Raw genomic sequence first — 327,307 nt, forward strand, 5'->3', positions numbered from 1 at the left:
CTATGGATTGCTCACATGGCCCAACGATGACCAGAAAGCGCTTAATTTTGCCGTGGCCGCTTCGTGCTTGAAGCATACGATCGTTGGCGATGCCAATTTGGTGACTGTTGATGAGGTGGAGAAACTGATGGGAGGCGATGCTTCCGGAAGGGTGGCGAGATAAGGGTCAATGGGTAAAAGGTACAAAGTACAAAGTACAAAGTTGAAAGGCTAAGGGTAATAAGGTTAAAGAAACGATATGGCAAGATATTCAAGGATAGAGGTGGCACAGAAAATGGCGGAAACGGGCATGGTGCCATTGTTCTATCATGCAGATGTGGAATTGGGAAAACAGGTGCTGAAGTCCTGTTACGATGGCGGTGCAAGGTTGATGGAATTCACGGCGAGAGGGGATTTTGCCCATGAGGTGTTCACCGAGCTCAACAAATATGCACTGAAGGAACTTCCGGGCATGATCATGGGGGTGGGGAGCATCACCGATGCCGCGGCCGCTTCGTTCTACATGCAATTGGGGGCGAACTTTATCGTGACACCTTCCCTCAGGGAGGACATCGCCATTGCCTGCAACCGTAGAAAGGTCCTGTACAGCCCGGGCTGTGGCAGTCTCACGGAGATCAACCGGGCCGAGGAACTGGGGGTGGAGGTCATCAAACTGTTCCCTGGTTCCACGTATGGCCCCGGGTTCGTGAAGGCGATCAAAGGACCACAACCTTGGACGAACATTATGCCCACGGGAGGGGTGGACACCAGCGAGGCCAACCTGAAGGCCTGGTTCTCCGCCGGGGTGACCTGTGTGGGCATGGGCTCCCAACTGATCTCCAAGGAAATCCTGGACAAAAAGGATTTCGAAGGACTCAGGAGTGAAGTCGTAGAGGTCCTATCAATAATCAAAGAATTGAAGCACTTGTGATAAAATTATGTGCAACTACTTTTCCTTCTTTTATTGATCAGAAAACACCTCTTCAAAAAACTTGATCATCCGCAGCCAAGAGCGATTGTTTGCCAGTTGATTGAACATCATCCCTTGATCGGGTGAATTGGCATTGGGATTGGTGAACGCATGACCGGTGTGTCCGAATACGTCCATTTCCCAAATGGCATTCCTTTCGGTAAGCTCATATCCCAAGGAAATAATGTCTTTTGGAAACGCAAGGGGGTCTTCCCAACCATGCAATACCAAGATTTTTGAAAGAATATCACCCTCCTGTTCCAATCCCGGTGGGTCAAAAATGCCATGAAAACAGACGGTTCCTTTAATGTCTACACCCGATCGGGCAAGATCCAAAGCGCATTTTCCTCCAAAGCAAAACCCGATAATGGCAGTTTTATCGGTATCGGCCAGTTCATGTTTTTTAATTTCCTCAAAAGCCAAAAGTAACCTATCCAAAAGTGCTTGGCGATCTTCTAGCAATTCGTTCATGAATTCTTCGGCCTGTTCAGCATTTTTGGCTCGTTTACCCTTCCCGTAAACATCCACGGCAAAAGCCAAATAGCCAAGTTTAGCAAGTCCTACGGCTTTGTCCGTTTCAAATTGGGATTGTCCCATCCAAGTGTGGGCGACCATTACAACGGGTCGTTTTCCTTCAAGGCTGGCATCATGGGCAATTGTGCCCTCAAAGGTATGGCCAGTACCTTGGTAGCTGAATTTGTTAGTTTTAATCATTATGAGTTAGTTGTTCCGTTAAAATCTAATTTAGATTTTTTTTGAATCGGTCACAACACCTCAGCCTTTAGGATATAAACATTTTTTAACGGCCAGTCCCCGTCACCAACGGTCACTTGGTTGATTTTGTCCACCACATCCATCCCTTCAATGACCCTTCCGAATGGGGTATAGGAACCATCCAAATGGTAGGATCCCGGTTTGGTGACCACAATGAAGAACTCATAAGGGGATGCCAATTTGTGCGGATTGTCCCTCTCACTACTTGGCATGGAAATAGTTCCTCTGTCATGACGATACCCTTTTTTGGCATCGGGAGGTAAAAGGTAACGACCTATTTTTTGGCGCTTTAAGGCTGTTCTCTTGTCATCGGAGTTGCCCCCTTGGATGATAAAATCCTTCACAACCCTGTGAAATTGGGTGCTATCAAAATATTTTTGACGGGCCAAATAGATGAAATTGGCCTTGTGATAGGGAACATTATCATACAGTTCAAGGGTAAAACTACCCATGTTCGTAGTGATTTTGACCTTGTTTTTCTTCAATGTTTTGTTGTAGTTAAAAAAGAAATCGATGGCATTTTCCTCCGTCAGTACAAAGGATGTATCCTTTTCTTGGGAGATGGTATCTTTTTCCACTGGAGGAATGGAGTCGATTTTTTCAATTTTTTCCTCAACTTTGTCTACGTTATTTTTAGGGTTTTCACCGCAGGAAATACAAAAGATCAATAGGATACCCACGGTGAGGATAGATGGTTTCAACAGCATGAATTTTAACGAATTTTATCAACGGGCTTTAAATTTAAAAAATCTCCCACTACCCGGTGAGGTTTCCCACCATAAAATGTCCCCGGCATTGCGGATCCAATGGCTGAAGGAAAACAAAATTGAAGATGCCAATCCTAAAAGGGCAGGGGTTATGGCGCTTTTTTATCCTGATCTGGAAGAACAAACCCGTTTGCTATTGATTTTACGAAAAGTATATGAAGGAGTACATTCCAACCAGATTGGTTTTCCCGGTGGTAAATTGGAGGTTCAGGACAAGGATTTGTTGCATACGGCCTTGAGGGAAACCCACGAGGAAGTCGGAGTGCTGCCATCAACAGTTCAAGTCATCAAGGAACTTAGTGAAGTGTACATTCCACCCAGTAATTTTTTGGTGCAACCTTTCATGGGCATTTATCCTAATCCAAGTCCTTTTGTGAAGGATGAAATCGAAGTGGAACAACTGGTGGAGGTGTATTTACGGGATTTTATGGATGATTCGAGTCTTATACAAGAAAATTTGAGCACTTCGTATGCGAAAAATATAAACGTACCAGCTTATAAATTAAATGGTTATACGGTTTGGGGTGCAACAGCCATGATGTTGAGTGAAATCAGGGAGCTTTTACAACAAGTCCTTTAACCGCGATTTTGTAAATTTGCCAACAATACCAAACCCCATGGGCCTTTTCAAGAGAAATCCTTTTGGACATATTTTGTTCCTGAAACGTTGGTTGATCCGCATTGCCGGCATGATGACGCATCAACGGTATAAGGGATTCAATACTTTGGAGATCGAGGGTTCCCAAATTATCCGAGACCTTCCTGAGAACAACGTACTTTTTGTGAGCAACCACCAAACCTATTTTGCCGATGTGGTAGCCATGTTTCATGTATTCAATGCCAGTTTAAGCGGTAGGGAGGATAATATCAAAAATTTGGGCTATCTCTGGTACCCGAAATTGAACATTTATTACGTTGCCGCCAAGGAGACCATGAAGAAAAGTCTGCTGACCAAAATTTTGGCGTATGCTGGCTCAATCAGTATTGAAAGGACTTGGAGAGCAGGTGGGCAAGAGGTGAATCGTCAGGTAAAGTTCAGTGATATCACCAATATTGGGAAGGCATTGGATGATGGGTGGGTAATCACATTCCCGCAGGGGACCACAACACCCTGGAAGCCTTTGAGAAAGGGAACCGCCCATATCATCAAAAAATACAAACCTGTTGTTGTGCCAGTCGTGATCGATGGTTTTAGAAGGTCATTCGATAAAAAAGGACTACGCGTTAAAAAGAAGGGAATTTTGCAATCCATGCAGATCAAACCGCCTTTGGAAATTGACTACGATAACGAATCCATTGATGCCATTTTGGAAAAATTGGAGTATGCCATTGAGCAACACCCATCCTTCCTAAAAGTGATTCCACAATCCGAATTATTGGCATATGAGGAAGAAAACCAAAAGAGAAGGTACAGCTACAAGGGCAACTAGATTTCCAATTTTTTTAGTTCGTTGTAATTTCTTCGGAGTCTTTTGAGCAAGATCCCGTACAACAATTTGTAGAATAGCCAGATCAGGAAGAGGATAACGGCCGTGAACACGATTGATATCCCAATGACCATGATCCAAAAAACGGTGGAATTACCATCGCGGGAAGCGGCTTCCACAATTTGCTTGCCTTCTGGTCCATAAAGCAAAACGCCGTACATGTTTGTGATCAGATACGTGGTAAAGATGATCAGGTTGAACCAAACGTATTGGGTCACGGTCCGCTTTACATTGAGTATGGTTTGCATCAATTTTTTGGAAGAATCGGTAAAAGAGATTTTTTTATAGTTGTTGTAAAATTTAAAGATGAAATATAGGATGATGGCATAATTGACCACATTGAGCACCATGATAACCTTATGGATGTGCAGGTCTTTGAGTTCCTGAATGGAATCAGGATCGTTGAAAATAAGATTGATACTGGCCCAAAAAACGAATTCGAGTATACTGATGTAAAAAATCCATTTCACAATGGAGGAGGATTTTTTCCATATCATCTTATAAATCTGGTCATACGACAATTTGGGAAGGTCGGCTTCCCTTTTTTGCCAGTCTTTTTTCAAGAGCTCCAGTTCATCCATCATAACTACGGATTTAGTATGGTTCTTAATTTGTTTTTCACCCTGTTCATCTTCACCCTAGCATTTACTTCGGTAATACCCAAAGTTTCGGCAATTTCTGTATAGTCTTTGTCTTCCAAATACAGGAAAATCAATGCTTTTTCAATGTCCCCCAGTTGTTTTATCGCGTCATACATCAACTTTAACCTTTTTTCCTCCGTATCGTCATACTCCTTCGCTGTGATCTTATTGATGACCGAATCGTAATCCTGGGTCTGCACCCTTTTTTTGGATTTGCGGTATAACGTAATGGCGGTGTTCAAGGCAACGCGGTACATCCAGGTGCTGAACTTGGCATCTCCCCGAAACTTTGGGTATGCTTTCCACAGTTGTATAGTGATTTCCTGGAACAGGTCGTTGTGCGAATCCTTGTCGTTTGTGTACAGGCTGCACACCTTGTGAACAATATTCTGATTGTTCTCAAGTTCCGTCACAAAAAGATGTTCCAGTTCTTTGTTCACTAATGGTTGGTGAGTTTACTCTATCAGTAGGGATAAAGCAGTTTTTGTTACAGCAACCCCTAAAAAATTATTTACGGTAGTCCAAGGCAGGTGGTCTGTTGCCCAGCATAGGAACATATTTAAAATCCTTGCCCCTGCGCTCTTCCAATTCTGCTTTGGCGGCTTTTACAGTATCAGGATTCTGGAATATGTCAATAGCGGTCAACGCAATGGTTTTGGCGGCTACCATCATACCTTTGGTTCCGATGGACATTCCCCCTGCGGCAACGGCTTGCCAGCTATGGGCAGGAGTTCCGGGGACCCAGGTGGCGGCTCCTAATCCGGCTGTTGGAACGGTAAAGCTTACATCACCCACATCGGTGGAGCCATAGGCTTGCGCGCTTTCTTTGTAGGGTTGAATATTTTCGGCGGTGGCCAGGTCCAAAGTCTCTTTGCCCAAGGATTGGGAGGTTTTCTCGCCAAAAGCTTTTTCTTCGTCGGTATAGGTTACCCCGCCTACTTTGGTCAAATTGTCGTACATGATTTTTTGAACGGTAAGGTTCGGAAGCAATTCATGTGTTCCTCCGATCATTTCATAATCCATGGTGGTTCCTGTTCCCAAAGCGGCTCCTTCGGCAGCTTTTACGATACGATCAAAAATATCGGTAACGACTTCCCTGCTAAAATGACGGGCATAATAGTACACTTCGGCAAAATCAGGAACTACGTTAGGGGCTTTTCCGCCGTTGGTGATCACGTAATGGATTCTGGTATCTTGGGGAATGTGCTCACGCATCATATTCACCATCATGTCCATTGCTTCTACACCATCCAATGCAGAGCGACCTTTGTCAGGAGCCCCAGCAGCATGTGCGGATACACCATGGAACCTAAATTTGGCAGATTTGTTGGCCAAAGCAGCACCGGCACTGGCGGCATTCGCTGCACCAGGGTGCCAGTGTAGGGCAATGTCCACATCATTGAAGACCCCTTCGCGCACCATATATACTTTTCCAGAACCTCCTTCTTCGGCAGGACAACCATAAAAACGGATGGTTCCTTGAATTTTGTTCGACTTCAACCAATCTTTAACAGAAATGGCAGCAGCAGTAGATGCCGTTCCGAATAAATGGTGACCACAGGCATGTCCGGCAGCTTTACCGGCCGAAACTTTTTCTGGAACCGCTTGTTGGGAAAGTCCAGGTAGCGCATCAAACTCGCCCAAAATAGCGATTACAGGATAACCGGAGCCATACTCGGCCACAAATGCGGTTGGAATACCTGCAATACCTTTTTTTACGGTAAAACCGGCATCGGTCAGTGTTTTTTGCAAGAGTCCGGAACTTTGTTCCTCCAAATACCCCATTTCGGCAAAATCCCAGATATTATGGGCTATTTCGCCATATTTTTTGGTCTTGGCATCAAGATCTTTCAATACATCATCCTTGCTTTCTTGGGCCAATAGGGTAGAAGTGCCCAAGAGCAACAGGGCACTTAAAGGGAGAATTTTTTTCATTGTATGGAGTTTTTTTGAGTTAGGCTTTAAAGATACTAAAAAACCTATCCCGAATGTGTTTGAAGCGTGTGGGAATCCGTAATTTTGCAGGCATGTCTAGCATGAACATTCCACAATCCAGTAATCCGAGGTTCGTCATCATAGGTGGTGGCTTTGGAGGTATAGCCTTGGCTAAAAAATTAAGGGATAAAGAAGCCCAAGTGGTCCTTTTGGACAAGCATAATTACCATAATTTCCAACCGTTGCTCTATCAGGTTTCCACCGGTGGACTGGAGCCGGATTCCATAGCCTATCCCATCCGGAAGGTATTGCAGGGATATCCCAATTTCTACTTTCGATTGGCGAATGTGGTTGAAATTGATACAGTCAAAAAGAAGGTTTTTACCAACATTGGTGAGATCAATTATGATTACTTGATCGTGGCTACCGGTTCTCAGACCAATTTTTTTGGGAATAAGGGAATTGAATCCATGGGTATGGCCATGAAGACCATTCCACAGTCCTTGAATTTACGCAGCTTGATCTTGGAGAATTTTGAACAGGCTTTGTTGACTGATGACCTTCATGCCCGTGATGCCTTGATGAACTTTGTGATCGTAGGGGGCGGGCCAACCGGAGTGGAGTTGGCAGGAGCCTTGGCCGAAATCAAAAAAGGAATTTTACCGAAGGATTACCCTGATTTGGATACCAGACGGGCACAGATCAATCTCATTCAGGCAGGAGACCGATTGTTACCGGCCATGAGCGAAGTGGCATCCCGAAAAGCCGAACGGTTCTTGGAAGGGTTGGGCGTAAATGTGTGGAAGAATATTCGTGTTTCCGATTATGATGGTCTCCATGTAACTACGGATACCGATGTTTCCTTTGATGCGGCAACCTTGGTCTGGGCCGCTGGAGTATCCGCTGTGAGCATCAAGGGATTGGATGCGAAGGAATTTATGTGTAGGGGCAATCGTTTGAAGGTGAACCAATTTCATCAAGTGGAAGGGTTCAAGGAAATTTTCGCCATTGGCGATGTGGCCCAAATGGAATCCGAGGATTTTCCGAACGGGCACCCCATGATGGCACAACCAGCTATTCAACAGGGAAGAAGCCTTGGAGATAATTTGGTGAGGTTGTTGGATGAAAAGCCCATGAAACCTTTTGTGTATCGGGATAAGGGCAGTATGGCCACCGTTGGCCGCAATAAAGCCGTGGTGGACCTTCCCAAGTTTAAGTTCCAAGGTGTTTTTGCTTGGTTCGTTTGGATGTTCGTGCACCTCTATTTTTTGATCGGTTTTCGAAATCGCGTCGTGGTTTTCATCAACTGGGTATACAATTATGTCCGATTTGACAGGGAGGCCCGTTTGATCATCAGACCTTTCAAAAAGCAAAACCAGGTGGAACGCAACAAATTGATGCAGGACTAGAACTGCCATATATCTTCATGGATTTCAGCGTTAAAGTTTGGTGAAACTTCTTGGAAGGTAATATGTTATCATCTAATTTGTGGTAAATCAAAAGCCATGTCCAACCTCCGAATCTTTGTAGTTACGGTCTGTTGTTTTTCGATTTTGGTTAAAGCCCAAAGCCAATCGAAGCCTACATTGCCAATTTCACTTGAAAGTCCTGTGTACCTTGTAGGATTTGATTACCCCTCGTTCGACAAAATATCGAATTATGCTTGGTTTAGGTTTCATTATAGGGTTTTGGAGGGAACTGAAATAAGTTTGGGCGGGGAACATTACCGAAATTATTTTGCTGATCGGTTTACTGTTTCGGCCCAATTGAAACAAAATTTGAATAAAGAACTTTACTTATTTGGTGGTCATCAGCGGGAATGGGATTTGTTGAACAAGGGTAGGGGCTATCCAAATCCGATTCCATTACAAGAGGCTTATTTTGGAATGGGATATGATGCTGCCCCAGGCCTGATGATAGAGGGTAGGGTTGTTCGTCCGCTTGGTCAGGGAGATTTCAGTAAGATTGGTTTTGATGGGTTCAAAACACGGGTGGAGATGGGTACACGAATCAAGTTTTGATTTATTTCCGTGGATGGAACTCGTTCAAGACCTTGGATAGATGGACCCGGTTCACATGCATATAGACTTCTGTTGTAGTGATGCTCTCGTGACCCAACATTTGTTGAATGGCTCGTAAGTCGGCCCCGTTTTCCAATAAATGAGTGGCAAAGGAATGTCGGAAGGTATGGGGACTAATGCTTTTTTTCAACCCGATCTGTTCGGCCAATTGTTTGATGATGGTAAAGATCATGGCCCGGGTGAGCTGTTTACCCCTTCGGTTAAGAAAAACATAATCCTGATGCTCCTTATGGATGGGTAAATGTACCCTCACTTGGCCCCGGTATAGGTTGATGTATTTTTTATTGAGGCCACTGATCGGCACAAAACGCTGTTTGTTTCCCTTTCCGGTCACCTTGATGAAATCCTCGTCAAAATAAAGGTCTGATAACTTTAGATTGATCAATTCCGAAACCCTAAGCCCGCAACCATAAAGAGTTTCCAAAATGGCACGGTTGCGTTCCCCTTCAGGTTTGGAAAGGTCGATGGATTGGATCAAATCATTGATTTCATCCACGGAAAGGGTATCTGGTAATTTCCGTCCGATTTTTGGTGTCTCTATGAGCTCCATCGGATTGTCCTCCCGATAATCTTCAAAAATGAGGTAGTTGAAAAAACCCTTTAATCCCGAAATGATCCTAGCCTGTGTTCGTGGATTTACCGTTTTGGCAAGGTCATAAATAAATTGTTGAACTGTGACCTTGCTTATTTTCAGGGGCTTTTCATCCATTTCCATTTCTTCCAAATAACCTACCAACTTTTGAAGATCAAGAGTATAATTGGTGATGGAATTTTTGGAAAGTCCACGCTCTATCTTCAGATAGCTTTGGTAATCCTGAATTGCCTGTTGCCAGTTCATAGGTCAAAGATAATGACAATATGCTTCCATCCCAGAGGTGGTCATTTCAATTCCATCAACCCAAAAAGGCATTTGGTCAAATGGGTTCCAAAGTGATTTTTCTAATCCATACTTTTCGGCAAAATAATTTCATTACATCGATTTTAATAGGATTTTTAAGTCAAGTGGGCACTATAATTATTGGGAATGCGTTTAGCTCCTAATAATAATCAACCATGAGAAAAAATACATTATTACTAGTAATTATGGCTTTGGTAGGTTTAACTGCCACGGCCCAAAGTGTAGACAGGAGCAATTTTAAGGCAGGTATTTTGGCAGGGATGCCCATAGGTGATGCTTCTGATTATTCAACTTTTGCATTGGGGTTGGATGTGGCGCATCACTGGGGTGTTTCCGAATTGATCGATGCAGGTATCGCCACGGGTTTTATCCATGCTTTTGGAGAATCCAATTCGTTAGGGGATGGGGCCATAACATATAAGTTTGAGGATATTCAATTTATCCCGGTGGCCGCAGCACTTAGAATATACCCTACTTACGAATTTAAGTTTGGTGCCGATGTGGGTTATGCCTTGGCATTGAATGAAAATATGGATGGCGGGTTTTATATCAGACCATCTATTGGATATAATATTACAGGAAATACGGAATTGAATGTTTCCTACATGAGCATAAGCAACGACTGGGAATTTTCCATGGTGGCCGTTGGTTTGCTTTTCCTGTTTTAGAAGACTTGAAAGTATACTGTGCTTAACCCTAAATCAGTACAGTAAAACCATGAATAGTAACCTATAATAAAACGAAAATGAAAAAATTACTTTTTGTTATGGCTTTTGCCATGCTATGTTCATTGGCTGCTAAGGCCCAAACCAATTATAAGGCTGCTCTTGGCCTTGGGATTGATTTGTATGATGAAGCCACTTTTTATGGGGCTACCGGAAAATACTTTTTCTCGGACCACCATGTAGGTCAGGCCGATCTGGGCTTTGAAGACAATGCCACCATCGTAACTTTTCTGTATTCCTACCACAAAGAGTTCGTGGGGGCAAGGGGATTGCGTTGGTACGCGGGTGCAGGACCAAGTATTATCTTCATCAAGGATTTTGATAATATTTTTGCCCTACGTCCCCATGCAGGAATCGATTTTAAGGTTGATGGAGTGCCCTTGGTGCTCAACTTTGACTGGAGACCAGCTATTGCATTGAGTGATGTGGGTGAAAATGAAGTAGCCGCTTTTGGTTTTGGACTTCAATTTGCCATTAACTGATTTGAACTAACAACAATATTAAATGGCGGGACATCCCCGCCATTTTCTTTTTATTGTATTTTTGGTTGCATGAAGATTATGATCATTAACGGGCCCAATCTCAATCTTTTGGGCAAAAGAGAACCGGAAGTTTACGGTAGTACAACATTCGAAGACTATTTGGGTCAATTGAAAGCAAAATTCCCTCAGGTGGAATTATCCTATTTTCAATCCAATATTGAAGGGGAAATTATAGGTAAGATCCAAGAAGTAGGTTTTGATTTTGATGGAATCGTACTGAACGCTGCTTCCTATACCCACACTTCCGTTGGGATTGGGGATGCGGTAAAAGCCGTGACCACTCCTGTTGTGGAGGTCCATATTTCCAATACCCACAAAAGGGAAGAATTCCGCCATGTTTCCTTTATCTCTTCAGGGGCAAAAGGGGTTATTTTGGGATTTGGCCTACAGAGCTATGATCTGGCCATCCAGAGTTTTTTAAGCTAGCACCTTCAAGTATTTTTTATCGGCGTAAAAAGTGCCGAAAGGCAACAGGGAGGCCAAGAATAGGATGATGAACCTTTTAAGGTTCCATTTGCGTTCCCAGCAAAAAACTACGGCCACTACCACATAGAGAATGAACAATATTCCATGGGCATATCCAACATATTTATTTGGCTCTGGAATATCTGCCCAATGTTTCAGGGGCATGGTCATTCCGAACAATGCCAAATAGGAAATTCCCTCTAAAATAGCAGTGACCCTAAAAAGCTTTAGCATAGTTGAGATTATAGGTGGATCACTTCACCATAAGCATCGGCCACAGCTTCCATGACCGCTTCGCTCATGGTAGGGTGTGGGTGGACAGCTTTTAGGATCTCATGGCCAGTAGTTTCCAGTTTTCTGGCAACTACAGCTTCGGCAATCATGTCAGTAACACCGGCACCTATCATGTGGCAACCCAACCATTCACCGTATTTGGCATCAAAAATCACTTTTACAAAACCATCAGGGTTTCCGGCTGCTTTGGCCTTTCCGCTTGCGGAGAATGGGAATTTACCAACTTTGATGTCGTATCCTTTTTCCTTGGCCTGTTTTTCAGTCAAACCAACAGAAGCGATTTCTGGGGTGCAATAAGTACAACCTGGGATATTTCCGTAATCCAAGGCCTCTACATGCATCCCAGCTATTTTTTCCACACAAAGGATACCTTCGGCGGAGGCAACGTGTGCCAATGCCTGACCAGGGGTGACATCCCCGATGGCATAATATCCTGGAATATTGGTTTGGTAGTAATCGTTCACTAGGATTTTATCACGGTCCACAGCGATGCCAACTTCTTCCAAACCGATGTTTTCAATATTGGTTTTGATACCTACGGCAGAAAGGACGATATCCGCCTCAAGCACTTCTTCCCCTTTTGAGGTTTTAATGGTGGCTTTCACGCCTTCACCAGAAGTATCCACTTTGGTCACCTCTGCGGAAGTCATGATTTTTACACCTGCTTTTTTAAAGCTTCTTTCCAATTGTTTGGATACATCCTCATCTTCAACAGGAACAATGTTCGGAAGGTATTCCACAACGGTCACTTCGGTACCCATGGAGTTATAGAAGTAGGCAAATTCGATGCCGATGGCACCACTACCTACAACAATCATTTTCTTAGGTTGAGAAGGCAAACTCATGGCTTCACGGTACCCGATGACTTTTTTGCCATCTTGTGGAAGGCTTGGCAACTGGCGGCTGCGTGCTCCGGTTGCTATGATGATATGGTCAGCACTGTATTCGGTGGTTCCGCTTTCGGATTTTACCTCCACCTTTTTACCGGGTTTTAGTTTTCCAAAACCGTTGATGACCTCAATTTTGTTTTTCTTCATCAAAAATTGAACACCCTTGCTCATGCCATCGGCAACGCCACGGCTCCTGCCCACTACGGCCCCGAAATCATAATCAACTTCTTTGGCACTCAATCCATAGCTTTCGGCATGCTTCAAATATTCAAAAACCTGAGCGGATTTTAAAAGGGCTTTCGTTGGGATACAACCCCAATTGAGGCAGATACCTCCCAAATTTTCCTTTTCAATAATAGCTGTTTTGAAACCTAATTGTGAGGCCCTGATAGCGGCAACATATCCACCGGGACCACTTCCCAAAACAATAACATCGAACTTGCTCATTAGATCTTGATTTTAGTTGTTAGATTCGAAGCCTGCCTAAGAGCGGGCAGGTGCAAAAGTACGGAATTCAAACTCCAAATCCCAAGTTGAAAAAAACCAAAAATGAGAATGTTTGTGAAATCAGCTTTGCTGGGAACCGAACATCTTTTGATTGAAGGCCTCGGAGCCCCCTTTTGGAATGGAAAGCGACTGCCAATCGGAACCCTTGATCATTTTTCCGAGCAATACGATTTGGCCAACATGACTGGAGTAGTGGGCCACTTGTCTGTTGATGGCTTCCACAATGGTGTGCTCCTGACCACGTATCGTAATTTTATTGGCAAAGTTGGAAGAGTCAATACTGTCCAAAGCACTGAACAAGCATTCCCAGCCTTGCTCCCAAGCCGATAGCATTTCTTTTTTTGTTGAATAGGGATTTTCAAATTCCATTTCACGATTACGCCATGATTTTTCGCCATCCTCGGTCAAAAAATGGGTCCATCTGCTCAGCATATTGCCCACCATATGTTTTACGATCAGGGCAATGGAATTGTCACTTTCGCTATAGGCCCAGTGGATATCATTTTCGGAAAGTTGGGCAAATGTATTGTCTCCCAAGGTTTTGTAACGATGGAATTCAAATTTGACGTTTGCCGGATAGTTTTCCTGAAAATCCATAACCATCAATCTTTTGGGTCGAAACCGATACTCACCGAATTGATGCAATAACGTTGCCCAGTAGTTTCCCTTGGTCCATCATTGAACACATGGCCCAAATGGCTTCCGCAATTGGTACATAGGGTTTCGGTGCGGATCATGCCGTGGGATGTGTCACGAATGTACTCAATGGCACCTTCAACCGCTTGATCAAAGGAAGGCCAGCCACAACCACTTTCAAATTTATGGTCGCTTTCAAAAAGCTTGGCATTACAAGCTTTGCAATGGTAGTCGCCGTTTTCAAAATGTAGGTTGTATTCGCCGGTAAAGGGCCTTTCGGTACCTTTTTGCCTCAAAACATAATATTCCTCACGGGAAAGCTCATTTTGCCATTCCTGCTCAGATTTTTGAACACCATATTTTTTGTCCATGTATTTATTTTTTTGTGTCGGGGATAAAGTTAAGGGCTACGCCGTTAATACAATGTCTTTTTCCAGTGGTTTCCCTTGGTCCATCATTGAACACATGCCCCAAATGCCCACCGCAAACGGCGCAATGCTCTTCTGTTCGGGCAACGCCGATCTTGTAATCCACGTCATAGGCAACGTTACCTTCAATTTCTTGATCAAAACTGGGCCAACCGGTCCCGGAATCAAATTTATGTTCGCTACGGAAAACGGGCGTGCCACATCCTGCACAAACGTAGGTGCCTTTTGTTTTGATTTTGAGTAGATTACTGGAAAAAGCATTTTCTGTCGCTTCTTTGCGAAGCACATAATACTGTGCGTCTGTCAATTCGGAACGCCATTCCGCATCCGTTTTGTTGACCTTGAAAGTGGTTTCTTTTTTATTTTCTTTTTTCTCTTCCTGTGAGGTTCCCTTGCAGCCAATAAAAACAACAAGTACCATCAATAGCAATCTTTTTCCCATGTTTCGTTTTTATGAATAGACGGTTAAAATCCGCTATCCTTTCAGAATTGATTTCGATTTAACAAAAAAGTCCCACTGAAAAACAATGGGACTTTAAGGTAACACTTTAAAAGGAATCAATTCAGATCCAATTTCAATACTTTATCTTCTTTAATGCCCAAGGCGGACATTACGTTTTCAATTTTGGAGGTGTCCAATTTGGATGATGTGGCATATTCGCTTGGTATGAACACGATCCTGAAAATCTGGTTGTCGGTAAACCCTGAGTCCAAAGTGGAAAGGTCAAAATTACCGTCTATAAAAAGTTCCAAATCCACAAAAGTGTGTGCAAATACATATTGCATGGTACCTTCTGGCAAGAAGAAATTTTGTGGTAATTGGCTCCAGGCATCAGCAGTGGAACCATCGGAAAGGTCGATCACACCATCATGACGGTAAACCAAAACGGCATCGGATTCGAAAACTTCAAAATCCGTAATGTCCGAAAACGTGATCAAGGTGCTAAAAAGGTTGGAGCCGGCATCATAATCGAAGGTCACACCCTCAACTTCCACCACTTGTCCTTGAATACCATCCAGACCGTCAAGTCCGTCCAACCCATCAAGTCCGTCATACCCGGGAGGGCCTTGTGGACCTTCACAGGCCACGGTAAACATTACTAGAACTGCCCCGAAAATTGTACTAAATTTATTCATGATTTTGGATTTTTGATTTGTCTTCATTTTTTGTTTGTTACTGCAAGAAAATCAAAAAGCGTTCCAATTTTTAAAAAATGTTGTTTTAATAGGCAAAGAAGTTGTCAATATCGAATTCTTGGCCAAAGATGTGTATTATTGTAAATCTTAAATCCTCATTTATGTCCAAGGTAGTTCCACACAGTTTTTTTACCGATTTTGATATCGACCTTTTTAAGGCCGGTAAACACTTTAGATTGTACAATAAATTGGGTTCCCATCTTACCGAAGTCAATGGGGTAAAAGGTGCCTATTTTGCCGTTTGGGCACCATCGGCCAAGTCGGTTAGTGTGATCGGGGACTTTAATTATTGGAATGCAGGGGAACATGAACTGAATGTGCGTTGGGACAGCAGTGGTATTTGGGAAGGATTTATCTCCGGTGTTGACAAAGGCACCAAATACAAATACAAGATCCATTCGCATAACAACGATATGTGGACCGAAAAGGCCGATCCGTTTGCTCGGTTTTGCGAGTTACCGCCCAATACTGCTTCATTGGTTTGGGATGCGCCCTACAAATGGAAGGACCAAGACTGGATGGACACCCGTGAGGATAAAAATGGCTTGGACAAGCCATATTCCGTTTACGAAGTGCATTTGGGTTCTTGGAAGAAAAAGCATGGTTGGGAGTCGCTCACCTATTTAGAAATGGCTGATGAGCTAGTTAATTATGTTGACGAAATGGGCTTTACCCATGTGGAGTTCATGCCAGTAATGGAATATCCGTACGATCCTTCTTGGGGGTATCAGCTCACCGGGTATTTTGCGCCTACTTCCCGATTTGGGAAACCAGAGGATTTTAAGGTTCTGGTGGATAAATTCCATCAAAAGGGCATTGGGGTGATCCTGGATTGGGTGCCATCCCATTTTCCTGAGGATGCCCATGGATTGGGCTATTTTGATGGTTCCCATCTATATGAACATCCCGATAGAAGAAGGGGTTACCATCCGGATTGGAAAAGCCTCATCTTCAATTATGGAAGGAACGAAGTTCGGGCCTTTTTGATCAGTAACGCTGTTTTTTGGTTGGATCAATACCATGTGGATGGATTACGCGTAGATGCCGTTGCCTCCATGCTATACTTGGATTATTCCAGGGAAGATGGTGAATGGGAGCCCAACATGTATGGCAACAACGAGAATTTGGAGGCCATGTCTTTCCTTCGGGAAATGAACCAAGAAGTATATGCCAGTTTTAAAGGAATACAAACCATTGCTGAGGAATCCACCGCTTTTAGCGGTGTAACCAAACCAGTCCATTATGGCGGTCTTGGCTTTGGTATGAAATGGATGATGGGTTGGATGCACGATACCTTGGAGTTCTTCAAAAAAGAGCCTATTTATCGGTCTTATGATCTGAATAACATCACCTTCGGTTTGACCTATGCCTTCACCGAGAATTTTATGTTGCCCCTCTCGCATGATGAGGTGGTCTATGGCAAAAATTCGCTTTTGTACCGCATGCCAGGTGACGAATGGCAACGTTTTGCCAATTTAAGGTTGATGTTCGGATACATGTTCACCCACCCTGGTGCTAACCTGTTGTTCATGGGTGGTGAATTCGGTCAATCCTCAGAATGGAACTTTTTGCAAAGTCTGGATTGGCACTTGACCCAATACGCTTTCCATTCAGGAATACAGGAAACCGTAAAGGATCTGAACAAAATGTATAAAAACAATCCGGCCTTATATGAAAATCAATTCAACCCGGCAGGATTCCAATGGATAGAATACAACGATCATGAAAATTCGGTCATTTCCTTCATCAGAAAGGGCAAAGATCCCAAGGATGACCTCATCGTTGTCTGTAACTTTACACCTGTTCCCCGAGAAAATTATAGGGTAGGGGTACCCAAAACATCGGCCCTTAAATTGGTTTTCAACAGTGATGATACAAGGTACGCCGGTAGTGGAATGGGTAAGAAAACCATGAAGCCTGCAAAGACCCCTTGGAACGGACACTACCAATCAGTTGTGATGACTTTACCGCCATTATCAGTGGTGGTGTACAAGTAACCAACATACTATAACGTTATAGTTTATTGAAGTTCACAACATCTTTTTCATTATTCGCGCTAATGTGTTTCTTTTGTTAGCCTCAATTGACCAGAGATGATAACCAACACGGAAATAGAGAGAAGAGGGAACCAGTTCCCCAACCATATAGTCGATTTTAAACAAGAAAACGACAAGATATACTTCACCACCCAAAACGGGGTGATCCTACAGATAACCATACTCAGAGATAGTGTGGTACGATTTCGGTACGCAACCGAGTACGTTTTTGAACCCGATTTTTCCTATGCCATCAGCGAAGATGTGAACTTGGGCTACAACGAACTCAAGGTGAAGGAAGAAATTCCCGAATATGTGATCACTACATCCAAGATCAAGATTTATGTGAACAAAACGGACCTAAAGGTCCAGATCACCGATTTGAAGGATGTGGTGCTGAACGAAGAAGAACTGGGCTTCCACTGGGAAGAGAACTTTGATTACGGTGGAAACATCGTAAAAATGAGCAAGGTCTGTCATTCCGGTGAAAGTTATTACGGAATGGGGGACAAGGCCTCTCACACCAACTTGAAGGGAAAAAGGGTGAACAATTGGGTGACCGATTCCTATGCTTATGGCAAGGATCAAGAGCCTTTGTACAAGGCCATTCCTTTCTATGTTGGGTTAAAGGAAGGTATCGCCTATGGTATTTTCTTCGATAACTCTTTTAGTACCTATTTCGATTTTGCCAACGAAAAAAGGACAGTGACCAGCTTTTGGGCCGATGGAGGAGAAATGAACTATTATTTTTTCTACGGTCCCAAAATGAGTCATGTGGTGGAATCCTATACCGATTTGACCGGAGTTCCGGAACTCCCCCCAATGTGGGCACTTGGGTTTCATCAATCCAAATGGAGTTATTATCCAGAGAGCAAGGTAAAGGAGATTGCTTCCGCTTTCAGGGAACACCAAATTCCTTGTGATGCCATTTATCTGGACATCGATTATATGGAAGGCTTTAGATGTTTCACTTGGAACAACCGCTATTTCCCGAATCCCAAGAAAATGATCGAGGAGATGGAGCAGGATGGCTTTAAAGTGATCACCATGATCGATCCGGGGATTAAGATAGACCGTGATTATTGGGTGTACCAGCAGGCCATGGACAATGGATTTTTCTGCCGAAGGGCCGATGGACCCCATTTTAAAGGGAAAGTTTGGCCAGGGGAATGCAAGTTTCCTGATTTCACCGATCCTGATGTACGCGAATGGTGGGCCGGATTGTATAAAGAAATGATCGCAGGTATGGGCGTTCGTGGCGTTTGGAACGATATGAACGAACCCGCCGTAATGGAAGTGCCCTCCAAAACGGCAAACTTGGACGTACGTCACGATTATGACGGTCATCCCTGTAGCCATAGAAAAGCACATAACGTGTATGGAATGCAAATGGTTAGGGCCACTTACGAAGGGGTCAAAAAGTTTACCTTCCCTCGTAGGCCTTTTGTGCTTACCCGCGCCGCTTACTCAGGAACACAGCGATATTGTGCCACTTGGACGGGGGACAACGTAGCCACTTGGGAACACCTTTGGATCGCCAACGTACAGATGCAACGCATGTGTATGAGCGGTTACTCCTTTGTGGGTTCCGATATCGGTGGATTTGCCGAGCAGCCCAATGGTGAATTGTTCGCACGTTGGATCCAATTGGCCATTTTCCATCCGTTTTGCCGAGTGCATTCCAGCGGGGATCATGGTGATCAAGAGCCTTGGTCCTTCGGGGAAGAGATTACGGGCATCGTAAAAGAATTTATTGAGTTGAGGTACCAATTGTTGCCTTATCTGTATACCATGTTCTACAAATACATCAAAGATGGCATGCCCATGCTACAATCTTTGGTGTTCTATGACCAAGAAGATCAACAGACCCATTTCCGTACGGATGAATTCTTGTTCGGGGAGCAAATGTTGGTTTGTCCGGTACAGGAGCCCAATGCCCAAGGAAGAAGAATGTATTTCCCCAAAGGCGATTGGTACAATTATTGGACCGATGAATTGGTTTCCGGTGGAATGGAACGTTGGGTTCCCGCCGAGATCCACAGGGTTCCGTTGTATGTGAAGGCCGGGGCGATGATCCCAAAATATCCCGTACAACAATACGTAGGGGAAAAAGCCATTACCGAGTTGGGCATTGATGTGTACTACAAGGAAGGCAATGAAAATTCCATCGTGTACGAAGACCAACAGGACGGGTACGATTACAAGAAAGGAAGGTACAGTCTACGTAGGTTCCGATTGACGGGTAGAAACAATGAATTGATCATACAACAGTTCAAGGATGGGAATTACATCACCCCGTATGAAAAATTCAAATTGACCCTTCACGGGTTGCCTTTTATCATCGGTACCGTTGAGTTGGACAATGAGGAAGTGAACTTGAAGGACATCAAATTGAATGGAAATAATTCCATTGAGGTCAGCAAGGATTTCACCGAGCTCCACATATTCGGAAAATAATTTTTTGTACTTTACTAGTACTAAACACTGTTAACAATATGAAAAAGTTAGTTCTATCCATAGCCGTTTTTTTGGCCGTTTTTTCCTGTAAAACAAATCCTTTTACGGGAAAAAGCACCTTGAATTTTTATTCGAACAGCCAAATGTTTCCGATGGCATTTGCCCAGTATGACGAGTTTTTGTCCGAGAATAAAGTGGTGAAGGGCACCACAGATGCCCAAATGATCACCAGGGTAGGGCAACGGATCGCGTCTGCAGCGGAACGTTGGTTGGATGCCAATGGTTATCCCGGGTATTTGAAGGATTACCAATGGGAATACAATTTGGTACAGGATGAGACCGTCAACGCTTGGTGTATGCCGGGCGGCAAGATTGTGGTCTATACAGGTATTCTGCCCATCACCCAAAATGAAACCGGAGTAGCCGTAGTAATGGGTCACGAAGTGGCTCATGCCTTGGCTGACCATGGCGCACAACGGATGAGTGCCGGAATGATCCAGCAAATTGGTGCGGTTGCAGGGAATGTTGCCATTCAAGATCCCGAGAAAAGAAACATGTTCAACACCGCTTATGGTCTGGGTTCAACTGTTGGGGTCATGCTGCCCTTTAGCAGAAGCCATGAAACCGAGGCCGACCGAATTGGGTTGCAAATCATGGCCATTGCAGGTTACAACCCGGATGAAGCGGCCAGATTGTGGGAACGTATGAAAGCACAATCAGGCGGACAGGCGCCACCAGAATTTTTGAGCACGCACCCATCCAACGATACCAGGATCAGTAATTTAACGGCCTGGGCCCCAGCTGCCAAACAAGAGGCAAGGAAATTTGGGGTAACTTCGTTCAAATAGCGTGAAAACCAAAAACACATAAAATGTCATTTCGGACAAAACGGGAAATCTGATAAATTATAGTTAGATTTTTTAAAATGAATTCGAGATGACATTTTTCTTTTAAACCACTACATATGGAACAGGTGTTGGCACTAAAGGGGACTAAAAAATTATTGAACGCTTGGGCGTTTTACGATTGGGCCAATTCTGTATATAGTCTTGTAATTTCATCGGCCATATTCCCCATTTTCTACGGTGCCCTTTTTCGGGTGGCGGGCATTGAAAAAGTGACCATTTTTGGTGGCGAGATTGCCCGCGCTCCCTTGATCAGTTATGTTACCTCCCTGGCATTCGTTTTTATTGCCATTGTTACTCCGTTAGTATCGGGTGTCGCCGATTATTTGGGCAACAAAAAGGTTTTCTTGAAATTTTTCTGCTACCTCGGTGCGGTTTCTTGCATTGGGCTGTATTGGTTTTCCTTGGAGAACATTTACTTCGGATTGGTTTGTTATTTCTTCGGATTGGTGGGCTTTTGGGTAAGTTTTGCCATCAATAATTCCTATTTGCCGGATATTGCCTATCCTGAACAGCAAGATCGGATCAGTGCCAAGGGTTTTTCCCTCGGATATATTGGAAGCGTCATCTTATTGGTCTTCAACTTGGCCATGGTCATGAAACCTGATGTGTTCGGCATCACCAATGAAGGTGAGGTAGCCGAGATCAAGGCCATGAAATACTCTTTTATTTCCGTAGGTATCTGGTGGATGCTTTTTAGCCAATACACGTTTGCCAATCTTCCGAAAGGATACAAAAGGGAAGGGGCAAGGCAACACATCATCCTGAACGGATTTAAGGAATTAAAAAGTGTGTGGCACCAGTTGGGCGAAAATGTCCGACTGAAACGCTACTTGGGCGCCTTCTTCGTATACAGTATGGCGGTGCAGACCATTATGTTGATCGCTACGTATTTTGGTGAGGAAGAAATTGCCTGGGGTACCGATAGTGAAAGAACTACAGGATTAATCATCAGTATTTTGGTCATTCAGTTGGTAGCAATCCTTGGTGCCACGGTAACGGCCTGGTGTTCCAAGGTTTTTGGTAATATCCGTACGTTGATCGTAATCAACATCATTTGGGCCATGCTCTGTGTGTATGCCTATTTTTTACAGACCCCGATGGATTTTTACACGGCAGCCGGATTGGTAGGCGTTGTGATGGGGGGCATTCAGGCACTTTCCCGCTCCACGTATTCCAAATTTTTACCCGATACCACCGATACCACTTCGTTTTTCAGTTTTTATGATGTGGCCGAAAAAATCGGAATCATCATAGGAACCTTTTTGTACGGAGTGGTGGCACAACTGACCGGTAGCATGCGAAACAGCACCATCTTTTTGGGTGTATTCTTTTTAATTGGTATCTTTTTGTTGATTAGGGTCAAATCCAAAGACTAAACAAATGAAACAGCTATTCACCATCGCCCTTGCATTCTTGTGTTTAGGGACAACACTTTATGGCCAAAAATCCTTGGCAGAACAATCGGGCTATCCTGCCGATGCCAAATTACTCATCATTCATGCGGACGACCTAGGGGTTCTCCATACGGTAAACCAAGCTACGTTTAAGGCTTTTGCCGAAGGGTCGGTAAAAAGTGCCAGTATTATGGTGCCCACGCCCTGGTTGGCCGAAGTGGCAGCCTATGCCAAGGCTCATCCGGATCATGATATGGGCATACACCTTACCTTGACCAGTGAGTGGGAATACCTTCGTTGGGGTCCGGTGGCCCCTGCTGGGCAGGTTTCCAGTTTGTTGGACGAGAATGGTTATTTCTACCCCGATTGTGCCCAGCTTTGGGAACATGCCAAAATAGAGGAAGTGGAGATGGAACTCAGGGCCCAGATCAAGAAGGCGATTGCCATGGGCATACAACCTACCCATTTGGACAGCCACATGGGGTGCTTGTTTTCCAGTGACCCTAGATATTATGAGTTGTATGTTAAATTGGCCAAGGAGTTTGGTATTCCAGCTATGGTGAACCATCAAATAGAACAGTTGGGTGGTGCGGACGGTACCAAGATGCCTGTGGTGATCAATGATATTTTGGGGGCCAATATCCCCGATTATGAGAACAGCATGGCCGACTATTATGCCAATGCGCTTCGCAACCTAAAACCGGGCCTGCATGTGATGATCATTCATTGCGGGTACGATAATATGGAAACCCAAGGGATGTCTTACAATCATCCATATTGGGGGGCGCAATGGCGCCAACAGGACTTTGATTTCTTCACCAGTGAGGCATGTGCCAAAATCTTGCAGGAGGAAAACATTCACGTAGTGACTTGGAAAGAATTGGGTTCCTTGCTGAAGAAATAAAGGATAATGAAAAGCATCGATTATGCTCCCTTTTGGGGGTATATGGATGTATTTTGTGCTTATATAAACAAGTTGAAGCTAGTGCTAATTATGACAATTTAAACCTAATAAGATGCCAACAAATCTTAATAATAAAGGATTAACTACATTTCCCGCTGTTCCCGCTGCGGAGATCCATCTTCATGTAGAAAATAACCAAATAACAGAAATACCTCCCTCAATTGGTTCCTTGGCCAACCTTAATAGATTTTACATCAGAAACAATAAAATCACCTCTATTCCCGCTGAGATTGGCAATTTAAATAAACTTCAACTTTTATTATTAGGAAACAATCAAATTTCAAATCTACCTATAGAAATTGGTAAATTAAATAATTTGGTTCAACTAAGAATAGAGAACAACAAAATAACAGAGTTGCCAAGAGAAATCGGCAACTTAACAAACCTGACCCATTTATTTCTCGAAAACAATCAAATTTCCTATTTACCGGAGGAAATTAAAAATTTGAAAAAACTTGTTCATCTATCTTTAGATGGTAACCCTATAGTCCTTCCAGAATCTTATGCAAAAAACAAACCCCAAGAAACCATAGCATACGTTCTTGAGCAACAAAATGACTTAGCCTCTAAGGATTCCCTCATCACCAGAAAGGCATACTATTTTACAAATGGAAATAAAGAAAGCGTAATAGACAAATACAAACATATTATCAATCAATTTGCATCCGACAAATCGGTTGATTTTATAGAAATAAGTTCTGCAAAGGAGGTTAAAAAAGATACTAATGTTGTTTTTATTATCGCTCCATTTGACGTACATCAAAATGAAAACTTAATTTTTGAAATTGCAGACAAATGCAAGAAACTTGGTGTTCGCTTTTTTGTGTTAACACAAAAGGGATTTATTGAGAAAGATTTTGATTCTGTAAATATAACCAAAGGAAAGGAGTTTGAAATCTTAGCTTCAACATTGAGCACTAGATATTCATCCGAATTTAATAATTTCAGTTCGTATGAAGAATTTGATAATTTGATCTTTGAAGCTTTAAAACAACACAAACCGAACATAAGACTTTCCAAATTGCACCTAATAAATATTGGGCACTTTTCAAATTTAGAATTAGACTTTAATAAAGATTTGACCTGTTTGATTGGGGAAAACGGGACAGGCAAAAGTACTATTCTGAGAGCTCTTGCACTTGCAGTTATAGGTCATAATCATAAGAGAATTGATGAAAAGGCAAAGATGGGCTTCCTAAAAATTCAAAACTTCACTGAGAGTGGGTTGATTTATAATGAGGGCTCTATTCGCTTAGATTATTCTATTGATGGAGATAAGTTCTATAATGAATTGAAATTTTCTGCTAATGACAATGGAAATGATATTTCGATTGTTCCAAATGGAGATTTTCAAATTGTATATAACAAATACAACTTAAAATCACTTATTGTGGGTTTCCCACAAGCACGTGGAAATGATGCAATAAATCAATCAGAGTTTATTTCTAATAAAATTACTCAACCTCATATAAATGATTTACTTCCCTTAATAAATAATTCTGACGATTTCAGGTTACGCTCATTTGCTGGTTGGATAGCAAATCTTTATTTTGATTCTGTCAAGAATAAAGAACACGCAAAAGAAGTTAGTAAAGAAGAATCTTTAATAAACGAAGCTTTTATTATCATTTCAAAAATCACCAAAAAAGGAATAAACTTTAAAACCGTCAAAGCTGTCGACCCGCCTGAAGTATGGGTAACTACTTATGATTCACCTAATGGAGTGCCATTGTATATGGTAAGCCAAGGTTTCAAGATCGTAATTGGTTGGATTGGATATTTACTTCAAAGATTTGTAAACACGTTTCCACTTTCAGAACCGAAATCTGCATTTAAAGAGAATGCTGTTTTAATTTTAGATGAAGTAGATACTTCGATTCACCCTGTATGGCAGTCTTCTTTTATTGATATTCTTAGGGAAACATTTCCTCAAACGCAGTTTATTTTCACGACGCACAGCCCTTTAATGATAGCTGGATTAGATAGAGAACAGTTTATTGAACTATCGATCGTTGAGAATGAAATAGTGGCTCTAAAAAATCAAACGGATACATGGTCCTTTACTTACCGAGACATACTTCAAAAGTTATTTGATACAGTCGACCCTGCACCAAAAAAAACTATTGAGGAATTAGAATTAATGTTGTCTAAATCATCCAATGCCTCTGAACAAGAGAGTATAAAAGAGAATATAAATAGGTTAAAAGAGAGCGAACAATTTGAGGATGAACTGGAACAATTTAGAGAAAAATTAGAGACCAAAGAAAAAGAGTTAGATGAATTAATCAAAAAATATAAAGACAAAACTAATTAGGATGCATTTCATAGGTAGAAACACATTTGCTAATGCACCCACCGTTGAACTTAATCAACTGCATTTAGAAGAACAGCAGAAATGGTTAGCCTATAAAACGTGGCTAAATACAAAATTGCCTCCACCAATTAATAAACCGGCAAGTAAATGGACAAGAGATTCTGTTAGGAACCCACTAACAGAGCTATTTAAAAATAATTGTGCTTATTGTGGCAACTATTCCGACAAAAACAATGACGGAGAAGTTGACCATTTCTTTCCAAAAGAATTAGACACAACAGCAACCTCAATTTATGCATGGGACAATTATGTTTGGGCTTGCCATTCTTGTAACAATAGGAAAAGAAATCATTATCCATTAATAAATCCTTGCGATGCAAATGAAACGGCTGAGATTTATTTTCATTCTTCAGATGGTCGTTATTTAGTCTATTCAAAAGCCTCAAACGACATTAAAGCAAAATTTAAATTAACAGAAGAACAGACCTACATCAATGGAAAAAAATGTCCAGAAAGAAGAAAAATTATTTTTAAGCAATTAGAGACTATTTATCTAAAGGACATAAACCTTTACAAGGAAATATACGACATCGAATTTGGTATTAATCCAAACTCAAATGACACTATGGTTATGTCTAACAAATTAGAACAAGCTATTCAAAACTTGAAAGAGTTCTTTGAAACAGAAGATTTTATTCTATTGAAAATGCAGACAATCGAAAACTTTAGACAAGCGAATATTCCGTTTACCTACACGTATGACGACTTTATTGAAAATTAATAAAAGCACTGGCTATAACACGGGTTTTGTGTCAGGCGGGCTGAAGTGCAAGCTTGAAGTTTTGTGCTTCTAATGAACTTTAGTTGTAATTTGAAGCTTTGTGCTTCGAAATCCGCCCAAATGCAAATCCCGAAACCGTTCTGTGCAATCTGAAAATCATAATGGAATTACAACCAATCAATGAAAATGTCGGAATTGAAGACCTAAATGATATCTTCGAAAAGTTCGATGAATTGAACACAAAACTAAATGATGTTGGATTGGAGATTTTCAAAAATGAAACTGACAGAAAATTATTATCCAAGCCAAGTCATTTTACATTTTCAATAGTTCACAGAGCAATCGAACTGAACAGAGGATTTAAAAATCTTTGCGATACAAATAATTGGATTACCGCGATTAATCTAATAAGATTACAGGCCGACAATTGTATGAGATTATATGCATTAGGTTTAGTTGCCGACCGACTTGACTTTTATAACAGAGTAATAAATGGAGAACACATAAGAAACATAAAAGACGCAGACGGAAATAAAATGACCGATATTTATCTTTCTAAAAAACTTGATGTTCTTTATCCTGGATTTAGGCTTCTTTATGAAAATTCAAGTGGACTAATTCATTTTTCAAAAGAACATATCAAAATAAATACTGATAAGATAGAAAATAATGATGATTTTATAATGCGCATACGATTAGCGGAAACTTCAGAGTTTTCAATCCACAAAAAAGTTGATTATGCTTTCAATATGTTCATTGTCGGAAAGGAGTTATTCAAACTCTTGAATGGCTACAAATTAAGTATGGCGGAATTTATGAAAAATTATGATTGAAAAAAGACTGCATACAACAATGTATAACCGCAATTACGGCGGATTCGACTATCCTTCGACTACGCTCAGGGCAGGCTCTAGAATCCACTCGGAATTGCTAACGTCAGTATCAAACCGAAAATTAACGCTTATTAACCCGTAACTGACGGTTATACGAGACCGTTGTATGCAATTTTATCAAAACTCACGCAGAAACAAATGGAAGTAAAATGCTTTAAAAATTTGGTCAATGAAAATTGTATTAAACTGAATCTTGAAAAGTTCAAAACTTCATATTTCAAAGATAGTAAAGACTCTATTACTTTCTTGATTTTGCGAAAATCAGGATATTCTACGAAATACTATTTGAGAGTAAAAACTGTATTAAAACCTCTTGAAAATAGTTTTGACAAATCTGAATTTATAAAACACGATATTTCCGATATTCTGTTAAGCCTTGATTCAGAAAATCCAGAGATTTTTGACCTTGAAAATAATATTTCTGACAATATTAGGACTGAAAAAATTAACGCATTTTTCCAAAACAATGTAAATAGGTGGCTGAAAATTCTTGAAAATAAAGAAACTGTAAAATCTGAATTTACTAAAAATGGATTTTTTTATTACCCTATACGAAACAAAAACTTAAAATAAACACCTAATAATAACCAAGAAAAACGTTGCACAACAATGGCTATAAGTAATTGCTTGTCCTCTCCCAAATTGAAGATTCCAACGGAATTTTCAATTTGGTGCATACATGCAAAGTTAAATGCTAATCCACGTAACTACTCATAACCGATACCGTTAGCGGGCATTGCCAACGATGGTTTCAAAAACAATTAATACATGTAATTATTAAGTTCTTATAGCAAATGCAAAAGTATTCCGTTTTGATATGTGTGATCATCTCCGTGCTTTTTCTTGTTATTGCCACCCTGTATTATCCGGGCGGTTCAATCCTTGATAAAAATGCTGTCGGCTTTGACTGGTCAAAGAATTTTTTCAGCAACTTATTTTTACCTAATGCACTCAATGGTTCTGAGAACCCTGCAAGGATTTGGGCGCTTATCGGCATGGTCTTCAATTCAATTGGATATGGACTTTTCTTTATTCATACCTCTCGTAAAATACCCCATAAGCATACAAAGTTGGTTTTAATATCCATTGGTGTTATTAATATGCTTTTCACCTTTCTTATTGCCACTCCCTTGCATGACATTATGGTAACGGTTTCAAGTACACTGACCATGATTGGATTGTTTTACATTACCATCTTTATCTTAAAAACAAAGATTCACTGGTTAAAGTTGTTTTGCATAGTGAGTCTACTCATTTTTTATTCCACTTTGTATTTGTATGGTGCTGGGAACTGGGGATTGTTGGCTGTAATGCAGAAAGTCACTTTTCTATGTTTTATGTTGTTGGTTTTGACTATCGAATATTTTACGAAGGCTGAAGATTTTCATCAAAACAAAACTGACCAAGTGTCAAAAACGACCCGCTAACATCACTCATGCACATGCAGGCTTTTAGGGCTTCGATTGACAAAAAGTGTTACATTTAAACTCAGTCCTTCGCAGGAAGTTCAGAAGTAAAAATCTCAGTCCGTGTATAACTGAGAACCGTTGGCGGTAATTAAAAAAAGAACAAATCGATAAATAAATAGACAAAATAAAGTTTGACATAATGTTTACAGTAGAACAAATCGAATCTGCTCACGGGAAAGTTAAATCAGGAGCTGATTTCCCAAATTATATTCAAGAAATCAAGAGAATAGGAGTCTTATCTTTTGAAACTTGGGTTGTTGACAGTCACACTGAATATTTTGGAGAAAATGGATTTCAAACCAGCTCTAAACCAAAATACGAGAATTTAATAATTGCAGACATTTCTGATAAAGACAAATTTGGAGAATATTTAAAAATCCACCAGAAGGGAAAAACCGATTATTTCACATTCTGTAATCATTGTGCAGAAACAGGAATCGAAAAATGGAATGTTGATTTAGAGAAAATGACTTGCACGTACTATGATAAAGCAGGAAATGAAATTTTAGTAGAAATTGTACCGACCATATAGAATACAGCGAACAGCCAACATAGTGTACAAGCAATAGCGGTATAGTGCTATTTGAAGTTCAGTAACTTAAAACCCGTAACTGACGGTTATACGAGACAGTTAGGCAAAATAAAAGGAATCCTAGCAACAAAAGAATTACTTATGAAAATATGCAAAGTCAATGTCCTAAAATTTATGGCTATTATAATTCTAATAATTTCCTTTTTTATAGCCTGCAGTCAAATTCAAAACAAATCAGAAACAAGCACGCAAACTAAAGCTGAAATATTCAATTCATATTTATCTGAATTACATGATAGGGGACAATTTAATGGAAATGCGCTAATCATAGAAAATGGCGAAATCGCATATCGGGGAACATTCGGAATAGGAAATTTTGAACCTATTGATTCATTGAAACTGAATTCTGTTTTTAGGTTAGGCTCCGTCAGCAAGCAATTTACGGCTATGGGGATTATGATGTTGAAAGAGGAAGGTAAGTTAACGTATGATCAGGACATACGGGATTTTATACCAGAGCTTCCCTACAAAGGAATAACAGTAAGACATCTGCTGAATCATACCTCTGGCTTGCCGGATTATTCAAGGATCATGAACGAACATTGGAAAGTAGAGTTGGCATATGATGATCCGGAAAAATTTATATCTGGCAATGAAGATGTTATAATGATGTTGTGTGAATACAAACCCACTGTCCATTTTACACCTGGGGAAAGATGGGAGTATAGCAATACTGGTTACAATTTACTTGCTACTATTATTTCAAGAATTTCTGGTATGTTATTTAATGAATATCTGCAAGAACATATTTTTATACCTGCTGAGATGACTAGCACTTTGGTTTATAAATATATCCCAGGTTTTGATGATAAAATGCCAAATCGGGTTTTTGGCTTTGGGACCAAATTTAACGGTATCGACAGGTTTACTACGGATTCTCATTACCTAAATGGTGCCTTTGGAGAAGGTGGAATATATTCTACTTTGGAAGACCTTATGAAATGGGACAGAATATTATATAATGATGTTCTTGTTTCAAAACAAACTTTGGAGGAGGCATTTTCACCAGGGAAACTGAATAATGGAAATTTAACGGATTATGGCTTTGGTTGGTTCATTGATAAATCACCAAACAATAAGAAAGTAGTCAAACACATGGGTGGTTGGGCAGGTTTCTTAACCAATATTTATCGTGAAATAGAAGAAAATAACTGTATAATAACATTAACCAATAACAATACGAGGTATTTCAATATAGATGATGGTTTAATCGATATTCTACACAACAAACCACCTAAATTCCCAAGAATATTTATTGCTGACGTAATAGGGAAAAAAGTTCAGAATGAAGGAATTAAAGCCTCTATACTATACTATAAAAAACTAAAATCAGAGCAACCGGATAACTATGTTTTTAATGAATATGAACTTAATTTTCTAGGATATGAATTGCTTGAAGATAAAAAGGTAGATGAGGCCATCGGTATATTTAAATTGAATATGGAGGAATATCCAAAATCTGCCAATGTTTATGATAGTTACGCAGATGCATTACTGTCAAAGGGAGATACGGTAAATGCCTTGATAAATTTCAAAAAAGTTCAAGACATTGATTCTGCTTTTTTTGAAATAAAGAAGAAAATTAATGCTATTGAAAAAAATACTATCCTTAACAATGACAATAATTAATTGCTGGTCAATACATTCAATAGTGCATGTTATCCACATAAAAAATGCCCCTCAATTAGGGGCATTTTCACGTTTTTTGTCCCGATGGCTATCGGGAGGTGATGATTAAACTCCTGATCAGCCTTTGGAAATATCTCCTGAACCTGATGATTTGGTGTTGATTTTTTTAGGGTTGCCACGATAATGGATGTCACCAGAACCGGATACCCTGGCATCGATGGCTTGGTTGGCCGTAACCCTAATGTCCGCAGAACCGGAAACGTTGGCCTTTACATATTCGGCTTCCAATTCATACGCCTTAATATCCCCTGAACCGGACACGGAAACTTCCAATTCATTGGCTTTTCCAGCCAAGTTGATATCGCCAGAACCAGCTAGTGACGCTTCTACATTCGTGGCTTCAACGGTTAGGCTGATGTCCCCGGAACCAGCAATACTGGTACTGAAATCGTTGGATTTAATAGTGGTCTTGCCCACAATGTCGCCAGAACCTGAAAGACTAACGGAACTGATGGATTCTACAGGAACGGTGATCTTAATGCCCCTATTCCAAGAAGAAGGCCTTAGGTTCACATTGTTCTCGGTCTTGATCACGAGTTTACCGTTCTTTACTTCGGTTACGATATGCTCCAAAAGGTTAGCCTCGCCATCCAAGGTGATTTCACCTTCCTTACCGGCTACTAGGTCCACATCGAACCAACCTGCCAAGGAAACCCCGTCATATTCCCCAACGGAACGTTCAATGGTAACATAATTTCCGTCCCCATTAACCTTTTTCCACCATTGTGCCTGTGAAACCGTAACCGCGCTCAATGCAAGTGCCAGTGTGATGATTTTTTTCATGATCTTGTGTTTTAATTGTTTTTTGATTTGATATTAATTTTGAAAAAATGTGATGCCTCCGTAATCGCTGGTAATGCTGACTCGTTTGCCTGAGTTTGCCTTACCGTAGAAGCCTTTGTAATATTTTTCGTTTGATTTTTCCCTGCTGATGTTGATCTCAAAATCCTCCTTGCCGCTTACGCCTGCATATTCCGTAGTGATTTCAAAGTCAAAGTGGTAATCGGGGTGGTACCCAATCTTGATACCGGTATAATCGGTACGTATTTCAACGTTCCCAGCATCTGGGGCCAATTGGTCGATCTTGATGGAACCGTAATCGCTGTTCACCGATACATCGCCATGAACCTTACCCAGTTTAATTCCGATATAGTCGCCATTGCCCTGTACATTTTTCACTTCTTTGGCCTCCATGGAACCGTAGTCGCTGGAGTAGGAGAGATTGCCCATTTCCCCTATGACAGCGTTGGTATAATCGGCCTTTATGGTCAGGTCGCCTGCTTTTTCAATGGTAAACCCAGAGTAATCGGCCACTATCTCGGCACTGTTGATATAATCAAAAGTAGACCGGGAGGTGTAATCGAAACGGAGTTCGTTGTTACGGCCACGTAGTTCGCCAATTTCCATTTTGCCATAGTCACAGCTGATCTTGGCGTGTCCATCTATTCGGTCCAAGAAAATGCTGCCGTAATCGTTGTTGAGGTTTACGCTGTTCTTCACGGGCAGTTTAATGGTGTAGTTTACCTGTACGCTCACACTGTTGCGTTTACCCCAGTTCCATCCCCAGCCATTGTTGCGATCCCCAAAAAGGGTTCTGGCGGATACCATGCTGGAACTGTTCTCAAATTCCACATCGATTTCGTTCAAACGTTCCACAACACGTTCCTCATTGTTGCCATTGGTCTTGATGTGCACCTCGATCTCTACCCGGTTTTCGTTCCAGGAAGTAATGTTGAGGTTACCATAACTGTTGCTCACTTTAAAAAGGGCGTCGGAGTTTACGTTGAATTCCTTTTTAATGGTCTTCTCCTTGGTATACTTACCGTCCATGTTATCACGGTCTACACTTGCATTGATGGCAATGGGAATCAAAGCCAAAGCGAAAAGGATATTCTTAAATAATAAAGCTTTCATCTTTTTGTGATTTTAAATTCTTGATGTTTTCTATTTGGCTCAAAACTTCTTTCAATAAATCGATTCGGGTCTGGAAATTGATGATCATGGCATTCAGGATGATTTTGCTATCCCCACCGTTGACCAAATCGTGCTCAAGCGCCGTGTAATCTTTCTGTAATCTTTGCAATTGTGCCAAAGTGTCGTCTACCAGTTGGGCGGTCTCTGGCGATTTTTCGTCCTTTAGTTGTTGTACTTGTTGCTCGATCACGTTGGCAAAATAGAACTCGGTCTTGGACACCTCGGGGGCAATTTCCACCACTTGTTCCTTCAAAGAAGGCGTTGGTCCGAAGGCTTGGTACCCCAAAATGGCCACCAAGGCTATGGATGCCGCTATGGAAAGTGGTTTCCACCAGGTAGGTCTCTTTTTGTTTAGGGATACAGTGCCGTTGGCCTGGTTCAATTTTTCCAAGAACCGTTGTTGGTGTCCCAATTGTGGTTCTTCCATGTCAAACGCTCCCTGTAACCTTTCAAACAAATTGTCTATACTATCCTTCTTCATAACTAAACATTTAAGGTCAATTTATTTCTAAGGCTTTCTTTGGCCCTCGAAATGGTGGTTCTACAATTAGCATAGCTAATGTTCATTATTTCACTTATTTCTTCGTAATCGTACCCTTCAATTAAATGTAAGGTCAAAGAAACTCTGTAATTGTCTTTCAAACTTTTCATGGTTTCCATTACTTTTTGAGCCTTCAGTTCTGTATAACCATTTTGATCCGAAGCAACTCCATCATTATCTTCGACCTTGTACATTACATCATCCAAATCCACAGTCCAATTTTTCTGCTGCTTTTTGTAATGATAGATACTGTTATTGATCACGATCCGCTTTAACCAAGCCCCGAAGGTGACGTCCCCCTTGAAGGTATCCAGTTTGGTGAATGCGCTCAGGAACGATTCCTGCATCACATCCTCGGCCTCTGCTGGATCTTTTACAATCCTAAAGGCAGTGTTGTACATAGCCTTGTAATAGCGATTGTAAATCTCTAATTGCGCGCTGGGTTTTCCCTGTTTGCACAACTCGAGCAGTGCATCAATATGTTCATTTATGTGGCTCAAAAAATGAATGGTTTGTCTAATAGATTGTGGAATTTACCAATTGTTACACTTTTTTCTAAAAATTTACTTTTTAATGGCACAGGAATTGCCTTTTAAGAGGGGGTTAAAAGCCTAAAATCCATAATTGTTGTTGATAATGAGGGTGTTGAATGGGTTTTTAATTAGATTTAATTTGATGTTTTTTTGTCGATTATGACAAAATGACCGAAAAGAAGATACAGGAGAGATGAAAATATCAAAATTTGACAATATTGACTTTCAGGGATTGGACGAAGATGCGGAATTGATTCCGTTGCTTACCCCTGAAGACGAGGAACAGATGAACAATGAGGCGTTGCCGGACACCTTGCCCGTGCTGCCCCTACGCAATACCGTTTTGTTTCCTGGTGTGGTGATTCCCATTACCGCAGGAAGGGACAAATCCATCAACTTGATCAAGGATGCCAACAATGGCAGCAAGACTATCGGTGTGGTTTCCCAAAAGGATGAACTTACCGAAAACCCAGGGGTAGAGGATATCAATACCTTGGGAACGGTGGCCCGTATCCTAAGGGTGTTGCAAATGCCGGATGGCAATACCACGGTCATCATTCAAGGTAAAAAAAGGTTCCAGATTGAGAGCATCGTTTCGGAAAAACCCTATTTGACCGCCAAGATCAAGGAGGCCAATGAGGAAAGACCGACCAAAGGCAGTAAGGAGTTCGAGGCCATCATCGATTCCATCAAGGATCTGGCCTTTAAGATCATTAAGGACAACCCGAACATTCCAAGTGAGGCCACTTTTGCCATCAAGAACATTCAGAGCAATTCGTTCTTGATCAATTTCGTGTCCTCCAATCTGAACCTTTCGGTAGCGGAGAAACAGCAATTGTTGGAGATTCCGAACCTTCAGGAAAGGGCATTGGCCACCCTGAAGTACATGAACATGGAACTCCAAAAACTGGAATTACGCAACGATATCCAGAGCAAGGTCCGTAGTGATATGGACCAACAGCAACGGGAGTATTTCCTTCACCAACAGATGAAGACCATCCAAGAAGAGTTGGGTGGCATCTCTTATGAAGAAGAGGTGGACGAAATGCGCGAAAAGGCCAAAGGCAAAAAATGGAGCAAGAAGGTGCAGGAGCATTTTGAGAAGGAACTGGGTAAAATGCAGCGCATGAACCCCCAAGTTGCCGAATACTCCATCCAACGTAATTATTTGGACCTGATCTTAGATCTGCCTTGGGACAATTATTCCAAGGATAAATTCGACCTAAAAAGGGCGCAACAGATTTTGGATCGCGACCATTATGGTTTGGAAGATGTAAAACGAAGAATCATTGAATACTTGGCCGTCCTTAAATTGAGGAACGATATGAAATCGCCCATTCTTTGTCTGTACGGACCTCCCGGGGTGGGTAAAACCTCGTTGGGTAAATCCGTAGCGGAAGCTTTGGGTAGGGAATATGTGCGCATGTCCTTGGGTGGATTGCGCGACGAGGCCGAAATCCGCGGACACCGCAAAACCTATATCGGTGCCATGCCCGGTAGGGTGATCCAAAGCTTGAAAAAGGCCGGTACGTCCAATCCAGTTTTTATTTTGGATGAAATCGATAAGCTGTCTAACAGCCATCAAGGAGACCCTTCATCAGCTATGCTGGAGGTATTGGATCCCGAACAGAACAACGAATTCCATGACAACTTCTTGGAAATGGGCTATGACCTTTCCAAAGTCATGTTCATTGCCACGGCCAATAGCTTGTCTACCATTCAGCCTGCATTGTTGGATCGTATGGAGATCATCAACGTGACCGGTTATACCATCGAAGAAAAGGTAGAAATCGCCAAACGTCATTTGTTGCCCAAACAATTAAAAGAACACGGCTTATCTGCCAACGATTTAAAAATCGGCAAGGCCCAATTGGAAAAGATTGTGGAAGGCTACACTAGGGAGTCCGGCGTTCGGAACTTGGAAAAACAATTGGCCAAAATGGTGCGGTATGCTGCAAAATCCATCGCCATAGAGGAAGAGTACAATATTAAGATCTCCAATGAGGATGTGGAGAAAATATTGGGTCCGGCCCGTTTGGAACGCGACAAGTACGAGAACAATGATGTGGCCGGTGTGGTCACCGGTTTGGCGTGGACCAGTGTGGGGGGAGATATCCTTTTTATCGAGTCCATACTTTCCAAAGGAAAGGGCCAACTTAACATTACCGGTAATTTGGGCCAGGTGATGAAGGAATCTGCCACCATTGCCATGGAGTACATCAAATCCAATGCAGAGTCATTTGGCATAAACCCCGATGTGTTCGATAAATACAATGTACACATCCACGTGCCCGAAGGAGCCACTCCAAAAGATGGCCCAAGTGCAGGTATCACCATGCTAACGTCTTTGGTGTCCCTATTTACTCAACGCAAGGTGAAAAAGAGCTTGGCCATGACAGGAGAGATCACCCTTAGGGGTAAGGTTTTGCCAGTGGGTGGTATCAAGGAAAAAATCTTGGCCGCGAAAAGGGCAAGGATAAAAGAGATCATTCTGTGTGAGGAAAACAAAAAGGACATCGAGGAAATCAAGGCAGATTACCTGAAAGGGTTGACCTTCCATTATGTGACCGATATGAGTGAGGTAATTGATATAGCCGTGACCAACCAGAAGGTGAAAAATGCCAAAACACTGTAATTGGATGATGGGTGTCATAAAATTATCATGACATTTCTGCCTATTTTTAGCCCATGGGAAAAATTACAATAGCAATTGACGGATATTCATCAACGGGAAAAAGCACCATCGCCAAACGGTTGGCCAAATCGCTGAACTATATTTATGTGGACACTGGGGCCATGTACAGGGCAGTGACGCTTTATGCATTAAACCACGATTTGATCAATGAAAAGGGCGAGATCAATGCACCCAAATTGGTGGAGGCTTTGCCTGATATTGTCCTAAAATTTGTTCCCAATCCCGAAACAGGTCGTGCCGACATGCACATGAACGGGCAAAATGTGGAGGAAGAAATCCGCTCCATGAGGGTTTCCGGGAAAGTGAGCAAGGTTTCTGCCATAAAGGAAGTCCGGGAAAAGTTGGTGAACATGCAGCAGCAAATGGGCAAGGACAAAGGTATTGTGATGGATGGAAGGGATATCGGTACCGTAGTGTTCCCTGATGCGGAACTCAAATTGTTCATGACGGCCTCGCCGGAAACCCGAGCCGCCCGTAGGTACAAGGAGTTGCTGGAAAATGGGGAAGAGGTAAGCTATGCCGAAGTCCTTAAAAATGTACAGGAAAGAGATCTGATCGATTCCACCCGAAGCATTTCACCACTTAAAAAAGCCAAGGACGCCATTGAATTTGACAATAGCGATATGGGATTGGAAGAACAGTTTGAACGCGTACACGACTTTGCCCAACGCGTGATTGCGAAGAAGGGGTAAATTGCATAGAATTTTAGATTGTACTTATCGGTTAGTGTGAGGATAGTTGAGTGTGCAAGCAACTAACTTACTAAAATGGAACAAACCAGAGGAAAATCCACAGGATTTTCCGAGTAGGCTAGAACCAGGCAATTATTTTTACACGTTGTTAGCAAACGTTTTTTTTTCAGATATATATTTTTCAATGTCCGAAATCCAATTCTGCTCTATCCATAGGTCTTTTCCAAATTCTTTTAATTGATATAGTGTGAATTCGGGTTTCAATTCTTTTAAAAATTCCAACCCCTGATTTATTGCTAATTTTAAAATATTGTCAATAAAGTCAGAAGCATCTTTTTCGGACATATTTTCTAAATCTATTGGTAAATTCCCATTTCCGACATACTCATTTATTTTCTCGTAATCATATCGGTAATTATTTAACCCATCTCGCATCAATTTTTTTAAGTCCGAAGGATTAAACACAAACGGTGAAACTTGAGGTAACATAATTTTGTCGGGATATTCTCCATCAAGGTTTTTCATAAATGTGTGGCAGTAAACAAAGGTAAATCCGAAAAACAAAGTCCTTTTTGTGTTTTTGTATATAATAAAAAACTCAGTGTCATTTTGTTTTACATAGTGACTATTCTGTCTCCAAAATCCGTGATTTCGTAAAACCTCATCAGCTTGTTTATAGTAGATTTCGTTAAATTCAGAGTGCGTCATTTCAAATGTTTGCTAACATTATTAGATACGAATCGTTTTTAATGATTTATATCGCCCGATATCTACCCTTTGGCAGTCAGGAGTGAAGGTAGCAGAATTTCTTGATAAATGTGGAAGTGACGGTTAGGAATCTAAATCAAAGAGGCTATCCAAAAAGATGATTTCCGTCAACCTGAACTTGTTTCAGGTTCGCATAATGATTTGTTTGTCAATAGGATGGGATTCTGAAATGAATTCAGAATGACGTATTTCAATACTTTTTCAGATAGCCTCTTGATGCCTTTGTTTCTACAAATTCGGAATCACCAACACCTGATCGGGGTGGATCAAATCTGGGTTCTTCAAAATGTTGGTATTGGCCTCAAAAATCTGTTTGTACTTCATGGCATCGCCATAATAATGCTTGGCGATCTTGCTCAATGATTCTCCGCTTTTTACGGTATGTCTGGCATAAATGGAATCATCCTCTACCGTAATATTGGCTTTGATATCGCTGGGATGCTCACCTCCAATTTCCTTGATCTTGTCCCATAACAGGTCTTTTTCGTATGGGGTAGAGGTTTTTCCCTTTATCTTCAGAACGCCGTTTTCTTCCGAAACATCGCCGTCCTTAACGTTCAACTTTAGACCTAGATCCAACACGGGTTGATACTTTGCTTTTACGCTCATAATGGTAATTTTTACAGTTAACAATTAGAACCTTCAAGATAGCCATAAACCGCAAATTTTCCAGTTAAATAATGGTTATAGTTTTTTTGGGTCAACCTTTTGTGCATATGCTTTGTGAATCAAGAATTTAATTGTATTTTTGCACTCCTTTTTAACAAAGCAGCAAGAGGAAAAAGGAATTTGAAATCAATGTAAAAACCACTTCCGCGGTAATTGTTCAACTCTTGTAAAACGTGGAATACAAATTTAAATCAGCAAATGGCTGAAGAAAAAGCAACCGTTGAGGCAACTGAAACTGCCACAGCACAAGTAAAAGAGGCAACTCAGGCCCAGCAAGATCCAAAAGAATTTCTTGAAAATTTTGACTGGGACAGGTACGAAGAAGGAATTGAGCGTGTAGACGATAGCAAGCTTAAGGAATTCGAGAATCTTGTTGAGGAAAATTTTGTGGACACTGCCGATGAGGAAGTAGTGGAAGGAACAGTGGTTCACATGACCGACCGTGAGGCCATCATCGACATCAACGCAAAGTCTGAAGGGGTTATCTCCTTGAACGAGTTCCGTTACAACCCTAACCTTAAGGTAGGTGACAAAGTAGAGGTACTTATTGACATTCGCGAAGATAAGACCGGTCAATTGGTGTTATCACACAGAAAAGCCAGAACCATCAAGGCCTGGGATCGTGTGAACAATGCCCATGACAAAGAAGAGATTGTACAAGGTTATGTTAAGTGTCGTACCAAAGGTGGTATGATCGTAGATGTATTCGGAATTGAGGCGTTCTTGCCAGGTTCCCAAATCGACGTGAAACCTATCCGCGATTACGATCAGTACGTAGGTAAGACCATGGAGTTCAAAGTAGTGAAGATCAACCACGAGTTCAAGAACGTAGTGGTATCTCACAAAGCTTTGATCGAAGCGGATATCGAAGAACAGAAAAAAGAGATCATCGGTCAGTTGGAGAAAGGCCAAGTATTGGAAGGTGTTGTGAAAAACATCACTTCTTATGGAGTCTTTATCGACCTTGGAGGTGTGGATGGTTTGATCCACATTACCGACCTTTCTTGGAGCCGTATCAACCACCCCAACGAGGTTGTTGAACTTGACCAGAAATTGAACGTGGTAATCCTTGATTTCGATGATAACAAATCTAGGATCCAATTGGGTCTTAAGCAGTTGGAGAAACACCCATGGGATGCTCTTGGGGATGAGATCAAAGTAGGAGACAAAGTTAAAGGTAAAGTAGTGGTTATTGCTGATTACGGTGCCTTTATCGAAGTAGCTGATGGTGTTGAAGGTTTGATCCACGTTTCTGAAATGTCCTGGTCTACCCACTTGAGATCTGCTCAGGATTTCGTGAACGTAGGTGACGAGGTTGAGGCTGTTGTTTTGACTTTGGATAGGGAAGACCGCAAAATGTCTTTGGGCATTAAGCAATTGACTCCAGATCCATGGACCGACATCACGTCCAAGTACCCTGTAGGTTCCAAGCACAAAGGAATCGTAAGGAATTTCACCAACTTCGGCGTATTCGTAGAGTTGGAAGAAGGAATCGACGGTTTGATCTACATTTCTGACCTTTCTTGGACCAAGAAAATCAAGCACCCATCCGAGTTTGTTGCCGTAGGCGATACTTTGGAGGTTGAAGTATTGGAATTGGACGTTGAAGGACGTAAGTTGAGCTTGGGTCACAAACAGACCACAGCCAACCCATGGGATAAATATTCCGAGGATTTTGGTGAAGGTACCGTTCATACCGCTTCTATCGCTGAGGTGGTTGACAAAGGTGCTACCATCAACTTTAACGAGGATATCGTTGGATTCGTTCCATCAAGACACATGGAAAAAGAAGACGGTAAGAAACTTGTAAAAGGTGAAACAGCCGAGTTCAAGATCATCGAGTTCAATAAAGATTTCAAACGTGTTGTGGCAAGCCACACCGCTATCTTTAGGGAGCAAGAAGAGAAGAACGTGAAAGCTGCCAAAGGCAGGGCTACCACTTCTGATGAAGCTGCACCAACATTAGGTGATGCCAATGCCCAATTACAGGCGTTGAAAGACAAAATGGAGGCAGCTGCCAAAAAGAAATAATCACATTTCTTATATAAAGAAAGCCCCGCTGGAAACAGTCGGGGCTTTTTTTATGCCTTCAACATTTTAAAGAATTGTTTACTTTTGCATACAACTGAGTCGGTTGCAATTCCTATGAGTCAAAAAGTACTGCTTACTTCCAAAGAGATCAACATCATACTGCACCGGCTGGCCTGTCAGCTCTTGGAAAACCATCTCGATTTTAAGGATACCGCACTGGTGGGCATTCAGCCTCGCGGCGTTTTTTTGGCCGAAAGATTGGCCAAGATCCTGAAAACAGAGTACAAGGTGAAGGATATTGCCCTTGGTTTTCTGGACATTACATTTTTTAGGGATGATTTTGGAAGGGGAGAAATCCTAAAAGCCAATTCCACCAAAATGGATTTTCTGGTTGAGGATAAAAAAGTGGTCTTCATTGATGATGTGCTTTATACGGGAAGAAGTATTCGGGCGGCACTTACGGCCATTCAGTCCTTTGGAAGGCCCAAGAGTATTGAATTGTTGACCTTGATCGATAGAAGATTTAGCAGACACTTGCCCATTCAGCCCAATTACCGCGGTAGGCAGGTAGATGCTATCAATAAGGAGAAAGTTAAGGTGATGTGGGAAGAAAATGACGGGGAGGATATTGTTTATTTAGTTAGCAAATAGAAGAAAATGAGCGAATTGAGCGTAAACCACTTGTTGGGAATCAAATATCTGAACAAAAAGGATATACAGCTCATTTTTGAAACCGCCGACCATTTTAAGGAGGTTATCAATAGATCTATTAAAAAGGTCCCCACCCTTCGGGACATCACCATAGCCAACATCTTTTTTGAGAACAGTACCCGTACACGGTTATCCTTCGAGCTGGCCGAAAAAAGGTTGTCCGCCGATGTGGTGAACTTCTCGGCAGCCCAATCTTCGGTGAAGAAAGGGGAAACCTTGATCGATACCGTGAACAACATCCTATCCATGAAGGTGGATATGGTGGTGATGCGTCACCCTAATCCAGGGGCAGGTATTTTTCTTTCCAAACACGTAAAAGCTTCCATAGTAAATGCTGGTGACGGAGCACATGAGCATCCAACCCAGGCCTTGCTGGATTCCTTTTCCATTCGGGAAAAGTTGGGAGAAGTAGGTGGAAAAAACATTGTGATCGTTGGGGATATTCTACATTCCAGGGTAGCACTCTCCAATATTTTTGCCTTAAAATTACAAGGGGCCAACGTAAAAGTATGTGGGCCTAAAACCTTGATTCCCAAATATATAACTTCCTTAGGGGTTGAAGTGGAAACCGATTTGCGCAAAGCATTGGAATGGTGTGATGTGGCAAACATGCTTCGCGTTCAGAATGAGCGCATGGATATAAGTTACTTTCCCTCCACCCGAGAATATACCCAACAGTTCGGGGTGAATAAACAGCTGTTGGACAGCTTGGACAAACAGATTGTGATCATGCACCCAGGCCCTATCAACCGTGGCGTGGAGATTACAAGTGATGTGGCGGATTCCGACCAATCCATAATTCTGCATCAAGTGGAAAATGGAGTGGCAATCCGTATGGCAGTACTCTATTTATTGGCATCAAAAATTAAGTAAGATGATTTTCGACAAAGATGGAACCACCACCATTGTTTTTCAGGAGAAGACTTCGCTTTCGACCTTCATGGAAAACCTGAACAATGCTTACCCCAAGTTGAAACACGATCATATTGTTATCAACCTTTTTTCTTTCAACAAGATTTCGGCCAACGATATCTTGGAATTTTTGGATTTGTCCAATGTGCACAAACACTCCGGAAAATCATTCGTATTGGTGACAGATAAGGTTTCCTATGACGATATACCAGATGAAATAAGTGTGGTTCCCACTTTACAGGAAGCCAAAGACCTTATCGAAATGGAAGAAATAGAACGCGATCTAGGTATTTGAAAATTGAAAACGAATCCATTTGGTCAAAGAGACCAATGAAATTATTCAAATCATTAAGCTTCTGGCTTCTATGGTAAAGTCCTCAAAACAGAATGCTTAAATTGCAATGGATAGTTTTTAACTTTCCATTTTTAATTTACCATTAGTGAAATTAACCATACTAGGCTGCTATTCGGCAACACCGAGAACGTTTACCAATCCTACCTCCCAGGTGCTCGAGATTCAGAACCACCTATTTTTAATTGATTGCGGCGAAGGAACTCAAGTACAATTGAGAAAGTACAAAGTGAAATTTTCGCGCATCAACCATATTTTCATTTCCCATTTACACGGCGATCATTTCTTTGGTTTACCAGGACTTATCTCCACATTTAGATTGTTGGGTAGGGAAAAGGAACTCCATATATACGGTCCCAAAGGGATTAAGGAGGCGGTGACTCTTTTCCTGAAATTGGGTGATTCCTGGACCAATTATCCTTTGATTTTTCATGAGTTGGAATCGAAAGAATCGGAACTGATTATGGAAGATAGTAAAGTTTCCGTCCAGACCATTCCTTTGGAACACCGGGTATACACCAATGGTTTTTTGTTCAAGGAGAAAGAATCTCCCCGAACATTGGATGTGGAGGCGGCCCAACGTTATGGAGTGGACCGGAGCCAATTCAATAATATTAAAAAGGGGCACGATGCCTTGGATGAAAATGGCAAGTTAATCCCAAACAAAAAACTCACCCATGATCCACCCAAACCCAAAAGCTATGCTTTCTGTAGCGATACGGTTTATAATGAGTCGATTGTTCCGTTGATCAAAGGAGTGGATGCAGTGTATCACGAATCTACTTTTTTGGAAACCGAGGTACATCTTTGCGACCGAACCAAACATTCCACCGCAAAGCAAGCTGCACAAATAGCCAAATCGGCAAAGGTTGACCAATTGATCTTGGGGCATTATTCCACGCGATACAAATCCATTGAACTTTTTAGGGAAGAAGCCTTGACCGTTTTCCCAAAAGTGGAGTTGGCCGATGATGGTAAGGTCTTTGATTTCTAGGATTGCGATTTGGTATTCTCAATTTAAAGCCAAACATGTCTTTTTGAATAAGCGTTGCGGTGAGAAATCTAAATTTTGATGAGCAACGATAATTTGTCCTTCAAGTTTATATGGTAATCCGTGGTTTTTGGGATTTCTCGACTGCGCTCGAAATGACCTAGCCTTTTTCCTTTCACTCATCAACCATCAACCATCAACCATCAACCATCAACCATCAACCATCAACCATCAACCATCAACCATCAACCATCAACCATGAACCCTTAACCCTTAACCCAAAACCATTAATAATAACCAATTGAATTATCATTTCCTCCTTTGAAGAGATTCGAATTTTAACGAACTTCACATCATGCAAAAAGACCTGAGCAATTACCGGAAATCATACGAAAAAAGCGAGTTGACCGAGGATTCCATCAAGGAAAATCCATTGGAGCAATTCCAAAAATGGTTTTACGAAGTGGAGGCATCCGATGGAGTGGACGAAGCCAATGCGATGACGGTTTCTACCATAGGTCTGGACGGATTCCCTAAGAGTAGGGTCGTATTGATGAAAAAGTATACCCACGAGGGTTTTATCTTTTACACCAACTACAATAGTGAGAAGGGCAGGGCCATAGCCAAGAATCCTTCAGTTTGTCTATCCTTTTTCTGGCCCAATATGGAGCGTCAGGTCATCATTAAAGGTACTGCGGAGAAAGTGGCAGAGAATCTTTCGGACGGATATTTTGAATCACGGCCTGTAGGAAGTCAATTAGGCGCCATAGTTTCCGATCAGAGTGAGGTAGTAGCATCTCGTGAAGTGTTGGAAAAAGCATTGAAAGATTTGGAAAAAGCATACGAGGGTAAGGAAGTGGAAAGGCCTTCACATTGGGGAGGTTATTTGGTTCGCCCAATTTCCATGGAATTTTGGCAAGGTAGACCCAACCGCCTTCATGATAGGATACGCTACACCCTTCAAGAAGATTATGATTGGAAAATAGAACGATTGGCACCATAAATCAATCCATATGAAACAGATTATTTTGATGCGGCATGGTAAATCAACCTGGGATTATGACGTTTCCGACAAGGATAGACCGCTACAGGAAAAGGGTATAAAGGATGCCAATGTGGTTTCCAATACCTTCCGCATGCATGCCCCTAAGTTGGATTTTGCCTTTTCCAGTCCCGCTATCCGTGCCCTTCATACCAGTATGATCTTTGTTCGCAATCTGGGCTTGGACCTTGCCCAATTCCGGGTAGAAAAATGCCTTTACGATTTCTCTGGGGATGGCGTTCAGCAGTTTGTTTCCAATTTGGACAATAATTTAAATACAGTGGCCATTTTTGGACACAATTATGCCTTTACTTCGCTTGCAAATAGCTGGGGAGATCAGTATATTGAAAACGTTCCCACGGCAGGGCTGGTCCACATTACTTTTGATGTGGATGAATGGTCGCGGATCTCAAAGGGAACCACTAAACAAATGGTCTTTCCAAAACACTTGAATAAATAAATGATCAAGACAAAGAATGAATATATAAATCGGGAAATCAGTTGGTTACATTTCAATGCCCGTGTACTTCAAGAGAGTAACGACAAAAAAGTACCACTGATTGACCGACTACGGTTTTTAGGAATTTTCAGTAACAATCTCGATGAGTTCTTCAAGGTTCGCTATGCTACCGTAAAGCGCATTGTGGAAGCGGGTAAAACCGGAAAGAGCGTATTGGGGGGCGAAAGGGCAAAGGACCTTTTGGAAGAAATCACCAAGATCGTGATTGCCCAACAGGCGCGGAGTTTGGAAATTTTCAAGGCCATTGAGAAGGAATTGCGTCAGGAAAATATTTTCATCATCAACGAAAGGGAAGTCACCGAAAGCCAGGCCGAATTCATCAGGGATTACTTTTTCAAAAAAGTGAACCAGGAGTTGATGACCATCATCTTGAACGACCTGAACGAATTTCCCCTTTTGAAGGACACCGCCGCTTATTTGGCAGTGAAGATCGTGATGAAGAACGGCTCAGCGGCAGGTAAACATAACCGATACGCCCTAATTGAAATCCCCAAAGGCATTGACCGTTTTATCGTGCTTCCAAAGGAAGGTGACAAGGATTACATCATCATGCTGGACGATTTGATCCGGTTCTGTTTGGACAATGTGTTTACCATGTTCGAGTTCGAATCTATTTCGGCCCACATGATCAAGATTACAAGGGATGCCGAGTTGGATATCGATAATGATTTGAGTAAGAGTTTTATCGAAAAAATCTCTACCAGTGTGGAGCACCGTAAGATCAGTGATCCTGTTCGGTTTGTGTATGACAAGAAAATTGATAAGGATACCCTTCAGTTCCTAAAGGAAAAAATGGATATCATGGGTACTGACAGTGTCATTCCTGGTGGTAGATACCATAATAGAAGGGATTACATGGGATTCCCAAGTTTGGGAAGACATGACCTCATGTATGAAAAAATTGACCCATTACCAGTAAAGGGTTTGAGCATGAAGGGAAGTCTTTTGGACATGATCGCCCATAAAGATTACATGATCTATGCGCCTTACCATACATTTAGCTACGTGACCAAGTTTTTAAGGGAAGTGGCCCTGGATCCAAAGGTGCGTTCCATTAAGATTACCATTTACCGTTTGGCAAGCGATAGCCAGATTGCATCCGCCCTGGTCAATGCCGTAAAGAATGGCAAACAGGTAACCGTGCAGATTGAGCTTCAGGCAAGGTTTGACGAGCAGAACAACATCGAATATGCCAACTATCTGCAGGCGGAAGGGGTGAATTTGATTTTTGGGGTTCCAGGATTAAAGGTCCATAGTAAAATCTGTATGGTGGAACGTGAGGAAGCCGGGGAATTGAAACGTTATGGATTCATCAGTACAGGTAATTTTAACGAATCCACGGCCAAGATTTACACAGATTATACCTTATTCACCGCCCACGAAGGCATTTTGAAGGACATGAGTAAGGTGTTCGAGTTCTTCGAAACCAATTATAAGATCAATAAGTACAAGCATTTGGTGGTATCTCCGCATTACACCAAATCCACTTTTATGAAGTTGATAGACAAGGAAATAGCGAATGCCAAGCATGGTAAGGAAGCCTATATCAAAATAAAGATGAACAGTCTTACCTCTTATGAAATGGTGGATAAGTTGTACGAGGCTAGCAGGGCAGGAGTAAAGATCCAAATGATTGTGCGGGGTATCTGTTGCTTGATTCCCGGTGTTGAAGGAATGAGTGAAAATATTCAGGCCATCAGTATTGTGGACAAGTTTTTGGAACACCCTAGAATGTTTGTTTTTGGCAATGGAGGCGATCCAAAAATCTATATTTCATCTGCTGACTGGATGACCCGTAACCTTGATTTCAGGGTTGAAGTAGGATGCCCTATCTACGATCCTGATATTCGACAAGAGCTTTTGGATACTTTTGATATTTCATGGAGGGACAATCTCAAGGCGCGTGTTTTTTCGGCAAAACAAGATAATGCCTACAGAAAACGTGTTGCCGGTGAAGCTGAACTAAGGTCTCAATTTGAGATGTATTATTACTATCAGAGGAAATTGGAATCCTAATACCACACTATTTGGTCATACGCAAATTTGCAGCCATTGATATTGGTTCGAACGCGATCAGGCTGCTCATCAACAACGTGATAGAACAAAAAGGTAAACCTACCATCTTCAAGAAGAGCGAGTTGGTACGGGTGCCAGTGCGCTTGGGCGAGGATGCCTTCATCCGTGGAGAAATTTCCCCTAAAAGTGAGTCGCGGCTGGTAAATACCATGAAATCTTTTGATTACTTGATGCAAGTGTATGGCATCGAAAAATTTATGATCTGTGCCACTTCCGCCTTGCGTGAAGCCAAGAATGGCACTGATGTGGTTCAAAGGGTCATCAAAGAGACTGGAATGCCCATTGAGGTTATCGATGGAAAAAAAGAAGCCATGATCATTGCTTCAACCGATCTTAAGGACATTATCAAAACGGATGGACATTATCTGTATGTGGATGTGGGCGGTGGTAGCACCGAGTTTACCATTTTTGAAAAAGGTGTGCCTAAGGTTTCCCGTTCTTTTAAAATTGGCACTGTTAGATTGTTGAACAATCTGGTTGATGATTCGGTTTGGGATGAAGTAAAAATGTGGATCAAATCCAATATCCCCTTGGATGGGACTGTGGAAATCATCGGCTCGGGTGGAAATATCAATAAACTGCATAAAATGTCAGGCCGAAAGTTGGGCCAGCCCCTTTCTTATATCTGGCTAAAAGGGCAATACCAATTTTTGAACAACATGGCTTATGAAGATAGGGTAGCGGTGTTGGGTTTGAATCAGGATAGGGCCGATGTGATCATTCCGGCCATAAAAATATTCTTGAATGCGGCCAAATGGAGCAAGGCCAAGAAAATCCATGTGCCCAAAATTGGATTGGTAGATGGAATGATCAAAATGTTGTACTACCAGAAGGGTTAACCGTGCATAGTTTCCTTTTTGCCCAAGTCTTTCATTAAGCTGGCTTCGTAATCCAACAGATCCTGCCATTTTTGGTCCACTTCCTCCTTATTTCCATATTTTCGGGCGAATTTGAGGAACATGGTGTAATGGTTGGCTTCGCTTACCATCAGGTTTCGGTAGAATTCCGATAACTCTTCGTCCTGGATTTCTTCGGACAGTAATCGGAAGCGTTCACAACTTCTGGCCTCAATCAAAGCGGCATATAGCAGTTTGTGGACCAAGTGGGTTTCCCTACTTCCGCCTTTGGGGAAGAATTTCATCAATTCGATAACGTATTCGTCCTTACGTTCCCGGCCTAAAACCCACCCGCGTTTTAGGAGCTTGTCATGCACCATGTTAAAATGGCCCATTTCTTCGCGGGCCAAAGCAGTCATTTCTTTTACCAATTCTGATTTTTCAGGGAAACCAATGATGAGGGAAATGGCCGTACTGGCTGCTTTTTGCTCGCAATAGGCATGATCGGTGAGGATTTCCTCAATATTTTTCTCCACTATGTTCACCCATCTTGGGTCTGTTGGTAACTTAAGGCCTAACATGAATTGTCTTTTGAAATATTATGGTACAAAGATACAGGTATTGGGTATGAAGCTAAAAATCAAGGTCGAATTCTTTGCGAAGCAAATCTATGGCTGGGTTCTTTTCCCTAAGCTTCTCGTATTTCTCGGCAGGAGTGAAGGCAAATTTTTTGGCTACTTCCTCGTTCACTGTTATCTGAAGAGTGATGGAGTAGTTGTTGAGTTTTTGTTTGAGATAATCGAGCATCAGGTTTTGTTCCCGCTCAATTTCCTTTTTCATGGTACCGTTGGGCAACTCGATCCAAATGACCTCTTCATTTTTTAGTTTAGGAACATCGGTCTGAAAATTACTGGCCAATATTTTTCTACCCTGACTTTCCAATTGGTGTACAAAATCATCCCAATGTTGCTGCATGCTTTCCTCGGAAAAAGGATCTTTAGGCAGGTCTTCATGTGAAATTTCTGGAGCTTTTGTGTTTTCATGCTCCTTTTTGATCTTGATGCTGGAAAGCGATAGCCCGGAAACCCGCTTTTCCAAGTTGCCAATCTGTATTTTTTTGGGAGGTTGGTATTCCTTTTCTGGCTCGCTGACCGTTTCAATGGGTTCCATGATTGGTTCCTCCTCCAAAACTGCTACATCAACTTGATTTTGAACAGGTTCCGGTAAGGATTTCTGCTTGGAACCGTGGGTTTGGATCAATTTAGTGCCATTAGTGACGGGCTCCCTTTTTGCAAAAAAGGAGGCTGGAATTATGTAATCAGAGTTTTTTTTTTCTCCATCAAAAGTGATGGACGCCAATTTCATGAGGGTGAGCTCAACGAGCAACCGTTGATTTTTGCTTCCCTTGTATTTCAGGTCGCAGTCGTTTGCCATGTCGATGGCCTTCAAAAGGAATTCCTTTGGCGACTTTTTGGCTTGCTCTTGATATTGTGTTTTTACATCATCACCTACTTCCAACAAGTTAAGGGTGTCAGGGTGCTGGCATACCATCAAATCCCTGAAATGGGATGCCAGACCAGAAATAAAATGATGTCCATCAAAACCAAGGGACAAGGTATTGTTGAAAAGCACCAAAAGTTCGGGGATGTTGTTTTCCAGAATCAAATCCGTAGCCGCAAAATAAATGTCATAATCCAGCACATTCAGGTTTTCCGTAACGGCTTTCCGCGTCAATTGCTTCCCTGAAAAACTCACTACCCGGTCAAAAATGGATAAGGCATCTCGCATGGCACCATCCGCTTTTTGTGCAATGATGTGCAAGGCACTTTCCTCTGCATCAACCCCTTGTTGCTCTGCAATATATTTGAGGTATTCAGAAGCATCTTTCACCGTTATCCGTTTAAAATCAAAGATTTGGCAACGAGATAATATAGTGGGGATAATCTTATGTTTTTCCGTAGTGGCCAATATGAAAATGGCATGCTTTGGCGGTTCCTCCAAAGTCTTTAAAAAGGCATTGAATGCCGACTGGGACAACATGTGCACCTCGTCAATGATGTACACTTTGTATTTTCCAACCTGAGGTGGAATCCTCACCTGATCGATCAGGTTTCGAATGTCGTCCACGGAGTTGTTGGAGGCCGCATCCAATTCAAAAATATTGAAGGCGAAATCCTCATCTTCGCGTTCCGTGCCATCCTGGTTGATTTTCTTGGCCAAGATACGGGCACAAGTAGTCTTTCCCACACCTCTGGGGCCACAGAATAAAAGGGCCTGCGCCAGATGATTGTTGTCAATGGCGTTCAGCAAGGTATTGGTAATGGCCTCTTGGCCCACCACATCCTTAAACGTCTGGGGACGGTATTTTCGAGCTGATACGACAAATGGTTCCAAAGGTGGAAAAATAGAGTTTTTACAAATATAAAAATAGCAACCGTGAATGCCATTGCTCTGTTCCTTGGATAGCCTTTTTTTATTAACAATTGAATTACCTTTGCAGCCAAGCAGGCCACCTTATCGCTGCAATTTTGGCAACAAGATTGAAGAGGAAAGTCCGGACACCGTAGTGCGGCATAGCGGGTAACGCCCGTCCGTCGAAAGGCGAGGACAAGTGCAACAGAAAGCAAGTACAGTTCGGCTGTAGTGAAATCAGGTAAACTCTATGCGGTGAAACGCCATGTAAACCAGTGTTCCGATAGCTATCGGAAGAGGGTTGCACGCCCGAGCTGGAGGGTAGGCGGTTGGAGCCTTTGGGTAACCTCTGGCCTAGATAAATGGTAAGGGTATACAGAATCCGGCTTACGGCCTGCTTTTTTTATTCGTCATCTTTTTGAAAGAAACTAAAAATGCTTCCCCCATATTTTCTTTGTTCAGAAAAACTGGGGTGATTGGACAGATCTGTTTGGTCCGAATGTTCAATAACCAATAACCCTTCTTCCTCAAGCAATCTACCTTCTATAACAAGATCAGCAATTTTCAGGAATTGGTCCTGATCAAAACTGTAGGGCGGGTCGGCGAAGATGATATCGAATTTTTCAGGTGTTTTCTCTAAGTATTTGAATACATCGGCCTTAACAGTACTAATGGAAAAGTCGAGCTCGGAGGCTGTTTTGGCAATATAGTAGGTGCATCCTGGGAAACTATCCACAGCTGTAATATCCTCCACACCTCTTGAGGCAAATTCAAAACTGATGTTCCCTGTTCCAGAAAATAGGTCCAATACTTTTAATCCATCAAAATAAAAACGATTGTTCAAGATATTGAAGAGCCCTTCCTTGGCCATATCGGTGGTTGGCCGAACGGGCAAATTTTTGGGGGCAGTCAATCTTTTGCCCTTGTATTTTCCAGAGATAATCCGCATTTAAAGGGAACTTAAAATGGAAAAATCAATGCTTTCATTTTCCAATTCTTCCAAAGGAAAAGCTGGATTGTTTGGAACAAAGACCGATACATTTTTTATGTATTGGTAACAAAGGGCAAAAATGGGATCACCCTCTTCAACGGCTCCAAAAAGTTTGAGCTGAACTTTTTCAAGATCCATTTGCAATTGCTCCAAACTGAACAACAAAAAGTATAGAAAGTCCTCTTTGGTCTTGTATTCAAACTGGTTGTAAAAGAGCAATTTTTTATCAGAGACGACCATCATTTCCATTTCTTTACCGGATACCTGAACATAACAAGTGGGCTCGGAAGTGGTTCGGTTCTGCGACATTAATGTGGAAATAAGCACTGTGCCACTATGTTTGAATTCAAACTCACCAAAAAGGTCAAAAATATAATTGTTGATATTGGTATACGGAATATACACATTCACCATATCCTGATTTGGTAGTTCATCAAAGGCCACCAAATCGTTGGCCATGATCTTCGCATTGAATTTCAGGTAATTGGGAAGCTCTTCCTTGTTGAACAAAGGTCTGGGGACCAAACCGAACATATTGTTCTTGTGGATGACCGCCACTTCAGAAAAATTATTTCCGATATCCCCATGCTGGTTCAATTTGGACTTAAGCTCCTTCAGCATTAAGTAAGGAGTGGAGGGGGTGTTGAAGGTTACCTTCTCAAAGGCCAAAATTTTATTGGTAATAGTATCCAGAACACAAAAAGAAAGTCCATTCAAGCTAACCTGAATGGACAATTTTCTATAAGTGTTATGTTCTTTTGGCTGCGCTATATCAGTTATTTTTTCTGTCATAGATTGGAGGCCAGTTTCCGTTGGTGCTCACATCGGTCAAGGAACCAACTTTAATTTCATCGCCATTTACTTCCTCTACACTCTGGTGGGCTTTTTCTCTATCTACCAAATCTTTTGGTTGATCGTAAAGCACTACTTCTTTTTTCACTTTGGCTTCGAAGACAGGAGCTTTATAACCACTCTTGTCCACAACATCTGCCTTAAGTTCAAATTTCTCACCATTTTGCGCATAAGGCACATCCATCATGCTTTTGTAACGATCGCTACCTTTAAATAGGGAATCTTTGATTTTCACCATTCCCAAGGTGTCGATGATTACGGTATCTTGCTGAAGCTCAATTCCGTAAGCTTTATCAAACTTCATAAAGGAAGAGTCTCTTTGGGTAGTAATGGTATAACTTCCTGTGTCGATAAACTTGATCAAGCTCTCAAATGAACCTGCGTATTTGCCATTAACGGTTTTGTAAGCTTCCTCAGCGTCACGAATATCCTTTAATTTTGCAATTACATGGGAAAATCGCTCTTTTCTTACTTTATTGAATTCGATAGGGGCATTGATGGATTGATAAATTTTATAACCTAGAAAAATGCTCAAAAGTCCGAATGCGATGACCAAAAATGGCTTTACTTTTTGAGGTAAAAACCTGTCAATCACAAATACAAGCCCAAAGGTTACAAGGCATATTAATACAACAATAAGAATTAAGTTTAACATATCTGATACTGTCTTTCAAAGTTAATTTAGTGGTTACTGACAAATCTACAATTTTTTTTTAATCACGAAACTTTTTGCTTTAAAAAACCATGCTATCTTTAGATGCCCATGAACGATTTTACCACAGCAGGATTCTTGAAAATACTGAGGGACAAGTTTCCCCATACACCTACGGATAAGCAAGGTTTGGCCTTGGAAAAATTGGCCGCTTTTGTCCTTGATGGTAAAAAGGAGGAAGTGTTCCTGTTGAAGGGTTTTGCGGGTACGGGTAAGACCACTTTGGTGGCAACTTTGGTGAGTAGCTTGTGGAAGGTGAAAATGAGTTCAGTACTCATGGCACCAACAGGTCGTGCCGCAAAAGTCATGTCGGTTTATTCCGGTAACAAAGCTTTCACCATTCACAAAAAGATCTATTTCCCTAAAAAACAGTCTGGCGGAAATATCCAATTCGTGTTGGCTCCCAACAAGCATCGCAACACCATTTTTATTGTGGATGAAGCTTCCATGATACCCGATACCCCTGCTGACTCCAAACTTTTTGAAAACGGTTCATTGTTGGATGATCTTATGTTCTATGTCCATTCCGGACATAACTGTAAATTGGTGTTGATTGGAGATACCGCCCAGTTGCCTCCCGTTAAACTGGAACTTAGCCCGGCTTTGGACGAGGGTCGTTTGTCTCTTAATTATGACAAACAGGTTTCATTTTTGGAACTGGATGAAGTGATGCGGCAAACCGAAGATTCCGGTATTCTATATAATGCTACCAACTTACGGGAGCAACTGCAATCCGAGTTTTATGAAGGCTTCCAATTTGAATTGGACCATTTTAGGGATATTGTTCGTTTGATCGATGGTGCAGAAATCCAAGAGGCCATCGATTCGTCCTATAGTGAAAATGGAAAGGAGGAGACTGCCATCATTGTGCGTTCCAATAAAAGGGCCAATCTCTATAATCAGAATATCAGAGAGCGAATTCTTTTTCTGGACAACCAGATTTCAGTGGGTGATTATATGATGGTGGTGAAGAACAATTATTTTTGGTTGAAGGCCACTTCCGAAGCGGGATTTATCGCCAATGGCGATATCATCGAGATTTTGGAACTCTTCGCCATCAAGGAACTATACGGTTTCACTTTTGCAGAAGTAAAGGTTAAAATGGTGGATTATCCTTCCCAAAAACCTTTCGAGACCGTTCTACTACTCGATACCATCAATGCGGAATCACCTTCGCTTTCCTATGAAGACGGCAACCGATTGTACCAAGAAGTGGTAAAGGATTACGCCCACGAAAAATCGAATTACCGAAAATTTATGGGGGTCAAGAACAACAAATACTTCAACGCCTTGCAGGTGAAATTCTCCTATGCCATAACGTGTCATAAATCGCAGGGAGGGCAATGGGATACCGTTTTTGTGGAACAACCTTATTTACCCAATGGGGTGGACAAAGAATATTTAAGATGGCTCTACACAGCAGTTACAAGGGCTAAGAAACAACTGTACCTTATCGGATTTAAAGATGATTTTTTTCTTGATTAGGAATGCCCTAAATTAGACCTACCATGAACATAGAACCAAGTACCATAACTAGTATTTTTCTCGGAATAGGGCTGGCAGCTTCGGCTGGGTTCAGGGTATTTTTGCCGTTGTTCGCCCTGAGTTTGGCATCCCATTTTGGTGTTTGGGAATTGAATGACAATTGGCATTGGCTGGGTAGTTTGGCTGCGGTGATCACTTTTGGTGTGGCCACAATAGCCGAAATATTCGCATATTTTATCCCTTGGGTAGACAATGCTTTGGATGCTTTGGCTTTGCCCTTGGCAGGAATCGCGGGGACTGCCGTTATGGTCTCCACCATAACCGATTTGGATCCTGTGGTAACCTGGTCCTTGGCTATCATAGCAGGTGGAGGAACGGCAACTGCCATAAAAGGGGCCAATGCCGCTGGAAGGCTGACATCGACAGCAACCACGGGAGGACTTGCCAATCCGATAGTTTCGACAGTGGAAACCGGTGCCGCTGTTACGGTGAGTACGGCTTCCATTTTGGTGCCGCCCATTGCCGCTATTTTGGTCATCATCATTTTACTGTTCATTTTTACGATCTATAGAAAGCTTCGGCCTAAAAAATAAAATCCAACCAATCCTAAATACAAGTGAAGATAATTTCAATGATACCCGCCCGATACCAAGCATCTCGGTTTCCAGCCAAGTTGATGCAAGACCTTGCGGGTAAACCGGTCATTGTGAGAACCTATGAGGCAGCCGTGAACACCCAACTTTTTGATGAAGTGTATGTGGTAACGGACAGCCCGATCATTGCCGAGGTCATTCAAGGGATCAATGGCAAAGTGATCATGAGTAAGAACCAGCACGAAAGTGGCAGTGACCGTATTGCCGAGGCCGTGGAGGATATGGAAGTGGACATAGTGATCAATGTACAGGGTGATGAGCCCTTTATAGATGCTGTAAGTCTAGAGAAGATCATCGATGTGTTCAAGAAGGATTCTGAAAAGGAAATAGATCTGGCATCTCTGATGACCCCCATTACCGATTGGGATGAAATATCTAACCCCAATACGGTGAAGGTAATTGTGGACAACCAAAACTTTGCCTTGTATTTTTCTAGGTCGCCCATTCCTTATCCAAGGGACAAGGAGGTACAGGCAACCTATTATAAGCACAAAGGAATTTATGCCTTTAGAAAGCGTGCTTTAATGGACTTTAAAAAACTGCCCATGCTTACTTTGGAGGCCAAGGAAAAGATAGAGGCCATCCGATTTTTGGAGTACGGCAAAAAAATAAAAATGGTGGAGACCCATGTGACCGGAATTGAAATTGATACCCCGGAAGATTTGGAACGAGCAAGAACGGTATGGAAGTAGACTTTTCGAACATAAAAGTTATAGGTTTTGATGCGGACGATACCCTTTGGGTGAACGAAACCTATTTTCGGGATACCGAAGAACGTTTTGCCGAGCTTTTGGAAGATTATGAAACCAAAAACAAGGTGGATCAGGAACTATTTAAAATGGAAATGGCCAATCTTGACATTTATGGTTATGGCATAAAGGGATTTATGCTTTCCATGATCGAATCGGCATTGGATCTTTCGAACAATCAAATTTCACAAACTACCATTGCCCAGATTTTGGACTTGGGAAAAAAGATGATAGCCCATCCAGTGGAGTTGTTGGATGGCGTTGAGGAAGTACTCTCCAAACTGGTGGATAAGTACCGGTTGATCGTACTCACTAAAGGTGATCTTTTAGATCAGGAGCGCAAGTTGGAGAAATCAGGATTGTCCAAATATTTTCATCATGTAGAAGTGTTGAGCGATAAAAAGGAAACCAACTATAGCAACCTTTTGGAGCATCTGAACATTGATGTAAAGGAATTTTTGATGATAGGAAACTCCCTTAAATCGGATGTATTGCCTATCTTGAATATAGGGGCCAAGGCCGTACATGTGCCTTTTCATACCACATGGGCCCATGAAATGGTTTCTGAAGAAGATGAATTGGTGAACAACCATTTAAAATTGAACAGCCTAAAGGACATTTTGAAGTATTTGGATAATTAATGAAGACAGAGGACAATTTGAACAAAGCGAGCATAACCCCAAGCATAAAGACCCAGTACCGTAATTTTCCCATGGTGCCAAGGGTTATTTTCGGTTCCGGATGTTTTTCTCAATTGGGCGACGTTCTGTTGCCCATGCGCAAAAGCTCTGAGGCTCCTTTTATTTTCTTGGTGGATGACTTTTTTGAAAATGAAGCATTTGTCTCTAGGGTGCCATTAATGTTTAACGATGAGATCATCTTCATTTCGGCGGATGAAGAACCCAAAACAGCCCAAGTGGATGCCTTGGTAAACCGGATTAGAGAAAATTATTCAGAGCTTCCTTCGGGAATAATCGGAATAGGTGGAGGTACTTTACTTGATTTGGCCAAGGCGGTGGCCATCCTTCTCAATAATAAAGGATTGGCCGAAGAATATCAGGGTTGGGATTTGGTGAACAAACCGGCCTTGTACCACGTGGGCATTCCAACAATAAGCGGAACAGGAGCCGAAGTTTCCCGAACTACAGTATTGTTGGGTCCCGAGAAAAAATTGGGTATCAATTCGGATTACACAACTTATGACCAAGTCCTTTTAGATCCCGATTTTACCAAAACAGTACCCAAAGAGCAGTGGTTCTATACAGGGATGGACTGCTTTATCCATTGCGTGGAATCCCTGACAGGAACTTATTTGAACGCCTTTAGCCAAAGCTATGGCGAAAAGGCCATGGAACTTTGTGAGGAGGTTTTTTTGGAAGATATTCCTGCTGAGGAATCGAGGGATAAATTGATGATGGCTTCTTGGCACGGGGGAATGAGTATCGCCTATTCCCAAGTTGGGATTGCACATGCCATGAGTTATGGACTTTCCTATCTGTTGGGTGTAAAACACGGAATAGGGAACTGTTTGGTCTTTCAACATTTGGAAGAATTTTATCCAGAAGGGGTGGCCCTTTTCAAAAAAATGCTCAAAAAGCACAACATCCAATTGCCAACAGGCATCTGTGCAGGACTTACCCAGAATGATTTTGATGTTATGATCAATGTGTCCTTTGGGTTGGAAGCGCTATGGGAAAATGCATTGGGCAGTGATTGGAAGAGAATCATGACCCCAGAGCGACTTCAGGCCATGTTCCAAAAAATTTAATCCGATAATTATCGGTTTTCAATCAAAATTCCAAACGAATGCACCAGTTGGCCAAGTTCATATATTTTAAGGTTTTGGGATGGAAATTGGTCGGTACTTTTCCCAATGTGGATAAATGCGTGGTCATTGTCATGCCCCATACCCACTGGGTCGATTTTTTCTTAGGTCTTTTGGTGCGGAAGGTGGTCAACCAGGAAATCAACTATATAGGTAAGAAAAGCTTGTTTAAACCGCCATTTGGATGGTTTTTTAGATGGACAGGTGGAGCGCCTGTGGATCGTTCCAAAAACTCCAATACCGTTGATAGCGTTGTCCAAATTTTCAACCGGAGAAAAGTCTTCCGATTTGCCTTGGCACCTGAAGGCACCCGAAAAAAAGTACAGGAACTACGAACAGGGTTTTATCATATCGCCAAAAAAGCCCAAGTACCCATAGTGATGGTTGCCTTCGATTTTGGTAAAAAAGAAGTCAAAATAGGGGAACCCTTTTTCCCTTCAGACTATCAGGAAAATGATTTTGAAAAGATCCATGAATTCTACAAAGGTGTTAAAGGAAAGATACCGGAATATAGTTTCTAAATCCTACTCTTGCATGGAATGATACACGTTCTGCACGTCATCATCCTCTTCAATTTTTTCCAAAAGTTTCTCCACATCCGCCATCTCTTCTTCCGTAAGTTCTTTGGTCACTTGGGGAATGCGTTCAAACCCTGATGAAATGATCTCAATTTCCCTGGATTCCAACTCTTTTTGTAAAGAGCCAAAGTTTTCAAAAGGGGCGTAAATATGGATGCCGTCCTCATCAACAAAAACTTCCTCAGCACCGAAATCGATCAATTCCAATTCTAGCTCCTCTGGATCCAAACCTTCTCCCTTTACTGTAAAGTTACAGGTGTGGTCGAACATGAATTCCACTGATCCCGAAGTGCCCAAACTGCCATTACATTTGTTGAAATAGCTTCGGATGTTGGCCACGGTTCGGGTATTGTTGTCCGTTGCGGTCTCGATCAAAATAGCGATTCCATGGGGAGCATACCCTTCAAAAAGGACTTCTTTATAGTCTCCTTGGTTTTTATCGGATGCACGTTTAATGGCCCTTTCGATATTCTCCTTGGGCATGTTCACCGCTTTGGCATTTTGGATCACGGCACGTAACTTGGAGTTGGCGTCGGGATCGGGTCCACCTTCTTTAACGGCGATTACGATATCCTTTCCGATACGGGTAAAGGCTTTGGACATGGCCGCCCAACGCTTCATTTTCCGTGCTTTCCTAAATTCAAATGCTCTTCCCATGTAAAATTGATATTATGGATGGCAAATTTAGCAAAAAAAGAACCCTTGTCAAGCTAAATCATCATACTGGAATATGATGGTCTATCACCTCCTGGCAACTGACCAATAGATTTTTCGGAAGCTTATTGTCCTTGGGCAATGCAGCGAGATAACGATCTTCATTTGTGGTATAGACCCTTTTGAAAACGGGATGGTAATTTCCCATACGTTGGATTACTTCCTTGATGAATTCCTCATGTTGGATAAGGTCACTGCTGCCCAAATGATAAATGCCGGTTTTATCCCGGTTGATGAGGTAATGGATCTGTTGGGTCAATTTGTCATCATTGGTCACATTAATGATCAGGTTGGGAAAAACCTCAATAGGTTCCTTGTTTTCCAAACTGGTCTTGATTTCCCTGATCCGTGGTGATGCATTCCCAAAAACCATGGGAATTCTTAAAATCCCAGTCTTATCTGCAGGCATTCGCATCATCATGTTCTCGATTTTGATCTTTAGGCGACCATAGACACTTTCAGACAAGGTTTTGTCATTCTCATATGATGGAAATTTACTGTAGGCGTCAAAAACGTTGGCCGAAGAAATAAAATACAGCTTTGCCTTGGAGCGCATCAAATATTCCATAATATGTTGATGTGCCTGTATTTGTGCCGAAAAATCTCCCCGGAGGGATGAAATGATGATGTCAGGATGTACTTTTTCCAAAATCTGGAAAACATCATCCTCCTGAAGATCATACCTGAAAAACTGTTGGTTGGAAGAAAAGGAACGATTGGTAAAATAAGTTCCGTATGTGTCGAAATAGGAGCAGAGTTCTTTGTAGATGGCATTGCCCACAAATCCACTCGCACCCAATATCAATATCTTCTTTTTGTTCAAACGCTATTAGCTATTTTTATAAAAGGGCAATTTTACCAAGGTTGCAGGTACTTTGTTGATTCTGATCTTGATGAAAATGGTAGTGCCCAAATCGGCATGTTCAGCAGGCACATAACCCATTCCGATCCCCTGGGATAGGGAAGGGGACATGGTTCCCGAGGTTACTACTCCGATTTCATTTCCGTCTTTGTCCAAAATGGGGTATCCGTGTCTTGGGATTCCCCTCTCCTCCATTTGAAAGGCCACCAATTTTCTTTTGGGACCTGATTCTTTTTCTTTGGCCAAGGCTTCGCTGTTCACAAAATCTTTGGTGAATTTGGTGATCCAGCCCAAACCGGCTTCCAAAGGTGAGGTAGTATCGTCAATATCATTACCGTAAAGGCAATAACCCATTTCCAAGCGTAGTGTATCCCTGGCCGCCAACCCGATGGGTTTAATGCCAAACGATGCCCCTGCTTCCATTACCTTGTCCCAAACTTGTTGCACTTCGGAATTCTTGCAATAGATTTCAAATCCGCCAGACCCGGTATAACCCGTGGCCGAAATGATAACATAATCGATACCTGCAAAATCACCCACCACAAAATTGTAGAAGTTGATAGCGGACAAATCCACAGAGGTTAAGGATTGCATGGCTTCCACAGCTTTTGGACCTTGGATGGCCAATAGGGAATAATCATCGGAAAGATTCCTCATATCGGCTCCGATGCCTTCGTTGTATTTGGAAATATGCTTCCAATCTTTTTCAATATTGGAAGCATTCACCACCAACAGATAGGTTTCTTCTTTAATTCGATAAACAATAAGATCATCCACTATACCTCCAGTTTCATTTGGCAAACAACTGTATTGCGCTTTTCCGATGGTCAGTTTGGATGCATCGTTGGTGGTCACTTTTTGAATAAGCTTCAAGGCCTTGGGTCCCTCGATCAAAAACTCGCCCATGTGCGACACATCGAACACCCCTACACCCTTGCGCACGGTTTCGTGTTCAGCATTCACGCCCTCATAGGAAACAGGCATATTATAACCTGCAAAAGGAACCATTTTGGCACCAAGAGCCTTATGGGTTTCAAAAAGTGCTGTATTTTTCATTTCTTAGATTTTTAAGCATGGCAAATTTAGATAATTAATTAAGGAATCTAGCCTTCAATGTTCTTATGATTTCCATAAAAATAGGAAGCCATTTTTAACAAGGGCTTCGCCGTAAAATTTGTATTTTGATCCAAATATCGTTTTTGATGAAAAATGTCCTATTTAGCACACTTTTGGTGCTATCCATCATGTCCATGGGTTTTGCCCAAGGTACTCCAACCGATTATCTATCTGCCGATTTTCATAAACAAAGAAGGGATGAGGTCCGAAAACTATTGCCTCCCAATACGGCTGTGGTCTTGTTCGCCAATGCGGAAAGAAACCGGGCCAATGATGTGGATTTTGTGTATCACCAAGACCCCAACTTTTATTACTTGACAGGGTATAAAGAACCGAACGCAGTGCTGGTATTGTTTTCGGAAACTCAAACGGACGCTTCGGGCAAAAAGTTTGATGAGATCATTTATGTACAGGAAAGAAATGCCAGGGCGGAGCAATGGACCGGAAAGCGATTGGGCGTTGAAGGGGTAAAGGAAAAATTGGGTTTTGACATGGTCTACAATGGGAAGGAATTTGAACATTTCCCTGTTGATTTTGCTTCTTTTGATGTGGTTTCCTTTGTGGATTTTCAAAATGATTACCGCGACCAGTCTGGAAATGCAGACCTTTTTGACCTGATCAAAACTTTTAAGAAAAAAGCTAATTATCCTTCAGATTACAATCCCATCAAAAATGATCTATACCGCATGATTTCGGCAGATGACGGTTCCAAAACAGATGAGTTGGTGGAAACCGTTGAGAAGTACATGAACCGTTATCCTAATCTACAGGAAGATGAATTTCTCAATGATTTTGTGAATGCGGCCAACGAGGACATGAGAAAGGAAATCAAGAACAAAGTACTGGTCATCCAACAGTCATCTAATCTCGATTCCAAGGTGTTGCCAATGGCCATGGCAAAATTGAGGGAAACCAAAACCCCTGAAGAGATTAAGCTTTTAAAGAAAGCTGTGGAAATTTCCGCCGTTGGCCAAATGGAAGTGATGAAGGCCATGCACCCCAATATGTCGGAATCAGAAATACAAGGCGTTCACGAATATGTCTATAAAAAATATGGTGCCGAATATGAAGGGTATCCTTCTATAGTTGGTGGTGGTAATAATGGCTGTATCCTTCACTACATCGAGAACAGCAAAACTACCGTTGGCAATGATTTGGTATTGATGGACCTCGGGGCAGAGTATCACGGTTATACTGCCGATGTGACCCGAACCATCCCAGCCAATGGAAAATTTACCCCAGAGCAAAAAGCCATTTATGACATCGTATATAATGCCCAGGAAGCAGGAATAAAAGCCAGTACCGTGGGAGCACCCTTTCAGTCGCCCGGCAAGGCAGCGTATCAGGTTGTTGCCGATGGTCTGTTGAAATTGGGCATCATTAAGGAAGAAAAGGAAACCCGCATTTATTTTCCGCACGGCACTTCCCATTATTTAGGATTGGATGTGCATGATGATGGTACTTACGGACCTTTCAAGCCCAATACCGTTATTACCGTGGAACCGGGTATCTATATCCCGGAAGGGAGTGACTGCGATAAAAAATGGTGGGGCATTGCAGTTCGTATCGAGGATGACGTGCTAATCACCAATGATGGTCCGGTTGTACTATCCGCCATGGCGCCAAGAACTACCGAGGCCATTGAGGCCATGATGAAACAACCTAGCCCGCTGGATAATTTCAAATTGCCCAAATTGGATTAAGCAGTCTTCAATAAAAAGGCTTTCAGGTCTTCGTATGATTTGATCAGATGTGATTTCTTTTCCCTGCCCATTACTTTTTGGATTTGGGGTGGAATTTCAGGACTCAATCCCAAGGTGTCTTCCACAACATCCAAAAACTTTACGGGATGGGCCGTTTCCAAGAAAATACCATAGGTATTGGGATGGGTTTTTTGATATTCCTTCAAACCAAGATAGCCCACAGCTCCATGGGGGTCCATCACATATCCGGATTCTGAATGCACATGCTTCATGGCTTTCCTTGTTTCTGCATCCGAAATGGAATAGGAAGAAAGGTTGGCGCGAAGGCTTTCCAAATTTCCTTGGTACAAATGCTGAATACGTACAAAGTTGCTCGGGTCGCCCACATCCATGGCGTTGGAAATGGTCGCTTTGGATGGAACTGGTTCGTAAATCCCATTTTCCATGAACTTGGGTACCACATCATTTACATTGGTGGCGGCCACAAAATGTTTTACGGGCATGCCCAATTTTTGTGCGACCATGCCTGCACAGATGTTTCCAAAATTACCCGATGGTACTGAAAAAACGATTTCCTTTCCTTTGGATTTAGCCTGTTTGTAGGCAAACAAAAAGTAGAACAATTGGGGTAACCATCTAGCTACATTGATGCTGTTTGCTGAGGTGAGCTTTTTGTGGTCCGTGATCTCCGTATCCAAAAAGGCTGTCTTCACCATGCGTTGGCAGTCGTCAAAAGTGCCGTCTACTTCCATGGCCTCAATGTTCTGGCCCAAAGTGGTCAATTGTTTTTCTTGGATATCACTGACCTTTCCGCTGGGGTAAAGGATAACCACTTTTACCCCATCCACACCCAAAAATCCATTTGCAACGGCTCCACCGGTATCTCCAGATGTGGCAACCAGAACGGTAACGTCTTGTTTTTCGCCTTGTGAAAAGAAACCCAAGCAATTGGCCATAAATCGAGCGCCTACATCTTTAAAAGCCATGGTTGGTCCGTGAAAAAGTTCCAAAGTGGCCACATTTTCTTCAACAGGGACGACTGGAAAATCAAAATCCAAGGTATTGGCGATGATTTCTTTCAAAACAGAATCGGGAATATCCGCGTTCACAAATTGATGTATGGCCTTAAAAGCGATCTCATGATTGGATAACTGTTCTATAATTTGAAAAAAATCCTTTGACAATGGAGTAATGCTCTCAGGGAAATACAACCCTTTGTCAGGAGCGATTCCTGCAATTACGGCCTCCTTGAAAGAAGCTTGCAAATCGGGATTGTTCAGACTGTAAAATTTCATGGGACTAGGCAATTTTTTTAACCCCTTGGGTATTGATTTTGGAAATATGGATGTCAAAAGGAATCCCAAATTTCGAATAGGTTTCTTTCATGGATTCGGCTACCGATTTAGCAGTTTCCAAACCTTTACTTAAGGCAAAAATGGAAGGTCCGGAACCTGAAATTCCGCATCCCAATGCACCGGAAGCCAATGCGTTGGCCTTGATTTCGTCAAATCCGGGAATCAATATGGAACGAATGGGCTCCACGATATGGTCTTGTAATGATCGTCCGATCAGGTCGTAATCCTTTTGGAAAAGTCCAGCGATAAGTCCGCCCACATTGCCCCATTGTTTGATGCCTTTTTCCAAGGATATGGTGGTCTTCAAAATTTTTCTGGAATCGGATGTCTTAACCTCGATTTGTGGATGAATCACCGTGGCCACCAATTCCGAAGGTGTTGGAATAGGAATGATGTCCAATGGATCATAACTTCTCACCAAAGTGAAACCCCCGTAAATGGCAGGGGCCACGTTATCGGCATGGGCTACGTCACTGGCTAATTTTTCTCCCTGCATTGCAAATTTCACCAATTGCAAAGGGGAGAAGGGTCTACCCAGCAATTCGTTCATGGCCCAAACGGCACCAGCAGAACTTGCCGCACTGCTACCGATACCACTTCCGGGTTTAATACGTTTATCGATTTCGATTTCAAAACCGCCATCATAATCACTTTCCTTTAAAAGAGCCAAACCGGCCACTCCGGACACATTTTTCTCGGTTTCCAAAGGAAGATCCTGACCTAAAATCTTTACGATTCGGATGCCTTTTTCAGCGGTCTTTCTAACGATCATTTCATCCCCAACGGAATCCAAGGCAAGTCCGAGCACGTCGAACCCACAGGAGACGTTGGCAATGGTGGCGGGGCAGAATACTTTGATTTCTTCCATGGTCAAAAGTTTCCGATTCGGATAATATCGGCAAAGATACCTGATGCGGTCACATCAGCACCGGCTCCTGCTCCTTTTATGATCAATGGCTGGTTAGGATAGCGTTCAGTAAAGAACAGCACAATGTTGTCACTACCTTCCAGATTGTAAAAATCGTGACCTTTTGGAATTTTTTGCAATCCTACCTTGGCCTTGCCGTCTTCAAATTGCGCCACATATTTCAATTTACTGTCCACATCGGCAGCATCTTTGTACAGCTTCTGAAAATCACTTTCATATTTTTTCAGGGATTCAAAAAAGGCATCGTTCGAATTGGTTTCCAAGCTTTCCTTTGGCAAAAATGATACGTTTTCAATGTCGTCGATGTTCAATTGGTGTCCGCTTTCACGGGCCAAGATCAGTATCTTCCGCATTACATCCACGCCACTTAAGTCGATGGTCGGGTCCGGTTCGGTGTACCCTTGTTCCTGAGCCTGTTTTACCACATCGTGAAAAGTGACACTTTCGTTAAAAGTGTTGAACACAAAATTTAGACTTCCGGACAATACGGCCTGGATTTTCCTGATCTTATCTCCCGATGCAATAAGGTGTTTCAAGGTGTCGATGATGGGCAGACCGGCTCCCACGTTGGTTTCAAAAAGGAACGGGGCATTGTACTGCTTCGCCAATTGTTTCAATTCCTTGTAAAAATCATAATCAGAAGAACAGGCAATTTTATTGCAGGTCACCACGGAAATGCTGTTTCGCAAGTAATCCGCATACGTTTTGGCAACTTCGGCACTGGCGGTATTGTCCACAAAAACACTGTTTCTATAGTTGAGGGACTTTACCTGATCAAAAAATGCATTTCTGTCCGCAGGTTGACCTTCGGCCAAAACACTTTCCCAATCTTTTAGGGCAATCCCGTTCTCGTCAAAAGCCATGGTCCTGGAATTGCTGATGCCAACAACCCTTACATTGAGTTTCAACTCCTCCTTCAGGAATTTTTTCTGCTGACGGATTTGATCTAAAAACTTAGCTCCTACATTACCAACTCCCATTACGAAGAGGTTCAATTGCTTGATGTTTTCTTCGAAGAAGGTTTCATGTAAGGAATTGAGGGCCTTTTTAACGTCGTCTTTTTTGATAACGGCGGAAATGTTCCGTTCCGAAGCGCCTTGGGCAATGGCCCTGATGTTCACGTTGTTTTTACCCAAAGTGCTGAACATTTTACCACTCAACCCTTGGTGGCTCTTCATGTTATCACCCACAAGAGCTATGATGGTGAGGTCTTTTTCTACCAAAACCGGCTTGATCTTTCTGCTCGAAATCTCGTAGGCAAAAGTTTCGTTTACCGCTTCTGCAGCAGGATCGGCGTCGTCATCTGCTATTCCCACACAAATGGAATGTTCCGATGAGGCTTGAGTGATGAGCACAATGCTGATATTTTTTAGAGAAAGGGTTTCAAAAAAGCGTTTTGAGATTCCTGGAATACCGACCATACCAGGTCCTTCCAAAGAAAGCAAACTGATGTTCCCCACATGACTGATACCTCGCACCGTTTTACCATTGCCATTGTGACTTTTGGTAATCAGGGTACCTGGATTTTCAGGATCGAACGTATTTTTGATGGCAATCGGGATCTCTTTGCTCAACACCGGTTGAATGGTTGGTGGATATAAAACCTTTGCGCCAAAGTGTGATAGTTCCATGGCCTCTTCGTAGCTGATGTGGGAAACACATATGGCCTGTTTCACCAATCGTGGGTTGGCGGTATACATTCCACTAACGTCGGTCCAAATTTCCAATATTTCGGCTTGTTGGGCTGCAGCAATAATGGCGGCGGTATAATCCGATCCACCTCTACCCAAGGTTGTAGAATTACCCATCCTACTGGAGGAAACAAAACCTGGTAACACGGTAATCTGATGATCGATTGAGGAAAAATAGGCCTGACATTTGGCATTGGTCTTTTCAAAATCAACGTTTGCCTTGCCGTATTGCTCATCAGTGATGATCAGTTCCCTACTATCCTTGAACTGGGCATCCAAACCTTGTGATTTAAAGAACTCACTAATGATGAACGAGGAAAGCAATTCCCCATAGCTGACAATTTTGTCGGATAGTTTTGGGGTCAATTCCCCGATCAGGTAACTACCTTCCAAAAGGGTTTCCAAAACATTCAGGTCGCTCTTTACCTGGCTCAATACACCACTTTGGGATTGAACCGGAAGCAATTCCTTGATGGCGGCTAAATGCCTTGCTTCGATCTCCTCCAATCCTTTTTTATAGGACTGATCTTGTTTGGAAGCCAATTGTGAAGTTTGCAAAAGTAGGTCAGTTACCCCACCGAATGCAGATACCACAACGGCCACTTTTGGGTCATTGAGATTGGCAACAATGGACTTGACCTTGTTTATGTTTTCTGGATTGGCAACAGAAGTGCCGCCAAATTTTAAGACTTTCATGATGAAATATTATTGAAAATAAAATTGTAAAAGGAACAAAAAAACGGACGGATGATATATAGCAGACTTACCCCAAAGGGGTTGTGGTGGTAATAGTGAAGATAGATGAAGAAGAATTCATCCAGCTTAGTTCGATATCCGTTTGTTTTACTTGCATTATTCAATAAAGAGGTGATAAAAGTAGTACATTTGAATACTTCATCAAACGAATGATGAGATTTTTTGCGAAATCTTTACGAATCTTGCATATTTTTTAGTGAATGAAAATATTTTCTCCCCAACAAATCCATGAAGCTGATAAATCAACAATACAAAAACAACAAATCTCGAGTGGCGAGCTCATGGAAAGGGCGGCAACCAAGCTCTTTGATTGGATTCATGCGCGCCTGAGAGGCACCCAAGTAACCCTTAAACTATTTTGTGGCATTGGAAACAATGGCGGTGATGGTTTGGTTTTGGCCAGATTGTTACACGAACATGGGTACGCCATTCAAGTCTATGTGGTCAATTTTAGTGATAAGCGATCTAAGGATTTTTTGTTGAACTTGGAAAGATTGAAGAGTGCAAAACTTTGGCCCGACTTTCTGAACAGTGAAAGTGAACTCCCACCCATCTCACCGGATGATATCATTGTGGATGCAATATTCGGTATAGGATTGAACCGCGAGCCAAATACCTGGGTGGGTAATTTGATCATGCACATCAACAACTCCAGGGCTTTTGTGCTTTCTGTGGATATCCCATCCGGTTTGCCTACGGATAAGTGCCCATGGAATCCAGATTATGCCATTAAGGCTAGTTACGTGCTTACTTTTCAAGCACCCAAATTGGTCTTCTTTTTACCGGAAACTGGGGTGTTTGTGAATCAATGGGAATTATTGGATATTGGTCTGGACCCAGCATATCTTCAAACAACCGAAACCGAATTTGAACTGATCGGAAGACCTGAAGTGCTGCCTTTGTATCGTCCACGACTTAAATTCTCGCACAAGGGAAATTATGGTCATGCCATAGTGGTTGGTGGCAGTTACGGGAAAATTGGTGCCGTTCACTTGGCGAGTGACGCTTGTTTGAGTGCGGGGAGTGGATTGGTCACTGCATTTGTACCACGTTGCGGATATCAATCCATACAAACTGCGTTGCCAGAAGTCATGGTCTTGACCGATGGTGGGGAAAAAATCATTTCTGAGATTACTTTTCCTTTTGAGCCCACTGTGGTCGGAATAGGAATGGGAATCGGTTTGGATAAAATTACGGCCAACGCTTTTGGAGCTTTGCTTAAAGCAATGGAAAAGCCTATGGTCATTGATGCGGATGGATTGAACATTTTGGCTCAAAATCCAAAATTGTTGAGGGATGTTCCCGCATTTTCTGTATTAACGCCCCATCCGAAGGAATTGGAACGATTGGTTGGAAAATGGAACGACGATTTTGAAAAACTAGCTAAGGTGAAAGCTTATTCAACCCATTATAATGTGGTCATTGTAATCAAAGGGGCGCATACCATAACCGTTTATAAGGATAAAGGCTTTGTGAACACCACGGGCAATCCGGGAATGGCCACGGCAGGGAGTGGGGATGTGCTCACGGGCATGATCACTGGTTTAATGGCTCAAGGATATCCAAGCTTGCATGCCGCCATTTTTGGGGTATACCTTCATGGATTGGCAGGAGATCTTGGCGTTTCTGAAAATGGATATGAGGCCTTGAAGGCCTCAACAATCATTTCAAATATTGGGAATGCTTTTATGGAGTTGCTAAGACAGCCCGAAGCGGAACCGCAGGAAGAAAACTAATCCTTGGATTTCCCTTTGCTGCTCTTAACTCTTTTTTTCACCCAGGCCAAAGCATTGTCGAACTCAATGAAAAATTCCATATTCTTTTTATAGAACAGTTTCTCTATCTTGAAGTTGTGCATATCAATTTCCTTCTTGGAAACGATGGCAAAGGCCTTAAGGTTGTCCAACCCCCTTACATAATTGTAAATGGTGGGATCTACGGCATAGGAATTTTTGCGCAGGCTGATGTAGCCAAAGTCCTTGTCCCGAAAGTGTATTTCCGATATACCGATGATTTGATAGGCTCTTTCCAGAGTTATGGTAGTACCTTCATCAAAAGAGGAGACCATGTAGTCATCATAAACTTGTACGGTGCCAATATCCAAGCGGTACTCGCGTACAACAACGGTCTTCTTTGTAGAAGTAAATTTCATTCCCAAGTGTCATTATAGTGTCTCGCTAACGAAAGTAGATGTAAAGCGGAGTGAAGGGAAAAAATCTAGATTAAAAGCGTAAATATCGTTTAAATGGTAAATTGGGTCAAAAAAAAAGCTGGCCCATGGGCCAGCTCTGTTATGTTGAGGTCATTTTAATTTTCCGTTTCGGTAGACTTTTCAGCTTTTTTGATTTTGATGGTAAGCTCTTCTTTTTGCTCGTCAAGATCCATGAAAATGCTGTCACCTTCTTCCAGTTTGGAGTTTACGATTTCCTCTGCCAAAGTATCCTCAATATACTTTTGGATGGCTCTTTTTAGAGGACGTGCACCATACTGTTTGTCGAATCCTTTTTCAGCGATATAGTCTTTGGCCTTATCAGAAAGTTTAAGGTCATAGCCAATTTCCTTGATCCTTCCATAGAGTTTGTTCAACTCAATATCAATGATCTTATGGATGTCCTCCCTTTCAAGGGAATTGAACATTACCACATCATCTATCCTATTCAGGAATTCAGGTGCGAAGGCCTTTTTCAGGGCGTTTTCAATCACACTTTTTTGATGGGTATCAACTTGTGCCTGTTTGGCAGAAGTGCCAAAACCAACACCTTGTCCAAAGTCCTTTATTTGGCGTGCCCCAATGTTGGAGGTCATGATGATAATGGTGTTCCTAAAATCGATCTTGCGACCAAGACTGTCGGTCAAGAAACCATCGTCAAGCACTTGCAACAACATGTTGAACACATCTGGGTGCGCTTTTTCAACCTCGTCCAACAACACTACGGAATAAGGCTTGCGTCGCACTTTTTCGGTCAATTGTCCGCCTTCTTCATACCCAACGTATCCTGGAGGTGCTCCTACCAATCTTGAAATGGCGAATTTTTCCATGTATTCGCTCATATCGATACGGATAAGGGCATCTTCTGAATCAAAAAGTTCCTTGGCCAGAATTTTGGCCAACTGGGTTTTTCCAACCCCGGTCTGACCCAAAAAGATGAATGATCCAATGGGTTTGTTGGGGTCCTTTAAACCGGCCCTGTTTCTTTGGATGGCTTTGGCCACTTTGGCCACTGCTTCATCCTGACCGATTACGAAACCTTTGATCAAATCGGGTAACTTGGCCAATTTGTTGCTTTCAGTCTGGGCTATTCTGTTCACGGGGATGCCGCTCATCATGGAAACCACATCGGCCACATTGTCCTCTGTTACGGTTTCCCTATGCAATTTGCTTTCTTCTTCCCAACGCTCCTGGGCCGTAGCCAAATCTTTTTCAAGGCGTTTTTCATCGTCACGCAACTTGGCGGCTTCTTCGTATTTCTGTTTTTTAACAACGCTGTTTTTTAGTTCACGAACATCTTCCAACTGACTTTCCAGCTCCAAGATCTGTTTGGGAACGTCCATATTCACGATGTGTACACGGGAACCTGCTTCATCCAGGGCATCAATGGCCTTGTCCGGCAAGAATCTGTCCGTCATGTACCTGTTCGTCAATTTCACGCATGCCATTATGGCTTCATCCGTGTAATAAACGTTGTGGTGATCTTCGTACTTGGCTTTGATGTTCATCAAAATTTCAATGGTTTCCTCAACAGAAGTTGGCTCTACCATGACCTTTTGGAAACGACGTTCCAAAGCACCGTCTTTTTCAATGTATTGTCTGTATTCGTCAAGGGTAGTGGCACCAATACATTGGATTTCTCCCCTTGCCAAAGCGGGTTTGAACATGTTCGATGCATCCAAACTTCCCGTGGCGCCACCGGCACCAACAATGGTGTGGATCTCATCAATGAAAAGAATGATGTCATCGTTCTTCTCCAACTCGTTCATCACGGCCTTCATACGCTCTTCAAACTGACCACGATATTTGGTTCCTGCCACCAAAGAGGCAAGATCCAAGGTCACCACCCGTTTGTTATACAGGATTCGGGATACTTTTTTGTTGATGATGCGCAACGCCAAACCTTCGGCAATGGCACTTTTGCCAACACCTGGTTCCCCGATCAACAATGGGTTGTTCTTTTTCCTTCGACTTAAGATCTGGGAAACACGTTCAATTTCCTTCTCACGACCCACAACAGGGTCCAATTTGTTTTCCTCGGCCAATTTGGTCAAATCTCTTCCGAAGTTGTCCAAAACCGGGGTCTTGGATTTTTTGTTTCCTTTTTGGGCGGAACCTGAGCCAAAAGCGCTGTCCTTGCCCTCACCCAAGTCGTCTGAATCCCCGGAAAAGGATTCAGCTTGTGGGGAATCTACATAATCGTCGTCGCTAGTGATCATCGATTTGAATTGTTCTTTTACATTATCATAGTCCACTTTCAACTTGTGCAGAAGTTTGGTAGTGGGATCGTTCTCGTTTCTGAGGATGCAGAGTAAAAGGTGCGCGGTATTGATGGAAGAGCTTTGGAAAAGCTTCGCCTCAAGGAAGGTTGTTTTTAGGGCGCGTTCTGCTTGTCGGGTAAGGTGCAGGTTCTTTTTGTCTTTCTGCATCGTGCCCGAATTTGGATTGGCGGGACTCAGGATCTCCACCTTACGGCGAAGGTGTTCCAGGTCCACATCCAGTGCGTCCAATATGCTAATGGCCTTGCCATTTCCATCTCTTAAAAGACCCAGCATCAGGTGTTCCGTTCCAATAAAATCGTGCCCCAATCTTAGGGCCTCCTCCTTGCTGTATGCTATAACGTCTTTTACTCTGGGGGAAAAATTGTCGTCCATACGTTTCTTTTTCAGCAATTAAAATTAATAAAAGTATTGTTACCGTGGTCAAATACCGTACCCATATTCGATAAACTAGTGGTAAATGTCGGAATAAAGGTGATTTTTTTACTTGTTTAACAAAGCTTTACCATACAATTGGGAACTAGGGTCAAATGTTGATAATTTTTTTAATAAAGTAAGCGCAAAGCGGTATGAAAGCTGCTATTTTCTGTATATTGCCATGATATTTTAACCACAAAAAAACAATAAGATTTTAGCATGGCGGAAGGAGAAAAGTTAATTCCTATCAACATTGAGGATGAGATGAAATCTGCCTACATCGATTACTCGATGTCGGTCATTGTGTCACGTGCCCTGCCAGATGTTCGTGATGGCTTGAAACCGGTTCACCGTAGAGTGCTCTTCGGAATGCACGAACTGGGAGTAAGGTCTACAAGTGCCCATAAAAAATCTGCCCGTATCGTTGGGGAGGTTTTGGGTAAATACCACCCACACGGTGATACCTCTGTTTATGATACCATGGTTCGTATGGCCCAAGAATGGAGCCTAAGGTACATGTTGGTGGATGGACAGGGTAACTTTGGTTCCGTGGATGGGGACAGTCCCGCGGCCATGCGTTATACCGAGGCCAGAATGCGGAAGATCGCCGACGAGATGTTGGCAGATATTGACAAAGAAACCGTAGATCATCAGTTTAATTTTGATGATACACTTCAGGAACCTACCGTGTTGCCTACCCGTATCCCAAACCTTTTGGTGAACGGTGCTTCCGGAATTGCTGTGGGTATGGCTACCAATATGCCGCCCCACAACCTTTCTGAAGTGGTGGACGGTACCATTGCCTATATTGATAATCCCGAAGTGGAAATTGATGAACTGATCAAACACATCAAAGCTCCCGATTTCCCAACAGGTGGAATCATTTATGGCTATGATGGTGTGAAGGAAGCGTTCCATACCGGTAGAGGTAGAGTGGTCATGCGTGCTAAAGCTACTTTTGAAGAGGTTCAAGGTAGGGAGTGCATCATTGTGACCGAAATTCCTTATCAGGTGAACAAGGCCGATATGATCAAAAAGACGGCCGATCTTGTCAACGAAAAGAAAATTGAAGGTATTGCGTCCATCCGTGACGAATCGGATAGGAAAGGTATGCGGATCGTGTACATCCTAAAGCGTGATGCCATTCCAAATATCGTACTGAATACCCTTTACAAATACACGGCGCTTCAATCTTCGTTCAGTGTTAATAACATTGCATTGGTCAATGGTAGACCACAATTGCTGAACCTGAAGGAGATCATCCACCATTTTGTGGAGCACAGACATGAAGTTGTGGTTCGTAGGACAACTTACGAATTGAGGAAAGCCGAAGAAAGGGAACACATCCTTCAAGGTTTGATCATCGCCTCCGATAACATCGATGAGGTGATCGCTATCATCAGGGCTTCCTCCAATGTGGACGAAGCACGTAACAATTTGATGGAACGATTCAAACTTTCCGAAATCCAGGCAAAGGCCATTGTGGAGATGCGTTTGCGTCAACTTACTGGATTGGAGCAGGATAAGCTGCGTGAGGAATATGAAGAATTGTTGAAAACCATTGAAGACTTGAAGGACATCCTCGACAAAAAAGAGCGTAGGATGCAGATCATTAAGGATGAGTTGGCCGAGGTAAAGGATAAATACGGTGATGAAAGAAGATCCGAAATCAATTATGCCGGGGGCGACCTTAGCATTGAGGACATGATCCCGGATGAACAAGTGGTCATCACTATATCCCATGCCGGATACATCAAAAGAACGCCATTGACCGAATACAAGACCCAGAATAGGGGAGGTGTTGGTCAAAAGGCATCCTCTACGCGTAATGAGGACTTCTTGGAGCATCTTTTTGTGGGGACCAATCACCAATACATGCTGTTCTTTACCCAAAACGGAAAATGTTTCTGGATGAGGGTCTATGAAATTCCTGAAGGAAGCCGTACTTCTAAAGGAAGGGCAATCCAAAACCTGATCAATATGGAAACGGACGATAAGGTGAAAGCCTTTATCTGTACCCAAGACCTTAAGGATGAGGATTATGTGAACAGTCATTATGTGATCATGGCCACCAAAAAAGGAGTGGTGAAGAAAACTTCCTTGGAGCAATATTCCAGACCACGTCAAAATGGTATCAATGCCATTACAGTAAGGGATGGAGATGAGCTGCTAGAGGCCAAATTGACCACTGGTGCCAGCCAAATATTCTTGGGATTGAAATCCGGGAAGGCCATCCGTTTTGAGGAAAGCAAGACCCGTCCAATGGGTAGAAGTGCTTCCGGAGTGCGTGGTATCACCTTGGCGGATGACAACGATGAGGTAATCGGTATGGTGTCCGTTCATAACTTGGAAGACGATATTTTGGTCGTTTCCGAGAACGGTTATGGCAAACGTTCCAACATGGACGATTATAGGATCACGAATAGAGGTGGAAAAGGGGTGAAGACCATTTCCATCACCGAAAAAACTGGAGGTCTTGTAGCCATCAAAAACGTAACCGATACCGATGATTTGATGATCATCAATAAATCCGGTATTGCCATCAGGATGAGCGTGGAAGACCTGAGGGTTATGGGGCGTGCCACACAGGGTGTGCGACTCATCAACCTCAAAGGGGGAGATTCCATTGCTGCTGTGGCCAAAGTGATGAAAGAAGACGAGGCCATGGACGACGCCAGCATCTTGGATATTGAGGTGAAGGGAGAAGATGGCACGGCTATTGAAGGAGAAACCGAAAACAATGAATAATCGATAAACACTAAATAATTATTTTTTTGACATGAAGACTAAAGTTTTGATATTACTTGCCATAGGGATTTCAACGATGGGATTTGCCCAGAAGGATGAGATCAAGGCAGCGGAAAAGGCCATGAAAAGTGGAGACGCTGCAGGTGCGTTGGCTGCACTTCAAGGCGCTTCCTCAACCATTGGTTCCGCCGATGACAAAACCCAGGCACAGTATTATGCCGATTTGGGTAATGCGAATTACGATTTGGCCCAAAAAGGAGATGCTTCCAAATTTAAAGATGCATTGGATGCATACAACAAAGTAATTTCCATTGAAGAAGCTAGTGGAAAACCTAAATACACTTCGGTGGCCAAGGAAAAAATGGCTCAAATGACCGCCGATTTGGTCAATGCAGCTGTGGATGATAACAACAATCAGAGATATGCCGAAGCTGCAAGTAAGTTGTACATGAGCTACAAACTTAGCCCACAAGACACTGTCTACTTGTACTATGCTGCAAGCAGTGCAGTAAATGGAAGAGAGTATGAGAAAGCCTTGGAATACTACAATGAGCTAAAGGATGTGAACTACGATGGTAGCGATGTTACCTATACCGCAGTGAACATTGAGTCTGGTGAAACTGAAACCATGGATAAAGGTACCCGTGACCTTTATGTTAAGGCAGGAACCCACAAAGATCCAAAGGATGAGAAAAGTCCTTCCAAAAAACCTGAGATTGTTAAGAACATCGCGTTGATCTACCAACAGTTGGGTGAAAATGAAAAAGCTTTGGAAGCTTATACGGATGCAAGGGCCGAAAGTCCGGACGATGTAAACTTGGTTTTAGGAGAAGCCAACCTTTACTATACTTTGGGTGATAAGGAAAAGTTTAAAGCATTGATGGCCGAAGCTTCTAACATGGCCCCTGACAATCCAGATTTGTTGTACAACATCGGGGTAATCAATATGGAGCAAGGGAACTTGGAAGATGCAAGGGCGGCATACAAGAAAACGCTAACCATAGATCCTGGTTACATCAATGCCCTTTTGAACCTATCCACTACCTACATCAATGAAGGTAACGGGTTGATCGATGAGATGAACTCTTTGGGATCTTCTAAGGCAGATATCGCCAAATACGATCAACTTAAAGAGAAAAAGGACAGCTTGTTCAGGGAAGGAGCCACAGTGTTGGAAGATGCCCTAAAATCCAATCCAGATAACCAAAGTGTTCTTACCCAGCTGAAGAACATCTATGGTGCTTTGGGAGATACCGAAAACTTTATGAGAATTAAAAAGTTATTGGGAGAATAATCCAATTCAAACCAATAAAAAAGGGGCCGAAAGTCGGCCCCTTTTTTTATAGGATTTTTTTAATGACCCTTAATTTGTGGGTGTACAGTTTTTCTTCCGTATTGAAGATTCCTGTATGGTCTATCCGATCGATCCTAACATGACCGTTCACATGGATGATGTAGTTATCCTTCAAAATAATCCCTACATGATCGATAACGCCATCATTGTTATCAAAAAAAGCAAGATCACCGGGTTCGCTTTCTTCAATAAAGCTAAGTGGTTCCCCTTGTTTGGATTGCGATGCAGCGGTTCGCTCCAAAACATATCCATTGATTTTGTAGACCATTTGTGTCAATCCGGAGGCATCTATGCCGAAAGGAGTCTTTCCGCCGGGAAGAAATGGTGCTTTCAAATACAAAAAGGCAGTATCAACCAAGCAATCTTTACTTTTCTGTCCTTCAAAAATATGTCCCTCGAAGGTATGATTCAAAAGGGAAGATGTTTCAGCCATGGAACCTAACAAAATAGGCAACAACATGCCATCAGGAGTGCAGATATGGGAAATGACATCCGAAGAAATCTTTAAGGAAGGATTTTGATGAATCTCTTCGTAAACTTCTTCAGAAACCAAAACAATTTGGTTGTTGGCGACCCAACCTTCAAAATTATCAAACCCCCCACGAATCCTGCTCCATTTTTTCCGACTCTCCAGCACTTTAAAATGCTCTCCATAAAGCAACTGGGAGGTCATTTCGGTACCATCATCCGGATTTGTTCTAATGGGAACAATGCTCAGTGGGCAAATTCCATACTGCATGTACTTACTACTAATTGAATCTCTAATTCCTTTTCAGGACAATTGCCGAAGCTCCACCGCCACCATTACAAATGGCCGCCGCTCCCAAAGTTGCATTGTTCTGTTCCAAAATGTTCAATAATGTAATGGTAATTCGGGCACCAGAACACCCGAGGGGATGCCCCAAGGACACGGCCCCACCGTTCACATTAACTTTGGAATCGTCCAATCCAAGAATTTTCATGTTGGCCAAACCAACTACTGAAAACGCCTCGTTGAACTCAAAATAATCAATATCGTTTATGGAAACGCCTGCGCGGTCTAAGGCTTTTGGCAACGCTTTCGCAGGAGCTGTAGTAAACCATTCCGGTTCGTGAGCGGCATCTGCATATCCGATGATCGTTGCCAAAGGTTTCAACCCTAGTTCAGCTGCTTTTTCCTCACTCATCAAAACTACCGCTGCTGCACCATCGTTTATGGTGGATGCATTGGCCGCCGTTACGGTTCCATCTTTAGTAAAGGCAGGTCGTAACGTTGGTATTTTGTCCAAATTTACGTTGGTGTATTCTTCGTCTTGGGTGACCAAAATCGGCTCGCCCCTGCGTTGTGGTACTTCAACAGGAACCACTTCATTATCAAATTTTCCGTTTTTCCAAGCTTCTGCTGATCTGGTATAGGATTGAACGGCAAATGCATCCTGATCTTCCCTGCTAAAATCGTATTTCACGGCACAGGCATCTGCACAAACCCCCATGGCATTTTCATCATAGGCATCCACAAGCCCATCTTTCTGCATACCGTCCAATAAGGTTGATGGACCAAATTTGGTACTGTTTCGCAAATAAGCATAATGTGGTATCAAGCTCATATTTTCCATTCCCCCGGCCACCACGATGGAATTTTCACCCAAAGCGATGGATTGTGCCCCCTGCATAATGGCCTTCATACCTGAAGAGCAGACTTTGTTTACAGTTGTACATGGAACGGTATTCGGTAATCCGGCAAAAATGGCGGCCTGTCTGGCTGGAGCTTGTCCGGTGCCGGCCTGGACCACATTTCCCATCAGGACTTCCTCCACCAATTCAGGTTTCAGGTTGATTTTATCCAATGCCCCTTTAATGGCCACTGCGCCAAGTTTTGGTGCTGGAATAGTGGATAGGGCACCCATAAAACTCCCAATTGGGGTTCTGGCCGTCGCTACGATCACAACTTTTTTCATATGTGCATTTTTACTCCTGCGAAAATACTAAATTTAAATGCAAAGCTCGAAAATAGCCGTTGTACCACTTCTTATTTATATTTTCTATTTTTGAGGTCAACAGTAATGCGTAATGGGAAAAACTTTGGATAACGTGTACAGGCATCAATCTTTGGTGTACAAGTATTTTCTCTATGTGGTTTCTGTTGCCCTGATCGTTTTCTTTTTTCCAAAAGGAGGGAAGTTCAAGTACGAGTTCCAAAAGGGTAAACCTTGGCAGTATGAGAATCTGTATGCCCCCATTGATTTTTCCATCAAAAAGACACAGGAAGAAATAGCGGAGGAACAGCAATCCATCCGCAATGGCAAAACGGATTATTACACCTATGATAACGGATTGGTCGCTGAAGTAGGCCAAACCATTGAAAATGAATTGACCACTTTCTTTCAATCAGGATCCTATACTTCTCAACAAAAGCGCATTTTATCTCAAACGGCACAAGATCTTTTGACAGAAATTTATGAATCGGGAATTTTTCAAGAAAAGCCCGAATCCAAATCTGTCATTGTAGTTAAGAACAATGAAGCCCTTCCTGTTTCACCGAATAAGTTTTTGGTCGTAGAATCGGCCAAACAATTGGTTGCTGAGCAATTTTCTGCCTTGAAGATGGTCGGTATTGCACCGGTGGTTGGAATCGTTCAGAATAATCTTAAATCCAATCTGTTGTATGAAGAGGATTTGACCCAAAGTGCCTTGAACGATGAACTTTCAAAAATTTCATACACCCGTGGCGAAGTGGCGCAGGGTAAATTGATCATTGCCAAAGGGGAAATTGTTGAAGCAGAGGATTTTAAGATATTGAATTCATTGAAGGATGAATATGAATCGGAACTTTGGTTAGGCAATAATTATTACTTTATCCTGCTGGGTTATACCATTTTGGTAGCTCTTGTGTTGATTATGCTATTCCTCTTTTTGAAGCGGTATCGGTACGATATTTACAGGAACAACAACAAGGTCACCTTTATCTTTTTCAATATCCTATTGATGGTGTTGGCCACCACGCTGATGGTGAAACATTACGAGGATTATATTTATGTGGTGCCGCTCTGTATCCTGCCCCTAATTTTAAAGAATTTCTTCGATGCCAGATTGGGCCTCTTTGCCCATGTGCTTACCGTATTGATCTTGGGATTTGTGGTGCCCAATAGTTTTGAATACATCTTTTTACAGATCATTGCGGGTATCGTGACCATTTTAACGGCATCGGAGCTGTATAAGAGAGCCAATCTCTTCATTTCCGTGGGTCAGATTACCTTGATCTATATTATTGGATATTTTGCCTTCCATGCGATTCATGAGGGGAATCTGGAGAATATTGAATGGGTCTTGTTTGGGGTTTTTGTACTGAATGGTCTGTTGACCCTTTTTGCACAACCTTTGATTTATATTTTTGAAAAGATGTTCGGTCTTGTTTCCGATGTTTCCTTGTTGGAACTTTCGGATACCAACTCCAAGTTGTTGAAAGAGTTATCTGACAAGGCTCCAGGAACCTTTCACCATTCGTTGCAAGTGGCCAATTTGGCCGAAGCGGCGGCCAATGAAATTGGGGCCAATGCCATGTTGGTTAGGGTAGGAGCACTTTATCATGATGTGGGGAAGATGGAACATCCTACCTTTTTTACCGAAAACCAGATAACGAGCGTTAATCCGCATGATGATTTGCCGCCCAAGGAAAGTGCCAAGATTATAATTGAGCATGTCATCAACGGGATTGAAATTGCAAGAAAAAATAATATTCCCGATCGTATCATCGATTTCATCCGGACGCATCACGGTACCACCTTGGTGTATTATTTTTTCAAAAAGCAACAGGAAATGGATTCCGAAGCAGATGAAGAAGATTTTAGGTATCCGGGACCTATACCTTTTTCCAGGGAAACGGCCATTTTGATGATGTCGGATGCTGTGGAGGCAGCATCCAAGAGTTTGAAGAATCCTACCTTTCCCATCATTGATGAATTTGTGGAGAAGATCGTGAAGGGTCAAATGCAGGCCAATCAGTTTTTAAATGCAAATATTACCCTGAAAGAAATAGAATTGGTGAAGAAAGTATTGAAGCAAAAGCTAACCAATATCTATCATTTACGGGTGGAATATCCTGAATAACGGATACTTAAAAACTATTGCTCTAAAAAAATGGAAAAATAGTTGCGATCTTTCTTTTGAAAAGGTACATTTGCATCCGCATTTTCAGAATGCACGTTCATAAAAAGAAATAGGAGAGGTGCCGGAGTGGTAACGGAGCAGATTGCTAATCTGTCATCGGGTAACCGATGCCTGGGTTCGAGTCCCAGTCTCTCCGCTTTTCCTTTTAAACAGTTCGGGGTGTAGCGTAGCCCGGTTATCGCGCCTGCTTTGGGAGCAGGAGGTCGCAGGTTCGAATCCTGCCACCCCGACAAATCTAGCAATAGATAAAAATAAAAGCACTGTTAATCAATTGATTTTCAGTGCTTTTTTCGTTTTGTGCATTTATTTGATATCATTTGAAACCAAATAGTAGGTGTGCAATTAGGTGTGCAATTCGGTGTACAGCCTTTTATTTAAATTGTCCTATCTTTAAAGAGCTTTTGGGCACGATTTGACTTTCGATGAACAATTATTGTTTAACCAAAGTCATTTTAACATGAAAGCAAAAAACACTTTCGCGGTAGTCTTCTTTACCAGAAAATCAAGGAGCGTTCCAAATCAATTATCCATTTATGTCCGTATTACCGTGGACGGAAAACGCTCAGAGATCAGTCTCAAACGCAACGTGGCCTCAAAGAATTGGGACAATGCCAGAAACCGGGTCAAGGGAAGTTCCCAACCGATCAGGGAACTGAATTCTTACATGGACAGCGTGTACGGAGCATTGTTGGTGTGCCATAAAGAACTTTTGCAAGAGAACCGGGTAATTACCGCAGAGGCTATCAAGTCACATTATCTTGGTGAGGACGATAAGAACAAGACGCTTAGAGATCTTGTCTCCTATCACAATGAAAGGATGTCCGTTGTCTTAAAATATGGTACCATGAAAAACTACTATACCACTGCTCGGTACCTTGACAGGTTTTTATCAAAGGAAAGGAAGGTTGGCGATGTTTATCTCAAGCAATTGAACTATGCCTTTGTCACGGAATTCGAGCACTATCTTAGAAATTACAAAGGCTCGGATAAGAAACTCTCCTTGGGGAACAACGGTGTCATGAAACATCTGGAAAGATTCAAGAAGATTTTGAACCTTGCCGTAAAATTGGAATGGATGGAAAGGAATCCCCTCAATCAGTTCCAGTTGAAGTATAACAGATATGATAGAGCATTTTTGGATGAAGAGGAACTGCAACACTTGGAATGCTGCGAGCTTAAGAATGAACGTTTGGAGAAGATACGGGACTGTTTTGTCTTTGCATGTTATACCGGGCTCTCCTATGTGGATGTAAAGGAACTCACCAAGGATAATATTGTTAAGGGAATCGATGGAAACCAATGGATAAGTACCAAACGTGAGAAGACCGACAAACCCGTCAAGGTTCCATTGATACCTCAGGCGCGGGCGATTTTGGAAAAATATGATCTGGGTAGGCCGAATGAAGGACTTTTGCCCATCAGTTCGAACCAAAAGACAAATGCCTATCTAAAGGAAATTGCCAATGAATGTGGTATTGATAAGAACCTGACCTTTCATGTGGCCAGACATACTTTTGCAACTACGGTAATGCTCTCCAATAATGTCCCCATTGAAACGGTATCCAAACTCCTGGGGCACACCAAACTTTCCACGACACAAATTTACGCCAGGGTAGTGGAGTCCAAGATAAGTGAGGATATCGATAATCTTTTGATTCGCTTTCAGAGTAAAGAGGTCGAGAGAAATGCTGGGGAGTAAGTTTGCAGTTAGATAATGGGAAAACTTATTTATGAAATCAAAGTGTCAAATTTAGATAAGGTTTTTTGGAAATAACGGGTTCAACTTTAAAGATTGGAAATTTATGGTTCTATTGAGGAAATTTCCAACGAATAGCAATGCTTAATACCATTTCAATGTAATTAATATAGTATGTGGTTTTTAATAACTTAAAATACATTTTACATGTTTATATGTAATAGTAAATAGTATTTTACACTATGTCAAGAAATTGCATTTTGTTACTTCCTAGAAAATGTCGCAAATGTTGTCAATATTTGCGACATTTTTTTATAGGGTTTCGATCCAATCCATGGGATAGTGGATGAGCCGGTTGGTTGATACCACCAAATACGGAAAATTTGAGCCAGCCAATAAATGGCCTTGGTGATCTAAAAATCAGAGTTTTGTTTTCATCTAAAGGTACTCAATTTTATCCGGCGAGTGTGGTATACTTTGTCTGGCGTTTCCACTATGGTTCTAGGTTTAACTTTTGAGCTATGTTTCTTTGATATCAAACTTTTTAGACATTTAGTCTTATTTTTTCAAATGAATCCCCTAACTTTACTAATCGTGTAACGATAGACCCTATTTTTTAGGGTTCTTTGTGTCATAAAAGGTAATGGCAAAAAGTACATACATCTCAGAAAATCTCAATGAAAGCCATATTGCTTTAGTAAAGTATTTGGAGGATCATGAAATCCTTTATTTCAAATTGAAGGAACTGGCCATCCAATTGCCCAAAAGCCTGGGGGATAATGTGAATGAATTGGTGGAGAACCTCCATCAAAAGGGGTTGTTGAACCGAATAGAAAGAGGGGTATATGCTAAACCCAATTATTCCAATGTCAATGTACTGGCTACATTCATTAGTCCTGGTAGTACCTTGGCCTATTGGTCAGCTTTGCACCATCATAACCTTACAGAACGATTTCCGTATACCCTTTTTGTCAAGACCATCTACAGGAAAAGGGATACAAACATCCTGGGCTCCAAGGTAAAGTTTGTTACCGTAAAGGAAAGCAAACATATCGGTACCATGTTGGAGGGCTTTGGAGCAAATGGTTTTTTGGTGACCGATAGGGAAATGACCATAGTGGATTGTTTTGACCAACCCCGCTATGGGGGTAATCTGGACGATTTGATCAAAGCGTTCGCCAATGAAAAATGGGACAATGAAAGGTTGATTACCTATACGAAGGCCTATGGCAATATTGCCCTGACAAAAAGACTGGGCTTTTTGGCAACCCTTTTCCATGCGGATAGCTTACAGGGTTTTATCCAATATGCCAGAAAGCAGGTGAACAAAAAGTATAGTTTGATCGATGCCGGTGGACTGGATCAAGGGGAATTTGTAAGTGAATGGAAGTTGCGATTGAACATCAAAAGGGATAACCTGTTGCAAATGGCCCAAAGTGGATATTAGATGATTCTTCAAAAGGAAATCATAGAGCGATCAAAAGAATGGAAGGTGCCTCCCGATACCGTGGACAAGGACTATGTCCTGGGGCATTTTCTATCGGTCTTTTTTGAAACCTATAAGGATGACCTCATTTTCAAGGGAGGGACATGCCTGCGTAAATGCTATATCAAGAATTATCGTTTTTCAGAAGATCTGGATTTCACGGCAAGGGAGAAGGACTTCGTACTGGAAAAGGAAAAACTGGAAGGTATTGCCAAGACCACTACAGATCGGACCGGAATCCTGTTCAGTGTAGGTGAAATTTCCCGATTGGTCTTTAATGACGAGCCCAAAGGATTTCAGGTATCCATAAAATATTGGGGGGCCAATCACTCCAAAAACCAACAGCCCCCGCTACCAGATCGTTGGATGACCAAAATTAAATTGGAAGTGAGTACGGACGAGGTCATCATTTTGGAACCCGAAATTTTGCCCATTATGCATCCTTATTCCGATGGGTTGCAAGGTGAAAAACAATGCCCATGTTATGTCATTGACGAGGTGGTCGCTGAAAAGCTAAGGGCCCTGAAGCAGCGTTCATACACGGCACCACGGGATTTTTATGATCTGTACCATCTGACCCAAAAATTTTCCAAAAAGGACTGGGAAAGGATTATTCCTCTTTTCCTTAAAAAAATGGAGCATAAAAATCTAACTTATACCAATCCTTCGGATTTGGTGGATGACACCAAGATTGCAAATGTGAAAAGAGCTTGGAGGACCAGTGTAGCGCATCAAATTACCGAGGATCATATCCCAGGAGCCGATGAAATCATTTCGGAGGTAATAAAGAATATTGAAATTTTCTTCCCAAGCGAATCTTCCAAGTAACAGTTTGAATTCCAAAAAGGCTGTCCCTATTTTTTAGAAATAGGGACACCAATTTTGATTATGGGGCATTTTTTTATTCCAATATTCCCGAAAGTTAAGCCAGCAAACTTTTTGTTAAACAAGGGACGGCTAATTACCGTCCCATAAGTCAATTTTGGTTTGATGATGAAAAAAACATCAATAGCCTATTATATTTTCCTTTTTCGGTTCATTGTTTGGCCAGGGTTACCTTTTAAAATCACAAACGGATTTTAAACCCACCGTTTACCACGAATCCATCCACCGGAGCATAAATATCCAAAAATTGTGGATCACTCAGATTTCCGGAATAGATTGAACCGAACTTGGTTTGTCGGGTATCCAAAAAATTCTCAAAGTTGAGAAAGACCGAAACATGTTCCCCCAACCTTTTCTCGCTCATCAGGCCTACGATCCAATAGGACTGCCCGGTATCCCCGTTGCCCAGTTTCTGTGGACTATAGTAATAGGCCTCAAGGCCCACCCAAAGATTGTCTTCCTTTTCAAACATCAAAACATTGTTCAAACGGTGCTTGGCCACCAATGGAAAATCCGATACCATCCCATTTTCATGCTGTTTGACATTGGCATGTGTATACCCTGTAAAGAGATTGAAATCCCCATATTTTATTTTTAGGTTGACCTCGGCTCCACGAGTATCCACATATCCTCCATATTGTTGGAATTCATACAACCCATTGTCATTCGCCACCAAAGTCATGGGGTCATTGATTTTGGTATAAAACAAGAGCGTATTGATGGACATCGTCATCCCTGGCAAGGGAACCCACTTATAATTGACATCGAAATTCCCTCCCAATGAGCGTTCAAGTTCCGCTTGATCCACATTGATGGGCAGAACGTCCCTGAATTGCACCCGCTCTGCATCCTCAGTGAACACAGTAGGAGTCTTATATCCCATACCACCGCCCAACCGAAAAGTTAAAGCTCGGTTGGGTTCGTACAGCACCGAAAGCCTAGGAAGAGCCATGGCTCCGTAATCAGAATGGAAATCTGCCCGAAGACCAGTCTCCAATGACAGCGTTTCATCAATGGGCCAAACATTTTGGGCAAACAAGCCAAAAATCTGGTAGGATTGGTCCAAGGCCCCGGTCTGATCTTCCCTTGTATCGTTGAAATATTCCGTCCAAAGGTTGGCTCCAAATACCCATTCAACATCATTTGGGGTGTTTGTGGAAAAATTCAGTTCACTGAAGGACGAACGTTGGTATCCCGAAAAAGTAAAATCCGGTATCTCGATGGTACGGTCATAAAAACTAAAACTATTCTTGACTTCCAATCGATTTCGGGCATTAAAGGAATGTTTGAATCCCAGTTGTGTAGAAAGCCGTTCTGTTTCATTGGATTCAAAGTAAGGATCTGTCACAGCCTCCCCTTTGACATAGTCCATGTTTCCCCCAAGGCGGTCCTCCCAAATAGCATTTATTCCCAGCAGGAGTTCGGTATCCTCCCCGAGATAGAGGTACAATTTGGGGTTAAGGGTTAAGCGATCAAACTCTGGAATGGCAGTCAAACTGATATTCGCAGGATCATAAGGTGTCCCCAGATTGTAGGAGGCGAATACCGTGGTGCCAACTTTGTCGGACTTTTGTGAATAAAAGCCACTGAGGTCCAGACCAAGGGCCGAGGTTCCGTTTGCCATAAAACTGAGCTCGGGTTCCTCTTCCGGTTTTTTTGAAATCAAATTGACCAAACCGGCAATGGCCCCTCCTCCATAGAGGGTGGAACTTGACCCTTTGATGACCTCCACTTGTTTCAGGTCCAAAGGTGCAATTTGCATAAGACTGAGGCCACTGGCAAATCCTGAATACAGGGGAAATCCATCCCGAAGGAGCTGGGTGTACTTCCCATCCAGCCCTTGGATGCGGATACTGCTATTGTAACTGGTGGCAGAAGTCTGTTGGGTACGGATCCCAGTACTCTCATTGAGCAGCATCCGGATATCCCCAGGTTTCATATTACCCTTTTCGGAGAGTTCTTCCCCTGCAATGACCTCGACCCGGGTAGGGATGTCCTCAATGGTCCGGCTGCTCCTGGTGGAGATAAGTGTCACCTCTTCCATTTCTTCCGTCTGAGGTATCAGTGAAAAGACCTGTCCTTGAGCTTTTTCATCCAAGGGAAAGGTAAGGTTGCGTTCCACAGTGGCATACCCGATATAGCTCAGCTTAAGCTGGAAGGTCCCATTTGGGATATCCTCCATATGTATTCTTCCCATCTCATCGGATATGGCCCCTTTGTTCAGGGAGACCAACATTGCGGTGACCCCAATGAGAGGCTCATCATTAAGGGAATCCTTGACCACAAGATCAAGACTGTTCTGTGCATGCATGGATACCATCCCCAAAAGGGATAGTATAAGGATTACTTTTACTTTCATTTTATGATTTTTGAATATGTTGAATCCAGGCCAAAAGGAATTGACCTAGAACATTTAAAAATTAGGATTGACTAAACTTCAAATGTGCGTGGGGGCTTCAGTGAATGAAAATATACTTCCTTGGGCAGTTGTTCAATATAGGGAATGGGAGCTGTCAGCAGCTCGCAATCCATGGAAATTAATTCCAAGGTCTCATATGTAATCGTGAAACCAGGACACCTACCACAAGTGTAAAATGGAGAACAGGGAGTGTCCTTGTCGTGAGGGGCTTCTGGCCGGTCATCATCCGAGCAATTGTCCAAAACATCAGAAATACTGGAGCAGGTACTTGTCTCCTGACAACATGGATATGATGAAAGCGTCAAAGTGACCAATGACAGTATTACTGCAATGAATTTCATGCTACTAAGTTAATGAAATAAACGCTCCTAAAAATGGGAGAAATGGTAATCTCCATAGAGATTAAAGCTATTTAATCCAATATTCCCGAAAGTTAAGCTCGCATAATTTTCTCGGACAAGGGACGGCATAAAACCGTTCCGTAAGTCTCTTTTTATTCCGTTTCCTTGCCACTCCAAAATTTTGTCTTCCGCTTGGTCTATGCTCAAATATTGTTTAACCAAAATCCAAAAATCATGGAAGCACAAACAAAACAAAGAGCGACACGCAAGGGAAACGCCAAGCAATCATCAAAAGTAAAGCGACCCACACCGCAGAAGGAACGGAATTCTGTTCCCCAAATCCAGATGTTGGAAATCGATTCGATTTTTCCAGATCCGACACAACCCCGAAAAACCTTTGATGAGCAAAGTCTCCATCATTTGGCACAGAGCATTGCCGAACATGGGGTGTTACAGCCGATCACGGTACGAAAATCAGATGATGGCTTTATCATCGTCATGGGTGAACGTCGGTTCCGTGCCAGTAGATTGGCAGGATTGACCACTATCCCTGCAATGGTAAGGAACTATGTCGATACCAAAGTCCTGGAAGTGCAGATCATTGAGAACCTGCAACGGAAGGATGTGGAACCCACAGAGGAGGCAGAGGCCATCCAGTTTCTGTTGGGCCGTTACGAATCGAACGAGATTGCCAAACGATTGGGCCGTTCCGAGAACTATATCCGCCAGCGCATCAAATTGGCCGGCTTGATCGAAGGGTTCAGGGTCTTTGTCCGAAATGGGGAAATGACCATCTCCCTTGGGGTGGCAGTGGCTCTTTTTGAACCTGGGGAACAACAGATGATGCTGGAAAGCATTGAAGGAGAATACCAAGTGCATCGGATCAAACGGATGATCGAAAGCCGGACCTTTGACCTGACCAAAGCTTGCTTTGATGTAAGGGACAAAACTTTGGTGCCCAAAGCAGGGGCATGTGTTGTCTGTCCCTTCAATGCCGCGAACCAAGGTAACTTGTTCGGGGAAGGGAAGATGGTCTGTACCCGGACATCCTGTTTTGAGAACAAAAAGACCAAGACATTTATGAAACTCTTGAAAAGGGTGAAAAAGGAGGGACTGAAACTGGTACCCAACATCAGCAAATACTGGATGGAGGAGGAACACAACCAATGGGTCATGGCCCAAATGGAAAAAGTTGGTCTTGAGGTACACTTGACCAATGGACTGGATATATTAAAGCAGCCAATTGAGCCTACCTTGGAAAGTATTAAAGAGGAGCACCGGCATTATGAATATACAGAGGAAGAGTTGACTGAATTCTTGGACGAGGCTCTAGAATCCTTTGCAGAGGAAAAGAACGTATGGGACAATGCCTTGGACCATGGATTTGAAAAGGGAATTCTGCTGGAAACGGATACCTATTTGACACAGCCTGTTTTTGTGAAGGTCAGGGAAGAAACAGATGGTGGAAGCTCAGGTGCCAAATCCTTGGAGAAACGTAAGATGTCAGAATGTACCCCAGAGGAACAGATCATCAAGATCAATGCTCGGGAAATGCGGAAAAAACAGATCGAGAACAATAACCAGTTCAAGGAGGTGGTGGACATGATCAGGGAGACGGATTATATTGATCGAAAGAAACCATTGACCACGGATGAAATGGTGGCCATTTCCATCTCATTGTTCGAGAACAACATCGGGTTTTATAGCCAAAGGGAACATTTTAAGGACTTCTTTGGGGATGATTCAAGGTTATCCCACGAAGAGCTGGTGGCCCGGTTCAAAGAAAACTTCAAGAAAGAGACTTTCCATAGACTGCTAAGGTTTCTATTGACTCGGCAGGTGCACCTTGGGGAAAGTAATCACACGAATGACCTGACCAACCGATCCTTTTATATCGCAATGCAATCCTTCTACAAGGATAAGATTTCAGGTATTGAGGATGCATATGCTGAAAGTCGGCAAAAGCGAGAAGCACGGATCAAGGAAAGGATAGTTGTCCTGGAACAGCAGGCCAAAGCATTCAAGGATTGATTTTTATCACTGGGGGTCTGAAAACAGGCCCCTATTTTTTTGGTCAATCATAGGAAATCGACACTTCCTCGTATTCCACTTTGTCAATGATGCCCGGATAGTTGGAATCCACAGTTCTGCTATATAGATCCTTGGTGACGGGATAGGCTTCCAGATCACCTTCCCATAAATCGTCATCGATAAGATCTTGAACGTCGGATTCATTGTTGCCGTTATGCAACCAAGCATCCAAGTTTTCGTCATCAATGATGACAGGCCGCCTTTTCTTTTCATTGTGGATATCGGCAAACATGGGGGTGGCGTCCTTTGTCAATACCGCAAAGGTCCTTCTACCATCAACCGTGTTGGTATAGATGCCTGCTAGGTATATGGGGTCGCCGTTCTTTCTATGGAAGTAAAAGGGAACCTTAAAGTCTTTGCCCTTGACTTTCACTTTCGTATTGTGTGGTTCGAAGAAACCATCCACTGGAATGATGCACCGCTGGTTCTCCCAACAGTACCGGTACACGAAATGGTCAAACAGCTTTTCGGATTTGGCATTGAGTCCTCCAAAGGTCTTTGGGTTCTTAAAGTACTCCGTATAGTTTTCCTGTTTTTCCTTTGGGGGCATGATACCCCACATGGCAGGGAGCATATTGTTGGGCTCTTCCTGGCCCAAGGTCCACATCACGGGATGGCTCCAGCCGTTGGCATGGAAATAAATGAGTTCCAAGTCGGTATCCAAATCACCGTACATGGCCTTGACGGAGAGCAATTTCTCCAGTTCCTTCCGTTCCCGGGTCTGTCTGGTCGAGTAGCACATCTTGAGGTTGAATTATGCTGTATTAAGATAGTCAAAATTGTTAAAGTTTTGAAATGGGTCAACCCTTTCCGTACATTTGGATATTTTCCAAATTATAGGAATAAATCCAATAAGTTTTATGAAGCCCACCATTCTCCATCTCGATCTGGATACCTTCTTCGTCTCCTGTGAGCGGCTGTTGGACAGCCGTCTGATGAAGCGGCCACTCTTGGTCGGTGGGTTGGGGGACAGAGGGGTGGTCGCGGCCTGTAGCTATGAGACCCGTCGCTTCGGGGTGCATTCTGGGATGTCCATGAAAGTGGCCCGTAGGTTGTGCCCAGAGGCCACGGTCATCAAGGGTAATGCGGGGACCTATATGAAGTTTTCGGACAATGTGACCGAGATCATCAAGGAAAGCGTGCCGGTCTTTGAAAAGGCCAGTGTGGACGAGTTCTATGCCGACCTTTCCGGGATGGACCGTTTCTTTGGTTGTTACAAATACGCCTCTGAAATGCGGCAGAGGATTCTGAAAGAGACGGGATTGCCCATTTCCTTTGGACTCTCCCAGAACAAGGTGGTCTCCAAAGTGGCCACCGGGGAGGCCAAGCCCAACAACCAGATGAAGATCGACCTTGGACTTGAAAAGGAGTTCTTGGCTCCCCTGCACATCCGTAAACTGCCCTCGGTGGGGGAAAAGACCTATGGGCTTCTCTCCAATATGGGGGTGACCACCATACAGACCGTACAGGAATTGCCCTTGGAAATGTTGGAAAGTGCCTTTGGCCTGCACGGACGGACCATTTGGATGCGGGCCCAGGGGCTGGACAATTCCCCCTTGGTCCCGTTTCATGAACGGAAGTCCATTTCCACGGAACGCACCTATGGAAAGGATACCACCGATATGGTCAAACTGGAGACCACCTTGTTCGCCATGGCTGAGAACCTGGCCTACCAACTCCGAAGGGCCAACAAGATGACGGGCTGTGTAAGTGTGAAGATCCGGTATAGTGATTTCAAGACCTACACCAAGCAGAAACGGGTTCCCTATACTTCTGCGGACCATGTGTTGGTACCCATGGTGAAGGAACTCTTTACCTCCCTTTATGACCGAAGGATGCTCATCCGACTTGTTGGGGTCAACTACAGCCATATTGTAGGGGGGCACTATCAGATCGACCTGTTCGCGGATGACGAAAAACTGCTCAACCTCTATCAGGCCATGGATCGTGTACGGAATCGATTTGGGGAATCCAGTTTGATGCGTGCCTCGGCCATGGGGGCCCATAGTATAGGAAGGGGAGGTAATCCCTTTGACGGACAACCGCCCATCTTATTGGCCCATAGACAACAATAATGTACCTGAACTGCCATACATATTACTCTTTGAACTACGGGGTGCTCTCCGAAACAGAGCTTTTGGAGTTGGCCCGTTCCCATGGGGTGGAAACCTTGGCCCTGACCGACATCAACAACAGTTCGGCGGGCATGAACTTTGTACGCTTGGCCAATGAGCAAGGGATACGTCCCATTCTGGGAATTGATTTTCGGAACGGGAACATACAGGAGTTTGTGGGCCTGGCCCAAAACAATGAGGGGTTTCGGGAAATCAATGCCTTTCTTTCCCAACACCTGCACAAGGGAACGCCCATTCCCTTCGTGGCTCCAATATTTGAACATGTCCATGTCATCTATCCCTTCGAGAAGATACAGGAAGAGGAACGAACGGATTTCAGGGCTTATGAATACATAGGGGTATCAGTAGAAGAGCTCCGGAAGTTACGGTTCTCCAGGTATCGGGATTTTAAAGACAGATTGGTGTTGTTGCAGCCCGTGAGTTTTCGCAACAAAAAGGATTTCAATACCCATCGGTTGCTTCGGGCCATAGGCTTGAACACACTGTTGAGCAAATTGCCCCAGTCCGAGGAGGCCAGACCTACCGATACCCTTCGGCCAATGGAAGAACTAAAAAAAGCCTTGGCCGATGTTCCACATATTTGGAAGAATACCCAGCGGCTAATGGACTCCTGTTCCATTGCCTTTGGGTTTGGAAGTGAACGGGTTTCCCAGAACCAGTCCCGTTTTTTAGCGTCCAAGGCCATGGATGTGGAACGGTTGCGGGAACTGGCCTTGGATGGGTTGCCCCGACGCTATGCCCATCCTACCGAAAAGGTCAGGGAGCGAATGTTCAGGGAACTGCGTACCATCCAAGAGCTGGATTTTGTGTCCTATTTTTTGATCAACCATGATATCGTCTCCTATGCCAAGTCCAAGGGTTATCCCTATGTGGGTAGGGGAAGTGGGGCCAACAGTCTGGTGGCCTACCTTATCGGGATCACCGATGTGGATCCCATTGAACTGGACCTGTATTTCGAACGGTTCATCAATCCCTTTCGGGCCTCGCCCCCGGATTTTGACATTGATTTCTCCACTTGGGACCGAGATGATGTCACGGCCTATATCTTCAAGCGTTTCGGACATGTGGCCCTCTTGGGCACCTATAACACCTTTAAGTACCGGGCCGCCGTGCGGGAACTGGGCAAGGTGTTCGGCTTGCCCACGGAGGAAATCGATAAGCTCAGTGCGGGTCGCTATGAGCAGGGAAGCTTGGACGAATTGGCCCGATTGGTGCTGAAATATGCCACCTATATCCATGGGATGCCGAATTATATCAGTGTACATTCCTCGGGAATCCTGATCTTGGACCGTTCCGAGCACTATTACTCGGCCACGACCCTGCCACCGAAGGGGTTCCCGACGGTGCAGTTCGATATGATCATTGCCGAGGATGTGGGCCTGTTCAAGTTTGATATTTTGGGGCAACGGGGATTGGCCAAGATCAAGGAAGCGGTGGAGGTCATTAAGGGTAACCAGCCTGATGCCGTGCTTTGGGACATCAAGAGTGTGGAGGCCATGAAGAAGGATGCCAATATCAACCGGCTGTTGAGCGAAGGGAGGGCCATAGGGGCCTACTATGTGGAATCCCCTGCCATGCGGGGGCTGATGAAAAAGCTACGGACCCATGACTATCTGGGATTGGTAGCTGCCAGTTCCGTAATCCGTCCTGGAGTATCTTCCTCGGGAATGAAGGATGAGTACATCCGTAGGGAACGGGAACCGGAACGCCGTAAGGAGGCCAATCCCATTTTGTTGGAGATTATGCCAGAGACCCACGGGATAATGGTCTATCAAGAGGATGTGCTCAAGGTGGCCCATCTCTTTGCAGGATTGGACCTTGGGGAGGCCGATGTGCTGAGGCGGGGGATGAGCGGAAAGTTCCGCTCCCGGGAGGAGTTCCAAGCGGTGAAACTCAAGTTTTTTGAAAACTGTAAGCATAAGGGGCACGATGCCGCCCTGACCCAAATGGTCTGGGAACAGATCGAGAGCTTTGCAGGCTATGCCTTTGCCAAGGGACATTCCGCTTCCTATGCCGTGGAAAGCTACCAGAGCCTGTATCTGAAATGTTACTTTCCTCTGGAGTTTATGGTGGCCGTGCTCAACAATGGGGGAGGGTTCTATGATACGGAGCTTTATGTGCACGAGACCAAAATGTGGGGCGGGGTCATCCATCCGCCATGCATTAACCGAAGTGACCACGTCAATGCCATCTATGGCAAGCACATTTATTTGGGACTGGGACAGCTTCGGAGTTTGGAACGCTTGGTCATCCAACGCATTTTGAACGAAAGGCAGCTCCATGGCAAATTCCGGGATTTTGATGATTTTATCGACCGCGTCCCGATTGCCATCGAACAGTTGACCATCTTGGTGCGTATCGATGCCTTTCGTGTCTTTGGGATACCCAAAAAGCAAGTGCTTTGGCAGGCCGTGTTCAAGACCAAGGCCCATCGAAAGGATACGGTCCAGAAACTACTGTTCAAACCCAACCACAGGCATTTTACACTACCAAATTTACCTTCCCATCCTATTGAGGATGCCTATGACCAAATGGAACTCTTGGGATTTCCACTTTGCGGGTATTATGAACTCATGGACGGCAAGGTAAGGAGCCGGTTGACTGCGGGTGATTTTGAAACCCATGTCAACCAAAAGATATGGATCTATGGCTCCCTGGTGCATACCCGGTTGAACACCACATCCAAAGGGGACACCATGCGCTTTACCACCATGCTTGATCTGGCAGGTCACTTTTTTGACTGTGTCCACTTTCCCCAAACAATGGCATCCACACCCATTCATGGAAAGGGCATCTATCTGTGCCATGGAACGGTGACCGAGGAGTTCGGACACTATAGTCTGGAGGTGGTGTTGACGATCAAGCAGCCCTTGAAACCCGACCCGAGGCAGGTGAAATCTGTTTCTATTGGTATTTAAACGATTCGGGTATTGAGATGTGCTGTGAATCATGCAATGATCTAATGGGAAGTACAACGGGCCTATTAAATAGATCTTGGTTGATATATCATGAGCAAAAGTGATACAACCGATCAAAATCCGACAACAATCTAGCTCCAATAGGGTTTGGAAATAACACCTGTTCGAACGGTCGTCAAAAAACACTTCCACCGACAATCATCCAATTTTTGATTTGTAAAGGTTTCCCTATTGAACAATATAAATATCATATGTCATTGGCGAACCCTTGCTTATGGTTCGATGATAACAATTTGGTCATATTCCGAAGGGCAACCCAGATAAAAAATGGGCATCTCCTAGTCATAACACAAAACCTTTGTTGTAAGATTAATCTTTATAGTAATAAACCCTTAACGATTGATAACAAGTAATCTAATAATTTGACATTATGAAAAACAATAAAACAGTAATGAGCTTGGGACAGAATATTTTTTATGCATTGGTCATGATATTTGGCCTCCAATCATGTAATAATGATGATGACGGGGAAGGGAAATTTCAGGGATGTGGACTTGAAAGAACGACCTATCAAGAGGTGGTCGATCTTGAAGGTACCATCAGCTATTTTGATGGACCTGACGTTTACGCGGTAAGATATGCTCCGGAACCGGAAGAAGGTACCAATATTGATACCGTAATCTATGGTATTCTGTGTGACCTTGAAGAGGATTTGAAAACCACCGGCGCAGTGGTTGTTTTTTCCGGAACACTTAAAAACCTTACGGAAGAAGAGACCAATCTCTTTGAACCCATTCCATCCGGAACGGAACTATTTGTACTGGACCATACAAAGCTGGAATTAAAACCATAACCCATAAAAATCTTATCATGAAACAGAAACTACTTTTAACATCATTGGGATTACTGGCTGTATTAGCTGTTAATGCCCAGATTTATGACAACGATGCCCTTGACGCGGAGGATAATTTTGTAGTAGGGGGTATGTCTTGGGCCTCTAATACCATTACCTACTATTTTTTGAACGGCACACCGGACATTTCGGGAACTACAGCAGAGCGGAACGCAATTAGGGACGCTTTTGGAATATGGGAGGATTTCACCAACCTGAATTTTGTCGAAGGGACTTCCGCGTCCAATTCAGATATTGTTATATCATGGGGGGCCGGAGATCATGGTGATGATTTTCCATTTGATGGTGTGGGCACGGTCCTTGCACATGCTTTTCAACCACCGGCAAATGGAACGACCCATGACCTTACCGGTGATATACATTTTGATGAAGACGAAACATGGACCACGGCCACGCGTACAGCAAGGGGCAATCCAAGGGATCTGGTTACGGTTGCCGCACACGAGATCGGTCATGCCCTTGCACTTCGACATACAACGGTTGCAGGCTCATTGATGGTAGGTGGCTATACAGGGTCGCACAGATTTCTATGTTTGGATGATATTCAGGGAATCCAGGACATTTACGGAGGTGTAACCAATTACACTGCCATCCAAGGGGATGATACCATATGTGGCACTGGTAATGTGACCTACACCATTGACGGGGTCTGTGATTTCACGGGTATAAGCTGGACATCATCAAGCAATATCCAAATTGTCAGCCATACAGGTGGTTCCGTAACAGTAAAGAAAATCGGAGGTGGCAGTACCGGATGGTTTCAAGCGAACATCCTGGCGTATTGCTCAGAAAGAACGTAACGTTGACAACCACGGTGGACATTATCCTTGATACGGCCGAATTTGAGGGAAGTGCGTTTTATGTAGCTGCCCATGCCACTGGCGGATCCGCTCCCTACAATTGGTACATAAACGGCCAATTGATCTCTACCACTTCCTCTTCTTCGTTCAGCTATCGCTATCCTTGTTCAACAGGAAGCTCCTATGTTGGTGTAGTTGCCAATACGGCCTGTGGCTCCCGTTCCGATCAAGCGTATTATTATGAGGATTGTGGCAGTGGTCATCGAATGGTGGTATATCCAAACCCAGCATCCTCGGAAATTACGATTTCCCAGATACAAGAGAAAAAGGAAGTCTATTATCCTTCGCTCAGTTCCGAATCCATTTCCCAAGCTCGGGATATCGTATTGACCTTGTTGGACTTTACGGGAAAACCTGTAAAGGAAATGGCTTTCAATGAACCAACACAAGATGTGAAGATGGATATCTCTACCTTAACAAAAGGAATCTATTTCCTAAGGATTGTTGGAAATGATGTGGATGAGACCCACACTGTCGTCATCGAATGACACTATGATAAAACAATCGGAAAGTAGGGGGCTCAAGGCCCCCTTTTTCATTTTATCCTATACTTCAAAAAAATTATTGGGGTCTTTATTATTCGCTATCAGCAAAGACGGTTAGCCGATTATATTGACCGTTTTATTTTCGATGGATTGAATCATTGAGTTGACTCTTTTGATATACAAGTCCAATTGAAGAAGGAGGCTGGTGTTTGTTCCGATCAATACTGTCCAAAGATAAACCCGGAAAATATTTCTCGGACAAGGGACGGCATAAAACCGTTGCCGATGTCACTTCCTGCCTGCCGGCAGGCAGGTTTATTCCGTTTCCTTCCCACTCCAAAATTTTCCCTTGCGTTTGGCGGTCTGCCACTATTGTTCAATTTAAAACGCAGATCATGGAAAAACAAAACGTAGTGCAACTGGATTTTGGCTTTGAACTGGAGCCAGCGACAACATCAATTCCAAACTTAGGACCCAAGTCCTTGAAAAAGGTTAAATCCGACTTTATGGACCTATTGCAAAGTCCCATCATTGTGTATCCATCACAATGGCAGGATGCCGTTCCCAAAGACCTTTTAAACAATATTACCATGGCCCGGATGTTGACCCAGATGCGTGGGGAACCCATGGCCTCCTTGACCGAGGTTGTGGCCTATATGATGCCCAGGACCTTCGAATCTCCCATGCCCAGTGAATGGGTGAACATCTATACCTGGTGTGGGCTCCAGTATGCCAAGACCTTTAAGAAGGATGGACAAATCGAGGCCATGGAGGAAGTGGCACCAAAACAACTGTCCGAATATGAGATGGGTCTTTTGAAAAGGTTAAGGGTCTGGATCTATGAGAAACGAAGAAAGGCCTTAAAGGATAGCTTAAAAACTTCAATGCCCAAGTTGAGCGGAACTTCCCCCAACAATCAGGGAGAGCTGTTCCAGAAAGACTAAAAGGAAACCAAGTTCTAGGATTACCCAAGTACTTTTGACCCATTACCATCGCAATAGTTGAGGTATAGGCATTTAGCCTAAACGGAAGTCGTCCAAACGGATTTTTGGTGCGTCCTTCCTTTGCAAACCCTTCTTGGGGTTTTGCCGTGCAAGGCCGCAAATCCGTCAGTCCGCCCATCAAATTTTAAGGGGTCCTTAATAAAAGAAGCCCTGGTTGTTTTTCGGGGCATCGAAAAACAGGGCAGTGCCCAAGGACTTCCAATCAGGACACCATCGACTGCACTTGCTTAACTTCCCATACACTCCCTTGCCGATGGGTCTGAAGGAATTCCTAGGGCCCTCATCGAACCTGTCAAGGCCAAGGCAGGTTTTGTCCATAAATAGGGTTTCCACTTCCTTGAAAACCTTAAGGTTTTGCTACGTCGCGGAGCCTCCCGATTTCTGTCCAAAAGCCTTGACAGAACCCCCTTCTTTTATTGTGCTACGCACGTAAGAAGCAAACAAACGCCCCTTAAAATTTGGGAAACAAAAACCAAAAAATAGAGGGGAAATTTTTAACCCTGTTTGCTGATTTATCCATACTGGAAGACGGCAGGCCTTTAAAACTTTTTATCATGAGTACATTGAGAAACAAAGTGCAACTTATCGGAAACGTGGGGCAGGATCCCACCATCACAGACCTTGACAAAGGCAAACGTGTGGCACGGTTCACCATGGCCACCAATGAACATTACAAGAACTCCGAAGGGGAACGGGTGACCAATACCGAATGGCATACCGTCATTGGATGGGGTAAGCTTGCCGACATCATCGAAGGCTTTGTGACCAAGGGCAAGGAAGTTGCCATCGAAGGGAAATTGACCTCCCGTTCCTATGAGGACAAAGAGGGTACTAAAAAGTATGTGACCGAAGTGGTGGCCAGTGAGATCCTGCTCCTGGGTGGTGGCGAGAACAATACCACCGAGTAAAATGGATAGGGGTGTCCAACTTTTGGGCATCCCTTTCTTTTTCATCCTTAATACTATTGAAATGGAACACCGTGTCAATGAAATACAGATCAGTTATAGGGAAAAGCTCAGCACCCTGAAATCCCTTTCCGTGACCAATTCCAACGAGGTGGCGAATCTATTGTTCCAAAACTGGGACAACAAGACCATAGGCCTGCACGAGACCTTTAAGATCGTGCTGCTGAACCAGTCCAACAAGGTCAAGGGTATCTATCCATTATCCCATGGGGGCATCACGGGTACCATGGTGGATCTGCGCATCCTTTTTGCCATTACCCTAAAGACCCTTTCGGTTGGGATCATCTTGACCCATAACCATCCCTCTGGGCAATTGAAGGCCAGTTATCAGGACAAACAATTGACCCAAAAGATCAAAGAGGCCGCCCAGCTTTTTGATGTCAAGGTTTTGGACCATATCATCCTTGCCCCTGATGGACGGTATTACAGTTTTGCGGATAATGGAATCTTATAATCCAATGTTCATGGAAGCGGATATGGAAATGACCGATCTTGGAATAGGGTCGGAACTGCAACATGACCTTGGGGATTATCCCGATGGTTTTGACCCTAGCCTTTATGATTTATAACAATGAAATTTTTAAGCATTGAATTATGGTCTATTTGAATTTTACCAACCTTGATAGCGAAACCCAGGAACGTTTGCTTTCCGTATCCAAAGAAGATGTGGAAAACCGTTCCGGGACCGAATTGCGCCAATTTGCAGAAACCCACGATAAGGACTATAATGCCCTCTTGGAAGATGAAGCCATGCGAAATCTATACAATTATGATTTTGTATTCAATATGTAAAACCTAAAACACACCATCGAAGCCCATCCATTATGATGGGCTTTTTTTATGTCCCGAACCTTGGTTTTTATATCTTTAAAGGGTTGGTTTTCAACAGCAATTAAAGTGCGGAATTCTTTTGATATGCCTAGCATATCGGTTTGACTTTCCTTGTTCCGTACCCATCGATTTGACTTTTACAGATTAGGCAACTGGGTTCAATTCCTATTGGTTTTGACCCATGTTGTGCGATACGATTTGGTCCCTTCGGGACAAATCGGAGAAGCAAGAGGATAGCGTGCTGGCGCAGCGCTACCAATCATGATTGCTCCGCAAGGCCCTGTTTATGGGGGCTAAGATGGATGCAAGGAAAATGGGCAAAGGTGGTTTTCACGGAAAACAGCCTTGAGGCCAATAAAATCAAGGGATTTTTCACGGAATTATGGAAAATGAAAGCAAAAATGAACGGTTCAAGAGCTTGAGTATCAAGGAACCGGTATTGTTGAAATTTAGACGGTTTTCCAAGCAATTTGGCAAATCCCAATCCATGACCCTGTTGGCCATGATGGAGTTTTTTGAGCGACATGGGATCTCCCCGGACCAACATTTTGGGGAGACCATCGCAAGTATGAAATTGTTCATAAAGCGACGCTTCAATGCCATGGTGGCCATCATGCGAAGCATCGAAAAGGAACAGACCCTGCCCACCGTCAGTATGATGCAGGCTCTCTTTCAACAGGAACTGGAACCCGAGGAGGGGGAGGAATGGGAAGGGGACTTTGAATTTTTTGAAAAGCAGTTGACCGAGATCAACACGCCCACCAATCCTGAACTCTTGGACAAGGAGACCACGGTCCCCAAAATCGTACATGAGCGCTTGAAGGAACAATTGGAAGATCTGAAGGAGGATTTTGGGCATGTGCTGAAGCATGTTTCCGTGACCAAGAACCGCTTTGGAAAGGACCACCTCAAACTGGACCTCAAACCAGGGGCCATTGAACAATACCGCACCAAACTCAAAAATCTATAAGCATGTACATCGCCATCACAAGACAACACTTGGGAGATAACTATCACGGCAGTGCTAGTGATTTTGTCAAATATTTGGAAAAGGAGAACGAAGGTAAGGCCCCCGAAGAACAAGAGCTTTTTTTCAACCAAACGGAAAATGACATCGATGCCCAGAGGGTCATTGCCGAGATCGATGCCAATACGGCCAAACTTTCGAAACGGGATCCCAAGTTCTATTCCATCATGGTCAGCCCCTCCCAAGCCGAGCTCAAGCATATCGGGAATGAGCCTGAAAAACTGAAACAGTACACCCGGGAACTAATGAAGACCTATGCGGCCTCCTTTTATCGGGACAAGGAAGTTTCAGTAAAGGATGTGTTGTATTTCGCGAAACTGGAAAGGGAGCGGACCTATTCCGAAAATGACAAAAAGATCAAGGAGAACCAGCCCTATGCCAGCAAGATTTTGGAACTGCAACACCAGCTCAGGGCCATCAAAGAGGGACGGGAGCAAGGGGATGTGCCCAAAATTCAGGAAAAAATACAGGCCTTGGAAAGGGAGGCACCCCATAAACAGAATGGGAAACGTATCGTTCCAGGCATGGCCAAGGAAGGCCATCAGAGCCATATCCATATCATCGTGAGCCGAAAGGATGTGACCAATGCCCATAGCCTCTCCCCAGGATCTAAGTTCCGTACATCGGAGACCATCCTTAATGGGGAGAAGGTCAAACAGGGGTTTGATCGGGACAAGTTCTATAGGGCGGCTGAGAAGAGCTTTGACAAACAATTCGGCTACCGCAGGAACTTTGTGGAGACCTACCAGGCCCGAAACTTGTTGGATAAGGATCCCAAGAAATTCTTTGCGGCCCTTTTGGGATTGCCCTCGACTGAGAAACAAGCCGCCAGGCAATTGTTGTTCAAGGCAGGTATCAAAGTGCCGAGCATACCTACAAACCAAGCACAGTTGGCCTATAAAGCGATGATGCAACTTAAAAAAGGAATCGGAAAAGCTCTGGAATCAGGATCCATTGGAATTTAAACAAAGCAAATATGGAAGAATTAAGATGGATTTGGATAGTATCTAGTTTGGTAATTGGTGCAGGAATCTCCTATTTGGCCAATCGGTATCTCATATATGGGTTTGTGATATGGTTTTGGGGCATTGTTCTTTTGGCCGTGGCCAATGGTTTACTTTGGGGATGGGATGTTTTTATTAAGGGGTCATTGGCCCTTTGGTTGCCGCTGTTTTTTATCCATGTGGTGATCTATGGCCTTATAGATCACTATAAAGACGATAAGAAACCCTCCAAAGTTTTTGAAGTGAAAATGAGGGTAAAGGGTAGGCCCTTGGTGTTGGGTAACATTCGGCGTGGAGTGTCGGTGATGGCCTCTGCAGGGAGCGGAAAGACAGAGAGCGTCATCTATAATTTTTTGAAGCATTTTCAAAAGGAGCATTTCTCCGGGGTCATCCATGATTACAAGGATTTTGAGATCACCGAAATGGCTTTTCCGCTATGGGAGGGGGAACAGATCCCCTTTAAGATTGTTTCCTTTGGCCCCATCTATAATCGGGTCAATCCAATAGCTCCCCGATACCTGCCCGATGAGGAAAGTGTGCATGAGGTGTCCCGGGTGCTGTTGGAGAACTTGATGGAACACCGGGACTCCGATGAGAACAGTACTTCCCGTTTTTTTAAGGACGCAGCGGAAGGTTTGATTAGCGGGTTGATATGGCGTTTGAAGATTGACTATCCGCACTATTGTACCTTGCCTCACCTCATGGCCGTTTTTCAACAATTGGCCACCAAAAGTTTGATTAAGTTTTTAAAAGGAAACATCACTTCGCGGGCCATGGCGGATGCCTTTATCAGTGGTATTGGGTCGGAACGACAGACAGCAGGGGTGCTCAGTACCCTGGCCAATGGTTTTAAAAAGATCAGTACCCGAAAGATTTTTATGGTGCTATCAAAGGATGAGATTTCCTTGGATATCAATAATGAAGACCACCCATCCGTCATTGCCTTGGTGAACAATCCCCAAAAGGATGCTTCCCTTTCCCCAGTGATCGCTACCATCATCCATACGATATCCAAACAGATGAGCCAACGCCATCGGAAACCTTCCTTTATGTTGTTGGAAGAGGCCTCGACATTACGGCTATTGAACATGCACCGGATACCGGCCACACTAAGGAGTTATGATATTGTGAGTGTGTATGTGCTGCAGGACAAGATCCAAAATGATATGATGTACGGAGAGAAGGCCAGTAAAGCGATACTCTCAAATCTGTCTTATCAGTTCTTTGGAAAGGTGAACGATCCGGACACGGCGAGATATTATGAAAGGTTCTTTGAGTTGGTCAAGATTCCCACTCGTAGTGTGAGCAAGAGTTCGGGGTTGAACCTGGAACGACGGATAACGGAAGGTGAGAAGGAAGTATCCAAAAGGAGGGCCGAGGTGTTCTTTCGGTTGAAACAAGGGGAGTTTGTGGTGTTCGCCGATGGGAAGGATAGGAAGGTTCAGTTTCCAAAGCCTGATATCCTAAAGGGATTGCCCGAGCCGTTGGGGATTTCAGAATTGGAACTCGAACAGCATTACCTAAAAGTGCATCATGATATTGGGATGATTTTTCAATGATCAAAATTGTTATAATTTCTCTTGATGAAATCCAAGGTAAAGCCCGGGCTGATTTCTATTGAAAAAATTGCAATGTTTTGGTAAGTCAGGTATTGATTCAGCTGGAGCAATAAATCGTTTTATTGCTCTAAGGGTTTGATTTTTTTTATCATTTAATCCTCAAGGCGAGGATAGGTTCCATATCAACCCACTCTTCGAAAGAGTTAGTTTCCTTGTACTGAACAACTCTTTCATAATTAACCAAACCTGATCGGTCAATGAAAATGATCTTTTGGATTGACTATCAATTTTCATCAAAAATCCGGTGATTGCTATTTTTTCAACAGAAACCTCCTTGTCGGCCAATTTCAAGAAGAGTGGGGAGCTAATGGGATAAACTATAGTATCGGTTCTCAATAATTTACCTCTGCGTTGCATTTCTTCCGAGAATTCCTTCAGATAATTGACAAAGGGTATTTTTCTTCCTTCCAAATCGTACAATTCGGCATAGTACATTGCCCTTATTTCCCTTTCACTAGCAATGATGGAGCTGCCCAGATCAATGCTCGTAACATTCCCGCGTATGACCTCAATATTGAAATGAATGTCCAAAGTGCCAATTTCTATTGTTTTTTGGAATTCGCCATCATTTTCCTCGGCTTCTCTTAGTTCAACAAGTTTTATGCCTTCATGCTCAGCAAAGGTTTGTGAATCTGGGGTAAACCCTGCCTTACAAACAATTATTCCGCTAGTTATATCTGAATCCTCCATTATCTTGGAAAGCTTCATGACAACATCTTTATTGACCTTCCTATTCCAATATTTACATTCAATCGCGGTAAGTAATTGGCCCTTGCCATTGGATTGTTCAGTTAGAACGTCTACTTGATGTTTCACACCCGATTTCCCTTTTACTTTAAATTTCCGTCCATAACCTTTTACTTTAATCCCATACTGTGCACCAAGGGACGCATAGATGTATTTTGTGATGGCTTCATATTGTTCCCAGTCTAGCTCGTTTTTGGCCATAGTTTTCGGTTTGATGACAATATTGCTTAAAACACTTGCTGGTTAATTACTGGTGTAACCTATCTTCCTATACTTTGGTCCTGCAAGTCTCATCAATCAATTACGGTCATTTTTTTAAGCTTGCGGGTAACGGTCTTAGCTATGCTTAGTGCGGGATTTCAAGGCACTTCACTTTCCGCTTAGCAGTTAGTTTATTTAATGTAATTGATTTCATATTAGCACTCTAGCCCGCATTACGTATAGCCAATGTGGTATGCTGGCTTTTTTCATATTGATTTTTTTAGCGATTCATAATGTTTTTGGTCAAGTTTCAAAAGGTTAATCAGTTCATTACAAGCAGTGGGAAGAACCATAATAAGTTCATCGTGTCTCGTTGCCTTTTCAAATGTTGTAAAGTGTGAGAAGTGGTTAAGAGTTTTGAAATTATTTACATCATCCACTAATTGAACAATTCTGTTTTCTACACTATCGGGTTCATTAGGTATTTTCATTAAGGTATATATTTCTAAAAACCTTCTTAAGGCATTTGGAATAAGTATATCGTAAACATCTCCACCGTTGTCAATAGCTTGTTTGTATTTATAAATAAGGCTAAAAAGGTAAATATATTCTGATTTGTATCTTTTTAATGTTTTATCCAAACCTTTAAGAACAGAATTGTCAGCGTCTATTTTTTGAACTTGATAAAATCCGAAATTTGGTATTTCTTGTTTTTCTCCTGTCGTTGGATTCGTTATTTTTTTCTTTTTGTTAAGCTGTGTTGAATCTCTTAAAAATGAAAAGAATTCAAAATTGTGCGTTGAAATAAATAATTGCTTAAAGCAATTCACAACCTTGTCTGGATTATCTACATCTATATTAATTCTAAAAAAATAAGAGTTTATAAGAGAATATACTTGTGAAATGTGATTTGTGTCTAAACTTGAAATCGGGTCATCAATAAAGACGATTGTTTTCCGCATTTCTAGTAACCCAAGACTTTCTAATTCTACTAAAAAATAAGAGAAAGCAATTGCTGTTTTTTCTCCTTCACTTAAATTTCTTGCTGGCCTTGTTTTACGCAAGAGAATAAATTTATCTTCTCCAGTAACATCAATTTCTATATCATTTCGATTAAGAAACCTTTGTATGAATTTATTTAATTCGTCTTTACCTTTTGTAATTGTTTTTAATGAATCAAGCTTCTCTTGTTTTAGGCCTTCCTTTGTAGTAATATAGTGAGCATATAGTTTTTGCCAATTTTGTGCATTTTGGCACTTTTCTTTTTTGTCAAAATAATTTTCGCTTTTTAAATAGTCGGCAATAAGGTGCTTTTTTAATTTCTCTCGTGCTATATCTCGCTCTGTTTCAAAATTGGATATTAGAGAATTATGACTTTTAATAACTTCATTAACTTCCAAAAACCAATCTTCAATTTCCTTTAAATCGTATTCGGTTTCTACTATTGAAATTTTATTAAAGATATTTCCGTCTTCTTTTCTGTTAAGTTCGCTTAATAAGTGATTTAGTTCGGTTAAATATTTTGATTTGATGGAGTTATAGGATTTAATGTTTGAATCAATTGTCTCCCTAACTTTTTCAGTGAAGTCATTTTTACTTTTGGGTATTTCTATTGAATTAATTGCAGTAATTTCTTGATTAATCAAATCCCTTTGTGCAGTTATTCTATCTCTTAAATCTTTAGAAGCATTTGAAAAATAATTATTTAGAGAAGTTATTCTGTCATTAGTTACGTCATTGCCACAAAAAGAACAAGTATTTGAATTTTCTTCAAATTTTAAACCGTCCTTTACCCAACTGTATAAATCCTTGTTTTTTTCTAGAATTTCTATGACAACATCTTTAGCAGGTTCTTCTAAAAGAAGGTCATTAACCGTAGTTTTGAAATCTTGCAGTTTAAATTCAATTTCAAATTCATTAAAAGGTTGATAGTCATTAGTGGAATTTGATAAAATTTTTAATTCTTCAATTTCCTTGTTTTCTGCTATAACTAGCGACTCAAGATTGTCCTTTGTAATTGAATTTAAAGTCACTTTAAAATGACCTTTGTCAAGTGGAATGGTATTATTTGAAATAATTAATCTAATCGATTTACTTTCTTCTCTAAATCTCCAATTTTCATATTCATTATAAGAATCAATAGGTGGTTGAGTTGAAATTTTTCTAGTTTTTGCATATTCAATTATTTCTTCCAACTTCTCAATTTCACTACGGATTGTTGTGTTTTCTCCTACGTCAAAAGCAATAGGTTCTCCTAATTCAGTTCTTGAATCCCAGGTTAGCTTTGAGTCAACATACTCCTTATTGAAAATAAAAACTCTTTGGTCATAAGTCTCTAAATTGGCACTATCAAATTCTTGATTGTTTTCTAGTCGAAGTTTGAATTTTGCATCTGGATAATCTATATGAATTGCTTTATCTCGCAGTGAACAAAAAATTCTCGATAAGGTGGTTTTTCCTGAATAATTCCAACCGTATATAACATTTTTCTCCTTGAAATCTTGAAGAGTAGAATCTCTATTCCAATTAAAGTCATTGAAAACTCCAAATTTTTCTATGGTAAGTATTCTTTCTATCATTTGGTTTTTTCAGCTTGCATACAACGGTCTCGTATAACCGTCAGTTACGGGATTGTGGGATGTATTGTTGGTTGGTTTACAATGTTCCGTTATTCCGGAAGGATTCGGACGTAGTCGAATCCGCCGTAATTGCGGTTATACATTGTTGTGCATAGTGCTTTTTACCCATACAGATTAAGTTCCAAATTTTCAATTTCATAACCTAGCTTATAGTGTGTTATGTGATTAAGTTTTGTCCAAAAAGGTGTAAATTCCTGGTTTGAAATGCCACAATTTTTTCCAAAATAGATATTGGTTATTTTAATTTGTGGGTTTTCCGTAAAATAGGAAGTCCCAACATCTAATCTTCTGTCAAATTCTGGCTTATCACTTTTTACAAAGGGGGATTCATTGTCAACCCAGACCTTAAGTCCAAAATAATCCGTTTCTCTCGGTCTTCCTTTCTCTAGTCTAAATTCTGTATTGCAAAATTTCTCATATGCTTCTGTAGTGTTAAAGGGGAAATAGGTTGACAATCTGATTTCTACTTCTCTTGAATAATCGGGTTTTTTATGAAATGCGATTAATTTTCCCAAATCGATATAAGTACTTGCATTGGGATATTTTTCGTGAAATGTTTTTAATTCCTTTTTCATTTCTAAAAGGTTTTTCGGAATTTCATAAAACACCTCTGAAAGCATAAAATTATTCCATTCGTTAGGATCATTTACAATTTCAAATTCAATTGCTACACCTTGATAGTTTTTTCCATATTCTTTCCAAAGGTTCTCATTTGCTAATTCTGATGCTTTGCAAAACGACAATGTGTATAAGTATTTTTTTGAATAATCGATTTGATTTTTGTCTATATTCAATTTTTCTGCTGCATACGCAAATTCATCTGAATCTGATGAGTTATGCAAATTATAAAGTCTTATTTCTCGATAGTTTATTATGGACATTAAGTTTTGAACAGAAGTCCAATGAATAAATTTTTTGTTTCCGCTGAAGTAATACTGACTTTCAGAAAATCTATCGTTTTTATTCGACAAACGAGCATTAAATGACATTTCACTATACCCATTACCGACTATCATTCTGTTGGGGATATATTTATGAAGAATTGACATAAATTCATCACTTATTTTGTCCAAATACTCTTCTTTATTCATTTATTTCTGCGGTTTGTAGGCATTATGCACAACTAGCTTATATACTCAACTTTCTTGTGTATATGCCACCAATTTGGTCATGTTATTCACAAGTTCTGCAATTGAGTGCAAAGCATAGCTTTGTTAATATTCAAAAAATCTTTAGGGGGAGTATGAGTACTAAATGTAAGAATTTTCTAAAAAATCGGGGAGTACAAAAAGATTTAACCGTTATTTTTTATAATACTGGTTGCGATTGTGGCTCTTAATAACTTCTAATCTACCTTCGTCAACCAGCCGCCGGAGAATGGCTGAAACATTTGATGAAGATGATACTACACCAAAATCTTCTTTTAATTTAATGACGACTTCACTGTTATATCTTGGTTTCTTAAAAAAACCTTGATTTATGGATTCAATTAATCTTGATGTTAATCTTGTTTTTTCCTTTCTTGTTGAAGAAAGGATGAATCTGGGTTTAAATCCAACATTAAAATCAAGAACATCTTTAGGTTGAATGTTGATTGCAAGACATATTTCAATAAAATAAGACAAAGAAGTTTCTTCCCCAGATTCTACATCTGAAATTTTCTTATAAGTAAACCCGGTCATTTCAACAACATCCTCAATTTGGAGTTTTTCTTTCTCCCTTTGCTTTTTTAACCGTTTACCTATTGCTTTAAGGGCACTTGTCTTCTTATATCTAGACATAAGCCAAAGTGAGCAATAGAATCAGAGACAAAAAATTACATATAATATAATTTTGTCTTTTAATTCCAATTGTTTATGTTTGGAGTTAGAAATATATTTGCGATACTTCGTGTAAAAACATTTGAAGCAATCGCTTTGAATCTCTCGCTAGAAAACTGGTAATTTTTGCACTAGAGACGATAAGCAGATTGGCTCACGACCCGGGCGTGAGCTCTTCTTATCAGTGCAAGGTATACCAGTACCGCTAGCGGGTAAGTTGAGTTTCACGCCCAACTTTTTTCATAGCGTTTGATTTCTTTTGCTTTTCGGGATGTCGCCCAACCAGCGGGTTATGGGAAACATTTGGCAACTTTTTCATGTAGGGTTCACTTTGTGTGATTGTCCTGTTTTTGGGACTTCACATTCAGTGTTCGATATCCTATTTAAAAAGAAACCAAAGAACCCCGTATAATCCCAAGACTAGGGTTGTGGGATACCCGTTACACTGATTTTTCGGTTCGCAATATCCTTTAGTCCCACAACTAACGACTACACTTTTTGGGTAACCGACCCAGCACGAAATCATGGTCTTTTTTGGTTAAGGAATCCATTTCCATGGGCTTTTTTCCCTTGGACAGGATGGCCTTTGTCCGAACCTTGATGCCCTTCTGGAAGTTACGACTTTCCCGTGGCTTTTTTGGGTAGTGTGATGAACAACTAACAAAGAAATCAAACGAACTCAATTTATGAAAAAATCAAAATCACGCATGTACAGGGTTTTCCTGTTCATGTCACTATATGTCTTTTTAATGCCTTTTTTCGCGAACACAATGCAGGCGGGCACAGTCTTGGAACCACCACAAGTCACTGTTTCCGGCACCGTGACCGATACTTCGGGGAATCCCCTGGCCGGGGTGAACCTTGTGGTGGAATCCAAGAATATTGGAACTATTTCAGAATTAGATGGTTCCTTTTCTATCAATGCGGGTCCTACAGATGTGCTTATCTTTTCCATGGTTGGTTTTAAATCCCTTACTGTCCCGATTGAGGGTAGGGAACAAGTGATTGTCCAAATGGAAGAGGATGTCACTGTGTTGGGGGAAGTGGTCCTCAATGCGGGTTACTATACCGTCTCGGAGCGGGAGAGGACCGGTTCCATTGAAAGGGTTGAATCCATTGATATTGAAAAACAGCCGATTTCCAATCCCTTGGCGGCTCTTCAAGGGCGTGTGGCCGGAGTTGAAATTGAACAGGTTTCCGGATTGCCGGGTTCCAATTTCAAGATACAGATCAGGGGTCGGAACAGTATCCGTTCAGGGGCCAATGAACCCCTCTACATCATTGATGGTGTTCCCTATGCCTCCAACACCTTGGGGGAGTCACAGGCATCATTGCCCTTACCCGGTGGGGGGATAAGCCCTTTGAACAACATCAATCCTTCCGATATTGAAAGCATCGAAATCCTCAAGGATGCGGATGCCACGGCCATCTATGGGTCCCGAGGGGCCAATGGGGTGGTGCTGATCACAACAAAAAAAGGGAATTCTGGAGCCACCAAAATTGAGGTGGGCCTGCAAACAGGCTTGGGAAGAATTGCCAACAAGGTCGATCTTTTGGATACACCGGGGTATCTGGCAATGAGGAGGGAGGCCTTTGCCAATGATGGCATTGATCCCATCCCTTTCTACGCCTTTGATGTGAACGGGACCTGGGACATGGACAGGCATACGGATTGGCAAAGGAAATTGTTCGGCAATACCTCCTATCTTACCGATGTCCAAGGCTCCATTTCGGGGGGAAATGAAACCACGCAGTTCTTGGTCAGTGGCAACTTTCACAGGCAGACCAGTGTCTTTCCCGGGGATTTCAACAATGATAAGATCGGGGTATTGAGCAATCTGGGCCACAGGTCCGCGAACGATCGATTCTCCATACAGTTGTCCACCACCTTCAGTGCCAACAAGAACCGACTTCCAGGGGACGGATTGTTGGTATTGGATGCCCTTAACTTGGCTCCCAATGCCCCGGAGCTATATACGGAAGATGGCGTGTTGAACTGGGAGAATTCGACTTGGAGCAATCCCTTGGCCAAGCTTCATGGCAACTACACCTCGGATGGGAAGACATTGATTTCGAATGCGCGCTTGGAATATCGCTTGGTCGATGGTCTAAGGGCCAGTGCATCCCTGGGCTATACGGAAAACCATCTTCGTGAGTTGACAACCGTTCCTTCCACGATCTATGACCCTGCCTATGGGATAGGGCCGGAGGCTTCCTATGCCGTGCACAATACAGGGGAAAGGACTTCCTATATCATGGAGCCACAACTTCACTATGACCGTGATTTTGGTGTGCTACGATTGACCACATTGGTCGGACTAACCTTTCAGGGGCAAACAACGCAAAGACGTTCCCAATTTGCCTTTGGGTTCACCAACAATGGCTTGATGGACAATCTATCGGCGGCCTCCAGTCAATTCCCCATAGCGGATGTGACCGAGGAATATCGGTATCAGGCTCTTTATGGACGGGTGAACCTGGCGGTGAAGGATCGCTACTTTTTGAATTTCACCGGGCGGCGTGATGGTTCCAGTCGGTTTGGGACCGATAAGCGCTTTGCCAATTTTGGTGCCATCGGGGCAGCCTATGTTTTTTCAAGGGAAGCGTTAATCCGACAAGGGTTTCCAATGCTGAGCTTTGGAAAGCTTAGGGGGAGTTATGGTACCTCCGGCAGTGATCAAATAGGGGACTACCAATACCTGGATACCTACTCCTTTGGTACACAACAATACCAAAATACCATTGGGCTGTACCCCACACGATTGTTCAACCCGAACTTCAGTTGGGAGGAAAACAAGAAATTGGAAGTTGCCCTGGAACTCGGATTTTTTGATGACCGGATATTTTTGAGCGGTACTTATTATAGGAACCGCTCCACCAACCAATTGGTGGGGATACCCCTTCCGGCGACCACGGGATTTTCCTCGGTGAATGCCAATCTGAACGCGACGGTGGAGAATACGGGATGGGAGTTCGAACTGAAGACGGTCAACATCAACGGAAAGAATTTTTCTTGGTCCACCGGGCTGAACCTTACCGTTCCCCGGAACCGATTGGTTTCATTTCCCGATCTGGAAGGTTCCACCTATGCCAATCAATTGGTGATAGGCCAACCGTTGAACATTTCCAAGGTATATCGGTCCAATGGTGTCAATCCGGGGACAGGGTTGTATGAATTCGAGGACTTCAATGGTGATGGGGTCATATCAAGCCCGGAGGACCGACAAATGGTAATGGACCTGAACCCATCCTTCTATGGAGGCCTTACCAATACGGTCACTATCGGGAAATTCAAATGGGATATGCTCTTTCAATTCACGAAACAACAGGGTAGTGGGTATTGGACCCCGGGCAATATCATTGTGGGTGGTTTGGCCAATCAGCCAACGTCTGTATTGCAACGTTGGCAGCAGGAAGGGGATTTGGTGCCTTTCCAACGTTTTTCCACAGGGGCATCCCAAGAGGCAGCCCAAGCTTTCCGGCAATATACACAGAGCGATGTCTCCATTACCGATGCTTCCTATATCCGATTGAAGACACTCTCCCTGTCGTATCAGCTTAGGGAAAAAAAGCACCACGGATTTGGCTGCGAGCTATACCTCAGGGGACAGAACCTGTTGACCCTTACAGGATATGATGGTCTGGATCCGGAGACACTGAGCAATCAGGCCGTTCCACCATTGAGGGTGGTGACCTTGGGCACAAGACTAACTTTTTAAACAAAACAAGATGAATACAAGAAATATATTGACTTGGTTGCCAAAACATATCGTTGGCCTTATGGGTATGATCCTTCTGACCCTTTCCTGTGAGGACTATTTGGAAGTGGATCCCCCAAAGAACCAGTTGACCGGTGAGGTGGTCTTTGAGAATGCCGCAACTGTGGATGCCGCTTTTGCACACATTTATGCAGAACTCAGGGAAAATGGTTTTACAACCGGGGGTACACAAGGACTGTCCTACCTAATGGGGCATTATTCGGATGAATTGGAGCTTTACAGTTCCTCCCTTCCGGCTGTGCTCAATTATACCAATAATACCGTGCTGCCCTCGGACAACAGTGTCAAGAACCTTTGGGATACTGGTTATGGACTTGTCTATGCGGCCAATGCGCTACTGGAGGGCGTTTCAAGCTCCGGTTCCCTGACGGAAGGCGAGAAAGGGCGATTTCTCGGTGAAGCCTATTTTATAAGGGCCTTCATCCACTTCCATTTGGTGAACCTCTTTGGGGAGATTCCCTATATAATGACCACGGACTATGACGAAAACAAGGATGTTGGTAGACTGGAATTGGCAATGGTCTACCAAAACATTGAGGACGATCTTCTGCTGGCAAAGGAGCTGCTTGCATTATCAGCAACCGATTTCGAAAGGTTTCGTCCGGATTATTGGACCGCATCCGCCTTGTTGGCCCGGGTATACCTGTACCAAGAAAATTGGCAATTGGCGATTGATGAGGCCTCGGCTATCCTAGGTGATAGCGCGTATGCACTCAATACTGATATGGATAGGGTGTTCCTAAAGGATAGCCCGGAGACCCTTTGGCAACTGGGACCCGGCCTTCCGGGGAACAACACCAAGGAAGCGTTCACCTTTGTGATCGTGAACGGACCGCCTCCCAATTCGGCATTGACCCAGTCCCTGATAAACAGTTTTGAGGAAGGCGACGCGCGATTGGAGCAATGGGTGGGGTCGGTCACGGATGGATCGGAAACTTGGTATTTCCCGTACAAATACAGTGAATATGTGCCGACGGCATCCACCCAGGAATGTTCCATCATCTTTCGATTGGTGGAACAGTATCTGATTTTGGCGGAAGCCAATGCCCAATTGGGAAATCTTGGTACTGCCCTGGAATTTTTGAACACGGTTCGCGGCAGGGCCACCTTGCCTTTTCTCGACAACTTGGACCAGGCTTCGCTATTGCAAGCCGTTCAAGCGGAACGAAGGGTTGAGTTTTTTTCCGAACAGGGCCATCGGTTCTTTGATCTCAAACGCACCGGTAGGGCCGATGCTGTATTGGCGCCTATCAAACCGGGGTGGGAGAGTACGGACCGATTGCTGCCCATCCCGGAATCGGAACTGCTGTTGAACCCCAATCTATTGCCGCAGAATGAAGGGTATTGAGGTGCATATAGGTCTATTGAAAATATACATGAAGCATCGATTTTTGTTTTCATGCATTGTTTGGTTAGCGGTCTGTCCCCTCTGGGGGCAGGCCAATTTTGGCATCAAGGGCCATTTGGAAAACGAACGCCTTCTGTTGGAACTGGATTCCATCATATGGGATGTCCCGGTACTGTTCGTACGCCATGGCAAAGGCCAACACCAGGTGGTCTGGTCCAGGGAAGGGAACCATGTCCTTTTGACACTGGACAGAGTACGTTCGGCATTGGGATTTTACCTTCCCATTTATGACAATTATGTCATAGAATCCCATATCCTGGGGCGTTTTCCCATCCTAAAGGAACGAAGCCACGGGGGTTCTGTGTTTATCGATGCCACGGAACTGTTTTTACAGACCCCGATAAAATGGGGGTTGGAGGGCCCTGAGACCGTGCATATCGACCAGTCGTACATAACGGATGTGTCCTATTTGGACAAGGAGACCATAATCCGGACCAAACGGACTACTGCGTATCGCAATTCCAGAAGGACCAAGGAGGTGTACTTCAGTTTCTTTGCGTTGCCAAATCCTATGGTGCCACGATTGTTTGACCATAGGATGGCCTTTACCTACGAAGACCAATACGATATCATCAATGAACAGGTTAAAACGGAGATCGGCAGCATTTCACGCTGGCGCTTGGAAAAAAAGGACAAAGGAGCGGTTATCAGCGACCCCATCAAGCCCATTGTCCTTTATCTCGATCCCAAGACCCCCGATAAATGGAAGCCCTATATCAAGGCCGGAGTACTGGAGTGGTTGCCCGCATTTGAGAAGGCAGGTTTTAGCAATGCCATTGAAGTCAGGGAATTACCGCGAGGCATTGGTGATCATATTGAAAACAGCGTCAATTATTCCATGATCCGATGGGCGAAGTATGTGGATGTAAGGGGAAGCCAAATACGGGGAGGGTCCTCGGTGAGGAAGATCGTTGATAAACGTACCGGGGAAATCTTAAAGGGGGATATCCTTTTGGCCAATCCTTTCCCAAGCCTTACCGATGATTATATCGTGCGCTGTGCCCCGTTGGACCCAAGAGCGCAGCAATATCCCCTGCCGGATGATCTTAAAGGCGAATTGTTGCAGTATGTAACGGCACATGAAATGGGCCATATCCTGGGCATCCGGGATGCGAATTTTGGGGAGTTTGCCTATCCGTTGGAGCGCATTCGGGATGCCGAGTGGTTGGAAACCATGGGACATACCCCGAGCGTGATGAGCTATTGCAGGCATAACCATGTGGCCCAACCGGAGGATGGCATACCGGCCCATCTTTTGATCCAAAAGGTGGGACCCATGGATGCGTTCCAGATACAATGGGGGTACGGTCAGATTGCAGGGGTGGAAAGTCCGGAAGTCGAAAGGCCCTATTTGGACACCCTTGTGGGCCAACAGGACAGTCTGCCTTGGTTGCGTTATAACCTTGGAACCTTTGAAACCCTTGGTCCCGGTAGTGCGAATGAAGTAGTGGGAAGTGATGATCCCATAAAAAGTACGGTGCTGGGCCAAAAAAATCTTCAAAGGGTATTGGAGCTGTTGCCGACCCTGAACAATAATCAAAGGGATGATGAACTTTTGGAACGGTTATATGACCGGAGCCTGGAATTATGGTACCATCAAATGCTTCATATCCTATCCATGATCGGGGGATACGAAATCCAATACAAGACCGGGGCACAGAACGGTCTTGTTTACGAACCCATTCCAATGGAGGACCAGATACAGGCCATGGACTTTCTGTTGCAAAATGTCTTGGACACCCCTGATTGGCTGTCCCATCCATCGTTCTTGTCCAGGATTCGTTACACTACAAATGCGGATAAATTGTTTGAATATCGGGTAAAACTGTTGACCGATATGATAAATCCATTACGTATCAGACGATTGGAACAAACGGAACTTTCCGGCAGCCATTCGGGATTGATCCAACAATTGGTCCTGATCCTGGGGTCACGGCTTTTCGGTGACCTGGAAGAAATGGACGGAGGAAAACGAGATCTTCAAATGACCTATCTGTCCCTGTTGTCCAAGGTCTTTCCAACGGATAACTTGAATGCCAGTGGTAACCTTGGTATCGATGGCTATGGATACGGAAGTTATGTGAGGAGCATATTTTATGTGCAGGCCCAAGGCATTCAAAAACTGTTGAAAAAGGGTCTTGGAAAGAAAATCGATTCGGTGGACAAAGCGCATTTGGAACTGTGCCTTTTAAAGGTAAACGGTATGCTGAGGGTGAACCGTGGGAATTGAAAAAAGAAAGGAGCCTTTCCAGGCTCCCTCTTTTTTGATTAATTGGGTGTGACCCTCTTCAAAGGAATGCTACAGACGGTTGCCCCCGGAATTCGGTATACCTGCTTTCCTGCATAGGTACACATATAATCCCCATCCAAGGAACAATCCAAGTTGTTCACCTCTTGACATTTGGGTGACTGGGTGGCATCGAACACATACCCTTGGGTAATGGCTGCGTCATCAGCTGCTGCGTCAACAGCAGTAAAGGCACTTGTGGCAATGGCAAATACAATGGCCATGACCGGAATAATGAATTTGATCATTTTTGTTTTCATAATGAAATAATTAATAAATGTTAGGATCTACTCTGTTGTACGGGTTTTCGATCTTCTCCCGCTACTGGCCAGTAGGTAATCTTTGATGTTTAGGTTGTTTGTCAATATGGAGCCATCAAAATAGGGTTCACGGGTCTCATATACCGAGATCTGTGTGTCCAACAATGCCACCAGATAACCCTCGTGGACGGCAAATTCCCTTACTTTGTGTTTTTTGATGTCGTAGATGTAAAAACTATATTCATAGGATCCCTTGAGATAGTCGTATGCATCGACGATCGTGGCCTCGTCCAACATTTCCTCACTTTCATTTTTGCCCAGTCGGTCCGAAACTATCAGCAGTAGATTCCGGGACATACAAGTTGCCTTATTGATGAACAATGGTAGTGATTTCATGGAGACATCGCCCTTTAGGTTCGGTTCAGCAAGTGAAATTTGGGCGGTTTCCACCGTATCTATGGTTCGGTGCCGATGTAGGCCCTTCATTTCAAGGTTCATCGTCATGAATTGGTTCCGGTAATAATACACATAGCCCAGCTTTGAAGTTTCCTTGGACAGCACCATTGTCCCATCCACATCGAAAATGCCGTCAATCTGCGCTTCCAATAGGGTAGTGTCCAATGTTACCTGAAAGCCGGTTGTTTTTTTGATGATTCCCAAAGTTGATTTTTGCGTCTTTGAACTAATGGTCCGGATGAACATTAGATGGCTGTCGACAGGAACTGCCCTATCGAAAAAAGCTGCTCCTTCCATCCATGCATAGGCCTTCCATTCTCCTAATCTGCCACGAAGGATAAAGGGCATGGTCCCGTCCATGACAAAAAAATAGGGAGGGAGTACCGAAGTATGTATGGAACGGTAACGTAACCCGTTGCCCGATGGTGTTAGGCGGATGGGCAAGGTGTCCCTTGTCCTCATGTTGACCTGTAACAAATGCCATGGGGCCGAACGATTGCCCAAATAAAGAAGGTCCCGGTCAAACCCGGCAATGTAATAGGAGTTATGGATCACATCCAAATCGTATAGTTTCGTGATGGGGTGTGGTGGATATCTGCGGATGAAGGCATTGTTGCGGTGCACCTCTTGTTCGGATGAAAGGAACAGGATGACCATTAGACCAATGCTTAGTCCCATGGTTCCGAAGATTTTGATGTAACTGTTGTTCGCTATCATGTTGGTATTGCTTTTGGTGGGAGTTTGGGGGTGGAGAGAAGAATGGCCAAGGTCACAAGGACGATAAAGAAAGCGTTGAAGATGATATGTTCGGTCCACCCCATGGCTTCCAGTACACCTCCACAGGTACAGGGGATGTAATCACTGAAGTTGAGGACCAGTACAATATAGGTAGTGAACATGGTCATCAGTCCCAAAGTGCCATAAAGGGCGATCAGACGGAACCTATCCGCCAGTATCAGAAATGCGAGTATATATTCCGTCAAGGGAACCAACCAAACCACCCATTCCGCGTAAGCGGTCAAAATGGGGGATTGGCCCAGTTGTGTTTTAAAGTTTTGGAAATCCCATAGTTTGCTTGTGGCTGCATAAATGAACAATATGGAACAGAGTATACTGACCGCATAGGGAATCCAGACCTGTAAATGTTTTAAACCTTTCATATCCTTTGGATTGATATGACAAAGTTCGGGAGTCGGATTTACTTGAAACGGAGCATTCCTTGACGCAAACGGAGTAATTTGCCCATTTTGAGGGTGTTACCCCCTCAAATCACTGGGTGATTTACCATACTTGTCCCTAAATGCCCTGGAGAAATGGGCCGCACTCTTGAAGCCAGTCAAATGCGCGATTTCTTTCAAGGATAAGTTGCTATGCTGGATCAAGGTCTTCGTCTTTCTTAAACGTTCATGGGTTAGGAACCGAAATATGGTAGTGCCATAGAGTTGTTTGAACCCATACTTCAATTTGTATTCGTTGGTGCCCATTTGTAGGGCAAGATCTTTTAGCAAAGGTAGATTCTTGTCCAAGTTGTTGATGATCATATCATGGACATCCCGGATCATTTCAATATCCTCAGGTGTCAGCGTGACTTTGGGCTCTTTTATGCCCTTGGTCACTTTGAGCGTCTTTTTGGGCAACTCCGTCCCAAAGGGCTCTCCCTTGGAGAAGAAAACCGTGTCCAATAGTATTTTCTGCCCACTCCCGTCCAAAGATCGGAATACTGATATATGGCAGTCCTTACCTAACAATAGCCCGTCTTTGGTTATAAACTCCAAAAACTGGACAGTTTCAGAACGTTCCCTTTTCAAATGTTTGACCATTTTCTTCGCCCATACTTTTTGGGAACCCTCGGTCATAAAATCGGTAATTGGTTTTCCAATGATTTCTTTTGGCAATGTGGACAATAGCGAGCAGGTACTGTTGGTGACCATTTCTATAGTACCATAGGTATCCATCAGAAAGGAAAGTTGGATGATGCATTGTGGGGTGTTGTGTGCGTTGGCAAACCCTTGATGGATAAAGGAGGCCCTGATCTCCTCGTTGACCATATTGAGCATCACGACCAAGGATGCGACATTGTCATTTTTATGGGTGGGTTCCAAACTGTAGAAGAAATTGCCACGGGCCATTTCCAGTAACATCCGTTGGATGCGCTTTACCCTAAAATCGTCATTGTTCGGCATGGTTGTCAGGTTTAGTAGTTAATAACTGGAGTCTCTTTATTTGTATAGAAGCATAGGTTATTTTATGGATTTTAAAAAGGCCAAGGCCTCTGATTTTTTGACAAAGGATCGGGTGGGGACCGACTGAGCATGGGTCCATAGATAAATGGAGCTGATCACATCGGTTACTGGGGGATCGATCAAGAAGGCCAAGGCCTTAACCCATTGTGAACCCTCCAAGGCCAAATAGTCCCGGGCCGGTTTATTGACCCTTCTTACTTCACGAATATCACAGAGAACGGGCATTTCACGGCCATTTTGGAGCATCATTCGGTCCCTGACGATAAGTTGCGCTGCCTTTAGGTCGATACAATGGTCTTTTTTGTATATGATGTGCAGCAACTCATCGGTCATCAAATAAATGGCGTATTTGTTTTCATGTGATTTTTTCATGTGGTGAAAACTGGTAAAACCTTGAATTTACAAAATTAATGGAACTCGATTCGGTCATTAGATTCATTACCCTTAAATAAAGGTATTTGACTTGACTTAAACGGAATAATGCTTGATTGAAACGGAGTATATCATTATTGGATAGCATCTAATCTTACAATTGCCATTACTTTTTAGTACAATTTAAATCAAACAAAATGGCAAAGATCAAGCACCACAACTTTTTGAACACCGTACATGAGGTATTTACCGATGCCAAGAACGCAGGGGTACTGCACCTCTATGCAGGGGGAGCATTCTTTTCGGGCAGGACCATTGAGGTAGAGGGGAAGGAACTGTACCACTTTGGTACTACGGGTTACTTGGGATTGGAACAGGATCCCAGATTAAAAAAGGCCGCCAAAGAGGCCATTGATAGATATGGGACACAATTTCCCTTATCCAAATCCTATATCTCCAATCCGTTGTATGAGGAACTGGAAAACTCGATTTCCGAAATGTACGGCTATCCCATTGTCATTACAAAAAACAGTACCCTTGGGCATTTAGGGGTCATCCCCAGTGCAGTGGACGATGAAGACGTAATCATTTTGGACCACCAAGTCCATTGGAGTGTACAGAATGCGGCCAAAATGCTAAAGACACGGAGTGTGCCCATCGAGATGATCCGACACAACCAATTGGAAATATTGGAGGACAAGATTAAAAAATACCAACATTCCAAAGGTAGGATTTGGTACATGGCCGATGGCATTTATTCCATGTATGGGGACTATGCCCCAGTCAAAGAACTGATGGGGTTGGCAAAGAAATATCCACAGTTACATTTTTATTTTGATGACGTACATGGTATGAGTTGGGTGGGAAGGAATGGTACCGGATATGTGTTGGACCAGTTGGGAGAATTGCCCGAGAATGTATTGCTGTTCGGGACATTGAGCAAGACCTTCGGGGCCAGTGGAGCTGTTCTGGCCTGTTCCAATGCTTCGATGTACGATAAGATCAAGACCTTTGGTGGACCCTTGACCTTCTCCGCCCAATTGGAACCGGCTTCGGTTGCCGCAGCCATGGCCTCAGCACAAATCCATCTATCCCAGGAGATTTATGGGTTACAACAAGAATTGAGGGAACGCATAAATTATTTCAATGATTGCCTTTCGATAACGGATCTTCCCTTGATCGATAGAAATGAATCACCGGTGTTCTATATCGGGACCGGTATGCCCAAAACCGGATACAATTTTGTGAACCGTTTGATGGTGGAGGGCTTCTTTGTCAATCTCGGTATCTTTCCTGCGGTACCTGTAAAGAATACAGGGGTAAGGATTACGATTTCAAGGCATAACCAAAAAGAGGAAATCAAAGCATTGGTGGGAGCCATGGAATATCATTTTCCAAAGGCATTGGAAGATACCCAGACCGATGCCCAAAGGGTATTCCACGCCTTTAAAATGGAACCAAAGACCCTAAGTGGACCGAAAGTATCCTCTGAGCTAAACATTGAAGTATTCGATACCATTGACCAAGTTGAAAAGGAAGAATGGAACCAAAGTTTAGGTAGGCAAGGGGTCTATGATTGGGATGGCCTGAAGTTTTTGGAGGAAGTGTTTCATGGCAATCCTAGGAAAGAACATAATTGGTTGTTTCGATATGTGGTCATAAAGGATACTGATGGGATACCCGTATTGATGACTTTTGTGACCCTTTCCCTTTGGAAGGATGATATGTTGGCACAAGCACAAATTTCTGCTGCCATTGAAGAGGAAAGGAAAACCGATCCCTACCATTTGTCATCCACAGTCCTGTCCCTAGGCTGTTTGTTCACGGAAGGAGATCACCTGTATTGGAATGCATCACATGCCTTGGGTATGGAGGCAAGGAACAAGCTATTGGAAACCTTGGAAAAACTGGAACTCCAGTCAGGGTCCAAGATGACCGTGTTACGGGATTTTAGTGAACAAACGTCATGGAATGAACCGCTTTACGGTCAGGGATTTTTAAGGGTACAGATGCCCAATTCCTGTTCTGTTGACTTAAGCGAGGTGGATTCCATGGAAGATTATTTGCAAAGATTGTCCTCCAGAAACAGAAGACATTTCCGAAAGGATGTCCAGCCGTATCTCGATAGGGCAAAGACCATAGTTCTTCCTAAGCTATCCAAATCTGAACTTGATCAGGTCAAATCCTTATTTGGGGAAGTACAGTCAAGAAATTTGGGACTCAATACCTTTTCCTTTCCGGACTCCCTGTTTGAAAAGATGAACGAAAACCATTTGTGGGAGTTTATTGTCCTTTGTTCATTGGACGAACCTGAAAAAATAGTGGGTGTAATGTTCTGCTATACCAACTTGAAGCAAGTATATGTCCCTGCTTTTGTAGGTATGGATTATGATGGTCTGAAAGAGTTTGCCATTTATCGCCAGTTGCTCTACCGGACCATTGACCGGGCTATTGGATTGGGCATTCCCAAAATCGATTTTGGGTTGACCGCAGCCTTTGAAAAACGGAAACTTGGTGCAACGGTAGAGAAAAAATATGCCTATCTCCAGACCAATGACAATTTCATTTTGGAATTGCTCGGAATCATGGAAGGCCAGCATTAATGGGAAATCGTCATGAAATACCAAAAGCTGCTATCGGAATTTGAAGGCCAATTGGATGCCTTGGAAAGCGGGAACGGGGATATCCTTTTCAAAGCGGAAAAGGGTATCGTTCTTGTGGAGAAAAGTATCCGTAAACTCCAAAAACAGATTACCGGCAAGACCTTCGAGACCCAAGCGGACGAAATCTACTTCTTCAAGCACGTCAAGCCCCAAATCTTTAGTAAGCTGATCTATTATGTCAAATTGTTCAATATCGAGAGCAAGCGGCCAAGGGGAATCAATGCAGCGCAGATCAAATACCTTCAGCACCAGATCGATAAGTTCCAGACCTTTTTCAATGACAATCTGGAATTCTATAACTATTACCGTCGTGGGGCAATGTCCCTGGATGAACAATATTTTGTCAGGGGGAACCGAGACCTTAGGCTACCCCTTGAATCCTTCCACTTTCTGATCGATGACCAGTTCTCCACCTGTCAGGATGGGACCGTGGCAACGATCATGGCCTATGACATGCTCATCGTATACCTGAGAAAGGAGGTGGATGACCTACAAAACAATTTAGAACCCCAAAAGACCATGACTATGGAAAAACCTTCAAAACTGTTCTGGACCGGCAACAAGACCGATCTGATCGAACTTTTATATGCACTCCAATCCAGCAAATGCATCAATAGTGGTACCACGGACATCAAAGAGTTGGCCTCGCATTTTGAACATTTTTACAATGTGGACCTTGGTAACTACTACCATACCTTTATTGATATCAGGTCCCGAAAGGTAAGTAGGACCCGGTTCTTGGACAAACTTATTGAAATGCTCCAACAGCGCATGGAATCCCTGGATGAATGATCCTTTGTTTTTCCCAAGTTGGTACCAACTTGGGAATTTTGGTATTCGGAGGTTCTGGCTTCCCATTTTTCCAATTTTTACGAAGTTTTTTGAGCTCCCAAAGTCCATTCGAAAACAAACGGCACCATATTTTATGAAATAAAAATCGTTCCCAAGTTGGTACCAACTTGGGAAGTTTTTCCAAAAAGCTTTTTCAGTTTTGCCTTGAAAGTCAAATCAGTGGATGGGCCACCAAATGACCTTAAAATCATGCAGTGGCCCTTCCTTTTAAAACAAAACACATGGGAGCTACCATCATTACCACCGAAGATCTCATGGAGTTCAAAGTGGAACTCTTGGAGGACATCAAAGCACTATTGAAAGATCAAAATGGACACCAGGGCAAAAAATGGCTCAAATCCAATGAAGTACGTGACCTTTTGGGTATATCTCCGGGTACACTCCAAAACCTCAGGATCAATGGGACCCTGCCCTATACAAAAATAGGAGGGGTGCTATACTACGAATACCACGAAATCATGGAAGTGCTGGAACAAAACAAGGTCCATAACCGAATTTAGGGTGGAGGACGTCAATTATATCAAACACCTGAACGGGGTGTTTGCACAATTTGCCAAGGACAACCGTTTGAACCCGACCCATATCAGTTTGTATATCGGGCTCTTCCAATTGTGGAATCAAAACTATTTTGTGGTCGAGTTCTACATCAGTAGGGAAGAGGCCATGGCCTATGCCAAAATCGGGTCCAAATCGACCTATCACCGGTGCGTCCGAGAGCTGAGCCATTGGAACTATATCCTGTATTCCCCATCTCACAATCCCTATAAGGGCAGCCGGATCAAGATGTTCGATTTTGGGACAAGTAATGGACAAGTGCTGTACCCCAACCATACCGAAATCGGGACAAGCACTGGACAAGCAGTGGTACCTATAAACAAACATATACAAACCATAGAAAACCCAAAAAACAATAACAAACAGGCAGATTTTAAAAATTCAGAAAATCAAGATTTGAAAAATGGGGTCAAACAAGATCAAACTGTCCATGCTGAGCGCAGTCGAAGCATCCCATACAAGGACAACCTAAAGACCACCAAGCACAAAGACTACAACCAACCCCTGTGAAGTACAACGCCCCACATATCATTACCGAAGGAGCGATCCAATATCCATTGGGCACCCTCAAGGGCAGGGAAATCTACTACGATTTTGAAAAGATCCTGATCTATCTCGACGCGAAGGGCAAGCTCCTATTCGGCAAAAAGTTCAAGATCCACCGAGAGGACCGGGAGATTCTCTATAAGCTCTGCCTCTACTTTATCCAGGATAAGGCTCGTTGCGCACAGTTGGGCCTCGACACCAACAAAGGTCTTCTCCTCTCCGGGCCTGTGGGATGTGGCAAGACGAGTCTTATGAAATTGTTGAAGCATATCGTTCCCCACCAACGGCCCTATGAGGTCATCCCCTGTCGGAACATTGTCTTTGGCTTTAACCATATTGGCTATAAAACCATTGAGGACTATGGCAATTCCCAATTCTTCTGTTTCGATGATCTGGGCGTTGAACCCACAGGACGGCACTTTGGCCAGGACTGCAATGTCATGGGTGAGATATTGCTCTCCCGTCACGAGCTCTTTGTGAATGACAAGCGAAAGACCCACGCCACCACCAACCTCAATGCCCAAGAGTTGGAGGAACGTTACGGCACCCGCGTCCGATCTAGGATGCGGGAACTCTTTAATTTGGTGGGGTTTGATAGAAAAAGTAAGGATAAACGGACATAAGTTTTAATTTTGTACTTTAGTTGATTTTGAGTCTATATTTAAGTTGAAAATTTAATGCTAAAAGCAGTTGATTTCTTTTGTGGTGCTGGTGGGGTCACTTGCGGATTCCAAAAAATTGGAATTAATGTTTTGGGAGGATTGGACATTGACCCTAAATTTAGAGAAACATACGAAGGCAACAATGGTACAGTCTTCTTGAATGAAGATGTTTCCAAGTTATCCCTATTTCCACAAAAGCTTTCAGAGTTACTTCCAATTCAAAAGGACGACAATAATCTAATATTTGTTGGATGTAGCCCTTGTCAGTACTATTCAAATCTCAAATCCGATAAAACAAAATCTAAAGATGGAAGGCTTTTGCTTGAGGATTTTAAAGAATTCGTGCTTTACTTCAAGCCAGGTTTTGTATTTATAGAAAATGTACCTGGGCTAGAAACGAAAAAAGGTAGCCCCTTATCCAGATTTAAGAGAGAACTTAAGAAAGTAGGATATGCTTTCGATGAAAAAGTCCTTAATGCAAAATACTTTGGAGTTCCACAGAACCGTAGAAGATTTGTACTAATTGCTTCACGCTTAAATCAAGAAATCAAGTTGCCTCTTCAAATTAGAAAAAAGGAAAATCTTGTAACAGTTCAAGATGCAATAGGTGACTATAACTTATTTCCACAAGTGGAAGCAGGTTATAAGGATGCATCATCTCGGCAACATTCGGTGGCTCGACTTTCAAAGATAAATCTGGAAAGAGTCCGAAACACTCCTAGAGATGGTGGTTCAAGATTATCATGGGCAAACAATGATAAACTTCAATTAGAGTGTTATAAAAACCATGATGGCCATTATGATGTCTATGGAAGAATGTTCTGGAAGAAACCAGCACCTACATTAACTACACGATTTATTTACACAAGTACTGGACGTTACACTCATCCTGAACAGGATAGAGGAATCTCGCTTCGAGAAGGAGCAACACTTCAATCATTCCCCCTCAATTACAAATTTCATTCAACCACTCAAGGTACAATTGCTACAATGATAGGTAATGCCGTTCCTCCCAAACTAGCCGAAGCGATAGGCCAATCACTAATTGAACAATGGAATAAATGGCAAAATTTAGAGCAAAGGCAAGAGCAGTAGAACTTCTAGGTAAGGGGCAAATTGCGGATCTTCCTACGGCGATTACAGAGCTTTGGAAAAATGGGTACGATGCATATGCAAAAAACCTAGAATGTCGCTTATTTCTTGAAACCTACAAAGACAATAAGAGCCCCATATTCATTATTTCAGATGATGGTTTTGGAATGTCTGAAACTGACATTGTTGAAAAGTGGTTTGTACTTGGAACCGACTCTAAAGCCCGAGGAGAAAAAATAGAACCACATTTTGGGCTTGATAGAAGAACCCCTATGGGTGAAAAAGGCATTGGCCGCCTTTCCGTTTCTTATCTGGGTCATCAACTATTAATGCTCTCAAAAAAGAAAGGTGAGGTTGCAAATGCGTTGTTCATTGATTGGAGAGTCCTTGACAACTATGATTTCTATTTGGATGATCTTAATATACCCCTGTTTACATTCTCGTCCAATGATGAATTTAAGAAAAACGAAAAGGGTGCGGTTGCAGAATTCCTGAAGAATCTGGACGAGAAGCGATGGACTGAACAAAAGGTGTTAAGGCAACATATGCTGGAGGATTGGAAATCTTTCAACATTCCAGGTTTTTTATACCAAGAAGTGATTCACGAGTTTGCCAGGAAAGACTATCACGGTACCACCTTTCTCGTTTTTACACCACATGAACAATTGGTTGAATTATCCGACAAAGACCGAATCGGCCTAAATAAGGATTCAGCTCTTACATACATGCGAGCCTCTCTAAGCGGAATGCATAATGATTTGAAAAATCCAAAGAAAGACTTTCAAACCCACTTTTATATTCATGATGCTACTGGAAAGTATAATTTAATTGACGATTTCTTTACTCAGAACGAAATGCGCAATGCTGACCATTGGTTAAGTGGTGAATTTGATGAATATGGTTATTTTACAGGCGAAATACGAATCTTTAATAAACGGGAAAAATACACCTTCAAACCAACACGCCCTCCAGGAAAGACCCCTTATGGCCCATTTAGTATTGAGTGGGGGGCGCTGGAGGGAAATGCTTCAAGTTCAATCCTAAATGATACAGCATTTAAAAATTTAAATGAAAAGCTTGAAGTTTTCGGGGGACTTTATATCTATCGTGACGATTTTAGGGTTCTTCCATATGGAAGGCCAGATACAGATTTCTTGGAATTTGAAAGAAGAAGAAGTTTAGGAGCAGGATACTATTTCTTTTCTCATAGAAGATTTATTGGATATATTGATTTAAAGAGAGATAAAAATACCTTGTTGAGGGATAAAGCTGGTAGAGAAGGGTTTATCCAAAATAAAGCATACCGCGAGTTTCGAGATGACCTTATAGATTTCTTTGTCGATATTGCAAAACGCTATATGCGTAAGACCCCCGAAGGAGAAGAGGCAACTTTTCGCCAAACCCAGTTAGACGAAATTCAGGAAAAATATAACCGGCAACAAGCCGCGGCCAAAAAGAAAAACGCTAAAACAAAAAAGGCATTTCTTGAGCAGCTAAAAGAAAATAAACCTCTCATATTTCGGTTGGAAAATGAAATAGAAGATTTAGCAGATCAATTGTCGGAGGAAGCCAAGCGATTAGAAATTAACTACAATAATTACAATAGGCTTGTCGCAGAACTTGAAGATAAGAGAGCACAGGTCAGGGGACTACGACTAACCAAACCTCAGGCAATTAAAATAACCAAAAGTCAAGAAAAGGAATATTTAGAATTTCAAAAAGAATATACCCTAGTTGATGATAGGGTAAAAACCTGCATTAGATTAGTGGAAGATACACGAAGTAGAATCAATGCAGAAAACCTCAAATTAGAATACAATGAAAAGTTTCGATCCCACATAAAATACATCGAGAAATTGTTCTCTGACTATAAGTCTATATGCAAAGGTAGCTTTAACCGGGTCAATAATCTTTTAACAGATGAACTAAATACGCAGGTAGACCATTTTATCGATCAAACTGAAAAAACCAAAATTTTGGCAGATGACGATACAGAGACAATATCTTCGAAAATAAACCTGCTTGACCTCACGGCCGAAGACCAAAAAACGCAGATCGAACATTCCATTGGCGGATTCATCAACCACGTTTCGAATCTTCAAATAGACGTTGATGATGACTTTTTAAGAGGGTGGTATGAAAAACAAAACCAGAATCTTGAAGAAAAGCTGAATGATTATGAGGAATTAGCACAATTGGGTATGTCAATAGAAATTATTGATCACCAATTCAATGTTATGTACTCCCAAATGAATGATGCCGTGCATGAAATTGATCAGTACTCCAGAAGGAATAAAGGGATTGAATCTGCATTCAAACAATTAAGAGCGGCTTTTCAGCACCTTGAGGGAAACTACAAGCTACTTAAACCACTCTATAGAACCAGTCGCAGAACCCGCGAGGTAATAACTGGCAGGCAAATAGAGAGCTATATAAAGGATTTCTTTAAAAATGATTTTAATAGATACCGAATTGATTTTTCAGTAAGCGAAGCATTTCGTGAATACGAGTTCTTTACATATGATTCTATCATTAAGCCAATATTTTTAAACATTATCAATAATGCTAACTATTGGTTAATCCCAGTAGAAAATAGGGCAATTAGAATAGATTTGGTGGATGAGGAGATTCGGATTATGAATTCTGGAGAACGAATCGATGATTCCCACCTAGACGATATTTTTACCTTGTTTTTTACTAGAAAGCGAGATGGTCGTGGAATAGGTCTCTATCTGGCAAAAAAGAATCTGCAATCTATCGGGTATGACATTTTTGCAACAAATCAAGATGATATTAACAAGCTCAAAGGGGCTTGTTTTATCCTTAAAAAAGAAGATTCAAAATAAGCTCTATCGAATGCCTGAAACTCCACCCGCAAATACTTTAGTCGAACCTTCGTTCTCAGAAGTAGCCAAAGATGTTATTCGGAACTCCATTCGTTCTGCGATCTGTATAGATGACCGGTACGCTGCGGCTTATGAAGAAGACCCTTCCGGGTTAAATGTCGATGAACCGAGAAAGCTTCATAGATCATTCCGTGAGGATGGTTTATGCGATTTGGACATCTATCGATTCACAACATTTGAAGAGACTTGGAACGGTGACGTTATGCTGTCGAACAAGGATCTTCTAATTTTAGATTGGGAACTTGACGCAGACGGCAATTATAACAATGCTCTCAAAATACTTACCGAGGTTGTTCATTCAAAGAAAATTCCCTTTGTAGTAGTTTATACCTCCACTGCCGATCTTCATTCTGTGAGCAAGGCTCTTGTACGTGAGTTTTCACCATACAACACAGAGGTATTTCAAGCAGTTTCTTCTGCCCTCAAAGCAAAATATTCAATTATTTCCGATGACCCGGATTCCATTGAAGCGGATATTTTTCTCGAAGAAAACACGGAAACATTTTACGAGTATTTTTTTAATTGGAATAATAGAGAAGAAACCGAGTCTAAACTCCTGACTAGCTTTCGTCAAAGTTTTGCCGTAAAGGCACAAATTGGAGACGCACCAATCAAAACCAAGGTATCTGCTGCGGTAAGAACAATTGCTGAACAACATGATGACGGACTGTTGGAGTTGGCAATGATGGCTATGTGTCAGGAATCCGAAACCAGATCGCCATTTCGCATAGAACGGATCAGCACAGCACAACATGCTTTTCGTTTGAACGGAACGATTGTTCTTGTATATCATAAACAGGGCAAGGAAGACGGAATCAGACCGGAAAACTTGTTCACCGTTTTCGCAGAGGCGGTTGTAAGCAGTCCGCATAACTATCTCAACATTCTTTCTCTCGAATTGAAAGATCGGCTGCGTGAGTCTTTTTCCAAGATAGGCACACAGTTTTCAAAGACAGATGAGCAAGCTTTCTTTTACCATTTAGAGAATTATAGGACTTTAAACAATGGACAAGATTATGACCTTCGTTCTATCTATGATTTCATTCTAAAAAGCTGGATAGGTGAATTGCACCAGCAAAAGATAAACGAGCAGCCAAGCATTCTTAAGTTTGCAAGTCATCGTTATGATACATTAGAATCCCCTCCTCCAAAGGAACTCATGGAAACAGATTCAGGCCTTATTGATGAGCTTATTATATATTGTGCATACGTTTCTACATCTAAAGTTGCCGACCGGAGTGATCTCTCACTTCGATTTGGTGATTTGTTTGTGAATTCGGAAAATCCTGATGAGTTTTTTCTCTGTATAACACCTGCCTGTGATTGCCTACATCCGAAAGAAAAAATAAATGACAATTTCTATTTTGCAAAAGGAGCAAATACCAACAAGCTAAATGCTATTCAAAGAGCGGAGAAGGGTTACTATTCGTTTGTTTTAACTGATAATGGACCAAAGAGTGTTGAATGGCAATGCAAGCCTTTCACAAGTTATGTGGTTACAAATGATATAAACCAATTTAAAATCAACTATTGTGGCTCCGAAATTCAGTTGAAACATTTAATCGTTCTCAAGGAAAACTACACCCAAAGGATTGCCAACGAATCATTTGGATATGGTCATCGTGTTGGAATTGATCTCCCACATTAACATGTAATGGAATTAATTGAAGTCATAGAAAAAATAAAAAGTTCAGGAAAATTCAAGAACTATATCGATTTTATTCAGTTCCCTTATTATAGAAATGTTGAAATTGATACACGGATTACATTTACTTTCCCTCTGACTGTATTTATTGGTCAAAATGGATGTGGTAAAAGTTCTTGTTTGCATGCTTTATATGGAGCACCAGATAGATATACCCCCTATAAATTTTGGTTTGATACCAAAGTCGACCCTGTAAGTTACTATGACGACCAACGTAAAAGACATTCATTTTGGTACTCTTATCAGAAAGGAAATCAGACCTTTGAGGTGATTAAAGCGAGAATTAAGCGAAAGGATGACCCTAACTATTGGGAAACCAGTAGGCCATTGGCATGGGCTGGAATGAAAACAAGGTCTAATAAAAATGAGCGAGATAGGCCAGTAATTAAGAATGTGGTGTATCTGGACTTCCGATCTGAATTAAGTGCTTTTGACAAATATTTTTACTTTGGAAACCTGAAGCTTAGTAAGGCTAGAAACAAACAGGAATATCTCCGCAGAAAATCATCATCGCTAAATAAAATCTTTACTGGCGCCAAAGCTACCATAAGTTCAAGTACAAGAGCTTTAAACCTGCCAATGGAAGAATTATCTGGATTGGAATTGGAGTGGATTTCTTTCATTCTTGGAAGGAAATATATAAGCGGGCTTTCGGTTTTACACGAACTATTCAGAAACAAGGGCTATTCCGTACTTTTTCAAACTAATTTTGCTAAATATTCTGAAGCCGTTGCAGGTAGCGGTGAAATGGCTGTGGTCAGATTGGTAAGAGAAGTTCTTGCTGCCCAAGACTACTCTTTGATTTTGTTGGACGAGCCAGAAGTTTCTTTACACCCTGGAGCACAGAATAGATTGAAAATATTTCTACTAGATCAGATCAAGAATAAAAAGCACCAAGTCGTATTAACTAGCCACTCCCCTTCTATCGTAAGGGGACTTCCCAAGGAATCAATCAAAGTTTTTTATCAAAATCCTAGGAACGGGAGATTTTTGGTCAAAGAGGGCCTCACTCCCGAGGAAGCTTTTTTCCATATCGAGTTTCCCATTGACAACCGAAAAAGCATTATCGTGGAAGATATACTAGCACAGGAAATCGTTTCTGGTGTTTTAGACAAAATGGGAGAAGAAACAAGAAATCTGTTCAATGTAAAATTTAACCCAGGAGGAGAATCTGTTATAAAAAAAGAATTCATTACTGTTTATTGTCGTGAACAAAATATAAGGGATTATGTATTTTTCGATGGAGATCAAAATCCAGAAACTCCCCACCTTGACTGGCGAACAATACCGACTACCAACTTGACTGTCAAAAATCTAAGAACAAAGATTAGAGAACAAATCGGAGAAGAAATTAAGTTTTCGGTGGATGGTGGCCAGGGGGGAGGTAATCAGGACCAACAACTGGAATTATTGAAATCGTATCTTGACTACTATTTAACCCATGTCTTTTATCTCCCACAGTACACTCCAGAAGATTTATTATGGAATAATGAATTGGCAATAACTCTGATTAATGGTGTAATAATTGATAGAGAAACTGCCCAACGAAGAATATCTGATCTCACAAACATCCAACCCAAAAAATTGAAATTTGCATTCCTGTCAGATATTGTTCAAGGAGGAAGTCATTCAGAGGCAATCTCAGGTATCCACAAACAGTTTTTACAAAGATGGTTGAACGAAGCTAATTGTGACTTCTTGTGTATTCGGGATTACATAACCCAAATAATAAATCAAGAATAGAACTATTATATCAATTCCCTAAAAATTTTTCTGTCAATAGAAGGACTATAAAGTATTTTATGTCTTTGAAAAATAGAACCAAAAACATAGGTTTTAAATTATTCTCTCTTTAAAGAGAATATATAATTGATATAATTAAATCAATTCTTATGGACAACAATATAAGCGGACTGATAAAATACGCCAGAAGAAAAGGAAACGCATTCAAGATTATTAATGAAAACACCTGAACAAATATTACTGGATATTCTTGAAAATGAAACCGCAAGATTAAACTCCGATTGCCCAAAGGATATCAATCTTTTTGCAATGATTGAAATTATTCGATCAGTGGATTACCATTCGTTTATTCTTAGCCACAATCCTAATGACCCGGGAGATACTTTTCTACTACAGAAGTATAGGTTTGGCTGGTCCTTGGCATTTTCTCAATTCTACAAAAACTATCACCTTCAAGATAATATTCCATTGTTCGCATGGGAACATGACCTAAGAGAATGGATTAATTCGGTTATTCAACATGCAGGATCAATTGAACTATGCAAACAATTTCTAGATTATGCAAAGGCAGATTTAGTTAAAGTCGAAAATGATGGCCATACATTCAATTTTAAGTATAAAAGGAGCACTACACCATATGAATACTATGAGAAGAAAAGCTTAGAATATTACTTCTCAACAGTAAACAAACACCTTGAAGAAAAAAGCCGGTTGATAGTAGAAGGGGTTAAAAAAATGCGAAAAGAGCTTGAGACCATTGTTAATGTTGAATATGAACAGTTCATGTCTTATACCGCTACTCCAAAGATTGACGAGTTTTATTCAAAGTGGGGATATCTGTACTTAATGAACACTACTGTTGTTGAAGATTTTGCTGAAGATGACAAATTCGGGAATCACTCCTATAAAGATTATCTGGATTTTGTAGAAGATATTTTTAAGGTCGGAATTATGCATCGCGATTGCTCTATGGCTCTAGTAGAAAAAACCTCTCAGAAAATCCATCTCAGAAATATTCTAACATATGTATTTAGCAAATCATCGTTCGTAAAACTCTGCAGTGAATATATGAAATGGTCTGAAGAAAAGACAACAGATATCCTGTCTGCTTTTACACTTAGCCTTGAAAATTTTCAATTCCATTTACAGCATCCCGGAGCTACAGTACCTCCGTATTTTCAATTAGGTAATGATACGATTATGAGGTCAACTGTTGGATGTTTGGATAAACCTTTGCTCTTTCTGCATAGAGAGCTAAAACGAAAGTATCATACGGATTATTTTGAAGCTGTGAATAAGCGAGAACAACGTTTTAAAGAGCAGCTCTATTCATTGTTTCCAGAGAAAAAAATAGTGAAAGTTTCAGACAACATAAACATTAAAATTGGCTCCAGAAAAACAGATATTGACGGGGTGTTGTATGATACTGAAAGGTCAACTTTGGGATTATTTCAATTGAAATGGCAAGATGCTTTCTCGACTTCAATGAAAGAAAGATTCAGTCGAATCTCTAACTTGATTCCCAAATCAGTCGAATGGATTGACAAGGTCGAAGATTGGATCAAATACAATGATAAGAAGACTATTCTGAGTTCTTTAAAGATTCCAAAAGAGTACAGTGATATAGAAGAAATTTATATTTTCGTGATATCCCGAAATCATGCTCATTTTACAAATCAGAAGCTAGACAATCGGGCCACATGGGCATCATGGTACCAAGTTCTTGAGGCCTGTTCAAAAGTCAAGGATCCCTCAAATTCAAATCCGATTGGTGAGCTTGCATTAAAGTTAAGAATGTTTTATCCCGAAGAAAGAACGAAAAGAGAAGAAAATCCAATACCAAGTAATTTAAGTTTTAAATTTTCAAAATTTAAAGTGAACATTCAGCAGAATTCTGATGAATAGCCTTCTTTTATTTTTCCTCCAAAACTTTTTGACCTACACCAAAAATTGAGCTTTCTTATATCCAAATCATATTTCAAATATTAAGGATATTAACACACACTTTCATGTTTCCAATAAAACTTGATTGCAAACCACACTATTAAACCTCCTCCGAAATTAAATTTTATTTTATCCGCAAATAATTGAATATCAATTATTTGATGAGTTTTTCGTGGTACTTTTCGCATATCAAAAACCGTCTAATCCTTAAACGTTTACGATATGCGAAAATCTTTCTTCATTACCTTATTATTGCTTTTTACCTCCAGTGCCGTTTTGGCCCAGATCGGGGGCATCGAGGATTCGGTCAACGATATTTCAGATACCATTCGGGCCATTTTTCCCATAATCCTGGGAGTTATCTTTTTAGTGGGTTTCCTTTTCAATGCCGGACATTTCTTTGGGGAGAATGCTGACCTAAAAAGGGGTATTACCCGAGTCTTGGTCTTTGTGTTGATTGCCGGTGCCGTAGTGGGCATCTTTACCTATCTCATCGGAATCGTGGTCTGATGAAACAGTTCGAGGTCTATAGAAATATACGAAAACGGGCCATGATCATGGGGCTGTCCATTTCCCTGTTTGCCTTGATGATGGTGTCTATCATCTGTTCGCTTTTGATCATCATTTTTTCGTTTCATTTTGGTGTCATCGTGGGCCTACTGCTCTTCAATGCCCTGCTCTATGGGGCATTGTTGCAGTGGGTGAAGAAACCGATCCAATTGAAGGTAGTGAAAACCTTTCCCAAGACCATAAGCCTAAAACAGTTAAACCTCCTTGACTATGTCTAAACTGAATTTCCAAGCACATCATCCCATACTGGATATCCAGAACCATGTGGTCTTTGGGAGCAATGGTAACGTGGTATTGTGTTATCAAGCAGAATTACCTGAGATATACTCCCTTTCTGATGCGGATTTTGATGAGCTGCACGGGATGTGGTTCCAAGCCTTTAAATCCTTGCCCGTGGGTACGGTTATCCATAAACATGATGTATACCAAAAGAAAGGTTACGATGCCGAAGGTTTGCCCAAGGATACTTTTCTTGCCAAGGCCACCCATGATTATTTTGTAGGTAGGGAGCATTTGGACCATCAGAGTTATCTCTTCTTTGTACTTCCTCTTGACAAGGCATTCAATGCCACCAAATATGGCAATCCCTTTCGAAAAGTGGAGAAAGGGTTGCACCGTAAACTGGATGTGCAGGTAGCGGAATTTGTGACCGCCGTCAACGATTCTGTATCCTATGTCAACAACTCCAAAAGTGTGTCCATGGTTCCCATGGAACCTGAAGCCATATTGGAGCATACCCATGCTTATTTCAATGGATTCAATCAAGGTTTTGATACGGATATCCAGCTAGGAAAGGGCCCCATAGAAATTGGTGATAATTATTTTGATGTGATGGCCATCAACAATGAAGGTTGTTTTGGTGAAACCGTGCAGAGCAGTGTGCCCAATGGGAAATTCAGTTCGGACGGATTCAGCTTTCACAAGGGTTTTTTGGACGGTCTCGGGTTGGAGTTGGGCGAGAACCACATCATCAACCAAATCCTATATCTGGATGATACCCATCAATGGTGTAAACGATTGGACAAAAAAATAGAGGAACTCTCCAAGAGCTCCAATTTTGGTTCCCAGAACAAAGTGGTTCGCAACAAGGTCCAACATATCTTGGACAGGATCAATGGGGATGATACCGCACGGATCGTTCGTGGCCATGTGAATATTGCTTTTTGGCATATGGAAGTTGGAGTGTTGAAGCGTATTGCTTCTGGCATCAAGGCGCAATTGAAGGAACTGGATATACGACCCTATCATCCCCATGGGGAGGAGCGCACCCATTATTTGTTGAATTCCTATCCCAGTCATGCTTCCAACTTTTCCAATGAAGATCTTTTTGTGATGGACCTGAAGGCAGCCCTTTGTCTGTATATCAACAATACGAATTATCGCTCTGATGAAACAGGAATCGTTTTTAATGATAGACAGTACAATATTCCTGTGGTCAAGGATGTATGGGACGAGGGGAAACGGCGCATCAAGGCCCGGAACTTTGCCATATTCGCCCCGACTGGGGAGGGTAAATCCTTCTTGGCCAATAATATCCTACGTCAATACTTTGAGGCCGATGTACGACTGGTCATTATCGATCTAGGGGGTTCCTATGCCAAATTTGCCCAATTGTATCCTGATGATCATATCATCCTGCGATACGAACAGGGGAAGAATCTGGGCATCAATCCCTTTTACATTTCAGAACAGTCCGATTTGACCCCGGAACGCTTGGAAGATCTCGCCCTGTTTCTTTCGGAGCTTTTGGCTGAAAAGCAAGTGACCAAATCCAAGGAAGTGGCCTTGAAAAAGGTATTACTGCACTACTATGGCAAGGTCAGGGAAGGGCATTCCCTAGCTTCACTATACCAGTTTGTTGATAGGAACAAAGATACCTTGATCGAAGAGACCCGGGTGCAGGAATCCGATTTCAATGTCTATGGATTTTTGCACATTCTTTCCGAATATGTGGACGGGGGACTGTACAGTTTTCTGTTCCATGTGGCAGAAGACCAGACCTATAAAATTGAGGACAAGCGATTGATCGTTTTTGAACTGGACGAGGTGCGTGACAATAAGGAAACCCTGTCCGTAATGCTCAAATTGATCAAGTCCGCTATCCAACGCACCATTTGGCGAAACCGTTCGGAAAGGGGCATTATCATGTTCGATGAGTTTGCCAAGCAGTTGAAGTTTTCCAATGTCCTAGAGAGTGTGGAGTTCTATTACCAGGCCATCCGAAAACAGAACGGGGCCATTGGGATCATCCTGCAATCCATCAACCAGTTACCTGAAAATGCCACTTCGGCAAGTATCCTGGAGAATACTCAAGTCGTGTACAGTTTACGGAACGAAAAGGGCTATGATGAACTGGCAAGGCGATTGAACCTTTCCAACCATGATCTAAATCAATTGATGTCCCTTAGAAACAATCTGACAGGGGAACGCAAATACACCGAAATCTTTATCAAGATCGGGAAGGAAAGCAATGTCTTTCGCTTGGAGGTGCCCCCCGAGGTCTATGCAGCCTATCTCACCGATGGGGTGGAACATGGCCGGATCATGGAACTCTTTGAACAGTCTGGGAATATGGAACGGGCCATTACGGAATTTATAAATCAACAAAAGAAAATGATATGAGAGTAACTATAAAACAAACCCTTTGGAAGAATCCCCGGTTATGGATGTTGGCACTGTCCTTGGCCCTGTTATTGCCTGCAGGAGCTGCCTGCCAGGGGATGCCGGTGTACGACAATACGAACTTTATCAGTATGACCAAATCCTTGTTGGAATCGGCCAAACAGACCTCTGAACTCTTGAAGACTGTGGAGTTTTTGAAGGAACAGAAGGACAATATTGTCAAGGTGAACAATACCATCAAGCAATTGAAGGCGGTCCGTGAATTGGCACGGAACAATGAAATCCTTTTCAATACCGTGCAAAATGAACTGAGGGATATTTTGAACTCCCCCTATATCAAAGCCGGGGAGGTGGAACAGGTATCCAGAGCCTTTGAGCAGATTATGGATACGGCCATTGATGATCTGGATTTTGTAAACCAGATCTTGTCAAGTGATTTTTTGAAGATGACAGATGCGGAGCGTACCGCCATTTTGATGGAAAAGAAGGTGCAGTCCCAGGAAATGGTGGCCGAGTTGGAAGTCAAAACAAGACGTTATCGGGAAATCATCTCCTTTCGGAGAATGCAGGATATTATCAATAATAGGGAAACGGAATACTGATGGCGGGAATCTTTTTGGGCATAGGATTGGAATATGTGGATGCTGTCTTCCAGACCATCAAGGACAGTGATTTCTCCCAATACACGATAGTGGGGATGAAGACCCTGGCCGTCCTGTTTTTTCTGATCAATATTTTGAAGAAATACAATGAGGGCATTGCCACGACCGATGGCCATACGTGGGGGTTGACCCCTACGGAACTGGCCAAGAATTTTTTGGTGGTTCTCCTGGTCATTTTCTCCACCGAGATATTGGGAGTCTTCGATGGGATCCTGGTGGCCATCGAGGCCCAATACAGGGACACGGCTCCGGCACTCCTCCCTTTACAGCTTCAGGATGTAGATCTGGAACGGGATGTGGGTGCCTTGGAAGCCGCCAAAAAAGCCATGGCACTCTTGTATGAGGCTTTGGTCACTCCCTTGTACGGATTAAAGGTCTTGGCCTTTATCATAGGGGTCCTTCTTTGGTTGATGGACCTTTTCATCTATCCTTTGTTCCTTGCAGAACGGTATTTCCTGTTGGGGATCCTACAGGCCTTTTTTCCCTTAGTCATCAGTTTGGCCGTCTTTGAAAAGTTTCGTCCCCTGGCCTATCAGTTTTTTAAGTTGTACGCAGCGGTGTACATGTTGGTGCCCGCCTTCTTTTTGGTCAATGTGTTCGTCAATAACCTCTACACGGAGATCAGTATCAATTTCTGGGGAAACCTCTTTGGTTTTGATTTTGGGAGTGAATTCTTTGCCTCCATCATCGAACTCGGGACCATTGGCTTTATCGTGTTGCTCAAATTTAAATTGTATCGAAGGGCCACGAGCTTTACCCTTCGATTGTTCACCGGTTAAATTGAAGTCTATGAAAACGCCTTTTAAAAATATAGTGCAGGTATTGCAGTTGAACCGCTGGGTGGTCCTTTCCGTGGTCATCGTCTCGGGGTTGGTATGTTCGGTCTCCATTATGGTGGTAGCCAAAATACACCAGAATGGTTTGGACCATGCCTTTGTGGTCAATGGGGAAGGGGAGGTCATCCCGTTGCAATGGGTAGATCAACGTCAACACTTGGAAGTCGAGGCAATGGCCCATTTGGAACGGTTCCATAGATGGTTTTATGGGTTGGATGCCGGAAGTTTTGAAACCCATATGGAAAAGGCCCTTTGGCTCGGAAACAACTCCGTGGCCGAGGTATATCAACAAAAGAAAGCAGATGGTTTCTATAATCGGTTGTTGCAATATTCCCTCGTTCAAAAAGTGGAGCATATCGAGTCGAAGATCAAGATGGAAGGAGCGAACATGACCTTTCAAACTCGCATTGTATTACAAATCCACAGAGGTGCCGTAACCGATACCTACGAACTGGTCACTTCGGGCCATTTGTTGCAGGTCGAACGGAACTTTCCGCACAATCCGCATGGATTGTTGATCACTGATTTTTTTGAAAACTCACTTCGTAAACTGGAAGCCTATGAAAGCCCAAAAGAATAAAATTGTATTTGTCCTGGTCATGGTATGTGTGGTGCTGTTCATTACCATCTATGGCATCATGACCTTTGGAAAGGACAAGGAACCGGAATTGGATCCCGAGCGGATCCCCATTCCCGATCTGGAAGAGAACCAGGTCGAGTACGATAGTAAACTAAGGGCCTTGGAAGCCCTTAAAGAGGAACGTGAGATTACCGCTCCTCCCATATATCCGGAACACATGATCGATGACAAGGGCTATTTCAATCCGGACTATATGGAGTATGAAAAGCAACGTGTCATCGATAGTGTGTATGCCTCCAATTCCTTTTCAATAAATAGGGAGGAACCACCAGGGCCGATGGAGGTCATCGAGAGAACACCGAGTCATGACGATATATTGGAAGCTGTGGGACCTGAACCGATTTCGGCCCCGACCGCTGCGGACCTGTCCTTGTCCCATCAACTTTTTTATGCATCAAGTCCCCTTGATCCTGCCTTGGACCATTTTGAGATCATGGCCTATGTGGATGGCGATCAAACCCTAAGGGATGGACAACGTCTGGACCTGCGGTTGTCCGAATCTGTTGATCTCGATGGGATAAAGGTTCCGAGGGGAACCCGGCTCTATGGGTTTGTAAAGATCAGGCCCAACCGTGTCATGGTGGAGCTTACAATTTCTGGAGAACTTCCATTGAATCTGAAGGCCCATGATGCCCAGGACGGAAGGGAGGGTATCTATGTGAGGAACCGACTCAAGGGCGAAGTGTTGGACCGGACCTTGGATGAAGGCCTGGATGAAATCAATGTACCCGGCCTGCCCCGGCTCAATGGGATCAAACGCATCTTTCAACGTGACCATCGGGCCGTTAAGGTGAAGATTACAGACCATTATCAATTCTTATTAAAATCGTGAACATGAAAATCAGGAGTTTATTTATTAGTCTTATTGCCTTTGGTTTTGGCCCATTCGTATGGGGCCAACAAGCCTTGGATACCCTTTACGCCAATGACCAGATGAATGTCGCCCTTTTTTTTCCCAGCCCTATAAAGCAGGCCATAACCGGCAATGAAAATGCGGTCTTCTCCTATGATAGGGAAGAAGCACAATATTTTGGACTGTTGCAGGCCATCAAAGGGACAACGACCAATCTATGGGTGATGACCATGGACGGATATGCCTATGAGTTTAAAGTGGTCTATAAAGATTGGTTAACGCGAACGCATCTATTTCTCAATGAACAACACAGTTTGGGAAGGGTACGTCCTATAACGACCCGGAAATTGGATACCGTGGTCAAAGATGGTACACGCTTGGCCCTAATGGAACAACTGCTCCAAGAACAAAATGGGGCAAATATGGGAACGGTTAGACGGGGTGGTATCCGGCTGCGACTTGAAAAAAAGGTATATCAGGGCGATGAAATGTTCTTGGTTTTCCAGCTGCGAAACAAATCGGGAATCGATTATGACCTTGAAACCTTGGATATCCTTCGGATCAATGGCAGTCCAAAAAGTAAGACATCGTATCAAGAGACCCCCTGGGAGCCCCTGTTTAGGTTCCAACAACCGGAAACCCTCAAAAGCGGTTCCACCTATCGGTTTGTCCACGTATATCCTAAATATGTGACCGGTGCCCATGAAGCATTAAAAATAGTACTCCTTGAAAGGCAGGGGAGTAGGCGTCTGGAGCTTTTGGTCAAATAAGGATTTGATACGGACACTTGGAGTATCACCGAGATTGCTTTTGCCCTTGGTTTTTCAAAGCCCAACCACTTCAGTCGTTTTTTTAAAAGGAGGGAAGGTCGATCGCCAGTGCAATTTCGTGGGGAATGAACAAATAAAACAGAACCAAAATTTATTTTTTGTTCAAAAAGCACTTATTCCAAATACTGCTTCAAAATTTCAATTTTAGAAGAGCTCCTTAACCGGTTCAAAGCCTTTATTTTTATTTGTCTTACCCTTTCTGTTGTGAGGTCTAAATGAAAGGCAATTTCTTCCAATCCCATGGAATCTTCTGCCCCAATCCCAAAGGACATTTTAATAATATAGGCTTCCCGATAGGATAAAATCTCCAAAACGTCATCGATTTCCAGTTGCAACGATTGATTTATCAGCTTTTGTTCCGGACTGTCAAACTCATTGGAATGCATTGTATCATGTAAACTTAATCCACCATCTCCGATCTTTAGGGGTTCATCCATGGAAAGGGGCCAATAAGATTGTTTTAAACAAATTTGAATCTCTGATATTGAGAAATCGATCAGTTCTGATATTTCCTCTGCCGTTGGCAACCTTTGATTCATTTGTTCGAAATGGGAAGAGACGTTGTTTATCTTGTTGATCACATTTATCTTGTTCAAGGGCAATCTCACCATCCTTGATTTTTCAGTAATTGCCTGTATGATCCCTTGCCGTATCCACCATACGGCATATGAAATGAACTTGAAACCACGCGTCTCATCAAATTTGGACGCTGCCCTGACCAAACCAACATTCCCTTCATTAATAAGATCATGTAAATTGAGCCCCCTTGATTGGTATTGTTTCGCTACGGAAACTACAAATCGCAAATTGGCCGACACCAATCTTTGCAGGGCCATGTTGTCACCCTGTCTTATGCGAACGGCCAGATCAACCTCTTCCTCTTCGGTTATCAGCGGAATACGGCTTATATCACCAAGGTATTTGTTCAAGGAAAGGGTATCCCTTGTTGTAATTTGCTTTGAAATTGAAAGAGGTCTCATAGAGGTTTTGTTTTTCGTTAGACAATCGTCCTTACATAAATCAGGTTCCCATTGCCCTTTGGATTTTTCCTGGATCCTATTTCAATTTGACCTATGGATTTGACCAAAGGTGTCAACTTTTTAAAACCGTAGTTCCTGGCATCAAAATTGGGTTGTTTCTTTTGCAACAATGTGCCAACCTCGCCTAGGAAAGCCCAACCTTCCTCATCCTCCACATCGGCAATGGTGGAAAGAATAAGATCGATAACCTTTGGGGTAATCTTATCAATTTTGCTTTTCTCATTTTTCTCTGGGGCGTTGGATTCCCCTATCTGAGTCTTATGAAGTATTTCTAGATATATGAACTTGTCACATGAAACGATAAAGGGATCTGGGGTCTTTCGTTCCCCAATACCAAACACTGTCATCCCTGCCTCTCTTAGCCGTATGGCCAGCCGCGTAAAATCACTGTCACTGGAAACTAGGGAAAAACCATTCACCTTACCGGAATACAGTATATCCATTGCATCAATGATCATGGCACTGTCCGTTGCATTCTTACCGGTGGTATACCCATATTGTTGCACAGGGGTAATGGCATTTTTTAGAAGGACATCCTTCCATTTCCCCAAACTTGGCTTTGTCCAATCACCATAAATTCTCTTAATGCTTGGATTTCCATATTTGGCAATCTCTTCCAACATTTCCTTCACATATTTGGAAGGAATATTATCACCGTCTATTAGGACGGCCAGGTTTAAATCCTTGTCCATAAAATCACTCCTCATTCTTTTTTAAATATTCCTTCCTATGGATTGCCTTTTTCAGACTCTCCCTCTTTTCCTCGGATTTTTTGGTAAACTGCTGGTTGTCCCTGATACGTTTCAACTGTTGGGTGTTCCTTACTTTGTTCCTATACCGTTTCAAAGCCCTGTCTATCTTCTCGCCTGGAACTATCTTAATTATCAGCATATTGTTCTTGTTATTACTAATTATTTAAAAAATGCCATTAAGGCCAATATTTAAACATTGGCCTCTTTTCAGAGAAATGGCGGATTCCCTGGCATATACAACTTTGGACTTTGACCTATCTAGGCTGGCCTTTAAAATGTGAATATTGGTTCAAGCAAAAAATAAGTAAGAAGTTACCCTTTGTGTCTTGTAAATAGGAAAAGGAGAGGGTTGTCTTTTTATTTAAGGATTGGAGCAATCATCGTCCATAATCCGTGATGCGGCGTAAAGGAAAGGATTTAAATTGGAACTAAACCCGTTTGTTCTGTTTATTTTAGAATTAGGAACGACCCCTCATTCATAGTTCAAAATCAATTTCCTAATTTCCATGCGAATTTAAATGGGATTTAAACCTTGAGAAAAGTTTCGATTCTTAAAATACTTATTTTCAACAATTAACACATAATTGGGGAATACCCATCAAATAAATGGTAAGTTTGTGAGGTTAAAATCCGGAAAGCCCTAGTCAATTTAGTCTTCGCAGATCTTCAATTCATTTTCAGCTCTCTTCTTTTTAATTTATTACGTAGTAAAATATTTTAAGCCAAACGTTAAGGATGGTGAAGCCCGCGTGGATTTGGACGATTTTGTGATGGTCCCCATATTTGGATAATTCTTCTACATGCCCAAGCCAATTACGCTTATCCAATCCCATTACAATACATGCGCGACCAAGACCGAACCGCAATTAACTGCACCAATAGGCCAAGATTTTCGAAAAACTCAGATTCTGATTTTTCAGAAACCCTAAGAAACCGGGTCAGCACCTATTTTAAAACGAACAATATCAGTAGGCATGCCAACAAAAGCATGGTTTTGAAGACCATGATCATGCTCACTGTTTATTTTGTCCCCTTGATTTTCATAAACATAGGGATGGTTACCGCTCCCTTGTTACTTTTTGGTCTTTATATCGTAAGTGGAATAGGAATGGCGGGAATAGGAATGGGCATTATGCACGATGCCATCCATGGATCTTACTCCAAAAATCAAAAAGTGAACACATATCTTGGGTACACCATGAACCTCATAGGTGGTAATGCCGCTGTTTGGAAAATCCAACACAATGTACTCCATCATACCTATACCAACATTGAGGGGGCCGATGATGACATCAATGCTCCTTTTTTCCTTCGGTTCTCCCCACATGCCAAAAAAAATGGACTGCATAGATTCCAATACTTGTATGTATGGTTTTTTTATGGCCTATCCACGGTCTCTTGGATAACCACCAAAGATTTCATAAGACTCGATCGGTACCGGAAAATGGGATTTTTCAAAAAAAAGAACGGTTACAGAAATGCGCTCATGAAGATTGTTGGATGGAAGTTGATATACTTTTCGTATGCCTTGATCATACCCTTGTTGGTCGTGCCTCTGTCCCCATGGATCATTGTTCTGGCTTTCCTTAGCATGCATTTTGTTACGGGCCTATTGATCAGCATCGTATTTCAAGTGGCGCACATCATGCCAAATACGGAATTTCCACTGCCCAATGAAGATGGGGTAATCTCAAGTGACTGGGCAGATCACCAATTGGCCACAACAACAAATTTTTCTCCTAAGAGCAGGATATTTTCATGGCTGATTGGCGGGTTGAACTATCAGGTGGAGCATCATCTATTGCCTAATGTCTGCCATATACATTATAGAAAAATATCTGGTATCGTAGCGGATACTGCCAATGAATATGGGATTCCTTATAATACAAAAAGAACATTTATCGCCGCCATTATCGACCATGTTGGAGTTTTACGAAAGTTAGGGAAGGTTCAACCTGTTCATACCTGATAGAGGGGTAATAATAAAACAACAAATTAAAACAAACATTGAATAGAATATTAATATTAAATATAAAGTAATGAGAGAAGGAATAGTAAAGTTTTTTAATGAAGCGAAGGGCTTTGGTTTTATTCAGCCCAATGACTCCAATGATGATGTATTTGTACACCAAACCGGTCTTATAGACAAGATCCGTGAAAACGATAAGGTTAAATTTACCGTGGAAAGAGGCCAAAAGGGCATGAACGCCGTAAATGTCGAATTATTGAACGATTAGATTCTATATTCCACAAACAATAAAAACCATCTTTAAGAGATGGTTTTTTTATGGGAACTTTTTCCAATTCATCGTAAACCCTTTACCAAAAAAGAACAGGCCTCGGTAACCTTGGAATTCTGATTTGTCATATACTGATCAAGCTAAAAAAAATGACAGAACAGTTACGCAAACTGAAATGAGAAGAGTAGTTGAATTGAAAGTGCCATATAACAAATTATGGGCCAATTTTCCTCCAAGTTTCATGGAATGATCATAGTAATTGTATTGGTGTTTTTCAATCATAAGATATCTATAAAACCCTCTAATACCTCCCATTATGAAGTGAATCAATATAAACTTAGTGATTATTGTCTCCATGTTTAAATCCGATGATGATCATTATCTGTTCCTAATAACATCTCCCACACCAATAAAGGGAATGGCGCCTGCACCTGTTACTTGGGGCAAGATCCCATTCCATTTTTCTATGGCCTTAAGGTTTGCTTCTATCTTCCTGAGTTCAATTAGGTCGGGTGAAATATTCATTTTTTGTAACCGAAGTACCTCTGCTTCGGCAGTTGCTGCAGCAATGGTCTGCTCCGCTTCGACTTTTATCCTATCCAGGTCCCTTTTTGCCTTCAATGCATTTTGTTCAGCGGTTTGTTTTGTCTCAATCGCATCGGTAAAACGTCAGGGAAAAACTAAATTAGATGATAGAAAAGGCATCAACGGATATGCTCGAAACAAGCAATCTAGAAGTATGGGCTTCTTACAATTCCGAGCTTACTGCCGGTCTTTTGGTAATCAATACTTTCATTACCTCTTGAATGGCAGGGTCGATAATACGCTCCTTAAATTCCACACCAATGGTTTGATAGACCAAATTAGCTTTATCGGGTATAATGAGATAATTGAGTGTAACAGATAAATCCACATCCTGAAGATCTGAGGATGAAGAAGCGGCATCTGTCATGATTTTTTGGATTTTCACATCCATGGGAATAACGGTTTGTACTACTGGAATTTTGAAGTGAATCCCTTCATTCAATACCTTATCCTTTACCGCCCCGAAATTTTGGACAACACCTCTTTCACCTGCCCCAAACTGCACCCATGGTTTAAATACAATTAGGAATGCCGCCAATACGGTAATTATGAACAAATTTCTCCATTGACTCTTTTTCAGTGCATTTTTTATTTCCCTTATAGGGTCATTATCCATAGTTATTGTGCTTAATTGCTAAGATGGGATTTCACATCCCCAAACTGTTACACCGAACCAAACCAATCTTGCATAAATCACAGATTGTCCAAGGTGGCAAAAAACATCTGTCCATCGTCTGATTCCTTGAAAGCTTATCTTAATTACATTATCGGGCCATAAATGGCATATTCCTTTTCTTTTCCAATGGCCCACATGACATCACCATAATCAAAATGCCAATATTCTTTAAGATCACATACAAAATCTTCATCTTCAAACAATCCGATCAACAGGGCCCTATTCTTCTTCGCTTCAGGGCCAATGCCCGGGTGGTAGGGGTAACATTGCTTTGAGAGCTTGATTTCCAGACCAGTATTCGTTCCAAAGTCCATGACGCAATCTTGAACGGCATCATAGATCAATGCATCTATTGCGCCGCCTGTGGTATGCATTGACTCTCTGGGCGGAGCAATAAAATGGCTGACCATCTCTTCGATCTCTTTCAAAGACTTTTCAGGATGCGTCCTTTGCATTCTTCCAAAGGATATAAATTTGGTTTCCCAAAGTAGCTGTTGATGTTCAAAGGACCTCCATGCAGAACGGATGATCAAGGTTTTATTTTGCGCATGTAATCGTTGACTTATACGGGCTATTTTTTCGATCATATCCTCCCGGACGAGATATTGATAATCATCCATGAACGAAGGTTCAAAAATCAAATCAAGACCTGTCTCTTTTAAGCTTTTAAGGGCGGTGTGGTTTTCCCGGATCGGAATGGTCAGTGCCAAGATCTTGTTTCGGGCATCTTTGGCTTCCACAGCTTCACAATACTTCTTGGCATTCTTGATAGTTGACATGGTTTTTTGTTATATGTGTGGAGTTCAGCCCTCTCAAGAGGGCATTGTAGTCAAGGTCGAATGTCACGGTATCCCCCACCTTTAAATTTGCCTTATTGTTATCTACCACAATATGATCGCTACTTGCCCCTAAAATGGTCACATCTTGTTTTGGTACAATTCCTGAAACCAAAACATCCTGTTGGCCAATACCTAAAATGGCCCTGTACATCAAGCCCAAATCTTTGAAACGGGGGATTTCACCGTTCATGTTTTGATAGGCTTTACCATAAGGCATGGAAGGTTTTTGTTTTGCCTCTATTACCTCGGTCACAAGGGTAAATATATCGGTGAAAAGCCCAGGGATGTGTTCCCTGCAAAGTGCTTCCCTACCCAGAAAAATAGATTCTCCCAAACGCAAACTGTTAATTCTGCCCAGTTTTTTTGACGATTTGAACCAATGATAATTTGCGGAGTTCCCCCCTGATACAATGTTCAAGCAAATATTGAACTTGTTTTCTAAATGTACAGCTATGGAGGATAGCTCGGTCATCTTATCAAGGTCGGGGGCTATTCCATTGAAACACGCAAGGTTTGTACCGATCCCAATCAAGACAATTCCTTTCAAGCCAACCACTTCCCCTACCATATTCTCCATTTCCGAAGGCATGATTCCCTCACGGAGATCTCCAAGTTCCACCATTAGGATCACTTTATGGATACTATGATTTTTCAAGGCATGCTTTGAAAGTTCCTTGAGTACTATGAGTTCCGAATTCAAGCTGATATGGGCATGGGTGACCACTTTCTCCACTTGGCTGAGTGCGGGTGACCTGAGCAACATGTACTGTGCCCTTATGCCGGCTTTACGCATTCTCAATATGTTTTCCAATCTAGAGTCCGCAAGGATCTTGATGCCATTGTCCACCAAGATCCCAGCGATGGTCGGATCTCCACCAATGACCTTGGTTACACCTATTATCTTGATGCCCTTGGAACCATATAGTGTTGTCAATTTTTGGACGTTATATGCAATTTTCGCAGAATCGATATCTATTCTCGGAAGGTTCAAACGGACACCGATTCCCTTGCAAGCTCCGGAAATGTCATGAGCAATGCTTTTACCAATTTATCGCACCCATACTTCAAAACATCTGTGACGGGCAGATTAAATTCGGATTCATATCGCTTAATGAATTGGCTTATTTCGGCATTGTCCATCTTTTCATGGTTGATGGTAATGGCCATAACCCTGGCTTTGGAGAACATCTCTATCATTTCGATCTCACCTACCAGCCCCAACATTGGAATTTTCGGATAATCACAATAGCTTTTTCGCTTGGGGGGGTGTTGTAAAATAATGGCATCGGGCATTGCACCTCGCAGGATGGCGCTTGAAGAGGTAAATGCGGGATGGCTCAACGCCCCTTGACCTTCCACTACAATGATATCGGGTTCCTCTTTCTCACAGGCATTCAGAATGGCATGCTCAACTTCTCCCGTGGCAAACCCAGAGGTCAGTACGTCCACTGCCACCCCATATTCGGAACCTTGGAGGAGACCCGTTTGACCGGTGGTGACAAAAACGGCATTCAAGCCTTCATTCCGAAGCGCCTCCACCAAAAACAAGGCGGTGGTTCTTTTGCCGACCGCACAATCAGTTCCCATGACCGTTACGATCGGAACCTTTATGTATTGGATACGTCCTGTAAAATTGTGGAGGTTTTCACGTGCGGGCGGCTTTCGCACATCTTGGATGTCCACTCCATATTCATGGGCCATTTGGGCAAATTGCGGGTCATCGTTGAAAAATTCGGGAAGACCGTTAACAATGTTCATCCTATTTTTGATAGCCATAAAAATAATCTCTCTTTGTTCATTGCTTAAAAACGAAGCGAGTGGTGCGATACCATATATAAAGTATTTTGGGATCCTGCCCAATTCTTCCAATGCACTCTCAATGCTCTTAAAAATTGGAATTGTGTTTTTAACGCCATCAAGATACTCCCCTGCATCTTGTCCGGCTTTGGTACTGTCCACTACCCCAACCATGGTATACTTTTCCGATTGCCTAACGAGTCCATTGGCCACTTTACCGTCTATATTCCCAAATTCACTTTCACAATAAACCAATGCGCTTTCTTTCATAATGTCATTTGTTCAACTTTAATAGTAGATAGAGTACCTATATACGGTCTAAGCTCGCTATCGAAATAAACCAGTTCATTTGCGGTAGTGTTGTTCTGGATGGCACAGTAATAGACCTTTCGGACATACAATCGCACAACAAGAATGACACTGGGCCTTACCTTTGCGTAAACAAGGTCTCCTTTTTTATATCTTTTTTCCATGTAATCCTTTTTCATTGTATATGCTTTTGTGTGGATGGAATAAACGGGTCATTCATTTTTTATAGTGGTACATAGCATCTTAAACTTATGATTTGCTTCAAAGGAGCAGGGCTTAAATGCTGGTATGATAATGGAATCCCCTCTCCGCATGAAAGTAGAATTACCGTTTATGACAACCTCGGCCTTTCCTTCAATGATATGGATGAATCGAACAAAAGGGGATTCATTATGGGACAACACCTTGCCAAAATCAAATGCGAATGCTTGTATGATACAGCTGTTCTGGACACTTATGTTTTTTACCACGATGGCATTGGAATTGAACTCCAGTATATCGGCTAGGTTAAATGTCTTGGATTCCTCAAACTCACCCTTTTCCATAATTAAATAATTTAATATTGGTCCCTTCCTGCTATTCTGACCTATTTTTGGCGTTGCGCTTGGCCTTTTTGGCCGCTTTTTTTTCTTTAGGGGTCTTTGAGGGCGGAGTTTTTCCTGACTTTGGCTTTCCTTCTTTTTCTTTTGACATGGATTATATTTTTAATTGATATGGAATATATATTTTATTGTACGGCAAGGAGAAAAAGCATTGCCAAGTAGACGATGAAAAGGATAAGACATTTTCGCATCAGGGTATTGATTTAAAAGTGCTGGGCGCTATCCTGTGCTTGGGATTTCATAAAGCCAAGACCATGGAGGCCATCGCCCGTTGGGGAGTTTGGCGCTGAGGTTGAAAAGGGCAGTGTTTTTTAGTTCCTGCCCTTTTCTGTGCCTCTGACAAAAATTCAGAAGCATTTACCGACCAATTAAACAAGTACTGTTGTTAAAATGAAAGTTTTCCCTTTTTCCGTGAATGCTTTCATCTTCCTTGGCATTAAATAAACCAGGGCAAATCCTTGTCCATTTTTTGTCCTTCCTTGATCAGCCCGTTTCTTCCATTATAAAACATGGGTCTAAAGAAACGCCTGATCCTTTCAAGGGCCACATGTGCAAAATTTTTCTTTTTCATAGTGTATGATCGTTGCTGTTTAATTTTTTGATTAAAATGAACAATACAAAGATGGTGTATACCGTTAGGGAGTACACAACACAAATCTTTATAAATCTTACATATATCCTAGGTGGTGGGATCTGGATGACATTTCCCAAAACAAAATGACCTCAGGCATAACCTGATCCCATAGGGTTCGAACCCGTGGCCTTTCCCTTCTCGAAAACCCGTAGTTCTACCTGGAGAAATTTGTAGTGCCACTCAAATCCGATTTTTGGACACCCCTTTGTATTCATGGCTTAAAAAAGTGGTGTTTCCAATAAATTATCGTATATTCCATAGAACTCCATTTGGAAAGAAAGGGTCAGGTCAAAAATCTCATTTATCAGTGGATTTTCTGTTTCTTCATTTTAAATGGCCCTACTGTTCTTATCAGCAGAAGGTTCGTTGAAATTCGCTCCTGATGTTTGCATGATTCCCAAAAAGGGTCATATAAAGCATCCAGTAACGAACACATTGCTTCGCTTGCCTTAGAACTACAAACACAAAAACAATGTTGCTATATATAAAATACATGGTAAGCCTGCGCTGTAAAATGGCAGTAAAGGAGGAACTCAAAAAACTCGGCATCCATTATGTCAATGTAGACCTTGGAACCATAGAGATCTTGGAAGATATCACCGATCTTCAAAGAGAGCAGTTACGTGAAAGCCTTATGAAATCTGGCCTCGAACTTCTTGACGACAATAGGAAGATCATCATTGAAAAGATCAAGTCGGTGATCATCGAAATGATCCATTATTCTGATGAACTGCCCAAAGTGAACTACTCTGACTACATCAGCGAAAAATTGGGATATGACTATACCTATTTGGCAAACACGTTTTCGGAAGTAAAGGGGATTACCATTCAGCAATTCATAATCATGAACAAAATAGAAAGGATAAAGGAACTTTTGCTGTATAATGAGTTGAACCTGACCGAAATATCCTATTTGCTGCATTACAGTAGTGTCTCACATTTATCTAACCAGTTTAAAAAAATCACGGGGCTGACCCCTTCCTTTTATAAGAAATTGAAAAAGAAACGCCTTAAGAACCTGGAGGACATCTGATCCTTTTTGGAAATAGGAACATTATCCGGACAGTATTCGCGGTATACCACCGAAGCTACTTCGCCTCCTAAAAATCCCTTGATAAATGTGGGAAAGCTGTAACTATTCCCGTTTCCCGTGTAATACATTATCCTTAGAAAGGACGCACCTTTATTCAGGTGGCAGGAAGGAAAAAAAACGCTTAACCCTCCTCCCAAAAAACTTTGGATATGGAAAATATAGAGGTCGAAAAATCAAAAGTCTTCATCATTGTCGAGATCATTGAATACGTTCCCAATGCGGTGGTCATCAAGACCATCATAAAAAAAACCACTGGAAATGTTACCGCGGTCTCCTTTGATTCAGGTGAAATCCTAACGGAAAAAATATCGCCTTTTGATACGTTCATCCAGATCATAGAGGGCCGGGCCGAAATCTTGATCGAAGACCATTCGCAGACCTTGGAGACCGGACAGGCCATTATCATCCCTGCCCACTCCAAAAATGCCATAAAGGCCAACGAACGGTTCAAAATGATCTCCACTATCATTAAAAGTGGTTATGAGTAGCCCATCTTGAAAAAAGCCATCAACGAACAACATTAAACTAGTCAGACATGTATACGTATCCCATGATTATCCTTCCCGTATTGACCATCCTATTGATAGGGATTAAAATCGTTCGCCCCACCCAAAGGGGCCTGATAGAAAGACTGGGGAAATACTCAGGTTTTGCCGGTCCCGGTTTCCACTGGATCATCCCAATCGTTGACCGTATGTTCATTGTCAACGTTACGGAGCAAATGGTGGACGCGGAGCCCCAAGAGATCATCACCAATGACAACCTGAATGCCAGCGTGGATGCCCAGGTATATTTTAGGGTAAAGGATAACGAAGAAAGTGTTAAGGGATCTATCTACAATGTAAACGATTATAGGTATCAAATCGTAAACCTTGCCCGTACAACGCTCAGGAACATCATTGGTACCTTGACCTTAAAATCCGCCAATAGTGAGCGGGGAAAGATCAATGCGGACCTATATAAAACACTCCACACGGAGACCATGGGTTGGGGCATTGAGATCGTGAGAACGGAGCTAAAAGAAATTGACCCACCCAAGGATGTACAGGAAACCATGAACAAAGTGGTAAAGGCGGAGAATGAAAAAATCGCAGCCGTGGATTCGGCCACAGCTGCGGAAACTGTGGCAGATGGTATAAAAAGGGCCAAAATAAAAGAAGCCGAAGGATATAAACGGGCCAAGATATTACACGCAGAGGGGGAGGCCGAAGCAATAAAGCTCGTGAACGAGGCGGCCGACAAGTTTTTTATCGGCAACGCTCAGATCCTTAGAAAGCTGCAAGCTGTGGAAACTTCCTTACAGATGAACACCAAAATAGTGGTTCCCACGGGCAGTGAACTGGTAAACATTATCGGTGAAATGGCCGGAGCGGTACTTCCGATCACCCAAAAATCCAAAATGAAATAAACCCGATAGTTCAATGAAAACACTCAAAACCATGGATAAAAAGAACATCTTGGTGATCGTTGCACATCCCGACGACGAGACCTTGTGGTGCGGTGGCACCCTACTGATGTATCCAGGGCATCATTGGTTCATTGTCTGTCTATGCAGAAAAAATGACCGTGATCGCGGCCCAAAATTTAAAAAAGCCCTTGCCATTTATAAAGCTGAGGGCTGTATGGGCGATCTGGACGATGGTGAGGAGCAAAGACCCTTGAACAAAAATATCGTAAAGAAGGCCATCTTGGACCTACTTCCCGAACGGAAATTCGATCTTGTCCTAACGCACAGTCCTACAGGTGAATATACACGGCATTTGCGTCATGAAGAAATAGGAAGGGCCGTAATCGAATTGTGGAACGAACAAAAAATTTCCACGGATCAGTTATGGAACTTTGCCTTTGAAGACGGATACAGAAAATACTATCCCCAGGCGATAAGGGATGCAAATATCCATCAAGCGCTTCCAAAAACCATTTGGAAAGAAAAGTACCGGATAATCACTGAGGTGTATGGATTTGAGAAAACTGGATTTGAAGCAAAGACAACACCCAAGGAAGAGGCCTTCTGGAAATTTGAAAACCGGATAGATGCCCAAAAATGGCTGGAGCACGAGGGAATTCAACAGCAACCCACTTAAGATTCAGGAAATGAAAGTTCTGGTCCTTTACGATTATCCACCTTCCCCTGGTGGTCTTGCCACGCAGGGCGACCTACTTTATCGTGGGCTTCTTGAACTTGGTGTGGACGCACATGCGGTCCATTTTGAGTCAGCACAGGAAAAAGAATGGTATTACAGATGGTTCGAGCCCGATGTGGTGGTGGGCATTGGTTATTGGGGCCATACCCCACACTTGGTGCTGCACCCCCAGCGCTATGGGATCATGCCCATACCTTGGTTGGTTGCCGATGGCTACATTGCCAACTACCAAGAAGTCCTGAACGACCTGCCCCTGATCCTGGTAACTTCAAACTGGGTCAAGGAAATGTATGTAAGGGATGGCATCAAGGCCTCAACTATCGAGGTGTTGCCCGTTGGTTGTGATACCACATCTTTTGTCCCTTATGACAAAAATGACCCTAAAATTGTGGCGGTACGCGAATCATTGGGCATTCCCCCGGACCAATTAATGATCTTGACCGTTGGTGGTGATGCCGCTTCAAAAGGCGCGCAAGAAGTCATGCAGGCCCTGGCGATCATTGACGCCAAGGCCCCTGATTGGAAATATGTCTGTAAAGTATGGCCACAACCGAGGACCAAGGCCCAGAACCTTCTAGATCTGGAAATGGCCACCCATTTGGGCATTGAAAAGAATGTCACCTACGCCACCAATACCGTTTCCCGAAATTTCATGCCGTATCTCATTGGCGCATGTGATATTTATGCGGCCCCCTCACGTCTTGAAGGGTTCGGTATGCCCCAGGTGGAGGCGGGAGCTTGCGGAAAACCTGTCATAGGCATTAGGGCCATGGGAATGTTGGACACACTTTTACATGAAAAAACGGCATTTCTCGCCGAGGTGGCACAAAAAATCGTTGTTAAGGAAGTGCTTTTGGGAAAAGAATCTGGCTTTGAAAACAAACACAAAATCGTGTTCGATATTCCCAGAACGGTCGATTACCGGGCCAATGTGCAGGAAATTGCCAAGTATATGCTCCTGCTCATGGGCAATGAACAACTACGGATAGCCATGGGCCGTGCGGCAAGGGAACATGTGGTGGAACATTTTGATTACAGGGTCGTGGCCAAAAAATTCATCCAAATAATACAGGATAAATTAGGTATTGTGTAAATGACCTCGAAAAACAAACAATTCATAAAATCCGCGGAAAGGGCCGCACTGGAAGTGCTCCTGCACAATTCAAAGGGGCCGTTCCTTGATCTGCCGCGAACAGCCGGTTGGGGATATCCCGAACCCTATACCCGTGACCTTTTGGTTTCCGTCCTGGGGATTGCTGTAACGAACAATGCCGACCTTTTGCAAACTGTACGGCATGTTTTGCTCATGTTGGCCCAAAACCAATCCAAGCGGGGCCATATTCCCTCTCTGGTCCATGATAGAGAAGATCGGGGTGCCAGCGATACCACCCCCTTGTTTCTAATTGCAGTCGATATTTTCAGAAAAGTGGCCCAGGAACCTCTTTTTTTGGAAGCTGCCATCCGAAAGGCCCTTTTATGGATGGAGTATCAAAGTCCGTCTGACCGGTGCATCGTGGCACAATTGCCCACCAGTGATTGGCGGGACGAGCAATGGGTGTTGGGCCATGGATTGTTTGTGAACACATTGGCGTACACCTATTTAAAACTGTACGGAAACACCAAGAGGGCCGAACAATTACGGCTCGAAATGGAGCGACCAATCTTTTATCCGGATGAAATGAGCAACAAAGAACCTGAAGGACTGACCATTGACGGTCAACCCTATTACGCCCTATGGTCCTATAAAGTCTATAGTAGCGAGCGCTTCGATCTATTGGGCAACAGTATGGCCATCTTATCGGGTATGGCCTCACCATCAAGGGCAAAGGCCATAATCAAATGGATTGAAACATCATGTTCTTCGATGAGAAAAACAAAGGAACTGTCCATTGACCTCTCCCCTAATTTTTTCCCTTTTATCCACCCGGGCGATTCGGATTGGGTCCCTAGATACGCTGATTTCAACCAACCTGGAAATTACCACAATGGCGGTATATGGCCCTTTATAACCGGGTTTTACATTGCGGCCCTTGTGGCCAACAAAAACTATGGTCTGGCGGAAAAAAAACTCTTGGCGTTGACCCGGCTTATCAAAAAAGCCAGGAACAAGGAACTTGAATTCGGTTTCAATGAATGGTACAAGGCCCAGGACGGAAAACCCATGGGGCAGGACTGGCAGACCTGGAGCGCATCAAACTACTTATATGCGGCCCGATGTGTGGCAGAAAAAAGGACGCCTTTTTTTGACGTCCCAGGCTAATGGTCATAAAAAGAAGGCACCTTATAAATGGGGTCCGACCGCGATTAAGGACAAAACAGTACATTTATTGTTCCCTTGATAAACCATACATCTTGTTTCCTTATACGGCCTTTATCACTTTTCAAATACCTTCCATATCATTTGATCGACCAAAGCATTACCGTAATTTCCTTCCAATTTGCTTTTTATATCCCAGACGTTCTGTATGTCCCGTGCCCTATGATCTTCCACATCCATTTATGCAATGCCATTGCATGATCATGGGACGATCTTAACATTATTGGTTATGCCCCTTACACCGGACAGAAAACGTACAGCACTTTCCGCGGCCTCTTTTTGGTGGTTCCAGGGGAGCTCACCCTCCAATGTGACCCAACCATCCTCAACGTTTACGGTCAACCTATCATGGGGCACACACGGATTGGACATCAATATTTTCAAGACTTTTCCGCCCATTTGCCCATTGGCGTTTTTGAAGGCATCCCTGAACTCCACTTGGATGTTCTTTACCAATGTCTTGACACCAATAACCGTACTGGCCGCATTTTCTGCCTCCAATTTTTTTGCGCAGCTATCCACGGTGCCAAAAAGGGAAACAACGCCATGGTCGGCAGTAACCCCGATCTGATCGGCATGCAACAGGGGCTGCCGTTTAATGGCATTTTGAACATCCATCCGCAATGTTGCATTACTTTTCATGATCAACCGATTATTTCGTGTAGGAATCACTTTCCACAACCTGATAAAGGTCGAACATTGCATCGGTAGTGCCATTATACACCAACGGAAAGCAATTACATAAATCACACATCGATTTTCTTGTGGAATCCCGTGTTCCGTATTAAGGTCAAAAATGGAACCCAAAAAAAGGAACTACCCAACCCCCCCATTTTTCAATCGTGGCACAAATCTGTGATTTATGCAACTATACTCCTTTTTTATTCAACTTTTTTTTATTGATTTTCAATATCTTATCCTTGTTTTCCGATGTGGTTTCGGAAAACCGGATTTCACCAAACCCAAAGAAAATGTCAAAAGGAAACAAGACCCCTGCAAAATCAAACAAACCAAAACTCGCACTGAACCTAAAGAAAATAAGCGCACACAGGGATACCAAAACAAGCATCGTAAATAGAAACTATAAAGGGCGTATCCTATAGAAGGGTTGCCCCCTTGTTCCAACAAAACCCCATCCAAGATGAAGCTAGCCTATATCGGCACCTATCCACCACGTGAATGTGGTATTGGCACGTTTACCCAAAACCTCGCCCACTCCATGTTGAAAAACGGCAAGGGGGTCAAAGAAATTATGGTTTTCGCCATGAACGACCATAACCAGGACTATCACTATCCGTCCGAAGTAAAATTGAGCATCAACCAAGAACAACAGACCGATTATCTGGAAGCCGTCAACTACATTAATCTCAGTGGGGCGGATGCGTGCATACTTGAACATGAATTTGGCATATATGGAGGTCTGGGCGGAGTCTATATCCTGCCCCTCCTACACCGCCTGAACATCCCGTTGATCACAACCTTGCATACCATTCTGGAAACACCATCCTATAATGAAAGGGCCATCTTAAAGGAAATTTGCAAAATGTCCGATAAAATTGTGGTGATGAGCCGTAAGGCCATCCACTTTCTTGTAGAGCTATATGCTGTGCCCGAAGAAAAAATAGTTCTTATAGAACATGGTGTCCCGGACATCCATTTTGATAAGGAGGAGTCGAGAACGGAATTTAAACTGAATGAAAAGAAGTTGCTCCTGACCTTTGGCTTCATCGGTCGCAATAAGGGCATTGAAACCGTGATCAAGGCCTTGCCACAAATCATTGAAAAGCATCCTGAAGTGTTGTACATCGTCTTGGGAAAAACGCATCCCAATGTGTTGCGACATTCGGGGGAAGAATATCGAAATTATCTCCAGGTCCTTATAAAATCACTGAAACTCAATGAGCATGTATTGTTGCTCAATGAGTTTATAGATGAAAATGAGCTCTTTAAATATCTTTCTGCCTGTGATATTTACATCACTCCCTACCTTAGTGAGGCACAGATCACCAGTGGCACACTTTCCTATGCCATGGGTGCGGGTTGTGCCGTAGTCTCTACCCCCTATTGGCATGCCGCGGAATTGCTTGTGGAAAACAAAGGGCGCCTTTTTGATTTTTACGACTCTGATGGCCTGTCCGAAGTTTTAAACGAATTACTGGAAAATCCAGAAAACCTGCACGAGATCCAAGAAAATGCAACGGAATATGGGCAAGACATCACCTGGCCCAAAATCGGACAAAAATATACCGATCTTATAACACAGGTACTATCGAGACCCAAGGAGCCCTTGCCAAAGAAAGAAAACGTCATAGATCCTTTGCTATTGCCCCCATTTTCCCTGGTCCATATCAAAAGATTGACCGATGACACCGGTATTATCCAACATGCAAAATTCGGGATTCCGAACTTAAAGGAAGGCTATTGTCTGGATGATAATGCCCGGGCGCTTTTAATGGTCTGTATGACCTATAAACAGAAAAAAGATCCACTTGCCCTGGAATTCATGCCCGTATATTTGAGCTATATCCATTACATGCAGAACAAGGACGGCACCTTTCGGAATTTTCTGAGCTTCAACCGTAATTTTTTGGATGAAAAAGGTTCTGAGGATTCCTTTGGCCGAACCATTTGGGCCCTGGGATATCTTTTGGCAAATGCGCCTAACGATGCCTATTATCAAACGGGCAAATTGGTCTTTTTCGATGCCGTTCCCAATTTTGACAACATCAAATCCATAAGGGGGATCGCCAATACCATGATCGGGATCAGTCATTATCTCAGGACGAATGCTTCCGATGATGCCATGAAAGGGACCTTGCACAAGTTGGCCAATATACTGGTTTCCCATTATGATCAAAACCATACAGAAGATTGGAAGTGGTTTGAATCGCTTCTGGCGTATGATAATGGCATTTTACCTTTGGCACTCCTACATGCGGCCGAGGTTCTGGAGGACGGGGATATTTCCAAAGTTGCCTTTGACACCATGGATTTTCTTACCGAACATACGATGAAAGATGATTATTTGTCCATCATCGGGAACAAGGATTGGTATGTAAGGGAGAAGGAACGTTCCATGTTCGCACAACAGCCCATCGATGCCGAGGCCATGGTGCTGATGTACCATCAGGCTTATGTATTGACAGGTGACCGGGATTTTCTAAAAAAATTGTTCACCTCGTTCATGTGGTTTTTGGGCGAAAACGATATGCGTATGAGTCTGTATGATTTTGAGACCAAAGGGTGTTGTGATGGTTTTGAAAATTATGGGGTGAACCGAAATCAGGGGGCCGAGAGTTCGTTGGCCTATCTTATCTCCCATCTAACCGTACTACAGGCCTATGAAGAGTCTTTTCAATTAGAGGAAATCAAGACCTCAAAAGCCAAAAAATCGACTATAAATGAATTGCAAGACTGATGGGGACAGTAGCAAAATCTTGACGTTATTTTTTTAACGCCTCAAACAGTGCCTCCATTTCGACAACGGCATAGGTGGCGGAGTAATCCGATATGGCATAGGGGAGTATCAAACTATCATTATGGATGATAGATCCGCAGGAATAGACCACATTGGGCACATAACCTTCCCGTTCTTCCTCCAAGGGCATTAACAGCGGTTCTTCCAAACGGCCCATCTCTTTCGACGGGTCCTCAAGATCAAACAAAGAAACGGAGATACAATACCTTCTCATGGGGCCCACACCATGGGTGATGACCAACCATCCGTGTTCGGTCCACAGAGGGGACCCACAATTTCCTATTTGTGTAAATTCCCATGGAAACCTTGGTTTTTGAAGGAGGATAGGGTCGTTCCATAACGTTGCCCTATCTGAATACATGAGATAGTTGTTCACACCATCGATCCTGGAAAGCATCGCGTATTTCCCCTTAATTTTTTTGGGAAAAAGTGCCAGGTTCTTGCCTACGGCACCATTTCCATGCAAAGGCATGATCCTGAATGTATAGAAATCATCCGTAGAAAGCAGTTTTGGCAATATGGCATGGCCGTTATAGGCGGTATAGGTGGCATATACCTTTTCGGTGCCATCATTTTCAACAAAGCGGACAAAACGGGCATCTTCGATCCCCTTACTTTCCGAATCCGAAATAGGGAATATAACGCGTTCGCTCAAATCGGAATCATGCTCAAACGCGATGTCGTAATAGGAATCCACCAACCAGGTAATTTCTTCAAGTGCCAACCTTTTTTCAAGACTAATGGCCGTGTCGTCCATTACTTTCCTTACAGCGTTCTTTAGCACGTAATACTCGAATCTATCCGGCAGGTCCTCCATGATACTTTTTGAATACTTTATAGGGATGCGCATTTCCCGCATCTTTTTCACAAATCGTCCTTTATCGTAAAGCTTCTTATGGGAGATCTCCGCCATATCGATCGAATTGCCGACACCCATCAAATGCAGATCGTTGTTTTTATCGATTATCCCCCTTCTGAAAACTATGGAAGAAATATGTCCTTCCCCTGTTGCCCGAAACGAAAGGATCACGCGCATTTCACCCTCTTCCAAATAGGACTGGTCAAAATCTTGGATGATGGAGGGATTAAAAAAAGCGGCGGACTCTATGGAATACTCCATGGTAAGGTAAGAACCGATGAGCAATTTTCGCTCCATGGAAATAGCATCAAAATCCATGTTCATTTGCCCAATGATATTCCTGATGCCATCACAATGTTTATGGAAAAGCTTGGTGATGTTACGGTGCCTACTTGCAAATTCCCTTAGGGTCTGTTCCAAGGATTCCCGCACTTGACTTTCGCTCATCCCAAAGATCAGGGACAGCAAATCCTTGGTCCGTTGTTCCCCGTTCATAAAGGAACGGGCCACCACCCTACTGGCATCTGGCAGAAATTTTACGTGCTTACGTGTTACGGAAACCCTCATAAGTATTGGGATAAATAGTAGGGTAGACTATAAAAAAGATAATGCCCCATTTTAAAAACCTCATGCCGTGTATTTGTTTCAGGTTATATTTTCTCAAACACCAACCGATAATGATCCATTATTTCCTTTTCAAAGCATATTTTGTTCGGGCTGATCTTGAAGACGGCCACTTGATGTCTAAATTCCTTGTCCATAACGTATTTGGGTACTAGGGATAAGTAGAGCCAATATTTTTTCAGGTTGAACTTCCTGAACTTCTTTCGCCATTGGCTTATCGTCTCAATATAGTCCAGTCGACCACTACTTTGCGAGATCAATTTAAAGTTTGGTTCTGCATTTCGTATCACCATTTCTGGGCCGTAGGGCAACCATGAACCCGGAAATTCTTTGACCATCAGTGCCATGACATGGGCTGCCGAGCCTTTTTTGGCCTTGACATCCAGTTCTTCAAAATCGATCATGTTTTTGCTAAACGTCATGGTCTGCATGTAGAACCTACCTCCTTTTGGCAATAAATCATTAAGGGTTCTGAAAAAATCACCATATACCTTTTCTTGATTCCCATCTTTCCACTCCTCAACCGAACAAAAATGTTCTAAACCTCCTATACAAGCTATGGCATCAAAGGTTCCAAAATCTTCCGGTTTTACATACCGGCAATCCTTTACAAACACATTTAGTCCATTCTTTTGGCATGCCTCCGCTTGCCCTTTCGACAAGGTCAATCCAATACTGATTGCCCCCCTTTCCTTTGTGATAAAATGGGAGAATGGACCCCAGCCACATGCCATATCCAATACCTTGCTTTCCCCATCTATATTGAGGCTGTCCGCTATAAACCTGTTCTTTTCCTTTTGCGCCTCCTCCAAGGACATTGAGAAATCACCATCGTACTTGGCTCCGCTGTAATCAGCGGTTTCGCCCATACTTAAACGGAATATTTTGTCTATGGTGGTGTACGTAAAATCCAAATCTGCCTTGCCTGCCATTCTATTAATTTTAGGTTTAATTACTCATTTCCGCAGCACAGCATCTCAAAACATTATGTTCTCGAATTATGCTACAGATGTCACTTCTATGCTAAAACATCAAAGCTTATAAAGGAAACACAACTTTATTTTTGATTCCCGTACCCTGAAGAATTGTGAAATATTTGTAAATAGATGTGTAAAAAACCTTTTCTCTACGGGCAATAAGATAGTAGTAAGACTTTAGAAAAGGGTTTGAACAAAATATATTCTTCTAAAGATAGGCATTAAACTGTTCTCTCTAACCATATATCATGGCAACATTCAAAATATCAGTTATCAATTGAGATAAAATATAACAGCCACAGTATTACACTTCTAATGCTGAGATCATAATTACGCTTTACTGCCGATAATTAAATTGTTATACGGTTAGGACTTTTCTTTTTCCACTTAATATAAGAGTGTTCTTGGGTTAAAATCAAGAGTTTCAAGTAACTATTTCAGTTTTTAATTAGTTGAAATTGTATGCTTTAAATAAAAGCATAATTTCAGCACAACATAAAAATATAATATTGGCCCAGAAAGGGACTCCTGTTGCAAAAATCTTATCCAATTAGGGGTTAATTTACTTAAACATCCATTCAACATTTTTTTAGTACTTTAAACAAATCATTGGGGGTCAAATTATATCCTCCAGAGCTCTTTTTTGGGTTTGTTGTGCAAATAGGTGCGCAAGCTTTGAAAAGTTTTGTAAGTAATTGAAATACAGTGTATTGGCTTTCCTATAATAGGTCTTCCACCCCGATGAAAAAGGTACCATCCTGTCCGTTAACCACGATTTTCTGGGTACCATGGTTACCTACGCCGGCTATTTTCTCTTGTATTTTGGACTTTTGGCAATTCTTTTTGCCAAAAAATCCCGGTTCGGCCAAGTGGTAAGAAAACTGAAACGGCTCGATGCGATGACCAAATGGGCTGGACCGATCATCCTTCTCCTCGTTTCATTCCAAGGTTATGGTCAGCGTGACATTGATCCTATGGATTCGGTGGTCCAAAAAAAATTGGATTCCATTTTATTGCATTATAAAGTTCCGGAATCACATGCCGCAAAGTTCGGCCGCTTGGTCATCCAGGATGCCAACGGGAGGATGAAGCCCATGGACACCTATGCTTCCGAAGTATTGCGAAAAATCAGCAAAGATTACTCATATAAGGAGCTCAATGCGAACCAAACCATATTGTCAATGGCACAGTTCCCCGAGCTTTGGTTCAATGTCCCATTGATCTACATCAAGAGCGGGAATGACAGCCTAAGGAGCCTCTTGGGGATATCCAGGGAAGCTAAACTTGCCCCATTATCGAAATTCTTCGATAAGGAAGGCGGATACAAGATCAAGGACCAAGTGACACTGGCCTATAAGTCCATGGTGCCCAATCAGTTTGAAAAGGACTTTATCGAGGTCGACCGAAGGGTTAACCTCTTGTACAATACCCTTAGCGGTGAGGGTCTGAGATTGTTTCCGATACCCAATGAGTCGAATAATACTTGGACCTCAAATCACCGATTGGCCGGACTTGGCTTCCAGAAAAAGGACTCTTTGTTCGTTGCCGGGATACTGCCCCTCTATTTCAATACATTTTCAAAAGAGATCCCCACCGGAAATTTTCAAGAATCCCTCCGTTTGCTGGAACAAATTGAAAAATACCAGTTGAAATTTGGCCATGAAGTCATTCCCAATGCCTCCAAGATCGATCTGGAGATTCTCTATAATGAATATGATGTATTCAAGAATCTTTTTTCTTGGTACCTTTCCTTTGGATTATTGTTGCTGATCGCGGCGATTCTCCACCTCTTTAAAGGAAAGGGTACGTTTGCTAATATGCTTTGGATACCCCGGGTTGGGATCTACCTATGCTTCGCCGCACATACCTTGGGACTGTTGGCCAGATGGTATATCTCGGGGCATGCCCCTTGGAGCGATGCCTATGAATCCATCATTTATATCAGTTGGGCCACCATGTTGTTCGGGATTGTCATTGGACGAAAATTTGACCTGGCCTTGGCCGCAACCGCATTTGTAAATGCCATGATCCTTATGGTCGCCCATTGGAACTGGCTCGACCCGGCCATTGCCAATTTACAGCCCGTACTCAATTCCTATTGGCTGATGATACACGTAGCGATCATTGTGGCGAGCTATGGCCCCTTTACACTGGGAATGATCCTTAGCGCACTCAGCCTATTGTTCATGGCCCTGTTGAACAAGAGGAACCATGGCAATCTACGACTGGCCATCAAAAAATTAACACTACTCACAGAGATAACACTGACCATTGGATTGGTCATGTTGACCATTGGTAACTTTTTAGGGGGGCAATGGGCCAACGAGAGTTGGGGCCGTTACTGGGCCTGGGATCCCAAAGAGACATGGGCATTGGTCAGTATCATGGTCTATGCATTGATCATCCATATGCGATTGGTCCCTCAATTGAACAATACATGGCTGTTTTCAACTATGGGGGTATTGGGTTTCTATGCCATCCTTATGACCTATTTCGGTGTGAACTTCTACTTGTCAGGACTCCATTCATACGCCCAGGGGGACAATATCGTCACCCCAGGTTTTATTTACTATTCCCTTGGTGTTGTTGGCATTTTGGCAGGGATATCCTATTTCAAACGAAAACGATATCCTGTTTAAGGCATGTTGTCCGTTTCGATCAATGCCCTTTCCAATAAATGCACAAGGAGGTCGATCTCTTTCTTGTGGGTCCTAAAGGACAGTAGGGCGGCACGAAGAACAAACCTATCATGGATCATGGTGGAGGAGAGGAAGATGCGTCCATCCGATACAAGGAACCTAAGAATGGCCCTATTGTGTTCATCATTGTACTGATGGTCATCCGGCCTGGCTTCATACCTGAATGCAATAACGGTAAGTTCTGGTTCACAGAGCACCTTGAAGTTTAGCTGTACCAATTTCCGATAGAGATAATCGGTCAATACCAGTTTCTCCTCCAAATAATCGGAAAATACCTTCGGTCCATAGAGCTTCAGTGGCAACCACATCCGTGGCCCCCTAAAGTGTTTGCTCAGTTCAGGAGAAAGATCGGCAGGGGAGAATTGATCATTTTGATAGCTATCCTGCATGTAATGTGCTTCTTGTTTAAAGGCCCTTACCAAATGCTTAAGCTCCTTTACCAAAACAATCCCGGATCCATAGGGAAGAAAAAGACCCTTATGGGGATCAAGGATCACGGAATCTGCTTGGTTCAAACCTTTGAGTTTGGATTTTCCAATGGTCGTCAGTGCAAAAAAGCCCCCATAGGCAGCGTCCACATGCAACCATATTCCATATCTTTTGCAAATGGTCCCCAATACTTCAACGGGGTCAATGGCACCAATATCCGTAGAACCTGCATTGGCGATGACCAAAAATGGGCTCAGCCCCCTTTTGACATCCCTTTCGATCTGTTCCTCCAAATATTGGGTGGATAATCGGAATTGTCCATCCAAGGGAACTTTTTGTAGAACAGATTCTTCCAATCCAAGCAAATGTATTGCCTTATAGATACTATGGTGTGTCTGTGGGGAGCAATAGATCACATTTGTACGTACGTTCCGGGAGGAAATACCGTGGTGCTTTTTGGCACAGGACAATGCTGTTAAATTGGCCAAACTTCCCCCAGAGGTCAGATTCCCACCAAACCCTTCCTCGTATCCTATCAATTCCCCGGCCCACTGGATAAGGGCGTTTTCCATTTTTACCGCTCCCGGGGACGCATAGAACACCCCGGCATACCTGTTGGTCAATGCCGCCAGGTAGTCCCCCAATACGGAACTGAACAGGCCCCCGCCCGGAATATAGCCCAAATGGCCACCCGAAGCAGGATTCAGCCCAGGATTCAACACCGCTTGATCAAAAAATCTCAATAACTCACCAAGGCTCGAGGTATCTTCCCTGATCCCAAATTCCAATACGAGATTTTCGAGAGTTTCGGAATTCGTATTAAATGCTTTGGTACTTCCCAAAGTATCTATAAAACTATGACCGAATTCCAATATCATTTTTTCCAGTTCCCTCCGCTGTTCCCCATTCTCCTCCAAAAGAGCATTGGGTTTGTTCAGGAAATCTTGTTCTGTTTCTAAAGCCATGGTTCGTCAGGAATTTAAGGGTTTGCCCTGTCCAAACGTATAACCTGTCTGGATCCGTTTTTGGTCAACACCTATTTTCATCAAGTGGGTCATCATCTCAAATTCAAAGGACTTGGGCCCACAGATATAAAAGTATTGATCTTTTTTTTGGACAATCGATTGGAGGAACCCAAAATCGATACGTCCTGGAAGTTTTGCACTTGCCGTTGGGCTGCTCAACCTGGTAATGAAATTATTGCCCAACATCCTTCTCAATCTTTTTTCGAACAGGACATCCTCTTTGCTTTTAGTGGCATAGACCAATAAATGGCTTTCCGTAAACTCTGGAACAAACCTTTGGATATAGTCCAGAATGGGCATAAAGGGAACAATACCTGTGCCGGCGGCAATAAAGTGTCCTTGACCCCTATATTCAAAAGTATCCCAGGGCCGACTGAGCTGGATCACCGCACCTGGCCTTAATGCGGACAAACGGTAGGTCAAACTGTCCTTGTTTGGTCGGATCTTAATGATGAACTCCAGATATGGGTCATCTTCGGCACTTATGATCGTAAAGGGGGCCACCTCCAATTCACAACCGGGCTGATCGATACTCAAATCAACAGCCTGACCTGGAATAAAATTGAACCCAAAAGGTCTTTGGACCGAAAAGCGGACGACATTGTGGTTGACTTTTTCTTTTTTTACAAGTCTTGTGGTATAGGGAAAGATGAAACCGTTCATAGTACAAATGGCATGTTGGTTACCAATTGGATTAAAATGTACGGTCTGGGTTACAAAAAATGAAGATAAGCCGATATGGATCATACCGATTTTGAAAAAATCACTTCATCCGTTCCCATATGGAACGTATCCTGTTTTAGGGTGGAGAGGAGATAGGTGATGATATCCTTTTTTGAAAAGGCCGATTTATATTCAAAACGGACAGCGCCACTGTTGGCAAAGCATAGGTTATGTTCATTGTTGCCATCCGACATATAAGGGATGTCATAAAACTGGGCCAAACGTTTTACAAATTCCATTTTTACATCCAAGGACAGGAGTTCGTCCCTTGAGTACATAGATCGGTTGGCGGTATTCCCGAAAATTTCTGAAAGTTTGACCTTCATGAGTCCTTGTTATTCAATATGCTTAAAATATTCAATCTTCAATTGGAACATCTCCGCCATCTTTTCCGCCCGAAACTTGGCCTCAGTGGCTTTTTCACCGGTAAAGTTCTCATCCACCGTTTCCATAAAGAGCTGCTTCCATCGGTCAAAATGTGTTCCTTGGACCGGTAATTTGATATGAGGGGCTAGGGGACTACCATAATAGGTCTGCTCACCCAATAGCACTGTTTGCCAAAAACGGTACATTTTTTCCAAATGTGCAGGCCAATTGTCTTGGATCACTCCATTGAAAATATCCGACAATATATCATCTTTGCGAACCTTGCCATAGAAGATATCCACCAATTGTCGTACTTCCCCCAGGGTTGCGATTTCCTTTTTTTGTCCCATCTTTTACATTACAATAACCATACACCAAGTTCCACTTACCCATTTTGGATCTTTATCTGAGCAGGACTTGAAATTGGTATAAAGATACGTAGAATTAAAAAATAACGGATATTTTTGTCCGAAATATTGTTGGCATGAATACCCCAATCAAATCACAAAAAAAGGAAATTAGGAAACGGATGCTGCATCAGCGCGACCTTATGTCCATGACCACCAAGACCCTCTATGATCGATATGTCTGTAAGACCTTATGGCAACTTATGGAACAGCGGGGATGCCAAACGGTCCACACCTATCTGCCCATGGGTTCCGAGATTGATATTTTTCCATTTATCGAACAATGTCTGGCCCATAAAAAAACTGTAATTTCTCCCCAGTCCTTACCCAAAAGGAGTTTCAAAAATTTAGTGCTTACCTCCCTACAGGATTTGGAACCTGGTATTTTTGGAACTGTTCATCCGGCAGGGGAAAGGGTTTTTGAAGGGACTTATGATCTGGTCGTGGTCCCTGGGCTGGCCTGTGATGGAAATCGATATCGGTTGGGGTATGGGGCAGGCTATTATGACACTTTTTTGGCGAACTTGAACACGTCCTTTAAAATTGGATTGTTTTATCCTTTCCAAAAAATGGACCAGTTACCGAAAGAGCCCCATGATGTTCGATTGGACGAAGTATTGTGCGACATAAACTTTGGAGATGATACCGGTAAGTGAACTTCATGTACGAGTAGGAGTGGCTTGATTATAGGATTAATAGGAAATTCACTCTTTTGGCATTAGCAAAGGGACTTGAGGTTCCACCCCAATAGCCTTAATGGAATTTGATGGTGGATAGGGGAGATTTTGGAATTGCCAATTGATTCAGTATGGTGTTTCAATCCCTAACTGAATCTGTTTTATCAAACTTTTTTGACCATTAAGGGAACCTATTTAACAAGGTGATCACAATAATAAAATATAAAAAGGTCATTTTATATTTATTATTTACATTTGCTTTATTCCGATCTAATGGATGTAGGTCTTGAGCCGCTCTTATGAACAGCGGGAGAAGAAACTCAAGATTATATAACTAACTAACAAAAACTTTAAGTGCGTCAAAAATGGGGAACAAAGGGACAATTTCAGGCAAAAGGGATTTTAAAAAGAATATTGATTATTGGATGGATACCAAAAATTGGTGGGCCCCATTGTTGTTCATATTGATCATAAGCCTGGCCGGTGTCGGTTTGATCGGGTTTCAAACATACAATGATGCACCACCTATGACCGGATTCCAGACCTCGGATGGTACGGTACTGATCAGTAAGGGGAATATAGAGGAAGGTCAAATCGTCTTCCATAAGTATGCCCTTATGGAATATGGCTCATTCTTTGGGGACGGGGCGCAAAGAGGTCCCGATTTTACTGCAGAGACCCTTCATCAGATAACCATACATGTCAATGAATACTATCAGGAGCAATATAAGGTGGAGCATGGTCGCCCAGCTGATCCCAATGAACAGAAAGTGATTGCCGAAAAGGTGAAACAAGAGCTCAAGAAGAATGGTTATGACGGTACCGAGGATATCGTGGTATTGAATGATGCGTACGTATACGCACTGGAAAAGGTCAGGAATTATTATCTACATGTTTTCATGGGGACCTCCGGTGAAAACGCTTTTCCTTTGAAGAATTATCTCACCGATAGATCGGAGATCCTCAATCTTTCCGATTTCTTCTTTTGGGGAGCATGGGTCTGTGTCACCGAAAGACCGGGAAAAAATTTTAGCTATACACATAATTGGCCGTATGATCCTGAAGCAGGCAACACCCCAACCTCTCCAGTGGTGCTGTGGAGCGTACTTGGGCTTTTGGCCTTTGTGCTACTTTGTGGTATTGTGCTGTACTTCATAGGACAGTACAATCAGTTGTCGAACAAATTTTTCAAACCATCGTCCAAAGAATTACTGACCACTGGAAGTGTTCGGGATTTTGTGCCAACAAAAACCCAAAAAGCGTCCTATAAATTCTTCTTTGTGGCAATTGTATTGTTTTTTGTACAGGTTTCAAGTGGTTTTGTCACCATCAATGAATTTGTGGATTATCTTGGATTTTTTGGTGTTGATCTCTCCGAATCCTTTCCTATTACGGTTTCCAGAAGTTGGCATCTGATGCTTTCTTTATATTGGATATCGACCTGTTGGATTGCCTCATCCATTTTCATCCTTCCGATTTTGGCCAAAAAAGAGGTGAAATTTCAACTTCAACTGATCAACATACTATTTATTCTTTTGGTTGTCCTGGTTGCAGGTTCCTTGACAGGTATGGTCTTGGGCCCAATGGGACTTTTGGGGGATTGGTGGCACGCTTTGGGGCATCAAGGATGGGAGTTTGTTGATTTTGGACAGGCTTTTCAGGTTTTGCTCATGCTTATCTTTGTACTCTGGGGCATTGTGGTCTTCCGCGGAATCAGGCCCGCCTTTGTCAGGGGTATGCCTTGGAACCTTCCCAATTGGATCATGTATTCCATAATCGGGATTCCCCTGCTGTTTATCTCCGGTTTTGTGGCTAGGCCGGAAACCAATTTTGTTATTGCCGATTTTTGGAGGTGGATGGTGGTGCATATGTGGGTAGAGGCATTTTTTGAAGTGTTCATTACCGTTATAGTGAGCTATCTCATGGTATTGATGGGACTTGTGAGTAGGAATGCGGCCATAAGGGTCATTTACTTTGCCACTATCCTATTTTTGGGTACTGGCCTGTTGGGGATTTCACACAATTTCTATTGGAATGCCAAACCAGTGGCGACAATGGCCTTGGGCAGTATATTTTCCACATTACAATTTGTACCCCTTATTCTCTTGACCGTGGAAGCTTGGCGGTTCAAGAATATGCCCAGAATTGCCCTTGAGGGCATCAAACCAAGTGAATTGGGTGATTTCGGGTTCCCCGAGGTGTTTTTGTTTTTGATCGCCGTGAACTTTTGGAACTTCTTTGGGGCAGGGGTATTGGGAATCATCATCAATTTACCCATCATGAACTACTACGAGCATGGTACCTATCTAACCGTGAACCATGCCCATGCCGCCTTGATGGGAGTATATGGGAACATTTCCCTGGCCGCCATGCTATTTGCCACAAAGTTGTTGCTTAAACCCAAAAAATGGAATAAAAAACTGGTAAAAGTTTCGTTTTGGTCCATCAATTTGGGTTTGATGCTCATGGTCCTACTGGACCTTCTTCCCGCAGGTACGATCCAATTTAAGGCCGTGGTTGAAAATGGGCTTTGGTTTGCCCGCTCCGATGCGTTCATTGGTGGAGGGGTGTTTCAATCCCTGACATGGTTACGGGGTATTGGTGCCTGTATATTTCTTTTTGGAGGGGTTGTTCCTTTAATGCTGTTCATTGTATCAAGGGCAGTATCCCTAAAACGTACGGCACATACCGATAACAGTTTGGCAAAAATAGCAAGACATGATACTATTTAAACAATTCAAGTTTGATTCGGCCCATTTTTTACCGAATGTTCCCGAGGGACATAAATGTAGGGGCCTTCATGGCCATACCTACCAGTTGACATTGTATTTTGAAGGGAAAATAGATGAAAAACTGGGGTGGATCATGGATTTCTCTGAGATTAAGAGAGCGGTCGACCCGATTATTGAGTGTATTGACCATAAGTTGTTGAATGAGGTAGAGGGACTTGAAAACCCTACATGTGAGCTGATTGCAATTTGGTTGTGGGACAAGATCAGGTTAAAGGTTCCACAGCTCAGCAGAATCAAGTTGTTTGAAACCCCTACATCGGGTGTCATTTTTGAAGGGGAATAAATCGTTGTCAAAAATTTGGATATTGAATTTCCCGTCCAAGGTCATATTGATAGATCGATTCCCTTTAGGGAAATGATCGTACCGTTCTGTTCGATTTCCGTTACGAGAACAGCTATGGACTTATCCTTGAAACTGCTGAGGATTTCTTCCTTGAACGGAGAAACGATATGGTGTACGGGACAGGGGTTTTCATTATTGCACTTGGAAAGTCCCAAAAAACAGTCATCAAATTTGTATTCCCCATCTATACTGGAAACAACCTCCCAAAGCGTATTTTCCATATTTTTTTGGTCCAAGAAAAAGCCACCTCCCGGGCCCTTACTTGAAGAAACCAATTTGTTCGTGGTCAGTTTGCGGAGCAGCTGCGCCAAAAATGGTTGTGGTACTTCCAGCTCCTCTGCAATTATTTTTGCACCTAACTTATTGTTTACGTTACCATGGATGGCTAAATAAACTACTGCACGAATTGCATATTTGCAAGCATTTGACAACATAGGATTCCCATATTTGAAGTATTCAAAGATAATAAAAAGATAATTTTATCTTTAATTATGATTTTTATCATTTTTTGTGACAGTCAACGCATCTAGTTTCGCTCCACCAAATCCCTGCCACAATGTGCCCTTGCCACAAAATTCAGTAAAAAGGGAACGGATCATGAAATAGCTAAACTATGAAAGGTGGACAACAAATGAATTTTTTTATGCCAGGAATGGACCTTCAACATGAAATCCTAAGGCTCAAAAAAGAAAAAAATGCCATTATACTTTCCCATTACTATCAACGTCCAGAAATCCAAGAAGTCGCCGATCATGTCGGAGATAGCTTGGCGCTTTCACAGGCTGCAGCCCAGACCGATGCAGATATCATTGTATTTGCAGGAGTGTATTTCATGGCAGAAACGGCCAAGATCTTAAATCCGACAAAAAAGGTATTGTTGCCCGACCTGAATGCAGGTTGTTCGTTGGCTGATTCCTGTCCGATAGCTGATTTTGAACCCTTTGTGAAGGCCCATCCGGAACATTTTGTAGTGACCTATATCAACTGCTCGGCAGAAATCAAGGCCTTGAGCGACTATGTATGTACTTCGTCCAATGCGTTACAAGTCATTTCGGATATTCCTGAAACCGCTCCCATTATTTTTGCGCCGGATAAAAATTTGGGCAACTATTTGATTGGGAAAACAGGTAGGGATATGTTACTTTGGGAGGGCAGTTGTCTTGTCCATGAAGCTTTTTGTATCGATAAATTGCTAGATCTATGCAAGGAACATCCTGATGCAATGATCATTGCCCACCCTGAATCGGAGGAACATATTTTAAGGACCGCAAGCTTCATTGGTTCCACCTCTGGCATGATAACCTATGTGAAACGGCATCCCAATAAAAAATATATAGTTGCCACGGAGGTCGGTATCCTTCATGAAATGCAAAAGGAAGTTCCGGACACCATACTGCTCCCGGCCCCGGTAGTGGAAGATAACAGTTGTGCCTGCAGTGAATGTGCCTTCATGAAGTCAAACACCCTTCTAAAAACATACCGTTGTCTTAGGGATGAAACCCCCGAAATAGAAGTTTCACGGGCCATTGCGGAAAAAGCGTGGGTTCCCATTGAGCGAATGTTGAAACTTTCCAAATAGGACAGAAATGGTTTCATTGGATTATCTAGTGATCGGTTCGGGAATTGCCGGACTTTCCTTTGCCCTTAAGATGGCGCATAAATGTCCAGATCGGACCGTCTTTATCGTTTCCAAGGCCGATGAAGACGAATCCAATACCAAATATGCCCAAGGTGGTGTTGCATCCGTTTCTGATTTAGGGGAGGACTCCTATCAAAAGCATATATCCGACACCTTGATCGCGGGAGACGGTCTTTGTGATGCGGCCATAGTGGAGATGGTTGTCAAGGAAGGCCCGGAACGGGTAAGGGAACTGATGTCCTGGGGGGTCCGTTTTGATACGGGCAAGAATGGTCGGTTGGCGTTGGGTCGTGAAGGAGGCCATTCGGTGCATCGTATCCTACACCACAAGGACAATACGGGGTATGAGATTGAACAGGCCCTTCTGAATCAGGTGCGTCAGCGACCCAACATCAGAATTTTTCAACACCATTTTGCCATAGACCTCATTACGGAACACCAACTCCATGGGACCAATCCGGCCCCAACGACATGTTATGGGGCCTATGTACTAGACCAAAAATCCGGTATTGTGGAAACTTTCCGCGCAGAGTACACTGTCTTGGCCACAGGAGGAGTGGGCATGGTCTATGGCCACACTACAAATCCTATCATCGCCACTGGCGATGGCATTGCCATGGCGTATCGGGCAGGGGCACGGATCCAGGATATGGAGTTTGTCCAATTTCATCCCACGGTTCTCTACGATGGTAAGGCAGGCCGGTCATTTTTGATTTCAGAGGCTGTGAGGGGCTTCGGAGCATATTTAAGAAACAAAAAAGGACATAGATTCATGCCGGACTACGACACTAGGGCTGAACTGGCACCCCGTGATATCGTTTCCCGATGCATTGACCAAGAGTTGAAAAAATTTGGGGACCCTTGCGTTTTTCTCGATTGTACACACCTTGATATAAAAGCTTTCAAGGCACATTTCCCCAACATTTATGACGAATGCCGGACTAGACATATCACTATTGAAACAGATTGGATTCCCATTGTCCCAGCAGCGCATTACCTCTGTGGAGGAATTGTCGTGGATCCAAACGGAAGAACAACCATAAATAACCTATTCGCCTGTGGGGAATGCTCGCGGACAGGTTTGCATGGCGCCAATAGATTGGCATCCAACTCTTTATTGGAAGCTCTGGTATATGCCCACAATATTTTTGAGTATTTGGAACACCAAGAAAGATTCCCGGAATCCCTTACCATACCCCAATGGGACGATACGGGAACACGGTTTGCCAAGGAAAACATCCTTATCAAACACAACACGGCCCATTTACAGGCACTTATGCAAGATTATGTGGGGATTGTACGAAGTACCGACCGTTTGCATAAAGCCATCAAACATCTGGATGTGATATATAGTGAAATTGAGGTACTATACCGAACCATGAAAGTGGACGTGGGTATTTGTGAATTGCGAAATATGATCAATGTGGCACATCTTATCATCGGGCAGTGCTTGAAAAGAAAAGAAAATATAGGTGGGTTCTACAACATTGATCTTGAACCTAAAAAAATAGTCAATACCTAAAAAATACAGACGGCCTATGACAAAGCAGGTACATCATTTGGTTCAAGAAGGTATCCGCAAGGGGATGGACTACGCCGGGTACATTTCAATGATAAACGACCTTGTCGCTAAAGGTAAAGCGACAGGAACCGAGCAAAGCGAAGAAAGGATTGCCAACACAAAATTAAATGCCCATAGATTACGAAGGATCGAAAAAACAATCACCATTCCAGATGAAAGACTTGATGTGTTCCGCAAGCTCCCAGAAAAGCAAGTTTGGCTGGTATTGCTGGAAAGTTGGTGCTCGGATGGGGCACAGGCCATACCCCTTCTTCATAAGATTGCCAAGGCATCCTCGAAAATTGAACTACGATTGGTGTTAAGGGATGAAAATCCACGGCTCATGGACTGTTTTTTGACCAACGGGACCCGTTCCATTCCCAAGCTGATTGTCACCAATAGTGCCGGAACGGTAATACAGGAGTGGGGACCAAGGCCGAAAACGGCTTCCAAAATGGTAGCGGAATATAAAGAACGAAACGGAAAAGTGGACGACAACCTCAAAAAGGAGCTACAGATGTGGTATCATAGGGATAGGGGCAATACCATGTTGGATGAACTTATAGAAATGGTTCATCCCCATTGATATGGGTTTCTTGGTTTAGGAAAATATAATATCCACCCCTCCATAAAAGAAGGTAAGAGGTTTCACCCAGACCATGTTCATGGACTGAAAAGCTCATGTGATAGTGAGGTGGTGTCCCTATTGGGCGTTGATGGTTTTCAAATCATGGATCTCAACCGAGAAATTGTCCAGAACGGTCCTGAAACGATCCAAGGCCCTTACCATTTGGGAGTTGTCCAAAAAGGCTTTGCTGATATTCCCCAACAGGGTCTGATAGTAGGATATCCCATCGTTTAAGTTGTTGGTGAAAGTGGTTAGATACGCCAATTGCCTCGGGGTTGTGGAACCTCTGGTTTCTTCGATCTTGATTTTGAGATAATCAATATAAATAGTAAGCTCCTTGATGAACATATTCGGCCGATCTGTACGTTCGATCAAATTGGATGTGCCATAAATATGTTGAGTCATTTCCCTAAGACCTGTGATTTTCGAAAAGTAAGCCATGTTGGGTCCGGGACAAATGGAAACACCTTTTCCTTCGGCCTTGGTGTCCAATCCATATTTTAATAACGCTGCGGTTCCCAATCCCACACAGGCACAGGATTTCTCAACAATTTTGTCATATGCCTCTTGATGTTTTTCCGGAGTAAGGTTCATGCCGTCCAACGCTTTTAATTTCAAATGTTGGTATTGTCGCGACGCTGTACAAATGCCTTCATTGGTGAATTCTTTGTTCATGGCAACATATTTTTTTGGACAGGCACTTCCTGGCCTACCTTTTTCAATGTTGACCCTCTTTTCCAAATCTTTTGTATTTCCTTTCAGACTATTAAAAGGGACACCCAAGGGCGAGATATTGCTCAGATAAAGATCCTGTTCTTTGGCCTTGGACAATTTTTCCATTGTGGAGTCATCAACCGTGGTGACTTCGGGCACCAACAGGAACGGGGTTCCCCAACCTACGGAATCCAATTTATAGTGCTCCAATAGAAAATTGTGTTCTTCCGCTGTCCCCACCCCACCTTGTGCCGAGATTTTGATGGGTAGGGGAGATTGGGGGACATAGCGCTTTTTATGCATAAGGGCCTTTGCAAGAATGGAATGGATTTCGGCCACGAGTTCTTTTTTCCGATCTCGGAACTCTGCCAATATCGGTCCCATCAGATGACCTTCGGTCGCGAAGGCATGCCCACCGCAATTCAATCCTGATTCGATCCTGTATTCCGAGACCCAAAGCCCTTTTTTGGCCAGGAACTTGCCTTGGATCATGGCCGATCTATAGTCACTCACCTTTAAGATGATTTTCTTTTTAATGAACCCGAAATCGTCGGGATAAAAATCTTCAAACTCCTCGATGTATCCGTACAATCTAGGGTTCATGCCCGCTGAAAAAACAACCGAAGAGTTCAGATTACTTTCTGCAAAGCCCCTAAGTGCTGCATGGGCATCATTGTATATCTGGCCCAAAGGAACCTTTTTTCGATAATTCTCCCGATCCAGTTTCGTCATGATGTTCACTTCAATGTTTCCTATGGCAAGATTTGAATCAAGAAAATTTTTGGACAACTTCGGATTATGGGTGCCCAGACTTACATTTTCAAACTTCTTCTTAAGCGATGAGGTGTTCGGCAACATATCGAAATATTGTTTTAGCCCATCGCTTAAACCGTGTGTGACGTCCTTTAGCTGTTCGAATTTTTTTTCTGCCAGATCCTTGATGAGATTGAGATAAGAACTGATTCTTTTGGCCCTGAAGTCGATGCTATTTTCAGTGATCTCCTGATAGGGTATTTCAAATCTTTCACAATACATCTTTCGCATTTTTTCCAAAAGAATATCATCTACCAGTGAAATCGTCGAATCTATGCCAAAGTGTGCCACTTTCAACGGGGTGTCAATGGTAAATGCTATTCCCATTACAGGTATATGGAATGAATGTGCTGTCATACGTCGTATTTATGTTGATCTTCCAAAGGCCTTGTCCAGTTGATCATATTGAATTCCTATTTTTTTGCGAACCACGCATTCCATGCATGTAAATCGATATGGAAACGGTTCAAAAAGGCATAAATCATATATGGGTCAAGGAACGCTGGCACTATTTGGCGGGGATTATATTTTTATGGTTTCTTGAGTATTACTTGCTTTTTGACCTGCCAAAAGGATTTCGGCCCTTTTATCCATCATGGTGCTTTTGGCCTGTTTCAAATGATAGTGCCGCAATCCATGTTCCTTTTGCCTGCCCGAACTAAAGTTGGAGACCCGTTTGAGGTACCCGATGACCCTGGTGGCATGGTCCACATCCTGTGAATGGCATGCGCTGCATTCCCAAAGGGTGCGTTTGTCGATATGGGAACAGTCATTGCAAATGGTGATTCGGATATTGAAACAAAAATAATTGCATCCAGCGTTGGCCGTGGCATGGATCAATTTTTTGAATCCTTCTTGGTTCGGGGTTTCCTCGAGGTTGAGGTGGAGCGCCGAACCCCCGTCCAAATATTGAATGGTCTCCTTGCCATGCAATACAATTTTGTCCAAGGCATTGGTCTGTTCATCCTCTACGATATAGAAATAGGAATTGTAGCAGTCCCGGGGGACGAAAAGGCCGTCTTCCCGATCCCATTTGGCATTTTTGACACCCAAGTTCTCGGCGGGGACGAATTCGGTGTTGAACATGTACCCATAGGTTTCCCTGGCCTTTCTGTTTTCCTGATAGATGGCCTTGAGATAACGGTTGACGAAGTCCTTGTACTTTTCATTGTTGCCCACTTGGATGCCTTGGCTTTCCGCAGCCTCGACCATCCCGTTGATGCCCACGGTCAGGAATTGCTTGTCCAGGGAGATCAATCCGGCATGGTACACCGGCAACATGCCCGCCCTTTCGTAGTCATCGATGAGCTTTCTAAAAGCGACCTGGTATTTGTGTACCTTTTGGACCTCTTCCACAATATCCGCCCCTTGCTGCACCAAGCGGTTCATGTTCAGGGTTATGACATTGATGGAACCTGTGGCGACCCCTCCGGCCCCTAGGGAATAGCTAAAAGTATGGTCGCTGATCTCATTGCGCAGGCGACAGCAGGAAGCCAGGCTGTCGGCGTTTTCGGATTGGTAGATGAAAAAGGAGTTCCCCTTGCCCAGTTCATGGGCACATAGGTCCGTAAACTCCGTATCGACCGGAGCCCCGTCCTTGATCAACATGGCGGCGGTGACCACAGGGAAGGTAAGGATGGCCTTGGTTCGCTCTTCGTTGAACCAGTCCATAAAGAAGGCCTGAAGCCTTTTGACACTTTCCCATTGGGGCCTGCCCATATCGGGAAAGACAAAATCCCCGAACATATTGTCAAAGTAGGGTCTGTCATAAATGGAAATGTTCCAGAACACGGATTGGTAGCCCCTGGCCGCGGCAGGTTGGTTGATGGCGTAGACGACATGCTGCAAATGGTTGGCAATGATGTTCTTGTGGGTCACCAGGTAGTCGGGCCCATAGTCCTTGGCTGCGAAGTGGTCAAAATACATCAAGAACTCCACGGTGGCCAAGGCCCCTGCGAATTGTGAACTTACCGCAAAGACCAAATTGACGAATTCCCCGCAAAAGCTTTCCAAGTGTTTTGGGGCCAAGCTTTCCCCACCCAGTTTGGTCAGCCCGTCCAATAGGAAGGGATACATGCTTATGGAGGCGCAGTAGGGTTTTAACGAGGTCTCATCATGGACGTAGATCTCGTGCGATTCTATCTGCCTCACATATTCATCGGCCAGGTCCTTCCCAAACAGTGAGGCGATCTTCTGTTGGACCAAGGCCCGGTTCACCTGGATATTGATATCCTTATTGAGCTCGGCTTCCATGGTGGCAATGTTCTTGGAGGTGACATTGGCATTGGCGTCAACCTTGGAGCCGTCAGCAGCATTGTGGGAATGCAGGTAATGATCGATGAAAGCAATTTTTTTGGCAATCTGTTTGTCGGTAAGCCGTATCATATGGAATATTATTTGGAGATGAATAAATGGTTGAGCAATTTATTGGTCCTCACTTCCCGGAAGACCTGATTGGTGGTCGGACTGTCCAATCCCCCAAGGGCTTTGTCCCAATTTCCCGTTTTGACATAGGTCAGATGTTCAAGGATATCAGGGGATACCCGATCGGCTCCGGTATATAGGCATGTCCTATATCCCAGTTCTTGGGCTTGTTTCAAATACCTTACCAATGCTCCCGGGTGCCATTCGCCCCCCATAAAGAGTACGCAGCTTGCAAGTCCGGCATATTGGTCGAGGTACTTTTGATAGTCCTTGGAGGTCAGCTCAGAGCCGCTACCTTCCTTCCACAAAAAAGGGGAGTGGCAGCCCTTGCAGCGTAAAGGACACCCTGAGATGGAAAAGCAAAGACTGACCTCTCCTGGAACCTCTTGGAGCACTACTTGAAAATGATGATAAAACATATATGGTGCAATTCATTTAAGTTCATTGTATAAAATTAGACCAAGGGTTTAGGGGATAATCGGGGTAGGGCAAAAGTTATAAAGAGACTTATTAACAATAAAATGACCTTTTTATCATTTATATATATACGATCAATTTAACCTTTGATTAAGTGGTACAACTTAATATCCTAATTGGAAGGCTGGGGGATTTTTATAAATACACCTGTAGGAGGTATGGTAGGAAGGTGCTATCCCATCCGCGTGGAAGAATTAACCCAAATGTAAAATAATGATTCCTGTGCTGAATAGCACACTCAAAATTAATATATTGAATGTGGTCAAAGGTTTCAATTGTGCCAATACGGCCCCGTTGAACGCCATGCAGAAGATGGTGACAAAAAACAATAAGGTCATTTTTACCGCGGTATCCAATGCTCCCATCAACAGTACCATTGCTGCTGCAGAGCCCAAACAGCTTTGCCCTATGATCGCTATGGTGGCGTAGCCCATCTCACCTCTCTTGTATTCCAAGAACAGACGCTTGTGAAGGTTGGTAAGGACATTGCCTTTGCTTTTAGTTCCAGAATGGGTCATAGGTATTGTCTTTGAATTTTTCATGATTGTGATATTTTTCTATTAGGTCCAATTGGGCGTCACTGGCAATTTTTTGAATTTCATTGAAGAGCTGGCGTTCCTCATAGCGTATATGTTGTTCCAGTTCCTCTTCAATCTGTACCAACCTTCTGATCAGGTCAACATTGGATGTAAATAGCCTGACCAACCTTCGATGTTCCCTTAACGCTTTTTTAATTTTTGGGTTGCCCATACCCAGGATGGGAAAGATGTAAGTTTCTTCCAATTCAAAATGTGGGATCAAATGGGTCTTAAAGAACCAATCCACATAGGTCTTTATGCGTTCCGGTGCTACCTTTTTTGAAAGTCCCGTTCGAATCTTCCAACATAAGAGCAGGCCGTGATGGTGTTCACGGCTTACTCCCTGTAGGGCCTTGTGACGTTTGATGGGTGTTCCAGCCATAAGGGCTTTAGTTGCTAAGCACTTTTTTTTCCAATATTTCTGCTTTTGGGAACAGGATATTGTTCTCCAAATGGATATGTCGATGAAGGTCTTCCTCAAATTCCTGAAGAAGGGAAAAGGTAACCCTATACGTATTGCAGGCATCGGCAGGGGGGGTGTAATCGCCGCTTAGGGCGGCGATTTTTCGGAATCGCTCCCCTTCATTGTCATGCTCCTCCATCATCATTTGAATAGGGTTATGGACTGTACCAAATTGTGGTGGTACCAAGGTCTTTCCATCTGCCGTTCCCGCCACCATTTTACGGATCCAGGGAAACAGGACCAGTTCTTCCTTCTTCATGTGCATGGACAGTTCGCCGGCAGAACCGGTGAAATGTTCAAAAATACCAAACAGTTCAGGGTGTTTGTTGCCATGTACTTGACATAGCTTGTTAAGATATTGTTTTAATATCGGGATACGTTCCTCTACGTACCGATGGTGTTTTTTTTCGATATAGTCGATCAAAAGGTCCAAAGGCCATGTATTGAAATCGGGCTGATCCGTTTGACTGTTCCGCTGGACTTCATCCAGTTCTTGCAATAACACTTCCTTGTCCAGACCATTTTTGTCGGCAACTTCCTGTAAGGTCCGATTGCCTTTGCAGCAAAAATCGATCTTGTGGTTTTTAAAGACCTGGGCGGTACGGTAATCCTCGGCCACCATCTGGCCCACTGTTTTTTCGATGGTATCGTTCATGATATTAGAATTAAATGTTATTTTAATAAATAGGACAAAAATGTCCTTTATTGGTTTAAATTTTTTTAACGCTTCAAATAGGTCAGTCCAACTTCCAGTCCCGTTGCCAGTTCGTACAAACTCGTATTTTCCAACATATTCTTTAGATCGGTCCTGATATCGACAAACTTGTCGTGGAGAGGACATGGCTGGTTTGCGTTGCACTCCTTGAGTCCAAGGCCACAGCCAACATAGATATCATCCCCATCGATGGCATGGACGATCATACTTAATTTTACGGTATCCATCTCGGTTCGGTCCAACTCAAAGCCACCTGTGGGGCCCTTGACAGAATGGATGACCTTGCTCCTCGAGAGCTGTTGCAGGATTTTGGCCGTGAAAGCAATCGGGGAATCAATTTCTTCAGCAATTTCATTGACACTGACACGTCTTCCATCCAAGGATTGCAATGCGACATAGACCGCAGCGCGAATACCATACTCACAGGCTTTTGAAAACATCATTGCTAAATTTATTCGTTACAAAGATAACATTTATTATAATTCGGACAAAAATGTCCCTTATTATTTTTCCGCATCGGGAACGCCAATCGGTCTCAAATATACACTTTATGTCAAAGTAGGGCGACATACTCAGAATCTTATGTTCGATTTCGGTTTAAGGCCATCAATAAAAGTAGGCCGCATAGTATGGATAAACTCACCAAGGCAAGGATTTCCATATAGCCTTTAAAGATGGGCCATTGTGCCCAGGCAGCAAATCCTTTATAAAAAATAAGGATTTCAGTTACAAGGAATCCCCAAAAATACCATTGGTACGCTTTCTTTGATATCACGAACAGACCAAAATAATCCACCAAAAAGAAAAGCCCGATACTGATCATCCCCAGAAAAGTCATATGTAGATAACCAATGGTAAGGTCAAGATACATGGTCGCGATCCGTGCAAAATAGGGTAGGGCGGTCAGCAATTGTAAGGCTATTTTGATAAATACGAGAAACACCGCGGTCTTCATTAGCAAAGCCTGTAGTTTTGAAAGGGGCAGTACTTTAATGTCATTTTTGGCCATGGCCCACAATAGGACAAGGCCACTGCCCTGTGCAATCGCTCCAATTCCTGCAAGGACATATAACAAGGGTGATGGTTCTATCCACAATGTGGAGAGAAAAAAGGTGAGCACGACCCCTGCGTTCAATATCCAAAAAAACCACATAAAACTTTTTTTGGGTATCACCATGTCGCGCCGTTCCATCGCAAAGAGAAACAGCCCGATCAAGGCCAGGAGCATCCATCCATTGTATTGAAAATGGAGATAAAAATAGATGGCCAACCGATACCAAATGGATTGGGCCCCCAAAGTACCCATGATGATTCCCAGTGCCCAAGGCCCCAAACTGGAGATGACCATATACCAAAGTGCTGCCCTTATACATCGTAGACTGTTACCATGCCTGAATTTTGGGTCGCTGTTTCTGGAAAAATAATGGAAGAACACATAGGACATGATGAGGAACAAGGTGGAAAAAAATATGGAAAACAACGCATACCCTTGGAACGGAAAGGTGAGCAACATGCCGACCAATGAAACCTGGGTAAACCAAAAGATACGTGTATATTTTTTATCCGAGGTACCCTTTTCCACAAAACAGTAATGGATCAGTGTGGTCAAGGCTACATATACCCATCCAAGCAATGCAATGTGTGAATGGGCATGGACCATATATCTGTAGTTGAAACCAAAGGAGAAAATAGGATAGAAGCGCAGTAAAACTCCCAACAGGGCGGCCATGGCGAAATAAGAAATTGCCACCCGAATATGCCGTTGATGTATACTGTCCTTCACGCCTTATAATTTATAAAAACCTGGGATAAGTCTTAAAAATCCTTTCTTTTGGCCTTATGGCGCAGTCCTAAAATGGGTAAAACTGTCCATAAAAATAGAACGGCCATGGAGACCAGAAAGCCGAGGTCGGTACCAAAGAACTTTTTAAATATGGCCCCGGTATACCCCAACAGGGCTGAAATATCCAATTTGAGGAGGATCAAGATCCTCGAAAGGTCAATGGGGTTGAGCATGGTCGCCACCAAGGAAAAGGTGTCCAAGGGATATTCCTCGAACACGATGAGCGACATCAGGAACAGCCCATCATACACCACGGCCAAAAAGAGCCATAACAGTACGGCATACCCGAATCCCTTGATCTTGTTTTCGTTGGATATGGCAATGACGAAGGACAGCCCCACAAAAATAAAGGTCAAAAATGCACCTGTTACCAATAGGAGGGAGAAATCAAAGATGGCATTGCTCCGCAAAAGGCCATATAGGACAAAGGGAATGCCCAAGCCTAGAACCAGGCTCAAGGTCAATGAACCGGCAACACCAAAATATTGTCCCATAAAAATGGAACTGCGTTTAATGGGTTGCGCCAAGAGGAGTTCCGTGAACTCCCGGGAATTGTAGTAGTACATCACCCCGAAAATGGTCCCTATCAAGGGAATAAGGACAATGATCACGTTCATCAGGGTGATCACGGCCTTGGAGACATCATTGTTCAGGAACAACAGCACGAAACCCAAAGTGAGGTAGAACAAAAAATAAACGTAACTCCAACGGCTACGGATAAGGTCATAAAAACTATATTTAAGAATTTTCAGCATGGCTTTCTGTGGTTGTTAGGGCCGCGATGGCATGTTCAAAATCATGTTGCCCGGTCTGTTCCATCAATTGCCCGATGGTTCCTTTAAAATAAATCTCCCCCTCAAGAAGATACAAGACCTCATCGGCCATTTCCTCTACAAATTGCATGATATGGGAAGTGATCAGAATGGTCTTTCCTTTTGCTTTTTCATTTAGTATCAATCCTTTTAAGCATATCAAGGCCTTTGGATCGAGGCCCGTGGTAGGTTCATCGAGGATGATCAAGGGACTGTCGAACATAAAGGTCAGGACAATGTTCACCTTTTGTTTGGTACCTCCCGATAGGGTGGATAGTTTTTTGCTTAGAAAGGGTTCCAGACCGAATAAAGCGATCAGTGTTTCTTCTTCGCTGGGACTGTTCCTCAGGTCTTTGATCATATGAAGCAGTTCTTTGACCTTGATATTTGGCGGAAAGTTGGCAATCTGTGGAAGATAATTGATCTGCTTGCGATACCTCCAATCTTTTTTTATGGACTTTTCCAGAATGGAGATGTCCCCTTTGTCAGGAATGACCATTCCCAAGATACTTTTGATCAAGGTGGTCTTGCCAGAACCATTAGGTCCCAACACTGCATAAATATGACCTTTGCCAATGTTCAGATCCACACCTTTTAACACTTGGTTCTTGCCAAATTTTTTGTATAAATTGTTTATTTCTATGGTCATGGTCGTATCTTCATTAGAGGTTGGGCATCTTGCAGATTGTCCGGAGTGAATACCGGGGAGACCCTTTCGGAGAAATCGATGATATCCATGAACAGGCTCCGTAAAAGGACAATCGTCTCCGGGGTACGGTTCACCACGTAGGAAAACAGTTTGACAGGACGATAGGGCACATCGCCAATGCCATTCCTATCCAGATCGTAGCCGGTATAACTGCTCCAATAATTACTTTCGAAAATGTTGTCGTTAAGTTTACTGTTATAAGAGATGTCAAAGGAATTGTACAAGAAATTATTCCCTTTGAATGTATTGGTATAACAGGCTCCTATCACCCGAATGGCCCAACCGTTGCCTATAAAGTCATTATCGGTATAGTCTATCCGGTTCGATCCCTCGATATTGATGCCAATGGTGTTTTCCTCAAAGGTGTTGTTGCTGATTTCCGCATCATTGATCTCTTTCAACAGCATGCCATAGGCCGCGGTGCCCCAGTTCTTTCGAAAAGTATTGTTTTTCATGGTGATGAACTTGGAGAACATCACCGCTACCCCAGCACCATTGTTCTCAAAGGTATTATGGGTGTAGACATCATGGTTGGAAAACATAAAATGGAGCCCGTATCGAAGATTGTCCATACTGGTGTTTCCTGTGATGGTAATCTGATCGGAAAACTCCAGATAAATGCCGTCCCGCGTTCCCTGGACATGATTTTTGCGCACTTCTATATCCGATGAATACCAAAGTTGTATACCATTGCCCGAATTGTATTCATCCACGGCCTCCCCGATAATCCTATTGTGGTACACTTTGCCATGGGAGGACTTTTCCAGATAGATACCGAAGAACAATTGTTCCAGGACCATATTCTGGATGAGAAAATCCTTGCTCTGTATCACCCGAATGGCAGCATTGTCCTTGGTGTAGCTGACCCCGACATTGATAATGAAAAGACCATCCAAGGTCACGTGGTCCGATCGAACCTGAAAAATCTCCCCTTTTTTCTCCCCATCGACAATGGGATATCCAATACCCTTGATATATAAAGGTTTATCCACCAGGATTTCATATTCCCGGTATGTGCCCTTTTGTACCAATAGGGTGTCATGGGCCTCGGCACGTTCGATGGTCCCCTTGATCGAGCTGTGCTCACAAGAAGTGCAAACGGTCCAGGTCTTGGCCATGACGGTTTGGGTGAGCACCAGCAGGATGCATACTAGCATAAAGGCGTTATGTTGTGTGTCCGTTCTCATAAAATTCCTCCACTTCGTGCACTGAACCCGACCAAAACAAATAGGACAGCAGTGATGGTGACCCCGATGATATGCCATGCCAAAGGCTGTAATTTCTCTTTAGGTATTAAGAAGAACCGGGCATGGATGGCCAATCCTATCGTAATCAGCAACAACATCAATTTTAAGGCAATATGTCGGGTATAATGGTCCCCTAAATCCAAATCGAAAAAGGATGGGGCGTACACTGTGGCCATATAGATACCGGTAACCACCAAGATCAATAGGGAAGGGATGCCTATTTTCTCATACCGCTCCTCAAATTGGGCGATAATGGAAAAATCATTCTTTTTCAGTGCCCTTGGCAAAATGCCAAGGGTAAGGATCAAATGTCCCCCTGTCCATATCGTGGCAGCCAACAAATGAATGAAGATTATTGCCTTGGGTACCATATCCACTACCGGATTATCAAGAATTTAGCATCTGTATTGGCCTTCACCCAGTGTTCTACCCCTTTGGAAAAGCCAAAATGTTGTTGTACCGTTAAAGTAACGATTTGGTTCTCGATATAAAAATCGATAGAGCCCTCCAAAACGACCAAATGGACATCTTTGGGAGATATATGCTTTGGAAAGACGGCATCCCTGGCCAAACTGATGCTCAAAATTTCCAATGAAGGTGTTTTGACCAGATGTTCGATCTGTAGACCGTCGAATGGTTGCTGGGCAATGGTGTTGTCGATAGCTATGGCATACATGGTTCAAAGGTTAGAAGTCCAATTTAAATTGTTGTTTCAGTGCGTTCCAAGTCAAGAGTTCCCCTCCATTGACGTCCTTTACATGTAGGGCGGCTTCTTCTTCTGAAAAGGCACTTAAAAATGCCCCCATGGGACTTGGAATGTTCTCACTGATCAAATAGGTGGCCTTGGTGGCATCGGTCAGTTCTCCCGGTCGATCAAAATCATTTACCAGAAATAGGGCCATGGCGGTTCCGTCCTCATCTTTCAACTGGTTCATCATGCATTCAACGGCATCAAAGTTGAAGACCTTGCCCTTTTTGGTCACCAATTGGGCGGCATGTTGTTGGTCAACAATGGTCATACTACAATAGTGGCAGCCGACATGCCCGTAATCAATGGGCTTTGGACGGACTTGGCAGCCCAAGGACAGGACCCCGACCAAAAATAAAGAGAAAAATAGTTTTTTCATTGGATCGTCAATTTTGGTTTTTTGTGCTTTTCCAGCCCATGAATGCAGCCACCAAGGTGAGCATCATACCCATGAACATGAGCCAGGCACCTGTGGATGGCAAAGAGGTGACGTCAAAATTGAGCATTTTTACATGGCCCAATAGGGGGGGCTTGTAGGTCATCGGACTTCCATCGGGATTGGTCAATTTCATAATGGCATTGGGATCCAAGTTGGTACCATAGTCCACCAGCCACTCATTGAAATCGTACATGCCCAATATTCCCAATATGGACATCAATAGGAACCACCCGAGGAACCATTTATAGCTTACTTTGCCGAGATATCCCAAAACACCGATCAATACTCCAATACCTACCATGATTCCTATGACCATGGGAAAAGTGCCAAATTCCCACATTTCCTCAGCTTTGGGCAAGGTGTGCATACCGATATAGTGGTTCAGGCCATCGATGTTCTGTATATCAAATTCGCTCACGCCCCGTAGACCATTGATGTGGATGTTCAATCCCAACGGATCGGGATATTGGGGGGCACCCAACATAATGTTCCAAAGGGGGAAGACATACAATCCCAATAGGAAGAGTGGGCCAAGGATCATTAAAATACCAGCCTTTTTCATTTTTCTTTGATTTAGAGGTTCCAAATTGAATATGATTTTTGGTGGATTGATGTCGATATACTGAAATTAGGGATTAAAGCGGGCAGGTCATCGACACAGCCCGCTTTGTTCAATGAAGACAATACATCAAATTATTCACCGAGGGACCATTTGAGCTCCGTATTGGAATTCGCAGGGGAGACCCTGACATACCCTTGCATCTCTTGGTGCAGTGCAGAACAGAAATCCGTGCAATAGAACGGCCATACCCCAACTTGCTTGGGTTCCCAAACAGAGGTCTTGGTCTGTCCGGGCATCACGAGGAGCTCGGATGAGTTTTGGCCGAGGATGGCAAAGCCATGGGGTACATCAAAATCCTGTTCGTGGTTGGTGATGTGGAAATACACCTTGTCGCCGACCTTTATACCTTCGATGTTGTCCGGGGTAAAGTGGCTTCGAATGGTGGACATGTACACATGGACCTCATTTCCGTCACGTACCACTTTCGATCCGTCTGCGGAAGTCACTGCGTAGGGGTGCCTGTTTTCATCCAATCGATAGATTTTCTTGGAATTCGAGGTTAATAGTTCTGCGGGACATCCAGCCGCATAATGGGGCTCCCCATGGGTGGGGAAATCATAGAGCAATTCCATTTTATCACCGGAAATATCATATAATTGGGCCGAGTGTTCCATTTCAGGACCGGTAGGCAAATAACGGTCCTTGGTGATCTTGTTCATGGCCACTACATATTTTCCAAAAGGCTTTCTGGAATTACCCCCTGGGATCATTAGGTGACCCACGGAATAATAGGTGGGTTTTCTGTCGATTACCTCCCAAGTGCCCAATTGCCATTTTACCACCTCGGAAGAGATAAAGAATGTGGTATAGGCATTGCCCTTACCATCAAACTCGGTATGTAGTGGGCCAAGGCCACCACTTTTTACCTGTCCTGCCAATACATCCTCAAATTTCAGGATTGGGATACCATAGGCCTCCCCATCAAATTTCTGGCCTTCTATGGCCGCAATCATTTTATCAAAGGAGTGTACGGTCAAATCAGCGGAGAGTTTACCGTTACCGATAATGTATTGTCCTGTTGGATCTACGTCACATCCATGGGGGGATTTTGGAGTGGGAAGAAAATAAACCGCTCCTGGTACCTTTGTTGGATCAACGGTCAATACCTCATTGCGCATGGTGGATGTCCCGGTATGGGAGTGTTCATCATATACATTGTGTGCATAATTGGCAGGCATTTTGGTGCCGCCACCGTTGTTTACATATTCCTCAATTTTCTTCCAGTTGATGGCAGCAATAAAATCCTTGTCGTTTTGGGAAGCGTTCACTTCCAAAAGGGAATTGGCCTCTTCCGTATTATAGGTGGTAAAGAAGAACCAACCATGGGACTTTCCACGGCCGGGATGGGAGAGGTCGTAATTGAAACCTGGCATCAAGAGTTGAAACTTGATGGCCATGTGACCGTGTTCGGGATCGACACTGATAAAGGTCAGGGCACCCTTAAAGTTTCCCTTATATTCATTTATGGGCATATCACGTTGGGGTACGGGAACAGAAAATCGGGTACCGGCCACTACATATTCGGTGTTCTCCGTAATGAAGGAAGAACTGTGGTTCCCGGCACTGTTGGGGACCTCGATGATCTCCGCGGTCTCAAAAGTGCTGAGGTCAACCCTAGCGATACGAGGGGTATTGTTTCCATTGATAAAAATCCATCGTCCATCCAACTCGCCATTGGTCTGTGAAATGTCAGGGTGGTGCGCATCGTCCCAAGGTACAAATCCATGGGAGGTGTTCAACATCGGCACGGTTTCTTCGGAATACCCATATCCCGATGTTGGGAACTGGGAGAATACAGGAATCTCCTTGAACATCCTTCCCGAGGGCAATCCGTAAACGGTTAGGTTACCGCTGTAGCCCCCTGAAAGGAAAGCGTAATATTCATCTTGCTCACCAGGGGCAACATACACTTTTTCAGCGGCACTGGACGACAGGGCCCCGTTGGAGCTTTGGTTCTGTTGACCACAGGAAAACAGCATCAGGGCCACTCCGAAGGTCAAAATTAAATGGTTATAAATTTTCATTGTATTAGGATTTATTCGTTTTTACAGGTTTTACGATTTTTACTGGGCAGGGGGTAGGATGACCTTGTCCACGATATGGACGATTCCATTGCCCGCTGGTACACTGGCAATGATCTTGGCACCTCCGATAAAGACATCATCGCCTTTGACTTCTACTGGAACATCTTGATTGTTGGCCTGCCCCAACTTCTTGAACTTTTTCAAAAAGTCCTTGGAATAATTGCCCGGGGTTACATGGTACTTGAGTATATTGGCCAGGGCTTCCTTGTTCTCCGGTTTTAAAAGATCTTCAACGGTACCTGCGGGTAATGCATCGAAGGCGGCATTGGTGGGGGCGAACACCATAAGGGGTCCTGCATTGACCAGGGCGTTCTCCAATTCCGCTGCTTGCACCGCAGCCACCAAAGTACTATGGTCGGGTGACCCGATGGCAATCTGGAGTACATTGGGTGTGGAAGCATCATCCTCGATAAAGGCCTGCCCCTTGTTGCTCTCAATGACCGCATCGGATGTATTCGATTCGGCAGAGGTTGTTTCGTTTTGGGCCCTATCCTTGCAACCGCCATTGAGCGTAAGCAACAAGATCAGCCCCAGGGTACTGAGTTTAATGGTTGATTTCATATGTATTATTTTAATGTCCTGAAATATTCAAGGATGGCACGGGCCTGGTCTTCGGTCAACCCTTGGTTGGACATGGGCGATCCGTTGAACTCTTGGAGCAGGTCTTTGGCCAAAGGGTCTTGCTGTACCATTTCCTGAGGGTTCAGGATCATGTTCATCACCCACTCGGGACTCCTTCGCTCCAATACTCCATTGGGTGGCGGACCAATGAATTTTTTGCCGATCCTGTGGCACGCCAGACACATTTGTTCGTAGACCTCCTTACCATTGGCGGCCAAGGCCTGATCGATTTCTGGGGCCAAGGTCACGGATTTTATGGGGCCGACACCCTTCGTGGACATATCCACTCGCTCGGAAGCCTTCACCTCATTGGTCGTATTGGTCTCAACAGGCTGTTCCGTTGCTGCCTTTTTCCGTTGTACGCTGAAACCTTCCTCTTTTTTTTCCTCTTTCTTGCCGCCGCAGCCCAACAAGATGAGTGCAAAGAACAAGACCATACCTTTTATTGTTGTCTTCATGTGATAAATGGTTAAAATTTTGATTCAAATGTATATAGGGTTATATATCTAAAACATGATAATAATCATAAAAAGGATAAAAATGTCTTTTAATCTTTGTTAGCATATTGCCATCATGCTATCCAATTCGTCAAAATATGCCATTAAGGGAGTTCTCTATTTAGCATTGAACTCCGATGAGGACCATAAGGTCATGGTCCGGGATATGCATGGGGTAGTCCATGTGCCCGAAGCCTATCTCGCCAAATTGTTGCAAGAACTTTCCCGTCATGGTGTTATTTCGTCCACTAGGGGACCCAAGGGAGGTTTTTTTTTAAGTAAAGAAGATAGAAAGCGTTCCCTGATGGATATCGTGAAGGTAATCGATGGGGAAAAAAGGGTGAAATCATGTGTTCTGGGCGTCAAGGATTGCGATACCGACCAGCCCTGCGTGCTCCATAAATTGGTAGGTGCCAACAAATCAAAATTCATCAAAGTATTGGAAAACACAACCATTTTGGATTTGATCGAAGGCAAAAGGGATGTTGAGGAGTTTTTTCCTGTCTGAGCCAAAATTTCTAAAGCTGATCCAAAGGAGTTCCTTTAATTTAAGCCGTACCAGTCATCAAAAAGGCCATCCACAATGGGATGACCTTTCAAACAAACGAATAAAAGCGCAAACAACAGCTTTAAAATTCAATTTCAAAAAATAAACTGCTTCCTTCATTTTCTTCGGTAACGTCCTCACCTTTGAGTATATCCCCTTGGTCATTGAGAAGTTTTAGGTTGATCTTCCAATAGCCGGTCATGGTCAAGGACAGTTTTCCGGAATAGATTCCAGTATCGGCATCAAAGAGCAGATCTTCATTGTTCGGGGAACTATGGTTGCCCATACTGGGCATTCTGGGATCTATGGCTACCGTGTAATCCACAACTGCGGGAAAGTTCATCATGGTCTCCATTTTAAAGAGGACCGCGGATAGATCGTTCACGGTGACCTCGGGTGTCAGGGGCATCATGGCCAGTACATATTTTACATCGTCCGTTCCGGTGAACACATTCACCGTCCTTTTTCCGTTGGAAGGGGCATTGACGGTAATCTGTTCGGTAGTGGTATAGGTAGTGCCCCCAAAACTGTATTCCAGGTTCAGTTCCCAATACTCATCATCATTACTGGCCATTTGAAAGACGATAAAACCCTTATAGACGGTATCCTCTCCCGTTGTTGAGATTTCCGATCTTGGGCAGGAGTGCGCTTTATCGGTCATGTGCATGACCGGGTTCCAATGTATTGTGGCATCGGATACATAGTCCTCTGTCGATAGATCCTTGATACGGATGAACAGTTCATTGTACCCCATGGTAAACCCTTCCTGTTCGGAATAGATTTCCAGGGCATGGCCATTGGCCTCGAAACTGCCTGTCAAGTTGAATTCCTCAAGGGGATTGTCCGCTACGGGAAGTGGGTCATCCGTACCATTGGAACAGGATGCGATTCCCAAGGAAAGGGCAAGAAGGGCGAAAATGGATTTTATATTTTTCATTGTTAGGGTTTTAAATGGGATTTATAAAAAAGTTTTATAATCAATTGATGGCATAGGATAAGGTCATGAAAAAGTTCCTTCCCATGCGGGGGATGTTGTTCCAGTCGGAATAGGTGGAATAATACCGGTCAAAAATGTTTTCGATACCTACTTTGCCATACAGGGCGTCACCTCCTATGGAAAAGGTTTTGCCGAATGATAATGACAATAGGGCATATGCCGGTGTGCGGTCCTCACCAAAATCCGGATTGAAATCGCTTTGGTCCAAGGCCCCGGAAAGGGTCAGGGTGCCGGAAAAATTTCCTTGTCCATAGGTAAGTCGGGAACGATAGGCCAATGGACTGATAAAGGGTAGGTTACGGCCATTTTGATCCGTACCCCTGTGATAGGAGACCAATCCGCTCCAATCCAGTTCCGATGTGAGTTGGTATACCATGTCCAAAGACACATTGTAAAGGTTGGCATATTCCAGATTGGTATATACCTTGACCCCATCGGCACCAATGGTCATAACGTCCAGTTCGGGATGGACCTCGCCGATGATGTAATCCCAAGTATGGAAATAATTGCCTTCCACGGCGATGTCCAGATTTTTTATGGGCCACGCCATTTTAAAATTGGCCTCTAGGGCCTTTTCATTCTTAAGGTCAGGATTTCCGATATAGTCATGGTTGTCAAAACTGTTGAATAGGTAGAATCCAAAACCTTCCGAAACCGATGGTGCACGGTCCCCATACGCAAGCCCACCACTGAGGTGAAGTGCCTTGAACTGTCTGTGGTAGTGCGCGGAAACACTCTTTAGTACCCGGGTCTGCCGTTGGGCCATATCAGGATAGAAGATGCGAAGGCTGTTCAAGCCGAAATCATCGGCCACGTTGAAGGTTTGGAGTGCCAAGCGTGTCGATAGCTTCACTGAACTTTCTTTAAGCGAAATTTTGTCCTCCAAATAGATGCCTGAGTTCAAGGTCCGCACGTCGGGCCAGGTCAACATGAACATGTCCTGCTCGTTGGGATCATTGGGATACATGGTCATCTCCGCCAGGGAACGGTTGTAATAGCCGTCGAGTTTACCTATAAGATGATGGTCATCCAAGATCAGCTCGGTCTGGGTGTAAAACCCATAGGTGTCGCTCCAACCGGGCATGTCCATCCGAATGGGTACATCGGGCCGTTGACTGTCGTCCATGATATGCGTAATGGTGTTCGCATAGAGTTTGGTCTCCCAATTCTCCAGGTCACCGATGAAACTGTCCTGTACCCAGCTCAGGGAGCCGATAAAGGCACGTGCCAGGGACACATCCATAGGCAGTGCGGGATACCCTACGTCCCGGGCTTCATCAAAGATGAAATTGGCCAACAGTTTTTGGTTTTCCGAAACTTTATATCCCGCATTTGTGGAGAGGTTGTATTTTTCAAATTGGGAAAAAGCAACTTCTTCACCTCCGCCGGCCGTATAGTTTTCCGCTTTGCGGTAAATCAGATCCGTATCCACATAGAAATGTTCGTTCGAAAAGTTGAGCTCACCGCCCACAATTTGGGCAGTATTGTTGCTCTCATAGCCAGTTTCCACTGCACCTGTCCATCCCAAGGGCCTAAAATTGCTCTTTTCCAAACGCATGTCCAGGGCGCCCCCGATCACATTGCCGTGCCGTGCCCCTTGTTGGCCGCTTTCCACATGGATATCGGAAAGGTTGGACACATCCACATAGGAGGTAATGGGATCCATTTTGTCGGTACAGGCCCCAAAGATCCGCATGCCATCTATTGTGATAGACAGCCGTTCGGAGGTCATGTCATTGAGCATGGGGTCCCAGGCATAGGCCCCTCGTTTGACCATGGAAACCTTTTTGGAAGATTCCAAATATTGGTCCAATGTGGATAGGGGCTTTGGTTGGGATTTGTGTTCAATCCCCCTGTTGAAGGAAGAAATGACGATGACTTCCTTTAAGTCAATAGGGAGAATAGAGTCTATGATAGGGGCCAAGATCGGTTCTTGGGCTTGGGCCTTTTGTGGGGACAATGGTATGACCCCCAGACAGAGGGCCAAAATCAAATGGCCCAAATAGCCCGACCATGCCCCATATGGATATGTGGTTTTCATTGAAAAATGTTTTGAATCAATTCAAAAGGGATTGGGGTACTGTCCCAACAAGTATTTTAAAGCGTCGGGATGTGTACAGGGAAGTTGTTCAGACCACTTCTGGGGGATGGGAAATGTCGGAAATGAACAATTGGGAATGGATTCCTTGATATCGAAAGGAATTCTTGTCTGGACACACCTGAAAAAGGGTATCGAGATCAAAAACCAACAAGGACTGAAAGAAAACCAGGGGTTGGATCTCCATTTTTGATCGTTGTTCCCCAAAGGGGTTCTTGTCCTGGTCTTTTTGCTGTTTCTCCAATTGTTTGGCGAGATAGCATTTGCCGTTGCAGTGCAATTGGGGCCTGTCCTTGTTCTCGCAGAGCACCTTTGCTATATAATCATAATTGGCCACATATTCGATGACCGGCCAAAGGGGTTTGACCAACATGATGAGAGCCACAAAAAGAATTATATAAGGTTTCATAGGAACAAATGTAGGGTTGACCAAAAAGTGGGGACATGATAATTGTCATAAAGAGGATAAAAATGTCTTTTTTATCTATTTTCGTTTTGTAAATGGGTTAAAAAGATCTTTGGGTAGGGGACAGGACAATTGTTTTAAATATATGGCGTGGGCTTTCATGATCGACCATGTTGTATTTTTGTCAATAAAGGGACAGATCGTTTTTATGAACCTTACCCACGCCCAGTATGCCATCATTAGGATTGGGAAATTGTTTTTTTAAATTGTAAAAATGATATATGGCTTTATGACAAATACAGAACAAAAATTAAAGGAACGTGTCAAGGAACTGACCTGTCTCTATGAGGTTACCTCCATTATTGTGAATTCAAATTATGATGAACTCGAGACCTCCCTTGAAGCCATTGCCCATTGTTTAAAACGGGGTTGGCAGTTTGCTGAGGCAGCAGCGGTCCAGATAACGATCGGAGATTACCAGGTACAGACCAAAAATTATGGAAACGATATGGTCTCCCATTCTTCCGATGTCAAGATATTCAACAAAGTAGAGGGGCGAATAACAGTGGGCTATCCTTCTGCCGAATTTAGCGTAACAGATTTTTTGGATGAGGAAAGGACCTTGCTCAAAAATGTCTGTTTGGCCATCGGTAATTTGATGGAACGCAAACACATCCGTGATTCGGAAGAGGAAACCAAAAGACAAATGGAACGAGCCGATCGGTTCCACATCATGGGTGAGATCACCGCGGGAATTGCACATGAACTCAATACTCCTTTGGCCAATATTTTAGGTTTTGCCGAACTGCTCGTGGAAAATACTGGAGATGAAGCCACAAGGAGAGATCTCCAGAAAATTATCGATAATGCTATTTTTAGTCGAGAGATCGTTAAAAAGCTCATGTTCTTTACTTGTGAAATGCCCCAAGAGATGGAACAGATTGAACTGAACGCAGTTGTGGAAAATGTTTTACGCTTGTTGGCACCATCCCTTAAGGCCAAACAGCTGAACATTGTCAAATCTTTTGGCCGGGAACATATCCAAATGCGGGCCAATACCGTTCAACTGACCCAAGTACTGTTCAACCTTATCATGAACGCAGCCTATTACTCCCCGCCGAAGGGGGCTGTACATATTGAACTTGACAAATCAAACGACAGGACCATCATCCGAATTGCGGATGAAGGACAGGGCATAGAAACAGAACATGCGGATAAAATTTTCGAACCCTTTTATACATCAAAACCAACAGGTGAGGGCACAGGACTGGGTCTAAGTGTAGTACACGGTATTGTGCGTAGTTACAAAGGAACGATCTCACACCGGCCCAATACCCCCAAAGGCACTATCTTTACCCTAGAGTTTCCCAAAATTTAGGTATGGCACTGCACAAAGAGAACATCTTAGTTGTCGATGACGACATTCACATCCTGGAACTTCTTTCCAGACAGTTGAAAGGACTCGATTACCATGTCTATAAGGCCATCTCGGTAAAGGAAGCACTGTATATTTTAAAGGATAGTGTTATTGATCTTTTGATCACCGATATCCAAATGCCCGAAGTGGATGGCCTACAGTTATTGAAATATGCAAACGAACATTATCCCCTAATGCCCAAATTGGTGGTCACGGGCTATCCTTCGGTGGACGGGGCCTTGGAAGTCATCAAATCGGGCGCAATCGATTATTTGACCAAGCCCTTTACCAAAGAGGAACTCAAACAATCCGTTGAAAAGGCCTTGTACAGCAAGGAGGAACAACCTTTGTCCATAAAGAAACAATCAACACCTGACATAAGTGATAACCGTTTTGAAGGAATGGTCGGCAGTTCGGACGCCTTTCAGAAAATCCTCAATATCATAGATCGCGTGAGGGACAATAGGGCCACTGTACTGATCACGGGGGAAAGTGGAACAGGAAAGGAACTGGTGGCAAGGGCCATCCATTATTCCGGTAAGTTTTCCAAAGGACCTTTCATTGCAGTAAACTGTGGTGCCATCCCCGAAAACCTCCTAGAGGCAGAACTCTTCGGATATGTAAAAGGTGCCTTTACAGGAGCCAATGAGAACCGCAGTGGATTCTTTCAGGCCGCCGAAGGAGGAACCCTTTTTTTGGATGAAATAGGAGCAGCTGGTTTGGCGGTACAGACCAAGCTGTTGCGTGCACTTCAAGAAAAGGAAATCACCAGGGTGGGGTCCCGAAAACTGGAAAAAGTGGAAATCCGCATTGTTGCGGCCACCAATGTGGATCTTTTGGAGGAGATCAAGAACAAGAACTTTAGGGAAGACCTATATTATCGACTTACGGTTGTGGAAATCAATGTGCCGCCACTTCGCGATAGAAAATCCGATATTCCTTTGCTAGTGGAAAAGTTTCTCCGAAAATATGGTGTTGAATATAAAGACCGTCTGCCAAGAATTAGCCCTGAGGCCTTAGGGATTTTGGAACGATACCACTGGCCAGGGAACATCAGGGAACTTGAAAATATAGTCCAGCGCGTGGTGATCATGTCGGATGGCCCCATAGGGATCGAAGATATACCCGAGTTCTTGAAGTACCGGATTGATTTCCCCCAAAAAGGTCTTGTGCCCCTTAGGGAAATGGAGAAGGAATATATCAAAAAGGTACTCTTGCACACAAAGGGAAATAAGACCAAGGCCGCCGAAATACTGCAGATAGATCGCAAAACCTTGCGTGATAAGCTGGATTGAACCGGTTATAAAATAACCGACTGGGGAAATATACCCCGTTTCCATTTCCACTCCAAAATTTTTAATATTCAATTGTATATTGATAATCAGTTGATTACAATCAAACCTCCTTTTTTTTGAACATTGGGTACGGACTTTGCCCTTTGGATTGCCAAACGTGCCAAATCTGGACAATACTGGTTGACAGATTTGTGAAAATAAGAGAACCTTATGAAGTATGGCAGTCTCATTTTGGAGAAGAATGATTTTCTGATGACCAGAAAGTTCATGAAACAGAATTGTATATGGGAAGATTATATCCATACAGGTGTATTGGAGATCTTGGACCTGAATTTGAACAATGCTGTGGTGTTGGATGAGGGCCAGATGCCCTCTGACATTGTTCGACTGTATTCCGAGGTTACCCTTGTTGGTTCCTCGGACCATCGGGATTCCTTCCGGCTTGTACCTCCTGGCGAAGAAGATCCGACGACAAACCAAATTTCTGTGACCAGTAGTTTGGGCGCGTCATTGATCGGTTTCTCCAAAGGTGACCGAATTACCTATGGCCTTCCCGGTAGTAAAATATCTTTTATGATCGAAAAAGTAAAGCAGGGTAGGCAAAAGGTCAAACTCTCCATTTCAGATGGTGACATGCAAAAGATGGTACCCGAACAGTAAGTGATTTATTGATTCTAAATATTATGGTTATGATTAAATATGTAATTGTCCTTTTGTTTTCTATAAACCTGTTGCATGCACAGGCCAATGCATCCCAAACGAACACAAAAGTCAAAGTCGGGGATGTATTCGAAATCGGGAAACCTGAAACGAACAAGTACAAGTATATTAACTTCCCCAAGGCGAACTTTATCATCAAAAGAGGGGGTATCGCAAACTACAAACGTGTGGAAGGGGAAAAAGTGGTGGTGACTTCCGTCAAAGAAAAAAAGGATGGATCCACAAAGATCAAGATCAAACGAGTTGATGGTAACAGGTTCTTTGGCAGTCATAGCATAGTGGCCGTCGACTTTTTTGGGGCAATGGAGTCCGGAGAGCTCCAAACCTTATAGTTGATTTATGATTGGTGGTTAGTTGATGATGTCCACCCGGTTTTCCAAAATTGTTATTTGCTCAACAAGGTAGTGGCCGGGTGGATTTTCGATCCAGAGGATAATTCTTTGATGTAATACCTAAATGATTAAAACATGAAAACTAAATTTTCAATAAAACAACGAATATTGGTCGGTCTGGTCCTGGCCACCGCTTTTTTGTTGGTACTGGGCTCCAACCTGTTGGACCGGAAATATTTTTCCACAATACAAGCATCGGTCAAATCCATTTATGATGATCGCATAGTGGTGCAGGATTATATCTATCAATTACAGGATATGGCACATGAGATGGAAGTGGCACTCTTGAAAGGTGAGTATGTGCAGGGTAATGAAAGGTCTGAAAAAATCAAAGCTTTGTTGGCTGATTTTTCCAGAACCAAGTTGACACGGGACGAGGCCAGGCTGTTGGAGCGATTGGACCGTCAATTTTCCGATTTGGAACCCAGTGGGACAACCAAAGCATCAAAAGAGGGGAAACCGTTGGCCGAAGCAAAAGTATTGCCACAATTGGCACAAATAAGACAAACCTTGGATGGCCTTGAGGAAATCCAATTGGAACAAAGTGACATGCTGACCCAGCTATCAGAAAAAACCTTGGGGGTCAATAGGATGTTGTCCAATTTGGAAGTGGTATTTCTGGTCATCATCGGAATATCGATTTTGGTACTGGCGTTCTATCCGGTAAAGGTGCTAAACCCTGTGCATTGGAATTAATACCCTAATCTCAATTAATAAAATTTAAAGAATCCATGAAAGAATTAGTACGGAGCCTATGCTCAACGTGCAGGCATGTGGCCTATTGTTCCTTAAGTACGGATAGGACCAATATCCAATTATGTAATGAATATGTCCATCGACTTGATGAAAGCGACGGACCGGCCATAATGGTCACAAACGAAATGATGAGTAATTAAGCACACCTAGTGCAACCAAAATTTTATACAATGACAACAACGATAACATCGGAAAAAAAACAACTGAAACAAGGTATGTTGGACAATGTCATGAGACAGTTCAACAATGCAGCGGACATTATTGAACTGAACAAGAACATCCGTAAGATCCTTGAAGTGACGAACAACGAGTTCATTGTCCATTTCCCGGTCCGCATGGATAACGGTGAAGTGGAAATATTCACGGGGTATCGGGTTCAGCACAACAATGCCCTAGGCCCCTATAAGGGAGGACTTCGTTACCATCCTACAGTGGACATTGATGCTGCGCGGGCACTGGCCATGTGGATGACCTGGAAGACCTCATTGGCAGGATTGCCCTACGGGGGGGCCAAAGGGGGTATCCAATTGGATCCGACAAAGTATTCACAGGACGAATTGCAACGGATCACCAGAAGGTTCACCTATGCCCTTGGGGACAATATAGGCCCAGAATTGGATATTCCGGCTCCGGACGTGAACACCAACGCCCAGACCATGGCTTGGATCTTGGACACGTATATGTCCACCAAATCTCCCAATGAACGTTCAAAGAACCTACATGTGGTCACTGGAAAACCCATAGGGGCAGGAGGCTCCGAAGGCAGGGACAGGGCGACCGGTTACGGGGTGTTCCTGACCATTAAATTTTGGGCAGAAAACAAAAAGGTCGATTTGAAAAACAAAAGGTTCATTGTACAGGGTTTTGGCAATGTGGGCTATTGGGCCGCACACTTTCTGGAAAAGGAGGGGGCAATACTCACAGCGGTACAGGATGCCTATGGAAGCATATATAACGAGGATGGCATCTCCACTGAAAAATTATTGGAATATGTACAGGCCAATAAGGGAAGTATCCTTGGTTTTAGTGGTGCAAATACTATGGACAGTGCCGATTTTTTTGGTCTGGACTGTGATATCTGTATCCCGGCAGCATTGGGAAACCAGATCACTGTTGAAAATGCCCCGAAGATAAAGGCCCGTTTGATCGCTGAAGGAGCCAATGGACCAACCGATGTAAAGGCCGAGGAAATCCTTTTGAAAAGGGGAGTCGATATCATTCCTGATATCCTCTGTAATTCCGGAGGTGTAATCGGAAGTTATTTTGAATGGTTGCAAAATCGCAACGGAGAAATATGGCATTTGGATGAAGTATTGGAAAAATTGGAAAAAAAGATGAGAGAATCCTTTGGCAAAGTGGTCCATAAGGCGAAATCCAAAAAAGTGGATATGCGCACAGCCGCCTTTATCATTGCCATTGAGCGACTTGAGGAAACGTATGTCCAAAGGGGTATTTTTCCATAATCCAATAATCCATTTAGGGTTCCATTTGAATGTGATGGAGGCTAAAACATAAAACATAAAACAAAAAATAATGAAATACGGTAGTTTGGTAATTGAAAAAAAAGAATATGTCCTTTTGAAGCGGTTGATGAACCTATCAGGATACTATAAGGACAATACCCTTAGGAGCTCGGTAAAAAAGCTCGTGGGTGAAATGGAAACAGCACGGATATTGGATGAAGCGGAAATGCCGGATGATGTCATCCGGTTCAATGCCGTGGTGACCATAATTTCCGAAAATGGATGGCACAAAAAATTCAAATTGGTACTTCCTAGTCGGAGCGATGTGAAAAACAACCATATTTCAATCCTGACCCCCATGGGAGCAGCGGTCATGGGGTATGCCAAAGGGGATTCCCTAGTTTGGGAGTTTCCTTCCGGAAACCAAAAATTGAGCATTGAAAATGTGGAACAGGAGAATGAACCCATAAACCTAAACATGGTATTATGAAGCAGGTGAACAGACCCTATTTTCACGAGTCCATAAGCCAGATCATAGTTAAAAAGGACAAGTTGGAGATTTCCAATTGGACCGAAACCATGGAGTTGATCAATAATGAACTGCAATATTTGATTCCATTGGAAAAACGCCTATTGGGAAACCCTGCGGTAAACCAAAGCCTTTTGGCCATCCAGCGGGATAACCAACTTCGCTTGGGCACCCTGTATCGATATGAAAGGACAATGATAAATGCCATTGAGTGTGATACCACGGAATGTGACGCCTATTATCTGAACACCCATGAGAAAAATAGGGATAGTTATATGGACCATATCAAGACCTATACCAAGATCAAGACGATATTGCTTTCAAAAATTTTGGAAAGGTATCAAAGGTAACCTGGATGATCAATACGTAAGAATTAAAATTTAATGAAGAATACGGTTTTCACCCTTTGTTGGTGAAACAGGGAGGAAACGACCATTGCCACCAATGCCAATGGTCCATTCTGAAAGTACCTTGGCCATTACTTGGCGACCCCTACCCAAGGATCGGTAGCACGTTAGTACAAAAATTCAATAATGTCTGGTTGTAGTTATCTGGGCGTAAAAAGTACCGGATTTGGATTTAAAAAACCATACAAACAACATGAAGAATTTTTTTTCCAATTTACGAGGAGACATATTTGGAGGGCTCACAGCAGGAATTGTAGCCCTCCCTTTGGCGTTGGCGTTCGGTGTCAGTTCTGGGATGGGTCCCAGTGCAGGACTCTATGGTGCCATCTTCATCAGTTTTTTTGCGGCACTTTTTGGAGGGACCAATACGCAGATTTCTGGTCCAACGGCCCCTATGACAGCCGTCAGCATGGTCGTGGTAACAAGCATTCTGGCATTCAATGATGGGGATTTTGAGAAAGCTTTGCCAGCAATACTTATGGTCTTTTTGATGGCAGGTCTTGTCCAAATAGGATTGGGACTTGTAGGCATCGGAAAGTATATCAGATATATTCCCTATCCTGTTGTTTCCGGTTTTATGACCGCCATAGGGATCATTATCCTTGTAACCCAGATTTTGCCTTTGGTGGGGTATTATCCCAAAGAGGACATGGCACTTGTGGATCAGTATAGGCCCATGGCCCAAGAATCAATTTTGAGAAAAATCCTTAAAGAGGAATCTAGGGAAAGTATGCTTGTCCTCGAGGATTTCCAAGAAACCATCGACCGATCTGAAGAAGTTTCAGAAGAAAATATTTTGAAAGAGGCAAAGGCACTGGCAGGAAAGGATACTTCTGGTGTGATGGGTGCCATCAATATGCTTCCAAGGGCATTACAACATATCAATTGGCTCGAATTGGCCTTGGCCTTTGGCACGATAGTTATTATTTATGGGTTTAAAAAAATAACGACGTCCCTTCCCAGTGCACTTGTAGCTTTATTGGTCGTTTCAGGTGCAGCTTATGGTCTTGGACTGGACTATAGACCCATCGAACAGATACCTGGCGGCTTTCCCATAATTCACTTCGATATGTTCACACAATTTAGGTTGGATTCCATAACACCGTATGTATTTACGGCATTTACACTTGCTTTATTGGGAGCTATTGACTCTTTGTTGACCTCGGTGGTCGCGGACAATATGACCAAGACCCAGCACAGGCCGAACAGAGAATTGATCGGGCAGGGAATAGGAAACAGTATTGCGGCATTTTTTGGTGGGTTGCCTGGAGCAGGGGCCACCATTCGGACTGTGGTGAACATCAATGCAGGAGGTAAAACTAAATTATCTGGAATGGTAGCTGGAGTACTCTTGTTGACGGTGTTGTTGGCATTGGGTCCAGTGGCATCCAAAATTCCAGCGGCAGTTTTGGCAGGCATCTTGGTAACAGTCGGAATTGGGGTGATAGATTATAAGGGGCTCAAGGCCATTCCGTTTCTACCTAGGGACACGAAAATTGGCCCCTTTAAGGTTAGTTCAGAAGTGATCATCATGCTCGTGGTTATGGTGTTGTCCACTGTTTGGAACTTGGTGTACGCAGTTGGTGTTGGCTTGGTATTGGCATCATTGATGTTCATGAAAAAAATGGGGGACTTGACCGCGGAACGCTCCGATGTGAAGACCCTGGAGCAAGAGAAGGGTTGGGCGGATGAAAGCAATTTTCCCGAAAGTCTCAAAAAAGAAGTTTTTATCAAGCATTTGAAAGGCCCCTTGTTTTTTGGATTTACCAGTGAGTTCCAGCAATTGGCCAAACAGATTCCACGTACCGCATCAATAGTCATTATCCGTATGGACCGCATGCAATATTTGGACCAATCGGGACTCTACACCCTAGAGGATGTATTGATCGATCTCAAAAATTCAGGAATCGAAGTGTTGTTTGTTGGATTATTGGAACAGCCCAGGTACATGATGGAACGCGTTCGGTTGATTCCTTCATTGATCTCGGAGAACCGCATATTTATCGACTTTAAAGCATGTACGGCGTATTTAAAAAGCAACTTGGATCAAACAGTTGATGTATCGAAGGAAAATTAGATCTGCCTGTGGTTCAAACGACTAGATTTTTTTGGATAGACTTGTCAGTTCAAAATAACGGTGCCCTTGATCAATGAATATGCAATCGTTGCTATTATGCCTATCAAAAAGATTCCGGATGATATCAAAAGCAAACCTTGTTTTTTTGCTATGGCCTTGCCCAAGAAGTAAAGATCGACCACCATTTCATCATAGGTGTTCTGTCCACTTTCCCTTATGCGGTTCAATTCTTCCTTAAACTCAACGAGGGATTGGTTGGCAAAATTGTCCGCATGGAGAATGCCCTTATAATTGCTGGCCTTGGAGTCAAATTATGGCAATAAGCAGGACTTTGCGCTCTCCCATCAGGGACAACACCCGGGAAAGTCTACATGGTGCTGATTCCTGTGCACACCGGGCCAAGGAGCACATATACGTCCATTTGCACGTGAACCGGATAGGTTTTAAAGGAAAGGCCAACAATGACAACTTTATCGGAAAGCGGAGCCAACAGATGACCTGACATGAGGAACTTACCGCGGTAAGGGAGAGCATTGCAGGAAAAACTGTACAAGATGCAGGAGACCAGGTCTGAAATTCAGAAAATACATGAAAAGATAATAACCAAGGAACAGGCGAGGGGCTTTGACCCGTACATCAAATCAATGGGACAGAACAGTATAAAGGTTATCCCAGGTATCAACACGCAAAACCAATGACAAGGGCTTCAATCGAGTACAAGGAAACCAACTTTAAGGGAGGCGAGGCGCATCGTTCGATGTCCATGGACAGGATAGCGGGCCAAATGAACTTTGAAATGAAAAGAACACAAAGAATTGCCAAGAACAAAAGCCGGAACTTTTGGGCAGGACGGTGAATGTCCCAATGAGTCAGTCCAAGACCATAGTAAAGAAAACCATCAAACTGATCAGGTACACTGGAATATGACAAAAAGTAGGACAGCGCCCTATCTGGTTTTTGTCTGAGGCTTATCTTTCCGAACGCTACAAGAACCGGATAGGATCCATGCGCTAAAGTTTTTGTAAGATTTTTGGGAAAAATTTGGTGTATGGATCATTGAGATAGCTAAATCTTGAATCAGGAATTTGGAATGAGTTTTTTTATGAGCTCGTCCCTACGTCTTACAGCTACTTCTATTTTGGCCCCATCGGTCAAGGTAATGTAACCCCCTTTTCCTTTTAGATAATGTTCCACAAAGGAAAGATTGATCAAATGGGACTTGTGTACCCTAAAAAAGTTGCTGCCATCAAGAATACCCTCAAAATATTTTAAGGTTTTGGAAGCCGTGATTTTTTTGTTCGATAAGGTATGGATGTGGGTATAATTGGCATCGGACTGAAGTCGGACCATGTCACTGGTATCTACCATGACGAACCCATCCACTGTAGGGATGGCAATTCGTTTGGAATGTCCCGACCCCTCCTTAAAATTATGGAAAAGCACATCAATTTTTTTTGTGGTCTCTTTGAGGTCCCTGTTCTCCCTCACTTTTTGTAGTGCTTCATAGAGGTCTTCTTTGGCAATGGGCTTCAACAAATAATCCAAGGCAGAAAATTTGATGGCCTTTAGGGCATAAGTATCAAAAGAAGTGGTGAAGATCAGTTCAAAATCAAGGTGGTTCAGTTGGGACAGCAAATCAAACCCGGTTGTACTCCCGAGTTGGACATCCAAAAAAAGCACATCAGGATTATATTTTTCTATATGCATTTTACCCTCCGCAATGGTGTTACAACTCGCCAGTATTTTGATATCCGGACCAACTTCCTGCAGAAGGCCCGTCAATCGGGTAATGCAGTGCTGTTCGTCATCAACGATAATGGCTTTTAACATGGCGAGGTCAGAATTGAAGTTCCAAAGGTAGGTTTATTTCCACACGCAGGCCTTCTTTCTTGTCTATCATGTCGATGGAACCTTCCGTGTTTTTCATATGGTTGATGATCTCGATACGGTTGGTGGTGATCTTTACACCCAAAGAACTTTTCTCCTTGGTATCCATAGAAGCGGTGGCCCGACCGATCCCATTATCCTCCACCACGCATAAGAGCATGTCTCCCTTTTTCTTGATTTGGATATCAATTTTCCCAGTGTTCCCTTTGGGGGCAATACCATGCCATATACTATTTTCAATAAAGGGCTGTAGGATCATCGGGGGAACTAAGGTATTGTCTGGTTCAATGTCCTCGTCTACGGTTATACTGTATTCCAGATGGTTATCCAGTCGAATGGCTTCCAGTTGCATGTAAAGCTCCATGAGCTCCAGGTCTTCTTCAAGGGTAATCCATTTCTTTTCAGAATTTTCAAGGATGGCACGGGTAAGTTTGGAGAATTTCACCAAGTATTCATCGGCCTGTTTTATATCATTCCTTGAAATAAAATCGCTAATGGAGTTCAGGGAGTTGAAAATAAAATGGGGATTCATTTGTGAGCGTAGGGCCTTGAGTTCTGTCTCGGCTACCTTGGCATTGAATTCGACCACCTTTCTTTTTTCCAAGGCATCACGTCTGCGTTTATATAGAAAATAACTTGCTATTGAAATCAGTGCCAAAAGGATGGCCCCAGCCAAATAACCATTCTTGACGAGATGTTGCCTTTTGATTTCCTCCTCGGCCTCGGCCTGTTGCCTCTCCATTTTGAACTGCATTTCCTTCCGGGTCAGCTCAGATTTTTTTTCCTCGCTCAACACACTGTCCTGAAGACGTACATGCTCTTTGTAAGCATGGAGGGCTTCTGCCATTTCTCCTTTATGTTCGTATACCTCGCTCAATACTTTCCAGGAATCCGCTTGCCATTCCACGGCTTCGATCTCTTGGGATAGGTCAAGGGCTTTCCTTCCATTTAAGGCAGCCAAGTCATAGTTTTTCAATATGATATTGACCGTTCCTATGCTGTTCAGGGCAGAAGCTTCAATGTATTTGTTCCCGATCTGGTGGGCAAGATCTGCCGCTTCCTGATAATGCAAGAGTGCCTTTGGGTAATCTTCGAGTTTTTTGTAAGCTAGGGCCAAGTTATTTGTAATGGCGGCCACAAAAAGGTCATTTTCTTCTTGTTTGGACAATTTTAGGGCCTTTTCAAGATTGGCCACTCCTTCTTCATATTTTTTAGTGTCGTTGTAGATGATGGCAATGTTTGACAGTGCCTTTATTTCATCAGGGACATTGCCCAACGTTTGTGCAGAGGTCAAATAGGCTTCATAATTTTCCAAGGCCCTATCGTACTGTTTTAAATCGGCAAAAATGTTTCCGATATTGCTCAACAACGACGCTTCAAGTGACCTGTCCCCTATGGATTGGGCAAGATGTTGCGCTTTTTGGTAGACATCCAGTGCGGCTAGGTCATCTCCCATAACATAATGCAGGTTTCCCTTCTGTCTCAATGCGTAACTCTCCCCCTTGATCCAATTTGTTTCGGAGGATATGGCAATGGCCTCATCTACCAAAGGAAAAGCTTCCTTGGGATTGGAATAGGTCATTTCCCCAGCAGTTTTTATCAATAAAGAAACGCGGACAGAATCTTTTGCCGAATGGTTGGCCAATTCCTGTTGTAACGAATCCAATACGCTTTGTTGGGAAATTCCCCAAAGGGGAAAAAGCAATAGGACTAAAAAAATCTTTTTAAAGGAATCTGGCATGGCGGGTGATTGGTCCAAATCAAATTTAAAGGTTTTGGTTCAATATGCTGTCCCGTTGATGGTGTATTGCGATAATTCAACAAAAGACAACGCTCATGTTCATATTTACAACGGTGAATAAGTGGTCATGGCATAGGCTATGGGGAATATATAGTTTGGTATTCTCTATACACCATAACCACTTATACTATGAAAAAAATGCAGTTGTTTTTCCTTTCCATTTTTACACTTACCATGTTCGCGAATTGTAATTCTGACGATGGTGATGAACCAGAGAATGGGAAATCCGGAAAGGTTGAGGGAACCATCCAGTTGTCCGGGGAAGAAACAGCGATTTTGGGGACTTCTTTGACCGTAGGGAACATCGAGGTCGCCAATGTGTCATTGACAGGAACGGACAAATCCGTCATATTACTTTCCGATAACATTACAGTGGTGGATAACGAACTGGTGTACAGCAGTGATCAAAACGGTTTTGTGATCGTAGCTGCGGATTTTTCCACTGGGGGGTCACCCGATATCGACAAGACCATTTCCATGACCATTGTAAAGAACGGCGAAGAATATCCACATGCGTGTTCTTCCCCCTATCAAGGATTCTTTATGGCCTGTGAGGATGGGTTTGAAGTTGATTTCGAAGCCAAAAAAGTCACTTTTGAAGGTACCACGGTAATCAATACCGATGATGACAAGATTTTGACCATGGATGGAGTGATAACGTGGGAGTAACCATTCATATTGAAGAAAATGATACATAAGATAAGTTTGGGGGTTTTGATGGCTATCTTGGGGTTGCTTGAATTAGAGGCACAGGCCTCAACTGCCAACAATCTGATTGTGTTCGATCCACCTTCCGAAAAGTTTGCTCCCATTCAACTACAGGCCCATAAGGGCCTTCCTCGGTTTGGGGCATTTAACAGCCATATGGTTAAGAATACGGGTGCCACACCCGCGATGAGACCCGCACGGGGAAATGATGGGGCTCATGTGATGGAACAGAACAAAAAGGAAAGAAACGGTCTCTTGAATTTTTCCATTTTGGTGGGGTTGAAATATTTGGAGCCCTTTATGAGTGACCTGGACCGCGGGCGTTTGACCGTGGTCAGTTCCAATACATCACAGGAACAACGGAATTCCGCATATCTACAGCAGTTTTTACGGACCCAAGTAGGTCCGAACCTTTGTTTGGACAACACCTGCAACCAAACCAATCAAGGAAAGAACGAGTTTGAGAGGCTCCGCAATTATACCTCTTTTGTTGAGGTATGTTTGGAGCCACTTCAAAGGTGGAGCCAAGCGTTTTTCAAAAATGATGAAATGATAGGATACCATGTATCCACACTTCATGTTGGAAGGGGGTATGACTTTGACAAATTAGGGTATTGGGTAGGACATTATCTTAATCTGAACGATGTTTTTACCCCAAAGCAAGGTGGTGCCAAAAGAGTGGTCTTTGAGCCTGTTGCGGCCTATGAGCATGAGCTGTTGAAGAAAATCAATGGAAAGAACAATCTTCAATTTTTTCTCAAAATCGACGAACAGACCGCCGAACGGTTCTTGAAGGAAGGCATCAACCGTTTGTATTTGGTGAAAAAGATAAAATTGAAACGTTCGGGCAAACCGATGGCCTTTCCTTATGACCCTGTGGAGTTCAACTATTCCCATGTGGACAGCGATGTGGAAGTTTATGAGGACGAAGCCCTTACAAAACATTTTATGACGCTTTCCCTTGCCAACCTCACGTTAAAAACCAATTGATCTATGAAGAATTTGCTTTTTGTAATCATAATAATTGTATGCCAAGGAGTAGGGTGGGGCCAACCAATGGAAAAGGTTTTTGATCCACCCAGTGCCGATTTTATTTCCCTATCGTTACAGACCTACAAAGGGAAGCTCCGCTTTGGGGTACAGGATGAATATTTTGTGAAGGCCGATGGCACCTATATAAGCTCTAGGGAAGAAGGGTATTTTGAAATGGACAAACGGTCCAGCCACCATATGGCCAGTAAGCACGCCTTTATGGAGCTTTTGAAGATGAGGTTTAAGAAAGACATGTTTGCGGTAATGGACAAAGATCTTTTTACCGAACGAAAGCAAAATATGTATGAGGAAGAGTTGAAATCCCTTACCGCCCAGCAGCATGTACTGGCCTTGGCAAATGCATTGTGCAATACACAACAGTTGATTCGGTTTTTCTGCAACCCAAAAGAAGAGGATTGTGTTTCCGGGTTTCCCCAAGAAGGGTATTACAACGAACCAAGGAACCAAAGGCCATGGGGAGGCAGGGGAGCTTCGGAGTTCCAGAAATTGCGTGCGTACACCGCTTTTGTGAAGGAGAAATTTCCAATGGTGGAAAAGTGGGGAAAATCCCTTTATCCTGACAATACCTTGGAGGGATACTATGTGGCACGGACCAATTTGGGCACCTACGATTTTAAGGAGGGGGGTTATTGGTTCAATACCCATCAGTTTTACAACACAGGCTTTTTGTTACATTGGTATGGACTCCAACCGTCCAACTCCGCCGAAAGAAATTTGATGCATCCCAATGGCACCTCCATTCTCTTCAAAATGCCGCCAGGGGAGGCAGAGCACTTTTCTGAAAAGCACCAATACCTCTATTTGGTGTTGGATGTGACCGGCTACCTGAATGGAGTGGAAAATTATCGCGCAGACCAGCTCAAGACCACCTTCAGTTTGAACAGTCCCATCATAGAACTGTACGCGGATGATGGCCTTACCCAAAAAGTGGGGGAAATAGACATCAATACCATGGTGTCCAAAACCAGATAAAATCTAAGCTATGAAAATGAAAGATATAAAAACCAAATCCATATTGCTTGTTGCGGTTCTTGGTCTGTTGGCGCCAATCTCGGTCCAAGGACAGTTTTTAAAAAAACTGAAAAAGAATGTGGAGGATAAAATCGTAAATAAGGCCAGTGAAAAAACCGATGAGTTGTTGAATGGGGAAGGGGAAAAGACATCGGCCCCAGAAAAAGAGAAACCAAGTCCTAAACCTGGGCCTGCATCAACAAACAAAACATCCCCAAACAACATACCGATAGGAAATCAAACCCAGAAAGAATCACCTGAAATTAAGGACGATAATATCATCACCTATAAGGCCCCCAACAAGGATTTTATGGATGTGGTCATACAATCGCACAAGGGACTTCCCCGATATGGAGATGTTTATTATCATAGGGGGGTTACGGCCCCGACCCATAGCAAAGCCTATCGGGCACTCTTGGAACTTAAATTTATGGAAGACCTTTTCAAGGATATGGACCGGTCAAAACTCACTTCATACAATTATGCGGACAATGACCTTAAGGCAAAGAACTCCAATAAGGCCCAACATCATTTGTTGATGCTCGCAAAGGATGTTTTTTCGGATGAAAACATGCAAGAATACTTTTGTGACCCCGAAGCAAAGGCTCCCTGTAATTTTACCAATGCCGTGGGTGAACGAACCATTGTGCCCAGCTGGGGAGGGACACGGAACAATGAATTTGCCCAAAATCGTAGTTATTCAAAGTTTATCAAAAATCATTATGAGGCACTTCGGGATTGGAGTGAAACATTCTATGAAAATGGAAGCCAAGTCGCCTACTTCGTGGCTAGGGGAGCGGTAGCTGAAAAATATGATTTTAAGGATAAAGGCTATTGGATCGGCAACATATTCTCTATAGGCGGGGACTTTATACTTCATAATTCCAATTTTTTGGCCTACACTGAGAATGAAAAAACCTTAAAGAACACATCAAAAAGGGTTTTTTTGTCCGTAGACCCAACAGAGGCCAAAGAATTTAACCTTCAATCCAGATCACCCGTGTTTGTGGTGTTCAAGGTGAAGGTAACACCTCATATTACAAATACTACCCATGTGGATTGGGAGTTTGAGTTGGAAAGTACAGCAATGGAGTTTTATAAGGATGCCCCCCTAACCAAAAAGATGGGGGAAGTGGATATGAGGACCGCTAAATTTAAAGATTGATCAAATGAAATGTAATCGTACGAAACAAGTTTTATGGATTGTAGGAGTATTGCTGATGACATTGCCTCAGGACATGAACGGTCAGTTTTTAAAAAAATTGAAGCAGCAGGCCGAGGAAAAAATCATTAAAAAGGCCGATAAGAAAGTGGGTGATATTTTGGATGGGAAACAAGATTCGGCCAATGGAGCGAATACGCAAACTGAGACCAAAACACTACCCGAGGCCCAAAAAACAGAACAAAAGGCTTCACAACAAAATACCGTCATAGCTTACAATGAGGATGATTACCTGGTTTATAAATCCCCTGACCCAGCCTTTAAGGATATTGTGGTCCAGAAATTCAAGGGCCTTCCCCGATTTGGGGCCATAGATTCCTATATGATGCAGGACAATCCCAAAAAAGTGGACCTTTCCAAGGAAGCCGGTGAAAAAAGGAATCTGACAGGTACGGGGTATGCAGGGTTTGCCCACTTGGTGCGCATCCATAGTTTAAAGGAGCATTTTAAGGTGATGGACAGGACTGCTCTAACGCAGCAGACAAAAGGAAAGATCATTGAGGAAGAAGCAAAGTCGAGCTTGGCCCAAAAAGTATTGAAGGAATTTGCATTTGATATGGGAACCGATGCCCTAAAAAAGGAATATTTTATGAACGATTGGAGCGGAACCGGTAAGAGTGCCTTGGTCCGTGAATGGGGAGGTCACCAAGCGGACGATTTTACGGAGAATGAGCGGTATGTATCTTTTGTGGAGAAGTATCTGGATATCATTTTAAAATGGAGCGAAAGCTTTTTTAGCGATGAAACCGAGGATTTTCAATTGGTCCAAGCCATAAAGTTCCAAGGCCAATATGATTTTGACAAAGGAGGTTTTTGGATACGGTTACCTATCAAAAGACCCCCATTGGGGGTTTCCTCAGTGGAATATTTTGGTGAGTTTCTACCTAATACGCCATATGGACAACAGTTTTACAACAAGACCGAACAAGTGGATTACATCAATGGGGATGTATTGTTCAAAATGGGCCCCGATAAAGCCGAAGCCTTGATTAATGACAAAACTGTGCTGCTACAGATGACCATGAAGGTTAGGTCTGTTTTCAATGGATTTGACACAGCCAACCCATTTGTCTATAGCGCCAATTATACTTACCATTTTCTCGATCCGATTATAGAATTATACGCAGATGCCAAATTGACAAAGAAGATAGGGGAGATTAATTTGAACAAGTTGGAATATAAAGAGCCCAACTAAATTTAATTAATTGCGTGAAAGTGGGATGACCCAAAAAACGGTCACACAGGATCCCATAAAGTGCATCTTTAGAACTGCTTGGATAGAACTCCTTGAACCATGACAAAAGCCCTCGAAGGAATTTGGATTCCGATCGTCGCAATGGATGGTTTTGTGTGTTCATCAACTGATTTTTTTATAGCTCCATACGGCCATGGTATTCATGATCACGGCATAGAGGGTTGTTTTGAGAAGCTGGGGCAAAATATCGGTAAGACCGGAGCCTTTGAGCATGACCATACGCATAATCTCAACAAAGTACTTGATAGGGTTGAGTTCAGTCAAGAACTGGGCCCATTTGGGCATGCTCTCGATAGGGGTGAAAAGACCGCTCATCAGGATGAAAATGACCACAAAAAACCAAGCGATGAACATCGCCTGCTGTTGGGTATCCGTAAAATTGGAGATGAACAGACCCATCCCCAAAATCACCAGTATGTAAATGGAGGTGTAAAAGTACATGAGCGTCAGACTTCCCAGCATAGGGACAGCGAAAATGAGCTTGGCCAATACCAACCCAATGGTCAAAAGCCCCATGCCGATGACCCAAAAAGGAAAAAGCTTCCCAATGATAAAGTGGTGCTTTTTAATTGGGGTGACATTGATTTGTTCCAAGGTGCCTATTTCTTTTTCCCGGACAATGTTCATGCCCGAAAGGAACAAGGTAATCATGGTCACCAACAGCACTAGGATCCCGGGAACCATAAAGGTTTTATAGTTCAAGGTTTTGTTGTACCAAAATAGTGGGATGCCCTCGATGAGAACCGGTTGCACCGTATTATTGGACAACTGAACCATGTCAACAGCCAGATTCTTGTTGAATGTTTTGATTATCTGGGTGATATAGACATTTTCAACTCCTGCGGCAGCTCCGTCGATGGCATTGATGGTCACCCCAAGATCGATATTTTTGTCCTTCCACAAATCCCGTTCAAAGTGCTCGGGGATGGTCAATACCACATCGACCTCCCCTTGTAACATGGCCAGGTCGCTTTCTTTTGGATGGGGGAATACCTGGGAAACATCAAAAAAGGTGGATGCACGGAACTTATCTATCAGGGCGCGGGAGGTATGGGTGCGATCATTGTCAACATATCCAAAGGAAATGTTGTTGATCTCATAGGTGGCCGCATTGGAAAGAATGACCAATTGCAGTAGCGGCAGTATGAAAATGATGGGCAACATGCCCTTGTTCCGAAAGATCTGCCTGAATTCTTTGTTTATGATATATAGGATTACCCGCATGCTATTCCAATCTTATTTTATATTTTCTTACACTAAGTCCAATGAAAAGAAGGGTCATCCCCAAGAGGACCAAGGTTTCTTTCCAAACCATGCTGATGCCCACACCTTTGAGCATGATTCCCTTGACAATGATGATGAACCATTTTGCCGGTACGATATTGCTGATGACCTGAAGGGGAACGGGCATGCTGGAAATCGGAAAAATGAAGCCCGATAATAGGATCACTGGTAACATCAGTCCCATCAAGGAGATCATCATGGCCGTTTGCTGGGTGGCCGAAATAGTGGAGATCAATATCCCCAGTGCCAAGGAGGTAACAATGAACAGCACACTTTCCAGACCCAACAGGAACAGACTGCCATTGACGGGGACATGGAAGACAAAAATGCTCAGTAGGACAATGATCGCAGCATTGATGATGGAGAGAAAGATGTAGGGAAACACCTTTCCAATAATTACCTGAAAGGGGTTCAAAGGGGATACCAATAAAATTTCCATGGTACCCAATTCCTTTTCCCGGGTAATGGAGATCGAGGTCATCATGGCAGATACCAGCATGAGGATGACGGTCATGACCCCCGGTACGAACATATAAACACTTTTCAGTTCCATGTTGAAGACCATCTTGGATTGCGGTATGATCTGATAATCCAGCATTATGGACCGGTTTTGTTCCTCTTGGTAATGGGAAAGGATGGAATTGATATAGTTACTGATGGTGTTGGCCATATTGGGGTCGGTCGCATCCGTCACAATTTGAACCTTGGCAGAGTGTTCCTTGACCAGTTTCTTACTGAATTCCTTTTCAAAATAGAGCACGGCCTTTATCTTCCCTTTTTTAAAGACTTCCTCAATCTCCGCCTCCTCCTTTATGTATTGAAGGATACTGAAATATTCCGATGCGGAGATTTTTGAGATAATCTCTTTGGTAGAGGTATCCTGGGACTGATCTAAAATGGCAATGTCAACATTGTTGATTTCATTGGTGATGGCAAAACCAAAAAGCATGATCTGCGCCACGGGCATCCCGAATAGGATGAACAGGGATCTTCTGTCCCTGAAAATGTGGTAAAATTCTTTTTGTACGAACCCGACAAAACGTTTCATATGGTAACCTGTTTAAGTTCTAGCCAATTTTAAAAACACATCGTTCATGGAGTCCGAACCAAAATGGGCCTTTAGGTTTTTTGGGGTGTCCAGGGCCTCGATAGTGCCGTCCACCATAATGGATACCCTATCGCAGTATTCTGCCTCATCCATGTAATGGGTCGTAACAAAAATGGTCGTGCCATTGTTGGCCGCCTTATAGATCATTTCCCAAAACTGTCTTCGGGTAATGGGATCCACCCCTCCTGTGGGTTCGTCCAAGAAAACAATTTTTGGGTCGTGCAATAGGGATACCGAAAATGCAATTTTCTGTTTCCAGCCCAACGGTAAGGATCCTACCAGGCTATGGACCACTTTCTCCAGGCCCAACTCCTCAATGAGCAGATTCGATTTTAGGGAGATATTATTCTTGGACAACCCATAAATACCCCCAAAAAAGCGGATATTCTCTTTGACGGTAAGATCATCGTACAGGGCAAATTTTTGGCTCATGTACCCGATGCTCTTCTTGATGCTTTCTGTTTGGGTGTATACATCGAACCCAGCAACATTGGCCGAACCCGAACTGGGTGCGGAAATACCTATCAGCATTTTCATGGCAGTGGTCTTGCCAGCGCCATTGGCTCCCAAAAAACCAAAGATCTCCCCTTTCCTGACATGAAAATTGATGTTGTTCACTGCGATAAAATCACCGAAAACCTTGGTGAGCCCCTCTACTTTTATTACTGTTTCTTCCTTCATTGTTTTGCCAATTCCATAAATGTGTCCTCAATCGTTGCCTTGGTCCTTTCGATATGTATGTTCTGTAGCCCTTCTTTTTTCAAATAGGCCCTGAGTTCCAAAGGGTCGAACCCATCCCGTTGATCCGTATAGTGGATATATTCCCCAAAGGGAAATACACTGTGTTTATGGGCGTAGGCATTCAATTTTTCAATCAATAGATACGTGTTGTGGGCCCCAACGTCAAAAATGGGCTTGGGATAGTGCTCAACAATGGCCTTTGGAGTGTCAATCTCAAGAATCCTTCCATCTTGAATGAGTGCGATTCGATCACAAAGTGCGGCCTCATCCATATAGGGGGTCGACACGAGAATGGTTATTCCCTTGTCCTGTAATCTTTTGAGCATTTCCCAGAATTCCTTTCTTGATACGGGATCCACACCCGTTGTGGGTTCGTCCAGGAACAGTACCTTGGGTTTATGGATCAAAGCGCAGGAAAGTGCTAATTTTTGCTTCATGCCACCGGACAATTTGCCCGCCCTTCGATTTTTGAAGGGTTCTATTTGAACATAGATGTCCCGGATCAAATCGTAATTCTCCGCGATGGTCGTCCCGAAAATAGTGGCGAAAAAGCGAAGATTTTCCTCAACCGTGAGATCTTGGTACAATGAAAATCTCCCGGGCATGTATCCGACCTGCTTTCTAATGGCCTTAAAATCGGCAATGATATCGTACCCTGCAACGGATGCCGATCCTTGGTCGGGCAGGAGCAAGGTGGTCAGGATTCGAAAAAGGGTGGTCTTTCCAGCACCATCCGGACCGATCAGCCCGAACAATTCCCCTTGATGGACCTGAATGGAAATGTCGTCCAAGGCGTTGACCTTTCCGTAGGATTTGCTGATATGATCTATGCGAATGGACATGGGTATGGGTTGCTATTGTTTTGGTTTCCTAAATCTGGACAGCTATTCAAAAAATTCATAGTAGCCATTTAAATGCTGTTCAATATCATGTACCCTTTGAACCCCTGATGTCTCACTGTCGGTATTTTGCAGGGCTTCGATTTTTTCGATCAATGGATGGAGCCAGACATGCAAATTGTCATGGGAAGGGCCGGTCATGGTACATTCCTTTACAATGATATTTTTAAGTTCGTTGAGGTCATCCCCCAATGCTTGGTACGCTGATACGGAACCGCCGTTGAAGCCGTTTAGGGCAGTGAGCATCTTGGATACCCCTAGAGTGGTCTCTACATTCGCCAGCCATTTGGATCCATGGTCCAGTTGGATTTCATCGGTCCATGCATCGTGGACCACCGATACGTTTGGGGAGACTTCTTCTACCTGGACTTGACCTGGGTTGCTTTGGGAATCTGAGCTTTGCCTGTTCGGATTATTTTTGCAGGAATGGAGGATAATGGTTGTTGCACCCAACAGCACTGCCAAGCCTCTCCAACCCCTGGTCTGTAGATTTGATTTTTTGAACGAACCCCATTGGATGAGTAAGAATACCAGTGCCCAAATGATGGCCCGGATTTCCATGGCCCTAATGCTTTCTTTGGCCACATGGTTTGTAAACAATACGAGGAAGATCAGGACGGAGATATGGGACAACAATAGCAGGAGTACAGAACTTGAGGTCGACCTAGATCGATTCCAAATAAGGTAAGCTACCAGTAATGACAGGGCACCTAGCACGATATTATAGACCAACAGTCCCTTTAGGACAACATGGCCTGCTTCGTGGATGCCGAGAAGTACCAAAGTTCCCATTATCAAGGAAACGGCGCCCAACAGGAATACTAGGATCATTGCAATAAAATGTTGTAGTTTCATAGGATGTCTTTTATGGGTTAAATACATTAGTTCGCAATCCACATTTCGGCGGGCATGCCAATTTTAAGGCTTCCATCATTTTTGACCTTTATCTTCACAGCGTACACCAAGTTCACCCGTTCTTCCTTGGTCTGTATGATCTTGGGCGTGAACTCCGCAGATGCGGATATCCAGGATACCGTGCCTTCATACGATCTCATTGAATCCACATCATCGATCTTGACCGTGACCGATTGACCGATCTTGATGTTGGGTAGTTGTGCTTCACTGATATATACCCTGAGTTCCATTTCATCAAGGTTGGCCATTTTGAACAAGGGCCTTCCGAAGACAGCGACTTCACCAGGTTCGGCATATTTGACCAATACCGTACCGTCCAATGGACTTTTCACGATACTTTTTGCAATTTGGTCCTCAATCTGCTCGATCTGGACCTCAATGCCTTTGACTTCATTGATAATGGGGGTGTTCTGGGTTTCGACACTCTTGATCTGTTGCTGTAGGATTCGTACCTTGCCCTGGATGTCGTCCAATTGCTTTTGGGTGGCCGCATTCTCCTTGATCAAGCTTTCAATGCGCTTCTTGTCGTTTTGGGCTACCTGCAATTCCTCTTGTAACACGTCTCGCTGGGAGAGCACGTTTGTTGATTTTGAGTAAATGGTTTGTTTTGCGGCTTTCAATTGATCGCGTTTCAGCGATAATTGGATGGTGTCGATGACCCCGACAACTTCATTTTTTTCAAGGAGGTTTCCTTCCACCACATCCAGAAATTGAATTTTACCGTTGGCTTCGGCGGAGACGGTGGTCTCCGTTGCCTCAAAGTTTCCATAGCCATCAGCGAGATCCCCTCCACCATTACAGGATGTAAGGGAAACGACCAGGGTGAAAATGGACAATATTGTTAGGGCTTTTTTGGTCATAGGGGCCTTAGTTGCTGCTCTTTTCATAAGTACCTTGCGTAATTTGATATTGAATCTGGTTCAGTAGTTTTTGGGTTTTATGGAGGGCAAGGTTGCTCTTGGCCTCATATAAATTTGTAAACTCGGTGATATATGCCGAGGAGGTTATCACACCGTTTTTTAGTTGGGATTCTGCCGTCTTGACCATTTTTTCAAACCGAGGGATGATCTGTTCATCATATCGGATGAGCTCCTCCATTTTGTCAATTTCGGATTGCAGGTTGACCAGTTCCAAGTCATTGTTCAATTCAAAGGTTTCTTTTTGGGAATCGACAATATTTCGGTCAATCTGTAAAGACTGTCGTTCTTTTCGGTTTTTATCCCAATCAAAAACATTCCAATTAAGTTTTACACCGGTCATGAAAAAGGAGTTGAAGGTATTGTCCAGCATGTTGAGTCCTGGATTCCCATACCCGCCCTGTGCAAAAGCACTGATCTTTGGAAGTTTGGACCTTTCCAAAAGATCCGATGACAGATCGACTTGGGATTTTTGTAGCTCAAAAAGCAAAAGTTCCGGTCTTTGGGATGTCTGGTCGGGAACCACGGGAAAAACCTCCGGACGCTGTAATACAACCTGTGGTTGCAGGTCGGTGCCTATCATAATGGAGAGTTGCTGAAGCAAATCCAATTTGGACATTGAAAGTTCTGTGTTTCGCTGTTGGATTTTGATGAGTTCGACCTCCAATGCATCCGCTGATGAGGAAAGCAAGGTGCCATATTTTACACCGGCCCTGACCTCTTCAAGCCTTGCAGTCAATTGGGATTCCTTTGCACGCAACAAATCTTGGTTTTCCTGTAACAAAAGCAAGGAGAAATACAAATGGTTAACACGGTTTTTCAGCCCATATAAAGAAATCTCAACTTCCTGTTGCCCAATGGCGGCCTTGGTCTCCTTAGCTTTGATCGAAGCATCGATCAGACCTCCATGGTAAATCAATTGGTTGGCATCCAATGTCGTGTGGTATTGATCTTTATTTGGGGGGTCAATGGTAACATTCATCAATTGCCCCCCAAGACTTGTTACTTCGGATTGGTAGGTGGCCTGGCCATTGAGATCCAATTTGGGCAAGCGGTCCTTCTTGATCGCATCAATATCCAGTCCCAACTGTTCGGTCAACAGCGATGTTTGCTTGGCCAACGGATAATTTATATGGACCAGTCTCAAACATTTGTCCAAGGATATCGTTTCTTGGGCCTGGATTATAAATGGGAATGAAAGGAGGACCACTAACAGGAATGAATCCTTGTTTAGAGGAGGCAATACCAGCTTCCATGATACATGTTGTATGCTGTCGATCAGATGCTTCATTGTACTTTGATTGTATTAATGATCATTTCAGGAATCAATTTTTTTCGTTCCTCCATGAGGGTTTTAAAGGCTATTTCATCCAGGTCTAGAATACCTATGACCAAGCCTTTGCCTACAAATGGAAATGCGGTCAGGGAAATAAGGTTCAAAACCAATTGTTTGGGATCAATGGGCCTAATATTTCCATGTTCGATCTCCCGAGCTATTTGTTCTTCAAATTTGGATGGGTCAGGAGTCACATGATTCCTGAAAAATGTTTCACCAAACTGCGGGTTGATGTTCATTTCTTGGATAATAAAAGTTGGTAAATATGGGTTATCGACCACAAAGGTGATATAGCCGTCCACAAACTCCCTGATTTTTTCAAAAACAGGTTTGTCCGAATTGAAAATGGAGTTCAGAAAAGGAGCCAATTCTCCAAAAGCCTGTAGAAAAACTGCTCCAAACAGTTTCTCCTTGCTTCGAAAATAATAGTGGAGCATAGCCTTATTTATGTTGGCCTCATCAGCTATTTCCTGCATGCGTGCTGCGGCAAGACCCTTTTTATAAAACACGGTCTTCGCGGCTTGTAATATTGCTTTTTCAGTATCTGTATGTATCATAAACCATATATTAACCAACAAATTTAACCAAATGGTTAATACCATTTATAATTATTAACTTATTTTTAAAATTGAAGTATTTGAGAGAGGTATAAAACAGCTTTAAATATGAACTGTTATGTTAGGAGATGGTTGGGGATTACAGACTTTGAAATAAAGGGAACTCTTTCTTATGAGATACTGAGAATCGGTTGCCTTGGATTTTATTTTCGAATAAGCATATTGCTTCAATCAAAAATCACTTATTCAATTAACTTATTGATGATTAATGATATCTATGATTTTTTAGTTGCAGACAACCAAAATATATGATGTAGTAGGTTAAATTGATGTCTTCCTTGATTCCCAGAAACCGGTTGTTCGGCAATTTTCAAGAATCTACCTCAGCCATAAGGTGGACATATAAATTGAGTGAAGAACAAAGAGCGACTATGAAAATGATAATGTGGAATCAACAATATGGGTAAGTTATTGATTTATATTATGCAGTCATTTGAAATTCCGATATACCACGGTTTATTTAAATAAATGGAAGGTTGCGATGAAAAAATGGCTTTATCCCTTGATGATTACTATAAATCAAGCTTGAATTCAAAATCTATGTAGAATTTATTTTGTTCTGAGAAGCCTACAATAATTGAAGGCCAATCAATATCCGATCGGCCTTCAATTTTTTACATTAAGAATTTAGTATTTATACTTTTAAAAGGAAAACAAATGCATTAAGTTTTTCTGGATTTTCGCTTTTTCATTTTTTTCTCCTCAAGTTTTTTTTGGATTTTTTCTTGCTTCTTTGCCTTTAGGTCAGCTTTTGAAGCTTTTGGTTTAGCAATATTCTTTGCCATTTTTATTTAATTTAAAAATTGAAAAATTCTTTTTGAACACTGTATCCTGAGCAGACCTTTTTTTGCGAGTAAGCCAACCAATTTGAAAATTATTCAAATAGGCGGCGTGGAAATAACAAAAAGGAACAGGTGTTTAAGCACACTCGCAAGTGCTTAGGAAGTCGGAAAGATGATCTTCAATTTTCTATTGATACTAACCTTAATCATTTTTAAATAAAATTGCTAGGCAGATAGAGTGAAGATACACCTTATTTTCAGTATAACAAAGAGGGATATGGTGCATCTTGGTCCCATATGTAAACAACTTTTAAAATGGATAATTTTTGTTCAATGGCTCAGTTTGGGTATCAAATTTTATTAAATTCGTTAGTGTAAGCATATCGATTCGGTCAAAAGTTACCTATTCGGTTACCTTATTTTGAAAAATTAAAGTAACTTATTGATAATAAGGGGTGTATAGAATTGTTTTTGGTTCTTCAATGATAGTACCCGTTTGCTTTTCCAGTTTTATGGGATTACCGTCTTTAGCAAAAGCATTGCTAATGTCACCAACGTTTTTTCCTTTCGGATGGTGTTTAAGTTCATTTACCACATCGGGTATAGGCCACCACATTACAGCTATCATTACGACCTCCGCATACTGACATCTTGGTTTGTTCTGGCCATTGCCAATGGTCCAAGCTCGTTGATGATGGGCATAAAGATTCAATGCCCCTTGAATTGGAAAGGATAACAGGGTAGCCTGCATGTACCAATTTCTTTGCTAGTACTTTATCTGGCCCGATGATTCCTATTGCCATGCGTTTTTAACGGTTAAGATTTGTGATGATTCTAAACTAGAGTTGGTTCCATGAGCTCTTTGAAAGTTTTGGTCTTTCTACCTAATAATCGCTCTAAGTCACCTGATTGATGTTCGAATTCACCTCCTTCAATGGCCACTACCCAACCTGTTATAAATTCGGCAACATGACGAGGGACCCCTTGGCCAACTATGCCATCCATATATTCTTCGGCTGTTATGGTATTAAAAGACACAGATTGTCCTTTTAGTCCCGAAAGAATCTTTGCTATTTCAGAAAACGAAATAGTATGTGATCCCCCTAATGAATAGGTTTTATTTTCATGGCCGGGGGTAGAAAGTATTTCAGCGTGGGCTTCTGCCAATTCATCTCTTGTCGCAGGTACCATTTTTCCATTGTTGGCTGGAACGTTTATCCCATTTTCATAAGGATTGGGACCATAGTAGGCAGATAGAAGATCGGCAAAAGGTGGATGATATAAAATGGTATAATCAAGCCCTGAGGATTTGAGCACTTGTTCCGTAAAAAGGTCCGATTCCGTGACTTCGGACATAATACGTCCGAAACCTTCTTTGCGCATAATGGACATATAGACCACGTGCTTTACGCCCATTTGCCGGGCAGCGGTAATAACATTATAGTGTTGGGTAAATCGGTCTGTAAAAGCTATTGCACTAGTTAGCATTATTTTGTCAACACCTTCAAATGCACGTAGTAAGGAATTGTAGTCAAGATAATCACCTTCACGTATTTCCACGCCTTTAGCTGCTAAGTCTTTCAGTTTTTCTTTATTCCGAGCAAGTCCGATAACTTGACTTGCAGGAACATTTTTCTTTAACAAATGTTCAATTGTACTTTTTCCAACCACGCCTGTGGCACCCGTAACTAAAATTTTTGTCATGATGTAATATCTTTTTACTTTAAATAATTAATTTTGCTTTCAATGTGCAAGTGATAAATTAATTTGAATACTTGCAAAATACAAGTACAAAAGTATATAATTACTTTCAATATGCAAGTAAAAAATATCAAAATTCATGAAAGCAACTGAAATGCGTTCCGATTGCCCTATAAGTTCGTCATTGGATATTTTCGGAGACAAATGGTCGTTATTGATCGTTAGGGATTTAATGTTACATAAATCCCGTACTTATGGGGATTTCACAAAATCTGCGGAAAAAATAGCAACGAATATATTGGCGAATAGGTTACAGCTATTAGAGGATAACGGAATGATCATCAAATTACCTTACCCGGGTAATAAGGTAAAAGGTCTGTATAGGTTGAGCCCAAAAGGTGTTGATTTAATACCCGCTTTAATTGAAATTGCGTTATGGGGAGGGAAGAATATCCCTGACACCGATGACAGTTCGCCCTTCCTCCAGGAAGTAAAAAGGAACAAAACAAAGTTCCTCAAAAAGATTATGGATAATCTATTGGAGGAGGGGACGAATATCGGCTAGGCCCGCGATACTGCGAAACACTTCCCTGAAATTATCAAGAAGTTTTTACCAAAAGATTTTTTCCGATTAACGGTTTGTAATCAAGTAATTTCCAGAGCACATTCTTAACTAAGAATAGGGTCATAGGGGGATTTTAAGAATCAGATTACAATAATTTGCTGATGTTTTCCGAGTACATCTCAAATGGTTTTTAATGCTCCGGAATCTGCTCTTAAAGATGCTCCGTTTGTCGCAAGGGATAAAGGACTGGATATGTATGATACTAAATGCGCTATTTCACTTGGATCAATAAATCGCTGTAATAGCATATGAGGATTTGATTGTTGTAAAATTGCGGTTTTCATTTCTTCAATATCCAAGTCTTGAGCCCTTGCAATTTGTTCAATTACTTCTGCAACCCCATGGGAATAGGTTGGTCCACCCAAAATAGTGTTTACGGTAACCTCTGTTCCTTTGGTCAACTTGGAAAGTCCATTGGCAATGGCTGACATTGCAGATTTTGTCATTCCGTAATGGATCATGTTTTCAGGTATATTTACTCCTGATTCACTACTAATAAAAATAATTCGTCCCCATTCTTTATTCAGCATCTTGGGCAATAGTTGGCGAGATAATCTGACACAGCTCATTACATTTATTTCAAAGTATTGGTACCAATCTTCGTCTACTACACTCCCAAAGTCCTTTACACTAAAGATTCCAACATTGTTGACCAAAATGTCAATGTCTTCAAGTTGCGTTAGAAGTTCTTCGACTTCCTCTTTCTTAGAAAAGTCTGCCGATAGTGCTGATATGTTTGCATTGGGGAATTGCTCTCGTAGTTTTTCTTTTGCCTTTTCCGTTCTTTGTTTGTGTCTCCCGTTTATGGTCACATCAGCCCCTTCTTTTAATAATTGTTGTGCAATGGCAAAGCCAATGCCTTGTGTCGATCCACTAATAAATGCTCTTTTACCTTTTAATTTTAAATCCATTTTATTTTTGTAATGATTGTTAAAAAAATAATCAAATTTTTTTAGTTGATTATTTGTAGCTGTAATTCAATTTGCTGTTCCAAAATTTCTTGATTTGGGTAAATACGCCGTAATGAGTTGATTCCGCACCAAAGGCTTATTAGATATTTCCCTAATGTAGTTGCCGGTATTTTTGATTTAATAGTTCCTTTTTTTTGTTCTTCTAGAATGGTAGCCGTATACAGCTTTTCTGTTTCTTTTAAAATTTCTATCGCTTCATTCTCCAATTCATCGTCAATAAAAGTCATTTCAATGATGGTATTGGCCACAATGCAACCCCTTAAATGGGACCTATGGTCAGCATTCACTATGGTGCGAAAGTGATTTTTGATCAACTCCATGGGATTGTCGCTATTTTCCAATTGAAGACTGAACTCCTTTAAATCCTCTCTTCGCTGTTGGAGTGATTTTTTGAAAAGTTCCTTTTTTCCTCCTTTGAACGTGTTATAAAGGCTCCCGGCCCCCGCACCGGTTGCTTTGCTTAACTCAGAGAGGGAAGTGGCATTAAACCCTTTTTCCCAAAATAATTCTTGGGCCTTTAGGATTACGTCCTTGTCTTGATGAATATTGGGTCTTCCTTTCATTTTGTAATATTCATTACAAAACTAATAAAATATCTAAAAGATAACTCCAAACGTTTCTTTATATTTATCCGGAAGTGCTTGCTATTTGAAAGTACTGGCTGCCAGGATGCACAAAACACTTGGTTTCTTAACCGCCCCCAATACAATGTAAACATGCCAATTAATAGAAAGTTATGGAAATAAAGAACTGTGATATAAATGATATAGATGAAATATTCAATCTGTATAAAATGGCACGAGATTTTCAAAAAACAAAGTTTAGCATGCATTGGCCCGAGTTTGATGGAAATCTCATTAGAACAGAAATTTCTGAAAATAGACAATGGAAATTATTGATTGATAACCAGATTGCTTGTATTTGGGCGATAACTTTTGATGACGCGCAAATATGGGAAGAACGAAATAATAATTCTTCCATTTACCTTCATCGTATTGCGACCAATCCAAATTTTAGGGGGCAAAATTTCGTTAGGAAGATTCTGGAATGGGCAAAAAAATACGCCATGGAGAATGACAAAAAATATATCCGCATGGATACCGTTGGAAACAACCCTGGACTCATAAACTATTACGAAAAATGTGGTTTTGATTTTTTGGGATTCGTGCAATTAAAAAATACAAATGGACTGCCGGCGCCTTATAAAAACTCCAGTATAGGTTTATTTCAAGCAACAATAGATTCAAGAAGATGAGGAATTATAAATGACAGGAAGGCTATGATAATTGTGGGTTTTCGATACATTCAATCATTAAATAGGGGAGTGGCTTTTCATGCTATATCATGAAGGGTTGTAAGCCCATCAAGCTTTAGGCGAACACTATATTAGTATTCAAATGATTTTTTTACCAATCACTTTTTGCAGATAATATACCAAAACCGTTGTGAGGGGTGGTCTCCCAAATTCCTTATGGGTTCCCTAATTTCCTTGGCCTCCACTAGGCCATAATTGCCAAAATCCAATCGAATTGACTCCGAATCATAAAAAAATAGGGTAACACCATAATTCTTTTTGAATGTGTCTTTGCCTATTTCTTCCCCTTCACCATATCTAAAATCCTTTTTCGAGATGGATACAAAAACCATATAGCCGCCGGGTCTCAGTTGGTTATAGCAATCCTTTATCAACTTGGTTCGTTCTTTGGGGTTCAATAAATGGATCAAAGAATAGCTGAATATTCCATCATATACTTCTTGATCAAACGGCATTGAACTGGTAGGTCCATGATGTATTTTTATATGTTCTGCCAAATGCTCGTTTGCCATTGCAATTGCAGTTTCGGAAATCTCAATTCCAGCTACCTCAAATCCATTGTCAATAAAAATCTTGGCATTTCTTCCATAACCAAACCCCGGTACCAAGATTTTATTTAAACCGTTTTCCTTAAATAAAGCTACAGTTTCAATTGCTGAATCCGCTGGTTTCCATCCCCACATTTCTTGCTTGTCCCGAAAACTTGATTCCCAAAATTCTGTCATAGTTACCCTTAGATTATTTGCAAATTTTGTCTTTCAAAACTTCACATTTAAAACCTGATCCCTTTACGATTGCTATAATTTCATCAGAATTGACTACATCTCCTTCCATTCTTAAAATTGTATGTCCACAAGGAAATGATAAAGCTGTCTCATTAAGGTCAAAGTTGACTTTTAAATCAGTATTTTCTACTAGGATTCTACTTGAAACCCTGTCCGCCTGAGTTTTGTTTGGAATATCAGTTATAAATACCTCGATCATTGGGTCATTGGATTAAAATTGTTCACTTGTTAACTCCCCATTCACAACTGCTCCCGTTACATTACCACTGTAAACGGCATTGGCAATAGAACGCATCATATTTGTATTATCACCACAGGCATAGATACTTGGTATGGTAGTTTTTTGAAAATCATCAACTTTTATATAGCCATGTTCGGTAAGTTGACAACCAAGGGAAACTGGAATATCTGAATGTTGTACAAAAGGAACCGCAGCATATGCAGCATCAAAGGATATTTTAGTGGTGTCGTCAAAAATTATATTCCGTAGATGTCCGTTCTTGTGTTCAAATTCGGAAATTTTTGTTTCTATAATTTTTACACCGTGCGTGTTTAGTTTATCAAGTTGTTCTGAAGTAAAGTCAGCCTTTTCCGAGGTCAAAATCGTAATGTTGTCTGTTAGGTTTTTGACCAATGAAGCAAGGTGGAGTGCTTTTGCCCCGTTTGCAATAATGGCCGTGTTTTGGTTGCGGTATTCATAACCATGACAATATGGGCAATGGATAATAGAAATACCCCAACATTCTGCAAATCCCCTTATGTCTGGCACCATGTCTTTTATCCCTGTTGCAAAAATCAATTTTTTGGCATTGAATTTATTCCCTGTGTTTGTTGTGATTTCAAATCCATTTTCACTTTTCCTCCCACTACTGGCAATCCCATTATAAAATTTAACCGTACCATATTTTTCAACTTGATGCTTGGCAAGCATTGAAATCTCTTTTGGTGTTTTTCCGTCCTGTGTTAAAAAGTTGTGCGAATGCGGTGTGCGTTCATTGCAAGGCATGCCGCTGTCAATTAGTAAAACATGGCGCAAGGAACGTCCCAAAGCCATTGCAGCTGAAAGACCTGCATAGCTCCCGCCAACTATGATCGCATCAAAATTGTTCGTATCCGTCATCTTATTTTATTTAGTAAGCCTAATAGATTCACTTCCTATCCATCAAATATTATCGCAACAAGGTCGCATTATGAATTTTTCAAATGTAGTATTGTTTTTGTAATATTGCAATAGAGTCGCAATAAAAATATGAAGCGTAGAAATACACACTCCACAGCGGAGATTTTTGAAGTTCTCAAATCGTCTGGAAATGCACTGAGCCACGATATGATACAAGAAAATATTGGTTCCGATATCGACAGGGCCACCATTTACAGAGTACTGAATAGATTCTGTGAGGATGGAAAAGTGCACAAGGTCATTGGGGATGATGGAAAACAATATTTTGCAATTTGCCACAATTGCAGTGGGAAGAATCAAGTGCATTCCCATAATCATATTCACTTCAGATGTTTGCACTGCGGTAAGGTCGAGTGTTTGGAAAGGGATTTGGCCGTACCGTTACCTGAAGGCTATGTTGCCAAAGTTCATAATCTTGTCATTTCCGGTTTTTGTAACAGCTGTTCTTAAGATCACCTTCTTTTTTCGTAAAGCGTTCCGTGTATTCTCCCATGCATCAATCTCCTAGAACCTTGTGAATGGCGTTTAAATTACCGAAAAGATATTTTCGGTTGTGGAATACATCAAACTACTAATAAATTTAATTTTAGTAATATGTCACATATTTGAGACATATTTCATAAATTTGGGTCATGGAAAGCACTAGAGCGAAAATTATAACTGCCGCAGTGAGATGTTTTAGGGACAACCCGTCGGATACCTTGGAGAAGGTTGCCGAAGAAGCTGGGGTTTCCCGTAGAACGCTGCACCGCTATTTTGAAAATCGTGAGGACTTGATCGAATCGTGCAAAAACGAGATGTTGGTCAGTTGTAACAAGGCTATGATACTAGCTTATGAAAGTGATCCGGGTCCCATTATAAAAATAAGGAACATGCTTTTTGCCGCTATTGAGCAAGGGGCCAATTATGCATTCGTTAAAAGAATCTACGAACGTAGTAACTTCTCTGATTTGGAGATGAAAAAAGAGTTTGAATCCGATGATGTCAAATCAAAATGGTTTAACCTTATCAAGGAACTTCAAAAGGCTGAACGCATCAATCCAGAACTGACCATCCCCTGGATTTTTAATTTGTTCGGATCGATTATTGAGACTGCAATCTATGCATTCGAATCCGGGGATGTCGCCAAGAACGATAGTAGGAATTTTGCTTGGATCTCCTTTAAGGGAGCCATCGGACTGAAAGAATAAAACCCATAAACATATCATTATGAATCCATACACAACAGAAAATCTTATAAAACAAATGCCAGGTTTTTCCAGTCGCTTTCAAAAAGTCAATGGCATAAACATCCACCATGTCACGGGAGGAAGCGGCAATCCATTGATATTGTTACCGGGTTGGCCCCAGACCTGGTGGTCATACCACCATATTATGCCCTTTTTGGCCGAAAAATATAGTGTAATTGCGGTCGATCTGCGTGGAATGGGTGATAGTGATAAACCTGAAGAAGGATATTCCAAGAAGAATATGGCCGATGATATAATGGAATTGATAGCTGCTTTGGGATACGATAGGGTCCATATGGCAGGACATGACATTGGAGCCAATGTAGCCTATTCGTTTGCCGTCAATCATCCAGAAAGCATTGATAAACTGATTCTTCTGGATACGCCTCCCCCTGATGAAAATATGTATCGGCTACCCATGTTGCCCGTTGGGACTCCCGTGTACCCTTGGTGGGTGGCTTTTAACCAGTTGAACGAGCTCCCCGCCCAGCTACTGGAAGGACGTTTTGGGTTGTTGTTGGACCACCTGTTTGAAAAGTTACTCATCAATAAAAAGGGCATCAGTGATTTTGACCGCTCCGTCTACCTTCAACACTATAACCATAAGGAAAATATAAGAGCGGCCAATGCCTGGTACCAAACCTTTGGTCAAGATATTGCAGAACATAAAAGCTCTTCTAAAATTAAAAATCCAACAATGGGAATTGCATCATCCGGTAATTATGATATTCTGTATAATTTTCTGTCCAATAATGCTCATGAACATGAAATGATGGAAATTAAGGATTGCGGTCATTTTCTTCAAGAGGAGAGACCCGAACAAATTATAAGGGCAATCTCGGATTTCTTGAATTAGAGTAACAATCAATCAATTGAATTTTTTGTCTGTTGAAATTTTCATGATATTCTATTATTTCAAAACGCAGATTGATATTAATAATATAAATGCAGAATACTACTATGACAGATACTAATAAAATAATTCTACAGAAAGCAAATGAAGCGGTTTCCAAAGGGGATTATGAAGCATTCCTTCAATACTGCACCGATGATACCAAATGGATATTTGTAGGTGACCAGATTCTAAATGGAAAGGAAGCGGTTCGAAAATGGATGTTTAATGAATATATAGAACCTCCACAAAATGATGTTGAAAATTTGATTGCCGAGAACGATTACCTTACGGCAATCGGTAAAATCGCGGTAATGACCGAAAACGGAGAAAGCATTACATACTCTTACTGTGATATATGGAAGTTTCGTGATGGAAAAATGGCCGAGCTCATGGCCTTTGTAATCGAACACGAGGATTTGAAAGACCATAAATAATAAAAGAGACTTTAAAGTAAGTGTCGGTCTACTCAAAGGGGGAAATTATTGGTATGGGCCGGTTGTGTGTTTATGGTGAAAAATCAAAATAACACAAAGGACATATAAAAATATACGGACTCTGCCCTGTTACTTCTCAGACCGTTAGTGGTAACAAAAAATCAACCAAACTTGGATTCAAAAACGTTTATCCTTGATTTGAAAACGTCATAGATTTATGTGCCCTGTAGCTTTGTAAAAAAACAAATAGTATGAGCACACAGAAAGTTTGGTTCATTACAGGAGCCTCCAAAGGGATGGGTCTTGAAATTACAAAAGCAGTTTTAGAAGGCGGAGGGAAAGTCATTGCAATCTCCCGAAATATCGACCTACTTTTAGAAAAAATTGTAGATTACAAGGATAATTTACTTCCTGTAGAATTGGACATCACCAATGAAAAGGATATACAAAATGCTATTTCCAATGGCATTGAAAAATTTGGACGAATAGACGTTGTGGTCAATAACGCAGGCTACAACCTTTTGGGAAATATTGAAGAACTAAGCGATTATGAATTTAGGAAAACAATGGATGTAAATGTTTTTGCAATGGCCCTTATCATCAGAAATATTCTTCCAACCATGCGCCTACAAAAGTCTGGACATATTATCAACACGGCATCAATGATGGGCTACATGAGTTATCCTGGAAATGGGAGCTATAGTGCCTCTAAATATGCGGTTATTGGGCTATCTGAAGCCCTAGCCCAAGAAGTGGCTCCTTTTGGCATAAAAGTGACGATCCTTGCACCAGGAACATTTCGAACCAATTTTATGAGCGAGGAAACCCTCAATGTTGCACAAAACAAAATTGACGCCTATAATCTAGATAAACAGATTGAACAGTTTACGGGATTTGATGGACAACAATTGGGCGATCCCAAAAAATTGGCGGAAGTGTTACTTAAGATTACCGGAATGTCCAATCCACCATTGCATCTTCCCTTGGGTCCTGATAGCTACAATGCTATACTGGAAGTCCGTAGAAAGGAAAGGGAAGAAATGGGACAATGGAAAGACTTATCTTTATCCACTGATTTTGAATAATTTAAGTGTGAAAAAAGTTGCTCCTTATAAAATTGAATCAATTTCTGAACTCCATAGTTTATTTGGACTGCCAAAGCCCGATCATCCTTTGATAAGTGTGATTGATTTTGAACTGCTGAAGTTTGATGACAATACAATCTGGAGCAACTTTTTCTATGATTTTTATTGTGTGGCCTGCAAAAAAGGATCTTCGGGAAAATTCAAGTACGGACAAGGGACTTATGATTTCGATGAGGGCGTCATGAGTTTCACCAAACCTGGTCAAATTTTTTCGGTTACGAACCCTACGGATGACCCAGTGTCGGGTTATATGCTCATCTTCAAACCCGAGCTAATTCGGCATTATGAATTGGGTAAGGTCATTGGAAATTATGGGTTCTTTTCGTATTCCACTGCCGAGGCCTTGCACCTTTCGGAAAAAGAGGACAAAATAATGATGAACCTTATGCATCAATTGCAGGATGAGCTCGAAAATAATATTGACCATTATAGCCAAGATCTGATTGTTTCCCATATTGATCTGCTTCTTCATTATGCAAAGCGTTTTCACAATCGGCAGTTTCTGACACGAAGTGCCATCAATAATGATTTAGTAGCCAAGATGGAAGAATTGATTGATTCCTATCTAAAAAGTGATGCTGCACTTTCGGGTCTCCCCACCGTCAACTTTTTTGCGGAAAAGCTCAATGTATCCTCTGATTATTTGAGTGATATGTTGAGAAATGTTACCGGAAAAAATGCGCAGACACATATCCAAGAATCCATAATTGACAGAGCTAAAGAACTCCTTTCAACTACCGATTTAAGTGTTAAGGAAATAGCTTATGACCTTGGCTTTGAGCGTCCCCAATCATTCAGTACTATGTTCAAAAAAAAGACGCAACAAACCCCTCTGCAATACAGGGCATCGTTCAATTGAAAAAAGCACCAGTGCTGGAGAAATATCTATTTACTTAAATATGTTCATATTTTCATCATAGATAGGACTTTCTATTGCCAAGAAATTCAGGATACTATGAAAAATATGATGTTGTGATAGTATTTCGTTCGGCTTTAGTTTTTTGGAGCCATCCGATAACCATACCAGAAAAGGTATTTCCAGTTGTTCCTTAGGGGCAAAAGCTGCGGGTATTCCATGCATGTACAAATTATATTCCCCTAAGGATTCCCCATGATCTGAAACGAAGAGCATCGTACTGTTGTATTCCTTCAATTCCTTAAGACCTTCAATCAAACGGGAAAGGATATAATCGGTATAAACAATGGTGTTGTCATAGGCATTTACAAGCGATTCTTGGGAACATTCCCCTAGTTCAACACTTGTACAAACTGGTGCGAACTTTTCAAATTCGGGAGGGTACCTTGTGTTATACGAGGGCCCATGACTTGTACTTGTATGTAATACGACAAATATTTTATCTTTTTTGCTTGCCAAAATCTGTTCCTTTAACCCTTTCAAAAGAATTTCATCATAGTTGCACGCTTGTCCCTCACACCCTTTATTTAAATCCTCTTTTTTATGAAAGTTCTTAATATGGACGGGCGGTTCTCCCCAATTTGTGGTTCTCCAAATCACATCGACTTCATTTCGATATAAATAATTGGGTAAAATTTCATAAAGTTTACGGGAATTGGTGTGTTCCAATATGCACTTTACACCAGCTGTGGTGTATGTGGCACAAGAAGTTGCCTTAAAACTGTGAAGATGTTCAACCTTGGACAATAGGGGATTGGTAAATTTTTCATACCCATATAGGGAAAAATTTTCCCTTCTTGCCGATTCTCCAATGACCAAAACAGCAAGGGACTTTACAGGGTCCTTTATTTTCGCATCGGGCAACAATAGCACTTTTTTATTTTCTTTGAACTTATCAAGGTAGAATCTTGAGGTATTTACCACATAGGACCAAGGCATTGCCAAGGAACCCAATTGGGGAGAATTTTTATCGATCCATCGCCAATTGCCACCATTGCCAAAAACAAGAAGGACAAGGAAGAGGAATGTCAGGGAAAAACGAGGTAAAAATCGCTTGAAAGTTTCTTTGGTGATTTTGACCTTGATTATAAAAACTACAGGAATCAGGCCCAATAAAATTACATACAACATCAATTGAAAAGAAAAGAAACTGCTGGCTTCATCGTAACTGGTATTCAGAATATTACCGATCATGGTAGGATCTATGAGGACATGATAGGTATTCACAAAATAGATAGCAATTGCATTGACCAGGAAAAAGAAGGTCAATACAATTTTCCCAACAAGTCGAGAAAAAAAGAATATAAGATATAATACAAAGGCATTCGCAAGGAGCATTGCAATGACCAAAGACACAATAATGGTAGTACCGCCTAAGGTTTTATAATCGAGCGCCGTAAATGCATACTTAAAAAAGGGATAATGAAAGAAGATAAAATTAATGGCACTTGCTACGAGGACAAAATGGACTAAATTGACATTATGTCTTAACATCCTTCAGAATCTCAACGTTAATCCCAATCCATATTCCCTTCCATTGTAAAAGGGCATTACAATTCCTGATGTTTTTTCCTTGTCCTTAAAAATTGATTTCTTGATTACTGGATGTAACCAATACGCGATTTTGGTGCTTAAAATTCCAATTCCCGCACCTGTGGCAATATCGGTCAACCAATGCTTTTCGTTGTGCAGTCTGAACAAACCTGTGCCCGCAGCGACCACATAGCCGGCGACTCCGTACCAAACCGATATGTCCTTATATTCTTGATACAAAAACTCCGCACCCATAAAAGCCGTGGCCGTATGCCCTGAGGGAAAGGAAGTGGAGGAGGAGCCATCCGGCCTAGTGACCTTCGTGGTTTTTTTTAAGATGTTTACAGATCCTCCCATTAGGAGATATGCCGTTCCCAAAACAATGGTCCTATCCTTAAAATTATGTTTTCCTTGTATGCCCATCGCATTTAAGGCATATACAGATACAAACGGACTGTACTGGGAGAAATCGTCTATATTGAATTTCTTATCATCATGCTCCCTAAATTCATTTTTTGTTCTGTAATCAATATCTTTTAAAGTAAGACTCTCTTGTCCAATAACTCCATATCCGATCAAAACAGATGGGATGATGAGGGATTTGTAATTGAATGCATTGGGTTTCTTGTTTATCGTGGAGTCAATGGAAGCGTTTTGCCCGTGAACTATTGAAGTTGTTGAGTCAACTAAAGCGTTTTGTCTGGGAATCTTAAAATTTGTTGAGTCTACTGACATGTTTTGTCCGTTAACGTTTAAAACGGAAAGGAATAGTATGAACACCAGTATTTTATTCATTTTAGTTTATTTAAAGTAGTTTTATTATCATACCTTCTATCCCATAAAGGATAGACCAGGCAGTGATGTGATGGGTTACTATTAAACCGGTAGGGAGTTATTTTATGCATGCTTTTTAGTGATTTCATCTAAACCAGTTTATTACCCGACGCTGCTCAAATAATTCCAAGCAAAACTTTCCTCCAAAAATTGTTTGACCGTAATGGGCTTTCGACCCAACAGCTTTTCCATTTGTGCACTGTCACTTTCCAATTCCCCGTGTCTTGTTGCTGCGGCATAACCACCAATCATTTTGATACATTTCTGGGACATCCCTTGATTGACCACAGTATTGAGAAAAGTATCCAGGCCAGGGCTCAAATAGGTGATGTTTTTACCCGTGATCTGGGAAATGTACTCTGCGATCTCTGAAAAGGAACAACTATCCCCGGATACACTATAGGTCTTATTATTGTGCCCACTTGAGAGTAGCACCTTGGCTGCCGTTTCCGCCATTTCACCTCGTAGCGCAAGACCTATTTTCCCATTACCTGCGGGTAGGTGAATACCATATTTAAAAATGTTCTCACCTAAAAATGAAGGTAATAGGTCCATATACACCCCATTGCGCAATATGGTATAGTCAATGCCACTTCCTTTGATGGCATATTCGGTTGCCAAATGGGAGCTTAGTACAAACTCGATAAGGGAAAAATTCACTTCTTTATGCTCCTGGCTTGTGTATAGTATATATTTAATGCCAGATTCCACGGCCGCATTCACAACTTGGATATGTTGCCCACTGCGGTTTTCCAGCTCATTGCTTGAAACAAATAGTAATTTTTCCATTCCGGAAAATGCCGTCAACAGGGATACGTAGTTATTATAATCGCCGAATACCACATTTACGTTCAAGGCCTTTAATGCATCAACCTTGGTAAAATCCCTTACCATGGCATAAATCAAACGTTGATCCAACCCGTTCTCAATCAACGATTCAATAACCGCATACCCGTAATGACCCGTAGCTCCCGTTACCAGTATTTTATCTTTTTCTGTCATTTTACAATCTTTTATGATTCGCTAAGATTCGTCATAATCGTCGTCCTCATAATCTTCATCGTCCTCATAATCACGAGTTTCTATTGTATTTTTAAATCTATAAGTGAACGTTAGGTTGAATTGTCGCTCAACGTATTGGGATTCAGAATTGGACAGGAAACTCGTATTGGAAGCCTCCCGGCGACCGATCCTTGAGTTGAATAGGTCAGAAACATTCAGGTTGATGGCCCCTCTGCCCTCAAACAATTGTTTGTTTACCGATACATTGGTCACAAGCATACCGCGCCTTGTGGTGTAGGCTTCCCTAAAGGGAGCATCATATTGAAGGCCCATTTGCACATCGATATCCTTGGGCAAGGAAATCTTTTGGGATAATCGGGCAAACCAACTGGATGAAGTGGCATCAAGGGATTGCCTTTGGGTAATAAGTGCATTACTGTCATTGGGGTCCGGAACAGTATTGTCAAAGCTGGCATTTTGTTCAAAACCAAACCAGTTTATAGTACCATTGACCCGAAACCAATTTGATGGGCTGTAAATGGACGATATTTCAAGACCATACCTGTTTTCCGTGCCCACATTTAAGGGTCTGGTAATCAAAATGGGGATGCTCTCCTCATTTACCATACCTGAATTAGTGGTTATGAGTTGGACAATGTTTTTGGAATATTGAAAATACCCTATGGTCTCCAACGATACGCCATCCCAGTTTCTAGTATACCCCAACTCAAGGGAATTCGTAAAAACAGGATCCAGATCTGGGTTTCCTGAAAGAAGGTTCAAATCGTTGGAATAGCCTGAAAACGGATTTAATTCACGAAAACTGGGGCGATTTATTCGTCTGCCATAGCTCGTTTTGAGTTCACTGGTTTCCGTAAGCTGGTAGCCCAAATGGTAGGAGGGAAACAGGTTACCGTAATTCTTGCTAAAGCTTATATCGGACGTAAATTGAGTAACATCAATATGGGTTATTTCCATACGCAGACCTGCAAGTACCGTAAACTTGCCAAAAGCATTGGCATGTTGTGCATACCCGGCATAAATATCTTCGCCATAATCCATTCGATTGCTCAAGTTGCCGTCAAGTTCCCAGATATTGGTGTCGGAATTGAAATTTTCAACTATGGAATTGAATTTTATGGTGCGCATTGTACTACGGTATCCTGCTTCAAAACTGCCGGTTTCAGAAAATGGAAACACATAATCCGCTTGTATCAATAAATTGCGTTGTCGTTCTTCGGCTGCGGTGCGGTCTTGGGCATCTTCAAAATTTCCAACGCTATAGGTATCTTCAAAGGTTGCTGATTCTATTTCTGTATTACTGTCATATTTGGCTTCAACTATCAATACATGTTCTTCATCCTCATCAAAGATCGATTTGTAGGTCAGTGTGTACTCGTCACTGGAATCTTCTTCCAACTCTCTCTGGTCACGCAATCTTGTACTTATCAATGTGCCGTCAACATCAAAAGTGTTAAAAATGGAAAGCCCGTTGTTGTCGTTGTCTTCATTGGCATATAGTCCCATAAAAGTGAGCGTGTTCTTCTCATTGAAATAGTAATCGATCCCTAGAGCCATGGTATATTCCGACCCGTCACGGGTGATGTCCTGACGCTGGGACAAGAAATCAGTTGTTGTTCCCGTGGTTTCGTCTAAAAATGTGGTGTTTACGGACTCGTGGCCCGGGGGTTTCGCATCTTCGAAATTCAGATTTGCAAATACGTTGAATTTAGTGGTACGGTAGTTTAAATTACCTCCAACACCGAAGGTTTCAGGTACTCCCAAAACGGCCTGGACTGAACCGTTAAATCCTAGGTTCCTTCCTTTTTTGAGAATGATGTTGATGATTCCCGCAGCACCTTCGGCATCGTAACGTGCAGAAGGGTTCGTTATAATTTCGATGCGTTCCACGGCATTGGACGATAGGCGTTCCAAACCTTGGGCGTCACTAATGCCCACCAATCCGGAAGGTTTGCCATTGACCAAGATCCGGACATTGCTATTGCCCCTAAGCGCAATGCCACCATCTACCGAAACCGAAACGGAGGGCACATTGTTCAACGCTTGAAGGACATCTGTGCTTTGTGCCGTCAAGTCCCGATCAATGTTATAGATTTTTTTGTCCAATTTGTTTTCAAATAGCCCTTTCTCGCCTTTTACAACGACTTCACTCAACGATTGTGCGTCTTCCGAAAGAAGGAGTATCCCCAAATCCAGATTGTCCCCGATCTTTTTATTGTCCAACGTCAATGGTTTGAAGCCCAGATACTCAATTTTTATGGTATACGTTCCTTTCTCCACTTCAATCGAGAAGAATCCATTCTCGTCTGTGATGCCCCCATATATTGGGTTTGGCTGTCCTGTTTCCGTAAAGGAAACGGTAGCATACTCCAAAGGGGTATTGGTTCCCATTTGCAGTATTTTTCCGGTTACTGTGATTTTAGCGTTGCCGTACAGCAATGATGTAGTTAAAAAAAGCAAGAGTGTTATTGTCCTGATCATTGGTCTATGCTATTTAATGGATTGTTCTTTTCCTCATAGTATGCCGGTATTGGTATGACCGACTCAAAATGTTTTTCCATATCCGTTGTTTTTCATGTAGATTATTCCCCATAAGCATTAAAATTTATAGGTTAGACCAATCGTAGGGATGTTTTCCATAAAGCCTGAAGAAATTCTGAGTTTCTTCTGCCCTTCATACCGTTTGGTGAACAAATAACCCATACCAATTCCTATTGCGGCACCTGCCACCACATCCACACCATCATGCTTGTTTGCTTCGATTCTTGTATACCCAACATACCCTGCTAGGAGATAGGCTGGAATGCCATATTCCCAACCGTATCTTTTTTGCACAAATGCTGCACTTGCAAAGGCAACAGATGTATGGCCAGAGGGAAAACTATAGTTGTTTTCTTTATTTGGCCGCTCTTTGTTTATGGCCAGTTTTAAACCATACGTTACGGCTAGGGTGGCAGTTAGGGTTTTGGAAAATTGATAGGTTCCTTTTTGACCATCTTGCCAAATGAATGTGGAACCCAAGGCCATGGCTGGCATGGTAAAAAGCAAAATATCACCTGCCGTTTTTTGGGCATTTTGGGATGAGGTCAGAGGCTCCATCTGCCCATAAGTTAGAGATGCACTCAAAAATATAAGTGCGGCCACAGCCCTAAAACCGGACATACTATTTTGTAAAATTGTGTTGTTGTCCATTCGTTTTAAGTTGAAATATTTGGATAGAGTGTATTTTCAACAAGGACTATCAATTCATTGATTTTCAATCCATGGGTTTGTATGGCGACACTGCCCTCGTTGTAGGGCTTGTGTTTTTCCATGTCCGTGACGGAGAACAGACCAATGGTAGGGGTAAGGGACGAGCTGGCCAGATGCATCATTCCGCTATCGGGTCCAATGAAAACATCTGTATTTGCAATAATGGCCGCCAATTCCCTTACATCATTGGCATACAAAAAAGGAACGCCGACCCCGATTGTGGGGCTATTTTCTTTTGGAAGTATTTCAATGATGTTTACATCAGGAAATACTTTTTGTAAATGTCCATAAAGATCAAGCCACCATTTTTCTGTACCCGTGGCATTTGGGTATAGACAAATAATGGGATGCGCGTTTTGCACGATGTCATACACCAAACTGCCACCATGTATGAGTTCTTCGTTTGCAAGTCTCAGGTCTAGGTTAGGCGGTATCGCATCATTTGATATGACCCCTATACTGGGCAAAAACTCCCTCAAGGAGTAGATCACTTGCTTTGCAATATGTCTTTCTGTTTTATCCGCATCGTCATCACCTACGAACTTGAACCTTGCCTTTGAAATGCTCGTAAACAATCTTCCCGTACAAGATTCCATGACGGCATTTATTGCCAGGTCATAATTTTTGCTTCTGAACCGAACCAATGCTCTTAGATACTTTATGGGACTTTTGAAGGGTTTCTTCGGAAATACAATAACATTGTTGACATTATCATAATTTTGATACAGTTGGATGGCACAGGAATGGTTGACCAGCAGATCGATCTCGCTGTTCGGGAATGTGGATTCCAACTCCTGGACCAAAGGTGAAAGCAACAGTAAATTTCCCAGCCTGTGATTCGGTCTACAAATGAGGATTCTTTCTATGGCATCATTGGTACTGACGGCTTCACCTATCTTGTTTTTAAAACAACCCATAAGATGTCCAAATGCTTTCCTCGCTATTGTGTTGATGGAATTTTTAGGATCCATTTCTAAAATTTTGGTATAAAGCTTTTTTGGAGTCCATCGGATTCCCTCGTAACTTCGAGCATATCTGTCTGCAGAAAGTGGCTAGAAAAATAAAGGTGGTCCGGGATGCGTGTACAAATCATCAAAAGTTCCGAATACGCAATTTTGTTCCTTAGAACCACCTTATATCTTATTGCTGTTCAATCGTATATGAGGTCGTATCAAATTCACCCAACCTAAAAAATCCCAATACCTCCTCGTTGGGATCGTTGATATTGGTACAGTTTCCCTTTAACTGAACCGGGGTAGTTGGAAAAGGCCCGTTTTCATCACTTCCCGATTGTTGGATGAATATGTTCAAATAGTCATAATAGCGTTGGGAGATACCATACAAGTTGATAGCCACAGTTGCTCCGGCAACATAGTTTTCATTATCGTTCTCAATGAAATTTTCATTGCCATCCGTAAATTCATCGCTAATGACAGCAAGGGACGGTATCGGTAAATTGGAAGGAATAAATTCGCCCAAATAATAATTTTCAACAGCTCCGGGGTCGTCAAAGAATAGTTGAAGCTGAATTTCCTTGTCATCATCGGAGCCCTCAATAGTCTGCACAATTCGATTGATATCCGGTGCCGCAATCAAGGTTTCGGTTGCTGTGTAAGAGTTGCCGTTGTACAGGATTTCCAAAGTGTACGATGCATTCAATTCCGGAACAAAGTCGGTTGCTGTGTAACTGCCGTTATTCTGGTCGTCAAACACAAATGTTGAGCCGTCGTTTTCTTTTGTTACTGTTACTGATGCGCCTATAACCGGGACATCTGGATTGCTATTAAAATAAGAAGTTGATTCCCTTAGATGAATGGTCTGTGTTTCTCCCGAAGTATCTTTTTGCCAGTTAATAGATGCATCGACCACCAATCGTGCGCCTCCGTTTGGAACATCGACATCTATGACTTTGGTACACGAGTTTAATAATCCTATTAGTGTTAGGAGCGACCCTAATCTGGTATAAAAATTTATATTTTTCATCTTTTAAAATTTAAAGTTGTAGGTTACTGATGGGACAATGCCAAATATGGAAGTACGTGTGGCTTCATTTACACCTGTCTCTTGATTTTGGCCAAAGGAAATAGAGGCTGCATTCATTCGGTTATAAGCGTTGTAAATACCAAATACCCATTCGCCTTGCCATCTTCTATCTTTATTTTTTCGGGGTGTCAAGGTTGCCGATAGGTCCAATCGGTGATAGGCCGGTAATCGGTCTGCGTTTCTTTCGGAATATGTCGCTATCGATAATCCGTTGTATATGAACTGCCCATTGGGATAGGTGACAGGTCGCCCTGTCTGGAATACCAAATTGGCCCCAAATCGCCATTTTTCGTTGAGTTTGTAGCTTCCGGTAAATGAAAAGTCGTGTGTCCTGTCCCAGTTCGAGTTATACCATTTTCCATTGTTGATGCCCAATCCGCCCGCTGCTCCACCGGGTGTGCGCTGTTGTGATTTTGACAAAGTGTACGACACCCAACCTGTAAAATCGCCTTTGTTCTTTCGTACTAAAAGCTCCAATCCATAGGCACGGGCCTCACCGGTCAAGATTTCGGTTTCAATGGTGTTTTGGGCTATAAGTTCTGCACCATTGATATAATCCACCCGATTGTCGATGGTTTTGTAATAGGCTTCGGCTTCAATGGAAAACATGTTTTCCCTGAAATTTCTGAAGTAGCCCAAAGCATATTGGTCTGCAATCTGGGGTTCAATAAACTTTCCGCTTGGCGCCCAGACATCCAATGGTGTGGCCGATGTGGTGTTGGAAATCAAATGCAGGTATTGCGCCATTCGGTTATAGCTTGCTTTCAAGGAGGACTTCTCGTCAAGCTGAAAGGAAAGGGCAAACCGAGGTTCTAGATTGTTGAAGGTAGCTATGCTTTTTCCCTTACCGTAATCAGTGCTGGAAATTGGGTTGGCACGCTCATAAATGCCCAATTCTTCATTATAGACTACAGGTAAATTATCGGCATAATTATTTAAGGTCTGCTCCCCCAATCGATTGAAGTAACTGAATCGCAAGCCATATTGAGCGGTGAGCCTATCCGAAATTTTATGTTCCAAACCTGCATATGCTCCAGCTTCCAAGGCAAATTTGTCGTCCAGTTTCTCTGGGTTGACACCCGAATCTGCATCTAAAGGGTTGAGTTTTCCTGGATTAAAGTTGTAATAGATACCATTTACTCCAAAATCAAACTTTAATTTTTCGCTTGCATAATACCCTAGGTCGTAACGTACATTATAATTGCTGATATCCGAGGTCCAATCAATTCCTTCAATAGGGATTTCCAGATTGTAATTATAGCGGCTGTATATTAGGGATGTATTGGAGAACAACTTGTTATTGAATATATGGTTCCATCGCAGGTTCCCTGAAAGGTTTCCGTATGAATTAGTGAAAATTCCTGACAGGTTAAAGTTGTCATTACCAAAATAACCGGATAGATATAGTCTGTTCTTTTCATCAATTTCATAATTTGTTTTCAGGTTCAAATCGTAAAATCCGGCCCTGCTATCTTCGCCGCCCAAGGCCAAAAATATATTGGCATAAGCAGCCCTGCCGGCCATTAGAAACGAACCTTTGTCCTTGAACATAGGCCCTTCAGCAGCCAAACGGCTGGAAATGGCTCCAATGCCTCCAGTGAGTTCAAACTCCTTACTGTTCCCGTCCTTTTGACGTATATCCAGTACCGAGGAGGCCCGTCCTCCAAAACGTGCAGGAATACCGCCTTTATAAAGCTTGACATCCTTGATGGCATCGGCATTGAACACCGAGAAAAAACCAAACAAGTGGGAGGCGTTGTAAATGATCGCTTCATCCAAAAGAATTAGGTTTTGGTCTTCTGCACCTCCGCGTACATTGAAGCCCGATGCACCTTCACCGGCGTTGGTCACACCTGGTAACAATTGAATGGACTTGATCAAATCCACTTCACCCAGAACAACAGGGATTTGTTTGATTTCGTTGGTCGAGAGTTTTGCCACACTCATTTGAGGTGTCTGAAGGTCCACTTTCTTTGATTCCTCAGCAGTGATGATCACTTCATCCAATTGAGCGGCATCTTCTTTGAGTTCAATGTCGAGTTTTTGGTCAGTGCTAAGGTTTATATTCTGTTCAAAGGTTGTAAATCCCAAATAGGAAATGGTCAACGTATAAGTACCTTCGGGTGCTGTGATGGAATAAAAACCATATTCGTTGGTCGTACTACCAATGGATGTACCTTTTAAAAGTACTGTTGCCCCTAAGAGTGTTTCACCGTTGGCCACATCCTTGACCACACCACTGACGGTATATTTGGTCTGTGCAAAAAAGAATACTGGACACAACAGTATCACCACCAATAAGGCCTGCCTTTTTTTGGACCTAAAGGGTTTTAATTGCTTTGTTCTTGTCATAGTTACTTGAAGTTTTTTAGATTATGGTTTTCATTCAACCGAGGTAAAAGTAGGCTTGCATCCAAAGCGATTAAAATGAAGTAGGTCTTGAATACGCTTTCAGTACTTGTTTGTTGTCTGAATAGATGTAATTGACTGATTATTAGTTAAATGTGTTGTGTCGATAGCTTGGCTTGAAAAGGTTCTAAATGCGCTTTTCGTACCTTGAAAAACGCCAATAGTACCATTTGGGGCTATTTTTTGTTTTGTTGTCGTGTGGATTTTGGGAGGTTAACCCTTGGTTTAGAAACTAGGGGGAATTCAAAAACCTCTTACAGATTGGGCACTACTGGTCGGGGCTATCGATTCCTAATAGCCTTCGTCTGCGATGCCCTACTATCGGTAATTGCAATTGTAGCCTTGGAAATAGTTCAGTATCCGGAAAAATAGGGAAGCTTCTTTGGTTGTCAAGAGGTGTTTGAAAGCGGAGTAGGGATGTAATCTTTCTGTAAGGAATAATCAGTAAATGTAAGGTCTAAATAGCTGAAGCCAATGTCTTTTTAAACTCACTGGGGGTAACCCCATAAATTCTTTTAAAGGTAGTGTTGAAAGAAGATTTAGATTTGAAACCAACTTCATTGGCAACGCCCATGATGGAATAATTCTTGAACTTTTCATCTTTGAGACACTCCACAAATTCTTCAGCCCTGTACTTGTTCATGTAGTCCTGAAAATTAGATTTTAAATACACGTTCAAGACTTCGGATAGGTACTGTCGTGGAATACCCATCCTTTGAGCTACTTGGTTGACCGTTATGTTGCTATTGGTAAAAAGCTTCTCTTTATCCATAAGCCTCAGGAACTCCCTTTTATATGCCTCAGCCTTGGATTTACTAAGACTTGAAGTTTTATAGGCCTTGGTATCGGCTTTTGGTAGTACGGACGTTGGGGATACTACAAGCTTGAACAGTATCATGTAGAGAAGTACTGCTGATATTCCAATAATGCCATAACTTTCCAAGAAGGAAAAATTATCATGGCTTTTTGTAATGATAAATGACACCTCGTCTATCAAGTTCAGTAAGGCATAGGGCACAATAAAGAACAGCATCCACCTTTCCTTTTTATTCTTGATGATATTATAGATGGTATACACTAAATAAACCAAAAGCGTTACCCCTGCCAGAATTTCACCTATCATTAACCATATGTTCTCGCCTAAGCCGTTAAGGTCATCTATGATTTGGAGCGTGATAAAGAACACATATGGAATAAAATAAAGAAAATCCTTAGGTTGAAATTTATCTTGTTGGGAATTGTGATACTTTATAAGTAAAAAGAAGAGTGTAATAATCAAAGGGGATTGGAAAAAATACCAATTCGCATTGGGAAAAAACAGGTTGAAATCATCATCTCCGACAATGTTCAAAAGCAGTGCAACAATGGACCCAAGAAGAAGTAAGAAATTTACCCGCTTGTAACTTTCTTGTTTGACGAGCAGAACACTTAAAAGAAATAGGCCCTGAATAAGGGCGATTATTTGAATTATTGCCAACATAAATAATGGAGTACTTTCTTCGAATAGGCTAAAATAATTCAATAAAAAACGAAAATCGATTGAAAATTTATTAAAAAATACCAAAATTTAACATTCTCCCACTAGCCTGATTTCTAATCAATTTTCCTGAACTATCTTACTGATTTTCAAATTCATATCTGTTTTAGGTAACGAAAATTTTGAAGAATGAGTATGATTGTTCTTCAATATTTTGATTGAAACAAATAGTTTGGTCGAGAAAGGTTGTTTTATCACATTTGATCAGACTGCTTTTTAATAGGATTTAAGCTGTTTTACTTGGAATTAATTCCTTGTATTTAATTATATTGCATTTGATTAAAGTTAATCAGAGCAAAAGTTACCTATTCGGTTACCTGTTCCTGAAAAATAAAAGTAACTTATTGATTATTAAAAATATATGGGATGGCCAATAGTTCTGCCACCCCGACTTTAATATTTTATTAACAATTAAGCTCTGGTAATCTTCTGATAATCAGAGTTTTTTTGTTTTTTAATAGAATCCCAAATAAGCCCAAAACGTATCAATCTTTATTTAAAGATGTCCTGTATGCTGTCCTAGTTTTGTTTGTTCCCTCTCAAATTGCTTCAATGCTAGGATGGAGTGTTCTAGGTTCAAATCCAGGCAGGATTTTAATCTTAGAAAAGCAACTCGGTCTTTGAATTTTGTCTGCCAGATAATTATGAAAAGGAATTAAACTACTCTCCTTGTTCAGCAACATTGTAGCTTTTATTTAAAAACGCTGTCCTAACCACCTTTGCTGTCTTATGGTTTCATGCATGGTTCCACCCCGGGGGCATTATAATAAAGCGTAATTTGTCTTTTATTTTAGGGGCTTTGATGATATCCTTGAATAGAGCGATGAATTCACTGAAATAAAGGTTCAAAAAACTTCCTGAATCCATTTCCCTGGTGATGCCATACTCTATTTTAATAGAAGTCAAAAATAGGGATACACAATTATAATACTTACCCTATTTTATCGGAAAACCTAGGGAATCTTGATTTTAAGGTTTTGAACAAAACCTAATCGGGAAATCCTTCCAAATACTAGGGAAACTTAATCTATGATGTTGTAGCTCCTTTAGAGGAACTTTGCATTGTCAAATAAAAATAAGATTGAGTATAATGAAAACAATTGAAAGCATTAAGGACTATGAAGCCTTGCTAGACCAGAAAAAACCGATATTATTGGATTTTTACGCAGATTGGTGCGGACCATGTCAATCACTTTTACCTACCGTGGAAAAATTATCAAAAGTGTATGAGGATCGTATCGAGATCCAAAAAGTGAATGTGGACAACAACCAGGAATTGGCGGCCAAATTTGGAGTGAGAAGTATTCCTGCCCTATTTTTTATTAAGGATTCCGAAGTTGTCGATAAGGCAGTAGGGGTCCAACCAATAGCAGTATTGGTTGAAAAATTGGAATCCCTTTTGAAATAACCAAGGCACAATGCTGAGGATATGAATTAAAATGCCGATTGATACTTCAATCGGCATTTTGACTTTATTTTCAATTTACCTGATTCAAAAGTTTTTCCAAAATTGTCGCAAGGATTAATCTTGGTTACCCCGAATTCCTGGGACAATGTAAGGTTGACCGGAATTACTTTTGTAAAGATTGTTTGAATTCTTGTGTGGTATAAACATGGCTGGCAACGAATCTATAGTTTATTTCAGCAGCTACATTTCCATCGTAACCTGGTACCACGGCCGAAGCAGTGGCATCAACCACGACAGCTACCTCAAAACCATCCTCAAGCAGTTCCCTCAAATGTGATTCCACACATAGGTTGCCTGACATTCCTGCCAAGACCACCTTATCAATTTTTTGCTTTCTCAATTGAAGGCTGAGGTCATTCTGTTCAGGGCCATAAACTTTGTGCGGCCCGACAACGGTCACAAAGTCCTTTTCGATATATTTTTTATATCTAGGAAGCCAGTCCGCTCCCGAACCCTCAAATCCCTTTTTATTAAGTTGATCTCCCCGGTCGAACATACCAATGTCATGCATCAGTTTTTCAAGGGCACCCTCGAATTTCCAACGATGATCGTGCTCGTAATAGTAATGGGGCGAAATAAATACCTTTATTCCATTGGCTTCTGCCAATTGGAACAAAGTCTCCAGGTTTTCCACTGTCCTGTTCTTGGTAACGCTCTCACCAATGACTCCCCAAGTTACTCCATCGGGACTTAGAAAATCGTTTTGCGGGTCGGTGATTACAATGGCGGTCATACCATCTACCATGAATCCGGGATCTGGTATTTGTGCATGGAGCTCAGTTGATCCTCCGATCAGGATTGCCATGAAAGGCAAAAATCTAAAAATAGTAGTTTTCATAATTATAAAGTATTAGAAATATAGATTACGGTTTTAAGGTTTCATTTTATCCATGTTGCTGGATAAGGTCGGCTAGCACGCAATGGGTCGAAAGGTTGTACAAGACATGGAGATGCCTTCAAATGAACAATCCCCTGTTATCATTGGTGAAATCCAAATGCTCTTGACTTTCAGTATCACTTCCTTTTTTATCGATGGTCGGGCAATTGGTCGATTCAACAAGGTTTTGGAAGGACAACAACTGTGATTTGACTTGGCGTATGATGCTCATGTTCATTTTTTATTGGATTGATGTTTTATTTTTTGGATTCACCTAAATCAAAGGGCAACGACAATAGTTAGGAAACTGGTTTTCTCCTATGTTGCAAATTGCATATTGGCTTGGAAGGCTTTTCTGAACTTTAGCGGGGGAATCCCGAAATTGGATTTGAACAACTGGGAAAAATGGCTTGGATTCTCACATCCCACGCCCATCCCGACCTGGATAACACTTTCATCCGTTGAAAGAAGCAACTTTTTGGCTTCTTCCAGCTTGAGCCTGGTCACGAATTGGTGTGGTGTTTCACCCGTGGTCTTTTTGAAGACCCTTATAAAATGATGTACACTTAGTTCGACAAGCATGGCCAGTTCAGAGGTTTGTACCGGACGGTCCATATGCTGTTGGACATATCTCCGGATCTTTTGAAGTTGAAACGGACTTATTCCCATTTTCAAATCGGTGTTGATTTCCATTTGCATACAATATCTTTTCACCAAATAATCTCCCATGGTGATGATCATATTTTCCAAATAGGACATATCCCCGCTTCCACACATCAACAATTCTTGAATCAGATATAGCGCCAATTGATTGCTCAATGGACTATCCAAAATGGGTTTGGGACAAAATGTGTTTTTCTCCATACTCGATCCTAGGGTACCGAACGCACCATTGCAGATGCCAAGGATCAAGGGTTTGTCGGGATTGAAATCCGGAGTTGGTCGAAGGGCAAATATGAATTCAAATACGTTCTCGGAAGCTTGACCGGCATTGGGACTGTCCAAGTCGCGCATCAAAAACAAAATGATGGGTGATTTGTGGATTTGGGACCGTACCTCCTCTTTTTGAACACGATATTTATCAATTTGGATCAGATATTTCATGGCTTTAATTTTAAAAGGTTAGTTATTAGAATGCTTCACAATTGGCCTACATATGATTTCATAATGTTTGCACTTGTTGTGTTGCCGGTTATAGGCTTCTCGGTATGGGACCTGCAGCTTCCCATTTGATTCAAGCCAAAAGTAATGGAGGGATTTTGAGGCGGCCAGTTGGAATTTCCCAATGGACACAGTTTTCTTATCAATGCACCATTTTTAGCCAAAACTTGGCTTAAAACGAAACTGGACGATTCGACTTGATCGAATTTATCTTCTTAACGTAGCCGTTTCATTTCTTAACGTGACAGCCAATCACGTAGAAATGAGTAAATTGTAATCCAATTCGTGCCTCATGATACACTTGACAATAAAAGATGTGGACCTTCGGGTCAATTTGCTCGATAACGTTGGTATTGTAGAAGAGGAATCTAATGGAAGAATGGATCTGGATAAAAGGCCCTATTTGGCAGACCCCAATTTTCTTAATGACATGTCCATCCGGACCATTGGATCCGTCAGTTCGTCAAAGGTAGTCTATGAGGTTCCTTTCCTGAAAAAGGTCAATCCAGTCCCACCAAAGACGAGAATTGATTTTGAGGTCTTTCTAGATAAATCAATTCAATTGACGAAAACCATCTTGCAGGTACACGAAGCCAACTACTGTTTCGGTATTCTTAGAAATGATAGGGTTTGGAGCGGCAACAATGGGGAGTTGATCGTTTTGGGCATTACTTTGCTACAGAAAAGCTATGCCAAAAGAGACCTGACCATTTACCAGGAAAATGATTTTCATTTTCTTGCCCCTGAATTCAGTAGGCGTAGCAATAAATTACCCGATAAAAGATCTGATCTATATGGCTTGGGGGTCCTGTTGCATTTCTGGTTGACCGGAACACATTTCATCAATGCAGCGGACAAACAGGAAGTTTTGCACAAACACCTGACCGAAACCTATTCCATCGAACATTTAGACCTGCAATGGCGAGATACCGGGATTTACAATATTATAAGGGGGCTGGTTGAGAAAAATCCCGATGAGAGATACCAAACGGCCCATGGCGTGCTTAAGGATCTGATTGGTTTGAAATCGGGACTTGACAAGAACGAGCCTTTGGTTTATGAACAATTGAGCCTTTCATACAACCCGGGTACTTTTTGTTTTTCTGATACACTTCTTGAAAGGGAAGTTGCTCTTGAAAAGCTTAACAGTATATATAAGGAAATATGTAATGGTGCCTCGGCGGTTGTTTTTTTGGAAGGACCGTCGGGAATTGGCAAAACCAGTCTCGGAAAAACCTTCGAGTCGACCATTGCCGATGCCAGTACCTTATTTTCCATTGGTGGATTTGACGAAGGACATTCTACACCCTACAGGGCATTTCAACAGGCGTTTCACAATATTGCACAACGGATTTTGTTGAAATCCGGAAAAAGCCACGCTGAGGTACGTGATGTTTTTATGTCTGGCCTTGGGTCGGATCTCACTGCCCTTTTCCAAGTTATTCCCGATTTAAAGGAGCTCACCGGTAATCTACCCGAACCAGAACCTTTGGATCCCTTGGAAACTGGAGACCGTTTCGTTAATCTTTTTGCAAGATACTGCCGGACCCTTGATGGAATCGGGTTAAAACGTGTGGTGTTCATTGACGACGTTCAATGGTCGGACCTTTCGTCACTCAAGTTAATAGAATATATGGCTTGGGCTCCGATCTCCAGGGTGATGTTCGTGTTGTCCTTCAATCCGGAGGGGCTCACCGAGGACCACCCTTTACGGTGCTTCCAACGGTCACTTGAAAAATCAAAAAAAGGGGCCCCGGTGATCAAACTCCATAACCTTGGGGAAGAGGCTACCTATCAAATGGTTGCGGACGCCTTATCGGAAAAAGGGGAGAGAATAAGGGAATTCAGTCGTTTGGTATATAAAAAGACGGATGGTAATCCACATTATATCAAACTTTTTTTAAAATCGCTCCGAGAGGATAATGTACTAACCTACGATATGTCTAGCTATCAATGGCAATTCGATCTTGGACGCATTAAAGTACAGGAAATGGCCGATAACGTATTGGCCATCCATGAAAAACAATTGTTGTTACAATCCTATCAAGCACAGGTTTTGCTCAAGGTAGCCGCATATGACAACGGGAAATTCAACATTCCTTTGCTTGCTTCGGTTTGCAAATTTCCAGAGGAAATAGTGACCCTTTTGTTGGAGCTGTTGACCGAATCGGGCCAACTTTCTAAATTGGAATCCAAACCGATCACCTATACCTTTGGCCATAACCGAATCCAACAAGCCGCATTCCATCTTAACGTTCCCGGATTCGAACTTTCCAATGAAGCACTTCATTTTGCAGTGGCCCGTTTTCATCTGGAACAAGGGGATTTCCAGCAGGCCATTCAATTAAACCAATTGGTGGAGCATTTGATCCAATCCAATGCACTTTTGGAGCTTGATACTACAATCAAGTCTCTTGGTTTCATTTTACAGGCAGGTCGACAGGCGAATGAATCCAACGCTCCCAATACGGCATTTCAGTATCTGGGGTTTGCAAAGGAACTTCAAGAACGGTTCAAGTTGGAGACCTACACCTTTGAAGTGCTCTATGGGCTGGCAAAGGCCTCTTATTTGTTGGGTAGAATTGAAGAAGGAAGGTGCTTTGCCGACAAAGCTCTAAAGTGTGTGGCTACTAGGGAACAGCAAGGTGAGGTCTATCTGTTGAACCTAAAATTCCAAGAAGCCTATTCCCTATATAATGAAAATTATTTGGAAGGAGTCGAGGCCCTGAATGCCCTTGGGACCACATTCAATACAAACTTTGGGGTTTCTGATATCGATTCTGAATATCGCAAGTTCTGTGCTGCTTTGCCGGATGATCTTCGTTTGATCATTGGTAAAAAGTTCAGGGCGACCCATGAGAACCAATATGTTCTTGAAGTTTTGGTAAACATGTGTACCTCGGCCCAACGGAATAACCAGGATATCTATGCTTTGATCCTACTTAAATTGGGAAATCTTATAGTGGAGTTCGGATGTAACGAATCGACACCTTTCGTGCTATCGCATCTGGGATCACTATTGTGCTATCGCTATGGTTCCTTTGAAATTGGGGTACAACTTGGTGGTCTCGGACTTGAACTCTTGGATCAAGGGGATTCGGATAAGTATTATTCGAAAACACTTTCTGTTTACCACTGTGGATTGGGTCCACTGCAATTTGACTACTTGGCCCTAGACCGAAGGTTGGAGCCCGAAATCGAGTATTGTGTTGATAGAGGAGATATTCATGGGGCACAGAACCTACATTATGCCAAGATTCGTAACCAGTTGTTATTGGGAGACAATCTCGGGGAGATCCTTCGATTTTGTAATGATACGTTGGATACAGGTAGCATCTTCAATAGTGAAGTTTATATAGCCCAACTGCAACTCTTTAAAACCATAGCACTAACTCTTAGGGGCTTTGATTCAAAAGACGCAGTCCAAGCCAATTTAAGGGCCTTGGAATTGTTGGATGAATGTAATTGCAAAGGGGCACGGGCAACCTATCATATCCTGATGGGGTGGGCCTTTTGTTTGAACGGTGAGTTTGAAAGGACTTTACAATACTATAGACATCATGGGCCGGAACTGGAATATGCAACGACCGAGCCCCAATTTTTCCGTTACCAGATCGTACTGTCTATATGCGAACTGATGACCGAGGAAAACCTTAATGGTGTGTTGTTGAACCGTATCGTTTCAAGACAAGGGCACCTGAAAAAATGGTCCGAAACCATGCCCGATAATTTTAAGGCGGAATTCAATATTGTAGAACTGTTACTTTCTTGTAAAGTAGGGGATTTTGACAATTTGACTTCTAAAATAGAGGAAACCCTCCGTTGGACAGAAAAGGGGAATCAAATTGCAGTTCGTGCCCTCTTGACCAATGTATTGCATTTAGCCTTGCCAGAGGCCGATTTTAGTTTCTTGAGGCATGCACTCAAGAACGAATCCGATCGGACCTTTGTTAAGTGGGGCGTGTATCGAGATGGTCATTCATCATCCTTGGATATGCAAAATGCAAAGCTTGGGCTCAACCCCAACAAGAATAGTTTCGATTTTCAGAGTCTTATTAAAGCGACGCAGACGATTTCTGCAGAAGTCAACAAAGAAAGACTCGTGCAAAACCTTCTAAAAATCGTGATGGAAAACGCAGGGGCAGATAAGGGTGCCTTGATCTTGTCAAATGGCGGCGACTTGACGGTTCCTGAATTCATAGATCTAACAAGATCGTCCATGGAATTTTTTACCGAATCCAAATTGGACGATTGCCATTTCCTGCCAATTGGATTGATTGAACATGTGGTTATCAACAAAAAGGAGTTGTGCATTGAAAATCTAGCCAACTATTGCAGCAAGGAAGAAGATGTCCTTACGGACAATACTGGTTCCATGTTGCTTATGCCACTCATGAAGCAGGGAGATCTTGTAGGGGTACTATTCGTGGTCAATAGCCAGGTTAAAGGTATGTTCACCGAGGGAGGATTGGAAGTCCTAAGAATAATAGCTTCCCAGGCAGCTATCTCCATTACAAATTCCATGCTCTATGAAAAGGCCTTGACTCTCAACCAGGAACTTGCTGCATCTGAAAAGGAACTCGCCAAGCTTAACCAGGCCCTAGAGGAAAAAATCAGGGAAAGGACCCAGCATCTGCACCACGAAATCGAAATGAGAAAGGAAGCGGAACGGGACCTGATTTTTGCAAAGAATGATGCGGACAACGCCAATCGGGCAAAATCGCAGTTCCTTGCCAACATGAGCCATGAGATCAGGACCCCTCTTAACGCCATTGTAGGATTTTCACAAATCCTTTCCAATCAGAGCAAGTCCCTCGAACTGACCAATTCCTTTAGAAGGTATCTCAATAACATTTATCAAAGTGCCGATTCCCTATCGGAAATTATCAAGGATATTTTGGATCTTTCCAAAATCGAGGCAGGGAAAACAGCACTTGCGGTAGAGGATCTGGATTTGAGACAATTGATTTTTTCTGTGTATCGAATTCAAAACAGCCTTGCTAAATCCAAAGGCGTAAAAGTGATTTACAATCTGGCCCCGGGAACGCCACGTTATATTCGATCCGACCGCGGTAAAATAAAACAGATTTTAATGAACATCGTGGGGAATGCCGTAAAGTTCACTCCCTGCCATAATAGTGTAAAACTAGGACTGTGTGCGACTGAAAATGCCCTGGTGTTCACCATCTCCGATGAAGGAATTGGGATACCGGAGTCCGATCTGGAGCGAATTTTTGAACCGTTCATGCAATCGGATGCAGGTATGGACAGAAAGTACGGAGGTACTGGACTTGGATTGGCCATTACCAAAAGCTTGGTCGATATCCTTGGAGGAAAACTGTCTGTGGAAAGCGTGGAAGGGTCGGGTACCTGTTTTACGGTCCAAATCCCATATGAACCTGCCGGCCCCTTGCAATTTGATTCCCCTGAAACGTTATTGGCAAATTATAAGGTCCCACAAAACAGAAGAATATTGGTAGTGGAGGATAATCCCATGAACCAAGAAATGATCCGTGCCCTTTTCTCGGAATTGGGTTCGGAAATATTGCTGGCCAACAATGGAAAGGAAAGTATTGCCATGACCAAACAATTCCAACCGGACATCATCTTTATGGATATCCATATGCCGGAAATGGACGGTTTCGAAACCCTGAAGTTGGTCCGTAAAATCAATGCAAAGGTTCCTGTGATAGGATTGTCGGCCGATGCTTTTAAGGAGCACCAGGATGCGGCACTTAAAGCGGGGTTCGCCGACTATTTGACCAAACCCATCCAGTTAACAAAAATTGTGGGTATTCTCAAGGAACATTTACCTGACTCAAATAAAAAAATTCCCAAAAAAGTTCCGGTCTTGGATGAAGACCAGAAGAACCATAAACTTTGGGCCTTGGAGACCATAAGGAGCCTGCCCATTTTTGAAACCGAGAAATTGGTCGAAGTGGCTGCAACATTGGGGGAAATTCTTCCCCAAGAATCCCTTAACAGATTGGAGGATGCCATTTATACCGGGGACGAAAGGGCCCTGCAAGAATTTTTAACGGCCTCCATGCATGTATAGTGATACTTCGATTCTTATCGTTGATGACAATAGGCAGGTCCTTGAACTAGTAAAACATGTCTTGGGTGAGGAAGGCTATGATATTTCATTCATCCCAAAGGGCCAATTTCTTTTTCAACGGTTGAATGCCAAACACTTTGATTTGGTCCTTTTGGATATCAACCTGCCCGGTATCAGTGGATTTGAATTGTTGGCCGAGATCAGGTCAGAACCGTCCTTTGAAATGCTTCCAGTTATTGTCATCAGCGCGGAAGAGGAGGACGAAACCCTGGCCAAGTGTTTTGATCTTGGAGCCAATGATTATATAAAGAAGCCCATTCATCACGAAATCTTAAAGGCAAGGGTCCGTTCAGTGATCTCAGCCTCAAGGTTCCACCAAAGTGCGATACTTGCACAAAAGCAAGAAGCATTACGGGCAAGGATGAAAATGCTTTCCTCCCAAATGAATCCTCATTTCATTTTCAATTCATTGTCGTCCATACAAGAGTTTGTCCTGGCGAATGAAACGGAAAAAGTCTTGGATTATCTTTCCGAATTTGCTGGTCTTATGCGTCAAAATTTAGAAAACTCGGTCCTGCCCCACATCACCCTCTCCAATGAGATCAAATTTTTGGATACCTATCTGAAGTTGGAAAGAACGAGGTTTAACAAGGTTTTTGACTATGATCTTCAAATTAATGTTGAAGAACCTGAAAACATTATGGTTCCACCAATGCTTATCCAGCCTTTTTTGGAAAATGCGATTATCCATGGCCTTCGCAAATCTCCCCGACCCGGTCAATTGCTTTTGGAAATTTGGGAAATGGAGGAATCTCTTCATTGTTCCATAATGGATAATGGTGTAGGGAGGGAGTCTGCCTCTCTGGTTCCCAAAAATGGACATCGTTCGATGGCAATGTCGAATATCGAAGCCCGGATGGAATTGTTGAATATGGAATTTGGGGAAAATGTGTTCAGCGTCAGGGTCGAAGATCTGAAACGGGACAACGAACCTATCGGGACCTTGGTTACCCTTCAGATGCCAAACGATTTACATTAATTTCTTTAATAAAGCCTCTTTTTTCCTGACCGATACATCAACATGGGATCCATCCTTTAAAATCAGATATCCTCCCTTTCCTTTGATATACTTTTCAACATGGCCCAAATTGACCATATGCGATTTATGGACTCTAAAAAAATTAAAGGATGCCAATAATGGTTCGAAATCACCCAATGGCTTGGATACCATGATCATTCTTCCGTTGTCAAGGTAAAAATTGGAATAGACGTGATTGGCTTCCACACGAATCAGGCGGTGGGCCTCGATAAAGTCTATGCCCTCTGAGGAACGCAAGGCAATCTTGGTCTGGTTTTTATCCTGCAAATGGATATTTTCCCTAAGAACTTGGTATTCTTCCTCTCGGGAAGGTGCTTGCTTTGCCAAGATTTTGGCGGCACGGGCCACCGCTTGTTTGAGTTCCTGGATATTGATCGGTTTCAAGAGGTAATCCAAGGCGGCATATTTGATCGCATTGATGGCATAGAGGTCATGCGCCGTTGTGAAAATCACTTCAAAGGGCGGTTCCTCAAAATGATCGAATATGTTAAACCCATTGCCGTCAGGCATTTCGATATCCAGGAATACCAAATCGGGTTGTTCCAACTTGATGAGTTCAACTGCCTCGCCTACAGAATATGCATGGCCTATAAGGACAATCTCGGGACAAAAAGTAGCAAGCATTTTCCCCAAGATGTCATGGTGCCTCTGTTCGTCATCGACGAGGATCGAGCGTATTTGGAGAGTCATGGTTGGCAATGTTTGAATAAAACGCTTAAATATAGCAGATTTAATAGAAATATTTCTATTTTGTATTCATAATCAAGGAATTGTAAATGATATTGGGAATAGGGAGTATTGCACCTGATTTTAAGGCGGACACCACAGAAGGGATTATCCATTTCTACCGGTGGCTCGGTAGGTCGTGGGGATTGCTTTTTTCGCACCCGGAAGACTATACCCCGGTTTGTACGACGGAACTAGGAACGGTCGCCCAATTGGAAAGGGAATTCACAAGTAGGAACGTAAAAGCGATTGCCCTAAGTGTGGATACGTTGGAGGCCCATAGGGATTGGAAAATCGATATAGAAAATTCCATGGGTGTTGATGTACGATTTCCTATCATAGCAGATGCCGATGGCGAAATTGCCCATTTGTATGGAATGATTCCCATAGGGGCCACCGATAAAAGGACCGTTCGTTCAGTCTTTATTATCGATCCGGACAAGATTATCCAACTACACCTTACCTATCCTTCGTCCATTGGACGTAATTTCGACGAGATATTACGGGCCATCGATGCCCTTCAATTGCATGCCGACCATCAAGTGTTGACCCCTGCCAATTGGAAACCCGAGGAAGATGTCATCGTAGACCCCCAAATGCCCAAAGATCTGGTCAATACCAAATTTCCTGAACGACGCGTCCAAGGAGCACCTTATCTTCAATTTTCAAAGGACCCTTCAAAAAAATAATCTCTTGTCGTAATGCTTCATCAATGCACAGCCATTGAAGGTTCAAGGCCATAATACATGGTCGTGTAGGTATAGGTCGCAAAGTAGTTTTTGGGTCGCCCTATTTTTTCCATAGTGCCTTTTTTAATGACATTCCTTGGATGGTCATTCCAGGAAGGCTCAAAATTTATCGAAACACTTATAGGATATTGATCTCCCATGCCAGACTTTCTAGGGAAAATCGCAGCATTAAAACATTTTGGCAACAATAGGATAAAATGGGTCGGTGCTTTCCAAGAATTTTAGGATGTGTTAAAAATCAATTTGAAACCTTCACAAATCCACCTTTATGAAATCTACCATACATGCAAAACAAGGCAAGAAAACCGCCAAGCTCCCACTTAGCGGATTTGAAATCGATAGGCATACTGCCATAGTGATCGTAGATCCCCAAAATGATTTTTTGAGCCCAAAAGGGGTTGCTTGGGGTGCCGTTGGCCAAAGTGTCCTGGAAAATAATACCATTGAAAATATAGAAACCCTTTTTCGTTTGGGTTCGGAAAATGGCATTCATGTGTTTATCTCACCACATTACTATTATAAACATGACCATGGTTGGCAATTTGAAGGCACCTTGGAGAAACTCATGCACAACATTGGTATGTTCGATCGGGAGGATCAATTGAACATGAATGACTTTGAGGGATCTGGAGCGGACTGGTTGGAACAATATAAACCCTATATCACAGATAAGGAGAAAGTAACCATTTGTAGCCCACATAAAGTATATGGGCCCGAGAACAATGACTTGGCCCTACAACTGCGTAAACAGAAAATCGATAAGGTAATCCTTGGGGGTATGTCAGGAAACCTATGTGTGGAATCCCATATGCGTGAATTGTTGGAATCCGGGTTTGAAGTAGCCGTAGTTGGGGATGCCACGGCATCCGCAAAATTGCCTCACCTCGATGGGGATCAAGCGGCACAGACCAATTATGCCATGATGGCGAGTGAGGTATACACTACAAGTGAATTGGAAGAGATCCTGGATGCCCAACGGATCCTGGCCGAAGAATGATCAGTCTACATGTGGGCGAGAAAAAGATGTTTTTTCATTAGTGTTTGATTTAGTTGTGAGAGGAGGCGAAGTCCAGTCGCCTCCTCTTTACCAAAGATCATGAACCGATTAACTATTTAGGGGAAAGGACTTAACGCATAAAAATCCAAGAGATGTACCAAGAAAACAACATTAATCGCATTCCATTGGTATTCAAGACCGATGAAGGCAGGAATTATCTCGAATTCCATGTCAATGGGCTGCTTGCCTCCATGGAATATCAAATTAAAGGACATCAAATCAGTGACTTCAAAAAGCTTAAGATCGATAAAAAACTGGATAAGGAAGCAGTGGGTAACGCACTGATGGAACGGATAATGGATTATACCCATAGAAGTGGATATGCAGTAATCGCCACATGCCCAGAGCTGAGAAAATTCATTAAAAAGCGACCACGATACCAAAGATTGGTTGCAGAGGAAATAGCCCCTTTAACTTAACAATGATAGTACAAGACCAATAAGAACAATTACAAACCATCAAAAAACATATTATGGAAACCATTTTAGAGAAAAAAAACGACCTCAATCCAGATCTTTGGTTCGCCAAGTACGGAAATTATCTTTTTGCCATGGCCAGATTGAAATTGCCCGAGGACAAAGTGGAGGACATTGTCCAGGATACTTTTTTGGCAGCTCTCGGTTCGGCACCTGGCTTCAAAGGACTTTCGAGCGAACGAGTTTGGTTGACCTCTATATTGAACCATAAGATAATGGACCATTATCGCAGATCCTTCTCAAAAAAAGGACGGGCCATACACACGGCAATTCGGGTAGCCGATTATCCTGATTGGCACGATTGGGACGGAGCCACCAACGGGCTCGAACACAGTGATGTGAACGATTATCTGGACGCCATTGAACTCGATTTGGTCCTGAATTCAGGTATGGATCAGTTGGGAAGCAGGGAACAACAGGTACTGAAAATGAAAATCAAGGGATTTAGCACCGAGGCGATTTGCGATACATTGGATATCAATAAGGTAAATGCATGGGTGGCCCTTAGTCGGGCTAGAAAGAAAATGAAAAATTACCTCGCAGAAAATTGGTAATGGCCAAAATAAAGCAATACATGCAAAATCTTTGGTTTCAAATCCAACTGGCTTTTTATAAGCTTGGGAATGGGCATATCCAATTGTGGAAAAGAAAAAATCAAGGAATCAATAACGAAAAATCGAATTAAAATGGACAAGAGATTACCACTGCCCCCTTTTACGAAAGAATCGGCAAAAATAAAGATACAGTTGGTCGAGGATGCTTGGAACAGCCAGGACCCGGTAAGGGTCTCAATGGCCTACACCTTGGAAAGTGAATGGCGAAATCGCTCGCAATTTATCAATGGGCGCGAAGAAATTCAAAGGTTCCTGACGGACAAATGGAAAAAAGAGTTGGACTACAAGCTTAAAAAGTCCTATTGGGCCCATTCTGATAATAGGATCGCCGTTCGATTTGAATATGAATACAGGGACCTGACCGGACAGTGGTACCGTGCATACGGGAACGAGAATTGGGAATTTGACCACAATGGATTGATGCAAAAAAGATATGCCAGTATCAATGACTTGCCCATTGAAGAACAGGAGCGTCGTCTTGTCTAGGTAGGCTTCCAATAAGGTGTCACGGTTAGAATGGAAAAGCGGTGATGATAGCAATTCCAGGACATTGTGCCCATTTATCCAAAGCATCAGGCAAAGGACAACGATAATTTAGTGCCAAATTTTAAAACAATTCAATATGAAAACAAAAATGACTTTTAGTCCAAAAAAATGGTTTGCCCTTGCTCTCGGGCTAATTCTGACCGGCATGGTTTCCATGCAGGCACAATCCCATAGCTATAGTGCCGATGATAGCATGATAGCCCTGGAAGGATACAGCCCAGTGTCCTATATCTATAATGGTAAGGCACAATTGGGAAAGAAGGCCTTTAAGACCACCTATGATGGAATGACCTACTATTTTGTGGATCAGAATCAACAGAAGAAGTTTCAGGCTAATCCTAAAAAATATCAACCGCAGTATGGGGGTTGGTGTGCCTTTGCAGTTTCCTTGGGAGGGAAGTTCCAGCCAGACCCTAAAAGTTTTAGGGTAATCGATGGAAAGCTATACATGTTCACCATTAACCTGGAAGGCGATTTTGTCAAGGTATGGGAAAAAGAAGGCAAGGAAAAGCATATAGCCCAAGCGGACAAGAACTGGAAAAGCATGGGGAAATTTACAACCTTTTAATAACATATCGGAAAACTTTATTTTCCAATAAAATACTGCAATTGCCGCAACACCGACTGACCCAACTCTTCAAGCCATAGGTCGGTGCCAGCGGCTTTTTTGGTTTATTATGGCAATGAATCAGATCCTTTGGATTATCTGGATTCTTACCGTAATCCAAACCTGCAAATTCTCAATAGAGTAGGGTGGCATCCGTTTTTGGAGCCACCCTTTATGTAGTTGGGACAAGTGCTACCTAAGAGGCTCTTTTTTTTTGACCGCCCTTCGCCGATGTCTTAAATAAGGTTTTTCCTGAAATGCATTGGATAGGATAGTTACGATTGGAAAAACCTTATTCCGAGATTCCCTTTTCATGGTGCCAAATCCCTGTTTTGGCAGTTTCGATTACATAATCCGAAAAGGATATCGGTTTGCGTTTCAATATGTTTTCAATGTCATGGGTAACCTCCGAAACCGTTGAGTTTCCCAATACCTCGGTGAATAGGTACTCTATCAACCAAACAAAATCATCGGGAATCCCTTCTTCCTTCAATGCCGATACATAGTGTTCCATGCTGATGGGTTCAAAACCAATTGTGCGACCAGTGGTCTTGGCTATCAATTCGATTACTTCCTGGAAAGACAGAGTAGATGGGCCCGTAAGTTGATAGATTTTTCCATTGTGTTCAGTATGCAACAATGCCTCAACCACCACATCGGCGATGTCACCGGTGTCTACAAAAGGAATTGGAACATTTGCTTGGGGCAAATACACCATTCCCTGTTGGATTGGATCCAATAGGAAACTTTCACTAAAATTTTGATTGAACCAACTCGCCCTGACTATGGTATGGTCCAAGCCGGAATGAATGACAACCTGCTCACAAAGTTCGGCTTCTCGCTCGCCCTTTCCGGAGAGCAGTACCACTTTTTTAACCTCCATTTTCATAGCGAGGGCAATTAGGCTTTCGATTGATTTCAATGCTCCTGGTACGGCCAGATCGGGTTGGTAGCTAATGTACATTTTGTCCACACCCTCCAAGGCATTTGGCCATGTGTCACTGTTTTCCCAATCAAAAGGAGGCAAGGAAGACCTTGAGCCGATTTTCACGTCTTGGTTTAAATGGGATAAGCTTTTAACTACTTTTCGGCCCGTTTTTCCAGTGCCGCCTAAAATCAAATAAGTGTCTTTTTTCATGATCTATATTATTAATTAATGAGTGTTATTTTTGAAGTTGTGCTATGATCAAAAGGATGAACGATCCTAGGGAACAAAGGGTCCTGATCCAATGAAGTTGGTTCCATGGATTTTCAAATCGGTTTCTCAAGGTACTTAGGTCCGCCTCCGAAAGATGATTTAGATCCGCCTTGTTCAGCATTTCATTTAAGGGAATGTTACCTAAAAGGGTCACAAAGGTTACACCAATGATAAAGAGAGCAGCTGATGACAAATACAGCCAGAACAATGGGTGCTGTTGCCCCAGTCCCCAATTTTGATATAGGTTGACAATATGGGCGAAAAAAGGCCCGAAAAAGACGATAAGAAAGGTCGGATTGATGATGGCCCGGTTCATTTCCTGAAAGGATTGTAGATAACCCAAGTCATTTAGTTGACCAATGCCTGGGGTTACCGCATTTGTCCAAGTATAACATAGACCTGCGGTGAGACCGGACAATAGTAAGGTTACAAATGTTGAAATGGTTGGAAGGGTAAAGGTCATTGCTTTGCATTTTAGGGTTGAATGGTTTCAATCACCATGCAAAGCTCATGGAAGCGGCCAAAAGATATTTATTTCAAAGGGAGTTTGATCTGTTCGAAAGGGAGTTTACTTGATCTGGCTGGGACGGTAACCAAATTTCTGTTCAAAGGCATTGGAAAAAGAACTCAGGCTATCGTATCCTACATGCCAAGCAGCTTCCTGAACTGTAGCTGCTTGGTCACGAATCAATCTATGGGCGGTAACCAAGCGTTCATTTTGTAAATATTTGAAAACGGGTAAGCCGAAAAGTTCCTTAAAGTTTTTTTTGAGACTATAACTGTTCAGGCCTATTTCCCGAGACAATTCGGACAAGGAGGGTGGATTGTCAAGATGATCCAGTAATATTTGCTTTGCACGGTATAATTTTTCCCTTTCAATGGGATTGATGTTCTCGGTCTGAAGAGTGGCCAACTCCCCAAAAAAATGTGAAAGTAGAGCGGTCATCTGGCTCCGGAAAAACATCATCTTGGTCTTACCGTGATACTTCATATGGAAAACGGCATCCACGATGCGGTCCATTTCAGGGGTCATCCAGAAATGGGGACCCTCAACAAAATGATCCCTAGGGTTCACCAACTCCTTCAGCAGGGTCATGAAGATTTCCCCTTCCTCATAGGGCAGTTTATTCAAATTTCTGGCTGAAGTGGCAATGAGGATACATTGCAATGGTTTTTCCGCAGCAACCGTATGTGCAAATTCCACTTTTTCATCTGCATAAAAGGACAATGCCAACCCCTTTGTATGTTGAAATTGCCTTTCTTGATCCGGATACTTTACCGATAGGTCAACATTGCCAGAACCATAAAAAGCCACAGCGATCACAGGCTCATCAAAATGACAAGAATCTATTGTAACCTCCGTTGCGTATGCCTCTTCGACCAAAATGGTAAAATCGTTGATGTCAATGAATTCACGGGTCATGGCCTAATATATTTCCTTTTCTAGTAAGATAAGCAAAATCGAAGGATATTCCATTCCCCAATGAATGGTCGTCGATATACTTTTAAGTTCCTATCGGAACGATGGTGCACTCGTTGATGCTAAAATAATGGGTATTGGGAGTTCAATTTTCCTTCCTTTTGACGACTCCTATCTAGAACACTAAATTTTAAGAATGAAACGATTTGTCAGGTACACCAGTATTTTTTTAGGTACCGCCCTGGTTTGGGGGGGTATCTGTTATTTGGCCAGTGATCATGGTTGGTATTATGTGCCCAAGGCTGAAAATGCACATACCAATTCCTTTGTCTTGGCTGCAAAAAATGAAATTGAAAAAGGTTTTAAGGGCAGTTTTGCAATGGCTGTGCTGGAAAAGGGAAAGGTGAAAGCTGAATTTTTCCATTCCTCTGGAAAAAAAGTCGACCGAAATACCCTCTTTCAGGTAGCTTCCCTTTCTAAAATGGTTTCTGCCGTTGGAGTGATGAAATTGGTAGAAGAAGAGAAAATCGATTTAGATGTCCCCGTAAACCAATACCTTACCAGATGGCAATTGCCACCTAGCGAATTCAATAATGAAGAGGTCAGTACAAGGGGTTTGTTGAGCCATACTTCTGGACTTACGGATGGATTGGGATATTCCGGTTTTAGGAGTCGCGATTCTGTACAGACACTGGAAGCCTCGCTAACCAATACCTTGGACGCAGACAAGGGTGTTTCCGGACAGGTCAAAGTCGGGGTTGCACCAAACACGGAATGGCGGTATTCCGGTGGTGGCTATACGCTATTACAATTGTTGGTAGAAGAACGGAGCCAGGAAATCTTTACGGTCTATATGACGGAAAAAGTATTGGAACCCTTGGGCATGGTGCATTCCTACTATGAACTTCCGGAATCGGCATATTCTAAGTTGACAGACTTTTATAATGCAGATGGCTCTGAGGCACCTCATTTCTATTATACCTCTTTGGCGGCTACATCCCTTTATAGTTCCCTGGCCGATCTGGAAACGTTTTTTCAGGAATTTACACCCAAAAATAACAAGCTCTTAAAAAAGGGGACCCTTGACGAAATGCAAAAGCCCATTGGTTATAAAATGGGAGTTCCCACCTATGGCATGGGTATTTTCTTGTTCGCATCCTTAGATAGCGGGAAGTATATCATTGGCCATGATGGAATGAGCTCACCGCCTATCAATACTGCTTTGCGAATTAATCCGGATACGGGTGATGGCATCATTTTTTTAGAAACGGGAGATGCGGATTTGGCGACCAGATTAGCCAGTGATTGGGTATTCGTGACCACAGGCAAAGTAGATAATCTCCTGTACTTGATGCAACTTGAAAAAAACCTAAAAATATTTGGTCTGGGCCTCCTGGTTCTTTTGTTGGCAACTATGCTTATTGGGATTGCCCGAAAAGGTAGAATTAGAACTGGCGTTTAATCTTTCACGTATAGTGATCTGGTTCAGTTATTGCCTACCGATCCCACATTAACAAATGGAAACGTATTTGATTCATTTTAATTTGTGGCATAAAAGGGAATTAAAAAAAGTAGGCATCAAAAAAGATTGTTTGTAGGTAAATCCATGAAACCCTAGTTTTGGTAATGGAGAGTAGAATTGGGCTTGATGTAGGTGTTGACTTATCGAAAAAAATATCCAAAAAATGAACAGGATGGGAAAAGGAATATTAATAGGGTTATTCTGCCTTGTGCTATCCTGTGGTGGTCAGGAAGCAAATGATTTTTTCACAGTGACGAAAATAGAAGCAGGAAAAGATGGTAAAACGTTATTCTTATTGGATGGGGAAGGGGATGAGTTTACCACTGTGATCAGTATTCCCAATGGGAATTATGCAGAAGTAAACGTTGGCGACAAAGTCAAACTGGATGTTGCTGAAGTTTTGGACACCAATCCCATGATCTTGATTACCAGATCTGTTGTGGTGTTGAAATAAATATTTAAGGGACATATAAAACGTAATTTCTATCTCCAAAATAATCAAGGCTAAAACAAAATACACGTTTTTAGGTTCCTTGACGAAGAAAAAGGGAAGTTTTCTTGGTGATAAAAAAAGGCTAATCAATATCTGCCTTGTAGTAATGAATTTTTGTTGTATTGGAACCACTGTTTGTAATAGGATGTATAAAGTCAGCTATTGCAAATTTAAGTTTGTACGTTTTTATTGAAAACAAGTATTCATTTTTTCGAATTTCAGTTAAGAGTCAAATCTGTTGTGATGTTGGTGGGGTGATTTTGGTACCCACCTATTTACCAATGATCAGATTAGCATGGTTTAGGAAAAAAGAAATACTTAAAAATCTTAGAATCTATTGTTATTAATTTTCTTAAGATCGAAACCTTGATCCTATTGTTTGTTTTAATTTGAGTAGGAATTGCTACATTTAATATCTGAAAGTCCAAACATCATATGAAGATATCCCCTGGGATGTCCTGATTAAGGAATAAATATCTAAACTTCTAATTTTTAAGTGGTTGCGCGGATAATTTCCTGTTTTGCCACCCCACTTTAAAATTTAAATATCACCTCAAATCCCTGCAACCCCTGATTGCAGGGATTTTGTTTTTGGATTACTACTAAACTGAAAGGATTTGTAGTTCATTTAATTATATGAACGTGAACAAAGCAAATTTTTGCTTCCTTTTAGGTTATCCAGAAGAATTTTTTGTGTGGCCCATACTATCCATTTCGCAAACTATCAAAAACCCCGGTAAGTATCTCGGTCAATTTATCCTCATAAACAGGTTTTACCACGTATCCGGTGAGTTCCTCAAACTCCTGTGCCCGTTTTAGGTCGTTGGAATCGTTGGAGGAGGTGACCATAAAAATATTCACATGTTCATTGGGCAGCTGAGGCTTCAATTTTTTGAACTCGGCCAAAAATCCCCACCCATCCAAAAAAGGCATGTTGATGTCCAAAAGGATGACATCCGGAAGGCTTTCTTTTTGTTTTACACATCCGCCGATAAATTCAATGGCCTGTTCCCCATCAGTAAAGGAATTGACCATAAGTTCATCAGACAGTTTATTCAAGATTTTCTTTGTGACATAGAGATAAACCTCGTCGTCATCCACCAATAAAATGCTCGATTTTCTCATAAGTTGCTAAATTTGATTTTAAATGAGGTGCCCACCCCTTCTTGGCTTTCGACCTGAACGGTGGCATTCAATGCTTCCAGTTGTGATCTAACGATAAAAAGCCCCATTCCCTTGCCCGAAATGTTCCGATGGAACCTTTTGTATAGTTTAAATAGGCTCTTTCCGTGTTTCTCCATATCAATGCCCAAACCGTTATCTTTAATATACAGAACTTTTCTGTTACCCTCCATCGCAGTTTCAAAAATAACGTGAGAGGCCACATCCTCCCTTTTATATTTTATGGCATTGGAGAGGAAGTTCTGCAAAATGCTCTTCATGAAAAAGCGGGACGATTTAAGGGTATGCCATGCGTCAAATTTATAGATTACCTCAAATCCTTCATCGCTATTTTTTAACAATGTCTCGGTAAAATCATTCTCTAGTTCCTTTACCATCAATAACAGGTTCAGATTTTCGAGTTTGAATTCCTTTTTGTTCAAAATGGACACATAAGTCTGTACATCTTCGGTAAGGGTAGATATACTGGTGGCGATTGACTCCAGTTTAGGGAACAGTTCCTTAAATGTGTTCTGGTCCTCTGTGTTTTTGAGCAAATCCACGATAATCGCCATACTGGACACGGGAGCTTTGAGATTATGGGCCACTACATAATTAAAATCTTCCAATTGCCTATTGCGGATCTGTAATCTTTCGTTCAATCGCTTGAAAAGAAGATTGGCCCGCTCCAATTCCTTTTGGCTTTTGACCAAGGCTTCTTTTTTGTCCTTGAGCCGTTCCAAAAAACTGTTCTTTTCCTTTTGGGAACGTGCATATCCCAAAGCGATCAACCCTATCAGAAGAGCAGTCAAGATATTGAATACCAGTAAGTTCCTGTAAATCGGTTTGAGGCGAAGATCCAGATAGCTTGGGGGTATTTCTTGGATGACGCCCCAACGGTTTTCGGTCACGATGTCTACCGGTTCAGAATAGCGGTCCATGCCCGTATCCCTTTCAAACCCTAGGTGTACGTTCTCATAGACCCATAGACTTCCATTCTCAACAAATACAGTATCTTTTTTAAAAAGGAGCCCATCAAGTTCAAGTCTCTTTTTGTCCAAAGAATCCTGTTGTGTCATCTGCGATTGAAAGGCGAGATCGTTGGCAGAGGTGTTGGATGTGATAATGTTGAACACATCATCCACCAAATAAAAGTGATCTTCAGAAATGCTGGATTTGAGACGCTCGAATATGCGACCCATTTTAAAGTTGATGACCACTAATCCAATCTCTTCATCATTTACATTAAAAATAGGGGCAACACCGCGTATAACAGGTTTGTGTGGAACCTCAATTTTACCATGTTCCTGGTTCAATTCTATGGGGCTCAAATAAATCTGCCCTTTTTTTAGGGAGAGTCCTTTTTGAAAATAGGGCCGTCTTGTCTTGCTTTGTGGAACGCCCTTGACCATTTCGCCTTCAGGGTTGCGCTCGTACCGCAATAGTTCATCACCATGAAGGTCAAGAAAACGGAGTTGGTCATAATCTTCTAGGCCTTCTATGGTATTCAGGTAGGGGTCTATAAAGGCAATTTCGGTTTCATCGGTTCCAAAGGTTATAGGATAGGCAATGTTGGACCAAAAGCGGGTATTGTGGATCAAGCTTTGGCAGAGATCTACCAAATGATAGTTCTTGTTGCTGATGTTCTTTTTTTGAACATGGGAAATGCTCGCCAACTGCTCCCGTTTTTGAAAACTGGCCCAGATCAGCGTCAGTACAAGTAGGGGGAAATAAAGTATTGCACAGGTCTTGAGTATTCTTTTCCACATAAATTATGGCATTGATCGTATTAATCCGTACCACAACCTTAATTGTAATGTATTGTCAGTTCAGTTGTAGGATATTTTCTATCGAATTTAATAATTTTTACAATAACGCGGACAATTATGTTAAATTATCGATGGATTAATCTTTTTTTATCGGTTTGTTAAACTTTGGACTGTTTTTTGGTATCTAAAATGGTTCAATTTTTTGCCATCACAGCGTTTGGGCATCGGATAGCGGTCAAATCTGGCCACCGAAACGACTTACCGCTTATCGATACTTTTTTTGCATTCGTCCACAGTTTTGGGCCTTTTAACTTTTAATTAAAATATGATAGGGCCAAATCCGTTTTTTTGTAAGTAGTTAATATGCTTGTTATGAACATTTTATTCATCGAGGATGACCTTATTGAGACCATGAAGTTCCAGCGAACGCTTTCCAAAATGGAATCCAAACATGTTTTGACCGAGGCAAAGAATGGGGAAGAAGCACTAGAAATTCTTCAATCTGGGAAGATGCTCCCCGATATTATTTTGCTAGATCTGAACATGCCGCGCATGAACGGGATAGAGTTCCTGGGAATTTTAAAGAGCCATCCCAAGATCAAATACCTCCCAACTATTGTCCTTACCACTTCCGAAAATCGTGATGATCTTTTGGAATGTTATAAAATCGGGATAGCCGGTTACATTATAAAACCGTTGAAGTACGAGGACTATGAGACCAAACTGAAAACCGTATTGGAATATTGGAATATCAACGAATTGGTGAAAGCCTAACAAAAAAGAGCGTTTCACAACAAAACTTACCGGGTAGGTAAACATTTTCCTACCTTCGATCTATAAAAGCCAGATTATGAAGGGGATAGTTTTTGCCGAATTCTTGAGCATGGTGGAAAGCCAATATGGCCTGGAAACCGTTGACAACATTATTGAAACTTCTAAGTTACCGTCTGAAGGGGTATATACCTCGGTAGGCACCTATGACTTTGGTGAAATGGTGACCCTATTGCAGCATTTGAGCCAGCGCGTTGGGGTGCCGGTGGACGATTTGTTGTACGCTTTCGGTCATTACCTTTTTCAAAGTCTGGTAAAAACACACCCAGAGGTGGTGCAAAGTTATAATGCTCCCATTGGCCTTTTGTACTCCATCGAAGACCACATCCATGTCCATGTAAAAAAATTATATCCAGACGCCGAACTACCTTCCTTTAAAATATTGGAAAAGACGGATACCTCCCTCTCCATGGTCTATGCTTCCTCAAGAGGACTGTATCGGTTGGCACATGGTCTCATCGTAAAATGTTTTGAGCACTTTGGCACTTCTGCCGATGTGAGCATCGAATTGTTGAATAAGAAGGGTACAGAGGTAAAATTTGATATTGTTCAACATGGAGCATAAGGAGATCCAAATATTGAAACGTGCTTTGGAAAGGGAGCGCAAGGCACGCAAACAAGCAGAAAGCATACTGGAATCCAAATCCAAGGAACTTTATGATACTTCGGAGCATTTAAAGCGTGCCAATGCCAAGTTGGAAGGTCTGTTGGAAGAAAGATCGGACGATATGGATGCCGCTTTTTTTAATATCATCGACCCCTATGTGGTCATGGATCTAGAGTTCAATGTACTAAGGGCCAATCGTTCCGCCAAAGAGTTCTTGGCTTTGGACCATAGCAAGGGAAATGTAAACCTTTCCAATTTTGTGCATCCTGATTTTGCACAATATACCGCGGAATCCATGCAAGCGCTGCTAGATGTGGGGTCCCTAAAGAACTATAGGGCCAAGATTGTACTTAGTGATGGTGCTGAAAAATATGTGCAGATCAATGCCAGCTTGATCTATGATAGAAAAGGTAGCCCCATGGCCGCTCAAGGGGTCATTCGGGACATTACCCAGGAAAAGGAAATTGAAGAACTGTTGTCCAAGCACAGAAAACAATTGGACATCATCGTGGAAAATTCGCCTTTGGGCATTGTGCTGAAGGCACAGGGGCAGATCGTTAAGAGCAATGTGGCCATTCAGGAGATGTTGGGATATTCACATGAAGAGCTTAAAAAGATCAGTACCGAGGATATTACCTTGGAAGAAGAGCTGGCGGAAACAAAAAGATTGATGGGAGAGATGGAGACCGGTAGGTTGGACCATTATACCATCAACAAAACCTATGTAAGAAAAGATGGTTCCCAGTTCATGGCTAAAGCGGCAGTAACCTCGGTGCGAGACACCAATAGTCCAATACATTATGAGGTTTTTATTGTTGAAGATGTAACCAAATCCATGAAAGCGGAAGCCCAATTGAAGGAATCTGAAAACCGATTGGCCACCTTGGTGAAAAATTTGGAAATGGCCGTGTTGTTGGAGGACGAGGATCGAAAAATGGCCCTGACCAACAAAAAATTCTGCGAAATGTTCGGCATTCAGGCACCACCAGAGGCATTGATAGGGATAGATTGTGCCAATGCGGCAGAAGATACCAAGACTTATTTTAAGGAACCGGAACAGTTTGTGACCGGGATAGAAAAGATCCTGAAAGAACGCAAAATGGTGCTTTCAGATGAGCTTGAAATGGTGGATGGAAGAATATTGGAACGCGACTATATTCCCATCATGATCGATGGTACCTATAAAGGGCATTTATGGTCTTACCGCGATATTACCTTGCGAAAAACCTACAAAAGGAACCTACAGATCGAAAAGGAAAAGTACAGTGGAATTATTGCGAACATGAACCTTGGACTGATCGAGATCGATAACGAAGATCGCATTCAGCTCGTGAATGAAAGTTTTTGCCAAATGAGCGGGTTCGGTAGAAAGGAGCTCATCGGGAAAAATTCCAAGAACATTCTTTCCATGACCAACAAGGCTGTAATTGACGAGGATAGTTTAAAGAAGATCAAGCAGCATGGAGATTCATTGGAAGTGGAAGTGCTCACCAAACAAGGAGAGACCCGTTATTGGTTGGTAAGTGCGGCCCCACGTTTTGATCAGGCCCAAAGAAAAATTGGTTTGATCGGTATCAATCTGGACATTACGGAGCATAAAAAACTGCAATTGGAAAAGGAAAACCTTATGGCCAAATTGGAAGCCAGTAACCAAAGCCTCAAGGAGTACGCCTATGTGGTATCGCACGACCTAAAATCCCCACTGCGCAGTATAGAGGCCTTGGCCAGTTGGTTAAAGAATGACTATTCAGGTACACTGGATCGGGCAGGAAAGGAATATCTGGATATGATCCAGGACAAGATCGAATCCATGGAAAATCTGATCAGTGGCATTTTGGCCTACTCCACGGCGAACACATCCGAGTTGAACAATACGGAGGTGGACCTGCATGAAGTGGTTTTGGAGATTGTAGAAAGTATATATATCCCTGAGCATGTAAAAGTAATCACTTCACAAAAGTTGCCCATTGTGGTTGCCGATAGGACCAAAATGAGACAATTGTTCCAAAATATCATCTCCAATGCCGTGGTACATATAGAAAAGCCGAAGGGTAAAGTTGAACTGAGATTTGAAGAAAAAACGGATTTTTGGGAGTTCTGCATCAAGGATAATGGTATTGGTATCCCCAAAAAATACCACGAAAAGATTTTTGAGATTTTCCAATCCGCAGGCGGAAGCAAGAAGTCCACAGGAATTGGGTTGTCCATAGTGAAAAAGATTGTCGATCGTTATCACGGTGAAGTGTGGATCGAGAGTGAGGAAGGAATAGGTACCGAATTTTACTTCACCTTAGAAAAGAATACTATTAAAAAGTCAGAAAATGAAGATACTACAGGCCAAAAAAACAGGAAAATCGGGATTTGATTTTGAGTCTCCGATTGTAGCCTTGAAAGCGCCTTTGGTTTTGGTATTCGGAAACCGATACATGTTACAGGACAAAGGATTGTTTGAAGAAGTAAGATCGCTTTTTCCGGATGGACATTTGGTTTTTGGGACCACCTCCGGAGAAATTATGGGACAAAAAGTGTATGCCAATACGGTTGTATTAACCGCCATTGAGTTTGAACACGGACATTTTTTGGTCAAGAACGAAAATATTTCCAGCTATGACAACGATGATATTAAGCTTGGGGAAAACCTTGCCGGCCAATTTCCACAAGAAGGTCTTAAACATGTTTTTGTGGTTTCCGAAGGAAGCAATGTAAACGGCAGCGATTTAATAAACGGATTACAAAAAAACCATTTGGGAAAGTTTGGTCTTTCGGGAGGGCTTTGTGGTGATGACGACCGTTTTGAACTTACCCTGTCCTCTTATAATGAACCGCCTAGGGAAGGTGAGGTGGTCGCCATTGGGTTTTATGGTGAATCATTGGAGATCAGTTGTGCCAACTATGGTGGCTGGACCCCATTTGGTCCGGAAAGGCTGATTACCAAATCATACAAGAACGTTCTTTGTGAGCTTGATGGCAAACCCGCCTTGGACCTTTACAAAAGATATTTGGGGAACAAGTCGGAAGAATTGCCAAAATCGGCCCTGTTATACCCGCTAAGTGTAAGGGGTAAAACAGGTGAACCCATTGTGCGAACCATTTTGAACATTGATGAAGAAAAAAACGCCATGATCCTGGCAGGTGATGTGCCAGAGGGCTCCAAGGTACAATTGATGATGGCCACGGTGGACGATATTGCCAACGGTGCCCGATCTGCGGCCAAGTTGGCCGTAGAGGGGCGTAGGGAAAAAACCCAGTTGGCGCTATTGGTAAGTTGTGTGGGCAGAAAATTGGTGATGGACCAACGTACCGAAGAGGAAATCGAGGAAGTATCCACAATGATCGGCGGCGATGCCGTCATCACAGGATTTTATTCCTATGGTGAAATGGCACCCTTTGCAGGGAAAGATGCCTGCAAACTACATAACCAAACCATGACCTTAACCTTATTGAGCGAATAATGCATCCACTTTTAAAAAGACAGCTCAATAAATACCTACCGGAAAACTGGCAGGAAAATCCATCCATGACAGGTTTTTTAGAGGCTGTGAACAAGTCATATGGCAATTATGACGAAAAGCTGGAAATGCTCCAACGGGCCACCACCATTAGTTCGGAGGAATTATATGAAGCCAATCGCGACCTGGAGAAGGAAACCAAACGCCAAGCCCAGATTTTAGAATCTTTGGAGAATGCACTAGAGGTACTTCAATCCAATTTTGAGGAAAAGGATCTTCCAAAAATATCGGACAAGGATTTCAATGCTGAAAAAATGGCGATCCATATTGGGGATTTGGCCACTGAGGTTTCTCAAATGACCTATGAAAAGGATCGACTCTTAAGGCATCTTGAGACCCAAAATGAATCCTTGAACAATTATGCACACATTGTATCGCATGATCTTAAATCGCCCATAAGGAACATAGGTGCGCTGATCAGTTGGATCAAGGAGGACGAGGGGAAGAACCTTTCAGGAAAAAGCCAGGAGCATTTCAATCTGATCCTCCAAAACCTGGAAAAAATGGACAAACTGATCAATGGGATCTTGCAACATGCTACCCTCGGCAATGCCAATGGAACATTGGAGTGTTTTGATCTTGCAGGAATGCTATTGGATATACAACGGACCATTTATGTGCCCCAAAATATCACTTTTGAATATTCCGAAGGACTGCCCACAATATGCTTTGATAGGTATAAGATCGAACAGCTTTTCATGAATTTGATGACCAACGCCGTTAAGGCCACGGAAAACAATGAGAAGGGAAAGGTCAAGATAAGTGGTTTGGACAAGGAGGACTATTGGTATTTTACTGTTTCCGACAATGGAAAGGGAATTCCGGAAAAACACCGGACGGAAATTTTTGAAATGTTCAACAAGTTGGAGAACGATGGTACGGCTACGGGAATCGGGCTTGCCTTGGTAAAAAAAATAGTGGGACTTTATGAAGGCAACATTTGGTTGGAAAGTAGGGAAGGGGAAGGGACCACTTTTCATTTTACCTTAAAAAAACAGCGAACATGAAGGAAACACCAAATTTAAAATACTTGGATGATTTGGCAGAGGGCGACGAGGTCTTTCGTCAAAAATTTATTGCTATATTAAAGGTCGAATTTCCGATGGAACGGGAAGAGTACCAACAATCCATTTCTGGTAAACTATATCGCGAGGCATCGGAACATGTGCACAAGATCAAGCACAAACTAAATGTGCTAGGACTTCATAACGCCTATACCTTGGCGGTTCAATACGAAAATCAACTTAGAAAAGGAGACAATCTCTTAGAAAAGGAATTCTTGTCCGTTATGGACAAAGTGGAAGCATACCTAAAAACCATTTGACCATGAATTGTATCATAGTAGATGATGAGACCGCTGCAAGGGCAATCGTGGCACACTTGTGCACCAAGGTTCCCGATCTAGATGTCATTGAAGAATTTGACAATGCTATTGCGGCCATTAAGTTTTTGAACCAGCATGATGTAGATGTCATTTTTTTGGACATCCATATGCCCGGATTCTCAGGGATCGATTTTATCCAGACATTGAAACACCCGCCCAAAATTGTTATGACCACCACTGATACGGAATTTGCCATAGCTTCCTATGAATACGAATCCATTGTGGATTATTTGGTAAAGCCCATCACTTGGGAAAGGTTTGAAAAAAGCATCCAAAAAATAAGGAACAGTCACTCCGTTCAGCCACAATCCAGTGATACCATGGATTCCGAAAATAGATTGGGTGAAGACCTGTATATCAATATAGACCGAAGACTTATCAAGATAAAATACGATGATATCCTCCTTATTGAGGCCAAAGGGGATTACATCAATATCAAAACAGAGACCAAGGATTATTTGGTGCATACCACTTTGAAAAAGATCCATGAAAAACTGCCCCAGGACAAGTTTTTACAGATTCATAGGTCCTTTGTGATCAACTTCAATAAGATTATAGATATTGAGGACAATAGTGTGCTAATTGAAAAAAGTGTGGTACCTATAAGCCGATCTAACCGTCCGGAATTAATGCGAAGGTTGAACCTGTTGTAAGGGATAAACTAAGCTATCCTTAAATCCGTCTACACTTTTTTTTGATTCATCGTTCGGACAGGCGTTCATTGTATTGTGATATATAGTTTTGTGATAGTATTAACTATAAAACTTTCACCATGAGAAATTCAAGCTACTTAAACTGGTCTCTAAAAGCTTTGAAATCTGCACAATTGGGTATTTTATATGTGGTTGTCGTAGTTACGGTATATCATTTTGATTTGATGTAAATAATCATTCTAATTTAAATATAGAAACACCTTTTGGGGTGTTTTTTTATGCCCGTCCTTTTCTTATATCCATCCGTCTATAGAAAATTTTGATTCACCGAAGCTGCTCCATTTTTAGAAAAGGAAATCATCAATTTTGAGCCATATTCTAAACCTACTAAAATGAAACAACTATTACTATTATTGGCAACGATGCTTACTTTTTCATGGGCAAGTGCCCAACAGTATAATTATAAGTTTTTGGGCGACTATACTTCCGATGGAACTCCACTCTACCTGGATGGCAAGGACGATGTATCACAGGAAACCTTGGATATGATCAACAGTGCATTGCCTGAAGGATATCCGGTGCCTGATTTTAACCCGCAGTACATTACCTCTGGATACGATACGGATATTGCTTTAGTGGAAGATGCGGAAGTCTGGGTCACTTTTGTCGCCGAAGGGGCAGGCTACAAAAACGTATTGGGTTACTATACCTACCAAATGGACCAACCATTGACCGGAACGCCACAAGAAGAGGACATTACGATTATATTTCCCAATGTATCCGCTTTAAATAGCGGTGGTAGTTTGGAGACAGGACATCGCGTCAAAATCGGTGATTTTAAAGCAGGAACGGGTATTGGATGGGTTTTGTTGGCCGATGGATGGAAGGGATACGTGACCTCGGGACTTTGGCAATTGTTCTCCGCACCAGAATTTAACCCAGAGGCAGAAGCATCATTAAGGTATCACAATGTGTTGTTGAGCGACCCGGACAACGAGCGAATTATTTTAGGATTCGAGGACATTCGCAGGGATTACGCCAGTTGTGATAACGATTTTAATGATGCACTTTTCTACATAACGGCAAGTCCTTACACAGCTGTAAAAACAACCAATTATAACAAAATTACCGATCATGCTCCAGTTACATCTGGGAACGATGGTGGATTGGAAAGTAACGGTGACCTTGCCAGCTTGATCGCCAAACGCAACTTTGACAGGAATAGGACAAATTCCTTTAAGAATAAGCGTGCCTTACAACACAAGTACGATAAAAAGAGCTATAAATCCCTAATGGCCAAATCGGGTAATTTGGATGCCTATTTTCCCGCAACGGGGATGTTCGGCACCGAAACTTCATATGTGTCAAGCCCGGAGGATTTGCTCAACATTACCAATGCCGAGGAGGTTTTTGGAATAGATTATTATCAAGATGGTGATAGGGTCTCCGCTGCTTTGGCCTTGAACACTAAAGGCAGGGTGTACAACCACACCAAGACCATTTGCGATCGACTTAATAATTCCAAATTGAAAGATTTACGGACCATTCAATTGCATGGTCATAGATTAGTGTATTCCGAACTGGAACGCGCCAATGGAAATGTGGAGTACGCTGTTGTATTTTCTGTTCGCGAAGAAGGTTACCAGCGTAGCTTGTACAGTCGGTGGAATTTGGATGAGTATCCCGCAGGTGATTACATGAACTTTCAAGTTTGGGGAAACAGCATGGGGCAGGTGAGTACCGTGGTCAAGCAAATTTTGACAAATCTTGAGCAAGAGGCTCCATTGCAAAGTAATAATGCGGATAATGTGCTGCCAACCGTTTTTATACAAAGCGGATACTATCAAAATGGAAAATTGCATTTGAACATCATTAACAAGAGCAACGCTAACTGGTTATTGTTGGATGGCAATTATAAAACGACCGAACAGCAAACGCTTCAAAATTTAAATAAATACATCGATTTAAGCGGGGAATGGGAGCAGCAGATTATAGTGGATTCAGGTCATCTGTTCGATATGGGATTGTCCATTATCGCGGAAAATTCATATCAGCATGATGCCATATACCTTGCCGATGGCCCCTGGGGAGTTGATTTAAACGCTCAAGTAGATAGTTTGGAGGTTTTTGAAGTAACTCCCCACGAAGCTTGGGAAGTAGATGGTCATGTAGTGGAACGCGGTATTGTGGCCAAAGGGGAAGTTAAGGAGACTGTAAATATCTTCAGAAACGTATTGCCTGGAGACCTTCAATTGGCTATGGGGGATTACGAGTATCTACAGCTCAATCTTACCAACGATATTCCTGTGGAAATAAGTTTGGTGACCAACTCTACGAGCGATTGGTCCGACCGTTTACGCTATACCGTGGAACCCAATACTGAAATGAAGACAATTGGCTTGGCATTTTCAGAATTTAAGAATCACGAGGGTAAATACATTGGTTTTGAACAACTGCGTAGCATAGTTATTTCTGTCCAGGGCGATTATGAGAACTATCGACCCTTTGAATTGAAAATTGACCAAGTGGCCTTGACCAAATCTGCCATGGTCCAACCATCTCAAGAGGAGATTGGCGTTGTGGAAAATGAATTGGACCTAGATGAAGAGGCAATGACCACTTTTGATGAAGTGGAGACGGTTTTGACCCTCAAAAGTTACCCGAACCCTTTTGTAAACTACACCGATATCTCCATCCCGGAAAAAACGGATGAGGTATACGTGCGTGTGGTCAACTTAAGTGGTCAAGTGGTTTATGCGGATATCCAAGCTCCAGAAGGTAACGAGAACAGCATTCGTTTGGAGCTGGGCCATCTGCCCAAGGGCATGTACCTCTACCGAATTGGTGATGTGTCCCATAATAAGATATATAGTGGAAAAATAATACGGCAGTAAATGTGGTTTGATTAGGTTGTTGTTTTTTTGATGGAGACTCCCCTTTTTAGGGGAGTTTTTTGTTTAACTTGTTTTGGTTCAATATCATTTAAATTTTTAAAAATAATTAAGAACCAATGATCAAAATATTCAATACCAAACAGGAAGTTGAGATATTGATTGATGGTACCCCTGGATTGGATTCAATTTAAGCCTAGGTGCCATTTGCCCTTAATGTAAAGATAGAATTGAAATGATTTTATTTTTTAACCCATGCACAAAACTGCCGCGAATACAGGAAGTTCTTGGATAGGTATAGTAATGATGATTTCAATTGGATTATTGCATGTGACGAAAAGGCAATTCGTTTGAATATGGCAAAGTAGAATGAGGGATCTGGAGAAGACCGGATTAAACAGGTTACGTCAGATATGTTTTTCGGGAAGTGTCTTGGTTTTAAGATTCAATAAGGGGTTACCAGTTGATATGAAAGAGCTTCAACTCAAATTGGAAAGTGCTGTTTCAATTGAAGATTACGAAAGTGATTGTATTGTAATGGATTAGATAAAAATAAAAAAGCCTGATCAGTACTGATCAGGCTTTTACCACTAAGAATATTCAAGTTGTTTTATCTAGCCGCTACCTTATCGTAGAAAAACGGCTGCTTTTTGAACAACCACTTCAATTGAATGCCCATTTCGGTAAACTGGAAACCAACAGCTGTAGCCGAAGCAATATTGCTGTACTTGCCATAAAAACCACCGCTCAACCGTTTGGAGAATTGGTGCTTTACATTCATTTCCACTCGAAATATTGAGGTCATGTCGTTATCCCCTACTTGCTGCAAACCCGTTGCCGCATTGATGCGATAGGTGGAGTTTGAAGCAAACCTACCACCCAGTTCTGCGAATAACTCCCCCGCCTGGTATTTCTCCGGACTAAAGTAAATGATGGGTACCTGTTCGGCAAAACTCAAATATTGATAATTCAGCCCAAATTTTAATGTGGGCTTGCGCAATGCCGTATAGTACAGGGAGGTAAACAAAAGGTCACGTTGGTTACCATCGCTCTGTTGGGTATGCATAAGCTGGGTGTACCAGCCCAAACCGATATTGGAACCCAAATTATAGTTGAGGCCATAATGTTGCATCACAATTTCACGCTCTATCAAATCGGTATTAAAGTTTTGTACCTCTCGCTGATAGCCCAATTCTAAATGTTGCAAACGATAAGGTTCGGTAACCAGCTTGGCATTCAAAATGGGTTGGGTATATCCGTTTCCGTCAAACTGGGCATTGTTTATCCCAGCCACGCCAACTAGTTTTAGTTTGGGCATCAAGGCATAAGTAAGTCCAAGGGTGGCCGTATGTGTATTTGCTTTCGCTATGGTTGCTGCATTTTCTGTTAAACGATATTGGTAATTTACCAAAGATTGAAACTTGGTGGATAGCGGTAAGTTTACAGTTGTGTTGGAAGCATAGGCCAAGTTGTTCCCATTATCAAAACTGTACGATGCCGTTTCTTGAACGTAAGGACTGTATTGCCCATTGATTTTTTCAATGAGGCCTTGGGCATCTTTTTGGTTTTCAAAAATTTCCAAGGTCTTGTACATTGCTTCGTAGGCCTCATCTATTCTGCCAAGGGCAAAAAGAGCATTGGCCTTCCCAAGATTTCCATCAAAGGAAGTGCTTTCCGAAGCTAAAATGGCATCATAATGACCTAAACTTTTTTTAATGTTTCCCGTGTACATCCCCAAAGTGGATTTTAGAGCCAATATCCAATTCCGCTCTCCAAATTGACCGGATAGACTATCGATATACTTTTTTGCAGTAACAAATTTTCGGTTCCAGATAAGGGCCTGTGCGTATCGCTCAAATGTCTTTTCCTTTAGTTCGTGATCTTCAATTGATTTGACTTTATCTATAGCTGTTGATGAAACTTTGAGTGCTTCTCTGTCCTTTTCACCGATATGCTCAGCCAACGCAATCCCATTCAATGCTACAATGGAATCCTTCACGTTAACGGCCAATCTGCGATAGGTAGCTTTAGCACTGTCCACCTCCTTGGTGATCAAATACACATTGGCCAAGTTGAGCAAGGTTTCCCTATCGTTGTTGAAATCATTGAAAATGGATTTCAATTTGATTTTGGCTCCATCATAATCTTGAGCCTGTACCAAGGTATTGGCCAAACCAAGATTCATATATTTTTTGGAAACCAGGGCACTTGGATTTCCAGGTTCAAGCAATAAGGCTTTCTTAATCCAAGTCAAGGCCTCCTCATATTTTTGAAGGTTACTCAATGTATTGGCGTATCCTAATATCGCACCGAACTTGTTCGGGTAATCCTCAACAAGACCAGCATACAATCTTTCAGCTGCCTTATATTGTTTTCCCCATAAAAAGGACTCATAGTAATTGATGCGGACCTCATAATCATCTGGGTGCTGCTGCATCAAACCATTAAATAAGGTATTCGCTTTGTTCGGGTTCCCGTTAAGACCCACCGCACGACCGTAACAGATTTGTGCAGTTTTGTTGTTTGGATGGTCTTTAAGGAAATCATCAAAGAAATTTTCTGCTTTTGAAAAGTCTCCTTTTTCCAAAAGTTGGAATCCGGCATCCATGGATGACTGGGCAAAAACTCCGTGAATGGCAATCCCTAAAATGATGATATTGATTAAGCGTTTCATAGGTTAAGTTTTTAAGTTTTTTTGATGTTGTAAAGTTAAATCGACCTCCTCCGCAACCGAAGGGCGAAGTGTTCCATTCATCTACAGTAACCCGCCATCCACCTACACCGGTCATTTTAAGACGTCAAACCATTGGATATTTGCTGCAACAAGTCAAAAAATCTTAACCTATAAAACTAAAAATCATGGCTTTACAAATTACAGAATGCGGAGGAGTATTCTCGGTTCATGGCAACTTGAACAGCAGCAACGTCATTATTCTAGAGCGGCACATGAGTCGGTTCATCAACACCAAAAATCAGGTGGTCTTAAATTTGGGACGCGTTGCACAGCTTGATGAAACGGCTGCTCATATGTTGCAACAGATGCATAAAAGAGCAATGAAAATCAAAGCTCATTTTACCATTATTGGACAGGAGAATGCCAATATACTTTCGGGAATGAGTTAAACAAAAACCTCAAATATTCTGAGCCATGGCTGTGTTTAGTATCGTAAAAAAGCGGGTTTCCCCTCAGCAGCTATTTATGTTGAGTGCCCTATTGGTCAATGGGGGGAATTACATCTATAATTTGCTATTGGGCCGTATTTTGGGTCCAGAGGCCTTTGCGGATGCAGCTTTATTGGTAACCTTATTGTTGGTACTTTCTTTTTTGGGGATGACCTTTCAATTGGTAACGGCCAAGTTTGTGGCTGCTCTTCCCTCGAAGCAATGGGACTCTTTTAGAAACCGTATCGGGGTTTTTGCCCTTGTGATGGGTTGTATATTGGGAGGTGTGGTGTTTTTTGCCGCACCTTTCCTTCAAAATATGTTACAAACGGAAAATGCTTTGATGTTCCGCATTTTTGGAATCGGAGTGCCATTTTACTTTGTAATGAGTGTCAATAGAGGTCAATACCAAGGAGAGGAGTCCTTTGCCAAACTTTCCATTTCCTATCAATCTGAAATGTGGGGAAGATTGCTCATCACGCTTTTGGCCTTTTTCATTGTTCGTGATCATTTTGGGGTATTGGTGTCCTTTGGAATTCTTGGTTCCTTGGCCTTAGGCTTGGTTCCTTTTAAAAAGCTACGGTTGCATGTTGATAGAACTAAGAGCACGGATTTGGAATGGAACAAGGTACGCGCCTTTATGTTGATTACGGCCTGCTACGAGCTTACCCAGATAATCATCAACAATAGTGATATTATTTTGGTAAAACACTTTTTTCAAGCACAAGAAGCCGGACTTTATGCATCCTTGGCCCTGATAGGACGGGTGGTCTATTTTGTGGCCTGGATGTTTGTGATGTTGTTGTTGCCCACCGTGGTCCGACTCAAAAAAGAGGGGGAACCTACTGGGCATATCCTATTTAAATATGTAGGGTACATCGGATTATTGTCCTCGGTAATTGTGGTAGTATGTGCCCTATTCCCCGAATTGATCATTACCTTACTTTTTGGGGATGCCTACTTATCCATGGCCTCTTTGCTTTGGCAATATGCCCTGGCGACTTCGCTGTTTGCGGTCGCAAATATCTTTACATATTACTTTTTGTCTTTGGATCAATACAGGCCCATTTGGTTTTCAGCAATCTTGGGCGTGTCACAAATAGTTTTGATTGCGTTTTTTCACAGTAGCCTAGCTCAAGTAGTGCAGCTGCAAATTTTGGTTATGTTGGTTTTGCTTGCCGCTCAAATAGGCTATTTTTTGTCTAACAGGAGATAGCGTTCCCCTATACTAGAGGGCAAGCGTTGGGCTGGAGGGCACATGTTGTTCTCAGGCCCTTTTTTATAGGTTTTTGCTTAATCGTTCCATCATTTCCATTCGTCTACACTTTAGGTCCAACCATCTTGTAACGGGCTTTTTTATAATGGGTTATGCGGACATTTGTATCACTAAAATCTAATAACGGAATTAAAAACTTAACCTTATGAAACTAGCAATTGTAACGGCATACCCGCCAAGTAAAGTCACCTTAACCGAGTACGGCTACCATTTGGTAAAACATTTTAGGCTCCAAGATGAAGTGAGCGAAATTGTACTGCTTACCGATGTAACCAAAGCACCAAAGGATGTATCCTTCGAAGAAGAAGGCTGTCCTATTACCGTAAAGGAATGTTGGAGCTTTAACGATATTAAAAACCTGTACAAAGTAGCCAAGGCCATCAAAAAAGAAAAACCGGATGCGGTATTGTTCAATCTTCAGTTTCTGAAATTTGGCGATAAAAAGATTCCCGCCGCTCTTGGATTATTGTTGCCTTTCGTTTGTAAAATGATGCGTATCCCTACCATCTCCTTATTGCATAATATTTTGGAGCAGGTAGATTTGGAAAATGCCGGGATTACCCAGAATGGATTCCTTCAAAAAATATACAACTTTATCGGAACCACATTAACACATTTTGTATTGGCTTCTGATGTGTTGGCAGTAACCATTAGCAAGTACAAGACCATTTTGGAGGACAAATACAAGGCTAATAATGTTGCTTTGGTTCCACACGGTTCTTTTGAAACACCACCTGCACCCAAATATGATTTACCAGAAGGACCGATGCAAGTAATGGCCTTTGGAAAGTTTGGGACCTATAAAAAGATTGAGCCAATGATCGAGGCAGTGGAAATGTTGCGTTATAAGTCCGGTTTGGACATTGAAATTGTAATTGCAGGAACCGATAGTCCGAATACACCAGGATATTTGGAGGGTATGAAAGAAATTTACAGTCACGTTGAAAACCTTCGTTTTACAGGATATGTAGCAGAGGAGGATGTACCTAAAATATTCGGGGACAGTGCCGTAGTGGTTTTCCCGTACACCTCGACAACAGGAAGCTCAGGGGTGTTGCACCAAGCAGGAAGCTATGGTAAGGCAGTGGTATTGCCCGATTTGGGAGACCTTGGCATCTTGGTTAGGGAAGAAGGCTATCGCGGGGAATTTTTTGAGCCAGAAAATGTGGAGTCATTGGCAACTGCCCTGGAAAGCATATTGACCAACGAGAACTATAGAATCCATTTAGGTAAAGAAAACTACAAAGCGGCCTGTTCTCTGCCCATGTCCAAGATCACCGAAATGTACCTAGACCATTTTAATGCGATACAATCAAAAAAGGGATTGAAACAACCCAAGGCCCATAAACTGCAACGTATTGAAAAAACCAGTATCGCATAGGTTTTAGGTTAAGTGTGAAAGGGGGGCGGCTTTAATTAGTCGTCCCCTTTTCTTTTTATATCGATTATACGATAGGCAGGTTTTTCTTTGCCCTCGGAATCCATCAGTCCAAAATGCTTTTGTGGCGCCTTTCGCCATGGTTTCCGACCCACCACGGAAGTCGGCACGGTTTCAAAATCGTACAAGGTCCATATAAAATAAGGGAGTTGTTCCTTTGTAAGAACAGCTTGCATTTTTTCGTAGTAGGTAGCTTGGTCATCCTTGGAATTGGAGAACAGGTTCCAAATGCCGCTATAGCTAGATTTTCCATACTCTTCCAAAACCAAAGGTTTGGCGTCAACGGAATCCTTCAAAGCCAAGAAACGTTCCTTAAAATTTTCAGGTGCTTCATAATAATGAAAGGAGACAAAATCCACTTCGTTTGCCAAGTGCAATGCAGCCTCTGGAGTGGACCACCCAATGGTAATGGGATGAATGCTATCGTTCTGTTTGATTTGTTGCGCCATTTCCGAAAGCCACCCGAGTACAGTATTCTTCCCGCGACTTTCAAAATCCAAGTCGGGCTCATTTTTAATGTCCCAGCCCAATAAGGCTTCGTGTGATTTCAATCGGGTAACTATGGTTTCAGCATGACGATGGGTCAATGTCCAATCCATGAGATCATAATTCCCGTAAAAGTCGAAGAGGGTCACTAGCACTTTGAGATTATGTTCTTGGGCAATGTCCAAGAGCTCTTCCAGTTGTCCCAACATCTCTTCTTTTACCGAGGCACCGCCAAAACCTTCGTAGGGTACAAATACCCGAACCGAATTTAAGCCTAGGGTTGTAATGGTTTCAAAATCAGCATAAATGGCCTCCATGTCAAAATTCTTTCCGAACATATTCCAAGGATTATCCTTTGGATAATAGTTGATGCCTTTCCATTTTTTGATATCAAAAGAAAGCTGTTTAGATTCATTTTGAGTTAAATCCGGATTGGGAATCTTAACCATTTGACGGATACGCCAAAAGCCGTCCTCCAACATCAAAATCGCTTTATAACTATGGGATGTTCGTTGTTGGTGTACTAAGGTCCCAACGGTATATACTTTTTCGAACTGGACCACATCGATATCGGTCAGCACTGCCAATTTTCCATCCAAACTATAGAACTCAAGTTGTGGGTGATGCGATAGAGTAGTAGTCTCAACCTTGATATTGTTGGTTTGATTGGTTTTGACCAAGTTTTCGACCTGTTTTCTCGCATCTTCGGTGTAATAATCCGCTATGCCCAATTGATCATAGGAGTTCAAGGCAATATTTTTCACATACCAAGCATTCAGGTAATCTTTTTCAAGTTCCCCAAGGGCCTGTTTGGCAATTTTTCGTCCACGCTGGCCCTCTATTGTCCAAGTGATTTTGGGTTGGTAGGCCTGTTCTATGGTATCACCTATGTGAAGAATGGCGGATTTGTCCGCGCCGGTATTCAAAAAGGACCATGCGGCAGCCAATCCATAAATGATTCCCGCATTTACGGCCAAAAAGCTCAATAGGAGCAATGCACGATATAGATTCTTCTTTACCATTACTTTATGGTTCCTTTTATTCTTTTTTCAATTCCTGCAACGGTGATAATAACGGTATTTTCGTTGGCATTCAGGTTTTCCGGCAACTCAAACTTGCCCATTCCCTTTCTGGATGTTGTCAGTATTCTGAGCAACGACTCTCCATCTGGATTTTTTATTTCTAGATGGATGCCCAACCCATCGGGAACCCACTGTTTCATGTAACTAAGAATGGGCCCTACAGTTATGGTTCTTCCATTTTTTGAAATAAGAACGGAGTAATCCTTGACGGCAGCCTCAAAGGTAAGTTCCAAACCATTACTTTGTGATAGACCGCTGATGTGTGCTTTCACTGTCCATTGTACCGGTGTTTCCGGATGAAGCATTTTCCCTACTGCAATCCCGTTCAAGGTCTGGCCATAGGTTTGAAATTGATGGCCAGAACCGTTCTCTATCACAAAATTGACCATGGTACCATCGGCGACCGTATTTCCATTTCGGTCTTTAATGATAGATGTGATAAAAGAAACAATCTGGTTGCCATCGGCGAAGTTGTGCTGTCGTTCCATTCTGATGTTGAAGTCCGCCGATTTGGTGGGCAGCACACTTACCGTAAACTCTTTAGACACTTGATTTTCTAAACTTGTGCCCAAGAACAGTTCACCGATCTCACTATGTTCACCCACAAAGGAGTATGCAATCATATCCTTTACGGTCATCGATGAATTGTTTTGGTTATTTTTGAATTTCTCGGTAAGCGCTATAATGGTACTATCAGGCAAGGCATTTCCATAGCTGTCCTGAGGTAGTGACACAATCATTGCTTGATCTTGATTATCGGCAAAGATGCTGGTAGGACCAATATAGGATTCCATGGACTCGGATAATATGTTACTGGGGCGAATATCGATACTTCCTTCAGCTACTTTAGCTTTTTGAAGAAGCAAGATCCAATGGACAAAACCACTTTTTTGGGCTATGGCTTGGGGGAGGGTAAAGGTCAAATCCGTGTTAGTGGAATCTGGCCGCAATGCTATAGTTCCCCAGCCATTTTGTATCAATAGCAACTGTTTTGTTGCCTTTCCATCAAATTTGAGGACAATGGAGTCACCCGCAGTAAATTCTCTTTCCGTGGAGATAAGTTTTATGGTATCGTGGATTTTCTCAGAAGGAGCATCAGGGGATTTGGAGCAACCCAAAGCCACAAAAACCATAAGCCACATGTATTGCTTCCACCTCATCTATTTAGGATTTCCAATATAATTGTTCAACTCCACCTGAAAATATCCAAAACCTTTCCCATTGTATGGGCGCATCATCTCCCATTTGAGCTGCTCATTTCTATCGGAAAAGTACAGTTCCGCAATTTCAGCATTGGGCAAGCCGTTTACGTAACAGTTTTCCAATCCCTCCGAAATGATTTCCAGTTCACTCAAATCCAACAGCTGCATTTCAAAAGGTTGCTTCCGTTGAATACGAATACCATCCAATGTAAAATGATGTTCCAACCACAAAATCTCTCCATTTTTGGAATAGTAGGAGGTCAAGATTTGGGGAATGGTCACCTCTTGGGTGCCAAAATTAAATAACGTCCCTTTTAAAACTTCTTCTTCCATACTCCATTCTTGGAGTGCAACAGATTTGTAGAGGTCGGTGGTGGCTATATTGCCTGCACATTGCAAATCAAAAGTGACGGGTTGTTCCTCCAAACTGACCGGGGTAAACTGGTCGGGGTCAAAAGTAGGGGGTAAGGTGTCTTTCGTGGATGACCAGGCGATTCCCTCAAAATCTATGCGGAACGATGTGGTTTCCTTCGGCATGAGCTTATGCTTAACGTGGAATTTAACATCGTGTTGGGCCAATTGTTTGTCGTTTTCGTTGTACAATGTCCCTTTTATGGAAACATCAGCAGGCACATTGTCAATATTTTGAAGCACACCAACAATACTATAACTTCCGTGGAATTTGACCAGTTTTGCTGATAATACTTCCAAAAGGGGTTGGCGTAAAATATCCTCATGATAGGTCTGTTGTGTAGTGATGCGCCTCCGTCCGTGGTTGTAATATTGGGTTTGGTTGGAAGCAATCAACTGGTTGGGCGGAATATCGTTGTCCACTTTTTTTGGTTTGATGTACCATTGCCCGTTCTTTTTGACAACCGTATGTTGATAGGTCCGGTCTACTTTCTCCAATGGGGTTATCCATTTAGTGGCCACTTCGATATCCACCGAATTTTTGGTCTCCTTGGTCTTTATAATGCCAATGGAATCCATCTTGGCGTAGGAGCTTAATAAACCGTCTGTAACCGATACTTCCAACATATATTGGGATAGGCTCACGTCTTCATCAGGGTCCAAATAGGAGTGTGCCCGTTCAAATTCTTTAAAATCCAGCGCATCATAATAGGATTTGACAACATTTTCGGCACTGATTTGTCTAGCATTGTCCAAATAAAAATGATAAATGCCAAAAAGGAAGATACCGATAATACCAATGGCCCAAGCTCCATTTACCAACGATAGTCCTGTGGAAATTCCATTGTATTTAGGTGCGTGATGAAGATAATCGTCCACTGGGGCAGCTTTTCCCTTAAGTTTCCAGTACCACGGCAGTTGAATATTGATTATAAACGCCAGAATCAAAGTGCCTACAGGAATCAGTCCCCACATGAGCTTCAAGAAGTTGGGCACATCTTCTTTGGGAATTACCTTGGGCAAAGGGGAAATATTGAGTCGCTCCCAGACCATGATGCCATTTTCGAGTTGCTGCAAGCGTTGCCATCCGCAGAAATAGAGAATAGGGTCGTAGAACTTATCATTGGAAAAAATGTACTTGAGATTGTATTTCTCCGGAACGGTCAAAAATTGTTGCAGGGAACCAATACCCTCCACACCCCTGAACTTTGAATTTTCCAGTCGTTCAATGGCCCTTGTGGTCAGTTCGGGCAACCTTCGTGCAGAATGATAGTTCCCATCAACGGTCATGGCATTGGTCTGTGCGGAGAGCCATGCCATTTGATCTCCGAACCCTAAAGGTAAATAGCGCCATTGATCATGTTGATCTTGGTTCAGGAAATTGATAATGGGTAGCATATTGATCCGTTGTGGTTGCGATGGCCTAAAATAGTTGAGGCTCATGGTAAATATGGCCACGGCGATGAATGAGATTCCCAATCCACCGGCCAACACATAGTGCAATGGTTTTTTAAATGCTTTAAGGAGTTGTTCCCTGATGTCGCCTTCCACCAAACGATACACAAACTCTCCAAATAGAGGCAAAGACATAATGGAGGCCCATAACGTGAAACGGTCGAGTGTAAGGATGTTGAAAGCAGTATCGCCCAACAACATTTTGGGCAGCGGAGTTGTGCCTCCGGTTCCAAGCAATGTCAGCATGGAAAAGGACAGACCAAAAAATAACAATCGCTTGCTGTAAAAACGGTAAAACAGGTATGGCAGGATAAACAATAATGTCCCCCAGGGAATCAAAAAGAACACTAATCCAGAAGAGGTAACTTCCAGAAAGTTGTCACGAGATCCATGCGGAATTGGCACTTGGGTAATCGGATTCCTTTTGGAGTTGATCCAATACGGTAATATACAACCTACAATGGCTACCAAAGAACCGCCACCAAAAAAGACAATACGCCAAAAAAGACGTTTGAACTGTTGCAGAAATATCCTGAAAGTGATCTTGGTATTAATTTCCACTGCTTCTTTGGAGGCATCCATAACCACCAACCCAATTAAAGGGAAGATAAAAAAGACCATTCCAAAGATGGGAGTGACATGATGTGAGGTTACCGTTACTGCAATCATAGACAACGATGATAACAGTTTAAACATTCTTCCAGTTTTGATCCACATGTAGATTTCCGGCATTGCATGCATCAAAATAGAGATGCCCATCAAACTGGGCAATTGACCAAATATGTGCAAGGTTTCTAAAAATATGCTGGAAAATGCAGCAAGTAATGCTGTGTAGCCAGCTATTTTTCGGTTAGCGGTAATGACCAAAGCGAATCGATACGCTCCGGTGATGAACAAAGCAATGATCAGCAATGCCGTGGTAAACATCCCAAACTTTAACCCCCCGATATAGGAGAGCAGGGCTATGCACTGATGAACCAAAGGTGGATATCCCTGTACCGTGAAACCTGTGTACCAACGATAATCCCACGGCTCGAACCAGCTGTTGGCATAATGGTCGGCAAAAAAAAGGTGGATAAGGGCATCATAGGTGCTTTCCAAGGTAAAAAAGATGGTTACCCCATGAAAAATTAGCCCAAATACCAGCGCAATGGCCAAGGTTATGTTGGTTTGTTTTTGCATAATAATATGTCAGAAAATATAACAGTTTAAAGGTCTAAATATTGTTGAAAAACCAGCGAACTATCCATCGACCCAATTTTACCGTTCGTCTACACTTAATTGATTTCCAACTTTTTTGGAAATGAGGTGACGTCAACTTGAGATAGTTTTGCTCCAAGTTTGATCATAAACATAAAACCTTAACCTATGAAAATTTTAGCAATAGATGATCAGCAGCTGATACTGCTATCGGTACAGAAGAAACTTAAAGAAATCGGTTATTTAGTAAAGACCGCTACCACCGGAAAGGAAGGAATAGAAATCTTCAAAGAATTTAAGCCCGACTTGGTGATCATGGACATGAACATGCCAGAAATGACAGGCTTGGAAGTCATTGATCAGCTGAAAGACATTGACTTGAATACTCCAATCATGGTTATGTCAGGAAATAATGATGAAAAGGTGATTCTCAATGGTTTTGAAATGGGTATTGTAGATTACATGAAAAAACCCATCGGATTGGATGAAATGGTGGCCAGGGTAAAACGAACCATTGGACCTCCAATATTGGAGAAACGTTCTGTAAAAAAAGAAACACAATTGATTCAAAAGCATTGTGTAGGTGTTGTTATCCCGTGCTATAATGAAGAAGATCGTTTGAGCGGAAAGGAATTTCAAGATTTTGCCAGGCGCCATCCAGGGTATCATCTTTGCTTTGTGAATGATGGTAGTACGGACAATACATTAAAAGTTCTCGAAGAAATAAGAAAAGGTAATGAAGATAGTATCAGTATTTATGATTGTGTCCAAAATGGGGGTAAGGCCGAAGCGGTAAGGCAAGGAATCCTGCACCTGGCCAAAGATGGGCAGTTTGATTATATGGGGTATTTGGATGCAGACCTTTCCACTGATTTTGCGGATTTCGATGAATTGGTAAGAACTATTGAAGGGTCGCACTTTGATATTGTCAGTGGTTCCAGAATCAGTAGAATGGGTGCTGACATCACCAAGGAATCGGCAAGAAAGATCATAAGCAAGACCATTAATCTGGTTATACAGAAAATATTGGGAATGCCTTTCAAAGATACCCAATGTGGTGCCAAAGTAATGCGACCTAACACTGTTGCCTCCGTTTTTGACAAACCTTTCAAGACCAGATGGTTGTTCGACGTGGAAATCTTTATAAGAATGGGTAAAATGTATGGAAAGGAAAAGGCCACTTCGCTTATTTGCGAGCAACCTTTAAAGCGATGGATACATGCCGATGGTTCAAAATTGTCCATGAAGGACTCCATTAAGATTATATGGCAATTGGGGCAGTTATCCTTGAAGTATAGATAGTAATAATAGCGTTAAATTCTTATTGAAGTTGCTAAAACAGGTCATTTCCTTAAAATTAGCAAACACGTTTCGATCATTACCCACATAGACCAGCAGTTAAAGTTGAAAACAAAAAATTGAACTCTTTAAGTCGAAAACAAATAGCTCAACTATTATTATTTTTTATAGATGGATGGATAGATGAAAATTGTGTTCAAAAAGTTGTTTTTTGTTTTCCGTGTTCTTAACGGGAATGCCCTTGAGGCTAAGGTGTTAAAACATTGATAATTAGATGTATATAAATCGGATGTAGTTGTTGCCACCCCGGCATGAAAATCAAAGGGTTACAACTTTTTTTATGATGTAACTCTTTTCTTATTTGCATACAGTATGCTCTTTTAAAAAACAGCAAATTCAACTGTAATTATTCTATTGAAAATTCACTGTTTGCAAATTGGTCCTATTTGAAATTGTCGAAAAAAATCGGGAAGAACCTCAAGGATTGTCCTTGGGTTTGAATCAAGTTTATATTTCTCAAATACATCGATTAACTTTTCTCCAATCTATTAATTCAATTGGAAGTTTGGCTTCATTCTTCGATTCTTTGATGAATCTACCCGTAGTTCAGATGATCAAATCCGTTGTTCACGGAAAAATTTTATGATTTGGGTAATTTTCATTTACTTTAAACAAAATGTTGACGGCTGATTCCCAATCGTGATTTCCATAAAATTGGAATAGCCTTGCGATTTCAGTGCATCCAGCATTTCTTTCCGTGGCCGTAAAATCATATGCTCCAATTTGATGGAGCTACCTTCATATTTTTTGTATAAAAAATTATACTGAATCAATGCGTTGAGTATTGATCCATAATGCTTTATAAAATTAATTAACACAAACAATACTATCATGAAAGATTTAAAAAAAGAGGACATCAAACAAGAGGTGTTCGACCTATACGATGAATATGCCCATAACAAGATTCAACGTCGTGAATTCATCGAAAAATTAGGGCTATACGCTGTTGGGGGAATCACCGTAGCTTCCCTGATGAGCTTTTTGATGCCTAATTATGTAGATACCATGTTGGTGGACAAGAACGATCCCAATCTTGATTCTAGCTATATCACCTATAACTCTCCAAAAGGTGGAGGGGAGATGAAAGCCTTACTTTCAAAACCCAAGGATGTCAAGGGCAAATTGGGCGGAATTGTAGTGGTGCATGAAAACAGGGGCCTAAACCCCTATATTGAGGACACCGCAAGAAGAGCGGCATTGGCTGGATTTATTACGATTGCCCCAGATGCCTTGACCCCTTTTGGAGGTTATCCTGGAAACGATGACGAGGGTCGTACCATGCAGCAAAAAAGGGATAGGAATGAAATGTTGGAGGATTTCATTGCCGCATTTGATTATTTAAAGGCACATGAGGATTGTAGTGGAAAAATTGGGGTTGTGGGCTTCTGTTTCGGTGGATGGATATCGAATATGATGGCTGTAAAAGTGCCTGATTTGGCTGCCTCGGTACCCTTTTATGGAGGCCAACCCACCGAGGATATCGATAAGATAAATGCCCCATTGATGCTACAATATGCAGGCTTGGATGAAAGGGTAAATGCCGGATGGCCCGCATATGAAGAGGCACTCAAGGCATATGGAAAGGAATATTCAGCTTTCGTTTATCCAAACGTGAATCACGGTTTTCACAATACAACAACCCCGAGATACGACAAGGAATCAGCGGAACTGGCCTGGAAACGAACCATTGATTTCTTCAAGGAAAAGTTGGGTTAGATAAGAATGATCGATCGTATCACATAAGATGTTGAAGTATATGAACTAAAACCTAAACATTGGCAATGGAAAAAATGAACATGAACAGAAGGTTTTTTGTAAAGTCGACCGCAATGGCGAGTGGTGGATTTATCCTTGGGTTTAACTGGTTGGTATCCTGTAAACAAGATGCTAAAAATCTGGATGACCTAGCATTTGGACCTTTTACGGAACTTAATGGTTATATCAAAATCGATGCAAATGGACATGTTACCATTATGTCACCCAATCCGGAAGGCGGGCAAAATGTTAAGACTTCCATGCCCATGATAGTGGCCGATGAACTGGATGTTGCCTGGACCCAAGTTACCGTGGAACAAGCCCCATTGGACACCAAACTTTACCAACGTCAATTTATTGGTGGAAGCCAGGCAATACGCCAAAGTTGGGATACACTTCGAATGGCCGGAGCCACAGCAAGACAGATGATTTTGTTGGCTGCAGCCAATGCTTGGCAGGTTCCTGTTGAAGAAATCACTACATCCGAAGGAATGGTTATTCATAAATCCAGTAACCGCACTGCAAGTTATGGTGAGTTTGTTGAGGAAGCATCAAAAGTTGCTGTTCCAGAAGAAGTTAAGCTTAAAAATGTTGAAGACTTTACCATCATCGGCAGCTCCCAAAAGAATGTGGAGACCAAGAATATTGTGATGGGTAAGCCCCTGTACGGGATCGACATTCACAAGGAAAAAATGTTGATTGCCATGATCATTCACCCGCCGGCATTTGGGTTGAAATTGGTTGATTTTGATGCTTCTGAAGTTTTGGGGATGCCCGGAATAAAAGACATTTATCCAGTAAAAACTTATAATGACGAGTATGTTTGGCAATATTTCGACACCTGTACTTTTATGGATGTAGTCGCAATAGTTGGCCAATCTACTTGGGAAGTACTTCAGGCCAAAAAGAAATTGGAATCCGTAATCAAATGGGAGGTGGCTCCTGAGAAAACTGTGGTTAGGGATAGGTTCGGTACCCAACAAGAACTGTTTTTCCCATCAGGATTGGAAAATACTACTGATCATACAGACAAAATGTTGAAAATGAGTAGTAAAAATGGGAATCTACAGCGTAAGGACGGTAACCCCGAACACTATTTTAAATCGGCTTTCAAGATTGTTGAAAAAGCTTATACGGCTCCATTTTTGGCCCATAACTGTATGGAGCCCATGAACTTTTTTGCCCATGTAACCGAAGATGTGGCCCATTTTGAAGGGCCGCTACAAAAACCGGAATATACCGAAAAGACGCTTTCGGATCGATTGGGTATTCCTTTGGAAAAAATTGATATTAAAATGACCCGATTGGGAGGCGGCTACGGTCGCAGGTCTTATGCACATTGGTTGGTAGAAGCGGGTATCATTTCGCAAAGAATGAAGGTTCCTATTAAGTTGATATACAGCAGGGAAGATGATATGTCATCCGGAATTTACCGTCCAGCATACAGAGCCACCTACCGCGCCGCTTTGGATGACAACAACAAGTTGTTGGCTTTGCATGTAAACGCAGGAGGAATACCGGAAAGTCCCTTATACGCAGATCGGTTTCCTGCGGGTACCTTGGACCATTATTTGGCTGAGGATTGGGAAATTTCATCGAACCTAACTGTAGGTTCATTCCGAGCACCAAGGTCTAATTTTATGGCCAGTGCCGAACAATCTTTTTTGGATGAACTAGCAGAAAAATTAGGGAAAGACCCCATAGATTTTCGATTGGAATTGCTTCAACGAGCTATGGAAAAACCAGTAGGAGAGAACAATGACTACGAGGCAGAACGTTATGCGGGGGTACTTGAATTGGTTAGAAAAATGTCGGGTTGGGATACCCAAAAGCAGGATGTCCATCGAGGCGTGGCAGCCTATTTTTGTCATAATACCTATGTGGCCCAGGTATTGGAATTGAGGATGGTAGATGGACAGCCTAAAATTGAAAAAGTTTACTGCGCCGTGGATTGCGGTATTGTGGTGAATCCGGATGCGGCCATCAATTTGATAGAGGGAGCCGTGGTTGATGGAATAGGAAATGCCCTATTTGGGAACTTGACCATTAGGGAAGGGGTACTAGAGCAGCAAAATTTTGATCGTTATAGAATGATCCGTATGTTGGAAGCTCCCAAAACTGTAGAAGTACAATTCATTGAAAATAATATGCATCCGACCGGGCTGGGCGAACCAGCTTTTCCACCAGTAATGGCAGCCTTGGCCAATGCGTTGTACAAAGCAACCGGAAAAAGGTATTATGAGCAGCCCTTTGGTTAGATTCAAATTAAATATAAGGGCGAAATTGTAATAATTCATTCAAGATTTGATGCAACATAGTCCCATAATCAAATGAAAGTTCCTGCTATGATTTCTGGAGTTTTGAGAAGCGTTTAAAAAATATTTTCCCCATCTATCAAAAAATGGAAATCACCTATTTTGATATATTTGAAACTGTCAAGACTAAGGAAATTATGGGCCCGGACACCAAGAACTAAAAGCAATTTTTCAAGATTTGATCAACTCGCCCTGCTGAAAAGTGACCTGATTTATCTTGGTCCCTTAAATTAAGGTAAACGATAATTTTGGTTAAAAATCTGACTATTCTATTCGTTCTGCAACAGAATAGTTTTTATCTAAAAATTCTGCCCTTATCATTTTTGACGTCTTATGATTTCCTGTGTGACTCCAGCCTGGGGGCATGACAATATACAAAAGCTTGTCTTTTATTTTGGGCGCCTTAATAATATCCTTGAATAGGGCACCGAATTCCCCAAAATAAACATTCAGAAAACTTCCTGAATCCATTTCTCTGGTAATTCCGTATTCTATTTTGATCTCTTTTTTTTCTTCTTGGTAGGTGCCAAAAACACGATCCCAAATATTCAAGAGATTACAAAAGTTGGTATCCATGTACAAAGGGTTTTTGGCATGATGTACACGATGATGGGAAGGAGTGAGCATAAAGTTGTTCAAGGGACCGAATCTGGCATCTTTGATCATATTCTCACCCACATGGATAAAGGCACCATAAGTTCCGTCAACAAACATGATCAAAAACAAAAGCTCTGGCTGTACTCCCAATAGGATACAAACGGTGGTCCGGATGGTATCCGCATAAGGTGCTTCCAAAAAGAAATGGGCATAGGTCACGGAAAGGTTCATGTTTTCAGCAGCATGGTGGGTAGAATGGAGGCACCATAGTAATCGTACTTTATGCCCCCAGTAGTGATATAGAAAATGCGCAAACTCCCAGACGATATAACCATAAATGAACCAATACCAAGTCATTTTAGTCTCAAAAAGGGCATATTTTTGAAATAGACCGATACATAGGGTTACCATGGCAATGGCTATGAACCTACCTACAAACCTATTGAACAGATAAATCAAGAAGTTGACCTTGTAGACCTTGGTATCCGGCTTTTTGTAGATAAGCCCTAAAATAAACTCCAGTATCAGCAATAATGGGATGATGGGATAAATAAGCGAGACTATGCCATCAAAAGTTTTAAATGCACTATAATTTCCTTCCTGTAAAATTTCCCAGGCCTTAGAAATTCCCAAAAAGCCAATGATTTCGTTATAAATAGTATCAATAATCTCCATTGTGAAACATGTAATAATTTAAAAATACTTCAAAGGGATTTAAATTTAGTAGGTGGTTATCAATTTGGCGAATATCTAATGTAAAAATGTTCGCTTCCCAATCACACAAATATGTACCTCTCTTCCTCAACCTGAAGCACAAATACATACTAGCTTTTCCTGCAACATGAAGTGTTTTCCACCTCACCCCAACAATTTAATATTTTTGAGCTTAGTGCAGCCGCTCCAGCATATATGGATAGGTCCTGCCTGACATCCATTGCGGAACATAAATATTCCCATCATCATCAATACAAACATCATGGGGGTTCAAGAATGAAAAATCATCATAATCAGGTGCTTTCAATAATCCATTCTCATAAATTGGAGCGGAAGCTCCTGGCAAGGATACCACCTTATTGTCCTTATCCAAGACGGCAACACAGCCGTCATAAGCCCCCCAAGTTTTTGTAACCAGAACGGCAAAATATAGATGCTCACCTTTAATGACGGGTCTACATATCCAACAGCCCGGCAGAGGAATGGTCTCTATGTGATGTCCATCCAATGTAAACCTCTTAAATTCTTGTTTGGATCTTGAGGTAATCAATAAGGTAGGATTTTCTTTGTCCCTATTATCCAATGTTATACCATGGGAGCAGTCGAAATTGTCTTGTCCATCACCTTTTCCTCCCCAAAACCGAATGAACTCTCCTTTAGCATTGTATTGCATGATATAGTCAAGGCCATATCCATCTGATACATAAATGTCACCATTTGGGCCAATGGCAGTTTCTGTTGGAAGGTATTTGTCGGGAGAATCATATTTGCCGGTTTCCTTGGGATAGTCTAGCTCCAAAAGAATTTTTCCTTTCAAATCCGTTTTGAACACCTTATGGTCGGTTGTGGAGGCTATATAAAGAAATTCTTCACCACCTTCTTCTGAAATGGTTAGCCCATGGGCTCCATTGAGACCAAGGGTCCATGTTTCCAATACCTTGCCGGATCTATCATATATGATCATGTTATTCTTCGGATGGTTGGTAAGTAGTAAAAGACGACCGGCTTTATCTTGAACCATTTCATGGCAATCCATAACGGGGTATTTATCAAGGTCTTGTGTGCCCCATTCCTTGTTGATGCGATACTTAAAATCTCCATGACCTATAATTTTACCATGGTTTGAAAATGGACTTTCATTCCCATTTGTCTTATTTCCAAAGGAATTTCCAAGGATGGGAGTTAGGGCAGTTGCCGAAGCCATTAGGGTTGATGATTTCAAGAATTTACGTCGGTTATTTTTTTTGTTCTGAGTGGACATATTGTTTTTGTTATAGAATGATTTGAAGTTCAGGAAAAGTTTTACGTATCTGCTCTATATATTCCGGTTTAATATCCGTTTTCCAAAGGTAAATTCGTTTAAGGGAGGTCAGGGGTTTTATCCAATCTTGATCTTCCACTGACAACGGGTTATTGTTCAGGTTCAAGCTCTCAAGATTTTTCAGTTCAGATAGGGCCCGGAGCCCTGGTCCCGTTATGGCATTGTCGTTCAAATGTAATTTGGTCAAGTTTTTGAGTTTTGAAACACCATCCATATCCGAATCGGTCAGTTCCAGACCGGACAGGTCTAGCCAAGTGATGTTATCCTTGATCTTTCCAAGAACCGAAAGACTACCCTTGGAAAGGGGGTTGTCAAATCTATGTGAAACTTCAACAAAATGATTGTCCTGTGCAATCCGTTTAATTTGCCATCCCATACCCATTAGGGAATCCAATACGGATTCATCCATTGGATCTACCTTGGTCCTTTCAAAGAAGGTCTTTGGACTTGTATCTATTTTATAGAATGTGGCCAAAATATGGGCTATGTTTTTATCGGGTTTCATTTGCATTACACTTTTGATGGAGTCGAACCCCTGTTCTATCCACCATTTCAAAATACTGATTTCATTGTAATCCAAAGGAGCGCCTTTCGGAGGCATAAAGTACTTACTTTTGGGTGGTAAGGTCACCCGCTTGATCAACTCACTTGACCACGGGTCTTTTTCGATCACTGCTCCGTGTTCGCCACCCGCTATAAGTTTTTCATAAGTCATCATGTTCAATCCTCCCATATCTTTTTCCGGATTATGGCAGCCATAACACTTTTGTTCGAAAATAGGACGGATCAAATGCTGGAAAACAATCAATGAATCTGGGTTTTTGACCTCTGGTACGTTGCTGTACCCATCTCCTTTGTCTCCTCTGAGCGGTTGCAATAAATAGTCGGAGCCATGGGTTAAGGACCCCCCCAAATGTCCAACGGCAAAAAGCAATACCCCTATGGCCACCAATGTAAGGCGATAGGTTTTTTTTTGCTCGTAATGTTTGGCAAATGGAGCCACAATGGCCAACAGGCATATGGATGTTCCGAGCCAACGATGCCAGGCCAAGGTATTGTTTTCGTATCCTCCGTTATTGGCAAGAAACCATCCGCATAGGGCCGCTACAATAGAGGATAGGGCTCCAAGGATAAGGACGAACATGATTACTTTTACTTGTGACTTTCCTTGGTTTTTACCCATAAACCATTCAACAAGTAGGGCCAATGTGAGAAACCCGATGGGCAAATGGACCAAAAGGGGGTGCAGTCTTCCTATAAAGCTAGTTACATCCATAGTTACGTATAGATTATGATAGAATGTCATTAACTATAGATCCGTGGACGTCTGTCAACCTGAATCTTCTTCCTTGGAATTTATAGGTCAGTCTTTCATGATCTATGCCCAGCAAATACATGAGCGTTGCCTGAAAATCGTGTACATGGACCGGATTTTCGGTGATGTTATAGCCAAAATCATCGGTTTGGCCATGGATATAACCTGGTTTTACCCCGGCACCTGCCATCCACATTGTAAAGCACCTGGGGTGGTGGTCTCTTCCATAGTTGTCCTTTGTAAGCCTTCCTTGGCTATAACTGGTCCTACCGAACTCTCCTCCCCAGATTACCAGTGTATCCTCCAGCAACCCACGTTGTTTCAAGTCCATTATTAGGGCAGCGGATGGTTGATCGGTGCTCTTGCATTGTCTTTGGATGTCAGTAGGGAGATTGCCATGTTGGTCCCAACCTTGATGGTACAATTGAACAAATTTGACATCCCTTTCAACGAGTCTACGTGCCAGAACACAGTTATAGGCATAAGTACCCGGAGTTCTGGCTTCTGGGCCGTACATGTCCAGAATATAATCCGGTTCCTTGGCTATACTCATGGCCTCAGGTACTGAAGTTTGCATTCTGTAGGCCATCTCATATTGGCTAATTTTGCTGTTCAACTCCTGGGCTCCAAGATGGTCCTCGTTCAAGGTATGGAGCTTTTCTAAAGCATCGAGGGCATTTCTTCTTGATTGTTTTGTTATTCCATGGGGATTGTTCAAGTAAAGTACAGGATCTTTCCCGGATCTGAACTGTACCCCTTGGTGTTGTGATGGCAAGAAACCATTGCCCCAAAGTCTTGAATACAGTGGTTGACCAAATGGATGCGACCTGGACAGTAATACGGAGAAGGAAGGAAGGTTTTCATTATCACTGCCCAAACCATAACTTAACCATGAACCAATTGACGGTCGGCCCGGCTGTTGGGAACCTGTTTGAAAAAAAGTAATGGCCGGATCGTGATTGATGGCTTCCGTATACATTGATCTGATAAAGCAAAGCTCATCCACAATTTTGGCCGTATGGGGCAAAAGATCACTCACCCACATACCATTTTTCCCATATTGTTTAAAGTTGAAGTGGCTGCCCGCCAAAGGGAGTGAGTTCTGAAAGGCACTCATGCCAGTGAGTCTTTGTCCTTGTCTAACACTGCCTGGCAATTCCTGTCCGTTGAGTTCCCTAAGCAAGGGTTTATAATCAAAGAGATCTTGCTGTGCCGGCCCTCCACTTTGAAATAGATATATCACCCTTTTCGCCCTAGGAACAAAATGCGGCATTTGAAGGACACCACCGGAGCTTCCCCTAAGGCCCGTTCCGGCAAGGACATCAACTGGGTTCAAAAGTGACCAAAGGGCCACGGAACCAAGTCCCATTCCCATCTTGCCCAAAAAATCCCGTCTCCCCAAACCTTTTAGAATATATTCTTCTTTTTCCATCATGATCAATATTTAGTGTAAACAGGGTCAAAATTCATAATAATGTTATTCACTACCGTCAGTGCGGCTATATCGGCATTTTGCTCTTTTATGTCCAGTTTGTGATCCCCAATATCCAAAAGTTGTAGCATTTTGCTCGGCTCTTGTTCAAAACGACTTTTTTCTTTGGTATAAAGTTCCAACAGGGTTTCTAGTTCTTCTTCCTTCGGAAGTCTGCTGGTCAAAAGTCTAAATGCCCTTATAATCTGATTTTCCACATTTTCATGTTCCGATTCAGCCACCCGGCTTGCCAAGACCTTTGCGGCTTCTATGTATTCGGGGCCATTGAGCATTATCAAGGGTTGAAGTGGAGTGGTAGTGGATTGTCGTTTTACCGTGCACATATTTCTATCGGGAACGTCGAAGGTAATCATCGACGGAGGAGGTATCGTTCGTCTCCAATAGGTATAAAGACTCCGCCTATAAAGGTCATCGCCGGTACCTCGTACATATTTATTTTCCCCTACAAATGAGGCTTTTTCTTGCCAAAGGCCTTCCGGCTGATAGGGTTTTACACTGGGTCCCCCAATTTTTTTCACTAACAGGCCACTTGCCGCAAGGATATTGTCCCTAATCATTTCGGCAGGCAATCGGTACTTAGGGCCTCTGGCCAAGAGTTCATTGTTGGGGTCTTTGTCCAAGAGTTCCGGACTTGCTTTTGAGGACTGCTGATAAGTCTTTGACATGACAATCTGTTTGATCATCCGTTTAATGTCCCACCCGGATTCAATAAAATCAATAGCCAACCAATCCAAAAGTTCTGGGTGTGTGGGTAAGCTTCCCTGACTCCCAAAATCGTTGGAGGTTTCCACAAGGCCACGGCCAAAAAGACTTTGCCATAGGCGGTTCACGACGACCCGTGAGGTTAGGGGGTTTTCTTTGCTCACCACCCATTCTGCCAACTCCATCCTTGTTTTGGGACGTAAACTGGAAGTTGACATAAGGGCCTCTGGTAGACCTGGACCTACCTGCTCGCCATGGGAATCATAATTGCCGCGTTCAAGGACATATGTTGTTCGGACACTGTCTTGAATGTCCTTCATCACCATAATCTCAGGTATGCCGGATAACGTATCATTTTCTGCCTTCCTAGCTAGGACAAGTTGCCTGCGTTGGGCCTCCATTTCTTTGCTTTTCCTCAGAAGATAGAATTCCCTAAGCTGTGCATTTTGCTTAAGATTTTCCCTAGTAAGCGCCATTAATTGTTCTTTGTAGCCGTTTTTTTTGGCCAATAGGTTCATTTCAAATTGTGAAAGTTCCACATCGAAAATTTTGAATTCATCAAGGGCGCCATTGGGGAAACCCTGAGCGTTGAACTGATATCCGAAAACAATGCCATATGTCCCATTTGAATTGTTGAGGTAGGGGATAATGGATTTATAAAGATTATCTCTTAAAACTTCAAATTCCTGCGGTTTCCCGTCAATGAAAATTCGTATACCTTCAGCCTTGCTTGAACCATCATAGGTTATGCCAACATGGGCCCATTGCTCAGGAAGAAGGGGATCACAACTTCTAACCCTGATAGCGTTGTTAGGGTATCTGTGAGACATCCGTAACTCGATCCTGTTGTCTACCAGTTGCATTTCAATACCCCGAAAACCGCCAAACTCACCTGTGGATTTGGTAAAGAAGTTAAAGGTCCCATTGGGTTCAGGTGGTTTTATATGGAAAGAATAGGAAAAAGGATCATAACGTTCAAAATCTATTTTGCCCGGAAAATTCAACCCACCTCCGCCATCAAACAATACGGCTCTACCTTCTATTCCTTCAACAGATTTGAATTCTTTGGGATCCTCAAAAGGATAGTTCTCTATGGGTTCAACTAAAGGGGCATTGAACAAATCCTTAAGATTTACCTTGTCCACCCAATCCTTAAAGTCCCCAGTAGATGATAGGGCAATGTTTTCCAAATTTTTTCTCGATTCTTCGGTCTGGTTTTTCAGGAACAAAAGGACCTTATCTTTCTCTTCCGTGGTCAAGAGTACAGATGGGGGCTGAACTTCAGGGAAGTCTCGTTGTCCCTGTCCCATTTCGTCTACACTATTGAAAAAGTAAGAGGCGCTGTAGTAGTCCTTTTGTGAAATGGGGTCGTACTTGTGGTCGTGGCACCGAGCGCATTCAAAACTCAGACCCAGGAAAGCCTTGCCAAAGGTGTTGGTCCTGTCCAATACATATTCTACCCTATACTCCTCAGCAATAATACCCCCTTCCACATTAATAAGATGATTTCTATTAAAGCCCGTGGCTATCATTTGCTCCAAGGTTGGGTTCGGATATTTATCGCCTGCCAGTTGCCACTTGATGAATTGATCGTATGGCATGTTATTGTTAAAAGCATTAATGACCCAGTCCCGCCAAGGCCACATCCTTCTAGGACCATCATCTTGGTAACCGTGGGTATCTGCATATCTGGCCAAATCCAGCCAAGCCGTGGCCATTTTTTCACCATAGGAACCGGAAGCCAAATAGTCATCGACCATATCTTCATATGACTTTTGTCCAGAGCTGTATTGGTCCAATTCTTTAAGGGTTGGGGGGAGCCCGGTCAGATCAAAGGATAATCTCCTCAACAACGTTTCTTTATTGGCAATCGGACTGAGTTCTAGACCCTCATCCTTCAGTTTTTTCAATACAAAAAGGTCAATTTCGTTGTAAGTTTCCCCAAGGGACATGATGTTTGGTGCCGATTGCTTTTTAGGGAGTTGGAATGCCCAATGTTCTTGATATTCGGCTCCCTGGTCAATCCATTTGGTTAAAATTGCCTTTTCCCTTGAGCTAAGTTCCAAATGCGATTCAATGGGAGGCATCACCTTTTCGGGATCTGTTGACATGATACGCTCAAAAACGATGCTTTTACCTGGTTTTCCGGGTACAATGGCATATCTCCCAGGTGTTTGTTTGAGTTCATTTAGTGCTTCATCACGGATATCCAAACGTAGTCCTGCCTCCTGCTTGGATTTGTCAGGGCCGTGACATGCGAAGCATTTGTCCGACAAAATGGGACGCACATGAAAATTGTAGTCTATCAAATCGGGGATAGATTGTTCTACTGAAACCAGTTCTTCTGTTTTATAATTGTTGCAGGAGACCAAAAGAATCAGGCAAATACTGACATATAATTGCAAAACTACTTTCATCCGTCGTTTATTTCATTAATAACTAAATCGGTTTAGTTGACGAAAATACAATTTATCTTGTTTAAAATCCATAAAACCGCAAGAATTTAGCAAAAAAAGTTATTGATTAAAATTGGGAAATGTGGGAAGAGGCGGATGTTTTGATTTATATTATTAACTCACATTGTCTGACCAAATATTGCATCGACGATGCAAAGATGGAATCTTAGATTCTTAGTATTGGATATTTTGAGCCAACATACCCTTTTGTTGCAGGGGTATATAGGTTTCAATCCACGATGGACGGTAGATGGTCAACAGAGGAAGCATAGCCTTTGAACTAAATCAGGGAAGGATATGATTATTATGCCCATGTAGATATCTCCTAAGTTGAAAAATGTTAATTTTTAGTAAAATTTTTGAGTTTTCATAAAATTATATACTTTTGATCAAATACTAAACCGATTTAGTAAAAACCAAATTATCAAATACGTATCCTCTTGAGATAGTTGAACCTGATAGATGCGAGTGGTACGGACTTGAATTATCTTTGGAGGAATATTGGCTGAAAGGCTACATTACATTTTGTATTGAAAAAAATATATTTAAAAGATATTGCCAAAAACCTTAATGTTTCCAAAACGGCAGTTTCGTTAGTGCTGAACAATAAGGGGGACGAGAATAAGATAAGCAAGGAAACCCAGGAGAGGATCATTGCATATGCCAAGAAGTATAATTATGTGCCAAATCAACTTGCACGTGGCCTGAGCAGGGGAAAAAGTGAGACGATAGGGTTGATAATCCCCAATATTTCGGATACATTCTATGCGCAGATAGCAGGTTTTGTTGAGGCAAGGGCAATGGAGATGGGGTATACGGTGGTGTTCAGTAGTTCGTATGAAAAACCGGAAAAGGAATCTAAATTAATACAATCCATGTTGAACAGACAGGTAGATGGTTTGATCATTTCCTCCACTCAAAAAAATGAGGAGGATATCCTGAGATTACAGGAAAGTGATTTTCCTTTTGTTCTGATCGATAGGCATTACCCTAATTTGGATACCAACTATGTCATAGTCGATAACTTTGGTGGAATATATCATGCAACCAAACACTTGTTGGGTCTGGGAAGGAAAAAAATAGGTTTTGTTACTATAAAATCCGAGTTGGATGCCATGCAACAGCGATTGTTAGGATATATAAAGGCCTTGGACGATCATGGGGTGGAACAGGATAATCGATTTGTATCTGAACTGGATCAAAAAACCTACGTCTCCGATATGGCGGAAATGATAAAGGCCGTGACAACCCCAGAGAAAAGAGTGGACGCCCTTTTGTTCTCAACACACTATTTGGCAAGAGAGGGGCTGAGGGCACTCAATGATATGGATATACGGATACCGGATGAGGTTGCCATAGCCAGTTTTTCTGAAATGTCAGCATTTGATTTGGTAAATCCACCCATAACAGCTGTTATACAACCCGTGCAAAAGATTGGGGATCTCGCCGTGGATATATTGGTTGATGAAATGAAAGGCGATAATATGATTAAAACTAAGGATAAAAGAATAGTACTTGACACGAATTTTAAAATACGGAAGTCCTGTGGAGCATGATCCTAAAAATTTGAACAATAACTAAACCGGTTTAGTTATGTAGTTTTGATTTTATGCATCGTGTCAACGGAAACGTAGTCATTTAACATGTTAAACAATAGGGGATGAAAATAAACTAAGAACCAAAAGTACAATTGGGTCAAAACCAATCCATTGTCCAGATTGTAGCCAAGCAAAATTAAATTTTAACAAACAAACAAATAGAAATTATGCTAAATCAATTCGTATCCTTTAAAAAGGGAACTTGTATTTTCCTTGCATACCTTTCCATAGGGTTTTTGCAGGGGATTTGGGCAGCAGTGCCCAAATCGTTCCTAGGTCCTTTGGACTTTAATAATGCTTTAAGTTTAGAAAAAGAACACGGCCGCGAAGGTCAACAGGACATCACCATAAGAGGTACTGTTACCGATAGTGGTGGAAACCCCTTGCCTGGCGCAAGTGTAGTGGAAAAAGGAACTTCCAATGGAGTTCAAACGGATTTTGACGGAAATTTTTCCATTAAGGTAAATTCTGGTGCTGTTTTGGTGGTTTCGTATTTGGGTTATGTGCCCCAAGAACTTCCCATTGATGGACAGACCAATGTTACCATTGCACTTCAGGAGGATGTTGCCAGTTTGGATGAGGTAGTCATTGTTGGATATGGATCCGTAAAGCGTTCCGACCTGACCAGTGCCATCAGTACAGTATCCGAAAGCGAGCTCGAGGAGCGTGTGACCACAAACCCACTTCAATCCCTTCAGGCCAAGGTACCTGGATTGAACATTTATAATAATAATGGGAACCCTGGAGGAGATCTGAGTTTTAACATCAGGGGTTTTTCTTCAATAAATGGGTCAAATACCCCTTTGATTCTTGTAGATGGCGTTATCACAAACAATATTAACGGTTACCATCCTTCGGACTTTGCTTCCGTATCGGTGCTCAAGGATGCTTCGGCCACTGCTATTTATGGTGCTAGGGGAACCAATGGGGTTATTCTTTTTACCACAAAGAAAGGAAAAGAAGGTGGGTTCAATGTTACCTATGATGGTAATTTAAGCATTGGTGTTGCTGCAAGGGAAATAGAAATGTTGGATGCCGAGGGCTATATGGAGCTCTTCAAAAGAATGTGGGAATACGATCCGGCAAGAGGCTCATATGACGAGGTCATAAGACCAAGGCTACATGATGACTATCCTCTTTTGTTTGATGAGAACAACAACCCGATCTATAATACCAATTGGCAAGATGAAGCATTAAGGACAGCATATTCAACGCACCATCACTTGTCCATAACCAGTGGTACCGATAAATCCCGTACTGGAATTTTCTTGGGACTCAACGATGAACAAGGACTGTTTCAATCAGATTACCAGAAGAAAGCGACATACAGGGTAAACGTGGAATATGACCTGAATGATTGGCTAACGGTGGGCGGAGAACTCAATGGTTGGTCTGTAAAGCAACAGATAAGGAGTAATTTAGGTATAGGCGGGCTTAACTTGTCCCGTACCTTGATTGAGACCCCTCCTATTTTACCTGTTCAGTTCCCTGATGGCAGTTTTGCCACTTTCCGGGACTGGGGCTATAATACCAGTGGAGAACCTGATATTTATTATTTTGAGGGCAATAACCCTGTGGCTCTATCCAATAATTCCCTGGGAGAGTCCCCTGTAAGGGAATCCAATTTACGTTTTAGCGGTTTTGCCCAGTTCAAGCTTTATGAGGGGTTGGAGTTTAAATCCGTTTATACCAATGAAACCCTGAATAACCTAAGCTATGCTTGGAATACCTATAAGAACATTTCTGGCAATGGTTTGGGGAGTGCTAACGGAAGTACCTTTAGAACTACTATATGGACTTCGGACAACTACTTTACATACGATAAATATTTCAACGAGAAACATCATTTCAATGCAATGCTGGGTGCGCAATGGTCCTCTTCCGATACCCATAACCTGGGGGCCAATTCTTCAGGGTATACGACCGAGTTTTTTAAATATTACAATTTGGGAGTAGGTTCCCAACCACCAACGGTCAGTTCAGGATACAGTGCATTTTCGTTGAACTCCTTTTTCGGAAGGTTGAATTATGTATATGATGAGAAATATTTGTTCACCTTCAGTTCTCGATATGACGGTTCTTCCGTTTTCGGTGCGGATAACAAATATTCCTTTTTCCCTTCCGGAGCCTTGGGATGGGTGGTGTCAAAGGAAAACTTCATTGCCGAAAATGAATCCCTTTCAAAATTGGTATCCTTTCTTAAGCTTAGGGGAAGCTATGGTATAACAGGTAATTCCCCGGTTCCGTATTCTTCCTTGGGGACCATCGGGAACTATACCATAAACCTGAACAATCAGATTGTTAAGGGATCAGGTATTGGTGGGGCACCGAACCCTGACTTGAAATGGGAGCGAACGGCTCAATTCAATATCGGGACCGATATCCGCATGTTCAATGACCGTTTGTCACTTACAGCAGATTGGTACAACAAGAAAACCACAGATCTTTTGTTCAACGTGCCGGTTTCTACGGTTTCAGGCTATTCCACGGTTACCTCTAATATTGGAAGTGTCCAGAATAGGGGTATAGAACTGGCCTTGTCCGGAGATATAGTTAGAAACGCCGACTTTAACTGGAACATTGGAGCGGTATTTTCAAAGAACAGGAACAAGGTTCTTAAACTTGGGGCAACCGATGCAGATGTAATATCCTCCGGCTTTTTGGGCAATGCCACAATATTGAGGGTAGGTAAACCAATGGGATCTTTTATAGGCGTTGAACGATTGGGTACTTGGGGTACCGATGAGGTTGAGGAAGCGGCCAGATATGGAAAAAGACCAGGTGACATCAAAAGGAACGATGTCAATAATGACGGTCAGTTCGATGAAGCCGATATGAAATTCTTGGGAAGTCCCTTTGGTGACTATGATATGACGGTTTCTACTTCTGTTCGCTATAAGAACTGGGATATGAACATGGATATCCAGATCAGACAGGGAAACAAGATACAAAATGTGGCCGCACTTACCGTTGAGGACCGTACCTGGTATGCTTCGGGTTATGCAACGGTATTGAAGGATGCTTGGACACCTGATAATCAGGATACCATGGTTCCGGCTTTGCGTATGGGATCTGATCCTTGGAACACCGATTTTGGCAGTTTTGCAGATAGCCATTGGTTGGAAGATGGTTCTTTTGTCAGGGGAAGAAGTTTCAACTTAGGATATAGACTGCCCAATGATGCGGTGGACAAATTTGGGATGAAAGCCGTACGATTGTACTTCAATATGGACAATTTCTTCTTGATTGCCCATAACAGGGATTTTGACCCGGAAGCTTCTTCCTTCGGTGGGGGATATGCACAGCAAGGACAGACCTTTTATGGCACCCCCCGTCCAAGGACCTATACGTTTGGTATTAACCTTAACTTTTAAAAGATTGAAAATGAAAAAGTATGTAATTATTATATGTGTGGTTTTGGGCCTGGCTTCCTGTGAGGATTTTTTGGAAGAGGATGCAAGGAACATGCAGACCAATGAGAATTTCTATCAGACGGAGGAGGATATTGAATCTTCCGTGAATTCGGTGTATTCCTTTCTTTATGCACCATATGCCCGCTATGGTTTTGATGATTTTCCAAGTGCAATGTTGGAAATGGTCACAGGCCAGTGGAACAATGTGTCCCAATATCCTGAAACCGGGTTTTACTATAATTTAACCAATACTTCGGGTAGTTCCTATGTGAAAATATTTTGGGAAAGTTGTTACAAGGGTATTGAATCCGCCAATTTGGTGATAGACAATATAGAGGGCGTTGATTTTCTGGATAATGGCGAGAAAAATAGCCTACTTGCAGAAGCGCGCTTTCTAAGGGCGTACTATTATTATCTATTGGTGAATATTTTTGGGGATGTTCCCCTAAAGTTGACCTCAACGGTTTCACCGATCAATGATGGGTTGTTGCCCAAGACTTCGATTGCAGACATTTATGATCAGGCCATTGTGCCCGATTTGATCTTTGCCGAGGCAAACCTAAAATTTGCTACTCCCGTAGCAAATGGCCGGGCTTCTGTTGGAGCTGCAAAGACCCTTTTGGCGAAGGTATACCTTAGCATGGCCGGACACCCATTGAATCGGGACAATACCATGGAGTTGGCAAGGGCAAAATCCTTGGAGGTTTTGGACAGCGGTGATTTTTCCTTGTTCCAAAGTGATGGTAGCCTGACTTGGTTTGACAAGTTGAACAATGCGGATTATGACAATCTTGAAGAACATATCTGGGATTTAAACTATAACCAACCGGATTATCCAAATGGATTCAATATCTATTTCCTTCCCCAAGGGGTTGTGTTCACGGAAACCGCATTTTTTCAATTTGGCGGATATTATCCTGACGAATCCTTCCTGGACAGTTATGCCAGTGAAGATTTAAGGGGAAGAAACAATATGGGCTTTTTCTATAATTCCTTTACCACAGGAGGGGAGACCTATGACTTTCCTTGGGCCGTTTACAAGTTTTTTGATAAGGGAATATTGCAAACAGCCCCAAATAATGGCAAAAATTTCCCATTGTTAAGATATGCCGATGTGCTACTCACCTATGCCGAGGCACAGAACGAAGTAGATGGAAATCCCAATGCAACATCCTATCAGGCGGTGAACGATATCAGGGAAAGGGCCGGTTTGGCAACAGTCTCGGGCCTAACGCAGTCAGAGTTCAGAAAAGAGGTATGGAAACAAAGGTATTGGGAACTTTGTGCAGAGAACAAGACCTATTTTGATATTGTAAGGACACAAATGGTCTTTGATACACAACTAGGAGATTTTGTCCCCCTTGCCGGATTTGAATTGCCCAGTGGAGCGGTGGTTCCTGGAGATTATTTGCCATTTCCAATACCATTGTCCGAGGTCCAGATCAATCCTTTACTGGCAGATTAAGGCCTATGTATAGAAAATTCAGCCTTGAAACTTTCAAGGCTGAATTCTTCCAAAGGGAAAATCAAGTAACTTAATTGAAAGAAAAACAGAACCCTATGATTGCACAATCAATTATGGCATCAAGAATCAAAAGGAACTTGCATATTCTGTTTGTAATGTTCTGTTGCCATGGCTTTGGCCAGACCGATACAAACTTGAACATGGTTGCCATAGAATATGTAAAACCTTATGAGTACCATCAAGAAGGAAAAAATCTCGTAACCAAGGCTTTCCTAGACTTGGAACGACCCCAGGATTTCAAAGGAATTGTTCTGGAAAGTGGTTATACCTCAAATTTGAAATTTGAAAACGGTAAGGCATGGGTGTGGTTACCGGTTTTTGGGAAACCACAAACAATGAAGATTGTGGCCTCAAAGAAACATGCGGTCAAAGAACAATTGTTTAAACCTCTGGTAACTTCGGATTGGGGGTACTTTAAGGAGGGAACGTTCCATATTATTTCATCTTCACACCAGGACATTGCATGGATGGATACACCCGATTACTGTCGCCATGAAAGGGTTAACGATATTATAGCACCTGCCCTTGACATCATGAAGAAAGATGGGGAATACCGTTTTGGAATGGAACAGGCACTAAACTTAAAGGAGTTCATTGAAGAATTCCCTGAAAGAAAGGAAGAGGTTATCCAAAGACATAAAGAAGGAAGGTTTACATGGGGCGCCACATACAACCAGCCCTATGAGGGAATGCAAACAGGGGAACAACTTGTTCGTGAAATGTATTTCGGAAAACGTTGGATCAAGGACAACTTTGATGGTATTGGTGAAGAAACTGCCTTTAATACCGATGTACCTGGACGAACGCTTCAATTTCCCCAGATATTGGCAAAGGCCGATGTGGAGAATTTGTTTGTATCCAGAATGAGGGAGGGCTTTTATGAATGGTACTCCCCGGATGGTTCTTCCGTTCTTACATATACCCCTGGAAACTATGGCTGGGCAGTAATTTTCTATAAACTTTTTGAAGAGGATGCCATTGAGGCAATGCATAAAATCCAAAACCGTGTGGAGATGTGGACTGATTATTACAAAGAACACAACCTGCCTCCCCATTTTGCCATTGTCATCAGCAACGATGCTTCGGGGCCAGCCAACTATGGTAATCTGATCAAGGAATGGAATAAAATTGTTTCCGAAACTGGAATGGCCATGCCCAAACTAAGACATTCAACAGTTTCTGGATTTCTTTCCGAAATCAAACGGCCGGGAGCCAAATTTGAACAGTTGGAAGGAAGCAGACCCAATTTATGGGCCTATATCCACGGTCCTGGACATTATGAAGCGGTAACCGCATCAAGAAAGGCAGGAAGGTTGCTACCCTCAGCTGAAATATTCGGTACAGTTGATGCCCTGCTCAAAGATTCCTTTGAAGATTATCCACAAAAAGAACTGTCCAGGGCATTTGAAGAGTCCATTTATCCCGACCATGGATGGGGTGGAAAAAATGGGGATGTCACCGATAGTATTTTTAGATCAAAACTTGAGTTTGCGGCCAATGAAGCGGATAGGATTTTGGATTCATCCTTGAAATCGATTTCAGATAAGGTCATGATCAAAGGAAATAATGCCATTGTGGTCTTCAATGATCTATCTTGGGATAGGGACGGCTTGGTGACGGTAGTGTTGGAAGACAACGGACCATTTTATGTGATTGACGAAAAAGGAAAGGTCGTGCCCTCCCAAATGCCAGATACCAATGGTAAATTACTTTATTTACATGCTTCAAAAGTACCGGCAATCGGATATAAGACCTATTATCTCAAAAAGGGAAGAAGGGCCGTTGCAACTAATAAAACTGTACTTCCCAATTCCCTGACCAATCAGTTCTATTCCATTCAGCTTGGAGATGGAGGTATAGAACATCTGTATGACAGAGTCCTTGATGAAGAAGTGTTGAATACAACTAGATTTTCGGGTGGGGATGTTCTTACACTAGGATATAATGGTAATGGTGCAGGTGAGTTTACGCAGATAACGGAACCCAATATGCAGGACTATGACAAAATGAGCGACCATATCGCAAATTGGTCCCTAACTTCTGACGGCGATGTATTTGCAGAGTTTAAGAACGAAACAAAGTTTAAACATACGGGGATTGTCCAACGGATCCGGATGTACCATCATGAAAAGAAAATTGATTTTTTTATCGATTTGCTGGACTGGGACGGAACCCATAATCGTGAATTCCGTTTTGCACTTCCCTTACAGATGGTAGGATCGAGAATCAAATACGAGGTTCCCATGGCCATAGCGGAAGTTGGCAAAAGCGAAATGAAGGAAGCTCCCGGCGGATGGGCCTGGGGTGGCAGCTATGACCAAAAACCGGTAACGATCAAGCCAAGGGAGGTGATGAACTATATATCATCTGAAAATGATGACCTAGCAGTAACGCTGGGAACAGACGTAGCCTTGGCGGATTGGGTAGACCCAACACGGGAAGCTGTTGATTATACAGTGCTTCAAGGGATATTGATGGCCTCCCATAAAAGCTGTCATGCAGAGGGCAATTGGTACCATCAAGCGGGAGACCATCATTTTAAGTTTTCCGTGGCGTCCCATGTGCCGGACGATAGGCTTTCGTACGAATTCGGAGTAGGATCCAACCATCCGTTCCGCGCCGTGTTGAAGAAGAATACAGATGGCTCGGGAACCTTACCACAAGAGATGGGCTTTTTTAAAGTGTCGGAACCCATGGTGCGGATAAGTACAATTAAAAAAAGTGAGAGCGGGGAGGATGTCATTGTCAGATTAGTGGAAATGGAAGGTAAGGACAGACACGCAACTATCTCCCTTCCTACTCAATTTCAAGAATTGATCCGCACAAACCTGATAGAGGAAGACAAGGAATCACTGGGAAAAATTTCCAAAAGCTTCAATGTAGATATCGGACACAATTCCATTGACACGTATAAACTAATTTCAAAAAAGTAAGCCTATTAATGACAAACAAGAAGGCAGAAGGGAAGCTTCCCAATTTAGGTACCATAGATACCTATTGTATTCAAGACAAGGGCATTCATCCCTTCTTGGTCAGGGACAGTTGGCAAATGGTCAAGTTGAATTATTTCGAAAAGTATGGTTTTTTAAATATGGGGACATTATATAGACATGATGGCACCGACAAGGGTTTAGCCTTAATGTCCGGGACTGTTTATGTTATCGCCATGGAAATTGTGGATGACCTTCCCCATTTCGAAATGGAAGTATTGAAAAAAGGGGTGTCCTATAATATTCCAAAAAAAACGTGGTACACTTTTATTATGGAGGAGGGGTCGGAACTCATCTTACTTGAAAAGCCAGATACCCAGATGAACGACACGGTTACAGTTCAATTAAATGAAGCACAGTTAAATCTCTTGAGGGAATTGTTCAATTCCAAAAAAGTAAAATTATGATCGATCCTAAAAAAACACTCTGGAAAACGGATGATGAATTGTTCTCCATTGCCAAGAAGGAGCTTTTTGTTGCTCTTGTCGGTGACATTTTGGATAAAATTGGGTTTAGAAACCAATTTTTACCTCCAACAATAAAACCTTTACACAATGATTTTGTGGTCATCGGGCGTGCCATGCCGGTGCTGGAGGCCGATGTTTATGAAGAAGTGGTGGAAAACACCAAAAACCCTATGATGATGAAGCCCTTTGGGTTAATGTTTGAGGCTTTGGACAGTTTACGGCCAAACGAGGTATATATATGTTCAGGTGCTTCTCCGAGGTATGCACTTTGGGGTGGATTGATGAGCACAAGGGCTATGAAACTTGCGGCATCAGGGGCTGTATTGCATGGATGGTCTAGGGATACCAACGAAATATTGAAGTTGGGGTTCCCTACATTCAGTTATGGGGGCTATGCCCAGGATCAAGGTCCTAGGGGAAAGGTAATCGATTATCGGGTGCCCATTGAAATCGATGGGGTGAGGGTAAATCCCGGAGATGTGATTTATGGAGATAGGGATGGTGTCCTCGTGGTCCCTGCGGAAGTCGTGGTCGAGGCGTTCAGCGGAGCCATTGAAAAGGCCCGTGGTGAACAACTGGTAAAGAAAGCATTGGAAGAAGGAATGAGTACTGTGGATGCATTTGACAAATTTGGCATCATGTAATGCCGGTTTAAGAAAAACGAAATGAAGAGTAAGATATCATTTTATTTATTGAGGATAAGTTTTGTTTCGACCATTGGGGGCTTTTTGTTCGGCTATGATACCGCTATAATCTCTGGCTGCAATGGCTTTTTGGAACAACAATTTGACCTTACACCGGCTATGTTGGGTTGGGTTGTTTCCTCCGCACTGTTGGGAACCATCATTGGTTGTATAGCTTCTGGCGCCATAACGGACGGATTGGGCCGAAAAAAAACACTGATCATTGCCGCAGGCTGTCTTACGCTTTCTGCGGTTGGATCCATGCTACCTCCACAGTTTTTGGGAGATCTGGAAAATCCACTCTGGATTCTGGCCAATAAAGATCTTTCCCTCAAAGTGCTCATTTCAGTTCGCTTGCTAGGAGGAATTGGTGTTGGTATTACCTCGGTGGTGGCACCAATATATATATCGGAACTCTCCATGCCTAACAGCCGTGGAAAAATGGTATCCCTGTATCAGCTGTCCATAACCTTGGGTATCTTGTTCGCCTTTCTTGTTGACTGGTTGGTGTTGGGTTTTGCTGGTGATGCAGCAGGAGTGATTGCACAGGAACCTTCCAGTTTTATGGACTGGCTTTTTGTAAGTGAGCTTTGGAGGGGAATGTTGGGCACTGAAATTCCCATTGCCCTGTTGTTCTTTGTACTGTTGTTCTTTGTGCCGGAATCACCGAGATGGCTGGTATCCAAAGACAGGTTTGAAGAAGCCAACGAAATAATGCTAAAGGTAAATGGACCTGAATATGCCAGGACCAGCTTGAATGAAATTCGAAGTGCCGTTAAGGAAGAATCAAAAGGGATAAAGGAACTGTTGAATCCCATTTTAAGGACCCCACTTTTGATAGGAATTTTACTGCCCATGTTCTCCCACTTGAGCGGGATAGCTGCCATCATGTATTTTGCCCCCAACATTATCAACGAATCGGTCAATAGTGTGGAAAACTCCTTTTTGGGAGCTGTAATGGTAGGAATTGTCAACAGTGCCTTCACATTTGTTGCCATTTTTAAGATTGATAGCATAGGGAGAAGGAAATTGTTGTTGGCAGGGGTTGTTGGCACTTTTATTTCGCTGTCTTCCATAGGTATTCTGTTTGCCGTGGGGTCATCATACGTCATTGTTCCTTTATTGGTATACGTGGCCTGTTTTGCCTTTTCTTTTGGTCCCGTTGTATGGGTGGTGATCAGTGAGATATTCCCAACATCTATTAGAGGGCTTGCAGTATCGGTGGGAAGCTTTTCCTTAATGACCACCGGATTCTTGATAACGCTGACCAATCCTATGCTAATAAAGGAAATTATGCCTTCGGGGACATTTTTTCTATATGCCGCACTGACCCTTCCCGCCATATGGTTCATTTGGCGGTTTGTGCCCGAGACCAAAGGAAAGACCTTGGAGGAAATACAACACAGTTGGACAAAAAAGCAGGGATAATGAACATTTTAAAAATATGGAAATGATAGAAACTTATGTGGTGTCGGGGATTGGCTACCACCCTTTTTTGATAAGGGAAGGATGGCAATTGGCCCAACTAAATTATATTGAATCACAGCACATTGACCAAATTTTCCATTTGGATGTGCATAGGCACACGGATGAAGTGTTTGTCCTTATCAAAGGACAAGCAGTATTGATCGGAGCTACCATCCACAATGGCGAGCCCATTTTTGAGGCGGAACTCATGAGGTCCGATGTAATATATAATATTCCTCAGGGAAGATGGCACAATATAGCCATGGAGGAAGGTAGTGAAGTATTGATCGCTGAAAAATCCAATACACATGTGTCGGATTTTGAACAATTTCAATTGAACAAAACCCAAGTAAGAGAGTTGAGGAACCTTGTCAAGAAATTTTTCGACTCAGAGATATAGTGGGTCGAAACAATCCAACACGAAAGATGCAAAAAATAGATTTAACAGGAAAGAAAGCTTTGGTAACAGGTGGGAGTAGGGGCATTGGAGCTGGGATATGTCGTGAGTTGGCCAAATGTGGTGCGGATATATTCATTAATTATTTCAACAGGGAAAATGAGGCAATTGAATTGAAGAAAGAAATCCAGCAAAAATATGGCGTTCAGGCAGGCATATATAAAGCGGATATTTCAAAAGCCCAAGAGGCAAAAGATCTTTTTGATCAAATGGACCGTGAAATAGGAACATTGGATATTTTGGTCAATAATGCGGGAACAGAAAGCATTTCCCATGTCTTGGATCTCGATCCACACGAATGGGATAGGGTCGTTGATATAAACCTGAAAGGCCCCTTCCTCTGCTCTCAGCAAGCTGCACATCGAATGTCGGTCAAGGCAAAGGGCGTGATTATCAATATAACCTCAATACATGATGTGGTTCCTAGAAAGGGATTGGTACACTATTGTTCAGCAAAAGCGGGGTTAAAGATGTTATCCAAATGTCTTTCACTTGAATTGGCGGATAAAAATATACGGGTGGTTTCCGTTGCGCCCGGAGCAATTGAAACGGAAATGAACCGGGAAGAAATCGCCAAGTTCGGAAAACATAGGTTTGAGGAATGGATTCCTCAGGGACGGATAGGGAAAATAGCCGATGTTGCTCCAACGGTTGCTTTTTTGGCAAGTGATCTGGCGGCATATATCAATGGTGCGGACGTTTATATTGACGGTTCCTATATGAACCACACGATCCAATATGATCCAAGACCTAAAAAAGAAAATAACTAGGCTGTGTTCGTCATGTCAAATAAAATTATACTAAAAGGAATTGCTTGGGATCACCCCAGAGGTTATCAGCCATTAAGAGCAACTTCCAAGGCATTTTCAGAACAAAACCAAGAAATTTCCATTCAATGGGATGTACGATCCTTGAAGGAATTTGGGGACACACCTGTAGAAGACCTGATGGAAACGTATGATCTAATAACCGTAGATCATCCTTATATGGGTCAGGCCCATGCCAACAAATTATTGCTTTCTCTAAAGGAAAGGATATCTGAGAGTATATTGCAGATACTGCAGCGACAATCCATTGGACCAAGTTTCAACTCGTACCAATATATGGGCCATTTGTATGCATTGCCGATTGATGCCGCGGCATTGGTTGCCGCATCCAGGGATGACCTGATCAAGGAACTTAAAATAGGATTGCCCATGGCAAGGGCGGACCTTTTCAGGCTCTATAAGAAAGTTCCCGATAGCCAGAGCATTGCATGGCCCTTATGTCCTACCGATTTATGGTGCACCTTTTTGACCCTTTGTGCACAGGACATGGGAAGGGACTTTATCCAAGATCAAACGATTAATGAAAAAGCCGGGAGTTCGGTGCTCAATGAAATAAAACAACATTTAGAACATCTTCATCCGGATTCATTGAACTGGAATCCTATTCAAATTTTGGATGTAATGGCATCGGGGGATGAAATCCTATATTCTCCTTTTTTATTTGGTTATGTCAACTACTCCCAAATCGGGTTCGCAAGAAAAACCGTGAGTTTTCATAATAGTCCCACTGGAGCAAAGAACGATGTTTCCACTATTCTTGGTGGAGTAGGACTTGCGGTTTCCAACAAATGTGAACACCCTGATGAAGCTGTCTCCTATGTGGTGTATACAGCAATGAGTGATGTTCAAAAGGGCATTTATACCAAAAATGGAGGACAGCCTGGTAACCTAATTGCTTGGCAAGACGAGGATAATAACAATAGAAGCCTTGATTTTTTCAAAAACACCCTTAAGACGATGGAGAATGTGTACGTGCGTCCTCAGCATCCCGGTTGGAACCGATTTCAGGAACAAGGTGCAGATTTATTGCATTCAGGATTGGTAGGTGATATTGAATCGAGCAGAGTAATGAAGGACTTGAACCAATTGTATAGATCAATAGCATGATATGGATGAAGGTTATAAAAATATAAAAATAGAAGTCCATGAAGGTGTGGCTACCCTTCGTTTCAACAGACCCGATCAACTCAATGCAATGAACAGGACAATGATGGACGAGATCATTTCTGGAATCGAAGAGATCAATGCGGACGATAAAATTACGGTTGCGGTGATTACGGGAGAGGGCAGGGCTTTTATGGCCGGAGCTGACATCAAGGAATATGCCGGTCAGACCCCGGAAGAATTTGAAGCCTTCCAAAAGCAAGGGGTAAGATTATATGAAAGTATAGAAAAAGCCCAAAAACCTTGGATTGCCGCTGTGAATGGCTTTGCATTGGGAGGGGGATTTGAAATCGCTTTGGCATGTGATATGATCGTGGCTTCCAAAGCGGCCAAAATGGGTCTGCCCGAAGTGTTTTTGAGCTTGGTACCTGGAGGTGGGGGAACCCAACGTTTGATTCAGAAGATAGGAATCAACAGAGCAAAGGAAATGCTTTTTACAGGGGGACAGTATTCGGCAGAAACATTATGGGGCTGGGGAATTGTCAATCAAGTGTTTCAGGAAGAAGAATTTTATCAAGGGTTTACTGGTTTTGCACAAAAACTGAGCAGGAGGCCATCAAGGGCCATTGGACAGTTGAAGCGTTTGGCAAATTTGAGTCTTAGTTCCATTCCCTTTGATCAAAAGATCGAAGAGGAAGGAAAGGTTGTAACGGCACTGTTTTATAGTAAGGAGGCCCAAAAGGCCATTCATGACTTCATGCATAAAGAGTAGGGATATGTGGATGACATTCTTTATTGGCAGTTATACGGAATACCCCATGCCGGGTTTTGGGGGAGTGGGCCAAGGGATTTATACGGTCTCTCTAAATACCAAAACAGGTGAATTAAAACATGTACATTCCAAAAAAGAACGCAACCCAAGTTATCTGGCCATTAGCAATGATAACAGGTTTTTATATTGCCCCACAGAGTTGGATGAGATTGAATCTCCTAGGATTAGGTCCTATAAGGTCAATAAAGATTTTTCACTTGATTTTTTGAACGAGCAGCCCATTTCAGGAGGTTATCCTTGTCATGTTGCCGTGGATCCAAGAAGTGTTTTTGTGGCCTGCTATGCCACTGGTAATATCATTCAATATCCGTTGTATGATGATGGAAAATTGGGGGATGCCATTGTAGATTACCAGCATAGGGGAATCGGGATGGACAAAGATCGTCAAGAAGGGCCTCATGCCCATCAGATTGCGGTTCACCCAAATGGAAAGGACATTTATGTTTGTGATTTGGGTATTGACACCATTAAGGCATATAGGTATGATGGAGCAAAGTTAAGTCCAAACGCCATGGGAGATTGTCCGGTAAGCAAAGGTAGTGGGCCCCGCCATCTGGTCTTCGATTCTGGAGGAGCACGTGCCTTTGTCATCAATGAATTGAAAGGGAATATTTCAGTCCTTGGAATGTCTGGGGAATCCTATAGGGAAATTGATATTTATCCCTTTCTTCCCAGGAATTATATGGGAAAGCCAAGTGCTTCAGCAATTCGTATCCATCCTAATGGCCTATTTTTATATGCTGCCAATAGGAGGTCGGAGACGATTACGGTTTTTTCCATTACAAAGAAAAAATTGGAGTTGGTTGGATGTATACAGACTGGTGGCGAGGAACTACGTGAATTCAACATAACACCAGATGGCCAATGGTTATTGGCATGCCACCAAAACTCGCACGATGTTGTGGTATATGGCATTAAGGAAGATGGAATGTTGTCCGAGAAATTCAGGACCAAGGAAATTTTGTCACCGGTCTGTGTGACATTTCTTAATTGAACAAAATAACTAAACCGTTTTAGTTTTATGATTGAAAATAATGAAATAAATGAGGGTGCTTTAGAAGGGCTGGTGGTAGCAGATTTTTCACAACTGGCTCAAGGTCCATGGGCAACTCAAATGTTAGGGGATATGGGTGCCGAGATCATCAAGATCGAGCCATTGAAGGGAGATTGGATGCGGCATTTCTCATATGGAAACCTATATCCGAATGGGGAAAGTATATCCTTTGTGAGTTTCAATAGAAACAAGAAGAGTATAGCCCTGAATCTAAAGGATAGTGACGATCATGAAATTGCAAGGAATATTATTCGCAAAGCGGACATCCTTGTGGAGAATTTTAGGCCAGGGGTAATGGAGCGGCTTGGTCTGGGCTATGAGGCGATGAGGGAACTTAACCCTGGGTTGATATATTGTTCCAGTTCCGGATATGGTTCGTCAGGGCCTTATACCAAAAGGCCAGGACAGGATTTGTTGGCCCAAGCGGTAAGTGGAACAGCTTCCTTGAACGGAAGAAAGGACGATATACCCATGGTTACGGCCGTAGGCCAAGCAGATTTGCTCACAAGTCTATTCTTGGTTCAGTCCATCCTGGCTGCTATCTATTCCAGGGAAAAATCGGGAAAGGGACAGAAGATAGAAACCAATTTGTTGAGCTCCATCATAGGGTTCCATACACAAGAAATCACTGCATTTCTTTACCAAAAAGAGAGGCCCGAACGCAGTGAAAGAGGAATACCGAACCCATGGTTAGGGGCACCATATGGATTGTATCCCACCAAGGACAGTTATTTGGCGATAGGAATGAATTCAGTGAGAAAATTGGCAGATTTGGTCGGATTGGATAAATATAGGTCTCAGGAATATGAATCCAACAATATCATGAGGGACAGGGATGAAATTAGAAAGGATTTTGAGACCGTTTTTGTGACAAGGACCACCAAGGAATGGCTCGATGACCTATTAAAAGAGGATATATGGTGCTCACAGGTAAATACTTTGGAGGAAATGGTTGCCGATCCCCAGGTGCTTCACAACAACATGGTCATGACCTATAAGCACCCCACCATCGGGGATGTTGGGACCACCGGGTTTCCTGTGGAGTTCAGCGCCACTCCTCAGCGCCTTTATAGACCTGCACCATTGCTTAATGAGCATCGTGAAGAGATTGTCGCTGCCTTTTGCAAAGTGATAACGATTAACAAAAAAAAATAAGGACAGAATGAAATTAGGTTTTGGATTGTACCGACACATGCTGGACCAGGAGCACTACAAATTTGCCAAACAGTGCGGGGCAACCCATTTGGTCATACACATGGTAGACTATTTTGGGCACAATGACAAAAATGCGGACCAACCTATTGGTGGAAGCACAGGATGGGGTAAAGCAGGTCGTATGGATAAAATATGGAGCTATGAAGAGTTGAGATCCATCAAAGAAGAAATCAATGCCAATGGATTGGAATTGGAAGCCATTGAAAACTTTGATCCTGCCCATTGGTATGATGTCCTTTTGGGAGGTCCCAAAAGGGATGAACAACTTGAAAATTTGAAACAGCTCATCCGAAATGTCGGTAAAGCGGGAATTCCTGTTTTTGGATATAATTTTTCACTTGCCGGGGTGTCCTCAAGAACTGTTGGGGCCTACGCTAGGGGAGAAGCAATGTCTGTTGGCATGGAGGGTGAGGTAGATGGGAACCCCATTCCCAATGGAATGGTTTGGAACATGGTTTATGATGAAAATGCCGTTGAAGGAAGCCTTCCAAGGATTTCCCATGACGAATTATGGAGTAGGGTGCAATACTTTTTGGATGTATTGATACCGGTGGCCGAGGAGGCGGGAGTCAAATTGGCCGCTCATCCCGATGACCCACCTATGCCCTATGTCCGAGATACTCCTCGTTTGGTCTATCAACCTTATATGTACCAACGCTTGATAGATCTAAGACCAAGTCCCAATAATAATTTGGAGTTCTGTCTGGGTTCCATTGCAGAAATGTCGGAAGGAGATGTCTATGAAGCAACGGACAGATATACCAAACAGGGTAAGGTTTCCTACATACATTTTCGAAATGTCAAAGGAAAAGTCCCCAATTATAAAGAGGTTTTTGTGGATGAAGGGGATATAGATATGTTCAGAATACTTGAGATTTTGAAGAAGAATAATTTTCAAGGGGTCCTTATTCCTGACCATACCCCGCAAATGAGCTGTGGTGCACCATGGCATGCCGGTATGGCATACGCCATGGGTTTTATGAAAGCAGCCATGGAATCGGTAGGGAACTAATGCCGAAAAATCAAAGAACACTGCTTATAGTGGTTGGTTGAATTAGCCTTTTTGAATTGGGGAGTGCATCTAACTTGAAGGTGCACTCCGTTCAAAAAGATCAGCAAATCATGATGAGGTTAACTAATGTGAATATCAACAAACAAACTATGAAGAAAACAATAATTCGGTTAGCTCTAATATGCTGTTTTATAGGGGTCAATTCAGTTGGGGCCCAAGAAACGTTGAAGTGTGATGGGGAGACCTATGACCTACTCAAATCCCTGTCGGAATCCAAACTTTCCAAAGGAAATATCCTATTGTTCGTAACCACACATGAAGACATTGCCTGGTTGGACGAACCGGAAATATGCAAGATTGACAGGGATGAAAAATGGTTGACACCCTATTTGGAAAAACTGAAATCCACAACCGATTTCAAGATGGATATAGAGCAATCCTCCATAGTGATGGAATACCTGCATCGTCACCCGGAAGAAAAGGAGAATATCGTAAACTTTATTGACCAGGGACGAATAGGTATCGGGGGTGCCTATGTACAAACCTATGAAGGTATGTATTCTGGGGAATCCCTTTCCAGACAGTTTTATCTCGGAAAAAAATGGATGGAGGATAGCTTGAACGGATATCAAGCCAAAACCTATTATAATGTTGATGTACCAGGAAGGACCATGCAAATGCCACAACTGGCAAGCAAAGCCGGAATCGATCATTTTGTGTTCAGTCGCCATATAAAGGGGCTGTTCAATTGGGAATCCCCTGATGGAACAAAGGTAACATGCTACAGTCCGGGCAACCACTACATGGATTTTTATAACCTTTTGGGAATGGAGGAATCTGAAGGGATTAAAAAGATGGCCAAAGACGTGGTGGATTGGTATAAGATCTATAATAATAAATCCCAGGATCATCCCGTGATGCCGGTCATGCTCAACTATGAATTCATCTGGAATCAAAAACCCGTGGAGAACATGGAACCTTTCATTGGTAGGTGGAACGGGATTGGATATATCGAATCAGAGGGCAGAAAAAAGTTGAAGGTCAAGTTGCCCAAGATTGTTTATTCTACGGCCGACGAGTTTTTTGCAAAAGTTGAAAAAACAACTGTTCCACAAAAGACCATCAAAGGGGAGCGGCCAAATATGTGGGTATATATCCATGGGGCATCCCATCAAAAGGCATTAAAGACCAGTAGGGAAGGAGATATATTGATGACCCAGGCAGAGAAGTTTGCCACGGCAAATGCCATGATCGAGGGATCGTTCAAAAAATACCCTGAGCGAAAGCTACAGCATGCATGGGAATCAAAAATATACCCGGACCACGGATGGGGAGGTAAAGGGGGAGATGTCACCGATAATGTTTTTTTGCAAAAATTCCTTTTCGCAAAATCAGAGGCAGAACAAATTGTGCAATCCTCCATTAAGGATATAGCCGCGAAAATTGGTTTTGAAACAACCAAGGGAATCCCGATAGTGGTCTTTAATAGCTTGAGTTGGGATCGTACCGACAGGGTGGATTTTTCCATAAAATTTGATGAGGGAGAAACTAAAGGAATTGAATTGTCAGATTTGGATAACAACCCAATTCCCGTACAATTGTCCAATTTGGAGCATTATTCCGATGGCTCCATAAAAGCTGTAACGGTCCATTTTATTGCCAATGACATACCCTCGGTGGGTTATTCCACTTATTATTTGAAAAAGGCCTCACCCGACCCCCAATTGTCCGGTAACGGTTTTAAAGAAACTTTGGAGAACAAATTTTACAGATTGGAGTTCGGTAACGGAGGGCTTACCCAAATACATGATAAAGAGTTGAACAGGAATCTGATCGAATCTGGAAAATTTAAAGCTGGTGAGATTTTTGAATTGAGCTCTGTAGGGAACGGAGCAGGCGAGTTTTCCGAGGTTCAACAGGCAAACACGGATTATTTTGATCAATTGGGTACTTCCAAGACCAATTGGAAAATCCAGGAAATTGGACCAGTATATACCAGTGTGGTAATGAGACAACCCATGAAGGATGCTGTTGTGGAAATGAGCATCAAACTTTACCATAACATAAAGAAAATAGACTTTGATGTAGACCTTTTGAATTGGAACGGGACCATGTTCCGGGAATTTCGGATAGCTTTTCCTCTAAAAATGGATAACGGAAAGGTTACCTACGAAGTGCCTTTTGGGGCAGTCACTGTTGGACAGGATGAGCTAAAGGGGACAGGAGGTGAATTTTATAAAGGGGAGGTAAGTAAAATTCATCCAAGGGCCATTGGAAATTGGATTTCGGCAAGTGGTTCCGGGTATGGAGTCACCCTTACATCAACAGTGGTCTCAGCGGATTGGGGCGATCCAACGGACTCTTTGAACACCAAGGTTATTTTGCAACCCATTTTATTGGCTTCGAGGAAAAGTTGCCATCATGAAGGGAATGATTACCACCAGACAGGGGACCATAATTTTTCATTCAGCCTTACTTCCCATAAACCTGGCTGGCAAGAAGGGCGTCAATTTGGTAACCAGCACAATGAAAGAATCCTTACCGTGGTAGGTCCTTCTTCCTATAAAGATGGAGGATTGCCAGAAAGATTGAGTTTTTTCAGTACTGGGAGTGATAATATCGTCATCAGTACCGTGAAGAAAGCCGAAAATGATAATAAGAGTGTCATTAGAATCTTTGAGGCCGATGGTATTGGGACAGAAGCAACGATATCAGTTTTCAAACCAGTTAAAAAGGCTTGGCAGACTACATTGATTGAGGAACCTAAAAATGAACTAAAAGTTGGTGATACCATGATGTACTTGAAAATGGGACACAATGCCATTGAGACCATAAAATTTGAATAATAATAATACCATCTAGCTTAATTATGAAAAGACGAAAATTTATAAAGGTCACAGGAAGCTCCGGTTTGCTGCTGACCGCTACCGGAAGCCTGGTCAATTGCGGCTCCTTTATCGGTGAAGACCAAGATAAAAAGCTGTTGGAACAATCAATACAAGCGTTCAAGCGGTTTTCCGAAGTATGGGATTTCAAGGACTTTTGGAAAAGGGGAAACACTTTCGATGCCTGCTTGGTATTTGTGGATGCAATGATAGAACGCTGGCCAAATGAAGAGCAGGTGAAAGAAATACAGTCAGAGGTCCAAGCAATGTTAAGGCAAAACCTCACTTTTTTTAGCAGTTACAATCCAGGGACTTTATGGGCAGATGATTTTGGCTGGTGGGGTCTAATGGGACTTAATGCACGAAGACATCTTCTTAGAATGAAGGATAGGGAGCTTGCTGACAAATATCTGGCGCTTTCCATGGATTTATGCTGGGAGTACAAAAGAAAAACAGCCTACGACCATTCGGAAGACAGCAGACCAGTTGCCCATGGTTGTAGAAACGGGGATGCCAACGGAAGTAGCAAAGGGGTCAAGAATACGGTTACCAATGTGCTGTTGTTTTTGTTGTCATCAAGGATATATAGGTTGACTCTAGAGGAAAATCTGGAAGATAATGAGAAGTATTTGGATATGGCCTACAAACAATGGGTATGGTTCGATCAATGGTTTAACTTGGAAAAGTACGGGTATCTGAAGGAGATATCCAGTTCTGCCGCTTTGGTACAAGAAAGACCCATGGCTTTTTTTGAAGGTTCCGATTATCAAGAAAAGATACATCCACCCTGGTCAGAAGGTTGGGTTTGGACAGGTGATCAAGGCATGTTGTTGGCAGCTTTGATGGACATGCATGCATTGGGCCACGAAATTTCCACATATGTGAAAAAAAATGACATAGATCCAGGTTTTGATGAAGCTGTTTTTAAAGCCAGGGTCGATTCTATAATAAAGAAAATAGGACAGGGGATTAAGTTGGCATTGGTTGGTAACAAGGATGGGATAATTAGGGAAGCCCCATGCTTATCCAGCTTTGGCCCACAACACGGAAATGACTATGTAGCGGGTAGAGGAATCCTGTTGCGATATATAGGGGCAACCCATGAAAATGGATTGTTAGGTATTGATTTGCACAAAACTGTTCTGGCAACCTTGGAAGCCATATGGGAAACTCGTGATAAATCCAACAATCAATTCCCGCCAGAATTTACCAGTGTTGAAAATGATAGCAGCTATGTTGAGCAGTTCAAGGAGCTTTGGGGACTGGCAGACAATGTCCATAAATGGAATCTTGACAAGATGAAGGAGCAGAACAGGCTTGGTGTTTGCCAGGCCATAGGATTGGATACACTTGGAGCGGCAATAAAAATGACATCGTAGTCCAAGGGTAACCTTTTCATAGAGGTATTTACTGAAAATTAAGAACAATAAAATATTAAACAGGTAAATGAGTAAAGTAGTAACCTTCGGAGAA

General features: G+C 42.4%; 294 protein-coding genes, 2 tRNA genes, 1 other RNA gene and 1 pseudogene. 167 read left to right on the plus strand and 131 right to left on the minus strand.

Annotated features, from left to right (window positions below; genetic code table 11):
* Nucleotides 1-163, plus strand: a pseudogene (locus LKX84_RS13000) (sugar kinase); the annotation flags it as partial.
* Nucleotides 164-238: 75 nt separating this feature from the next.
* Nucleotides 239-910 carry a bifunctional 4-hydroxy-2-oxoglutarate aldolase/2-dehydro-3-deoxy-phosphogluconate aldolase gene (locus LKX84_RS13005; RefSeq protein WP_228237602.1) on the plus strand — a complete coding sequence of 224 codons (672 nt, stop codon included), beginning with the start codon at nucleotides 239-241 and terminating at the stop codon, nucleotides 908-910.
* Between the two features lie 30 nt (nucleotides 911-940).
* Here LKX84_RS13005 and LKX84_RS13010 read toward each other — a convergent pair whose 3' ends face one another.
* The gene (locus tag LKX84_RS13010; protein ID WP_228237603.1) at nucleotides 941-1,663 is read right to left on the minus strand and encodes a dienelactone hydrolase family protein; all 723 of its coding nucleotides are present in this window, start codon (nucleotides 1,661-1,663) and stop codon (nucleotides 941-943) included.
* A 50-nt stretch (nucleotides 1,664-1,713) separates the two neighbouring features.
* Complete coding sequence (locus LKX84_RS13015; protein ID WP_228237604.1) at nucleotides 1,714-2,430, minus strand: peptidylprolyl isomerase; 717 nt, start codon at nucleotides 2,428-2,430, stop codon at nucleotides 1,714-1,716.
* Between LKX84_RS13015 and LKX84_RS13020 the strand changes: the two genes are divergently transcribed.
* Together LKX84_RS13020 and LKX84_RS13025 are read left to right on the plus strand one after the other, a co-directional pair.
* The gene (locus tag LKX84_RS13020) at nucleotides 2,429-3,070 is read left to right on the plus strand and encodes an NUDIX hydrolase (RefSeq protein ID WP_228237605.1); all 642 of its coding nucleotides are present in this window, start codon (nucleotides 2,429-2,431) and stop codon (nucleotides 3,068-3,070) included. The two genes, LKX84_RS13015 and LKX84_RS13020, sit on opposite strands and share 2 nt — an antisense overlap.
* Nucleotides 3,071-3,107: 37 nt before the next feature.
* The gene (locus tag LKX84_RS13025) at nucleotides 3,108-3,920 is read left to right on the plus strand and encodes a lysophospholipid acyltransferase family protein (RefSeq protein WP_228237606.1); all 813 of its coding nucleotides are present in this window, start codon (nucleotides 3,108-3,110) and stop codon (nucleotides 3,918-3,920) included.
* On the opposite strand, the gene LKX84_RS13030 is transcribed toward LKX84_RS13025, so the two are convergent.
* The 3 genes from LKX84_RS13030 to LKX84_RS13040 all read right to left on the minus strand — a co-directional run bounded on the left by LKX84_RS13030 (nucleotide 3,917) and on the right by LKX84_RS13040 (nucleotide 6,553).
* Nucleotides 3,917-4,561 (minus strand): hypothetical protein, encoded by a 645-nt coding sequence (locus tag LKX84_RS13030; protein WP_228237607.1) that lies wholly within the window; start codon nucleotides 4,559-4,561, stop codon nucleotides 3,917-3,919. The genes LKX84_RS13025 and LKX84_RS13030 overlap by 4 nt on opposite strands.
* Nucleotides 4,562-4,563: 2 nt before the next feature.
* Nucleotides 4,564-5,058: an RNA polymerase sigma factor gene (locus LKX84_RS13035; protein WP_228237608.1), complete on the minus strand. Its 495-nt coding sequence runs from the start codon at nucleotides 5,056-5,058 to the stop codon at nucleotides 4,564-4,566.
* A 67-nt stretch (nucleotides 5,059-5,125) separates the two neighbouring features.
* Nucleotides 5,126-6,553 (minus strand): amidohydrolase, encoded by a 1,428-nt coding sequence (locus LKX84_RS13040; protein WP_228237609.1) that lies wholly within the window; start codon nucleotides 6,551-6,553, stop codon nucleotides 5,126-5,128.
* 101 nt (nucleotides 6,554-6,654) lie between these two features.
* Here LKX84_RS13040 and LKX84_RS13045 point away from each other — a divergent pair, with 101 nt between their 5' ends.
* The gene (locus LKX84_RS13045) at nucleotides 6,655-7,962 is read left to right on the plus strand and encodes an NAD(P)/FAD-dependent oxidoreductase (protein WP_228237860.1); all 1,308 of its coding nucleotides are present in this window, start codon (nucleotides 6,655-6,657) and stop codon (nucleotides 7,960-7,962) included.
* Between the two features lie 177 nt (nucleotides 7,963-8,139).
* Nucleotides 8,140-8,574, plus strand: a complete 435-nt coding sequence (locus tag LKX84_RS13050; protein WP_228237610.1) for a hypothetical protein — start codon at nucleotides 8,140-8,142, stop codon at nucleotides 8,572-8,574.
* Nucleotide 8,575: 1 nt separating this feature from the next.
* Here the strand turns inward: LKX84_RS13050 and xerD are convergent, their stop codons facing one another.
* Nucleotides 8,576-9,472 carry a site-specific tyrosine recombinase XerD gene (xerD, locus tag LKX84_RS13055; protein ID WP_228237611.1) on the minus strand — a complete coding sequence of 299 codons (897 nt, stop codon included), beginning with the start codon at nucleotides 9,470-9,472 and terminating at the stop codon, nucleotides 8,576-8,578.
* A 215-nt stretch (nucleotides 9,473-9,687) separates the two neighbouring features.
* Here xerD and LKX84_RS13060 point away from each other — a divergent pair, with 215 nt between their 5' ends.
* The 3 genes from LKX84_RS13060 to aroQ all read left to right on the plus strand — a co-directional run bounded on the left by LKX84_RS13060 (nucleotide 9,688) and on the right by aroQ (nucleotide 11,225).
* Complete coding sequence (locus LKX84_RS13060) at nucleotides 9,688-10,200, plus strand: hypothetical protein (protein WP_228237612.1); 513 nt, start codon at nucleotides 9,688-9,690, stop codon at nucleotides 10,198-10,200.
* A 77-nt stretch (nucleotides 10,201-10,277) separates the two neighbouring features.
* Nucleotides 10,278-10,739, plus strand: a complete 462-nt coding sequence (locus LKX84_RS13065) for a hypothetical protein (protein ID WP_228237613.1) — start codon at nucleotides 10,278-10,280, stop codon at nucleotides 10,737-10,739.
* Nucleotides 10,740-10,808: 69 nt separating this feature from the next.
* Nucleotides 10,809-11,225 carry a type II 3-dehydroquinate dehydratase gene (aroQ, locus tag LKX84_RS13070; RefSeq protein WP_228237614.1) on the plus strand — a complete coding sequence of 139 codons (417 nt, stop codon included), beginning with the start codon at nucleotides 10,809-10,811 and terminating at the stop codon, nucleotides 11,223-11,225.
* Here the strand turns inward: aroQ and LKX84_RS13075 are convergent.
* The 6 genes from LKX84_RS13075 to LKX84_RS13100 form a co-directional block, all read right to left on the minus strand.
* Nucleotides 11,217-11,498 (minus strand): DUF3817 domain-containing protein, encoded by a 282-nt coding sequence (locus LKX84_RS13075; protein WP_228237615.1) that lies wholly within the window; start codon nucleotides 11,496-11,498, stop codon nucleotides 11,217-11,219. The genes aroQ and LKX84_RS13075 overlap by 9 nt on opposite strands.
* 8 nt (nucleotides 11,499-11,506) lie before the next feature.
* Entirely contained in the window at nucleotides 11,507-12,895 is a 1,389-nt protein-coding gene (lpdA, locus tag LKX84_RS13080; RefSeq protein ID WP_228237616.1) for a dihydrolipoyl dehydrogenase, read from the minus strand.
* A 120-nt stretch (nucleotides 12,896-13,015) separates the two neighbouring features.
* Nucleotides 13,016-13,552, minus strand: a complete 537-nt coding sequence (locus tag LKX84_RS13085) for a DUF1572 family protein (RefSeq protein WP_228237617.1) — start codon at nucleotides 13,550-13,552, stop codon at nucleotides 13,016-13,018.
* A gap of 5 nt (nucleotides 13,553-13,557) precedes the next feature.
* Nucleotides 13,558-13,962, minus strand: coding sequence for a peptide-methionine (R)-S-oxide reductase MsrB (gene msrB / locus LKX84_RS13090; protein WP_228237618.1), 405 nt, complete (start codon nucleotides 13,960-13,962; stop codon nucleotides 13,558-13,560).
* Nucleotides 13,963-13,966: 4 nt separating this feature from the next.
* The gene (gene msrB, locus LKX84_RS13095) at nucleotides 13,967-14,461 is read right to left on the minus strand and encodes a peptide-methionine (R)-S-oxide reductase MsrB (RefSeq protein WP_228237619.1); all 495 of its coding nucleotides are present in this window, start codon (nucleotides 14,459-14,461) and stop codon (nucleotides 13,967-13,969) included.
* A gap of 116 nt (nucleotides 14,462-14,577) precedes the next feature.
* Nucleotides 14,578-15,156 carry a collagen-like protein gene (locus LKX84_RS13100; protein ID WP_228237620.1) on the minus strand — a complete coding sequence of 193 codons (579 nt, stop codon included), beginning with the start codon at nucleotides 15,154-15,156 and terminating at the stop codon, nucleotides 14,578-14,580.
* Between the two features lie 161 nt (nucleotides 15,157-15,317).
* On the opposite strand from LKX84_RS13100, the gene glgB reads away from it, so the two are divergent.
* From glgB to LKX84_RS13160, 12 genes are all read left to right on the plus strand, one after another.
* Nucleotides 15,318-17,213 (plus strand): 1,4-alpha-glucan branching protein GlgB, encoded by a 1,896-nt coding sequence (gene glgB, locus LKX84_RS13105; RefSeq protein WP_228237621.1) that lies wholly within the window; start codon nucleotides 15,318-15,320, stop codon nucleotides 17,211-17,213.
* A gap of 96 nt (nucleotides 17,214-17,309) precedes the next feature.
* Nucleotides 17,310-19,709: a glycoside hydrolase family 31 protein gene (locus tag LKX84_RS13110; protein ID WP_228237622.1), complete on the plus strand. Its 2,400-nt coding sequence runs from the start codon at nucleotides 17,310-17,312 to the stop codon at nucleotides 19,707-19,709.
* A 38-nt stretch (nucleotides 19,710-19,747) separates the two neighbouring features.
* On the plus strand, nucleotides 19,748-20,557 hold the full coding sequence (locus LKX84_RS13115) for a M48 family metallopeptidase (RefSeq protein ID WP_228237623.1): 810 nt from the start codon (nucleotides 19,748-19,750) through the stop codon (nucleotides 20,555-20,557).
* A gap of 116 nt (nucleotides 20,558-20,673) precedes the next feature.
* Entirely contained in the window at nucleotides 20,674-21,993 is a 1,320-nt protein-coding gene (locus tag LKX84_RS13120; protein WP_228237624.1) for an MFS transporter, read from the plus strand.
* 4 nt (nucleotides 21,994-21,997) lie between these two features.
* On the plus strand, nucleotides 21,998-22,915 hold the full coding sequence (locus LKX84_RS13125) for a polysaccharide deacetylase family protein (RefSeq protein ID WP_228237625.1): 918 nt from the start codon (nucleotides 21,998-22,000) through the stop codon (nucleotides 22,913-22,915).
* 112 nt (nucleotides 22,916-23,027) lie between these two features.
* The gene (locus LKX84_RS13130) at nucleotides 23,028-25,289 is read left to right on the plus strand and encodes an AAA family ATPase (RefSeq protein WP_228237626.1); all 2,262 of its coding nucleotides are present in this window, start codon (nucleotides 23,028-23,030) and stop codon (nucleotides 25,287-25,289) included.
* 1 nt (nucleotide 25,290) lies between these two features.
* Entirely contained in the window at nucleotides 25,291-26,070 is a 780-nt protein-coding gene (locus LKX84_RS13135) for an HNH endonuclease (RefSeq protein ID WP_228237627.1), read from the plus strand.
* A gap of 161 nt (nucleotides 26,071-26,231) precedes the next feature.
* Nucleotides 26,232-26,903, plus strand: a complete 672-nt coding sequence (locus tag LKX84_RS13140; RefSeq protein ID WP_228237628.1) for a hypothetical protein — start codon at nucleotides 26,232-26,234, stop codon at nucleotides 26,901-26,903.
* Nucleotides 26,904-27,101: 198 nt separating this feature from the next.
* Nucleotides 27,102-27,536 (plus strand): hypothetical protein, encoded by a 435-nt coding sequence (locus LKX84_RS13145; RefSeq protein WP_228237629.1) that lies wholly within the window; start codon nucleotides 27,102-27,104, stop codon nucleotides 27,534-27,536.
* Between the two features lie 221 nt (nucleotides 27,537-27,757).
* Entirely contained in the window at nucleotides 27,758-28,390 is a 633-nt protein-coding gene (locus LKX84_RS13150) for a hypothetical protein (RefSeq protein ID WP_228237630.1), read from the plus strand.
* Between the two features lie 181 nt (nucleotides 28,391-28,571).
* Complete coding sequence (locus LKX84_RS13155) at nucleotides 28,572-28,964, plus strand: DUF1398 domain-containing protein (protein WP_228237631.1); 393 nt, start codon at nucleotides 28,572-28,574, stop codon at nucleotides 28,962-28,964.
* Nucleotides 28,965-29,105: 141 nt separating this feature from the next.
* Nucleotides 29,106-30,653 carry a serine hydrolase domain-containing protein gene (locus LKX84_RS13160; RefSeq protein WP_228237632.1) on the plus strand — a complete coding sequence of 516 codons (1,548 nt, stop codon included), beginning with the start codon at nucleotides 29,106-29,108 and terminating at the stop codon, nucleotides 30,651-30,653.
* Between the two features lie 117 nt (nucleotides 30,654-30,770).
* On the opposite strand, the gene LKX84_RS13165 is transcribed toward LKX84_RS13160, so the two are convergent.
* The 4 genes from LKX84_RS13165 to LKX84_RS13180 are packed head-to-tail and all read right to left on the minus strand — an operon-like array spanning nucleotide 30,771 to nucleotide 33,728.
* The gene (locus tag LKX84_RS13165) at nucleotides 30,771-31,496 is read right to left on the minus strand and encodes a head GIN domain-containing protein (RefSeq protein ID WP_228237633.1); all 726 of its coding nucleotides are present in this window, start codon (nucleotides 31,494-31,496) and stop codon (nucleotides 30,771-30,773) included.
* 33 nt (nucleotides 31,497-31,529) lie between these two features.
* The gene (locus LKX84_RS13170) at nucleotides 31,530-32,627 is read right to left on the minus strand and encodes a hypothetical protein (RefSeq protein ID WP_228237634.1); all 1,098 of its coding nucleotides are present in this window, start codon (nucleotides 32,625-32,627) and stop codon (nucleotides 31,530-31,532) included.
* Nucleotides 32,608-33,168, minus strand: a complete 561-nt coding sequence (locus LKX84_RS13175; RefSeq protein WP_228237635.1) for a hypothetical protein — start codon at nucleotides 33,166-33,168, stop codon at nucleotides 32,608-32,610. Before LKX84_RS13175 ends, LKX84_RS13170 begins: the two co-directional genes overlap by 20 nt.
* 2 nt (nucleotides 33,169-33,170) lie before the next feature.
* Complete coding sequence (locus LKX84_RS13180) at nucleotides 33,171-33,728, minus strand: RNA polymerase sigma factor (RefSeq protein ID WP_228237636.1); 558 nt, start codon at nucleotides 33,726-33,728, stop codon at nucleotides 33,171-33,173.
* A gap of 226 nt (nucleotides 33,729-33,954) precedes the next feature.
* Here LKX84_RS13180 and lon point away from each other — a divergent pair, with 226 nt between their 5' ends.
* Nucleotides 33,955-36,396 (plus strand): endopeptidase La, encoded by a 2,442-nt coding sequence (gene lon / locus LKX84_RS13185; RefSeq protein WP_228237637.1) that lies wholly within the window; start codon nucleotides 33,955-33,957, stop codon nucleotides 36,394-36,396.
* 53 nt (nucleotides 36,397-36,449) lie between these two features.
* Nucleotides 36,450-37,148, plus strand: a complete 699-nt coding sequence (gene cmk / locus LKX84_RS13190) for a (d)CMP kinase (protein ID WP_228237638.1) — start codon at nucleotides 36,450-36,452, stop codon at nucleotides 37,146-37,148.
* 138 nt (nucleotides 37,149-37,286) lie between these two features.
* Here cmk and LKX84_RS13195 read toward each other — a convergent pair whose 3' ends face one another.
* The gene (locus LKX84_RS13195; RefSeq protein ID WP_228237639.1) at nucleotides 37,287-37,856 is read right to left on the minus strand and encodes a hypothetical protein; all 570 of its coding nucleotides are present in this window, start codon (nucleotides 37,854-37,856) and stop codon (nucleotides 37,287-37,289) included.
* Between the two features lie 288 nt (nucleotides 37,857-38,144).
* Nucleotides 38,145-38,525: a LysM peptidoglycan-binding domain-containing protein gene (locus LKX84_RS13200; RefSeq protein ID WP_228237640.1), complete on the minus strand. Its 381-nt coding sequence runs from the start codon at nucleotides 38,523-38,525 to the stop codon at nucleotides 38,145-38,147.
* 258 nt (nucleotides 38,526-38,783) lie between these two features.
* On the opposite strand from LKX84_RS13200, the gene rpsA reads away from it, so the two are divergent.
* The 9 genes from rpsA to LKX84_RS13245 all read left to right on the plus strand — a co-directional run bounded on the left by rpsA (nucleotide 38,784) and on the right by LKX84_RS13245 (nucleotide 48,059).
* Nucleotides 38,784-40,616 carry a 30S ribosomal protein S1 gene (rpsA, locus tag LKX84_RS13205; protein ID WP_228237641.1) on the plus strand — a complete coding sequence of 611 codons (1,833 nt, stop codon included), beginning with the start codon at nucleotides 38,784-38,786 and terminating at the stop codon, nucleotides 40,614-40,616.
* 114 nt (nucleotides 40,617-40,730) lie between these two features.
* Nucleotides 40,731-41,267, plus strand: coding sequence for a bifunctional pyr operon transcriptional regulator/uracil phosphoribosyltransferase PyrR (gene pyrR / locus LKX84_RS13210; RefSeq protein ID WP_163636296.1), 537 nt, complete (start codon nucleotides 40,731-40,733; stop codon nucleotides 41,265-41,267).
* A 6-nt stretch (nucleotides 41,268-41,273) separates the two neighbouring features.
* Nucleotides 41,274-42,200: an aspartate carbamoyltransferase catalytic subunit gene (locus LKX84_RS13215; RefSeq protein WP_163636295.1), complete on the plus strand. Its 927-nt coding sequence runs from the start codon at nucleotides 41,274-41,276 to the stop codon at nucleotides 42,198-42,200.
* Nucleotide 42,201: 1 nt separating this feature from the next.
* Nucleotides 42,202-42,534: a ribonuclease Z gene (locus tag LKX84_RS13220; RefSeq protein WP_228237642.1), complete on the plus strand. Its 333-nt coding sequence runs from the start codon at nucleotides 42,202-42,204 to the stop codon at nucleotides 42,532-42,534.
* Between the two features lie 145 nt (nucleotides 42,535-42,679).
* Nucleotides 42,680-43,585 (plus strand): ribonuclease Z, encoded by a 906-nt coding sequence (locus tag LKX84_RS13225; RefSeq protein ID WP_228237643.1) that lies wholly within the window; start codon nucleotides 42,680-42,682, stop codon nucleotides 43,583-43,585.
* A gap of 352 nt (nucleotides 43,586-43,937) precedes the next feature.
* On the plus strand, nucleotides 43,938-44,585 hold the full coding sequence (pdxH, locus tag LKX84_RS13230; RefSeq protein WP_228237644.1) for a pyridoxamine 5'-phosphate oxidase: 648 nt from the start codon (nucleotides 43,938-43,940) through the stop codon (nucleotides 44,583-44,585).
* A 10-nt stretch (nucleotides 44,586-44,595) separates the two neighbouring features.
* Nucleotides 44,596-45,084: a SixA phosphatase family protein gene (locus tag LKX84_RS13235; protein WP_228237645.1), complete on the plus strand. Its 489-nt coding sequence runs from the start codon at nucleotides 44,596-44,598 to the stop codon at nucleotides 45,082-45,084.
* Nucleotides 45,085-47,160 (plus strand): polyphosphate kinase 1, encoded by a 2,076-nt coding sequence (gene ppk1, locus LKX84_RS13240; RefSeq protein ID WP_228237646.1) that lies wholly within the window; start codon nucleotides 45,085-45,087, stop codon nucleotides 47,158-47,160. It abuts the gene before it with no gap.
* Nucleotides 47,161-47,171: 11 nt separating this feature from the next.
* Nucleotides 47,172-48,059: a Ppx/GppA phosphatase family protein gene (locus tag LKX84_RS13245; protein WP_228237647.1), complete on the plus strand. Its 888-nt coding sequence runs from the start codon at nucleotides 47,172-47,174 to the stop codon at nucleotides 48,057-48,059.
* Here LKX84_RS13245 and LKX84_RS13250 read toward each other — a convergent pair.
* The gene (locus tag LKX84_RS13250; RefSeq protein WP_228237648.1) at nucleotides 48,056-48,637 is read right to left on the minus strand and encodes a tRNA-(ms[2]io[6]A)-hydroxylase; all 582 of its coding nucleotides are present in this window, start codon (nucleotides 48,635-48,637) and stop codon (nucleotides 48,056-48,058) included. The genes LKX84_RS13245 and LKX84_RS13250 overlap by 4 nt on opposite strands.
* Before the next feature lie 52 nt (nucleotides 48,638-48,689).
* Complete coding sequence (locus LKX84_RS13255; RefSeq protein ID WP_228237649.1) at nucleotides 48,690-50,450, minus strand: DNA polymerase III subunit gamma/tau; 1,761 nt, start codon at nucleotides 50,448-50,450, stop codon at nucleotides 48,690-48,692.
* 107 nt (nucleotides 50,451-50,557) lie between these two features.
* Between LKX84_RS13255 and rnpB the strand changes: the two genes are divergently transcribed.
* An RNA gene (rnpB, locus tag LKX84_RS13260) (RNase P RNA component class A) lies at nucleotides 50,558-50,873 on the plus strand.
* Here the strand turns inward: rnpB and LKX84_RS13265 are convergent.
* Genes LKX84_RS13265 through LKX84_RS13275 form a run of 3 tightly spaced genes read right to left on the minus strand, consistent with a single transcriptional unit; the run spans nucleotide 50,872 to nucleotide 52,966 of the window.
* Nucleotides 50,872-51,417 (minus strand): RsmD family RNA methyltransferase, encoded by a 546-nt coding sequence (locus LKX84_RS13265; RefSeq protein WP_228237650.1) that lies wholly within the window; start codon nucleotides 51,415-51,417, stop codon nucleotides 50,872-50,874. The two genes, rnpB and LKX84_RS13265, sit on opposite strands and share 2 nt — an antisense overlap.
* Entirely contained in the window at nucleotides 51,418-52,251 is an 834-nt protein-coding gene (locus tag LKX84_RS13270; protein ID WP_228237651.1) for a DUF3822 family protein, read from the minus strand.
* Entirely contained in the window at nucleotides 52,232-52,966 is a 735-nt protein-coding gene (locus LKX84_RS13275; RefSeq protein ID WP_228237652.1) for a hypothetical protein, read from the minus strand. Before LKX84_RS13275 ends, LKX84_RS13270 begins: the two co-directional genes overlap by 20 nt.
* Nucleotides 52,967-53,074: 108 nt before the next feature.
* Between LKX84_RS13275 and LKX84_RS13280 the strand changes: the two genes are divergently transcribed.
* The 6 genes from LKX84_RS13280 to LKX84_RS13305 are packed head-to-tail and all read left to right on the plus strand — an operon-like array spanning nucleotide 53,075 to nucleotide 58,256.
* A complete protein-coding gene (locus tag LKX84_RS13280) occupies nucleotides 53,075-54,508 on the plus strand; it encodes an ATP-dependent RecD-like DNA helicase (protein ID WP_228237653.1) in 1,434 nt (477 codons plus the stop codon).
* A 23-nt stretch (nucleotides 54,509-54,531) separates the two neighbouring features.
* Complete coding sequence (locus LKX84_RS13285; RefSeq protein WP_262909145.1) at nucleotides 54,532-55,101, plus strand: DUF4126 domain-containing protein; 570 nt, start codon at nucleotides 54,532-54,534, stop codon at nucleotides 55,099-55,101.
* A 38-nt stretch (nucleotides 55,102-55,139) separates the two neighbouring features.
* Nucleotides 55,140-55,853 (plus strand): 3-deoxy-manno-octulosonate cytidylyltransferase, encoded by a 714-nt coding sequence (gene kdsB / locus LKX84_RS13290; protein ID WP_228237862.1) that lies wholly within the window; start codon nucleotides 55,140-55,142, stop codon nucleotides 55,851-55,853.
* Nucleotides 55,844-56,551, plus strand: coding sequence for an HAD family hydrolase (locus LKX84_RS13295; RefSeq protein ID WP_228237654.1), 708 nt, complete (start codon nucleotides 55,844-55,846; stop codon nucleotides 56,549-56,551). Before kdsB ends, LKX84_RS13295 begins: the two co-directional genes overlap by 10 nt.
* Nucleotides 56,551-57,678: an iron-containing alcohol dehydrogenase family protein gene (locus LKX84_RS13300; protein WP_228237655.1), complete on the plus strand. Its 1,128-nt coding sequence runs from the start codon at nucleotides 56,551-56,553 to the stop codon at nucleotides 57,676-57,678. Before LKX84_RS13295 ends, LKX84_RS13300 begins: the two co-directional genes overlap by 1 nt.
* Before the next feature lie 38 nt (nucleotides 57,679-57,716).
* Entirely contained in the window at nucleotides 57,717-58,256 is a 540-nt protein-coding gene (locus LKX84_RS13305; RefSeq protein ID WP_228237656.1) for a 1-acyl-sn-glycerol-3-phosphate acyltransferase, read from the plus strand.
* Nucleotides 58,257-58,259: 3 nt separating this feature from the next.
* Here the strand turns inward: LKX84_RS13305 and LKX84_RS13310 are convergent, their stop codons facing one another.
* The 3 genes from LKX84_RS13310 to gcvT all read right to left on the minus strand — a co-directional run bounded on the left by LKX84_RS13310 (nucleotide 58,260) and on the right by gcvT (nucleotide 60,945).
* Nucleotides 58,260-58,970 carry a YebC/PmpR family DNA-binding transcriptional regulator gene (locus tag LKX84_RS13310; protein WP_228237657.1) on the minus strand — a complete coding sequence of 237 codons (711 nt, stop codon included), beginning with the start codon at nucleotides 58,968-58,970 and terminating at the stop codon, nucleotides 58,260-58,262.
* A gap of 61 nt (nucleotides 58,971-59,031) precedes the next feature.
* A complete protein-coding gene (locus tag LKX84_RS13315; RefSeq protein ID WP_228237658.1) occupies nucleotides 59,032-59,850 on the minus strand; it encodes a sugar nucleotide-binding protein in 819 nt (272 codons plus the stop codon).
* Nucleotides 59,851-59,856: 6 nt separating this feature from the next.
* A complete protein-coding gene (gcvT, locus tag LKX84_RS13320) occupies nucleotides 59,857-60,945 on the minus strand; it encodes a glycine cleavage system aminomethyltransferase GcvT (RefSeq protein WP_228237659.1) in 1,089 nt (362 codons plus the stop codon).
* A 146-nt stretch (nucleotides 60,946-61,091) separates the two neighbouring features.
* On the opposite strand from gcvT, the gene LKX84_RS13325 reads away from it, so the two are divergent.
* Nucleotides 61,092-62,708 carry an aminopeptidase P family protein gene (locus LKX84_RS13325; protein WP_228237660.1) on the plus strand — a complete coding sequence of 539 codons (1,617 nt, stop codon included), beginning with the start codon at nucleotides 61,092-61,094 and terminating at the stop codon, nucleotides 62,706-62,708.
* Here LKX84_RS13325 and thrC read toward each other — a convergent pair.
* The 3 genes from thrC to thrA are packed head-to-tail and all read right to left on the minus strand — an operon-like array spanning nucleotide 62,705 to nucleotide 67,378.
* Nucleotides 62,705-64,003 carry a threonine synthase gene (gene thrC / locus LKX84_RS13330; protein ID WP_228237661.1) on the minus strand — a complete coding sequence of 433 codons (1,299 nt, stop codon included), beginning with the start codon at nucleotides 64,001-64,003 and terminating at the stop codon, nucleotides 62,705-62,707. The two genes, LKX84_RS13325 and thrC, sit on opposite strands and share 4 nt — an antisense overlap.
* 4 nt (nucleotides 64,004-64,007) lie before the next feature.
* Nucleotides 64,008-64,931: a homoserine kinase gene (locus LKX84_RS13335; RefSeq protein ID WP_228237662.1), complete on the minus strand. Its 924-nt coding sequence runs from the start codon at nucleotides 64,929-64,931 to the stop codon at nucleotides 64,008-64,010.
* Nucleotides 64,932-64,933: 2 nt separating this feature from the next.
* Nucleotides 64,934-67,378, minus strand: coding sequence for a bifunctional aspartate kinase/homoserine dehydrogenase I (gene thrA, locus LKX84_RS13340; protein WP_228237663.1), 2,445 nt, complete (start codon nucleotides 67,376-67,378; stop codon nucleotides 64,934-64,936).
* 260 nt (nucleotides 67,379-67,638) lie between these two features.
* Between thrA and LKX84_RS13345 the strand changes: the two genes are divergently transcribed.
* Entirely contained in the window at nucleotides 67,639-69,174 is a 1,536-nt protein-coding gene (locus tag LKX84_RS13345) for an NAD(P)H-hydrate dehydratase (protein ID WP_228237664.1), read from the plus strand.
* Here LKX84_RS13345 and LKX84_RS13350 read toward each other — a convergent pair.
* Both LKX84_RS13350 and LKX84_RS13355 read right to left on the minus strand, forming a co-directional pair.
* Nucleotides 69,171-69,590 (minus strand): STAS/SEC14 domain-containing protein, encoded by a 420-nt coding sequence (locus LKX84_RS13350; protein ID WP_228237665.1) that lies wholly within the window; start codon nucleotides 69,588-69,590, stop codon nucleotides 69,171-69,173. The genes LKX84_RS13345 and LKX84_RS13350 overlap by 4 nt on opposite strands.
* Before the next feature lie 155 nt (nucleotides 69,591-69,745).
* On the minus strand, nucleotides 69,746-72,301 hold the full coding sequence (locus LKX84_RS13355) for an ATP-dependent Clp protease ATP-binding subunit (protein ID WP_228237666.1): 2,556 nt from the start codon (nucleotides 72,299-72,301) through the stop codon (nucleotides 69,746-69,748).
* Nucleotides 72,302-72,562: 261 nt separating this feature from the next.
* Here LKX84_RS13355 and gyrA point away from each other — a divergent pair, with 261 nt between their 5' ends.
* Nucleotides 72,563-75,091, plus strand: a complete 2,529-nt coding sequence (gene gyrA, locus LKX84_RS13360; RefSeq protein ID WP_228237667.1) for a DNA gyrase subunit A — start codon at nucleotides 72,563-72,565, stop codon at nucleotides 75,089-75,091.
* A gap of 31 nt (nucleotides 75,092-75,122) precedes the next feature.
* Nucleotides 75,123-76,385 carry a tetratricopeptide repeat protein gene (locus LKX84_RS13365; protein ID WP_228237668.1) on the plus strand — a complete coding sequence of 421 codons (1,263 nt, stop codon included), beginning with the start codon at nucleotides 75,123-75,125 and terminating at the stop codon, nucleotides 76,383-76,385.
* Between the two features lie 46 nt (nucleotides 76,386-76,431).
* On the opposite strand, the gene LKX84_RS13370 is transcribed toward LKX84_RS13365, so the two are convergent.
* Together LKX84_RS13370 and LKX84_RS13375 are read right to left on the minus strand one after the other, a co-directional pair.
* Nucleotides 76,432-77,184, minus strand: coding sequence for an NlpC/P60 family protein (locus tag LKX84_RS13370; protein ID WP_228237669.1), 753 nt, complete (start codon nucleotides 77,182-77,184; stop codon nucleotides 76,432-76,434).
* 22 nt (nucleotides 77,185-77,206) lie between these two features.
* Nucleotides 77,207-78,382: an acetyl-CoA C-acyltransferase gene (locus tag LKX84_RS13375; protein WP_228237670.1), complete on the minus strand. Its 1,176-nt coding sequence runs from the start codon at nucleotides 78,380-78,382 to the stop codon at nucleotides 77,207-77,209.
* Between the two features lie 112 nt (nucleotides 78,383-78,494).
* Here LKX84_RS13375 and LKX84_RS13380 point away from each other — a divergent pair, with 112 nt between their 5' ends.
* The 6 genes from LKX84_RS13380 to LKX84_RS13405 all read left to right on the plus strand — a co-directional run bounded on the left by LKX84_RS13380 (nucleotide 78,495) and on the right by LKX84_RS13405 (nucleotide 84,601).
* Nucleotides 78,495-80,531 (plus strand): HD family phosphohydrolase, encoded by a 2,037-nt coding sequence (locus LKX84_RS13380; RefSeq protein WP_228237671.1) that lies wholly within the window; start codon nucleotides 78,495-78,497, stop codon nucleotides 80,529-80,531.
* 112 nt (nucleotides 80,532-80,643) lie between these two features.
* Nucleotides 80,644-80,727, plus strand: a tRNA-Ser gene (locus tag LKX84_RS13385).
* A gap of 19 nt (nucleotides 80,728-80,746) precedes the next feature.
* A tRNA-Pro gene (locus LKX84_RS13390) sits at nucleotides 80,747-80,821 on the plus strand.
* 227 nt (nucleotides 80,822-81,048) lie between these two features.
* Entirely contained in the window at nucleotides 81,049-82,290 is a 1,242-nt protein-coding gene (locus LKX84_RS13395; protein ID WP_228237672.1) for a site-specific integrase, read from the plus strand.
* Between the two features lie 640 nt (nucleotides 82,291-82,930).
* A complete protein-coding gene (locus LKX84_RS13400) occupies nucleotides 82,931-83,734 on the plus strand; it encodes a hypothetical protein (RefSeq protein ID WP_228237673.1) in 804 nt (267 codons plus the stop codon).
* Nucleotides 83,735-84,601 carry a nucleotidyl transferase AbiEii/AbiGii toxin family protein gene (locus LKX84_RS13405; RefSeq protein ID WP_228237674.1) on the plus strand — a complete coding sequence of 289 codons (867 nt, stop codon included), beginning with the start codon at nucleotides 83,735-83,737 and terminating at the stop codon, nucleotides 84,599-84,601. It begins immediately after the preceding gene.
* 238 nt (nucleotides 84,602-84,839) lie between these two features.
* On the opposite strand, the gene LKX84_RS13410 is transcribed toward LKX84_RS13405, so the two are convergent.
* Nucleotides 84,840-87,017 (minus strand): TonB-dependent receptor, encoded by a 2,178-nt coding sequence (locus LKX84_RS13410; RefSeq protein ID WP_228237675.1) that lies wholly within the window; start codon nucleotides 87,015-87,017, stop codon nucleotides 84,840-84,842.
* Nucleotides 87,018-87,088: 71 nt separating this feature from the next.
* Nucleotides 87,089-87,418 (minus strand): DUF6660 family protein, encoded by a 330-nt coding sequence (locus LKX84_RS13415; RefSeq protein WP_228237676.1) that lies wholly within the window; start codon nucleotides 87,416-87,418, stop codon nucleotides 87,089-87,091.
* 234 nt (nucleotides 87,419-87,652) lie between these two features.
* On the opposite strand from LKX84_RS13415, the gene LKX84_RS13420 reads away from it, so the two are divergent.
* Nucleotides 87,653-89,449, plus strand: coding sequence for a ParB/RepB/Spo0J family partition protein (locus LKX84_RS13420; RefSeq protein ID WP_228237677.1), 1,797 nt, complete (start codon nucleotides 87,653-87,655; stop codon nucleotides 89,447-89,449).
* Nucleotides 89,450-89,492: 43 nt separating this feature from the next.
* On the opposite strand, the gene LKX84_RS13425 is transcribed toward LKX84_RS13420, so the two are convergent.
* Nucleotides 89,493-90,251 (minus strand): SOS response-associated peptidase, encoded by a 759-nt coding sequence (locus tag LKX84_RS13425; RefSeq protein ID WP_228237678.1) that lies wholly within the window; start codon nucleotides 90,249-90,251, stop codon nucleotides 89,493-89,495.
* A 118-nt stretch (nucleotides 90,252-90,369) separates the two neighbouring features.
* Between LKX84_RS13425 and dinB the strand changes: the two genes are divergently transcribed.
* The 12 genes from dinB (at nucleotide 90,370) to LKX84_RS13485 (ending at nucleotide 103,210) form a co-directional block, all read left to right on the plus strand.
* Entirely contained in the window at nucleotides 90,370-91,584 is a 1,215-nt protein-coding gene (gene dinB / locus LKX84_RS13430; RefSeq protein WP_228237679.1) for a DNA polymerase IV, read from the plus strand.
* Nucleotides 91,584-94,562 (plus strand): DNA polymerase III subunit alpha, encoded by a 2,979-nt coding sequence (locus LKX84_RS13435; RefSeq protein WP_228237680.1) that lies wholly within the window; start codon nucleotides 91,584-91,586, stop codon nucleotides 94,560-94,562. The genes dinB and LKX84_RS13435 overlap by 1 nt, the downstream gene beginning before the upstream one ends.
* 430 nt (nucleotides 94,563-94,992) lie before the next feature.
* A complete protein-coding gene (locus LKX84_RS13440) occupies nucleotides 94,993-95,415 on the plus strand; it encodes a hypothetical protein (protein WP_228237681.1) in 423 nt (140 codons plus the stop codon).
* 17 nt (nucleotides 95,416-95,432) lie between these two features.
* Nucleotides 95,433-96,275, plus strand: a complete 843-nt coding sequence (locus LKX84_RS13445) for a M10 family metallopeptidase domain-containing protein (RefSeq protein WP_228237682.1) — start codon at nucleotides 95,433-95,435, stop codon at nucleotides 96,273-96,275.
* Nucleotides 96,257-96,823, plus strand: coding sequence for a T9SS type A sorting domain-containing protein (locus tag LKX84_RS13450; RefSeq protein ID WP_228237683.1), 567 nt, complete (start codon nucleotides 96,257-96,259; stop codon nucleotides 96,821-96,823). Before LKX84_RS13445 ends, LKX84_RS13450 begins: the two co-directional genes overlap by 19 nt.
* 392 nt (nucleotides 96,824-97,215) lie before the next feature.
* Complete coding sequence (locus LKX84_RS13455) at nucleotides 97,216-97,764, plus strand: hypothetical protein (protein ID WP_228237684.1); 549 nt, start codon at nucleotides 97,216-97,218, stop codon at nucleotides 97,762-97,764.
* Nucleotides 97,765-98,378: 614 nt separating this feature from the next.
* Nucleotides 98,379-98,732 carry a single-stranded DNA-binding protein gene (locus LKX84_RS13460; RefSeq protein ID WP_228237685.1) on the plus strand — a complete coding sequence of 118 codons (354 nt, stop codon included), beginning with the start codon at nucleotides 98,379-98,381 and terminating at the stop codon, nucleotides 98,730-98,732.
* A gap of 61 nt (nucleotides 98,733-98,793) precedes the next feature.
* Nucleotides 98,794-99,243: a JAB domain-containing protein gene (locus tag LKX84_RS13465; RefSeq protein WP_151890963.1), complete on the plus strand. Its 450-nt coding sequence runs from the start codon at nucleotides 98,794-98,796 to the stop codon at nucleotides 99,241-99,243.
* 140 nt (nucleotides 99,244-99,383) lie between these two features.
* Nucleotides 99,384-99,581 (plus strand): hypothetical protein, encoded by a 198-nt coding sequence (locus tag LKX84_RS13470; protein WP_228237686.1) that lies wholly within the window; start codon nucleotides 99,384-99,386, stop codon nucleotides 99,579-99,581.
* A gap of 421 nt (nucleotides 99,582-100,002) precedes the next feature.
* Complete coding sequence (locus LKX84_RS13475) at nucleotides 100,003-100,590, plus strand: BfmA/BtgA family mobilization protein (RefSeq protein WP_228237687.1); 588 nt, start codon at nucleotides 100,003-100,005, stop codon at nucleotides 100,588-100,590.
* Nucleotides 100,591-100,592: 2 nt separating this feature from the next.
* Nucleotides 100,593-101,612, plus strand: a complete 1,020-nt coding sequence (mobB, locus tag LKX84_RS13480) for a MobB family relaxase (RefSeq protein ID WP_228237688.1) — start codon at nucleotides 100,593-100,595, stop codon at nucleotides 101,610-101,612.
* 11 nt (nucleotides 101,613-101,623) lie between these two features.
* On the plus strand, nucleotides 101,624-103,210 hold the full coding sequence (locus LKX84_RS13485) for a type IV secretory system conjugative DNA transfer family protein (RefSeq protein WP_228237689.1): 1,587 nt from the start codon (nucleotides 101,624-101,626) through the stop codon (nucleotides 103,208-103,210).
* Nucleotides 103,211-103,369: 159 nt separating this feature from the next.
* Here LKX84_RS13485 and LKX84_RS13490 read toward each other — a convergent pair whose 3' ends face one another.
* The 4 genes from LKX84_RS13490 to LKX84_RS13505 all read right to left on the minus strand — a co-directional run bounded on the left by LKX84_RS13490 (nucleotide 103,370) and on the right by LKX84_RS13505 (nucleotide 108,638).
* On the minus strand, nucleotides 103,370-104,218 hold the full coding sequence (locus LKX84_RS13490) for a restriction endonuclease (RefSeq protein ID WP_228237690.1): 849 nt from the start codon (nucleotides 104,216-104,218) through the stop codon (nucleotides 103,370-103,372).
* 266 nt (nucleotides 104,219-104,484) lie between these two features.
* Nucleotides 104,485-106,797, minus strand: a complete 2,313-nt coding sequence (locus LKX84_RS13495) for an AAA family ATPase (protein ID WP_228237691.1) — start codon at nucleotides 106,795-106,797, stop codon at nucleotides 104,485-104,487.
* 161 nt (nucleotides 106,798-106,958) lie between these two features.
* Nucleotides 106,959-107,948: a DUF2971 domain-containing protein gene (locus LKX84_RS13500; RefSeq protein ID WP_228237692.1), complete on the minus strand. Its 990-nt coding sequence runs from the start codon at nucleotides 107,946-107,948 to the stop codon at nucleotides 106,959-106,961.
* A 210-nt stretch (nucleotides 107,949-108,158) separates the two neighbouring features.
* On the minus strand, nucleotides 108,159-108,638 hold the full coding sequence (locus LKX84_RS13505) for a helix-turn-helix domain-containing protein (RefSeq protein ID WP_228237693.1): 480 nt from the start codon (nucleotides 108,636-108,638) through the stop codon (nucleotides 108,159-108,161).
* 725 nt (nucleotides 108,639-109,363) lie between these two features.
* On the opposite strand from LKX84_RS13505, the gene LKX84_RS13510 reads away from it, so the two are divergent.
* From LKX84_RS13510 to LKX84_RS13520, 3 genes are read left to right on the plus strand one after another with little or no spacing between them, the layout of a single operon-like run.
* Entirely contained in the window at nucleotides 109,364-112,396 is a 3,033-nt protein-coding gene (locus tag LKX84_RS13510; protein WP_228237694.1) for a SusC/RagA family TonB-linked outer membrane protein, read from the plus strand.
* A 10-nt stretch (nucleotides 112,397-112,406) separates the two neighbouring features.
* Nucleotides 112,407-113,804, plus strand: coding sequence for a RagB/SusD family nutrient uptake outer membrane protein (locus LKX84_RS13515; protein ID WP_228237695.1), 1,398 nt, complete (start codon nucleotides 112,407-112,409; stop codon nucleotides 113,802-113,804).
* A gap of 28 nt (nucleotides 113,805-113,832) precedes the next feature.
* Nucleotides 113,833-116,094, plus strand: coding sequence for a zinc-dependent metalloprotease (locus tag LKX84_RS13520; protein ID WP_228237696.1), 2,262 nt, complete (start codon nucleotides 113,833-113,835; stop codon nucleotides 116,092-116,094).
* Between the two features lie 38 nt (nucleotides 116,095-116,132).
* Here the strand turns inward: LKX84_RS13520 and LKX84_RS13525 are convergent, their stop codons facing one another.
* From LKX84_RS13525 to LKX84_RS13545, 5 genes are all read right to left on the minus strand, one after another.
* A complete protein-coding gene (locus LKX84_RS13525) occupies nucleotides 116,133-116,411 on the minus strand; it encodes a DUF6520 family protein (RefSeq protein WP_228237697.1) in 279 nt (92 codons plus the stop codon).
* 27 nt (nucleotides 116,412-116,438) lie between these two features.
* Complete coding sequence (locus tag LKX84_RS13530; protein ID WP_228237698.1) at nucleotides 116,439-117,584, minus strand: hypothetical protein; 1,146 nt, start codon at nucleotides 117,582-117,584, stop codon at nucleotides 116,439-116,441.
* The gene (locus LKX84_RS13535; RefSeq protein WP_228237699.1) at nucleotides 117,581-118,027 is read right to left on the minus strand and encodes a MauE/DoxX family redox-associated membrane protein; all 447 of its coding nucleotides are present in this window, start codon (nucleotides 118,025-118,027) and stop codon (nucleotides 117,581-117,583) included. Before LKX84_RS13535 ends, LKX84_RS13530 begins: the two co-directional genes overlap by 4 nt.
* Before the next feature lie 96 nt (nucleotides 118,028-118,123).
* The gene (locus tag LKX84_RS13540) at nucleotides 118,124-119,050 is read right to left on the minus strand and encodes a helix-turn-helix domain-containing protein (RefSeq protein WP_228237700.1); all 927 of its coding nucleotides are present in this window, start codon (nucleotides 119,048-119,050) and stop codon (nucleotides 118,124-118,126) included.
* A 57-nt stretch (nucleotides 119,051-119,107) separates the two neighbouring features.
* A complete protein-coding gene (locus tag LKX84_RS13545; protein ID WP_228237701.1) occupies nucleotides 119,108-119,482 on the minus strand; it encodes a hypothetical protein in 375 nt (124 codons plus the stop codon).
* 197 nt (nucleotides 119,483-119,679) lie between these two features.
* Here LKX84_RS13545 and LKX84_RS13550 point away from each other — a divergent pair, with 197 nt between their 5' ends.
* The 19 genes from LKX84_RS13550 to LKX84_RS18035 all read left to right on the plus strand — a co-directional run bounded on the left by LKX84_RS13550 (nucleotide 119,680) and on the right by LKX84_RS18035 (nucleotide 141,232).
* Nucleotides 119,680-122,085 carry an aminotransferase class I/II-fold pyridoxal phosphate-dependent enzyme gene (locus tag LKX84_RS13550; protein ID WP_228237702.1) on the plus strand — a complete coding sequence of 802 codons (2,406 nt, stop codon included), beginning with the start codon at nucleotides 119,680-119,682 and terminating at the stop codon, nucleotides 122,083-122,085.
* A gap of 12 nt (nucleotides 122,086-122,097) precedes the next feature.
* Complete coding sequence (locus LKX84_RS13555) at nucleotides 122,098-122,937, plus strand: RteC domain-containing protein (RefSeq protein WP_228237703.1); 840 nt, start codon at nucleotides 122,098-122,100, stop codon at nucleotides 122,935-122,937.
* A gap of 281 nt (nucleotides 122,938-123,218) precedes the next feature.
* Nucleotides 123,219-123,497: a helix-turn-helix domain-containing protein gene (locus LKX84_RS13560; RefSeq protein WP_228237704.1), complete on the plus strand. Its 279-nt coding sequence runs from the start codon at nucleotides 123,219-123,221 to the stop codon at nucleotides 123,495-123,497.
* A gap of 1 nt (nucleotide 123,498) precedes the next feature.
* Nucleotides 123,499-124,062, plus strand: coding sequence for a hypothetical protein (locus tag LKX84_RS13565; RefSeq protein ID WP_228237705.1), 564 nt, complete (start codon nucleotides 123,499-123,501; stop codon nucleotides 124,060-124,062).
* Complete coding sequence (locus LKX84_RS13570) at nucleotides 124,059-124,721, plus strand: ATPase (RefSeq protein ID WP_228237706.1); 663 nt, start codon at nucleotides 124,059-124,061, stop codon at nucleotides 124,719-124,721. Before LKX84_RS13565 ends, LKX84_RS13570 begins: the two co-directional genes overlap by 4 nt.
* Nucleotides 124,722-124,775: 54 nt before the next feature.
* Nucleotides 124,776-125,855 (plus strand): DNA cytosine methyltransferase, encoded by a 1,080-nt coding sequence (locus LKX84_RS13575; protein WP_228237707.1) that lies wholly within the window; start codon nucleotides 124,776-124,778, stop codon nucleotides 125,853-125,855.
* Complete coding sequence (locus LKX84_RS13580; protein WP_228237708.1) at nucleotides 125,822-128,698, plus strand: ATP-binding protein; 2,877 nt, start codon at nucleotides 125,822-125,824, stop codon at nucleotides 128,696-128,698. The genes LKX84_RS13575 and LKX84_RS13580 overlap by 34 nt, the downstream gene beginning before the upstream one ends.
* On the plus strand, nucleotides 128,616-130,406 hold the full coding sequence (locus LKX84_RS13585; protein WP_228237709.1) for a response regulator receiver domain: 1,791 nt from the start codon (nucleotides 128,616-128,618) through the stop codon (nucleotides 130,404-130,406). Before LKX84_RS13580 ends, LKX84_RS13585 begins: the two co-directional genes overlap by 83 nt.
* A gap of 6 nt (nucleotides 130,407-130,412) precedes the next feature.
* On the plus strand, nucleotides 130,413-132,206 hold the full coding sequence (locus LKX84_RS13590; protein ID WP_228237710.1) for an ATP-dependent nuclease: 1,794 nt from the start codon (nucleotides 130,413-130,415) through the stop codon (nucleotides 132,204-132,206).
* 216 nt (nucleotides 132,207-132,422) lie between these two features.
* Complete coding sequence (locus LKX84_RS13595; protein WP_228237711.1) at nucleotides 132,423-134,111, plus strand: hypothetical protein; 1,689 nt, start codon at nucleotides 132,423-132,425, stop codon at nucleotides 134,109-134,111.
* 261 nt (nucleotides 134,112-134,372) lie between these two features.
* Nucleotides 134,373-134,660: a hypothetical protein gene (locus LKX84_RS13600; protein ID WP_228237712.1), complete on the plus strand. Its 288-nt coding sequence runs from the start codon at nucleotides 134,373-134,375 to the stop codon at nucleotides 134,658-134,660.
* Entirely contained in the window at nucleotides 134,660-134,938 is a 279-nt protein-coding gene (locus tag LKX84_RS13605) for a hypothetical protein (protein ID WP_228237713.1), read from the plus strand. Before LKX84_RS13600 ends, LKX84_RS13605 begins: the two co-directional genes overlap by 1 nt.
* Entirely contained in the window at nucleotides 134,931-137,342 is a 2,412-nt protein-coding gene (locus tag LKX84_RS13610; protein ID WP_228237714.1) for a TraG family conjugative transposon ATPase, read from the plus strand. The genes LKX84_RS13605 and LKX84_RS13610 overlap by 8 nt, the downstream gene beginning before the upstream one ends.
* Nucleotides 137,339-137,944: a conjugal transfer protein gene (locus LKX84_RS13615; RefSeq protein ID WP_228237715.1), complete on the plus strand. Its 606-nt coding sequence runs from the start codon at nucleotides 137,339-137,341 to the stop codon at nucleotides 137,942-137,944. The genes LKX84_RS13610 and LKX84_RS13615 overlap by 4 nt, the downstream gene beginning before the upstream one ends.
* Nucleotides 137,944-138,783, plus strand: coding sequence for a hypothetical protein (locus LKX84_RS13620; protein WP_228237716.1), 840 nt, complete (start codon nucleotides 137,944-137,946; stop codon nucleotides 138,781-138,783). The genes LKX84_RS13615 and LKX84_RS13620 overlap by 1 nt, the downstream gene beginning before the upstream one ends.
* Nucleotides 138,784-138,793: 10 nt before the next feature.
* Complete coding sequence (locus LKX84_RS13625) at nucleotides 138,794-139,420, plus strand: conjugal transfer protein TraK (RefSeq protein WP_228237717.1); 627 nt, start codon at nucleotides 138,794-138,796, stop codon at nucleotides 139,418-139,420.
* Nucleotides 139,401-140,312, plus strand: coding sequence for a conjugative transposon protein TraM (gene traM, locus LKX84_RS13630; RefSeq protein ID WP_228237718.1), 912 nt, complete (start codon nucleotides 139,401-139,403; stop codon nucleotides 140,310-140,312). Before LKX84_RS13625 ends, traM begins: the two co-directional genes overlap by 20 nt.
* A gap of 2 nt (nucleotides 140,313-140,314) precedes the next feature.
* Entirely contained in the window at nucleotides 140,315-141,103 is a 789-nt protein-coding gene (locus tag LKX84_RS13635) for a DUF4138 domain-containing protein (RefSeq protein WP_228237719.1), read from the plus strand.
* Between the two features lie 24 nt (nucleotides 141,104-141,127).
* On the plus strand, nucleotides 141,128-141,232 hold the full coding sequence (locus LKX84_RS18035) for a helix-turn-helix domain-containing protein (protein ID WP_410548882.1): 105 nt from the start codon (nucleotides 141,128-141,130) through the stop codon (nucleotides 141,230-141,232).
* A gap of 44 nt (nucleotides 141,233-141,276) precedes the next feature.
* Here the strand turns inward: LKX84_RS18035 and LKX84_RS13640 are convergent, their stop codons facing one another.
* The 3 genes from LKX84_RS13640 to LKX84_RS13650 are packed head-to-tail and all read right to left on the minus strand — an operon-like array spanning nucleotide 141,277 to nucleotide 143,094.
* Nucleotides 141,277-142,143: an RNA polymerase sigma factor RpoD/SigA gene (locus LKX84_RS13640; RefSeq protein ID WP_228237720.1), complete on the minus strand. Its 867-nt coding sequence runs from the start codon at nucleotides 142,141-142,143 to the stop codon at nucleotides 141,277-141,279.
* Nucleotides 142,144-142,160: 17 nt separating this feature from the next.
* Nucleotides 142,161-142,895: an NYN domain-containing protein gene (locus LKX84_RS13645; RefSeq protein ID WP_127137629.1), complete on the minus strand. Its 735-nt coding sequence runs from the start codon at nucleotides 142,893-142,895 to the stop codon at nucleotides 142,161-142,163.
* A 4-nt stretch (nucleotides 142,896-142,899) separates the two neighbouring features.
* Nucleotides 142,900-143,094, minus strand: coding sequence for a 30S ribosomal protein S21 (locus tag LKX84_RS13650; protein WP_228237721.1), 195 nt, complete (start codon nucleotides 143,092-143,094; stop codon nucleotides 142,900-142,902).
* A gap of 702 nt (nucleotides 143,095-143,796) precedes the next feature.
* Here LKX84_RS13650 and LKX84_RS13655 point away from each other — a divergent pair.
* Entirely contained in the window at nucleotides 143,797-144,924 is a 1,128-nt protein-coding gene (locus LKX84_RS13655; RefSeq protein WP_228237722.1) for a fatty acid desaturase family protein, read from the plus strand.
* A gap of 70 nt (nucleotides 144,925-144,994) precedes the next feature.
* A complete protein-coding gene (locus LKX84_RS13660) occupies nucleotides 144,995-145,192 on the plus strand; it encodes a cold-shock protein (RefSeq protein ID WP_228237723.1) in 198 nt (65 codons plus the stop codon).
* Between the two features lie 381 nt (nucleotides 145,193-145,573).
* Here LKX84_RS13660 and LKX84_RS13665 read toward each other — a convergent pair whose 3' ends face one another.
* From LKX84_RS13665 to LKX84_RS13695, 7 genes are all read right to left on the minus strand, one after another.
* The gene (locus tag LKX84_RS13665; RefSeq protein ID WP_228237724.1) at nucleotides 145,574-145,816 is read right to left on the minus strand and encodes a hypothetical protein; all 243 of its coding nucleotides are present in this window, start codon (nucleotides 145,814-145,816) and stop codon (nucleotides 145,574-145,576) included.
* A 127-nt stretch (nucleotides 145,817-145,943) separates the two neighbouring features.
* On the minus strand, nucleotides 145,944-146,396 hold the full coding sequence (locus LKX84_RS13670; RefSeq protein ID WP_228237725.1) for an SPFH domain-containing protein: 453 nt from the start codon (nucleotides 146,394-146,396) through the stop codon (nucleotides 145,944-145,946).
* Nucleotides 146,397-146,539: 143 nt separating this feature from the next.
* A complete protein-coding gene (locus LKX84_RS13675; protein ID WP_228237726.1) occupies nucleotides 146,540-147,235 on the minus strand; it encodes a M15 family metallopeptidase in 696 nt (231 codons plus the stop codon).
* Nucleotides 147,201-148,286 carry an alanine/ornithine racemase family PLP-dependent enzyme gene (locus tag LKX84_RS13680; protein WP_228237727.1) on the minus strand — a complete coding sequence of 362 codons (1,086 nt, stop codon included), beginning with the start codon at nucleotides 148,284-148,286 and terminating at the stop codon, nucleotides 147,201-147,203. The genes LKX84_RS13675 and LKX84_RS13680 overlap by 35 nt, the downstream gene beginning before the upstream one ends.
* A complete protein-coding gene (locus LKX84_RS13685) occupies nucleotides 148,283-149,362 on the minus strand; it encodes a DUF1611 domain-containing protein (protein WP_228237728.1) in 1,080 nt (359 codons plus the stop codon). The genes LKX84_RS13680 and LKX84_RS13685 overlap by 4 nt, the downstream gene beginning before the upstream one ends.
* Nucleotides 149,359-149,580, minus strand: a complete 222-nt coding sequence (locus tag LKX84_RS13690) for a hypothetical protein (protein ID WP_228237729.1) — start codon at nucleotides 149,578-149,580, stop codon at nucleotides 149,359-149,361. Before LKX84_RS13690 ends, LKX84_RS13685 begins: the two co-directional genes overlap by 4 nt.
* A gap of 33 nt (nucleotides 149,581-149,613) precedes the next feature.
* Nucleotides 149,614-149,946: a cupin domain-containing protein gene (locus LKX84_RS13695; RefSeq protein ID WP_228237730.1), complete on the minus strand. Its 333-nt coding sequence runs from the start codon at nucleotides 149,944-149,946 to the stop codon at nucleotides 149,614-149,616.
* Between the two features lie 185 nt (nucleotides 149,947-150,131).
* On the opposite strand from LKX84_RS13695, the gene LKX84_RS13700 reads away from it, so the two are divergent.
* Complete coding sequence (locus LKX84_RS13700) at nucleotides 150,132-150,293, plus strand: hypothetical protein (protein ID WP_228237731.1); 162 nt, start codon at nucleotides 150,132-150,134, stop codon at nucleotides 150,291-150,293.
* 146 nt (nucleotides 150,294-150,439) lie between these two features.
* Here the strand turns inward: LKX84_RS13700 and LKX84_RS17950 are convergent, their stop codons facing one another.
* Entirely contained in the window at nucleotides 150,440-150,574 is a 135-nt protein-coding gene (locus tag LKX84_RS17950; RefSeq protein ID WP_262909146.1) for a hypothetical protein, read from the minus strand.
* Between the two features lie 535 nt (nucleotides 150,575-151,109).
* Between LKX84_RS17950 and LKX84_RS13705 the strand changes: the two genes are divergently transcribed.
* From LKX84_RS13705 to LKX84_RS13730, 6 genes are all read left to right on the plus strand, one after another.
* On the plus strand, nucleotides 151,110-151,670 hold the full coding sequence (locus LKX84_RS13705; RefSeq protein ID WP_228237732.1) for a helix-turn-helix domain-containing protein: 561 nt from the start codon (nucleotides 151,110-151,112) through the stop codon (nucleotides 151,668-151,670).
* A gap of 209 nt (nucleotides 151,671-151,879) precedes the next feature.
* Nucleotides 151,880-152,218 carry a cupin domain-containing protein gene (locus LKX84_RS13710; protein WP_228237733.1) on the plus strand — a complete coding sequence of 113 codons (339 nt, stop codon included), beginning with the start codon at nucleotides 151,880-151,882 and terminating at the stop codon, nucleotides 152,216-152,218.
* Between the two features lie 47 nt (nucleotides 152,219-152,265).
* The gene (locus LKX84_RS13715) at nucleotides 152,266-153,138 is read left to right on the plus strand and encodes an SPFH domain-containing protein (RefSeq protein WP_228237734.1); all 873 of its coding nucleotides are present in this window, start codon (nucleotides 152,266-152,268) and stop codon (nucleotides 153,136-153,138) included.
* 13 nt (nucleotides 153,139-153,151) lie between these two features.
* A complete protein-coding gene (locus LKX84_RS13720) occupies nucleotides 153,152-153,814 on the plus strand; it encodes a PIG-L family deacetylase (RefSeq protein WP_228237735.1) in 663 nt (220 codons plus the stop codon).
* Nucleotides 153,765-154,967, plus strand: coding sequence for a glycosyltransferase family 4 protein (locus LKX84_RS13725; RefSeq protein ID WP_228237736.1), 1,203 nt, complete (start codon nucleotides 153,765-153,767; stop codon nucleotides 154,965-154,967). Before LKX84_RS13720 ends, LKX84_RS13725 begins: the two co-directional genes overlap by 50 nt.
* Nucleotides 154,968-156,134: a glycoside hydrolase 100 family protein gene (locus LKX84_RS13730; RefSeq protein WP_228237737.1), complete on the plus strand. Its 1,167-nt coding sequence runs from the start codon at nucleotides 154,968-154,970 to the stop codon at nucleotides 156,132-156,134.
* A 258-nt stretch (nucleotides 156,135-156,392) separates the two neighbouring features.
* Here LKX84_RS13730 and LKX84_RS13735 read toward each other — a convergent pair whose 3' ends face one another.
* Nucleotides 156,393-156,833 (minus strand): BON domain-containing protein, encoded by a 441-nt coding sequence (locus LKX84_RS13735; RefSeq protein WP_228237738.1) that lies wholly within the window; start codon nucleotides 156,831-156,833, stop codon nucleotides 156,393-156,395.
* Nucleotides 156,834-157,332: 499 nt separating this feature from the next.
* Here LKX84_RS13735 and LKX84_RS13740 point away from each other — a divergent pair, with 499 nt between their 5' ends.
* A complete protein-coding gene (locus LKX84_RS13740) occupies nucleotides 157,333-159,609 on the plus strand; it encodes a glycosyltransferase family 4 protein (protein ID WP_228237739.1) in 2,277 nt (758 codons plus the stop codon).
* A gap of 25 nt (nucleotides 159,610-159,634) precedes the next feature.
* On the opposite strand, the gene LKX84_RS13745 is transcribed toward LKX84_RS13740, so the two are convergent.
* On the minus strand, nucleotides 159,635-161,095 hold the full coding sequence (locus LKX84_RS13745; protein WP_228237740.1) for a glycoside hydrolase family 130 protein: 1,461 nt from the start codon (nucleotides 161,093-161,095) through the stop codon (nucleotides 159,635-159,637).
* Between the two features lie 83 nt (nucleotides 161,096-161,178).
* Nucleotides 161,179-162,084 (minus strand): SAM-dependent methyltransferase, encoded by a 906-nt coding sequence (locus LKX84_RS13750; protein ID WP_228237741.1) that lies wholly within the window; start codon nucleotides 162,082-162,084, stop codon nucleotides 161,179-161,181.
* A gap of 833 nt (nucleotides 162,085-162,917) precedes the next feature.
* Here LKX84_RS13750 and LKX84_RS13755 point away from each other — a divergent pair.
* Nucleotides 162,918-164,768 carry a cytochrome c biogenesis protein gene (locus LKX84_RS13755; protein ID WP_228237742.1) on the plus strand — a complete coding sequence of 617 codons (1,851 nt, stop codon included), beginning with the start codon at nucleotides 162,918-162,920 and terminating at the stop codon, nucleotides 164,766-164,768.
* On the opposite strand, the gene LKX84_RS13760 is transcribed toward LKX84_RS13755, so the two are convergent.
* From LKX84_RS13760 to LKX84_RS13775, 4 genes are all read right to left on the minus strand, one after another.
* Nucleotides 164,765-166,222 carry a pyridoxal phosphate-dependent decarboxylase family protein gene (locus LKX84_RS13760; RefSeq protein WP_228237743.1) on the minus strand — a complete coding sequence of 486 codons (1,458 nt, stop codon included), beginning with the start codon at nucleotides 166,220-166,222 and terminating at the stop codon, nucleotides 164,765-164,767. The genes LKX84_RS13755 and LKX84_RS13760 overlap by 4 nt on opposite strands.
* Nucleotides 166,223-166,228: 6 nt before the next feature.
* On the minus strand, nucleotides 166,229-166,945 hold the full coding sequence (locus tag LKX84_RS13765; RefSeq protein ID WP_228237744.1) for an FAD-binding oxidoreductase: 717 nt from the start codon (nucleotides 166,943-166,945) through the stop codon (nucleotides 166,229-166,231).
* Nucleotides 166,946-167,025: 80 nt separating this feature from the next.
* Nucleotides 167,026-167,331 carry a hypothetical protein gene (locus tag LKX84_RS13770; RefSeq protein WP_228237745.1) on the minus strand — a complete coding sequence of 102 codons (306 nt, stop codon included), beginning with the start codon at nucleotides 167,329-167,331 and terminating at the stop codon, nucleotides 167,026-167,028.
* A 9-nt stretch (nucleotides 167,332-167,340) separates the two neighbouring features.
* Nucleotides 167,341-167,721 (minus strand): group III truncated hemoglobin, encoded by a 381-nt coding sequence (locus tag LKX84_RS13775; RefSeq protein WP_228237746.1) that lies wholly within the window; start codon nucleotides 167,719-167,721, stop codon nucleotides 167,341-167,343.
* A 134-nt stretch (nucleotides 167,722-167,855) separates the two neighbouring features.
* Here LKX84_RS13775 and LKX84_RS13780 point away from each other — a divergent pair, with 134 nt between their 5' ends.
* The 3 genes from LKX84_RS13780 to queD all read left to right on the plus strand — a co-directional run bounded on the left by LKX84_RS13780 (nucleotide 167,856) and on the right by queD (nucleotide 171,530).
* Nucleotides 167,856-168,434 (plus strand): 5-formyltetrahydrofolate cyclo-ligase, encoded by a 579-nt coding sequence (locus LKX84_RS13780; RefSeq protein WP_228237747.1) that lies wholly within the window; start codon nucleotides 167,856-167,858, stop codon nucleotides 168,432-168,434.
* Between the two features lie 386 nt (nucleotides 168,435-168,820).
* Nucleotides 168,821-171,187 carry a nitric-oxide reductase large subunit gene (locus LKX84_RS13785; RefSeq protein WP_228237748.1) on the plus strand — a complete coding sequence of 789 codons (2,367 nt, stop codon included), beginning with the start codon at nucleotides 168,821-168,823 and terminating at the stop codon, nucleotides 171,185-171,187.
* A complete protein-coding gene (gene queD / locus LKX84_RS13790) occupies nucleotides 171,174-171,530 on the plus strand; it encodes a 6-carboxytetrahydropterin synthase QueD (protein ID WP_228237749.1) in 357 nt (118 codons plus the stop codon). The genes LKX84_RS13785 and queD overlap by 14 nt, the downstream gene beginning before the upstream one ends.
* A gap of 41 nt (nucleotides 171,531-171,571) precedes the next feature.
* Here queD and LKX84_RS13795 read toward each other — a convergent pair whose 3' ends face one another.
* Complete coding sequence (locus LKX84_RS13795) at nucleotides 171,572-172,024, minus strand: RrF2 family transcriptional regulator (protein ID WP_072880181.1); 453 nt, start codon at nucleotides 172,022-172,024, stop codon at nucleotides 171,572-171,574.
* A gap of 179 nt (nucleotides 172,025-172,203) precedes the next feature.
* Here LKX84_RS13795 and nadA point away from each other — a divergent pair, with 179 nt between their 5' ends.
* Genes nadA through LKX84_RS13810 form a run of 3 tightly spaced genes read left to right on the plus strand, consistent with a single transcriptional unit; the run spans nucleotide 172,204 to nucleotide 175,376 of the window.
* Nucleotides 172,204-173,169 (plus strand): quinolinate synthase NadA, encoded by a 966-nt coding sequence (nadA, locus tag LKX84_RS13800; RefSeq protein WP_072880179.1) that lies wholly within the window; start codon nucleotides 172,204-172,206, stop codon nucleotides 173,167-173,169.
* Nucleotides 173,170-173,176: 7 nt separating this feature from the next.
* Nucleotides 173,177-174,751 (plus strand): L-aspartate oxidase, encoded by a 1,575-nt coding sequence (gene nadB, locus LKX84_RS13805; protein WP_228237750.1) that lies wholly within the window; start codon nucleotides 173,177-173,179, stop codon nucleotides 174,749-174,751.
* Nucleotides 174,752-174,767: 16 nt separating this feature from the next.
* Nucleotides 174,768-175,376, plus strand: coding sequence for a thioredoxin family protein (locus tag LKX84_RS13810; RefSeq protein WP_119639771.1), 609 nt, complete (start codon nucleotides 174,768-174,770; stop codon nucleotides 175,374-175,376).
* 117 nt (nucleotides 175,377-175,493) lie between these two features.
* Here LKX84_RS13810 and LKX84_RS13815 read toward each other — a convergent pair whose 3' ends face one another.
* The 18 genes from LKX84_RS13815 to LKX84_RS13900 all read right to left on the minus strand — a co-directional run bounded on the left by LKX84_RS13815 (nucleotide 175,494) and on the right by LKX84_RS13900 (nucleotide 191,185).
* Entirely contained in the window at nucleotides 175,494-177,302 is a 1,809-nt protein-coding gene (locus LKX84_RS13815; protein ID WP_228237751.1) for a hypothetical protein, read from the minus strand.
* A gap of 165 nt (nucleotides 177,303-177,467) precedes the next feature.
* Nucleotides 177,468-179,330, minus strand: a complete 1,863-nt coding sequence (nrdD, locus tag LKX84_RS13820) for an anaerobic ribonucleoside-triphosphate reductase (protein ID WP_072880171.1) — start codon at nucleotides 179,328-179,330, stop codon at nucleotides 177,468-177,470.
* An 8-nt stretch (nucleotides 179,331-179,338) separates the two neighbouring features.
* Entirely contained in the window at nucleotides 179,339-179,788 is a 450-nt protein-coding gene (gene nrdG / locus LKX84_RS13825; protein ID WP_228237752.1) for an anaerobic ribonucleoside-triphosphate reductase activating protein, read from the minus strand.
* Nucleotides 179,789-180,040: 252 nt separating this feature from the next.
* Entirely contained in the window at nucleotides 180,041-180,364 is a 324-nt protein-coding gene (locus LKX84_RS13830; RefSeq protein WP_072880168.1) for a hypothetical protein, read from the minus strand.
* The gene (locus LKX84_RS13835) at nucleotides 180,345-180,806 is read right to left on the minus strand and encodes a hemerythrin domain-containing protein (RefSeq protein ID WP_072880166.1); all 462 of its coding nucleotides are present in this window, start codon (nucleotides 180,804-180,806) and stop codon (nucleotides 180,345-180,347) included. The genes LKX84_RS13830 and LKX84_RS13835 overlap by 20 nt, the downstream gene beginning before the upstream one ends.
* A gap of 7 nt (nucleotides 180,807-180,813) precedes the next feature.
* Nucleotides 180,814-181,542: an iron-sulfur cluster repair di-iron protein gene (gene ric, locus LKX84_RS13840; RefSeq protein ID WP_228237753.1), complete on the minus strand. Its 729-nt coding sequence runs from the start codon at nucleotides 181,540-181,542 to the stop codon at nucleotides 180,814-180,816.
* A 65-nt stretch (nucleotides 181,543-181,607) separates the two neighbouring features.
* On the minus strand, nucleotides 181,608-182,042 hold the full coding sequence (locus tag LKX84_RS13845) for an RrF2 family transcriptional regulator (RefSeq protein WP_072880162.1): 435 nt from the start codon (nucleotides 182,040-182,042) through the stop codon (nucleotides 181,608-181,610).
* A gap of 140 nt (nucleotides 182,043-182,182) precedes the next feature.
* Nucleotides 182,183-183,385 (minus strand): hypothetical protein, encoded by a 1,203-nt coding sequence (locus LKX84_RS13850; RefSeq protein WP_228237754.1) that lies wholly within the window; start codon nucleotides 183,383-183,385, stop codon nucleotides 182,183-182,185.
* A gap of 32 nt (nucleotides 183,386-183,417) precedes the next feature.
* A complete protein-coding gene (locus LKX84_RS13855; protein WP_220114693.1) occupies nucleotides 183,418-184,200 on the minus strand; it encodes an ABC transporter permease in 783 nt (260 codons plus the stop codon).
* Complete coding sequence (locus LKX84_RS13860; protein ID WP_072880156.1) at nucleotides 184,184-184,906, minus strand: ABC transporter ATP-binding protein; 723 nt, start codon at nucleotides 184,904-184,906, stop codon at nucleotides 184,184-184,186. The genes LKX84_RS13855 and LKX84_RS13860 overlap by 17 nt, the downstream gene beginning before the upstream one ends.
* Nucleotides 184,903-186,123 carry a nitrous oxide reductase family maturation protein NosD gene (locus tag LKX84_RS13865; RefSeq protein WP_119639811.1) on the minus strand — a complete coding sequence of 407 codons (1,221 nt, stop codon included), beginning with the start codon at nucleotides 186,121-186,123 and terminating at the stop codon, nucleotides 184,903-184,905. The genes LKX84_RS13860 and LKX84_RS13865 overlap by 4 nt, the downstream gene beginning before the upstream one ends.
* 26 nt (nucleotides 186,124-186,149) lie before the next feature.
* On the minus strand, nucleotides 186,150-186,584 hold the full coding sequence (locus LKX84_RS13870; RefSeq protein WP_228237755.1) for a CopD family protein: 435 nt from the start codon (nucleotides 186,582-186,584) through the stop codon (nucleotides 186,150-186,152).
* A gap of 5 nt (nucleotides 186,585-186,589) precedes the next feature.
* Nucleotides 186,590-186,889 carry a cupin domain-containing protein gene (locus LKX84_RS13875; RefSeq protein WP_220114692.1) on the minus strand — a complete coding sequence of 100 codons (300 nt, stop codon included), beginning with the start codon at nucleotides 186,887-186,889 and terminating at the stop codon, nucleotides 186,590-186,592.
* 10 nt (nucleotides 186,890-186,899) lie between these two features.
* Complete coding sequence (locus tag LKX84_RS13880; RefSeq protein WP_072880151.1) at nucleotides 186,900-187,340, minus strand: nitrous oxide reductase accessory protein NosL; 441 nt, start codon at nucleotides 187,338-187,340, stop codon at nucleotides 186,900-186,902.
* A gap of 7 nt (nucleotides 187,341-187,347) precedes the next feature.
* Nucleotides 187,348-187,962, minus strand: coding sequence for a hypothetical protein (locus LKX84_RS13885; RefSeq protein WP_072880149.1), 615 nt, complete (start codon nucleotides 187,960-187,962; stop codon nucleotides 187,348-187,350).
* Nucleotides 187,963-188,093: 131 nt separating this feature from the next.
* Nucleotides 188,094-190,046 (minus strand): Sec-dependent nitrous-oxide reductase, encoded by a 1,953-nt coding sequence (nosZ, locus tag LKX84_RS13890; protein WP_228237756.1) that lies wholly within the window; start codon nucleotides 190,044-190,046, stop codon nucleotides 188,094-188,096.
* 39 nt (nucleotides 190,047-190,085) lie between these two features.
* A complete protein-coding gene (locus LKX84_RS13895; RefSeq protein WP_228237757.1) occupies nucleotides 190,086-190,667 on the minus strand; it encodes a fasciclin domain-containing protein in 582 nt (193 codons plus the stop codon).
* 5 nt (nucleotides 190,668-190,672) lie between these two features.
* Complete coding sequence (locus tag LKX84_RS13900; RefSeq protein WP_072880143.1) at nucleotides 190,673-191,185, minus strand: c-type cytochrome; 513 nt, start codon at nucleotides 191,183-191,185, stop codon at nucleotides 190,673-190,675.
* Between the two features lie 115 nt (nucleotides 191,186-191,300).
* On the opposite strand from LKX84_RS13900, the gene LKX84_RS13905 reads away from it, so the two are divergent.
* Complete coding sequence (locus LKX84_RS13905) at nucleotides 191,301-191,732, plus strand: RrF2 family transcriptional regulator (protein WP_228237758.1); 432 nt, start codon at nucleotides 191,301-191,303, stop codon at nucleotides 191,730-191,732.
* Between the two features lie 121 nt (nucleotides 191,733-191,853).
* On the opposite strand, the gene LKX84_RS13910 is transcribed toward LKX84_RS13905, so the two are convergent.
* From LKX84_RS13910 to LKX84_RS13920, 3 genes are all read right to left on the minus strand, one after another.
* On the minus strand, nucleotides 191,854-192,708 hold the full coding sequence (locus LKX84_RS13910; protein ID WP_119639764.1) for a hypothetical protein: 855 nt from the start codon (nucleotides 192,706-192,708) through the stop codon (nucleotides 191,854-191,856).
* Nucleotides 192,709-192,748: 40 nt separating this feature from the next.
* A complete protein-coding gene (locus LKX84_RS13915; protein ID WP_228237759.1) occupies nucleotides 192,749-194,809 on the minus strand; it encodes a TonB-dependent receptor in 2,061 nt (686 codons plus the stop codon).
* 88 nt (nucleotides 194,810-194,897) lie between these two features.
* Nucleotides 194,898-195,275 (minus strand): hypothetical protein, encoded by a 378-nt coding sequence (locus LKX84_RS13920; protein ID WP_108423179.1) that lies wholly within the window; start codon nucleotides 195,273-195,275, stop codon nucleotides 194,898-194,900.
* A 286-nt stretch (nucleotides 195,276-195,561) separates the two neighbouring features.
* On the opposite strand from LKX84_RS13920, the gene LKX84_RS13925 reads away from it, so the two are divergent.
* The 9 genes from LKX84_RS13925 to LKX84_RS13965 all read left to right on the plus strand — a co-directional run bounded on the left by LKX84_RS13925 (nucleotide 195,562) and on the right by LKX84_RS13965 (nucleotide 204,328).
* Nucleotides 195,562-196,650, plus strand: coding sequence for a sensor histidine kinase (locus LKX84_RS13925; RefSeq protein WP_228237760.1), 1,089 nt, complete (start codon nucleotides 195,562-195,564; stop codon nucleotides 196,648-196,650).
* Between the two features lie 2 nt (nucleotides 196,651-196,652).
* Nucleotides 196,653-197,984: a sigma-54-dependent transcriptional regulator gene (locus LKX84_RS13930; protein WP_119647967.1), complete on the plus strand. Its 1,332-nt coding sequence runs from the start codon at nucleotides 196,653-196,655 to the stop codon at nucleotides 197,982-197,984.
* Between the two features lie 210 nt (nucleotides 197,985-198,194).
* A complete protein-coding gene (locus LKX84_RS13935) occupies nucleotides 198,195-198,644 on the plus strand; it encodes a GreA/GreB family elongation factor (protein WP_119647968.1) in 450 nt (149 codons plus the stop codon).
* 29 nt (nucleotides 198,645-198,673) lie between these two features.
* Nucleotides 198,674-199,036 carry a hypothetical protein gene (locus tag LKX84_RS13940; protein ID WP_228237761.1) on the plus strand — a complete coding sequence of 121 codons (363 nt, stop codon included), beginning with the start codon at nucleotides 198,674-198,676 and terminating at the stop codon, nucleotides 199,034-199,036.
* A 135-nt stretch (nucleotides 199,037-199,171) separates the two neighbouring features.
* The gene (locus LKX84_RS13945) at nucleotides 199,172-199,792 is read left to right on the plus strand and encodes an MCP four helix bundle domain-containing protein (RefSeq protein WP_228237762.1); all 621 of its coding nucleotides are present in this window, start codon (nucleotides 199,172-199,174) and stop codon (nucleotides 199,790-199,792) included.
* Nucleotides 199,793-200,022: 230 nt separating this feature from the next.
* Nucleotides 200,023-201,315, plus strand: coding sequence for a Glu/Leu/Phe/Val family dehydrogenase (locus tag LKX84_RS13950; protein WP_072880126.1), 1,293 nt, complete (start codon nucleotides 200,023-200,025; stop codon nucleotides 201,313-201,315).
* Between the two features lie 70 nt (nucleotides 201,316-201,385).
* Entirely contained in the window at nucleotides 201,386-201,805 is a 420-nt protein-coding gene (locus LKX84_RS13955; protein ID WP_108423174.1) for a GreA/GreB family elongation factor, read from the plus strand.
* Entirely contained in the window at nucleotides 201,802-202,194 is a 393-nt protein-coding gene (locus tag LKX84_RS13960) for a hypothetical protein (RefSeq protein WP_072880122.1), read from the plus strand. Before LKX84_RS13955 ends, LKX84_RS13960 begins: the two co-directional genes overlap by 4 nt.
* Nucleotides 202,195-202,444: 250 nt before the next feature.
* On the plus strand, nucleotides 202,445-204,328 hold the full coding sequence (locus tag LKX84_RS13965) for a SulP family inorganic anion transporter (protein ID WP_228237763.1): 1,884 nt from the start codon (nucleotides 202,445-202,447) through the stop codon (nucleotides 204,326-204,328).
* A 44-nt stretch (nucleotides 204,329-204,372) separates the two neighbouring features.
* On the opposite strand, the gene LKX84_RS13970 is transcribed toward LKX84_RS13965, so the two are convergent.
* Nucleotides 204,373-204,609, minus strand: a complete 237-nt coding sequence (locus tag LKX84_RS13970) for a hypothetical protein (protein WP_220473553.1) — start codon at nucleotides 204,607-204,609, stop codon at nucleotides 204,373-204,375.
* Between the two features lie 32 nt (nucleotides 204,610-204,641).
* Between LKX84_RS13970 and LKX84_RS13975 the strand changes: the two genes are divergently transcribed.
* Together LKX84_RS13975 and LKX84_RS13980 are read left to right on the plus strand one after the other, a co-directional pair.
* Nucleotides 204,642-204,830 carry a hypothetical protein gene (locus LKX84_RS13975; RefSeq protein WP_119647971.1) on the plus strand — a complete coding sequence of 63 codons (189 nt, stop codon included), beginning with the start codon at nucleotides 204,642-204,644 and terminating at the stop codon, nucleotides 204,828-204,830.
* A gap of 192 nt (nucleotides 204,831-205,022) precedes the next feature.
* On the plus strand, nucleotides 205,023-205,184 hold the full coding sequence (locus LKX84_RS13980; RefSeq protein WP_183114828.1) for a hypothetical protein: 162 nt from the start codon (nucleotides 205,023-205,025) through the stop codon (nucleotides 205,182-205,184).
* Between the two features lie 221 nt (nucleotides 205,185-205,405).
* Here LKX84_RS13980 and LKX84_RS13985 read toward each other — a convergent pair whose 3' ends face one another.
* Nucleotides 205,406-206,158, minus strand: a complete 753-nt coding sequence (locus tag LKX84_RS13985; protein WP_228237764.1) for a LytR/AlgR family response regulator transcription factor — start codon at nucleotides 206,156-206,158, stop codon at nucleotides 205,406-205,408.
* 7 nt (nucleotides 206,159-206,165) lie between these two features.
* Complete coding sequence (locus LKX84_RS13990) at nucleotides 206,166-207,974, minus strand: tetratricopeptide repeat protein (protein ID WP_228237765.1); 1,809 nt, start codon at nucleotides 207,972-207,974, stop codon at nucleotides 206,166-206,168.
* 171 nt (nucleotides 207,975-208,145) lie between these two features.
* Between LKX84_RS13990 and LKX84_RS13995 the strand changes: the two genes are divergently transcribed.
* From LKX84_RS13995 to LKX84_RS14015, 5 genes are all read left to right on the plus strand, one after another.
* Complete coding sequence (locus LKX84_RS13995) at nucleotides 208,146-208,685, plus strand: hypothetical protein (RefSeq protein WP_228237766.1); 540 nt, start codon at nucleotides 208,146-208,148, stop codon at nucleotides 208,683-208,685.
* Nucleotides 208,686-208,703: 18 nt separating this feature from the next.
* Nucleotides 208,704-209,714: a hypothetical protein gene (locus LKX84_RS14000; protein WP_228237767.1), complete on the plus strand. Its 1,011-nt coding sequence runs from the start codon at nucleotides 208,704-208,706 to the stop codon at nucleotides 209,712-209,714.
* Between the two features lie 66 nt (nucleotides 209,715-209,780).
* The gene (locus LKX84_RS14005; RefSeq protein WP_228237768.1) at nucleotides 209,781-210,749 is read left to right on the plus strand and encodes a hypothetical protein; all 969 of its coding nucleotides are present in this window, start codon (nucleotides 209,781-209,783) and stop codon (nucleotides 210,747-210,749) included.
* 16 nt (nucleotides 210,750-210,765) lie between these two features.
* On the plus strand, nucleotides 210,766-211,953 hold the full coding sequence (locus LKX84_RS14010) for a hypothetical protein (RefSeq protein WP_228237769.1): 1,188 nt from the start codon (nucleotides 210,766-210,768) through the stop codon (nucleotides 211,951-211,953).
* A gap of 4 nt (nucleotides 211,954-211,957) precedes the next feature.
* Nucleotides 211,958-213,205, plus strand: coding sequence for a hypothetical protein (locus tag LKX84_RS14015; protein ID WP_228237770.1), 1,248 nt, complete (start codon nucleotides 211,958-211,960; stop codon nucleotides 213,203-213,205).
* A gap of 162 nt (nucleotides 213,206-213,367) precedes the next feature.
* On the opposite strand, the gene LKX84_RS14020 is transcribed toward LKX84_RS14015, so the two are convergent.
* The 11 genes from LKX84_RS14020 to LKX84_RS14065 form a co-directional block, all read right to left on the minus strand.
* Nucleotides 213,368-214,489, minus strand: coding sequence for an ABC transporter permease (locus tag LKX84_RS14020; RefSeq protein WP_228237771.1), 1,122 nt, complete (start codon nucleotides 214,487-214,489; stop codon nucleotides 213,368-213,370).
* 1 nt (nucleotide 214,490) lies between these two features.
* Nucleotides 214,491-215,597 carry an ABC transporter permease gene (locus LKX84_RS14025; protein ID WP_228237772.1) on the minus strand — a complete coding sequence of 369 codons (1,107 nt, stop codon included), beginning with the start codon at nucleotides 215,595-215,597 and terminating at the stop codon, nucleotides 214,491-214,493.
* A gap of 12 nt (nucleotides 215,598-215,609) precedes the next feature.
* Nucleotides 215,610-216,338, minus strand: coding sequence for an ABC transporter ATP-binding protein (locus LKX84_RS14030; RefSeq protein WP_228237773.1), 729 nt, complete (start codon nucleotides 216,336-216,338; stop codon nucleotides 215,610-215,612).
* Complete coding sequence (locus LKX84_RS14035) at nucleotides 216,335-217,240, minus strand: ABC transporter ATP-binding protein (protein WP_228237774.1); 906 nt, start codon at nucleotides 217,238-217,240, stop codon at nucleotides 216,335-216,337. The genes LKX84_RS14030 and LKX84_RS14035 overlap by 4 nt, the downstream gene beginning before the upstream one ends.
* A gap of 42 nt (nucleotides 217,241-217,282) precedes the next feature.
* Nucleotides 217,283-218,152 carry a hypothetical protein gene (locus LKX84_RS14040; protein WP_228237775.1) on the minus strand — a complete coding sequence of 290 codons (870 nt, stop codon included), beginning with the start codon at nucleotides 218,150-218,152 and terminating at the stop codon, nucleotides 217,283-217,285.
* Between the two features lie 26 nt (nucleotides 218,153-218,178).
* On the minus strand, nucleotides 218,179-219,099 hold the full coding sequence (locus tag LKX84_RS14045; RefSeq protein WP_228237776.1) for an HlyD family secretion protein: 921 nt from the start codon (nucleotides 219,097-219,099) through the stop codon (nucleotides 218,179-218,181).
* The gene (locus tag LKX84_RS14050) at nucleotides 219,080-220,420 is read right to left on the minus strand and encodes a TolC family protein (protein WP_228237777.1); all 1,341 of its coding nucleotides are present in this window, start codon (nucleotides 220,418-220,420) and stop codon (nucleotides 219,080-219,082) included. The genes LKX84_RS14045 and LKX84_RS14050 overlap by 20 nt, the downstream gene beginning before the upstream one ends.
* Nucleotides 220,417-221,022 carry a TetR/AcrR family transcriptional regulator gene (locus tag LKX84_RS14055; protein ID WP_220114668.1) on the minus strand — a complete coding sequence of 202 codons (606 nt, stop codon included), beginning with the start codon at nucleotides 221,020-221,022 and terminating at the stop codon, nucleotides 220,417-220,419. Before LKX84_RS14055 ends, LKX84_RS14050 begins: the two co-directional genes overlap by 4 nt.
* Nucleotides 221,023-221,744: 722 nt before the next feature.
* Nucleotides 221,745-221,867, minus strand: a complete 123-nt coding sequence (locus tag LKX84_RS17955; protein ID WP_262909147.1) for a hypothetical protein — start codon at nucleotides 221,865-221,867, stop codon at nucleotides 221,745-221,747.
* 436 nt (nucleotides 221,868-222,303) lie between these two features.
* On the minus strand, nucleotides 222,304-222,615 hold the full coding sequence (locus LKX84_RS14060; RefSeq protein WP_228237778.1) for a hypothetical protein: 312 nt from the start codon (nucleotides 222,613-222,615) through the stop codon (nucleotides 222,304-222,306).
* A gap of 83 nt (nucleotides 222,616-222,698) precedes the next feature.
* Nucleotides 222,699-223,568 carry an SDR family oxidoreductase gene (locus tag LKX84_RS14065; protein WP_228237779.1) on the minus strand — a complete coding sequence of 290 codons (870 nt, stop codon included), beginning with the start codon at nucleotides 223,566-223,568 and terminating at the stop codon, nucleotides 222,699-222,701.
* 136 nt (nucleotides 223,569-223,704) lie between these two features.
* Between LKX84_RS14065 and LKX84_RS14070 the strand changes: the two genes are divergently transcribed.
* Nucleotides 223,705-224,130: a winged helix-turn-helix transcriptional regulator gene (locus tag LKX84_RS14070; RefSeq protein ID WP_228237780.1), complete on the plus strand. Its 426-nt coding sequence runs from the start codon at nucleotides 223,705-223,707 to the stop codon at nucleotides 224,128-224,130.
* 179 nt (nucleotides 224,131-224,309) lie between these two features.
* Here LKX84_RS14070 and LKX84_RS14075 read toward each other — a convergent pair whose 3' ends face one another.
* Together LKX84_RS14075 and LKX84_RS14080 are read right to left on the minus strand one after the other, a co-directional pair.
* Nucleotides 224,310-225,101, minus strand: a complete 792-nt coding sequence (locus LKX84_RS14075) for an SDR family NAD(P)-dependent oxidoreductase (RefSeq protein WP_228237781.1) — start codon at nucleotides 225,099-225,101, stop codon at nucleotides 224,310-224,312.
* Between the two features lie 41 nt (nucleotides 225,102-225,142).
* The gene (locus tag LKX84_RS14080) at nucleotides 225,143-225,724 is read right to left on the minus strand and encodes a TetR/AcrR family transcriptional regulator (protein WP_228237782.1); all 582 of its coding nucleotides are present in this window, start codon (nucleotides 225,722-225,724) and stop codon (nucleotides 225,143-225,145) included.
* 173 nt (nucleotides 225,725-225,897) lie between these two features.
* Here LKX84_RS14080 and LKX84_RS14085 point away from each other — a divergent pair, with 173 nt between their 5' ends.
* A complete protein-coding gene (locus LKX84_RS14085) occupies nucleotides 225,898-226,416 on the plus strand; it encodes a GNAT family N-acetyltransferase (RefSeq protein WP_228237783.1) in 519 nt (172 codons plus the stop codon).
* Nucleotides 226,417-226,574: 158 nt separating this feature from the next.
* Here LKX84_RS14085 and LKX84_RS14090 read toward each other — a convergent pair whose 3' ends face one another.
* The 3 genes from LKX84_RS14090 to LKX84_RS14100 are packed head-to-tail and all read right to left on the minus strand — an operon-like array spanning nucleotide 226,575 to nucleotide 228,381.
* Nucleotides 226,575-227,201 (minus strand): class I SAM-dependent methyltransferase, encoded by a 627-nt coding sequence (locus LKX84_RS14090; protein ID WP_228237784.1) that lies wholly within the window; start codon nucleotides 227,199-227,201, stop codon nucleotides 226,575-226,577.
* Between the two features lie 13 nt (nucleotides 227,202-227,214).
* A complete protein-coding gene (locus LKX84_RS14095; RefSeq protein ID WP_228237785.1) occupies nucleotides 227,215-227,460 on the minus strand; it encodes a hypothetical protein in 246 nt (81 codons plus the stop codon).
* 12 nt (nucleotides 227,461-227,472) lie between these two features.
* Nucleotides 227,473-228,381: an NAD(P)/FAD-dependent oxidoreductase gene (locus LKX84_RS14100; RefSeq protein WP_228237786.1), complete on the minus strand. Its 909-nt coding sequence runs from the start codon at nucleotides 228,379-228,381 to the stop codon at nucleotides 227,473-227,475.
* Nucleotides 228,382-228,510: 129 nt separating this feature from the next.
* On the opposite strand from LKX84_RS14100, the gene LKX84_RS14105 reads away from it, so the two are divergent.
* From LKX84_RS14105 to LKX84_RS14130, 6 genes are all read left to right on the plus strand, one after another.
* Nucleotides 228,511-228,891, plus strand: coding sequence for a Fur family transcriptional regulator (locus LKX84_RS14105; protein ID WP_228237787.1), 381 nt, complete (start codon nucleotides 228,511-228,513; stop codon nucleotides 228,889-228,891).
* 182 nt (nucleotides 228,892-229,073) lie between these two features.
* Complete coding sequence (locus LKX84_RS14110) at nucleotides 229,074-229,631, plus strand: TetR/AcrR family transcriptional regulator (RefSeq protein ID WP_228237788.1); 558 nt, start codon at nucleotides 229,074-229,076, stop codon at nucleotides 229,629-229,631.
* Nucleotides 229,632-229,650: 19 nt separating this feature from the next.
* Entirely contained in the window at nucleotides 229,651-230,526 is an 876-nt protein-coding gene (locus LKX84_RS14115; RefSeq protein ID WP_228237789.1) for an alpha/beta fold hydrolase, read from the plus strand.
* A 104-nt stretch (nucleotides 230,527-230,630) separates the two neighbouring features.
* Nucleotides 230,631-230,999, plus strand: a complete 369-nt coding sequence (locus tag LKX84_RS14120) for a nuclear transport factor 2 family protein (protein ID WP_228237790.1) — start codon at nucleotides 230,631-230,633, stop codon at nucleotides 230,997-230,999.
* 251 nt (nucleotides 231,000-231,250) lie between these two features.
* Nucleotides 231,251-232,084: an SDR family NAD(P)-dependent oxidoreductase gene (locus LKX84_RS14125; protein ID WP_228237791.1), complete on the plus strand. Its 834-nt coding sequence runs from the start codon at nucleotides 231,251-231,253 to the stop codon at nucleotides 232,082-232,084.
* 97 nt (nucleotides 232,085-232,181) lie between these two features.
* Nucleotides 232,182-233,003 carry a helix-turn-helix transcriptional regulator gene (locus tag LKX84_RS14130; RefSeq protein ID WP_317206479.1) on the plus strand — a complete coding sequence of 274 codons (822 nt, stop codon included), beginning with the start codon at nucleotides 232,182-232,184 and terminating at the stop codon, nucleotides 233,001-233,003.
* 30 nt (nucleotides 233,004-233,033) lie between these two features.
* On the opposite strand, the gene eptA is transcribed toward LKX84_RS14130, so the two are convergent.
* The 9 genes from eptA to LKX84_RS14175 form a co-directional block, all read right to left on the minus strand.
* Nucleotides 233,034-234,554, minus strand: a complete 1,521-nt coding sequence (eptA, locus tag LKX84_RS14135) for a phosphoethanolamine--lipid A transferase EptA (RefSeq protein ID WP_228237793.1) — start codon at nucleotides 234,552-234,554, stop codon at nucleotides 233,034-233,036.
* A gap of 3 nt (nucleotides 234,555-234,557) precedes the next feature.
* The gene (locus LKX84_RS14140; RefSeq protein WP_228237794.1) at nucleotides 234,558-235,388 is read right to left on the minus strand and encodes a phosphatase PAP2 family protein; all 831 of its coding nucleotides are present in this window, start codon (nucleotides 235,386-235,388) and stop codon (nucleotides 234,558-234,560) included.
* 141 nt (nucleotides 235,389-235,529) lie between these two features.
* A complete protein-coding gene (locus LKX84_RS14145) occupies nucleotides 235,530-236,429 on the minus strand; it encodes an SDR family oxidoreductase (RefSeq protein WP_228237795.1) in 900 nt (299 codons plus the stop codon).
* Nucleotides 236,430-236,450: 21 nt separating this feature from the next.
* The gene (locus LKX84_RS14150; RefSeq protein ID WP_228237796.1) at nucleotides 236,451-238,931 is read right to left on the minus strand and encodes a TonB-dependent receptor domain-containing protein; all 2,481 of its coding nucleotides are present in this window, start codon (nucleotides 238,929-238,931) and stop codon (nucleotides 236,451-236,453) included.
* 117 nt (nucleotides 238,932-239,048) lie between these two features.
* Nucleotides 239,049-239,642: a phosphatase PAP2 family protein gene (locus tag LKX84_RS14155; RefSeq protein WP_228237797.1), complete on the minus strand. Its 594-nt coding sequence runs from the start codon at nucleotides 239,640-239,642 to the stop codon at nucleotides 239,049-239,051.
* A 5-nt stretch (nucleotides 239,643-239,647) separates the two neighbouring features.
* Complete coding sequence (locus tag LKX84_RS14160; protein WP_228237798.1) at nucleotides 239,648-240,673, minus strand: glycosyltransferase family 9 protein; 1,026 nt, start codon at nucleotides 240,671-240,673, stop codon at nucleotides 239,648-239,650.
* Nucleotides 240,674-240,842: 169 nt separating this feature from the next.
* Nucleotides 240,843-241,685 carry a DUF4249 domain-containing protein gene (locus tag LKX84_RS14165; RefSeq protein WP_228237799.1) on the minus strand — a complete coding sequence of 281 codons (843 nt, stop codon included), beginning with the start codon at nucleotides 241,683-241,685 and terminating at the stop codon, nucleotides 240,843-240,845.
* Between the two features lie 3 nt (nucleotides 241,686-241,688).
* Nucleotides 241,689-244,097: a TonB-dependent receptor gene (locus LKX84_RS14170; RefSeq protein ID WP_228237800.1), complete on the minus strand. Its 2,409-nt coding sequence runs from the start codon at nucleotides 244,095-244,097 to the stop codon at nucleotides 241,689-241,691.
* A 514-nt stretch (nucleotides 244,098-244,611) separates the two neighbouring features.
* On the minus strand, nucleotides 244,612-245,277 hold the full coding sequence (locus LKX84_RS14175) for a helix-turn-helix domain-containing protein (RefSeq protein ID WP_228237801.1): 666 nt from the start codon (nucleotides 245,275-245,277) through the stop codon (nucleotides 244,612-244,614).
* 1,504 nt (nucleotides 245,278-246,781) lie between these two features.
* On the opposite strand from LKX84_RS14175, the gene trxA reads away from it, so the two are divergent.
* Nucleotides 246,782-247,099, plus strand: a complete 318-nt coding sequence (gene trxA, locus LKX84_RS14180; RefSeq protein ID WP_228237802.1) for a thioredoxin — start codon at nucleotides 246,782-246,784, stop codon at nucleotides 247,097-247,099.
* 163 nt (nucleotides 247,100-247,262) lie between these two features.
* Here the strand turns inward: trxA and LKX84_RS14185 are convergent, their stop codons facing one another.
* The 3 genes from LKX84_RS14185 to LKX84_RS14195 all read right to left on the minus strand — a co-directional run bounded on the left by LKX84_RS14185 (nucleotide 247,263) and on the right by LKX84_RS14195 (nucleotide 249,140).
* Nucleotides 247,263-247,997, minus strand: coding sequence for an isochorismatase family protein (locus LKX84_RS14185; RefSeq protein WP_317206478.1), 735 nt, complete (start codon nucleotides 247,995-247,997; stop codon nucleotides 247,263-247,265).
* 118 nt (nucleotides 247,998-248,115) lie between these two features.
* Nucleotides 248,116-248,268 (minus strand): hypothetical protein, encoded by a 153-nt coding sequence (locus LKX84_RS14190; protein WP_228237803.1) that lies wholly within the window; start codon nucleotides 248,266-248,268, stop codon nucleotides 248,116-248,118.
* A gap of 86 nt (nucleotides 248,269-248,354) precedes the next feature.
* On the minus strand, nucleotides 248,355-249,140 hold the full coding sequence (locus LKX84_RS14195; RefSeq protein ID WP_228237804.1) for a helix-turn-helix domain-containing protein: 786 nt from the start codon (nucleotides 249,138-249,140) through the stop codon (nucleotides 248,355-248,357).
* A 349-nt stretch (nucleotides 249,141-249,489) separates the two neighbouring features.
* Between LKX84_RS14195 and LKX84_RS14200 the strand changes: the two genes are divergently transcribed.
* Both LKX84_RS14200 and LKX84_RS14205 read left to right on the plus strand, forming a co-directional pair.
* Nucleotides 249,490-255,255: an ATP-binding protein gene (locus tag LKX84_RS14200; protein ID WP_228237805.1), complete on the plus strand. Its 5,766-nt coding sequence runs from the start codon at nucleotides 249,490-249,492 to the stop codon at nucleotides 255,253-255,255.
* Nucleotides 255,248-256,294 carry a response regulator gene (locus tag LKX84_RS14205; RefSeq protein WP_228237806.1) on the plus strand — a complete coding sequence of 349 codons (1,047 nt, stop codon included), beginning with the start codon at nucleotides 255,248-255,250 and terminating at the stop codon, nucleotides 256,292-256,294. The genes LKX84_RS14200 and LKX84_RS14205 overlap by 8 nt, the downstream gene beginning before the upstream one ends.
* Here the strand turns inward: LKX84_RS14205 and LKX84_RS14210 are convergent.
* Complete coding sequence (locus LKX84_RS14210) at nucleotides 256,286-257,044, minus strand: LytR/AlgR family response regulator transcription factor (protein WP_228237807.1); 759 nt, start codon at nucleotides 257,042-257,044, stop codon at nucleotides 256,286-256,288. The two genes, LKX84_RS14205 and LKX84_RS14210, sit on opposite strands and share 9 nt — an antisense overlap.
* Nucleotides 257,045-257,130: 86 nt before the next feature.
* Between LKX84_RS14210 and LKX84_RS14215 the strand changes: the two genes are divergently transcribed.
* The 6 genes from LKX84_RS14215 (at nucleotide 257,131) to LKX84_RS14240 (ending at nucleotide 261,090) form a co-directional block, all read left to right on the plus strand.
* On the plus strand, nucleotides 257,131-257,769 hold the full coding sequence (locus LKX84_RS14215) for a redoxin domain-containing protein (RefSeq protein WP_228237808.1): 639 nt from the start codon (nucleotides 257,131-257,133) through the stop codon (nucleotides 257,767-257,769).
* A gap of 328 nt (nucleotides 257,770-258,097) precedes the next feature.
* Nucleotides 258,098-258,826: a cysteine hydrolase gene (locus LKX84_RS14220; RefSeq protein ID WP_228237809.1), complete on the plus strand. Its 729-nt coding sequence runs from the start codon at nucleotides 258,098-258,100 to the stop codon at nucleotides 258,824-258,826.
* A 152-nt stretch (nucleotides 258,827-258,978) separates the two neighbouring features.
* Nucleotides 258,979-259,305, plus strand: coding sequence for an N-acetyltransferase (locus LKX84_RS14225; RefSeq protein ID WP_228237810.1), 327 nt, complete (start codon nucleotides 258,979-258,981; stop codon nucleotides 259,303-259,305).
* A gap of 53 nt (nucleotides 259,306-259,358) precedes the next feature.
* Nucleotides 259,359-259,916, plus strand: coding sequence for a sigma-70 family RNA polymerase sigma factor (locus tag LKX84_RS14230; protein WP_228237811.1), 558 nt, complete (start codon nucleotides 259,359-259,361; stop codon nucleotides 259,914-259,916).
* Nucleotides 259,917-260,048: 132 nt separating this feature from the next.
* Nucleotides 260,049-260,462: a nuclear transport factor 2 family protein gene (locus LKX84_RS14235; RefSeq protein WP_228237812.1), complete on the plus strand. Its 414-nt coding sequence runs from the start codon at nucleotides 260,049-260,051 to the stop codon at nucleotides 260,460-260,462.
* Between the two features lie 136 nt (nucleotides 260,463-260,598).
* Nucleotides 260,599-261,090 carry a YHS domain-containing (seleno)protein gene (locus tag LKX84_RS14240; protein WP_228237813.1) on the plus strand — a complete coding sequence of 164 codons (492 nt, stop codon included), beginning with the start codon at nucleotides 260,599-260,601 and terminating at the stop codon, nucleotides 261,088-261,090.
* Between the two features lie 331 nt (nucleotides 261,091-261,421).
* Here LKX84_RS14240 and LKX84_RS14245 read toward each other — a convergent pair whose 3' ends face one another.
* The 3 genes from LKX84_RS14245 to LKX84_RS14255 form a co-directional block, all read right to left on the minus strand.
* Complete coding sequence (locus tag LKX84_RS14245) at nucleotides 261,422-262,267, minus strand: NmrA family NAD(P)-binding protein (RefSeq protein ID WP_228237814.1); 846 nt, start codon at nucleotides 262,265-262,267, stop codon at nucleotides 261,422-261,424.
* 25 nt (nucleotides 262,268-262,292) lie between these two features.
* Nucleotides 262,293-262,790, minus strand: coding sequence for a DUF1772 domain-containing protein (locus LKX84_RS14250; protein ID WP_228237815.1), 498 nt, complete (start codon nucleotides 262,788-262,790; stop codon nucleotides 262,293-262,295).
* Between the two features lie 105 nt (nucleotides 262,791-262,895).
* Nucleotides 262,896-263,750: a helix-turn-helix transcriptional regulator gene (locus tag LKX84_RS14255; protein WP_228237816.1), complete on the minus strand. Its 855-nt coding sequence runs from the start codon at nucleotides 263,748-263,750 to the stop codon at nucleotides 262,896-262,898.
* 193 nt (nucleotides 263,751-263,943) lie between these two features.
* Here LKX84_RS14255 and LKX84_RS14260 point away from each other — a divergent pair, with 193 nt between their 5' ends.
* On the plus strand, nucleotides 263,944-265,209 hold the full coding sequence (locus LKX84_RS14260; RefSeq protein WP_228237817.1) for a serine hydrolase domain-containing protein: 1,266 nt from the start codon (nucleotides 263,944-263,946) through the stop codon (nucleotides 265,207-265,209).
* A gap of 232 nt (nucleotides 265,210-265,441) precedes the next feature.
* On the plus strand, nucleotides 265,442-265,723 hold the full coding sequence (locus tag LKX84_RS14265; RefSeq protein WP_228237818.1) for a hypothetical protein: 282 nt from the start codon (nucleotides 265,442-265,444) through the stop codon (nucleotides 265,721-265,723).
* Between the two features lie 744 nt (nucleotides 265,724-266,467).
* Here the strand turns inward: LKX84_RS14265 and LKX84_RS14270 are convergent.
* Together LKX84_RS14270 and LKX84_RS14275 are read right to left on the minus strand one after the other, a co-directional pair.
* Nucleotides 266,468-266,887: a response regulator gene (locus LKX84_RS14270; RefSeq protein WP_228237819.1), complete on the minus strand. Its 420-nt coding sequence runs from the start codon at nucleotides 266,885-266,887 to the stop codon at nucleotides 266,468-266,470.
* Nucleotides 266,884-268,692: a sensor histidine kinase gene (locus LKX84_RS14275; RefSeq protein ID WP_228237820.1), complete on the minus strand. Its 1,809-nt coding sequence runs from the start codon at nucleotides 268,690-268,692 to the stop codon at nucleotides 266,884-266,886. Before LKX84_RS14275 ends, LKX84_RS14270 begins: the two co-directional genes overlap by 4 nt.
* Before the next feature lie 372 nt (nucleotides 268,693-269,064).
* Here LKX84_RS14275 and LKX84_RS14280 point away from each other — a divergent pair, with 372 nt between their 5' ends.
* The 8 genes from LKX84_RS14280 (at nucleotide 269,065) to LKX84_RS14315 (ending at nucleotide 278,570) form a co-directional block, all read left to right on the plus strand.
* Nucleotides 269,065-269,466: a response regulator gene (locus LKX84_RS14280; protein WP_228237821.1), complete on the plus strand. Its 402-nt coding sequence runs from the start codon at nucleotides 269,065-269,067 to the stop codon at nucleotides 269,464-269,466.
* A 76-nt stretch (nucleotides 269,467-269,542) separates the two neighbouring features.
* On the plus strand, nucleotides 269,543-270,088 hold the full coding sequence (locus LKX84_RS14285) for a heme NO-binding domain-containing protein (protein WP_228237822.1): 546 nt from the start codon (nucleotides 269,543-269,545) through the stop codon (nucleotides 270,086-270,088).
* A complete protein-coding gene (locus LKX84_RS14290) occupies nucleotides 270,078-272,495 on the plus strand; it encodes a PAS domain S-box protein (RefSeq protein WP_228237823.1) in 2,418 nt (805 codons plus the stop codon). Before LKX84_RS14285 ends, LKX84_RS14290 begins: the two co-directional genes overlap by 11 nt.
* Complete coding sequence (locus tag LKX84_RS14295) at nucleotides 272,452-273,582, plus strand: FIST signal transduction protein (RefSeq protein WP_228237824.1); 1,131 nt, start codon at nucleotides 272,452-272,454, stop codon at nucleotides 273,580-273,582. The genes LKX84_RS14290 and LKX84_RS14295 overlap by 44 nt, the downstream gene beginning before the upstream one ends.
* Nucleotides 273,582-274,646 (plus strand): sensor histidine kinase, encoded by a 1,065-nt coding sequence (locus LKX84_RS14300; RefSeq protein ID WP_228237825.1) that lies wholly within the window; start codon nucleotides 273,582-273,584, stop codon nucleotides 274,644-274,646. Before LKX84_RS14295 ends, LKX84_RS14300 begins: the two co-directional genes overlap by 1 nt.
* Nucleotides 274,643-274,963 carry an Hpt domain-containing protein gene (locus tag LKX84_RS14305; RefSeq protein WP_228237826.1) on the plus strand — a complete coding sequence of 107 codons (321 nt, stop codon included), beginning with the start codon at nucleotides 274,643-274,645 and terminating at the stop codon, nucleotides 274,961-274,963. The genes LKX84_RS14300 and LKX84_RS14305 overlap by 4 nt, the downstream gene beginning before the upstream one ends.
* Nucleotides 274,964-274,965: 2 nt before the next feature.
* Nucleotides 274,966-275,676, plus strand: coding sequence for a LytR/AlgR family response regulator transcription factor (locus LKX84_RS14310; protein WP_228237827.1), 711 nt, complete (start codon nucleotides 274,966-274,968; stop codon nucleotides 275,674-275,676).
* Nucleotides 275,677-276,068: 392 nt separating this feature from the next.
* Entirely contained in the window at nucleotides 276,069-278,570 is a 2,502-nt protein-coding gene (locus tag LKX84_RS14315; protein WP_228237828.1) for a DUF4114 domain-containing protein, read from the plus strand.
* A 607-nt stretch (nucleotides 278,571-279,177) separates the two neighbouring features.
* Here the strand turns inward: LKX84_RS14315 and LKX84_RS14320 are convergent.
* Entirely contained in the window at nucleotides 279,178-281,241 is a 2,064-nt protein-coding gene (locus LKX84_RS14320) for a tetratricopeptide repeat protein (protein WP_228237829.1), read from the minus strand.
* Nucleotides 281,242-281,426: 185 nt separating this feature from the next.
* Here LKX84_RS14320 and LKX84_RS14325 point away from each other — a divergent pair, with 185 nt between their 5' ends.
* From LKX84_RS14325 to LKX84_RS14335, 3 genes are all read left to right on the plus strand, one after another.
* A complete protein-coding gene (locus tag LKX84_RS14325; protein ID WP_228237830.1) occupies nucleotides 281,427-281,690 on the plus strand; it encodes an STAS domain-containing protein in 264 nt (87 codons plus the stop codon).
* Nucleotides 281,691-281,715: 25 nt separating this feature from the next.
* Nucleotides 281,716-282,945 (plus strand): oligosaccharide flippase family protein, encoded by a 1,230-nt coding sequence (locus LKX84_RS14330; protein WP_228237831.1) that lies wholly within the window; start codon nucleotides 281,716-281,718, stop codon nucleotides 282,943-282,945.
* Nucleotides 282,946-283,150: 205 nt separating this feature from the next.
* The gene (locus LKX84_RS14335; protein WP_228237832.1) at nucleotides 283,151-284,386 is read left to right on the plus strand and encodes a glycosyltransferase; all 1,236 of its coding nucleotides are present in this window, start codon (nucleotides 283,151-283,153) and stop codon (nucleotides 284,384-284,386) included.
* A gap of 35 nt (nucleotides 284,387-284,421) precedes the next feature.
* Here LKX84_RS14335 and LKX84_RS14340 read toward each other — a convergent pair whose 3' ends face one another.
* The 3 genes from LKX84_RS14340 to LKX84_RS14350 are packed head-to-tail and all read right to left on the minus strand — an operon-like array spanning nucleotide 284,422 to nucleotide 290,261.
* On the minus strand, nucleotides 284,422-285,951 hold the full coding sequence (locus LKX84_RS14340; protein ID WP_228237833.1) for a glycoside hydrolase family 2 TIM barrel-domain containing protein: 1,530 nt from the start codon (nucleotides 285,949-285,951) through the stop codon (nucleotides 284,422-284,424).
* Nucleotides 285,951-287,171, minus strand: coding sequence for a hypothetical protein (locus LKX84_RS14345; protein ID WP_228237834.1), 1,221 nt, complete (start codon nucleotides 287,169-287,171; stop codon nucleotides 285,951-285,953). The genes LKX84_RS14340 and LKX84_RS14345 overlap by 1 nt, the downstream gene beginning before the upstream one ends.
* Nucleotides 287,172-290,261, minus strand: a complete 3,090-nt coding sequence (locus LKX84_RS14350; protein WP_228237835.1) for a hypothetical protein — start codon at nucleotides 290,259-290,261, stop codon at nucleotides 287,172-287,174.
* Nucleotides 290,262-290,447: 186 nt separating this feature from the next.
* Between LKX84_RS14350 and LKX84_RS14355 the strand changes: the two genes are divergently transcribed.
* The 3 genes from LKX84_RS14355 to LKX84_RS14365 all read left to right on the plus strand — a co-directional run bounded on the left by LKX84_RS14355 (nucleotide 290,448) and on the right by LKX84_RS14365 (nucleotide 295,651).
* Nucleotides 290,448-291,581: a response regulator gene (locus tag LKX84_RS14355; RefSeq protein WP_228237836.1), complete on the plus strand. Its 1,134-nt coding sequence runs from the start codon at nucleotides 290,448-290,450 to the stop codon at nucleotides 291,579-291,581.
* Between the two features lie 888 nt (nucleotides 291,582-292,469).
* Nucleotides 292,470-293,354 carry a dienelactone hydrolase family protein gene (locus LKX84_RS14360; protein WP_228237837.1) on the plus strand — a complete coding sequence of 295 codons (885 nt, stop codon included), beginning with the start codon at nucleotides 292,470-292,472 and terminating at the stop codon, nucleotides 293,352-293,354.
* A gap of 65 nt (nucleotides 293,355-293,419) precedes the next feature.
* Complete coding sequence (locus LKX84_RS14365) at nucleotides 293,420-295,651, plus strand: xanthine dehydrogenase family protein molybdopterin-binding subunit (protein ID WP_228237838.1); 2,232 nt, start codon at nucleotides 293,420-293,422, stop codon at nucleotides 295,649-295,651.
* A 321-nt stretch (nucleotides 295,652-295,972) separates the two neighbouring features.
* On the opposite strand, the gene LKX84_RS14370 is transcribed toward LKX84_RS14365, so the two are convergent.
* The 5 genes from LKX84_RS14370 to LKX84_RS14390 form a co-directional block, all read right to left on the minus strand.
* Nucleotides 295,973-296,980 carry a sterol desaturase family protein gene (locus LKX84_RS14370; protein ID WP_228237839.1) on the minus strand — a complete coding sequence of 336 codons (1,008 nt, stop codon included), beginning with the start codon at nucleotides 296,978-296,980 and terminating at the stop codon, nucleotides 295,973-295,975.
* Between the two features lie 211 nt (nucleotides 296,981-297,191).
* Nucleotides 297,192-298,280, minus strand: a complete 1,089-nt coding sequence (locus LKX84_RS14375; RefSeq protein WP_228237840.1) for a 6-bladed beta-propeller — start codon at nucleotides 298,278-298,280, stop codon at nucleotides 297,192-297,194.
* A gap of 10 nt (nucleotides 298,281-298,290) precedes the next feature.
* A complete protein-coding gene (locus tag LKX84_RS14380) occupies nucleotides 298,291-299,616 on the minus strand; it encodes a c-type cytochrome domain-containing protein (RefSeq protein ID WP_228237841.1) in 1,326 nt (441 codons plus the stop codon).
* Nucleotides 299,617-299,629: 13 nt separating this feature from the next.
* Nucleotides 299,630-301,087 (minus strand): DUF1501 domain-containing protein, encoded by a 1,458-nt coding sequence (locus tag LKX84_RS14385; RefSeq protein WP_410548883.1) that lies wholly within the window; start codon nucleotides 301,085-301,087, stop codon nucleotides 299,630-299,632.
* A gap of 5 nt (nucleotides 301,088-301,092) precedes the next feature.
* Nucleotides 301,093-304,266, minus strand: coding sequence for a DUF1553 domain-containing protein (locus tag LKX84_RS14390; protein ID WP_228237843.1), 3,174 nt, complete (start codon nucleotides 304,264-304,266; stop codon nucleotides 301,093-301,095).
* A 569-nt stretch (nucleotides 304,267-304,835) separates the two neighbouring features.
* Here LKX84_RS14390 and LKX84_RS14395 point away from each other — a divergent pair.
* The 16 genes from LKX84_RS14395 to LKX84_RS14470 all read left to right on the plus strand — a co-directional run bounded on the left by LKX84_RS14395 (nucleotide 304,836) and on the right by LKX84_RS14470 (nucleotide 327,213).
* Nucleotides 304,836-305,861: a LacI family DNA-binding transcriptional regulator gene (locus tag LKX84_RS14395; RefSeq protein ID WP_228237844.1), complete on the plus strand. Its 1,026-nt coding sequence runs from the start codon at nucleotides 304,836-304,838 to the stop codon at nucleotides 305,859-305,861.
* 209 nt (nucleotides 305,862-306,070) lie between these two features.
* Nucleotides 306,071-309,277: a SusC/RagA family TonB-linked outer membrane protein gene (locus tag LKX84_RS14400; RefSeq protein WP_228237845.1), complete on the plus strand. Its 3,207-nt coding sequence runs from the start codon at nucleotides 306,071-306,073 to the stop codon at nucleotides 309,275-309,277.
* Nucleotides 309,278-309,287: 10 nt separating this feature from the next.
* Nucleotides 309,288-310,781 carry a RagB/SusD family nutrient uptake outer membrane protein gene (locus LKX84_RS14405; protein ID WP_228237846.1) on the plus strand — a complete coding sequence of 498 codons (1,494 nt, stop codon included), beginning with the start codon at nucleotides 309,288-309,290 and terminating at the stop codon, nucleotides 310,779-310,781.
* A gap of 95 nt (nucleotides 310,782-310,876) precedes the next feature.
* Entirely contained in the window at nucleotides 310,877-313,774 is a 2,898-nt protein-coding gene (locus tag LKX84_RS14410; RefSeq protein WP_228237847.1) for a glycosyl hydrolase-related protein, read from the plus strand.
* Nucleotides 313,775-313,782: 8 nt separating this feature from the next.
* Nucleotides 313,783-314,238 (plus strand): hypothetical protein, encoded by a 456-nt coding sequence (locus LKX84_RS14415; protein ID WP_228237848.1) that lies wholly within the window; start codon nucleotides 313,783-313,785, stop codon nucleotides 314,236-314,238.
* On the plus strand, nucleotides 314,235-314,942 hold the full coding sequence (locus LKX84_RS14420; protein WP_228237849.1) for an RraA family protein: 708 nt from the start codon (nucleotides 314,235-314,237) through the stop codon (nucleotides 314,940-314,942). The genes LKX84_RS14415 and LKX84_RS14420 overlap by 4 nt, the downstream gene beginning before the upstream one ends.
* Nucleotides 314,943-314,963: 21 nt before the next feature.
* Complete coding sequence (locus LKX84_RS14425; protein WP_228237850.1) at nucleotides 314,964-316,409, plus strand: sugar porter family MFS transporter; 1,446 nt, start codon at nucleotides 314,964-314,966, stop codon at nucleotides 316,407-316,409.
* A 22-nt stretch (nucleotides 316,410-316,431) separates the two neighbouring features.
* Nucleotides 316,432-316,848 (plus strand): cupin domain-containing protein, encoded by a 417-nt coding sequence (locus LKX84_RS14430; protein WP_228237851.1) that lies wholly within the window; start codon nucleotides 316,432-316,434, stop codon nucleotides 316,846-316,848.
* Nucleotides 316,849-316,874: 26 nt separating this feature from the next.
* A complete protein-coding gene (locus LKX84_RS14435) occupies nucleotides 316,875-317,675 on the plus strand; it encodes an SDR family NAD(P)-dependent oxidoreductase (RefSeq protein WP_228237852.1) in 801 nt (266 codons plus the stop codon).
* A gap of 12 nt (nucleotides 317,676-317,687) precedes the next feature.
* Nucleotides 317,688-318,839: a hypothetical protein gene (locus LKX84_RS14440; protein WP_228237853.1), complete on the plus strand. Its 1,152-nt coding sequence runs from the start codon at nucleotides 317,688-317,690 to the stop codon at nucleotides 318,837-318,839.
* 1 nt (nucleotide 318,840) lies between these two features.
* A complete protein-coding gene (locus tag LKX84_RS14445) occupies nucleotides 318,841-319,608 on the plus strand; it encodes an enoyl-CoA hydratase/isomerase family protein (RefSeq protein WP_228237854.1) in 768 nt (255 codons plus the stop codon).
* Nucleotides 319,586-320,662, plus strand: coding sequence for a lactonase family protein (locus tag LKX84_RS14450; protein ID WP_228237855.1), 1,077 nt, complete (start codon nucleotides 319,586-319,588; stop codon nucleotides 320,660-320,662). Before LKX84_RS14445 ends, LKX84_RS14450 begins: the two co-directional genes overlap by 23 nt.
* 27 nt (nucleotides 320,663-320,689) lie before the next feature.
* Nucleotides 320,690-321,877 carry a CaiB/BaiF CoA transferase family protein gene (locus tag LKX84_RS14455; protein WP_228237856.1) on the plus strand — a complete coding sequence of 396 codons (1,188 nt, stop codon included), beginning with the start codon at nucleotides 320,690-320,692 and terminating at the stop codon, nucleotides 321,875-321,877.
* 7 nt (nucleotides 321,878-321,884) lie between these two features.
* Complete coding sequence (locus LKX84_RS14460; protein ID WP_228237857.1) at nucleotides 321,885-322,949, plus strand: mannonate dehydratase; 1,065 nt, start codon at nucleotides 321,885-321,887, stop codon at nucleotides 322,947-322,949.
* 149 nt (nucleotides 322,950-323,098) lie between these two features.
* Nucleotides 323,099-325,795: a glycoside hydrolase family 38 C-terminal domain-containing protein gene (locus LKX84_RS14465; protein ID WP_228237858.1), complete on the plus strand. Its 2,697-nt coding sequence runs from the start codon at nucleotides 323,099-323,101 to the stop codon at nucleotides 325,793-325,795.
* A 23-nt stretch (nucleotides 325,796-325,818) separates the two neighbouring features.
* Nucleotides 325,819-327,213: a glycoside hydrolase family 76 protein gene (locus LKX84_RS14470; RefSeq protein ID WP_228237859.1), complete on the plus strand. Its 1,395-nt coding sequence runs from the start codon at nucleotides 325,819-325,821 to the stop codon at nucleotides 327,211-327,213.
* The last annotated feature ends 94 nt before the right edge of the window (nucleotides 327,214-327,307 follow it).

Source organism: Allomuricauda sp. M10 (genome assembly GCF_020782875.1).
Classification (GTDB): Bacteria; Bacteroidota; Bacteroidia; order Flavobacteriales; family Flavobacteriaceae; genus Flagellimonas.

Coding starts and splice junctions, on each gene's coding strand:
- LKX84_RS13005 (WP_228237602.1), top strand. CDS start 239: ATGGCAAGATATTCAAGGATAGAGGTGGCACAGAAAATGGCGGAAACG.
- LKX84_RS13010 (WP_228237603.1), bottom strand. CDS start 1,663: ATGATTAAAACTAACAAATTCAGCTACCAAGGTACTGGCCATACCTTT.
- LKX84_RS13020 (WP_228237605.1), top strand. CDS start 2,429: ATGAATTTTAACGAATTTTATCAACGGGCTTTAAATTTAAAAAATCTC.
- LKX84_RS13015 (WP_228237604.1), bottom strand. CDS start 2,430: ATGCTGTTGAAACCATCTATCCTCACCGTGGGTATCCTATTGATCTTT.
- LKX84_RS13025 (WP_228237606.1), top strand. CDS start 3,108: ATGGGCCTTTTCAAGAGAAATCCTTTTGGACATATTTTGTTCCTGAAA.
- LKX84_RS13030 (WP_228237607.1), bottom strand. CDS start 4,561: ATGATGGATGAACTGGAGCTCTTGAAAAAAGACTGGCAAAAAAGGGAA.
- LKX84_RS13040 (WP_228237609.1), bottom strand. CDS start 6,553: ATGAAAAAAATTCTCCCTTTAAGTGCCCTGTTGCTCTTGGGCACTTCT.
- LKX84_RS13045 (WP_228237860.1), top strand. CDS start 6,655: ATGAACATTCCACAATCCAGTAATCCGAGGTTCGTCATCATAGGTGGT.
- xerD (WP_228237611.1), bottom strand. CDS start 9,472: ATGAACTGGCAACAGGCAATTCAGGATTACCAAAGCTATCTGAAGATA.
- LKX84_RS13060 (WP_228237612.1), top strand. CDS start 9,688: ATGAGAAAAAATACATTATTACTAGTAATTATGGCTTTGGTAGGTTTA.
- LKX84_RS13065 (WP_228237613.1), top strand. CDS start 10,278: ATGAAAAAATTACTTTTTGTTATGGCTTTTGCCATGCTATGTTCATTG.
- aroQ (WP_228237614.1), top strand. CDS start 10,809: ATGAAGATTATGATCATTAACGGGCCCAATCTCAATCTTTTGGGCAAA.
- LKX84_RS13075 (WP_228237615.1), bottom strand. CDS start 11,498: ATGCTAAAGCTTTTTAGGGTCACTGCTATTTTAGAGGGAATTTCCTAT.
- lpdA (WP_228237616.1), bottom strand. CDS start 12,895: ATGAGCAAGTTCGATGTTATTGTTTTGGGAAGTGGTCCCGGTGGATAT.
- LKX84_RS13085 (WP_228237617.1), bottom strand. CDS start 13,552: ATGGATTTTCAGGAAAACTATCCGGCAAACGTCAAATTTGAATTCCAT.
- msrB (WP_228237618.1), bottom strand. CDS start 13,962: ATGGACAAAAAATATGGTGTTCAAAAATCTGAGCAGGAATGGCAAAAT.
- msrB (WP_228237619.1), bottom strand. CDS start 14,461: ATGGGAAAAAGATTGCTATTGATGGTACTTGTTGTTTTTATTGGCTGC.
- LKX84_RS13100 (WP_228237620.1), bottom strand. CDS start 15,156: ATGAATAAATTTAGTACAATTTTCGGGGCAGTTCTAGTAATGTTTACC.
- glgB (WP_228237621.1), top strand. CDS start 15,318: ATGTCCAAGGTAGTTCCACACAGTTTTTTTACCGATTTTGATATCGAC.
- LKX84_RS13110 (WP_228237622.1), top strand. CDS start 17,310: ATGATAACCAACACGGAAATAGAGAGAAGAGGGAACCAGTTCCCCAAC.
- LKX84_RS13115 (WP_228237623.1), top strand. CDS start 19,748: ATGAAAAAGTTAGTTCTATCCATAGCCGTTTTTTTGGCCGTTTTTTCC.
- LKX84_RS13120 (WP_228237624.1), top strand. CDS start 20,674: ATGGAACAGGTGTTGGCACTAAAGGGGACTAAAAAATTATTGAACGCT.
- LKX84_RS13125 (WP_228237625.1), top strand. CDS start 21,998: ATGAAACAGCTATTCACCATCGCCCTTGCATTCTTGTGTTTAGGGACA.
- LKX84_RS13130 (WP_228237626.1), top strand. CDS start 23,028: ATGCCAACAAATCTTAATAATAAAGGATTAACTACATTTCCCGCTGTT.
- LKX84_RS13135 (WP_228237627.1), top strand. CDS start 25,291: ATGCATTTCATAGGTAGAAACACATTTGCTAATGCACCCACCGTTGAA.
- LKX84_RS13140 (WP_228237628.1), top strand. CDS start 26,232: ATGGAATTACAACCAATCAATGAAAATGTCGGAATTGAAGACCTAAAT.
- LKX84_RS13145 (WP_228237629.1), top strand. CDS start 27,102: ATGGAAGTAAAATGCTTTAAAAATTTGGTCAATGAAAATTGTATTAAA.
- LKX84_RS13150 (WP_228237630.1), top strand. CDS start 27,758: ATGCAAAAGTATTCCGTTTTGATATGTGTGATCATCTCCGTGCTTTTT.
- LKX84_RS13155 (WP_228237631.1), top strand. CDS start 28,572: ATGTTTACAGTAGAACAAATCGAATCTGCTCACGGGAAAGTTAAATCA.
- LKX84_RS13160 (WP_228237632.1), top strand. CDS start 29,106: ATGAAAATATGCAAAGTCAATGTCCTAAAATTTATGGCTATTATAATT.
- LKX84_RS13165 (WP_228237633.1), bottom strand. CDS start 31,496: ATGAAAAAAATCATCACACTGGCACTTGCATTGAGCGCGGTTACGGTT.
- LKX84_RS13170 (WP_228237634.1), bottom strand. CDS start 32,627: ATGAAAGCTTTATTATTTAAGAATATCCTTTTCGCTTTGGCTTTGATT.
- LKX84_RS13175 (WP_228237635.1), bottom strand. CDS start 33,168: ATGAAGAAGGATAGTATAGACAATTTGTTTGAAAGGTTACAGGGAGCG.
- lon (WP_228237637.1), top strand. CDS start 33,955: ATGAAAATATCAAAATTTGACAATATTGACTTTCAGGGATTGGACGAA.
- cmk (WP_228237638.1), top strand. CDS start 36,450: ATGGGAAAAATTACAATAGCAATTGACGGATATTCATCAACGGGAAAA.
- LKX84_RS13195 (WP_228237639.1), bottom strand. CDS start 37,856: ATGACGCACTCTGAATTTAACGAAATCTACTATAAACAAGCTGATGAG.
- LKX84_RS13200 (WP_228237640.1), bottom strand. CDS start 38,525: ATGAGCGTAAAAGCAAAGTATCAACCCGTGTTGGATCTAGGTCTAAAG.
- rpsA (WP_228237641.1), top strand. CDS start 38,784: ATGGCTGAAGAAAAAGCAACCGTTGAGGCAACTGAAACTGCCACAGCA.
- pyrR (WP_163636296.1), top strand. CDS start 40,731: ATGAGTCAAAAAGTACTGCTTACTTCCAAAGAGATCAACATCATACTG.
- LKX84_RS13215 (WP_163636295.1), top strand. CDS start 41,274: ATGAGCGAATTGAGCGTAAACCACTTGTTGGGAATCAAATATCTGAAC.
- LKX84_RS13220 (WP_228237642.1), top strand. CDS start 42,202: ATGATTTTCGACAAAGATGGAACCACCACCATTGTTTTTCAGGAGAAG.
- pdxH (WP_228237644.1), top strand. CDS start 43,938: ATGCAAAAAGACCTGAGCAATTACCGGAAATCATACGAAAAAAGCGAG.
- LKX84_RS13235 (WP_228237645.1), top strand. CDS start 44,596: ATGAAACAGATTATTTTGATGCGGCATGGTAAATCAACCTGGGATTAT.
- ppk1 (WP_228237646.1), top strand. CDS start 45,085: ATGATCAAGACAAAGAATGAATATATAAATCGGGAAATCAGTTGGTTA.
- LKX84_RS13250 (WP_228237648.1), bottom strand. CDS start 48,637: ATGTTAGGCCTTAAGTTACCAACAGACCCAAGATGGGTGAACATAGTG.
- LKX84_RS13265 (WP_228237650.1), bottom strand. CDS start 51,417: ATGCGGATTATCTCTGGAAAATACAAGGGCAAAAGATTGACTGCCCCC.
- LKX84_RS13270 (WP_228237651.1), bottom strand. CDS start 52,251: ATGACAGAAAAAATAACTGATATAGCGCAGCCAAAAGAACATAACACT.
- LKX84_RS13275 (WP_228237652.1), bottom strand. CDS start 52,966: ATGTTAAACTTAATTCTTATTGTTGTATTAATATGCCTTGTAACCTTT.
- LKX84_RS13280 (WP_228237653.1), top strand. CDS start 53,075: ATGAACGATTTTACCACAGCAGGATTCTTGAAAATACTGAGGGACAAG.
- LKX84_RS13285 (WP_262909145.1), top strand. CDS start 54,532: ATGAACATAGAACCAAGTACCATAACTAGTATTTTTCTCGGAATAGGG.
- kdsB (WP_228237862.1), top strand. CDS start 55,140: ATGATACCCGCCCGATACCAAGCATCTCGGTTTCCAGCCAAGTTGATG.
- LKX84_RS13295 (WP_228237654.1), top strand. CDS start 55,844: ATGGAAGTAGACTTTTCGAACATAAAAGTTATAGGTTTTGATGCGGAC.
- LKX84_RS13300 (WP_228237655.1), top strand. CDS start 56,551: ATGAAGACAGAGGACAATTTGAACAAAGCGAGCATAACCCCAAGCATA.
- LKX84_RS13305 (WP_228237656.1), top strand. CDS start 57,717: ATGCACCAGTTGGCCAAGTTCATATATTTTAAGGTTTTGGGATGGAAA.
- LKX84_RS13310 (WP_228237657.1), bottom strand. CDS start 58,970: ATGGGAAGAGCATTTGAATTTAGGAAAGCACGGAAAATGAAGCGTTGG.
- gcvT (WP_228237659.1), bottom strand. CDS start 60,945: ATGAAAAATACAGCACTTTTTGAAACCCATAAGGCTCTTGGTGCCAAA.
- LKX84_RS13325 (WP_228237660.1), top strand. CDS start 61,092: ATGAAAAATGTCCTATTTAGCACACTTTTGGTGCTATCCATCATGTCC.
- thrC (WP_228237661.1), bottom strand. CDS start 64,003: ATGAAATTTTACAGTCTGAACAATCCCGATTTGCAAGCTTCTTTCAAG.
- LKX84_RS13335 (WP_228237662.1), bottom strand. CDS start 64,931: ATGGAAGAAATCAAAGTATTCTGCCCCGCCACCATTGCCAACGTCTCC.
- thrA (WP_228237663.1), bottom strand. CDS start 67,378: ATGAAAGTCTTAAAATTTGGCGGCACTTCTGTTGCCAATCCAGAAAAC.
- LKX84_RS13345 (WP_228237664.1), top strand. CDS start 67,639: ATGAAAATATTTTCTCCCCAACAAATCCATGAAGCTGATAAATCAACA.
- LKX84_RS13350 (WP_228237665.1), bottom strand. CDS start 69,590: ATGAAATTTACTTCTACAAAGAAGACCGTTGTTGTACGCGAGTACCGC.
- LKX84_RS13355 (WP_228237666.1), bottom strand. CDS start 72,301: ATGGACGACAATTTTTCCCCCAGAGTAAAAGACGTTATAGCATACAGC.
- gyrA (WP_228237667.1), top strand. CDS start 72,563: ATGGCGGAAGGAGAAAAGTTAATTCCTATCAACATTGAGGATGAGATG.
- LKX84_RS13365 (WP_228237668.1), top strand. CDS start 75,123: ATGAAGACTAAAGTTTTGATATTACTTGCCATAGGGATTTCAACGATG.
- LKX84_RS13370 (WP_228237669.1), bottom strand. CDS start 77,184: ATGCAGTATGGAATTTGCCCACTGAGCATTGTTCCCATTAGAACAAAT.
- LKX84_RS13375 (WP_228237670.1), bottom strand. CDS start 78,382: ATGAAAAAAGTTGTGATCGTAGCGACGGCCAGAACCCCAATTGGGAGT.
- LKX84_RS13380 (WP_228237671.1), top strand. CDS start 78,495: ATGGGAAAAACTTTGGATAACGTGTACAGGCATCAATCTTTGGTGTAC.
- LKX84_RS13395 (WP_228237672.1), top strand. CDS start 81,049: ATGAAAGCAAAAAACACTTTCGCGGTAGTCTTCTTTACCAGAAAATCA.
- LKX84_RS13400 (WP_228237673.1), top strand. CDS start 82,931: ATGGCAAAAAGTACATACATCTCAGAAAATCTCAATGAAAGCCATATT.
- LKX84_RS13405 (WP_228237674.1), top strand. CDS start 83,735: ATGATTCTTCAAAAGGAAATCATAGAGCGATCAAAAGAATGGAAGGTG.
- LKX84_RS13410 (WP_228237675.1), bottom strand. CDS start 87,017: ATGAAAGTAAAAGTAATCCTTATACTATCCCTTTTGGGGATGGTATCC.
- LKX84_RS13415 (WP_228237676.1), bottom strand. CDS start 87,418: ATGAAATTCATTGCAGTAATACTGTCATTGGTCACTTTGACGCTTTCA.
- LKX84_RS13420 (WP_228237677.1), top strand. CDS start 87,653: ATGGAAGCACAAACAAAACAAAGAGCGACACGCAAGGGAAACGCCAAG.
- LKX84_RS13425 (WP_228237678.1), bottom strand. CDS start 90,251: ATGTGCTACTCGACCAGACAGACCCGGGAACGGAAGGAACTGGAGAAA.
- dinB (WP_228237679.1), top strand. CDS start 90,370: ATGAAGCCCACCATTCTCCATCTCGATCTGGATACCTTCTTCGTCTCC.
- LKX84_RS13435 (WP_228237680.1), top strand. CDS start 91,584: ATGTACCTGAACTGCCATACATATTACTCTTTGAACTACGGGGTGCTC.
- LKX84_RS13440 (WP_228237681.1), top strand. CDS start 94,993: ATGAAAAACAATAAAACAGTAATGAGCTTGGGACAGAATATTTTTTAT.
- LKX84_RS13445 (WP_228237682.1), top strand. CDS start 95,433: ATGAAACAGAAACTACTTTTAACATCATTGGGATTACTGGCTGTATTA.
- LKX84_RS13455 (WP_228237684.1), top strand. CDS start 97,216: ATGGAAAAACAAAACGTAGTGCAACTGGATTTTGGCTTTGAACTGGAG.
- LKX84_RS13460 (WP_228237685.1), top strand. CDS start 98,379: ATGAGTACATTGAGAAACAAAGTGCAACTTATCGGAAACGTGGGGCAG.
- LKX84_RS13465 (WP_151890963.1), top strand. CDS start 98,794: ATGGAACACCGTGTCAATGAAATACAGATCAGTTATAGGGAAAAGCTC.
- LKX84_RS13470 (WP_228237686.1), top strand. CDS start 99,384: ATGGTCTATTTGAATTTTACCAACCTTGATAGCGAAACCCAGGAACGT.
- LKX84_RS13475 (WP_228237687.1), top strand. CDS start 100,003: ATGGAAAATGAAAGCAAAAATGAACGGTTCAAGAGCTTGAGTATCAAG.
- mobB (WP_228237688.1), top strand. CDS start 100,593: ATGTACATCGCCATCACAAGACAACACTTGGGAGATAACTATCACGGC.
- LKX84_RS13485 (WP_228237689.1), top strand. CDS start 101,624: ATGGAAGAATTAAGATGGATTTGGATAGTATCTAGTTTGGTAATTGGT.
- LKX84_RS13490 (WP_228237690.1), bottom strand. CDS start 104,218: ATGGCCAAAAACGAGCTAGACTGGGAACAATATGAAGCCATCACAAAA.
- LKX84_RS13495 (WP_228237691.1), bottom strand. CDS start 106,797: ATGATAGAAAGAATACTTACCATAGAAAAATTTGGAGTTTTCAATGAC.
- LKX84_RS13500 (WP_228237692.1), bottom strand. CDS start 107,948: ATGAATAAAGAAGAGTATTTGGACAAAATAAGTGATGAATTTATGTCA.
- LKX84_RS13505 (WP_228237693.1), bottom strand. CDS start 108,638: ATGTCTAGATATAAGAAGACAAGTGCCCTTAAAGCAATAGGTAAACGG.
- LKX84_RS13510 (WP_228237694.1), top strand. CDS start 109,364: ATGAAAAAATCAAAATCACGCATGTACAGGGTTTTCCTGTTCATGTCA.
- LKX84_RS13515 (WP_228237695.1), top strand. CDS start 112,407: ATGAATACAAGAAATATATTGACTTGGTTGCCAAAACATATCGTTGGC.
- LKX84_RS13520 (WP_228237696.1), top strand. CDS start 113,833: ATGAAGCATCGATTTTTGTTTTCATGCATTGTTTGGTTAGCGGTCTGT.
- LKX84_RS13525 (WP_228237697.1), bottom strand. CDS start 116,411: ATGAAAACAAAAATGATCAAATTCATTATTCCGGTCATGGCCATTGTA.
- LKX84_RS13530 (WP_228237698.1), bottom strand. CDS start 117,584: ATGATAGCGAACAACAGTTACATCAAAATCTTCGGAACCATGGGACTA.
- LKX84_RS13535 (WP_228237699.1), bottom strand. CDS start 118,027: ATGAAAGGTTTAAAACATTTACAGGTCTGGATTCCCTATGCGGTCAGT.
- LKX84_RS13540 (WP_228237700.1), bottom strand. CDS start 119,050: ATGCCGAACAATGACGATTTTAGGGTAAAGCGCATCCAACGGATGTTA.
- LKX84_RS13545 (WP_228237701.1), bottom strand. CDS start 119,482: ATGAAAAAATCACATGAAAACAAATACGCCATTTATTTGATGACCGAT.
- LKX84_RS13550 (WP_228237702.1), top strand. CDS start 119,680: ATGGCAAAGATCAAGCACCACAACTTTTTGAACACCGTACATGAGGTA.
- LKX84_RS13555 (WP_228237703.1), top strand. CDS start 122,098: ATGAAATACCAAAAGCTGCTATCGGAATTTGAAGGCCAATTGGATGCC.
- LKX84_RS13560 (WP_228237704.1), top strand. CDS start 123,219: ATGGGAGCTACCATCATTACCACCGAAGATCTCATGGAGTTCAAAGTG.
- LKX84_RS13575 (WP_228237707.1), top strand. CDS start 124,776: ATGCTAAAAGCAGTTGATTTCTTTTGTGGTGCTGGTGGGGTCACTTGC.
- LKX84_RS13580 (WP_228237708.1), top strand. CDS start 125,822: ATGGCAAAATTTAGAGCAAAGGCAAGAGCAGTAGAACTTCTAGGTAAG.
- LKX84_RS13585 (WP_228237709.1), top strand. CDS start 128,616: ATGACATTTTTGCAACAAATCAAGATGATATTAACAAGCTCAAAGGGG.
- LKX84_RS13590 (WP_228237710.1), top strand. CDS start 130,413: ATGGAATTAATTGAAGTCATAGAAAAAATAAAAAGTTCAGGAAAATTC.
- LKX84_RS13595 (WP_228237711.1), top strand. CDS start 132,423: ATGAAAACACCTGAACAAATATTACTGGATATTCTTGAAAATGAAACC.
- LKX84_RS13600 (WP_228237712.1), top strand. CDS start 134,373: ATGCGAAAATCTTTCTTCATTACCTTATTATTGCTTTTTACCTCCAGT.
- LKX84_RS13605 (WP_228237713.1), top strand. CDS start 134,660: ATGAAACAGTTCGAGGTCTATAGAAATATACGAAAACGGGCCATGATC.
- LKX84_RS13610 (WP_228237714.1), top strand. CDS start 134,931: ATGTCTAAACTGAATTTCCAAGCACATCATCCCATACTGGATATCCAG.
- LKX84_RS13615 (WP_228237715.1), top strand. CDS start 137,339: ATGAGAGTAACTATAAAACAAACCCTTTGGAAGAATCCCCGGTTATGG.
- LKX84_RS13620 (WP_228237716.1), top strand. CDS start 137,944: ATGGCGGGAATCTTTTTGGGCATAGGATTGGAATATGTGGATGCTGTC.
- LKX84_RS13625 (WP_228237717.1), top strand. CDS start 138,794: ATGAAAACGCCTTTTAAAAATATAGTGCAGGTATTGCAGTTGAACCGC.
- traM (WP_228237718.1), top strand. CDS start 139,401: ATGAAAGCCCAAAAGAATAAAATTGTATTTGTCCTGGTCATGGTATGT.
- LKX84_RS13635 (WP_228237719.1), top strand. CDS start 140,315: ATGAAAATCAGGAGTTTATTTATTAGTCTTATTGCCTTTGGTTTTGGC.
- LKX84_RS13640 (WP_228237720.1), bottom strand. CDS start 142,143: ATGAGACCTCTTTCAATTTCAAAGCAAATTACAACAAGGGATACCCTT.
- LKX84_RS13645 (WP_127137629.1), bottom strand. CDS start 142,895: ATGGACAAGGATTTAAACCTGGCCGTCCTAATAGACGGTGATAATATT.
- LKX84_RS13650 (WP_228237721.1), bottom strand. CDS start 143,094: ATGCTGATAATTAAGATAGTTCCAGGCGAGAAGATAGACAGGGCTTTG.
- LKX84_RS13655 (WP_228237722.1), top strand. CDS start 143,797: ATGCGCGACCAAGACCGAACCGCAATTAACTGCACCAATAGGCCAAGA.
- LKX84_RS13660 (WP_228237723.1), top strand. CDS start 144,995: ATGAGAGAAGGAATAGTAAAGTTTTTTAATGAAGCGAAGGGCTTTGGT.
- LKX84_RS13670 (WP_228237725.1), bottom strand. CDS start 146,396: ATGGATAATGACCCTATAAGGGAAATAAAAAATGCACTGAAAAAGAGT.
- LKX84_RS13675 (WP_228237726.1), bottom strand. CDS start 147,235: ATGTCAACTATCAAGAATGCCAAGAAGTATTGTGAAGCTGTGGAAGCC.
- LKX84_RS13685 (WP_228237728.1), bottom strand. CDS start 149,362: ATGAAAGAAAGCGCATTGGTTTATTGTGAAAGTGAATTTGGGAATATA.
- LKX84_RS13690 (WP_228237729.1), bottom strand. CDS start 149,580: ATGAAAAAGGATTACATGGAAAAAAGATATAAAAAAGGAGACCTTGTT.
- LKX84_RS13695 (WP_228237730.1), bottom strand. CDS start 149,946: ATGGAAAAGGGTGAGTTTGAGGAATCCAAGACATTTAACCTAGCCGAT.
- LKX84_RS17950 (WP_262909146.1), bottom strand. CDS start 150,574: ATGAAAAAGAAAAATTTTGCACATGTGGCCCTTGAAAGGATCAGGCGT.
- LKX84_RS13705 (WP_228237732.1), top strand. CDS start 151,110: ATGTTGCTATATATAAAATACATGGTAAGCCTGCGCTGTAAAATGGCA.
- LKX84_RS13710 (WP_228237733.1), top strand. CDS start 151,880: ATGGAAAATATAGAGGTCGAAAAATCAAAAGTCTTCATCATTGTCGAG.
- LKX84_RS13715 (WP_228237734.1), top strand. CDS start 152,266: ATGTATACGTATCCCATGATTATCCTTCCCGTATTGACCATCCTATTG.
- LKX84_RS13720 (WP_228237735.1), top strand. CDS start 153,152: ATGAAAACACTCAAAACCATGGATAAAAAGAACATCTTGGTGATCGTT.
- LKX84_RS13725 (WP_228237736.1), top strand. CDS start 153,765: ATGCCCAAAAATGGCTGGAGCACGAGGGAATTCAACAGCAACCCACTT.
- LKX84_RS13730 (WP_228237737.1), top strand. CDS start 154,968: ATGACCTCGAAAAACAAACAATTCATAAAATCCGCGGAAAGGGCCGCA.
- LKX84_RS13735 (WP_228237738.1), bottom strand. CDS start 156,833: ATGAAAAGTAATGCAACATTGCGGATGGATGTTCAAAATGCCATTAAA.
- LKX84_RS13740 (WP_228237739.1), top strand. CDS start 157,333: ATGAAGCTAGCCTATATCGGCACCTATCCACCACGTGAATGTGGTATT.
- LKX84_RS13745 (WP_228237740.1), bottom strand. CDS start 161,095: ATGAGGGTTTCCGTAACACGTAAGCACGTAAAATTTCTGCCAGATGCC.
- LKX84_RS13750 (WP_228237741.1), bottom strand. CDS start 162,084: ATGGCAGGCAAGGCAGATTTGGATTTTACGTACACCACCATAGACAAA.
- LKX84_RS13755 (WP_228237742.1), top strand. CDS start 162,918: ATGGTTACCTACGCCGGCTATTTTCTCTTGTATTTTGGACTTTTGGCA.
- LKX84_RS13760 (WP_228237743.1), bottom strand. CDS start 166,222: ATGGCTTTAGAAACAGAACAAGATTTCCTGAACAAACCCAATGCTCTT.
- LKX84_RS13765 (WP_228237744.1), bottom strand. CDS start 166,945: ATGAACGGTTTCATCTTTCCCTATACCACAAGACTTGTAAAAAAAGAA.
- LKX84_RS13770 (WP_228237745.1), bottom strand. CDS start 167,331: ATGAAGGTCAAACTTTCAGAAATTTTCGGGAATACCGCCAACCGATCT.
- LKX84_RS13775 (WP_228237746.1), bottom strand. CDS start 167,721: ATGGGACAAAAAAAGGAAATCGCAACCCTGGGGGAAGTACGACAATTG.
- LKX84_RS13780 (WP_228237747.1), top strand. CDS start 167,856: ATGAATACCCCAATCAAATCACAAAAAAAGGAAATTAGGAAACGGATG.
- LKX84_RS13785 (WP_228237748.1), top strand. CDS start 168,821: ATGGGGAACAAAGGGACAATTTCAGGCAAAAGGGATTTTAAAAAGAAT.
- queD (WP_228237749.1), top strand. CDS start 171,174: ATGATACTATTTAAACAATTCAAGTTTGATTCGGCCCATTTTTTACCG.
- LKX84_RS13795 (WP_072880181.1), bottom strand. CDS start 172,024: ATGTTGTCAAATGCTTGCAAATATGCAATTCGTGCAGTAGTTTATTTA.
- nadA (WP_072880179.1), top strand. CDS start 172,204: ATGAAAGGTGGACAACAAATGAATTTTTTTATGCCAGGAATGGACCTT.
- nadB (WP_228237750.1), top strand. CDS start 173,177: ATGGTTTCATTGGATTATCTAGTGATCGGTTCGGGAATTGCCGGACTT.
- LKX84_RS13810 (WP_119639771.1), top strand. CDS start 174,768: ATGACAAAGCAGGTACATCATTTGGTTCAAGAAGGTATCCGCAAGGGG.
- LKX84_RS13815 (WP_228237751.1), bottom strand. CDS start 177,302: ATGACAGCACATTCATTCCATATACCTGTAATGGGAATAGCATTTACC.
- nrdD (WP_072880171.1), bottom strand. CDS start 179,330: ATGATACGGCTTACCGACAAACAGATTGCCAAAAAAATTGCTTTCATC.
- nrdG (WP_228237752.1), bottom strand. CDS start 179,788: ATGTTTTATCATCATTTTCAAGTAGTGCTCCAAGAGGTTCCAGGAGAG.
- LKX84_RS13830 (WP_072880168.1), bottom strand. CDS start 180,364: ATGACCCATTCTGGAACTAAAAGCAAAGGCAATGTCCTTACCAACCTT.
- LKX84_RS13835 (WP_072880166.1), bottom strand. CDS start 180,806: ATGGCTGGAACACCCATCAAACGTCACAAGGCCCTACAGGGAGTAAGC.
- ric (WP_228237753.1), bottom strand. CDS start 181,542: ATGAACGATACCATCGAAAAAACAGTGGGCCAGATGGTGGCCGAGGAT.
- LKX84_RS13845 (WP_072880162.1), bottom strand. CDS start 182,042: ATGTTTTCAAAAGCCTGTGAGTATGGTATTCGCGCTGCGGTCTATGTC.
- LKX84_RS13855 (WP_220114693.1), bottom strand. CDS start 184,200: ATGCTGAAAATTCTTAAATATAGTTTTTATGACCTTATCCGTAGCCGT.
- LKX84_RS13860 (WP_072880156.1), bottom strand. CDS start 184,906: ATGACCATAGAAATAAACAATTTATACAAAAAATTTGGCAAGAACCAA.
- LKX84_RS13865 (WP_119639811.1), bottom strand. CDS start 186,123: ATGCTAGTATGCATCCTGCTGGTGCTCACCCAAACCGTCATGGCCAAG.
- LKX84_RS13870 (WP_228237755.1), bottom strand. CDS start 186,584: ATGGTACCCAAGGCAATAATCTTCATTCATTTGTTGGCTGCCACGATA.
- LKX84_RS13875 (WP_220114692.1), bottom strand. CDS start 186,889: ATGTATGCCATAGCTATCGACAACACCATTGCCCAGCAACCATTCGAC.
- LKX84_RS13880 (WP_072880151.1), bottom strand. CDS start 187,340: ATGAAAAAACTATTTTTCTCTTTATTTTTGGTCGGGGTCCTGTCCTTG.
- LKX84_RS13885 (WP_072880149.1), bottom strand. CDS start 187,962: ATGAAAAAGGCTGGTATTTTAATGATCCTTGGCCCACTCTTCCTATTG.
- nosZ (WP_228237756.1), bottom strand. CDS start 190,046: ATGAAAATTTATAACCATTTAATTTTGACCTTCGGAGTGGCCCTGATG.
- LKX84_RS13895 (WP_228237757.1), bottom strand. CDS start 190,667: ATGAAATCAACCATTAAACTCAGTACCCTGGGGCTGATCTTGTTGCTT.
- LKX84_RS13900 (WP_072880143.1), bottom strand. CDS start 191,185: ATGAAGACAACAATAAAAGGTATGGTCTTGTTCTTTGCACTCATCTTG.
- LKX84_RS13905 (WP_228237758.1), top strand. CDS start 191,301: ATGCTATCCAATTCGTCAAAATATGCCATTAAGGGAGTTCTCTATTTA.
- LKX84_RS13910 (WP_119639764.1), bottom strand. CDS start 192,708: ATGAAAAATATAAAATCCATTTTCGCCCTTCTTGCCCTTTCCTTGGGA.
- LKX84_RS13915 (WP_228237759.1), bottom strand. CDS start 194,809: ATGAAAACCACATATCCATATGGGGCATGGTCGGGCTATTTGGGCCAT.
- LKX84_RS13920 (WP_108423179.1), bottom strand. CDS start 195,275: ATGAAACCTTATATAATTCTTTTTGTGGCTCTCATCATGTTGGTCAAA.
- LKX84_RS13925 (WP_228237760.1), top strand. CDS start 195,562: ATGACAAATACAGAACAAAAATTAAAGGAACGTGTCAAGGAACTGACC.
- LKX84_RS13930 (WP_119647967.1), top strand. CDS start 196,653: ATGGCACTGCACAAAGAGAACATCTTAGTTGTCGATGACGACATTCAC.
- LKX84_RS13935 (WP_119647968.1), top strand. CDS start 198,195: ATGAAGTATGGCAGTCTCATTTTGGAGAAGAATGATTTTCTGATGACC.
- LKX84_RS13940 (WP_228237761.1), top strand. CDS start 198,674: ATGATTAAATATGTAATTGTCCTTTTGTTTTCTATAAACCTGTTGCAT.
- LKX84_RS13945 (WP_228237762.1), top strand. CDS start 199,172: ATGAAAACTAAATTTTCAATAAAACAACGAATATTGGTCGGTCTGGTC.
- LKX84_RS13950 (WP_072880126.1), top strand. CDS start 200,023: ATGACAACAACGATAACATCGGAAAAAAAACAACTGAAACAAGGTATG.
- LKX84_RS13955 (WP_108423174.1), top strand. CDS start 201,386: ATGAAATACGGTAGTTTGGTAATTGAAAAAAAAGAATATGTCCTTTTG.
- LKX84_RS13960 (WP_072880122.1), top strand. CDS start 201,802: ATGAAGCAGGTGAACAGACCCTATTTTCACGAGTCCATAAGCCAGATC.
- LKX84_RS13965 (WP_228237763.1), top strand. CDS start 202,445: ATGAAGAATTTTTTTTCCAATTTACGAGGAGACATATTTGGAGGGCTC.
- LKX84_RS13975 (WP_119647971.1), top strand. CDS start 204,642: ATGGCAATAAGCAGGACTTTGCGCTCTCCCATCAGGGACAACACCCGG.
- LKX84_RS13980 (WP_183114828.1), top strand. CDS start 205,023: ATGACAAGGGCTTCAATCGAGTACAAGGAAACCAACTTTAAGGGAGGC.
- LKX84_RS13985 (WP_228237764.1), bottom strand. CDS start 206,158: ATGTTAAAAGCCATTATCGTTGATGACGAACAGCACTGCATTACCCGA.
- LKX84_RS13995 (WP_228237766.1), top strand. CDS start 208,146: ATGAAAAAAATGCAGTTGTTTTTCCTTTCCATTTTTACACTTACCATG.
- LKX84_RS14000 (WP_228237767.1), top strand. CDS start 208,704: ATGATACATAAGATAAGTTTGGGGGTTTTGATGGCTATCTTGGGGTTG.
- LKX84_RS14005 (WP_228237768.1), top strand. CDS start 209,781: ATGGAAAAGGTTTTTGATCCACCCAGTGCCGATTTTATTTCCCTATCG.
- LKX84_RS14010 (WP_228237769.1), top strand. CDS start 210,766: ATGAAAGATATAAAAACCAAATCCATATTGCTTGTTGCGGTTCTTGGT.
- LKX84_RS14015 (WP_228237770.1), top strand. CDS start 211,958: ATGAAATGTAATCGTACGAAACAAGTTTTATGGATTGTAGGAGTATTG.
- LKX84_RS14020 (WP_228237771.1), bottom strand. CDS start 214,489: ATGCGGGTAATCCTATATATCATAAACAAAGAATTCAGGCAGATCTTT.
- LKX84_RS14025 (WP_228237772.1), bottom strand. CDS start 215,597: ATGAAACGTTTTGTCGGGTTCGTACAAAAAGAATTTTACCACATTTTC.
- LKX84_RS14030 (WP_228237773.1), bottom strand. CDS start 216,338: ATGAAGGAAGAAACAGTAATAAAAGTAGAGGGGCTCACCAAGGTTTTC.
- LKX84_RS14035 (WP_228237774.1), bottom strand. CDS start 217,240: ATGTCCATTCGCATAGATCATATCAGCAAATCCTACGGAAAGGTCAAC.
- LKX84_RS14040 (WP_228237775.1), bottom strand. CDS start 218,152: ATGAAACTACAACATTTTATTGCAATGATCCTAGTATTCCTGTTGGGC.
- LKX84_RS14045 (WP_228237776.1), bottom strand. CDS start 219,099: ATGAAAAGAGCAGCAACTAAGGCCCCTATGACCAAAAAAGCCCTAACA.
- LKX84_RS14050 (WP_228237777.1), bottom strand. CDS start 220,420: ATGAAGCATCTGATCGACAGCATACAACATGTATCATGGAAGCTGGTA.
- LKX84_RS14055 (WP_220114668.1), bottom strand. CDS start 221,022: ATGATACATACAGATACTGAAAAAGCAATATTACAAGCCGCGAAGACC.
- LKX84_RS17955 (WP_262909147.1), bottom strand. CDS start 221,867: ATGGCAAAGAATATTGCTAAACCAAAAGCTTCAAAAGCTGACCTAAAG.
- LKX84_RS14060 (WP_228237778.1), bottom strand. CDS start 222,615: ATGCAGGCTACCCTGTTATCCTTTCCAATTCAAGGGGCATTGAATCTT.
- LKX84_RS14065 (WP_228237779.1), bottom strand. CDS start 223,568: ATGACAAAAATTTTAGTTACGGGTGCCACAGGCGTGGTTGGAAAAAGT.
- LKX84_RS14070 (WP_228237780.1), top strand. CDS start 223,705: ATGAAAGCAACTGAAATGCGTTCCGATTGCCCTATAAGTTCGTCATTG.
- LKX84_RS14075 (WP_228237781.1), bottom strand. CDS start 225,101: ATGGATTTAAAATTAAAAGGTAAAAGAGCATTTATTAGTGGATCGACA.
- LKX84_RS14080 (WP_228237782.1), bottom strand. CDS start 225,724: ATGAAAGGAAGACCCAATATTCATCAAGACAAGGACGTAATCCTAAAG.
- LKX84_RS14085 (WP_228237783.1), top strand. CDS start 225,898: ATGGAAATAAAGAACTGTGATATAAATGATATAGATGAAATATTCAAT.
- LKX84_RS14090 (WP_228237784.1), bottom strand. CDS start 227,201: ATGACAGAATTTTGGGAATCAAGTTTTCGGGACAAGCAAGAAATGTGG.
- LKX84_RS14095 (WP_228237785.1), bottom strand. CDS start 227,460: ATGATCGAGGTATTTATAACTGATATTCCAAACAAAACTCAGGCGGAC.
- LKX84_RS14100 (WP_228237786.1), bottom strand. CDS start 228,381: ATGACGGATACGAACAATTTTGATGCGATCATAGTTGGCGGGAGCTAT.
- LKX84_RS14105 (WP_228237787.1), top strand. CDS start 228,511: ATGAAGCGTAGAAATACACACTCCACAGCGGAGATTTTTGAAGTTCTC.
- LKX84_RS14110 (WP_228237788.1), top strand. CDS start 229,074: ATGGAAAGCACTAGAGCGAAAATTATAACTGCCGCAGTGAGATGTTTT.
- LKX84_RS14115 (WP_228237789.1), top strand. CDS start 229,651: ATGAATCCATACACAACAGAAAATCTTATAAAACAAATGCCAGGTTTT.
- LKX84_RS14120 (WP_228237790.1), top strand. CDS start 230,631: ATGACAGATACTAATAAAATAATTCTACAGAAAGCAAATGAAGCGGTT.
- LKX84_RS14125 (WP_228237791.1), top strand. CDS start 231,251: ATGAGCACACAGAAAGTTTGGTTCATTACAGGAGCCTCCAAAGGGATG.
- eptA (WP_228237793.1), bottom strand. CDS start 234,554: ATGTTAAGACATAATGTCAATTTAGTCCATTTTGTCCTCGTAGCAAGT.
- LKX84_RS14140 (WP_228237794.1), bottom strand. CDS start 235,388: ATGAATAAAATACTGGTGTTCATACTATTCCTTTCCGTTTTAAACGTT.
- LKX84_RS14145 (WP_228237795.1), bottom strand. CDS start 236,429: ATGACAGAAAAAGATAAAATACTGGTAACGGGAGCTACGGGTCATTAC.
- LKX84_RS14150 (WP_228237796.1), bottom strand. CDS start 238,931: ATGATCAGGACAATAACACTCTTGCTTTTTTTAACTACATCATTGCTG.
- LKX84_RS14155 (WP_228237797.1), bottom strand. CDS start 239,642: ATGGACAACAACACAATTTTACAAAATAGTATGTCCGGTTTTAGGGCT.
- LKX84_RS14160 (WP_228237798.1), bottom strand. CDS start 240,673: ATGGATCCTAAAAATTCCATCAACACAATAGCGAGGAAAGCATTTGGA.
- LKX84_RS14165 (WP_228237799.1), bottom strand. CDS start 241,685: ATGAAAAATATAAATTTTTATACCAGATTAGGGTCGCTCCTAACACTA.
- LKX84_RS14170 (WP_228237800.1), bottom strand. CDS start 244,097: ATGACAAGAACAAAGCAATTAAAACCCTTTAGGTCCAAAAAAAGGCAG.
- LKX84_RS14175 (WP_228237801.1), bottom strand. CDS start 245,277: ATGATAGGTGAAATTCTGGCAGGGGTAACGCTTTTGGTTTATTTAGTG.
- trxA (WP_228237802.1), top strand. CDS start 246,782: ATGAAAACAATTGAAAGCATTAAGGACTATGAAGCCTTGCTAGACCAG.
- LKX84_RS14185 (WP_317206478.1), bottom strand. CDS start 247,997: ATGAAAACTACTATTTTTAGATTTTTGCCTTTCATGGCAATCCTGATC.
- LKX84_RS14190 (WP_228237803.1), bottom strand. CDS start 248,268: ATGAGCATCATACGCCAAGTCAAATCACAGTTGTTGTCCTTCCAAAAC.
- LKX84_RS14195 (WP_228237804.1), bottom strand. CDS start 249,140: ATGAAATATCTGATCCAAATTGATAAATATCGTGTTCAAAAAGAGGAG.
- LKX84_RS14200 (WP_228237805.1), top strand. CDS start 249,490: ATGATACACTTGACAATAAAAGATGTGGACCTTCGGGTCAATTTGCTC.
- LKX84_RS14205 (WP_228237806.1), top strand. CDS start 255,248: ATGTATAGTGATACTTCGATTCTTATCGTTGATGACAATAGGCAGGTC.
- LKX84_RS14210 (WP_228237807.1), bottom strand. CDS start 257,044: ATGACTCTCCAAATACGCTCGATCCTCGTCGATGACGAACAGAGGCAC.
- LKX84_RS14215 (WP_228237808.1), top strand. CDS start 257,131: ATGATATTGGGAATAGGGAGTATTGCACCTGATTTTAAGGCGGACACC.
- LKX84_RS14220 (WP_228237809.1), top strand. CDS start 258,098: ATGAAATCTACCATACATGCAAAACAAGGCAAGAAAACCGCCAAGCTC.
- LKX84_RS14225 (WP_228237810.1), top strand. CDS start 258,979: ATGTACCAAGAAAACAACATTAATCGCATTCCATTGGTATTCAAGACC.
- LKX84_RS14230 (WP_228237811.1), top strand. CDS start 259,359: ATGGAAACCATTTTAGAGAAAAAAAACGACCTCAATCCAGATCTTTGG.
- LKX84_RS14235 (WP_228237812.1), top strand. CDS start 260,049: ATGGACAAGAGATTACCACTGCCCCCTTTTACGAAAGAATCGGCAAAA.
- LKX84_RS14240 (WP_228237813.1), top strand. CDS start 260,599: ATGAAAACAAAAATGACTTTTAGTCCAAAAAAATGGTTTGCCCTTGCT.
- LKX84_RS14245 (WP_228237814.1), bottom strand. CDS start 262,267: ATGAAAAAAGACACTTATTTGATTTTAGGCGGCACTGGAAAAACGGGC.
- LKX84_RS14250 (WP_228237815.1), bottom strand. CDS start 262,790: ATGACCTTTACCCTTCCAACCATTTCAACATTTGTAACCTTACTATTG.
- LKX84_RS14255 (WP_228237816.1), bottom strand. CDS start 263,750: ATGACCCGTGAATTCATTGACATCAACGATTTTACCATTTTGGTCGAA.
- LKX84_RS14260 (WP_228237817.1), top strand. CDS start 263,944: ATGAAACGATTTGTCAGGTACACCAGTATTTTTTTAGGTACCGCCCTG.
- LKX84_RS14265 (WP_228237818.1), top strand. CDS start 265,442: ATGGGAAAAGGAATATTAATAGGGTTATTCTGCCTTGTGCTATCCTGT.
- LKX84_RS14270 (WP_228237819.1), bottom strand. CDS start 266,887: ATGAGAAAATCGAGCATTTTATTGGTGGATGACGACGAGGTTTATCTC.
- LKX84_RS14275 (WP_228237820.1), bottom strand. CDS start 268,692: ATGTGGAAAAGAATACTCAAGACCTGTGCAATACTTTATTTCCCCCTA.
- LKX84_RS14280 (WP_228237821.1), top strand. CDS start 269,065: ATGAACATTTTATTCATCGAGGATGACCTTATTGAGACCATGAAGTTC.
- LKX84_RS14285 (WP_228237822.1), top strand. CDS start 269,543: ATGAAGGGGATAGTTTTTGCCGAATTCTTGAGCATGGTGGAAAGCCAA.
- LKX84_RS14290 (WP_228237823.1), top strand. CDS start 270,078: ATGGAGCATAAGGAGATCCAAATATTGAAACGTGCTTTGGAAAGGGAG.
- LKX84_RS14295 (WP_228237824.1), top strand. CDS start 272,452: ATGAAGATACTACAGGCCAAAAAAACAGGAAAATCGGGATTTGATTTT.
- LKX84_RS14300 (WP_228237825.1), top strand. CDS start 273,582: ATGCATCCACTTTTAAAAAGACAGCTCAATAAATACCTACCGGAAAAC.
- LKX84_RS14305 (WP_228237826.1), top strand. CDS start 274,643: ATGAAGGAAACACCAAATTTAAAATACTTGGATGATTTGGCAGAGGGC.
- LKX84_RS14310 (WP_228237827.1), top strand. CDS start 274,966: ATGAATTGTATCATAGTAGATGATGAGACCGCTGCAAGGGCAATCGTG.
- LKX84_RS14315 (WP_228237828.1), top strand. CDS start 276,069: ATGAAACAACTATTACTATTATTGGCAACGATGCTTACTTTTTCATGG.
- LKX84_RS14320 (WP_228237829.1), bottom strand. CDS start 281,241: ATGAAACGCTTAATCAATATCATCATTTTAGGGATTGCCATTCACGGA.
- LKX84_RS14325 (WP_228237830.1), top strand. CDS start 281,427: ATGGCTTTACAAATTACAGAATGCGGAGGAGTATTCTCGGTTCATGGC.
- LKX84_RS14330 (WP_228237831.1), top strand. CDS start 281,716: ATGGCTGTGTTTAGTATCGTAAAAAAGCGGGTTTCCCCTCAGCAGCTA.
- LKX84_RS14335 (WP_228237832.1), top strand. CDS start 283,151: ATGAAACTAGCAATTGTAACGGCATACCCGCCAAGTAAAGTCACCTTA.
- LKX84_RS14340 (WP_228237833.1), bottom strand. CDS start 285,951: ATGGTAAAGAAGAATCTATATCGTGCATTGCTCCTATTGAGCTTTTTG.
- LKX84_RS14345 (WP_228237834.1), bottom strand. CDS start 287,171: ATGAGGTGGAAGCAATACATGTGGCTTATGGTTTTTGTGGCTTTGGGT.
- LKX84_RS14350 (WP_228237835.1), bottom strand. CDS start 290,261: ATGCAAAAACAAACCAACATAACCTTGGCCATTGCGCTGGTATTTGGG.
- LKX84_RS14355 (WP_228237836.1), top strand. CDS start 290,448: ATGAAAATTTTAGCAATAGATGATCAGCAGCTGATACTGCTATCGGTA.
- LKX84_RS14360 (WP_228237837.1), top strand. CDS start 292,470: ATGAAAGATTTAAAAAAAGAGGACATCAAACAAGAGGTGTTCGACCTA.
- LKX84_RS14365 (WP_228237838.1), top strand. CDS start 293,420: ATGGAAAAAATGAACATGAACAGAAGGTTTTTTGTAAAGTCGACCGCA.
- LKX84_RS14370 (WP_228237839.1), bottom strand. CDS start 296,980: ATGGAGATTATTGATACTATTTATAACGAAATCATTGGCTTTTTGGGA.
- LKX84_RS14375 (WP_228237840.1), bottom strand. CDS start 298,280: ATGTCCACTCAGAACAAAAAAAATAACCGACGTAAATTCTTGAAATCA.
- LKX84_RS14380 (WP_228237841.1), bottom strand. CDS start 299,616: ATGGATGTAACTAGCTTTATAGGAAGACTGCACCCCCTTTTGGTCCAT.
- LKX84_RS14385 (WP_410548883.1), bottom strand. CDS start 301,087: ATGGAAAAAGAAGAATATATTCTAAAAGGTTTGGGGAGACGGGATTTT.
- LKX84_RS14390 (WP_228237843.1), bottom strand. CDS start 304,266: ATGAAAGTAGTTTTGCAATTATATGTCAGTATTTGCCTGATTCTTTTG.
- LKX84_RS14400 (WP_228237845.1), top strand. CDS start 306,071: ATGCTAAATCAATTCGTATCCTTTAAAAAGGGAACTTGTATTTTCCTT.
- LKX84_RS14405 (WP_228237846.1), top strand. CDS start 309,288: ATGAAAAAGTATGTAATTATTATATGTGTGGTTTTGGGCCTGGCTTCC.
- LKX84_RS14410 (WP_228237847.1), top strand. CDS start 310,877: ATGATTGCACAATCAATTATGGCATCAAGAATCAAAAGGAACTTGCAT.
- LKX84_RS14415 (WP_228237848.1), top strand. CDS start 313,783: ATGACAAACAAGAAGGCAGAAGGGAAGCTTCCCAATTTAGGTACCATA.
- LKX84_RS14420 (WP_228237849.1), top strand. CDS start 314,235: ATGATCGATCCTAAAAAAACACTCTGGAAAACGGATGATGAATTGTTC.
- LKX84_RS14425 (WP_228237850.1), top strand. CDS start 314,964: ATGAAGAGTAAGATATCATTTTATTTATTGAGGATAAGTTTTGTTTCG.
- LKX84_RS14430 (WP_228237851.1), top strand. CDS start 316,432: ATGATAGAAACTTATGTGGTGTCGGGGATTGGCTACCACCCTTTTTTG.
- LKX84_RS14435 (WP_228237852.1), top strand. CDS start 316,875: ATGCAAAAAATAGATTTAACAGGAAAGAAAGCTTTGGTAACAGGTGGG.
- LKX84_RS14440 (WP_228237853.1), top strand. CDS start 317,688: ATGTCAAATAAAATTATACTAAAAGGAATTGCTTGGGATCACCCCAGA.
- LKX84_RS14445 (WP_228237854.1), top strand. CDS start 318,841: ATGGATGAAGGTTATAAAAATATAAAAATAGAAGTCCATGAAGGTGTG.
- LKX84_RS14450 (WP_228237855.1), top strand. CDS start 319,586: ATGACTTCATGCATAAAGAGTAGGGATATGTGGATGACATTCTTTATT.
- LKX84_RS14455 (WP_228237856.1), top strand. CDS start 320,690: ATGATTGAAAATAATGAAATAAATGAGGGTGCTTTAGAAGGGCTGGTG.
- LKX84_RS14460 (WP_228237857.1), top strand. CDS start 321,885: ATGAAATTAGGTTTTGGATTGTACCGACACATGCTGGACCAGGAGCAC.
- LKX84_RS14465 (WP_228237858.1), top strand. CDS start 323,099: ATGAAGAAAACAATAATTCGGTTAGCTCTAATATGCTGTTTTATAGGG.
- LKX84_RS14470 (WP_228237859.1), top strand. CDS start 325,819: ATGAAAAGACGAAAATTTATAAAGGTCACAGGAAGCTCCGGTTTGCTG.